The 335,778-nt window shown below is 44.6% G+C and carries 327 protein-coding genes, 15 tRNA genes, 2 pseudogenes, 2 riboswitches and 6 other annotated features (1 of these 352 cut by a window edge); of the genes and pseudogenes, 72 read left to right on the top strand and 272 right to left on the bottom strand.

What is annotated here, in order from left to right; translation table 11 throughout:
* Together ACZ07B_RS05120 and iolG are read right to left on the bottom strand one after the other, a co-directional pair.
* On the bottom strand, positions 1-1,177 hold the 5' portion of the coding sequence (locus tag ACZ07B_RS05120; protein ID WP_017696346.1) for an MFS transporter. The gene continues 131 nt to the left of window position 1, outside the view; 1,177 of the gene's 1,308 nt are visible here — the first part of the coding sequence; the start codon lies at positions 1,175-1,177; the stop codon falls past the left edge of the window.
* A 70-nt stretch (positions 1,178-1,247) separates the two neighbouring features.
* On the bottom strand, positions 1,248-2,273 hold the full coding sequence (gene iolG, locus ACZ07B_RS05125) for an inositol 2-dehydrogenase (RefSeq protein WP_032726305.1): 1,026 nt from the start codon (positions 2,271-2,273) through the stop codon (positions 1,248-1,250).
* Between the two features lie 237 nt (positions 2,274-2,510).
* On the opposite strand from iolG, the gene ACZ07B_RS05130 reads away from it, so the two are divergent.
* Positions 2,511-3,158: a phosphotransferase gene (locus ACZ07B_RS05130; RefSeq protein ID WP_217003041.1), complete on the top strand. Its 648-nt coding sequence runs from the start codon at positions 2,511-2,513 to the stop codon at positions 3,156-3,158.
* A gap of 45 nt (positions 3,159-3,203) precedes the next feature.
* Here ACZ07B_RS05130 and ACZ07B_RS05135 read toward each other — a convergent pair whose 3' ends face one another.
* Positions 3,204-3,326, bottom strand: a complete 123-nt coding sequence (locus ACZ07B_RS05135; protein WP_003229707.1) for a hypothetical protein — start codon at positions 3,324-3,326, stop codon at positions 3,204-3,206.
* A 257-nt stretch (positions 3,327-3,583) separates the two neighbouring features.
* Between ACZ07B_RS05135 and ACZ07B_RS05140 the strand changes: the two genes are divergently transcribed.
* From ACZ07B_RS05140 to ACZ07B_RS05150, 3 genes are all read left to right on the top strand, one after another.
* Complete coding sequence (locus tag ACZ07B_RS05140) at positions 3,584-3,856, top strand: DUF5412 family protein (RefSeq protein WP_217003166.1); 273 nt, start codon at positions 3,584-3,586, stop codon at positions 3,854-3,856.
* Positions 3,857-3,862: 6 nt separating this feature from the next.
* Positions 3,863-4,003 (top strand): hypothetical protein, encoded by a 141-nt coding sequence (locus ACZ07B_RS05145; protein WP_004398683.1) that lies wholly within the window; start codon positions 3,863-3,865, stop codon positions 4,001-4,003.
* 163 nt (positions 4,004-4,166) lie between these two features.
* Entirely contained in the window at positions 4,167-5,621 is a 1,455-nt protein-coding gene (locus ACZ07B_RS05150; protein ID WP_017696342.1) for an alanine/glycine:cation symporter family protein, read from the top strand.
* Between the two features lie 39 nt (positions 5,622-5,660).
* Here the strand turns inward: ACZ07B_RS05150 and ACZ07B_RS05155 are convergent, their stop codons facing one another.
* From ACZ07B_RS05155 to nadB, 6 genes are all read right to left on the bottom strand, one after another.
* Positions 5,661-6,383: a YebC/PmpR family DNA-binding transcriptional regulator gene (locus ACZ07B_RS05155; protein ID WP_041339264.1), complete on the bottom strand. Its 723-nt coding sequence runs from the start codon at positions 6,381-6,383 to the stop codon at positions 5,661-5,663.
* A gap of 102 nt (positions 6,384-6,485) precedes the next feature.
* Positions 6,486-7,082 (bottom strand): spore germination protein SgpA, encoded by a 597-nt coding sequence (gene sgpA, locus ACZ07B_RS05160; RefSeq protein WP_003245996.1) that lies wholly within the window; start codon positions 7,080-7,082, stop codon positions 6,486-6,488.
* Positions 7,083-7,229: 147 nt separating this feature from the next.
* Positions 7,230-8,393 (bottom strand): spore coat assembly protein SafA, encoded by a 1,164-nt coding sequence (gene safA / locus ACZ07B_RS05165; RefSeq protein ID WP_029946089.1) that lies wholly within the window; start codon positions 8,391-8,393, stop codon positions 7,230-7,232.
* 116 nt (positions 8,394-8,509) lie between these two features.
* The gene (nadA, locus tag ACZ07B_RS05170) at positions 8,510-9,616 is read right to left on the bottom strand and encodes a quinolinate synthase NadA (RefSeq protein WP_217019436.1); all 1,107 of its coding nucleotides are present in this window, start codon (positions 9,614-9,616) and stop codon (positions 8,510-8,512) included.
* Positions 9,603-10,472 (bottom strand): carboxylating nicotinate-nucleotide diphosphorylase, encoded by an 870-nt coding sequence (gene nadC / locus ACZ07B_RS05175; protein WP_217019435.1) that lies wholly within the window; start codon positions 10,470-10,472, stop codon positions 9,603-9,605. The genes nadA and nadC overlap by 14 nt, the downstream gene beginning before the upstream one ends.
* Complete coding sequence (gene nadB / locus ACZ07B_RS05180) at positions 10,426-12,021, bottom strand: L-aspartate oxidase (RefSeq protein ID WP_217019434.1); 1,596 nt, start codon at positions 12,019-12,021, stop codon at positions 10,426-10,428. The genes nadC and nadB overlap by 47 nt, the downstream gene beginning before the upstream one ends.
* A 102-nt stretch (positions 12,022-12,123) precedes the next feature.
* Here nadB and nifS point away from each other — a divergent pair, with 102 nt between their 5' ends.
* Complete coding sequence (gene nifS, locus ACZ07B_RS05185; protein ID WP_217019433.1) at positions 12,124-13,311, top strand: cysteine desulfurase NifS; 1,188 nt, start codon at positions 12,124-12,126, stop codon at positions 13,309-13,311.
* On the top strand, positions 13,271-13,813 hold the full coding sequence (locus tag ACZ07B_RS05190; RefSeq protein WP_160831720.1) for a transcription repressor NadR: 543 nt from the start codon (positions 13,271-13,273) through the stop codon (positions 13,811-13,813). The genes nifS and ACZ07B_RS05190 overlap by 41 nt, the downstream gene beginning before the upstream one ends.
* A 24-nt stretch (positions 13,814-13,837) precedes the next feature.
* Here the strand turns inward: ACZ07B_RS05190 and pheA are convergent, their stop codons facing one another.
* The 4 genes from pheA to spo0B are packed head-to-tail and all read right to left on the bottom strand — an operon-like array spanning position 13,838 to position 17,114.
* Complete coding sequence (gene pheA, locus ACZ07B_RS05195) at positions 13,838-14,695, bottom strand: prephenate dehydratase (protein ID WP_004398512.1); 858 nt, start codon at positions 14,693-14,695, stop codon at positions 13,838-13,840.
* A gap of 16 nt (positions 14,696-14,711) precedes the next feature.
* Positions 14,712-15,155 carry a transcriptional regulator ThrR gene (thrR, locus tag ACZ07B_RS05200; RefSeq protein WP_003222630.1) on the bottom strand — a complete coding sequence of 148 codons (444 nt, stop codon included), beginning with the start codon at positions 15,153-15,155 and terminating at the stop codon, positions 14,712-14,714.
* A 60-nt stretch (positions 15,156-15,215) separates the two neighbouring features.
* Positions 15,216-16,502 carry a GTPase ObgE gene (obgE, locus tag ACZ07B_RS05205; RefSeq protein ID WP_003229675.1) on the bottom strand — a complete coding sequence of 429 codons (1,287 nt, stop codon included), beginning with the start codon at positions 16,500-16,502 and terminating at the stop codon, positions 15,216-15,218.
* 33 nt (positions 16,503-16,535) lie between these two features.
* A complete protein-coding gene (spo0B, locus tag ACZ07B_RS05210) occupies positions 16,536-17,114 on the bottom strand; it encodes a sporulation initiation phosphotransferase Sop0B (RefSeq protein ID WP_014480451.1) in 579 nt (192 codons plus the stop codon).
* A 77-nt stretch (positions 17,115-17,191) separates the two neighbouring features.
* Between spo0B and ACZ07B_RS05215 the strand changes: the two genes are divergently transcribed.
* Positions 17,192-17,314, top strand: a complete 123-nt coding sequence (locus tag ACZ07B_RS05215) for a hypothetical protein (RefSeq protein WP_003229671.1) — start codon at positions 17,192-17,194, stop codon at positions 17,312-17,314.
* Between the two features lie 120 nt (positions 17,315-17,434).
* On the opposite strand, the gene rpmA is transcribed toward ACZ07B_RS05215, so the two are convergent.
* From rpmA to valS, 16 genes are all read right to left on the bottom strand, one after another.
* Positions 17,435-17,719 carry a 50S ribosomal protein L27 gene (gene rpmA, locus ACZ07B_RS05220; protein ID WP_003222623.1) on the bottom strand — a complete coding sequence of 95 codons (285 nt, stop codon included), beginning with the start codon at positions 17,717-17,719 and terminating at the stop codon, positions 17,435-17,437.
* A gap of 12 nt (positions 17,720-17,731) precedes the next feature.
* Positions 17,732-18,070: a ribosomal-processing cysteine protease Prp gene (locus ACZ07B_RS05225; RefSeq protein WP_003229669.1), complete on the bottom strand. Its 339-nt coding sequence runs from the start codon at positions 18,068-18,070 to the stop codon at positions 17,732-17,734.
* A gap of 2 nt (positions 18,071-18,072) precedes the next feature.
* On the bottom strand, positions 18,073-18,381 hold the full coding sequence (rplU, locus tag ACZ07B_RS05230; RefSeq protein WP_003229668.1) for a 50S ribosomal protein L21: 309 nt from the start codon (positions 18,379-18,381) through the stop codon (positions 18,073-18,075).
* Positions 18,382-18,394: 13 nt separating this feature from the next.
* Positions 18,395-18,470 (bottom strand) — a sequence feature (ribosomal protein L21 leader region).
* 57 nt (positions 18,471-18,527) lie between these two features.
* Entirely contained in the window at positions 18,528-19,394 is an 867-nt protein-coding gene (gene spoIVFB, locus ACZ07B_RS05235) for a stage IV sporulation intramembrane metalloprotease SpoIVFB (protein ID WP_024572737.1), read from the bottom strand.
* Positions 19,387-20,181: a stage IV sporulation protein SpoIVFA gene (spoIVFA, locus tag ACZ07B_RS05240; protein WP_024572736.1), complete on the bottom strand. Its 795-nt coding sequence runs from the start codon at positions 20,179-20,181 to the stop codon at positions 19,387-19,389. Before spoIVFA ends, spoIVFB begins: the two co-directional genes overlap by 8 nt.
* A 149-nt stretch (positions 20,182-20,330) precedes the next feature.
* Positions 20,331-21,137, bottom strand: a complete 807-nt coding sequence (gene minD / locus ACZ07B_RS05245) for a septum site-determining protein MinD (protein WP_004398624.1) — start codon at positions 21,135-21,137, stop codon at positions 20,331-20,333.
* Position 21,138: 1 nt separating this feature from the next.
* On the bottom strand, positions 21,139-21,819 hold the full coding sequence (gene minC / locus ACZ07B_RS05250; protein ID WP_029318187.1) for a septum site-determining protein MinC: 681 nt from the start codon (positions 21,817-21,819) through the stop codon (positions 21,139-21,141).
* Between the two features lie 52 nt (positions 21,820-21,871).
* On the bottom strand, positions 21,872-22,390 hold the full coding sequence (mreD, locus tag ACZ07B_RS05255; protein ID WP_004398811.1) for a rod shape-determining protein MreD: 519 nt from the start codon (positions 22,388-22,390) through the stop codon (positions 21,872-21,874).
* Positions 22,387-23,259: a rod shape-determining protein MreC gene (gene mreC / locus ACZ07B_RS05260; RefSeq protein ID WP_003222609.1), complete on the bottom strand. Its 873-nt coding sequence runs from the start codon at positions 23,257-23,259 to the stop codon at positions 22,387-22,389. Before mreC ends, mreD begins: the two co-directional genes overlap by 4 nt.
* Positions 23,260-23,289: 30 nt before the next feature.
* Positions 23,290-24,303, bottom strand: coding sequence for a cell shape-determining protein MreB (gene mreB / locus ACZ07B_RS05265; RefSeq protein WP_003229650.1), 1,014 nt, complete (start codon positions 24,301-24,303; stop codon positions 23,290-23,292).
* Between the two features lie 91 nt (positions 24,304-24,394).
* Complete coding sequence (radC, locus tag ACZ07B_RS05270; protein WP_014480455.1) at positions 24,395-25,090, bottom strand: RadC family protein; 696 nt, start codon at positions 25,088-25,090, stop codon at positions 24,395-24,397.
* 36 nt (positions 25,091-25,126) lie between these two features.
* Positions 25,127-25,696: a Maf family nucleotide pyrophosphatase gene (locus tag ACZ07B_RS05275; RefSeq protein ID WP_024572904.1), complete on the bottom strand. Its 570-nt coding sequence runs from the start codon at positions 25,694-25,696 to the stop codon at positions 25,127-25,129.
* Positions 25,697-25,848: 152 nt separating this feature from the next.
* Positions 25,849-26,847, bottom strand: a complete 999-nt coding sequence (gene spoIIB / locus ACZ07B_RS05280; protein WP_086344157.1) for a stage II sporulation protein SpoIIB — start codon at positions 26,845-26,847, stop codon at positions 25,849-25,851.
* A gap of 133 nt (positions 26,848-26,980) precedes the next feature.
* Entirely contained in the window at positions 26,981-27,727 is a 747-nt protein-coding gene (locus ACZ07B_RS05285; RefSeq protein WP_080474433.1) for a prepilin peptidase, read from the bottom strand.
* 140 nt (positions 27,728-27,867) lie between these two features.
* The gene (locus ACZ07B_RS05290) at positions 27,868-29,160 is read right to left on the bottom strand and encodes a bifunctional folylpolyglutamate synthase/dihydrofolate synthase (RefSeq protein ID WP_003229640.1); all 1,293 of its coding nucleotides are present in this window, start codon (positions 29,158-29,160) and stop codon (positions 27,868-27,870) included.
* Between the two features lie 59 nt (positions 29,161-29,219).
* Positions 29,220-31,862, bottom strand: a complete 2,643-nt coding sequence (valS, locus tag ACZ07B_RS05295; protein WP_017697542.1) for a valine--tRNA ligase — start codon at positions 31,860-31,862, stop codon at positions 29,220-29,222.
* Positions 31,863-31,921: 59 nt separating this feature from the next.
* Positions 31,922-32,144: a binding site (T-box leader), on the bottom strand.
* Between the two features lie 165 nt (positions 32,145-32,309).
* Between valS and ACZ07B_RS05300 the strand changes: the two genes are divergently transcribed.
* The gene (locus ACZ07B_RS05300) at positions 32,310-32,501 is read left to right on the top strand and encodes a hypothetical protein (RefSeq protein ID WP_003222590.1); all 192 of its coding nucleotides are present in this window, start codon (positions 32,310-32,312) and stop codon (positions 32,499-32,501) included.
* Positions 32,502-32,519: 18 nt separating this feature from the next.
* Here the strand turns inward: ACZ07B_RS05300 and cotN are convergent, their stop codons facing one another.
* The 8 genes from cotN to hemA form a co-directional block, all read right to left on the bottom strand.
* Positions 32,520-33,545, bottom strand: a complete 1,026-nt coding sequence (gene cotN / locus ACZ07B_RS05305; RefSeq protein ID WP_464876979.1) for a spore coat protein CotN — start codon at positions 33,543-33,545, stop codon at positions 32,520-32,522.
* Positions 33,546-33,577: 32 nt separating this feature from the next.
* The gene (gene spoVID / locus ACZ07B_RS05310) at positions 33,578-35,305 is read right to left on the bottom strand and encodes a spore coat morphogenetic protein SpoVID (protein ID WP_015483524.1); all 1,728 of its coding nucleotides are present in this window, start codon (positions 35,303-35,305) and stop codon (positions 33,578-33,580) included.
* Positions 35,306-35,435: 130 nt separating this feature from the next.
* Positions 35,436-36,728 (bottom strand): glutamate-1-semialdehyde 2,1-aminomutase, encoded by a 1,293-nt coding sequence (gene hemL, locus ACZ07B_RS05315; RefSeq protein ID WP_015384279.1) that lies wholly within the window; start codon positions 36,726-36,728, stop codon positions 35,436-35,438.
* A 29-nt stretch (positions 36,729-36,757) separates the two neighbouring features.
* Positions 36,758-37,732 carry a porphobilinogen synthase gene (gene hemB, locus ACZ07B_RS05320; protein ID WP_015483525.1) on the bottom strand — a complete coding sequence of 325 codons (975 nt, stop codon included), beginning with the start codon at positions 37,730-37,732 and terminating at the stop codon, positions 36,758-36,760.
* A complete protein-coding gene (hemD, locus tag ACZ07B_RS05325; RefSeq protein WP_015483526.1) occupies positions 37,729-38,517 on the bottom strand; it encodes a uroporphyrinogen-III synthase in 789 nt (262 codons plus the stop codon). Before hemD ends, hemB begins: the two co-directional genes overlap by 4 nt.
* Positions 38,507-39,451: a hydroxymethylbilane synthase gene (hemC, locus tag ACZ07B_RS05330; protein WP_080030685.1), complete on the bottom strand. Its 945-nt coding sequence runs from the start codon at positions 39,449-39,451 to the stop codon at positions 38,507-38,509. The genes hemD and hemC overlap by 11 nt, the downstream gene beginning before the upstream one ends.
* A gap of 32 nt (positions 39,452-39,483) precedes the next feature.
* A complete protein-coding gene (locus ACZ07B_RS05335; RefSeq protein WP_003222575.1) occupies positions 39,484-40,314 on the bottom strand; it encodes a cytochrome c biogenesis protein in 831 nt (276 codons plus the stop codon).
* A gap of 7 nt (positions 40,315-40,321) precedes the next feature.
* Positions 40,322-41,689, bottom strand: coding sequence for a glutamyl-tRNA reductase (gene hemA, locus ACZ07B_RS05340; protein ID WP_004399038.1), 1,368 nt, complete (start codon positions 41,687-41,689; stop codon positions 40,322-40,324).
* A 228-nt stretch (positions 41,690-41,917) separates the two neighbouring features.
* On the opposite strand from hemA, the gene ACZ07B_RS05345 reads away from it, so the two are divergent.
* Complete coding sequence (locus ACZ07B_RS05345; RefSeq protein WP_003229624.1) at positions 41,918-42,415, top strand: hypothetical protein; 498 nt, start codon at positions 41,918-41,920, stop codon at positions 42,413-42,415.
* A gap of 21 nt (positions 42,416-42,436) precedes the next feature.
* Here the strand turns inward: ACZ07B_RS05345 and yihA are convergent, their stop codons facing one another.
* From yihA to ilvB, 13 genes are all read right to left on the bottom strand, one after another.
* On the bottom strand, positions 42,437-43,024 hold the full coding sequence (yihA, locus tag ACZ07B_RS05350; RefSeq protein ID WP_041336250.1) for a ribosome biogenesis GTP-binding protein YihA/YsxC: 588 nt from the start codon (positions 43,022-43,024) through the stop codon (positions 42,437-42,439).
* Complete coding sequence (lon, locus tag ACZ07B_RS05355) at positions 43,021-45,345, bottom strand: endopeptidase La (RefSeq protein ID WP_042975043.1); 2,325 nt, start codon at positions 45,343-45,345, stop codon at positions 43,021-43,023. The genes yihA and lon overlap by 4 nt, the downstream gene beginning before the upstream one ends.
* A gap of 180 nt (positions 45,346-45,525) precedes the next feature.
* The gene (lonB, locus tag ACZ07B_RS05360; protein WP_014477564.1) at positions 45,526-47,184 is read right to left on the bottom strand and encodes an ATP-dependent protease LonB; all 1,659 of its coding nucleotides are present in this window, start codon (positions 47,182-47,184) and stop codon (positions 45,526-45,528) included.
* Positions 47,185-47,335: 151 nt separating this feature from the next.
* Positions 47,336-48,598 carry an ATP-dependent protease ATP-binding subunit ClpX gene (gene clpX / locus ACZ07B_RS05365; protein ID WP_003229613.1) on the bottom strand — a complete coding sequence of 421 codons (1,263 nt, stop codon included), beginning with the start codon at positions 48,596-48,598 and terminating at the stop codon, positions 47,336-47,338.
* A 271-nt stretch (positions 48,599-48,869) separates the two neighbouring features.
* A complete protein-coding gene (gene tig, locus ACZ07B_RS05370; RefSeq protein ID WP_003229611.1) occupies positions 48,870-50,144 on the bottom strand; it encodes a trigger factor in 1,275 nt (424 codons plus the stop codon).
* 227 nt (positions 50,145-50,371) lie between these two features.
* A complete protein-coding gene (ddcA, locus tag ACZ07B_RS05375; RefSeq protein ID WP_003229609.1) occupies positions 50,372-51,376 on the bottom strand; it encodes a DNA damage checkpoint antagonist DdcA in 1,005 nt (334 codons plus the stop codon).
* A 118-nt stretch (positions 51,377-51,494) separates the two neighbouring features.
* The gene (leuD, locus tag ACZ07B_RS05380) at positions 51,495-52,094 is read right to left on the bottom strand and encodes a 3-isopropylmalate dehydratase small subunit (RefSeq protein ID WP_163130495.1); all 600 of its coding nucleotides are present in this window, start codon (positions 52,092-52,094) and stop codon (positions 51,495-51,497) included.
* A 12-nt stretch (positions 52,095-52,106) separates the two neighbouring features.
* Positions 52,107-53,525: a 3-isopropylmalate dehydratase large subunit gene (gene leuC / locus ACZ07B_RS05385; RefSeq protein WP_003229604.1), complete on the bottom strand. Its 1,419-nt coding sequence runs from the start codon at positions 53,523-53,525 to the stop codon at positions 52,107-52,109.
* 49 nt (positions 53,526-53,574) lie between these two features.
* Positions 53,575-54,672, bottom strand: coding sequence for a 3-isopropylmalate dehydrogenase (gene leuB / locus ACZ07B_RS05390; RefSeq protein WP_124058793.1), 1,098 nt, complete (start codon positions 54,670-54,672; stop codon positions 53,575-53,577).
* A 20-nt stretch (positions 54,673-54,692) separates the two neighbouring features.
* A complete protein-coding gene (locus tag ACZ07B_RS05395) occupies positions 54,693-56,249 on the bottom strand; it encodes a 2-isopropylmalate synthase (protein ID WP_087614649.1) in 1,557 nt (518 codons plus the stop codon).
* Positions 56,236-57,264 (bottom strand): ketol-acid reductoisomerase, encoded by a 1,029-nt coding sequence (gene ilvC / locus ACZ07B_RS05400; RefSeq protein WP_003222549.1) that lies wholly within the window; start codon positions 57,262-57,264, stop codon positions 56,236-56,238. Before ilvC ends, ACZ07B_RS05395 begins: the two co-directional genes overlap by 14 nt.
* A 23-nt stretch (positions 57,265-57,287) precedes the next feature.
* Positions 57,288-57,806: an acetolactate synthase small subunit gene (gene ilvN / locus ACZ07B_RS05405; RefSeq protein WP_004399096.1), complete on the bottom strand. Its 519-nt coding sequence runs from the start codon at positions 57,804-57,806 to the stop codon at positions 57,288-57,290.
* Positions 57,803-59,527 carry an acetolactate synthase large subunit gene (gene ilvB / locus ACZ07B_RS05410; RefSeq protein WP_015251528.1) on the bottom strand — a complete coding sequence of 575 codons (1,725 nt, stop codon included), beginning with the start codon at positions 59,525-59,527 and terminating at the stop codon, positions 57,803-57,805. The genes ilvN and ilvB overlap by 4 nt, the downstream gene beginning before the upstream one ends.
* Before the next feature lie 121 nt (positions 59,528-59,648).
* Positions 59,649-59,895 (bottom strand) — a binding site (T-box leader).
* Positions 59,896-60,341: 446 nt separating this feature from the next.
* On the opposite strand from ilvB, the gene cotQ reads away from it, so the two are divergent.
* The 3 genes from cotQ (at position 60,342) to ACZ07B_RS05425 (ending at position 62,304) form a co-directional block, all read left to right on the top strand.
* Entirely contained in the window at positions 60,342-60,677 is a 336-nt protein-coding gene (gene cotQ / locus ACZ07B_RS05415; RefSeq protein WP_464876980.1) for an inner spore coat protein CotQ, read from the top strand.
* 163 nt (positions 60,678-60,840) lie between these two features.
* Positions 60,841-61,296, top strand: a complete 456-nt coding sequence (locus ACZ07B_RS05420) for a GNAT family N-acetyltransferase (protein WP_464876981.1) — start codon at positions 60,841-60,843, stop codon at positions 61,294-61,296.
* Positions 61,297-61,479: 183 nt separating this feature from the next.
* Positions 61,480-62,304 carry a YsnF/AvaK domain-containing protein gene (locus ACZ07B_RS05425; RefSeq protein ID WP_464876982.1) on the top strand — a complete coding sequence of 275 codons (825 nt, stop codon included), beginning with the start codon at positions 61,480-61,482 and terminating at the stop codon, positions 62,302-62,304.
* A 63-nt stretch (positions 62,305-62,367) separates the two neighbouring features.
* Here the strand turns inward: ACZ07B_RS05425 and ACZ07B_RS05430 are convergent.
* The 12 genes from ACZ07B_RS05430 to sdhC form a co-directional block, all read right to left on the bottom strand.
* A tRNA-Arg gene (locus tag ACZ07B_RS05430) sits at positions 62,368-62,441 on the bottom strand.
* 130 nt (positions 62,442-62,571) lie between these two features.
* Positions 62,572-63,081 carry a metallophosphoesterase gene (locus ACZ07B_RS05435; RefSeq protein ID WP_464876983.1) on the bottom strand — a complete coding sequence of 170 codons (510 nt, stop codon included), beginning with the start codon at positions 63,079-63,081 and terminating at the stop codon, positions 62,572-62,574.
* 15 nt (positions 63,082-63,096) lie between these two features.
* A complete protein-coding gene (locus ACZ07B_RS05440; protein ID WP_153256331.1) occupies positions 63,097-63,693 on the bottom strand; it encodes an XTP/dITP diphosphatase in 597 nt (198 codons plus the stop codon).
* Between the two features lie 12 nt (positions 63,694-63,705).
* Complete coding sequence (rph, locus tag ACZ07B_RS05445; protein WP_003246039.1) at positions 63,706-64,443, bottom strand: ribonuclease PH; 738 nt, start codon at positions 64,441-64,443, stop codon at positions 63,706-63,708.
* A gap of 110 nt (positions 64,444-64,553) precedes the next feature.
* Complete coding sequence (gene gerM, locus ACZ07B_RS05450; protein ID WP_003229578.1) at positions 64,554-65,654, bottom strand: spore germination protein GerM; 1,101 nt, start codon at positions 65,652-65,654, stop codon at positions 64,554-64,556.
* Positions 65,655-65,767: 113 nt separating this feature from the next.
* Positions 65,768-66,586 (bottom strand): glutamate racemase, encoded by an 819-nt coding sequence (gene racE, locus ACZ07B_RS05455; protein ID WP_015251521.1) that lies wholly within the window; start codon positions 66,584-66,586, stop codon positions 65,768-65,770.
* Positions 66,587-66,593: 7 nt separating this feature from the next.
* Positions 66,594-67,034 carry a MarR family winged helix-turn-helix transcriptional regulator gene (locus tag ACZ07B_RS05460; RefSeq protein WP_003229573.1) on the bottom strand — a complete coding sequence of 147 codons (441 nt, stop codon included), beginning with the start codon at positions 67,032-67,034 and terminating at the stop codon, positions 66,594-66,596.
* A 244-nt stretch (positions 67,035-67,278) separates the two neighbouring features.
* Positions 67,279-67,503, bottom strand: a complete 225-nt coding sequence (gene gerE / locus ACZ07B_RS05465) for a spore germination transcription factor GerE (protein ID WP_003184172.1) — start codon at positions 67,501-67,503, stop codon at positions 67,279-67,281.
* A gap of 115 nt (positions 67,504-67,618) precedes the next feature.
* Complete coding sequence (locus ACZ07B_RS05470) at positions 67,619-68,062, bottom strand: acyl-CoA thioesterase (protein WP_464876984.1); 444 nt, start codon at positions 68,060-68,062, stop codon at positions 67,619-67,621.
* A 60-nt stretch (positions 68,063-68,122) separates the two neighbouring features.
* A complete protein-coding gene (sdhB, locus tag ACZ07B_RS05475) occupies positions 68,123-68,884 on the bottom strand; it encodes a succinate dehydrogenase iron-sulfur subunit (RefSeq protein ID WP_014477584.1) in 762 nt (253 codons plus the stop codon).
* Between the two features lie 2 nt (positions 68,885-68,886).
* Positions 68,887-70,647 (bottom strand): succinate dehydrogenase flavoprotein subunit, encoded by a 1,761-nt coding sequence (gene sdhA, locus ACZ07B_RS05480; protein WP_003229567.1) that lies wholly within the window; start codon positions 70,645-70,647, stop codon positions 68,887-68,889.
* Positions 70,648-70,680: 33 nt separating this feature from the next.
* Positions 70,681-71,289 (bottom strand): succinate dehydrogenase cytochrome B558, encoded by a 609-nt coding sequence (sdhC, locus tag ACZ07B_RS05485; protein ID WP_003222512.1) that lies wholly within the window; start codon positions 71,287-71,289, stop codon positions 70,681-70,683.
* Between the two features lie 292 nt (positions 71,290-71,581).
* Between sdhC and ACZ07B_RS05490 the strand changes: the two genes are divergently transcribed.
* Positions 71,582-72,028 carry a YslB family protein gene (locus ACZ07B_RS05490; protein WP_003222508.1) on the top strand — a complete coding sequence of 149 codons (447 nt, stop codon included), beginning with the start codon at positions 71,582-71,584 and terminating at the stop codon, positions 72,026-72,028.
* A 43-nt stretch (positions 72,029-72,071) separates the two neighbouring features.
* Here the strand turns inward: ACZ07B_RS05490 and ACZ07B_RS05495 are convergent, their stop codons facing one another.
* The 14 genes from ACZ07B_RS05495 to zapA all read right to left on the bottom strand — a co-directional run bounded on the left by ACZ07B_RS05495 (position 72,072) and on the right by zapA (position 88,450).
* A complete protein-coding gene (locus ACZ07B_RS05495) occupies positions 72,072-73,298 on the bottom strand; it encodes an aspartate kinase (RefSeq protein WP_024572581.1) in 1,227 nt (408 codons plus the stop codon).
* A gap of 125 nt (positions 73,299-73,423) precedes the next feature.
* Positions 73,424-73,603: riboswitch (Lysine riboswitch) on the bottom strand.
* 64 nt (positions 73,604-73,667) lie between these two features.
* Positions 73,668-75,440 (bottom strand): excinuclease ABC subunit UvrC, encoded by a 1,773-nt coding sequence (uvrC, locus tag ACZ07B_RS05500; protein ID WP_017696677.1) that lies wholly within the window; start codon positions 75,438-75,440, stop codon positions 73,668-73,670.
* Between the two features lie 135 nt (positions 75,441-75,575).
* Entirely contained in the window at positions 75,576-75,890 is a 315-nt protein-coding gene (gene trxA, locus ACZ07B_RS05505) for a thioredoxin (RefSeq protein WP_003222500.1), read from the bottom strand.
* A 322-nt stretch (positions 75,891-76,212) separates the two neighbouring features.
* Positions 76,213-77,700 (bottom strand): alpha-L-arabinofuranosidase AbfB, encoded by a 1,488-nt coding sequence (gene abfB / locus ACZ07B_RS05510; RefSeq protein WP_167408336.1) that lies wholly within the window; start codon positions 77,698-77,700, stop codon positions 76,213-76,215.
* A 217-nt stretch (positions 77,701-77,917) separates the two neighbouring features.
* A complete protein-coding gene (etfA, locus tag ACZ07B_RS05515; protein WP_130572663.1) occupies positions 77,918-78,895 on the bottom strand; it encodes an electron transfer flavoprotein subunit alpha in 978 nt (325 codons plus the stop codon).
* Between the two features lie 35 nt (positions 78,896-78,930).
* Entirely contained in the window at positions 78,931-79,704 is a 774-nt protein-coding gene (gene etfB, locus ACZ07B_RS05520; RefSeq protein WP_014480500.1) for an electron transfer flavoprotein subunit beta, read from the bottom strand.
* 14 nt (positions 79,705-79,718) lie between these two features.
* Complete coding sequence (locus ACZ07B_RS05525; protein ID WP_327845951.1) at positions 79,719-80,495, bottom strand: enoyl-CoA hydratase; 777 nt, start codon at positions 80,493-80,495, stop codon at positions 79,719-79,721.
* Positions 80,496-80,509: 14 nt separating this feature from the next.
* On the bottom strand, positions 80,510-81,094 hold the full coding sequence (gene fadR, locus ACZ07B_RS05530) for a fatty acid metabolism transcriptional regulator FadR (RefSeq protein ID WP_014477593.1): 585 nt from the start codon (positions 81,092-81,094) through the stop codon (positions 80,510-80,512).
* Positions 81,095-81,198: 104 nt separating this feature from the next.
* Positions 81,199-82,881, bottom strand: a complete 1,683-nt coding sequence (lcfA, locus tag ACZ07B_RS05535; protein ID WP_217003023.1) for an AMP-binding protein — start codon at positions 82,879-82,881, stop codon at positions 81,199-81,201.
* Between the two features lie 188 nt (positions 82,882-83,069).
* Positions 83,070-83,474 carry a DUF350 domain-containing protein gene (locus ACZ07B_RS05540; protein ID WP_003237674.1) on the bottom strand — a complete coding sequence of 135 codons (405 nt, stop codon included), beginning with the start codon at positions 83,472-83,474 and terminating at the stop codon, positions 83,070-83,072.
* A gap of 14 nt (positions 83,475-83,488) precedes the next feature.
* Complete coding sequence (locus tag ACZ07B_RS05545) at positions 83,489-85,846, bottom strand: endonuclease MutS2 (protein ID WP_464876985.1); 2,358 nt, start codon at positions 85,844-85,846, stop codon at positions 83,489-83,491.
* Positions 85,847-85,866: 20 nt separating this feature from the next.
* Positions 85,867-87,579: a DNA polymerase/3'-5' exonuclease PolX gene (gene polX / locus ACZ07B_RS05550; protein WP_128474160.1), complete on the bottom strand. Its 1,713-nt coding sequence runs from the start codon at positions 87,577-87,579 to the stop codon at positions 85,867-85,869.
* Positions 87,580-87,652: 73 nt separating this feature from the next.
* A complete protein-coding gene (locus tag ACZ07B_RS05555) occupies positions 87,653-88,186 on the bottom strand; it encodes a CvpA family protein (protein ID WP_014477597.1) in 534 nt (177 codons plus the stop codon).
* A gap of 6 nt (positions 88,187-88,192) precedes the next feature.
* Positions 88,193-88,450: a cell division protein ZapA gene (gene zapA, locus ACZ07B_RS05560; RefSeq protein ID WP_003229534.1), complete on the bottom strand. Its 258-nt coding sequence runs from the start codon at positions 88,448-88,450 to the stop codon at positions 88,193-88,195.
* A gap of 133 nt (positions 88,451-88,583) precedes the next feature.
* Here zapA and rnhC point away from each other — a divergent pair, with 133 nt between their 5' ends.
* On the top strand, positions 88,584-89,525 hold the full coding sequence (rnhC, locus tag ACZ07B_RS05565; protein WP_015483536.1) for a ribonuclease HIII: 942 nt from the start codon (positions 88,584-88,586) through the stop codon (positions 89,523-89,525).
* A 35-nt stretch (positions 89,526-89,560) separates the two neighbouring features.
* Here rnhC and pheT read toward each other — a convergent pair whose 3' ends face one another.
* The gene (pheT, locus tag ACZ07B_RS05570; RefSeq protein WP_464876986.1) at positions 89,561-91,975 is read right to left on the bottom strand and encodes a phenylalanine--tRNA ligase subunit beta; all 2,415 of its coding nucleotides are present in this window, start codon (positions 91,973-91,975) and stop codon (positions 89,561-89,563) included.
* Positions 91,976-91,990: 15 nt separating this feature from the next.
* The gene (pheS, locus tag ACZ07B_RS05575; RefSeq protein ID WP_185183658.1) at positions 91,991-93,025 is read right to left on the bottom strand and encodes a phenylalanine--tRNA ligase subunit alpha; all 1,035 of its coding nucleotides are present in this window, start codon (positions 93,023-93,025) and stop codon (positions 91,991-91,993) included.
* Positions 93,026-93,106: 81 nt separating this feature from the next.
* On the opposite strand from pheS, the gene ACZ07B_RS05580 reads away from it, so the two are divergent.
* On the top strand, positions 93,107-93,313 hold the full coding sequence (locus ACZ07B_RS05580; protein WP_217003019.1) for a hypothetical protein: 207 nt from the start codon (positions 93,107-93,109) through the stop codon (positions 93,311-93,313).
* A 66-nt stretch (positions 93,314-93,379) separates the two neighbouring features.
* Here the strand turns inward: ACZ07B_RS05580 and ACZ07B_RS05585 are convergent, their stop codons facing one another.
* Entirely contained in the window at positions 93,380-94,126 is a 747-nt protein-coding gene (locus ACZ07B_RS05585; RefSeq protein ID WP_003246182.1) for a TrmH family RNA methyltransferase, read from the bottom strand.
* A 118-nt stretch (positions 94,127-94,244) separates the two neighbouring features.
* Here ACZ07B_RS05585 and sspI point away from each other — a divergent pair, with 118 nt between their 5' ends.
* The 4 genes from sspI to ACZ07B_RS05605 all read left to right on the top strand — a co-directional run bounded on the left by sspI (position 94,245) and on the right by ACZ07B_RS05605 (position 98,481).
* Positions 94,245-94,460: a small acid-soluble spore protein SspI gene (gene sspI, locus ACZ07B_RS05590; RefSeq protein WP_003229525.1), complete on the top strand. Its 216-nt coding sequence runs from the start codon at positions 94,245-94,247 to the stop codon at positions 94,458-94,460.
* Positions 94,461-94,528: 68 nt separating this feature from the next.
* The gene (locus tag ACZ07B_RS05595; protein ID WP_348711039.1) at positions 94,529-95,635 is read left to right on the top strand and encodes a CdaR family transcriptional regulator; all 1,107 of its coding nucleotides are present in this window, start codon (positions 94,529-94,531) and stop codon (positions 95,633-95,635) included.
* A gap of 102 nt (positions 95,636-95,737) precedes the next feature.
* Entirely contained in the window at positions 95,738-97,150 is a 1,413-nt protein-coding gene (gene glcD, locus ACZ07B_RS05600; RefSeq protein WP_464876987.1) for a glycolate oxidase subunit GlcD, read from the top strand.
* On the top strand, positions 97,147-98,481 hold the full coding sequence (locus ACZ07B_RS05605; RefSeq protein WP_021480278.1) for a (Fe-S)-binding protein: 1,335 nt from the start codon (positions 97,147-97,149) through the stop codon (positions 98,479-98,481). The genes glcD and ACZ07B_RS05605 overlap by 4 nt, the downstream gene beginning before the upstream one ends.
* Positions 98,482-98,519: 38 nt before the next feature.
* Here ACZ07B_RS05605 and ACZ07B_RS05610 read toward each other — a convergent pair whose 3' ends face one another.
* The 14 genes and pseudogenes from ACZ07B_RS05610 to ACZ07B_RS05675 all read right to left on the bottom strand — a co-directional run bounded on the left by ACZ07B_RS05610 (position 98,520) and on the right by ACZ07B_RS05675 (position 113,858).
* Positions 98,520-98,888, bottom strand: coding sequence for a VOC family protein (locus ACZ07B_RS05610; protein WP_250620824.1), 369 nt, complete (start codon positions 98,886-98,888; stop codon positions 98,520-98,522).
* Positions 98,803-98,990 (bottom strand): annotated as a pseudogene (locus ACZ07B_RS05615) (hypothetical protein). The gene ACZ07B_RS05610 and the pseudogene ACZ07B_RS05615 overlap by 86 nt, the downstream one beginning before the upstream one ends.
* Positions 98,933-100,729, bottom strand: coding sequence for a carbon starvation protein CstA (gene cstA / locus ACZ07B_RS05620; protein WP_464876988.1), 1,797 nt, complete (start codon positions 100,727-100,729; stop codon positions 98,933-98,935). The pseudogene ACZ07B_RS05615 and the gene cstA overlap by 58 nt, the downstream one beginning before the upstream one ends.
* Before the next feature lie 151 nt (positions 100,730-100,880).
* A complete protein-coding gene (gene abfA / locus ACZ07B_RS05625) occupies positions 100,881-102,383 on the bottom strand; it encodes an alpha-L-arabinofuranosidase AbfA (RefSeq protein ID WP_003222445.1) in 1,503 nt (500 codons plus the stop codon).
* 18 nt (positions 102,384-102,401) lie between these two features.
* Complete coding sequence (gene araQ / locus ACZ07B_RS05630; protein WP_217003015.1) at positions 102,402-103,247, bottom strand: carbohydrate ABC transporter permease; 846 nt, start codon at positions 103,245-103,247, stop codon at positions 102,402-102,404.
* Complete coding sequence (locus ACZ07B_RS05635) at positions 103,248-104,189, bottom strand: carbohydrate ABC transporter permease (RefSeq protein WP_014480514.1); 942 nt, start codon at positions 104,187-104,189, stop codon at positions 103,248-103,250. It lies immediately after the preceding gene.
* 35 nt (positions 104,190-104,224) lie between these two features.
* A complete protein-coding gene (locus tag ACZ07B_RS05640) occupies positions 104,225-105,526 on the bottom strand; it encodes an ABC transporter substrate-binding protein (protein WP_217003014.1) in 1,302 nt (433 codons plus the stop codon).
* A 30-nt stretch (positions 105,527-105,556) separates the two neighbouring features.
* On the bottom strand, positions 105,557-106,741 hold the full coding sequence (gene egsA / locus ACZ07B_RS05645) for a sn-glycerol-1-phosphate dehydrogenase (RefSeq protein WP_464876989.1): 1,185 nt from the start codon (positions 106,739-106,741) through the stop codon (positions 105,557-105,559).
* Entirely contained in the window at positions 106,738-107,556 is an 819-nt protein-coding gene (gene araL, locus ACZ07B_RS05650) for a sugar-phosphatase AraL (protein WP_072175601.1), read from the bottom strand. The genes egsA and araL overlap by 4 nt, the downstream gene beginning before the upstream one ends.
* On the bottom strand, positions 107,534-108,223 hold the full coding sequence (araD, locus tag ACZ07B_RS05655; protein ID WP_003229501.1) for an L-ribulose-5-phosphate 4-epimerase: 690 nt from the start codon (positions 108,221-108,223) through the stop codon (positions 107,534-107,536). Before araD ends, araL begins: the two co-directional genes overlap by 23 nt.
* A gap of 16 nt (positions 108,224-108,239) precedes the next feature.
* Positions 108,240-109,922 carry a ribulokinase gene (gene araB / locus ACZ07B_RS05660; RefSeq protein WP_464876990.1) on the bottom strand — a complete coding sequence of 561 codons (1,683 nt, stop codon included), beginning with the start codon at positions 109,920-109,922 and terminating at the stop codon, positions 108,240-108,242.
* A gap of 13 nt (positions 109,923-109,935) precedes the next feature.
* Positions 109,936-111,426 (bottom strand): L-arabinose isomerase, encoded by a 1,491-nt coding sequence (gene araA, locus ACZ07B_RS05665; RefSeq protein ID WP_339245289.1) that lies wholly within the window; start codon positions 111,424-111,426, stop codon positions 109,936-109,938.
* A 177-nt stretch (positions 111,427-111,603) separates the two neighbouring features.
* The gene (gene abnA / locus ACZ07B_RS05670) at positions 111,604-112,575 is read right to left on the bottom strand and encodes an arabinan endo-1,5-alpha-L-arabinosidase AbnA (RefSeq protein WP_268555689.1); all 972 of its coding nucleotides are present in this window, start codon (positions 112,573-112,575) and stop codon (positions 111,604-111,606) included.
* Positions 112,576-112,772: 197 nt separating this feature from the next.
* Complete coding sequence (locus tag ACZ07B_RS05675; RefSeq protein WP_048654952.1) at positions 112,773-113,858, bottom strand: M42 family metallopeptidase; 1,086 nt, start codon at positions 113,856-113,858, stop codon at positions 112,773-112,775.
* Between the two features lie 183 nt (positions 113,859-114,041).
* On the opposite strand from ACZ07B_RS05675, the gene ysdB reads away from it, so the two are divergent.
* The gene (gene ysdB / locus ACZ07B_RS05680) at positions 114,042-114,434 is read left to right on the top strand and encodes a sigma W pathway protein YsdB (RefSeq protein ID WP_029318219.1); all 393 of its coding nucleotides are present in this window, start codon (positions 114,042-114,044) and stop codon (positions 114,432-114,434) included.
* 15 nt (positions 114,435-114,449) lie between these two features.
* On the opposite strand, the gene ACZ07B_RS05685 is transcribed toward ysdB, so the two are convergent.
* The 4 genes from ACZ07B_RS05685 to infC are packed head-to-tail and all read right to left on the bottom strand — an operon-like array spanning position 114,450 to position 115,901.
* Positions 114,450-114,719 carry a DUF1294 domain-containing protein gene (locus tag ACZ07B_RS05685; protein ID WP_003229490.1) on the bottom strand — a complete coding sequence of 90 codons (270 nt, stop codon included), beginning with the start codon at positions 114,717-114,719 and terminating at the stop codon, positions 114,450-114,452.
* A 56-nt stretch (positions 114,720-114,775) separates the two neighbouring features.
* Positions 114,776-115,135: a 50S ribosomal protein L20 gene (gene rplT / locus ACZ07B_RS05690; protein ID WP_003222420.1), complete on the bottom strand. Its 360-nt coding sequence runs from the start codon at positions 115,133-115,135 to the stop codon at positions 114,776-114,778.
* Positions 115,136-115,166: 31 nt separating this feature from the next.
* Positions 115,167-115,367 carry a 50S ribosomal protein L35 gene (gene rpmI / locus ACZ07B_RS05695; RefSeq protein WP_003222418.1) on the bottom strand — a complete coding sequence of 67 codons (201 nt, stop codon included), beginning with the start codon at positions 115,365-115,367 and terminating at the stop codon, positions 115,167-115,169.
* A 12-nt stretch (positions 115,368-115,379) separates the two neighbouring features.
* Positions 115,380-115,901 (bottom strand): translation initiation factor IF-3, encoded by a 522-nt coding sequence (infC, locus tag ACZ07B_RS05700; RefSeq protein ID WP_010886591.1) that lies wholly within the window; start codon positions 115,899-115,901, stop codon positions 115,380-115,382.
* Positions 115,902-115,959: 58 nt separating this feature from the next.
* Positions 115,960-116,090, bottom strand: a sequence feature (ribosomal protein L20 leader region).
* A gap of 257 nt (positions 116,091-116,347) precedes the next feature.
* On the opposite strand from infC, the gene ACZ07B_RS05705 reads away from it, so the two are divergent.
* Complete coding sequence (locus ACZ07B_RS05705; RefSeq protein WP_464876991.1) at positions 116,348-117,010, top strand: hypothetical protein; 663 nt, start codon at positions 116,348-116,350, stop codon at positions 117,008-117,010.
* Positions 117,011-117,040: 30 nt separating this feature from the next.
* Here the strand turns inward: ACZ07B_RS05705 and lrgB are convergent, their stop codons facing one another.
* From lrgB to lytS, 4 genes are all read right to left on the bottom strand, one after another.
* Positions 117,041-117,736, bottom strand: coding sequence for an antiholin-like protein LrgB (gene lrgB / locus ACZ07B_RS05710; RefSeq protein WP_003229482.1), 696 nt, complete (start codon positions 117,734-117,736; stop codon positions 117,041-117,043).
* Positions 117,737-117,757: 21 nt separating this feature from the next.
* On the bottom strand, positions 117,758-118,198 hold the full coding sequence (gene lrgA / locus ACZ07B_RS05715; RefSeq protein WP_014477620.1) for an antiholin-like murein hydrolase modulator LrgA: 441 nt from the start codon (positions 118,196-118,198) through the stop codon (positions 117,758-117,760).
* Positions 118,199-118,331: 133 nt separating this feature from the next.
* Positions 118,332-119,057 carry a two-component system response regulator LytT gene (gene lytT / locus ACZ07B_RS05720; RefSeq protein WP_015251493.1) on the bottom strand — a complete coding sequence of 242 codons (726 nt, stop codon included), beginning with the start codon at positions 119,055-119,057 and terminating at the stop codon, positions 118,332-118,334.
* Positions 119,035-120,816 (bottom strand): two-component system sensor histidine kinase LytS, encoded by a 1,782-nt coding sequence (gene lytS, locus ACZ07B_RS05725; protein ID WP_464876992.1) that lies wholly within the window; start codon positions 120,814-120,816, stop codon positions 119,035-119,037. Before lytS ends, lytT begins: the two co-directional genes overlap by 23 nt.
* A gap of 166 nt (positions 120,817-120,982) precedes the next feature.
* Between lytS and ACZ07B_RS05730 the strand changes: the two genes are divergently transcribed.
* On the top strand, positions 120,983-121,765 hold the full coding sequence (locus ACZ07B_RS05730) for an HAD family hydrolase (protein ID WP_015251491.1): 783 nt from the start codon (positions 120,983-120,985) through the stop codon (positions 121,763-121,765).
* Between the two features lie 39 nt (positions 121,766-121,804).
* Here ACZ07B_RS05730 and thrS read toward each other — a convergent pair whose 3' ends face one another.
* From thrS to ACZ07B_RS05775, 9 genes are all read right to left on the bottom strand, one after another.
* Complete coding sequence (thrS, locus tag ACZ07B_RS05735; RefSeq protein ID WP_464876993.1) at positions 121,805-123,736, bottom strand: threonine--tRNA ligase; 1,932 nt, start codon at positions 123,734-123,736, stop codon at positions 121,805-121,807.
* Positions 123,737-124,129: 393 nt separating this feature from the next.
* Positions 124,130-124,975, bottom strand: a complete 846-nt coding sequence (gene ytxC, locus ACZ07B_RS05740; RefSeq protein ID WP_326210197.1) for a putative sporulation protein YtxC — start codon at positions 124,973-124,975, stop codon at positions 124,130-124,132.
* Positions 124,976-125,053: 78 nt separating this feature from the next.
* Positions 125,054-125,695 carry a TVP38/TMEM64 family protein gene (locus ACZ07B_RS05745; RefSeq protein WP_134156539.1) on the bottom strand — a complete coding sequence of 214 codons (642 nt, stop codon included), beginning with the start codon at positions 125,693-125,695 and terminating at the stop codon, positions 125,054-125,056.
* Between the two features lie 33 nt (positions 125,696-125,728).
* Positions 125,729-126,664 carry a primosomal protein DnaI gene (gene dnaI / locus ACZ07B_RS05750; RefSeq protein WP_130572680.1) on the bottom strand — a complete coding sequence of 312 codons (936 nt, stop codon included), beginning with the start codon at positions 126,662-126,664 and terminating at the stop codon, positions 125,729-125,731.
* A 27-nt stretch (positions 126,665-126,691) separates the two neighbouring features.
* Positions 126,692-128,110: a replicative helicase loading/DNA remodeling protein DnaB gene (dnaB, locus tag ACZ07B_RS05755; RefSeq protein ID WP_042974999.1), complete on the bottom strand. Its 1,419-nt coding sequence runs from the start codon at positions 128,108-128,110 to the stop codon at positions 126,692-126,694.
* A 114-nt stretch (positions 128,111-128,224) separates the two neighbouring features.
* Entirely contained in the window at positions 128,225-128,683 is a 459-nt protein-coding gene (nrdR, locus tag ACZ07B_RS05760) for a transcriptional regulator NrdR (RefSeq protein WP_003223586.1), read from the bottom strand.
* Between the two features lie 273 nt (positions 128,684-128,956).
* Positions 128,957-129,337: an adenosylmethionine decarboxylase gene (gene speD / locus ACZ07B_RS05765; protein ID WP_003223584.1), complete on the bottom strand. Its 381-nt coding sequence runs from the start codon at positions 129,335-129,337 to the stop codon at positions 128,957-128,959.
* Between the two features lie 238 nt (positions 129,338-129,575).
* Positions 129,576-130,598: a glyceraldehyde-3-phosphate dehydrogenase gene (locus ACZ07B_RS05770; protein ID WP_445603625.1), complete on the bottom strand. Its 1,023-nt coding sequence runs from the start codon at positions 130,596-130,598 to the stop codon at positions 129,576-129,578.
* Between the two features lie 205 nt (positions 130,599-130,803).
* Positions 130,804-131,184, bottom strand: a complete 381-nt coding sequence (locus tag ACZ07B_RS05775; RefSeq protein ID WP_003229458.1) for a winged helix-turn-helix transcriptional regulator — start codon at positions 131,182-131,184, stop codon at positions 130,804-130,806.
* Positions 131,185-131,367: 183 nt separating this feature from the next.
* Here ACZ07B_RS05775 and ACZ07B_RS05780 point away from each other — a divergent pair, with 183 nt between their 5' ends.
* Together ACZ07B_RS05780 and ytbE are read left to right on the top strand one after the other, a co-directional pair.
* Positions 131,368-132,558, top strand: coding sequence for an MFS transporter (locus tag ACZ07B_RS05780; RefSeq protein ID WP_015483547.1), 1,191 nt, complete (start codon positions 131,368-131,370; stop codon positions 132,556-132,558).
* Between the two features lie 23 nt (positions 132,559-132,581).
* A complete protein-coding gene (gene ytbE, locus ACZ07B_RS05785; RefSeq protein WP_464876994.1) occupies positions 132,582-133,424 on the top strand; it encodes an aldo/keto reductase YtbE in 843 nt (280 codons plus the stop codon).
* A gap of 41 nt (positions 133,425-133,465) precedes the next feature.
* Here ytbE and coaE read toward each other — a convergent pair whose 3' ends face one another.
* The 10 genes and pseudogenes from coaE to ACZ07B_RS05835 all read right to left on the bottom strand — a co-directional run bounded on the left by coaE (position 133,466) and on the right by ACZ07B_RS05835 (position 145,614).
* Positions 133,466-134,059: a dephospho-CoA kinase gene (gene coaE / locus ACZ07B_RS05790; protein WP_064911657.1), complete on the bottom strand. Its 594-nt coding sequence runs from the start codon at positions 134,057-134,059 to the stop codon at positions 133,466-133,468.
* A 15-nt stretch (positions 134,060-134,074) separates the two neighbouring features.
* Positions 134,075-134,725 (bottom strand): annotated as a pseudogene (gene ytaF, locus ACZ07B_RS05795) (sporulation membrane protein YtaF); the annotation flags it as partial.
* Positions 134,726-134,873: 148 nt separating this feature from the next.
* Positions 134,874-135,704, bottom strand: coding sequence for a DNA-formamidopyrimidine glycosylase (gene mutM, locus ACZ07B_RS05800; protein ID WP_181217334.1), 831 nt, complete (start codon positions 135,702-135,704; stop codon positions 134,874-134,876).
* A 22-nt stretch (positions 135,705-135,726) separates the two neighbouring features.
* Complete coding sequence (gene polA / locus ACZ07B_RS05805) at positions 135,727-138,369, bottom strand: DNA polymerase I (protein WP_464876995.1); 2,643 nt, start codon at positions 138,367-138,369, stop codon at positions 135,727-135,729.
* Between the two features lie 243 nt (positions 138,370-138,612).
* Positions 138,613-140,352, bottom strand: coding sequence for a sensory box histidine kinase PhoR (gene phoR, locus ACZ07B_RS05810; RefSeq protein ID WP_046160730.1), 1,740 nt, complete (start codon positions 140,350-140,352; stop codon positions 138,613-138,615).
* Positions 140,345-141,067 (bottom strand): two-component system response regulator PhoP, encoded by a 723-nt coding sequence (gene phoP / locus ACZ07B_RS05815; RefSeq protein ID WP_014477634.1) that lies wholly within the window; start codon positions 141,065-141,067, stop codon positions 140,345-140,347. Before phoP ends, phoR begins: the two co-directional genes overlap by 8 nt.
* A 211-nt stretch (positions 141,068-141,278) precedes the next feature.
* Positions 141,279-142,217: a malate dehydrogenase gene (gene mdh, locus ACZ07B_RS05820; protein ID WP_003237775.1), complete on the bottom strand. Its 939-nt coding sequence runs from the start codon at positions 142,215-142,217 to the stop codon at positions 141,279-141,281.
* A 43-nt stretch (positions 142,218-142,260) separates the two neighbouring features.
* Positions 142,261-143,532 (bottom strand): NADP-dependent isocitrate dehydrogenase, encoded by a 1,272-nt coding sequence (gene icd, locus ACZ07B_RS05825; protein ID WP_014477637.1) that lies wholly within the window; start codon positions 143,530-143,532, stop codon positions 142,261-142,263.
* A 164-nt stretch (positions 143,533-143,696) separates the two neighbouring features.
* Positions 143,697-144,815 carry a citrate synthase gene (gene citZ, locus ACZ07B_RS05830; protein ID WP_004398810.1) on the bottom strand — a complete coding sequence of 373 codons (1,119 nt, stop codon included), beginning with the start codon at positions 144,813-144,815 and terminating at the stop codon, positions 143,697-143,699.
* A 334-nt stretch (positions 144,816-145,149) separates the two neighbouring features.
* A complete protein-coding gene (locus tag ACZ07B_RS05835) occupies positions 145,150-145,614 on the bottom strand; it encodes a DUF441 domain-containing protein (protein WP_076458322.1) in 465 nt (154 codons plus the stop codon).
* Positions 145,615-145,710: 96 nt separating this feature from the next.
* Here ACZ07B_RS05835 and ytvI point away from each other — a divergent pair, with 96 nt between their 5' ends.
* Positions 145,711-146,826 carry a sporulation integral membrane protein YtvI gene (gene ytvI, locus ACZ07B_RS05840; protein WP_029318231.1) on the top strand — a complete coding sequence of 372 codons (1,116 nt, stop codon included), beginning with the start codon at positions 145,711-145,713 and terminating at the stop codon, positions 146,824-146,826.
* 32 nt (positions 146,827-146,858) lie between these two features.
* Here ytvI and ACZ07B_RS05845 read toward each other — a convergent pair whose 3' ends face one another.
* The 7 genes from ACZ07B_RS05845 to dnaE all read right to left on the bottom strand — a co-directional run bounded on the left by ACZ07B_RS05845 (position 146,859) and on the right by dnaE (position 157,163).
* On the bottom strand, positions 146,859-147,242 hold the full coding sequence (locus tag ACZ07B_RS05845) for an FxsA family protein (RefSeq protein WP_464876996.1): 384 nt from the start codon (positions 147,240-147,242) through the stop codon (positions 146,859-146,861).
* 92 nt (positions 147,243-147,334) lie between these two features.
* Positions 147,335-149,092, bottom strand: coding sequence for a pyruvate kinase (gene pyk / locus ACZ07B_RS05850; RefSeq protein ID WP_024573339.1), 1,758 nt, complete (start codon positions 149,090-149,092; stop codon positions 147,335-147,337).
* 42 nt (positions 149,093-149,134) lie between these two features.
* Positions 149,135-150,094 carry a 6-phosphofructokinase gene (gene pfkA, locus ACZ07B_RS05855; RefSeq protein WP_003237788.1) on the bottom strand — a complete coding sequence of 320 codons (960 nt, stop codon included), beginning with the start codon at positions 150,092-150,094 and terminating at the stop codon, positions 149,135-149,137.
* A 183-nt stretch (positions 150,095-150,277) separates the two neighbouring features.
* A complete protein-coding gene (gene accA, locus ACZ07B_RS05860) occupies positions 150,278-151,255 on the bottom strand; it encodes an acetyl-CoA carboxylase carboxyl transferase subunit alpha (RefSeq protein ID WP_003229417.1) in 978 nt (325 codons plus the stop codon).
* Positions 151,240-152,112 (bottom strand): acetyl-CoA carboxylase, carboxyltransferase subunit beta, encoded by an 873-nt coding sequence (accD, locus tag ACZ07B_RS05865; protein ID WP_217003008.1) that lies wholly within the window; start codon positions 152,110-152,112, stop codon positions 151,240-151,242. The genes accA and accD overlap by 16 nt, the downstream gene beginning before the upstream one ends.
* A 334-nt stretch (positions 152,113-152,446) precedes the next feature.
* A complete protein-coding gene (gene ystJ, locus ACZ07B_RS05870) occupies positions 152,447-153,679 on the bottom strand; it encodes an NADP-dependent malic enzyme (protein ID WP_014664951.1) in 1,233 nt (410 codons plus the stop codon).
* Positions 153,680-153,815: 136 nt separating this feature from the next.
* Complete coding sequence (gene dnaE / locus ACZ07B_RS05875; RefSeq protein ID WP_464876997.1) at positions 153,816-157,163, bottom strand: DNA polymerase III subunit alpha; 3,348 nt, start codon at positions 157,161-157,163, stop codon at positions 153,816-153,818.
* Positions 157,164-157,302: 139 nt separating this feature from the next.
* On the opposite strand from dnaE, the gene ytrH reads away from it, so the two are divergent.
* The 3 genes from ytrH to ACZ07B_RS05890 all read left to right on the top strand — a co-directional run bounded on the left by ytrH (position 157,303) and on the right by ACZ07B_RS05890 (position 158,437).
* The gene (gene ytrH, locus ACZ07B_RS05880) at positions 157,303-157,644 is read left to right on the top strand and encodes a sporulation membrane protein YtrH (protein ID WP_003229410.1); all 342 of its coding nucleotides are present in this window, start codon (positions 157,303-157,305) and stop codon (positions 157,642-157,644) included.
* Positions 157,641-158,144, top strand: a complete 504-nt coding sequence (ytrI, locus tag ACZ07B_RS05885; RefSeq protein ID WP_003229408.1) for a sporulation membrane protein YtrI — start codon at positions 157,641-157,643, stop codon at positions 158,142-158,144. Before ytrH ends, ytrI begins: the two co-directional genes overlap by 4 nt.
* Positions 158,145-158,245: 101 nt before the next feature.
* Positions 158,246-158,437, top strand: a complete 192-nt coding sequence (locus tag ACZ07B_RS05890) for a hypothetical protein (protein ID WP_003229407.1) — start codon at positions 158,246-158,248, stop codon at positions 158,435-158,437.
* 17 nt (positions 158,438-158,454) lie between these two features.
* Here ACZ07B_RS05890 and nrnA read toward each other — a convergent pair whose 3' ends face one another.
* Entirely contained in the window at positions 158,455-159,396 is a 942-nt protein-coding gene (gene nrnA, locus ACZ07B_RS05895) for a bifunctional oligoribonuclease/PAP phosphatase NrnA (protein ID WP_004398971.1), read from the bottom strand.
* 130 nt (positions 159,397-159,526) lie between these two features.
* Between nrnA and ACZ07B_RS05900 the strand changes: the two genes are divergently transcribed.
* Positions 159,527-159,829: a YtpI family protein gene (locus ACZ07B_RS05900; RefSeq protein ID WP_003229401.1), complete on the top strand. Its 303-nt coding sequence runs from the start codon at positions 159,527-159,529 to the stop codon at positions 159,827-159,829.
* An 18-nt stretch (positions 159,830-159,847) separates the two neighbouring features.
* Here the strand turns inward: ACZ07B_RS05900 and ACZ07B_RS05905 are convergent, their stop codons facing one another.
* The 13 genes from ACZ07B_RS05905 to snaA form a co-directional block, all read right to left on the bottom strand.
* Positions 159,848-161,167 (bottom strand): CBS domain-containing protein, encoded by a 1,320-nt coding sequence (locus ACZ07B_RS05905; RefSeq protein ID WP_071577048.1) that lies wholly within the window; start codon positions 161,165-161,167, stop codon positions 159,848-159,850.
* A gap of 176 nt (positions 161,168-161,343) precedes the next feature.
* Positions 161,344-162,246, bottom strand: a complete 903-nt coding sequence (locus tag ACZ07B_RS05910) for a sulfite exporter TauE/SafE family protein (RefSeq protein WP_464876998.1) — start codon at positions 162,244-162,246, stop codon at positions 161,344-161,346.
* Between the two features lie 18 nt (positions 162,247-162,264).
* The gene (gene sndA, locus ACZ07B_RS05915; protein ID WP_464876999.1) at positions 162,265-163,515 is read right to left on the bottom strand and encodes an S-alkyl-N-acetyl-metabolite deacetylase SndA; all 1,251 of its coding nucleotides are present in this window, start codon (positions 163,513-163,515) and stop codon (positions 162,265-162,267) included.
* Positions 163,516-163,532: 17 nt separating this feature from the next.
* Entirely contained in the window at positions 163,533-164,225 is a 693-nt protein-coding gene (gene ribR / locus ACZ07B_RS05920; RefSeq protein WP_128474186.1) for an RNA-binding riboflavin kinase RibR, read from the bottom strand.
* Positions 164,226-164,271: 46 nt separating this feature from the next.
* Positions 164,272-165,600 (bottom strand): LLM class flavin-dependent oxidoreductase, encoded by a 1,329-nt coding sequence (locus ACZ07B_RS05925; RefSeq protein WP_024572706.1) that lies wholly within the window; start codon positions 165,598-165,600, stop codon positions 164,272-164,274.
* Positions 165,597-165,878, bottom strand: a complete 282-nt coding sequence (locus tag ACZ07B_RS05930) for a glutaredoxin family protein (protein ID WP_134156562.1) — start codon at positions 165,876-165,878, stop codon at positions 165,597-165,599. Before ACZ07B_RS05930 ends, ACZ07B_RS05925 begins: the two co-directional genes overlap by 4 nt.
* Before the next feature lie 14 nt (positions 165,879-165,892).
* The gene (locus ACZ07B_RS05935; protein WP_217003004.1) at positions 165,893-166,897 is read right to left on the bottom strand and encodes an LLM class flavin-dependent oxidoreductase; all 1,005 of its coding nucleotides are present in this window, start codon (positions 166,895-166,897) and stop codon (positions 165,893-165,895) included.
* Complete coding sequence (tcyN, locus tag ACZ07B_RS05940; protein WP_003229383.1) at positions 166,894-167,673, bottom strand: sulfur-containing amino-acid ABC transporter ATP-binding protein TcyN; 780 nt, start codon at positions 167,671-167,673, stop codon at positions 166,894-166,896. The genes ACZ07B_RS05935 and tcyN overlap by 4 nt, the downstream gene beginning before the upstream one ends.
* Positions 167,670-168,377, bottom strand: coding sequence for a sulfur-containing amino acid ABC transporter permease TcyM (tcyM, locus tag ACZ07B_RS05945; protein ID WP_445214200.1), 708 nt, complete (start codon positions 168,375-168,377; stop codon positions 167,670-167,672). Before tcyM ends, tcyN begins: the two co-directional genes overlap by 4 nt.
* A gap of 29 nt (positions 168,378-168,406) precedes the next feature.
* Positions 168,407-169,126, bottom strand: coding sequence for a sulfur-containing amino acid ABC transporter permease TcyL (gene tcyL / locus ACZ07B_RS05950; protein ID WP_004399112.1), 720 nt, complete (start codon positions 169,124-169,126; stop codon positions 168,407-168,409).
* Positions 169,127-169,147: 21 nt separating this feature from the next.
* Positions 169,148-169,960, bottom strand: coding sequence for a sulfur-containing amino acid ABC transporter substrate-binding protein TcyK (gene tcyK / locus ACZ07B_RS05955; protein ID WP_024572165.1), 813 nt, complete (start codon positions 169,958-169,960; stop codon positions 169,148-169,150).
* 13 nt (positions 169,961-169,973) lie between these two features.
* Entirely contained in the window at positions 169,974-170,783 is an 810-nt protein-coding gene (tcyJ, locus tag ACZ07B_RS05960) for a sulfur-containing amino acid ABC transporter substrate-binding protein TcyJ (protein ID WP_032722341.1), read from the bottom strand.
* Positions 170,784-170,795: 12 nt separating this feature from the next.
* Complete coding sequence (snaA, locus tag ACZ07B_RS05965; protein WP_464877000.1) at positions 170,796-171,332, bottom strand: N-acetyltransferase SnaA; 537 nt, start codon at positions 171,330-171,332, stop codon at positions 170,796-170,798.
* A gap of 152 nt (positions 171,333-171,484) precedes the next feature.
* Between snaA and ytlI the strand changes: the two genes are divergently transcribed.
* Complete coding sequence (ytlI, locus tag ACZ07B_RS05970) at positions 171,485-172,411, top strand: LysR family transcriptional regulator YtlI (protein WP_024572164.1); 927 nt, start codon at positions 171,485-171,487, stop codon at positions 172,409-172,411.
* 50 nt (positions 172,412-172,461) lie between these two features.
* Here ytlI and ACZ07B_RS05975 read toward each other — a convergent pair whose 3' ends face one another.
* The 14 genes from ACZ07B_RS05975 to sppA all read right to left on the bottom strand — a co-directional run bounded on the left by ACZ07B_RS05975 (position 172,462) and on the right by sppA (position 183,595).
* On the bottom strand, positions 172,462-173,145 hold the full coding sequence (locus ACZ07B_RS05975; protein WP_003245964.1) for a metal-dependent hydrolase: 684 nt from the start codon (positions 173,143-173,145) through the stop codon (positions 172,462-172,464).
* A gap of 62 nt (positions 173,146-173,207) precedes the next feature.
* Positions 173,208-173,975 carry an SDR family oxidoreductase gene (locus tag ACZ07B_RS05980; protein ID WP_004398521.1) on the bottom strand — a complete coding sequence of 256 codons (768 nt, stop codon included), beginning with the start codon at positions 173,973-173,975 and terminating at the stop codon, positions 173,208-173,210.
* A gap of 126 nt (positions 173,976-174,101) precedes the next feature.
* The gene (locus ACZ07B_RS05985) at positions 174,102-174,233 is read right to left on the bottom strand and encodes a hypothetical protein (RefSeq protein ID WP_009967976.1); all 132 of its coding nucleotides are present in this window, start codon (positions 174,231-174,233) and stop codon (positions 174,102-174,104) included.
* A 64-nt stretch (positions 174,234-174,297) separates the two neighbouring features.
* A complete protein-coding gene (argH, locus tag ACZ07B_RS05990) occupies positions 174,298-175,683 on the bottom strand; it encodes an argininosuccinate lyase (RefSeq protein WP_217003000.1) in 1,386 nt (461 codons plus the stop codon).
* Complete coding sequence (locus tag ACZ07B_RS05995; protein WP_003229357.1) at positions 175,680-176,891, bottom strand: argininosuccinate synthase; 1,212 nt, start codon at positions 176,889-176,891, stop codon at positions 175,680-175,682. The genes argH and ACZ07B_RS05995 overlap by 4 nt, the downstream gene beginning before the upstream one ends.
* Before the next feature lie 170 nt (positions 176,892-177,061).
* Entirely contained in the window at positions 177,062-177,574 is a 513-nt protein-coding gene (locus ACZ07B_RS06000) for a MogA/MoaB family molybdenum cofactor biosynthesis protein (protein WP_003229354.1), read from the bottom strand.
* Positions 177,575-177,658: 84 nt separating this feature from the next.
* The gene (locus ACZ07B_RS06005) at positions 177,659-178,846 is read right to left on the bottom strand and encodes an acetate kinase (RefSeq protein ID WP_003223511.1); all 1,188 of its coding nucleotides are present in this window, start codon (positions 178,844-178,846) and stop codon (positions 177,659-177,661) included.
* Positions 178,847-179,018: 172 nt separating this feature from the next.
* On the bottom strand, positions 179,019-179,222 hold the full coding sequence (locus ACZ07B_RS06010) for a hypothetical protein (RefSeq protein WP_119899691.1): 204 nt from the start codon (positions 179,220-179,222) through the stop codon (positions 179,019-179,021).
* Positions 179,194-180,183, bottom strand: coding sequence for a class I SAM-dependent methyltransferase (locus ACZ07B_RS06015; protein WP_134156579.1), 990 nt, complete (start codon positions 180,181-180,183; stop codon positions 179,194-179,196). The genes ACZ07B_RS06010 and ACZ07B_RS06015 overlap by 29 nt, the downstream gene beginning before the upstream one ends.
* 60 nt (positions 180,184-180,243) lie before the next feature.
* Positions 180,244-180,747 (bottom strand): thiol peroxidase, encoded by a 504-nt coding sequence (gene tpx, locus ACZ07B_RS06020; RefSeq protein WP_003223506.1) that lies wholly within the window; start codon positions 180,745-180,747, stop codon positions 180,244-180,246.
* A 109-nt stretch (positions 180,748-180,856) separates the two neighbouring features.
* Positions 180,857-181,312 carry a GerW family sporulation protein gene (gene ytfJ, locus ACZ07B_RS06025; protein WP_003223504.1) on the bottom strand — a complete coding sequence of 152 codons (456 nt, stop codon included), beginning with the start codon at positions 181,310-181,312 and terminating at the stop codon, positions 180,857-180,859.
* Between the two features lie 13 nt (positions 181,313-181,325).
* On the bottom strand, positions 181,326-182,006 hold the full coding sequence (locus ACZ07B_RS06030) for a DUF2953 domain-containing protein (RefSeq protein ID WP_004399127.1): 681 nt from the start codon (positions 182,004-182,006) through the stop codon (positions 181,326-181,328).
* A 74-nt stretch (positions 182,007-182,080) separates the two neighbouring features.
* Positions 182,081-182,575, bottom strand: a complete 495-nt coding sequence (locus ACZ07B_RS06035; protein WP_014477652.1) for an RDD family protein — start codon at positions 182,573-182,575, stop codon at positions 182,081-182,083.
* 12 nt (positions 182,576-182,587) lie between these two features.
* Positions 182,588-183,595, bottom strand: coding sequence for a signal peptide peptidase SppA (sppA, locus tag ACZ07B_RS06040; RefSeq protein ID WP_217019401.1), 1,008 nt, complete (start codon positions 183,593-183,595; stop codon positions 182,588-182,590).
* Between the two features lie 185 nt (positions 183,596-183,780).
* Here sppA and ACZ07B_RS06045 point away from each other — a divergent pair, with 185 nt between their 5' ends.
* Complete coding sequence (locus ACZ07B_RS06045) at positions 183,781-184,584, top strand: NAD kinase (protein WP_014480556.1); 804 nt, start codon at positions 183,781-183,783, stop codon at positions 184,582-184,584.
* 31 nt (positions 184,585-184,615) lie between these two features.
* Here the strand turns inward: ACZ07B_RS06045 and ACZ07B_RS06050 are convergent, their stop codons facing one another.
* From ACZ07B_RS06050 to ACZ07B_RS06070, 5 genes are all read right to left on the bottom strand, one after another.
* On the bottom strand, positions 184,616-186,205 hold the full coding sequence (locus ACZ07B_RS06050) for an amidohydrolase (protein ID WP_464877001.1): 1,590 nt from the start codon (positions 186,203-186,205) through the stop codon (positions 184,616-184,618).
* A gap of 19 nt (positions 186,206-186,224) precedes the next feature.
* Positions 186,225-187,814: an acyl-CoA synthetase MbcS gene (mbcS, locus tag ACZ07B_RS06055; protein WP_015714519.1), complete on the bottom strand. Its 1,590-nt coding sequence runs from the start codon at positions 187,812-187,814 to the stop codon at positions 186,225-186,227.
* Positions 187,815-187,992: 178 nt separating this feature from the next.
* Complete coding sequence (gene sspA / locus ACZ07B_RS06060; protein ID WP_003223491.1) at positions 187,993-188,202, bottom strand: alpha type acid-soluble spore protein SspA; 210 nt, start codon at positions 188,200-188,202, stop codon at positions 187,993-187,995.
* Between the two features lie 93 nt (positions 188,203-188,295).
* Complete coding sequence (gene thiI / locus ACZ07B_RS06065; protein ID WP_128993287.1) at positions 188,296-189,501, bottom strand: tRNA uracil 4-sulfurtransferase ThiI; 1,206 nt, start codon at positions 189,499-189,501, stop codon at positions 188,296-188,298.
* A gap of 3 nt (positions 189,502-189,504) precedes the next feature.
* Positions 189,505-190,650, bottom strand: coding sequence for a cysteine desulfurase family protein (locus tag ACZ07B_RS06070; RefSeq protein ID WP_464877002.1), 1,146 nt, complete (start codon positions 190,648-190,650; stop codon positions 189,505-189,507).
* 194 nt (positions 190,651-190,844) lie between these two features.
* Between ACZ07B_RS06070 and brnQ the strand changes: the two genes are divergently transcribed.
* Positions 190,845-192,182, top strand: a complete 1,338-nt coding sequence (brnQ, locus tag ACZ07B_RS06075) for a branched-chain amino acid transport system II carrier protein (protein ID WP_003229322.1) — start codon at positions 190,845-190,847, stop codon at positions 192,180-192,182.
* Positions 192,183-192,277: 95 nt separating this feature from the next.
* On the opposite strand, the gene ezrA is transcribed toward brnQ, so the two are convergent.
* The gene (ezrA, locus tag ACZ07B_RS06080; protein ID WP_216996115.1) at positions 192,278-193,966 is read right to left on the bottom strand and encodes a septation ring formation regulator EzrA; all 1,689 of its coding nucleotides are present in this window, start codon (positions 193,964-193,966) and stop codon (positions 192,278-192,280) included.
* Positions 193,967-194,162: 196 nt separating this feature from the next.
* Here ezrA and hisJ point away from each other — a divergent pair, with 196 nt between their 5' ends.
* Positions 194,163-194,969, top strand: a complete 807-nt coding sequence (gene hisJ / locus ACZ07B_RS06085; protein WP_003229318.1) for a histidinol-phosphatase HisJ — start codon at positions 194,163-194,165, stop codon at positions 194,967-194,969.
* Here hisJ and refZ read toward each other — a convergent pair.
* Positions 194,966-195,589, bottom strand: coding sequence for a transcriptional regulator RefZ (gene refZ, locus ACZ07B_RS06090; RefSeq protein WP_014477663.1), 624 nt, complete (start codon positions 195,587-195,589; stop codon positions 194,966-194,968). The genes hisJ and refZ overlap by 4 nt on opposite strands.
* Positions 195,590-195,715: 126 nt before the next feature.
* Between refZ and ACZ07B_RS06095 the strand changes: the two genes are divergently transcribed.
* Complete coding sequence (locus ACZ07B_RS06095; RefSeq protein WP_195727748.1) at positions 195,716-196,207, top strand: GAF domain-containing protein; 492 nt, start codon at positions 195,716-195,718, stop codon at positions 196,205-196,207.
* A 37-nt stretch (positions 196,208-196,244) separates the two neighbouring features.
* On the opposite strand, the gene ACZ07B_RS06100 is transcribed toward ACZ07B_RS06095, so the two are convergent.
* Complete coding sequence (locus tag ACZ07B_RS06100; RefSeq protein ID WP_024571562.1) at positions 196,245-197,984, bottom strand: diguanylate cyclase domain-containing protein; 1,740 nt, start codon at positions 197,982-197,984, stop codon at positions 196,245-196,247.
* Between the two features lie 294 nt (positions 197,985-198,278).
* Here ACZ07B_RS06100 and rpsD point away from each other — a divergent pair, with 294 nt between their 5' ends.
* Positions 198,279-198,881: a 30S ribosomal protein S4 gene (gene rpsD, locus ACZ07B_RS06105; protein ID WP_003223474.1), complete on the top strand. Its 603-nt coding sequence runs from the start codon at positions 198,279-198,281 to the stop codon at positions 198,879-198,881.
* A gap of 21 nt (positions 198,882-198,902) precedes the next feature.
* On the opposite strand, the gene sr7p is transcribed toward rpsD, so the two are convergent.
* The 3 genes from sr7p to acsA all read right to left on the bottom strand — a co-directional run bounded on the left by sr7p (position 198,903) and on the right by acsA (position 202,489).
* Positions 198,903-199,031: a small protein SR7P gene (gene sr7p / locus ACZ07B_RS06110; protein WP_015483566.1), complete on the bottom strand. Its 129-nt coding sequence runs from the start codon at positions 199,029-199,031 to the stop codon at positions 198,903-198,905.
* Between the two features lie 129 nt (positions 199,032-199,160).
* Positions 199,161-200,429, bottom strand: a complete 1,269-nt coding sequence (gene tyrS, locus ACZ07B_RS06115) for a tyrosine--tRNA ligase (protein ID WP_024571561.1) — start codon at positions 200,427-200,429, stop codon at positions 199,161-199,163.
* Between the two features lie 50 nt (positions 200,430-200,479).
* Positions 200,480-200,716, bottom strand: a binding site (T-box leader).
* Between the two features lie 54 nt (positions 200,717-200,770).
* The gene (acsA, locus tag ACZ07B_RS06120) at positions 200,771-202,489 is read right to left on the bottom strand and encodes an acetate--CoA ligase (RefSeq protein ID WP_004399030.1); all 1,719 of its coding nucleotides are present in this window, start codon (positions 202,487-202,489) and stop codon (positions 200,771-200,773) included.
* 160 nt (positions 202,490-202,649) lie between these two features.
* On the opposite strand from acsA, the gene acuA reads away from it, so the two are divergent.
* The 3 genes from acuA to ACZ07B_RS06135 are packed head-to-tail and all read left to right on the top strand — an operon-like array spanning position 202,650 to position 205,113.
* Positions 202,650-203,282: an acetoin utilization protein acetyltransferase AcuA gene (gene acuA / locus ACZ07B_RS06125; protein ID WP_014480567.1), complete on the top strand. Its 633-nt coding sequence runs from the start codon at positions 202,650-202,652 to the stop codon at positions 203,280-203,282.
* Positions 203,283-203,308: 26 nt separating this feature from the next.
* Positions 203,309-203,953 carry an acetoin utilization AcuB family protein gene (locus ACZ07B_RS06130; protein ID WP_003229294.1) on the top strand — a complete coding sequence of 215 codons (645 nt, stop codon included), beginning with the start codon at positions 203,309-203,311 and terminating at the stop codon, positions 203,951-203,953.
* Entirely contained in the window at positions 203,950-205,113 is a 1,164-nt protein-coding gene (locus ACZ07B_RS06135) for an acetoin utilization protein AcuC (protein WP_015714526.1), read from the top strand. The genes ACZ07B_RS06130 and ACZ07B_RS06135 overlap by 4 nt, the downstream gene beginning before the upstream one ends.
* A gap of 10 nt (positions 205,114-205,123) precedes the next feature.
* Here ACZ07B_RS06135 and motS read toward each other — a convergent pair whose 3' ends face one another.
* From motS to ACZ07B_RS06200, 13 genes are all read right to left on the bottom strand, one after another.
* Positions 205,124-205,852, bottom strand: a complete 729-nt coding sequence (gene motS, locus ACZ07B_RS06140; protein WP_003229290.1) for a flagellar motor protein MotS — start codon at positions 205,850-205,852, stop codon at positions 205,124-205,126.
* Entirely contained in the window at positions 205,842-206,660 is an 819-nt protein-coding gene (gene motP / locus ACZ07B_RS06145) for a flagellar motor protein MotP (RefSeq protein WP_123372898.1), read from the bottom strand. Before motP ends, motS begins: the two co-directional genes overlap by 11 nt.
* A 62-nt stretch (positions 206,661-206,722) precedes the next feature.
* The gene (gene ccpA / locus ACZ07B_RS06150; RefSeq protein ID WP_017695488.1) at positions 206,723-207,727 is read right to left on the bottom strand and encodes a catabolite control protein A; all 1,005 of its coding nucleotides are present in this window, start codon (positions 207,725-207,727) and stop codon (positions 206,723-206,725) included.
* Between the two features lie 275 nt (positions 207,728-208,002).
* A complete protein-coding gene (locus tag ACZ07B_RS06155; RefSeq protein WP_003223454.1) occupies positions 208,003-209,079 on the bottom strand; it encodes a bifunctional 3-deoxy-7-phosphoheptulonate synthase/chorismate mutase in 1,077 nt (358 codons plus the stop codon).
* A 235-nt stretch (positions 209,080-209,314) separates the two neighbouring features.
* On the bottom strand, positions 209,315-209,641 hold the full coding sequence (gene ytxJ, locus ACZ07B_RS06160; RefSeq protein ID WP_014480571.1) for a bacillithiol system redox-active protein YtxJ: 327 nt from the start codon (positions 209,639-209,641) through the stop codon (positions 209,315-209,317).
* Positions 209,642-209,664: 23 nt separating this feature from the next.
* Positions 209,665-210,120 carry a YtxH domain-containing protein gene (locus ACZ07B_RS06165; protein ID WP_004398549.1) on the bottom strand — a complete coding sequence of 152 codons (456 nt, stop codon included), beginning with the start codon at positions 210,118-210,120 and terminating at the stop codon, positions 209,665-209,667.
* A 30-nt stretch (positions 210,121-210,150) separates the two neighbouring features.
* On the bottom strand, positions 210,151-210,573 hold the full coding sequence (locus ACZ07B_RS06170; RefSeq protein WP_003229276.1) for a DUF948 domain-containing protein: 423 nt from the start codon (positions 210,571-210,573) through the stop codon (positions 210,151-210,153).
* Between the two features lie 161 nt (positions 210,574-210,734).
* A complete protein-coding gene (gene murC, locus ACZ07B_RS06175; protein WP_003229274.1) occupies positions 210,735-212,033 on the bottom strand; it encodes a UDP-N-acetylmuramate--L-alanine ligase in 1,299 nt (432 codons plus the stop codon).
* Between the two features lie 249 nt (positions 212,034-212,282).
* Entirely contained in the window at positions 212,283-215,141 is a 2,859-nt protein-coding gene (sftA, locus tag ACZ07B_RS06180) for a DNA translocase SftA (RefSeq protein ID WP_464877003.1), read from the bottom strand.
* 159 nt (positions 215,142-215,300) lie between these two features.
* A complete protein-coding gene (ytpR, locus tag ACZ07B_RS06185; RefSeq protein ID WP_024572892.1) occupies positions 215,301-215,906 on the bottom strand; it encodes a YtpR family tRNA-binding protein in 606 nt (201 codons plus the stop codon).
* Positions 215,907-215,921: 15 nt separating this feature from the next.
* Positions 215,922-216,731 carry a DUF1444 domain-containing protein gene (locus ACZ07B_RS06190; protein ID WP_009967991.1) on the bottom strand — a complete coding sequence of 270 codons (810 nt, stop codon included), beginning with the start codon at positions 216,729-216,731 and terminating at the stop codon, positions 215,922-215,924.
* A gap of 14 nt (positions 216,732-216,745) precedes the next feature.
* On the bottom strand, positions 216,746-217,069 hold the full coding sequence (locus ACZ07B_RS06195) for a thioredoxin family protein (protein ID WP_024572891.1): 324 nt from the start codon (positions 217,067-217,069) through the stop codon (positions 216,746-216,748).
* 38 nt (positions 217,070-217,107) lie between these two features.
* The gene (locus tag ACZ07B_RS06200) at positions 217,108-217,224 is read right to left on the bottom strand and encodes a hypothetical protein (protein ID WP_004399150.1); all 117 of its coding nucleotides are present in this window, start codon (positions 217,222-217,224) and stop codon (positions 217,108-217,110) included.
* A 78-nt stretch (positions 217,225-217,302) separates the two neighbouring features.
* Here ACZ07B_RS06200 and ACZ07B_RS06205 point away from each other — a divergent pair, with 78 nt between their 5' ends.
* Positions 217,303-217,749, top strand: coding sequence for a YtoQ family protein (locus tag ACZ07B_RS06205; protein ID WP_003229263.1), 447 nt, complete (start codon positions 217,303-217,305; stop codon positions 217,747-217,749).
* 54 nt (positions 217,750-217,803) lie between these two features.
* On the opposite strand, the gene ACZ07B_RS06210 is transcribed toward ACZ07B_RS06205, so the two are convergent.
* Complete coding sequence (locus ACZ07B_RS06210) at positions 217,804-218,877, bottom strand: M42 family metallopeptidase (RefSeq protein ID WP_014480574.1); 1,074 nt, start codon at positions 218,875-218,877, stop codon at positions 217,804-217,806.
* Positions 218,878-219,035: 158 nt separating this feature from the next.
* Between ACZ07B_RS06210 and ACZ07B_RS06215 the strand changes: the two genes are divergently transcribed.
* Positions 219,036-219,353 carry a PepSY domain-containing protein gene (locus ACZ07B_RS06215; protein WP_014477682.1) on the top strand — a complete coding sequence of 106 codons (318 nt, stop codon included), beginning with the start codon at positions 219,036-219,038 and terminating at the stop codon, positions 219,351-219,353.
* A gap of 52 nt (positions 219,354-219,405) precedes the next feature.
* On the opposite strand, the gene ACZ07B_RS06220 is transcribed toward ACZ07B_RS06215, so the two are convergent.
* The 3 genes from ACZ07B_RS06220 to trmB all read right to left on the bottom strand — a co-directional run bounded on the left by ACZ07B_RS06220 (position 219,406) and on the right by trmB (position 222,745).
* Complete coding sequence (locus ACZ07B_RS06220; RefSeq protein ID WP_003229258.1) at positions 219,406-221,106, bottom strand: NAD-dependent malic enzyme; 1,701 nt, start codon at positions 221,104-221,106, stop codon at positions 219,406-219,408.
* Between the two features lie 82 nt (positions 221,107-221,188).
* Complete coding sequence (locus ACZ07B_RS06225) at positions 221,189-222,034, bottom strand: YtnP family quorum-quenching lactonase (protein ID WP_184997622.1); 846 nt, start codon at positions 222,032-222,034, stop codon at positions 221,189-221,191.
* A 69-nt stretch (positions 222,035-222,103) separates the two neighbouring features.
* Positions 222,104-222,745, bottom strand: coding sequence for a tRNA (guanosine(46)-N7)-methyltransferase TrmB (gene trmB, locus ACZ07B_RS06230; protein ID WP_004398646.1), 642 nt, complete (start codon positions 222,743-222,745; stop codon positions 222,104-222,106).
* A gap of 206 nt (positions 222,746-222,951) precedes the next feature.
* Between trmB and ACZ07B_RS06235 the strand changes: the two genes are divergently transcribed.
* Entirely contained in the window at positions 222,952-223,230 is a 279-nt protein-coding gene (locus tag ACZ07B_RS06235; protein WP_003237926.1) for a YtzH-like family protein, read from the top strand.
* Here the strand turns inward: ACZ07B_RS06235 and ACZ07B_RS06240 are convergent, their stop codons facing one another.
* The 5 genes from ACZ07B_RS06240 to thpR all read right to left on the bottom strand — a co-directional run bounded on the left by ACZ07B_RS06240 (position 223,231) and on the right by thpR (position 228,859).
* Complete coding sequence (locus ACZ07B_RS06240) at positions 223,231-224,028, bottom strand: phosphotransferase family protein (RefSeq protein WP_009967993.1); 798 nt, start codon at positions 224,026-224,028, stop codon at positions 223,231-223,233. It lies immediately after the preceding gene.
* A gap of 179 nt (positions 224,029-224,207) precedes the next feature.
* On the bottom strand, positions 224,208-226,364 hold the full coding sequence (pulA, locus tag ACZ07B_RS06245; RefSeq protein WP_464877004.1) for a type I pullulanase: 2,157 nt from the start codon (positions 226,362-226,364) through the stop codon (positions 224,208-224,210).
* A gap of 25 nt (positions 226,365-226,389) precedes the next feature.
* Positions 226,390-227,319: a YegS/Rv2252/BmrU family lipid kinase gene (locus ACZ07B_RS06250; RefSeq protein ID WP_123372894.1), complete on the bottom strand. Its 930-nt coding sequence runs from the start codon at positions 227,317-227,319 to the stop codon at positions 226,390-226,392.
* Positions 227,320-227,367: 48 nt separating this feature from the next.
* The gene (locus ACZ07B_RS06255; RefSeq protein ID WP_003229241.1) at positions 227,368-228,282 is read right to left on the bottom strand and encodes a hypothetical protein; all 915 of its coding nucleotides are present in this window, start codon (positions 228,280-228,282) and stop codon (positions 227,368-227,370) included.
* A gap of 25 nt (positions 228,283-228,307) precedes the next feature.
* A complete protein-coding gene (gene thpR / locus ACZ07B_RS06260; protein ID WP_015251438.1) occupies positions 228,308-228,859 on the bottom strand; it encodes an RNA 2',3'-cyclic phosphodiesterase in 552 nt (183 codons plus the stop codon).
* Between the two features lie 148 nt (positions 228,860-229,007).
* Here thpR and cysK point away from each other — a divergent pair, with 148 nt between their 5' ends.
* Positions 229,008-229,943, top strand: a complete 936-nt coding sequence (gene cysK / locus ACZ07B_RS06265; protein WP_326210302.1) for a cysteine synthase A — start codon at positions 229,008-229,010, stop codon at positions 229,941-229,943.
* Between the two features lie 29 nt (positions 229,944-229,972).
* Here cysK and pepV read toward each other — a convergent pair whose 3' ends face one another.
* Entirely contained in the window at positions 229,973-231,364 is a 1,392-nt protein-coding gene (gene pepV / locus ACZ07B_RS06270) for a dipeptidase PepV (protein WP_464877005.1), read from the bottom strand.
* A 96-nt stretch (positions 231,365-231,460) separates the two neighbouring features.
* Here pepV and pbuO point away from each other — a divergent pair, with 96 nt between their 5' ends.
* Positions 231,461-232,759 carry an NCS2 family permease gene (pbuO, locus tag ACZ07B_RS06275; protein ID WP_216999965.1) on the top strand — a complete coding sequence of 433 codons (1,299 nt, stop codon included), beginning with the start codon at positions 231,461-231,463 and terminating at the stop codon, positions 232,757-232,759.
* A 38-nt stretch (positions 232,760-232,797) separates the two neighbouring features.
* On the opposite strand, the gene ACZ07B_RS06280 is transcribed toward pbuO, so the two are convergent.
* Together ACZ07B_RS06280 and ACZ07B_RS06285 are read right to left on the bottom strand one after the other, a co-directional pair.
* Positions 232,798-233,955, bottom strand: a complete 1,158-nt coding sequence (locus ACZ07B_RS06280) for an ABC transporter permease (RefSeq protein WP_327828228.1) — start codon at positions 233,953-233,955, stop codon at positions 232,798-232,800.
* On the bottom strand, positions 233,952-234,662 hold the full coding sequence (locus ACZ07B_RS06285) for an ABC transporter ATP-binding protein (RefSeq protein WP_015714539.1): 711 nt from the start codon (positions 234,660-234,662) through the stop codon (positions 233,952-233,954). Before ACZ07B_RS06285 ends, ACZ07B_RS06280 begins: the two co-directional genes overlap by 4 nt.
* A 289-nt stretch (positions 234,663-234,951) precedes the next feature.
* On the opposite strand from ACZ07B_RS06285, the gene ACZ07B_RS06290 reads away from it, so the two are divergent.
* Complete coding sequence (locus ACZ07B_RS06290) at positions 234,952-235,173, top strand: DeoR family transcriptional regulator (RefSeq protein ID WP_003152337.1); 222 nt, start codon at positions 234,952-234,954, stop codon at positions 235,171-235,173.
* A gap of 121 nt (positions 235,174-235,294) precedes the next feature.
* Here the strand turns inward: ACZ07B_RS06290 and ACZ07B_RS06295 are convergent, their stop codons facing one another.
* Together ACZ07B_RS06295 and murJ are read right to left on the bottom strand one after the other, a co-directional pair.
* Positions 235,295-236,014, bottom strand: a complete 720-nt coding sequence (locus ACZ07B_RS06295; protein ID WP_017695479.1) for a pseudouridine synthase — start codon at positions 236,012-236,014, stop codon at positions 235,295-235,297.
* Between the two features lie 68 nt (positions 236,015-236,082).
* Complete coding sequence (gene murJ, locus ACZ07B_RS06300) at positions 236,083-237,717, bottom strand: lipid II flippase MurJ (protein WP_014480588.1); 1,635 nt, start codon at positions 237,715-237,717, stop codon at positions 236,083-236,085.
* A 201-nt stretch (positions 237,718-237,918) separates the two neighbouring features.
* Here murJ and ACZ07B_RS06305 point away from each other — a divergent pair, with 201 nt between their 5' ends.
* Together ACZ07B_RS06305 and opuD are read left to right on the top strand one after the other, a co-directional pair.
* Positions 237,919-239,181, top strand: coding sequence for a BaiN/RdsA family NAD(P)/FAD-dependent oxidoreductase (locus ACZ07B_RS06305; protein ID WP_003229222.1), 1,263 nt, complete (start codon positions 237,919-237,921; stop codon positions 239,179-239,181).
* A 188-nt stretch (positions 239,182-239,369) separates the two neighbouring features.
* The gene (gene opuD, locus ACZ07B_RS06310; protein ID WP_464877006.1) at positions 239,370-240,908 is read left to right on the top strand and encodes a glycine betaine transporter OpuD; all 1,539 of its coding nucleotides are present in this window, start codon (positions 239,370-239,372) and stop codon (positions 240,906-240,908) included.
* 36 nt (positions 240,909-240,944) lie between these two features.
* On the opposite strand, the gene ACZ07B_RS06315 is transcribed toward opuD, so the two are convergent.
* From ACZ07B_RS06315 to rmgP, 6 genes are all read right to left on the bottom strand, one after another.
* Positions 240,945-241,127 carry a sporulation protein Cse60 gene (locus tag ACZ07B_RS06315; protein WP_003223398.1) on the bottom strand — a complete coding sequence of 61 codons (183 nt, stop codon included), beginning with the start codon at positions 241,125-241,127 and terminating at the stop codon, positions 240,945-240,947.
* A 67-nt stretch (positions 241,128-241,194) separates the two neighbouring features.
* The gene (locus tag ACZ07B_RS06320) at positions 241,195-241,863 is read right to left on the bottom strand and encodes a YesL family protein (protein WP_015251427.1); all 669 of its coding nucleotides are present in this window, start codon (positions 241,861-241,863) and stop codon (positions 241,195-241,197) included.
* A gap of 21 nt (positions 241,864-241,884) precedes the next feature.
* Complete coding sequence (locus ACZ07B_RS06325) at positions 241,885-243,171, bottom strand: Gfo/Idh/MocA family protein (RefSeq protein ID WP_015251426.1); 1,287 nt, start codon at positions 243,169-243,171, stop codon at positions 241,885-241,887.
* Between the two features lie 11 nt (positions 243,172-243,182).
* Entirely contained in the window at positions 243,183-243,686 is a 504-nt protein-coding gene (gene rmgS / locus ACZ07B_RS06330; RefSeq protein WP_464877007.1) for a rhamnogalaturonan transport/degradation protein RmgS, read from the bottom strand.
* Positions 243,683-244,804 carry an unsaturated rhamnogalacturonyl hydrolase gene (gene rmgQ, locus ACZ07B_RS06335; protein WP_128738648.1) on the bottom strand — a complete coding sequence of 374 codons (1,122 nt, stop codon included), beginning with the start codon at positions 244,802-244,804 and terminating at the stop codon, positions 243,683-243,685. The genes rmgS and rmgQ overlap by 4 nt, the downstream gene beginning before the upstream one ends.
* Positions 244,805-244,811: 7 nt before the next feature.
* Positions 244,812-245,777, bottom strand: a complete 966-nt coding sequence (gene rmgP / locus ACZ07B_RS06340) for a polygalacturonan/rhamnogalacturonan ABC transporter permease (protein WP_029946384.1) — start codon at positions 245,775-245,777, stop codon at positions 244,812-244,814.
* Between the two features lie 215 nt (positions 245,778-245,992).
* Between rmgP and ACZ07B_RS06345 the strand changes: the two genes are divergently transcribed.
* The gene (locus ACZ07B_RS06345) at positions 245,993-248,311 is read left to right on the top strand and encodes a helix-turn-helix domain-containing protein (protein WP_187953805.1); all 2,319 of its coding nucleotides are present in this window, start codon (positions 245,993-245,995) and stop codon (positions 248,309-248,311) included.
* A gap of 40 nt (positions 248,312-248,351) precedes the next feature.
* Here ACZ07B_RS06345 and ACZ07B_RS06350 read toward each other — a convergent pair whose 3' ends face one another.
* From ACZ07B_RS06350 to ACZ07B_RS06395, 10 genes are all read right to left on the bottom strand, one after another.
* The gene (locus ACZ07B_RS06350; protein ID WP_464877008.1) at positions 248,352-249,848 is read right to left on the bottom strand and encodes an extracellular solute-binding protein; all 1,497 of its coding nucleotides are present in this window, start codon (positions 249,846-249,848) and stop codon (positions 248,352-248,354) included.
* Positions 249,849-249,872: 24 nt separating this feature from the next.
* Complete coding sequence (locus ACZ07B_RS06355; protein WP_015251420.1) at positions 249,873-250,733, bottom strand: carbohydrate ABC transporter permease; 861 nt, start codon at positions 250,731-250,733, stop codon at positions 249,873-249,875.
* 206 nt (positions 250,734-250,939) lie between these two features.
* Complete coding sequence (locus ACZ07B_RS06360) at positions 250,940-251,701, bottom strand: NAD-dependent epimerase/dehydratase family protein (RefSeq protein ID WP_003245974.1); 762 nt, start codon at positions 251,699-251,701, stop codon at positions 250,940-250,942.
* Positions 251,702-251,777: 76 nt separating this feature from the next.
* Positions 251,778-252,965, bottom strand: a complete 1,188-nt coding sequence (gene bioI / locus ACZ07B_RS06365; protein ID WP_464877009.1) for a biotin biosynthesis cytochrome P450 — start codon at positions 252,963-252,965, stop codon at positions 251,778-251,780.
* A gap of 68 nt (positions 252,966-253,033) precedes the next feature.
* Positions 253,034-254,041 carry a biotin synthase BioB gene (gene bioB / locus ACZ07B_RS06370; protein ID WP_086344214.1) on the bottom strand — a complete coding sequence of 336 codons (1,008 nt, stop codon included), beginning with the start codon at positions 254,039-254,041 and terminating at the stop codon, positions 253,034-253,036.
* Between the two features lie 2 nt (positions 254,042-254,043).
* Positions 254,044-254,739, bottom strand: coding sequence for a dethiobiotin synthase (gene bioD / locus ACZ07B_RS06375; RefSeq protein WP_464877010.1), 696 nt, complete (start codon positions 254,737-254,739; stop codon positions 254,044-254,046).
* Positions 254,736-255,905, bottom strand: a complete 1,170-nt coding sequence (bioF, locus tag ACZ07B_RS06380) for an 8-amino-7-oxononanoate synthase (RefSeq protein WP_464877011.1) — start codon at positions 255,903-255,905, stop codon at positions 254,736-254,738. The genes bioD and bioF overlap by 4 nt, the downstream gene beginning before the upstream one ends.
* On the bottom strand, positions 255,895-257,241 hold the full coding sequence (gene bioA, locus ACZ07B_RS06385) for an adenosylmethionine--8-amino-7-oxononanoate transaminase (protein ID WP_464877012.1): 1,347 nt from the start codon (positions 257,239-257,241) through the stop codon (positions 255,895-255,897). Before bioA ends, bioF begins: the two co-directional genes overlap by 11 nt.
* Positions 257,231-258,007, bottom strand: a complete 777-nt coding sequence (gene bioW / locus ACZ07B_RS06390) for a 6-carboxyhexanoate--CoA ligase (RefSeq protein ID WP_130572722.1) — start codon at positions 258,005-258,007, stop codon at positions 257,231-257,233. Before bioW ends, bioA begins: the two co-directional genes overlap by 11 nt.
* A gap of 209 nt (positions 258,008-258,216) precedes the next feature.
* Entirely contained in the window at positions 258,217-259,116 is a 900-nt protein-coding gene (locus ACZ07B_RS06395; protein WP_133954484.1) for a dienelactone hydrolase family protein, read from the bottom strand.
* Positions 259,117-259,333: 217 nt separating this feature from the next.
* Between ACZ07B_RS06395 and ACZ07B_RS06400 the strand changes: the two genes are divergently transcribed.
* From ACZ07B_RS06400 to melA, 5 genes are read left to right on the top strand one after another with little or no spacing between them, the layout of a single operon-like run.
* Complete coding sequence (locus tag ACZ07B_RS06400; RefSeq protein WP_086344218.1) at positions 259,334-260,368, top strand: LacI family DNA-binding transcriptional regulator; 1,035 nt, start codon at positions 259,334-259,336, stop codon at positions 260,366-260,368.
* 33 nt (positions 260,369-260,401) lie between these two features.
* Positions 260,402-261,682: an ABC transporter substrate-binding protein gene (locus ACZ07B_RS06405; protein ID WP_212082358.1), complete on the top strand. Its 1,281-nt coding sequence runs from the start codon at positions 260,402-260,404 to the stop codon at positions 261,680-261,682.
* Positions 261,675-262,586 carry a carbohydrate ABC transporter permease gene (locus ACZ07B_RS06410; protein WP_015251409.1) on the top strand — a complete coding sequence of 304 codons (912 nt, stop codon included), beginning with the start codon at positions 261,675-261,677 and terminating at the stop codon, positions 262,584-262,586. Before ACZ07B_RS06405 ends, ACZ07B_RS06410 begins: the two co-directional genes overlap by 8 nt.
* On the top strand, positions 262,583-263,413 hold the full coding sequence (locus ACZ07B_RS06415) for a carbohydrate ABC transporter permease (protein WP_014480612.1): 831 nt from the start codon (positions 262,583-262,585) through the stop codon (positions 263,411-263,413). The genes ACZ07B_RS06410 and ACZ07B_RS06415 overlap by 4 nt, the downstream gene beginning before the upstream one ends.
* A 19-nt stretch (positions 263,414-263,432) precedes the next feature.
* Positions 263,433-264,731, top strand: coding sequence for an alpha-galactosidase MelA (gene melA, locus ACZ07B_RS06420; protein WP_217019388.1), 1,299 nt, complete (start codon positions 263,433-263,435; stop codon positions 264,729-264,731).
* Between the two features lie 21 nt (positions 264,732-264,752).
* Here melA and ACZ07B_RS06425 read toward each other — a convergent pair whose 3' ends face one another.
* The 3 genes from ACZ07B_RS06425 to ACZ07B_RS06435 all read right to left on the bottom strand — a co-directional run bounded on the left by ACZ07B_RS06425 (position 264,753) and on the right by ACZ07B_RS06435 (position 268,356).
* Entirely contained in the window at positions 264,753-265,064 is a 312-nt protein-coding gene (locus tag ACZ07B_RS06425) for a rhodanese-like domain-containing protein (RefSeq protein ID WP_004398993.1), read from the bottom strand.
* Between the two features lie 115 nt (positions 265,065-265,179).
* Entirely contained in the window at positions 265,180-267,594 is a 2,415-nt protein-coding gene (gene leuS / locus ACZ07B_RS06430; protein ID WP_003246072.1) for a leucine--tRNA ligase, read from the bottom strand.
* 109 nt (positions 267,595-267,703) lie between these two features.
* Positions 267,704-267,918, bottom strand: a binding site (T-box leader).
* Positions 267,919-268,020: 102 nt separating this feature from the next.
* Entirely contained in the window at positions 268,021-268,356 is a 336-nt protein-coding gene (locus ACZ07B_RS06435) for a DUF4257 domain-containing protein (protein WP_003246114.1), read from the bottom strand.
* 404 nt (positions 268,357-268,760) lie between these two features.
* Here ACZ07B_RS06435 and ytvA point away from each other — a divergent pair, with 404 nt between their 5' ends.
* Positions 268,761-269,546 (top strand): YtvA family blue-light photoreceptor, encoded by a 786-nt coding sequence (gene ytvA / locus ACZ07B_RS06440; protein WP_004399022.1) that lies wholly within the window; start codon positions 268,761-268,763, stop codon positions 269,544-269,546.
* A 236-nt stretch (positions 269,547-269,782) separates the two neighbouring features.
* Here the strand turns inward: ytvA and ACZ07B_RS06445 are convergent, their stop codons facing one another.
* A complete protein-coding gene (locus ACZ07B_RS06445; protein ID WP_042977570.1) occupies positions 269,783-270,976 on the bottom strand; it encodes an MDR family MFS transporter in 1,194 nt (397 codons plus the stop codon).
* A 188-nt stretch (positions 270,977-271,164) separates the two neighbouring features.
* Here ACZ07B_RS06445 and ACZ07B_RS06450 point away from each other — a divergent pair, with 188 nt between their 5' ends.
* Positions 271,165-271,911, top strand: a complete 747-nt coding sequence (locus ACZ07B_RS06450) for an LMBR1 domain-containing protein (protein ID WP_217019387.1) — start codon at positions 271,165-271,167, stop codon at positions 271,909-271,911.
* 36 nt (positions 271,912-271,947) lie between these two features.
* Here ACZ07B_RS06450 and bceB read toward each other — a convergent pair whose 3' ends face one another.
* The 12 genes from bceB to ACZ07B_RS06510 all read right to left on the bottom strand — a co-directional run bounded on the left by bceB (position 271,948) and on the right by ACZ07B_RS06510 (position 282,388).
* A complete protein-coding gene (gene bceB, locus ACZ07B_RS06455) occupies positions 271,948-273,888 on the bottom strand; it encodes a bacitracin ABC transporter permease BceB (RefSeq protein ID WP_217019386.1) in 1,941 nt (646 codons plus the stop codon).
* Positions 273,878-274,639 (bottom strand): bacitracin ABC transporter ATP-binding protein BceA, encoded by a 762-nt coding sequence (gene bceA, locus ACZ07B_RS06460; RefSeq protein WP_003229137.1) that lies wholly within the window; start codon positions 274,637-274,639, stop codon positions 273,878-273,880. Before bceA ends, bceB begins: the two co-directional genes overlap by 11 nt.
* Before the next feature lie 101 nt (positions 274,640-274,740).
* The gene (gene bceS, locus ACZ07B_RS06465; protein WP_015384427.1) at positions 274,741-275,745 is read right to left on the bottom strand and encodes a two-component sensor histidine kinase BceS; all 1,005 of its coding nucleotides are present in this window, start codon (positions 275,743-275,745) and stop codon (positions 274,741-274,743) included.
* On the bottom strand, positions 275,738-276,433 hold the full coding sequence (gene bceR / locus ACZ07B_RS06470; protein WP_004399109.1) for a two-component response regulator BceR: 696 nt from the start codon (positions 276,431-276,433) through the stop codon (positions 275,738-275,740). The genes bceS and bceR overlap by 8 nt, the downstream gene beginning before the upstream one ends.
* 96 nt (positions 276,434-276,529) lie before the next feature.
* Positions 276,530-277,840, bottom strand: coding sequence for an ABC transporter permease YtrF (gene ytrF, locus ACZ07B_RS06475; RefSeq protein WP_217019385.1), 1,311 nt, complete (start codon positions 277,838-277,840; stop codon positions 276,530-276,532).
* Positions 277,830-278,525, bottom strand: a complete 696-nt coding sequence (gene ytrE, locus ACZ07B_RS06480; protein ID WP_003229129.1) for an ABC transporter ATP-binding protein YtrE — start codon at positions 278,523-278,525, stop codon at positions 277,830-277,832. Before ytrE ends, ytrF begins: the two co-directional genes overlap by 11 nt.
* Positions 278,526-278,539: 14 nt before the next feature.
* The gene (gene ytrD / locus ACZ07B_RS06485; protein WP_217019384.1) at positions 278,540-279,517 is read right to left on the bottom strand and encodes an ABC transporter permease YtrD; all 978 of its coding nucleotides are present in this window, start codon (positions 279,515-279,517) and stop codon (positions 278,540-278,542) included.
* Positions 279,518-279,546: 29 nt separating this feature from the next.
* Positions 279,547-280,533, bottom strand: coding sequence for an ABC transporter permease YtrC (ytrC, locus tag ACZ07B_RS06490; RefSeq protein WP_327826924.1), 987 nt, complete (start codon positions 280,531-280,533; stop codon positions 279,547-279,549).
* Positions 280,527-281,405 (bottom strand): ABC transporter ATP-binding protein YtrB, encoded by an 879-nt coding sequence (ytrB, locus tag ACZ07B_RS06495; protein ID WP_130571831.1) that lies wholly within the window; start codon positions 281,403-281,405, stop codon positions 280,527-280,529. Before ytrB ends, ytrC begins: the two co-directional genes overlap by 7 nt.
* A complete protein-coding gene (gene ytrA / locus ACZ07B_RS06500) occupies positions 281,398-281,790 on the bottom strand; it encodes a GntR family transcriptional regulator YtrA (protein WP_003229121.1) in 393 nt (130 codons plus the stop codon). The genes ytrB and ytrA overlap by 8 nt, the downstream gene beginning before the upstream one ends.
* Before the next feature lie 33 nt (positions 281,791-281,823).
* Entirely contained in the window at positions 281,824-281,961 is a 138-nt protein-coding gene (locus ACZ07B_RS06505) for a hypothetical protein (protein ID WP_003229119.1), read from the bottom strand.
* 154 nt (positions 281,962-282,115) lie between these two features.
* Positions 282,116-282,388, bottom strand: a complete 273-nt coding sequence (locus tag ACZ07B_RS06510) for a YtzC family protein (RefSeq protein WP_003229117.1) — start codon at positions 282,386-282,388, stop codon at positions 282,116-282,118.
* A 161-nt stretch (positions 282,389-282,549) separates the two neighbouring features.
* Between ACZ07B_RS06510 and mnmL the strand changes: the two genes are divergently transcribed.
* Both mnmL and mnmM read left to right on the top strand, forming a co-directional pair.
* Entirely contained in the window at positions 282,550-283,518 is a 969-nt protein-coding gene (gene mnmL / locus ACZ07B_RS06515) for a tRNA modification radical SAM protein MnmL/YtqA (RefSeq protein ID WP_134982070.1), read from the top strand.
* The gene (mnmM, locus tag ACZ07B_RS06520; protein WP_014480625.1) at positions 283,515-284,099 is read left to right on the top strand and encodes a tRNA 5-(aminomethyl)-2-thiouridylate-methyltransferase MnmM; all 585 of its coding nucleotides are present in this window, start codon (positions 283,515-283,517) and stop codon (positions 284,097-284,099) included. Before mnmL ends, mnmM begins: the two co-directional genes overlap by 4 nt.
* On the opposite strand, the gene tbcS is transcribed toward mnmM, so the two are convergent.
* Entirely contained in the window at positions 284,089-285,192 is a 1,104-nt protein-coding gene (gene tbcS, locus ACZ07B_RS06525) for a tetraprenyl-beta-curcumene synthase (RefSeq protein WP_033882168.1), read from the bottom strand. The two genes, mnmM and tbcS, sit on opposite strands and share 11 nt — an antisense overlap.
* A gap of 20 nt (positions 285,193-285,212) precedes the next feature.
* Positions 285,213-285,992 carry a phospholipase YtpA gene (gene ytpA, locus ACZ07B_RS06530; protein ID WP_004398545.1) on the bottom strand — a complete coding sequence of 260 codons (780 nt, stop codon included), beginning with the start codon at positions 285,990-285,992 and terminating at the stop codon, positions 285,213-285,215.
* Between the two features lie 48 nt (positions 285,993-286,040).
* Here ytpA and ACZ07B_RS06535 point away from each other — a divergent pair, with 48 nt between their 5' ends.
* Positions 286,041-286,556 (top strand): gamma carbonic anhydrase, encoded by a 516-nt coding sequence (locus ACZ07B_RS06535; RefSeq protein WP_004399093.1) that lies wholly within the window; start codon positions 286,041-286,043, stop codon positions 286,554-286,556.
* Positions 286,557-286,801: 245 nt separating this feature from the next.
* Here the strand turns inward: ACZ07B_RS06535 and alaP are convergent, their stop codons facing one another.
* From alaP to metK, 3 genes are all read right to left on the bottom strand, one after another.
* Complete coding sequence (gene alaP / locus ACZ07B_RS06540) at positions 286,802-288,193, bottom strand: alanine permease AlaP (protein ID WP_038429497.1); 1,392 nt, start codon at positions 288,191-288,193, stop codon at positions 286,802-286,804.
* A gap of 135 nt (positions 288,194-288,328) precedes the next feature.
* Positions 288,329-290,227, bottom strand: coding sequence for an asparagine synthase (glutamine-hydrolyzing) (gene asnB, locus ACZ07B_RS06545; RefSeq protein ID WP_004398625.1), 1,899 nt, complete (start codon positions 290,225-290,227; stop codon positions 288,329-288,331).
* A gap of 149 nt (positions 290,228-290,376) precedes the next feature.
* Positions 290,377-291,579 carry a methionine adenosyltransferase gene (metK, locus tag ACZ07B_RS06550; protein ID WP_003229102.1) on the bottom strand — a complete coding sequence of 401 codons (1,203 nt, stop codon included), beginning with the start codon at positions 291,577-291,579 and terminating at the stop codon, positions 290,377-290,379.
* A gap of 167 nt (positions 291,580-291,746) precedes the next feature.
* A riboswitch (SAM riboswitch) is annotated at positions 291,747-291,885 on the bottom strand.
* A 196-nt stretch (positions 291,886-292,081) separates the two neighbouring features.
* Here metK and pckA point away from each other — a divergent pair.
* Complete coding sequence (pckA, locus tag ACZ07B_RS06555; RefSeq protein ID WP_464877013.1) at positions 292,082-293,665, top strand: phosphoenolpyruvate carboxykinase (ATP); 1,584 nt, start codon at positions 292,082-292,084, stop codon at positions 293,663-293,665.
* A 38-nt stretch (positions 293,666-293,703) separates the two neighbouring features.
* Here pckA and ACZ07B_RS06560 read toward each other — a convergent pair whose 3' ends face one another.
* Positions 293,704-293,946, bottom strand: a complete 243-nt coding sequence (locus tag ACZ07B_RS06560) for a DUF2584 domain-containing protein (protein ID WP_004398611.1) — start codon at positions 293,944-293,946, stop codon at positions 293,704-293,706.
* Positions 293,947-293,997: 51 nt separating this feature from the next.
* Positions 293,998-294,771 (bottom strand): alpha/beta hydrolase family protein, encoded by a 774-nt coding sequence (locus ACZ07B_RS06565; protein ID WP_086344224.1) that lies wholly within the window; start codon positions 294,769-294,771, stop codon positions 293,998-294,000.
* Positions 294,772-294,922: 151 nt separating this feature from the next.
* Here ACZ07B_RS06565 and ACZ07B_RS06570 point away from each other — a divergent pair, with 151 nt between their 5' ends.
* From ACZ07B_RS06570 to ACZ07B_RS06580, 3 genes are read left to right on the top strand one after another with little or no spacing between them, the layout of a single operon-like run.
* Entirely contained in the window at positions 294,923-295,927 is a 1,005-nt protein-coding gene (locus ACZ07B_RS06570) for an ABC transporter substrate-binding protein (protein ID WP_217019381.1), read from the top strand.
* 12 nt (positions 295,928-295,939) lie between these two features.
* The gene (locus ACZ07B_RS06575) at positions 295,940-296,722 is read left to right on the top strand and encodes an ABC transporter ATP-binding protein (RefSeq protein ID WP_003229092.1); all 783 of its coding nucleotides are present in this window, start codon (positions 295,940-295,942) and stop codon (positions 296,720-296,722) included.
* Positions 296,697-297,509, top strand: coding sequence for an ABC transporter permease (locus ACZ07B_RS06580; RefSeq protein ID WP_014477740.1), 813 nt, complete (start codon positions 296,697-296,699; stop codon positions 297,507-297,509). The genes ACZ07B_RS06575 and ACZ07B_RS06580 overlap by 26 nt, the downstream gene beginning before the upstream one ends.
* Before the next feature lie 26 nt (positions 297,510-297,535).
* Here ACZ07B_RS06580 and ytkD read toward each other — a convergent pair whose 3' ends face one another.
* The 3 genes from ytkD to ACZ07B_RS06595 form a co-directional block, all read right to left on the bottom strand.
* A complete protein-coding gene (ytkD, locus tag ACZ07B_RS06585) occupies positions 297,536-298,012 on the bottom strand; it encodes an RNA deprotection pyrophosphohydrolase (protein WP_003229087.1) in 477 nt (158 codons plus the stop codon).
* 208 nt (positions 298,013-298,220) lie between these two features.
* Entirely contained in the window at positions 298,221-298,625 is a 405-nt protein-coding gene (locus ACZ07B_RS06590; protein ID WP_042977544.1) for a phage holin family protein, read from the bottom strand.
* Between the two features lie 165 nt (positions 298,626-298,790).
* A complete protein-coding gene (locus tag ACZ07B_RS06595) occupies positions 298,791-299,228 on the bottom strand; it encodes a Dps family protein (RefSeq protein WP_003229083.1) in 438 nt (145 codons plus the stop codon).
* Between the two features lie 128 nt (positions 299,229-299,356).
* Here ACZ07B_RS06595 and ytzI point away from each other — a divergent pair, with 128 nt between their 5' ends.
* The gene (gene ytzI, locus ACZ07B_RS06600) at positions 299,357-299,497 is read left to right on the top strand and encodes a YtzI protein (protein ID WP_003229081.1); all 141 of its coding nucleotides are present in this window, start codon (positions 299,357-299,359) and stop codon (positions 299,495-299,497) included.
* On the opposite strand, the gene ACZ07B_RS06605 is transcribed toward ytzI, so the two are convergent.
* Both ACZ07B_RS06605 and ACZ07B_RS06610 read right to left on the bottom strand, forming a co-directional pair.
* Positions 299,491-299,928, bottom strand: coding sequence for a FixH family protein (locus tag ACZ07B_RS06605; protein WP_014480629.1), 438 nt, complete (start codon positions 299,926-299,928; stop codon positions 299,491-299,493). The two genes, ytzI and ACZ07B_RS06605, sit on opposite strands and share 7 nt — an antisense overlap.
* A gap of 119 nt (positions 299,929-300,047) precedes the next feature.
* Positions 300,048-300,521 (bottom strand): S-ribosylhomocysteine lyase, encoded by a 474-nt coding sequence (locus tag ACZ07B_RS06610; RefSeq protein WP_003219361.1) that lies wholly within the window; start codon positions 300,519-300,521, stop codon positions 300,048-300,050.
* Between the two features lie 128 nt (positions 300,522-300,649).
* Here ACZ07B_RS06610 and yidD point away from each other — a divergent pair, with 128 nt between their 5' ends.
* Complete coding sequence (gene yidD / locus ACZ07B_RS06615) at positions 300,650-300,877, top strand: membrane protein insertion efficiency factor YidD (RefSeq protein WP_003229076.1); 228 nt, start codon at positions 300,650-300,652, stop codon at positions 300,875-300,877.
* On the opposite strand, the gene ACZ07B_RS06620 is transcribed toward yidD, so the two are convergent.
* Complete coding sequence (locus ACZ07B_RS06620; RefSeq protein WP_003229074.1) at positions 300,874-301,437, bottom strand: beta-class carbonic anhydrase; 564 nt, start codon at positions 301,435-301,437, stop codon at positions 300,874-300,876. The genes yidD and ACZ07B_RS06620 overlap by 4 nt on opposite strands.
* A gap of 92 nt (positions 301,438-301,529) precedes the next feature.
* On the bottom strand, positions 301,530-301,778 hold the full coding sequence (locus tag ACZ07B_RS06625; protein WP_003219346.1) for a type B 50S ribosomal protein L31: 249 nt from the start codon (positions 301,776-301,778) through the stop codon (positions 301,530-301,532).
* A gap of 205 nt (positions 301,779-301,983) precedes the next feature.
* Between ACZ07B_RS06625 and ACZ07B_RS06630 the strand changes: the two genes are divergently transcribed.
* Genes ACZ07B_RS06630 through ACZ07B_RS06640 form a run of 3 tightly spaced genes read left to right on the top strand, consistent with a single transcriptional unit; the run spans position 301,984 to position 304,611 of the window.
* Positions 301,984-303,315, top strand: a complete 1,332-nt coding sequence (locus ACZ07B_RS06630) for a cytochrome ubiquinol oxidase subunit I (RefSeq protein ID WP_003229073.1) — start codon at positions 301,984-301,986, stop codon at positions 303,313-303,315.
* Between the two features lie 43 nt (positions 303,316-303,358).
* Entirely contained in the window at positions 303,359-304,399 is a 1,041-nt protein-coding gene (locus ACZ07B_RS06635) for a cytochrome d ubiquinol oxidase subunit II (RefSeq protein ID WP_015714571.1), read from the top strand.
* Positions 304,400-304,452: 53 nt separating this feature from the next.
* Complete coding sequence (locus ACZ07B_RS06640) at positions 304,453-304,611, top strand: DUF1540 domain-containing protein (RefSeq protein WP_003229069.1); 159 nt, start codon at positions 304,453-304,455, stop codon at positions 304,609-304,611.
* 18 nt (positions 304,612-304,629) lie between these two features.
* Here the strand turns inward: ACZ07B_RS06640 and mntD are convergent, their stop codons facing one another.
* The 10 genes from mntD to ACZ07B_RS06690 all read right to left on the bottom strand — a co-directional run bounded on the left by mntD (position 304,630) and on the right by ACZ07B_RS06690 (position 316,270).
* Positions 304,630-305,517 (bottom strand): manganese ABC transporter permease MntD, encoded by an 888-nt coding sequence (gene mntD / locus ACZ07B_RS06645; protein WP_076458300.1) that lies wholly within the window; start codon positions 305,515-305,517, stop codon positions 304,630-304,632.
* Positions 305,507-306,814 carry a manganese ABC transporter permease MntC gene (mntC, locus tag ACZ07B_RS06650; RefSeq protein ID WP_464877014.1) on the bottom strand — a complete coding sequence of 436 codons (1,308 nt, stop codon included), beginning with the start codon at positions 306,812-306,814 and terminating at the stop codon, positions 305,507-305,509. The genes mntD and mntC overlap by 11 nt, the downstream gene beginning before the upstream one ends.
* Before the next feature lie 5 nt (positions 306,815-306,819).
* Positions 306,820-307,572, bottom strand: coding sequence for a manganese ABC transporter ATP-binding protein MntB (gene mntB, locus ACZ07B_RS06655; RefSeq protein WP_070547671.1), 753 nt, complete (start codon positions 307,570-307,572; stop codon positions 306,820-306,822).
* 18 nt (positions 307,573-307,590) lie between these two features.
* The gene (mntA, locus tag ACZ07B_RS06660) at positions 307,591-308,511 is read right to left on the bottom strand and encodes a manganese ABC transporter substrate-binding protein/adhesin MntA (protein ID WP_464877015.1); all 921 of its coding nucleotides are present in this window, start codon (positions 308,509-308,511) and stop codon (positions 307,591-307,593) included.
* 279 nt (positions 308,512-308,790) lie between these two features.
* Positions 308,791-309,906, bottom strand: a complete 1,116-nt coding sequence (gene menC, locus ACZ07B_RS06665; protein WP_217019377.1) for an o-succinylbenzoate synthase — start codon at positions 309,904-309,906, stop codon at positions 308,791-308,793.
* Positions 309,903-311,363 (bottom strand): o-succinylbenzoate--CoA ligase, encoded by a 1,461-nt coding sequence (locus ACZ07B_RS06670; RefSeq protein ID WP_464877016.1) that lies wholly within the window; start codon positions 311,361-311,363, stop codon positions 309,903-309,905. The genes menC and ACZ07B_RS06670 overlap by 4 nt, the downstream gene beginning before the upstream one ends.
* A gap of 90 nt (positions 311,364-311,453) precedes the next feature.
* Positions 311,454-312,269: a 1,4-dihydroxy-2-naphthoyl-CoA synthase gene (gene menB / locus ACZ07B_RS06675; protein ID WP_003229054.1), complete on the bottom strand. Its 816-nt coding sequence runs from the start codon at positions 312,267-312,269 to the stop codon at positions 311,454-311,456.
* 34 nt (positions 312,270-312,303) lie between these two features.
* The gene (menH, locus tag ACZ07B_RS06680; protein ID WP_464877017.1) at positions 312,304-313,128 is read right to left on the bottom strand and encodes a 2-succinyl-6-hydroxy-2,4-cyclohexadiene-1-carboxylate synthase; all 825 of its coding nucleotides are present in this window, start codon (positions 313,126-313,128) and stop codon (positions 312,304-312,306) included.
* The gene (gene menD, locus ACZ07B_RS06685; RefSeq protein WP_015251379.1) at positions 313,116-314,858 is read right to left on the bottom strand and encodes a 2-succinyl-5-enolpyruvyl-6-hydroxy-3-cyclohexene-1-carboxylic-acid synthase; all 1,743 of its coding nucleotides are present in this window, start codon (positions 314,856-314,858) and stop codon (positions 313,116-313,118) included. Before menD ends, menH begins: the two co-directional genes overlap by 13 nt.
* Entirely contained in the window at positions 314,855-316,270 is a 1,416-nt protein-coding gene (locus tag ACZ07B_RS06690; RefSeq protein WP_015251378.1) for an isochorismate synthase, read from the bottom strand. Before ACZ07B_RS06690 ends, menD begins: the two co-directional genes overlap by 4 nt.
* A 289-nt stretch (positions 316,271-316,559) precedes the next feature.
* Here ACZ07B_RS06690 and ACZ07B_RS06695 point away from each other — a divergent pair, with 289 nt between their 5' ends.
* Positions 316,560-317,279 carry a yteA family sporulation protein gene (locus ACZ07B_RS06695; RefSeq protein ID WP_003229046.1) on the top strand — a complete coding sequence of 240 codons (720 nt, stop codon included), beginning with the start codon at positions 316,560-316,562 and terminating at the stop codon, positions 317,277-317,279.
* Between the two features lie 8 nt (positions 317,280-317,287).
* Here the strand turns inward: ACZ07B_RS06695 and ACZ07B_RS06700 are convergent, their stop codons facing one another.
* Positions 317,288-318,106 (bottom strand): UTP--glucose-1-phosphate uridylyltransferase, encoded by an 819-nt coding sequence (locus ACZ07B_RS06700; RefSeq protein ID WP_130572741.1) that lies wholly within the window; start codon positions 318,104-318,106, stop codon positions 317,288-317,290.
* Positions 318,107-318,277: 171 nt separating this feature from the next.
* Here ACZ07B_RS06700 and ACZ07B_RS06705 point away from each other — a divergent pair, with 171 nt between their 5' ends.
* From ACZ07B_RS06705 to ACZ07B_RS06715, 3 genes are read left to right on the top strand one after another with little or no spacing between them, the layout of a single operon-like run.
* A complete protein-coding gene (locus ACZ07B_RS06705; RefSeq protein ID WP_004398478.1) occupies positions 318,278-319,564 on the top strand; it encodes a UDP-glucose dehydrogenase family protein in 1,287 nt (428 codons plus the stop codon).
* Positions 319,561-320,511 carry an NAD-dependent epimerase/dehydratase family protein gene (locus ACZ07B_RS06710; protein WP_464877018.1) on the top strand — a complete coding sequence of 317 codons (951 nt, stop codon included), beginning with the start codon at positions 319,561-319,563 and terminating at the stop codon, positions 320,509-320,511. Before ACZ07B_RS06705 ends, ACZ07B_RS06710 begins: the two co-directional genes overlap by 4 nt.
* Before the next feature lie 2 nt (positions 320,512-320,513).
* Positions 320,514-321,737 (top strand): glycosyltransferase family 4 protein, encoded by a 1,224-nt coding sequence (locus tag ACZ07B_RS06715; protein WP_464877019.1) that lies wholly within the window; start codon positions 320,514-320,516, stop codon positions 321,735-321,737.
* 73 nt (positions 321,738-321,810) lie between these two features.
* Here the strand turns inward: ACZ07B_RS06715 and ACZ07B_RS06720 are convergent, their stop codons facing one another.
* From ACZ07B_RS06720 to cotSA, 3 genes are read right to left on the bottom strand one after another with little or no spacing between them, the layout of a single operon-like run.
* Complete coding sequence (locus ACZ07B_RS06720) at positions 321,811-322,242, bottom strand: hypothetical protein (RefSeq protein ID WP_464877020.1); 432 nt, start codon at positions 322,240-322,242, stop codon at positions 321,811-321,813.
* 1 nt (position 322,243) lies between these two features.
* Complete coding sequence (cotS, locus tag ACZ07B_RS06725; RefSeq protein ID WP_464877021.1) at positions 322,244-323,299, bottom strand: spore coat putative kinase CotS; 1,056 nt, start codon at positions 323,297-323,299, stop codon at positions 322,244-322,246.
* Positions 323,300-323,313: 14 nt separating this feature from the next.
* Positions 323,314-324,447, bottom strand: coding sequence for a glycosyltransferase family 4 protein (gene cotSA / locus ACZ07B_RS06730; protein ID WP_217000047.1), 1,134 nt, complete (start codon positions 324,445-324,447; stop codon positions 323,314-323,316).
* Between the two features lie 189 nt (positions 324,448-324,636).
* Between cotSA and cotI the strand changes: the two genes are divergently transcribed.
* Positions 324,637-325,710: a spore coat kinase CotI gene (gene cotI, locus ACZ07B_RS06735; protein ID WP_464877022.1), complete on the top strand. Its 1,074-nt coding sequence runs from the start codon at positions 324,637-324,639 to the stop codon at positions 325,708-325,710.
* Positions 325,711-325,789: 79 nt separating this feature from the next.
* A complete protein-coding gene (locus ACZ07B_RS06740) occupies positions 325,790-326,257 on the top strand; it encodes a TspO/MBR family protein (RefSeq protein WP_041340328.1) in 468 nt (155 codons plus the stop codon).
* 30 nt (positions 326,258-326,287) lie between these two features.
* Here ACZ07B_RS06740 and glgP read toward each other — a convergent pair whose 3' ends face one another.
* From glgP to ACZ07B_RS06835, 19 genes are all read right to left on the bottom strand, one after another.
* Entirely contained in the window at positions 326,288-328,684 is a 2,397-nt protein-coding gene (glgP, locus tag ACZ07B_RS06745) for a glycogen phosphorylase GlgP (RefSeq protein WP_464877023.1), read from the bottom strand.
* Positions 328,671-330,125: a glycogen synthase GlgA gene (gene glgA / locus ACZ07B_RS06750; protein ID WP_464877024.1), complete on the bottom strand. Its 1,455-nt coding sequence runs from the start codon at positions 330,123-330,125 to the stop codon at positions 328,671-328,673. Before glgA ends, glgP begins: the two co-directional genes overlap by 14 nt.
* Positions 330,122-331,153 (bottom strand): glucose-1-phosphate adenylyltransferase subunit GlgD, encoded by a 1,032-nt coding sequence (gene glgD / locus ACZ07B_RS06755; RefSeq protein WP_004398841.1) that lies wholly within the window; start codon positions 331,151-331,153, stop codon positions 330,122-330,124. The genes glgA and glgD overlap by 4 nt, the downstream gene beginning before the upstream one ends.
* A 23-nt stretch (positions 331,154-331,176) precedes the next feature.
* Positions 331,177-332,319: a glucose-1-phosphate adenylyltransferase gene (locus tag ACZ07B_RS06760; RefSeq protein ID WP_268548156.1), complete on the bottom strand. Its 1,143-nt coding sequence runs from the start codon at positions 332,317-332,319 to the stop codon at positions 331,177-331,179.
* Positions 332,316-334,199: a 1,4-alpha-glucan branching enzyme gene (gene glgB, locus ACZ07B_RS06765; protein ID WP_268548155.1), complete on the bottom strand. Its 1,884-nt coding sequence runs from the start codon at positions 334,197-334,199 to the stop codon at positions 332,316-332,318. The genes ACZ07B_RS06760 and glgB overlap by 4 nt, the downstream gene beginning before the upstream one ends.
* 231 nt (positions 334,200-334,430) lie before the next feature.
* Positions 334,431-334,502: transfer RNA gene (locus tag ACZ07B_RS06770), tRNA-Glu, on the bottom strand.
* Positions 334,503-334,527: 25 nt separating this feature from the next.
* Positions 334,528-334,618: transfer RNA gene (locus tag ACZ07B_RS06775), tRNA-Ser, on the bottom strand.
* Positions 334,619-334,621: 3 nt separating this feature from the next.
* Positions 334,622-334,696: transfer RNA gene (locus ACZ07B_RS06780), tRNA-Asn, on the bottom strand.
* Positions 334,697-334,706: 10 nt separating this feature from the next.
* Positions 334,707-334,783: transfer RNA gene (locus tag ACZ07B_RS06785), tRNA-Ile, on the bottom strand.
* A 15-nt stretch (positions 334,784-334,798) separates the two neighbouring features.
* Positions 334,799-334,872, bottom strand: a tRNA-Gly gene (locus ACZ07B_RS06790).
* 10 nt (positions 334,873-334,882) lie between these two features.
* Positions 334,883-334,958: transfer RNA gene (locus tag ACZ07B_RS06795), tRNA-His, on the bottom strand.
* Between the two features lie 17 nt (positions 334,959-334,975).
* A tRNA-Phe gene (locus ACZ07B_RS06800) sits at positions 334,976-335,051 on the bottom strand.
* A 12-nt stretch (positions 335,052-335,063) separates the two neighbouring features.
* Positions 335,064-335,140: transfer RNA gene (locus ACZ07B_RS06805), tRNA-Asp, on the bottom strand.
* 11 nt (positions 335,141-335,151) lie between these two features.
* Positions 335,152-335,228, bottom strand: a tRNA-Met gene (locus ACZ07B_RS06810).
* A 17-nt stretch (positions 335,229-335,245) separates the two neighbouring features.
* Positions 335,246-335,338 (bottom strand) — tRNA-Ser (locus ACZ07B_RS06815).
* 6 nt (positions 335,339-335,344) lie between these two features.
* A tRNA-Ile gene (locus ACZ07B_RS06820) sits at positions 335,345-335,421 on the bottom strand.
* A gap of 2 nt (positions 335,422-335,423) precedes the next feature.
* Positions 335,424-335,500 (bottom strand) — tRNA-Met (locus tag ACZ07B_RS06825).
* Between the two features lie 20 nt (positions 335,501-335,520).
* Positions 335,521-335,593, bottom strand: a tRNA-Ala gene (locus ACZ07B_RS06830).
* Between the two features lie 5 nt (positions 335,594-335,598).
* A tRNA-Pro gene (locus ACZ07B_RS06835) sits at positions 335,599-335,675 on the bottom strand.
* Between the last annotated feature and the right edge of the window lie 103 nt (positions 335,676-335,778).

The following is a 335,778-nucleotide window of genomic DNA, read 5'->3' on the forward strand; positions in this document are numbered from 1 at the left end:
CCGCAAAGATCCAAATCACGCCACCTGCACCGAGCGGCCCAATGAAAAGACTCACGATGCCCGGCGCGATAAACGCACATAAACCAGATCCCAAATTCAACACTGACATGGCAGCACCTTTATTATCAGGTGCAAGCGTCGGCAAAAGCGCGCTTAATGGGACGTACCCTGCTAAAGCCGCGCCGTAGCAGCAGGCGATAATCATGAGCACCCAATACTGATGCCCGATCAGCTGAGGCGTGTAATACAGCGCCAGCGTAAAAATACCGCATCCGACACCGCCAAACCACATGACCGTATTGCGCCAGCCAAGTTTATCTCCGACTGCACCGAAAATGATATTAAACACAATATTCACAAAAAACAGCGTCCCCCATATTTGCAGCCATTCCGAAACCGAATACCCGTATCGTGCTAAATAAGTAGGAAGAAAGATGGCAAATCCAAATTGTCCTATCGCATTAATCGTCTTGACCACTCCGCCGATGCCGACCTTAGGGTTTTCAAACATAATTGTAAATGCCTTCGACAATTCTTTCCATTTCGGCTGATCTTGTTTTTGTATCGGAGTAAATTTATCTTTGTTAAAAAACAAGGCCAGAAATCCGCCTGCCGCCACAAACAGTAAAGCGCTCCAAAGCGTATTGATTTCTCCAAAGGCCGGAACCGCATAGCTGGAATAGAACGGGCCGAGCACGTTAAGGCCGCACGTAAACATAAACCAAAACCATCCGACGGCTTTTCCGAGAATATTTTGAGAGGTGCTGTATGACACCCATACGAGAAAAGAGTATGCAAACAGCGGATATCCCAAGCCTCTAAGAGCATAGCTGCCCAAGAGAGCCGGATAATACATATGAGGAATCGCCCAGCCGATAAAAGCGGCCGAACCGAGGATAAATGCAAGCAATCCGACAGTCATCGTTTTTCTCGGCCCCCAAGTTTGGACAAACGTTCCTGAAAGCCAAGCTGAGATGGTGACAGCAATGCCGTACATGGTAAATAACGATGCGGATTGCTGCATACTGAGACCATGATCAACGAGAAAAGGAGACAGCCAGCCTTGTTCGAGGCCGTCTCCAACCATAAAGATGACAACGCCAATATAACCCCAAACCATGTGAGAAGGAATTCCGATTTTGTTCAAAACATTTCCTTTAGCATGTACTGTATTCATTTTCTCCACCGCCTACTTAAAGTATCAATGGAGTATATACCCAAGCTTGCTGAATTGTAATCCTGTTAGATTAAAAAGCGATTTTTTCAGTGTGCTCAATGCTGACAGGCATGCCAAAAGCAAGCGATTGCTGTGCTGCTCTGGCGATCCTTCCGGCCTGTAAACCGTCATTGCCGGTGCAGGGAGTCTCCTGGTTTGTGCCGATCGCTTCTGCAAAACGGAGAATCTCCTCCTCATATGAATCCTTATAGCGTTCAAGGAAAAAGAAATGCGGTTTATCCTTCATCACAAAATCAGCTGTTGACACCTCAACCGTTGTCGGCCTGCTATTGTCAGCCGCTGCAGAGCCTTTCGTCCCGAAAACCTCAACCCGCTGGTCATATCCGTACACAGCTTGGCGGCTGTTATCAATCACAGCCATGGCACCGTTTTCAAAAGTCAGTGTAATAACAGCTGTATCAATATCACCCAGCTCCGCAAAAGAAGGATTCACCAAAGCCGCCCCTTTGGCATACACTTCCGTCACTTCGCTTCCCATAATATATCTGGCCATATCAAAATCATGGATCGACATATCCATAAACAATCCGCCTGACGTACGGACATAATCTATATTCGGGGGTTCTGGGTCCCGGGACGTGATTTTTAATAAATGAGGTGTACCAATTTCACCATTTTCAACAATCGTTTTGATTTTCTTAAAATGAGGATCAAAGCGGCGGTTAAATCCGACTTGAAGTGTTACACCGTGTTTCCGGACAGCCGCAAGCGCTTCACTCGTTTCGTCCAGAGAGAAACTAACGGGCTTCTCACAAAATATATGCTTTTTCGCCTCGGCTGCTTCTTTGATCATCTGTGCATGTACGGCTGTAGGAGAGCAAATAAAAATAGCATCAATATCAGGATCATGTAATAAATCACGATAATCAGAGGTTATGTATTCAATCTGATGACTGTCGGCCCAGCTTTTTATACGGCTTGCCTGAATGTCAGAGACTGCTTTTATTTTCATGTGAGGAATCCGGCTTATATTTTGAACATGAAGTTTGCCGATGCGGCCTGCACCGATAATCCCTGTCACAATCTGTTTTGTCATGGCTTCTTCCCCCTTGATCATTCACGAAAGCGCTTTATTTAAAATTAATACTATCCCATTTGTAAGCGCTTTTCAAGAATGGAAATTAAACGTTCTATGTCTCTTTTATCACAATTCATGCTTATAAGTAGCCTTCTTCTTCAAGACCAGATACACTAGAATTAGGCTCTTTTTCCTGAACAGTTTATGATTTTCCTATAAACAGCTGCATAAAATAGAGCAAAGAAGGTGAATGAAATGCTGACAAAAGCAGAGGCACTGGCCCATTCCGTCATATACCGCGAGAACAGCAGATTTGATAAAGTCAAAGAGAAATCCGAGGAATTAACACTAATCGGCAAGGGAAGAAGCGCCTATGTGTTTGCCTTAACAGAAGGCGGTCGAAAAATGGCGCTGAAAGTATTTTTTCCGGAATATCAAGCGACAGCAGTCAAAGAAGCAGCGATCTATGAAAAATTAGCCGGGTCCGCATTCTATCCTGACATTTACGAAACTGGCGATTCATTTATTCTCATGGAATATATTAAAGGTGAAACCTTTTATAACTGTCTGAAGAAAGGCATTGCAATCAGTGATGACATGATTCAGCAGGTTGAAGAAGCGCTTTCTGACGCCCGGGCAGCCGGACTGAACCCGTCAGATATTCATTTGCGGAATCTGATATTGACAGAAACCGGGACGGTGCGGGTGATTGATGTTGCGAGATTTGAGCAGACAAAAACATGCACGCAGTGGGACGACTTAAAATCCGCATATCATGCACTCTACAAAAAACCGATATTCCCCAAAAAGATTCCGGGTTTTTGGCTGGAGATCATCGCATTTTTATATAAGAAAGATTGGTTTCAAAAGCATTTCGCACAGCGGAAAAGAAAATATTCTTAAATCAAAAAGGCAGCCGCACAAGCGGCTGCCTTTATCATGTATTTTTTACTTTCTGACGGCAGAAATCAGTTTCATTTGTTCAGGCGACAGCTTAATTCGATAGCCTCTCACAGTTAAGTAGACCGCTTCTGGGTCCTTCTCGCCGGAATGACAATACGTTTTTTCCATTTCTGTCTCCCCTCACCCTTTATTGGCTTTATTTCATCTTATCATTGCTTTATTGAGGTAATTTTAAAGAAATGTAAAGATTATATGAATCCGATATATAGTAAAATGAGAGAAAAAAAGGGAGAGAGTCACATTAAGACACGCAGCAACATCCCGCTTATTATGTTTGCCCTGCTGGTCTTCTTCGGCGGCGCCATCTATTGGATGTTATTTTCACTAAAAAACGTTCCGAAAGGAAATCTCGTCCAAGCGGTTGAATCGCCGGAGGCAGGTATACGTTAAACACTTATGTATCCGAAAACACCTTGAGCTTAGATGCAGCCAGAGGTGAACTTGTAAATGAAAAAACACTTGTCAAGAGAACAATCTACTGGAATTACCCAGACAGCCGCCCAGCAGTGACGTGGATCAATCACAATACAGTGAAAATCGGCAATCAGACTTTACATCTTGATACTGATGAAACATATGATTGGCGAAAAGATGATCATTGGATCCGTGAAGAACCGCCGCAGGCGTCAGTGAGGTGATGAAACATGAATAAGATGAACGGAACAAATGATGAAAAGCATTTCAATCATTTTGTGATTGCTTTATCCTTTATATACGGTTTGACTGAACTAGGCTATTTGTTGCTGAAGGATTTTATAACAATTGCCATAAGTTTGCCTCTGTAGAAAAACGCAGCGTAGTCGATACGCCGCGTTTTTTCTTTTTCCCTTCCTCTTCTTATTGATAATTACAGGTCATATAATGTGACAAATCGATTGTAGAAATAGTTCGATTAGACCAAAATCCTTTTTATACATGTATTCGAATTTGAAGTGAGGGGGAAGCTTGATGGCAGATTTTGTTGCTAGTTTGAATGCGGTCTTATGGAGTACGCCCGTCATTTATATTTTATTGGGAATTGGATTCGCCTTTTCAATTATGACCCGTTTTTTACAAGTCCGACATTTAAAAGAAATGATTGTTCAGATGTTCAAAGGCAAGAGCTCTGAAGCCGGCGTTTCATCTTTCCAAGCGTTATCGATTGCGCTGTCCGGCCGTGTGGGCACAGGAAACATCGCGGGAGTGGCGACAGCAATTGCATTCGGCGGACCCGGTGCGGTGTTCTGGATGTGGGCGATTGCCTTTATCGGGGCGGCGAGTGCCTTTGTAGAATCAACACTTGCTCAAATTTACAAAGTGAAACAAGACGGTCAATATCGGGGCGGCCCTGCTTATTATATAGAAAAAGGCTTAGGCATTAAGTGGTTTGCCGTCTTATTTGCCGCTGCTGCCCTTATTGCAATGGCCTTTCTAATGCCAGGCGTACAGTCCAACTCCATTGCGGCTGGGATCCAAAATGCATTCGGCATCTCTCCTTTCGTCACAGGGTGCGGTCTGGTTTTATTATTAGGGTTTATTATTTTTGGCGGCGTCAAACGAATTGCCAGTGCGGCGCAAATGATTGTTCCATTTATGGCCATTGGATATATCCTGCTGTCTTTGATTATTATTGTCATGAATGTGTCTGAATTACCTGCTGTGCTCTCATTAATATTCAAAAGCGCCTTTGCATTGGATTCCGCTTTTGGCGGCTTGATCGGCATGGCGATTTCCTGGGGCGTTAAACGTGGCATTTACTCAAACGAAGCCGGCCAGGGAACAGGCCCGCATCCGGCAGCCGCTGCAGAGGTTTCTCATCCGGTCAAGCAGGGACTGGTTCAGGCATTTTCTGTTTATATTGACACCTTGTTTGTATGTTCCGCTACAGCTTTCATGATCTTGTTTACCGGCATGTACAATACCCAGGCTGCAGATGGTTCCTTTATCGTTCACCAGCTTAAAGGCGTAGAAGCAGGACCTGGTTTCACACAAGCGGCAATTGACAGTGTTCTTCCCGGATTCGGTGCAGGCTTTGTTGCCATCGCTTTATTCTTCTTCGCTTTTACAACAATTATGGCGTATTACTACATCGCAGAAACAAATATCGCCTATTTAGCACGAGGCAGAGAAAGCAAATGGGCAATGCTTGGCTTAAAACTGATTATTTTAGCCGCCACATTCTATGGTACTGTGAAAACAGCTTCACTTGCTTGGGCATTAGGGGATGCAGGGCTTGGCATTATGGTATGGCTGAACGTCATTGCCATTGTGCTGCTGGCCAAACCGGCGCTTCTTGCTTTAAAGGATTATGAGCGCCAAAAGAAGCAGGGCTTAGACCCGGTCTTTGATCCAAAAGCGCTGGGTATCAAAAACGCTGATTTCTGGGAGAAAGAATACACTCATGATAGTGAACGTGTCTCCTGAACTACTAAAACCGGCCCGATATGACATCGTGCCGGTTTTTTATGAGCGATAGTTTGTATACACTTCTTGAACATCATCGTCATCTTCAAGGATGTCTATTAATGTTTCCAGCTTCTCAACAGCCTGATCATCGGCATCTGCATAGGTATTGGGAAGCATGGTCACCTCCGCCGAAGAAATTGGATATTTCGATTCGAGGGCTGTTTTCACCTCTTCAAAATGCTCAGGCTCTGTGAAAACCTCGTATAGGTCTTCTTCAATTCGAAGCTCTTCTCCTCCTGCTTCAAGCACATCAAGCATGAGCTCATCTTCTTCTATTTGCCGTTCAGTGCGGTCTATCGTAATGAAACCCTTCCGTTCAAATAAAAAGGCTACACATCCGCTTTCTCCCAGACTTCCGCCATTTTTATTAAAGGCTGTCCGCACATTTGACGCCGTTCGGTTTTTATTATCTGTTACGCATTCAACCATGACGGCAATCCCTGAAGGGCCGTAGCCTTCATAGGTGATTTCTTCATAACTGCTTCCATCTTGGCCTCCCGCAGCTTTTTTAATGGCCCGATCTATATTTTCATTCGGCATATTGGCGCCTTTTGCTTTTTCGATGACAAGACGCAATGCTGAATTTGCTTCTGGATCCGCTCCGCCTTCTTTCGCTGCCACATAGATTTCTTTTGCCAGCTTCATAAATATTTTGCCGCGCTTTGCATCCTGTGCATTTTTTCTTTTTTGAATGTTTTTCCACTTGGAATGGCCTGCCATGTTTTCACCTTCTTTTACATTTTCTATGTACACTTTAATGGGAATTGTTCGCTGATGCAAAGAAAAAGGCTGCCGAATATCACTTCCGGCAGCCCTTCCTTCCTAGCGGTTGTTCATTTTATGAAGTTTTCTGAACAGCCCTTTATCTGTTGATACTTGGACGTCACGGCCATTTGCATAGTTGCGCGCTGCTTTTACGACATTATCTCTGTCAGACTTTGTGAACTCTCTGTGGCTTTTGACTGCGATAACTACTCGGTCATCCGATACCATAACTTGTGTGTCATTGACGTTTTTCACTTGTTTCACACGGTTGGCAATTTTTGCAGCCAGTCTTCTGTTTTCTTGGTTGTCATACCCGTTGTTCGCTGCATTCCGATTCATGTTTCGGTTATTCGTGTTGTTATATGTTCCGTCAGTTGCCAAAGGAACACGATCGTCAGCAGTAACACGGTCACGGTTATTTACATTCGTGGTGTTTCGGTTACCGTCGTTCTGATCCTCCATTAATTCAGAAACAGGACCATCGTGGTCGATTCCGTCTCCCTGTCTATCGGCGTCATTTTCATTTGTATAATATCCGATTGGACGGGTATTGCCGTTATTGCGCGTATCATTCATAGCATTATCGTTTGCTCCGCATGCTGTTAAGCCGGCTGTCATTAGAATCAAGCTAGCGATCGTCATTTTTTTACCCAATGGAAAAACCCCCCGTGGACGAATTGAGCATGTTTGCTCGCTTTTATCATGTGCGTATGGGGGGCATATTAAGCGTGTCAGTTCTCTCCATTTGGCAGTGATCTGCTTGAAAACAAAAAAAGGAACGATTTACATCGTTCCGAACGATCACTCATTTTCTTCTTCCGGCCGGCCAAACATTTGGTTTACAGAAGGCTGATTCGTCATTGGCATAGAAACTCCTGCCGAATATGGGTTTGGATTTGGGTTAGCTGTGCCATATGGCATATTAGGGCTTCCATAAGCTCCCATTCCCGAATGGCCAGGTGCAGAGAAATATGGCTGATGATCACCGTCACAGCCGCAGTCGTCATGATCTTTGTATGGCATGTAACCATGAGCCGCAGCAGGCTGGTATGCTCCCATTACTTGGGGAGTGCCGTAATAAGGGCCATACGGCATATGTCCATACGGAGATCCATAAGCCGGAGATGCGTATTGCGGCGCACCGTATGAACCGTAATGTCCGTGATGGCTGTTTTCATGATGCTGGTTTTCATAACCCGGGTCATACTGAGGCGATACAAAGCCTGGCTGGTATCCATGCATCGGATGCATTGGAAAAGCCTGTGCCGGATAGTACGGATAGCATAATCCTGATCCTGGAAGAATTGGCGAAACAGGCACCGGACACGGTACGAAATGAGCCGGATAATGATAATAAGGCTGAACAGCCGGCATCGGCATATTCGGAACTGTGTGATGAACGTTTTCCTCTTCTATACCGCCTACCTCTGGCGCCTTTGGCATATTAGGCATATTCGGATAATTTGCATTTTCCATATTACTCATAGCCTCCTGTTGTGGAAATTGGTCTTGCATATGATACATATGATCCATATTTCCGTCATGATGTTGTTTCGGCTCCTCCGGTTTAGGAGGCGACCAAGGCTGGAAAAGCTGTTTCATATCATAATAATCGTTCACATCAGCTTCAGGGTACACATTTTCCTGCAAATTAGGCATCGGCGGGACATACGGCATGGACTTCTTTTCTTTCGGCTTTGTGTCTTCTACATCGACAACGGATTTAGGCTTCTCTTTCGCATATGGATGTTCTTGCTTCACACTCCCGGCCGCAGGACTTTTGCCCGCTTTTGGCTCTTTTCTGACCGGGACTCCTTCTGACGGCACTTTTATTTTCATTCCAGGCATGATTAAGTCTGGATTACTAAGCTGTGTATTGAGTTTTTTCACTTCCTCAACATCGACTCCGTACTTTTCAGCTATTTTCCAGAGCGAATCGCCTTTTTGAACGATATGGATTTTCAACGTTTTCCCCTCCTATGCAAAACGTGAACAGTTCAGCTGTGATTACAATATGTTTCTTCACAACATATGCCTGAACAAAAGAAGTTATGAGTAAAGGAAGGGAAAATATTTCTGATCTACGTGATCGAAAGCATTCGATTCAGGGCAAGGAGTGCATCTTCCTGAATGGCTTTTGGCACCTTGATGACGCCTGAAGGTTCTCCTTTTTCAATTTGTTCCAGCGACCACAACAAATGCGGCAAATCAATTCGGTTCATTGTCAGGCAAGGGCACATGTCAGGGTTGAGTGATTCGATTTGTTTATCTGGATGCTCGTGAATGATCCGCTGAACAAGATTCATTTCTGTCCCGATTGCCCACTTGCTTCCCGCCGGAGCCTGATTGATTGTGTCGATAATATATTTCGTTGATCCGTTATCATCGCTTAGTGTCACGACTTCGTGTGAGCATTCCGGGTGCACAATGATCTGAATGTCGGGGTCTCGCTCTCTCATATCATGGATATTTTTAGTGGTGAATTTCTCGTGAACAGAGCAATGCCCTTTCCACAAAATCACTTTCACATTCGTATGCCCGGATTCAGCTACTAATTCATCTTTCATCGGGTCCCACACAGCCATATCTTCAAGCGCAATGCCCAGATCATAAGCCGTATTTCTCCCTAAATGCTGATCAGGCAAAAATAAAATTCTTTTTTTCTGTGTAAACGCCCATTCAAGCACTTTTTTCGCATTCGAAGAAGTCACAGTTGCTCCGCCATGCTTTCCGACGAATGCCTTGATCTCCGCAGTGGAGTTCACATAAGTTAAAGGTATGATCGTATCTCCAAATATATGCTGAAGCTTCTTCCATGCCCTATTGGTCTGCTGCATGTCAGCCATGTCAGCCATAGAACATCCAGCTCTCATATCTGGCAGGACGACCGTTTGCTGCTCGCTTGTCAGCATATCGGCGGTTTCTGCCATAAAGTGAACGCCGCAAAATACGATATAATCCGCTTCTTTGTTTTTTTCCGCTACTTGGGCCAATTGCAGGGAGTCGCCTGTTTGGTCAGCAAATTGTATCACTTCATCCTTTTGATAATGATGGCCTGGTATAAAGAGACTGCTGCCGAACTTTTTCTTAATGGCGGCAACGCGCGTTTCCATATCCTTTCTCGATAGTTCTTTATAACTTTCGGGCATCATATCATTCGATTGTTTGATCACATCAAGAATTGACATAACGGCATTCCTCCACAGATTCATTTGATAACGTAACATCCATGCTGATATCTAAACTTTTGACGGAATGAGTCAGAAATCCTAATGAAATATAATTCACACCCGTCCCTTTAAAAGCAGGCAAAGATTCTAACGTAATCCCGCCGGAGGCTTCAGTTTTTATATGATCCGGTGTGAGCTTTGCAAAATGACGGACCGTATCAGGCGGACAGTTGTCAAACATAATGACATCCGCGCCAGCTGCAATTGCTTCCCGCAGCTGTCCCTCCGTTTCAATTTCCACCTCGATATTTACCATGTGCCCTGCGGCCTGACGGGCTTTTTTGCACGCCTCTAAAATAGAACCGCATGCTGCGATATGATTATCTTTAATCATGATGCCGTCATACAAACCGAATCGATGATTATACCCGCCGCCGGCTCTGACAGCATATTTCTCCAGCATTCTGAGCCCCGGTGTTGTTTTTCTCGTGTCACAAATTTTAATCTGTTCATCATCCAGACACCGAACAGCCTCTCTTGTCATTGTCGCAATTCCTGACAGCCTCTGAATAAGATTTAATACGACCCGCTCTCCTGAAAGGAGCGCAGCTGCGGGACCGTGTAACTCGGCAATCACTTCACCTTTATGCAACATGTCCCCATCTTTTTTGTGTAAAATGATTTGAACATTTTCGTCCAATAACGAAAAGCCTTCTTTTATCACCGCTGCTCCTGCAAAAATACCCTCTGACTTTGCAACAATCTCCGCTTCACAGCTCTGTTCTCCAAAAATAGACTGCGATGTAAGATCCCCTGTCCCAATATCCTCAAGAAAAAAGTGATTCAGTAATTTTTTCAGCTGTAAATGATTCATTGTTCCAAATCCCCTCGTTTTTTCTGATCTTCGTTCCTTTTTTTGTATGGACAATTTGTCTTCCTTGCCAGCTCACCTCAGCATGAGGAAAATCGGTGCGGAAGTGAGCCCCTCTGCTTTCCTCCCGCAAAAGCGCAGAAAACGTCATCAGCTTTGCAGCTTGCCATAGATGAGAAAGCTCCAGCTGCGGAATTGTGATATCCTTCACATTCACTTCCTGAAAAGGCAGCGTATGAAGCCAGATGCTAAGCTCAATCAAACTGCTTTGTTCCCGCAGAATAGACATGTGGCTTGTCATTTTGCTTTGCAGTTCATGCATCTCTATATCCGGCACCTCGTAGACAACACTGGTTTCTAGCCCTGATTGATATTGCCTGTTATAAACCGGTTTTTGGATAATATGCTCTGCTGCCCTTTTTCCAAATACCAGCGCTTCCAATAAAGAATTGCTTGCAAGTCGGTTTGCTCCATGTAAACCAGAGCATGCTGTCTCGCCAATCGCATAAAGTCCCGGCACTGTCGTTTCTCCCCAGCGATTAACTGAAACACCTCCCATTAAGAAATGCATTCCCGGAGCAACAGGAATTTTTCCGCTGTGAATATCAACCCCTGCTTTTTCACAAATAGCGGTGATGGTAGGGAAACGCGTTTCAAAATCAGAAATCGCACTGAAGTCTATATAAACGCGATTTCCTTTTGCCATTTCTTCGTGAATAACCCGTGAGACAATATCTCTTGGAGCCAGGTCACCTAAAGGATGCCGTTCAGCCATAATCCTGCGGCCGTTTTCGTCTACTAAACATCCGCCTTCCCCTCTGACAGCTTCTGAAACAAGCCCGTAGGAAACACCATTTTTCACAAGCAGTGTCGGGTGAAACTGAGTAAACTCCAAATCCGTTAATTCCGCCCCGGCCCGGTAAGCCAGAGAAAGACCGTCAGCTGTGACAGTGAGATCATTCGTATGGTGAAGAAACAGGTTTCCACAGCCGCCGGCAGCCAGCACAACTTCGTCTGCGTGCCTTACCTTGAGCTGCCCTTTGCTGTCTTTTGTCATGACGCCGATACATCGTCCGTCCTCTATAAGCAAATCTGCTGCCATTTCATTCTCGATTAACTTGATTTTGCTGTTGATCCGTTTGAGCAAATAATCGATAAGCAGCCTGCCTGTTGCGTCTCCGCCTGCATGAAATATGCGGTTGTATGAGTGGGCCCCTTCTCTTCCAAGACAAACACCGCCTCGTTCATTGCGGTCGAATGGAAATCCACGCTCCAATAGGCTTTGAACTATCATTTTTCCATCATGTAAAACGTCTGCTGCAATAGCTAGATTATTATGGCCGCACCCTGCGTATAACGTATCCTCCAGATGGGCTTCAATCGAGTCATCTTTTGCATAGGCCGCAGCAATCCCGCCTTGTGCATAGACAGAATTGCTGTTTTTAACGCTTTTTTTTGTGATAACAGTCACTTCGTATGAGGGCGGGAAAGCTGCAGCTAAGGAAAGTGCCGCCGCCCCTGAACCGATGACTGCAATCGTCTTTTTAGACATATGCCATCCTCCTGTTGTTTACACCTGTCTTGACACCTATATTTACACAAGGATAAAATAAACTCAAGAGTTTTTTATGGAGAACGGATGGAGGAAGACCGGATGATTTATTTAGATTATGCAGCGACAACGCCTATTTGTGAGGAAGCCCTTACTGTATATCAGAACCTTAGTATGGATATGTACGGAAATGCCAGCAGCCTGCATGATGCAGGAGGAAAAGCAAAGCACATACTGGAGTACTGCCGTGAAAAAATCGCCAACATCATTGGCGGAGAAGCAAGCGGCATCTATTTTACAAGCGGCGGCACTGAATCCAATTTTCTGGCCATTCAATCATTGCTAAACGGCCTGCCAAAAACGAAAAGACATTTTATTACGACTGCCATGGAGCATCAGTCCATTCATAATTGCGCTGCTTTTTTGGAACAGCAGGGATATGATGTAACAGTCATTGAACCGAATGAATACGGGCTTATTACCGAGGAAATATTACTAGCCCATATCCGGCCGGAAACAGGCCTTGTATCTATTCAGCATGCAAATTCTGAAACCGGGATCATTCAGCCCATTCAACGCCTGTCTTCATACCTGCACAATAAGGGGATTCTTCTTCATTGCGACGCTGTTCAAACGTTTGGAAAGATCCCGATCAATACAAAAAATCTGGGAGTAGATGCACTTTCAATGTCCAGCCATAAAATCCACGGTCCTAAAGGAGTAGGGGCGGTCTATATCCGGCCGGATGTCCCTTGGAAACCCGTTTATCCTCTGACTACTCACGAATACGGATTCAGAGCCGGCACCGTAAATGTTCCCGGGATCGGTGCCTTCACTGCCGCTGCAGAATTGATCGTAAGCGAAATGGAAAAACAGATATCCCGCAATGAGGCATTAAGAACATACTTTCTAGACCAAATCCGTATTCGGTCTCTCCCTGTAACCCTTGCGGCAGACACTTCGCAAGCAGAATGTCTTCCGCATATTATAGGGTGTTTTTTTCACTCATTTGAAGGACAATATGTTATGTTAGAATGTAATCGGAGTAATATTTGCATTTCAACCGGCAGCGCTTGTTCTGCAGGTTACCACGGTCCGTCTGAAACAATGAAAGCATTAAGAAAAACCGAACAAGAAGCTCTGCAATTTATCCGCATCTCTTTTGGCAGGCATACAACAGCTGAACAGCTGGAACAGTTATTACATACGTTTACAGTGCTTTGGGAACAAAAGAAAGGAGAATATGATATTGACCGAAGAATTAAAGCTAATGGGCGCCAACAGGCGTGACCAGCTTCTTCTGTGGCTGAAGGAATCTAAATCACCGCTGACAGGAGGAGAACTCGCAAAAAAAGCGAACGTTTCAAGACAGGTTATTGTACAGGATATATCCCTCTTGAAAGCGAAAAATGTACCGATTATCGCCACAAGCCAAGGATATGTATACTTGGATGCAGCCGCTCAGCAGCACCAGCAGGCAGAAAGAATCATAGCATGTCTGCACGGTCCTGAACGGACAGAAGAGGAACTGCAGCTCATCGTCGACGAAGGCGTTACAGTAAAAGACGTAAAAATCGAGCATCCCGTATATGGAGATTTAACTGCAGCCATCCAAGTAGGCACCCGGAAAGAAGTTAGCCATTTCATCAAAAAAATCAATTCTACGAATGCTGCCTACTTATCACAGCTGACCGACGGCGTGCACCTGCATACATTGACAGCACCTGATGAACATCGCATCGATCTAGCCTGCCAAGCCCTCGAAGAAGCCGGCATTTTAATTAAAGACTAAAAAAAGCCCTCTAGTGGGCTTTTTTTATAATTGGTAAGACTGGTATGCACCAAGAAGCCTCACTTTGCAGCCGAGCGCTTCAAGCTCCTGCATGGCCCCTGGAATCAATACATCATCAAACGCTTTTTCAATATCAATAATAAAGAAATAATGGCCTAATCCGGTTTTAGTCGGACGTGACTCAATTTTTGACAGGTTTAAATTTCTCCAAGAAAATGCAGACAGCACTCTATGCAGCGCCCCGGACTGATCATCCTGCGGCAGCATGACCATTAAGGTCGTTTTGGGCCTAGAGCTCAATTTTGAATTCACTTCAAAAGATATGTTTTCATCAGGAGACAGAATAACAAATCTTGTATGATTGTCCCTATAATCCTGTATATCCCGTTTCACGATTTTTAATTCGTATGTAGAAGCTGCCATATCATTGGCAATGACCCCGATATTCAGCTCGGGATGGTCACTGACAAACTTTGCTGCCGCCCCGGTAGAATTGGCGTATTCATATGGAACGGAAGGAAAATGTCGATGGAGAAATTTATGGCATTGCGCAATCGCGTGTGAATGCGAGTAAATTTTGTCGAGCTCTTTCCATGCATTCTCTCTTGAGGGATGGACGAGCAAGTGCTGATGAATCGGCAACGTCATTTCACCCACGATTGGCAAGGGCTGTTCATGTATTAAATAGTCTATTGTTAGATTAACAGATCCTTCTAATGCATTTTCCAAAGGAACAAAAGCAAAATCAACTTCGCCTGCAACGGCTGCATCTATACACTCCGGAATGGTGCGGTAAGCAACATGTTCGGCGCCGTTTTGAAAACAAGAACTGACTGCTAGATGTGTAAATGTAGCTGCTGGACCTAAATAACCGACTTTCATGACGATTTTCTCTCCCTTATGCACCTGAACCTAATATTTCAACCTTTTCTACAAAATCAAACTTCCTGAGCTTATTCATTAATGTATGAATGTCTTCTTCCATTGCCGACGTACTGATAGACAGTGTCACATTTGCTCTGCCTTGAAGCGGAATGGTCTGATGAATGGAAAGAACGTTGCTTCCAGAATCAGCTACCGCCTGAAGAAGCTGAGATAACGCACCTGACCTGTCCTCTAAATGAAAGAAAAGTGTGATAATTTGTTCTTTTACCATGGTGTAGAATGGAAAAACAGCATCCCTGTATTTATAAAACGCACTTCTGCTTAAATCGACCTTTTGAACGGCATCTGCTACTGAATCTGCTTTTTTTCGATCAAGCAGCTTTTTGACTTCCAATGTTTTTCTCATTGCATCGGGCAATACATCTTCACGGACAAGATAAAATGTCTCCTCTTTCATTTGCATCCCCCCTTTAAAATAGAGAGCCTGACACCAGGCTCTCTTTTCAGCCAACATTCATTAATCAATAAATTCAAATTCAAATTCCAGAAGCCTGATTATATCTCCATCCTTGGCTCCGCGTTCTCTGAGTGCTTCATCAACACCCATTCCGCGCATCTGTCTTGCAAACCGTTTAACCGATTCATCACGTGAGAAATCAGTCATCTTGAATAACCGCTCAAGGCTGTCTCCTGAAAGCACAAATACACCGTCTGGATCGCGTGTAATGTTAAATGGCACTTCTTCATTTTCCATCGTGTACATGACACGGTTTTGTGTAAGCTCTTCCTCGTCATACAGCGGGAACTCCGGTGTGTTTTCAAGCTGATTGGCGACTTCAAACAGAAGCTCACGCAGACCTTCTCTTGTCACCGCACTGATCGGGAATACCGGATAATCATCCGTCAGCTTTTCTTTAAAGGCTTCGAGATTTTCCGCAGCCTCCGGCATGTCCATTTTATTTGCAACGATAATTTGCGGACGCTCAGTGAGACGCAGATTGTACTCGCTCAGCTCCTGGTTAATCGTAAGATAATCCTCATACGGATCGCGGCCCTCTAAGCCCGACATGTCAATGACGTGAACAATAACCCTTGTCCGTTCAATATGGCGCAAAAACTGGTGGCCAAGTCCGACGCCTTGGTGTGCGCCTTCAATCAGTCCTGGCAAATCAGCCATGACAAAGCTGCGTCCGTCATCCGTTTCAACCATGCCGAGATTCGGGACAAGCGTTGTAAAGTGATAGTCCGCAATTTTCGGTTTTGCAGATGAGACAACAGACAGCAAAGTAGATTTTCCCACACTCGGGAACCCGACAAGTCCGACATCTGCAAGCACTTTTAATTCAAGAACAATGTAGCGTTCTTTTCCCGGCTCGCCGTTTTCTGAAAGCTGAGGCGCGGGATTAGCCGGTGTAGCAAAGCGGCTATTCCCTCTTCCGCCTCTTCCGCCTCTTGCAATGACAGCCCGCTGTCCGTGCTCTGTTAAATCAGCGATGACCTGTTTTGTATCATCGTCTGTCACAACGGTGCCCGGCGGAACTTTAATGACCATATCATCAGCATTTCGTCCGTGCTGGTTTTTGGACATGCCATGCTCGCCGCGAATCGCTTTAAAGTGTTTTTTGTATCTAAAATCCATCAGGGTGCGGAGACCTTCATCTACTTCAAAAACGACGTCTCCTCCCTTACCTCCGTCACCGCCGGCAGGGCCGCCTTTCGGCACATATTTTTCACGGCGAAACGCAACCATACCGTTGCCGCCGTCGCCGCCTTTTACATATACTTTGACCTGATCTACAAACATAATGTCCTCCGTTCTAAACCGTTAAAAACTCCGCTAGTCCAACCCAATTTCAATCAAACATTCGTGACTCGTGATTTCAAAACGCATGATATCAATGTCCTCATATCCATTCTGCCGAATATCATCAAAAGCAGATGGATCGGCAAAGGCGCCGTGAAAATCAAGGTACAGAATCAGCTGTCTGTCAGGATGATCCGTTTGAAGCGAAACCGTTAAATGATTTTCACTCTCTCTGCTGACTGCTTGATCAAACAGATGAAACAGCTTTCTCATCAGTTTCGCCAGCTTTTGATCATAAGCTGACAAATCCTTAATTTCTCCGAGAACTTCATATTCAAGCGTCATATAATGGGTTTTCCAATTAAACGTAAGAAAATCAAACGCCAAATGCGGTGTTTTCAGGTTTGAGAGCTTTGATTCGTGCTTTGCGTCTATAACCATTTCTTCAATCATTTCAAAGACGCGGTCATACTTCTGCAAGCTTAAGTTTCCTTTAATCAGCTGCAGCTTATTCATCCAATCATGCCGGGAATGGCCAAGCAGATGAATCAGTTCGTTTGTTAATGCCGTGTCGCTTATATTTTCTTCTTGATTTTTTGAAACATCCTTCATTTTCGCACTCCCAATCATTTAATTTCTTATTTAGGAGTCTGTATAAGTGTGTATTATGAATTATAACAGAGAAGGCTTTGTTAGAAAAACAATTGTTTTTCCCAGAAATATCATGTTCCTTTTTTCTGGCTTTGGTTGATTTGCAGCCAGGCAGAACATTTTATGTATTACTGCTTGGGGAACATATCCAGTGGGTTTGAGATGTTTATTCTCATTCTTGGCGGGGTCTGCTCGCACATACTCTGCATTTCATTCTAGGTGTTTACTCCGCATATTGCAAAAAAAACTCCAGTCATCATCGACCGGAGTTTTTTGAATCATTATTGAGCTACAGGATATACGCTCACTTTTTTGCGGTCACGGCCGAAACGTTCGAATTTAACAGTTCCGTCGATTTTCGCAAATAGAGTGTCATCTCCGCCGCGGCCCACGTTTTCACCTGGGTAAATTTTTGTTCCGCGTTGACGGTAAAGGATAGAACCGCCTGTTACGAATTGACCGTCAGCACGTTTAGCACCTAAACGTTTAGCCTCAGAGTCACGTCCGTTCTTTGTAGAACCTACTCCTTTTTTAGAAGCGAAAAACTGAAGATCTAATCTAAGCATGTAGCTCACCTCCTATATTATGTTTGTGGTCACACGCAAGTTGTCTTTGTAATCCCGTTCGATTGTCTCCAGCGAAACAATCATGCCTTCAATCAGCAGCTGAGCTTTTTGGCGTGCCTCTGGATCAAGAGATTCAGGGAATTCAAAATAAAAATAACCCCCGTCCTCCCCTATATCAAGAAGCGGCTCGAAGCCCGCGAGCACAATGACCGCGTTAACGGCTCCAAACACAACGGCTGTCACTCCGGCACAAACAAGATCTTGTCCATGTTCAGCAAAATTCGCATGGCCCGTCATTTCAAAAGACAATATGCCTTTATCATGAGACCTTCTGATTGTTGCCTGAATCATGCTTACGCGTTGATTTTTTCGATCGTCACTTTAGTGTAAGGCTGACGATGACCTTGTTTTTTATGAACGTTTTTCTTTGGTTTGTATCTGAAAACAGTGATTTTTTTCGCGCGGCCTTGTTTTTCAACTTTAGCCGTTACTGTTGCGCCTTCAACTGTAGGGTTGCCGACTTTCACGTTGTCTCCGCCAACAAACAAAACGTCTTCAAAAGTAACTGTTTCACCTGCTTCAGCAGCAAGTTTTTCGATGTAAACAGTTTGGCCTTCTTCAACTTTGATTTGTTTACCGCCTGTTTTAATGATTGCGTACATTCTCTGCACCTCCTATTAGACTAAGACTCGCCAGATACCAGGGGGCTGTAAAAGCTCTTAACACCTGTACTGAGCGGTTGTAGCAATGGTGCTACATCCATAACATTAAAAAATATACCAAAATACAAGGCGTTTGTCAATCAGTTTTAGTAGGGCAGAAGCAGTTCCTCCATGGAAGAATTCGTCCGCTTATCGGCAAAGTAAGCGTGCAGCACTTCATTCTCGTCAAGCTGGCTGAGCTTTTGGCCTGATTTTTCTATAATAATCGGATGCTTACAGCCACGTTTGAACTCGGCCATCACATGATAGACTTTATCCTCCGCCTTTACTGTCAGCGGCAGAAGTTTCTCAAGCTCCCTGTTTTTTCCGTAATACCTTTCGAGGAGAAATCTCACATGGGTATAGTGCCTTTGCCGATATTCCTCAAATAAGGAAACAGCCAGAAAGACAAACAAAACCCATGCGCTGATTTGCAGAGGAATCACGAATAAAACCCAGCACCCGAGCAACAGGCAGAAGCAGAGCGACGTTTTTAGATTAAGCCGGTGAGCCTTTTGAAAAGGCAGCTGTTTGGAAAACAACAAAAATAACAGTTTTCCTCCATCCAGCGGCCAGATCGGCAGTAAATTGACAAATAAGATAGAAAGATTATAAAAGGTGAAGAGTTCAAAGGTATGCTGATGAATCACTGAGACTTCTGCAAGCATCCAGGCGGCAAACTGAAGCCAGATGTGCTGAAGAGGGCCGGCAATAATGACCGCAAACTCTTCCTTTAAAGGCCGATTCCCGTGCTCTTCCACTTCGACCGTTCCACCAAACGGCAGCAAAAAAACACGCTTGATTCTCCAAGAAAAAAACACAGCCAGAGCAGCATGCCCCAGCTCATGAATCAATACAATCAGGAGCAGACAAAATAATGCTTTCATATGGCCTGTGAGCAAGCCCAGCGCCGCGATAATCCAAAGAAAAGGATGCACATGGATCTTTAAGATAAGGTCGAGCCATTTATTCAAATGAAATCACCTGAATTGGATCAATAAATTTATCGCCGTCTTTCATGGCAAAATAATAGACCCCTTTATTATGATCATCAAGCTTAATCGAACCGAGCTTTTTGCCTTTATCCACAAAATCATATAAAGCAACATCCACATCTTTGAGCTCGCCATAGATACTATAGGTGTTGTCAGCATGCTGCACCTTAACCGTCAGTCCCGTCTGGCTGTCTTTGCTGACTTCAACCACATAGCCTTCTTTTACACTATCAATCTTATCGCTGCTTGTTTCGACTTTAATTCCTTCCCCATTGTCCTGAAAATCCTGCTGTACTTTCCCGGATGCAGGCGCGATCAGATCTTTGCCTACTTCAATCTGCTGCTCCTTATTTTTGTGTTCAGGAGCCAGGAAAGCAAGCGGATTTCCGAATTTGGTTTCGAACCAATGGCTTGCTGAGGCAAATTGAAATTCAGTTTCAAAGGTTTTGGCTACAGCGGGTTTAATCTGACTAACGGGTCCAATGTTTGTTTTATAGGCTATAGCTGAAACGAGAACAAGGCAGGCCGACAGAAGACATTTCAGGATAATTGAATCTGTTTTCACCAATGGGTGTTTTCCGTTGAATGTTGGCATGTTATCTTCATATACCGGGAGTGTTCCATGTTTTTCCTGATCCGTTACCATCACCCAGGACGGGGGTTTCTGCTTTTCAGAAACTGTCTGAGTAGAGAAACGCTTTGAGCTGGAAAGCTGCTTTCTTCTTTTCTCTAATCGTTTTCTGATTTCATCTGCTCTGTGACTCATTGCCATCATCCTTTGCATTCGTTGGGTTTGTACATCATATGTCTTGTCCATGGCAAATATTCGGTTTAGTCAAGAACAAAGCAGGCAAAAACAAAAAAAACCTGACACAGCATATGCTTTGTCAGATTCTTCTCTTTGATTCTATCACATTAAGATCTTACTCCGAAAAATGACTTAATCTTAGCCATCATTCCTTTATTTTGCTCTTCAAGCACCTGTAAAGGAACAGATTCACCTAAGATGCGGCGGGCAATATTGCGATATGCAATAGAAGCGCGATTTTTCGGGTCCATCGCAATCGGTTCACCATGGTTGGAAGCTTTGATGACTTCATCATCATCAGCCACGATTCCGAGCAAATCGATCGACAGATGCTGTACGATTTCGTCGATATCCATCGTGTCACCGTTTTTCATCAGGTGATTTCTGATTCTGTTAACAACGAGCCGCGGCGGTTCAATATTTTCCTCTTGCTCCAGCAGTCCTATAATACGGTCAGCATCACGAACAGCTGAGATTTCAGGCGTAGTGACCACAATCGCTTTATCAGCTCCGGAAACGGCATTTTTGTACCCTTGCTCGATTCCGGCAGGACAGTCTATGATGACATAGTCAAATTCCTGTTTGAGCTCTTGGACCATGTTTTTAATTTGTTCAGGAGCAACAGCTGTCTTATCGCTCGTTTGAGCAGCGGGCATTAAATAGAGCAGATCATCGAAACGTTTGTCTTTTACGAGCGCCTGATGCATTTTGCATCTGCCCTCTACAACGTCTACCAGATCGTAAATAATTCTATTTTCAAGACCCATTACAACATCAAGGTTGCGCAGTCCTATATCAGTATCTACTAAGCATACGCGCTTCCCTAAAATGGCTAAGGCGGTACCGAGGTTCGCAGATGTTGTTGTCTTACCTACTCCGCCTTTTCCCGAAGTTATTACGATAGCCTCACCCAATTCACATTCCTCCCTCAAGCCTTGTTAGATCAGGTCTTAAATGAGCCAAATGTTGAAGGCGTTCAATGACCATATTTCCGTCTGTATCTAAATAAGCACATTCCATTTCGTTCCCTTTTTGAATGTGGTCTGGGGAGCGATTTAACACATGATTGATTCTTAATTGTGTCGGAAGCATTTCAGAGGCGGCGATGACCGCTTGATTATTTCCATTAAATCCAGCATGCGCGATTCCCTTCAGTGAGCCCAGAACAAAAATGTTCCCTCCGGCCTTGACTGTTCCGCCGGGATTCACGTCACCGATCAGGAGCAAGTCGCCTTTTACCTGCAGCACTTGGCCTGAACGGACAATTTTTGAAACAGAAATAATTTCGGCTTCCTCTCTTATCTGCTGTGCTTCTTTTTTAGTAATGACTTCACTGTCAATAGAATGAACAAACAAATCTTTCTTTGACGCAATCAATTCGGTTAGCTGTTCCTCTTGCTCCTTATATAAAAAGCGATTTCCCAGCTTAACATGAACGCTGATTTTCTGGCCTTTTCCATCGGTATATTGTTCAATTGACAGCATATTCTGAAGACCATCGAGAAGCTCATCAAAAGAACACGCATCATCCAGATGCAATGTTAGTCCATTCTTTGTTCCTTTTATTGTTACATATTGCTGCTTTTTGGTCTTCACAATATTCACCTCAACAACATACTCATTTCGTCAAAAAAAGATAAAATCCTTTTTACTCATCTCTCAATTCTTTCTTTAGACTCATAAAAAACAATCTAAATGGCAGAACAAGAATAAGAGCTGCTGCAATATTTAATAAAATTGTCGGTATAAACCGGTCAAGCACAAATCCGTTAAACGTCATAATGTCTTTATGAATCAAAGACTGAATGCCGAATACGTAAAATTCGAGCAGACAGACAGCCAGAACTGCTATCAATATCACTACAAATGCGTTTGTATGCAACACTTTAAACGCTTTTGAAGCCAAATAGCATAGCCCTGCAAAACCAAACATGTAAACGCCTAATAGACTTGTATAGTTCATGTCATATAGAAAACCAAAAATAAATCCGTAAATCATCGCGTGTTTTTGGTTGATAAAAGCCGACATGAATATCAATACAAGCATCAAAAAACGCGGGGCGAGCACTTGGTCATCTGTAACGAAAGGAAAATGCACCAAATCTGTAAAAATGCTTTCCGCAGAAAAAACAAGCATCATAACGAAAGGGAGAAGGAAACGTTTCACGATCCTTCCTCCTCTGTATCGACAGTCGGCACGTCACGGTTTACAACGATCACATTATTTAAATCTGTAAGGTCAGCCGCAGGTTTTACATAAGCAACCTTCGTTAGTCCATAGGAATCTGACTCGATATCAGTCACTTCACCGATTGTCAGCCCTTCTGGGAAAACACCGCCTGTCCCTGATGTTTCAATAAGATCGCCTTTTTTCACGTCTTGTTTATCCTTACGCTCAATAATTGTCATCTTAAGACGTTTTTTCTCTTTGTCATATCCTTCGATCAAGCCGTAGCCTTTGCTGCCTTTTTTTCCGGAAATTTTTGTCGCGACTCTGTTATTGCGGTCAGTATCGCTTAAAAGCTGAACAGTAGACGTAAAATTGTTAAGTCCGGAGCTTTTGATCTTGCCGATTAATGCGCCTTTTTCGTTTGTAACGGCCATATCTTTCGCTACGTTTTGCTGAGTCCCCTTGTTAATGGTGACCTGTTTGGCCCAATTATCAGGGCTTCTGGCGATGACCGTTGCTAAAATCGGCTTGTAATCTTTAATCGATTTGACATGGCCAAGCTCGTCACGCAAGGATTTGTTTTCTTCTTCAAGCTCTTGAAGCTTGGCTTCATATTGTGTCTGTCCGTCAAGTTTTTCTCTTAGACGCTCGTTTTCTTTGTATGTGTTTTTTAAATCATTGATGTTCTCAAATATTCCTGCAAAAAATTCGGCAGGCGTATGAAAAATATTTTGAAATACTCCCGTCGTATCGCCGATCACTTTCTCAGGCCAGGTGGTATTGCGGCCGCCCTTCAGCGAAAATCCAATCATAGCCACCAATATGATAATACACAGAAGTAATAGCATTAACCGCTTATTCGGCATCGTGTTACACCTCTTCTATTGAACTCCCGATTATCTAGTTTTCCCTTTGAAAAGATGGATGTGCTCCAGTGCTTTCCCTGTTCCGATCGCTACACAATCAAGCGGATCTTCGGCGATAAGGACCGGCATTTTCGTTTCTTCGCTGATGACTTTGTCCAAATTGCGCAAAAGCGCTCCGCCGCCGGTTAACACTATACCTCTGTCCATGATATCTGCTGCAAGCTCAGGCGGTGTTTTTTCGAGTGTGCTCTTCACTGCTTCGACAATTGTAGATACAGTGTCGCGTAGAGCGTTAGAAATCTCTTTTCCTGTAATTTCAATTGTTTTCGGCAGACCTGTGAGCAAATCGCGGCCGCGGATTTCCATGTTGTCGGATTCTTCAGGAGCTTCTGCAGATCCGATTTCCATTTTAATCGCTTCAGCCGTACGGTCACCGATCATCAGGTTGTACGTTTTTCTGATGTAGTTGATAATTGCGTCGTCCATCTCATCACCGGCTACACGGATTGACTGAGACGTTACGATGCCTCCGAGGGAAATTATCGCAACTTCTGTCGTACCGCCCCCGATATCAACAACCATGCTTCCAGTCGGTTCCCAAACTGGCAGATTGGCCCCAATTGCTGCGGCAAAAGGCTCTTCAATCGGATACGCATCACGCGCTCCTGCCTGTCTTGTCGCATCGATAACAGCGCGTTCTTCAACAGCTGTAATGCCTGATGGGACACATACCATTACATATGGTTTTCTGGCAAACATGCCTTTATTTTTTATGGCTTGATTGATGTAATATTTCATCATCGTCGCCGTTGTTTCATAATCAGCGATAACGCCGTCTTTCATCGGGCGAAGAGCCACCACGTTGCCCGGTGTCCGTCCAATCATATTTTTCGCATCATTTCCGACAGCGACAATCGATTTCGTATCCGTCTGCAAAGCGACAACTGACGGCTCTCTCACAACAATTCCTTTTCCTTTTACAAAAACAAGCGTATTCGCAGTTCCAAGATCTATACCAAGGTCTCTAGCACCAATTCCAAACATATGTATGTATCTTCCTTTCTTAAAGCAAAAATACCCTAAAGGGAAAAACTCATAAACTCTATTATAGCTTAATTCGACGAAAAAAAAAGTGTTACAAATATCCTTTTTCCTTTAAACTCACAAATTTTTTATCCCCGATCACCAAATGGTCAAGCAGCTCGATGCCAATCAGGTTTCCGCATTCAAACAGCCGTCTTGTCACTTCAATATCTTCCCTGCTCGGCGTCGGATCTCCAGAAGGATGATTATGAACACAAATAAAGGAAGCGGCAGATCGTTTAAACGCTTCTTTAAACACCTCTCGCGGGTGGACAATAGATGAATTCAGGCTTCCGATAAATACGGTGCGTTTATGGATGACTTGATTTTTTGTATTTAAGTATAAACAGACAAAATGCTCCTGGGTTAAAAAGCGCATATCCTCCATGACAAGATTAGCGCCGTCTTCCGGGGAGCGAATAACGAAATGTTCTTCGTTGGCTAATTTATGAATCCGGCTTCCAAGCTCAACTGCAGCCAGTATTTGAATCGCTTTTACCATACCGATTCCCGGGATGCTTGACAGCTCTTCAACCGATGCTTCCTTGAGCAGGCGCAGCCCGTCAAATGAGCGCAGCAGCCTGTTTGACAGGTCCAAAACAGATTCGTGTTTAGTCCCTGTCCGCAATAATATAGCCAAAAGTTCATGATTCGCTAAGTTCTCGGCTCCGACTTTCAGGAGCCGTTCTCTTGGCTTTTCTTTGATTGGGAAATCTTTGAGTTTTAATGGCAGATCGTGTATGACCAAGCACTCCTTTTCTTTCCCTTCCCGTTTATAGAACCGTCATGCCCTTATATCAAAATGGCGAAGAGCTCTCATTGTTTTTGATATAGGAAGGCCCATGACTGAATAATAATCTCCGTCTATTTTCTTTACAAAAAGCGCGCCTCTTCCTTGGATGCCGTATGCACCTGCTTTATCCATCGGCTCTTTTGTTTCAATATACGTCCAAATCTCTTCTTCACTGAGGGACCAAAACACAACTTCTGTCTTATCATAAAAAGTCTCGCTGTGATTTTCAGCTTGAATGCTGACCGCGGTTATTACTGAGTGACTTCGGCCTGAAAGCCTCCGCAGCATAGAAGCAGCTTCTTCTTGATCCTGCGGTTTGCCAAGACATTCGCCGTCAAGGCATACCATTGTATCAGCACCGATAACGATTGCATGCGGGTGGAGATCAGCTACAGCCTTAGCTTTTTGTTTTGCCAACCATTGGACGTTTTCTTCTGGTGAAAAGTTTCGATTTAATTTTTCTTCTACTTCACTGACAATAATGGAGTAGGGCAGCTGGAGAAGATCGAGGAGTTCTTTCCTGCGCGGAGATTGTGATGCAAGTATTAGCGGTTTTGTCATGTTCGTCATCCTTTCAGGGTTTGCTTAAGAAAAAAAGATACTCGTTTATCCTACCAAATCACGAGGCTTGTCACAATTTCAGAAAAATAACTTTTTCATGACAAAATAAAAAAAGCCTGTCACTAAAGGACGAAGGCTCAGGGCACTATCTCTTATTTTACGACGGCTAACAGCTCCTGCTGAGCCTTCCACCCGGCTTCAGCACTTGGATCCTCTAATTCCTTTAAAGCCTGCAAAATCGCTTTTTTCTCTCCTGTTTCTGACGCTTTTGTTTCACCAAGAGACTTTTCTATTTTCTCTACACTCGCTTTTGTAATGTCTTCGCCGAGAATCGCCTTTGCTGCAAGCTCCGCTGTTTCCTTAAAAGAATCTGTCATATCTGACTCTATTGATAAGGAAAGCTCCTTGCCTCCCCAGGCTTCAAAATCACTGTCGATTAAAACCTGTCCTAACTGCTGTGAGACATCCTTATCACTGGCTAAGCCCGCGATGACATACGTATACCCGTCATCCTTTGACAGTGACACGGCGGAATATCCTTTTTCGGTCAATTGTTCTGTTAACGTTTCGGCACCCTTTTCATTTGAAAATTTTCCGGCTTGTACAGCGTATGTTTTATATGTACCTTCAGTTTGCGCCGCTTGTTTTTCTGTGCCTGAAGTTTGTTTATCAGTTGAAGTATCCCCTGCTTTTGCCGTTTGGCTGCCTAGAGAATCCTCTAAAGAGGCCGGTGCTGACGCTTCTTTATTCCCCGATATGCTTAACGCGAATAGCCCTAATCCAGTGCCAATGACAGCCGCGAAGGCAATCGTCGCAGCCACTCTTTTTACTGGTTTGGCAGTCCCGGTCTTTCCTTTTGCATAAGACTTTGTTTTTTTCTTTTGATAAGGAGGAACAACTTTAGGGTCCTCTTTAAACACCTTGTCTTCCTCTGAATCCCAATTGAATTCATCTTCATCAGGATGTTCCTGGGATGCCGCAACCTCTTGTTCTGCCTGTCTTTTTTCCTCCCAATTTGAAAATGTCATGCTTTTATCCGCCTCTGTCTCAGGCGTCTCTTGTTCGTAAACCGTCTCTTCTTTTCCATTAATCGTCACCTTGAGGGCTTTTTCTGCGGCTTTACTGTTTTTTTTATTCTTTCTTTTTTTCAATTCCGCTTCCTCCCTTCATTTGCTTGACCGTTCTTGTCGGCTTTTCATGCTACACACTTTAGCACAGGCAAAGAAAAAAAGAACAAGACTTTTGTCGCCTTGTCCAAAAAACGTTCGTCAAATTTTTCAGCAGTCAGCCCAATGCCATTTTGATATAAAAAGAAATGATAGAGTCACCGTATAAATAGGCTAAAATGCTCCCTGCGGCTATAGCGGGGGCAAAGGGAAGCGGCTGCCTTTTAGCGAGTCTACCAGTCAGAACGGCTGCCGCTCCATATAATGCACCTATCAAAACAGAAAAGAAAAAGGCAGCTGCCAGCATTTTCACACCAAGCACAAAGCCAATCACCGCAAATAATTTAATATCTCCTCCCCCTACTCCCCCATGGGTGATTGCGGCAATTACAGCCAGAAATAGAAATCCGGCTGCCGCACCTAACAGGCCTGCATACCAGGAATCAAGCGGAGAAATCAATCTCGCGGCCGCCAAAAAGGGAAGAAAGAAAATCAATATACGATTTGGAATCAGCATAAAATGAATATCTGTCACTGCAACAATAATGAGAAGAGAGATAAACACCACAGCGGGAAACAGTTCCAGCGACGTGCCAAAGCGTATTCCTGCGGCGGCAAATAAACACGCTGTCACAAGCTCTGCTGCGGGATACATAAAAGAAATCCTATGCCCGCAGCTTTTACATTTACCTTTTTGAAATAGGAATGACAGGATGGGAATTAATTCTGCAGGAGTTAATGTCCGCCGGCAAAAAGGGCATGATGAACGGGGCGCAATAATAGATAGATGTAAGGGGATACGGCACCCGGCCGTATAGTAAAAAGAACCAAGGATAAGCCCGAAGATAAAAAGAAGGGATAGCATAGACAACACACCTTTACTCACTGAGTTCTGGTATGGATTGTAGCAAAATGAGCATCCTGAGCTCCAATTGGAGATATTCAATTTTACACATAAAAAAACCGGCAGAATCTTTTTTTTGATTCTGCCGGAGCCGGATCCTTTTATTTCAACCTTTTTCGAATGTCAGAAATAAAGTAAAGAGATCCGGTAATCAGCACAATTTCATTTGAGCCCTTTTTACTTTCTATGAATTTGATCACATCGTCTGGATCTTCACTCCAGCTTTTATTGCTGATTTCACTTGCATCATATAGATCTTTTGCAAGGGAAGCACGCGGGAAATCAAAAGAAGCAAAATGAATCGCATGAGCAATGGTTTCCAGTCTTTTAATCATGTTCTGATACGGTTTGTCCTTTAACGCGCTAAACACCACAGAAATGCGTGAATTGGCGAAACGCTGCTTCATCGTTTCCGCCAGCTTTTCGACACCTTCTTCGTTATGCGCACCGTCTAAATATACCGGAGGATGTTCCTGAACAAGCTCTAACCGTCCCGGCCAAGCAGCCTTCACAAGCCCGCTCCTTAACGCTTCGTCACTGATATGGGCGATATTCTCCTTATTGAGCCACTCCGCAGCCAAAATGGACAAAGCAGCATTTTGTCTTTGATGGGTGCCAATCAGAGATGTCCGAATATCTTCATAGCATTTCTCTTCCGTTTTGAATGAAAACTGTTCTCCTGCAGGCAGAGCCTCTTCATTGAAAATAACACATGCATCATGCAATGACTGGAACGGCGCAGCATGCCGTTCGGCTTCGTGGCGGATGACCTGTAAAGCTTCCGGCTGGGTAACTGCTGTAACGATTGGAATACCTTCTTTAATAATGCCGGCCTTTTCTCCTGCAATTTCTTCAATGGTGTTTCCCAAAATGTTCATATGATCGTGTCCGATGCTTGTAATCACAGTTAAGAGCGGTTCAACCACATTAGTAGAATCGAATCTACCGCCCAGACCTGTTTCAAAAATAACAAAATCGACCTTATGAAACTCTGCAAAATATAAAAATGCACAAGCTGTCATAATTTCAAATTCTGTCGGCTGTCCGTATTCCGTTTGATCAAGGGCTTCAACGTGCGGTTTCATTTGATTGACGAGTGCTGTCCATTCCTCATCTGAAATCGGTATCCCGTTTACGCTGATCCGTTCATTAAACGTAATAATATAAGGCGATGTAAATGTTCCAACCGTATATCCGGCTTCCTGCAGCATAGAACGGATAAAAGCGACAGTTGATCCTTTACCGTTTGTTCCTGCGACGTGGAACGCTCGGATTTTTTTTTCAGGATGTCCTAACCGCGCCATCAGCTGTTTCATTCGACCAAGTCCGGGCTTCACCCCGAATTTTAGCCTCCCGTGAATCCAGCTGCGCGCATCTTGATATGCAGTAAACAATGATAATCCCCTCTTTTATAAGACAAGGCGGTTTCTCTAGAAACCGCCCCGGCTTTTCATTAACCCTTCAGCTCAGCCATTCGTTTTTGAACAGCGTCACGCTTCGCCACATAATCTTTTTCTTTTTCACGTTCTTCATCAATTACGTGTGCAGGCGCTTTTTTCATAAATCCTTCATTTCCAAGTTTCTTTTGGACACGCTCAACTTCTTTTGTCAGTTTATCAAATTCTTTTTGCAGACGGGCAATTTCTTCATCAATATTGATTAAGCCTTCAAGCGGAAGAATAACCTCTGCTCCTGAGACAACGGCCGTCATCGCCTTATCAACAGCCTCAATATCGGTGCCGATTTTAAGCACGCTCGGATTCGTAAAGCGTTCAACATATGAACGGTTCGCTTCGAGGCGGGCTGCTATTTCGTCTGTGCTTGTTTTAATGTACAGTTCAACCTGCTTGCTCATTGGCGTATTGACTTCACTGCGGATATTGCGCACAGAACGGATCAGCTCAACAAGAAGCTTCATGTCAGCTGCCGCTTCAGTATCGGTATGCTCCGGCACTACTACAGGCCATTGACTTACTGTAATCGATTCCCCTTGGTGAGGAAGATGCTGCCAAATTTCCTCCGTTAAGAATGGCATAAACGGATGGAGCAGACGCATCGTTTGATCAAGTACGTAAGCAAGGATGGAACGGGTAGTTTTCTTAGCCGCTTCGTCTTCTCCATAAAGCGGAAGCTTCGCCATTTCAATATACCAATCACAGAAATCATCCCAAATAAAGTTATATAAATGGCGTCCTACTTCACCAAATTCATATCGATCAGCAAGCTGGGTCACGTGCTCGATCGTTTCATTTAATCGCGTTAAAATCCACTTGTCAGCGACTGACTTTTCGCCTGACAGATCAAGCTCATCGTACGTCATGCCATCCATATTCATTAATGCAAAACGGGAAGCGTTCCAAATTTTATTGGCAAAATTCCAGGTCGATTCCACTTTTTCATAGCTGAAGCGCAGATCCTGGCCAGGAGAGCTTCCAGTCGCAAGGAAATAACGCAGAGAATCGGCTCCGTACTTGTCAATCACATCCATCGGGTCGACACCGTTGCCAAGAGATTTACTCATTTTCCGGCCTTGCTCGTCACGGATTAAGCCGTGGATTAAAACATCTTTGAACGGTCGCTCGCCTGTAAATTCAATGCCTTGGAAAATCATGCGTGATACCCAGAAGAAAATGATATCGTACCCTGTCACGAGAACATCTGTCGGATAGTAGCGTTTAAAGTCTTCAGCCGTTACATCAGGCCAGCCCATCGTGGAGAAAGGCCATAGCGCAGAACTGAACCATGTATCCAGTACGTCTGTATCCTGCTCCCAATTTTCGCTGTCTTCCGGCGCTTCAAGCCCGACATATAGCTCGCCTGTTTCTTTATGATACCAGGCAGGAATACGATGGCCCCACCACAATTGACGGGAGATACACCAGTCGCGGATGTTTTCCATCCAGTGTAAATACGTTTTTTCGAAACGGTCAGGCACAAAGTTGACCTTTTCTTCTTTCTTTTGCAGCTCAATCGCTGCATCAGCAAGCGGCTGCATGCGCACAAACCATTGTGTAGAAAGATAAGGCTCCACAACAGCCCCGCTTCGTTCACTATGGCCGACAGAGTGCATATGATCCTCGATCTTGAAGAGAACTCCCGCCTCCTGTAAATCTTTCACGAGCTTTTTGCGGCATTCAAAACGATCCATACCTTGATATTGGAGCGCATTTTCATTCATCGTGCCATCTTCATTCATGACAAGGATGCGTTCTAAATTGTGGCGGTTGCCAAGCTCGAAGTCGTTCGGATCATGAGCAGGCGTAATTTTCACGGCACCTGAACCAAATTCCATATCAACATAGTCATCACCGACAATCGGAATTTCACGATTTACAATCGGCAGGATCACCGTTTTTCCGATAAGGTGTTTATAGCGCTCGTCTTCAGGGTGAACGGCAACAGCTGTATCACCGAGCATTGTTTCAGGACGTGTCGTCGCAATTTCAATTGAGCCTGAACCGTCAGCAAGCGGATAGCTCATATGATAGAATGCGCCTTGAACATCCTTGTAAATCACCTCAATGTCGGATAGGGCTGTTTTTGTCGCTGGGTCCCAGTTAATAATATATTCGCCTCTGTAGATCAGGCCTTTTTCATAAAGCTTAACGAATACTTCCCTTACCGCTTTGCTCAAGCCTTCATCCAGCGTAAAACGTTCACGGGAATAATCTAGGCCAAGACCTAATTTCGCCCACTGGCTGCGAATAAAGTCAGCATATTCTTCCTTCCACTTCCACGTTTCTTCGAGGAATTTTTCACGGCCTAAATCGTAGCGGGATTTGCCTTCTTCACGAAGTTTCGCCTCCACTTTAGCCTGTGTCGCGATGCCGGCGTGGTCCATGCCAGGAAGCCACAGCACATCATAGCCCTGCATGCGTTTCATTCTTGTTACAATGTCTTGCAGCGTTGTGTCCCATGCGTGGCCAAGGTGAAGTCTCCCTGTTACGTTTGGCGGCGGGATGACAACAGAGTATGGCTCTTTTGTCTGGTCACTGCCCGCTTCAAAAAATTTGCCTTTTAGCCAAAAATCATATCGGTCTTTTTCAACCGCTGCCGGATCATATTTCGTCGGCATTGTTTGTTCATTCGTTTCCATCATAACCCTCCAGCATGTTTAAAAATGGCTGAGAACGAAAAAAGAGCTCTTCATCCCTGTAAAAGGACGAAAAGCTCTTTCGCGGTACCACCTTTTTTCATGAACTCTATCAGTTCATGCACTTATAACGGATAACGGGTGTTTCCCGAATTTCTCTACTCTTCTTTCAAGAAATTATGCTCCCGGGCGACCTTCCAATCAGACAACATAAGAAGCCTTTCAGCAAACGGCTTCTCTCTCTGCATGCGCCTTTTTTGTACTCTTCCCGTTCTAAGCAGGTGTATTTATCAGCTCATTGTATACATTATTTATGTTCTTTATTATAGTAAAAGTGTTTTTGATTCGTCAATCATCTTTTCCAAAAACACCGCTTTCTATACAGATGGGCAGGCACCTATTGCCCAAGTTTACATATGATGCTTGTAAATGCGTAGAGGAGGATGCACCGTGAAGAAACGTTTCAGCTCTTATTCACTGCCGCCATGGGTAAGGCAAATTCGGCTTGTATCCGCACAAGTGATTATTCCCATTACGATTTTTCAAGGAATCAGAACCATTTTCTTTCCGACAACCTTTGATGTTTTGCTGCTCGCAATCCTAATCTTTTTAGCTTGCGCCCTTCATTTAGAATGGATATAAACAAACAAGTCCGCGCCATTAAGACGTGGACTCGTTTTCAGCCTGAAATTTTTTCTCTTGTTCAATCTGATGGATTTTCATCACAAACGGCTCTATATTTTTCATTTGCCAATAAGCCTTTAATAATTGTGTACATTCCTCTTTTTCATGCTGTCTTTTCCCAGTTTGATAACCGTTCAGCACCTTGTACATGGCTGCCGGATATGCCATATAGCTGAGAAAAAGGCTGACTTCCGCTTCACGCAAAGGGAATGATTTCGTATATCCATAAAACCATTCGACGCATTCCGGACAAGCTTTCGGAAAGCCTCTGAACATTTTTGTATAAAAGCCGAGCAGGTCGTTTTGCGGCGGACCGACAGATGCTCTTTCGAAGTTTGTAAAATATCCGGTCCCGGCATCATTATACAGAAAATGGTGTATAGACAGGCTGCCGTGGTTCATTACAACCCTTGAAACGTCCTTTTCCTTTGCAGACTCATACCAGTCCTCCAACCGTTCCAGCGCAAAATTCACCGCGGAAATGGTTTCTGAAAAATAGGTTATGGCCTGGAGTTCAAAAGGAGAAAGGTACCACTCCTTCTCCGCTCTATCCACAAACTGCTCATAGAAAATTTTATCTTGTTCCCACTTTTTTTTCGTTTGCCCGTAATAACGTTCAATCTCATCACGTCTAACCTTTAGTTCCTGCGCGGTTCTCTCGTGAAGACGGGCTGTTTCTCTAAATAAATAAGCATGCTTCTGATCCCGCTCTTCCTCTTGGTCAAATTGGAGCCAAGGCATTAAATAGTAGGTATCTCCGTATTGTATGCCTGCTGAGAAAAACTCACCGCTATTTGTTCTGTAAACGGGAACGTATGAACGAAAGCCTTTTTCCTCAATCGCCACCATATGATCTGTAAAATGCTTGCCGCGACCCTCTTTCAATTTTTTCAGGGCAAATATGCCGTAGTCTGTATACACTTTCCAAACAAGAGGACTGACAGGCTCAATAAATTGAGCAGTCAGTCCGTATTCCTGAAGAACCGATTGGGTATCTTCCATTTCATTCACCACATTTTCCGATCACTTACGGTTTACGCATGGCTATTTTTATATTGAGGAATATAGAGAATCTGTCCTGCTTTTAATTCATCATCCAAGGCTAAAGAATTCATCCTGATCAGCTGCTGGGATGTAATTTCATACCGTTCGCATAAACGCTCGATCGTATCTTCCTGCTGCACAATACAAATTTTCATTCTTGAAAACTCATCCGCTTCTTTTGTAAAGAGTTTTGTTAAATAAAGAGAATTATCACTTTCCTTTGTTTGAGGTTCCTTCGTTTCAGCAGCAGGAGCAACCCTAGGAACAGCATCCGTTTCCTTCCTTTCAGTCTCAGAAGATTCAGGCAGCTGGAAGGATTGAAAAGGTGTTTCTTCCTTAGGCTCTTCAGCTGATGGTGTTTTTCTCACTTCAATTTCGAAGCTCTCTTCCTCTTGTTCTTCCTCCTCCAGCAGCTTAGGCGCTGAATAAAAAGAATCCTCCTCTTCTTGTTCAGGCAGGAAGGTACGGTATGCCGGTTCAGGCAATTCTTCTTGAGATGCCTCCTCCGAGCTTGTTTTTTGGTTGAAATGGAAATGTAAATCGGCTTTGTCATTCTCCACATATACAGCTGAAGCTGTTTCTCTGCTATCTTCTACGGAGAGAGCGGCCTCTGATACACTCTCCAAAGCTTCATCCGGTTCCGCCTCTTCTTGGCAAAGCGCAGGATCAGCCTGATCCGATTGAGCTGCTTCTTCATTTTGAGCCTCTTGGCGCAGCGCATATTCATGATTGGGAGACACTGTTGTTTCCGTTTTTTCCTCAGCAATCACAGTCTCTGAATGAAGCTCAGCTTCCAAAGCAGGCGATTCTTCTGCTCCAGCGTGTTCACGAAGCTCAGTCTCCGCTGGAGCGTCTGCTTCTTCACGAACATCCGCTATTGCAGCTGCCGGCTCTGCCGTTTCTTTTTTTGCTTTAACGATCTCTTGAATCTCTATTTCTGAAGGATCAGGTTCTGGCTCAGATTCTTCTGTTTCCGATTCAGCACGAACTTCCGTTTCCGGCACAGCAAGCTCTTCTGACTCTTCTTCCTCTTTCACATCTTCTCTGGCCTCTGGTTCTGAAGCAACCGATTCAGGCGGCTCAGATTTTGCTTTTTCTGTCTCCAGTTCTTCACGGAGCCCCGCTTTCGAGATAAAAAGTTCTGGCGGTTCGGCTGGCGGTTCATGCTGAAGAACTGCTTCCTCTGCCGATGATGCACCCGGTTCTTCTACTACACTATGTGCCGGCGGCTCTGAAAGCTCTTCCTCCCTGAATGCCGCAGGAGCTTCATATAAAGGTATCTCCTGCTCTTTGTCTTGCGTATCGTCCAGAAGCCCTTCGATCGCTAAATCAGCTTGAATTGTTAAAATGCGCGAATCCGTCAATTGATAGTCAAATGCGTCAATAAAGACGAAGACATCCTGTAAATGGCTCACTTTATTTTTCGGAATGGTAATATCCACAGGAAAACAGTGAGTCAGTTCCGCACTTCCATCCTCTCTCTTTCTAACTTGTTCAACAAACCGCTTATCTGTATAAATCTCTTCGGTATGTTTGTTTTGATCTATGTTGTACTCACCTGTAAGTTCAAGCGATCCTATGATTGATACATAATCATTTACTTCCTGAACCCTAATATCAGGATCTAATGAAATAGAAAGCAGTTCAGAAACTTCCTGTCCTTTTTGGAAACAGATCGATTCTTCTACAGAAAATTGCAATCGATGATTTTGCGGCAAGTTCATATCCTCCTTTCATCTAATCCTTAAAATTAGATGTCACTAAAGGTGTATGTATGAACTGGAGAAAATATGAGTGGGAGAGCACGAAAAAACCGGCACAAGTAGTCCTTGATACCGGTTTTCACTCTTATCTGCGGCTGATCTCAGCAAATACTTTCTCAGCTGCCTGGATTGTGTTTTCAATATCTTCATCAGTATGGGCCGTTGAGAGGAAAAGACCTTCGAATTGTGATGGCGGAAGGAATACCCCTTCATTTGCCATCCCTTTATAATAGCTTGCGAACAGCTTCAAATCAGATGATTTCGCTGTTTCATAATTGATGACTGGTTCGTTTGTAAAGAAGAAACCGATCATCGAACCTGCACGGTTAAAGGTATGCGGAATGCCATGTGCCTCGGCGGCTTTTGAAATTCCTTCTTCCAGTCTGTCGCCTTTTTTGATGAAATTCTTGTAGGAATCAGGTGTCAGCTGTTTCAATGTCTCTAAGCCAGCCGTCATTGCAAGCGGGTTGCCTGACAATGTACCAGCTTGATAGATCGGACCGCTTGGAGCGATCTGCTCCATGATTTCTGCCTTTCCGCCATAGGCCCCGACAGGAAGTCCGCCCCCAATTACTTTTCCTAAACAAGTCAGATCAGGCGTTACGCCGAAGTAGCCTTGAGCGCAGTTATAATCGACCCGGAAGCCTGTCATCACTTCATCAAAAATCAGCAGGGAGCCGTACTGCTCAGTGATATCACGCAGACCCTGCAGGAAACCTTCTTGCGGCGGAACAACACCCATATTTCCGGCAACTGGCTCTACAATGACTCCCGCAATGTCTTCACCGAATTGCTGGAAAGCAAGCTTTACACTTTCTAAATCATTGTACGGAACGGTGATGGTGTTTTTCGCAATGCCTTCAGGCACCCCCGGGCTGTCAGGCAGACCGAGAGTGGCAACACCTGAACCAGCTTTAATCAAGAGAGAATCGCCGTGCCCGTGGTAGCAGCCCTCAAATTTTAAAATCTTGTTGCGCCCTGTATAGCCCCTTGCCAAACGGAGGGCACTCATTGTAGCCTCTGTTCCGGAGCTTACCATTCGTACAATTTCTACAGATGGCACACGATCAATGACGAGCTTAGCCAGTTCATTTTCCACTTCAGTCGGAGCACCGAAGCTTGTCCCGTATTCAGCCACTTTTTTGAGACTTTCTACGACACGGTCATTTGTATGCCCTAAAATTAAAGGCCCCCATGACAAGACGTAGTCAATATATTCATTCCCGTCAATATCAAAGATTTTCGAGCCTTTTCCGCGTTCCATAAAAATCGGGTCCATGTCTACCGATTTAAATGCGCGAACGGGACTGTTCACACCGCCCGGCATGAGTTTTTGCGCTTCTTTAAAAGCCGTTTTTGATTTTTCATAGCTTCTCATCTGCCTCAACTCCTGTCAACTGAATAAAATTACTCCGCAAGCCATTTCGCTGCGTCTTTCGCATGATACGTAATAATCAGGTCGGCACCCGCGCGCTTCATGCTTGTCAAAATTTCCAACACAATTTCTTTTTCTTTGATCCAGCCGTTCTGCGCTGCAGCCTTCACCATTGAATACTCTCCGCTTACATTATAAGCGACGAGCGGCAAAGTAAACTCATTTTTTACGTCACGCATGATATCCATATAAGAAAGCGAAGGTTTGACAATCAAAAAGTCCGCGCCTTCCTCGACATCTGATTGTGCTTCGCGGAGTGCCTCCATACGGTTGGCAGGGTCCATCTGATATGTTTTGCGGTCTCCGAATTGCGGTGTGCTGTTTGCTGCATCACGGAACGGACCGTAAAACTCGCTAGAATATTTCACAGCGTAAGACATGATGGGAATATTGACGAATCCTTCTTTATCAAGTGCTTCTCTGATCACTGTAACAAATCCGTCCATCATGTTTGATGGCGCAATGATATCCGCACCTGCTTTCGCTTGGCTGACAGCTGTCTGCGCCAAAAGCTCCAGCGATTCATCATTGAGGATGACCCCGTCTTTGACAAGTCCGCAATGGCCGTGGTCTGTATATTCGCACAGGCACGTGTCAGCGACAACAACCATTTCAGGGAAGTGTTCTTTAATTTCTGTGATGGCTTTTTGGACAATTCCGTGATCATGGTACGCTTGTGTTCCGCAATCATCTTTTTCTTCCGGGATGCCGAACACGATAACAGATTGAATGCCCAGTTTGACCAGCTCCGCTACTTCATCCTTCAATAAATCTAATGATACATGGTAAACATCAGGCATTGACGGAACAGCTTTTTTGCCTTCCAGACCTTCAACGACAAAAATCGGATAAATAAAATCTGATGGATGCAAACGTGTTTCCTTTACCATTTCTCTCATTGCTTTTGATGTCCGCAGGCGGCGGTGTCTATTAAATGATTGACTCATATTCTCTCTTCCTCTCTTGACATGCTGCACATTAACTCAAGCATGCCATCTATTGTAAATGTATCAGGCGTATGCGATGTGATGCCGTACGTCAGAAGGGCATCACTTGTTAAAGGCCCAATGCTGATACAGGCCGTCCCATTCGCCTTCCACTTTTTTAATTCTTCTCCCAAGACATGCATAAACGTATGTACGGTTGATGAACTCGTAAATGTTACATAGTCAAAGGAATATTGACCCGCAGCGTCTTTCAGTGCCTCAATGCCTTCTTCATCCGGAATCGTTTCGTAGAGAACCCATTCCTTTACTTCAAAACCGAGCGGGACAAGCTCTTGTTTTATCACATCACGTGACAAATTCCCTTTCATCACGGTAATGGGCTCCCCCGGTTCAGCATGCTGCTTAAGAGCGTCAGCCAATTGTTCAGCAATATACTCCTGTGGCATCACATCAACCGATACGTTATGCGTTTTTAAACGGCGGGCGGTTTTTTCACCGACGGCTGCAATTTTTTTATGCGCAGGGAGAATAAGCTGATTTTCCTTCAGATAAGAAAAAAAGAAGTCTGCCCCGTTCACACTTGTAAAAACAAGCCAGCCTGGCGCGGCAAGATCCTCTCTTACTTGTTCCGCAACATCATTCGGCAAAGCGCGGCGAAACGTAATCAAAGAGGTTAAAACCGCTTTACCGCCAAGCGCCTCCACTTTTTGCTGAAATGATGTTGCCTGTGCCTTATTCCGGGTGACAAGCACTGTTTTTCCTTTCAACGGAAAATCATTTTCCATCCTCATCAAGCTCCCGTTTTACACGATCAATTAAATCTTTTGCTCCTTTGTCAGCCATAAGAGCGGCACAGCGCTTTCCTACTTCCTCCGGATCGTTTCCGGTGACGGTTTCTTTAAAAATGATTTTGCCGTCAGGTGAAGCGACAAGACCTGTCATTTCAATTTCATCCTGTCCATTTAACACGGAGTAGCCCGCGATCGGAACCTGGCAGCCGCCCTCCATCGCGTTTAAAAAAGCACGTTCCGCTAAGACAGTCCGTTTTGTATATTCATCTGTAAACTGAGAAAACAACGCCAACAGCTCTTCATCCGATTCTCGGCACTCAATCGCCAGTGCTCCCTGCCCCACAGCAGGCAAACAGCGCTCAGGCTCTAGGAATTCGGTTACGACATCTTGCTTCCAACCCATTCTAGAAAGGCCGGCAGCCGCTAAAATAATCGCGTCATAATCCTCTGTTTCCAGCTTTTGAAGTCTTGTATCTATATTACCTCTAATCCATTTAATTGTAAGGTCAGGGCGCTCAATCAAAAGCTGCGCGCTTCTTCTTAAACTGCTTGTGCCAATGACAGCACCTTCCTTCATTTCTGAAAGCTTTACGCGATTCTTTGAAATAAGGGCATCACGAGGATCTTCCCGTTCAGGAATACAGCCGATCACAAGGCCTTCAGGCAAAACAGCAGGCATGTCCTTCATGCTGTGCACTGCCATATCAATCTCTTCGTTTAAAAGCGCCTGTTCAATTTCTTTGACAAACAGCCCTTTTCCACCCACTTTTGAGAGTGTAACATCGACAATCCGGTCGCCCTTTGTCACGATCTCTTTAATTTCAAAAGCAAACAAAGGATTGATTTCCTTCAGTTTTTGAATAACCCATTTTGTTTGAGTCATAGCGAGTTTGCTTCGTCTGGAACCTACTTTAATCGTTCTCATCATTTCTTTCCTCCCGAATCTGCTTGGGACATCGTTTAACTGAACCAATGGAATTGCGACAGGCTTCCAAGCAGGAAATAATTGATCATCAGCACCAGAAAACAAGCCGTATTCCACAGTGCAGCGACCTTTCCTTGCAGCTCTTTAATCAGCCTGATATAAAGATAATAGCTGTACAGCAGCAGGACGACAAACGAACCAAGCACTTTGGCGTCAAACCAATACAGCGTTTCTAGTGAGACATACGCCCAAATGACGCCGAGAATCAAACTCAGCAGCAGCATCGGAACCCCAATGACATTTAAAACATACGCCATATAATCAAGCTTTGATAAATCTTCTATTCTCAACAGCCATTTTCCCCACTTTTTCTTTTTCAGCAGATGATATTGAAACATATATAGCACAGAAAAAACGAAAGAAAGGGAAAAAGCGCCGTATGAAAGAATCGCCATTGTAATATGAATCACCAAAAGCTCAGATACAAGCTGCCCGGAAAAAGCAGCTGACTGCTGCTCTGTCGGTGAAAATGTGTGAATGGCGATCATAGAAAATCCTATAACATTTGTAAAAAACACGATAAAGTCAACACGTAAAAGCTTTGTCAGTACAAGTGACAGCGTGACAAGCACCCAGGCATAAAAATAAAGTGCCTCTGTCACATTTAATACCGGAAACCGCCCCGTCACCCACATAAAATAGGCCAAATACACGGTTTGCAGAGTCCAGACAATAGAAAGCAACCAGAAGGCCATTTTTCCAGCCTTCCGGTTGTGTTGAAGAAAATCTATAAAATAAAAGAGTACACTTAACGCGTAAATGACGATTGTCCCCTCATTAAGTCTTGCCATTGCAGTATCAATCATTCAGCTTTCACTCACTTACAAGTGGGCTAAAGCCCGCTTTTGATTCAGCCTTCTTAAAAGAGTGGACCTTCTGGCTGCTTTCAACGGTTTTCATCATTTGACGGCCCGCAGCTTCTTCAATATCAAAAATCTGCATAAACAACGCGAGCTTTTCTTCAGAATCAGCATCTGCCGCAAGCTCTTTCACCTTTAAAATCGGATCACGAAGCATTTGGTTAATAATACTTTTGGTGTGTTTGTTCAACAGTTTTTTCTCTCTTGTGCTTAAGTGAGGCAGCTTACGCTCAATGCTGTCCATCGTTTCTGACTGGATGGCAAGCGCCTTTTCGCGCAATGCAGAAATAACAGGCACAACACCAAGTGTATTCATCCATTGTTTAAATTCCACAATGGTTTCTTCAATTAACAGTTCAACTTTTTCAGCTGTTTCTCTCCGCTCTTTCATGTTCGCTTCTACAATGCCTTCCAGATCGTCGATATCATAAAGAAAAACACCTTCAAGATCATTCAGCGCCGGATCAAGATCTCTAGGCACGGCAATGTCGACCATAAACAGCGGACGTCCCTTGCGAAGCTTATTCGCGTTTTCCATCATCTCTTTGGACACGACAAATTCACTTGCACCGGTTGAACTGATTAAAATATCAGCCTCCGCAAGCGCGCTTTCAAGCTGATTCAAGCTTCTCGCTTCACCTGAAAAACGGTCTGCAAGCTCCTTCGCTTTCAAGTATGTTCGGTTAATGACAGTGACCTTGCCGATTCCCTGTCCGTGCAGGTTTTCCGCAGCAAGCTCGCCCATTTTTCCCGCACCGAGAATCAATATGTGCTTGCTTGAAAGATTTCCGAAGATTTTTTTGGCAAGTTCAACTGCAGCATAGCTTACTGACACCGCATTTGAGCCAATGTCTGTTTCGGCGTGAGTCCGTTTGCCCACTGTAACTGCCTGCTTAAACAGCTCATTAAAAATAGTCCCGATCGTTTTTTCTTGCTGAGCTGTTTTAAAGCTGTCGCGTACCTGTCCGAGAATCTGCGTTTCGCCAATCACCATAGAATCAAGTCCGCAGGCTACACGGAATAAATGTTCAACAGCGGCATCGCTCTCATAAAACGTTAAGAACGGTGACAGCTCTTCTTTGCTTAATTGAAACCAATCAGCTAAAAACTTTTTTATATAATAACGGCCGGTATGGAGCTGGTCGACTACCGCATAAATTTCAGTGCGGTTGCAGGTTGAGACAATGATGTTTTCAAGAATGCTTTTCTCTTCTTTCAGCTGCACCATTGCTTCTGCCAGCTCATTCGGCTGAAAACTTACTTTTTCACGTATCTCAATAGGGGCGGATTTATAATCTACTCCCACAACAAGTATATGCATCGCTCTAATTACACCCCCAACACCCAATCTTAATTTATAATCATTCTAACATAGAACTCATTATTTATAATAATTATAACATAGTTTCTTTCACAAAATGTGAACAGATTTTAAAATTCTTATGCTATATTAGAAAAAGCTTTAGGGAAAAGAAGCATTCCTATTGACAATACCAAAAACAGCAGAAATTTACTACACATCAGCTCTAAAAAACAAGAAGGTGATATCATGAAACAAAAATCAATTTTATTCCCTTGTCTGCTGCTTGCCGCTTCTGTATATGCATGGCTAGAAAGCGGTCAAGCCGAACTGTTTTCAGGGCAGGATCAATGGCCTGTTCTCCTCATGTTATTAGGCGCAGCCTTTGTATATCAAGGAAAAAAAGAAGCCGTTACACCCCATTTTTTTATTGGTTTACTTCTCTTCGGGATCGGTTTACACTTTTTTGCCAAGCCGAAATGGGTATGGTGGCCGGATGATTTTGAAATGCTCCTCTTTATGATCGGCTTCTCACTTCTCGTTTCAACCGTTCAAAAAAAAGAATATGTATATGAAGCTGTGTCGATGATTTGTTTTTCCCTGTTTTTGTACTTTTTCAAACAAATTATGGCATGGCTTGAGTCTGCGCATATTCCAACAGCGCTTCTGAAGGAGTATTGGCCGTTTGTCTTTATTGGAATCAGTTTATTGTTATTATTGATAAAACGAAAAAAATCTATACGATAAATAAAACCGGTAGAGAATCCTCTACCGGTTTATCATTTTTTTGATCGCTCCCCAAGCTTCGTCTTTTCCCTTTTTCGTTTCTGAGGAAAAGAGAATGAGCTCGTCTTCCGGATCAATATTTAATGTTTGTCGGACAACCTTTGCGTGTTTGTCCCATTTGCCTTTCGGGATCTTATCCGCCTTTGTAGCGATAACAATAACAGGAATGCCGTAATACTTTAAGAATTCATACATCTGTACATCATCATTAGATGGCGCATGCCGCAAATCAACGATCTGCACCACAGCTTTTAATTCTTCGCGTGTCGTGATATAGGTTTCAATCATTCTGCCCCATGCTTCACGCTCAGACTTTGACACTTTGGCAAAACCGTAGCCCGGCACATCCACAAAATGCAGCTCATCATTGATAATGTAGAAATTAAGCGTTTGTGTTTTTCCTGGCTTTGACGACGTTCTCGCAAGATTTTTGCGATTGATTAATGAATTGATAAAAGACGATTTTCCTACGTTCGATCTTCCGGCCAATGCGATTTCCGGAAGCCCCCCTCCAGGGTACTGTTCCGGTTTTACTGCACTGATCACGATTTCTGACTTTGTGACTTTCATTTCTTCTCTCCTACTAAGGCATGTTCCAAAACCTCGTCTAAGTGGGACGCCAATATAAATGTCAGCCCCTCCCTGACGCTTTCCGGAATATCCTCTATATCTTTTTCATTATCTTTAGGCGCAATAATGGTTGTTAATCCCGCTCTGTGTGCGCCAAGCGCTTTTTCCTTTAAGCCGCCGATCGGCAGCACGCGCCCGCGAAGCGTGATTTCCCCAGTCATGCCGACTTCACGCGAAACCGCCCGTCCCGTTAAAGCAGAAACAAGCGCTGTTGCCATCGTAATACCGGCTGACGGACCATCTTTTGGCACCGCACCCTCTGGTACATGTATATGAATATCATACTTCTCATGAAAGTCAGGTTCAATGCCAAGTTCTTCTGTTTTGGATCGCACATAGCTGAATGCAGCCTGAGCTGACTCTCTCATAACATCTCCGAGCTTTCCTGTCAGGATTAATTTCCCTTTCCCCGGAGAAAGCGATACTTCAATCGACAGCGTATCTCCGCCAACGGTTGTATAAGCAAGCCCTGTCACTACACCAACCTGATCCTCTGTTTCAGCTTGTCCATATCTGAAAATACGTTTTCCGATAAAGTCTTGAAGGTTCTTCTCAGTAACCGTAATCCGTTTTCGCTCTTCAGCAACAATGGCTTTTGCAGCTTTACGGCAAATCGCGGCAAGCTGGCGTTCAAGGCTTCTCACACCAGCTTCTCTCGTATAGTAGCGGATGATATCAAGAATCGCCTGATCACGCAGCTGCAGGTTGCTTTTCTTCAGCCCGTGTTCTTTGATCTGCTTTGGAAGCAAGTGATCCTTTACGATTTCAAGTTTTTCTATTTCTGTGTAGCCTGCGATATTAATAATTTCCATTCTGTCTCTGAGCGGGCCCGGGATTGTGGCCAAATTGTTCGCCGTTGCGATAAACAGCACTTTGGATAAATCAAAGGTTTCTTCAATATAGTGATCACTGAAGCTGCTGTTTTGCTCTGGATCAAGCACTTCAAGCATAGCGGATGACGGGTCTCCTCTAAAATCAGATGACATTTTGTCAATTTCGTCTAATAAGAAGACCGGATTCAGCTTGCCCGCTTTTTTCATCCCTTGAATAATACGTCCAGGCATTGCTCCGACATAGGTCCGTCTGTGTCCGCGTATCTCTGATTCGTCCCGTACTCCTCCGAGTGAGATTCTGACAAATTTGCGTCCCAAGCTTTTTGCAATTGATTTGGCTAAAGACGTTTTTCCGACACCTGGAGGTCCTGCCAAACAGAGAATCGGGCCTTTCAGGGATTTGGTCAGCTTCTGGACAGCCAAATATTCTAAAATACGTTCTTTTACTTTTTCAAGTCCGTGATGCTCTTCGTCCAAGAGACGTCCTGCTTCTTTCAAATCAAGCTTATCATCTGTTTCATCCGTCCACGGAAGAGCAACAAGCCAGTCGATATAGTTGCGGATCACAGAGCTTTCCGCAGAACTTGACGGAATTTTTTCATATCTGTTCAATTCTTTAAGCGCTGTTTCCTTCACATGATCAGGCATTCCTGCTTCTTCGATTTTTTCCGTCAGGGTGTGAACTTCGCCAGTTTTGCCTTCTTTATCGCCAAGCTCTTTTTGGATCGCCTTCATTTGTTCACGCAAGTAGTATTCCTTCTGCGTACGCTCCATCGAACGTTTGACGCGCTGGCCGATTTTTTTCTCAATCTCCAGCACTTCTTTTTCATTATTAATAAAATCAATGACCTTGTTCAGCCTGTCTTTGACATCAGCCGTTTCTAAAATATCCTGCTTATCCTTTAGTTTAAGGGGCAGATGAGAAGCAACGATGTCTGCCATTCTCCCCGGCTCTTCGATATCAGTAACCGCGGCGTACGTTTCGGCCGAGATTTTTTTAGAAATTTTTATGTACTGATCAAAGTGGTCTAGCAAAGTCCGCATCAATGCTTCGTCTTCTGTATCTTTTGAATCATCTTCATGAATAAGTTGAATGTCGACCGACGTGTAATCCTCGTGTTCATTGTATTTGACGATATGGGCGCGCTTGAGGCCCTCCACCAACACACGAATCGTACCGTTCGGAAGCTTCAGCATTTGCTTAATTTTTGTATAGGTGCCGACAGTGAAAATCTCGTCTTCACCAGGTTCGTCTATCGAAATATCCTGCTGAGTGGCTAAAAATATCATATGATCATGCATCATTGCCTGTTCAAGAGCCTGAACCGACTTGTCACGTCCTACATCTAAATGCAAAACCATCGTCGGGTACACTAATAAACCTCTTAAAGGGAGGAGCGGGATGCTGCGTTTTAATTCTTCTGCCATGTGACTGACACCTCCGTGACTTTAGTATGAACCATTATAATACAACTTTTTCATCCTTGTACAATAAACGGCATGGTTCCATTTTCTATAAAACAGTCTCCTCGTAGTATACCCTTTCTTTCTGATATGAAAAAGGAAAAGATGACCTTCATGAAAAAAACCCTATTATCAAAATAGGGTTTAAACGGATTCTTTATTGATTTCAATATGAAACGGTTTTTGTTCCGTTGGCGGATTCACTAAAATTTCATCAAGCACTTCCTGGAACGTCTTCACTGCAATAATCTCGATCCCGTCAATCTGCTTTAAGATCGCCTGCTGATTTTCATATGGGATAATCACCTTTTTCGCACCGGACTGCTTGGCCGCTTTTATTTTCGGAATGACGCCTCCGATGGGTTTCACAAGACCGTTCAGGCTGATTTCGCCCGTCATCGCAACGGTATTGTCAATAGGAATTTTGTGTATCGCCGAGAAAATCCCCGCCGCCATCGCAATGCCTGCTGACGGCCCATCAATCGGAATCCCTCCTGGGAAATTGATGTGAATATCATAATCAGAAGGCTTCATTCCCATTGTCCGGAGCACGGTTAATACATTTTCAACCGAACCCTTCGCCATGCTTTTTCGTCTGATTGATTTTGATTGGCTGCCGATGCTTTCTTCTTCAGCTATTCCTGTAATGTTAATTGATCCTTTATCTTGAGCCGCTGTTACACTCACTTCGATTTCCAGAAGCGATCCGCTGTTAGGCCCATAGACTGCAAGCCCATTTACAATGCCAACCTGTGGTTCAACACCGATTTTTTGCTCGTGCTTTGGAGTAAGCTGACTGGAGTGAATGACCCATTCGATATCCTCAATCGTAATGTCCTTCCGATTCTCCGTTACAGCCATCCCCGCTGCGATTTGAATCATATTGACGGCTTCCCGCCCGTTCCTCGTGTAGCTGGTCAAAAGATCCAGTCCTTCTTCGGAGATATTTTTTTCAATTTTATCCGCTGCTGTTTTAGCAACCGTTTTCAGCTCGTCCTTTTCAAGCTCGCGGAAAAAAACCTCCAAACAGCGGGACCTGATAGCTGGCGGAATTTCGTTTGGCATTCTCGTGGTCGCGCCAATCAAGCGAAAATCAGCCGGCAGCCCATTTTGAAAAATATCATGAATATGATTCGGAATTTGTGTATTTTCCTCACTGTAATACGCACTGTCTAAAAAGACTTTTCTGTCCTCAAGCACCTTCAGCATTTTATTCATTTGAATAGGATGCAGCTCCCCTATTTCATCAATAAACAGCACACCGCCATGGGCATGGGTGACAGCTCCCTGCTTCGGCTGCGGAATCCCAGCCTGTCCCATCGCTCCGGCCCCTTGGTATATCGGGTCATGGACAGAGCCGATGAGCGGATCGGCAATTCCTCTTTCATCAAAACGGGCTGTTGTCGCATCGAGTTCCACAAAAACAGCCTGCTCTTTAAACGGTGATTGTTTATGTTTTTTTGCTTCTTCCAACACAAGCCGCGCAGCAGCCGTTTTCCCAACTCCCGGTGGCCCATAGACAATCACATGCTGAGGATTTGGCCCGCATAAAGCCGCCTTTAATGCTTTAATGCCGTCTTCCTGTCCGACGATATCTTGAAAGCTTTTGGGGCGGACCTTCTCAGATAATGGCTCGGACAAGCTGATAGCGCGCATTTTCCGAAGCTGCTCCATTTCCTTCTTTGATTCTTTATCTATCGTGACCTTTTGTGTCCTTTGATTTTTAAGCAAATTCCAAAAATACAAACCGATGATGATCCCAAAAAACAGCTGAATAAATAACGCGATCCCTGTCCAACTCATGGTGGTCCCTCCTGAAAAACAATTTATGTATCCAATTCATTCCTCTGATTGCTAGTATCTCCCATAGAAGACGGGAATAAACGTTTTTCCAGAAGAGTTGCATGCAAAAAAACCTCCTGAGTGTTACCACTCAGGAGGTTTGTGCTTATCTTTATGCAGATGTTTTATCTTGACTTACCTCAGTGCCGTCTTTTAATAAGAGGCGAGGAGGCTCTCCATGTGTCACAGTTGCCCCGGTAATTACACATTTTTCAATGTCATCACGAGAAGGCAGCTCAAACATCACATCAAGCATGATGCCTTCAATGATGGAACGGAGTCCGCGTGCTCCAGTCTTGCGTTCAATTGCTTTTTTAGCAATTTCAGAAAGCGCTTCTTCTTCAAACTCAAGCTCAACGTTGTCAAGCTCAAGCATTTTCTTGAATTGCTTAACAAGAGCGTTTTTCGGTTTTGTTAAGATCGCAACCAATGCTTCTTCGTCAAGCTTTTCAAGGCTTGCAATAACCGGAAGACGTCCGATAAATTCAGGAATTAACCCGAAACGGAGCAAATCTTCAGGAAGCACTTTTGAAAGAAGATCTTCTTTCTCAAGATCAGCAGCTTTATTGTCGGCACCGAATCCAATCACTTTTTGGCCTAAACGGCGTTTGATGATTTGTTCGATACCATCGAAAGCTCCGCCGCAAATGAACAAAATATTTGTTGTGTCAATTTGAATGAATTCTTGATGAGGATGCTTACGTCCACCTTGAGGCGGTACGCTTGCCACTGTACCCTCAAGAATTTTAAGCAATGCCTGCTGTACACCCTCACCTGACACATCACGTGTGATAGACGGGTTTTCAGATTTTCTAGCCACTTTATCGATTTCATCAATATAGATAATGCCTTTTTCGGCTTTTTCCACATCATAATCAGCAGCTTGGATGAGCTTCAAGAGAATATTCTCTACATCTTCACCCACGTATCCAGCTTCAGTCAAAGATGTAGCGTCCGCAATCGCAAACGGCACATTTAAAATGCGAGCCAAAGTTTGCGCCAGAAGGGTTTTACCGCTTCCCGTAGGGCCGATTAATGAAATATTACTTTTTGAGAGCTCAACATCATCAACTTTGCTGTTAGAGTTAATGCGCTTATAGTGGTTATACACAGCAACAGCAAGTGATTTCTTCGCTTGATCTTGGCCGATGACATATTCATTCAAAATTTCGCGAATTTCCTGAGGCTTTGGTACGTCTTTAAATTCTACTTCTTCTTCTGTTCCGAGTTCTTCCTCTACAATTTCAGTGCAGAGTTCGATACATTCGTCACATATATATACACCAGGTCCAGCTACAAGCTTACGAACCTGATCTTGTGTTTTTCCACAGAACGAGCATTTTAATTGTCCTTTTTCCTCGTTAAATTTAAACATTCTTTCACCCCTTAATCTTGTCTCACTTTTTCTTTTACCGGCAGAGCAAAAGAAAATGATTCTTGAAACGAACGAGTATGTATTGCATTTTACCATACTTTCCAAAAAGACGGTAACAATGTGTTTCTGACTTGCACATTCTATATGTATGACAAAAAACAGCCCTGCATTAACTATATTGCCCCAAGAAAAAGAGATAACTCATAATTGTACAAAACAAGGCACGAATGATTCGCGCCCTGTTTTATTAGTACTATTATTATGCACCATATTAACGGTTTTCTACAAGAAAATCAATCGCTTTGCGAACTTTTAAATCTTCTTTCATCGCGTCAGTAGAACCGATGGCTTGTTTAATATTTTCAACAGGCATGTTGTATGCTTCAGCCATTTTTGTAAGCTCAGCATCAACTTCCTCATCTGATACTTCAAGGTTTTCCGCTTTCGCAATCGCCTCAAGAGTCAGGTTAGATTTTACGCGTTTTTCAGCATCTTCTTTCATTTGCTCTTTAAGCGCAGCTTCATCTTGGCCTGAGAATTGAGTGTAAAGCTCAAGGTTCATGCCTTGCATTTGCAGACGCTGTTCGAATTCTTTCAGCATGCGGTCAAGCTCAGTGTCGACCATTGCTTGCGGAACATCGATTTCAGCGTTTTCAGAAGCTTTCAGAACAAGCTCTTCACGCAATTTAGCGTCAGCTTCGTTTTCTTTTGCTTCTTCTAAACGTTTCTTTGTTTTTTCAGTTAATTCAGCAAGTGTTTCCACTTCTTCATCGATATCTTTTGCGAATTCATCGTCAAGCTCAGGAAGCTCTTTCGCTTTGATTTCGTGAATTTTCACTTTAAACACAGCTGGTTTGCCTGCAAGATCTTCAGCGTGGTACTCCTCAGGGAATGTCACTTCAACATCCTTCTCAGCACCTGCTTCAAGGCCAACTAATTGATCTTCGAAGCCAGGGATGAATGAACCAGAACCTACTTCTAGAGAGTAGTTTTCAGCTTTTCCGCCTTCGAAAGCTTCGCCGTCAACGAATCCTTCGAAATCAAGAACAACTGTGTTTCCTTCTTCAACAGCGCCTTCTTCTTTTACAACAAGCTCAGCTTGACGCTCTTGAAGGGCTTTTAGTTCGTTTTGAACATCTTCGTCAGTTACAGTTGTGTCGTCTTTTTCAATGCCCAGGCCTTTGTATTCGCCAAGCTTCACTTCAGGTTTTACTGTTACTTTCGCAGTGAAGATTAAGCTTTCGCCTTTTTCGATTTTTTCAACATCGATTTCAGGACGGTCTACAGGCTCGATTCCAGCTTCTTCAACCGCTTTAGGGTATTCTACAGGAAGAAGAATATCCAAAGCATCTTGGTAAAGAGCTTCTACGCCAAAGCGCTGTTCGAATAATCCGCGAGGAATTTTACCTTTACGGAATCCAGGAATTGAAACTTGTTTTACTACTTTTTTAAATGCATCATCAAGTGCTGTTTTAAACGTTTCAGCATCAACTTCAACCGTTAAAACGCCTTCGTTGCCTTCTTGTTTTTCCCATTTTACAGACATGTGTTTCCCTCCAAAAATCTATTCAGGTTGTGTCGGTCTTCCATTCTAAAGCAATCATTCGGCTTCGTCCAACAAAAACAAAGCTGCCAAAGATCAGAATCATTATGTATAGATGTTAATAATGAACTGCAAAGCCTGTCCAACCGTATTTCTTATAACCCGTTATACACAAATACAACCACTATATTATAACATAACACATAGCGCTTTCAACTATATGGCGCGATTTACAAATAAGAAATTTCTTCAATATCTTTTAACATTGTGCAAGCTTCATCGAGTTCTCTGTCTGTAAATTCATACATCATATGAAGTTCTTCGCTTTCAATTTCAATCCCGTGCATCTCGTAACCGACTTTATGAAGGGCAGCCGCCCAAAGGTCAGCCGACAGCAATTTCGGCTGGAACGGATATAAAACGTACAAATGTCTTCTCCACAATTCTTCTACTGCCGCATATAAGGTTGGATTTTCATTTCCAAGTGTCTCATCCAGCACCCTGAGAACACGGTGCAGAATCGGGGCGGCATCAGGCGGAACAATCTCAGACGGTTCAATTGTCAACGACTCGCCAAATTTGCTAATGTGTACAGGTTTACTGTACTCATGCTCAGCTAACAGCATGACAATCATTGTTTTGATAATCGGATGGGCTGAGGGGTCTTGGAGGATTGTTTTGAGCAATCCTGTATACTTTGCTACGTTACGGTCTTTTAAGGAATGGATGAGATTCATTTGCTCCTCAGGGCTTGCCAGCACTTTCTCGGTGTCAATTGTATCCTCATATTCTTCGGCCCAAGCCTCGTCCTCACGATCTGGATCGGTCATTTTCCGGCTGAAATCCAGCAGCTTATAAAATTGCTCGGCGCTTTCTGCCGGCAGCTGATTTTCTTCCAAAACGGCTTCAATGGTGCTTTTTACTTCCTCGTATTTTTTGAGCTGAATTAAGATGGTCATGTACACCTGCAAAACCGTAAAATAATGGCCATAACCTTCTTTGAGCATCTTCTCGCACACGCTTTCTGCCTCTTCCAGCTCGCCCAGCTCTAAAAAGCAGATGGCCATCCCTAAGTGAAGATCGGATTCAGTATCATCATATTTCATCGCTTCTGAAAACAGTTCAAGCGCTTCTTGATACTTTTTTTCCTTTAGTGATGACATCCCTTTTTCCACAAGGCGGTCTTTCAGATGAGGAAAAGGAATAATTTTTGCGTTCTTCTTGTCATGCGTCATACCTATATTCCTTTCAGGCATTTATTTTGTTCAAGTGTATCAACACCTGTGAACAAACACAAGAAATGAAAGGTTTCACCAGGCAAAAAAAGCCGCCGGACAAATACCGGCCGCTTTTTCAGGCTTGAAGCCAAGAGCTTCTTTGTGATTCAAATTGCTTGATTTCATCTTCCAGCAGCAGCGTTAATGAAATTTCATCATATCCGTTGATCAGCATCTCTTTCCAATGCGGATCAACTTCAAATGAAATTTGATTGCCTTCACTGTCATGAATCAGCTGATTTTCAAGGTCAACAGTCATTTGCAATGACTGGTTTTCATACTGGCCGACAAGCTGTTTCCAATTGTCATATGGCATGCGGATCGGAAGCATGCCGTTTTTAAAGCAGTTCTGATGGAAAATATCAGCGAATGACGGCGCAATGATAATTTTAAACCCATAATCATCAAGTGCCCACGGAGCGTGTTCACGCGATGACCCGCAGCCGAAGTTTTCTCCTGCTATTAAAATGGAAGCTCCTTGATAAACAGGCTGGTTTAATTCAAATTCAGGGTTCGGTTTACCATTCGCATCATATCTCCAGTCAAAGAATGCAAAACGCCCGTAGCCTGTTCTTTCAATCCTCTTCAAAAATTGCTTAGGAATAATCTGGTCTGTATCCACATTGATCCGATTTAATACGGCTGCTTTCCCCGTATGTGATTTCAAAGGTTCCATCTCGCGCACTCCTTACACAACTGTTTTTTCCTGATAAAACTTTCTGACATCAACGAAGTGTCCGTGAATGGCAGCCATCGCAGCCATTGCCGGGCTGACGAGATGTGTTCTTGCACCTTTTCCTTGTCTGCCCTCGAAGTTGCGGTTAGAGGTTGATGCACAGCGCTCTCCCTCAGGAACAACATCATTATTCATACTCAAACACATGCTGCAGCCTGACTCTCTCCATTCAAATCCAGCTTCCAAGAAAATCTGGTCAAGCCCTTCTTTTTCAGCCTGAAGCTTCACGCTTTGGGATCCGGGCACGACGATGGCCCTTACGCTGTCAGCTACCTTCTTCCCTTTGATCATGTCAGCAGCCTGTCGAAGGTCAGTCATGCGGGAATTTGTGCAGGAACCGATAAATACGTGCTCCACTTTAATGTCTTCAATTTTCTGATGAGGAGTCAGTCCCATATATTCATAAGCGCGAATCGCTTCTTTTTTATCATCTTCTGCAGAAAAGCTTTCCGGCGCAGGAACTTCAGAATCGACAGGAAGAACCATTCCCGGGTTAATGCCCCATGTCACCATAGGGGAAATTTTGTTGCCGTCAAGGACGATAGATTTATCGTAAACAGCGCCCGGGTCTGTGCGCAGCGCCTTCCATTCCTCTACGGCCTTGTCAAATTCTTCGCCTTTTGGCGTGTACTTGCGATTTTTGCAATATTCAAACGTCACCTCGTCAGGTGCAATCAAACCTGCTCTTGCTCCTGCTTCAATTGACATGTTACAAACAGTCATTCGTTCATCCATCGTCATATTTCTGAATACTTCCCCAGTGTATTCAATGACGTAGCCTGTGCCGAATTTCACACCGTATTTGCCGATGACAGCAAGGATGACATCCTTTGCCGTCACCCCTTTTTGAAGCGTTCCATCTACGCGCACTTCCAGTGTTTTTGGACGCTGCTGCCAAAGTGTCTGTGTGGAAAGGACATGTTCAACTTCACTCGTCCCGATTCCAAATGCAAGAGCGCCGAAAGCGCCATGTGTTGATGTATGACTGTCACCGCACACAATCGTTTTCCCTGGAAGCGTTAAGCCCAGTTCAGGGCCGACGACATGGACAATCCCTTGATCCACACTGTGAAGATCGGCAAGGCGCACGCCAAATTCCTCACAGTTTCTTTCAAGCGCCGTTACTTGGCGTTTCGCAACTTCATCCTTTATCTCAAAACGATTGACAGTCGGAATGTTGTGGTCCATTGTCGCAAATGTGTTTTGGGGTCTTCTGACCTTTCTTCCCTTTTGTCTCAAGCCTTCAAATGCCTGAGGAGATGTCACCTCATGAATGAGGTGCAAATCAATATAGAGAAGATCCGGCTTTCCCTCACCATGTTTTACAATATGCTGATCCCAAATCTTTTCGATGATTGTTCGAGGCATCATCTTTTATTTCCTCCCTCTACCTAGAGCTAAGACCGCTTAACGTAAGCTGTCACACATTAGAAATTGTATTTTCACTCATGATTGCTGCCTTAACTTCCTCTGTAATGGCTTGAGTGCTGCTGAACTCTTCACCCCGTGCCAAGTCTCTTGTTCTTTTTCCAGAAGCCAAGACTTTGTTTACCGCATCTTCTACAGCTTTCGCTTCCTCTTCAAGCCCGAAAGATGTTCTCAAAAGCATTGCCGCTGACAATATGGCTGCGAACGGATTTGCCATCCCTTTACCGGCAATATCAGGCGCGGAGCCATGAACAGGTTCAAACAGATGAAGACCAGAGCTTGATAGGCTGGCTGACGGGAGCATTCCGAGCGAGCCTGTAAGCATGGACGCTTCATCGCTTAAGATATCACCGAACATATTTTCAGTCACCACGACATCAAATTGATTCGGTGCATAAATTAGCTGCATGGCCGCGTTATCCACAAGCATGTGCTCAAGCTTCACATCAGGAAACTCTTGTGCAACGTCCTCAGCCACTTCACGCCACAGCCGGCTTGATTCAAGAACATTCGCTTTATCTACAGAGGTCACTTTGCCTTTTCTGGCTGCCGCCATTTTGAAGCCCTCTCTGATCACCCGTTCAATTTCCGTTCGCTTATAAAACAGTGTATCTACTGCTTCCTGCTCACCTTCAGTGTTTACATAGCGTTTGCTCGGCTGTCCGAAATACAAGCCGCCTGTGAGCTCACGAACGATAACGAAATCAACATTATCTATATATTCTTTTTTCAAAGGCGAAGCGTCAGAAAGGCTTTCAAATACCTTCACAGGCCGCAAATTCGCAAACAAATCAAGCTGTTTTCTGATGCTGAGCAGCCCTTTTTCCGGTCTCAGATCCGAAGGATTTTGATCCCATTTCGGTCCGCCGACAGCGCCAAGCAATATCGCGTCTGCATTTTTACAAGCAGCAACGGTTTCCTCCGGGAGGGGGTTATGATGTTCATCAATAGCCGCCCCTCCAATCAGGCCATATTCAAATTCAAATTCATGGTTAAAGCGTTCGGCAACACTTTTCAGTACGTCTGTCGCTGATTCTAATACTTCAGGGCCGATCCCGTCTCCGGGCAATAGAGCAATACGTTTCTTCAAGTTAACCGTTCTCCTTTCTTTTATGATCCGACAGCTGTGTGGTTTTTCAATCCGCTCATATTCGACTGGAAAACCAATTGACGGTTTACTGCGTTCAAATAGGCTTTCGCTGATGCTTCTAATACGTCTTGCGCTATGCCCCGCCCTGCTGATTCTTTTCCGTTCACCAAAACTCTTACATACACCTGGGCAAATGCATCTTCGCCTTTTCTGTTAGACTGAATGCGGTAGTCTAAGAGCTCCACGTCCTTATCGATGCAGCGCTCAAGCGTATTGTAGATTGCTTCCACGCTTCCAGCTCCAGTTGCAGCTTCCTGAATAAGCTCTGCGTTTTCTTGATTTTTCAAGGAAAGAGTAGCCGTAGGGACCTGACTTGTTCCGTAATGTACTTGCAGAGAAAGAAATTCATACCCAATCTTGCGATCTGTTACTTTTTCTTCTAAAATAAGAGAAACAAGATCCTCATCAGTGATTTCTTTTTTCTTCTCAGTCAACTCTTTGAACATCGTAAAGAATTTATTAATCTCTTCACTGTCAAATTGGAATCCTAAAGCAGTCAGCCGGTCTTTAAATGCGTGGCGTCCGGAATGTTTACCTAGGACAAGCGCATCTGCGGTTACGCCGACAAGCTCCGGTGAAATAATTTCATAAGTCGATTTTTCTTTTAAAAAGCCGTCCTGATGGATGCCTGATTCATGAGCAAATGCATTATCTCCAACAACCGCTTTGTTGCGCGGGACAGCCATGCCTGTCAGTTTGCTTACTAAATCACTTGTTCTCTTAATCTCGTTCAGTGTAATACCTGTTTCGACTTGGTAGAAGTCTTTTCTGGTATGGAGGGCTACGGCAATTTCCTCTAGTGCCGCATTTCCGGCTCTTTCACCGATCCCGTTCACAGCGCATTCGATTTGATCAGCGCCATTCTCAATCGCAGCAAGAGAGTTTGCGACTGCCATTCCTAAATCATCATGACAGTGGGCTGAAAGCTTTGCTTTGTGAATGTTCGGAACGTTTTCCTTCATATATTTAAAGATATTTCCGTATTCCGCCGGGGCCAGGTAGCCGACAGTGTCCGGAAGATTGATAACACTGGCGCCTGCGTCAATCACTTTCTCGACGATTTCTGCTAGAAACGGCAGTTCAGTGCGGCAGGCATCTTCAGCTGACCATTGCACAATCGGAAAACGTTCTTTTGCGTATTTCACCATTTCAACCGCTCTTTCAATGACTTGCTCACGTGTCATTTTCAGCTTGTGCTTCAAATGAATATCCGATGTGGCGATAAAAACATGAATTCTCGGATGAGCACCTTCTTTTAACGCTTCCCAAGCAGCATCAATATCACCTTTTACACAACGGGCCAGACCAGTTACTGAACAATTTTTAATGGTTCTTGCGATTTCCTGAACAGCTAAAAAGTCACCTCGGGACGAAGCGGGAAATCCCGCTTCAATGATATCTGCCCCGAGTCTTTCGAGCTGCTTAGCTATGGCAAGTTTCTCCTGTGTATTCAAGTTCACTCCAGGGGACTGTTCACCATCACGAAGCGTCGTATCGAAAAAATTAATTTTGCGCAACGGAGACCACCGCTTCCTTCTTCTTGCCTTGTTTCACAAACGGCATCATTTCACGAAGCTTTCTTCCCACTACTTCGATTTGATGTTCGTTCTCGCTTGCATTGATAGCGTTGAAACGAGGACGGTTTACTTGGTTTTCGACGATCCACTCTTTTGCGAATGTACCGTTTTGGATATCTTTTAATACTTCTTTCATCGATTCTTTTACTTTAGCGTCCACAACGCGAGGACCTGATACGAAATCTCCCCACTGTGCTGTGTCAGAGATTGAATATCTCATTCCTGCAAGTCCTTCTTCGTACATAAGGTCTACGATTAATTTCAGCTCATGAAGGCACTCGAAGTATGCAAGTTCAGGCTGATAACCTGCTTCAGTTAATGTTTCAAATCCGGCTTTGACAAGCGCGCTTAATCCGCCGCAAAGAACCGCTTGCTCACCGAACAAATCTGTTTCTGTTTCTTCTTTAAATGTCGTTTCTAATACGCCCGCTCTTGCGCCGCCGATTCCTTTAGCATAAGCGAGGGCTTTGTCTCTTGCTTCTCCAGTCACATCTTGATAGATTGCGAACAATGCAGGTACGCCAGCTCCTTGCTCATATGTTCTTCTTACCAAGTGTCCCGGGCCTTTAGGCGCCACTAAGAATACATCTACATCCGCCGGAGGAACAATTTGATGGAAATGCACGTTAAATCCATGAGCGAATACTAATGATTTTCCTGCTGTCAATTCATCTTTGATTTCAGCTTCGTATACTTTTTGCTGCTGTTCATCCGGAAGCAGAACCATGATGATTTCGGCTTGGGCTGCCGCTTCTTTTACTGAAAATACTTTATGTCCGTCTTCTTGGGCTTGAGTGAAAGATTTTCCTTGTCTAACACCGACGATCACGTCTACTCCGCTTTCTTTAAGGTTCAGGGCATGTGCGTGGCCTTGCGAACCGTACCCGATAACCGCTACTGTTTTTCCAGCCAATACGTTCTCTTTGATATCACCGTTATAATATACTTTTACCATTTCAATCTCTCCCTTGTTATGTTTTATACAATAGATATTGTTTTATTGGATGACGCCTTTTGCTGAGTTCCCCTCGCAAAAGCCGTTGTACCTGTTCTCGCGATTTCTTTAATGCCATAAGGTTTTAATAACTCAATAAGCGCTTCAATTTTGTTAGATTCACCTGTCACCTGAACAACGATGCTGTCTCTGCTGACATCAACGACAGAGGCTCTAAACGGTTCTATGATTCCATTAATCTCTGTTCTCGTTGAAGGCGCGGAGACAACCTTGATTAAGGCCAGCTCCCTCTGGACAATCGATTGATTTGTGATGTCTGTGACTTTCAGCACATCAATCTGTTTGTTGAGCTGTTTCGTTAACTGTTCAACATCATTTTCTCCTTCAACGTGAACGACGAAGGTGATTCTGGAAACGCCGGCTGTTTCTGTGTGTCCAACTGTAATGCTTTCAATGTTGTAATGCCTTTTTGTGAATAGACCGGTGATCCGGTTTAACACCCCGGAGCGGTTCACCACAGTCAATGTGATAATTCTTTTCAAGGTTTCACCCCCACCATTTCATGCAGCCCTTTCCCCGGAGCCACCATCGGGAATACTTTTTCTTCGCTGGCAACCCGCACGTCAATGACAACAGGTTCTCTTGATGTTAATGCCTCTTCCAGCTTTTCCTTTGCTTCCGCTTCTGATGAAATTCTGATGCCTTTAATGCCGTATGCTTCGGACAATTTGACGAAGTCAGGCTGAGAAGCGAATTTAGATTCTGAATAACGTTCTTCATAGAAAATTTCCTGCCACTGTCTGACCATTCCGAGACAAGCGTTATTTAAAATCACTACCTTGACCGGAAGATTTAATTCGCGAATAACATCGAGTTCTTGAAGCGTCATTTGGAATCCGCCGTCTCCGACAACCGCGACAACAGTAGCATCTTTTTCGGCCAGCTGTGCGCCGATCGCCGCCGGAAGACCGAATCCCATCGTTCCAAGTCCGCCTGACGTGACCCATTTATCTGCTTTTTGGAACGGATAAAATTGCGCTGACCACATTTGATGCTGGCCTACATCTGTTGCGACAATGGCCTCTCCTTTTGTAAATTGATGAATATATTCAATCAATTTCTGAGGTTTAAAACCTTCTTCTTCATTATCTACATACCAGAGCGGATACTCTTCTTTCCATTCTGCGAGCTGTTTTTTCCATTCGCTTGAATCGCTTTGTTTGCCGTCTTGTTTGATCAGCTCCTGCAGGACAATTTTGCTGTCTCCGACTACAGGAATCTGTGTTTTCATGATTTTTCCGATTTCAGCTGGATCAATATCGATGTGGGCTATCTTTGCGTTTCTGGCAAAGTGTTTCAGGTTTCCTGTGACACGGTCATCAAAACGGGCGCCGATACTGATTAATAGATCACATTCATGAAGGGCCATATTGGCTGTATAAGTACCGTGCATTCCCGCCATCCCTAGGAAAAGCGGATGGTCAGCCGGGAAGCCTCCGAGCCCCAAAAGGGTGTGTGCCACAGGGATTTGCTGCTGTTCAGCATAATTTTTTAATTCTTCTGACGCTTTTCCGTGCAGTACGCCCGCACCCGCCAGGATCACCGGTTTTTTCGCACTGCTCACGGCTTCCACAAGCTTGCGGATCTGCAAATAATTCGGCTCTGTTGTCGGCTGGTATCCCGGGAGATTCATCTCATGATCGTAGCTGAATTCTCCTTCAATTGTTGCTACATCTTTCGGAATATCAATCAATACAGGTCCGGGTCTTCCAGTTGTTGCAATATGGAACGCTTCTTTAATGATGCGCGGCAGATCTTCCGGCTGGCGAACCTGGTAGCTGTGTTTTGTTACTGGCATCGTAATCCCTAAAATGTCTGCTTCCTGAAATGCATCGCTCCCGATTACAGAGGTTGCTACCTGCCCTGTAAAGACAACTAACGGCAATGAATCAATCATGGCATCAGCAAGGCCTGTAACAAGGTTTGTCGCTCCCGGTCCTGACGTGGCAATGACGACACCCGGTTTTCCGGAGACTCTTGCGTATCCCTCCGCTGCATGAATTGCTCCTTGTTCGTGACGGGGAAGGATATGTACCAACCCTGAATTGTATAGCTTATCGTAAATCGGAAGCACAGCCCCGCCCGGATAACCGAAGATCATTTCTACTTTCTCTTTTTTTAATGATTCAATCAGCATTAATGCTCCGCTCATCGTCTGTGTACATTTGGCAGATGCTGAATCTACCTGTACATTAGTCCCCATTTTAGTTCCTCCTTTTGGATTTTCATCCTTTAAAGATCATCTTTTCACTAGCTAGATAGCTGATTATTCAATAAAAAAAGCCCTTCCGCCCACAATCAGCCGCGCAGTAACTGCGATAGCTAAAAGGGGCGAAAAGGCTTTTCTTTCCGCGGTACCACCCTTGTTTACGGCCTGTTAATCGGCCGTCTCATGGATATTTCTATCCGCTTTAGTAACGAGTGAATCAAGTTCACCCGGCCAAGTCCTACTGTCATTTCAGACTGGCACTCTGAGGCGAGTTCACCTTGTAAAGCTTCGCCGGTTCTCAGCTAACCCGGTTCTCTGTGGAAAGCTTTATCAAGGCTACTTATCCTCATCTGCGCTTTTCATATTCAGCCTTCGGAACGGCTTTCCAGCTGTTCAAGAAGGTCGTTCGTTTTTCATTTTTTTAGAATCATACTGCGATGATTTTCGCTTGTGAAGCTTGCGTTTATCTTTTGTTGAACTCATATTACGCCGCTTTGGACGCAGTGTCAACAGCATTTTTTAAAATTATTAGACAATTTTGATTAATCAATCTATATTGTATACGCTTTCATTATTGGTACAAAAGGAATTGCAAATGTTAAAAGTTTTTATAATTTTTTTATTAATCTATCAAGAATACACCAGAATTATTTAATTTTATATAAACATGTAAGATTTTATAACACGCTATGGTTCGTATATGGATTGAGTCTGACAGATCATCTTGCAATCCATTTCAATTTCGGATAGGCACCCCTATTATTCCCCGGCATACATTAATGGTATCTTGCAAAGAAAAGGTGATACGATGAATAAATCATTAGCAGACATGCAAGGATTCCCTACAGGCTTTCCAAGCTTCCCGAGCTTTCCGCAGCAGTACTATCCTGCTGTCCCTTCCTTTTACCAGCAAAGCCATCAGCCATTTGGAGGCTACGGATACGGACAGCCGTTCAGCCAGGCATATAGCCCGTTAACCACTCCCTCTGCTATGTACTCCTCTTATCCATACACTTCAGATTTTTTCGGGCAGCAATTTTCAGGCACTGGCTTCAGCGGCCATAGCGGCGGGTTCAGTATTCCGGCGACACATGTCGGCGGTTTTAGCGGAACAGCCGGTGTGCATGGAGGCTTTAGATATTAAAGAAAACTGCAAGGGCCGAACACGATTTCGGCCTCTTTTTTGCTTTCAAGCATCTTTTAAAGCTCATACATTCCAAAAAGGCTTCAATACTGTCAGATTATCTGTCTTTATAGTTGGAAACAGGATCGAATATGATTAAGATGAATGTTTGAGGAGGAATAAAATGTATATAAAACTAGATGATTTAACTTGTCATCAGGTGGTTTCACTGGTGAATGAGCATTTACATAGCATGATGCTTATGTCCCCGCCGGAAAGCATCCATGCCTTAGGTTTAGAGAAACTAAGAGGCCCTGGAATAACATTTTGGAGTGCATGGGAGGGTGATGAGCTAGCCGGTTGCGGAGCGCTAAAAGAACTGGACAGCCGGCACGGAGAAATCAAATCAATGCGAACAGCTGCATCACATTTAAGAAAAGGCGTTGCCAAACAAATTCTCCAGCATATCATTGAAGAAGCTGGAAAGCGAGGCTATGAGCGGTTAAGCTTAGAAACGGGTTCAATGGCTTCATTTGAGCCGGCAAGAAAGTTGTATGAAAGCTTCGATTTTCAGTACTGTGAACCGTTTGCAGACTATGTTGAAGATCCAAACAGTGTGTTTATGACGAAGGAATTGTGAGACGGCTTTATAAGGATAGATAAGTACAGAGGAAGGTCTGTCTTATCTATCTTTTTTTATATTCACACATTTTTCACCTTTATGATACACGCCAATGTTTTCAATTTTGTTTAATTCAAAGAACAGCGGGAATTACAAACGACATGAACGATATCATGCAAATTCATAAAGGAGGAGATTGATATGAAAAGCATAGTTGGTGTATACGATACCCCGCAGGAAACCATCGCAGCGATTGAAGGCTTACTCACAAAAGGCTATGATTCTGATGACATTTCTGTTGTGACAAGCCGGCGAGATACAGATTATTTGGAGTCACGTACAGGAACAGAAGTCAATCAAGCCAGCGATGCACATCAGGACGAATCTGAATCTTTTTTCGATAAACTGAAAGATTATTTCACAATGGATGATACTGCTACACACAGCAAAGCATTATCCGATTTGGATATTAAAACTGATGAAATAGACAAGTATCAAGAAGATTTGGATGACGGAAAACTTCTGGTAGCCGTCGATACAGATGCAGATGTAAATGCTCCTATTGATAACGGCAATGCCCTTTCAGGCGGCTTTTCAAGCACAAATGAAATGGCGGATTATACAACGAAAGAAGAAAAAACGATGCCGCTCCGGGAAGAACAGCTGAAGGTCGATAAGGAAGACGTTCAAACCGGCGAAGTAGAGATAGGAAAAGAAGTGAAAACAGAAAAAAGAGATATGGACATCCCGGTGAGACATGATGAAATTTATGTCGAACGTCGTCCAGTGGATGAAAACAAAACGGATGCTTCTCCCGTCAACGATTCGGAAGAGATCAGAGTTCCAATCGTTGAGGAAAAGCTGGAAGTGACTAAAAAACCGGTTGTCACTGATGAAGTGGTTGTCGGCAAACGCACCGTTGAAGAAAATGAACATATTTCTGAAACTGTGAAAAAAGAAGAACCTCGTCTGAATAAAGAAGGAAAAGTTGACGGCTTGGATGATGATCCGTTAAATAACAAATGAAAATCATAGACCGACAACAAAAAACCTCAAATCCAATTAGGATTTGAGGTTTTTCTTTTGGTACGTCCCAGGAGAGATTCGAACTCCCGACCGACGGCTTAGAAGGCCGTTGCTCTATCCAGCTGAGCTACTGGGACACGTTTTGTTTTTTTGTTTTTCGCTTTAACTATCAGCGACAAGATTTATTATATATGGGATGCAATAATAAGTCAACGGTTTTTTAGAATTTTTTTCATGAGGAAGAAAATTTTCTTCCTCATGACATTTTCATAGTGTGACTCGGTTTTGCAGATCCTCAATTTCATTACCTGCTTGGTCGTAAAAACGGACTGTCGCAGCATCATTTTCTAATGTCAGTATAGCATAGCTTTCTGTCCTTCGCACCCTCGGAAGCCGGATGCTGCCTGGGTTAATCATCAGTTTTTCGCGCAGCACTTCGCTTCCCGCGATGTGCGAATGCCCGAAGCAGATAATATCCGCTCCGAGCTCCTCTGCACGATAGTATACGTTTAACAAGGTCTCTTTTATACCGTGAAGGTGGCCGTGTGTGACCAGTATTTTTCTTGAGCCGGCATTCAGAAGAAGCTCGTCCTTAAAATCGCCGGCAAAATCGCAATTGCCTTTTACAACCGCATAAGGCTCCAATGCAGGATGCCTCGTTTCAAGCTCAGAGTCCCCGCAATGAATCATGAGATCAACTTCTGCCTCATGCCGTTTCGCAATGGTTTGGAGTTCTTCTTCAAGCCCATGGCTGTCACTGATAATCAGCACGTTCATGTACAAGCTTCCTCCTTATGCCTCCAAAAGCTTAGACAGCTTTTTAAGCGCGTCAGCCCTATGGCTGATTTTATTTTTTTCATCACTTGTCAGTTCAGCCATTGTCTTATCTTTATCTTTCACGATAAAAATTGGGTCATAGCCAAAGCCATATTCTCCTCTCGGTTCTTCAGCAATATACCCTTCAACATGGCCTTCGACTGTTTTTGTTTCCTCTCCGGGAATACTCACGGCCAGTGCGCAGCGGAAACGGGCGGTGCGCTGTTCTTTTTCGATACCTTTCAGCTCGCTGAGCACTTTTTCGATATTTGCCTGGTCGTCTTTCTGTTCCCCTGCATAGCGGGCTGAATAAACCCCGGGTCTGCCGCCAAGATTATCGATGGATAGACCGGAGTCGTCCGCAATCACCATTTTGTTCACTGCTTTGGCAACAGCTTCCGCTTTCAGAATGGCATTTTCTTCAAATGTATGGCCTGTTTCTTCAATTTCTTCTGCGAATCCAATTTCAGCTAAAGATTTGACATCATAGCCTCTTGGCTCAAGAATTTCTTTGAATTCCTTCACTTTTCCCGGATTATGTGTTGCAATAATTGCTTCTTTCATGATGATCAAGCCTTTCTGTCTTTATTTCAGTTCTGGCAGAGAATCACCCAGCACTTCTTTTTGCTTGTCAATCAGCTCTTGAATTCCTTTTTCCGCAAGACCCAGAAGACCGTTCAGATCCTCTCTTGAAAAAGTCGCCTCTTCCCCGGTTCCCTGCAGTTCCACAAAACGGCCGCTGCCTGTCATGATGACATTCATGTCAACTTCAGCGGAGGAATCTTCTTCATAATTTAAATCTAACAAAATTCCCTGTTCCTTATCAATTCCAACAGAGATTGCAGCAAGAAAATCAGTGATCGGATTTGTCTTGATTGTTCCTGCTTTGATCAGCTTGCCAATCGCAATCGCCATAGCAAGAAATGCGCCTGTAATGGAAGCTGTTCTAGTTCCTCCATCAGCTTGAATGACATCACAGTCAATCCAAATCGTCCGTTCACCGAGCTTTTCCAGATCTACAACAGCTCGAAGCGCGCGGCCGATCAGGCGTTGGATCTCCATTGTTCTGCCGGAAATTTTCCCCTTAGAAGATTCTCTGATTGTTCTTTGGTTTGTTGCCCGCGGCAGCATGCTGTACTCTGCTGTAATCCAGCCTTTCCCTCCGCCCCGCAAAAACGGCGGTACGCGGTCCTCAACAGACGCGTTGCAGATTACCTTTGTATTCCCTGCTGTTATTAGAACAGAACCTTCCGGATGGCTGATAAAATCCAAATCGAATGTGATTGGACGCAGCTCATCGTGTTGTCTTCCGTCATGTCTCATGTTTTACCTCCGATTGTATGTACATAAACCATTTTTGTCCCGGAATTGAATAAAGAAAGAGGCAGCCGGAACGCTAACCTCTTTCTTTCTAGTATATCAAAAATCCCAATTTAAAAACTACCCGTATTCACTTGAGAAGGTCTGGAGACCGGTTCTGTGAGCTTTTCGCCTTTTTCATTTACAAGCTCTGATTTTCCGTTCACTTTAACAGAGACGCTTTTTACATCCGGCTGCTCCGTTAACGTCAGCACAATGCTGTTCAGCACTTCTGAAGAAATCATTTTCGTCTTCTCATCGGCGCTGCCGAATATAGATTGATTGAAATCCAACGTCACGCGCCCGTCTTTGATTTTCGGTTTGCTGACCAGCTTTACATCTTCACTGAAGTCTGTTAACAGCCCGCTCACCTTGCTTGGCCCTTTAGCCAATTCATTGATGGCTGCCGTGATGTCGTCTTTTTCCGAATTGTCGATTCGTTTGGTCACCGGCACGTAGTATTCACTGTCTTCATTTTCCGCCAAATAGTAGACTGTCAGCGGATGGGTAGCAGTGAGATCATTTACACCGGCTGTTTCCAAATTAATGCCGTCTTTGCGGCTTAAATCATCTGAGATCGGCGTCCCTCCTACAGGCATCTCCTTCAGTTCATGCCCGTTTATTCTCAGCTTCACTTTATCTATCGAACTAAATTGCGTCAGCGTCCACGTCACAGATTGAACGATTTTCTGTTCGTCTTCTTTCTTATAATTTTTGAACTCATTAGAGAAATCAGCTATCGCGGTTCCATCTTTTTTGATGTCAACGTTAACGGTGGTGTCAGCCGGCAATACAGCTCTGAAGCCATTCGGAAGAATTTCAGACACAGGCCCGCCCTGTACGAGGTATTCAAGCGCCTGCTTAGCCGTGCTCTCACTTTTAGGGAGAGGCAGCGTTTGCGCAACAACATATCCGTTTTTATCAATGAGATAAAGCTCCCTCATAACAGTAGATGAGGCTTGATCCGCTTTTGCGGTATCGCTTTTTTCACTTTCTGTTTTTTTGGCTGCTGTTGTATTTGAATTGGCACCCGCTTCATCGTTCACGAATGTAACGTCTTGAGGCGGATCAATTTCCTCGGCTGCCTTATCAGATTGAAACAAACCGCATCCGGATAAAAGCAAGGCAGAGGTGAGACAAGTGGCACCAATGACTGCAGGTCCTTTTTTCAGCATACTTTTCCCTCCTAAGGATGTTTGTACTATTATGTATACGAGCCTCTTTAGGAAATAGACCGAAGAATTCCGGCAAAACAGAAAAAACCCGCAACATACCGTTGCGGGGAAAACTATCTTCTAATCGGTTCTTGCAGTGAGATGCATTCCACATGCCCGACTTCATGGCCAAACCAATCGTCTGCGATTTTCGCAAACTGATCACGCGCTCCTGTTGTCAAGAACTGATGATCAGGGGCATTCGCAGACTGGTTCAGCAGCCCTTTATACGAGAGAATCGTGCTGACTTCCCGGGCTGTTTCATCGCCGGACGAAATAATGTTCACGTGTTCTCCCATATATCTTTGAATGGCTTCTTTTAAAATGGGATAGTGGGTGCAGCCTAAAATCAGCGAATCAATCGATGTATCTTTTAACGGATACAGCGAGGTTTTGACAATCTCGTCTGCTGTTTTGTCAAGAAACTTCCCGCTTTCCACAAAAGGCACAAGCAACGGGCAGGCAAGGTTTTCAACCTTCAGATCAGGATTTAATGCCAAAAGCGCCTCTTCGTATGCATTGCTCTTAATCGTATTCTCTGTGCCGATGACACCGATATGCTGATTATCCGTCACTTTTATCGCTGCTCTCGCACCAGGCTGGATCACTCCGACCACCGGTATACCGACGCTTCGCTGGATGTCATCCAATGCGATCGCTGTTGCTGTATTACAGGCGATCACGAGCATTTTGATGTGGTGGTTTTCGAGTAAATAATTCGTCAGCTCCCATGTATATTGAAGCACCTCTTCTTCAGGGCGCGGCCCATAAGGACACCGTTTCGTATCCCCGACGTAGATAATATTTTCTTTAGGTAGCTGTCTCATGATTTCCTTCGCAACGGTTAAACCGCCAACCCCGGAATCAATGACTCCTATTGGTTGTTCCAACAAAATCGCCTCATTTTCTCTTCATTTCATGCTGCAGTTTCATCAAAGATTTTTCGAAGATGGCTATTTCTTCATCTGTAAACGATTCGAACATATCACGCAGATATTCCTGTCTTTTTGTAATGACCTCTTGGATAATCCGTTCTCCTTCAGGCAGCAGATGTATCCGGACAACACGTCTGTCCGCCGGGTCCTTGACCCGCTCAACAAGCTCATTTTTTTGCATGCGGTCGATTAAGTCCGTTGTCGTGCTGCATGCCAGATACATTTTGCCCGATAATTCACCGATTGTCATATCTCCTAATTCATAAAGCCATTGCAGGCCGACAAATTGCGGCGGCGTAATCGCATATTGATTAAGGATTTCTCGTCCTTTTTGCTTAATGATCGCGGCAATGTGGCGGAGTGACTTTTCAATATCCGCAACATGCTCCAAAGGTTTTGATGTCATTTGTCCATCCCTCACTCAAGGATCTCTTACGCACAAAAGCGTTCCGTGTCTATTTTCCTTCTTTTTTGAAGAAAATGCAAGACTCGCAGGAGAGAAATAGAGGACTTTAGTCAAACAACATCAAGAAATAAAATTTATTTTATGACTTGCCTACGTTTTGCAAAGCATTCCAAAAATGATTTCGAATGTTCCAAACAAACAGCAATAACCGGCTCCTTCCTAAAAGAAGGAATACCGGCAAGGATTAAAGCTCTAGCTCACCCATTCTAAGAAGCTCAACAACGGCTTGCGAACGCCCTTTCACACCCAATTTCTGCATGGCATTTGAAATATGGTTTCGAACGGTTTTCTCACTGATAAATAGCTCGCTTGCAATCTCCTTTGTTGTCTTATCTTGAACGAGCAATTCGAACACTTCTCTTTCTCTTTTCGTTAGCAGCGGCTTCGATTGAAATTCTTTCTCCTTCAAGTATTGTAACCCTCCTTGCTAAGGTGAGAGCGAATCAGAAACGAATGGGTTTTGATATAGTCGAGATATCATATGTAAGAAGGGCGCAGGAGGTGACGTTTACAAGATAATTAGTTTATCGTGTATAAAGAAGCGTTTCTTTCTCCTCATCCGTCCAGCTGACAGCTTTGCCGCTTTCCTTTGAGACTTGAACCATCACGACTGCCCCGGTGAAGCAGGGCTCGCCTTCGAGGTTCTCTCCGAGATAGTGCAAGGTAAGAGATGAACTGCCGACTGCGCTTGTTTTCACATAGATGCGCAACTTTTCATAAGGCATGACTTGGCGCAAATAATCGCATTGCTGGCTTGCCACGACTGTCATGGTCTGTTTGTTTTCACTCATCATATTCAGCTTTTTAAAATAAGAAATCCGCACCTCCTCAAAATATATAAAAGGGGTTACATTATTCATATGCCCAAACATGTCTGTCTCGGAAAATCTTACGGATACCTCATTGAAAAAAGAAAAGGATGTTTTCCATTCTTGAAACGGCATATCAATATAAGCGGGAAGCTTCATCTTTTTTCATCTCCTTATTGTTTAAAAAAACCTCTTCCATGCGGAAGAGGTTTTTTCTTCTTATACTCTGTCGCTTCCGAAGAAATTGCGGAACGCTTGTAAGTTTGTATCTCTATTCAAGGCTGCAATCGAAGTGGTAAGCGGAATCCCCTTCGGACAGGATTGAACACAGTTTTGCGAGTTGCCGCAATCTTGAAGGCCGCCTTCATCCATTAATGCTTCTAATCGTTCAGATTTATTCATAGCGCCTGTCGGATGCGCGTTAAACAGGCGGACTTGCGACATCGGTGCAGGCCCCATGAACTTCGATTTGCTGTTCACATTCGGGCAAGCTTCGAGGCAGACGCCACATGTCATGCATTTTGATAATTCATATGCCCATTGACGGCGTTTTTCCGGCATTCTCGGCCCCGGTCCTAAATCGTACGTACCGTCAATCGGTATCCATGCTTTTACTTTTTTCAATGAATCAAACATTCTGCTGCGATCAACCTGCAAATCACGAACGACTGGGAATGTTTTCATTGGTTTTAAACGGATCGGCTGTTCAAGCTGGTCAATAAGCGCCGTACAAGACTGGCGGGGTTTTCCGTTTATGACCATTGAACATGCGCCGCATACTTCCTCAAGGCAGTTCATATCCCATGTGACAGGGGTTGTCTTCTCACCTTTGACATTAACCGGATTCCGGCGGATTTCCATCAGAGCGGAAATGACGTTCAGATTCGGGCGGTATGGAATCTCAAATTCTTCATCATAAGGCGTGCTGTCGGCTGTATCTTGACGTGTGATAATAAATCGTATGGTTTTTTGTTCACTCATGATTATTTCGCCACCTTCTTCTTCGAGTAATCCCGTTTCCGAGGCGTTATCAGTGATACATCGACATCCTGATACTCAAATTCCGGCGCTTCATACGGGCTTACATGTTTAGCCATTGTTGTTTTGAGCCATTCATCATCATTACGTTCAGGATAATCCGGTTTATAATGGGCGCCCCGGCTTTCATTACGGTTGTATGCGCCAAGGGTAATCACCCTAGCAAGCTGAAGCATGTTTGAGAACTGGCGTGTGAACATCGCTCCCTGGTTGCTCCATTTTGTCGTATCATTGATGTTGATCTTTTTGAAGCGCTCCATTAACTCCTGAATTTTGTCATCGGTTTTCAAAAGCTTGTCATTATGGCGGACAACCGTTACGTTCGCCGTCATCCACTCACCGAGCTCTTTGTGAAGAACATAGGCATTTTCGGTTCCGTCCATACTCATAATATCAGCCCATTTTTCTTCTTCTTTCTTAACGTGAGCGTCGAATAAAGATGAAGACATGTCTTCCGCTGAAGATTCTAAGCCGTTTACATATTTCACCGCATTCGGACCGGCCACCATGCCTCCGTAAATCGCAGACAGCAAGGAGTTCGCTCCCAAGCGGTTGCCGCCGTGCATAGAATAATCACATTCCCCAGCCGCAAACAGTCCAGGGATGTTTGTCATTTGATCGTAATCCACCCATAAACCGCCCATAGAATAATGGACCGCAGGGAAGATTTTCATTGGAAGCTTACGCGGGTCGTCTCCCATGAATTTCTCATAAATCTCAATGATGCCGCCAAGCTTAATATCAAGCTCTTTCGGATCTTTATGAGACAGATCGAGATATACCATGTTTTCACCGTTAATGCCGAGCTTCTGGTTCACACACACATCAAATATTTCGCGTGTCGCAATATCACGCGGCACCAGGTTTCCGTATGCCGGATATTTTTCCTCCAGGAAATACCATGGTTTGCCGTCTTTATATGTCCACACGCGACCGCCTTCACCACGCGCTGATTCACTCATCAGTCTTAATTTGTCATCGCCCGGTATGGCTGTCGGGTGGATTTGAATGAATTCTCCGTTTGCATAATACGCTCCCTGCTGATAAACGATTGATGCAGCAGATCCTGTATTAATCATGGAGTTCGTTGATTTTCCAAAGATGATTCCCGGTCCGCCCGTCGCCATAATGACAGCGTCTGAACGGAAGGATTCAATTTGCATGTTTGTCAGGTTTTGTGCAACAATTCCGCGGCAGGTTCTGTCATCATCTAAAACAGCGCCAAGGAATTCCCAGCCTTCGTATTTTGTGACCAGACCCGCAACTTCGTATCTGCGCACTTGCTCGTCCAGTGCGTAAAGCAGCTGCTGTCCCGTCGTCGCACCAGCATAAGCAGTTCTGTGGTGCTGTGTACCCCCGAATCGGCGGAAATCAAGCAGGCCTTCAGGCGTCCGGTTAAACATGACGCCCATCCGGTCTAATAAGTGGATGATAGAAGGCGCCGCTTCACACATCGCCTTGACTGGCGGCTGGTTGGCAAGAAAGTCTCCCCCGTATACCGTGTCATCAAAATGTTCCCACGGAGAGTCACCTTCCCCTTTTGTATTGACCGCTCCGTTTATGCCGCCTTGCGCACAAACTGAATGAGAACGTTTGACAGGAACGATGGAAAACAATTTAACCGCCATTCCTGATTCCGCTGCTTTAATTGTCGCCATGAGGCCGGCAAGACCCCCGCCGACTACGATAATGCTTGATTGACTCATGATAGCCCCTCTCCCTCTAGTAATCTAGTACTCTTAAACAAATGCGAAAATCGCTTTTAAGCCTACGTATGACAGTGCAACAAAAATAATCAGCGTAACGTATGTCGAAATTCTTTGAGAACGAGGCGTTACCGTGATGCCCCATGTAACAGCGAAAGACCATAAACCGTTCGAGAAGTGGAAAATTGTTGATAAAACACCGACAATGTAAAAACCAAGCATAGCCGGAGAGCTCAAAATATTCGCCATCATGTCGAAATTGACCTCAGCACCCATTTGTGCGGCAATTCGGGTTTCCCACACGTGCCAGCTGACGAAAATGAGGGTGATGATACCGGTTACACGCTGCAGGACGAATAGCCAGTTTCTCATGTAGCTGTATTGACCTGCGTTATTTTTCGCAGTAAACGCTATGTACACACCATAAACTGCATGATAAATTAATGGTAAGAAGATAATAAAAATTTCCAAGGCATACCTGAAAGGCAGACTATCCATAAAATGAGCAGCGCTATTGAATGCTTCAGCGCCCCTTGCGGCAAACTGGTTGACGACTAAATGCTGAATAAGAAAGATGCCGACCGGTATGACGCCAAGCAAGGAATGCAATCTTCGAAAATAAAACTCTCTGTTCCCAGACATTACTTTACCCCCTGTTTGATAAGTGCGAAATGTGCTAAATCTCTTCCCCCACTTCTTTCAATTGTAAGCACTTTATTAAGATTTATTGACAATTTCATTTTACTCCTCCCTCAAAAGGGCGTCAAGAAAACGCGTACATAAATTATAATTTTCCGAATTGATTAGTTGATTGAAAAATTTTATTTTATCAATATATATATCTTGCTTAATTTTTCATAAGAATTACAGGATCATTCTGTAATCCTCCCCCCTGTTTGAGCTATAATATACGCAGGAGAGAGGGGAGACAGATATGAAGTCTAAATTTGAAGCATCTATTGACAACCTAAAAGAAATTGAAATGAACGCCTATGCCTACGAACTAATACGAGAGATCGTTCTCCCAGATATGCTTGGCCAAGATTACTCTTCCATGATGTATTGGGCAGGAAAACATCTCGCCCGTAAGTTTCCTCTTGAATCATGGGAGGAATTTCCGGCCTTCTTTGAAGAAGCGGGCTGGGGAACCCTCACCAACGTAAGCGCTAAAAAACAGGAGCTTGAATTTGAACTTGAAGGGCCGATCATTTCCAACCGGCTTAAACATCAGAAAGAACCTTGCTTTCAGCTGGAAGCTGGTTTTATCGCTGAACAAATTCAATTGATGAATGATCAGATTGCCGAATCATATGAACAAGTGAAAAAGAGAGCCGATAAAGTGGTTCTGACTGTGAAATGGGATATGAAAGACCCAGTGTAATCAAAAAGGCGGTGACTGCATAGTCCCGCCTTTTTGATTGTCATTACACAGCTGAAGGATGTTTTGAAAGCTCAAATGCATCGTGAAGCGACTCGACTGCTTTCACCATGTCATTTTCGCTTACGACTGTTGACACTTTGATTTCAGATGTGCTGACCATTTTGATTAAAATGTTTTTTTGCGCCAGTACAGCAAACATTTCAGCCGCTACACCGGGATTTGAGACCATGCCGGATCCAACAATGGATACTTTAGCCAATTTGCTTTCTGTCTCGATTTTCTCAAATTCCAGCGCGTCTTTATACTCTTCAAGCACCGCAACGGTTTGGTCTGCATCTTCTGTTTTGACAGAGAAGGAAATTCCAGTCTTGTCCTCGGCCTGCGTTTGGATAATGATATCCACGTTTATGTTTCTTTTGGCAAGTGTCGTAAAAATAGTAGACAAAGTTGTCAAGCCGCTAGTCAGCCCGTAAATGGTTACTCTTGTGATTTGATCTTCAAATGCAATGCCTCTGACAATTAAATTCTGTTCCATGGATGATTCCTCCTCAATTAATGTTCCCGCTTCGGTTTCTGTACTTGAACGCACTTCTAACGGCACTTGGTAATTTTTCGCGAACTCAACTGCTCTCGGATGAAGAACGCCGGCGCCTAAATTGGCAAGCTCAAGCATTTCATCGTATGAGATGCCCGCAAGTTTTCTCGCTGATTTCACATAGCGCGGATCGGTTGTAAACACACCTGGCACGTCTGTGTATATGTCACATTTATCAGCTTTTAAAGCGGCAGCCAAAGCAACTGCTGTTGTATCTGAACCGCCCCGGCCCAATGTCGTAATTTCACAATCCTCTGTCATTCCTTGGAAGCCTGCAACAATGACAATTTTTCCTTTTTCAAGCTGGTCTGCTAAAACCGAAGTGTCGATATCTGTAATTCTGGCGTTTCCGTGAATGGCCTCCGTACGGATTCCCGCCTGCCAGCCAGTATAAGACACAGCGTCATAGCCTTTTTCCTGCAATGCCATTGAAAGGAGTGAAATCGTGACCTGCTCGCCTGTCGCCAGCAGCATATCCATTTCGCGTTTGCTCGGCTGGTCAGAAATAGCTTTTGCAAGGCTGACCAATTCGTCAGTGGATTTTCCCATTGCTGAAACGACGACAACGACTTGATGGCCTTTCTGTTTTTCTGCAATTGCGCGGTTTGCCGCATTTTGAATTTTTTCGACTGAGCCGACGGAAGTGCCTCCGAATTTTTGTACAATAAGACCCATGTATTACCACCCTTTACATTTTGGTTCGTGCGGGTGAGGAGAAAGAGCGCTTTGTCCACAATAAAAAAAGCAATGAGAGGAATACTCTCATTGCTTATCAATTAATCATCATAAATGATTATGAACAACGAGATAGCCCTCCAAGAAAATGATTTCTTGACAGCCTTACATTTATTCAATGCACGGCCAGCAAATAATACCGATGGGGTTTTACTTGCTTCGGCGACGCTCCCCTTTCAGCCTTTTTCACAGAATCCATCTTTCTCCAAAGGCATACTCTTGAAGTTCGCACCTCTATCTTCACCATATAACACGATCTAACTATGAAATTAGTTCACATTTTATCAGATCTTATTTAAAAGGACAACATTATTTTTGCAATTTGTCGTAAAGGAGCTGAGCCGCCGCTGTGGGAACACCGGCTTTTTTGATGTCCTCAAGGCTTGCTTCCTTCATTTTTTTAACGGAACCGAAATGCTTTAACAGCATTTTCTTTCTTTTCTCTCCGATACCCGGGATGTCGTCCAAAACGGATTGAAACGCGCTTTTTCCGCGGATTTGCCTGTGAAAACTGATTGCAAAACGGTGCACCTCGTCCTGAATGCGCTGCAGGAGGTAAAATTCCTGGCTGTTTCGTTCCAGATACACCACCTCCAGCGGATCACCGATCAGTAAATTTGAGGTTCTGTGTTTTTCATCTTTCGCTAAACCGGCGATCGGGATATCCAAGCCGAGTTCATTTTCAATGACATCCCTTGCTGCGTTGATCTGCCCTTTTCCTCCGTCAATGATGATCAGATCGGGCAGCGGCAGATTCTCACGAAGCACTCTCGTATAGCGTCTTCTGACAACCTCTCTCATAGAACCGTAATCATCCGGCCCTGTAACGGTTTTGATTTTATATTTGCGGTATTCCTTTTTGTATGGTTTGCCGTCGATAAACACAATCATCGCGGAAACCGGGTTTGTCCCCTGTATGTTTGAGTTATCAAACGCTTCAATTCTGTGCGGCGTATAAATATTTAATGCCTCACCTAGTTTCTGCACAGCCCCGATTGAACGCTCCTCGTCCCGTTCGATTAAAGAGAATTTTTCTTTCAATGCGATTTTCGCATTTTTATGGGCCAGCATGAGCAGTTCTTTTTTCGGGCCTTTCTTCGGCTGGTGAACGTTTGTTTCCAGCAGCTGCTCGATCATGGATTGATCTACGCTGTCTGGAACTAAAATCTCCTTCGGAAGGAAGTGGTTGTTTTTTGAATAGAACTGCCCGATGAACGTGAGGAACTCTTCATCTGCTTCCTGATAAAGCGGGAACATGCTGACATCGCGTTCAATGAGCTTCCCTTGGCGGATGAAAAAGACCTGCACGCACATCCAGCCCTTATCGTACGCGTACGCGAATACATCACGGTCGACTAGATCGTTCATCGTCATTTTTTGTTTTTCCATCGTTGATTCAATATGGGCAATTTGGTCACGAAGCTCTTTTGCTCGTTCAAACTCAAGATTCTCAGCAGCTTCATGCATTTTCTCTTCAAGCTCTTTTTTGACCTCATTATAGCCGCCCCTTAAGAAACGTGTAATGCTTTCAACCAGCTCTCTGTTCGTCTCTTCGGAAATATCCTTTACGCACGGAGCAAGACATTGGCCCAGATGATAATAAAGGCACACTCTGTCCGGGAGCTTGGAGCATTTTCTGAGAGGATACAGACGGTCGAGCAGTTTTTTTGTTTCCCTTGCTGCCTGTACATTCGGATACGGCCCGAAATAGCGCCCTTTGTCTTTTTTGACATTGCGGGTGACAATTAGCCTTGGGTGGCGTTCATGGGTGAGTTTTATGAAAGGATAGGTTTTGTCGTCTTTGAGCATGACGTTGTATTTCGGATCATGCTTTTTGATCAGATTCATTTCTAAAATAAGCGCTTCAAGATTGGAGGACGTCACGATATATTCAAAATCCTCGATTTCCGTCACAAGCCTTTGGGTTTTCGCGTCGTGAGAACCGGTGAAGTAGGAGCGCACTCTGTTTTTCAGCACTTTTGCTTTCCCTACGTAGATCACAGTCTGCTGCCGGTCCTTCATGAGATAACAACCCGGTTGATCGGGAAGGAGGGCGAGTTTTTCTTTCAGTTGTTTGTTCATATGTTACCCTTCCTTATGTTTAATCCTTTATATCCAGTTTAACACGAACGTTTGTTTTTCTCTATGGTTCACAATTGGCGAATAAAAAAAGCGATCCCTCAATCGGAATCGCTCTGGAATGTAAGCAGCGGAAAATTAAAGATGTTTGTTTACAAGCTCTTGAAGCGCTTCTTTTGGTTTGAAGCCGACTGAAGTTTCAACTACTTCGCCGTCTTTTAACACAAGAAGAGTCGGGATGCTCATAACGCCGTATTTTCCGGCAGTTTCTTGGTTTTCGTCTACATCGATTTTTACGATTTTCAGTTTGTCTCCCATTTCTTGATCCAATTCTTCAAGAACAGGTGCAATCATTTTACAAGGTCCGCACCAAGGAGCCCAGAAGTCTGCCAGTACGACGCCTTCGCTTGTTTCAGCTGAGAAAGATTGATCAGTTGCTTTTACGATAGCCATTATTGAATTCCTCCAATGTGAAATGATGATTTTTAGTATAGCATCTCCCATTCGTTCACGCTATTTTAATGCTTACAAATTATTTTTTCCTGATCACAGCCGGTTTACTCATTTTTATATGGTTGAATGGGATATGCTCTTTTTTTAAAACACAAATCTGATAATGGCCCCGATCACTACAATTGCCCCAATAATCATTAAAATGGTACGAAGCATAAGATCACATCTCCTCTTCACTGTCATGTACTTTACCATGCCCTGCCGGAGCTGTTTTAAAACCTGAAAAAGAGCGCCGGCATGAAGCTCCGGCGCTCTTGCGCGATTAAGAATCAGCACGCAGCGTAAGTAAGACGACTGACATTGGCGGGAGTTTTACTTTCAGTTTGTTTTTGCTGAGCGTGTATTGTCTGAAGGATTCCGGTTTGACATGATGAGGATCGTCAAACGTGTTATGCGCATTCATTTTTTCTGCCGTAAGAATGACTCCGGAATGGTCCGCTGCCTTGTGTAGGCCTCTCAGCTCGATTTCCGCCTCCGCTTTGTTTTGGTGATCGATGTTGCAAATAGTGATATTGACATCACCTTCAGCTTGTTTCGACGCTGAGATGCTGATTTGCGGAAGCGTTTCACCCTTCCATTCATAGTCGGCAGACATTGTCTCTGTTGCTAAAAGAGAAGCGTCCTGGTGCACCTTAAACATATTGAATACATGGTACGTCGGTGTCAAAAGCATCCGCTCGCCCTCAGTCAAAATCATCGCTTGTAGAACGTTTACTGTTTGGGCGATGTTGGCCATTTGCACCCGGCGGCAATGCTGATGGAAAATGTGGAAATGAGAAGCCGCCACCAGTGCATCACGAATGGTGTTTTGCTGATATAAGAAACCGGGATTCGTGCCTGGCTCGGGATCAAACCAAGTGCCCCATTCATCAATAATCAGCCCGACCCGCTGCTCCGGATCGTACCGGTCCATAATCGTGCCGTGTTTTTGAATCAATTCATCGATGTATTTGGCTTTTTTCATCGTAATAAACCACTCATCTTCCGTGAATTCTGTGGCTGATCCTTTGCCCTTCCAGAAATCCCCCGGAATCGTGTAATAATGAAGACTCAACCCGTCCATCAGGCCAGCGGCTTTTTTCATAAGCACGTCCGTCCAATTAAAATCATCCACATTTGCTCCGCCTGCAATTTTATAAATTTCATTCCCGCTGTAATTGCGGACATATGTCTGAAAACGCCGGTACAGATCTGCGTAGTATTCGGGATGCATGTTGCCGCCGCAGCCCCAATTTTCATTACCCACGCCGAAATATTTCAGATTCCAAGGCTCTTCTCTTCCATTTTGTTTTCTCCAGTCTGACATCGGCGTGCCTTCTTCAAATGTCATATACTCAATCCACTCCGCCATTTCCTGAACGGTTCCGCTTCCGACATTGCCGCAAATATATGGCTCACATTCAAGCAGCTCGCAAAGCATCATAAATTCATGCGTTCCGAATTCATTTGATTCAATTGTACCGCCCCAGTGAGTGTTCAGCATTGTCTTACGGTCACCGACACCGTTTGCCCAATGGTATTCGTCCGCAAAACACCCGCCCGGCCACCTGAGGACAGGAATGTGCAGCTGTTTGAGCGCCTCCAGCACGTCCTTTCGTATCCCGTTGATATTGGGGATGTCTGAGTCCGTTCCAACCCAGATCCCCTCATAAATCCCTCTTCCTAAATGCTCAGCAAAATGACCGTATATATTTTTGTTAATGGTTCCTTTTACGATATCTGTTTGAATCACTGCTTGATGTTCAGACATGCCTCTGATCATTCCTTTCATACGGATATGAAAAGCACCACAGTCAAATATGTGATCTGTCTTTTGCCTGAGGAGTCAGCATGAATGTAAGCGCTTTTAAAGTAACCATATTATATATGTTCGTACATGTCAACGACATTTTCTATTGTTTTTATATTTGTACGTATGTATTTATAAATATGAAAAAATCCCGAACTTTTAAAGTCCGGGATTTCCTTTATGAGTGTATATTCAATTGTTTGAATTCCTCAGTTAATAACGGGACAACTTCAAATAAATCACCGACGATGCCGTAATCCGCTATTTTAAAGATATCGGCTTCGGGGTCTTTATTGATGGCGACGATCACCTTGCTGTTTGACATGCCGGCCAAATGCTGGATGGCGCCGGAAATGCCGCATGCAATGTACAAATCCGGAGTGACGACTTTCCCGGTCTGCCCGATTTGGAGCGCGTAATCGCAATAATCAGCGTCACATGCCCCGCGAGAAGCCCCTACCGCGGCCCCTAGCACCTCTGCAAGCGCCTGCAGCGGCTGAAATCCTTCCTTGCTTTTGACTCCTCGGCCGCCCGCAACGATAATTTTCGCTTCGGAGAGATCAACACCGTCCGCCGTTTTTTTCACGACCTCTTGAATCACGGTGCGAAGGTCAGTAAGAGAGACATTCATGCTTTCGATGCTTCCCGATCTGCTGATGTCTTTTTCTGAAGCTTGAATGTTATTGGGGCGAATTGTTGCAAAGATCATCGGATCGGTTGAAATGACGCGTTCAAAAGCTTTCCCCGAGTAAATCGGGCGTGTGAACACAACATTCCCTCCGGTAACGCTTACATCTATAGCATCAGAAATTAAGCCTGTTTGCAGACGGGCAGCAAGCTTCGGTGAAAGATCCTTGCCCATTGCCGTATGCCCGAAGATGACTGAATCAGGATTTTCTTGCTCGATAACACCTCTCATGACCTGGCTGTACCCGTCTGCCGTGTATGTTTTCAGCTTCGGGTCCTCAGCGGTAAGAACTTTATCTGCTCCGTAATGAATAAGCTCTTGTGCAATGCTTTGTACATTTTCACCGATGAGAACACCGATGACTTCTCCATCTCCTGAAATGGTTCTTCCTGCAGCTATTGCTTCGAAGGTGACATTCCGCAATTCCCCATCGCGTATTTCTCCAAGCACGATCACTTTTTTTCCCATTCTAACATCCCCCTGTTTCTTTGAATGTCCAAGCTTTAAATGACTTTAGCTTCGCTGCGGAGCAATGAGACAAGCTCTTTTGCCTGTTCGGCAGGCTCACCTTGGAGAAGCTTCCCGGCTTCTTTTTTCGGCGGCAGAAAACGCTCAATGGTTTTCAGCTTTGGTTCAGCATCCTCTTCGTCCAGGTCAAGATCATCAAGTTCAAGCTCTTCAAGCGGCTTTTTCTTAGCCTTCATAATTCCCGGAAGCGATGGATAGCGCGGCTCGTTTAAGCCCTGCTGAGCTGTGACAAGCAATGGGAGCGTCGTTTTGATTTTTTCAACATCCCCTTCGACGTCCCTTTCTGCTTCTGCATCAGTCCCGTTGATTTCGAGTTTGGTGATCGTAGTGATACACGGAATGTCCAGTAGCTCGGCAAGCCGAGGCGCCACTTGTCCTGATCCTCCGTCAATGGCAACATTTCCGCCGAGAATCAAATCAAACTCCTGATCCTTCATATAGTGGTATAAAACTTGAGAAATGGAATATTGATCGGGTTCTTCGAGATCATCTTCTATGTTGATTAAAACAGCTTGGTCACAACCCATGGCAAGCGCCGTACGCAATTCTTTCTCCGCTTCTTCACCGCCGACCGTGACGGCGGTGATCGTGCCGCCATGCTTTTCCTTCAGCTGGATGGCTTCTTCTATCGCGTACTCATCATATGGATTAATGATCCATTCAGCTCCGTCATCCTGAATCTTTCCTGTTTCAATGACGATTTTTTCTTCTGTGTCAAACGTCCGTTTCATCAGTACAAATAGATTCATGATCATATCCCCTTTTATTCGCCTTTGAACTGAGGCTTTCTTTTTTCGAGAAATGCCTGGATGCCTTCCTTGGCGTCCTCTGACTCAAATGCTTCCCCAAATCGCTTTGCTTCAAGCTTTAAGCTGCCTTCATAGGAATACACCTTGTTGGAATAAAGAAGTTCAAGCAAAGATGCCAGCGTTTGCGGGCTTTTCTCTGCAAACTTAGCGGCAAGTGCTTTTGCTTTTTCAATCACTTCTGCCTCATCTTTCGCTCCAATTGAGACAAGTCCGAGATCAAGCGCTTCTTTTCCGGATATCGGTTCTCCTGATCCGATGAGCTCTAATGCTTTGGCTGTACCGACATATCTCGGAAGGCGCTGTGTCCCCGCAAAACCTGGAATGATACCGAGATTAAGCTCCGGGAGCCCCAGCTTAGCATCTTCTGCTGCGATTCTGATATGACAGGCCATCGCAAGCTCCAGCCCGCCTCCGAGAGCAGCGCCGTGAATCGCTGCGATAATCGGTTTTGGAAAGCTTTCGATTCTCTCCATTAACTGCTGGCCGCGCTCAGCGAGCAATGAGGAATCCTCATTGCTTTTAAGCGATGTAAATTCTTTAATATCAGCGCCGGCTGAGAAAAATCTCCCCTCGCCGTGAATGATAATGCTTCGTACACCTGCATCTGTCTCACATTGATCAAGACAGGAAGACAGCTCTTCTAATATCCGGCTGGAAAGCGCATTTGCCGGCGGATTGTGAATCGCCAAAACTGCCACAAATTGATCAACTGCCAGTGATATTGCATTCATAGGACAGAACTCCTTTACTTATTATGAATTCCGGACACCAATAATTCTAAAACGCTGTCTGAAAGCGCAGCGAGATCGTACTTTTGGTCATTCATCACCCAAGTTGTCACGGTTTCATCAATCGTTCCAAAAATCATCTGCCGGGCGAGGCGGACGTCGAGGCCTTCTTTTAATTCGCCTGATTGTATACCTTCCGTCAAAATGCCATCCAAAATATTTAAGTAGCCTTTTAATATTTCGTTGATTTTTTGGCGCAGCTCCAAGTTGGATTGGCGGAGCTCAAGCTGCGTGACAATCGCGAGATTATGGTCACCCGCTAAAAGGGAAAAATGCTTTGAAATCACAAGCGCCAATTTCTCTTTCGCTGTTGCTTTTTCTTTAATGTCCTCTTCCATCCTCTCAATAAATTGACCCATTTTTTCTTTGAAAAGAGAAATTAAAATATCTTCTTTGTTTTTAAAATAGAGATAGATGGTGCCGTCCGCTACTCCGGCTTGTTTGGCAATTTTGGATACCTGTGACTGGTGGTAGCCGTTTTCTGCAATGACTTCTACTGCTGCATCAATAATCTGCATATACTTTGGCCGTTTTTGCTTCAATGTTCATCGTTCCTTCCTATAGAAATGAATGACTATTCATTCATAATTTTATGATAAGAAGGATTTTCAGGTTTGTCAAGTTTATTCATGGACGTTCTCTTTTTTTATTTGATATGATGATTTTCGGTTTCTTCTTCAAGTAAACGCCTTCTTAAAATTTTTCCCACCGCCGTTTTCGGCAGCTCTTTTCTGAACTCATAGGCTTTGGGCACCTTATAGGGAGCTAGACGTGATCTCGCAAAAGTGTCCAGTTCTTCTGCATCGGCTTTTGCGCCTTTCTTTAATACGACAAATGCTTTTACTGTTTCTCCCCTGTAGGAATCGGGAACGCCTGCGACAACAATTTCCTGGATGGCTTCATGTTCATAAAGCGCTTCTTCTACCTCACGCGGGTAAATATTGTAACCGCCGGCAATGATGATATCCTTCTTCCTGTCAGCAATATAGAAAAAGCCTTCTTCATCCATATAGCCCATGTCCCCGGTGAACAGCCAGCCATCTCTCAGCACTGCGGCGGTTTCCTCTGGTTTATTCCAGTATCCTTTCATGACTTGCGGACCTTTTACAATGATTTCTCCATGCTCATACGGAGCGGCAAGCTCACCCGTCTCTTCAGAATAGATCGCGGCGTCCGTACTCGGCCAAGGACAGCCGATACTGCCCGGCTTGTTTTTTCCCCAGATAAAATTGGCGTGCGTCACTGGGGATGCCTCAGACAAACCATAGCCTTCCACAAGCTTTCCGCCAGTCACCTTTTCAAATTTCTGCTTTACCTCCACGGGGAGCGCGGCTGATCCGCTAAGACAGCTTTTAATGGATGACAGATCATAATGCTGCAATTCGGGGTGATGCAAAAGGCCAATGTAAATTGTCGGTGCGCCAGGAAAGAGCGTCGGTTTGTGTTTGTCGATGATTTTAAGTGTTTCGAGCGGATCAAACTTAGGAAGAAGAATCATTTCGAAGCCTAGTTTAATCGAATAGTTCATGACTGCCGTCAGTCCGTAGACATGAAAAAACGGGACGATGCCCAGCACTTTTTCAGCACCTTCTTTCACGTCATACATCCAAGCGGCGCACATTTCAGTATTTGCCAAAATATTTTGGTGCGTGAGCATGACCCCTTTTGGAGCTCCGGTTGTTCCTCCGGTATACTGGAGGACAGCGATATCATGCTCAGGATCGATCTTCGGGATTGTCAGGAGTTCAGTTTTTTCCTGCTTCATACTGGAAGCGAACGTGTGAATGTTAGCTGTTTTGTCAAAGTCGATATGCACTTTTTGTTTTTGCGTCAGCGGGTAAAGAATATTCTTCGGAAAAGGTAAATAGTCTTTTACGCTGGTTATCAAAATCTGGTCGACTATTGATAACGTTTTCATTTTTATTGCCTTCGGAAAAAGCAAATCTAAGGTGATGATTACACTTACCTGAGCATCTCTAAGCTGGTATTCAAGCTCATGCTCGGTATAAAGCGGATTCGTCTGCACCACGATGCCACCGGCAAACAAGACGCCATAATAAGAAATCACTGTTTGCGGGCAATTGGGCAGCATAACAGCCACTCTGTCTCCTTTTTGCAGGCCATTGCACTGCAAAAAAGCTGCAAGTTTAAGAGCATCCGTCAGAATGTCATGAAAGGTGAGTTTTTTTCCATAAAACGATATTGCGGTTTTATCAGGGAATCGTGCGGCGGAGTCTGTCAGGATGGATTGCAGGGTTTTATTCGGCAACGGAAGCTCATGCGGGATATCGTTGGGATACTCGGCAAGCCACGGCTTTTGAGACTGCATAAAACCTCCCCTTTCGATTTTAGAGATCCACCTTATCATTATAGCAGATGGACGGCAAAAAAAAGAAAAAGAAAGGTAAATCTTTCTTTTTCTCATAATATGAACAGATATATAAGACCAATTAACAAAAAGATTCCCGCCGCGGCGAGCAGTACTTTTGCAAGCTTTTCCATTTATTCTCCGTCCCCTTATATTCCGGCTGCCACCACAAATGAAAGCCCGACAGAAATGACAAATGAAATAAAGCCGACAGCCCGGTTATCATTTTCGATTTCCTGATCAATTTTAAACCGCGGAGTCAAAAACTCAAAAATAAAGTAGCTGATCAGAAGCATAACAAACCCGTAAACGCCCCAGCCGATCATTTGCAGCAGCGAATTATGCTGGGAGATGGAATGCTGAAATACGTTTGCGATCCCCAAAATTTTTCCGCCGGTCGCCATTGCCACCGCAAGATTTCCTTTTTGAATCTCTTCCCAGTTTTTATAAGCCGTCACCAGCTCAAACACAGTCAAAAAGAGGACGAGGCAGAGAACCGCGACACTGTAATATGCCGCGATTTCCACAAGCTCGTTTTCCCAAAAATCACTCATGGCCATACTCCCTTTTATTTTAGTTCAACTACCGTAACGCCTGATCCTCCCTCACCTGCTTCACCGAAACGGGAACTTTTGACGCTGCGGTGGTTTTTCAGAAGATCCTGTACGCCTTTTCTTAAAGCGCCGGTTCCTTTTCCGTGGATGATTGACACTCTTGGATATCCGGCTAACACCGCATCATCCAAGTATTTTTCAACCCGGCTGAGGGCATTTTCATAGCGTTCGCCGCGAAGATCAAGTTCAAGCGATACGTGATAGTCCTTTCCCTTGACCGCTGTAATCATTTTTTCTTTTTTTGGCTCCGGAGCTGATTTGATAAACTCCAGATCTTTTTCTTTTACTTTCATCTTTAAAATACCGATTTGAACATTCCATTCATTGCCGCCTGTTTTTTCGAGCAATGTTCCTTTTTGCCCGAAAGTGAGGACTTTCACCTCGTCGCCAGGCTTAAAGTCGCGTTTTTGCGTTTTCGGCTTTTCCGGTTTCTTGGACTTTTCAAAAGCAGGCATAGCGCCTTCTAACCGTTTCTTCGCGTTAATCAGCTCGTGATCCTTGAAGGATTTGTGTTCTTCTTTTATGGTGCGCAATTCATGAATAATGTCCTCGGCTTCTTTCATTGCCGCTTTTACTTTTTCAGCAGCCTGCTGTTCTGCCTCTTCAAGCATTTTGTCTTTTTTGCTGTTAAGCTCGATGATTTGCTGCTGCAGCTCTTTATGCAGTTTTTCCGCTTCTTTTCTGATTGATTCTGTCTCAGAAAGCTCTTCTTCCGCACGTTTTTTGCTTTGTTCCAGCGACGCAATCATCGTATCGACTTCGTTATGCTCGGCCGTCATTTCTGACTTCGCCTGCCCGATGATATGGTCCGGAAGCCCGAGGCGTTTTGAAATTTCGAAAGCATTGCTTCGACCCGGCACACCGATTAAAAGTTTATAGGTCGGTGACAGCGTTTCGATGTCAAATTCAACGCTGGCATTCATGACGCCTTCTCTGTTATAGCCGTACGCCTTCAATTCCGGATAATGCGTCGTAGCTAACACTCGTGCATTGGTGCGATGCACGTCATCCAAGATGCTCATGGCGAGGGCCGCCCCCTCCTGCGGATCTGTCCCTGCACCAAGTTCATCGAAAAGCACAAGGCTGTTTTCATTGACCTGTTCTAAAATGCCGACAATGTTCACCATATGGGATGAGAACGTACTTAAACTTTGCTCAATCGACTGTTCATCACCGATATCAGCGAATACGTGCTCAAATACTGCCGCTTCTGACCCTTCATCTGCCGGGATATGAAGACCTGACTGCGCCATTAAGGTTAGCAGGCCTAACGTTTTAAGGGTGACTGTTTTCCCCCCGGTGTTTGGCCCTGTGATGACAATGGTTGAAAAATCGCGGCCAAGCTCGATGTCATTGGCAACAACCTGATCAGGCGGAAGCAATGGATGGCGGGCTTTTTTCAAACGGATAAAGCCGGTGTCGTTTATAATCGGTTTTGTCGCTTTAACCGCTTTTGCATATCTAGCTTTTGCAAAAATAAAGTCAAGCGTCTGCAGCACTTGCAAATCTAGAAATAGCTCCTCTGTATACTCAGCCGTTTTCTCTGTCAGCACACGCAAAATCCGTTCAATTTCTTGCTTTTCTTTCACTTTCGCCTGCTGAAGGGAATTGTTCATATCTACAATCGCCTGCGGTTCAATGAATAGTGTCGCACCAGAGGATGAGGTGTCGTGCACAATTCCTCCATAGCTGGATCTGTACTCCTGTTTGACCGGGATCACAAAGCGGTCATTCCGAATCGTAACAATCGTATCAGACAGCATTTTCGATGCGGAAGAGGAACGCAGCATCGACTCTAACCGGTCTCTGACTCTTGATTCGAGTGTTCTGAGCTGTGTGCGGATTCCTCTTAATGTTTCCGATGCATGATCAAGCACTTCTCCGTGATCATCGATGCAGGAATTAATGTCCCGCTCTAAATCGGACAGCGTGATAAGCTGTTCAGCATGCTGATGGATCAGCGGAATGTCGACACCGTCTTCAGCCATTTGGGTGATAAAATGTTTCATTTGTTTAACTGCATAAAGCAGGCCTGAGATTTCAGTGAATTCAGAAGGACTGAGAACGCTGCCGATTTCCGCCCGTCTTAATGCCCCTCTGATATCAACAAGGCCGCCAAATGGCGCTTGGCCTCTCAGCCGGATAATGTCAGAAGCTTCGTCTACTTCATCCAGCTGTTTTTTGATTTCGTCTATAGAAGCAGAAGGCTTAAGCTCGAGAAGCATTTCTTTTCCGAGCGATGAAGCGGCATGCCCAATAACCTGTTCTTTCACTTTATGAAATTCAAGAGCTGATAATACTTTTTGCTGCACGATTGTGTGAGCCTCCTTACTTAATCGTTGCGCTTCAGAAATGCCTCTACGTCTTTAAGCGACCGGGCATTCAGAACGTTTTTCGTTTCCGTCCATCCTTTGCGCGCGGCAGTAACGCCAGTTTTCATATCGTCTAACATCTCAATATTATGGGCATCAGTATTAATCACCAATGTAACCCCTTGTTCATTTGCTTTCATTAAATGCTCTGTGCGCAGATCAAGGCGCGCAGGGTTGGCGTTGAGTTCAAGCGCCGTATTTGTTTTCCTCGCAAGCTCAATCAGCTGATCAATATCGATTTCGTAACCGGCCCGTCTGCCGATAAGGCGCCCGGTCGGGTGTGCGATAATGTCAACATGCTTGTTTGTCAGTGCCGTCTCAAGCCGTTTCATAATCACGTGTTCCGGCTGATTAAAACTGGAATGAATCGATGCAATAACGATATCCATTTCCGCCAGTACATCGTCATCATAATCGAGCGTACCGTCAGGCAGGATATCCATCTCAACGCCTTTCAAAATACGGAAGTTTTCGAACTCTGCATTCAGCGCGTCAATTTCTTTTGCCTGCTGCTTAAGTCTTTCTGCAGTAAGCCCGTTGGCAACCTTTAAATATTGTGAGTGATCGGTGATCGCCATGTATTGATAGCCTTTTTTGATGCAGGCTTCAGCCATCTCTCTGATCGAAAATGCGCCATCGCTCCACGTTGAGTGCATATGGAGATCACCTTTGATTTGCCCGAGCTCTATCAGTTCAATGCTGTCGCTGTAAGTTTCCACTTCCTGTCCGCTTTCACGAATTTCCGGCGGAATCAGCGGCAGGCCGAAGTGCGCATAAAATTCACGTTCACTCGGAAATGTTTTGATCTCTCCGGTTTCAACTGTCTCAACGCCGTATTCACTGATCCGCTCGCCGCGTTCTTTGGCGATTTGGCGCATCTTAATATTGTGATCCTTTGATCCCGTAAAATGATGGAGTGTTGTCGGAAACTGCTCTTCCGTCACAAGACGGAAATCGACGCTTGTTTCATATTCAAAGGAAAGGATGACGGACACCTTCGTATCTCCGCTTGCGATCACGCTTTTGATGTTTGGCAGCTCAAGAAGCTGCTCTCTTACTTCAGCCGGATGATCTGTAGCAATGATATAATCCAGATCCTTCACCGTTTCCCGCGCTCTGCGGAGACTTCCGGCACGGGAAAATTTGATGATATGCGTAAATTGAGAAAGATGCTCCTCAATTTCCCGCGCGATCCGGAGGGCGTATCCGATCGGGAACCGTTCAGGCTGTTTTCCGGCTTCCCCGAGCGCCTGTAATATTTTCTCTTCTGATTTTTTGCCAAAGCCCGCAAGACCTTGCACCTTTTGCTGTTCACAGGCTTCCTTTAGAGATTCTGCATCGTGTACGCCGAGCTCTTTATACAGCTTTGCGATTTTTTTGCCGCCGAGCCCTGGCAGCTTCAATAAAGGCACGAGTCCTTCCGGCACTTCTTTCTGCAGCGATTCGAGCGTGCTTGACTTTCCTTCATCTATATACTCTTTAATGACGCTGTACGTTCCTTTTCCAATTCCGGACAGCGACATCATATCGTCAATTTCTGATAAGCTTCGGTCGTCCTGTTCCAAGGCTGCCGCCGCTTTTCGGAAGGCAGATACTTTAAACGGGTTGTCCCCTTTTAGTTCCATATAGACTGCAATGGTTTCAAGCAGCCGGATAATATCTTTTTTATGCATATCATAACCCCCAGACGTTCACATATGTTTCCATCATACTTGAAAAAAACTTCTCCGGACAAGAGAAGTTTTTTTATGCCCCGTACTGTGTCCACAGCTCTTGTAGGAGCCCTGACAAGTATGGTGTATGGTTAATGATCACATTTGCGAGAGACGATTGCCCCATCATTTGCTGCAGTGCATCTATCGGAAGAACGGATGCGACATACAGCAGCACAAATGTAAATAAATAGACTTCTAGAAAACCGAGAACGGCGCCCAGCATCTGGTTGATTTGTTTAATCACCGGAATGCCGGCTACAATACTCAGGAACGAGCCGATGATTCTCAGTAAGATTTTAGCAATGATAAATAAAACGATAAACGCAATCGCATTATAGTACGCTGCTTCCAAATTCCCCGTAAAAAAAGAAAGAGCCGGCTGTCCCGCTGAAAAATCGGGTGCGGGAATCCAATGTAAATGCGGTGCCACGTTTTTATAGAATAAAGCCGCAAAGGCAATTGATAAAATAAAGCTCGTCAAGCGGATAAACTGCAGGATAAAACCGCGTTTTAACCCCAGTAGAGTCCCCATCAGGAGCAAGATTAAGATGATGATATCTAGCATAGTTGTTCAATCCTTTTCTTTAAGCTGACGCTCCAGTTTTTCACATTTCTCTTGTAATTTGACATAATCGTGCACCACATTTACCGCTGTCAGCACTGCAAGTTTATTTATATCAAGGTATGGATTTTTTTCATTGATTTCTCTCATTTTATCATCAACAATTCCGGCGACATACCTCATATGGGCTCTGCTTTCTTCACCGACAATCGTGAAGTGCTGGCCGTAAATGTCAACGGTTGTTTTTGTTTTTTTGCCGTCAGACAACGTTTCTCCTCCATTCCGCGAGAATCCTAGTTCTTATCATAACACGTTTATTAAATGAATGGAAAGACGAGCCTCCCGCTGTTATGATACACTGGTATATACAGCGAAAAGTGTAAAAAAAGGAGATTATTACGTGTCCCATTCAGTGATAAAAGTATCGTTGTCTGCTATTGACCAAATGAAAATGACGTACAGCGGTTCACTTACAGCCTCTGTTCCGCAGGGAGCCGTTTTTCAGGCGAAACCGCCCGGCTGTACCATTACAGCATATAAATCAGGCAAGGTCTTGTTTCAAGGCAAAAACGCTGCGGCAGAATCCGCGCGCTGGGGAACAGCAGAGCCTCAGGAAAAGAAGAAAACGGCCAAAAAGCCGGCTGATCCCCGCTATGCCCCTCCGGCAGATATCGCCGGAATGTCTGTTATCGGTTCTGACGAAGTCGGAACCGGAGATTACTTTGGCCCAATGACGGTTGTATGTGCATACGTCGACAAAACCATGCTTCCTTTAATGAAGGAACTCGGTGTTAAGGATTCTAAAGATTTAAAAGATCCGCAAATCATCGAGATTGCCCGAAACCTGATCAAAACCATTCCATATAGCCTGCTGGTTTTAAAAAATGAAAAGTATAACAGCATGCAGGAAAAAGGCATGAGCCAAGGGAAAATGAAAGCTTTGCTGCACAATCAGGCGATCACCCATTTATTAAGAAAATTGGATGGAGTAAAGCCTGAAGCCATTTTGATTGACCAATTCGCTGAGCCAGGCGTCTACTTCAATCATTTAAAGGGCAGAGACATTGTGAAGGAGCGGACCTATTTTAGCACAAAAGCTGAAGGTATTCACCTGGCTGTCGCCGCTGCTTCAATCATTGCGAGATATTCGTTTTTAATGGAAATGGATAAACTATCACGCGAGGCAGGAATGACGCTTCCAAAAGGGGCCGGTCCTCACGTCGATGAAGCGGCCGCCAAGCTGATCCTCAAAAAAGGGGCATCTGCACTCAGAACCTTTACAAAACTCCATTTCGCCAATACGCAAAAAGCGCAGCGCCTTGCTGATAAAAAACGTTCATAGAAAAAAGCTTGCAGAGAAATCTGCAAGCTTTTTTATCAGCCTCTTAAAACAGCTTGATATGTGTCTTCTAACGCTTTCAGCACTTTGCTGTGCGCCTTTGTCACTTCTTCTTCAGTCAGTGTTTGTTCAGGGTTGACATACTGGAGTGAGAAAGCGACTGACTTCTTGCCTTCCTCCATATGTTCGCCTTCGTATACGTCAAAGACGGTTACCTCTTTCAGAAGCTTGCCGCCAGCCTCTTTAATGACGCTCTCGAGCTGTCCGCTTGTGACGGTTTTATCTGTTACAAGGGCGATATCACGTGTCACAGACGGATATTTCGGAATCGCCGTGTAAACAAGCGGTGCTGTTTCTGCCGCGAGCAACGCATGAAGATCGAGCTCAAATACGTATGTTTCCTTTATATCCAGTTCTTTTTCCAATGAAGGATGGACTTGGCCGATGAAGCCGATCAGAGAACCATTCAATAAAATGTTCGCTGTTCTGCCCGGATGCAGCTGTTTGCGTTCAGACTGTACAAATTCAATGCTGTCTAGGACGTTGAGTTTGTCTAACAGCCCTTCTACAATTCCTTTGACAACAAAGAAATCAACTGGTTTCTTTTCACCCTGCCATAGCTGCTTGCGCCATAATCCGGTAACAGCTCCTGCTACGCGTTCTGTTTCAACAGGTTTTGTGTCCTCTTCCTTCGTCAGGAAAACGGAGCCGACTTCGTACAGTGCAACTGAGTCAGTCTGCCTCGCGAGGTTGTAAGAAACAGAATCAAGCAGATTCGGAACAAGACTGTGTCTGAGAATGCTTCTTTCTTCACTCATTGGAAGCGCAAGCACAGTATTCAGTGATTTTTCAATCGCAAACGCTGCCGCTTTCTTCTCGTTTGTCAGTGAGTAAGTGATGGCTTGTGATAAGCCTGCGCCTTCAAGGAAGCGTCTGACTTTACGGCGTTTTGCCTGGTATGGCGTTAATCCGCCTGTAGTTCCCGCTGTCTCAGGAAGCGTAGACGGAATGTTATCGTAGCCGTACAGTCTTGCCGCTTCTTCGATTAAATCCTCTTCTATTGTAATGTCGCCGCGGCGTGATGGGACGGTCACAACGAGAAGTTCACCCGCTTCACCGACCGTAAAACCGAGACGTTTATAAATGCTGATCAGTTCTTCTTTACTGATCGTCAGGCCTAGAACGCTGCTCACTTTGTCAGCAGATACGTGAATGTTATTTGCTTCGATTGTCAGGTGATCTTCCTCAACTGTTCCTGCAAGCACCTCACCGCCGGCATACAGATGGATCAGCTGCGCAGCCCGTTCTGCTGCAAGACGTACGCGCGCCGGATCAATTCCTTTTTCAAATCTTACGCTTGATTCACTTCTCAAACCAAGGTCTTTGGAAGCCTTGCGAACCGTCTGCCCGTTGAAATACGCAGCCTCAAGCAAAATCGTTTTCGTATATTCCTGAACCTCTGACTCTGCTCCTCCCATGACACCCGCGACGGCCTGCGCTTTCGTTCCGTTTGTAATGACAAGGTGATCGGCGGACAGCTTACGTTCTTGATCATCAAGAGTTACGATCATTTCATTCTCAGCTGCTTTTCTTACTACGACTTCCTTAGAGCCAAATCTGTCATAATCAAACGCATGAAGCGGCTGTCCGTATTCCAACAGGACAAAATTTGTGATGTCAACGACGTTGTTGTGCGGACGAATGCCTGCATTCATCAGCTTTGTCTGCATCCAAAGCGGTGACGGAGCAATCGTGACATTTTTAATGATTTTTGCAGTGTACAGCGGGTTCGCTTCTTGATCTTCAATTTTGACTGAAATGTAATCAGACGCTTGTTCTGAAGCAGCCGGGTAATCCGTTTGCGGAAGCTTTACCTCAGTGTCTAAAATTGCGGCAACCTCGTAAGCAACACCAAGCATGTTCATGGCATCCGCGCGGTTTGGCGTTAAACCCAGCTCAAGAATCGCATCGTCAAGCTGTAAAGCCGCTAAGGCATCGCTTCCTGTTTCAGCGTCATTAGGGAATACGAAAATGCCTTCTGCATACTCCTTCGTCACAAGTTTGCTTTCGATACCAAGCTCCTGTAAGGAACAGATCATGCCATTTGATTCTTCACCGCGAAGCTTGGCTTTTTTGATTTTGAAATTGCCCGGCAGCACCGCTCCGACTGTTGCAACTGCGACTTTTTGTCCCTTATCCACATTCGGCGCGCCGCAAATGATTTGTACAGGGGCTTCAGCTCCGATATCCACAAGGCACTTATTCAGCTTATCAGCATTCGGGTGCTGCTCGCGCTCCAGCACATGGCCGATGACAACGCCTTTGATGCCTTCTCCTTTGTATTCAATTCCTTCAACCTCAATACCGGCTCTTGTAATTTTTTCAGCAAGAACAGCCGGGTCCATGCCTTTTAAATCAACATAATCCTCTAACCATTTATAAGAAACAAACATCCTTGCATCCTCCTCTTACGCCTGTTTAAACTGCGAAATAAATCTGACATCGTTTGTATAGAAGTGGCGGATATCATCAATGCCGTATTTCAGCATCGCGATGCGCTCAACACCCATTCCGAATGCGAAGCCCTGATATTCCTTCGGATCAAAGCCAGCCATTTTAAGCACGTTCGGGTGAACCATTCCGGCACCGAGGATTTCAATCCAGCCTGTTCCTTTACATACTGAGCAGCCGTTCCCACCACATTTAAAGCATGTCACATCCACTTCTACTGAAGGCTCAGTAAACGGGAAGAAGCTTGGGCGGAGTCTGATTTCGCGGTCTTGTCCGAACATTTTTTTCGCAACAAGTTCAAGCGTTCCTTTTAAATCACTCATGCTGATGTTTTTGTCAACGACAAGCCCTTCAATTTGCATAAATTGGTGAGAGTGCGTCGCATCATCGTTATCACGGCGATATACTTTACCCGGGCAAATGATTTTAACGGGACCTTTGCCTTCATGCTTTTCCATCGTCCGTGTTTGGACAGGGGAAGTTTGCGTTCTCATCAAAGTCTCCTCTGTGATGTAAAAGCTGTCCTGCATATCGCGCGCAGGGTGTTCTTTCGGAAGATTGAGCGATTCGAAGTTGTAGTAATCCGTTTCAACCTCTGGCCCTTCCTCGACTGTGTAGCCCATACCGATAAATAAATCTTCAATTTCTTCAATGACAACAGTGAGCGGATGGCGGCCGCCGACTGCAACAGGGTTCCCCGGCAGCGTGACGTCAATTGTCTGTCCTGCAAGCTTCTGTTTCATTTCCTCTTCTTCAAGCTTCTCGTTTTTGTCAGCAATCGCATTGGCAATACGCTCCCTTACTTCGTTCGCGAGCGCCCCCATTTTTGGACGTTCCTCAGCAGAAAGCTTGCCCATTCCGCGCAGCACTTCTGTAATCGGCCCTTTTTTTCCGAGATATTGCACCCGAATATCATTGACAATCTTCAATGAGCTTGCCGCTTCTACTTGTTCTAAAGCTTCTTGTTCCAGCTGTTTTAGCTTTTCTTCCATTTTGCATCCTCCTTTTATGTAAACAAACCGTCATATGTCTTTGGAAAATAAAAAAAACCCGTCCCTTGTACAAGGGACGAGTTGTGGCCGCGGTACCACCCTTATTTCAGACAGACTGATGCTGTCGTCAGCTTCATTGACATAACGGAATCAGATTCCGGTTCACCTTTACGCGCAGTGTACGCGGTCCCGGCGACAACTCAAGAGGTGAAGCCAATTTCCGGCTGCGTTAAAAATGCTCTCAGTCAGCGGCATTTTCTCCCTGGAAAGCAGATGATCAGAAATTGAGGTCCTCTGTCACGGTTTTTGAAATATTATGTTCTATTATAGAGAAATCCAACGCTTGGCGCAACACTATCCTCGCAAGTGATACACGAGGATGGCAGCCGCAACCGCAACGTTTAGTGATTCAGCCTGTCCGTAAAGCGGCACGTACAGGTTCAAATCCGTTTTTTCCAGCAATGCAGCATCCACCCCTGCACCTTCATTTCCTACAATGAGCGCAAAGGATTCAGACTGAGGAATCTCCTGGTAAGGCGCTCCGTTTTGCAGCGCCGTGCCGTATACTTTTACGCCCTCTGCCTTCAATTCGTCCACATATGAAGGCAGGTTTCTTCTCACAACAGGAATATGGAAGTGAGATCCTTGAGCAGATCGCAGTGTTTTTCCGTTAAAGGCGTCCGCCGTGCCGTCACCGAGTACAACCGCATCCAAACCGGCCGCATCAGCCGTTCGAATCATTGTGCCAAGGTTTCCCGGATCTTGAACAGCGTCAATCAGCAGCACCTTGCGTGCCGTTGCCAGCTTTTCTTCAGGCATATGGCACACAGCGGCAATCTGCTGCGGCGTTTCGGTTTCAGTCACAGCTGAAAACGCATCTTCACTCAGCATATAGCACTGGATACCAGTCTCAAGATCTGAAGGAATCCTCGTTTCATCCTTTACAAGGATTTCTTTCACAATGCCCGGGCTTTTCAACGCCTCTTCAACGAGGTGTTCTCCCTCTATCAGAAATGTATTTGTTTTTGTTCGTTCTTTTTTTGTGTGAAGCTTTTTCCAATCCTTCACTTTTTGGTTTTTTGCCGATTCTATTTGTTTCACTGTCTATGTGGCGCTCCTTTTTTTAACATGATGTTATTATATCGCAAGAACAGCACATAATAAACCAGGTGCAGGGTTAGAATATACGTATTACATTTTAGAAAAAGGAGCGTTTTACATGGATCTTAATTTACGTCATGCCGTCATTGCCAATGTCACCGGCAATAATCAGGAGCAGCTTGAGCATACAATCGTAGATGCTATTCAAAGCGGTGAAGAAAAAATGCTTCCAGGGCTCGGCGTTTTATTCGAAGTCATTTGGCAGCACGCATCCGAAAGTGAGAAAAACGAAATGCTGAAAACGCTTGAAGGCGGATTAAAACCCGCCGAATAAGACATGAAACCGGGTGACAGCGCCCGGTTTTTTTCTTATATAATAAAAACATGATGAGGGGGAACGCCATGTTTTTACAGCCGTTATTAGCGAAAAAAATTATTGCTGAAGTTAAAAAAATGTACGAACGTGAAGTCATTATTGTAAACACGGACGGTCTTATTATGGCAGGCACAAACGATGAGCGTGTCGGACAATTTCATGAGGGAGCGCTTATCTGCGCAAAAGAAAGACGCAGCGTGATTATTACAAAAGAAGATGAAACAAGGTTAAAAGGAGTGAAAGCAGGCATAAACCTCCCTGTATTTTTTGACCATGATGTGATCGCCGTCTTCGGGCTGACAGGTGAGCCTGCAGAGATTCAGCCATTCGGAGAACTGCTTCGAAAAATGACAGAGCTGTTCATTAAGGAATCACGGCATTTAGAGCAATCCCAGTGGCGTGAGAGAATGCTGGAGTCCTTTATGATCGATTGGCTGCAATTAAAGGAGTGGTCTCCCAGTTTTCTTGAGAAAGCTCAGCTTCTTGGTGTTGACCTTTCCTCCCGACGCCAAATGATTCTTATTCAGGGGTATGAGTGGTCACGTCATGATATTGAACAAATGGCACGCAGCTGGAAATCCTCGTACCCTGCGGATTTGTTCATCAGGTGGGGAAATGAACGGATCTTGATTAATCATGAAGTGCCGCAGCATGAACAAAGGGATCGGCTTTTACGGAAGATCCTTCACATTTGTTCGTTTGCCAATACCGCAAACAGCCAATTTGCAGCAGCTGGCGCCGGAAGGGCTGTCGCAAGCTCCAGCCTGACAGATTCATACGAGCAAGCGGAAAAAGCGCTGGCTGTCAGCCTTAAGCGAAAAACGCCCATATTTGAAGAGGATCTGAAGCTTGATATGTGTCTGACGGAGATCAGCCCGGGAACCCGAAACGAATTTCCGCAAAGAGTATTAGGAGAGGCGCTTGAGCATCAGGAACTTATGAATACGTTACGGACTTTCTTTCATCACGATTTGTCTTTGAAACAAACCGCAGAAGATATGCATATTCATATCAATACATTGCGTTATCGTCTGGCTAAGGCTGAACAGCTGACGGGTTTACGTTTTGACCGTACCGAGGACGTCGTCACGATGTACGTTGCACTCTATTTTTTAGATCAAGATACAAAATAGAGAGAGTTTCAGTTTCATTTTTTGTATGTTTCTCCATGGAAGGCTTTGCTTTTTTTCTTTTACAATAGATTGAAAGCGTTTTTTGACAGGGGGATGGGTGAAATGATCACCAAGGATGTAAAGGAGCAGCTGATTCGGGTCTCCGGACCAGAAAACTTTGATGACTCGAATGCCGGCCGTCTCGTCTATTCATATGATGCGACGCCTCAGTATCAGTCTATGCCTGATGCCGTGATTGCTCCAAGGAATACTGAAGAAGTATCACGCATTTTAACAATTTGCAGCGAACATCGAGTGCCGATCGTTCCAAGAGGATCAGGGACAAACCTGTGCGGCGGCACGTGCCCGACTGAAGGCGGACTTGTGCTTCTCTTTAAGCACATGAACCGGATTCTTGAAATTGATGAAGAAAATTTAACTGCCACAGTTCAGCCGGGCGTTATTACGCTGGATATGATCAAGGCAGTTGAAAGCAAAGGTTTGTTTTATCCGCCCGATCCGAGTTCTATGAAAATCTCAACTATCGGCGGCAACATCAATGAAAACTCCGGCGGGCTCCGCGGATTAAAATACGGCGTCACCCGCGACTATGTTATTGGACTGGAGGTTGTGCTCGTAAATGGTGACATCATCCGCACCGGCGGAAAACTCGCAAAGGATGTGGCCGGATACGATCTCACACGTCTTTTTGTCGGCTCAGAAGGAACACTCGGCATTGTGACAGAGGCAATCGTCAAGCTCGTTCCAAAGCCTGAAACAAAAAAGACGATGCTTGCCCTATATGAAAATATCGATGCCGCTGCTCAAACGGTATCAGACATCATTGCCGCAAAAATCATACCCGCCACGCTTGAATTTCTCGACCAGCCTACACTTTTGGTGATTGAGGATTATGCCAAAATCGGACTTCCGACAAGCGCAAAAGCAGTTTTGTTAATTGAACAAGACGGGCCATTTGAAACTGTTGAACGGGATATGGAAAAGATTGAGGCGATCTGCAAAAAAGGCGACGCCGTTTCCGTTCAGACCGCACAAACAGAGGAGGAAGCGTTTGCCCTGACTGAAGCCCGGCGTTCTGCACTTTCTGCCCTAGCCCGCCTCAAACCGACGACGATTTTAGAGGATGCGACCGTTCCTCGCTCAGAAATCGCCAATATGGTTAAAGCGATTAATGATATTGCTGCTAAATATGATATTTCCATCTGCACCTTTGGCCATGCGGGAGACGGGAACCTTCACCCGACATGCACGACAGACATAAGAAATAAGGATGAAATGGAACGTGTCGAACAGGCTTTTGCCGAGATTTTTGAGAAAGCGATTGAACTTGGCGGGACGATAACCGGAGAGCACGGAGTCGGGGAAATGAAAGCGCCTTACTTGGAAATGAAGCTGAAAAAAGAAGGCATTGATGCGATGAAAGCGTTGAAAGCGGCATTTGACCCCCGGAACATATTAAATCCCGGCAAAATGTTTGCGAAAGATGCGAGAAAACGTGTGGTGACGGAAAGATGACAACAGAAAAAGAAATGAAACAGATCCAAAATGAATTTAAAGAGCGTATGGATGAAGGCGAGTTATTAAATTGTATGCGCTGCGGTTTCTGTCTTCCTTCCTGTCCGACCTATATCGAATCGGGATTTCAGGAAACACACTCTCCGCGCGGGCGCATCGCCTTAATGAAAGCCGTAGCCGACGGTATGATTGAACCGGATGAAGATGTCGAACGGTCGCTGTCACTTTGCCTCGGCTGCCGCGCCTGTGAGCCTGTATGCCCGTCTGGCGTGAAATACGGGCAGCTGCTTGAGGAAGCCAGAGATATTATCCACCAAAATAAAAAACACTCGCTTGGTGAACGTGTCATGCGAAAGACGGCTTTTCACGAGCTGTTTCCGCATCAAAACCGCATGCGCTCAGCTGTAAGCCTTATCGGTTTGTATCAGCGTTCAGGACTGCAAACCGCTGTGCGAAAATCAGGCATGCTTCGGGTCCTGCCTGAGCATTTGCGGACGATGGAAGCTGTTCTTCCTGATGTTCCAAAAAGCAAAGACATGAAACATCGGCCGCGTTTCCTGCCGTCCATTGGTCCCATGAAAAAACGGGTCGCCTTTTTTTCGGGCTGCTTAATGGATACAATGTTTTTACCGACCAACAACGCCACATTGAAGCTTTTACAGCTGGCAGGCTGCGACATTGTCATTCCGCCTGAACAGGCTTGCTGCGGGGCGCTTCATGGACACAGCGGTGAAAAAAACACAGGGAAAGAGCTCGCGAAACAAAATATCGCTGCTTTTGAAGCGTTAGACGTGGATGCTGTCATTACAAACGCAGGAGGATGCGGAGCCTTTCTCACTGAATATGATCATTTGCTGAAGGATGACCCTGAGTGGTCGGAACGGGCTGCTGCGTTTGTTCAGAAGCTGAAAGATTTTTCGTCCGTTTTGGTTGAGCTCGATTTCCATCAAATGGATCTAGCACTCGAGACGCCGCAGATCATTACCTATCAAGATTCATGCCACCTAAGAAATGTAATGCATACGTCGCTTGAGCCCCGCCAGCTTCTTAAAAGCATCAAAGGGGCGGAATTCAAAGAAATGGAGAAAGCAGACAGCTGCTGCGGATCAGCGGGAATTTACAACATCGTCGAAGCTGAAATGTCTATGAAAATACTGGACAGCAAAATGGCTGCCGTCAAAGCAACCGAAGCGATCCTCATTGTAACAGCAAATCCCGGCTGCCTGCTGCAGATGAAGCTCGGCATTGAACGCGAAGGACTAAGCGGTAAAGTCAGAGCCGTTCACCTGGCTGATTTGCTATTGGAAGCAGCCGGGCACAAAACATCATGAGAAAGCCCAAAACAGACACTGTTTTGGGCTTTTGTGCGTTATTCCATCGGACTGCAAATTTCGATATAATGTCCATCCGGATCAGCGATATAGGCGACCGTCTGCCCCCATGGTTTCACTTTTGGCTCCCCGATAATCGATACGCCTTGTTCTCTCATCCTTTTGATGACCGCTTCTACATTTTCAGTAACAAACCCGATTTCAAATGTGTTTGAAGCAGATGTATCCGGAATGTCCAGCGCCGTGATGTCTCTGGCGCTTTCCCGCGTATTAAGCGCCAATATCGTAGACCCTGTATCAAATTCGACATAAGTGCCGTGTTCAACACGAATCGGCAGTCCTAAAATATCCCGGTAAAAATGAATAGCCCGCTTGCTGTCCGATACGTATAGAATAAGATATTTCATTGATAGATTCATTGAAAACCCCCTCAACATTTTCAATAGTCCTTCTAGCCCGGTATAGACGCTTCCATCCTTAAGCTCGGATCTTTCCACATCTGCGCCCATTTTTTCACAGCCGCCACGATAATGATGAAGCCTAACACCAGCATGATGATAGATAATACGCCATTCAATACACTATATCCTGCTGCTTCAGGATTGAGATACACATTGCGCACCATCCAATAGCCCGCATAATTGACAGTGACATATAAATAGGCAAGCGGGATAAGGCAAGTCAGAATGTATCGGCGTTTATCAGCGATTTTCAGCACGATGGTCGCTCCGATAATCAGCCCCACTGAAGCCATCAGCTGATTAGAAACGCCGAACAGCGCCCAAATGGAACCGATATCTCCTGAATACAGCAAGTACCCCCACATCAAACAGGCAAGCGCGCTGGCAAATACAGAGCCCGGAATCCAGTCTGTTTTCTTCAGCGGCTTATACACCTCCCCGAAGAAATCCTGGATCAAATAACGGGCGACGCGTGTGCCGGCGTCAATCGCTGTTAAAATAAAGACCGCTTCAAACATAATGACAAATTGGAAAAAGTATGAGGCCAAATGGCTGAAAAACGGCATTCCGGTAAAAATATAAGTCATTCCCACCGCAAGCGTGACGGCTCCCCCTGTTCTTCCTTCTAAGTCCAAACCGATTTCCCTGCTCAATTCAGGCAAATGTACGACATTCATGCCAAGTGTACGGAAAACCTCAGGCGTGCTGTTAATCGCAAAGTAATCAGCAGGCTGTAAAGCGGTCGCTGCAATCAGCGCCATGATGCCGACAAGACACTCAACAAGCATTGCGCCAAACGCAACCGGCTTCATATCACTCCATTTATTCAGCATTTTCGGTGTCGTTCCTGAGCCGACAAAGGCATGGAACCCAGAGATCGCCCCGCAGGCGATGGTTATTGAGATGAACGGCCAGACAGGTCCTGCCAGCACCGGCCCGCCGCCTTTTACGAATTCTGTAAACGCAGGGAACGGAATGGACGGATTGACGACAAACACACCAACAATCAAAGCGATAAAAACACCGATTTTCATAAAGCTGCTTAAATAATCACGCGGAGCAAGAAGCAGCCAAACGGGAAGCGCAGCCGCAAAAAACGCATAAACAGGAAGCGCGATTGCAAGCGTTTTCGTATCTAGCGTTAAAAAGTCACCGAGCGCGGTAGTCTGTACCCATGGACCGATAAAGACTCCTGCCATTAAAAAGAGAAAGCCGACCGTTGAAGCGAGCTTTAAATTTCCCGTTTTCTTATAAAATAAGCCCACACCCATCGCAATCGGAATCGTAATCCCTACCGCAAATGTTCCCCATGGATTACGTTCAAGCGCATGCAAGACAACCATCGACAGGCCCGCCATTGTGATCGTGATGATAAACAGCATGGACAGTCCTGTACAAAATCCTGCAACAGGGCCAAGCTCATCCTTCGCCACTTCCGACAGCGATTTTCCGTTTTTGCGCATCGATGCAAACAGCACCACAATATCATGGACGGCTCCCCCAATTACCGCCCCGATTAACAGCCACAATAATCCCGGCAAATAGCCAAACTGCGCCGCCAGAATGGGTCCGACCAGCGGACCGGCCGCTGCGATTGCGGCAAAGTGATGGCCGAACGAAACCCATTTATTTGTAGGCACATAGTCTTTCCCATCCTCAAGCGCATGAGCAGGTGTTGGCTTGTCATCATTCACTTTGAGAACCTTCACCAGCATAAATGTTCCGTATAAACGATAGGCAATAGCCAAAATACACATTGATGCTATCACAATTGTAACCGCATTCATTTTCTCCCATCCCCTTTGCTGTTTTTCATAAATATATCATAATTTCATGGTGAAAAGCGGTCATTTTTTCCTATACAAAAAGCCGGCTTGAACGGGCCGGCTCGTGGCAGTTGAAAGACAAGCCGGAGATTTCTCTCCGGCTTTGCTATTCTTATGATTGTTTTTTCAGGCGGATCACATTCCAGGAAAGCGGCGTGAAATGAGCAGTTAAGCCGTTTTCGCTGACAGACGATGTTCCGTTGGAATGCGGAACGACATTTTTTCTGTTATGCTGGTTTGTCGCTTTGATATCCTGATGCTCAAGTACGATGTGCTCTGCGATTTGGTAGGATTCAAAGCCTCTGAGCGAAATCTCCGTCTCCATCTGATCCTCAGCCTTGTTTACCGCAAAAATAGTGAGGGTTTCTTCCTCTTCAGAGTACACAACAGCAGCATCAACATATGGCACATCAGTGAAATCAGAACAGTCGTACTTCGGAGAAGAAATAAGCGGTTTCAGTGACTCGCCCCTTCCATAAACAGAAGCATGCATGTATGGATAGAAAATCGGCTGTCTCCATGCTTCTCCGCCTTTTTCCGTCATGATCGGCGCGATGACATTGACAAGCTGTGCAAGACACGCAATTTTCACACGGTCTGCGTGCTGCAGCATCGTAATGAGCAGAGAGCCGACTAATAAGGCATCTTCAAAATTGTAAATATCCTCTAAAATCGGACGCGCAGTGATCCACGGCTCGACTTTTTTATCAGCCTCATTTGAGTGGTACCAGACGTTCCATTCATCCAGAGAAAGATTGATTGTTTTCTTGCTGCGTGTTTTTGCTTTTACATAGTCACAGGTCGCAGCGACTGATTTGATAAAATGATCCAAATCCATAGAACGTGCCAAGTAGTTTGGCAGATTGTTATCCCGGTTTCCGTAGTAAGTGTGAAGAGAGATATAGTCGACATGCTCATACGTATGCTCAAGCACCTTCGCTTCCCAATCGATAAAGGTCGGCATGCCGCTGTTTGAGCTGCCGCAGGCAACGAGTTCAATTGATGGGTCAACCCACTTCATGACCTTTGCTGTCTCTGCAGCAAGCCGTCCGTATTCATCAGCTGTTTTGTGGCCGATCTGCCACGGTCCATCCATTTCGTTTCCTAAGCACCATGTTTTGATGCCATACGGCTGTTCATAGCCATGCGATCTTCTTAAATCACTCCAGTAAGAGCCTTTCGGATGGTTGCAATATTCAACGAGATTACGAGCGGCATCTATGCCTCTTGTGCCAAGGTTGACGGCCATATTGACCTCAGTGTTCACCTTTTTTGCCCAAGATAAAAATTCATTTGTTCCCACTTCATTGGTTTCTGTCGTTTGCCATGCCAAGTCAAGCCGTCTCGGGCGGTTTTCGACTGGTCCGACACCGTCCTCCCAGTTGTATCCGGATAAAAAGTTTCCGCCCGGATAGCGGATGATGGGAACCTGTAATTCTTTGATCAGCGACTGGACATCTTTTCTAAATCCATCTTCATCCGCTTCAGGGTGATCAGGCTCGTATATGCCTTCATATACCGCACGACCCATATGTTCGATAAACGAGCCATAAATCCGTTTATCTACTTCACCGATTTTATATTCTTTGTCTACAATCATTCGCGCTTTTTTCATCACACGTTTCCTCCTTCATTAACCTTTGACTCCCCCTACCGTCAGGCCGGAGATAAAGTACTTTTGGAAAAACAAGAAAATGATAATCACCGGCAAAATCGCAAATACTGAGCCGGATATAAGCATGTCGTAATTATTTCCATAAGGGCTCAGCAAGCTGGACAGCCCTATTGGAAGCGTAAACATTTCTTTCGACCGAAGCACAATCAGCGGCCACAAGAAGTTGTTCCAGCTGTTTAAGGACTGAAGGATAATCATCGCACCGAAAGCCGGTTTCATCAGCGGTGCCATAATCCTGAAAAAGATGCCGAATTCCGTACAGCCGTCCATCCTTGCAGAGTCCAGCAGATCTCTTGGAAGGCCAAGAGCATATTGCCTGAAAAAGAAAACCGCAACAGGTGAAACGATAAACGGCAATATGACACCCGTATATGAATCGATCAAGTGCAGTCCGACGGTAAGCTTAAACAGAGGAAGCATCATCACTTCCAGCGGAACCATCATGATAATCAGCACAAGAACAAAGATGATATTTCTGCCCTTAAAATCATAAACCGCAAGCCCGTACCCGATCATCGAAGAAAAAAACAGGGTGAGCATGGTTGTGAAAAGCCCAAGTACAAGACTGTTAAAAAACCATTTGAAATAAATGCTTCCGCCGCTAAACAGAAATGTATAATTATCAAGACTCATTACTTTAGGATCAATGTCGAGATTGAGCCCCACACGCAAAAGCTCAGATGACGGCTTTAATGATCCTAAAAGCAAACAGAAAATCGGAAAAAGATACAATAGGCTCAGCATAATAAAAAACAGGGTTAGTGCGATTCTGTAAACGCTGAACTGAGGACTGTGCCGCAACATTTATCCCTCCCCCTTAAACGAGCCTGACAGCTTTAATGAAATCAGGCTGACAACAAGGATCACAATCAAAAGCACGATGCCGATGGCTGCTCCGTACCCCATTTCGTTGTAGGCAAGTCCCTGCTGATACAAATATCCGACAAGCGTCAGACCAATATTACCCGGGGAATTATTCTGCCAAAGGACGTAGCTCTCCTCAAACATCCTGAAGCCGCCGATAATGCTGATGGTCAGCACATATACGGTTACAGGCTTGAGAAACGGCAGAGTGATGTGCAGAAATTTTTTCATTGTATTCGCGCCGTCTATATCAGCGGCTTCGTACAGCTCTTTCGGCACATTTTGCAAACCGGCTAAAAAGTAAAGGATGTTGATTCCCATCCATCTCCATGAAGCAAGCAGCACCATCAAAAACATGCCGGTATGTTCATTGTTCATCCAGTTCTGAGGTGAAAAGCCGAGTTTGAGTAGGATGGAATTGGCCAGAGACGTTTCCATTTCTCCGAAGATCAGCCGAAAAATGATCCCCGCGACAATGGTGGAGGTCAATGCCGGGATGAATAGTGCTGATTTAAATATATTTCTAAATTTGACCAGCTTTGAATTCAGGAATATGGCCAGAAGCAATGGGACAGGAATCAGCACGATTAGCGTCCAAAAGGTGTATTCCAGCGTATTCCAAAGGGCGGTATAGAACGTCGGGTTGTTTAGCGCTGTATAATTAGACAAACCGACAAAGGACACCTCTCCCGGCAATATTCTTTGAAAGCTCATGATGAAGACACTAATGATGGGGTATAGAAAAAATACGAGAAAGGATAAAACGAATGGCGCTGTAAACAGATAGGGCGCCGCTTTTTTCGAATAAAATACATCTCGCCAGCCTGATTGTTTCGCAGCTGAAGGAACGGGATGAACCGTTCCCGTTTTCACAGGTTTCATGAGAACCTCCCCGCTTTCACTTTTTGAATGGGATTCTATTTCTGTTTCAGTTCACCTGCCGCTCTGTCCAAGGCTTGTTTAGGCGTTTTTTGCTGAGATTTAAGCGCGTCGAACAACACGCTTCTGTTGACAAGGTCTGAAGCCTTGGCAAAATCCTCATGTAAATAAATTGGATTGATTTCATCCTTGATATCGAGCAGCACAGAAAAAATGCCTGTTCCGTTTTGGAAGTAATCCGTGTATTTGTTTTTCTCTTTCAATTCCTTGGAGCTCCAAACATCCCAGCGAAGCGGGTCAAAGCCGAGTACGCTCCAGAGTTTTTTATTTCCTTCTTCAGAGCCCTTCGCAAAGGCCAAAAACTCTTTTGCTAACTCAACATGCTTGGATTGCTTCGGTACAACAGTTGCCGTACCGCCCAAACCTGCCGAGCGGTCGCCCCCCTTTTTCCATGCCGGGAGCGGTCTGATGGCAATCTTCCCTTTCAGATCAGGCATATAATCGATAAATCTTCCCATATACCAAATCGGCATGAGGACTGAAGCAGCTCCTCCTTGGTTCATAAAGCCGTAGTATTCTTCACTGTGATGCCCGCCGCCCGGCGCAGGAATCATCGTTTTATCATTGATCATGTCTTTTAAATATTGAAGTGTTTTTACGTTGGTGTCATTATTGAGGATCAGCTTGCCGTTTTTATCAAAATAGCCTGAGTTTTGCTGTGAAATCATAGATAAGAACGTTGCGGAATCATTTGTTTCCACCGTTCCCATCGGCTTCCCGGTCACTTTGCGCACTTTCTGTCCGGCTTTATGGTAATCATCCCATGTTTTAATATCGTCAGGATTGACGCCGGCTTTTTTCATCACATCCATGTTATAAAACATGACCGTTGTCCCTACATGTGTATCGAGTCCGTAAAGCTTTCCGTTTTTGCTGTACAATGTCAGCCGCGCCTCAACGAATTTATCGCGATCCTTTTCAATCAGCGGAGTCAAGTCGGCAAGCGGTATGTCAGAGCCCTTCAAAAAGTTTGAAAAACGGGCCAATTCGACATCTGCAATATCAGGAACGCCTTCTCCCGCTATTAGGGAGATAGATAAGTTATCGTGCATTTGTCCATATGGATAAACGACCGTATTCAGCTTAATTTTGCGGTCAGGATATTTTTTGTTCCATTCCTTCACCATTTCCACATAGAACTGCTCATGAAGCCCGTTAAATGTCCAAAAGGTCAGCTCGGTTTCACCCGACTTCCCGGATGATCTTTCTACTGAACACCCAGCAATGACTAATGTCAGCAGCATCATGAGCACAAGAAAACAGACAGTCATTTTTTTCATCTGCGTTACCCCTTCCATTCGAGGTGCGGGCTATTCATATAGACCATGGTTGATCAGCGTTTTGTTTTCATTAATGATTCTTAATCCGGTGCAGCGGTCTCTTAAGGTGTGCGCATGTCTGAAGGCATTCTTGACGGAATCCTGCCCGACACCGATTTCGTCAAAATACGCAGGGCCTCCGGCTGATCTCAGCCAATCAGCCAGCACTTCTCCTTCCGGGAGAGTTTGATAAGCCGATTGGATGGCTTGCCGCTGGCTCGGTGAAAATTCGTTCAGCCCGTCATCCTGAGCGAGCTTTCTGTATGTGTCAGTTAATAAAACAGCTGCACAGCCCACCTTTTCCCCATGAAGAATCTGTGGCCGTTTTTTCTCCATTAATTCCATCTCAATCCAATGTGAAATATGATGCTCTCCGCCTGATGCCGGGCGGGAATGATCTAATGCCAGCATGACAAGCCCCGATACAAGTAAAGACTCCATCAAAACCCGTATGCCTGTTTCCGTTTTCATCGCAATGTCTTCTGTGTGTTCAATGCAGGCAGCAAGCGCCTCCTGAACGATCTTAGCTCCTGCAGGCGAATAAGGCTCACCGGCAAGATGCCGGGATATTTCCCAATCTGCTAAAGACGTGATTTTACCGAGCATGTCACCAAAGCCAGCCGCCACCATTGACTGCGGTGCCGCTTTTAATAGATCCAGATCAGCGAACAGCGCAGATGGGGCCTTCGTTTGAATGGTTGTTTTCGTGCCGTATAAAATAATCGGCGCACCGGCTGATGTAAAACCGTCTACAGATGGAGCAGTCGGATAAGAAATAAACGGCAAATCTCTTTGAAACGCCGCAAAGCGGACGATATCATGAATCGTGCCCGAACCGACTGCGATCATGACATCCGTTGGTTGTTTCGTATGGATCAGCACATGAATGAGCGATCGTTCATCAGCTGTCACATCTCCGGCTTCATTTTCTGGAATGATCAGGCACTCGGCCTGAAATCCTTCTTGATTCAGCTGATTTTCCAGATCAATTCCTGCAATGCGGTGTGTATTCGCGTCGCAGACAAGGACAATATGTTTATTGTTTTTTTGTTTTACATAATTCAAAAGCGAATCAGCTGCTTGTTTACCGAGAACAATTTCTTCAACTTTTATAGGCAACGTCTTTTCTCCGGCGTGTTCAAAAGCACGCTGAACGTCAGCTGCGATACGATTCATATCAGAATCCCCTCCTCAGCCAATTTGGTTACATCTTTAATAGAATCCAGCACATAATCCGGCGTGTACAAACGTTGTTCACCCTGTTTCGCAGAACCAGTTAGCACTAAGGCGCTTTTCATGCCATAAAGCTTCCCCATCGCAATGTCAGATTCAATGCTGTCTCCTATAATCATGCATTCATGTGCGGACAGCCCCATTGCTGTACAGGCAGCCTCCGCCATCAGCCATGACGGTTTTCCGACAACAAGTTCAGTCTTCGCTTGTGCGGAAGCCTCTATCGCCCCAATCATTCCAGCCACATCAATGGCATTTCCGTCTTCGTTCGGAAAAGAGCGGTCTTTGTTTGTAGCAATGATACGAGCGCCGCTGGCAGCCGCTTGAAAGGCTTGATTTAAATCGTCGTACGTGAGCGTTTCATGAAGGGAGATCACGAGCCAATCCGCTTCCTTCGGTTCGCTCGCGTTCTGCACACCGGCCAGCCTCAGCTCGTCAACCAAGCCTTGCTCCCCAAGCACCCATACCTTTGAAAAACGATAATGTTTTTTCAGAAAAGCCGCTGTCACGCTTGATGACAGAACAATGTCGTTTACGTCCGTTTCAATCCCCGCGCCAAGTAGTTTTTTTCTGCACATGGCACGGGAGATATTCCCCCGGTTGCTTAAAAAGACGATTTTCTTTCCCATTCTCCTAAGCGTTTTGATCGCTTCTCTTGCTCCTTCGATCAACTCATTTCCTCTGAATACAGTACCGTCCAAGTCAATCAGAATGCCAGCCGGTGACACAGGCGTATCATGACTGGCCATAATACGCATTTGCTCCGTGTTTTCGATAAAAATGCTTTTCATGCAGAACTGTATTGATTGGAGTTACATCCTTGTTCAGCATAATGGAGTGATAGGCCATTTCGGCAACCGTTTCTAATACAACTGCGTTATGAATGGCATTTAAGGCGTCAGTGCCCCAGCAGAACGGTCCGTGATTATTCACGAGCACACCCGGCACCTGTTCGTAGTTATGATGCTGAAAGGTTTCCGCTATGACTTTTCCTGTATTCAGTTCGTAGTCATGAATGATTTCTTCATCGTACATTTCTCGCGTACATGGAATCGCACTGTCAAAATAATCAGCATGGGTCGTGCCTAACGGAGGGATGTCTCTGCCCGATTGCGCCCAGCTTGTCGCCCATTGAGAATGGGTATGGACAATTCCCCCGATATTCGGAAAGGCTTTATATAGATAAACATGGGTAGGTGTATCTGAAGAAGGTTTAAGCGAGCCTTCGACGACCTCTCCATCAAGGTTCAAAACAACCAAGTCATCGGCTGTCAGGTCGCTGTATTCGACTCCGCTAGGTTTGATGACAATTCTTTCTTTTTCACGGTCAATGCCGCTGACATTTCCCCACGTAAAGGTTACCAGCTGATGCTCTTGAAGCTTCAGGTTGGCAGCCAGCACTTCTTTTTTTAATGTTTCAAGCATGCTCCATCACCCTTTATCAATTCTTTTTGGCGGCAGATGAAAATTGAAGATTTTTGATCGTTTTCAGACGCTTCATGACATGGTTTTCTTTTCCGAAATAATGAACCAGCTCTTTATATTCAGCGTACAATTTTTCATAAACCGCGGCGTTTTCGGCATTTGGCGTATAAGTTATATCTTTCAGTTTTCCCATGTTCGCCGCTGCCTTTTTGATATCATCGTAGCCGCCTTTTTCTTTGCCTGCTGCAAGCGCGCCGAAAATGGCAGATCCTAAGGCTGGGGCTTGCGGTGAACCAGAGATTTTAATGTCCATGTTTGTCACATCCGCATAAATCTGCATGACAAACGGGTTTTTCTCAGCTATTCCGCCGGCTGCGAACAGTTCCTCAATCGGAACACCGCTTTCTTTGAATGTTTCGATAATCATCCGGGTTCCGTAAGCTGTCGCTTCAACTAACGCTCTATAAATCTCTTCAGGCTTCGTCAGCAGTGTCATGCCAAGCAGCATCCCTGTTAAATCTGCATCAACAAGAGTTGAACGGTTTCCATTCCACCAATCTAAAGCAAGCAAGCCGCTTTCACCTGGCGCTTGATGGTTTGCTTTCTCACTCAGCAGCTCATGAACGCCAATGTTTTTTTCCTTTGCTTCCTTTTGATAAGCTGGCGGGACACATGTTTTCACAAACCAGTCAAAATGATCGCCGACACAGGACTGCCCGGCTTCATATCCCGCATAGCCCGGGAGAATTCCGTTGTCCACAACGCCGCACATTCCTGGAACGATATGCACCTCTTCACCAAGTAGAACATGGCACGTCGAGGTTCCCATAATCATCAGCATTTTCCCTGGCTCTGTAATGCCGACCGCCGGTACGGAAACATGAGCGTCCACATTGGCAACCGCAACAGCCGTTCCCGGGAGAAGCCCTGTCAGTTTTGCCATTTTTTCAGTCAGACTGCCGGCTTTTTCTCCTACTGAATGAATAGAACCTGACAATTTGTCCTTTGTAATCGTTTTCATTGAAGGATTTAATTTCTCAAAGAAATTATCTGACGGATACCCCGCTTTTTCACTCCACATCGCTTTATACCCTGCAGTACAGTTGCTTCGCTTGAGCGAGCCGCACAGCTGGTACACGATCCAGTCCGCAGCCTCGATGATCCGGTCAGCCGCTTCATAAATGTGAGGCGCTTCCTCGGCAATTTGCATGACCTTTGGAATCATCCATTCTGATGAAATTTTTCCCCCGTACCGCTGTAAAAAAGCCTCTCCTTCTTCTTCCGCGATTTGATTGAGCCGATCAGCATGTTTTTGGGCCGCATGATGCTTCCAGAGCTTCACATAGCTGTGCGGCTCCTCTTCATATTCAGGCAGCATGCATAACGGCTGCCCACTGCTGTCAATAGGAAGGATCGTACATGCCGTGAAATCAATTCCAATCCCAATAATGTCTTTCGGATCAACGCCCGTCTGTTCGAGTAAAGACGGAATGGTTGTTTCCAAGACTTCGAGGTAATCAGCAGGGTGCTGCAGCGCCCAGTCACGAGGCAGCTTTTGACCCGTTTTTGGAAGGACGGTATCAATGACAGCATGCCTGTATTCTTTTACAGCAGCCGCAAGTTCCTCCCCTGTTTGGACATGAACGAGCACCGCTCTTCCTGATAAAGTTCCAAAATCAACCCCTATTGTGTAAGCCATGTGACATCCCCCTCTACTTTTGAAGCCGGTAAAGCGCCTCGTTCCATTTTAACTCGTGTTTCAGTTTATGAATTGTCGTATCACGGGAAATGAGAACACTTTCGATCCCCGCCATTTCCGCCCAATCAAGCATTTGCTCCGCTGTCAGTTCATAAGACAGGCAGGTATGGTGTGCACCGCCGGCTAAAATCCATGCCTCCGCTGCTGTTTTCAATGACGGCTCCGGCTTCCAGAGAACACGGGCAACCGGTAAATTCGGCATGTCTTTTTCAATTTCCTGGCCGTTGACTTCATTCAGCACAAGGCGGAAACGCCCGCCAATATCAACAATGCTAGCTTGAATGGCAGAACCGCTGATGCCGTTAAATACAAAACGCGCAGGGTCCTCTTTGCCGCCAATCGAAAGCGGATGAACCTCGATTTTCGGCTGATCCAAAGCGACAGTCGGACACACTTCAAGCATGTGAGAGCCCAGAATCATTTCATTTCCCGGTTCAAAATGGTACGTGTAATCTTCCATGAAGGAAGTTCTTTTTCCTTTAGCCATGATTTTCATCATCCGTACAAGGGCCGCTGTCTTCCAATCTCCTTCACCGGCAAACCCGTAGCCTTTCTCCATCAGTCGCTGAACGGCAAGTCCCGGCAGCTGTTTCATTCCGTGCAGCACTTCAAACGATGTCGTAAACGCTGTGTATCCGCCTTGCTCAAGAAAAGCGGTTAAGCCAAGTTCAATTTTCGCCTGTTCTTTAATGGACGCTACCTTTGCTTCGTCACGTTTTGTTTCCTCACTGATCACATATAGTCTGTCATACTCGGCATAAAGCGTGTCAACCTCGTCGTCCGTAATGCGATCCATCACTTCAACGAGATCCCCGATGCCATATCCGTCAACCTGCCAGCCAAATTGAATATGCGCTCCCACCTTGTCTCCGTCCGTTACCGCGACATGACGCATGTTATCTCCAAATCTGGCAACCTTAATATGTCTGCTTTCATTTAATGCAGCCGCCGTATCCATCCACTGGGATATTTCTTTTTTCACTTCTTCATCATCCCAATAGCCGGCAATGACTTTTCGGCTAAGCCCCATTCTCGAGTTGATGTAACCGTACTCTCGATCGCCATGCGCGGATTGGTTGCTGTTCATAAAATCCATGTCAATCGTACCCCACGGGATATCGCGATTATATTGGGTATGCAAATGCATAAGCGGTTTTTGATAAGAGGAAAGGCCTTCTATCCACATTTTTGCAGGGGAAAATGTGTGCATCCATGTAATGATGCCAGCACATGTCTCACTGTACTCCGCTTCTCTTAACAGCTCTCTGATGGTTTCCGGTGAAGTGACGACGGGCTTATGAGTGATTTTATATCTGGAAGAAATCCCGCTGAGCCCCTCACAAATGCTTTTAGCATGCTGATCTACGAGTTCCAGCGTCTCTTCCCCGTATAGGTGCTGGCTTCCTGTCACAAACCAGAATTCATAATCCTTTGTCTGAAGCATGTAAACTGCCCCTTTCTCATAAAATAAAACGCTTTCAAATACAAAAGATACGTACTAATGATAGAAAATAAACCTATAAATAAATATTTGTACGAACAATTTTATTATAGTAATTGACTATTATACTGTCAATCTTTTCTTTTAAAAAAAGCCGGGGGCAGAGCCCGGCTTTTTGATTCAATAGGACGGCCAGCCCGAGCTCCAATTCAAATCATTGATAAGAAGCTTCGGAATGCCATTGTCATTGGCATCATAGGCATGGCGAACAAGAATGTTTCCGTTCACAATATCCTGGCCTCCAGGCCCTTTCCATTGGTCATTGCCCGAATCCAAAATAGTACCTCCGCCTTCAAGCATGCTTTTTCCGCTTTTATCAAGATAAGGGCCTGTAATGTTTTTGGATCTTCCGTAAGCAATTTTGTACGTACTGTTTACCCCGTCACAGCATTTATCAAAGGAAACCATTAAATAATAGTAACCATTTTGATACGTCAGAGTAGGGGCCTCCAGCGCACCGCCATTATTCGGTCTGGCTGCAATCGAATAGAGCGAACCTGTAGGCTTCATCGTACTCTTATCGAGCTTGGTCAGCTTAATGCCGGTCCAAAACGAGCCGAACGCGAGCCACGGGTTGCCATCCTTGTCGAATGTCAGCTCCGGATCAATGGCGTTATAATTATTTGAGCTTGTCGAACGAATCACCAAGCCCTCGTCCTTCCAGCTCCCCGAACTGATGCTTGTTGAAGATGCCAGGCCAATGGCAGATGTATTGCTTCCAAAAGAAGAAACGGAATAATACAGCCAGTACTTGCCGTTATAGTATTGGATGTCCGGCGCCCACTGGTTTTGACCATAATTCGGCACATAATTGGACCACCACGATAGCGGTGTACTGAAAATAGATCTTTGTACGGTCCAATTTTTAGCGTCTGAAGACTTCAACACCCGCAGTCCCCGTTCTTCATTAAGCCCTGTTCCGAGCGCATACCATGAGCTCCCCTCTTTAATCATAGTCGGGTCATGAAGCAGCTCATTGGATGCACCCCAAAATGCTGCCTCTGCAGGAGCAGCGGAAGTGAATATCAAACCTGCAGCCAGAGCGGCACTCGAAAAATGTAAGAAGCGTTTCCATGTTTTTTTCTTTTTCAATTTTGTTCAACCTCCTTTATATTAGAAAGCGCTTACAAATTAGATTGTTTATCCTCCCTTCCTGTCAAATCGAGCTGCGTATCGTATATCGTCATGTTCAGGAAATTTTCGGTATCCCCTTTATTGTAGTCACTATGCTATAATTTGTACAGACAAAAAAATAGAATCCGCCTCAATAGGCGGATTCTTCCGTATCTTTATTGGTACGTAATTTCGTCAACCGTTTTTCGGTCTAACTTCTTAATGACTTCTGTAATTAACTTTACCGCGTTTTCATAATCATCACGATGCAGCATGGCCGCGTGCGTATGAATGTAGCGGGTTGCAATGGTAATGGACAGCGCAGGAACGCCATTTGCCGTCAAATGGATGGCACCCGAATCAGTTCCGCCGCCGGCAATGGCATCAAATTGGTACGGAATGCCGGCTTCCTCCGCAGTGGCTACAACTGCATCGCGCAAACCTTTGTGAGAGACCATGGATGCATCGTAAACGATAATCTGCGGGCCTTTGCCCATTTTGCTCTGCGCTTCCTTCTCGGAAATGCCAGGCGTGTCTCCTGCTATCCCTACATCAACACCAAACGCAATATCAGGCTGAATGGTGTGTGCAGCCGTTTTCGCTCCCCTCAGGCCGACTTCCTCCTGCACGGTTCCGACGCCATACACTATATTTGGATGATCTGTGTTTTGTAAGTTTCTTAACACATCAATTGCAATCGCACAGCCAATACGGTTGTCCCACGCCTTTGCGAGTAGGAATTTTTCATTGTTCATGACCGTAAATTCAAAATGCGGAACGATCATATCTCCCGGGAGTACACCCCACTCCAAGGCTTCTTCCCGGCTTGAAGCTCCAATATCAATAAACATGTCTTTTATTTCCACTGATTTTTTTCTTGCTTCAGGAGATAAAATATGCGGCGGCTTAGAGCCGATAACCCCTGTGATTTCTCCTTTTTTTGTGACAACGGTGACGCGCTGGGCAAGCATAACCTGAGCCCACCAGCCGCCAACGGTTTGAAAACGGATAAAGCCTTTATCTGTGATTTGTGTCACCATAAAGCCAACTTCATCCAAATGTCCGGCGATCATAATTTTCGGGCCGTTTTCTGCACCAGTTTTTTTGGCAATTAAACTGCCCAGGCGATCTGTTGTCACCTCATCAGCAAATGGTTCTATGTATGATTTCATCACTTGCCTTACTTCTCTTTCATTGCCCGGTATGCCTTTTGCATCTGTTAAATCTTTCAGCATGGTCAATGTTTCATCTAATTTTGCCATGTTCCAAACCCTCCTTCATCAGTCCTGCATTCTTATTATACAAAACATGGCGCTAACCATACGACTATTTCACTTGAAAATCGGGTATATGTTTTTACAGCTTTCTTTTAGAAAAAGTGAAACCTTTTTCTATGCTTTTCGTATTACATCAGATCATCACAATAAGGGAGGTGCCTTCACACAATGTTTGTCATGGTTCTAAGGATTATTTTGCTTGCACTTTTTGCTTATTGTATTTATGCCGTGGTCAAATATGTCGCGAATCCTAAGAGAAGGCTTAAGCTGGCCCAATCAAAAGAACATTTTTATATTATTGATGAACAAAACAATACCCGGAAGAATTTTCAGCTGACGTATAAAGGCGTGCTTTTTGAGGGAGAAAAGCATATTCCTTCCAAGGATCATCCGCTGTTTATTCACACGATCTTTGTCTGGACAGAATCTCCTGAGAAGCTGAAGCATTTCTCTGCAAAAGATTTTGAGAGCATTGAAGAAAAAGTGCTGGAACGATATCCAAATTGTAAGATTGACTGGGACCAGCCCATTAAACTCGCAAAAAAAGCAGAAGAGCGTTAAACGCTTTTCTGCTTTTTATAAATCAAACGGGCTGTAGTAAATAGCGATGAGAATCGCTTCAATTACCAGAAGAAGCGGTACTCCGTACTTAAAAGAAGCGTGTTTCGTTTTATGTCTGAAGGTTTGCATGCCAAGCCAGACACCGAGCGCTCCAAACACGATGGCTATCAGCCACAGCCGGTCTTCAGAAATTCTCCACTTGTGCTGCTGCGCTTTGCGTTTGTCAATGCCCATCACCCAAAAACCGCACAGATTAATCAACACCAAATAAGCAGCAATAATCATGTTGCCTCATCCTTTATATAGAAAAAGCCGCTCTGCTGGAGAGCGGCTCTATATGATTACTTGTTTAATTGAGCTTTAGCAGCATCAGCAAGCTGATTGAATGCAGTAAGATCGTTTACAGCAAGATCAGCAAGCATTTTACGGTTTACTTCGATACCAGAAAGCTTAAGACCGTGCATTAAACGGCTGTAAGAAAGGCCGTTCATGCGAGCAGCTGCGTTGATACGAGTGATCCAAAGTTTACGGAAATCACGTTTTTTCTGACGACGGTCACGGAAAGCATAGTTTCCAGATTTCATGACCTGCTGGTTAGCTACTTTGTATAATGTATGTTTTGAACCGAAATAACCTTTTGCTAATTTAAGAACCTTTTTACGACGCTTACGTGTAACAGTTCCGCCTTTTACTCTTGGCATTGAATTTCCCTCCTAATTGTTCCTTATCCGATTACTTGATGTTAGCAAGCATTTGTTTGATACGTTTGAAGTCTCCTGCGCTTACAACAGCACTCTTGCGAAGCTTACGCTTTTGCTTTTGAGATTTGTTGGCGAATAAGTGACTTGTGTACGCGTGAGAACGTTTTAACTTCCCAGAACCTGTCTTTTTAAAACGTTTAGCAGATCCGCGGTGAGTTTTCATTTTTGGCATGGGATTTCCTCCTTATTGCTTTTCGTTTTTCGGTGCGAGCATTAAGAACATGCTGCGGCCGTCCATTTTTGGTTTTGTTTCGACTGTCGCAACCTCAGCACATGCTTCGGAGAAACGGTCTAATACACGCTGACCGATTTCTTTATGAGTGATTGCGCGTCCTTTAAAGCGGATAGAAGCTTTCACTTTATCGCCTTTTTCAAGGAATTTAATCGCATTGCGCAATTTCGTGTTAAAGTCATGCTCATCGATTGTCGGACTTAACCGAACTTCTTTTAAGTTAATGATTTTTTGATTCTTGCGTGCTTCTTTTTCCTTTTTCTGCTGCTCAAATCGGAACTTACCGTAGTCCATGATTCGGCAGACAGGCGGTTTTGCATTCGCTGCAACTAACACAAGGTCAAGATTTGCGCGGCCGGCGATTTCAAGTGCTTCCTGACGGGACTTGATTCCAAGCTGGTCGCCATTTTGTCCGATTAAACGGACCTCACGTGCACGGATACCCTCATTAACCAATTGATCTTTGCTAATAATGAGCCACCTCCATAGTTTCTTCGAATTGATTCACAACTCATTTTGAATGCATTTTGCAGGCAAACAAAAAGTGTGGGCATTATAAAACACCCACACTACGAACATCTGTATCAATAAAAATGTACGGTCAACCTGCCAACTACATGCATGTGTCAATCAGGTGAGAAGCGGGTGCTTCTGCTTGTGATTTATATTCAATTCAATAACTATTCTACACAATACCGGATCTTTAGTCAAGGACGACTTATCCGGAACAACTTTTACATTGTAACATGGGTTTTCTATGAGCGCAAGAGAGAAAAAGAAAATCTTTCATCCCCACCCAGAATACAAAGAACCAACAATTCCCCCCTTATTTCGCAATTTACAACAAAACCACCGACAGGAAGAAATGTAAAACAAAGTTAATCTCTGACCGATATAAGAAGCAGAAGGGAGCCTGACACATGAACAAACTGATACAGCTTGCTTTATTTTTCACATTGATATTAACCGGTTGCTCGAATAGCAGCACATCTTCCGAATCAAAAGTCGAAACTGTTAAGACAACTGCAGCATTTCCTCAAAAGGGGCTGGAGAAAGAGCTAAAAAAACTAAAACCCGTTTCATTGGACATGAAGTTCGAGAGTCCACTTGCTACTGAGTTAGGAAAGCGGAAGGCAAAAGAAGAAGCTGAAAAGCAAAGACAAATCGCCGCAGAGAAAAAGCTTGAAAAAGAGCGGGAGGCGAAACGAAAGAAACAGCAGGAGGAAAAAGCAGAGAGACAGCGATTAGCAGAGCAGCAGGCGGCAGAGAATCAGCGATTAGCGGAAGCAAAAAGACAAGCTGAACTTGAAAGACAGCGGCAGGCAGCAATCCAAAAAGAGCAGAAAGCGAACGCTGAGAAAAAGCGGCAATCACAGGCACAACGGCAGCAGACCGAGGCACCCTCATCTAATAGTAAAAATCCACCATCTCCCTCGAGTCAGACAGATAAAACCATTCAACAGCCAGCTTCAGAGCTTCCTGAAGACGATGGTTATGGTTATGAAGAACGAAAAAAGTGGCATGACGATCAAGTAGAATGGGGCATTAAACAAGGGTATATCGATCCCGAAGACGCACCATAAAATAAAAAAAGCCAAGGCATCAACCTTGGCTTATCCTCCGATCAGCTGCACGAACACAGGGATGACCAGAACCGTTACCACTCCTACTACGACAACAGCAATACTTGCCATCGCAGCTTCAACTTCTCCCATCTCAATCCCGACCGCTACACCAAGTGCATGTCCGGATGTTCCAAGAGCCAATCCTTTAGAAATCGGATTTTTCACTTTAAACACCTTCAAGAACAATGCTCCGAGCGCATATACGATGACAGCGTTAAAGATGACCGCAAAGGCTGTGATGTCGCTGATGCCCCCGATGCCTTTTGATAAAGGAAGCGCAATTGCCGTTGTAGCTGCCTGCGGAAGCATGCTTTTCATTACGGCCGAATCGAGATGAATGCCTTTAGCGAGCAAATAAACAATCGTGACAGAGCAGATAGAGCCGGCAATAATGGAGGCCATGATTTGCCACCAGTACTTTTTAAGCTTATCTCTTTGTTTGTACAAAGGAATTGCAAATGCGATCGTTGCCGGTTCAAGGAAAAACTTAATGATCTCTCCCCCGTTATTATAATCCGCGTAGGAAAAACCGCCGATTTTTAAAAATGCGATCCCCAGCACCATGGCAACAAACAAAGGAGTGAAAAGGAAGAAGCCTTTCGTTTTCTTAAATAAAAAGGTGCCGATGCCGAATGCAGCAAGTGATACGACAATCCCAAAATAAGGACTCATTGTGCTTTCCATGTGAAGAACCTCCTGTTTCCCTTAATGGTGAACGAGTTCGTTATTGTTCTGCGGGCTTTGCACTGTTTTTGTTTTCATGTCCGCTGCGGTTTTGCGTTTTCCGCTCAGCGAAAGAATCAGCTGAGAAAACAATCCCGTAGCCCCCAGCAAAATAATCGTTGCGAGCAGAATGACAAGAACAATTTGCAGGCCGTATTGCTGCATCACACCAAGCGAATTCATAACAGATATACCTGACGGAACAAATAAAAATCCGATCAGAGAGGTTAAAGACGTTCCGAGCGTCTCCACTTGTTCCAGTTTAATGACTTTCAAACATAATAGGAGAAATAATAAGACCAATCCTACAACCGATGCCGGGATAGGTATTGGGACAATAGCGGCAATCATATTCGAAACCAGCATAATGACGGCAAAAATAAATGCTTGTGTTAAAAACCCGTACACTTTTTTAGCACTCATTTTCTTCACCTCTTTCTCTTTGGTACCCTCATTATAAATAAGAATCCCCTGTTATAAAGCGCTTACAAGATAACATGCCGAATAGCGGGTCTGAGTTGCAGAATCAAATGGCTGAAATGCAAAAAGCCGCCCATCAAATATGGAGCAGCTTTTTCAATTCCTTCGCATATGTCCGGCTGACCGGTATTTTCGATCCGTCTTTCATGATCAGATTATACGTTGAATTAAACCATGGCTGAATTTCTTTAATATATTCGGTATTCACGACAAAGCTCCGATGGACGCGGATAAAATCAGAATCCGGCAGCTTTTTCTCAATCACAACGAGTGTATCGCTGACCGTATAAGAATGATCGAAGGTTTTTACATTGACATGACCATCTTCTGTTCCGGCATAGATAATGTCCTTCGTATCCACAATCACAATCGATTCCCCCACAGATAGCGCGAGCTTGTGCTGGCCGGCATGGCTGTTTTGCTCTGTTTCTACAATATCCCGATTGACTTTTTTATATTTTTTCAGCGTTTGCTGAATTCTTTCTTCATCGAAAGGCTTGGTTAAATAATCAAGAGCGTCCACCTCAAACGCTTTGAGCGCATACTGGTCATACGCTGTCGCAAACACAACAGCAGGAGGATGCTTCATTTTCTTCAATCGCTTTGCGATATCAAAACCGTTTTCTCCGGATAAATCAACGTCTAAAAACAGCAAATCAGGTTTTTGATCCATCATTTGGTCAAAAGCGGATTCGATATTTTCCGCTTCATTGATTTCCATTTCCTCATTGGTCCGCTTAAGCAAGTAAGCCAGTTCATCCCTTGCCAGCATCTCATCATCAACTATTAACACCCTGAGCATGTTCTTCTCCCTCTTTCATCTGTTGCATTGGCACTTGAAAGGAAACCTCTGTCCCTTTATGAACCTCACTGCTGATATGCAGTGCAGCCTGCTGTCCGAATAAACCGATCAGCCGCTGATTTAGGTTATAAAGCGCTGTACCGGTTCCCTCCTTAGACGGAAACGGTTTCTTTCCCAGTTCCGGCAAGACGTCCGGCGGAATTCCGCGTCCGTTATCCGCCACCTTCATATAGACGGATGCATCATCAGATAAGACACAGACTGTAACCTTGCATATGTCTTGTTTTTTCGGAAACGCGTGCCGAAGCGCGTTCTCGACAAGCACCTGCAAAACAAACGGAGGGATTTCAATCTGCTCCAGTCTGCTGTCGATATTAAGCTCAATTTTATATTTCCCGGGAAAACGCGCCTGTTCTAATGACAAATAGGCGTTAAGATGGTTCAGCTCCTTTGAGAGCGGAATCAGCAGCTGTCTCGCTCCTTGAAGGTTTGAACGAAAATAAACACTGAGCTGCAATAGGAGCTTACGGGTTTTTTCAACATCTGTACGGCATAGCGCAGAAATCGTGTTGATCGCATTAAATAAAAAATGCGGATTCACCTGTGCTTGAAGCGCTTTAATTTCAGCATCCTTGAGAAGTTTGCTTTGCAGCTCTGCTTCCCCAAGCTCAAGCTGTGTCGAAAACAGCATGGCCAGCCCCTCGGCAAGTTCCTCCTCTACCTGACTCAGGCCTGCCGGGCTTTTAAAGTACATTTTTAAGGTGCCGATTGTATTGCCGTTCGATGTCAGCGGCAGGACAATTGCAGCGTGCAAAGGGCATTCAGCATGCGTGCATTCAATCTCTTCCTGCGAAATCGCCTTCATAATATGCCCTGTTTTAATCACCTTTTTGGACAGGCCGGTGATCAAGCTTTTCGATGGGATGTGGTGATCCATTCCCGCACCGACATGCGCAAGGATCTTTTCTTTGTCAGTGAGAGACACCGCATCTGTTCCTGTCAGCTTATGGATAATAGCCGCTACACTTTTACAGGAGTTTTCATTTAATCCTTGGCGAAAAAATGGAAGTGTCTGATCAGCAATCGTCAGCACTCGATGCGTTTCGAGAGCCCTTGCCTGTTCTTCCTTGCGAATGATCGCTTGAATAATAGACAGAAAAATAAAACTGCCTGTTCCATTGATGAGTATCATCGGAATTCCGATCATGCTGACAAGCTCCCAAGCGTCACTGAACGGCTTTGCCATCAGCAAAATAATGATCATTTGCAGTGACTCCATGCCGATTCCCACAAGAGTGGCGATGCGCGGTGTCGGCATTCGATATCGCTTCGTAAAATACCTGCCGATCAAGCCTGCAAGAACACCCGCTAAAATAGATGAGACGGCACAGCTTAAGGCCGTGCTGCCACCGAGTGAAAAACGATGCAGGCCCGCAAGTATGCCGATCCCAGCCCCTACAAAAGGACCTCCGAGAAGGCCCCCGATTTCCACGCCCAAAATACGGGTATTCGCGATAGAGCCCGATGGATCTATCGTAAACACCCAGTCATTGTTTACAATCATATTTCTTTGAATTTCGATGCCTGTATAATTGCTGATGATGCTGAAAAGAGAAAAAATAGAAATTAAAATCGCTTTTCCTTTATAGCCGTCCTGATTCTGAAGAGCTTGTCTGAAAAGTTTCGTATGGGCGAGAATGAACCCTAATATAACAATAATCCCCACTCTCTCCAGCATCATAATCATTAAATGAATCATTCATGTCACCTGTTCTTTCCGTTTTCATTCTAGCATGTTTTCGTTTTACGGCTGACTGTTTTTTTAAAATCGTCTGAAAACATATTTCACAAGGCTTTTATCTATTGTAAAATAAAACATGAGCCTTTTGGCAGAAAGATTTGAATCTGAAGCAGAGGAGAAGATCATGAAAGCCGTATTTTTTGATTTAGATGATACACTACTTTGGGACGAGAAAAGCGTCAGAACAACATTTGCAGAAACTTGCTTACAGGCGGAGAAAAAATATGGCCTTGCCCCTGAGGAATTCGAAGCAGCTGTTCGCGAAGCAGCGAGAGAATTGTACATGTCATATGAGACGTATCCATATACAGTGATGATCGGCATTAACCCGTTTGAAGGACTGTGGTCCAATTTCTCAGAGCCAATCAGTGAAGGCTTTCAAAAGCTGAACAAGATTGTGCCGGAGTACAGAAGAAATGCATGGACAAACGGACTGAAAGCGCTTGGGATCGATGATCCTGCATATGGCGAATACTTGGGAGAGTTTTTTGCGGCAGAGCGCAGAAAGCGCCCGTTTGTATATGATGAAACTTTTGCTGTACTCGATCAATTAAAAGGCAAGTATGAATTATTGCTTTTGACAAATGGCGATCCTAGTCTGCAAAAGGAGAAGCTTGCCGGCGTACCTGAGCTCGCTCCTTACTTCAATGAAATCGTCATCTCGGGCGCATTCGGCAAGGGCAAGCCGGATGTTTCAATTTTTGAACACTGCCTTAAGCTGATGAATATTGAAAAAGACGATGCCATCATGGTCGGCGATAATTTGAATACTGATATTTTAGGCGCTTCAAGAGCCGGAATCAAAACCGTTTGGATCAACAGGACGGATAAGAAAAACGAAACTGACGTAACGCCTGATTACATCATTAGCAGCCTTCATGATTTGTTTCCTATATTAGAGAAATAAAAAAGCATGATCTCTTCAATGAGATCATGCTTTTTTATTTTATTTTTTCGCTTCAGCTACTGCCTTTTTCACAAACTCATCAAGAGAAATCGTTTCAGAGTTCTGTTCTCCGTATTTACGCACGTTTACCGCGCTGTTTTCTGCTTCTTGGTCACCGACCACCAGCATGTACGGGATTTTTTGCATTTGCGCTTCACGGATTTTGTAGCCGATTTTTTCATCGCGGCTGTCGACTTCAACACGCAGACCTTCACGCTGCAGGCGTTCCTGCACTTTTTTCGCGTAGTCTAAATGCACAGCCGGAGAAACCGGGATGACTTGGAACTGAACCGGTGCAAGCCATGTTGGCAGCGCGCCTTTGTGTTCTTCGATTAAGAAGGCAACAAAGCGTTCCATTGTTGAAACGACACCTCTGTGAATCACAACCGGACGGTGCTGCTTGCCGTCCTCACCGATGTATGTCAGGTCGAAACGTTCCGGCAATAAGAAATCAAGCTGAACCGTAGACAGTGTTTCTTCTTTTCCGATCGCAGTTTTCACCTGAACATCAAGTTTAGGACCGTAGAATGCCGCTTCACCTTCTGCTTCGTAATAGTCGTGGCCGATTTCGTCCATTGCCTCTTTCAGCATGGATTGCGCTTTGTTCCACATTTCATCATCATCAAAATATTTCTCTGTATCTTCCGGATCGCGGTAAGACAGACGGAATGTGTAATCACTTAAACCGAAGTCTTCATATACATCCTGGATTAAACGGACTGTACGGATAAACTCATCCTTAATTTGATCCGGGCGCACAAAGATGTGTGCATCATTTAACGTCATCCCGCGTACCCGTTGAAGCCCTGACAGCGCACCTGACATTTCATAGCGGTGCATCGTTCCAAGCTCCGCAATACGAATCGGAAGCTCGCGGTAACTGTGAATGTCTTGTTTGTAAATCATCATATGGTGCGGGCAGTTCATCGGACGCAATACAAGTGTTTCATTGTCCATTTCCATCGGAGGGAACATGCCTTCCTGATAATGATCCCAGTGTCCTGATGTTTCATACAGCTCTTTGCTCCCAAGCACAGGTGTGTATACGTGCTCATAGCCGAGGCTGATTTCTTTATCGACAATGTAACGCTCGATGACGCGGCGGATTGTCGCGCCTTTTGGCAGCCAAAGCGGCAGGCCTTGTCCGACTTTTTGAGAGTTCGCAAACAGCTTTAATTCTTTGCCGAGCTTTCTGTGGTCGCGTTCTTTCGCTTCTTCTAGCATACGAAGATGCTCTTCAAGATCAGCTTTTTTGAAGAAAGCTGTACCATATACGCGCTGAAGCATTTGGTTTTTGCTGTCACCGCGCCAGTATGCGCCAGCAAGGCTTAACAACTTAAATTCTTTGATTTTTCCGGTTGAAGGAACATGGACGCCGCGGCACAGGTCAAAGAATTCGCCTTGCTCATAGATCGAAACGGTTTCTCCTTCAGGAATCGCATCCAATAGTTCAAGCTTCAGGTCGTCGCCGATTTCCGCAAAACGGGCTTTCGCTTCTTCACGGCTGACTTCTTTTCGAATGATCGGAAGGTTCGCATTAATGATTTTTTTCATTTCTTTCTCGATTTTCGGCAGATCCTCCGGTGTAATCGCTTCGTCCATTTCTACATCGTAGTAAAGCCCGTTTTCGATAACCGGACCGACGCCGAATTTAACATCCTTGTAGATGCGTTTAATCGCTTGAGCCAGCAAGTGAGCCGTACTGTGGCGCATAATTTGAAGACCTTCTTCTGAGCCTTCTGTAATGATTTCCACTGTACCGTCTTCATTGATCGGCGTTCTCAAATCGATTTCTTTTCCGTTCAGTTTTCCGGCTAATGATTTTTTCTTTAATCCCGGACTGATGGATGCCGCGATATCTTCTGTTGTTGTTCCTTTCGCAAACTCCTTGACTGCTCCATCAGGAAATGTGATTTTTACCATATCTGACATCTTTGTCACTCCTTTTTTTGCATATAAAAACCCCGCCCCCTATGAAAGGGACGAGGTTGAATAAACGGAATCGTGGTTCCACCCTTTTTTCCGCAAAGCCAATACGGCACCTGCGGCTCTAAGCTCTGTAACGGGAGTTCCCGTCAGCCATTACTGTTCCTTTTCAAGAGGTTCACAGCTGAAGTTCAAAGGCGGTAAAGCGAATGGTCCTTAGCTGGGAAGCTTGCAGCCAGGGCTTCCCTCTCTTTGAGCTGGTATCATTCCTTCGTGTCCTTATCAATACGTGTGTCTTTCTTAATCTCCTATGTATTATAAATTGTTCAATCCAAAAAATCAACACGATCGCGTTTCCTTTTTTAAACCGACAGCCTTATATAGACAGGCTGCCGGCCCTCATCCTTCCGAGTGCTTCACCGGTATTTCTGCATCTGTAAAAGCATGCAGCGGGAGCATTTCCACTCTCTCTTGAAATACGTTTTGAATGGTCCTTGCCATCATGTGCTCGGGATGGTCGGTATAAAGCACGACTTCATCAGGTGCAATAGAAATCAGCGGCGCGAGCAAATGAGAATCAATATACATAGGATGATCCCGGACAAATCTTCTGTCTATGTATTTCATTTTTTCCCGTTCCGGCACATAGCGCAGCTCCCATAATGTAAAGGAACCATCATGGACAATATGCACTTTTTTGATTCGCGGCTGTTTGGCGTTCACATAGTCTCTGAGTGTTTGAATAAAGTTTTGATATTCCTGTTCCATCTTATATTCATCAATCGCTGCTTCTGTAATATCTCTCAGCTGCTTATAGTATGATCCAAGTCGGAAGGTCTGAAAGGAGCGAATGTAAAATACTCCTTCCTCTAAACAGATCGTTTGAAGTTCATCCAAAATAGATTGTTTCCGTGAAAGCTTTAGCGGCTCAAACGGAAGATCGTCTGCTTCACCTTCAATAATACTGTGTGCGAGCTGAAGGATTTGCTGCTGTTCATCCTGATCCGTGAAACAATACGTTTCCTCAATCAATGACAGCATATGCTCGTCTTCTTTGCATTCCAAAAAAAATTTGACCAGAATCGGCTCCATAAAACGCTGAATAGGAAAAGCCGGATTCGCTTTTTCAATCCCGATTTTTCGTATGCCTTCACGGACAATGATATTGTTCCGATCGTCCGAATGCTGAATGAGATGTAAAAAAGCGGCTGCATCATGGTCATCTTCAAAGATTATTTCAAGCATGTTTGTCCCCCCTTACGGCATCTGTTACAAGTATATGGGGGATGTTTTTAAAATAGACGTAAAGGTCATTGGCAAATCTTAATTTGATTCCTGGAACAAGTTTTGCATTTTCTTTCTGAAGATAAATGGCAGCGAGATAAACACGATATATAGAGCGAGGACAAGTAAGAAAGCTGGCAGATTGCCAGTCAAAAAGCTTGCTCCCAGAACATTCAGCGCAATGGTCCCAGGGATGATTCCCACAGCCGTTGCCGCAAAATACGGCAGCGCTTTGACATTGGAAAGGCCTGCCGCATAGCTGACGAAATCAAAATTGATCGGCAGGATTCTCAAAAGAAAGATATAGAAAAATCCGTTATCTTCCATTTGCTTCTGTATGGCTTCAAGCCTTTCGTAATGCCCGTTCTTTTTCGCCGCAAACAAACCGGCCGCAAAAAACGAAACAGCTGAAGCGCACATCGAACCGAATAACGTATAAAGCGTGCCGAGAAGCGGGCCAAACGCAAGTCCGCCAGCTATTGAAATAACAGACACCGGAAATAAAACAAGTGGCCTGACGATGGATATCCCGATAAACATCAAAGGTGCAAAGACTCCGAACGACAATACCCATACCCTGATCTCTTTCGGCGATACATTCAAATATATTTTATTTCCCCAAAAGATTAAACCTGCACCTGCCAGCACTGCCAGCCATTTAAAAGCGGTTTTTCGATTCATACCCTCAGTTCCTTCCCCTTTGAACCGCAGCAGTTACTGATGGCGGCGGTTTTCTCCGTCAAGGCGGATCGGAGCAGCCAAATATAATATCCGCTCCATTAATCTTGCCGCTTTTACTTCTTCCTTTTCCCCCCTTTGCGAATACGTAAAATGATGCTTCAGCTCGTCAGGTGAGAAATTAGAAGAAAAGAAAGTAGGCAGCTGCTGGGACATTCTGTGCTGAAGCACCGTTCCGATGACTTCATCCCTTACCCAGCTTGTCATTGATTCTGCTCCGATGTCATCAAGCATCAATACGGGTGTGGTCTTTACCATATTGAGCTTCTCTTCCAATGTCTGGTCTTGCAGCGAATTCTTAAGCTCTCTCACAAATTCAGGCACATAGACAATCATGGAAGAATACTCTTTTTCCGCCAGCTCATTGGCAATCGCAGCGAGCATAAACGTTTTTCCTACCCCGAATTTCCCGTATAAATATAATCCTTTCCCTTTTCCCGTCTCATTATAGCTTTTCAGGAAGTCTGTAACATGCTGGAACATCGCGAGCCTGCTCGGGTCACTAATATCGACTTGCTGGAACGTCGCTCCGAGAAGATCCTGCTGGATATACATGCTTCTCATAAGAGACTTTTGTTTCTTCTGCTGGTCGAGCTTCCGTTTGACTGGACATTCATAATACTCGATATCAATAGACCGCCCATTGACAACAAGCTTCGGATGGTAGCCCTCCAACAAATTGTTGCAGTTTTCATCTTCCGAACAATAGGAGCAATTCTTGCTTTGTTCGATATATTCATAAAGCTTATTTAAGCTCTTTTCGATCATTTTTTGGTCAATCACTTCTTCGTTTTCCTTCAAAAATGCTTGAACATCTTGATCTTTCATGACTTTTTCCTTCATTTGTTCAAGACGTTTTTGGAAATCCGGCCTGCCGGTTACGCCCTGCAGGGAACGGCCGATTGGTTCCATCTATTCCTTCACCCCGCATCTCTGTCTTTAATAGGCAGAGTATTTTTTCAGTTTTTGCATTTCTTCCATCATCTTTTTCTTCTGTTCTTCCAAATCCTGCGGATGCAGCTTCTGCTGTCCGGATTCTGAATCGGACGCTGTTTCCTTTTCTGTCATCCAATCAGGAAGCTTTTCTTCACGAATCACTTTTTGGTTTCGTTTCGAAGACTTTGTTTTTCCTTCAGCCCATTCAAGGTACTGGCGGTTTTCTTCTATTGCGAGCTTCATCGCTTCCCTGACCGTTTTTACCTTTTTGCGTGCCCAATGCGAAGCGATTTTTTGGATATAGTTTTTGGACAGCTTCATGTCGGTTTTCAGCATGACATAATAAATTAACACATTTGTGACGCCTGGCTCGAGCTTCTGTTCGAACATAATTTCTTCTATGATCTTCAGATCAGCTTTTGACGGCTCTGTTCCGTCAGCAATGTCCTGCAGAAGCTTCTTCGGGGAAATCGCCTCCAGCAATGCGATCAGCTTCCCATCCAGAGAATCCTCTTCTGCCGGTTTTTCGCCTTCACGCAGATGCACCGGCTGTGTTTTTTCCACCAAATCGGGCAGCTGTCCGTTTCTTTCAATTTGATACCAGTCGCTCGCCGCTTTTCTTAAAGCCTCCGTCGTAATGACGTCACGCTCATCAATTGCGCTCATCACAACGTTTTGCATTTGCAAAGGGTCAATTCCGTACAGGTAAGAAAGCTTTTTGATTGTGTCCCGCACCTGCTGGGTCATCGCTTTTCTCGGAATCATCGTCTCAGAAAGTCCTGCTAAAAACAAATCAAAATCAAACACATCCTCCGTTATGGTGTAGGACGGAGCCTGTCCGACAGAAGTATACTCGGTCCCCTCGGCAAGCCTTACCGTTTCCTCCATATCGGATGTGAGCTTCCATTCACTCGGCTGCAGCGATTCAAACGCGTGATTAAACGGCCGCGTAATGTCCTTCGCATCTTCTGAAATGGCCGGGTGCGTAAAAAATTGTTTTAATTGCTGATATTTCGTTTTTCCGACTCTATTATACAGAAAAACATTCAGCATTCCGTCTTCAAAAAATTCATTTGGTCTGAGCGGCGGAAGGAGTTCATATATAAAGAGGCGCTCCTGCCGCTCGGATTCTTTCATATATACTTTCAGCAATCCGATGCCCTCGAGCTTCCCCTGTTCCTGATGGATCGTTTTTAAGTTGGACTGTGTCATCCCCATCAGCTGTCTATGTGTGGACTCTCCGCCCCACAGACGGTTTTGTTCAAGCTCTCCCCACAATGTCATATAAAGAGAGAATGCAACAGGGCCGATTAAGGGCTGGTACAGTTGTGTAATAATTTGTCTGTCAACATCCTGCAGCATCGATCTGCTTTTAACCACATACGGGTCTACAGGCAGTACATCTTTCCAATAGTCAGCCATACATTCTCAAACCTTCCGAATTTGTTTCTACCTTTCATTTTACACCGTTTCTTATATCTATCAAATGCCAATTTTGCACATGAGAAAAGAGCTAGAAGAATCCTCTTAGCTCTTTTAACGCTCTTTCTTTATTAAGTCTTTTAATTCATCGATAAAGACGTTTATATCTTTAAACTGCCGATAGACGGACGCGAACCGCACATATGCGACTTCGTCAATCTTAGCCAGCCGGTCCATGACCATTTCTCCGACGAGCTCACTCTTCACCTCGGAACAGCCTTGATTGCGAAGCTCTTTTTCAATATCAAAGCACATGTCTTCAAGCGTTTTGAGTGAAACAGGCCTTTTTTCACATGCTTTTATGAGGCCGCGCAGCATTTTTTCTCTGCTGAATTCCTCACGCACACCTTCTTTTTTCACGACGATGAGCGGGGTTTCCTCCACTTTCTCAAAGGTCGTAAACCGGTAGTGGCAGGATTCGCACTCGCGTCTTCGGCGAATCGACTTTCCGTCATCCACAGGCCGTGAATCAAGGACTCGTGTTCCGTTATGCTGGCATGAAGGACATTTCAATAAAATCAGCTCCCAACTATATCGTTCCCTGCAATGTATTTTCAGCAGCCTCCGCCTTTTAAAAATAGATGTGACAGCATCTGTCGGGAGAGCCGTTGTTAAATTTGTTTCTATAGCATTAGGTGGTTTGTGAAAATCTCTCTCTTATTTTACAAAAAAAATGAAAAAAGAAAAAGCTGACACTCTCGTTTCTTTATAAAAATAAAAGGAGCATAAGCTAAAAAGCGCATAATGGCTTTCTAGCTTCAGCTCCCTTTGTGTTCGCATTTTACTTTATAGTACTTTCGCTTGCGCCTGTTTAATTTGCACAGGCCCCATTCCTCTTGGTATTTCAATGTTTTCTCTTGTATCAGCATGTAATGCCTCTGCAATGTAATCAGCAGCGACATTAGGATCTAAGTCTCCACAAGTATAAACATCAATGCTCGCATATCCGTGCTCAGGAAAACTGTGAATCGTTAAGTGTGATTCAGAAATAATCACAACACCGCTTACGCCTTGCGGTGCAAATTTGTGAAATGCAACCTCGCGCACCTCAGCACCTGATTTTAGAGCAGCATTTACAAACGTTTTTTCAATAAAATCCATGTCATTCAGCTTATCAAAATCGCATCCCCATAGCTCGGAGATAACGTGACGCCCCATTGTTTCCATAGTCATGGACCCCCCTTAACAAGAATTAAAAAGTGAAATTCCAACAACTGGGTCGGCCATTTACCACGGGGGAAAGTTAGTCCGGAGAGGTCCTAACCCTTTAAGTAATTCCGAAACAGTCTCAAGCAAGAAGTTCACGAAAAATAGTATACTGTGTTTAAGTCTAATTTGCAAGGTGCGTTTTTTCAGAAATATGCTGTTAAGGGTTTTTTCTTTAAAATGTGTCCATGACCTTATTTTATACAGCAGACGGATGTTTCATTCGTGCCGCTACATGGCGGATCAGATCAACAACTCTGCAGGAGTAGCCCCATTCGTTGTCATACCACGCCAGCACCTTTACTTTTCTGTCTTCCATTACCATTGTTGTAAGCCCGTCAATGACCGCTGAATGCGGATTCGTATTATAATCAGTCGAAACGAGCGGTTCATCTGAGTAATCAAGTACACCGTACATCGACGTTTTGGCAGCGCGTTTAAATGCCTCGTTTACTTCTTCAGCCGTAACATCCGTTTTCAGATCAACAACGAGATCAACCAATGAGACGTTCGGAACAGGGACACGCAAGGCGAGGCCGTGAAGTTTTCCTTTCAGATGCGGCAGCACAAGTGAAAGCGCCTTTGCCGCTCCTGTTGTCGTCGGAATGATGGATTCACCGCAAGCCCGCGCCCGGCGCAAATCTTTGTGCGGGTTATCAATATTTTTTTGGTCATTCGTATACGCATGAACTGTAGTCATCAGACCGCTCTCAATGCCAAACTCTTCATCCAGCACTTTTACAACAGGCGCAAGGCAGTTTGTCGTGCATGACGCATTTGAAATAATGACGTGGCGCTCAGCGTCAAATTGGTCCTCATTTACGCCCATCACAATGGTAACGTCTTCATTTTTTCCCGGAGCGGTCAAAATCACTTTTTTTGCGCCTGCTTCTATATGGCCCATCGCTTTATCTTTAGCATTAAACTTCCCTGTTGCTTCGACGACTATGTCAATATCATATTCCCGCCAAGGCAGCCGTTTTGGATCACGGCTGTTTAACAAAAGCACTTTCTTTCCATTTACGATCAGGCTGTCTTCACCAGCCACAACCTCTTTGTCGTATCTGCCGTGAATTGTGTCATACTTTATTAAATGAGCCAGCGTTTCTGCGGAATAGCTGGCGTTAATGGCCACTACTTGAATTTGATCGTCTAACATCGCTTTTCTAAAAACCATTCTTCCGATTCTTCCAAACCCGTTGATCGCTACTTTTACCTTCATGTTGGACACCCCTTATCAATTATGCCATCCTAATTTGTTACTATCTAAAATTAGTATAACACATTAAAACAAATTCGCCAGTACATATTGATAAAAATCAACGATTATAACGCTAATTTATGATGCATCTTATGTTTTCTTGCACAGAATATCAGGCGTAAGAACCAAAAAGCAGCCAGCGCTCCGCACTGACTGCCCTCATGCTTTATGATTCCTGTTTTAACTTATCATTGAGCACACTTTCTTCTAGCACAGAAAATGTATCCCCGTACACTCTGTTAATATGATTCGCTCCCCAAGCACACAGCATATCTAAAATCCCTTCTAAGCTGCGGCCGTATTCGCTGAGCTCGTATTCCACTTTGGGAGGAACTTGATTATATACGATTCGGTTAATGACACCGTCCGCTTCCAGCTCGCGCAGCTGCTGAGTCAGCATTTTTTGCGTGATGTTGGGCATTAGGCGTTTTAATTCACTTGTGCGTTTTTTTCCGTGCGTCAGATGGCATAAAATGACGCATTTCCATTTTCCACCGATCACTTCAAGAGTCGCTTCAACAGAAATGTTATATTTTTTCTTCTCCATACAATCCATTCTCCTCACAGGCACCAAAAAGTGACTATAGCACTTCAAAGTACGTACTTTTATTTCTTAACGATATGTTTCATAATCACATTTGCCGGCTGATTTGAATCTGCTCTTTTTTATTTATATAGCTTACTCGGCAGAATTTCAATCATACAACACATCTTACAAAGGAGGAACATCATGACTTCAGCCAATAAAAGCAGTATTCCTGCACTACTGGCTTTGGCCGTAAGTGCATTCGCAATAGGGACAACTGAATTTATCAGTGTCGGCCTTTTGCCGCTCATTGCTGATGACCTGGATATTCCCGTCACGACAGCAGGATTGACTGTTTCCCTTTATGCGCTCGGCGTTACATTTGGGGCACCTATATTAACTTCATTGACCTCAAGCATGTCACGTAAGACACTATTGCTTTGGATCATGTTTATTTTTATTGCCGGTAATACGATGGCAGCAACCGCTTCAAGCATCGGGATTTTACTAGCAGCACGTGTGATATCGGCATTTTCGCACGGTGTGTTTATGTCGATCGGTTCGACAATCGCAGCGGATATTGTCCCGGAAGATAAAAGGGCTAGCGCGATTTCAATTATGTTTACTGGCCTCACTGTGGCAACTGTAACCGGAGTTCCTTTTGGGACATTTATCGGCCAGCAGTTCGGCTGGCGTTTCGCCTTTATGGTCATTATCGCCGTCGGAATCATTGCTTTCATTACAAATGGCATTCTTGTACCGTCCAAATTACGAAAAGGGACGAAAACAACGATGCGGGATCAATTGAAGCTTGTGACAAACAGCCGGTTATTGCTTTTATTTGTCATTACAGCGCTTGGATACGGAGGAACATTCGTTGTGTTCACGTATCTGTCTCCCCTGCTTCAGGAAGTAACAGGCTTCAAAGCCGGGACTGTTGCAGTGATTCTGCTCGGATACGGAATAGCTATTGCTATCGGCAATATGATTGGCGGAAAGCTGTCAAACCGAAATCCAATTGCCGCTTTATTCTATATGTTTATCGTACAGGCAATTGTTCTATTCGTACTGACATTTACAGCCCCGTATCAAGCAGCTGGGCTCATTACCATTCTCTGTATGGGATTGCTGGCCTTTATGAACGTGCCCGGCCTTCAGGTGTATGTCGTCATGCTGGCTGAGCGTTTTGTCCCGAGTGCAGTTGACGTCGCATCCGCGATGAATATCGCTGCCTTTAATGCAGGGATCGCGCTTGGGTCATACCTTGGCGGTGTGATCACCGATTCAATCGGATTGATTCATACCGCTTGGATAGGCGGATTAATGGTGGTCGGTGCAGTCATTTTAACAGGCTGGAGCCGCTTGATGGAAAAACGAGATCGGCAGGAAGCCTGACAATTTTAAAGGAGGAAATGAACATGACAACACATTTACAAACAAAAGCAACACTTCATAATGGGGTAGAAATGCCTTGGTTCGGCCTCGGCGTGTTCCAAGTGGAAGAAGGATCTGAACTGGTAAACGCAGTTAAAACTGCCATTGTTCACGGGTACCGCAGTATTGATACTGCAGCAATCTATGGAAATGAAGCTGGAGTCGGAGAAGGGATTCGGGAAGGCATTGAAGAAGCAGGCATTTCAAGAGAGGATCTGTTTATCACATCGAAAGTATGGAATGCGGATTTAGGCTACGAAGAAACACTCGCCGCTTTTGAAACAAGTCTGTCCAAACTCGGTCTGGATTATTTGGATCTATACCTCATCCACTGGCCTGTAGAAGGAAAGTATAAAGAAGCTTGGAGAGCGCTTGAAACGCTGTATAAAGAAGGCCGTATCAAAGCGATTGGCGTAAGCAACTTCCAAATTCACCATCTTGAAGATCTGATGACGGCAGCTGAAATTAAGCCTATGATTAACCAAGTGGAATTTCACCCGCGCCTCACACAAAAAGAGTTGATAAGATACTGCCAAAATCAGGGCATCCAGATGGAGGCTTGGTCACCTTTAATGCAGGGACAGCTGCTGGATCACCCTGTATTGGCTGACATCGCTCAAACATATAATAAATCTGTCGCACAAATTATTTTGCGCTGGGATCTGCAGCATGGCATCATTACGATTCCTAAATCAACGAAGGAACACCGCATTAAAGAAAATGCAAGCGTATTTGACTTTGAATTAACGCAGGATGACATGAACCGAATCGATGCACTGAATGAAAACTTGCGCGTCGGTCCTGATCCGGACAACTTTGATTTTTAATGGCAAAAAAACACCGTTCAATATGAACGGTGTTTTTTGTATTATGCCCAGCTGTTCATGATTTCATCAAGCTGCCTTTTGGTCTCTTCAAGCGTGCCGCTGTTATCAATGACTTGATCTGCTCTTGCTGTTTTTTCCTCTAAGGGCATTTGAGAGCGGATACGGCTGACTGCTTCTTCTTCCGTCAGCTGATTGCGCTTCATCAGACGTTCCAGTTGAAGCTCTTTTGTCACACTGACCACAATAATTTTATCAACCAATGATTCCAATTTGCTTTCGAACAATAGCGGGATATCCAATACAACAAATGCCTCCCGATTTGCAACGGCTTCATCCCGGCGCTTGAGCATTTCCTGCCTGACTGCGGGATGAACAATTGCATTTAAAGCGAGACGCTTTTGTTCATTTGTAAATACCAGCGCTCCAAGCTTTTTTCGATCTATATCGCCATTTGAGAGCAGTATGTCTTCACCGAATTCGTCAATGATTTGCCGGTAGGCCGGCATCCCTTTTTCTACCGCTTGTTTTGCAATGATATCTGCATCTATAACTGTTATTCCTTTTTCAATCAGCATATTGGCTACCGTGCTTTTGCCGCTAGCTATTCCTCCCGTTAAACCAATGACTAAGGTCAAGAGATCCACTCCTTTTTACAATTTCCAGAGCCCAATCGTGATTAATAGAAGCCCCGGCAAAAACGCCATTTTATCGATCCATTTCCACTTAGACAGAAAATGGCCGGCATTGATTCCAATTGATACAAACAGCGAGCTCATGATTGCCACGGCGATGCTCATCACAATCGGCGAAAAACCGAGAATGGCTGCGCCTATACCTGCTCCAAAGGCATCAATCGATAAGGCAAATCCCAATAAGACCGCCTCAATTCCGTTGATCACACCCGATTTGTCGATATCCGCACTCATGGGTTTTCTCAAAATATGAATCACAATCCCTAATGACCGAACCTCTAAATTAAGCAGCGTTTTTTCATGCAATAGGTATTCTTTATCTTTTGCCGGTTTGAAAAATTGATACAGAACCCACGCACCGATTCCAACCAATATCAAACCGCCAAGCTTCTCCGTCACATATACAGGAAAAAACTTCGTGAGAAAGCTTCCGATCAGCATGGATATAAACATGACAGCACCGGAACAGCAGGCGATAACCAAAATCGCTTTAAACGGTATTTTCATTTTTCTCAATCCGTACGTAAATCCGACTGAAAAACTGTCCAAGCTGACAGCCAACGCCAGCAGCAGTATAGAAACCATTTGCATATCCGTTTCTTCCTTTCTGTTGGTGCTCTTGTATCAGATGTGAAATGCCCGGGATTCATCACAATCATATATATGGGAAAGTGAAAAATCCGTGTTTCGAAAATGGCATCCTCCATTACAGAGTTACTGATATATGCACCGACAGCTTGGACGATGAAGCATTATGCTACTTTTTTTTCTGGCACTTTGCGCAAAAATGCGTGCCTCTTCCTCCAACGACAATTTTCGAAATCATCGTTCCGCAATTTTTGCATGGCTCGTCTTTTTTTCCGTAGACAAAATGCTGCAGCTGGAACATTCCGATTTCCCCTTGGGAGTTGATATATGAACGGACTGTGCTTCCGCCCGCATCAATCGCCTCCTGCAGAGTGTTTTTGATTTCAGAGTGAAGGGTTTTGATTGTTTTATCTGATAATTGATTTGCTTTTGTCTCGGGATGGACACCCGCTCTGAAAAGAGCCTCATCCACATAAATGTTCCCTAGTCCAACTACCGTTTTTTGATCCAGTAGGGCAGTTTTGACAGCGCGGTTTGTTTTCGCAAGCCGTTCTTTTAAATACGCACTCGTAAATTCTTCTGCATCCGGCTCCGGACCTAACTGAGAAAGCGGGAGCTCGCCCGCTTCTTCTCCCGGTTTAAATAAGTGCATGGTTCCAAATTTCCGCACATCCCTGTACCGAAGCTGGGTTCCATCCGTCATCGTGAATATGACATGCACATGTTTATCGTCAGGCTCCTCGGCTTGATGAAGACCGTATTTTCCTTCCATTCGAAGGTGAGAAACCATAATATAATGATCTAAATGAAACAGTAAAAACTTTCCTCGTCTTCCGATGGACTGTATCGTTTCTCCTGCTAGTTTTCGCGCAAATTCCTCCGGTTCGGCAGGCCGTTTGATGATATTCGGCCATCTGATCTCTACCGATTTGATTGTTTTTCCCTTTACAAGCCCGGTCAGAGTGCGCCGGACCGTCTCAACCTCTGGTAATTCCGGCACATCCATCACTTCCTATCTCTGTTTATTTCGCATCGTACCAAGATGGGCCTGATGCAAAGTCCACCTTTAACGGCACATCTAATGCAAGCGCATGCTCCATCACTTCAGGAACAAGCTTTTCAAGAATTTCAATTTCTTCCTTTGGCGCCTCAAAAATCAATTCATCGTGTACTTGAAGCAGAAGCCTTGCTTTCAACTTTTTTTCTTTCAGCTTGGCAGCCATGTCAATCATGGCTTTTTTGATAATATCAGCGGCGCTTCCTTGAATCGGCGTATTCATGGCCGTCCGCTCCGCAAAACTTCGGATATTAAAGTTCCGGCTCGTCAGCTCAGGGATGTAGCGGCGGCGATGCATAAGCGTTGTTACGTATCCTTTTTGCTTCGCTTCCTGTACTGAATCTTCCATGTACGCTTTTACGCCTTGGAAGCTTTCCAGATAGCGGTCGATAAATGCTCCCGCTTCCTTCCGGGTAATGCCGAGGTTCTGTGACAGACCGTAATCGCTGATCCCGTAAACAATGCCAAAGTTGACCGCTTTCGCCTGGCGTCTCATCGCAGATGTCACTTCATCCTTAGCGACATGGAACACATCCATTGCCGTTTTCGTGTGAATATCCATATCATTTGTAAAAGCTTCGATCAGATTTTCATCCTTTGAAATATGGGCAAGCACCCGCAGCTCGATTTGTGAATAATCGGCTGCAAAAATGAGCCAGTCTTTTTCAGACGGCACAAAAGCTTGGCGAATTTTCCGCCCTTCCTCAAGCCTGATCGGAATGTTTTGCAGGTTCGGATCAGTCGAGCTGAGACGGCCAGTTTGCGTTAAGGCCTGGTTAAATCGCGTGTGCACTTTATGCGAATCCGGTCTCGTCACCTTTAAAAGCCCTTCGATATATGTTGATTGAAGCTTGCCAATTTGTCTGTACTGTAAAATATAGTCGACAATATCATGCTTGTCAGCCAGCTTTTCAAGCACATCAGCAGACGTAGAATAGCCTGTTTTCGTTTTCTTTACGACAGGAAGACCGATCTTTTCAAATAAGATGACGCCTAGCTGCTTCGGAGAATTGATGTTAAACGGCTCTCCCGCAATCTCATGGATTTTTTCTTCATATTCCTTCAGCTTCGCACCCAGTTCTTCACCCATCCGTTTTAAACGGTCAACATCGACCTTGACGCCAGTTGATTCCATTTCGCCGAGAATAAGCGCAAGAGGCATTTCCAGCTCTTCAAACAGTTCAAGCTGGTCGTTGTTTTCCAGCTCCTGAACGAGCTTTTCCCGAAGGCTTTGAATCGCTAACGCTTTTCGGCCAAGGTGCTCAGACAGTACGTCTTCTGACGGCACTGCCCGTTTTGCTCCTTTTCCATAAACTGATTCATCACTTGAAACGATATGCAGGCCGTAATCCTTAGCCACACTCGCAACGTCGTCATATGAATTGCCCGGGTTGATGATATAAGCCGCAAGGAGCGTATCAAACTCGGCTCCTTTCAGCTCAATGCCCTGCCAGCGCAAAGCGACAACAGCCCGCTTGCTGTCGAAGACCCATTTCTTCTGCTCGTCATTTTCCACCCATTCTTTAAACACCTCAGACTCAACCGCAATGTCTTTCGGAATGAAATAAGCTCCCATTTCATTTACGATCGAAAATCCGAGAATCGGCTCTTCATGATAATTATCGCCAATCTGTTCAACGACAAATGCGGATGGAGAAACAAATAGATCGCTTGTCACGTCTGTGACTGTTTTGACATTAATGTCTTCCAACGATTGATCCTGTTCTGCTTCTGCACTGTCTTCTCCAAGCCGTTCAAGAAGCGTGTTGAAGCCAAGATCTTTAAAGATGGCAATGACCTGTTCACGATTAAAGCCTTGATATTCCAGGCCGGAAACAGATACCTCAATCGGAGCATCCGTCATAATTGTCGCAAGCTCCTTGCTCATCAATGCTTGATCCTTAAACTCCTCAAGCTTTTCCTTCAATTTCTTTCCGCTCACCTCGTCAATGGACTCCAGCAGCTTTTCAACGGAATCAAATTGTTTTAAAAGCTTAATCGCAGTCTTTTCTCCGACGCCGGGCACACCCGGGATATTATCTGAGGAATCGCCCATCAGACCCTTCATGTCAATGATTTGTTCAGGCGTAAGCCCGTATTTCTCTTTGACATGCTCCGGTGTGTAAAATTCAACATCGGTAATTCCCTTTCTCGTAATGGCAACTGTCGTTTTGTCCGTTGCCAGCTGGGTTAAATCCTTATCCCCTGAGAAAACCTTTACTTCAAATCCGTCTTTTTCAGCCGATTTGGCCAGTGTGCCGATAATATCATCCGCTTCATATTGTTCCAGTTCATAGCGGCTGATCTGGTAGGCATCCAGCAGCTCGCGGATAAACGGCATTTGTTCGGAAAGCTCAGGCGGGGTTTTCTGTCTGCCGCCTTTATATTCTTTAAATGTGCCGTGACGAAATGTTGTTTTCCCGGCATCAAACGCAACCAGCATGTGCGTCGGTTTTTCATCCTCAAGCATTTTCATCAAAATCATCGCAAAGCCGTATACAGCATTTGTATGAACACCTTTATCATTGCTTAACAGCGGCAATGCAAAAAACGCCCGGTAAGCCAGACTGTTTCCGTCTACAAGCACTAATTTTTTTCGTTCCGTCATTCAATTTCCTCCTAAGAAGCCTCAGGCTTCCATTCATCTCTTACATAGTCATTAGCTCCTCTTATTTTAACAAAGTTCAATTTGAAAGGAAAATACGTGAACTATAAGAGAAGACACAAAAAAGGACGGGAACACAAATAGGTTCCCGCCGTCAAAATTGGCTCCTTGGATGAAGGGGTTCTACTACATCCTACCAGCGTAGGTTTAACAGTGCATGAAGATATTGTTAAACCTTTGTAAACATTAGGCGGACTTTTCAGCGGCCCGTTTCAGCGTCACGGTAAAGACAGTTCCCCGTCCAGGCTCGCTTGTGACATCAATTTTCCCTTCATGAGCCTCTATTAAATGCTTGACAATCGCAAGGCCCAGCCCTGTTCCGCCCGAATTCCTGCTTCTGTCTTTATCTACGCGGTAAAAGCGTTCAAAGATGCGCGGAATTTCTTCTTTCTGAATTCCGATTCCAGAATCGGCAACCTCAATCTGAATGTCTTTTTCTCTGGGCTTTACATTGATAGCCACGGAGCCCCCCTCAGGCGTGTAGGTTAATGCATTGTTTACGAGATTAAGAAATACCTGTTTCAGCCTGTACGGGTCACCAGATACATATTGAGGGTCTTTCGGGACATTCAGTTGCAAGGAGATGCCTTTCTCATCCGCCTTATGCTTCAGAAGCGTTTCAATCTCACCAAGCATTTTGGCCGGCTCAAACGTTTCGATACTGAGCGTGAAATTTTGCTGCTCGATTTTTGAGAGATCGAGCAAATCCTGAACCAAAGACTGAAGCCTTTCGCTTTCCTTAAGAATAATAGAGAGAAATTCAGAAAGCGCCTCTTTGTCCTCCATCGCCCCATCCAATAACGTCTCCGTAAACCCTTTTATGGACGTAATCGGCGTTTTCAGCTCATGAGAAACATTGGCCACAAAATCCTTCCTCATCTGCTCTAATTTCTTTGTTTCCGTCATGTCGTGGAAAACAAGCACAATTCCTTTCCATTCATCGTCCGGCCCCATAATCGGAACGCCGTCCACTTCAAAATAACGCCGTTCTATTTTGATCGGAAGTCTTAACAGCTTGCATTTCTTTGTCTCCGTCATAAAAATGTCTTCGACAAGCTGGATCACTTCTTCATGTTCAAATGCATCGTGATAAAGACGGCGCAGCATATGATTCGGATTGATATGAAACTGCTTGGCGTAAGACCTGTTTACGAGATTAATAAAGCCTCTTCCGTCGATCATAATCAGCCCGGAGCCAATGTTTTCAATGACTGTCAGCAGCCGATCCCGCTGCATTTCCTGCGTTCGCGTCATTTCCATCAGATCAATGGCAAGGCTGTTCATCGCATGTCCTAGCTTATCAGAACGCCTAATATAGCCGCCGTACGTCCGTGCATCGTAGTTGCCCTTAGAGAGTTCTGTGGCTACATTTGTCGCTGACTCAATTGACCTTTTATAACGTGAGGTCATGCTGGAATAAAAATAAACAATGACGATAAATGCGGTACAAAGACTGGCCGTCAGCATCCCCCACAATTCGCCTTTTAAGCCGTCGCTTTTTTCAGAGGCGGAAAGCAGCACATATCCTGTTTTTTCACCTTCGCTTCTAAGTGAAAGTCCGTAATAAAGCTTGTTATCTGTTGTTGACAGAATACCCTCATGTCCAGAAACAAGCGCCTGCACCTTTTGGGAATCAGCCGCTCTCCCGTTTGACCCATACAGCACCTTGCCGTCTGTATCGATAACGGATGCGCTCACATCAAGCGCGCCGCCTGCATCTTTAATGATTTTCTCATTTGCTTGATCATTCAGATTGCCGGCATCAAGAAGCGAAGCCAAGTATTTTGCTTCTTTTTCAATGTGTTCCTCTGCTTTCCTTTGATCAGATGTTTCAAAAAGCTGCTGTAAAAACAGCCCGAGGACACAAAACACCAGAATCATACAGACAACGAATACAGAAAAAAGGCGCACACGGTATTTATTCATTCATTTTTGGCTCCTCCAGTTTATACCCCAATCCCCTAATCGTTTTAATGTAGATCGGTTTTTTGGTATTGTTTTCAATTTTGTCGCGAAGATGGCTGATGTGCACATCAACAATTCTCGTATCTCCGGCAAAATCATAATTCCAGACTGCGCTCAGCAGCAGGTCTCTTGTCAGAACTCTGCCTTTATGTCTGCCTAAATAGAGCAGCAGTTCGAATTCTTTCGGTGTCAGTTCAAGCTGACTTTCTTTAAAGTACGCTTCATAATGATCAGGCAGGATTTTCAGATCGCCAATTACGATCTGGCCTTCCATTTCATCATTCTTCATCTCACTAGAGGGCGCAGCCATTTCCGAACGCCTTAAAATCGCTTTTACTCTCGCATTTACTTCCCTTGGACTGAACGGCTTGGTCATATAATCATCAGCACCGAGCTCAAGCCCTAATACTTTGTCGAATTCCTCATCCTTCGCTGTCAGCATTAAAATGGGAAACATCAGTTTTTGCTGTCTCAGCTGCTTGCATACTTCGATTCCGTCCAATTTTGGAAGCATCACATCAAGCACAATCAAATCAGGCTTCTCTGTTTCCGCTTTTTTGAGTGCTTCTTCCCCATCCGAGGCGGTAATGACATCATAGCCTGACCGTTCCAAATTGTACTGTAAAAGAGTAACAATAGATTCTTCATCATCCACAACTAAAATTTTCTTGTTCATGCTGTGCCTCCAGTATTATAATTCCCCGACATCCTATTTCTCTATTTTATGTCATCTTAACATGTTTCATGATTTTATTTTAGCGAAAGCAGGACATTCCGACAATTCGCCTTTTACATCATTTTTAAAAGAAATAAAGACGTTTATGATAACGCTTTCATTTATAGTAAAAAGAGAAAGGCTGTATTGAGCAAGCCTTTCTCTCTTTTTATTAGGATAATACTTTCATGACATTTTTGACAGATTCAACTGATTTATTCAGCTGCGCTCTTTCATAGTCTGTCAGTTCAAGTTCAATGATTTGCTCAAGACCGTTGCCGCCTACAATTGTAGGAACACCAAGGTAGATGCCTTCATAGCCGTATTCCCCTTCAAGATAAGCAATTGTAGGAAGGACGCGGCGCTGATCTTTCAAGATCGCTTCGACCATTTCTGTCAGAGAAGCCGCAGGCGCATAATACGCGCTTCCGTTTCCAAGAAGATTCACGATTTCGCCTCCGCCTTTTCTAGTGCGCTCCACAATTGCGTCAATCCGTTCTTTCGGAATAAGAGTTTCAAGCGGGATACCGCCAGCATAAGAATAACGCACAAGCGGCACCATATCGTCACCGTGTCCGCCGAGTACGAAACCAGTCACATCTTTCACTGACAGGTTTAATTCCTCTGCCACAAATGTTCTGAATCTTGCCGTATCAAGCACACCGGACTGGCCGATTACACGCTCTTTAGGGAAGCCTGATTCTTTGTACACCGCGTATGTCATTGCATCAACAGGATTTGTCAGCACCACAATAATAGAGTCAGGAGAATATTTCACGATTTCCCGCGTAACGCTTCTCATAATCTTTTCGTTTGTAGAGACCAGATCATCTCTGCTCATACCAGGTTTTCTTGCGATACCGGCTGTAATGACAACAATGTCAGAGCCAGCTGTATCCTCGTAATTGGATGTTCCCGTAATTTTTGCGTCAAAGCCTTGAACCGGGCTTGCTTCAAGCATATCAAGCGCTTTTCCCTTTGTCGGGTTCTCCAATTGCGGAATGTCAACAAGAACAACGTCTGCCAGCTCTTTTTGAGCGATTAAAAATGCAGTTGTAGCTCCGGTAAAACCTGCTCCGATAACAGAAACTTTTTTACGAGTATTTCCCATGTCTCTCTTCTCCTTTATGGCTAGTTTTAGGCTTTTTCCTTGCTTAGTCCATGTTTTTGATCAGTTCTTCTCCGAACTCTGAACATTTCACTTCAGTCGCCCCGTCCATTAATCTAGCAAAATCGTAAGTTACGACTTTGGAAGCGATTGTTTTTTCCATAGATTTGATAACCAAATCAGCCGCTTCGTTCCATCCTAAATGCTCAAGAAGCAGAACGCCTGAAAGAATAACTGAAGATGGGTTTACTTTATCAAGGCCTGCATATTTAGGAGCCGTTCCGTGCGTCGCCTCGAAAATCGCATGTCCTGTTTCGTAGTTGATGTTCGCTCCAGGAGCAATGCCGATTCCGCCGACTTGCGCAGCAAGAGCATCAGAAATGTAATCTCCGTTCAAGTTCATTGTCGCAACGACATCAAACTCGTTTGGACGCGTTAAGATCTGCTGAAGGAAAATGTCAGCAATGCTGTCTTTGATAATGATTTTTCCTGCTGCTTCCGCTTCGCTTTGCGCTTTGTTGGCAGCGTCTTTTCCTTCTTCTTCAGCAATGCGGTCATATTGAGCCCATGTGAAGACTTTATCTCCGTATTCTTTTTCAGCAAGTTCATAGCCCCAGTTTTTGAAGGCGCCTTCGGTGAACTTCATGATGTTTCCTTTGTGAACAAGCGTTACAGATTTGCGGCCATGCTCGATCGCATAATCAATGGCAGCTCTGACCAAGCGGCTTGTTCCTTCTTCTGAAACAGGCTTAATGCCGATACCTGATGTCTCAGGGAAACGGATTTTGTTGACGTTTAACTCATTTTGAAGGAAGCTGATAAGCTTTTGCACTTCTTCAGAGCCTTTTGCATACTCGATGCCTGCGTAAATATCTTCTGTATTTTCACGGAAGATGACCATATCAGTATCTTCAGGGCGTTTTACCGGTGACGGCACTCCAGTAAAGTATCTTACAGGTCTTAAGCAGACGAATAGGTCAAGCTCTTGTCTGAGCGCTACGTTCAAAGAACGGATACCGCCGCCGACAGGTGTCGTTAACGGGCCTTTAATCGCGATGAAATATTCGCGGATCACATCTAATGTTTCAGCAGGGAGCCACTCACCTGTTTTATTATAAGCCTTTTCTCCGGCGTAAACTTCTTTCCATGTAATTTTCTTTTCGCCTTTGTATGCTTTTTCTACTGCTGCTTCCAAAACCTTCGAAGCCGCGTTCCAAATATCAGGACCGGTTCCGTCTCCTTCGATAAATGGGATAATCGGGTTGTTTGGTACGTTTAATACTCCGTTAGAGACTGTAATTTTTTCACCTTGTGCCACAATAAAAACCTCCCAGTATGTAATTCATATTTAGAAAACATTTTATTTTTCTTATATAGAAAATAAAATGATTTTTCCTAACATTCAATTTAAAGTGTAACCCAATTTTGATGTTCTGAACAAGAGGCTAACCTCATTGACGCAAGCCAGCCTCCAATGGTTCTTTAGGCTCTTTCTTCAATCGGAACGAATTTTTGTTTGTCAGGGCCTGTGTAATCTGCCCGCGGGCGGATCAGACGGTTGTTGTCATACTGCTCAAGAATATGAGCGAGCCAGCCGGACATTCTGCTTACAGCAAAAATCGGTGTAAACAAATCATGGTCAATACCGAGGCTGTGATATACAGAAGCCGAATAGAAATCAACGTTAGGCGGAAGCTTTTTCTCTGATGTGACGATGTCTTCTATACGAATCGACATCTCATACCATTTGCTTTCGCCTGTCAGGTTGGTCAGGCGCTTGCTCATTTCTTTCAGATGCTTCGCGCGCGGATCACCATGCTTATACACACGGTGGCCGAATCCCATGATTTTTTCTTTCTTTTCAAGTTTAGCGCGGATGTACGGCTCAGCGTTTTCCACTTCACCGATTTCTGTCAGCATTTTCATAACGCCTTCATTCGCTCCGCCGTGAAGAGGCCCTTTCAGCGCGCCGATTGCTGCAGTAATGCCTGAATAGATGTCAGAAAGTGTTGCGACGCAGACCCTCGCTGTGAACGTTGACGCGTTCAGCTCATGGTCAGCATGTAAAATCAATGCTTTGTTGAAGGCTTCAACTTCAATTGGTGAAGGCTCTTCACCGTTTAATGTGTAAAGAAAATTCTCCGCAATACCGTAATCTTCTCTCGGTTCAACAGGCTCAAGACCCTTGCGAATTCTGGAAAACGCTGCAACCAGGCCAGGCACCTTTGCCTGAAGGCGGATCGCCTTTCTGTAGTTGGCTTCCGGGTTCATGGTATCAGCCTCGCTGTCAAGCAGGCCTAGTAATGAAATTGCTGTCCGAAGAGCAGCCATGGGATGAACATTTTCGAGGGAATAAGATTTGAAGTGCTCAATAATTTCTTGCGGAACGGCAGCTTCCTTTGCAAGCTGCTGCTTTAACTCTTCAAGCTCTTTTTTGTTTGGCAGCCTTAGATGCCAAAGCAAGTAGATGATTTCTTCAAAACTTGCATTCTCTGTCAAATCATCGATATCATACCCCACATATGTAAGGGTATCATCAATAATAGAACTAACAGATGATGTTGTTGCTACAACCCCTTCAAGACCGCGTGTCGCTGTCATATATAACATCTCCTTTTCAATAAATTTCCCCTTTAAGAGTGTTGTAAAAACATGAGGCTTACTTAAAAAGCACGATGCAAGTATTTCTCTCCCCCAAAAAGAAAATGCTTACATTTTACTGGCTGCTGGAACTAAAACCCTTTGCTTATGAAAGAACATAACAAATTCTTATAAGCTTATTTAAGTTTAAGCCTATTCTCATTATAAACAATAATCAGACATTTGTTAAATGTTTACCTATAATTTTTTTTTTCATTCTGTGATTTCCCCGAAAAAACGCCTTTATTTGCGGGTTTTTGCATACAAAAAAAAGCGGCTTTAAGGCCGCTTTTTTTTATGAAGTGAACAGTTTTACGATCTGCATGGCTAAATAAGCAATCCCCGCTCCGATCAGCGGTCCCACCGCAACTCCTCCAAAAAGCGCGACTGCAAGAATGGTCCCGATCACGAGAGCAGTTGTAATATGCGGATCATTTTCAAGCAGGGTCAGGCCGTTTTTTGCAATCAGCGCCACTGCGATCCCCGCTCCAAGGGCGATCCATGCGTAGGAAGACCGCATTGCTTCTCCAAGCTGCTTAAATCCGATTTCTCCCGTGGCAATCGGGACAAGAACGGCGATGGTAATAATGGTCACACCCCAGTTAATGCCTTTTGACTGGATGGTCGGAAATAATTTCTGATCAAGCCCTAGGATTTTGATGATCAAAAGGACGGATACAGCAAAGAGCAATGATTGGTTTTTTGCGATAAGTGCGATAGCCAAGAGTAAAATTAAAAATAAATTCGCTTGTGTAAACACATGCCATCCCTCCTTTAAGATGAATGTATTCATATTCAGCAACAGCGTGAATACATATAAAAAATAGGACATGCTGACGAGAGGAGGACCGTTTTCGTGAATCAATCTTATATCACTATTTTTTTCAGAACCCTCTTTGTCATATCAATGACCGCAGGGTCGATAGCTGCGGCCTATTATTCGTTTCCGTTAACTTATCCGTTCCTGATCGCCCTTATTCTTTCATCGGTGATTCATCCTGTTGTCGATTATTTGGACAAAGTGACAGGATTCCCCCGAACGATAAATGTTCTGGGCGTTCTTGCTTTTTTTCTGCTCGCAGCCTTCGGCGTGCTCACCATTCTGGTAGCCGAAATCGTAACGGGAACAGCCTATCTAGCAAAAACGCTGCCTCCGCATATCAGCACGTTTATTTCATATTGCGAAAAATTGTTTACAACTCATATTCAGCCGCTCTATAACGAGTTAACTCTTTTGTTTCAAGAATTGGAAACAAACCAGCAGGCTTCCATCGTCACTCATATCCAGACGCTCGGTGATTCTGCCGCTAAAAATGCCGGGCTCCTGCTGTCCCACATTCTAGAGATGATCCCGAGATTTTTCGCTCTTCTTCCCAATACAGCGGCGGTTCTGATTTTTTCTCTTCTGGCAACCTTTTTTATGACAAAGGATTGGCATAAGCTGAAAGCCATGCTTGTTTTAATTCTGCCGGATCGTGTGACAGCTAACAGCAAAGCGATCAGCAGCGAATTAAAAAAAGCAATGGCTGGTTTTATCAAAGCACAAGCCGTCCTCGTTTTCATCACGATGGTGATTGTATTTATCGGCCTTTCTCTCTTAAAGGTTGAACACGCCGCAACAATCGCTTTTTTAATCGGGCTTGTAGATCTTCTCCCTTACTTAGGTGCCGGCTCCGTATTTGTGCCCTGGATTTTGTATTTGTCGATTACGGGCCAGCTGCCCCAAGCGATCGGAATTGGTATCCTGTACCTCGTCGTTCTTATTCAGCGCCAGCTGACAGAGCCCAAGATACTAAGTAAATCTATCGGGATCGATCCGCTGGCAACGCTCATCGCCCTGTTTGCCGGCTTTAAATTATTCGGGTTTTTAGGACTGATTGCGGGTCCGGCTGTACTCGTCATCATCCAAGCTTTCATCACAACAGGCGCATTAAAAGAAATATGGTCCTATATCACCGTTCAGCAAAAATAAAACGGCAGCCGTTTTTTCATGGCTGCCGTTTTTTATTTGATGATGATCCGCTTATTCTTCGACATTCCTCTCAGCCATTTGAACAGAATCGGCTTACACCAGCCGCGGGTAAACGGGATAAGAAGACAGGCGCCGACCAAATCTGATAAAAAGCCCGGAAGCATCAGCAATAGACCGCCAATGAAAATGCACAGACCGTCAGCAATCGCTTCCCCCGGCATTTTGCCATATTGAAGATCACGCTGAACCTTATAATATACTTCGGTTCCTTGTTTTTTTGCAGCTGCTGCGCCGATAATGCCCGTCATAATCATGAATAAAACTGTCGGCAAAATGCCAATCAGCTTGCCTAAAAATAGGAATATGCCGATTTCTATTGCCGGAAACACAATAAAAAGCAAAAACAAAAATCTCATATCCAAGCCCCCCACACGTGTAACACGTTCTGTTCAACAAAAGGCATGATAAAGAGAAAAGGAAGGGATTCCCCTTCCGTTTTCACCTGTAATTAAAGAACGCTCGCACGGCCCTGATAGACTGCGCCTCTGGAAGCGTCAACTGTAATATCCTGGCCATCTGTCAAAATAGATGTCGCATTTTCCAGACCCACGATAACCGGGATGCCAAGGCTTAATCCGACTACCGCCGCATGGCTAGTCAAACCGCCTTCTTCTGTAATAAGAGCAGACGCTTTTTCAAGGGATGTAATCATATCACGGTCAGTGCTTTTGGTAACAAGTACCGCACCGTCAGTCATTTTTTGCTCAGCTTCTTTTGCATTTTGTGCAACGACAACCGGACCGTAAGCTGATTTGCGTCCAATGCCTTGGCCTTTAGCGATGATATCACCGACAGTATGAACCTTCATTAAATTCGTAGTGCCGGACTCACCGACAGTGCCTGCTGTAATAACGATAAGATCGCCGTGTTTTACAATTCCGCTGTTCAATGATTTTTGGACAGCATCCTCAAGCATCTCATCTGTTGAGCTCGCATTTTGGCCGCTTTCCGCGAATACGCCAGATACGAGGGCAAGCTTTCTGGAAATAGAGTCATTTACAGTAACCGCAACAATCGGAGCCTGCGGACGGTATTTTGCAATCATACGTGCTGTATGGCCGCTTTCTGTCGGCGTTACGATCGCAGCAGCATTCAGGTTAATCGCCGTATGCGCGACAGATTGTCCAATTGCGTCTGTAATTGTCATGCCCACTTGATCTCTGCGTTTTGAGAGAATTTCTTTATAATTTAAAGCTTCTTCAGAACGGGACGCGATGTTATGCATTGTTTGAACTGCTTCAACCGGATAGCTTCCGGCAGCAGTTTCACCAGATAGCATGATCGCATCTGTTCCGTCGAAGATCGCGTTTGCAACGTCACTTGCTTCCGCACGAGTCGGACGCGGGTTGCGCTGCATGCTGTCAAGCATTTGTGTCGCTGTAATAACAGGTTTGCCCAGCGCGTTGCATTTTTTGATCAGTTCTTTTTGCACAAGCGGCACTTCTTCAGCTGGAATTTCCACACCTAAGTCTCCGCGTGCAACCATTAAGCCGTCAGACACTTCGAGAATCGCATCGATGTTGTCAACGCCCTCTTGGTTTTCGATTTTAGGGATGATTTGAATATCCTGAGCGTTGTGCTCTTCAAGAAGCTCACGGATTTCGAGCACATCCGTAGAACGTCGAATGAAAGATGGTGCGATGAAGTCTACTCCTTGCTCAATACCGAAAACGATGTCTCGCGCATCCTTTTCAGTAATACCCGGAAGATTGACACTTACGCCCGGTACGTTAACACCTTTTTTATTTTTGAGTGTTCCGTTGTTTAATACTTTTGTTTTGATTTCGCGTTTAGCGGCATCTACATCAAGTACCTCAAGACCGATAAGGCCGTCATCTAAAAGAATCGTTGAACCTTGTTCAACGTCATGGACTAAACCTTCATATGTCACTGAAATTTTATCTGTTGTTCCTACAACCTCGTCCATTGAAATAATGAGCTCTTTGCCTGTTTCAAGCTCAATACCGCCATTTTCCATTGTATGTGTGCGGATTTCAGGACCTTTTGTATCAAGCAGAATTCCAACGTTCTTGCCAAGTTTTTTACTTGCTTCGCGGATATTTTTAATTCTTGCACCGTGCTCCTCAAAATCTCCGTGAGAAAAGTTTAATCGAGCCACGTTCATTCCTGACTCCATTAATTTCGTAAGCATTTCAATACTTTCACTTGCCGGACCGATGGTACAAACAATTTTAGTTTTTCTCATTTGGTTCACTTCCTTCTGAAATCTTCAGCCTTCAGCTGCACATTAGATAGACAGTTCTTTTGAAAGCTGATACATGTTTTGCTCAACTGTGTGTTTTGTCTCAAGTATTTCTATAATATCATGGTCTACAAGCTTATTGTTTTGTATACCTACACAGCGTCCGCCTTTTCCTTCAAGCAGCAGTTCAACTGCATATGCGCCGAGACGGCTTGCTAACACACGGTCAGCAGCACTTGGAGAACCTCCGCGCTGGATATGGCCCAATACAGATACCCTAGTTTCAAGATTTGTTTCTTCTTCAATGCGTTTCCCGAATTCAACACCGCTGCCTACACCTTCGGCAACAATAATAATACTGTGCTTCTTGCCGCGTTCGTGGCCGCGTTTTAAGCGGGCAATGATTTCGTGCATGTCATAGTCTGCCTCAGGGATTAAGATCGATTCCGCGCCCCCTGCAAGACCGGCCCACAATGCGATATCGCCGGCATGACGACCCATTACTTCGATTACATATGTACGTTCATGAGAAGTCGCTGTATCGCGAATCTTATCAATTGCGTCAATTACTGTATTTAAAGCTGTATCGAAACCGATTGTAAAATCAGTGCCCGGAATGTCATTATCAATTGTACCCGGTACACCTACACATGGAAACCCGTGTTCCGTTAATTTTTTCGCACCCATATATGAACCGTCTCCGCCGATAACAACAAGGCCTTCAATACCAAGCTTCTTCAAGTTTTCTATCCCTTTTTCACGGCCTTCAACTGTTTTGAATTCAGGACATCTTGCCGTATAAAGCTTAGTTCCTCCACGATGTATAATATCGCCTACTGATCCGAGTTCAAGCTTTTCAATCTTTCCGCTGATTAATCCCGCGTATCCGTTGTAAATACCGTAAACTTCAACGTCATGATAGATCGCTTTTCTAACTACTGCGCGAACTGCTGCGTTCATTCCCGGGGAATCCCCGCCGCTCGTTAATACCCCTATACGTTTCATTCTCCATTCACCTCAGCAACATATATGATTAAACATAACATGATCATTGCCCTAAAAACAATGAAAAGGGATCTCCATCCTCCCTATGAAACCTTACCTATTATACAATTAAATAAATTGTTTTTAAATAAAATTTAAGGAATGTCACAAAAAATAAACGTGAGCCAAAGGCTTCACGTTTATTTAGTTTACCCCGATATATTGATCTTCAACCGAGACTTTGCCAATTGCTTTATATTTTTCATAGCGCTGCTGAACTAATTCTTCTTCGCTCAGCTTCAGCAAAGTTTTTAACGATTGTTTAAGGGTTTCGTCCATATAGCTTGCCTGCAGCTTCACATCATGGTGCGCTCCGCCTTTTACTTCTTTAATCATATGATCTATAATACCTAATTCTTTTAAATCCGGCGCAGTGATTTTCATTGTTTCTGCTGCTTTTTTAGCAAGACTGGAGTCCTTCCATAAAAGTGCCGCGGCACCTTCCGGAGAAATAACAGAATAAGTAGAGTTTTCCAGCATATGCAAGTGATTGCCTACACCCAGACCAAGGGCTCCGCCGCTTCCGCCTTCACCAATGACGATGCAGATAACAGGCACTCGAAGGCCGGCCATCTCAAACAGGTTTTTGGCAATAGCTTCACTTTGTCCTCTTTCTTCAGCTGCTCGTCCAGGGTATGCCCCCTTCGTATCAATAAAACAGATAATCGGCCTGTTAAATTTGTCAGCCTGTTTCATCAGACGAAGCGCTTTTCTGTAGCCTTCAGGATGCGGCATCCCAAAATTGCGGACTAGGTTTTCCTTCGTGTCTTTGCCGCGCTGATGCCCGATTACCGTTACAGGGAGGCCGTGGAACTTCGCAATCCCGCCGACAATGGCTTCATCGTCCCCGTACGCTCTGTCTCCGTGACATTCAAAAAAGTCGGTAAACAGGTGTTCGATATAATCAAGAGTTGTCGGACGGTCCGCCAGACGCGCGATTTGAACCCGGTCCCATGGCTTCAAATTTTTATAAATATCATCCTGAAGCTTAGCGAGACGGTCTTCGAGCCGTTCGATTTCCGCACTTAGATCCATATCGGAATCTTGGGTGAATTTTTTTAGTTCGGCGATTTTGGTTTGCAGTTCGATCACCGGTTTTTCAAATTCTAATCTTGGAGCCACTCAATGTCACCTCCTGTTTGATGCATATCCAGCAGATTTTCTAACGTTTTTTTCATATCGTCGCGATGAATAACCGCATCAAGCTGTCCATGTTTTAATAAAAATTCAGCCGTTTGGAAGTCCTCAGGCAGTTTTTCTCCTATTGTCTGTTCAATAATCCGTCTTCCGGCAAAACCGATCAGCGCGCCAGGCTCAGCGAAATTGTAATCGCCAAGGGATGCAAAGCTTGCTGATACGCCCCCGGTAGTCGGATGCGTCATTACTGAAATAATAAGACCCTGTTCTTCACTGAACAGTTTTAACGCAGAGCTTGTCTTAGCCATCTGCATCAAACTTAATACGCCTTCCTGCATTCTAGCGCCGCCTGAAGCCGTAAAAATAATAAACGGAACTTTATCAGCTTTTGCTTTTTCAATCGCAAGCGTGATTTTTTCACCGACGACTGAACCCATGCTGCCCATTCTGAATGAAGAATCCATGACGGCGACTACAGCCGGGTATCCGCCGATGGTGCCCTTGCCTGTCACAACAGCCTCGTTTAAGGATGTTTTCTCGCGATCTTTTTCAAGCTTTTCCAGATATCCCGGGAAACCAAGCGGATTTTCCGAGAGCATTCCCTGATTGAATTCCTCAAAGGATTTTTCATCCATCAAGCTTTCGATACGCTGTTTTGCGTTCATTGGGAAATGATAATCGCAGTTCATGCATACCCGCATATTTTTATCCAACTCTTTAGTGAGCATGATTTTTTTACACTTAGGACATTTTGTCATAATGCCTTCCGGAACATCGTGCTTCGCTTGATCAGATGGTACGGAAGCATACTTTTTCTTTTTCGTGAATATATCCTTTAACAAATGATTACCTCCCTTTTGTGAAGGGTTCTCTTCACCGCATGTCATCAAACAGATAGACTTGCTAATAACTTTACCGAAACTATTGTACTTTTTTTGTCAAACGCTGTCATCCTCAATTCGACAACTTTTTATTCGATGACGTGCTCGGAAAGGCTTGTATGAAATCAGATAAGGTGTTGAAACGACAAGGTTGACAGCGCATTCAAAAATAATGTTAAACCCGGCTGAAATTTTTTTAAGGCTAACCCCCTAAAAAAATTTCAGCCGTCAGTTTAACTTGAGAACAGCGCGCCGGTCTCCGCCAACGCGCTGCCATTTTTGGAATGAATTAAAATTATTCACCAATAATCGTAAGTTTTCTTGTTTTTTCTGCGACTTCCTCAGGGTCAACAGTGATTCTTGCAACACCTGTTTCCATCGCAGCTTTTGCCACAGCCTTCGCAACAGCAGGCGCAACACGTTTATCAAACGGTGCAGGGATGACATAGTCTGCGCTAAGCTCATCTTCTGAAACCAGTGAAGCAATGGCTTCAACCGCTGCGATTTTCATTTCCTCGTTAATATGAGTGGCACGCACATCAAGTGCTCCGCGGAAAATACCAGGGAATGCAAGAACATTGTTTACTTGGTTCGGGAAGTCAGAACGGCCAGTTCCGATAACGCTTGCTCCGGCTTCACGCGCATCTTCCGGCATGATTTCCGGATTTGGATTTGCCATTGCAAAGATAATTGGATCTTTTGCCATGCTTTGAACCATTTCTTTTGTTAACGCGCCTGCTACAGAGACACCGATAAATACGTCAGCATCAACGATGACATCTTTCAGAGAACCGTCTTTGCGATCTTGGTTCGTGAACTTCGCCACTTCATTTTTGACATCATTCATGCCGTTCGGGCGCCCTTCATAAATGGCCCCTTTGGAATCGCACATCACAATGTCGCGAACGCCATAATGATGAAGAAGCTTGATAATCGCAATGCCAGCCGCACCCGCGCCGTTTGCGACAACTTTAATGGATGACATGGATTTTCCAGACAGTTTCAGCGCGTTCACAAGACCTGCTACGGTTACAATGGCAGTACCGTGCTGATCATCATGGAAAACCGGGATGTTTGTTTCTTTTTTGAGGCGCTCTTCAATGATAAAGCAATTTGGCGCTGCAATATCTTCAAGGTTGACGCCGCCAAATGTCGGTTCCAGCAATTTTACAGTTTCAACGATTTTATCAACATCGTTTGTGTTTAAAGCAATCGGGAACGCATCTACGCCCGCAAAGCTTTTGAAAAGAACTGCTTTCCCTTCCATAACAGGAAGCGCCGCTTCAGGGCCGATGTTTCCAAGGCCAAGTACAGCTGTACCGTCAGTTACAACTGCTACCATGTTCCCCTTCATTGTATAATCATATACTTTGTTAATGTCTTCATGAATATCCTTACACGGTTCTGCAACACCCGGAGAATACGCGAGGCTTAGATCTTTCGCATTTCTGACCTCTACTTTTGATTTAGACTCCAGTTTCCCCTGGTTGACTTTATGCAGGTGTAATGCTTCTTCTCTTAATGACATTCTTCTAAACACTCCTTATGGATATTTTTTGATTCGTATACTGCTGCGTTGATTGCTGCATTCTGCGGAGTAAATCTATCTGAATATTTAAACAGGATCACATAATTGCTCCAATTGTATAACAAAAAGCGAATCGTTACCACTGTTTTAAAACGACGTTTTTTTGACCCAACAGCTCTTTTAAGCGATATAACACCTGGTGATCTGCATTGATATGGAACGACTCAGGTAGCTTAATCGTCTGTTTTTGCCTTTCATAATAGAGATAAACGCCTGTTTCCCCTTTATGCTCCAGCAAAATGCGCTTAATCTTTGCCAGGATCTCCTGGCTGTGCTGACTGCTTTCTATTTTTATATAAACCGATGGCGCTTTTTCTGCATCCATATTTTCTAATAATTCTGCCCGGGACATGATGAATTGGATCTTATCTTGTCTTACTTCGCATTTCCCCGCTGTGAACAAAAGAGCGCCTTCTCTTAAAACGGGTGAAAGCTGTCTGAATTGTTCAGGGAAGACTACGGCTTCCATCTCGCCGGTTTCATCACTGAGCGTTAAAAACGCCATGTTTTGACCTGTTTTCGTCCGAATCGTTTTGATCTTCGACAGCAGAACGCCTAGTGAAAGCTGCCTTTTGACTGCCCGCTGAGCCTGCAGAATGGAGACTGCTCCTTGCGCAGTGAGCTGTTTTCGGAAGGCGGAGAGGGGATGATTTGAAAAATAAATGCCAAGCGTTTCCTTTTCAAACGCAAGTAAATCCACCAGAGGAAGCTCCTCCGTCTCCACATACTTCGGCTTAATTGAAAACGATTCATCTAAAAACAATCCCATTTGGTCATCGTCCGCGGCGAATAGCTCAGCATGTTCCAAAGCAACATCAATGGATGCGAGCAGCGTGGCCCGGTTTTGGCCGAATTCGTCCATCGCACCAGAAAAGATAAGTGCTTCAAGCATTTTGCGATTTACGCTTTTTGACGGCACGCGAAAGCAGAAATCGAAAAGATCTTCAAATGGTTTCTCTTTTCTTGCTTTATATATATCTTTGACTGCTGAGACGCCTACACTTTTTATCGCGCGGAGGCTGTATCTGACAGATCCGTTTTCAACTGTAAACGGAAAACTGCTTTTATTCACTGACGGAGGAAGGATACGAATCCCGCTCCCCTTTGCTTCGTAAAGATATTGAGTGATTTTATCCTCATTGCCAATGACGCTTGTCAGCAATCCGCACATAAAATATAACGGATAATGAGCTTTCAAATACGCAAGCTGGCACCCGATCATGCTGTATGCCACCGCATGGCTTCGGTTAAAGCCATAGTTTGCGAATTTGACGATTAAATCGTAGACCTCATTTGCAGTGTCTACAGAATACTCCTTTTTTAAGCACCCTTCAACAAAATGGCTTCGCTCTCTGTCCAGGATTTCTTTTTTCTTTTTGCTGACCGCCCTTCTCAATAGGTCCGCTTCGCCTAAAGAAAATCCCGCCATACGGGAAGCAATCATCATAATTTGTTCCTGATACACAATGACGCCATATGTATCTTCCAAAATGCTCCTTAAATCTTCATGAGGATAGTGAACAGGCTCCCGGCCGTGTTTACGGTCGATAAATAACGGAATATTTTCCATCGGACCCGGCCGGTACAGTGCATTGACTGCCACAATATCTTCTAGGCCCGAAGGTTTCAGCCGTTTCAAGACGCTTCTCATCCCTGCAGATTCAAGCTGGAAAATGCCTGTCGTATCCCCTTTTGACAGCAAGGAGAACGTTTTGTCATCGCTGTAGGAAATACTTGAAAGATCTATTTTAATATTTTCTTCTTTTTCAATCATTGAAGTGATGGATTCAATAAGTGTCAGGTTCCTCAAACCTAAGAAATCCATTTTTAAAAGGCCCAAGTCTTCAAGATGGTCCATCGCGTATTGCGTTAAATAGATCCCTTCATGCCCTTCTTGAAGCGGAACAACATCTGTTAACGGTTCTTCACTCAGGACAACGCCCGCTGCGTGGGTTGATGCATGCCTTGGCAGCCCTTCTATGTTCCGGGCAATTGAATAGACTTGCTGAAGCAGGCTTGACTCCCGAAGCCGCTTATCCAGCTGCGGTGACTGCTGTCTCGCTTCATCCAGCGTCATGCCCGGTCTTGAAGGAATGAGTTTTGCAAGCTGATCTGCCTCCTTCGGGCTGACGCCGAATACTCTGCCGACGTCCCGGAGCGCCGCCTTTGCCGCAAGTGTTCCAAAGGTGATAATCTGTGCGACGTGCATTGCACCGTATTTCTGCTGAACATATTGAATGACTTCATCCCTTCTAGTATCGGGAAAGTCAATATCAATATCCGGCATGCTGACGCGCTCGGGATTTAAAAATCTTTCAAACAGAAGGTGATGCTTAATCGGGTCAACATCTGTGATATACAGCACATATGCCACAAGAGAACCTGCCGCAGAACCCCTTCCCGGTCCTGTAACAATCCCTTTTTCATGGGCGTGCTTCATAAAATCCCACACGATCAGAAAGTAATCGCTGAACTTCATCCGCTTGATGACATCAAGCTCATATTGAAGACGGCGAAGGTATCGTTCATTAGGCTTACCGAAACGGCTGCGGAGTCCCTCCATACAGATATCCGTTAAATAATCATCAGCGGACGTTCCGTCTGGGGTCGGAAAAGACGGTAGACGGGTCTGCCCGAGACTGACGTCAACCCGGCATTGTTCCGCGATCTCTACAGAAGCTTGCAGTGCCTCGGGATGCTCTCGATAAATGTTTTGCATTTCTTCGAGTGGTTTCAAATCGAGATCAGGCAAATCTTCAGCGGGTGCATCCGTCAGTTTTTCCCCCGCTTTAATCGCTTTCAGACAACGGTAGGCAGCCTTATCTTCCTTCCTTATGTAATGCACATCGCCTGTGGCCGTAACAGGGATACCCGTTTCTTCTGACAGCTTTAGAATCTGCTCAGACAAGACTTGATTCCCTTTAAAAGGCTGATAGGAGAAATAAAAAGCTCCCTTTCCGAATATAGACTGAAATTCCAGCGAGGCTTGAGCAGCCTGTTCGAACAGCCCTCCTTCAAGAAGCGTTTCAATATATCCTTTTTCGCCGGGCGTTATTGCGATAATCCCTTCTCGATAACTGTGAAGCCATTTCGGCTTCAGTCCGCCTTTTGATTTAGATTGCAGAACGCTGCTGATTTTCAGCAGGTTTTGATAGCCTGTATTTGATTTTGCCAGCAGGACGAGCGGGTATGCTTCAAGCTCGCTGTCATCCGTAAAAACAGAAGCCGTCAAACCGATTATTGGGTTGATCCCTCTCGCCTTGCAAGCTTTATAAAATTGAATAGCTCCGTACATGACATGATCATCTGTCAGCGCCAAAGACGCATATCCGAGCCTGTCAGCTTCACTGACGAGCTCTTCCACAGCCGCGGCGCTGTTTAGCAGGCTGTACCCGCTATGCACTTGCAGGTGAACAAAAGACATGCTATCACCTCTTTCTCATTACGATCCATTTCTTCCTTCATTATAAGGCCGGTTTCCAAAAGAAACAAATGTTCTTTTTTGACTCATCATCATACTTGTCCTGAAAGCTCAATATGATATAAAAGGTGAGGTGATAAAGATGGATCAGGAAGCAGGATTTATGGTGAATTTTATCAATAGCTACTTCATTGCGTTAGGGGTGCTGATCGGGGGCGCACTCATCGGAGGGCTCGGAGCATACTTGGCAGGCGAACCCCCGCTTACAGCCATTACAAAGCTTGCCAACCGGTTAAAAATATGGGCACTTGTCGCAGCTATCGGAGGCACCTTTGATGCGGTATACAGCTTTGAACGCGGCATACTCGAAGGCAATACGAGAGATATCTTTAAACAGCTTCTTTTAATTATTTCGGCCATGGGGGGCGCGCAAAGCGGCTGGCTTATTATATCATGGCTGACCCAGGAGCATCTTTCTTCATGAGGGTCCCCCAACATTACAAAAAACCGGGATGGCAGCGTTTTTTCGCGGGAATGATGTGCGGAGCCGTAATCAGCTGGTTCTTTTTCCTGTTTACTTACGGAACATTCCAAGAGGAGCAGGTCAGCCTCATCGAAAAGCAAAAAGAGCATGTAAAAGACTTGAACAATCAAATTTCGATCTATCAAGAAGACCTCCATAAACTGAATGAAGATAATAAAAGAAAACTGCTGATTCAAAGCGTCAGCGTCAAATTGCTGAATGGGGATAAATATAAAATATCACAGCCGGATAAAACGAAATTCGAGGAGCATGTAAAGGATGATATTTCAGAGGTGATTACAAAAGACATAGAGAGCGTCTATCAAACAAAGGATCTCTTGAAGCGGACAATTGAAAATAAAGTCTATATGATCAATGAAAAAAAATACGAGGCAACCGTCAGAGAATTGATTATTTATACGAGGCTGACAGTGGAACTTGAAATATCTTTCGCCACATAATTATGGATTTTTTTTAAATTCTCCAAACTTCTGTCGCTTTTTCCCATTCTTTTTTATAAACTATATGTGAGGCTTAATGGCGAAAGGAAGGAGGAAGGGAAATGGAGGTTTACAGTGACCGTCAGTTAGCAAAAGATCAAGCAGCCCGTCTCAGACAAGGTTTTTCTGCATATGCCGAAACAAACTCACTCGCTTCCCTCATCAAAAAAGAACTTCAATCACACAATCTCCAAGTCTACGAGGACCTTACTGATTTCGGCTGCTGGTTCATCCCCGTCACAGATGAACACTAAGAGAGAGGGTCTCCCCTCTACTCGTGTTCTTTACATAATGTTTCCAGATCAGCTAAAATCCGATCAGCTTCATCCCAGCTGTAAATAGAGGCGCCTGAAGCTAACGGATGCCCTCCGCCGTTATATTTCCGGGCAAGTCCGTTAATGACAGGCCCCTTCGAACGGAATCTGACTCTGATTTGATCGTCTTCTTCTACGAAAAACACCCAGGCGCGAATACCTGAGATATTGCCGAGCGTCCCGACAAGCTGCGACGCTTCAGAAGCCGTTGTGCCGAATTTTTCAAGCGTATCCTTTTTGATGAAAACAGAAGCCGCCCCGTTTTCGGACAAAGACACATTTTGAAAGATAAAGCCGTTAAGCTTCACCACATTCAGTTTTGTTTCATACAATTGATTAAATAACTCTGAGGAAGAGAATGGATACTGAATGAGCTCGCCTGCATATTTTAATGTTTTTTCCGTGGTATTCGGAAATAAAAAGCGTCCGGTATCTCCAACAATGCCGGCGTAGATCAGCTCTGCCGCTTTCGTATTCAGCTTCCAGCCGTGCTCTTTTCCTTCTAAATACAGCTCGTAAATCATTTCACTTACTGAGCTGGCGCTTGTATCGACCCAGAGAAGGTCACCGTATGGATCTTCGTTCGGATGGTGGTCGATTTTCATTAGTTTGGCGCCTGAAGGATAACGCTGATCGTCGATTCTTTCCTGATTTGCCGTATCGCAGACAATGACAAGTGCGCCTTCATATGTTTCATTGTCCACCTCATCAAGGGAATATAAGAAAGAGAGGGACGGTTCAGGCGTGCCGACCGCAAAAATATTTTTTTCAGGATATGTTTCACGCAGGATTTCCGTAAGCCCGCACTGTGATCCGTAGGCATCCGGATCAGGACGCACATGTCTATGTAAGATAATCGTGTCATATAATGATATGGTTCTGATCAATTCTGTTTTCATTTGATACTCCTTTATTGTTTTTATTCATTAAATCACATTCTCTGCCGACGGAAAAGAAAAATAACGTCAAAACCAAGCCCGTTTTTGTATAAAATGGGTTTGTAAACTTTTACGATGGAGGATTTCATTTATGCTGGTTCTTGTTTTTTTGATTGGGCTTTCCGCCTGCTTTTATGTGTACTATAAAGTAAAAGGCGTACGGGCAAAGCCATCTTTGGCAAAAGAAATATGTTCAGCAAAATCAAGCATGGCCTTAGGGTCACTAGTCCTGTTCTACGGGCTCAACCAAATGATATTATTCCATTCAGTATTAACGTTAGTAATCGGCGGTATCTTTATCGTCATAGGAGCAGGAAGCGCTTGGGCAGGTTATAAAGCCTTCAGGCATTACAATCCCCTTCACGCCAAAGAAGCTGAAAGAGATCACGCGTAAGGGGCGCCTGAACGTCCCTTAGCTTCTTTCCATCAGCTGAACCATCAGCATCGCTTTAGACACGATATGACCTTGGCTGTGCACTTCCACTTCCATTTTCCCAAACTTTCTGCCAGCCTCCAAGATGCGAGGTTTGACTTCGATGACTGATTCCATCTGCACAGGCTTCAAAAAGAAGATGGTGATGCTCTCTATGACGAGTTCGCCGCGTTTTTTCGAGCGCAAAAATCGATTTGCCGCTTGCGTCAAAATAGTCGTAAATACGCCATAAGAAATGGTTCCAAGCTGATTTGTCATTTGCGGCGTGACTTCATACTCGTAAACCGTTTGATCTTCTTTATCATCACCCTCATCTTTAAACCCCCTTGAAACGATATCATCAAGCTTCTCCCCGACCTGCGGCTGCTTTTGAATCATTTGAAGAGCTTTCAATACGTCTTGGCGGCTGATCATGCCGATGAGTTTTTGGTGGCCGTCAGTGACGGGAAGCACTTCGATCCCTTCCCATACCATCGTTTGCGCAGCTGAAGCGACAGATGTTTTCCCAATAACCGTGACGGGATTTTTGGTCATAACTTTTTCTATAGATGCATTTCGGTCATGGCCAGCAATATCTTTTGATGTCAGAATGCCATGGATTTTCATTTGATCGTCAACAACCGGGAAGCGGCCGTGCCCTGTTTCAAAATTTTTCTCATACCATTTTTCAAGTTTATCCTTAGGCGAAAGATATACCGTGCGGTCAGCAGGTGTTAGGATGTCCTCCACCAAAACAATTTCTTTTTTGATCAGCTGGTCATAAATTGCCCGGTTAATCATCGCTGCGACTGTAAAGGTGTCATAGCTCGTGGATAAAATCGGCAGTTCAAGCTCATCTGCCAGCTGCACAATGCTGTCATCCGTGTTAAAACCCCCGGTCACCAATACGGCCGCGCCCGCTTCAAGCGCCTGCCTGTGTGCATTGATTCTGTTTCCGACAATCAAAAGATTCCCCGCTGCGGTGTAACGCATCATCGCGTCAAGCTCCATCGCGCCGATGACGAATTTATTCAATGTCTTATGGAGCCCTGCCCTGCCTCCGAGCACTTGTCCGTCTATAACATTTACAACCTCTGCATAGGTAAGCTTTTCAATGTTCTCTTTTTTCTTTTGTTCAATTCTAATTGTGCCCACACGTTCAATTGTGCTGACAAACCCTTTATTCTCTGCTTCCTTGATCGCTCTGTACGCGGTTCCTTCGCTTACTTTCATTTCCTTTGCAATTCTTCGGACAGAAATTTTTTCACCGACAGGCAGTGAATCGATATACGTTAAAATTTGTTCATGCTTCGTTGCCAAGCCTTTCACCTCTAAGGACAGTCTTCTTGTTTTTATTATAAGGTTTCAAAGGATTTATACGCAATGAGGCTGGAAAATAAAAAAGAAGCCCGACCGGCTTCTTACAGCGTTGATTTCGTTTCAGTTAAGCGCAAGGACCCCGTGGCTCCTTTTACATCGTAAAGCGGAAAAACCCTTTATTTTTCTTTTAAATGGACATCAACCGCTGTCTTAACAATATTTCGATTCCCTATTTTAGATAAAACAAAGAAAACTGCGAATAGCCATATCGCCCCTATGGCCGTATAGATCAATGGATAAACAGCTGTGTTTGCGATCCATTCATTTATTAATGTTCTGGCATTTACCAGAATAATAAACCCTCCTACAAGCACACCCATCAATTGCGGATGAAACTTCTGCACCAGCCATGCTGCGATAGGGGCAGCGATAATTCCGCCGGCCATTAGTGAAAACACCCATAACCAATTGACGTCCTCCCATCCTAATGAAATAAGAAAACCGGCAGTTGCAGATACGGCGATGGCAAATTCACTTGTGTCTACAGTCCCGACAACTTTCCTCGGGCTCAAGCCTTTGCGGGATAATAAAATCGGAGTGGTCACCGGTCCCCAGCCGCCTCCGCCTGTGGCATCTGCAAAACCAGCGATCACGCCCAATGGGATGGATTGTTTTCGGTTTAACGGCACATGCTTCTTCTCAAGAGCCGGCTTATATTGAAATAAAAACCTGATCAATACATATCCGCCCAGAAGGAGCAAAAACAAAGAAATATAGGGTTTCGCCACATCTCCAGGTAATTGGCTGAGGAATGCCGCGCCTAAAAAAGCGCCTATAGAGCCGGGAATGACAAGCTGAAAAACGGTTTGTTTGTCAACATTGCCAAATTTAATATGCGACACTCCCGATGCGGCAGTCGTTACGACTTCCGCTAAATGGACAGAAGCTGAAGCCACAGCAGGTGTGATGCCAAACGCCAATAACAAAGAAGTTGAGGTAACCCCATAAGCCATACCTAACGAACCGTCTATTAACTGCGACAATAAACCAATAAATGCAAAAACGATTAATTTCTTCATCAGAACACCCCATCTATATCAATCAGATATTTTTGACTCTTCATTCGAATCTAACAACCTCTTGGCGTTTTCATATAAAAAATAAGAGGCTTTGATAATGGCAGTTTCATCAATTGTAAATGCAGGGTGGTGCCAATCATGATCACCGTCTGTTCCAAAAAACGCAAAGGATCCCGGAATATGCTCAAGATAATAAGCAAAATCTTCCCCCCCGGTTGATGGGGCGGGATCAATGACTTGAAGTTTCGCTTTATGTGCAGCGTCTCGCACCAGCCCCGTAATTGCCTCATCATTACAAAGCGGCGGCGGTCCGGAATGCCACTTCACATTTGCCTTTAACGAGAAAGCAGCAGAAATCTGCTCTGTGACTGCAAAAAAACGCTGTTTCACTTGATTACGAACCTCTGAATCAAATGTACGAACAGTGCCCTCAATGACCACTGTATCCGGAATGACATTCCAAGTGCTGCCGCCGTTGATTTTCCCTATGGTTAAAATCGCGCTTTGCAGCGGGTTTACATTTCTGCTTACAATCGTTTGCAGGGCGACAATAAGCTGAGAGGCGCCGACAATTGGATCAAAACCATTATGCGGCAATGCTGCATGAGCGCCTTTCCCTTCTATCTCTACTTTAAATCGGTCAACAGCAGCCATAAGCGGGCCTGTTTTTAACCCTACAGTCCCAACCGCGATATCCGGTTTATTGTGAAGGCCAATAACCGCATCAATGCCATCCAGTTGGCCGTCCTTTATCACTTTTGCAGCGCCTGCACCCGCTTCCTCTGCCGGCTGAAATAATAAACGAATCTTTCCTTTCAGACTGTCTTGATTTTCCTTCAATAAAAAGGCCGCACCAAGAAGCGCTGCCGTATGAAAATCATGACCGCACGCATGCATGATCCCTTTATGTTTAGACGCATAAGGCAATCCTGTTTTTTCTTCAATTGGCAAGGCGTCAATATCAGCCCTCAAAGCAATCGCCGGACCTTCTGACTCCCCTGCTATGTCTGCGAACACACCCGTTTTTAGAGCAGTAGGGCGAATCTGTATCCCCTTTTCTTTAAGGCATTTTTTTATAAAAGCAGTTGTTTCAAATTCTTCTTTTGACAGTTCAGGATATTGGTGCAGGTGCCGGCGAATGCCGATGAGCTGCTTTTCTAGCGTTGAGAGATTTACGGGATTATACTCCCCTTTCAACTTCAGGATGTCATTTCCTGTAGTCTGATATGGATAGGAGCCTTCTATATTTCTCCAATAATCCAAAGACATATGTTCCGCTCCTTTCCCTATCCCAATATATTTTCTTCAGACTCTTCAACATAAGATGAAATAAATCGGTTCAATTTATCAGCAAGACCACCCGCCCCAAATCTTATATACTTGCTGGAAACTTTCGGATTATCCTCTTTCAAAAAGCTTAAAAAAGATAAAATATAAATGCGCCTGTAAACTACTTGTGTAATTCCGTACTCAAAAAACCAGTTATCAATGACATTGTATACGCCTCGGTTGACGCCATATAGGTTGTTACATTTCTTGTAAAAGCAGAGATCCGGAAGATTTAACTCCTGATGGGAAAGCAGGCTTTCTTTTTTGTTCGGTGCCATAATCCCAATCAGCTCAAAGCGTTTTGCAACGCACGAAATATCCTTTTTAATTTGCTTTGTTAACGACTCCAAAGAATCAAACCTTCTTTCTTCTCTAATTTTAAAGAGAATGCTGCATTCGATTTTTTCTCCATAAATGTCTCTATGAAAGTCAAACAAAAAAATCTCCAATGTCTTTTCAAGGTTAGAGCCCACCGTCGGTTTCACACCGATATTCATAACCCCTAAATGAAATTGATGATTGACTGTCGCCAGAACCCCATAAACTCCATTACGCAGCCCATGCATTTTTGCATCTACATTTGCCGTGGGGAATCCAAGCTTTCTGCCTAATTGTTTTCCTTTCACAACCGTACCGGCAATGATCGTCAAAAAAGTCAGCCTCCTCTCTCAGCTTCCGCATTCGATCAGACGAAACCTAATGATGTGATGAATGTAAAACGGATTGATGCTGCGGAATGCCAAGACCGAGATTTTCCCGCAATGTCCCGCCGCGATAATCTTGACGATAAAGCCCTCTTTCTTGAAGAATCGGAATCACCTTTTCTACAAAAGCATCAAGTGTTCCCGGTATATCCGACCCAATGATAAACCCATCCGCCGCCTCAGCGTTGAACCAAGTTTCAATTAAGGATGCGACACGCTCTGGTGTTCCGATGAATAGAGTCCGTGGAAAAGCCATTTCCTGTGCTACCTCCCGCAATGTCAGATTTCTGGCTTTTGCTTCTCTCTTAATCCGGTCTGTTGTGCTTTGAAACGCATTCTTTCCCACATCGCCAATATCGGGAAATGGCTCATCCAACGGGTAAACACTCAGATCATAATCATCAAAAAAACGGGCCAAATAAGTAACAGCATTTTCAATCGGTATCAATTCTGCAAATTCACGATACTTCTTTTCCGCCTCTTCTTCCGTATCTGCCACAATCGGGCTGATCCCTGGAAAAATCCGCACACTTGAAGGATCACGCCCTTCATCAGCAGCTCGCCTTTTCACATCCGCATAAAACGCTTTTGTCTCTTCTAATGAATTGGAATGGGTAAAAATCGCATCCGCATTTTTAGCAGCAAACTGCCGGCCTGTTTCTGATGAACCCGCTTGAAACACTACAGGCTCTCCCTGCTTAGAGCGCCCGATATTCAAGGGCCCCTCTACTTGAAAATACTTTCCTTTATGATTCAGGCGATGAAGCTTCGCCGGATCGAAAAACTGCCCTGTTTTCTTATTGTGTATAAATGCGTCATGCTCCCAGGAATTCCACAGCCCGCGCACAACATCCAAATGCTCTTGTGCGATCTCGTAACGTTCAGTGTGTTCTGGCAAATTAGACTTACTATGGTTGCGTGCCGCTCCTTCCTGCGGAGAAGTAACAAGATTCCAGCCTGCCCTGCCCCCGCTGATATGGTCCAGCGACATCAATTGTCTGGAGATAGTGAATGGCTCAGTAAAAGATGTAGAGAACGTCCCTACTAAGCCAATATTTTTGGTAACTGATGCCAGCGCAGATAAAATGGTGATCGGTTCAAAACGGTTTAAAAAATGAGGAATCGATTTTTCAGAAATAAATAAGCCGTCTGCAATGAAAATAAAACTAAACAAGCCTTTTTCGGCTGTTTGCGCCTTTTTCATGTAAAATTCAATATTCGTGCTGGCCGAGGGATCAACATCGGGATGACGCCAGCCGTCAGTTGTTCCCCCGACACCGTGAATCATGGCTCCAAACTGAATAAAATCTGAACGTGTCATCTTTTTGCCTCCTTTATCTGTGCATGATTAGCAAGTGCAAGATCAAGGTGTTCAATGCCGATTTCAGTTATCCCTTGATACTGATTGCCGCGCCCGATTTCGACCACAGGCACATGGCGTACCCCATATTTCACCTGTAAAATATCTCGAAGTTCCTCTTTCTCTGAAACATCGATATTTTGGAACGGGAACCCTTTTTCATTCAAATAATTCTTGACTTCCTCACAATACGAACAGCCTTTTTTACTCCAAACCACAATGTTCAAAACATCACTCATTCTTCTGTTCCTCCTTAACGTTTTGCAGCTAAAACTGCATCGCTCAGCAGCTGATAAGACAGCTGTTTTTCTACAGCATTTTTGATAGGTGTAAAAATAACAAAATCATTGATTTTGTATGTGCCTGATAAACGTGTTAATTCTTCTGCCACTTCTTCCTTTGTTCCGGCAATAATCCCGGTTTTTTGCACGATGATGTCATATGGCTCTGTGACGTTTTCCAGATAGGCCTCAGCCTGTTCGCGGGAACCGACGTTGACCTTACGCCCGTCTTTCAAAACCACTTTTATCGATTCACGCGACACAATATGTTTTTCCGCTTCTTCTTTTGTATGTGCCGCAAAAACAGCGGGAGCAAGATGAAATTCAGCCTCTGATCCTGGGGGGAGATGCGCGTCAAATGCTCGGCGGGCTTCCTTCAGCACTTCCTCTTCACCGTTAATAAAGTAAGCAAAGACAAAAGAGATTCCCAGTTTTGCAGCCGAAATGGCACTCTCTGTGCTTCCTCCTAATAGAAAAATACCCGGCTTCCGATCAACCTGCGGCCTAGGACGCAATGCGGCATAGCGGTGGGTATCAGGAAAATCGTCCCGTACGAAATGAGTAAGCTCCTCCAGTTTTTCATCAAACTGACGCACCGGTTTTTCATAATCGGCCTGCAGTGCGTCTGTGGACAGCTGAAACCCGCCGGGCGCTTTGCCCACTCCAAGATCTATACGGCCGGGAGCTAACGCTGATAGAAGATGGAATTGCTCCGCTACTTTATAAGAGCTGTAATGCTGCAGCATCACTCCGCCTGATGCTAAACGAATTTTTCTTGTGCTTGCAGCAAGATAGCCTAAAAGAACCTCGGGCGCAGACCCTGCAATCTCATCATTGTTGTGATGTTCGGCCACCCAAAATCGGTGATATCCACACTCTTCAGCCATTTGTGCCAAGTTGACTGTATACTGTAATGTATCAGCTGCTGTCTCCCCTTCACCAATCAAGCTTTGGTCTAAAATACTTAAGCGGATCATATCACCGGCTCCTTTATGTGTTCTTTTGGTTCAAATAAATATTCCGGCGAAACACGGCGGAGAAACTGCCTCGTTCTGTCTTTTTTGGTATGGCGGAAGACTTCCTCCGGGGTTCCTTGTTCAACAATGACTCCTTCATCCATAAAAACAACTTGATCAGAGACCCTTCTTGCAAACTCCATTTCATGTGTAACAACAATCATGGTGGCTCCGGTTTTCACGATTTCCAGCATTACCTCAAGCACTTCACCGACCAGCTCCGGGTCAAGCGCTGCCGTCGGCTCATCGAACAGCAGCACATCAGGATGAATGGCAAGCGCCCTTGCTATCCCAACCCTTTGCTTTTGTCCTCCCGATAACTGACTCGGATAAGCGTTCAATTTATCTTGAAGCCCGACCTTTCTCAGTTCATTTTCCGCTACGGCATACGCGTCTTGCTTTCTCATTTTCCGGGCAATCGTCAAGCCCTCCATGACATTTTCAATTACCGTTTTGTGAGCAAACAGGTGGTATTGCTGAAATACCATTGCCGTCTGTTTTCTGAGCCAGTGAACCTCTTTTTTCGACGGAAAGCTGCAATTAATCACTTTGTCATGTATAGAAATGATCCCTTCGTCTGGACGTTCTAATAAATTCAGGCACCGTAAAAAGGTGGTTTTCCCTGATCCGCTCGGCCCGATAATCGTCACAACTTCTCCCTTGCGTACCGTGAGATTTATCCCTTTTAATACATGGTGGATGCCAAACTGTTTATGGATATTTTTAATCTCAATCATAAAGTGCCTCCTTGAAATCTGGCTGCCTTTCTCTCTAATACTCCATTTACGGATTCTAGGATTAGAGTCAGCACCCAATAGATAATCGCTGCTCCGATAAACGCTTCTAAAAATGCATAATTATCAGAAGCAACGATAGTCGCCGTCCCTGTAATCTCTGGGACAGCCACTATAGCCGCGATAGAGGTGGTATGCAAAAAGCCGATACCCAAATTTGTGAAGTTTGGGATGGAAACCATCAGCGCCTGCGGCAATATTACACGCCGAAAGGTTTGGCTGTGTGTCAAGCCGATTGAATAAGCCGCTTCGACCTGTCCGGTATCCATCGCCAGAATGCCCGACCGGATGATTTCTGTCAGATAAGCTCCGGCAGTTAAAGACAAGGCCATGATGACAAACATGGAGACCGGTATCTCATTGGCGGACCAGCCGAGATGAAAAAAACTGCTGACTTGATCTGCAACAGGCGGTATCCCTAAATAAATCAACATAATGTGAAGGATTGCAGGTGTACTTCGAAAGAAAGACACATAAAACCTTGAGCAAGCCGCCAAGCCCTTAATTCTAAAAATTCTAACAATTATATTTCCAAGAGCCACGAGAAATCCAAACACAATCGGCAAAACAGCCATCATTAATGTCAGAGGAATGGTCTTTACCATTTCTTTCATGGCGGAAACGATAAATGGAAAGTCAAATTGCAATCTTCTCCCCCCTCATCCGAAGAAATATATCAATGTATGTTCATGTCAAAAACAGTAACAATCCTTGTTTGATTCTTCTTGATTCGTTTTTCTGCCACTCGAAAGAACCATTCGAATAAAACCGCTACAGCATAATAAACAATCGATAGCGCAATGTAAACTTCAAGAGAATGGTTGCTTGAGGTAATCAGTGTTTGGCCCCTTCCGGACATATCCATAACACCTATTGAAAAGGCTAGAGACGTATCTTTTAAAGAACTGATCACCATGTTTCCCATATTCGGAAACGCCTGGACAAGTGCCTGGGGCAGAACGATTCGCCTGAAGGCCTGACTACCGCTTAAGCCAATACTGTACGCCGCTTCCGTTTGGCCTTTATCTACACTGCCCACCCCCGCTCGAATGATTTCTGCGGCTGCCGCTGCATTGCTTAACGCATAGGTTGCGACAGCAGCATAAAACGGGTCCATTTTTGATGTATCAATCCCAATAAGCCCCGTAAGCGCCGGGATTCCGTAAAACACGATGAAAAGCTGCACCATGATAGGCGTTCCCCTGAAAAACGAGATATACACTTTTGCCAATTGATTTACAATTGGAATATTGTAGATGCGGGGCAGTGCCAGAAAGAGTCCTAATACAAAACCGAAAAGCAAGGACAGTGTTAAAATGTATAATGTAACCGGTAAATAAGCGGTTAACGTCGGCACAAAATCTCCAATCATGTTCATATCAAACGCTTTTTCCATTACTGCTCCCTCTCTTTTTACCTAATACTGCTCTTTGGAATAGTCGTCACCAAGCCATTTCAAACTGAGCCTTTTCAGCGTTCCGTCATCAATGATTTCCTGTAAGGCTTTATCAATATCGTCACTTAACGTTTGTTCATTTTTGTTAAACATAAAATACACTTTGGCATTTGAAAGCACATGACCGACGGTTTTTTCTTTAATAGCGCTCGTCTTGTTTTGAAAGTCTACTGCAAAAGGCGTTGAGATCGTTGCGTCCGCACGCCCCGATTTCAGCTGATTCGCAGTCTCATTTGCGCCTTGGCCCTCATAGGCAATCTCAAACGGCCGTCCATTATCCTCATTCCATTTTTTCAGTACAAGCGCTCCGTTGGAGGTTGCACTCGTAATCACCCGTTTTCCTTTTAAGTCTTCAATTCCACGGATCGTATCGTTATTTTGAAGCACAGTAATTTTTAAAGGAAAATGGTTGTAAGCAACCTTGTTAAACAGAAATTTTTTCTCACGCTCTTTGCTTTTCTCCATTTGATGTGCCACGATATCGACTTTATGCTGTCCGAGGCTGACAAGCAGGTTGGAAAATTCCATCGTTTTAAATGTGAATTTATAATGTGGCAGGCGCTTATCAAGCTCTTTGATCAGTTCGACATCATAACCGGTTAAATCGCCTTTTTCATCGATAAAGCAAATATTCGGAAATTGGGTTCCAGTTCCGACCGTGATCGTCTGTACCTTCTTTTGCCCGGCTCCCGTCGTTTGACTGCCTGCACCGCAAGCTGACAGAACTGTTATAAGCGAAAATAATATTGCCATGAATGCTGCTTTCGTTTTCATCTCATCGCCCCATTTATTTTTCAAAACTTGATTTTGAATAATCTGCCCCGAGCCATTTTCGGCTTAGTTTTTTTAGCGTTCCGTTTTTCTCCAGCTTTTTAATCGCTTGATCCGTGTCATCCGCCAAGGTTTGGCTGCCTTTATTAAACATAAAGTACACCTCGGTATCTAATAACACGTCACCGACTGTCTTTTGGCGAAAGGCGTGCGTTTTATTCTGAAAATCGACGGCAAACGGTGTAGCTATCGTTGCATCTGCGCGCCCGGTTTCAATTTGATTGGCGGTGTCATTGCTTCCCTGTCCCGCATATTTCAAATGAATTGGGCTGCCGTGCGTTTTGTTGTACTTTGTAATATAATCTGCCGCATTTGACGTGGCGCCAACTATGACTGTTTTTCCGTGTAAGTCTTTTAATGTATGAATCTTGTGATTATCCTCTTTCACCGTGATGTACATCGGCGAGTAGTTATATGGGACTTTATGATACAAAAAACGCTTTTCTCGTTCTTTATTTTTGGCCATATTGTGCGCAATCACATCAATTTTTTTATTTCCGAGACTCGTCAGCAAATTTGAGAAATCCATCGTTTTAAATTCAAATGTATATTGAGGCAACTCCTTATCGATGGCTTTCATCACTTCAATGTCATACCCGGTCAAATCGCCTTTTTCATTTAAAAACGCAATATTCGGAAAATCTGTTCCAGTGCCGATTATGACTGTTTGAGCCTGACGATCTGTTTTGTTATTTGTTTGCGAACATCCCCCGCCAAGTAATGCAAACACTGACAGCAGCAAAACCAATCCTTTACGCTTATTCATAGGCTCCTCACATCATGCCCAGCTGGGCGCACCTAAAAGCGTTGGGTTAAATCGTTCCGGAATCAGAACCTTGTGCATCATCACACCTATGTCCCCGTCTTTTTCCTGCTCAAAATACACTTCATACCCTCTCCTTCTGTACATGTCAGCAAGCCAAGGATGCTTGCGCGCGGATGTGCCGAGTGTCAGCGCAGGAGCCTTCAGCATATCTCGAAGCACTTTTTCTTCAACATACGTAAGCAGCTTACTTCCGGCGCCTTGCCCTTTATATTCCGGCAGTGTCGCAAACCACCACACAAATGGATATTTTGAAGGAGGCGTCTCACTCTCCCACGGGAACCTGATTGTAATCGTTGAAATCAGCTTCCCATCCCGCTCCAGCACAATCGCTGAATGATGTTCAATATTTTCTGATACCATTTGGATATCAGCTCTCGTGGATGGCCAATCAATATCCAGCCGCCGAATGGGCTGAAATGCGCTGTTAACCAGTTTCAACAGCTCCGATGCATCTTCAACAGTTGCCAGTCGAAAAATATCATCACTCATTTTTGTCACTCCTCTTCACAAAATATATAATTCCTATTTGTTTACTAAGCTTTTATTGTTTATACTATAAAGCATACTCTGATCTTTGACTAATCAAAAAAAGTAAACCTTCACTTCAGTAATTTTAATGATGAAAAACAGGAGGGAGCACATTGGAGTTACGCTCAATCAAAACGTTTCATACGATTGTAAAATTTGGAAGCTTCTATAAAGCTGCAGAAATACTCAACTACTCGCAGCCGACGATATCGATGCGTATGAAGCAATTGGAGCAGGATTTAGGCGTACTGCTGTTTGAAAGAGGAAAAAGCCTGCAGTTGACAAAAGCAGGGAAGCTTTTTTATGAACGAACAGGAGATCTTTTGATGCAATACGAGGCGCTTAAACACAACCTCTCCGACTTAAAGGAAGAAGAGGCAGGCATTATCAACATAGGGGTTTCAGAGCCAACCGCCAGTCTGATATTCCCCGAGATTTTAAAGGATTTCTTAAAGGATTACCCAAAGATAACGGTTAATATCAAGGTTGATGACGCCAATACTTGCAGTCAAAAGCTTTTAGACGGGACGATTGATTTTGCAGTCTGCGGCGAGCCGGAGCTGATTCTTGAAAATTACTACCATCCATTTTTTTATGACACATTAAATGTGATTATATCTGATCAACATCCGCTCGCTGAGAAGAAGGCTGTCCATTTGTCTGATTTAGCAGAAGAGCGCTTCATATTTACGCCCGCCAATTGCCCCATTCGCTTACAAATTGAACAGCATTTACATAGAGAACTCGGGAATCGCTACAAAAAAATGGAGCTCACAAGCAGCATGTCACATGAATATTACGTACGTGAAAACATCGGAATTTCAATCTTTACCAGCACCGCACATTCTAAACCGTTCAACGGCACTAAAGTTATTCCAATTCTGAACCTGGATATCACCCCGCCCATAGGGCTGTTGACAAATCAAAAAGAAGTTCATTTTGACCGCGCCACGAAGGACTTGATCGCCCGGATAACCAAACGTTTTCAGCAGCGCAGCAAAGAATTGGAAGGAACCTCTGATAAGACCATTACAGGATAACTGAAAAAATAAAAACCACCTCCTGATTCATCAGGAGATGGTTTCACGGTTTAAAGCTCGATCGTCTCACCGACCGACATGACTTTGCCGACTCCGCCCGGCAGGCTGTCAGCGAATGCTTCTGGGTCTTGTTCGATGACCGGGAATGTATTGTAATGCACCGGCACGACCTGTTTTGCGCGCAGCCATTCAGCGGCAAGCTTGGCGTCTTCAGGCCCCATCGTAAAGTTATCGCCAATCGGCAGGAAAGCAAGGTCGATATGATTCAATTCGCCAATGAGTTTCATATCAGAGAAAAGAGCCGTATCGCCCGCGTGGAAAATCGTTTTATCTTCTACAGTCAGCAAAATACCGGCAGGCATGCCTGTGTAAGTGATCGTTTTGTTTTCTTCATCTGTGATGGCTGATCCATGAAAGGCCTGTGTGAGCTTCACTTTTCCAAAATCGAACTGGCGGGAGCCGCCGATGTGCATTGGATGAACATTCAAGCCTTTCCAGCCTAAGTACACAGCGAGCTCGTTCGGTGCTATAACCAGCGCGTTATTTTGCTTGGCGATTTGTTCAGTATCACCGACATGGTCATTGTGGCCGTGCGTTAGTAAGATGACATCCGCTTTTACATCCTCCGGCTTTATATCCGTTAATGAATTCCCTGTTAAAAACGGATCAAAAATAATATGATGGTCCTTCGTTTCCACTGTGATTACAGAATGTCCGTGATATGTCACTTTCATTTCTTTCACCTCGTCACATGATTTTGATTTTTTTATTTTCCCTTTTTAAAAAGCTGAAAAACTTATGTTGTTTGATTCTTGTTAATGACATTGAGTCCTCCGGTGGCTTCAATGACAGTCCCTGTCACAAGGTCTGAGTTCTCCTCACACAAGAAAGCGATAATCCGGGCGATATCCTCGCCTGTACCGGATCTTCCTATCGGCGTTTTTTCTTTGCCAATTCGCATTCTGGCTTCCTCTATCGATGCTTCTTTCATGTCGCCGACAATGTCTCCTGGGCAAACCATGTTGGCGGTTATGCCGAATTCGGCTTCTTCAATGGCAATTGTCTTCGTCAAAGAAGCCAAGCCCACTTTCGCAGCGCCAAATGCCGATCGGTGAAGCCAGCCGGGCGCGTGAGCCGCACCTTGGAATCCGTACGTAATGATGCGTCCAAATTGCTGTTTTCTCATAATAGGAATAACCGCTTTGAATAAATGAAAGACGGCGCTTAAATTTCCTTCCAGCATGCCATACCATTCATCATCAGTATAATCGGCTAACTTTTTACGTTCAAATATGTATGGTCCAGCGTTGTTAATCAAAAAGTCGATCCTTCCGAAGCGGTTTAAGGCAGCCTCTGCAATACGCAGCAGATCTTCTTTTTTGGTGACATCACCTTTTACAAATTGCAGCCGGTCAAGACAATCGGGACAGGCTTCCTTCAGGCGGCTGACTGCCTCCTCATCCTGTCTGTAATTGACTGTTACTGAATACCCCTTTGCAAGCAACGTTTCAGTCACTTTGCGGCCTAAACCCTTCGAACCGGCAGTAATTAAAGCATGTCGCACATGAATACCTCCCAAAGCAACGTCGCCGCTTTCAATAAAGTGTTTCTTCTTCTACTTTACTATAAAAGGCTTGCAATATCACTTTTTACACTTTGGCATACAAAAAAAGCTGTCTGTACAGACAGCTTATTCTGCAGGAGATGAAGACTCCTGATCAGGCATATCGACATAACCGCTTTGATATGCTTCTGAAATGAGCCTTGTTGTCTCCTGGCTTTCTTGTTCATCATAAATATAGCGTTCCGGTTCTTTTTTCATCATTCTGCCTCCCATCATTATAGAGGTAGGTTGGCTATAATGACGGGATTTTATGAAGGAAATTTTAACAAACTCCTGCTGCCACGCAAGCTTTCGCTTTTTCAAGCGCCTGTTCCACCTGTTTGAATCCGGTGCCCCCGGCGCTCATTCTTTTTTCAACTGCGTAGTAAGGGTCTAACACAGTGTAAATATCTTCTTCGAATAGTGTGCTCGCCTGCTGAAACTCGCCAAACGGCATATCGCTTAAATAGATCCCTCTTTCGATGCATGTGTACACAAGTTTCCCGACCACTTCATGCGCTTCTCTGAACGGCATTCCTTTTTTAGCTAAATAATCGGCCAGTTCCGTCGCGTTTGAAAAGTCTTGTTTTGTTGCTTGCTTCATGACGTCTTTGTTTACAGTCATTGTTTGGATCATGCCTGTGAAGATTTGCAGGCTGCCCTCCACCGTTTTCACCGTGTCAAACATGCCCTCTTTGTCTTCCTGCAGATCTTTGTTGTAAGCGAGCGGAAGTCCTTTCATGATCGTAAACAGACCCATCATATCGCCGTATACGCGCCCTGTTTTGCCGCGGATCAGCTCCGCCATATCAGGGTTTTTCTTTTGCGGCATCATGCTGCTTCCTGTTGCGTACGTATCGTCAAGCTCGATGAATTTAAACTCCTGCGAGCACCATAAAATGATTTCTTCAGCGAGACGGGATAGGTGCATCATCAGCATACTGCTGTTGCTTAAAAACTCCAAAATGAAGTCTCTGTCGCTGACGCCGTCCAAGCTGTTTTCATAAATGGAATCAAAGCCGAGCTGTTCTGCTGAATAATCACGGTCAATTGGGAAGGTTGTTCCCGCGAGCGCCCCGCAGCCGAGCGGAGATTTGTTAATCCGCTTCATCGAATCCTGAAAACGCTCCTTGTCGCGCTCAAGCATCCAGAAATACGCAAGCAGATGGTGAGCGAATGAAATCGGCTGGGCGCGCTGCAAATGTGTGTAGCCCGGCAGAATCGTTTCAACGTTCGCTTCCGCCTTTTCGATCAGCGCACTTTGGAATGCCTCAATCAGCTCGATGATGTGGCCGACATGATTCTTCAAGTATAAATGCATGTCAGTCGCCACCTGGTCATTCCGGCTTCTGCCGGTATGCAGCTTGCCGCCAAGAGGACCGATTTCGTCAATGAGCATTTTCTCAATATTCAAATGAATATCCTCATAATCGACTGAGAATTCCAATGCTCCCTCGTCTGCTTTTTGCAAAAGGGTATTCAGGCCCTCTCGGATTTTCAACTCTTCTTCTGCTGTCAGAATACCGCATTTTTTCAGCATGGCAGCATGTGCGAGAGACCCTGTAATGTCTTCAGCAACTAAATTTTGGTCAAATGATATGGACGCGCCGAACTCGTCGACCCATTTTTCCGGTGTTTTTTGAAATCGGCCTCCCCAAAGCTTCTTCATGCTTTAATCTGCTCCTTCTTTTTCACGATGCTGTTCACTTTTGTCGGAAGTCCCCAAAGCTCGATAAATCCGATTGCTGCATGGTGATCAAATGCATCGTCTTTTGTATATGTTGCAAGTTTTTCATCATATAGAGAGTATTCCGATTTACGTCCTTCTACAATTGCATGGCCTTTAAACAGCTTCACGCGGACAATGCCTGTGACATGCTTTTGCGTTTCTTTTAAGAAAGCGTGCAGCGCGTCTTTTAACGGTGAGAACCATAAGCCGTTGTAAATGATTTCTGACATTTTTTGCTCGATGATCGGTTTAAAGTGGGCTACCTCTTTCACCAGTGTCAAATCTTCTAATTCTTTATGCGCTTTGATCAGTGTCATCGCACCAGGGCATTCGTATACTTCCCGGGATTTAATGCCAACGAGGCGGTTTTCCACGTGGTCGATACGTCCGACACCGTGCGCGCCCGCCATTTCATTCAGCTTCAAGATCAGCTCAGAAAGCGAGTAGGAAACACCGTCAATGGAGACAGGCACGCCTTGTTCAAATGCAATTTCAATCACTTCCGGCGTGTCCGGCGTTTTTTCCAGCGGAGCTGTTAAATCGTATGCACCTTCTGGCGGCGCCGCCCATGGATCTTCTAAAATACCGCACTCATTGGCGCGTCCCCAGAGGTTTTGGTCGATAGAATACGGGCTGTCAAGATTGATCGGAATCGGAATGCCGCGGCTAGCCGCATATTCAATTTCTTCTTCACGTGACCACTGCCATTCGCGAACCGGCGCGATGACTTCTAGGTCAGGGTTTAATGATTTAATGGAGACTTCGAAACGAACCTGGTCATTTCCTTTCCCTGTGCATCCGTGGGCAATCGCCTGTGCATCTTCTTTTTCCGCAATTTCAACCAGTTTTTTCGCGATCAGCGGTCGAGATAATGCCGAAACAAGCGGGTATTTTCCTTCATACATCGTGTGGGCCTGCAAAGAGATAAGCGCGTAATCCTGTGCAAATTCTTCTTTTGCATCGATCACGTAGGAGTTTGTCGCGCCGACTTCAAGCGCTTTCTGCTGAACAAATGCCAAATCTTTGCCCTCACCGACATCCAGGCAGCAGGCGATTACATTATATCCTTGCTCCTGAAGCCATTTTATTGCGACGGAAGTATCAAGACCTCCTGAGTATGCTAATACGACTTTTTTCTGTTCTGACATGATAAAAATCCCCTCTCAACCGTGTTTCTATTTTGTATAAAAATAAATTATATTTAATAAAAATACATTTTGTATGTATACACTTTAACAAGTACGTTTCGTTTTTTCAAGCCTTTTATAAAAAAAACTTCACCTAAATACTCAGGTGAAGTTTCATAGTATTTATTCATTTACTTGTCTTTTCTGATTTCTCTGACCACATGCGCAAGTTCGGGAATAATCAGCTTATTCATTGCCAGCTTTACTGCGCCGCTTGAGCCTGGCGTTGAGAAAACAGCGGTATGCTGAATGACGCCGGCAGTTGCTCTCGACATGATTGCGGCAGAGCCGATATCCTCTGTATAACTCAGCATCCTGAATATTTCTCCAAAGCCGGGCAGCTCTTTCGAAAACAACGGCGTTATGGCTTCAATAGTGACATCCCGATCTGCTATGCCTGTCCCTCCGTTTAAGAGTACCGCGTCTGTCTGTTCATCCATGCAGCCTGCAAGCACTGACCGCTGCAAAGCATCCTTTTCGTCTTTTACAATTTCATATGCAGCAATATGATGACCGGCTTCTTCTAAAAATGAGATCATCAGCTTGCCGCTTTTATCGGTTTCCTCTGTCCTCGTGTCACTGACAGTAATCACTTTGCACCGAACGATATCGGGAGCTTCTTGTTTATGCTCTTGAACGCTCATTGGCCCACCTCTTTTATGTTTTCTGTCTGTCACTATCATGCATCAACAAAAAAGCACATTCAAGAGAATGTGCTTTCATGCGATTTATTTTGCTAAACGAACAACGTCGCGCGCAATCATGACTTCTTCATCTGTCGGAATGATCATGACTTTTACTGGAGAATGCGGATAGCTGATGAAAGCTTCCTCGCCGCGCACGTTATTAAGCGCAGGATCCCAGTATACGCCCATGAATTCTAAACCGCGAAGAACGCGTTCTCTGACTTCCACACTGTTTTCACCGATACCGGCAGTAAAGATGATCGCATCTACACCGCTCATTCTTGCAGCGTAAGAACCGATGTATTTGTGGATTCTGCTTGCGAATACTTCAAGAGCCGTTTCCGCGCGCTCATTTCCTTCTTTCGTTGCTTCGACGATGTCACGAAGATCGCTTGAGAAACCGGAAATGCCGAGCAGTCCGCTTTTTTTGTTTAATGTATTCAATACTTCGTCAGCCGTTTGGCCTGTTTTCTCCATGATGTATGGAATCAGGGCAGGGTCGATGTTTCCAGAACGTGTACCCATTGCTACACCGGCAAGCGGCGTAAAGCCCATGGATGTGTCAATTGATTTTCCGCCTTCAACAGCCGCAATACTTGCTCCGTTTCCAAGGTGGCAGGAAATCAGGCGCAAGTCTTTTAACGGACGGCCGAGAAGCTCTGCCGCACGCTCAGTTACATATTTATGTGAAGTGCCGTGGAAGCCGTATTTACGGATGCCGAATTTTTCATAGTATTCATACGGCAAGCTGTACAGGTAAGACTGCTCAGGCATTGTTTGGTGGAATGCCGTATCAAATACAGCTACCGCAGGAACATTTGGAAGCACTTCTTTGAACGCTTTAATTCCAACGATATTTGCCGGATTGTGAAGCGGTGCCAATTCAGAAATATCTTCGATTTCCTTAATGGTTTCATCCGTTAATAAAACAGAATCGCTGAATTTTTCTCCGCCGTGAACGACACGATGGCCAATTCCGTCAATTTCATTCAAGTCTTTAATAATGCCGAATTCCGTTAACTTATTCAGCAGCATTTTAACAGCTACCGCATGATCCGGAATATCAGTTACTTCTGTATTTTTTTCGCCGTTCACAGAAATTGTGAATACACTGTCGGCGATACCGATTCGTTCAACTAAACCCTTCGTTAAAACGGTTTCTGAAGGCATTTCGAAAAGCTGAAATTTCAAAGACGAGCTTCCTGCGTTAATTGCAATAATTTTGGACATGATTGACGCTCCTTTATACTCTGTATCAACAACTTCGTTTTTCGTACTTTTTTCCCGGTGAATATCAACATCTTCTCCGAAAAATATCTGACTTTTCCATTTAAACATTGTCATGTCGGCTTTTCAAGTCAACTTGCGTATTGATAACGCTTACAATAAGAAGTCGTTATTTTCAGACACATTCCCTATAGATTTTGTATTGATGAACGCTTACAATTTGCGGTTTTTCCCTCTGTATTTTGTGTTTCAAAGCTGGATTCAATTCGTCAAGTCCGGTCTTCAAAAGCATAAATAAAAGCAGCTTAGGCATCGACCTCATACGGCTGCCTAAGCTGCTTTTAAAACACTTACTTTTCTTTTTTAAACCATTCATCAAATTGAGCCATCATATCAAGCATCGCCTTTTGATTGGAGAAAGACGGAAGATTCGCAAGCAGAATTTGCCCCGGCGCTTTCGTATTCTCTCCTTGTTTCTGAAGCACAAGGATGCTTTTGGCATGAGCTTCGTCTTTAAAAATAGATTTTGGCAGCTGCAACAGTGCGTTGATATGAACCTTATCTTTGAAAAACTGTTTCAGCTTGCCGCTTTGGGAGCTCTCAAACAAATGATTCGGAATCATAAAAAATAAGTAGCCGCCCGGTTTGGTATGCTTGACGCTCTGTTCAATAAACAGATGATGAGCGAAGGAATGGCCTTCGTCAGCTTTAAGCTCAAACGCTTCTGCTCCTTCGTCATTCGGATAATAGCCGACTGGCAGATCACAAATGACCGTGTCAACTGGATCGATAAACAACGGCTCAAGGCTGTCCTGGTGGAAAAGCTCAAGCTCTTTTTTCAGAAGGTTCGCTTGGGCATAGGCGATCTTCAAGAGCACATCATCAATTTCAATGCCAAAGCTGTTTGCCGTTTTTTCAGACAGCTGGTTCAGCACGGTAAACAGAAGGTTCCCAGTTCCCAAGGCTGGATCAAGAATGGTCAATTCCTTTTTGTCCGCCATAAACTTATTCACCAAATAGCTGATGAAAAGCCCGATCGTATCCGGCGTCATTTGTCTGTTTGGATGGGAGATATCTTTCATTCCTTTAAGGACGGCAAGCTGAAAAGCCTTGCGTACCCACTCATGCTCATACTTGCCGAATTCCGCTTTTTCAAGCAGAGCCTGAAGTTGTTTGGTTTTCTGATCAGCAGGCAGTTTCAGCTGATCCGTTTTTTCAAGAAAATACATTTCTCCTGCTTCGGCCAGCGCCTCTATATATGAAATCTGCAATTCATTCTTTATCATAATCGCTGCTTCGTTTAACAGCTCATACACCGCACCTACATGGTCGTTTTGCATATTGTGTTCCTCCTTGCCATGAAAAAAGCTCCGGCGGCAGCCTGGAGCTTTTTTCCCTGCTTACTTCACTAATGCCTTAGCAGCCTCAATTGGCTTTTCATAGTTCGGGTGGTTTGTTGCTTCGCTTACATATTCAGCGTAAACGACTTTTCCATTCTCATCAAGGACAAATACGGAACGCGCAAGCAGACGAAGTTCTTTAATATACACACCGAACGCTTCGCCAAATGACATATCTCTGTGGTCAGACAGTGTTTCCACTTTGTCAATTCCGTTAGCGCCGCACCAGCGCGCTTGCGCGAATGGAAGGTCTGCACTGATTGTGTAGACGTTGACATCTCCAAGCTTTGCAGCTTCTTCGTTAAAACGGCGTGTTTGTGCATCACAAACACCTGTATCAATTGAAGGGATAACAGAAATAATCGTTACCTTTCCTTTCATGTCAGCTAACGATTTTTCTTCAAGGCTGTTAGTCAGCACTGTGAAATCAGGAGCTTGATCTCCTACCTTCACTTCTTGTCCGACAAGTGTAACCGGACCGCCTTTGAATGTAATTTCAGCCATTATAATTCCTCCCTTTTGTATGTATGTCTCTATCATAGTAAAGTTTCCTGCAAACTGCAAAGTTTATGCCAAAAAAAAGTTAACTGCGGCCAGCGCAGTTAACCTTTTTTTAATAATTCATATTGTTCATTTGGTTTTGATTTTGGCCCTGGCCTTGGTTCTTGTTATTTTTCTTGAACATTTGCTGGATGCGTTCGAGTGTTTGAGGGGCTGCGTCTAAAATTTTCTCTATTAAATGGGTATTTTCATCTAAATGAAGCATTCTGATGCCTGTCGATCCGACAATTAAAAACGCGATCGGCGTAATGGACACACCGCCCCCGCTTCCGCCTCCGAAAGGAAGTTTCTGTTCTCTTGTCTCATCGTCTTCCGATTTCTTTTCGGCCGGCTTTCCGCCAAACTCGCTTCCGCCTGCGGCGAATCCGAATCCAACTTTAGAAACAGTTAAAATCACACTTCCATCAGGCGTTTCTACTGGATCTCCGATGATGGTGTTAACATCAATCATTTCCTTCAAGTTTTCCATTGCGGTTTTCATTAAACCTTGGATGGGATGGTCTGCCATATACGCTTCCTCCTTAAACTGATGAATCATTCTTTGAAGTCATTCTAGCCGACGGATTCTTCTTTAATACGGATAGCTCCCGTCCGTATTTGACGAATTTGAAAGCTGCAAGCATAGCATGTCCAAAGCGAAAAAAGAATATACACTGAAAATGGGTCTTGGAAACAGGGACTTGAAACGACGGGATCACCTCATAGACAGGTTTATTCACAAAGTCCAGGTGGTCGTAGAGCATTGCTGCGATACCGCCCTTCACACCCCATACAGCACCTGTTAACACACCTGTCACTGCCGCGTCCTGAATTCCGATTACTGTAACCCATTCTAGTTTTGTGATATGTAAATGCGCGAGAAAAGACGCGCTGATTTTCCGTAGTCTGGTGACCTGATGCAAAAGCATTTCGATTTTATTAATGCTTTGCTGCACATCGTTTTGTGTAATTTTTTTCTTTCCGCTGCTTTTTTTCATTTTGGATTCAGTTTTTTGTTTGATATCCACTGTTCCGTCTTCTTTGTTCACCTTAATCGCCGGGATTGTTTTTTTGATCCTTATAAGGCCAAACAGCGCCGTAATCTTCAAGGTCAATTTGTCATTATCATCGGCATGAAGATACTCCAGCGCGACATGGATTTTCATTCTGAGAAGCAGTACGATCCCTATGAGAATAAGAATGGCTGTCAGTACATACACCATATTCTTCACTTCCTCTAGGAGCATTATCGCCAATTCCTAAAAAAATAAACCCGGACGGAGGTCCGGGTTATCGGTTATTTGCGGTATAATTTTTCATGCACCACGGTGGTATCCGCGATGTAATCATGAATCCCTTGTTTTGTAGGTGAAAAAGCAACAACGATATATAAAATCCAAATCTTATCAATATACCGTCCAACCACTTCACGAAAAATCACTGTACTCCATGTCAGCTTGCTATCTTGCTTCACAGAAACCACTTTGAGGCCGAACACCATTTTACCAAGCGTCTGCCTGAAGTATTTTGTCATTAGTGCGAAATAGGCAAGATACACAATAAGCGTTGTCACACTGTAGGCCGAGAAGGTAAACATGCCGGATGTTTTCGGCAGATCCAATACGGTAAAGAGGGGAGAAACGAGCAAATGGTTTAATCCCCATATCACGAGCCAATCAAGCAGGAAAGCCCAGAAACGAACCCAAAAGCCAGCATAGGCATGTGTCAGCTGCTCCGCTTCTTGCGGGCCTTTGATGTCATTGCGCTCTAACTCTTCATATGTCGCGTCCATTATTGTTCCCTCCTACTTCGCATAGAGATACATCATTCTCGGCGAACCGGATTGCGATAGAATTTCTCTCATATTCAAAAAATCAATTTCACTTTTAAACATTTTGTTCGCACCCATGGAAAACAGTGAGCCTAATCCGAAGCTTTCCTCATAAGAAATGACAGAGGCGTTTTTCAAATCCTTGTGATCCTTTTTCATGGCCGTAATGGTATCGTTATAAAAACCAAGCTCATCAACGAGGTTCAGTTTTTTCGCCTGCCGTCCGTCATACACGCGGCCGTCCGCAATTTTCTTTACCTCTGCTTTCGACATGCCGCGCCCTTTTGAAATGACATCAACAAAGCCTTCATACGAATTATCAACCATCGATTGCATGATGTTTTTTTCTTCTTTCGTCATCTCACGGGAAGGAGACATAATGTCCTTATGGGCCCCGCTCTTAATCGTTTCAAAAGAAATGCCAAGCTTATCGGCAAGCTTTGAATAATTGACGCTTTCCATAATGACGCCGAGTGACCCGGTCAGGGTTTCCGGTGTCGCAAAAATCTTATCAGCCGCTGTTGAGATGTAATAGCCTCCTGATGCTGCCATCGAACCCATTGACACGTAAATCGGTTTTTTAGTTTCTTTCTTGATTTCTTCCAGTTTCTTATGTATTTCAGCACTTTCATACACTCCGCCACCCGGAGAATTCACCTTCAGAACGATACCTTTGACCGCCTTGTCATCTTTTGCGCGCTCAAGGTTTTTTAAGAACGTTCTGTGGTTATATCCGTCTGCACCAAGCAGACTGCTTGAGTCCCCATTATCCTGAATGGTGCCGCTGACCTCTAATACGGCAATTTTACTTGAGAGACTGCCGTTTTCCAGCGTCTTTTCCTGCGATTCATCCGTCAGTGATGTGAGATCCGTTTGAGCGCCTTTGACGCTTTCAAAGAAACTCATAGAGATGCTGACGATAATAGACACGCCGAAAATCCCCAGAGCAATCACTAATGCAATCCATCTTTTTGCATTCATTTTTTCTCCTCCTTTTTCCCAAACTCTCTCATTATACGATTCAATATGAAAAATGTTTCAATTAATGAGAAAGCTCCGGCTTAACGGGCTGCCGGCAAACGTGGTACACTTATGGCCAAAGGTATTTTATCACAAATACTGGATGGCAGAAAAACTTAAATATGACAGCAAAGGGGAAATGGGATATGACCGATCAACGCCGTAATGTTTATTTTTTTCACAAACAGGATCAGGAAACAAACGAACAAGCCCGCTCGTTAACACAATTGGCTGAAGAGCATGGATTTACCGTTGTGAACCAGCACTCAGACGCCAATATTATCGCTAGCATTGGCGGGGACGGCACATTTTTGCAGGCAGTCCGAAAGACAAATTTTCGTGACGACTGCTTGTACGTCGGCATTACCAAAAAGGGGAAAGCTCATTTATATTGCGACTTTCATAGTGATGAGCGAGAAAAAATGGTCGATGCAATGACGTTTGAACAAATTGAAGTCAGAAAATATCCGCTGATTGAAGTGACAGTGGATAACGCTAGTCCTTTTCATTGCCTAAACGAGGTTTCCATCCGTTCAAGCATCATTAAAACCTTTGTGATGGACGTGCTGATTGACGATCTGCACTTTGAAACGTTTAGAGGTGACGGAATGATCATCTCAACGCCTACAGGCAGCACCGCCTATAACAAGTCTGTTGCAGGAGCGGTTGTTGATCCGCTGCTCCCATGCATGCAGGTATCTGAGCTTGCTTCTCTTAACAATAACACCTACCGGACACTCGGCTCGCCATTTGTCCTCAGCTCTGACCGAAAGCTGACCCTTCGTGTGGTGCAGGACGGCAACGAACACCCAATCATCGGCTTGGACAATGAAGCACTCAGCACGAGAAATGTGAAAACGATCGAAATCAAACTGTCTAATAAGAAAATCAAAACAGTCAAACTAAAGGACAATTCATTTTGGGAAAAAGTGAAGCGTACTTTTTTATAGAAAATAAAAGGACAGGCTGCTGCCTGTCCTTTTATGATTTCTCATATACAATCTGGCCGTTAATCACGGTTTTTTTAATCTCTAAAAGATGAAGCTGTGCGGGGTCAATGGCAAACGGATCACCACTGAGAACTGTAAAATCCGCGTCATAGCCTTCCGCAATTTTTCCGCGTGACTTCTCTTTATAAATGATACCGGCGCTACCTTCTGTATAAAGCTTTATCGCTTCATATACAGGTAAACATTCACTTTCATTATAGCTTGGCCCGTTTTGCTCATGACTGCTTTTCCGGAGGACCGCGGACTGGATCCCTAGAAGCGGATCAACAGGCTCAATCGGGGCGTCTGAACCGCCCGCGCATAAAATGCCTTTAGATATGAGGGTTTTCCAGGCAAATGCAGTCTTCATCCGGTCTTTTCCGAGACGGTCAATGACCCACGGAAAGTCGCTTGCAACGAAGTGCGGCTGAAGGTCAAGTGCGATCGGCATGCGTGCTGCTCTCTCGATTAATTCGTTATCAAGCACTTGGGCATGAATAAGCCGATCATGCCGGCCGTTTTTGGGCGGATGCTTTTCTATTGCGTTCAGCACTTTTTCAAAAGCAAGATCGCCGATTGCATGAACAGCAACCTCCATCCCTTTTTCTCTCGCTTTGCGAATGAGCCGGCCAAGGGTTTCGTCATCGTGAACCTGAACACCATTTGTTGATGGATCATCCTGATATGGTTCTTTCAATAAAGCCGTTCTCCCGCCAAGCGCCCCGTCCGCAAAGATTTTCATCGCACCGAACTCCACATAAGGGCCGGACGGCTTATCCAGCTGCTCCCATCGATCGACCGCTTCATGATGAACGAGCAAATGGCAGCGGAACGGATACTTTCCGCCAGCAACAGCTTTCTCATAAGCTTTCAACGGCACCGAAACATCACCATAATAGGACAAGTCTTCCGAATGACCGCCCGTCAGGCCTTTTGTCCAGCAATCCTTTATTGCAGCCGTTAATGCCTCATCAACATAGTGCTGAGAGACTGGCGGGACAGCCTTCAGAATCAAAACCTGCGCCTTATCAAACAGGAGTCCGGACGGCTCTCCATTTGCATCTTTCACGATGACTCCGCCGTCAGGGTCAGGAGTATTTCTTGAAATTCCCGCTGCTTGAAGAGCCGCAGAATTGACAGCTATTGCATGCCGGCATATACGTTTGAGCAAGACGGGCCTGTCTGGAAACAGGCGATCAAGATCATGCTTAGTCAAGTAGTCAGGTGTCTCAAACTGATTTTCATTCCAGCCCTCTCCAATGAGCCAATCGTTTTTAGGAAGCTGCCGCTCTCTTTCCTTCGCAGCCTGTAAAATTGCATCTTTCGACGTCAGTGCGGACAGATCGAGCTGAAGCTGTTTCTCACCGTGGCCGATCAAATGTAGGTGGCTGTCAACAAAACCGGGGAACATCACTGCACCGTTCAGGCTGATTTCTTCTGTTTCCGGTGACCCGTACTTTTCCTTCAAACGTTCATAGCTGCCGGTGCCTTTTATAACACCATCCTCAACATAAACTGCCTCAGTCCGATCGCCTTCTTCGAGCATCGTATAAATGAAACCGCCGTGCCATATCGCCTTCATTCACGTTCACTCTCTTTCTTTACGCCTTTTTATTGGCTTTGAGCTGTTCTTCACGTTTTCTTAATTCCACTCGTCTGATTTTTGCAGAAGCCGTTTTCGGCAGGCTTTCCACAAATTCAATTTCTCTAGGATATTTGTATGGAGCGGTAATCGTCTTCACATGGTTTTGCAGCATTTTGACAAGCTCATCACTGCGTTTTTCATGATTTTGCAGGACAACATATGCCTTTACGATGGAGCCTCTGATTTCATCAGGGCTTGCGACAACAGCACATTCTTTTACTTCTGGGTGCTTAACAAGCGCGTCTTCCACCTCGAAAGGCCCGATTGTATAGCCGGAGCTGATAATAATATCGTCATTTCGGCTTTCAAACCAGAAGTAACCTTCCTCATCTTTTCTTGCTCTGTCTCCCGTTAGGAAATAATCGCCGCGAATTTGTGTTTTCATTCTTTCCGGATCTTTAAAATACTCTTTAAAGAGCGCAGGCGTACTGAGGTGAACAGCGATATCGCCAACCTCACCAGGTTTGCAGATTTCACCGTCTTCATTTATGATCTCCACCTGATTTCCCGGTGTCGGTTTTCCCATGCTTCCCGGTTTAATAGGCGTATCTTTCAAAACACCAACCAAAAGCGTGCTTTCTGTTTGGCCATATCCGTCCCGTACCTTAATGCCAAAGTGCTTTTGGAAAACATCAATGACTTCACGGTTGAGCGGCTCACCTGCGGAAACAGCGCTGTGCAGGGCAGAAAGATCAAAGCGGTCCAAGCCCTCGACCTTCGCCATTAAGCGGTATTCTGTCGGCGTACAGCAGAAAACATTGATTTTGTATCGATTTAAAAGCTCTAGATATTTTTCTGCTTTGAATCTGCCGTGGTACACAAAACCGGTTGCTCCGCTGCCAAGCACCGCTAAAAACGGACTCCATACCCACTTTTGCCAGCCAGGGGCAGCAGTTGCCCAGACGATATCCTTTTCAGAAATGTCAAGCCAAGCGCCGGCAGAAGTTTTTAAATGAGCAAATGCCCATCCATGTGTATGTACAACACCTTTCGGCTGACCTGTTGTCCCGGATGTATAAGATAAGAAAGCCATATCATCTCTTGTTGTGTCAGCTGTTTTAAATTGGCTTCCGTCCGCTTCAATTGATAAGAGGTTTTTCCAGCCGGCATCATTTTCACCAATAGACAGTGTAATCAGTTTGTCAGCCGTACTGACATCCCGGAAAGCGCCAATAAATTCGGAGTAGACGATAGCGCCTTTTACCTCTGCATGTTCAATCCGGTATTCAAGATCTTTTGCGCGAAGCATTTCGGAGCACGGAATAACGACCATTCCTGATTTCAGGATAGCCAAATAAACGGCATAGGCTTCAAGCACCCGCGGAACCATTACAATCAGCTTGTCTCCCTTTTTAAATCCAAGATCAGCTAAGGCCGCTCCGATTTTATTTGTTTCTTCCATCAGCTTTTCATACGACCAAGATTCTTGCTTACCCGACTCGTCCTCCCACAGAAGAGCGGTTTTTTGTCCAGCGGCACTGAACTTTTCCATTTCATTCACTAAATTATATTGCATAGGGGCAATTAAATCTTCACGTTTTAACACGAACAACTCCTCACTTTCTCCACCCATTATACATAAATACAGGCTCTTTCCGTAAGGATATGCCTAAAAGCAACCTCTGTAAACATAGATTTTATAGGCCGCTGGTCCTTTTTTATATGTAAAAAATGAAAAGGAGTGGGGATACCCCCACTCCTAAGCCATTATGTGAAATTGTAAATTAGAATTGTCCTCCGCCCATGTTTTGTTGAGCAAAAGATACAAGACGTTTTGTGATCTCTCCTCCAACAGAACCGTTAGCGCGAGAAGTTGTGTCTGCTCCAAGGTTTACACCGAATTCAGAAGCGATTTCTAATTTCATTTGGTCGATCGCTTGAGCAGCTCCTGGTACTAAAAGGTTGTTGCTGTTACCTGAGTTATTGTTAGCCATGTGTCTCACCTCCTTGTGAGTATAGAATGTGTCAAAACACATGGCTTCATTCAGAAAAACTTTGGTAATTGTATACAGGAGCTGAAAATTAATTTAAAAGAGTTCAGCGAATTTATCGTTAGCTTCTTGTTCGCTATACAGGGTCATTGTCTCAATGTTATCTACCGCTTCTTGAATATACGGCTCGAAATCAACAAAGCTTTCAAAGTGTTCAATTTTCTCTTTTTTAGGGCGTGTTTTCGGGCTTGGCGGTGTAAAGATCGTGCAGCAGTCTTCAAACGGCTGAATGCTTGTCTCATATGTGCCAATTTCCCGTGATTTTTCGATGATTTCTGTTTTGTCCATGGCGATTAATGGACGCAAAATCGGTGTTGACGTCACCGCATTAATTGCATACATGCTTTCAAGCGTTTGGCTCGCTACCTGACCGAGGCTTTCTCCCGTAATAATGGCAAGCCCGTTTCTCTTTTCTCTGATTCTGTCGGCGATCTGAAGCATGAGGCGGCGGGTTGCCGTCATTGTGTAATTTTCAGGAATTTGTTTTTGGATGAGCTCTTGCGTTTTTGTAAATGGAACGATATGAAGTGTCATGCTTCCCCCAAAACGGGACAGACATTTCGCCAGATCCATTACCTTTTGCTTTGCGCGCTCACTCGTGTATGGCGGGCTGAAGAAATGAACAGCTTCTACCGACAGTCCCCGTTTCATCGCATAAAAACCGGCCACAGGGCTGTCAAAACCGCCGGAAAGCATCAGCATCGCTTTTCCTGCTGAACCAACTGGCAGCCCGCCTGCACCTTTTTCATCACGAATTGTCAAAAATGTTGCTTCTTCCCTGATTTCGATTCTGAGCGGGATATCTGGGTTGCGAACATCGACCGTCAATCCTTCTGTATTTCGCAAAATATGGCCGCCGATTTCAGCGTTCATCTGGTTTGTATCTAATTCAAATTGCTTATACGCTCTCTTTGTCGCGACTTTAAACGTATCACCTGGTTTATATTGATCTTTGATAGCCTTTAGTGCGGTTTCCTTAATATCATTAAGGCGGCTGTCACACTTAATTGCCAGACTGAAGCTTTGAATGCCAAACACTTGCCTTAAATGAGGAAAAAGAGCCTCAGGATCCTCTCCATTTAATGTAATCGTCATACGATCTCTGTTGGAAAAGTATTTTAAATTCGGATAGTCTTTCAAAACGAGTCTGATGTTTTGTTTTAAGCGCTCAATAAAGCTTTTTCTGTTTTTGCCTTTGGTCGAAATTTCCCCAAAACGAATTAATATATGATCGTAATTCATGTTCTACCTCATCATTTCCCTTAATTTTTTGATACCAGGACGAAGCGCGTTCATAAACGGTTCTGCCACATCGCTTGTCTGGCTGTAATTTAAACTGATTCTGATGCTGCTTCCGGCAATCTGCTCTCCTTTGCCCATCTCTAAGAGAACCTTGCTGGGCTTATGTTCTTTTGCCGAGCAAGCCGATGTTGTGGAGACGAAAATATCCTGTTCCTCAAGCATGTGTAAAAGCACTTCCGCTTTAATCCCCGGTACAGAGAAATTAATAATGTGCGGCGCGCTATTCATTTGAGGCGTGTTGATAACGACGCCCTCAATTTCACTCAGCCTTTTCATAAACAATTCCTTTGCGGCAGTCATCGTGTCAAGCCGTGTGTCAAAATCAGCAGAGGCAAGATTAATGGCCTTGGCAAGCGAAACCGCACCAGCAGTATTTTCTGTTCCGGCCCGTATGCCTTTTTGCTGAGAGCCTCCCGTTATGAGCGGAATAAGGCGTGTTCCTCCTTTTACAATAAGTGCGCCTGTCCCCTTCAGCCCGTGAAATTTATGCCCGGAAATTGAACATAGATCAATGCCGGCCTTTTCAATTGCCAAGGGCACTTTATAGATGCCCTGCACATAATCGACGTGAAACAAAATGTTCGAGTGCTCTTTCAGCACATCTCCTGCCGCTTCAATCGGCTGCACGGAACCGACTTCATTGTTCACATGCATCATGCTGACAAGCACGGTATCGGGACGGATGGCTGCTTTTAGTTCTTCAATAGAAACAAATCCGTCTTCATTCACAGAAAGATAAGTGATATCAAACCCGAACAATTCTTTCAGCTGTTCTAACGATTCCGTAACGGATGGATGTTCAATAGAAGTGGCAATGATATGTTTGCCTGTTTTTATCTTTGACAAAGCCGCTCCTTTTAAAGCCGCATTATTGGCTTCTGTGGCGCCTGACGTAAATACAATATCATATTTTTTTAGGCCTAAGGACCTTTTGATTTGATTTTTGGCTGCTTGAAGCAGCTGTTCCGTTTCGGCTCCATATCGGTGCAAAGATGAAGGATTGCCAAAGTATCGGCTGCTTGTCTGTTCATACACGTTCAAGACTTCATCGTAGGGCTTCGTCGTTGAACTATTATCTAAATATATCATCTTTTTTACTCCTTTATGAAAGCGGTACAAGGTATGATATTTATGTTACCATAACAAAATTTAATAGAAAATTACGAAAAACTAGTATTGACTTCTAATTTTTTTACCATATAATAAGATTTGTTCGTTTCGTCATATTATCTGACAATTAATTGACAGAATATTTTAACATAATTATTAGGAGGATTTTTTTCATGAAACACTCACTGCCTGTCAAAGATACCATTATTATTGGTTTCATGCTATTTGCGTTATTCTTTGGAGCAGGAAATATGATTTATCCGCCGGAACTTGGACAAGCAGCCGGACACAACGTCTGGAAGGCCATCGGCGGATTTTTACTGACAGGGGTAGGCCTGCCGCTTCTCGGCATTATCGCCATCGCATTAACCGGTAAGGACGCTAAAGGCCTTGCTGACAAAGCGCACCCTGTTTTCGGCACAATCTTTACTGTCGTGCTTTATTTATCAATCGGACCATTATTCGCCATCCCGAGAACAGGAACTGTTTCATATGAAATTGGCGCTGTTCCGTTTTTGACTGGCGTACCAGAAAGACTTTCTTTATTAATATTTACACTTATCTTTTTCGGCGTTACGTACTATTTAGCGTTAAACCCATCCAAGGTTGTCGATCGAGTCGGAAAAATTCTGACTCCCATCAAATTCACAATTATTTTAATCATTGTTCTCAAAGCCATCTTCACACCGATGGGCGGATTGGGCGCCGTGACAGAAGCATATAAAGGAACACCGGTTTTTAAAGGATTTTTAGAAGGCTATAAAACAATGGACGCACTTGCTTCAATTGTATTTGGCGTTGTCGTTGTAAATGCTGTAAAAAGCAAAGGCGTTACACAGTCTAAAGCTCTTGCTGCAGCCTGCATTAAAGCAGGTGTGATTGCCGCTTTAGGGCTGACTTTCATTTATGTATCCCTTGCTTATTTAGGTGCAACAAGTACAAATGCCATCGGTCCTGTTGGTGAAGGAGCTAAAATTTTATCTGCGTCTTCCCATTATTTATTCGGTTCATTAGGCAACATCGTACTCGGAGCAGCGATTACAGTCGCATGTTTAACAACAAGCATCGGCCTTGTCACATCTTGCGGCCAATATTTTTCAAAACTTATTCCGGCATTATCATATAAAATTGTCGTTACGATTGTCACGTTATTCAGCTTGATCATTGCGAATTTCGGACTCGCGCAAATTATCGCGTTTTCTGTTCCTATTTTATCAGCTATCTATCCACTTGCCATTGTCATTATCGTTCTTTCCTTCATCGATAAGATCTTTAAAGAAAGACGCGAAGTGTACATCGCTTGCTTGATCGGTACAGGACTTTTCAGTATTTTAGACGGTATCAAAGCAGCCGGTTTTTCACTTGGATCTTTAGATGTGTTTCTAAATGCGAATCTTCCTCTTTACAGCCTCGGCATCGGCTGGGTGCTTCCAGGAATCGTCGGAGCGGTTATCGGCTATGTGCTGACCTTATTCATCGGACCATCCAAACAGCTTAATGAAATAAGTTAATGTCACAGAACGCCTGCGTTATTGCGCAGGCGTTTTGTAATGAAAAAAAGAGCCTGCTCATTACACTGCGGGCTCTTTTTCATAGTCGTGATTATCTAAGCGGATATGTCTGCTTTGATTTTTTCAACTGCACCTGGCGCAGCCTTTTCTACAGCGGCAGCTGCAATTTCATAAGAGTCGTCATAATCAAAAGCATAAAAACGTCTTTCCGCTTCTTTCAGCTGTTCAGATAAAATATGATTCTGGCTTCTGAACCGGTTTCCGAACTGAATGATTTTTTCAATGAGGATGACCTGCTCGACAAGTTCCTCTGATTCCCGGCTTGCCCTGTTGACGATTTCTTCTGCTTGTTTCAAATGGGCACCGGCTTCTTCCATATTTAATGGAAGTTCGTTTAGTTGATTGACTGTTTCTTGAATATGATGATGCGCGTTCTCCAGCATCTCTTGAATATGGCTCGGAATCCCTGGAATGTTGCTAGTCTTCAGCAGTCTAGCTGTCTCAGAAATTGTTTTTTTCAAATTGCTGAGCGTCTCCCTCGCCTGAAGCTCTTCTTTTCTCAGCGCTTGCAGATTTTCACGATACTCGGCATGCTCTTTTTTCACTTCTTCAATTTGCTTCTCTATTGAAGCAACTTCTTCTACTAAAAGTGAGTAGGCGACATGCTCTGCATCAAGCTTATCTTTAACGGATGATAGCAGCTTTCCAATTTCATCAAGGCGCTTTTCAAAAGCCTGCTGTTTGCCGAGCTCACCGGCTGTCAGCCTGTAGCTTTCCTTCACCAGCTCAGTTTCCGCCTTCGTATGCTCTTTCTCTTCTTTAAGCTTGTCGTAAGCAATAATCAATTCAGGCATTTTGCTTAGTACGGATTGACCGGCTTCAACTTCGCCCTCCAGCTGCTGATAAACAGATTGAATATTTTCGTCAATGAGCTGCAGGATTGCGGACGCTTCATCAATATCCAGCTCAGTCATCAGGACATGTTCCGCTCGTTTCAGCTGGTTTGACAGATTTTCTAATTCCTTTTCAAGCTGGATATGCTCAAGCTTGTACCCTTTTTCTTTCATTTCGCCATAGCCATCCTTGAGCTTTGCAATCTGTCCGGGCACCGTCTGTTTACAGTCAGCTAACAGCTTCGGCACATCATCTATGTATGACTGAAGCCGTTCAAGATTACGGTCCTGCTCAAGCAGTACTTTTCGTGCAGTAATATAGTTTCCGCCTTCTGTTTCTTCTTCAAATTGTTTGATGCCGCTCCAAATTTCGTCCAGATCCTTTTCAAGGCTGTCATAAAGCTCCCCGTAAAGGTGGCTGTAAGCCAGCAGGTTTTTTCGAGATTTCGAATAGCGCTCCCTCACCTGTTCAATCTCTTCACGGCTCTTTTCCTCACTTGTGACAAGATCGCTGATTTCCCGAAGAATCTTTTCAATGCTTGATTCAGCCGCTGTCAGCAGGTCGTCGATATGAACGAGCACTTGATTGGCCTTTTTAAACCGGTATTTGTCTGCATTTTCCTCGGCATCATAAAGGAGCTCTTCAACTTTCGGCATGTGGGCTGTGACAATCTCATCCCATTCTTCACGCCACTTCTCAAAGAACTCTTCTGTCTGACCCGTCATTTTTAAATGTTTTATTTTAGACATTTCTTCCACGATCGACCGATTCAGAATTTCAATCTTCCACGATTCCAGCCGGTCGATTTCGGCGTAGATTTTTTTCCTGAAAAAGTAGCCTGCCGCAAACAGCGCAAGCAGTACAATTAATAATCCAATGACAAACTCCATAATGAGCCCCCTTGCTGTTTACCTTAATCTGTCAGGGTGTTTTATTTATTCAGAAAGATTTCAGGATATGTATTGAGAAAAACTGTCGTTTTCATTGTTATTATGATACCATGTAACAAACATTTTTTGACCAGAAATCAAAAACTTTTTGTGCAAAATCGGCAGGATTTGACTATTTTTTCATGGGGTGACATCAATGCAAAAGCGAGACGGACATATTCACACACCATTTTGCCCTCACGGCTCCAATGACACACTCAGACAATATGCAGAAGAAGCCTTAAAAAAAGGGTTCGAATCGATTACTTTTACCGAACACGCCCCATTGCCGCCCTCTTTTACCGATCCCACGCCGCTGAAAGACAGCGCGATGGCGCAAGCTTCTTTGGAACGCTATATTCATGAAATTTCCGGATTAAAAAAAGAATATCGCGGACAGCTTAGCATACGGACAGGGCTTGAAGTCGATTATATCGCTGAATTTGAAGACGAAATTACATTATTCCTAGACACATACGGGCCATATTTAGATGACAGCATCTTATCCGTTCATTTTTTGCGCACAGACTCTTCCTATCTATGCCTTGATTATGACGAGCATACCTTCAAAGAGCTGATTTCAGCCTGCGGAAGCATTGAAGCGGTATATGAACAATATTACCGGAGTATCTATTCTTCCATTGTAGCATCTCTCGGCGTTTATAAGCCAAAAAGAGTCGGTCACATCACACTCGTCCAAAAATTCATCAAGCTGTTTCCATACAGCATGTCAGAACATATTCGCGGCCTCGTTTCCCTGTGCCTGAATGCCATTGAAGAAAACGGAATGGAGCTCGACTTCAATACTTCCGGCTTAAGAAAAACTTACGCTGGCGGTATTTATATCGAGGATTGGATGCTGAATGAAGCGAAGCAAAAGAAGATCCCGCTTGTGTTTGGGTCTGATGCCCATCAAGCGGGAGATGTCGGATATGCGTATGAGGCGTTTTTGGAACGGTGCTAGTTGGTGAGCGCCACGTCCCCTGTCCGGAAGACGCTTCTGATCCAAATCTTGATTTCTTCAAAATACATTTTATAAAAATACGGCTCGTGCGGCTGCATGTAGAGTACTTCTGAAATATATTGAGGCTGGAGATAGGGCATCATCAAGAGAGATTTTAATTGGAGAATAAAATGAGGCAGCGGCAGCGTTAAATATTCACGCTGTTTTTCTCCTTCCTCAATGATCAGCTGAAAGATATACTTTTCCTTCATTAGATATGTCGACATAATTTCCCTGATTAATGTGGAGTCAATTGTGACTTCCCGGTAGACAAAACGAGTTAATTGACGATGATTATGCTGATAGGATAAAATATCGAAAACCAATTGAAGAAGCTGTTCCTGCGTGCTTTGAGAAGAGATATTGCTTGCCGCTGTTTCAAGCGTTTTGCTGTAGCCCTCGTAAAACTCTGAAACTAAGTGTTCCATCAAGCCTCCTTTGCCTTTAAAATAGTAGGAGATGTGCGCAACATTTACATCAGCTGACTTTGCGATTTCACGGACAGACGTGCCAGAAAATCCTTTTTGGTTAAAAAGCATGACAGCAGATTCAATAATTTTGTCTTTGGTGCTTACTTTCATACGGCTCACTCCTTCCTCTTGATACTATTCAAGCAGAAAGCCGCTGTTCCTGTAAGAACTTATCGACAAATGCCGGCAGAAAAGCCGGAACTTTGTTTTATATTATAGAAAAAGTGAGGGTTTTCCATGTTCCATGTCGAAAAACAATCTGGAGATAAAGAAAAAGACTATCAGCTTCTGCTAAAACAGCTCGAAGCCATGACCGAAGACGAAACAGACCAAATAGCTAACTATGCAAATGCCTCAGCACTGCTGTATCATTCGCTGCCTGAAGTCAACTGGGCGGGTTTCTATTTTGCCAAAGAAGAGGATGGACAGCTTGTGTTAGGTCCGTTCCAAGGCCTCCCGGCATGTGTTCGGATTCCTTTCGGCAGAGGGGTTTGCGGCACAGCGTACGCAAACGGAAAAGTGGAACGTGTTGAGGATGTAAACTCGTTTCCTGGACATATCGCCTGCGATGCAGCGTCCCAATCAGAAATTGTGCTTCCGATTCGTGTAGACGGAAAAATTGTCGGCGTCTTGGACATCGACAGCCCAGTGAAAAACCGTTTCGACGAAATTGATGAAAAATACTTAACTCAATTTGCCGAAACGCTAGAAAAAGCGTTAGCGCAGTAATATAAAAGCCCAAAACTGATATCGTTTTGGGCTTTTTTTATTTTATTGAGTCATGAACCATCAAGCGGTTTTTCCCGCTCCGTTTCGCGCTGTAGAGCGCTTCGTCTGCCTCATGCACAAGCTCTTTCAGCGACTTTTTTGTTTCTGTCGTCCAGCAGGAGATACCGCAGGAAATGGTTACCTCGGGTTTCGTATTTTTTCTGACCGCGTAAACCAGCCGCTCGGTAATCCGTTTCCCCACTGCAACCGGCACATTTGGCAAATAAATCGCCAGCTCCTCTCCTCCCCAGCGGGCACCGACATCATGCTTTCGGATGTTGCTTTTAATCACTGAAGCGACTTGAATTAAAATCTCGTCCCCAGTCTGATGGCCGTACGTATCATTTACATTTTTAAAATTATCAATATCAACAAGAATAAAAACACCCTTTTGGTGGATTTTCATGCTGTATTGAATTTTTTCATCTAAATACGCTCGTGAATACAGTTCAGTCAGCTGATCTGTTTTCACGAGATGCTCAAGGCGGTCGCGAAGCATTGAATTGGTTACAGCCAGTGTCGCGTGATGAATCAGCGCCTGAAACAGCTTGTACATTTCAAATGTAAAAGCGTACAGCTCCTGTTTCAATAAAACCGCAAAGCCTAAAAGCCGGTCGTTTTGAATCATCGGAGCAGCCATCAGCGAGCCGTACCCCGCCTTCCCAAAAACAGACTGGCCATTCCCGATGAAAACCCCTTTTTCACCTTCATACAGCTTTTCTTTCAGCTCATTATAAAAATCTGACGGCTTCGCTTCTTTAAAAAATGCTGTGCTGCCTGGAAGCAATGTTAGGTTTTCAAAATGGTCTATATGAAAAAATCCCACTTCTTCTGCCTGAAACGATTCTGCCATTCTCACAGCCAGATCATTCATTGTATCAGTCAGTGTCAGCCGCTGATTCAGGCGGCGTGATGTTTCATTAATCAATTCCAAATTTGCGATGCTTGCTTTGGATTGTTCGTAGAGCTGGGCATTTTCAAACGCTTTTCCCGCGGCGTTTGCTAACAGCGACATTTCATCAAGGCAGGCATCAGCAAGAAAGCTGTCACCCGTTCCCTCAGCCTTCAACACCCCGTATGTGCCCTGCTGTCCTTTGATCGGAATATAGGCGGCAGATTCATTTTTCCGCAAAATGTCTCCGGACAAATACACTTTGAGCGCAAAGGAATCGGATTTTTCCCCTTCCATATACAGCTCTTTTGCAGGAATCCCTAAACATTGGTCTTGATCGTGCGATATAAATAAAGAAAACTCAAAAAGAGAAAATGTGCTGGTCAAGCTTTCTAAAAGCTGCTTCAGCACATCTGTCTGATCAAGCAGTGAATGGAACAGCTCTGTCATTTTGTATATCTTTTTTTGGTAGATCGTTTTGTTATAGAGTCTTTCCTGTTTCATCGACTGGTTTAAAAATGAAGCAACCACGTTCGGAAGCCCTTCAGGAATCTCTTCATCCTGCCTGCATGCAAGATGGAAACGCCTGCCAGAGCCGTCCTCAATCAGATAACATGAAGCGTTTATTTTTGAAGCGGAAAAACGCGCTTCACCATCTGCCAGTTTTGTCACAAAGTCTGATGGTGACGGTGTAAGCGAAACACAAAGGGTTGAAAAATAGGTTTGAATAGCCGAAGTCAGCCATATGAAAGAGTCGGTGAATGTGACTTTTTCAGATTTGGTTAATAAAAAATCGAGCATATGATAATGAAAGGCGGATAATTGATCTTTAGTTTGTTCTACCATGTTTTTATCACCTAAAAGTTTACCACTAATTTTTGTTTATTATATCATAAACGGTGAAGCAATAATGGAGGAATGGTTGACTTCAAAACAAATAAATTATATAATGACCTTTGTGTGAAATATTGCAGCCTTTTTGTTCAGCTTCTATGTTTTCATTTTGTTCCTTATCAATAAGGTGTATCGTGTAACTCTCTGCTGCTGGAGCGAGGATACATGAAAACAAAATGTGCATGGTCGAATAGAGCAGACGGTTTTTATTTTCCACAAAAATAAAACCAAAGGAGGAGTCACATTATGGCTCGCTATACAGGTCCATCTTGGAAACTGTCCCGCCGTCTAGGAATCTCTCTTAGCGGTACAGGAAAAGAATTAGAAAAACGCCCTTACGCTCCAGGTCCACACGGCCCAGGACAACGTAAAAAATTATCAGAATACGGTTTGCAATTGCAAGAAAAGCAAAAGCTTCGTCACATGTACGGTGTAAACGAACGTCAATTCCGCACTTTGTTTGACAAAGCTGGCAAACTAGCTGGTAAACACGGTGAAAACTTCATGATTCTTTTAGATTCTCGTCTTGATAACGTTGTGTACAAGCTAGGTTTAGCACGTACTCGCCGTCAAGCTCGCCAATTGGTTAACCACGGTCACATTCTTGTAGACGGAAGCCGCGTTGACATCCCGTCTTACCAAGTAAAACCTGGTCAAACAATCGGTGTTCGTGAAAAATCAAGAAACCTTTCTATCATCAAAGAATCTGTTGAAGTAAACAACTTCGTTCCTGAATACCTTACTTTCGACGCTGAAAAGCTTGAAGGTACTTTCACTCGTCTTCCGGAGCGTTCTGAACTTGCTCCGGAAATTAACGAAGCGCTTATCGTTGAGTTCTACTCTCGTTAATCGTTTTAAAAACCCCTGCCGCTATGCGGTCGGGGTTTTTTTATCGTCTATTTTGTCTTTTGCCTCTTGCTGGCCAACACTATCCTGCGCCTGCTGCTCCCAATAATCCCGCTGCAGCCGTTCTTTTGCAATCGTACACATGAGATTCACGCTTTAGTGCTCCTTTCATTTAAAAGGTGGTGATTGGTCGTGTTTGCCCTATCTAATATACTCTTTTCCTTTCATTCCTATGCCGTAAACAAAAAGATCCTTTGCCATCAGGGGCAAAGGATCTTTTTCTTATTTATACGTCACAAGGAAGTATTTTTTCTTCCCGCGGCGCAGAACAGTAAATTGATTTTCGATACGGTCTTCAGCTGACAGGGTATAATTTATTTCCGTCTGGCGTTCACCGTTAATGTAAACAGCTCCGTTTTGAATGTCTTCACGCGCTTGGCGTTTAGAAGGAGATAATTTAGATTGCACCAACACATCTACAAGTGAAAGCTCTTGGCTGCTGTCAACTTCCATAGAAGGAACATCTTTAAAACCTACTTTTACGTCTTGAGCAGAAAGCTCTTTAATATTGCCGCTGAACAGCGCTTGGGAGATGTTGATGGCTTGCTCCAGCGCCTCGCGTCCGTGAACAAGTGATGTCACTTCTTCTGCCAGGCGTTTTTGTGCTTCACGTTTTTCTGGCGCCGTTTCTGTTTTTTCAGCGTATGCTTCAATTTCCTCTTTTGAAAGGAACGTAAAGTATTTCAAGTATTTGACAACGTCACGGTCGTCTGTGTTGATCCAGAATTGATAGAATTCATATGGCGATGTTTTTTCTTTATCAAGCCAGATCGCGCCGCCTTCCGTTTTTCCGAACTTCGTGCCGTCTGCTTTTGTGACAAGCGGAATCGTTAGGCCGAACGCTTTTGCTCCTTCTTCTTCTGATTTTCTGATCAGTTCAAGACCCGCTGTGATATTGCCCCACTGATCGCTTCCGCCGATTTGCAGTTTACAGTTTTTGTCTCTGTAAAGATTTAAGAAATCATAAGATTGAAGAATCATGTAGCTGAATTCCGTGTACGAGATGCCGGATTCAATTCTTGAGCTGACCGTATCTTTTGCCAGCATGTAATTGATGCCGAAATTTTTACCAACGTCACGAAGGAAATCGATCACATTCATTTTGCCGATCCAGTCAAAGTTGTTCGCGATGACAGCTGGGTTTTCTGCTGCTTCAAAATCTAGAAATCTGGACAGCTGGTTTTTGATTTTTTGGGACCATTCGGATACGATGTCAGCGGTGTTTAATGTACGCTCTGCTTTTTTTCCGCTTGGATCACCGATGAGGCCCGTCGCGCCCCCCACAAGCGCAATCGGATGATGCCCTGCAAGCTGAAAACGGCGAAGTGTTAAAATAGGCAGCAGGTGTCCGATATGCAAGCTGTCTGCTGTCGGGTCAAAGCCTGAGTACAAGCGGATTTTTTCTTCATTCAGCTGTTTATTTAACCCTTCTTCATCTGTCATTTGCTGAATCAATCCGCGGAAGGATAAGTCTTCAAGTAAGTTAGTCATAAGATAAAGCTCCTTTTTTGATTAAAATAAAAAACGCCCCTTCGTTTACACGAAGGGACGATTGATTATCGCGGTACCACCCTACTAATAAGAGAATGCAAACATTCGTCTTATCACTTTGCCTGATAACGGATCAGGTCCGTTCTTTCACTACTGAAAGCCTGGCCGGCTTTGTTTGCAAAAGCGGTTCATGAGTGTATTCGATATATCCGTCTGTGCTGATTTTCACCGGCCATCAGCTCTCTGGAACGTAAGGATATTCTACTTGTCTCAATCTTTACCTTTTCATATGAAGCTATATCATTTTTAACATAAATAAAATCCTGTGTCAACGCCGCCTTTTAATCCTCCATTGTTGACAGATCTCCAGCCGGCAGATTAAGCTCCCATGCCTTCAGCACGCGCCTCATGATCTTTCCGCTTCGGGTTTTCGGAAGCTTATCTTTAAATTCGATCTCACGCGGAGCCGCATGGGCTGCAAGACCCTGCTTTACAAATAGGCGGATCTCTTCTTTCAGTTTATCAGACGGCTCAAATCCTTCCCTGAGTGCAATAAAGGCTTTAATGATTTCTCCACGCACCGGGTCAGGCTTTCCGATTACGCCTGCTTCTGCAATAGCCGGATGTTCGACAAGCTTGCTTTCCACTTCAAATGGGCCGACGCGCTCACCGGAGGTCATGATGACGTCATCAACTCTGCCTTGGAACCAAAAGTATCCCTCTTCATCCATGTAAGCAGAATCCCCAGACACATACCAGCCGCCCGGCATGAAATACGATTCATACTTTTCAGGGTTATTCCAAATGGTATGCATCATGGAAGGCCAGCCCTTTTTGATGGCGAGATTGCCCATTCGGTACGGCGGTAGCTCGTTGCCTTGATTGTCAACGATCGCTGCCTCTACTCCTGGAATCGGCTTACCCATTGAACCCGGTTTAATATCCATGCAAGGATAGTTGCAGATGAGCTGACTGCCCGTTTCTGTCATCCACCATGTATCATGAATTCGTTTGTTAAAAACTTTATGTCCCCATCTGATGACTTCCGGATTTAGCGGCTCACCGACACTGAGCACATGCCGGAGTGAAGTTAGATCATATTTCGCAGCCATTTCATCTCCCGCTCCCATCAGCATCCGAAAAGCGGTCGGCGCGCTGTACCAGACATTGACGCCAAGCTGTTCAATCGTTCCATACCAGCTTTCCGGGCTGAAACGTCCGCCGACGATGACATTTGTCGCTCCGTTCAGCCACGGTGCAAAAATGCCGTATACCGTACCTGTCACCCAGCCTGGATCAGCCGTGCACCAATAAATGTCTTCTTCCTTTAAATCAAGGACCCACTTTCCTGTTTGATATTGCTGAATCATCGCTTCATGGACATGCAGCACGCCCTTTGGCGTACCAGTGGAACCTGATGTATAGTGAAGCAGAAAGCCGTCTTTTTTATCCATCCATTCGATATCCAGTCTTGTGCTTTCCTGTTTCGCTGCTTCATCATAATTGATGATATTCGTGCCGCTCTCAGCCTCTCCCCCGACTACGAAGACATGCTGCAAGTGAGGCAGTTTGTCTACCGGTATTCTCTCCAGCAGCTCAGGTGTTGTGACAACAACCTTTGCCTCACTGTTTTCAAGCCGGTCTTTCACCGCTCCCTCCATAAATGCTTCGAACAGCGGCCCGGCGATGGCGCCAATTTTGATTGCGCCAAGCATAATAAAATAAAGCTCGGGTGATCTCGGCATAAAGATAAAAACGCGGTCCCCTTTTTCCACATTTCCATACCGTCTCAGCACATTCCCGGCTCTGTTTGATTCTTCCTTCATTTCTTTAAATGTGTATTTTTCATCCCGTTTTGCGTCTTTATAATAAAGCGCTACTTTGTTTTTTCGAAACGATTCGGCATGGCGGTCTATCGCTTCATACGCCGCATTCAGTTTCCCTGTCTCATGCCAAGAGAAATGTTTCTCCGCCTCGGCCCAATCAAAATGCCGGTACGTTTCTTCATAGTTTTTTAAGTTATGATCCCCCTCTATTGCTGGTAACGCTTTCAAATTCATGCCCAAACATCCCCCTTTGCTGAAGTTGTCACAATTATTATAGTATATATTCATATTCTTCTCAATTTTTAAAATATAAACCATGTTGAAAACGCTTTATAATTTGGTATTCTTAAAGAAGGCATGTATTTTTGATAAGAATTGATGGGACGGTGAATTAGTGGAACATCATAAAACATACCATTCAGCAAACATCAAAACAGCAACCGGCTCTTTACTGATAGAAGGGCCTGTCTCTCCAGAGGATTTGGCAGGTTATGAGTTTCATAAAGATTTAACCGCATTTCGCCCGCCTCGTGAGCAGCATGAAGCGCTAGTCGACATTGCAGGCCTTCCCGAAGGGCGCATTATTATTGCCAGAGATGGCCGAACCATTATCGGCTATGTCACGTATTTATATCCTGACCCGCTCGAAAGATGGTCTGAAGGAAATATGGAGGATTTGATTGAGCTCGGAGCCATCGAAGTAGCGCCGGACTATCGGGGATGCGCTGTCGGAAAGACGCTCCTGACCGTCAGCATGATGGATGAACAAATGGAAAACTACATTGTGATGACGACAGAATATTACTGGCATTGGGATTTAAAAGGGATGAAAAAAGATGTGTGGGAATACAGAAAGATCATGGAAAAGATGATGAATGCAGGCGGATTGGTCTGGTTTGCAACGGATGAGCCGGAGATCAGCTCCCACCCTGCAAACTGTCTGATGGCCCGCATTGGAAAAAACGTCAGCCAAGAATCAATTGAGCAATTTGACAGGCTCCGTTTTTATCATCGTTATATGTATTAACTGACACTGGCAAAGGGGAAAAAATAATGATTGTTGAGCAAATCATGAAAAGAGATGTCATTACATTAACGAAGACGGATACGCTTGAAACAGCAATATGCAAACTGAAGGAATTCCATATCAGGCATCTGCCTGTTGTAGATGAAGAACGACACGTGATCGGCATGATTACAGACAGAGACATGAAACAGGCCAGCCCGAGTATTTTTGAAGAAAACAAACGAAGCCTATTTCTCACACGAAGCGTAGATTCAATTATGAAAAAGGATGTTGTCTGCGCCCACCCGTTAGATTTTGTCGAAGAAATATCAGCCGTGTTCTACGAGCATGGCATCGGCTGCCTTCCAGTGGTACACCATCAAAAATTAATAGGCATTTTAACAAAAACCGATTTGCTGCGGACGTTTGTCAAATTGACAGGCGCTGACCAGCCGGGATCGCAAATTGAGATAAAAGTAAACGACATCACCAAAAGCCTCGCTGAGATCAGCAGTCTTTGCCAAGACCTTCAAGTGAAAATATTAAGCGTGCTTGTTTATCCGCATGACGATCCCGGTGTAAAAGTGCTTGTCTTCCGTGTAAAAACGATGAATCCGCTGCCGTTTTTGCAGGCATTACAAAGAAATGGACACCACGTCGTATGGCCGTCAGAGCAAAGGGACCTGCTATGAGAGACAGTGTATTTATCTATTCTCCATCCTACCAAACCTATATGTTTCATCAGGAGCATCCCTTTAATCAGCAGCGGGTTCTGTTAACATATGATTTGCTTAAGACGATCAATGCCTTTGATGATGGAGACATTGTCACCCCCAGACTCGCTTCAGAAGAGGAGCTTTCCCTTGTCCACACGGACGATTACATTCAGGCCGTAAAGCTTGCGGGCGCCGGAAAGCTTCCCGCTGAAGAAGGAGAAAGCTACGGGCTCGGCACTGAAGACACACCCGTCTTTGCCGGCATGCACGAAGCGGCATCACTCTTGGTCGGCGGCACTTTAACGGCCGCAGACTGGGTCATGTCAGGACAAGCCCTGCATGCGGCAAACCTTGGCGGAGGGCTTCATCACGGCTTTCGTGGGAGAGCTTCAGGGTTTTGCATATATAATGACAGCGCTGTGGCGATTCAATATATCCAGAAAAAATACAGATCCAGGGTACTTTATATTGATACCGACGCCCACCACGGGGACGGTGTGCAATTTACATTTTACGATAATCCTGACGTATGCACGCTGTCCATTCATGAAACAGGAAGGTATTTATTCCCTGGAACCGGTCAGATCCAAGAAAAAGGCAGCGGAAAAGGATATGGCTATTCCTTTAATATCCCGCTTGACGCTTTTACAGAGGATGATTCTTTTCTTGAGGCTTACCGGACAGCAGCTTCAGAAGTCGCCGCTTATTTCAAGCCCGATGTCATTATCAGCCAAAACGGCGCCGATGCCCATTACTACGACCCGCTGACGCATTTATCAGCAACAATCAATATATACGAAGAAATCCCCCGTCTTGCACACACTTTGGCTCATCAATATTGCGGAGGGAAATGGATTGCAGTCGGAGGCGGCGGATATGATATTTGGCGTGTCGTGCCCCGCGCCTGGGCCAGAATATGGCTTGAAATGAAGGGAATTGACCCGGGACACGAGATCCCGCCGGAATGGATTGCTAAATGGCAAAAACAATGCCCCGTGGCCCTTCCGTCGAGCTGGAGCGATCCGGCTGATTTATATCCTCCGATTCCCCGCAAGCCTGAAATCACAGAAAAAAATGCCCAAACTGTCAGCAAAGCATTATATGCGATACGTTCTGAACAGCAAAGAACAAAGTAAAAAACGACCTTTACGAAGAGGTCGTTTTTGATTTTTTAATCACTATTTCCACACGCCGATTTTCCTTCATGTGTTCATTTGTCTTGTTATCCTTCACCGGCTTTGTATCCGCATAACCGACAGCAATAAAGCGCTTGGAGGGAAGCTTCTCTTTTGACGTGAAGTATTGAATCACTCCACTTGCCCGTGCTGCTGATAGCTCCCAATTCGACGGGTATCGGTATGTCGAAATGTTTCGGCTGTCTGTATGCCCCTCCACCTGAATGTCATTTGGAATTGTTTGAAGAAGAACGGCAATTTGGTGAAGAAGTGTTTCGGCATTTTTCAGCACCTTTGCCTCACCTGTATCAAACAGCACAGCCTCCTGAAGAACGAGCACGACACCGCGTTCATCCCGTTTGGCTGTCATTTGGGCCTTCAAATGATTGTCTTTTATATATGTATTTACTTTCTTGAGAAGCTGATCCTGCTGATCCTCTTGCTTCTTCGTATCAGATGGGGATGTATTCTTTTTTTCTATGGATGTTTGGTCCGGCTGAAGCCCGTTGCCTTCCTTCTGGATCGAGTCCACTGCCGCTTTAAATTTTTGCAGATCGATTTGGGACATAGAAAAGAGTAAAATAAAGAACACAAGGATCAAGGTGATCAAATCTGTAAAGGTTACCATCCAGCTGGATGAAGATTGACTGTTTTTTCCGCTTCCATTCCTTCTTTCAAAACGTTCTCTTCTAAGCTTCATGTACAGATCCCTTTTTTGTTTTTACTTGTTTTGGCTGCTTCTGCCATTCTTCCCGTGAGCTGAAAACGACCAGCTGGCTTTCAAGGTTGCGCGGGTTTTTTCCGGATTGAACACCGATAATCCCTTCCACCATTACCTGCTTGATAAAAATTTCACTTTCTGTTTTCTCTTCAAGCTTAGCCGCGATCGGGTTGAAGACCATATTTGCCAGTAATGAACCATATAAAGTCGTTAGAAGCGCAATGGCCATGTTTGGTCCGAGCTTATGCGGGTCATTTAAGTTTTTGAGCATCAGCACAAGCCCGACGAGTGTTCCGATCATTCCCCACGCCGGAGCGAATTCTCCCGCTTTTTCAAAAACTCGCCGCCCTTTTCGGTGCCGTTCCTCCATTGCTGCGATTTCTGAATCCATGACGAGCCGAATCGTTTCTTCATCCCAGCCGTCAATCGCTAAAAGCAGCCCTTTTTTCAAGAATGGATCTTTGATTTCCCGAGCCTGATCATCCAATGATAAAAGCCCGTGTTTTCGCGCGTGATCGGAAAGGGAAACAAAGGTTTTCACAAGATCTTTCACATTGTCTTCCTGGCGGATGAATGCCTGCTTTAACACAGAGGGCGCTTTTTTCAGCTCTCTTGGCGGAAAACTGATAAAAACAGCGGCGCAAAGTCCCCCTGTTACGATGAAGAAAGAGGTCAGATCCAGAAAAGAGCGGAAACCGCTTACTCCAGATCCCGAAATAATCCCGATAACAATAATAATCGTTCCTAACACAAATCCAACAGGTGTAAGATAATCAAAACGTTTCATCATTTCTCCCCATGAAAAAAGCAAGAATTCACCATAAAGGTGAAGCTTGCTCTTTGTTTTTCTTATGACTTGGTTGACTTTCTTAGCTCTATACGGTGCGGCAGTTCGACGATATGCTCTTCAACCGGCTCTTTATTCATGAGCTTCGTCAGCAGTCTCATCGCAACGGCGCCAATATCATATGTCGGCTGAACAACTGTTGAAAGCTGCGGACGAACCATGAGGCTTAATCTTGTATTATCAAAGCCGATAATGTCGAGATCCTCCGGAATGGATAAGCCCTGATCCTGAGCAGCATGGATAATGCCGAGTGCCATTTCATCAGTTGCAGAAAGAATGGCTGTCGGTTTTTTATCCAGGCTCATCAGATGCTGCAGTGCTTCGAGTCCGGAATCATATGTGTAATCCCCTTCAGCTACAAATTGTTCATTAAACGGAAGGTTCGCTTCTTCAAGCGCACGTTTGTAGCCTTGGAGTTTTTTCGAACGGTTGATCGGCTCTGTCATTGGTCCGGAAACGAACGCGATGTCTGTATGTCCTTTATCAACCAAAAGCTTCACGGCATCATAAATCGCCTGTTCGTAATCGATAGCGACTGACGGTGTTTCCTCCTGCTCTTCTACAGAAGCGGCAAGTACAATCGGCACTGGGGAACGCTTAAATTCCGCCACATGCTCGTCCGTAATGTTTCCGCCCATAAACACGATGCCGTCCACTTGTTTGCCGAGCATTGTGTTTAACAAGTGCAGCTCTTTCTCCATGTTTTGGTCAGAATTGCTCAAAATAATATTGTATTTGTACATTGTCGCGATATCTTCAATTCCGCGCGCAAGCTCTGAATAGAAAATGCTTGAGATATCGGGAATGATGACACCTACAGTTGTTGTTTTTTTACTAGCCAGCCCTCTTGCCACCGCGTTTGGACGGTAACCGAGACGTTCAATGGCTTCCAAGACTTTTTTCCTCGTTGTCGGTTTTACATTCGGGTTGCCGTTCACGACACGGGAAACGGTTGCCATACTTACATTAGCTTCTCTCGCTACGTCGTAGATCGTAATATTGCTCATCCTAAAACCACTCCTTTTACTGGATACACTTATCCTTATCTATAGCATAAACACTTTATGTAGAGAAATGTCATAATGTCCGAATTTATGTCGTTTATGATTTGTAAGCGTAAGTCAGTAGTGTACATTATTTTTCATTATTCATCAAATTTAATTACTTCTCATGAAATTATACACGTTTTTATAGATGATGAAAACGTATACTTGGTTTTTATAACTAAATAAACGAGAAAGCATAAAAAAAGGCCGCAGGCGCGGCCTTTTGGATTGTTCAATTAAGCGTTGACTTTCACCATTGGCTTCAGTTCATTCAGCCATTTTTCGAATTCAGGAATCGCCATTTGCTGAGCAGAGTCAGAAAGTGCGACTGACGGATCAGGGTGAACCTCAGCCATTACGCCGTCTGCACCGATCGCTAAAGCGGCTTTAGCTGTCGGAAGCAAGAGGTCACGGCGGCCTGTTGAATGCGTAACATCAACAAAGACTGGCAAATGCGTTTCTTGTTTCAAAATCGGCACAGCTGAAATATCCAGCGTGTTTCTCGTTGCTGTTTCATATGTTCTGATTCCGCGCTCACAAAGGATAATTTGGTCATTTCCTTGTGACATGATGTATTCAGCAGCATTGATGAATTCAGAGATCGTTGCAGCAAGACCGCGCTTCAGAAGCACTGGCTTTTTCACTGCGCCGGCCGCTTTCAGCAATTCGAAGTTTTGCATGTTGCGCGCTCCGATTTGAATGACATCAATGTAGTCCAGCGCTTCTTCGATATGAGCCGGAGTTACGATTTCACTGATAACCGCCAGATCAAATTCATCCGCTACACGTTTTAAAATTTGAAGGCCTTCAACACCAAGCCCTTGGAAATCGTATGGGCTCGTACGAGGCTTAAAGGCTCCACCGCGCAAAATTTTAATCCCTTGTTTTTTCGCAGCTGCAGCGACTTCAGCTACCTGCTCATAGCTCTCTACCGCACATGGGCCGACAATGAATCTTTGCTGGCCGTCTCCGATTTTTTCGCCTTTGATATCAACAATTGTATCTTCAGGTTTTTTCTTGCGGGAGACAAGCAGCGCTTTGCTGTGATCTTCTTCCTGAAGCTCTAAACCGGCTTTGAATATCTCTTTAAAAATGTGCTGGATGGTTGAATTTTCGAACGGCCCGTCATTGTTTTCAATGATATTGTTTAACATTGTGCGTTCTCTGACAGGGTCAAATCGGTTGACACCCTGTGCTTCCTTCGCTTTACCGATCTCTTTTACAACATTTCCGCGTTCGTTGATTAGTTTTAAAATTTGTAGGTTTAATTCGTCTGCTTTCTGCCTTAAAAGCTCTAACTCTGTGTTGCTCATTTTTTTCATCCTTTCCCTGCACATTCATTTTTTATTTTGTAGTTATCATGCATCTTACTATAAGTAATTCCAAATGGAAATACTGAAATACAAAAAATTTTATAAAAACTCTACTTTATTACCCAAACGCTTTTAAGTGATAAAGTAATCTATGAAGCTATCCTACATGATGTGAGGGCAATGTTCAAGGGTTTTTTACAAAAAAAAGCGCCAGATGATATCTGGACGCTTTTTTCTATGACAAATGCTGCTCAATAGCGGCTTCTGTAATTTGTGAATGTGAGGTATGCCATTTCACTTCACCGTTCTGGATGATGAATATCTGAGGGCTTTCATGCTTGACCCCGTATGTTTCTGCAATGAAATTGGACAGCGGCCGGGCTTCTTGTACTTGAAGATAGTAAGCCGGCACATCCTCATGCTGATTTGCAAAGGCATCAAACTCATGAAATGCTGCCTGGCTGATCGGGCATGTGGTGCTGTGTTTAAAGAAGACGAAAGCGCCTTCCTGTTCTGCAATCCGTTTAAATTCTTCCTCAGATTGAATAAGCTGTTTAGCCATGACTCAAGCTCTTCCTTCCCTGCTCAGCGATTCAACTGCTCAGCCTGTTTTTGTGCATCTTTCAGTTCGTCTTTTACATCTTCTTTCGTCTGGAGGACTTGATCTTTTGTTTCATCGGCTGCCTGCATCGCTTCTTCCCTCATATCTTGCATTGCAGTCGATGAATCCGTTTTGTCAGATTTGGAACGGTCTCTTAAATCCTTTACCTTGTTCATGATCTGCCCAGACTGATCCGCTACAAGCTGTGTGATGTTGGAAGTTTTGTCTTTTGCGATGCTGACATATTGCGTGCCTTTTTCCTTCGCATCTGCCGTCATTTTATCAGTTTTGTCCCGTAAAGCAACAGCTTGGCTGCCAAGATCGTCGCGAAGTTCTTTGCCTGATTTAGGCGCTAGAAAAAGAGCTGTAGTGGCACCGATGATTCCCCCGATTAAAGTTCCGATTAAAAAATCTTTACTATTAATTCCATCTTTGCTCATCATTATTCCTCCTCTTAGTATTTTTTTCTCTTATAGGGCTGATTTTTTCTTTTGCTTCCATTTCTCCCAAATTTCCATTGCTGCTTGACTCCATGTGACAACTTGATTGATCTTATCTTGATTTTCTCTAACTGATGCCGATACAGACCCTGCCGCTTGTTTCATGGATGTATTGAACTGCTGTACAGAAGCTCCCACTCCTTGAACAGCATGAACGACCGTATTCAGCTTTTCTGATTTTTCCTGAATATCTTCAGCCAGGCGGTTGGTCTTATGTAAAAGCTCGGCTGTTTCAGTTGTGATGCCCTTCATTTGTCCCTCCAGCCCTTCAAGAGTGGATGCGACGTTTTTTAGTGTCAGCTGCAGTGACTTCAATGTTTTAGACAAGTAGATCACTAATACGAGAAATGCAACTGCGATGAGTGCAACGCTCAAATAAAGAATAATAATCATCTCAAACCTCCTTGCTGCAGGATATACTGCTGTTTACCCGTTTTCTTCAATCATAAACATGTGTACTGGGCTGTATACATACTATTCTCCGTTATGTAAGAAAATCCTTTAATAAGCTTTTCCATCAGATAAATAAAAAGCAGTGAGATCACTGCTTTTTATTATGCCATGACGTTTTCGTAGGCTCTCATATATTTTTGGATATCTCCTGCTCCCATGAAGATGAGAACGGCTTTATCATGAGCTTTTAAAACAGATGTGTCATCTTCTTCAATCAGCTTGGCATTATGAATTTTTCCCTGGAGATCGCCGATCGTCAGCTTTCCGGCATTCTCACGGGCTGAGCCGAAAATATCGCATAAATACACACAGTCAGCGCCGCTCAGGCTTTCTGCAAATTCGTCAAGGAACTGCTGCGTCCGTGTAAATGTATGAGGCTGGAATACCGCGACAATTTCCCGATCAGGATATTTCTGTCTTGCCGCCTCGATTGTCACTTTTATTTCTGTCGGATGATGAGCATAGTCATCGATCAGCACTTGATCCCCAAGCTGCTTCTCATTGAATCTGCGTTTGACGCCCCCAAAGGATTTGAGAGCATGCTTAATGATGCTGGAATCAATTTCTTCATAATGGCATAACGCAATGACCGCCAATGAGTTTAATACATTGTGGTGGCCGTACGCAGGAATATAAAACGTATCATAGAACGTATTGCGGACAAAGACATCAAAAGTTGTCCCTTCCGTGCTTTTTACGATGTTTCTGGCTTGAAAATCATTTTCTTCCCCCGTGCCGTAATACACAACCGGGACGTTCGCATGGATTTTCGGCAGATGCTCATCGTCTCCGCAGGCAATAATGCCTTTGTTGACTTGAAGAGCCATCTCTTGGAAAGCGTCAAATACATCGTCAATGCTTGAGAAGTAATCAGGGTGATCAAAATCAATATTCGTCATAATCGCATAATCTGGCTGATAGCTTAAGAAATGGCGGCGGTATTCGCACGCTTCAAACACAAAGTATTCGCTGTTTTCATTTCCCTGGCCTGTTCCGTCTCCGATTAAGAAAGACGTCGGTTTTGCGTTTTGGATCACGTGAGCCAGCAGACCCGTAGTCGACGTTTTGCCGTGTGCGCCCGTAACGGCAACACTCGTGAATTTTTTCATGTAGTCGCCTAAAAACTTATGATAACGTATCACCGGAATTCCCTCAGACATCGCTTTTTCTATTTCAGGATGCGTGTCTGGGAATGCGTTTCCGGCGATGACTGTCATGCCGGGTTTAATATTTTCCGCGCTAAAAGGAAGAATCGTAATATTTCTTTTTTCAAGCGCTGTTTGCGTAAAAATAAATTTTTCGATATCCGATCCTTGGACAGTATATCCATTATCATGAAGTATTTGGGCAAGCGGACTCATACCGGTCCCTTTTATTCCAACAAAATGATAAACAGTCATAATTGTACCTCCAACAAACGTCTATCTGTTCCCCAGTATATGACGCTCATTTCAATTTGCGACCGCGGCGGCTGAAAAGCCTCCCTTAGCGGCGTATTTTATATGTTTTGTTATGTTTAGTATCAGGTTATTTCTTTCCGATTAAACCCAGATATCAAGATTTGTCTATGCACAGCTGCTGTAAAGCGGCATAGCTGTTAAATGCTCTAAACACTATCATACCATGTTTGGTGTGAAAATGAACCCATATTATTCGTTTATTAAATCACTTGCTGTGATCAGCACCTCCCGAGGCTTGCTTCCTTTTGCCTCAGAGATCATGCCTTCCGCTTCCATCATGTCGATCAGCCTTGCCGCACGATTGTAACCGATTCTGAATCTTCTTTGCAGGCTTGAAGTGCTCGCACTGTTTTGCTCTACAACAAACTCACACGCTTCGTAAAACAGTTCGTCCTCTTCTTTCAGGGCTGATCCTTGTCTTACGAGCTCTTCTTGTTCAAATAAATAGGTCGGCGGCATTTGGCTTCTGACGTGGGAAACGACGCGGTCGATTTCCCGGTCTGACACAAAGTTACCTTGCAGACGAACCGGTTTTCCCGATCCGTTTTCCAAAAAGAGCATATCCCCTTTTCCGAGAAGCTTTTCTGCACCGGCTATGTCAATAATTGTTCGGGAATCAACCTGGCTTGAAACAGAAAAGGCGATTCTCGTTGGAATATTCGCCTTTATCAGACCTGTAATGACATCGACTGACGGACGCTGAGTTGCGACGAGAAGATGGATACCGCACGCTCTGGCTTTTTGGGCGATCCGCGCAATGCTTTCTTCCACATCGTTTGGAGCCACCATCATCAAATCTGCAAGCTCATCAATAATGACAACTAAATATGGCAGCTTTTCACCCATTTGGTGTTCAGCGGTTAATTGATTAAAGCGGTCAATGTCGCGGACACCTGAATGGGCAAAAAGCTCATAGCGGCGCTCCATTTCCTCAACGACCCATTTCAAAGCAGCTGTAGCCGCTTTAGCATCAGTAATGACCGGGCTGACGAGGTGAGGAATTTTATTGTAAGGGGCCAGCTCTACCATTTTCGGATCAATCAGCAGCACCTTTACCTCACTCGGGTCAGCTTTATAAAGCAGGCTGACTAATATTGTATTGATGCATACGCTTTTTCCGGAGCCTGTAGCGCCGGCAATCAAGCCATGCGGCATTTTCTTCAAGTCGATAACAACAGGATTTCCTGAAATATCTAATCCCAGCGCAGCTGTGAGCGGTGACTTGCTTGTCCTGAAAGCTGAGCTGCGAATCATTTGGCGCAAATCAACCACCTTGCTCGTGCGGTTCGGCACTTCAATTCCGATCGTGTTTTTCCCCGGAATCGGCGCTTCAATCCGAATATCTTTAGCTGAGAGACTGAGTTTAATATCATCGGACAAGTTGGTGATTTTATTCACCTTTACACCTGGTTCAGGATGCACTTCAAATCTCGTGACAGACGGACCCTGGGTTACATGGACCACATTGGCGCGGACATTGAAGTTTTTCAAGGTTAAATCAAGAAGCTGACGCTGTTCTTCGATCCACGCAGTATCATCTTGAACCTGCGCTGGCGGGACATCAAGCAGTGCAACATTCGGAAATACATAGCTGCCGCGGCGCTCCTCTGCTTTTTGCTGTTTATGCGTATCTCTTTTCAGCATCATCACATTAAAAGGAACGGATGGCCCTTTTTGAGAAGATGCGCTTTGTTCGGTCCTTTTCTCCTGTACACCAGGCCTTTTTTTCGGCTCTTCTGAAGCTTCGCGAGGTTTGTCTGCGCGAATTCCCTGCCGGTTTTCAAGAGTTGCAGTAAACGATTTGGAACCCTGCTCCATGTGTTCAGTTTTCTCAAGCTCTGTATGGCTGTCTGGCTGAACATCTATCTTCGTTTCCTGAGCCTCTCCCAGGATGTCATAATGATTATTTATTATGCTGTCTGATGGCTCTTCTGATTCTTTTGCCACAGTTTCTGCTTGAGCCAGAGCCTCTGATGAATACTCATGATCAGTAAATAAAGGCTCTTCCTGACGAATTTCCATTTGTTCTTCTTGAACGAACGGGGACTCAGCACCTTCTTCCGCGTTTTCATGATGATTGTATACTGGGCTGTCTGACGGCTCTTTTGCTTTTTCATCCTCAGATACTGCCTCTGTCTGAGATTCAGGAGCTGTTTGCTCTTCATCAAGTTCAGCGGAGAAAACAGGCTCTTCAAATTTCTCTGACTGCTGCTCCCTTTGTTCTTCCTCAGCCGTTGCAGGCTCTTCGCGGCCTACTTCACTGTCTGAAAGCCCTTCAGCCGCCGTATCTGTGAGCATCTCAGGCGGTGTTTGCTCTTCGGCTTGTTCAGCTGGGAAGAAAGGCTCCTCTTTTTCCGGCTGTTGAACGCCTGACTCAAATGGCACTTTGTTACCTGACGGCTCGGCTGGCCGTTTCGCCAGTGCCTCATCATGCTCCGTATCCTTTCTGTTTAAAACGCCAGAAGGCTGTTTTTCAAATTGGGTATCCGGGAAGAAAGGACTTTCTTTTTTGGAATGCGCCTGTGTGTCTGAAGCAGGATAGCCGCGTTCACGTTCGATCTCTTCTGACAGCAGTGTTACCTTCTCTTTTACCGATTTATCCGGTTCGTTCAATGTTTCAGAAGGCTTTTTCGGCACATCCTTTTTAACAGATGGTTTTTGATTGAATCCATAGATAGGCGAAGGGATATTTGTCGGTTTAAACGGTTTCTTCGCCGGCTCTGCTGCTTGATATGTATGCTGCTCTTCTTCATTTCTGGGACGCTCTCTGTAAGGTGCAGCACTTGGACGAGGCGCGGATTTCGGTTCGTCCGATGGTGTGCGGCGCCTTCTCAGGTCATGATTTTTGTATCCGTCAGGCACGACTGGAAAACGGAATTTGCCTTTTGGATATTCATAATATATTTTAGGATCTTCCAATCTTTTTAATTGTCCTTCAGGATGATGTACTTCTTGTTGCTGCGGAATTTGAGCGGGTTTTGTCTCCCGTTCAGCATCCTCTTCGCTTTCGCCTAAAAACAAATCAAAAAATTTATGAAGCCAACTCATAATTTATCTCTAACTCCCTTATAGTTTTCTGGGACGGTTTTTAGTATACCACTGCTGGTCGGCCCAGAAAAGATTAAGCTATCAGCAGAAACAAAGCCGCTAAACAAGGGCTTAGCGGCTTTTCACATGATTCGTTTTTTTTGGCGGATTTATGGGAGTCTAAAACTGAAATGCGTCTCCCGCCTCATAGTCTCCTTCTAACACAAGGATTCCTTTTTCAGCAGGGGCATCCGGCAAATCAAGCTCTTTCGCTGAGCAGATCATCCCGCTTGACGGAACGCCACGAAGCTCTGCATCCTTAATGACAAGTCCGCTAGGCATCACAGCACCGACTTTGGCAACGACAACTTTTTGGCCTTGGTCAACGTTAGGCGCGCCGCAGACGATCTGAAGCGTTTCTTCTCCTACGTTGACTTTACATACGCTTAATTTATCCGCATTCGGATGTTTTTCTTTTGATTCTACATAACCCACAACAAACTTCGGAGATAAATCAACGACTAATGTTTCTTCAACGCCGTTTCTGTTTAAAATCTCATTCACATCTTGCACGAATGTTTCTGAGAGCGCAACAGGGCCGTTTTCATCAATGGTCAAGTAAGAAGACGCATTGAAAATGTTGAAGCCCGTTGTTTCTTTTGTTTCGTTATCGAAAATTTTGACGACATCGCCGTGTTTTTCATAGCCTAATTGTTCGCGTGTCACATCTTGAAGAGAGATCAGGAGCGTGTCTCCCACACCTTCTTTATTATAAAAAGCGTTCATAAGTAAAAATCCTTTCTAATCCTTTTTCGGACGGCTTTTCGCCAGGATAAACACCGGTTCCAGCTTTCCTTCATTGTACAAAAATGATAGGGCGGTAATCGGGACGGTGCCGCCTGCAAAGAAGCTCATCGACATTTGTCCTAGAATATCATACCCCGATTCATTTCGGATGTCAGCAAGAATCAAAACGTCCTGATGAGGAACAGAGATCGCCAGCTCACCTTCTGCATGCTGCTTATATTCATTTAAGATCGCTTCGTTCAAAATCCGGCTTGCGTCGTATCCGTCGTTTGCCCTGAAGAAATAAAAGTAATTGCCGGCAACCGTATCCTCTTTGACAACCGTCGGCAGGGAACGGAGATTAAATGCGGCCGTCTCTCTGATCCGCTCTTTTGTCCAGTTTTCTTTCTCAAGCATGCGCTGGTCAATTAAACGGTAGGTTTTCCCGAGATCTAGCGCGTAATAAATTCTTGTCTCTGCGGTATGATCGTCATAAATGAGCGGGATATCTTCGCTGGACTTGTCCGGGAAGGAAGTCGAGCGGATGACCGGATAAATGCGAGTTTCTTTCCCGGTCATTTCCTGAGCCTTCCCTTCCATTGCCGTCATCGCTTCGGAGACATAGTACACGATCTCATCAATGGCTTCGTCTTTTTTCAGTTCCCATTTTGCAATAATCGGCGGTAAATCGAGCGTAATCCCTTTTTTAGTCGTTTGATCCTCAACACGGAGGGTGTCTTTTTCTCTGTCAAACAGAAAGGAGCGATTCTCGTGCTGAAGGCGCTGTTTCAGTATATCTGACAGCTTCCTTGAGGTCATTTTCAAACCGATGTCCTCCTTTACGCTTTAGCGAGAGAGTCTGTTAAAAACTGTTCAATTTCTTCTTTTGTTTTGCGGTCTTTGCTCACAAAACGATTTACTTCTTTTCCTTCATTAAACACCACAAAGCTTGGGATTCCGTAAATTTCCCACTCTGCACATGTATCAATGAATTTGTCACGGTCTACGTAGTAGTAGGTGAATTCAGGAAAATTCGCTTCCAGTTCAGGCAGGAAAGGCTCTACAAAACGGCAATCCGGGCACCAATCGGCTGAAAACATAAATACAGCCCAATCATCCTGTACCGCTTTTTCCAACTCTTGAGTTGATTCAATTTTTTTCATTTCATATCCCTCCAGTTGTTTAAGTTCTTACATGTTTTTTATCGATACTCGTCCATTTGGATCATACCAAACTGCTTGAGGCAAAACCACTTATATGCAACGAATGAATATGTAAGATTGGCTTTCCCATTATCATTATCATATTTTATTTGCATTATCAAGCTCGTTTCGTTTAACATCGTGTACATGAGGGTAAAATTTACAGATGGACATACATAAGGAGGGATTTTTATATGGAGTTTATCGTCTATCTAGCAGGAGAAATCCACAGCAATTGGCGCGAGGAAATTAAAGAAAAAACAAAATCACTGAAGCTCCCGATTACGTTTGTTGGCCCGATGGAGAATCATGACCGCTCAGACAATATTGGTGAAGAAATTATGGGCGTACAGCCAAATGCCGTTTTAAAGGATGACAAAGCCTCTGACATCAACAACTTCAGAACCGCCGTCCTGATGAATAAAGCAGACTTTGTGATCGCCCTGTTTGGCGAAAAGTACAAACAGTGGAACACGGCAATGGATGCATCATATGCGATCGCAAAAGGAAAACCCCTGATTATCATCCGGCCGGAATCGCTCCACCATCCTTTAAAAGAGCTTTCAAATAAAGCGAATATTACGGTTGAAACCGTTAACCAAGCCATTAAGGCCCTTTCCTATCTATTTGAAACAGAATAAGAAAAAAGCTTGTCGATCCGGGCTTACTGCTCGTTCAACAAGCTTTTGTGAAACCTACATATTTTCTTTAATCGCATCCACTGTCTGCTTATCGCAGGCTGTTACAAGTTTGATGAGCATTTCTTTAGCAGCAGCATAATCATCAATATGAATGATAGAAGCGTTTGTATGAATATAGCGGGAACATATTCCGATAACCGCTGACGGCACACCGCTGTTCGAAATATGAACCTTGCCTGCGTCTGTTCCCCCGCCGGATACAAAATATTGATATGGAATATCATGCGTTTCAGCCATATCAAGAACGAATTCCCTCATTCCGCGATGCATGACTGTCGTTCTGTCAAGAATGCGCAGCAAAAAGCCTTTTCCAAGCTGGCCGAATTCATTTTTGTCTCCGCTCATATCGTTTGCCGGGCTGGCGTCAAGGGCGAAAAACAAGTCCGGTTTAATCATATGAGAAGCCGTCTGCGCGCCCCTTAGCCCTACTTCTTCCTGAACCGTTGCACCCGCATAGAGTGTATTCGGAAGCTCTTTACCGTGTAATTCCTTCAGAAGTTCAATGCTTAAGCCGCATCCATATCTGTTATCCCATGCTTTTGATAAAATTTTCTTTTCATTCGCCATCGTCGTAAACGGACAAACAGGCACGATCTGCTGTCCCGGTTTAATGCCGATTTTGATGGCGTCTTCCTTATCATCCGCTCCAATGTCGATCATCATGTTCTTGATATCCATCGGACGGTTTCGCTGCGCATCTGTCAATAAATGCGGCGGTATGCTTGAAATCACACCCGGAACCGGCCCGTTATCTGTTTGAATTTCAACCCGCTGCGCAAGCAAAACTTGGCTCCACCAGCCTCCGAGCGTCTGGAATCTGAGCAGCCCGTTGTCTGTAATGGATGTCACCATGAAGCCGACTTCGTCCATGTGCCCGGCTACCATAATTCTCGGTGCGTCCTCTGCGCCTCGTCTGACTCCGAAAACACTTCCCAGTCTGTCCTGAACGATGTCATCGGCATATTTGGCTAGCTCCTGCTTCATAAAAGCACGAACCTGATGCTCATTGCCCGGCGCGCCGGGAAGCTGCGTCAGTGTTTGGAAAAGCGCTTTCGTTTCTTGATTCATGTTTTCCCCTCATTTCTATGTAGTCCTTTTATTTTATTAGAAACAATGAAGTTTTCCAAGCACCCTGACCCAATCTGCTCAATCAGCCGCGTATTGCTTAACAGGATTTGGCTGTTTCTGTATAATGAAAAGTACGATCAACCAGGAGGTGCTTTATTTTGAAATTGCGTCATCTTCTTTTAGGAGCAGGACTTGGAATTTGTACGGCTGTCGTTGTGAAACAATATGTGATGAAGCCTTATATTTCTTCAGAAAAAGCGCTTCGAATTGTAAAGTCTGCTTTTAAGCAGCGGGGCCCGATTGACGGATCATGGATTTACACCCAGCCGGAGCCTTACAATATTAACGGAGAAACGGTACAGGTATACAAAACCGGCATTACACGATCAGCTTTCGGAGAATTAGAACAGTATGAAGTCATGGTGGATGCCAAAACGGGAGAAATTGTTGATGTCATTGATACAATCGCCTCTTAACACCGGACAAGCAAAAAATAGAAGCCGCTGCCCACGCAGCGGCTCTTTTTTATTATATCGCGCGAATCGGTTTGTATACCGGATACCACATCGCATCCTGCACTGCCTGTATAATGTCTTCAGGCTCTTCCGTAGCGACGCCTTCCTTCATTGCGGTTTTTGCAACTTCAACAGCAACGGTTGCCGAAACAGTGCGCAAATCTTCAACTTTTGGAAGCATCGGCGCGCCAGGCACCCCGACATTGACCATACCTGCGATTGCCCGGGCACATGCTTCAAACATGCCGTCGGTAATTAATTTTGATTTGGTAACAATCGTTCCAAGACCGAGACCAGGGAAGACAAGCGCGTTGTTTGCCTGCCCGATATGATACGTAACTCCGTTATATTCAACTGGCGGGAACGGGCTTCCTGTCGTGATCAGCGCACGGCCTTCTGTCCATTCGATTAAATCCTCCGGCTTTGCTTCAGAAAGAGTTGTCGGATTTGACATTGGCAAAATCGCCGGCCGTTTTACATGTGACGCCATTTCTTTTACAATTTCTTCAGTGAAAGCGCCGGAAACCGTAGATGTGCCGATCAGGATCGTCGGTTTCGCCTGCCGGACCACTTCAAGAAGATCAATGCCTCCGCCGTCTCCGTTCCGCTGATAATCCTTCACTTCATCAGCCGAACGGGCATACGGCTTTTGGAAATCAAGAAGCTGATCCATATCATCTGTTAACAGCCCGTTCCTGTCTATGCACCAGAAGCGCTTGTATGATTCTTCTTCACTCAGTCCCTCGCGCACCAATGCTTCCCGCAGCTGTTCGGCAATTCCGATTCCTGCCGTTCCCGCTCCGAATATAACAACTCTGTGATCTCTCAGCGGAACTTTAGACGCTTTTGCACAGGATAAGACTGCGGCCAAAGAAACAGCGCCAGTTCCTTGGATATCATCATTGAAGGTACACACTTTATCTTTATAGCGTTTCAAAATGCTTCGCGCGTTTTTCGCCCCGAAATCCTCCCAATGCAGCAATGCATTCGGAAATGTTTCTCTCGCCAGCGCAACGTAGTCGTCAATAAATTGGTCATAGCGTTCGCCGCGCACTCTGGAATGCTGGTTGCCGACATAAAGCGGGTCGTTCAAGAGGCTCTCCTGATTTGTCCCCGCATCTAAAACAACAGCCAGCACTCTGCTCGGATCAATGCCCGCAGCCGCTGTATAAACCGCCAGCTTGCCAATAGAAATCGCGATTCCTCCGACGCCCCAGTCACCGATTCCTAAAATTCCTTCCGCATCAGTTGCAACAATTAAATCGATCGTATCGCTTTGATCTTTATACTGTTTAAAAGCTTCTTTCATACCGTCCGGGTCATCGATTGACAGATAGAGCCCTCGTGGTTTTCTGTATTCATGGCTGTATCTCTGGATTGCCGTTCCGACTGTCGGTGTGTAGACAATCGGGAGCATTTCCCCTAAATGGTCATTTAACAGGCGGTAAAACAGCGTTTCATTCCGATCGTGCAGCGCCGTTAAATAGACATTTTTGCTTAAATCGTCAGGCTGTGCGGAATATTGTTCATACGCTCTTTTCGCCTGATCATCAATTGTTAATACCTTGGGCGGCAGAAAGCCTTTTAAACCAAGTTCTTTTCTTTCTTCCTCAGTAAAAGCAACACCTTTGTTCAAAAAAGGAACAGAGAGCACTTCAAGGCCTCTTAATGTTGTTTGAATGTCTCCTTCGTTTGTTACTCTGAATTGTTTCACCCTGCCTCTTCCTTTCTGAGCATAATTAGTACTAGGTTTGCATTATTAGCCGGAAAACATGCAGGGTAAACATAAAAATATGCTATTGCTTCATTCGCTTAACTGACTTTTTGATGCTTCCGTCCTCCTCCCATTGAAGCGCGCGATATTCGGCATCATGATAAAAAATAAACCAAGCGTCTTTTTCTGCTGCGAACGCCTGCCATTTCTGCTTTTGCGGGATAGAGGTCATCGGATAATCATCGTAAGCCAGCACCCATAGCGGATTGCGGTGGGCATGTGTCGGCATCAGATCTGCCATATGTACGGCAGTTTCACCCGCATCCTCGCATATCAGGACACTGTGTCCGTCGCTATGGCCTCCGGTGTGATGCAGTGTAATACCCTCTGTGATCGTTAAGGTGTCTTCAAAGGTTTTGACTTGGCCAGCTACAGCCTCCCAATTTTCTTTCCAATACGTATTTTTCGACCTGATATTCGGATGGCGCATTTCGTCCCATTCAACAGCTGATGTATAAATCACTGCATTCGGAAAGACAGAGACGAGCCGTTCACCTTCATATTCCGTTAAACCGCATGCATGATCAAAATGAAGGTGTGTCATTGCAATCACATCTATATCGGCAACCGTTAATCCGAGTGCAGCTAATGATGGTTTCACATTCGACTCTTGTGTCACGCCATAGTTTCGTTTTTGTTTATCAGTCAGCTTGCCGGACCCAATTCCGGCGTCAACGATGATATTGAGCCCATCCTTTTGAATCAAAATAGGGTCTGTCCTTAGTTCAATCTGGTTTTTTTCATTGACTGGATATTTTTTAGACCAAAGCGGCTTTGGCACAACGCCGAACATGGCGCCTCCGTCCATATGCGTCACGCCTCCGTCAAGCCAGGTCAATGTGATGTTTCCAATTTTCATTGTTTCCATTTTCATCCCCCCTGTCATCATGGTAGCAAACGGTCCATAAAAAAAACAGACTCCTGTCAGAGTCTGTCTTTACGTTCTCCATTCAACCTCAGCCCGATAGATCGGCTGGCCGAGTGCAGAGAATTTTTCTTCATATTCTGTCATAATATTGCCTTCCAGATTGCTGTTATGCAAATCGAGACTGACGTATGTCAGCAGCAGGCCGTACTCAGAGAAGCTCTTCAAAGAGTACTCAAACAAACCTCGGTTGTCCGTTTTAAAATGAATCGATCCGCCTTTGCCCATTACTTCTTCATATTTTTTGAGGAAGTGGGAATATGTCAGGCGGCGTTTTTCATGCCGTTTCTTCGGCCAAGGATCAGAAAAGTTCAAGTAGACCCGTTTCACTTCCCCCGGCTCAAACACATCCGTCAGCGTGTCCGCATCTATATTCAGAAGCTTTACATTCTGCGCTTCGCTGTCTTTTACTTTTTGGACGGCTGTCACGATGACGCTTTTAAATAACTCAATACCAATATAATTGATGTCGGGATTTTGTTTGGCCATACCAGAAATAAATTGGCCTTTTCCTGTACCAACCTCGATATGGATCGGATTGTCGTTGCCAAACACTGTGTTCCATTTCCCTTTATAATCAGCAGGATTGCTGATGGCAATATCTGCGTTTTCAGCCAAAAAGTCATCAGCCCAAGGCTTGTGGCGCATTCTCATATGATTGACACCTCTATCTATTATTTCGACTAACAACATACCATGAATTAAAAAGACCCGCAAGCTCGTTTTTCCAGTGTATCTCTCTTAAGGCCGAGCGCATAAAAAAAGAGGGTCCCGTCTGCTGGAACACTCCTTTCACATGTATAAAAACGCTCTGTTTTGAACAATTTAACCCGTATGATACTGAAGGGATGTGTACCGTTATGGGTTTACATTATGAGCATCAAGTTCATTTATTGAAGGATATATTGACTGACCATCAATTGGACTGCTGCGGAACAGTCGCAGAGTACGAGCAGCTTGAGCGTGTGATTAAATCACTGATGGCAAACACCGAGCTTGATTCAAATTTCAAAAACGTGCTTGAAGATGTTTACCGCTACAGCCAATCAGGAATATCGTCCAAATCCATCGACTCACACATACAAGAGCATCAGAACAGCCTGTCTCAATGGGTAGAGCAAATGGATTCGTATTCCTGATTAATCAACAATTCGTTTCATGAGGATATGCAGCTCTTCCATTGCATCATGAAATTCCTTATCATTTCCTTTTGCTTTATGCCAGGCAATGAAAGTAATTGTTTCAGATAACACATACCAAGCCATTCGCAACCGAAGGCTTTCTGTCAGCTCTATGCCGTACATGCTCAGCCAGCTCTCCCAAGCTGGCTTTTCGACGTAGTGGTACAGCAAAGGCCCGAGGTCCATCGCCGGATCAGCGATCATGGCGCCGTCCCAGTCAATTAAATACAGCTGGTTGTCTTCAGACAATAGCCAGTTATTATGATTGACATCACAATGGCAAACGACTTTCTCACCGAAATGCACTTCATGCAGGTGTTCTTCCAAATACTTGATCCCTTCTTGAATCAGCGGCGAAGATTGCTGCACAGCAAATACAGCCTGCTTCAGCTGAGACAAAAGAGCCCCCGGGTTCAGCGGTTCTTTTCCAAGTCTCTTCAGCATGTCCAGCAAGGCTTTTGATGTGTGTATTTTACGAAGCAATTCAGCAACGGGCCGTCCGCTCATGTCTTTAGGCTTCAGCTCTCTGCCGGTCATCCAGTGCTGGGCCGTAATGACGTCCCCATTTTCCATCCGTTTTGTCCAAACCAGCTTCGGAACAATGCCTTCGGCGGATAAAACAGCTAAAAAAGGTGAGCTATTACGTTTTAAAAAAAGCTGCTGCCCGTTATGTTTCGCATAATATGCATCTCCTGTAGCTCCTCCGGCGGGGAAGATCTCCCAATCGCTACCTAGTAATTGTCCCAACCAGTTCATATCAATGTTCAACCCATCATTTCTTAAAATATTTTAGAATTAAGGCTAATCGTTTCTAGTCTATCCAGCGAATGCCTTTTTCGTACGAATCGTATAAAAATAAAAAAGACAGCTATTGAGAGTCTCATATGCTAATCAATAGCCGTCCTTTAAATTTTAGCGCTATAGCACAAACTTCGTCAAGCAAAACTCTTAAGATCTGATGCTAAATATAAGATAACCGTTCCGATGCCGTTTACTGCAACCGTTTTCTTGATTTCTGCCGGGTCTTCCTGAAATCCTGATGGATCACATAAAAGCCGATAAGGTATGTCGTTTGGCAGCCTCCACTCGACGGAGTCTGGACTCGCGTGATGGATAACAATGATATCTTTCCATTCGTCAACCTCGTCAAGATCATAAAGCCTGTATGCGATAAGGTGTTCTTTTAGCGTCAAGCATTCAAAATGGCGCCGGATGTCTGCAGCGGACCTAAGACGGAATGCAGGATGCGCTTTTCTCAGCGAGATCAGCCTGCGGATATAGTGAACATCTTCTTTGAACGTTTCACGGCGATCCCAGTCGAGCTGGTTGATGCTGTCACTGGATTGATAGCTGTTTTCCACTCCCTGCTTCGTCCGGAAAAATTCCTGGCCGCTGTGAATAAACGGCACCCCTTGGGCAAGCAAAATAATCGCGGCTGCAAGCCTTTGCCTGCTTCGCTTTCGGCTGTCATTTTCTTGAGGAAGCGCGAAGCTCATTTTATCCCAAAAGGTGTGATTGTCGTGTGATTCGACATAATTGATGGACTGGCTTGGTTCCGGAACAATCGGTGCTAATGCCTTCCATCCGGAAGACCCGGCAATTCCATGCATCACAGCTTGTGCTGATTCACTGCTGCCGAGCGCAAACCCTGCTGCCATAAGGTGAAAGGTGTTCCCTTTTACAGCGTCACGAAACATATCATTAAAAAAACCGATGCCCGGCATTCTTGGCGCGTTCGCCAAAGCAGCTTTCTGTTCATGCGACAGCGGTGTAGCCAGATCCCACCCTTCTCCAAAAAGCAGGATTCCGGGCTTTGCCTTAGTTGCTTTCTCTTTCATATAAAGCACGGTGTCAATATCTAAAATCCCGAGGAGATCAAAGCGGAAGCCGTCAACATTGTATTCTTCAAGCCAATAGACCACGCAATCCGCAATGAATTTTCTTGCCATCCTTCTTTCTGATGCAATATCATTGCCAACGCCGGTGCCGTTTGACGGCATCCCACATTCGTCGTGCCGGAAAAAATAACCTGGCACTGTCTTTTCAAAGGGGGAATTCTCCCTCTTATACACATGGTTAAAAACAACATCCAGAATGACTCGCAGACCGTGCTGATGCAGGGTATTGATCATTTGTTTCAGCTCTGTTTTTCTCGTTTGAGGATCATGAGGGTTTGAGGCATAGCTTCCCTCCGGGGCAAAGAAATGAAGCGGGTTATATCCCCAATTGTATGCATCAAGCGGCTTCTCTTCATCAACTCCGGCAAAATCATTCACCGGCAGAAGCTCCACATGTGTAACACCAAGCTCTTTTACATACGCCAGTCCCGAAGAACTGCCATTTGCGGTTTGTGTATCAGTTTCCGTTAATGCTAAGTATTTTCCCTTGTTTATCATGCCGCTGTTTTCATGGATGGAGAAGTCGCGAAGGTGCGTCTCATAGATGACGGCATCCACAGGGTGTGAGAATGGTTTAAGAGGAGCAGTCCATTTCATGTGATCCGGGCGCAAGACGACGCCCTTCTCTCCATTTACAGTCACAGCCTTGGCATACGGGTCAACGGTTTCCATCCATTCTGAATTGTTGCAGATGCAAAACAAATACTCATATCCGTGAAGGTCACCTGTGACCGTAACGGCATAGACGCCTTTTTCCAACCGAGTCATTTGGAATGTGCGCCCGCTTTTATTGGGGTATGAAAGCTTGACAGCAGCTGAGGTTGCAGCAGGCGCCCATACTGTAAATACGGTATGATCCGCGGTATAAACGGCGCCCAGCTCTCCGTCATAATAAAATTCGTCATCAAACGCAGCCGTCCGGATGACCGCGCCAATTTGGAGATCCGTTTTGTGGCCGCTGGATGCTCTGACGCAATGGATTTTTCCAAATGTCACAGGATGGTCGGATACGCAGACGTACTTGTATTTTGCTTCAAGGGAGTATTCCTCCCTGACAGCCAGAGGAAAAACTGTTGTTTCTGTCTCAAGCCGAAACGGCGGTGTCATGATTTCCTTTTGTTCAGCAGGAATCAGAACAGTAATGATATTCATGTCATCGACATACGCTTCGAAGCTGCGGCGGATGCTGACCATCGGAAGCTCTCTCCTCCAAACACGTTTATGTTTTGATCCTTAGGGGTGAAGGACTAGATGCCAGACGAAACGGGGTAGTGCCCATGATTTCTCCGTCAGCATGGAACGGGATTTTGTCCTTCGTGTAAAACGTAATGTCCTTCGCTTTAAACATCGTAACGCCATCCATCTTTGTATGTTTTCCAAATGCCATAAGACATAAAAGCCAATATTTTTTCAAAAACGTCTGGTTTTCAACGATTACGATATCAAATGTCTTCTCGCGCGGATTTGCTAGGGGCGCAGCCTTCATGCCTCCCCCGTAAAACGGATGGTTGGATACAACGGCAAACCAGACATCATGAAATTCGCGCGTCTCGTCTTCCGTCGTACAAGCTAACGTAAACGGCTTAAAGGTTGCCGAAGCGTGCAAATGAGAAAGCGGATACACAAGAAATCGAAGGCGGAGAAAAAGAAAAACCCGTCTCAACGGAAATTCCATCGCCTTTTTATTGACATATGCGTCAAACCCGATCCCGATATGATTCATAAAATAAAGAATCTGTGATTTATCCTGAAGGAAATTGACGCTCCCTAAATGAAAGGTTCTTGTTAACGGGCGCTTTACCTTCTTGATTTCCTGTATCAGATCGATTTTTTTAATAGAAAACCCTCTCGAAAAATCATTATACGCGCCCGCCGGCACAAAGCTCAGCTCAATATCGTCAACATCTTTCAGCCCGTTGACAACTTCATGCATGGTTCCGTCTCCGCCAATGACGATCAGGCGCTTCAGCTTATATTCTTGTATCGTTGAAATCTGTCTGGCGAGCACCTCGGCGTGTCCCGGATGTTCAGTTAAAAATGAACGGTGCTCAACCTTTCGTTTGATCAACTCTTTTTGAATGGACTTCCAAACACGCAGGCCGTTTCGATGTCCTGCTGTCGGATTAATAATAAAAAACCAATGGCTCATCTTTCTCACCTGCTTATGTTATGAGAAAACCGCTCAAATCGTTCTCTTTTACTCCAGCCACTCCTGTCTGCGATAGGAGTCAGACATGCAGTAAGACAATAGAGCCTTTGCAGCCTTTACCTGATGATGTTTGATCGGAGCAGTGTTTTTCTTCTGCCGCTCAATCCATTCTTCCGCGCTCCGCTTATCCGCTATTTCTAAGCCGTATGGCGGCTCCGGGTAATCGATGTACGACGTTCTGCTCAGAAGCAATTTTCGAACCGGAATCTCAGCCTGTTTTTCCTTTACGATCTTTGACACAACCGAGTCCGTACGAAACAGGCTAAGCCCTGGATTTAACACTGATGCAGTCTGAGAGGCTGTTTTCTTGTCCCAAAAACGATTTTTAGACCCTATGTAGACACTATCTTCCTCAGCCTCTAAAAAAGAAACGCAATAAATTTCCAGAGGAGAAATAATCACAATGCTTAATTCAACCGCCGCCTGCTGAATTTTCAGCACAGGCTTATACATAATAAAATAAGAATCAGGCAGCTGCTGGGTCAGATAACGCAAAATGCGGTCCTGCTTCACCTGGTTTGAGAGTTGAGATATTTCTGAAAGAGTAGAGCTGGCCCATTTGAGCTGAAAATCATATAAATGTCTTTTATAAAAAGAAGCAAGCGCTACCCTGCTCTTCGGGAGCCTTACATGAATATCTTCTTCGTCCTCAAACCATTGGTGTCTCTCTTCTTGTATATCGGCTTTTATCTCTTCTTTTCTTCTTTTCAATGAAAATTTTTTTCGTTTCTGCACCGGTTCCGGTTCTTCAGCACTGGCTTGCCTTTCTTCATGCTGGCGCTCCGCTGCTTCTACTAGTGAAAGCCAGCGCTCTTTTTTCAGACGTACAAACTGGTTGATATAATGGTACGGATCAAGCTCATATCTTGATATATAATCATGAATTTTGATGATTTGTGCCATGTTTGTTTCTCCACTCCGCAATGAATTAAGATAATTGAAATTTGAATATTTCCTCGTATTTTGGTGATTGGTTCAAGTGTATTTGAAAGAGCGAAAATCGTTCAGCCACCATCGAAACCTCGCCGCTTTCAAACGGAACATGAGCTGGAAATCCATCTTCGCCTGTCCATTTTCTTGCCAGCGTCATATGAGGATGATACGGTCTTTTTTCCACTTGAAAGCCGGCCTGAAGTACAGCCTGCTTCGTATGTTCCCGCAGTCTATCAAGCGTTTTGTTTTTCTTTGGCTCCAGATGTAAAACGCGCGGCCTTCTGCGGTCGCCGAATACATCTATCTTGTCAAACTCAATTGAAAATGGGTCAATTTCTGAAGCAATCTCTGTTAGCGAACCTTCAAGCTTCTTTATTTGTGTCTCATCCGCCGCACCGAGAAAAATTAACGTGATATGATAGTCAAGCGGGTGCACCCATTTTTGAAACGTCAATACCGGTTCGTTTTTCGCAGCCTGGTAGATCGGATTTGCAATTCCCTCAGGTATGGGAACGCCGATGAAATAATGAGGCCGTATATCTGGCATCCGTCTGACACTCCCTTCTTTGACAGCTATTATTTTATCAATAAAGAGGCTGTGCGGATAGAGGAACAGTGTATGAAAACACTCTCGCACAAACGTTTATTATGTTAGGATATTATATGACACTTGTTTTATTCAGAAAGGAATGACAATGTTGAAAATCGTTGCAAACACAGCTGATCTGATAGGAGATACACCGCTAGTGAGATTGAATCGGCTTCAGCCGGAAAATGCGGCACAAGTCTATTTAAAGCTTGAATTTTTCAATCCGAGCGGCAGTGTGAAAGACAGAGCCGCTTATCAAATGATCATAGAAGCTGAACAAAACGGTTTACTCAAGCCGGGATCAGTTATTATAGAGCCGACAAGCGGAAATACCGGAATCGGGCTCGCCATGAATGCGGCAGCACGCGGATATAAAGCAATCTTAGTGATGCCTGATACGATGACGAAGGAACGGATCAACCTACTTAAAGCTTACGGTGCAGAGGTTGTATTAACTCCCGGAGAGGAAAGAATGCCGGGTAGCATCAAAAAAGCGAAGGAGCTTGCCGAACAAATTCCGAACAGCTATATTCCAATGCAGTTCGATAACACTGCTAATCCTGATGCGCACCGGAAAACAACAGCGCCTGAAATTGCTCGGGCGTTAGAGGAAATCGGAAAACCGCTCGGCGCTTTTGTTGCCTCCTCCGGAACGGGCGGAACCATTACCGGAACAGGTGAGGCGCTCAAAGAGCTTTTTCCGGATATCACGGTTCATGTTGTTGAGCCAGCGGGTTCGCCTGTATTATCCGGCGGAAAACCTGGCGCACATAAACTTGTAGGAACGAGCCCAGGCTTTATACCGCCGATTTTAAATGAAGACGTGTATGATGAAATTATCAAAATCTCTGATGAAGACGCGTATACGACAACAAGACGGCTTGCTGCTGAAGAAGGAATTCTTGTCGGCCCTTCATCAGGCGCAGCCTGCTTCGCGGCAATCGAAACAGCGAAACGCCTCTCTCCTGACAAAGTTGTGGTCTGCATGACAGCTGATACAGGAGAACGGTACTTATCAACTGATTTATGGTCATTTATTTAAAAAAAGGACTGGCTTCAAAGCCGGTCCTTTTATTTTGCAAGCTCGTAAATGGCCTGCGCATATAACGCTGTCGATCTCAGCAGGTCATCAATCTCGATATATTCATCCTTTTGGTGTGCGCTGTCAGGGCGTCCGGGGAACAGCGGGCCGAACGCGACACCGGCTTTTAAGGATCTCGCATAAGTCCCCCCGCCAATTGAGATTAAGTCAGCTTTTTTACCCAGCTGGCCTTCATAAACCTTTTGCAGGGTTTTGACTAACGGATGATCTGCGGACACGTGATGCGGCTTGCTGTCTTTGAATTCTCCCAGCTCAAATTCAGATGCGCTTTCGAATGTATCGCGGATCGCTTTGCTTTCTGCTGTCACAGGATAGCGGATATTGATCCCGAGCTCGCCTCCTTGCCCTTCTTTATAGCGCAGTGTTCCGACATTTAATGTCAGCTCACCGCTGATTTCATCCTCACAGTCGATGTCCAGTTTTTTTCCTCTTGTATCACCTGAGAACTTATCTGTCACAACTTGCACAAACCGCTTTCCTGCATCGTCAAGCTCAGTCTGCTGGAGAAATTCGCACAATAAAATGCCGGCATTGATCCCATTGTTCGGTTCCATCGCATGGCAGGAAAGACCGTACATACGCAAAATGAGCTGTTCGTTCTCTATTGCAGCTTCCCCTTTTTGGTCCGTCGTGCGGAGCATGTCTTTAAATGAAGACAGAATCTCTTCATTTTTCGGCCCTTCAATGACAGCTTCCGCAGCGTCGGGCACCATGTTTAAGCGAAGGCCTGATTGAAACGAGACAAGCACTGCCTTTGGTTCTGCTTGATTTGGGCGGTGCGGAATAAGTAAAGAAGCATCGATGATCCCTTTTTCCGCATTAATGATCGGAAAATCGGCGTCAGGCGCAAAACCCATTGTTGGCATTTCTTCATGCTTGAAATAATGCTCTACGCATCTCCAATCACTTTCTTCATCTGTTCCGATAATCATTCTGACTCGCTTGGACAGGGGTAAATTCATGTCTTTCACGATTTTCAGCGCGTAGAATGCCGCCATTGTCGGGCCTTTGTCATCAATGGCGCCCCTTGCATAAATCCGTCCGTTGCGGATTTCAGCTGAAAATGGATCACTCGTCCACCCATCTCCCGGTGGCACGACGTCAACATGGCAAAGTACGCCGATAATGTCATCGCCCTCCCCCCATTCAATATGACCTGCGAAGCCGTCAAGATTTTTTGTTGTAAAGCCTTCTTTTTCTCCAAGCTCCAGCAATGAAGTCAGGCTGGCGTTTACCCCTTCTCCAAACGGTTTACCGGGTCCGGCGGTTGTTTCGTCCATGACACTGTTGATTCTCAAAAATTCCTGCGTATCACGAATTAAATCCTCTTTTTTTCTGATCACTTCAACTTCCCAGTTCATAATGATCCCCTTTCCGCAAGAAATGACTTGCAAAAACCAAATAAAACGAATAATATTAATGGTGTTTTGTTAAAACGTTCGTAATTGGAGGATACTATGTTTCATCTAAAAGAGCAGCAAACATCCATAAAGCAAGAAATCATAGCAGGGCTGACGACCTTTTTCACAATGGTCTATATCGTCGTGGTCAATCCGGTCATTCTGGCTAACGCCGGGGTTCCTTTCGACCAGGTTTTCACCGCAACGATTATTGCCTCCATTGTCGGAACGCTGTGGATGGCCCTGGCAGCAAATTATCCGATTGCTATTGCGCCCGGCATGGGCTTGAACGCTTATTTAGCCTTTCATGTCGTAAGCGCAAGCGATGGCGGCATCACGTACGCAACAGCTTTCAGCGCAGTATTTACAGCAGGGGTTCTCTTCATTATTCTATCGTTAACGCCTTTAAGAAAACAACTTATAGAAGCGATTCCAAACAATTTAAAATACGGGATCACAACTGGGATCGGGCTGTTTATTGCTTTTATCGGTTTGCGTCAAGCGGGCATTGTGGCAGCTGATGAGTCAAACCTGGTCACTCTCGGCAATCTGCATTCACCTGGCGTTATCTTAACGCTGGTTGGCCTTTTGATCAGCGTGGTCCTGATGGTGCTGAATGTAAGCGGCGCTTTATTTATCGGAATGGCAGCTACCGCTTTGATCTCCTTTTTCACCGGTCAGCTCCATTTTTCAAAGGGATTTATGTCGCTTCCTCATTTGCCGGAAGGATTGATGATCTCAAATCCATTTACTGCTTTTGGCGATGTCATTCATCACGGCCTGTACGCTGTCGTCTTTTCTTTTCTATTAGTCACAATATTTGATACGACAGGCACGATGATCGGAGTTGCCGAGCAAGCCGGGCTGATGAAGAACAACAAGCTGCCGAACGTGCGAAAAGCGCTGCTTGCTGATTCAACCGCGACGACAGTAGGAGCTGTTTTCGGCACAAGTCCAACGACTGCATTTATCGAGTCTTCCGCCGGTGTCGCAGCCGGGGGAAGAACGGGGCTTACGGCTTTGACTGTCGCGGTGATGTTTGCGGCTTCAATGTTTTTCAGTCCGCTTGTCAGCGCCTTGTCCGGTATAGCCGCCATCACCTCGCCTGCTTTGATTATCGTCGGCAGCCTGATGATGGGTTCAGTTTCCAATATGAACTGGAAAGAGATGGACGAGGCATTTCCAGCTTTTCTCGTCATTCTGGCCATGCCTTTGACCTCCAGCATTTCTACAGGAATTGCGCTTGGCTTTATTTCATATCCGATCGTAAAAGCGGCGCGGGGAAAATGGAGAGAAATTCATCCGCTCGTCATCGTTTTCGCCATTCTGTTTTTCATCCAGCTGTTTATTTTATAATGAATACAGAAAAACCCAAACGTCGCCGTTTGGGTTTTTTATGTAAACAATAAAGAGACAGCGGCCGCTAAAAAACAACAGGCGGCAAACGCATAGTGCAGGATATTGATACAGTTTTTTCTGGCCCGATAATATTCATCACTTTCCTTATCGGTGCCAATTAAAAAAGGGGCATCCATGACCTTGTCAAAAATAAGCGTCAGGATATAACGGCAAACACCTGTGTATACCAGCAGCGCAATCACCTTCAGCCAAATTGGGGAAACAAATATGAGAACGGTGAAAGCTGACAATAGCATGTACATCTGCCTCGCATACTCGCCATTCCTCAGCATGACTTTAAAAAACAATTCCTTATAGCCTGTGCAGATCGTTCGTCTTTTAAATATCCTTTTTGAATTTCGGTATAATAACGGTTTTCTTCTCATCCTGTCTTTTACTTTTGGCATTCCCGCCTCCTGACTCATCATCATCACAAGTCCTGCAAGGGCAAGCCTGCTTTTTTTCTCTTCAGTCACCTCAGCTTCAAAAGCCGTGAACGAAGCCGTCTTTTTCAAACTGCGGATAACTGAGAAAAGCAAAAATAAAATGCCAAAAAGCGCAAGCAAGTGCCACTGAGTCAAAACAATCAGGATCGCAGAACCAGCAAAAAGAATAGCTCTGACAAGGATATCACCAATCCATCTCGAAATAGAGCGCGGCTTTCTGATCCTGTCTTGCTTTAAGGATAAAAAGAATATATGAAGGCCAAACAAATAACACAATAGAGCAGTGCTTTCTGCGAATGTGATGTGAACAGAATGACTGATCAAGGGAAGGACAATGAAAAAGAGAAGCAGCCATTTAGCCATCGTGACGAGAAAAGAATACAAAAGCGCGTACCGTTTGAGCTGATAGATGATTTCTTTCTTTTGCAGCAAAAACACTTTGTCCGCTTCCATTAAAAATGTACGAATCGAGCCTGTAAACATGATCAGCCCACACACAGCGTACAGCCATCTCCACTCCGCCACTTCAGACCACTCATAAAGAAGACCTCTTCCATTCATCAAATCAATATACTGATAGATGACAAAAGCAATCGCCGGCAAAACAATATAGAGAGCGACTGTCCAGTCAATGACCGCATGCAACACTTTAAACTGATACTTGTAATAGTCAAACAGCCTTCGAAAAAAGAGCGTACGCCCGTTCATGGCCGATCACCTTGAACTGCCTTATAAAAACAGTCAAGCAATGACTGCCCCTCTAATCCGGTCTTGTCCTGAATATCTTTTAACGTGCCTTGGAGAAATAATGAACCTTTCTCAATCATATAAAACCGGTCACAGATTTTTTCCGCGGTATCGAGTACATGCGTGCACATCAGAATTCCGGCTCCACGTTCTTTTTCAGCCTTAAGCATGTCCACAAAGCGTTTCGTCGATATCGGATCAAGGCCGATAAACGGTTCATCAATCACATACATATCCGGCTTAGAGAGAAAGGCCTGGATAAGCATTAGTTTTTGCTGCATGCCCTTCGAAAAGGTGACAGGCAGCTCATGTTTGACATGATCAAGCGAAAACGTCTGCAGCAGGCTTTGGGCCCGATGCGCAAATTCTCTCTCTTCAATGCCGTGGAGTGTGCTGATCAGATCCAAATGCTCCCACAGCGTCAGTTCTTCGTAAAAGGACGGATGCTCCGGAATATATGCAAATGAACAGTCGTTCCAGGCAATATGCCCTTTAAAATCTTCTGAAAGGCCGAGTATCGCCTTGATTGCGGTGCTTTTTCCGGCGCCGTTAGCTCCGATCAGTCCAACTAGTTCCCCTTTTCTGACTTCCAGAAAAACATCGGTGAGCACTTTTTTTCGGCTTGTATACCCGGCCTGTTCTATTGAAGCTTCAAGCAAATTTGTCAAAACTCACCCACCTCCAAAATTTACTACGAAACAGAATAAAAAAAGTTTCTTTAACCATAATAATATTGAGCCGAAATACATAGTAATCCAACAAGGATGGCTGCCCAACGCGAATTGGAAAAAATTAATAGGAGTTATCCCTAGATTCATCACTGCAATATCGTGTATAATGAGGGCGAATTATTTTAACAATTACAGATGTCTGCCTTTGTTGCTATTTCGTACGCAGTTGATAGTCGTGAGTTGTGGTTAGTCAAGTCCATCCGATCTTATGATAGGGAGTGGTTTTTTGAAACCTTCAACAAACCGTATGCTAACTCGAATCAAATCAGTTTACATGTTTATCCAAGAAAAAGGTCTTGTGACAACACAGGAACTGGTTGACGAATTCGGCATTACACCTAGAACGATTCAAAGAGACTTAAATGTGTTGGCATATAATGATCTTGTTCATAGTCCAAGCCGTGGCAAGTGGGAGACAACGAGAAAGAAAGTAAAGATTACCTCATAAATTGAAAAATTACATAGGGCCGCCTGAGAGCGGTCCGATAGATAACAGGGCGAAGAAACTACTGAGCCTTGTTTTTGTGTGCTTATAAATAAAACCCCGCATTCGGTATGCGGGGTTTTTGTCATGCTTGCGGCTCATTGAGCAAATGAAGCTCTTCCTCTGTCAGCTCACGGTATTCTCCGGGTGCCAGAGCGGGATCTAGGGAAACGCGTCCCATCGAAAGCCGCTTCAGGTAAACCACTTCATTGCCGACTGCCTTTGCCATTTGCTTGACCTGATGGTATTTTCCTTCTGTAATTGTCAGATATATCACGGTATTGCCACTGTCGTTTGTTTTGATTTCCGCTTTTGCCGGCTTTGTTTTATAGCCGCCCTCTATGTAGACACCCGTTTCTAAATCGGAAATGTCTTCCCGAGAAATCTGTGATTTTAAATGGACTTCATACGTTTTTGGAACATGCTTTTTAGGAGAAAGGAGCCGATGTGCGAGCTGGCCGTCATTTGTGAGCAGCAAAAAGCCCTCTGTATCTTTATCAAGCCTGCCGGCTGGAAATGGCTCAAATCTCATCTCCTCCGGCGTCAGCAGATCGACCACTGTTTGCTGCCGGCTGTCCTCAGTCGCCGACAGCACGCCCTGCGGTTTATTCATCATAAGATAAATGAACTCTCGATAATCAACCGGTTCCCCGTATACGGTCACCTCCTGCGTATCAGGATCAACGTGCGCCTTTACATCTTTGGCAGGTTTGCCGTCGATCATAACAGCTCCAGCCTTCACAACGGCTTTGACTTCTTTTCTGGAACCATACCCGCTGTTGGCAAGCAGCTTATCAAGTCTCATTCCCAATCTCTCCTTTATAAAAGAAAGCCCGCAGCATGCGAGCCCTCAGTTTCATCATATCTAGTTCATCAGCCTGCATGTCTGCCTTTCCTTAAGAAACCTGGCAAACGGCGGCCTAAAATTTTCTGCAAAAATCCTAATCGGTAGCCGCAATACAGGTAGACTGCACCGCCAACAGCGGCCGCGATCACCACAACAATCGCAGCTTGCAGCTGGCCATCCTGATAGGAAATAAAGAAGCCTAATACCCACTGCACGATTTTCACGGCAATACCCATAATGGCTGATAAGACCAGCATCAAAACAGTTCGTTTAACAAGTATCTTATACGAATAGCCTGCATGGCGCTTAATCATGATAAACCCATATAAAAGGGAAGCGATATATCCAAGCGCCGTCGCTAAAATCGCTCCGTCAGCCTGCATCAGTTTGATCAGCGGAACATTCAGCACAAGCTTGATCACGACACCGATCACAAGGCTAACAACCGCAAATTTTTGCTTATTGATGCCCTGCAGAATGGCTGCGTTGACTGTAAACAAAGAGAACAAAATCGCGACTGGCGAATACCATAGCAAAATGTTTGCCCCCAGTTCAGGATGAAGGCTCTCTGACCCGTAAAAGAACGTATACGTCGGTCCTGACAATAGAGAGATCCCGACAACAGCCGGAATAATTAAAAACAGGATCGTCTGCATCGTTTGATTAATCTGCTGATTTAACAGCTTATAGTTTCCGCTTGTAAACGATTCAGTAATCGTTGGAATTAATGTCAGTCCAAAAGCAGTTGCTAGGGAAACCGGGATCATCACGAGCTTCTGAACATACAGGGTTAGAATCGCAAGCATGTCCTGGCTGATGGCTTGATGACCGGCTTCAATCATCGCTTTGTTAAACGTATTTGTATCAATATAGTTATACAAAGGGATGGCTAGTCCGACAAAAACGTACGGAGCAGCATAGCTGAACAGCTCGAAAAACATTTTCTTGTAGCTTAGGTTTGCTGTCGGACCCGTATTCGGCATCATCGCCAGCAGGCTGCCCTTCCGTTTGTTCCAATAAATATAAAGCACGACCAGCCCCCCGAAGGCACCGATCAGCGCTGCGAAGGTTGCATAGCCCACAGCGATGACAAGGCCGCCGTTGAAAACCTTCAAAATCAAGAATGTCGCACTCAATAGAAAGATGATGCGGACAATCTGTTCAACGACTTGGGAAACAGCTGTCGGACCCATCATTTGGTGCCCTTGAAAGAATCCGCGGACAAGGCTCATAATCGGTACGACCAAAAGCGCTAAGCTGACCATGCGGATGACATAAACGACATGATCAATTGTCAGGCCGTTATTATCCTTGCCTCCCAGCGATATTTCCGCAAACATCGGAGCCGATAGATACAGAATGAAAAAGGCTATCATTCCTGTGACGAGCATAACCGACATGCCCGCCTTGAGCATTTTCCTGCTTGTCTCATAATCCCCTTTTGAATTATATTTGGAAACAAATTTAGAAACAGCGGCCGGAAAGCCCATCGTAGCAATATTCAAAAATAAAGTGTATTGGTTGTATCCGTATTGAAATAATGCACCGCCTGTCGCCCCGACCATAATGCTGAAGGGAATTAAATAGACCATCCCCAGAATCCGCGATATATATGTACCGAGCGTTAATACAAACGTGCCTCTTAACAGTTTGCTTGACATGTTTCTTCATCACCATTTTCTACGAAGATTCAACTTTTCTATTTTACCACAACTGGGCATTTAGACGGTAATAAATACAAAAGCAATCCTGTGAACATTCATGTCCGCGGCAAAAGACGTTTAAGGAGCGGCTTTCTTTCGCTATAATAGTACTGCGGACGGGTGTCCGCACACGAAATGAAAAGAAAGTTGATGATAAAGATGAAACAATATGACGTAATCGTAATCGGCGGAGGCCCTTCAGGCTTGATGGCTGCGATTGCAGCAGGAGAACAGGGCGCTGGCGTGTTGCTGATAGATAAAGGAAATAAATTAGGACGGAAACTCGCGATTTCCGGGGGCGGCCGCTGTAATGTGACGAACCGCCTTCCTGTGGAAGAAATTATCAAGCACATCCCCGGCAACGGGCGTTTTTTATACAGCGCGTTTTCTGAATTTAATAATGAGGACATTATCAAGTTTTTTGAAAACCTCGGCATTCAATTGAAGGAAGAGGATCACGGCCGGATGTTTCCTGTGACCGACAAAGCCCAAAGTGTCGTTGACGCGCTGTTAAACAGGCTGAAGCAGCTCCGCGTAACAATCAGAACGAACGAGAAAATTAAATCTGTTTTATATGAAGATGGACAGGCAGCAGGGATTGTGACGAATAATGGCGAAATGATCCATAGCCAGGCAGTCATTATCGCTGTAGGCGGTAAAAGCGTGCCTCATACCGGAAGCACGGGAGACGGCTATGAATGGGCTGAAGCCGCGGGCCATACCATAACAGAGCTGTTTCCGACAGAGGTTCCCGTCACTTCTGGCGAACCGTTCATTAAGCAAAAAACACTTCAGGGCTTATCACTAAGAGATGTAGCCGTCAGTGTGTTAAATAAAAAAGGCAAACCGATTATCACACATAAAATGGACATGCTGTTTACCCATTTCGGCCTCTCAGGACCTGCCATTCTCAGATGCAGCCAATTTGTCGTAAAAGAGCTGAAAAAACAGCCTCAAGTGCCGATCAGAATCGACTTGTATCCGGATATCAATGAAGAAACGCTTTTCCAAAAGATGTATAAAGAACTGAAGGAAGCACCGAAAAAAACCATTAAAAACGTGCTGAAGCCTTGGATGCAGGAGCGCTATCTCCTATTCCTTCTCGAAAAAAACGGCATCTCTCCGAACGTATCGTTTTCTGAGCTGCCGAAGGATCCTTTCAGACAATTTGTAAGGGACTGCAAGCAGTTTACTGTCCTCGCAAATGGTACACTGTCGCTTGATAAGGCATTTGTCACGGGAGGCGGGGTATCTGTAAAAGAAATTGACCCGAAAAAAATGGCTTCTAAAAAAATGGAGGGGCTTTATTTTTGCGGTGAAATTCTGGATATCCATGGCTACACAGGCGGATACAATATTACCTCCGCCCTTGTCACAGGCAGGCTTGCAGGGCTAAATGCCGGGCAATACGCCCGTTCTTAATCATTACTCTTTAAATCTCTTGCCGCCAAACTCACATTTGAACATTCCCCGCATTCATGTTAGGGTGAGACTTGTTTTGTTTCACCTGATTGCGGGGTAATTTTAAGAGAGGAATGAGCTGCCATCGTACGACCATACTAAGCCTGCGAGCAAGATATAGGCGTACACAAAAAATTAGAGGGTGAGAAATGTTGAAACATATATCTAGTGTATTTTGGATTGTGATTGCAATCACAGCTGCAGCTGTATTATGGGGTGTTATTTCTCCTGACAGCCTGCAAAATGTGTCTCAATCGGCACAAGCATTTATTACCGATTCATTTGGTTGGTATTATCTTTTAGTTGTCTCTTTGTTTGTCGGGTTTTGTCTCTTTTTGATTTTCAGCCCGATCGGAAAAATCAAACTCGGAAAGCCTGATGAAAAACCGGAATTCGGGTTATTATCATGGTTTGCCATGCTGTTCAGCGCAGGCATGGGAATCGGCTTAGTATTCTACGGTGCGGCTGAACCGATCAGCCATTACGCAATTAGCTCTCCATCAGGTGAAACAGAAACCCCCCAAGCCTTCAGAGATGCACTCCGCTATACGTTTTTCCACTGGGGTTTGCACGCTTGGGCCATTTATGCCATTGTGGCATTATGCATTGCCTATTTCCAATTCCGCAAAGGCGCACCCGGGTTAATCAGCAGCACACTATCACCGATTCTCGGGGATAAAGTAAACGGACCGATCGGAAAGGCCATTGACTGTATTGCAGTTTTCGCCACTGTTGTCGGGGTGTCAACAAGTCTTGGTCTTGGCGCAACCCAAATTAACGGCGGTTTGAATTACCTGTTCGGCATTCCACATGCGTTTATCGTCCAATTGGTTTTAATCATTATTGTGACAGTGCTCTTTTTACTTTCTGCGTGGAGCGGACTCGGAAAAGGAATTAAGTATTTAAGCAACACAAACATGGTATTGGCCGGATTGTTAATGTTGTTTATGCTCGTTGTCGGGCCTACAGTGCTGATAATGAACTCATTTACAGATTCTATCGGACAATACATTCAAAATATCGTTCAAATGAGCTTCAGACTGACACCGAACGATCCTGAAAAACGCGAATGGATTAACAGCTGGACGATTTTCTATTGGGCATGGTGGATTTCCTGGTCTCCATTTGTCGGCATTTTCATCGCCCGTGTATCCAGAGGCCGGACGATCCGAGAATTTTTAATTGGCGTCTTGGTGACACCTTGTATTTTGACATTTCTATGGTTCTCCATTTTCGGCGTTTCAGCCATGGACCTCCAGCAAAAAGGCACGTTCAATGTAGCAAAGCTGTCCACTGAAACGATGCTGTTCGGAACACTTGATCACTATCCGCTGACAATGGTGACATCGATCCTTGCATTGATTCTGATCGCAGTATTCTTTATCACGTCTGCTGATTCAGCTACATTCGTGCTGGGCATGCAGACGTCGTACGGTTCTTTAAATCCGGCGAATTCTGTGAAACTCAGCTGGGGTATCATTCAGTCCGCCATGGCGGCTGTGCTCCTATATTCCGGAGGGCTTGCCGCTTTGCAGAACACAGCGATTCTGGCAGCGCTGCCGTTTTCTATCGTTATCCTGCTGATGATTGCCTCTCTCTATCAATCGCTCTCAAAAGAAAGAAGAGAGATCAAAAAAGCGGAGAAACTCGATAAACCGAGAAGTCCAAGAGTGAAAAAAGCATATTAACAAAAAAGATCTTTCCGCGCCTGCGGGAAGATCTTTTTATTTGCGATATAAAATAAGGGCGGAAAAACAGTAAAGCTGCTCGCCGTCTGGGTCGCACGCCGCCGAAACCGTATATTTGATATCAATCAGCTGCTCCTCCGATATCCCTTTTAAAAATGAATTGATTTCCGTTTGTAAGTCTTTTTCATGCTCTTCATCAAATACCGCTACCTTCAGCATTTTATCCGCTCTCCTTTCTCTATCAATCTATTCCGTTTGGAACAGCGTTATGATAGAGAAATGATGATTATCTCGTTTCCGGATAAAAAGCTTTCCGTATATGGGATTTCCTCTGTGGCTCGCCGCCGTGCTGCTCCACTTTCAGCAGCACGGCATAAACAATGCGCATATGACAGTAGCTGATAAGGCTGACGCTAAAAAAAGGGACAATGCCCGGCAGGTACGCAAGCAAGAAAAAGAGAGCAACAGTCAGCGCAAGCATAGCAAGCGTATATTGCAAATACGCCACACTGAGCAAGAGCGAAAATTTCACATACAGACGTTTTTTCCAGTCAAAATGGACAAGCAGCGGAAACACATAAAAAAGCATGGATACGAACAAAAAGCCAAATATCATAATGGCGAAGCGCAAGATGTGCAGAAGGAAATGACTTGGATAGATGAAGGCCAAATCAATATAAATGATCACTCCGATGAGCGCCAGTACAGCGCCGAGCAGATTTGAACGAAAAAATTCACCCTTATATTCCTGCCAAAACGTTTTGAGCACCGGAACGTTGTCCTGCCCCTGGATCCACTTCCGCATGACAGCGAATAAAGCCGCGGTCGCGGGCATGATGCCAAACACGCCGAGACCGAGTAACGTAAAAAACAGCCACAGCAAGTTTGTATACGCAAATCTCATAATCCATTCGCAAAAACGCAGCATCCGTCCCAGTGAGCCATCATGTTCCATGGCGCCCCCTCCTTTTTTGCATTATACATTCTGCATCTGAAAAAGCTCTTTCATGCCGATCGGCTTCTTTTCGGCAACCGAGCGCCACATTCCCTCACCAACCGCGATGGAGTAGGCTCCAGCTTCAGCCCCGGCTAAAATATCATAGCGGCGCAGCGGGTCTTTTCCTAAAAAAAGATCCTCAAGCAAAAGCGGATCACCTCCGCCATGCCCCCCTTCATTTTTGACCACTTGTATCGTCTGCTTTGATTCAAAAAGCGGATAGTAATCGATTGTCTGCTCAGGAAAAGCAAACGGAATTCTGGAAGGTTCGTGAAATTCATTTGATTCAATACGCCCTTTTGTGCCGTTGATCGTCAGCCGGTAGCCTTCATACGGGGCCGAAAAAATAATCGAGTAGCTTAACAGTGCGCCGCCATCATATTTGACTGCCGCCACGTACGTATCCTCGATGTCAATTTCCTCGTCAAAAATACACGCGTCAGGCCTGTATGCAGTATATAAGCTGGACTGGTCTCCTGCTTCGAGATGATCATCCTTTATAGAAGCTTTAGAGGAACGGGGATGCCACCTTGAATAGTAGTGGCATTTTTCTTTGACCCGGCACGTCCCGCAAAAACGCCCGTCTTCTTCCGGCAAGGGGTTCCACTCACTGTCCGGCCCATAGTAATTCAAGGCGCCATAAGCAAATACCTCTTCCGGATTTTGCCCGAGCCACCAATTGACGAGATCAAAGTGATGTGTTGATTTATGGACAGAAAGGCCCCCGGAAAACTGTCTCGACCTGTTCCAGCGTTTAAAATAGCTGGCGCCATGATACGTATCAATATACCAATTTAAATCAACGGAGGTGACCCTGCCTATTTTTCCGTCCAGAATCATTTCTTTTATTTTCCGATGAAACGGGCTGTAGCGATAGTTAAACGCGACGGTGACTTTTCCTTCGCTTTTGGCCTCCGCTTCAAGCACCCGATTCGCATCCTGCACTGTTGTCACCATTGGTTTTTCAGTAATCACATCTGTATTCCACTGAAGACTTTTTACAATATATGTGACATGCGTATCGTCCCTGCCTGCCACAATGACGATATCAGGCTTTGACACGCGCATCATCTCGTCAAAAGCATCTTCGCTAAACTCGGGCACGTGGGCCAGCTCGGGAAATTTCTTCTTGCAAACGGCAAAACGTTTCGGATCGGCATCCAGCAATCCCGTAATCTCATAATGAGTTGAAAACCGCTCCAACAGCGGTTTGATAAACATACTGAATGCTCTGCTGCTCAATCCGCAAAAGACGATGTTCTTCAATATCCTCACCTCTATCGGGCTTCAGTTAGTTGAGAAATCAGCTGCAGCGCTTCCTCTGTTTTTTCAGCATACACAGGGATAAACGCCGCCATATCGCGATTCAATCGAAAGGAATAGCCGTTCAGCTGTTTTTTCCCTTTTTCGATCTGAACGGCATAGATCGTTTTTTCTCCTGTTTTATTATTAACAGTTGTATAAGGAGATGTTTTTTCAGCAGGCAATCCGTTTAACGGCTGAAAATTTTCCGGATCATCGTAAGCTTGAAACATGTCTTCAGGCACGATGAAAACATCTCCCTCATGGGCGGTAATTTCAGTCAGCAGTTTTTCCTGAAAAGCTGGAAAAATATCGACCTTCCCGGCATTCTGCTCAGCGGCTTGTTTTATTTTTTCCTGTACGCCAGCCTGCATATCAGAAAAGAGAATGACATGCATTCCGTCCGGCCTGCTTGAGCATGATGCCAAAAAGAGCACTGAGACGATCACACACAAAGCCGTACGTATACCTGTCATCATTTCTCTGCTGTCCTAAAAAGAGTCTCCAGCTCTGTCATAGCCAAAATAAACGCACCAGCCCCGTGCAGATCGTTTGTGCTTCTTTCGCGGCTGACATAATAGTCATAAAAACCGGCTGACGTTCCGACACATATGTCTTTGACGAGAAACGCGCCGGCTTCTGATGTTTCGGTTTTATGCTGAATCAAGCCTTGATACGCTTTAAGTAGTGTTGTTTCGTAAGCTCTGTCTAAATAGCCTTTATTGATTCCCTTCGCAAATGCGTACATGTACAGGCAGGATCCTGAGCTTTCCAGCCAATTATCAGACCTGTCTCCCTTATCAACAATCTGATACCATAGCCCCGTCTCTTTGTCTTGATAGCGGCAGATGCTTTCCATCATGTCCTGCAGCGTGTTTTTCCACACATGACGGTTTGGATGCTTCTTCGGCAGCTCTTCAATCATGTCAGCAAGAGACATGACGTACCAGCCGATGGAACGTGCCCAAAATTCCGGTGAACAGCCTGTCTCTTCATTGGCCCAAGGCATTTTTTTCGCTTCATCCCAGGCGTGATAAAAGAGTCCGGTTTTTGCATCCTTCGTATGCTTTCTCATCAATGACTCCTGCAGCACAACCTGATCAAACAGCTCCGGCTCCTGCTTCAGATTGGCATATTTCAGTGCGAACGGCCCCCCCATGTATAAGCCGTCAAGCCACATTTGGTATGGATAACCGTCTTTGTGCCAAAAACCGCCCTCAGACGTCCGGTTCAGTGTTCCATATAAGCCGCGCAGCCTTTTTGCCGCTTTGACATACCGTTCATCCTTCGTCTGCTCGTATAATGGAAAAAGAATGAGACCCGCTTGAATGGCATCCAGTTCATCTCTTTTAAATAATAGATTGCCATAATCATCGATTAAGAGATCTGCATAAGCCTTCGCATACTCAAAATACCGCTTTTCCCCGGTTGCTTCCCACAGCCGCAATACACCGCATAAGAAAACACCCTGATGGTAGTGCCAGCGGTTTGCAGGAGGCAGCTCCTCGACTGTGTACGTATTCATAATGGTTTTTGCCAATGCCTCCGCGTACGTAAGAGGCGATTTTACAGCGATTGATTGATCCATTGATCCCATCCCTTTCTTAATAAATTCCTTCCTCGCCAAATTTCTTCGCTAAACGATTCGCTAGCATGACCAAAATCAGCCCGACCGCCGCTTTAAATACGCCGACTGCTGTACTGTAGCTGAATTGGCCCTGTTTCAGCCCTGCAGTATAAACATACGTATCAAAAATTTCCGCCACTTCCCTGTTAGTCGCATTTAACAGCAAATACACATGCTCGAAGCCAAGCTCCAGCGTGTCTCCGATTTTCAAAATCAGCAAAACGACGATAACGCTTTTAATGGCGGGCAGCGTAATATGCCACATTTGCCGCAGCCGTCCCGCTCCGTCCATTTTCGCCGCTTCATACAGCTGGGGGTCAACCGCTGTAATGGCCGCCAGATAAATGATCGTCGACCAGCCTGCTTCCCTCCAGATAACCTGCAGAATATACAGGGGCCGGAACCATTCTTCGTTCAGCAGAAAATTGATTTTTTCACCGCCAAAAAACACAATCAGTTCATTAATCAAGCCTCCGTCTACCGTTAAAAGCACAAACGAAAGCGATACAACAATGACCCAAGACATAAAATGCGGGATATAAATCAGCGTCTGAACAAATTTTTTAAAGAGAGCAATCCGCACTTCGTTCAATAGAAGCGCCAGCAGTATCGGCACCGGGAAAAATATGGCCAGGTTCAAAGCAAATAACACGAGCGTGTTTTTTAACAAGAGAAAAAATGTAGGCTCAGTAAACAGCCTGATAAAATGCTTCAGCCCCACCCACTCACTGCCCAAAATGCCGAGGAACGGCTGATAATCCTGAAACGCAATCACAATTCCCCACATCGGGACATACTTAAAAAGCAAAAAATAAATACACCCCGGCAAAATCATCAAGTACAAATATTTTTGTTGAATCAGCTTGATTAGTAAGCGCTTTCTTTTTTCTTTTTTAAAAATGACTGTATCAACAGCCGGCGCTTGCGCTTCTGCTGTTTTCATTTTTTCCTAGCCTCCTTTCACGGGTTCTTGCATTCACTGTAGCGCAGTAGGCAAAAGTCCGTCTACAATCATATGATCACATCCTGTTTTATCCCTTTATAATCAAGGGTTCAGCCGGTCCACCTGAAAAAAAGACACCGATATTAGAAAATGATTATTGACAATATCTATCAATCTTTGGATTAATTGTATTAAGGTGAAGTGGATGTTATGAAATGGGGGGTTTTATGAAAAGAAGCCAATACAAGTTTTACTACAAACTGATCACGTTTTTCTGCCTGCTCAGCACCATTCCGGTTATTTTGGTCGGATTGTTTTCGTACGAGCACTCTCAGAAAACGGCTATATCCAACGTTTCAGAGGAAAAATTCGACACACTCCAGCAGACCCAGCAAAGCATCGAGCATATATTGAAAACCGTCGATCACTCTTTAACCCACTATGTGAGTTCGCCGCCTCTCCTTCGCACATTGTCCGAGCCTTTGCACTCAGACCAATTTCAAATCTATAACCAAGTGAACCAAGAGCTCAATTATCTGCAAAGCTTTGATACCGATCTGTCCAACATGACGTTAGTCAGTTATACGAAAAAATGGTACATGAACAATTCCGGTTTGTACCGTTTGAATACAGACACTCTTCATGAAGCAGCCTCAGCGTACACGAAACACAAAGCGAGCCGCTCCTATTGGACGCTTGAGGAAAACAATCATTTGATTTCAACCAAAGAAGGCACAGCAGAAAACTGCCGCTACAATATCAATTTAATTAAGCAGCTTCCTTTGAACAGCACAAATACAAAGGGATTGGCCGCCGCAAGCATCCCGAGCTGTTCGCTTGTCAAAAATATGCCCGGCTATTCAAACGCCAACAACCTGTTTATCATCGATGAAAAAGGCCGCATCATCCTTCATAACAATATGTCTGACGTTGGTGAATCTCTTCATAACGACGGCTTTGTCCAAAAAGTGCTGGCGCAAACCGCCAATAGCGGACAGTTTGAAACAGTGATTGACCGGATTCATTATAAAGTCACCTATCAAAAATCTGACTATAATACATGGACTTATTTTTCTCTCGTTTCCCTGCCTGAGCTAAAAAAAGAAGCCAAATCAATCGGCTGGATCACTTTTGCAGTATGTCTCATTTTGTTAACGCTTTCATTATTGTTCTCTTGGCTGGGCTCCCGCCATTTTTACAAGCCGATCAGGGTGCTTTACGAATCATTCGCAAGACATGGAGCCATACAAGAGAAACAACAGCCTCCTCAAAATGAATTTGAGTTAATTGAACAGAGCTTTAAACAGCTGAAGGACCGAAATGACGACCTTGAGGAAACGATGAAGCAGCAGGCCACTCATCTGCAGCAATATTTTATGGTCAGGCTTATGCTTGGAAAACTGACGGATGAGGAGGTTGATAACCGTTTTGAAAGCCTCGGTTTAAAGCAAAATTGGCGGCACCTTGCCTTGCTTGTGCTCCAAATTGACACACTGAATCATACGCCTTATGAGAAAAAAGATATGGATCTGCTTTTGTTTGCCGTCAACAGCCTGATTGAGCGCAGCATCCCGACGGACAAACATCTTGCCCCCGCCGTAGTTGACAAACAGCAGGCGACGATTTTGATCAACCAAAGCGGGACAAAGGAAGAATTCATGGCTGAGCTGAATGAGACTGCAAGGATGATTCAGGAAAAAGCGGAAGCTGAGCTGCAGCTGTCTGTCAGCATCGGCATCAGCCAGCCGTTTGATGTGCTGACAAAAGCGAAAACAGCCTATGCGGAAGGCTCAGAAGCGTTGAAATACCGGCTTAAAGCGGAAAACAAGTCGATCATCTTTTACGAAGACCTTGACCAGAAAAAAACCTTCAAAACCCATTTTCCAAAGCAGCTTCAGCATGAGCTGTTCGATGCCGTTAAAGCAGGAGACAAGGAGAAAGCGGATAAATGTCTGCACGCGATTTTGCAAGCCATTTTCACCCAGAACACCAACCCGTATCAATTTCAAATCGCCATCGCCCGTTTTTTGAACCATGTGATTGAGCTGATGCATGTGCTCGGGATCGAATTGTTTGAGCTTGAAGAAAACAAAATGCTGTATGACCAAATTTTTGAGCTGAAAACGTTCGAGGATACCGAAAACTGGCTAAAGAATGAGTTTATTGATCCGATGACAGACAAAGTGAACGCCCGCGCGGATGCCCAGTACAAAAATATTTCCGACAACATCATTCATATCATCCATCATGAGTTTGAATCCGAATTGACACTGGACGAAATCGCGCGCAGGCTGCATTACAACCCAAATTATTTAAGCAGCATTTTCAAAAAAGAAATGGGTATTTCATTCAGCGAGTATGTCTCAAGCTACCGACACCATATGGCGAAAAGCTGGCTTGCCGAAACCGACATGGCGGTCAAGGACATTGCCGAAAAGCTGAAATATAAAAACTCGCAAAATTTCATCAGATCATTTAAAAAGCTGGAAGGGATTACACCGGGAAACTACCGCCAGCAAAAAAGAAGCATGTAAAAAACCCAAAACCGCTTGCGCGTTTTGGGTTTTTCCAATGTTATTTTGCTTGTTTAAACGCTTCTTCGTATTCCTGAATAATTTGTTTTCCTCCGCTTGACTCCCATTTTTCCACTTCTTTATCGAACTGGCTTTCTGTGATGTCTCCAATCATATATTTGTAGGTCGCGTCATCAATGATTTTCTTCAGTTCATCACCCCGTTCCGACTCCGATGCGGAATACAGGCTTTCAGCCGGGTTTGAGACGATAATCTTTTCATTGTCCTCGGTCAGCTCCTCGTACGCCGTCCGAAGCGGATCTCCAGTGTTTTTTAAGTAGGCTTTATCAATGGCAATTAAAGCGGACAGCGGCTGAATATCAGTCTGCCAGTCTTTCACCTGGCTTTCTTTGCGTGTAAACGTTTTGTCCTCACCTTTGTTGTAATGAACGCCGTCAATGCCATAAGTCATCAGGCTATAGACATCTTCTTCGGCAATTCGGTCAAAAAACGCCAAGATCCGTTTAAGCTCAGCTTCCGTTTTCACACTCGTTTTCGGGAAAGCAAACACGCCGTTATGGCCTCCTGATGCCCATACCCGCTCTTTCCCATCTGGGCCTTTTATGCGGTTGATGATCTCGAGCTTCATCGATTTATCAGAGGCATGGTCGCGCAGATTGACCGCATCTACCATATTGCCAATATAAATTCCGGCTTTTCCTTGAGAAAAAAGCTCCTGCTGCTGGGTTTTGCTTGTGACGGGAAAATCCTTATTCATATACCCGTTATCACGCAGCTTTTTCATATAGTTCATCGTGTCTTTGTATTCCTGTGTCATGAAATCAGGCGTGAATTTGCCGCCCGATTCCTTCCAATCTGTCGGCATGCCTTCATACGAGCCAATCGTTTTAAACGCGCCGTAAATCAAGTCATTACGGTCTGTCAGCCCGATCGTATCATCTTTCCCATCCTTGTCCGGGTCGTCCTCCGTAAATGCTTTGGCCACTTCATAAAGCTCATCCAACGTTTTCGGGGTTTTCAAATTTAAATTGTCCAGCCAGTCCTTCCGAATGACGATCCCCTGTCTGGAAAGCGGGCGCTCTCTGTATATCCCGTAGAGCTTGCCGTCAATTGTCACATTTTTATTAATGAGTTTGTTCATTTTGTTTAAGTTGGGATAATCCTTGATATAATCGCCGATTTCCCAAAACATTCCTGACCGGAAGGCATTTATGACTGACGAATTTTTAATATCCTGGATGGTCACGATTTGCGGAAGATTGCCGGCTGCAAGCGCTGCATTCAGCCTGTCTTCTTTCACCGCGTCTGGAACCCAGGTGATGTCGAGTTCTGTATTTGTCAGCTTTTCAATTTCTTTAATCGCCCTGTCTTTCGGCGGCTGCTGGTGATACAAAATCGCCATCCAAGACAGCTTTACCTTTGAATCCGGGCCAGCTTTGCCTTCAGCCGAAGACTGATCAGCCCCTTTACAGCCCGCCAGCACTCCGCCGAGTGCCAGTACAAGCACAATCAAAAGCACCCTCCATTTGTTTCCCATCGTACCCCTCCGTTTCATATTTCTTTATCCTTTGACAGATCCCAGCAAAGCTCCTTTTGCAAAATGCTTTTGTATAAACGGATAGACAAGCAGAACCGGGATGGTCGCCACCACTATGACCGCCATTTTAATAGTTTGCTCAGGCGGCGGGCTGCCCGACCCCATTTCAGACATATCCCCCTGCATACCGCTTGATACAATGACGATTTGGCGCAGAAGCACCTGAATCGGCCATTTTGCTGAATCATTTAAGTACAAGATCGCTGTCATATACGTGTTCCAATACGTGACCGCATAAAATAGTGAAATCGTTGCGATCGCAGGAAGAGACAGCGGCAGCACAATTTTAAAGAATATGCCCAGATCATTGCACCCGTCAATTTTCGCGGACTCTTCCAAGCTTGACGGGATATTTTGAAAGAAGTTTTTCAGAATGATCAGGTTAAAGGCATTAATGGCAGTCGGCAAAATAAGCGCCCAGTAAGAATCGAGCAATCCAAGCGATTTGACCACAAGGAAAGTCGGAATCATGCCGCCGCTAAACAGCATCGTAAATACGACGAGAAACATGAGCGGCTGCCGGCCGATTAAATCACGGCGGGATAACCCGTAAGCCATCAGTGACGAAAGAAACATGCTGACCGCAGTGCCTATCACTGTCACAAACACAGAAACAAGCAAACTCTTATAAATAATATCTGTTGAAAAAATGTAGCGATAAGCATCTAGCGAAAAAGTGGTCGGTATTAAAATAAATGTTTTCGACACGACTTCTTCTACTGTGGCGAAGGATGCTGCGATGACATGAATGAACGGAAGTACGCATATTAAAGCGAACATCAGCAAGAAACCATAAATCAACATATCAAACAGACGGTTTTTCAGTGAATGTGCGATAGCTCCCACCTCTCTTTGTAAGCGTTATCATATTTTTGGAAACCGAGCTCAGCATGTGACGATATCGTGTCTAAAATGTAGCAAATCTGTGATTGCCATGTCTATAATCATTTGAACAGTGTCCCCGGCCGGGCGGGGGCTGCCGCGAATTGAGACCGATAACAAAAGAAAAAGAGCATAATCTTAGAAAATGATTATGCTCCGTTCTCCTCCTCGTTCAGAAGTTCGGCTGTATTGATTTGTGGCGAAAACCCAAGTTCATTCACGGCAGATTCAATGGACCATGGCCGGCCCGGATTATCAGAGACGGCGTAATAAGTGCCGTACCGGATATTGGTCTCAATAGCGGCTTTGAAAATCGACAGCAGATCGGGGTGAGAAAGCAGTGTCTTTTTCGTCCGTTCTTTTTCATGCAGCGTATCCATTTCATCTGTGACGACTGTTCCGATTCGCAGGTTGATTACTGATAGCTTATTTTCCAAATAAAACAAATGGCCGATCTGTTCAGAGGTCAGCTTTAATACACCGTACAAGTTTTTTGACAGCGGATAATCGCTTGTTGTGATTTCCCGTCCTAAGAGCGAGCGCCCGTCTTTTTCGTAGACATCTGTGACATGATTGCTGCTGGCGAACACGAGCTTTTGAATGCCGAGCTCCGCTGCCGCACGGCACAGATAATAGCTTGCCCTATAGAAAACATCCGTCATTTTTTCAAACTCAGCGATGTCCATAATATCGTATTTGATTTTAACAGCGAGTAAATTCAAGATGGCATCGGTATCTTTTGGAATCTTCTTCAACAGCTCCTCATAATTTGCCGCGTCAGCCTGAATGGAAGAGGCTTTGCCATCGAAATGATCTTTATCAAGCACTGTCACTTCATAGTCTGAAATCAGCCCTTCAGCAAGCAGTCTCCCAATCACACCATTTCCGCCGGCGATCAGCACTTTTTTCACTATGTTCACTCCCCTTTTTTATAGATTGCCCATTTTCGGCGGGGCTGACACTTTTTTGGCACTCACATTCTTAGGCTTATTCAAAAGTCACCGGCAGCTCCTCAAGCGCCCGAAATCCAAAAAGCGGCCGATACCGCCATTCAAAATCCGCGAGCTTAAGGCTGGGCATCCGCTGCAGAAGAGTGTTAATCGCAATTTGCGCTTCTAATCGTGCCAGCGAGGACCCTAAGCAAGCATGATGGCCATGCCCGAATGAAAGGTGCTGATTAGGTCTTCTCGTAATATCGAAGACATCGGGGTTCGTGAATATGCTAGGGTCTCGATTAGCCGCTCCTAACAAAAGATAGACTTGCTCTCCTTGACGGATCGTCACCCCGCAGATGTCAATATCCTCTGACGCAACTCTGGCTGTCATTTGCGTGGGGCTTTCATAGCGTAAACATTCCTCGACTGCGGTATCAATAAGATCTGGATTTTCTCTCAGTTTCAAAAGCTGTTCTGGATGCTGCAGCAGACAAAGGACTGAATTGCTGATGAGATTAACCGTTGTCTCATGTCCGGCGATCGCCAGCAATATGCACGTAGATGCCGCTTCCTCTTCCGTCAGCTTATCCTTTTCTTTCCCCTTCAAGAGCATGCTGATCATATCCTGTTGAGGGTGGCGTTTTCGCTCTTGAATCAGCTCTCTGAAATATGCCATAGCCTGCACAGCCATATGATTGCCCTCTGTTAATGCCTTTCTTGACCGGGTAAAATCAATCGTTTGAATGAGACTCCCAGCCCACTCCTTTAATTGCTCCCTATCTTCCTCCGGTACACCTATAATGTTAGCTATAACAAAGCTTGCTAAAGGAAAAGCAAAGTCCGAAATGACCTCCATCTTTTTTTTACCTTGCACTTGATCAAGCAAATGATGGACAGTTTCAATGATATACGGCTGATAACTCTCTGTCGCTCTCGGCGTAAACGCTCCGCTGGCAAGCGTCCGCAATCGTCTATGATCAGGCTGGTTCTGAAACAGCATCATTTGATTTTGCACATGTGAAAGGTCCTGATATTTGGTTGAGCTCTCAGGCAGCGGGGTGCGGACTTTGAATCTCGCATCTTTCAAAATAGCAGCCGTTTCTTCATATCCTGTGACATACCAGCCCGGATATTTTAAGAAACTCCCTTTATAGATAGGATGAACAGCTCGCAATGTATCGTAAAAAGAATATGGGTTTTTCAAAAACTCAGAAGATGCAGTTGATGATGCAATTGTCACGTGATTTTCTCCTTTCTGTTCAAAAATAAAAGCAATCGACATCATACCGATTGCTTTTATTGATTCTTTCAGCTTTTCGCACTTAAACTGGCCTTCATTTCTTCGACTGATTCAACTTCAAAGCCTAAATCACTCAGCATTTTATGATCCTCCGTCTCCTCTTGCCCGGCAGTTGTTAAGTAGTCTCCGACAAAAATGGAGTTTGCGGCGTAAAGCCCTAATGGCTGCAATGAGCGGAGATTGACCTCTCTTCCCCCGGAAATGCGAATTTCTTTTGATGGATTGATAAAACGGAACAGCGCCAGCACTTTTAAACAATACAGCGGGTTTAATTCGTTGACGCCTTCTAACGGCGTGCCATCAATTGCATGCAAAAAATTCACAGGAATGGAATCCGCGTCAAGAGCCTTCAAGCTTTTGGCGATGTCAATGACATCCTGTTTCGTCTCCTTCATCCCAATAATGGCGCCGGAACACGGAGAAAGCCCCGATTCTTTTGCGATTTCAACCGTACTGACTCTGTCATCGTATGTATGTGAAGTCGTGATGTTTGAATGGTTTCTCTGTGACGTATTCAAATTATGATTATAGCGGTCTACTCCGGCATCTTTGAGCCGCTTCGCCTGCTCTGGCTTCAACAGTCCAAGACATGCACAAATCTTCAGTCCATACGTCTCTTTAATTTCCTGAACCGCATCTACGACCTGATCCACTTCTCTGTTAGACGGCCCTCTGCCGCTTGCCACGATACAATATGTGCCGATATTCAGATCGTGCGCCCGCTTCGCGCCTTCAAGCAGCGTTTCCTTATTCACCATCCGATAAGACTCAATCGGCGCTTTCGAAATCGCAGACTGTGAACAATAGCCGCAGTTTTCCGGGCAGAGCCCGGATTTCGCATTCATAATCATATTGAGCTTTACTTTTTTTCCATAAAAGTGTTTTCTGATGTGAAAAGCTCCATGCATTAATAGCAAAATATCTTCATCAGGACAATTTAATATTGAAAGCGCCTCTTCGTCAGTCACTTCTGCTCCAGCCAGCACCCGGTCTGCGAGTTCCATCCATTGATTCATTCTCATACCCCCACTTGATTCATCAGTAATGATAGATTGATATGGTCTTTTACCATATGTAGAACCGTTTCTTTCGTAACGTTGGCAAGCTTTGGCGTAACCCCTAAAATCGGAACACCGCATAAGCGCTCAATCATCTCAGGATTGGTTTTTTCATCTTCATCAGGAGAGTCACTGATTCCATTGATGATAATTCCGGCAATTGGAAGCCCCATGCTTTCTGCATATTTGACAGTTAAAAAGGTATGATTAATGGTTCCAAGGTGAGGACGTGCCACAATAATCATGGGAAGCTGCAACGCTTTTATGACATGACTGACCAAATAGTCCTCTCCCAATGGCACAGAAATACCGCCTGCACCTTCTACGATGAAGCATTCATGTTTTTCTCTAATCCGCCCCCAATGGCTTAAAACCTCTTCCATGGTGACAGTCTTTCCTTCAAGTTTCCCTGCAACGTATGGTGCAAGCGGCGCTTTGAAGGCAAAAGGCGTAATGTCTTCATGAGAAAGACTGGTCTGCGACATGTCTTTCAGAAAACTTGTATCACTATCTGGATGATGACGCGATATCCCGCTTAAAAATGGTTTATACACACCGACATCTATATTATGTTCTTTCAATAAGCCAGCAAGACCGCTGGATATAACCGTTTTCCCTACTTCTGTATCAGTTCCCGTCACAAAAAAACCCCTCAAATGATATGCAGCTCCTTTCCGATTGAATGAAATGTTTTCAGCAAATCATCAATATCACCCATACTGTGGTCAGACGTGATTGTAATTCGAATACGGCTTTCACCCGGCGCAACAGTCGGCGGCCGAATGGCAGGAGCATAAATTCCCTTGCCCTGCAGTTTTTCAGCAAATAGGACCGTTTTATGGGCATCGCCAATGACTACAGGAATAATCGGTGTGTGATCTCCTTTCACCACATACCCCATATTCATCAGACTGGTTCTGATCGTACTGATATAAGAAAATAAAAGCTGCCGTTTTTCCCTGCTGGCTTCAATGATGTTGAAAGCCTCATGAGCAGCCGCACAGCTAGCTGGCGGAATAGCGGTTTGAAAGATAAATGTTCTGGCATGGTTCAGCAAAAAGTCGATGAAGACCGCTGATCCTGCCGCAAAACCTCCTTCCGTACCAACAGCTTTGCTTAAGGTGCCGATCACAATGTCAGGATAAACACCAAAGTATTCACTCGTTCCTCGTCCCGAATCACCCAAAACTCCTGTTGCGTGGGCATCATCAACGACCACGAAGGCATGATAGCGTTTCGCAAGTGAGATGATCTGATCAAGAGGGGCGATTGTGCCATCCATGCTGAATACCCCGTCTGTTACGATAAAACGGCGCTGATAACGCTGTGTTTCATTCAGCTTGTTTTCAAGATCATTCATATCAATATGCCGATAAACAACTGTATCAGCCTTAGAAAGTCGGCAGCCGTCGATAATACTTGCATGATTGAGCTGGTCACTTAAAATGACATCTTCCTTTTCTGGCAAGGATGAAAGGACACCGACATTGGCCAAGTAACCGCTCGAAAACAGCAGGGCCGCTTCTGTCCGTTTAAAGCTGGCAATCTTCTTTTCTAGCTCTTCATGCCAGACCGAATTGCCTGTCGTTAAACGTGAACCGCTGCTTCCTGTCCCGAATTGCTGCAATGCTGTTTGGGCTGCATCGATCAAGCGTCTATCGCTTGCGAGCCCTAAATAATTGTTTGAGGACCAGACCGTTTGATTTTCGCCATCAATGTTCCTCTCTGGAACCGGCGCTCCATCCATTGACCGCAGGTTACGATGTACGCCGGCTTCTTTCATTCTGTCTAACCGCTCGTTTAACCAGGAATCAATCTTCAAGGCTCGTAACCTCATGGATCGCTTGTTTCATAATGGCAACCATTTCCCCGAGCTCTTCAGCTGTGCTGGCAAGAGGAGGCAGAAATGCAATCACGTCCCCAAGCGGCCTTGTCAGCATTCCTAACTCTCTCATTTTTAAGGAAACTTTGTATCCAATCCGCCGATCAGCCGGGTAAGGTTCTTTGGTTTCCTTTGACCGGACAAGCTCTGCACCGCACATAAAGCCAAGCTGCCGAATATCCCCAACATGAGGAAGAGCGTGCAGATCTTGAAGAAGAAAATGGAGCTTTTTACTTTTTTCCGCTACTTGTTCCACAATGTTTTCAGATTCAAATAATGCCAGATTTTCAAGCGCAACCGCACAGCCAAGCTGATTGCCTGTATAGGAATGGCCATGGAAAAAGGTTTTTAGGTTTTCATAATCATCATAGAATGCCTTATAGATGTCTTCAGTGGCAAACGTAACGGCAATTGGCAAATATCCTCCTGTAATGCCTTTACCGGCAGCCATCAGATCAGGCTGGACATTCTCGTGCTCGCACGCAAACATTTTTCCTGTACGGCCAAAGCCTGTAGCGACTTCATCAACGATCATTAAGACATCGTATGTTGTACATAGCTCGCGCACGCCTGCCAAATATCCTTCCGGCATCACGATCATACCGGACGCGCCTTGTACCATTGATTCAATGGAAAGCGCGGCAATTTCCTCATGATGTTCCTCAAGCAGCTGTGCAAGCTCTCGCAAGCACTCATCACGGCACTCATCAGGATCACCGCTTTCAGAGCGATACACATAAGGAATCGGAGCCTTGTAACTCTCGAACATCAACGGGCCGTATACGTGGTGAAAAAGCTCAATTGAACCGACACTGACGGCGCCAATCGTATCACCGTGATACCCGTTTTTCATTGCGATGAATTTTTGTTTCTCAGGCTTCCCGATGTTCTTCCAATACTGAAACGCCATTTTTAGGGCTATTTCCATCGCTTCTGCGCCGCTGTCTGAATAAAAGACCCGCGTGAGCTTTTTTGGGCTGATATCGATTAATGTCTCGGCAAGCTGGGTTGCTGGAACGTTGGTCATGCCCAATAACGTGGAGTGCGCAATTTTTCCGAGCTGTTTTTTTATGGCGTTATCTAGTTCTTTTTTGCGGTGTCCGTGGACATTAAGCCAAACTGATGAAAAACCGTCATAGTATTCCTTGCCATTTATGTCTTGGACTTTGATTCCAGTCCCGCTTTCGATGATTAAGGGGTTTTCATCATAATCTTTCATTTGGGTAAATGGCAGCCAGAGGTGCTTTTTACTTTTTTCTATCAAATCATGAGTCATGGTCTTCCTCCCACTCTATTAAAATAGGCTGCTTCTCCAGATCATGTATGTACGTGTTTACATCATTGGATCCATCAATAAAAAAGACTCGGCAGCCCTCTTCAGTCCCGTATTCTTTCATTGCTGTAATACGCTGATAGCCCATTTTCTTACCCGCAACATAGCCTGTTATGTAATCCGGATCGTCCGACCAGCATAATTCTGCAATGGCTGCCGGGTGCCGGCTTACCTTTGAAGCGAGCGCAAGGGCCTCTTTTATTCTTGAATGAGCTGGCACGTGACTGTGAAGCGCCCATTTTTCAAAATTAGCGTCCGGCCAATCCATTCTGGAGACCCGCACCCCTTTTTCTTTTGTTTGATCCATTCGCTTGCCTGTATGAATATCAAACAACACCGCACCCCTGACATCTGACCATTCTGGGATTTGTTCATACGCTTTTTCAATCACGTCTCGTGAAACGCCTTCTTTTTCCAATAACAATCGGGCAAGCTTTTGTCCTTCTTCCGGGCAGCTCACTTCATTCGTATGCACAGGCAATGGCTGAATGGTTTTTATCGATTCATGTACCTCTTCAAATTGAATTTGCATAAAATCAGGTTTTCCTCTTGAATGGGATAACCCTTTTTCTAATAAAGCATTGACTGTATGCTTCATCTCATGGAAAGGAATAAGCCGTTCTCCGCCGGATATATGCTTTCCGCCGTCTTCATGAGATCCATTCATAGAAGCCCTCATTCTGACACTATAAAAAGTTTCTTCTTGCATCATTTCTCGCCCTTTCACTGATAACTGAAGAACGTGTAGTGCTTCTCACCTTAATTGTTAACCAATTATATTAAAAGGTTAACAATTAGAATATATTATTCTCTCCTGTTTCTGTCAATAGAAGAAAGCATCGATTTATGGCAGTTGGTTAAAAGGAAACAAAAAGACCGTTTTCACATAAAACGGTCTTTTTCGATTTCTTTTTACAGTCACAGCCACTTTTGCAAAAACCGGACAGCTTCATGCCTCATAACTGCTGTTTCGAAATGTCCCGAAGCAGAACGGACCACTCGGTAGCAATCAGAAGCTCCCTGTCCAGCATAGACAGCTGTCAATTCTTTTTCGATTTTGTCCACGCCCTCGGCCGGCGTTAACCGATCGTGTACACCAACAAGACTAAGGTGCGGGCGCGGCGCGATCAGGCTTTGGATCTCCGATGCGGAAAAATGCTTTGCAAGCGATGGGACGTAATAATAAAAGCCGTGCCTGTCAAGATTCTGTGTTTTGATCAGCACGTGATGATCCACCTGGCTGCACAAATCCACACACACCTTAATCCGGTCATCGAGCGCCGCTGTCCACCACGCCAGCAAACCTCCCATAGACATGCCGATGGTTCCGATCCTGTCAGGCTGAACATCAGAGCGTGACTGCATATAGTCTAACGCACTTAAACTGTCATAAATCATCATCCCCCACATCACTTTTCCGGTGAGAAGCATTTCTTTAAATATCTCGCTTTCCGCTTTTCCCCGCCGATCTCCAAATCCCCAATGATCAATCGCAAGAACGCCGTATCCGAGAGAAGTAAGCTCATCAGAAAAAGAAGGCGCTTTCAAATAATCCGCTCCCTCAATCAGCTCACTTTTTCCCCTATCATACTGGCCCCCATGCGAATGCTGAAACAATACGGCTGGGCACGGTCCTTCTGTTTTCTTCGGCTTCACAAAATAAGCGGGCACCTTTTCATGTCCATTTAAATCGAGCAGGAGCGTTTCAACGATATTTTCTTCTCTTTCTTCAATACGTAATGTCTCAACACTGATTGGCCTCCGATCAGGCAAATCACCAAGCAATCGAAACAGTTGCTTTCTTCTTTCGGCTCTCATCCCATCACCCTTCCTTATTCGCTTACTTCACATTTACGAGACAGATCTGGGTTCCCCTTTATTTTTCCAACATAAATCACATCATTTACTAAATATTTAGTAAATATAACGAAATATTCCGAAAACAATTATTGTAACCGTTTACTTTTATATGATAGTATCAATTTATCAAAAACAGATGAGTTAATATTTTACTAAATAGATAAGAGGGATACCCATGGTTCGTATTAAAGATATCGCCTTGAAAGCTAATGTTTCCAGCGCAACTGTGTCCAGAATTTTAAATGAAGATGAGTCGCTTTCTGTTGCGGGCGAAACGAGACAAAGAGTCATCAACATCGCTGAAGAGCTTGGTTATCAAACCGTTGCCAAACGCCGAAAATCCCGCGGGCAAAAACAGCGGGCCCAGCCGCTGATCGGTGTGCTGAGCTGTCTGTCCCCTGATCAGGAAAGGCAGGACCCTTATTTTTCTTCCATTCGGAAAGGCATTGAAAAGGAATGCTTTGAACAGGAAATTTTCATTACAAATTCGATTCATCTCGGCTCATTTCAGGAACATATCTTTCGGGAATTGGATGGTGTCATTGTCATTGGCCGTGTTCATGATGAAGCGGTTAAGCATATCAGCGGAAGGCTGGAGCATGCCGTATTTATCAATCATTCACCAGATCCGCAAGCATACGATTCGATTGGAATCGATTTTGAATCGGCTTCACGCCAGGCGATTGATCACCTTTTCGACTTAGGCTACAAACGTTTAGGCTACATTGGCGGACAAGAAAAAGAGCATACGCTGAAGGACGGCCAAAGCATTCGCAGAACGATTGAAGACAAACGCCTGACCGCTTTTTTGGAGTCAGCCACCCCCCAGCCTGAGCATGTGCTGATCGGAGAATACAGCATGCGTGAGGGCTATCGCCTGATGAAGAAAGCAATCGATCAAGGCCATCTGCCGGAAGCATTCTTTATTGCCAGCGATTCTATGGCGATCGGCGCATTAAAAGCGCTGCAGGAAGCCGGACTGCAAGTGCCGCGGGATACTGCAATCGTCAGCTTTAACGGCATTGAGGAAGCTGAATTTGCCAGCACGCCTTTAACGACGGTGAAGGTATACACAGAAGAAATGGGCCGGACAGGCGTAAAACTGCTGCTTGACCGTCTCAATGGCCGAACGCTTCCTCACCATGTCACCCTGCCTACAACATTAATTGTAAGACAAAGCTGCGGATGTACAGCAAAGGAGGTGACATAAGCAAAGATTCATCACGATGATAAGGAGGAAAAGATGAAACACACTTTTGTTTTATTTCTCTCTCTTATTCTGCTTGTTCTGCCCGGGTGTTCAGCAGAGAAAAGCTCAGCAGATACCGCAAAAAAGACGTTAACCATTTATTCTACAATGTCAACCGACAGTGAAAGAGATACGTTCAGAAAACTGGCAGCAGCATTCGAAAAGGAACACAGTGACATTCATGTCAGCCTTCATTTCCCAGGCAATGACTATGAAAATATGATGCGTGTCAGAATGGCGGCCAATGATTTGCCTGATCTATTCGATACACATGGCTGGGGGAAAATCAGGTACGGAGAATATACAGCCGATCTCCGGGATATGGAATGGACTCAAGATCTTGATCCCAATTTAAACAGCATCCTCAAAAATAAAAGCGGAAAGGTGTATGCCTATCCAATCAATCAGGCAAAAGACGGTCTGGCGTATAATCGCAATATTTTAGACCGTTACGGCATTGCTCCGCCGGAAACCATGGATGACTTTATCAAAGCACTGAGAACGATTAAAGAAAAGAGCAAGGGAAGCATTGTTCCCTTCTGGTTTGCCGGCTATGACAAAAGCTCATTCGCTCAATATTACGACCAATTCGCTACACCTCTTCTCATCACAGACCCTGCCCATAATGAAAAAAAACAGCTCACCAACGGCACTTTCAAATGGAATAAATTTACTTATTTATCGAAAATCCTCAAACAAATGCAGAAAGAAAAATTGATCAATATCGACGCCGTAACGGCAAAAAAATCACAGCTCATCGAATTAATGGCCCAAAACAAAATCGCCTTTACAATGCAAGGCGGCACACTCGGCCAAGACGTTGCCCAGATCAATCCGAACGTCAAGGTCGGCATTATCCCGACACCTGCCATCCATCCCGGTGATGACCCGATATGGATCGGCGGTGAACGCTACACCCTTGCAGCATGGAAAGATTCGCCTCAATTAAAAGAGGCAAAAGATTTTATCGCATTTATGGCCCGCCCGGCCAATGCCAAACAAATGGCTGAAGCCACATCGCTTCCTTCAGGGCTGACCAATGTGAAAGCTGATATTTTCTACGCAAACGATTATGAGTATTATCAAGATGTCAAAGTCGAGCCTTACTTCGACCGGTTATACTTGCCAAACGGAATGTGGGATGTCCTGGGCACGGTTGGGCAGGAGCTCGCGGCTGACATTTTGGCGCCTCAAGACATTTCGCAGAAGCTGGGAAGAGAATATAAACGACTCCGGGAGCAATCCGAAACACAGGGAGCTGAAAACAATGAGTGAGATCGCAAGGGACGTTCATGTGAAACAGGTTAAGCCAAAAAAGCAGTCCTCACTTTGGTGGATGTACATTCCTGCTTTGCTCTCCGTTCTGGTCTTTATGATTTACCCGTTTGTGAAAGGCACATTGATTACCTTTACAAACTGGAACGGATTTTCACAAGTCTACCAATGGGTTGGATTCGCGCAATATGAAAGGCTGTTTTCTGATCCTGATACTTGGCATATCTTAAAAAACACGCTGCTTTACGGGCTTGGCAGCACCTTTTTTCAAAATGTGGTCGGGCTTCTGTACGCTCTCCTCTTAAATCAAAGCATTAAAACGAAAGCGGTAACAAGAACAATTGTGTATTTGCCGGTGATGATCAGCCCGCTCATTATGGGCTACATTTGGTACTTTTTCTTCTCCTATGACGGAGGCGCGCTCAACGATTTGCTCGGGGTCTTCGGCATCAGCCCTATTAATGCGCTCGCCAGTCCCTCGCTCAATCCATGGATCATTGTCATGATTAACACCTATCAATATGTCGGGATCGCTATGGTTGTCTACTTAGCCGGTCTGCAAAGCATTCCGAAAGACTACTATGAAGCGGCGCAAATGGATGGCGCGAAACAAGGCCAGCAGTTTTTTACCATCACGCTGCCGCTGTTAATGCCCTCCATTACCATTAATATGGTCATCAACATTATCGGAGGCTTAAAGCTGTTTGACGTCATCATTGCACTCACCGCAGGCGGCCCCGGAAATGCGTCACAATCCATGTCCACGTTTATGTATGATTTGTATTTCAAACGGCAGGATGCCGGCTATGCCGCAACGCAAGGCATATTTATGGCATTTGTCATTTTGATCATCAGCTTTTGCGCGCTTGCGTACTTTAAAAGAAAGGAGACGGAAATGTCATGAGAGCCGCCCGTACAAAAAGCATGCGGATCATTACGCTTCTTGCAGCCATTGTGGCCTGTGCGCATTTTATTCCTTTTTATATCCTGCTGACCACTTCATTGAAAGCAAAAGGAGACTACAGTTCGAAATGGATATTTCCAGCCGACATCTCCTTTCATAATTTTTCAGAGGCGTGGGAGCGCGCTTCGCTAGGTAACTCTTTTATAAACACCATGATCATCACAGGTTTTTCTGCCTTGTTATTAATTATATTCGGCTCACTTGCCGCCTACCCGCTTGCCCGGCGGGAAACGAAACTGAATAAAGCCGTTTTTGCCTTGCTGATTTCCATTATGATCATCCCTCCGTTAACGTCCATGGTTCCTTTGTACCGAATGGTCGTGGACGCCGGAATGGTCAATACACACGCAATCGCCATTTTCATCAATACAGCGGCTTACATGCCTTTAACCGTATTCTTATATTCAGGCTTTATCCGATCGACCATTCCAAAAGAGCTTGAAGAAGCCGCAAGAATTGACGGCGCAGGCATGCTGAAAATCTTTTTTACGATTGTGTTTCCTCTGCTGAAGCCGATCACTGCGACCATCTGTATTATTTCTTGTGTCTTTATTTGGAACGACTATCAATTTGCCATTTTCTTTTTACAAGATCAAAAGGTTCAGACATTAACAGTAGCCATGGCAGGTTTTTTCGGAGAAAACGCAAACAACCTTCATTTAGTTGCCGCAGCGGCACTTATGGCAATGCTGCCGATGGTTGTTCTGTTTTTGGCGCTGCAAAAATACTTTATTGCCGGCCTGTCTTCCGGAGCGGTAAAGGGTTAACATTAAAGGGGGAAGCAATATGAAAAAGATTACATTTATCGGTGCAGGGAGCACGATTTTCGCCAAAAATGTTTTGGGAGACTGCCTGTTAACAGAGGCACTGAATGGATTTGAGTTCGCGCTTTACGACATTGATCCCAAACGCCTGCAGGAATCCCAGCTCATGCTCGAAAATCTAAGAGACCGTTATAACCCAAGTGTGGCCATCAACAGCTATGATGACAGAAAACTCGCCTTGCAAAACGCAGGCTATGTCATCAATGCGATTCAGGTTGGAGGATACAAACCGAGCACAGTCATCGATTTCGAGATTCCTAAACGGTATGGGCTGCGCCAGACGATCGCCGATACAGTCGGCATCGGCGGGATATTCAGATCTCTCAGAACAATCCCGGTCTTATTTGATATCGCAAAAGATATGGAGGAAATGTGCCCTGACGCATGGTTCTTAAACTATACAAATCCAATGGCCACTCTTACAGGCGCCATGCTCCGCTATACCAATATCAAAACAATCGGGCTCTGCCACAGTGTTCAAGTGTGCACGAAGGATTTATTTAAAGCTCTCGGAATGGAGCATGACGGAATTGAGGAACGCATCGCAGGCATTAATCATATGGCTTGGCTTTTGGAAGTCAAAAAAGACGGCACAGATTTATATCCAGAAATCAAAAGGAGAGCGAAAGAAAAACAAAAAACAAAGCATCATGATATGGTGCGGTTTGAATTAATGGATAAGTTCGGCTATTATGTCACGGAATCGTCCGAACATAACGCAGAGTATCACCCATACTTTATTAAACGGAATTACCCTGAACTGATCAGCGAGCTGCAAATCCCGCTCGACGAATATCCGAGAAGGTGCGTCAAGCAAATTGAAAATTGGGAGAAAATGCGGGATGATATCGTCAATAATAAAAACCTTACGCACGAACGCTCAAAGGAATATGGTTCAAGAATTATAGAAGCAATGGAAACAAACGAATCATTCACCTTCGGAGGAAACGTCTTGAATACAGGGCTGATCACCAACCTTCCTTCAAAAGCGGTTGTGGAAGTGACATGCGTCGCCGACAGAAAAAAAATTACACCGTGCTTCGCCGGAGAACTGCCTGAGCAGCTTGCCGCCTTAAACCGGACGAATATTAATACACAGCTGATGACAATCGAAGCGGCTGTCACACGGAAAAAAGAAGCGGTTTACCAAGCTGCAATGCTTGATCCGCATACAAGCGCGGAGCTTTCCATGAAGGACATCATCTCCATGTGCGACGATTTATTTGCAGCACACGGCGATTGGCTTCCGGAATACAAATAAAAACTAGGGGACCGCTCTCCCCTAGTTTTTTGGTTTTGTTTCGCCTTCCCAGGCCATCATGCCGCCTTCAACATTGACTGTTTTAAAGCCTTGCTCATCCAGGTACTTGCAGACGTTCATGCTGCGCATTCCTGAGCGGCAGATAAATACGTACTCTTTGTCTTTATCAAGGGTTTCCATTTTTTCAGGAATATCCCCCATGCGAATATGAACGGCTTGCGGGATCATGCCTTCCGCTACCTCTTCATCTTCTCTGACATCAATTAAATATAATTCTTCGTCCGCCTCAATTTTTTCTTTCAAAGCGGCTGTGCTGATTTCTTTTATTTCCAAAGAAAACACTCCTATTCACAGTGATCATGTTCAGTATATCAAAGTCAGCTGAACGATTGCTATTCTGAGACTGATGAAAAAAATCCCCTTTTGGCAAAGGGGATTTTTTCTAGGCTTAGTTTGCCACAATATTGACAAGCTTCCCAGGCACCGCGATGATTTTCCGAATCGTTTTGCCTTCAAGCTGCTCTTTGACCTTTTCATCTGCTTGAGCAAGCTGTTCCAGCTGTTCTTTTGTTGCATCGGCAGGAACCTGTAATTTCGCTTTTACTTTTCCGTTCAGCTGAACAACGATTTCAACTTCATCATCCACAAGTTTTGTTTCATCATATACAGGCCAAGCTTCGTAGGCAATTGTGCCAGAATGGCCAAGCTTCTCCCATAGCTCTTCCGCTAAGTGTGGCGCGACAGGAGAAAGAAGCTTCACGAAGCCTTCCATATATTCTTTCGGCAGTTCTGTTGCTTTATAAGCTTCATTAATAAAGACCATCAGCTGGGAAATACCCGTGTTGAAACGAAGGCCTTCATAATGGTCTGTGACTTTCATGACCGTTTCATGATAGACGCGCTCCAATGTTTCACCCGCGCCTTCAACGATTTTGCCATTAAGCTCACCGCTGTCTTCAATAAATAGGCGCCATACACGGTCAAGGAAACGGCGCGCACCGTCTAATCCTGATTCAGACCAGGCGATTGAAGCATCAAGAGGTCCCATGAACATTTCGTACAATCTCAGCGTATCAGCACCGTGAGAGGCCACGATTTCGTCAGGATTGACAACGTTCCCTTTAGATTTACTCATTTTTTCGTTGTTTTCGCCGAGAATCATTCCTTGGTTGTACAGCTTTTGGAACGGTTCTTTCGTCGGCACTACGCCGATATCATAAAGGAACTTATGCCAGAAGCGGGCATACAGAAGGTGAAGCACGGCATGTTCTGCACCGCCGATATACATATCGACCGGAAGCCATTTTTCCAATTTTTCTGGTGATGCCAGCTGATCCGGATTGTGCGGATCAATATAGCGCAAGAAATACCAGCAGCTTCCCGCCCATTGCGGCATTGTATTCGTTTCTCTTCTTCCTTTTTTCCCTGTCTCAGGGTCTGTGACTTCCACCCACTCTTTAATGTTCGCAAGCGGTGATTCGCCCGTTCCGCTCGGTTTGATTTCATCCGTTTTTGGCAAAATCAGCGGCAGCTCCTCTTCCGGGACAGCTGTTGACGTTCCGTCTTCCCAATGAATGACCGGAATCGGCTCGCCCCAATAACGCTGGCGGCTGAAGAGCCAGTCACGAAGACGGTATGTCACTTTCTTCTCACCGTTTTTCGTTTCTTCCAGCCAAGCGATCACTTTTTCAATCGCTTCCTGTTTGTGAAGGCCGTTCAGGAAATCAGAGTTCACGTGCTCGCCGTCGCCAGTATAGGCTGCTTCCTCAACGTTCCCGCCTTTTACGACTTCCTTCACCGGAAGGCCGAATGTTTTGGCGAATTCAAAATCACGCTCATCGTGTCCAGGAACTGCCATGACAGCACCTGTTCCGTATGATGCAAGAACATAATCCGCAATCCAAATCGGCAGTTTTTCTCCGTTTACAGGATTGATCGCATACGCTCCTGTAAATACGCCTGTCTTTGTTTTCGCAAGATCTGTACGTTCTAGGTCACTCTTTGATTGAATTTCTTTGATATAAGCTTCAACAGCTTCTTTTTGCTCAGCCGTTGTGATGTTTTCCACCAATGCGTGTTCCGGGGCAAGGACAGTGTATGTAGCGCCAAACAGCGTATCTGGTCTTGTTGTAAACACCGTAAAGGAATCATCATGTCCATCTATAGCAAAATGAACGTGAGCGCCTTCCGAACGGCCGATCCAGTTGCGCTGCATATCTTTAATGCTTTCCGGCCAATCAAGCTCTTCCAAGTCCTCAAGGAGCCTGTCCGCATAAGCGGTGATTTTCAGCATCCACTGCTTCATTGGGCGTCTCTCTACCGGATGGCCGCCGCGTTCGCTCTTGCCGTCAATGACTTCTTCGTTGGCAAGAACAGTACCGAGCGCAGGGCACCAATTTACAGGCACTTCGTCAACGTAAGCAAGGCCTTTTTCGTATAGCTTTAAGAAAATCCATTGCGTCCATTTATAGTATTCAGGGTCAGTCGTATTGATTTCGCGATCCCAGTCATATGAGAAGCCAAGCGCTTGAATTTGGCGGCGGAAGTTATCAATATTCTGCTTCGTAAACACAGCGGGGTCGTTCCCTGTGTCAAGCGCATATTGTTCAGCTGGCAGGCCGAATGCGTCCCAGCCCATTGGATGAAGGACATCATAGCCCTGCATGCGCTTCATGCGGGACAGAATATCCGTAGCTGTGTATCCTTCAGGATGGCCGACGTGCAACCCAGCTCCAGACGGATAAGGAAACATGTCCAGCGCGTAGAATTTTTGTTTTTCATTATTATCAAGAGTGGCAAATGTTTTGTTTTCAAGCCAATATGTCTGCCATTTCTTTTCTATCTCTTTGTGCTGAAAACTCAAAGTAAAAACCTCCTTCTGATTGAATACGGCGTGTATGGTTCAAGTATTGACGGGAAGGAGAGGATTATATTCAGAATATTCCCAAACTAAAAAAAACTCCCTCATCCCAAAAAGGGACGAGAGACTTTCGTTTTCCCGCGGTACCACCCTCGTTAGCGCGGCATACGCCGCACTCACTTGATACTTTTAACGCAGTTATGCGTCAGCGGCTTTTCACCGCTGCAACTCTGAGGTGAGTTCGGAAACAAACTTGATTGACTTTCACCAGCCGTCAACTCTCTGCAACAATATCTGTTTCTTACTGCTCCTCTTCATTGTTCTTATCGCAACCGTAATCTAACTGTATTTTATAGAATTCTGTTCATAAGTGCAAGCAGGTTTGTATACAATGGGAATGTACCCTGAACGGGCGGAGATTGAGGACAATTATTCGGGTGGAGTTTTGGTTTGACGTTTGGACTCGGCCGGTTCGCCGCCGCTGTTCAGTTCTCTCACAAAGTCAAAACTTCTGAGAACAGCTTCACCGCCGTAGCCTGAGATAATGGATAAGATGACAAGTTGAATTCCTGAATCGGGGTCAGCGGATAATACAAGTAAAATGGAAGCCGTCATGCCGATAAACCAATCTTCCAAAAATCCAAGGTAGATAAACCGCTTCGTCATTCTGGGCTTCTCCAGTCTGCCTCTCTTTTTCACATGACCGAGAATCCCCATGATTCCTCCAATTACACAAGCAATAAGTACCTGATGCAGCATCTTCATCATCACCTTCCTAAAGCCCTTATTTCGTAAAGCGACTTCAGGCCATCCAGCCCCCTTAAACGATTCCGATGATTTTCGATATCTACATACCGGCAAATCTGTAAAAAGCTTGTTTCTTCCATTATATGTGAACACATGATCGGTAAGCTTGATGCATTGGATTCATTTTTCACCCAGTGACATTGACCTAGTCACCTATTTAGCATGCAGAAAACCTTTCCGTTCATATGTTCAAATTCTGTTCTTATTTTTAGTGTATACGAGGACAAGCCCTAATGACAAACAACAAACTGCACTTGCTTGAATCAGAACAAGTGTTGTGCTACGGTTACTGTAGAATTCATTTTTAAAAAGGGGAATATCAGGCTTTCGCATAGCAAGCTGACGGCCTAAGGGGGATTTATATGGCTAGTTTTCAATCATTTGGGATACCAGGACAGCTGGAAGTCATCAAAAAAGCGCTTGATCACGTGCGAGTCGGTGTGGTAATTACAGATCCCGCACTTGAAGATAATCCTATTGTCTACGTAAATCAAGGCTTTGTTCAAATGACCGGCTACGAGACCGAGGAAATTTTAGGAAAGAACTGCCGCTTCTTACAGGGGAAACACACAGATCCTGCAGAAGTGGACAACATCAGAACCGCTTTACAAAATAAAGAACCGGTCACCGTTCAGATCCAAAACTACAAAAAAGACGGAACGATGTTCTGGAATGAATTAAATATTGATCCAATGGAAATAGAGGATAAAACGTATTTTGTCGGAATTCAGAATGATATCACCAAGCAAAAAGAATATGAAAAGCTTCTCGAGGATTCCCTCACGGAAATTACTGCACTTTCAACTCCTATTGTCCCGATTCGCAATGGCATTTCGGCTCTTCCGCTAGTCGGAAACCTGACAGAGGAGCGATTTAATTCCATCGTTTGCACATTGACGAATATCTTATCAACATCCAAAGATGATTATTTGATCATTGATTTATCCGGATTGGCCCAAGTGAACGAACAAACGGCCGACCAAATTTTCAAGCTGAGCCATTTGCTGAAATTGACCGGAACTGAGTTAATCATTACCGGCATTAAACCTGAATTGGCTATGAAAATGAATAAACTGGATGCCAATTTTTCGTCGCTGAAAACATATTCAAATGTAAAGGATGCCGTCAAAGTGCTTCCGATTATGTAAAAAGATCCCGCTCACCCGGCGGGATCTTTCAGATTGTTGACAAAATCCTAAAATGGTTTTCATTTTAGGATTTTGTCATCTTTTCAGCGTGATTGAAAACCCTTGAAGTCTAGGAAGGACGAGCATAGGAGCTGAGCGAATGTTCTAATTCGTGAGCACCGAAGCGCAGGCCTGACAACGAATGCGAGGGTTTGTCGACACGCTGAAAGATCCCGCTCATCCGGCGGGATCTTTTATTATGAAGAGATTGATGCCTGCTTATTTGTTTCTTTAGCTGATTTTAGCCGTTTGTCATATAGAAGCGTTGTGGCAATACTGATCAGCAGCAATACCAACAGAGATAAAACAAGAGCCTTAATGCCGTAATGATCGACAAGCACTCCTCCGAACAGGGGACCAATCATTCTGCCGCCTGTCGCCGCACTGTTGACAAAGCCTTGATAAAAGCCTTCTTTCCCTTTAGGGGCAAGCTGATTGGCAATAGTCGGCACAGCAGGCCAAACAAGCATTTCTCCGATAGTCAGGATCACCATCGCAGCGAGAAACATCGGAAATTGCTTTGCAGTCAGCAGCATGCTGAAAGACACAATAAAAATGATAAAGCCGATGACCATTTGCGCTTTTAGCGACTCGGCCCATTTTTTCACCACAAAACTGACGAGCGGCTGGCCGAGCACAATGAGAATTCCGTTAACCGTCCACAGCACGCTGTATAAGGAAAGAGATATTCCAATGCTTTGTGTGTACGAAGCAATTGTGGTTGACCATTGAGAATAAGCCAGCCATCCCAGTACATAGCCTCCGCTTAAAATGATCAGTGCGGCAAATTTTGCTTTGCTGTTCACAGCATCGTAATCAAGCACGGATGTTTGGGACGCATCTCCCGTCTGAATATTTCGAAATCCGAAATATACAATAAAGAAAAAGACCAGATACAGCGCGGCATTCGCCAAAAATACATATGAAAACGAGAAAGACGCCACGACACCGCCAAGCGCTGAACCGACAGCCACACCTGCGTTTTGCGCGACATATATCGCATTAAATGCCTTCCTTCCCCCTTCAGGCCATACCGATCCTGCCATTGCGTAGCTGGCCGGAAAAACAACACCGGAGCCAAAGCCCACAATCGTCAGCAGCACAATATAGGCTGGCCAATCATGAAAAAAGACAAGGCCCATCAGGCTTGCTAACGTAATGGCTATCCCAAGCATAATCGATTTAAAACCGCCGATTTTATCAAACAAAAAACCTCCGCATAAATTACCAGCCACACTGGCGCCGGAATTCAGCATCAGGACAAGTCCGGCTACTGTTAACGACTTTCCTAAATGATTATGGATATAAATCGTATTCAGCGGCCATAAAAAAGAAGCACCCGTCACATTGATAAACATTCCAATGACTAAAATTTTAAGAGCACGCGGCATACTCATCCCCCTTTCTTACCTAAAAAAGCTCATGAAAAAAACGAAACCTAAAACGGCTCCGTACGAATCCAGTTATCATAGCACATTCATTCTATCTGTCTCTCTCACATTTTTCAACTGATGAACGTGAAAAAATCTAACAAATATTGTTTGAAAAATGTAAAATAAATAGAAAAAGGGGTCATATTATGGAAATGGTATTAGCATTCTTAGGTTTTCTGGCATGTCTCATTTCACTGGGCTATGGATTATATCACCTTGTCAAATATGTACTGAAAAAGGAAAAACGTTTCTCCAAGAGACTTTTTTGGCCGCTTTTCATTGGAGGCCTTGTCCTGCTCTTTACCGGGGCAGCATTGGCAGAACCTGACACTGCCGCAGCAAATGCCGAGAAAAAATATTCAGCGCTAAACGCCGAATATAAAAACCTCACAAAAGAGCACGAAGAACTTGAGAAAGAATATAAATCTGTCAGCTCTGAAGCAAAGAAATTAAAAGACAACAAAGAAGATCAAGACAAGCTTGAGAAGCTTAAAAACGAAAATAGCGATCTAAAAAAGACTCAGAAATCATTAAAAGCTAAGATTAAAGAGCTTCAAGAAAATCAAAAGCAGCTCAAAGAAGATGCAAAAACGGCAAAGGCTGAAAACGAAACACTTCGACAAGATAAAACAAAGCTTGAAAATCAATTAAAAGAGACGGAAAGCCAAACCGCCAGCTCTCATGAAGACACTGGAAGTTCTTCAAACAATACGAGTAAAAGTGATGAAACCAAAACAGCTGACAAAGCAGAAGGCTGTAATATCAAAGGAAGCAAAAACGGCATCTACCACACGCCAGGCAGTACATACTACGACCGGACAACCGATCCGGCTGAAATGTTTTGCTCAGTTGAAGAAGCTGAAGCCGCCGGTTATCGGGCGCCAAAACGATAAACAAAAAGCTCCAGAATGTCTGGAGCTTTTTCTGTTTCACAACGACGATTTAATGACCTTCTTATAATAAAGAACTGACAGAAAACCAAAAATGGAGTAGAGCGCAGTATATAACACCATCACCATAATCATAGGCGCCCATACCTCTGATCCGAATAAGAACCAGCCGGATTGGACGGCAAAGTAACTGTGGAAGAGGCCGACAACGAGCGGAATGCCGAAGTTGTACATTTGTTTGATGTGTATCCCCTTTATCAGGTCGCCCTGCGTAAAGCCGAGTTTTCTTAAAATTGTATAGCTCGGTTTTTCATCTTCACTTTCTCCCATTTGTTTAAAATAAAGGATACAACCTGATGTAATCAGGAACGTTAACCCTAAGAAGCCGACGATGAACATCACCATACCAAACAGTGATTTTTGCGCAGCGCTTGTATCCAGTCTTGATAAATGCTCGTTTTTCTTGTTCACCTGTTGAAAAAGCTCATTTGCTTTTTCCATTTGATCGTCATGTTTCACATTGACGCCGATAAATGTAGATTGCGCCAGCTGAATGCGGGGGTCTTTATCCTTGTCCAGCTGTTTAAACAGGCTGTCATCCACAATGACAGCGGGCATGCCCCCGCTTGTAAACGTGTAGGATACAAGAAACTCTTCTCTTAATCCTTTATATTTTAATGGCTGCGCCTCATGCTTGCTTTTTACTTTAATAACACCAGAGTCCTTGAAAACCATTATTTTTTGCAGCAAGTCGGTGTATCCTGAGAAAACGGCTTCTCCAGCCGCCACATCGACTCCTTTTACATCTTTGTCGCTAACAACAGCAAGCTGCATATTGCCGGGATCGCCCTGCATCTCTTTCGGAGTTCCATCCATGATATTTGCAATGTCAACATTTGCTTGCAGGACAGGTGTTGCTTTTTTTACAAACGAGATGTTGCTTTCACTCAAACTGTTTTCAAATAACTTGGCATCTTTCTCATTCATGAATGAAAAATCAGCCGCTACATTTTGTTCAGCGGTCTTTTCCGACGAGTAATACGAGATGTAAGCAAGAGATAACAGCCCGATGGCGAGCGCTGAAACGGTTGTAATAATCGTCAGCAGCAGCGCGTTCGATTTCATTCTGAACATGATCGATGACAGTGACAGAACCTCAGAAATATTTAAGTAGCCGCCCTTGCTTTTTCGAATGATATTCGAGATAAACGTAACTGATCCTTTATAAAACAAAAACGTCCCGATAATGACGCTCCCCAGAATGAAGCTCATCGCACCAAACAGTTCATTAATGGTCTTAAATTTTCCGCCAAACAGCTCAGAAGACACATAGTATCCTGTCAAAATCAACACGATGCCTAAAGCGCCGATTATCATTTGGAAAAATGATATTTTCTTTACTTTGTCTTCAGTGGAGGACGTTACTTTAAACAAAGATAAAATACTCTGTTTTTTGATAAACGTATAATTCATGATCATGATCAAAAGGTAAATGCCGCAGAACACAATGACCGTTTGGACCAAGGCCTGCTCAGAAAAATGCAGTTTCGCATCCGCTTTGACATCGACAATTTTGAACAGAATCATTAAGACAAGCTTCGATATCGAAAACCCGGCCGCTACCCCGATCGCTAATGAACCGAAATACAGCATGACATTTTCTGCACTTAAGATGCGAAAAATTTTATGCTTCGTCATTCCAATTAATTGAAACAGCCCGATTTCTTTGCTCCGTCTCTTAATAAAAATCGTATTGGCATATAAAATGAAGATCGCCACTACAGCCACAAGCAAAATCGAAGCGGTTTTAATAGCCGCGGCTCCCTTGATTGAAGCCTTCACTTCGTTAATTGCTGGATCATACTGCAGCGTGACAAAGGCGAAATAAAGCGCCACGCTAAAGATGAGCGCAAACACATACAAATAGTAATTCCGGAGATTCTTTTTCAAATTTCGCAGGATGAGCTGATTAATGTTCATGCTGCACCCCGCCTAACACGCCTTGCGTTTTCATAATATCCTGGAAAAACGTTTGCCTGTCCTGGCCCCCTTTATTCAGCTGTGTATACATTTGCCCGTCCTTAATAAAAATGACTCTGCCGCAGTAGCTGGCAGCGACGGGATCATGGGTAACCATAATAATCGTCGCGTTGCGTTTTTGATTGAGCTGGCTCAGCTTATTTAATAGATCGGAGGCCGATTTCGAATCGAGCGCGCCGGTCGGTTCATCAGCGAAAATAATGCTCGGGTCATGAATAAACGCTCTTCCAGCGGATGTTCTCTGCTTCTGGCCGCCGGAAATTTCATTCGGGTATTTATCCCGCAATTCATATATTCCCAGTTCCTTTGCAACTTCCTCAAACTTGCGATTGGCTTCCTTTTTTGATAGTTTCGTGATCGATAAAGGCAGAAGGATATTCTCTTTCACTGTCAATGTGTCTAACAAATTGTAATCCTGAAAGATAAAGCCTAAATGCTGTTTTCTAAATTCAGCCAGCTGCTTTTCCTTCATAGCCGTCATGTCATTTCCATTAATATGAATGGTTCCGTGACTGACCTGATCGATTGAGGACAGAACGTTGAGCAAAGTGGTTTTTCCCGACCCGGAAGCACCCATAATACTGACGAATTCGCCCTTTTCAATGTGAATATCGATGCCCTTCAGCACTTCCTGTTTATTCAGCTTGTTTCCATAACTTTTTCGAATTTTATTCGCTTCTAAAATCACCATTTACGCAGTCTCCTTTATATTGGATAATCTCATTATAAAAAGGAATGCCGGGCTTTTCCTTCGATACGGCGAACAAAAAAGAAAAGCATGTGACATTTTCGTCACACGCTTATGACATGTTCAAATTGATTCCGTATTGGAAAGGTTAATGTAAAAACTGTCCCCGCACCAAACTCCGACTCAACATCAATAAGGATCAATAACGGCGCCGCTGCTTTTTTTGCCAAGTACAGCCCCATGCCAGTTGACGCTTGATCATGGTGATCCGTTGTGGATGTAAACCCTTTATCAAAAATACGCGGTACATCTTTTGGATCAATGCCCCTGCCACAGTCTTTCACTTGGAGCTGCGTCTGTTCCCCTTTTTGAAAGCTTTTGATCTCGATTTCAGAGGCTTCGCTGTATTTCACCGCGTTTGTCAGCAGCTGCCTGATGATAAACGCCAGCCATTTTGCATCGCTCAGCACTTCTTTGGCATCGAGCTGTATGTCAAAACCGATCCCTTTTTGGATACACCACGATTGTAAATCTTTGATTTCTTTAAAGATCAAAGGCTGAAGCTGAATGAATTCTACTGACAGGTCGTTTTCAATAAATGAAATGCGTTTTTGATGAAGCTGCTGATCAAGAAGCAGGTGAATACGCAGCCATTCATATGACAGCTGGGATTTCAGTGCTTTTTCTTCCATTCTATCAATGATTAAATGCATCGCTGTTAATGGGGTTTTGACCTCATGGATCCATGCCATCAGCTCATCTTTTTCATTTTCCAATGCTAAGCGATGCCGTGCTGCGGTCTGCTTCAAGTGTTCTGTTTGCCCGGCAATGCTTCTTTCAACCATTGCTTCAAACGGCGTTTCCGGTTCATTTATGGCTGTCACATCGAGATTGTTCTCCCATGTTTTCAAGCTTTTATAAAACGCTGTTTCTTTCCGATAGCGGAACCAAAGGAATATGATAAAAAACAAGATGCACAAATACACCATATAAAGTACATTCCCGAATGATATGGAAGGATCGACAAAAGCAATGAACAGCATCAAAGCCTGCTGAAACAAAAACGCGGCAATCCAGCTCCGCCTTTCGATAAGGAATGCTTTAATCATAAAACTTGTCCTCTTCCTTCGCGATGTAGCCCTGGCCCACCTTTGTCTCGATATATGCGCCAAGCTGCAGGGCGTCCAGTTTTTTTCGCAGGCGATTGACATTGACGGTCAGCGTATTATCACTAACAAAACGCTCATCGTTCCACAAGCTTCTGATCAGCTCTTCCCGGCTGACGATCTTGTTTTTTTGCTCTATTAATTGTTTTAGAATGAACATTTCATTTTTGGTCAGTTCAACAGATCCTTTGTCATTGCTGACGAGGTTCTGCTCCGCGTCTACAGCAGCGCCGCACCACGTTTTAATCGTACTCGGCTCCGTATTATAATGGTGCACACGCCGGAACATCGCTTGGATTTTCGCGATCAGCACATCAAAATGAAATGGCTTTTGAATAAAGTCATCTGCCCCGAGCTGCATAGACATCACCATATCAGCAGGATGATCCCGGGAGGATAAAAAGAGAATCGGAACATTTGACCGGGAGCGGATCAGCCGGCACCAATGAAAACCGTCAAATTTAGGCAGCTGTACATCAATAATGACACAATCAGGATTAACCGCCGCAAATTCCTGCAGCACCTGACTGAAATCCTGAATGCCGTATACATCATAGGACCATCCCGTTAAACGATCCTTGATTTCATGAAACAGCGATTCATCATCTTCAATCAGCAAAAGTTTAAACAATCAACTCACCGCACTTTTTCCTTTTTTATCAAGTGTATAGCAAAACGCCAGCATGCGCTATAGAAAAAGCCGGCTGTTTCAGCCGGCTCGTTCGCATTATAATTCTCTTCTCAACGCTGTCAGCACGTTGGTTTTGGTTGCTTTTCTCGCCGGGTTCATTCCGGAAATGACTGCGACCCCTCCGCAAATCACAACGGCAATGATCACAAGGCTCGCCGGGATGTAGGAGAATGTGTAATTCAAGTCGCCCGCATCGCCTCCGCTTGTGGCCGCGAGAATCATCGGAACGGCCAGGTTGACAAGGTAGCTGACGCCGTAGGAAATGATAATTCCAATCACACAGCCTAAAATCCCGATATACGCGCTTTCCATCAGGAACATTCGGCGAATGATAGACGGACTCGCCCCAATCGCTTTCATAATGCCGATCTCTTGCGTTCTCTCTGTCACCGCCATCGTCATCGTGTTAAAAATGCCGATCGCTGAAATGATAACTGCGATACATCCGACAAAGATCAGTCCGATTTTGAAGACCATGAAGAAGGTGTTGGCCCCCTCAAGTTCGGTAGTCACTGATGTGACATAGTACCCGTCATCTGTTAGATCATTTGTCAGCTGTTCCACATTCTCAAACTTATCAGCAAAAACGCCAATCTTAGTTTCAACATTTCCGTCTTTGAAATCTAAGAATTCCGAAAAATCTTTTTTGAATTGATCACTGATAAAAATGTTTGAGTCCTCCATCCAGTCTTGAGATGGTTTTTTTGTAATACCGACAATTTTAAAGTCATATGTTTTTGTTTTTATAACATCCCCTGTTTTAGGATCTGTCTTCGATACACTTAGTTCTATTGTTTTGTTCAGAATATCTTTCGTATAGCCCTTTGGTTCTTTTATATCTTCTGGAGTTCCTTTTGCTTCCTCGATTTTTTTGTTATAATCTTCCGATTCTTTTTTCGTTAATAATCTCTTTGCGAAGTCGTATCCTACTACGATTTCATTTTCCGACTTTGCGACTCTTCCCTTTTCCAATTCCATATTGGCCTTTAATTCATCATTCATATTAGTAAAAATGAGATTTGAGCTTTCATTTGTACGATTGCCTAAAGTAGCTTTGTTTGGTTCATACACTTGCGTTCTTTCTACAACTGACCTTACGTGATCATACTTCTCTAAATCAGCTTTTTTAATAGGCTTGTCTCCTTCCTTGCCCATTACACTGACTTTCGTTACAACCTGCTGGCTCATTGTCATATCTGTAATTGTCTTTTGAATCCCAAACCCAACGGACGACAGCACAACCAAAAACGCACACGCCATTGTTGTTGCAAGAATCGTCATAAAGACGCGAAGTCTGTTTTTCTTCATATTTCTTCTGATAAAATGAACCTGATCCTTAAACCTCAACGGTAATTCCTCCTTTTAGCACACCATCATGAAGCTGAAATTTTGAATGTCCGATAGAAGCGACTTCATCATCGTGAGTAATGATCACAAATGTAATGCCACGCTCACGATTCAGCTGCTGGATCAATTCCAGCACTTCATGTTCCGTTTCTGAATCAAGGCTTCCCGTCGGCTCATCCGCTAAGATAATCGAAGGATTTAAAATCAACGCTCGAGCAATACTGACACGCTGCTGCTGGCCGCCTGACAGTTCATTCGGATAATGAGCGGCGTGGTTTTCCAGACCGACGCGTTTCAGCATGTCCTGCACCTTTTGCTTCCGCTCAGATGGCTTGATTCCTTTTAACGCCAGCGGCATTTCCACATTCTCATACGTCGTTAAGCCCGGAATGAGCTGAAAGCTTTGGAAAATAAACCCGAAATGGTCAAGCCGAAATTGCGCCCATTCCTTTTCATTAAACCCCGTAACATCAGTGCCATTAATGACAATCCGCCCTTTTGTCGGCGATATGTAGCCGGAAATCAAATTCAAAAGCGTTGATTTCCCTGAGCCGCTTCGCCCGACAATACAGGCGATCTCACCTTTCGCCACGCTCAATGAAACATCCTTCAATACTGGAACTTCATTCTCACGGCCCTTTTTTCCGATCGTGAAAGAATGGTCGATATGCTGAACATCAATCATATGTTCTCTCTCCCTTACAAAAGTTTCATTTTTTTATAAATCGCAAAATAACTGATCAAGAACCCGATGACCCCGCCTGCGCCCATGCCAATGAGATAGCCTGCAAAGCTCTCGCTTGCCGCAAATCCAAAGTAGCCGAAGCCCATGATTCCTATAATAATGACGATGATCTGCACCGGGCGGTTAAGCGGCTTCCATAAGAAGAAATATCCGTTTCTTTCATTTGACAGTTTGACAAAGCTAATATAGCCGATGATGTAAAAAATGATAGTCATGATAGCCGGAATGACTAAATAATATGGTGAATTCTCAGCCCATTTCGAGTCTACATAAATTATCGGAATGAAATACTGCACCCATTTAGGTACTGGACCATGGATAAAATCTATTGATCCGCCAAAAAGGATCTCCAGGTTGATCGCAGGCAGGCTGATGAGCAAAAATGGCGAAATGGCCACGGTAAATGAGACCAAAAGCTGGGCAAAAATATTTCCTGTCAGAGCTCCTCCTGCCATAACTAGCGAATAAGCCAGCATGCTGATGATGATCATTCCAAGGCTGTAATTGTGAAAATAAACGGCCTGATCAGGCTTCAAAAGCATGATCAGCAAAACAGATAAAACATAACCTATGAGTTGCGGTATCACAATCACCATTCCGCCAGTAAGGAACTTCGCATGAAATATCTGCCCTCTTGTATACGGAAGGCTTAATGTAAAATCAAAAAAGCTCTTGCTTCGTTCAATCCCTAGCTGGCTGACCGCCAAAACGACTCCCCAAATCCAAAACAATGAGATAAATGAGCTGTTTAAATAATCAACGCTGAATACGCAGGGGCCGACCCAATTTTCTTTTCCAGTGACACAGCCTTGATAGATGAGATACATATTTAAAATTGATAATGGATTACCCAATATAAAAACCAAAATGGTGATAACTAAGGCGACTTTATTCTGCCGCCACTCTTTGTAAAGCAGTCCTGAATCCGGCAACTCACTTCCCTCCAAACCTAAGGCATTTCTTACACTTTTGTTTTCTTATAAATAGAGAAGTAGCTCACAAAGAATCCAGCCACTGCCCCAATGATCATACCCAAAATATAACCAATAATGGAATGTCCGGTATAGTATCCAAATAAACCAAATCCAAGGATGCCGAAAGCCATAACCAGAATTTGCACCGGACGGTCTAATCTGTTCCATAAGAAAAAGTGTCCGTTTCGTTCACTGGGATGCTTTTTGAAGCTTATCAAACCAATCAAGTAAAACAGAATGCTCATGGCAGCTGGAATCATTAAAATATATTTACTATCGATAAGCCAGTCACTTGCAACATAACCAATGGGCACAAGATATAATAAATTGCTCGTCAGAGAGAAATACACCTCCGGGGAAGGGAACATTTCCCATATATTCACACCAAAAACAACTTCAAAGTTTCCAACCGGCAATGCAACAATTAAATACGGCAATACCGCAGCAGCAAATGCCGTTAATAACTGGGCAAAAACATTCCCCGTTAATGCACCAGCAGCCGTCAACAAACAATAAGCCATAAAACTAATCACAATTACTCCAACGCTGCTGTGCTCAAAAAAGTAGACGTGTTCAGGGTTATAGACAAGAATCAGCAGCCACGCAAATAAAAAGCCAATTAATTGCGACAGCACAATCACGAAACCGCCTAACCAAAATTTCGTCTGAAAAATTTGGCTTCTGTTATATGGGAGGCTTAATATAAAATCCATCGTGCCTTTCGAACGTTCCATTCCGAGGAAGCAGACCGCCAAAATGACCCCCGGCACCCAGTTGATATCTATTAGATTGCTCCTATGATAATTCACAATAAATTCACAATATTGCGGGTCTTGATGAGCCAGACACCCTTGATAAGACAAATACGTATTAATGATAGAAAGCGGATTTGCCAATACTAAAAACGCGATACTTAACAAAATCACCACTTGATTCTGTTTCCACTCTCGATAGAGGAGACCTCGGTCTACCATCTCCGCTTCCCTCCAAACTTCGCAATGAACACTTCTTCCAGGTTGACAGGAATCTCATTCCATACTTTTGGCTTCAGCTCTCTCAAAAAGCTCTTTTTCTCCTCATCGCTTTTCGGAATCAGCACTGTGTAAAACACGCCGGCCTGATCGAGCATCGGAATGTTTTGCTCTCTGATGGCCAAATTGACATCTGTATCGAAGGCCATTTGAATTTTAATGTATTCTTCTTTTAACTCATCAAGATCCATGACGTTGGTCAGTCTGTTATCTTCGAGAAAACCAATTCGGTTGCACATCCGTTCAATGTCCTCAAGGCGATGGGAAGTGATCAGGATGCTCGTATCACGCTCAGCCACTTCATCGACCATCAGCTGCAGCACATCATGTCTAGTTACCGCATCAATACCGTCCGTCGGCTCATCCAGGAGAATCAGCGCCGGTCTCGCCGCAAACGACAGAACGAGGGACAGCTGTTTTTTCAAGCCTGTCGACAGTTCGCGATATTTTTTCGTTTCCGGAATTTCGTACCTGTTCATCAGCTCATTCGCGTACGTGACATCAAATTTCGGATATATTCTTCTCAAAATATCGACTAACTGCTTGTATGTATACTTATCGTAAAAAGGATTTTGAACAGGCATGTAGATGATATTTTGTTTGACCTTCGGGTGCTTTTTGATTTCTACGCCGTCAAATAAAATCGTTCCGCTGTCAGCGAAAATGATTTGCTGGATTAAGCGAAGCATCGTCGTTTTGCCCGATCCATTGCGTCCAAGCAATCCAAAGATTTCTCCTTTTTCGATTGTTAATGAAACATCTTTTAATACTTGATTGCCGTCAATCGCTTTTGACAGCTGCCGCAGTTCAATCATTTTTTTTGCCTCCCTTCACATCAGCGCTGATTTCCTTTATCCATTCGTGCAGTTTTTCCAGCTCAACCCCTGCATAGTGTGCATCGATGATGAGCTGTTTGAGTTGCTCTTTAATCATCGTCATCTTCCCTTCAACCAGTGTCGTTTTTGCATTCTCCGATATATAGGTCCCTCTGCCCCGCAGCGTTTCAATAATCCCCTCTCGCTCAAGTTCTTTATACGCTTTGCTGACAGTGTTCGGATTCGCAATAATGATCGTTGCCAATTCTCTGACAGAAGGAAGCTTATCACCAGGCTTCATGATCCCTTTCAAACAAAGCTCTTTCATTTGCTGAATAATTTGTTCGTAAATGGGTGTTGAGCTTCTTGGATCGATTTGAATCATTTACTTCCCTACTTTCTATACGATCTGAACCTTTTATAGATAAAAATGATCAATTATACTTTTTTGCCATTCAAAACCGATCATCACGAGAACAAGAAAAAAAGAACAAGCGATCACAGATGCCGCAATCAGCATTGGCACGTTACGTTTGTTTCGTTTTTTATGTTTCATAACTGCCTCCCTTAATGTCAATATATAAATGATTTTATATTAGTGTCTACAGTGTATTACTTCAATTAGTACACTTAATACAATAAATACTTTGACTCACAAAGTCAATCCTTTTTTTACAAAAAAACGGACCCTTTTAAAAGGGTCCGTTTTCCTACACATCAAGAGGGTGCTGCAGGATCATATTATTTTGCAAAGATTGAAGCTGAAGTCTCATTCTGTACAGCTGTTCTCTTTGCTGATCATTTGACGACAGCCATAGTTTATTCAAGGCATTTACCGCATCTTCTAGCTGCATTTGTGCATCACTATATTCTTGATCGTTATAATGCTCTTGTTTAGAAGCGATTTTCAGCTGTTCTTCAGCATAATCATAGGCCTGCATACATTGCTGGAGATGTTCATCTACTGATTGTCTTGTTGCCACAGTAACCCCTCCTCTTGGTAATGGAAATCATCCATCATTCATATTGTAGCCTCATCTGACTTTATTCAATAAAGTAATTTATGGTCGATATTCATTTGTTCTCTTGTGAAATGCGTGCTACAATTTTAGGATGCAATCGTACGCAAGGAGGCACATGAATTGTGATGCAGAACAATCCTTTTCCTTATTCAAATACGGAAAAACGCTATCATACATTGAATTATCATCTCAGAGAACATTTCGGCCATAAGGTGTTTAAAGTAGCGCTAGACGGCGGTTTTGACTGTCCGAATCGGGACGGCACCGTAGCCCACGGAGGCTGTACTTTTTGCAGCGCAGCAGGCTCCGGCGATTTTGCCGGAAACCGGGCCGATGATTTAATTACGCAATTCCATGACATCAAAAACCGCATGCACGAAAAATGGAAGGACGGCAAATACATCGCTTATTTTCAGGCTTTCACCAACACGCATGCGCCGGTTGAAGTGCTTCGCGAAAAATTCGAATCAGTGCTAGCGCTTGATGATGTGGTCGGCATTTCGATCGCCACACGCCCGGACTGTCTGCCTGATGATGTCGTTGATTACTTGGCAGAGCTGAATGAACGTACGTATTTGTGGGTGGAGCTTGGGCTTCAAACAGTTCATGAACGGACTGCACTTCTGATCAACCGCGCACATGATTTTAACTGCTATGTGGAAGGCGTCAATAAATTAAGAAAACACGGCATACGTGTCTGCTCGCATATTATCAACGGGCTGCCTTTGGAAGACCGGGACATGATGATGAAAACGGCAAAGGCCGTCGCAGATTTGGACGTCCAGGGCATTAAAATCCATCTGCTTCACCTACTGAAAGGCACGCCGATGGTCAAGCAATATGAAAAGGGCAAGCTGGAATTTCTTTCTCAAGATGATTATGTGCAGCTCGTGTGCGATCAGCTTGAGATCATTCCGCCTGAAATGATCGTCCACCGCATTACAGGTGACGGACCGATTGAGTTGATGATCGGGCCAATGTGGAGCGTCAACAAATGGGAAGTGCTTGGCGCCATTAATAAAGAGCTAGAAAATCGAGGCAGCTATCAAGGAAAGTTCTTTCAGCGCCTTGAGGAGGAATCAGCGCTATGATTTTGAAGAAAATTCTTCCTTACAGCAAAGAACTGCTGAAAATGGCCGCGGGAGAAGGAGATATTGTCGTAGATGCGACAATGGGTAACGGACATGATACACAGTTTTTAGCGGAGCTTGTTGGTGAAAACGGCCATGTGTACGCATTCGACATCCAAGAATCAGCCGTGGCCAATACAAAGGAACGGCTCGGTGACATGTATCAAGCGCGAACAACGTTATTTCACAAAAGCCATGACAAAATCGCTGAATCCCTCCCGCCTGAAACACATGGCAAAGTGGCGGCCGCGGTATTTAACCTCGGCTATTTGCCGGGCGGGGACAAATCAATTACGACAAACGGAAGTTCCACGATCAAAGCAATTGAACAGCTTCTCAGCATCATGAAAGATGAAGGTCTGATTGTTCTCGTCGTCTATCATGGCCACCCGGAAGGCAAAGCTGAAAAAAACGACGTGCTTGAGTTTTGCCGGGACTTGGACCAGCAATCAGCCCGTGTATTAACATACGGATTTATCAATCAGCAAAATGACCCGCCATTTATTGTCGCCATCGAAAAAAAAGCTCAGATCAGCAAATGATTTGAGCTTTTTTCTTTGAGTTTTTCATCCAGGACATTTTTTGAAATTTCCGGTAGGCTCTGCCGTTGATATAAAAGAAAAGGGAGGTTTTTCCGCTGGCTTTGATCAGCTTCTTTGCGAGCCGGCCCATTTCCTTTTGGCCTGCCACTTTATCATCCGACAAATAAACACCAAGCAAGCCGCGATTGATTAAACGATGGAAGTTTTCATGCGGAATGCCTTGTAAATGCTCGTCGGCTTTATGGATAAAGTGTTCAAGCCGATTCATCATCTCTTCATGAGACTGATAATACGAGCAGAAATTCAAATCTCCTTCCAGCAAGTCCTCCTCTTGATCAATCAAATAATCAAGAAGAATATGAAGACCCTGTATGTAAGGAAAATAACTGTCGCGGATTTTTTTAGCGGTGCTTTCTGTGAAATCAGGCTGGAACGAATACGCAACCAGACAGAAAATGCCTAACGTTGAGCCTGCACAGGCTGAAAATTCATACCATTCCATCTCAGGCAGCTCTGATTCATATTGAGTAAACCACTTTTCAAGCCGCGGAACACGCTCATGCTCAATAACGTGCTTATGCACCTGCAAATCGCAATAATAGCCGCACAGTTCAAGCAGATAAGGTTTAATCATGTCATAGTGCTCAATGGAACCAAGGACACGCTGGCACGTTTTGACCAGTTCGTGCAGATATCCGCTGTCATCCTGTTCTTCCCTGAATTGATAATAATTTTGCAGTTCCGCTCCCACTGTCAGTGCGTCCTGCATTGAGGCATGGAGCATCCGAAAATCCTGCGGGTCCAGCGAGGTGCTGCGGTCACATAGATTGTCCAAATAATCACTAATCGTTTGATACGCGATGATAAACTCGACACATTTCTGCTTTTGGCTGCCTGACAATAAGGCCAGTATGCCGCCGCCTTCACAGTGAAACGTTTTGTCTCGAATACTTGCGGTTGCCTGTGCTTTCAATTCACTGTTATGAATCGATTCTGATTTTTGCTTCCATATGTCCAGCTCTTGATGAACGAGCGGAAAAATATCTCGATATACCTTTGCCATCAATCCAAAAGGATGTTCCGGTACTGTCAACACATGCACCCCCTACTAGTTCAAATATATTGATCAGTAAACGCTCTTGCTGCTTTAAAGACATCTTCTCTCTCGGGTTCATTGAAGATCTCATGGTAAAGCCCTTCCCACTCTCTGTATGCTTTATTATGAGAAGCAACACCATTAAACCACTTGATGACCATCGTTTTGTCAACAAGCTTGTCATCACCGGCTTGCATCACAAGAAGCGGAACTTTCAAAAATGCCTCTGTCGGCACCATTGCCGATTCAATTGTCTTTAAAAGCTCTCTGTACCATCTGACAGAAACTTTCCTGACGTATAACGAATCATTTTGGTCAGCCTCGATGACGTCCTCATTGCGCGTCGCCATATCAATTGATAATCCCGAATCAACCTTAAGTGACGGAGCGATGACATTCAGGCCTTTTGATGCAAGATCAAGCGCTTTATTGACTTTAATTTGCAGTCCGAGACACGGTGATGATAAAATAATTCCCGTAATCCGGGGATTTCTTTGCTGTTTAACCCATTCAATCGCGACCAGACCGCCCATGCTGTGACCTAGCAGAAAAACCGGCAGATCAAAGGTTCGCGCTTTATCTATCCAAGCATCTACTTCATCAATGTATTCTTGAAACGAGCGAATATGCCCTCTCGCTCTTGTCGTTGTTCCCTGTCCAGGCAAATCGCCCATGACAACGTGATAACCCGAAGACCGCCACATTTCAATCAGCCATTTATATCGTCCGTGATATTCACTTGCCCCGTGAATGATTACAATCACTGCAACAGGTCTGTCTGCTTTCCAGGTCCACATGCTCTTCACCTCATACGAAATTTAAATAGAGAAAGAAGGATGAATCTTATGATCTACCCTTATAAGGAACACAAGCCAGATATCCACCCAACAGCCTTTATAGCTGATAATGCAACAATTACCGGTGATGTCGTTATCGGAGAACAGTCCAGCATTTGGTTTTCTGTTGTCATAAGGGGAGATGTTGCACCGACCAGAATCGGAAACAGAGTCAATATCCAGGATTTAAGCTGCCTTCATCAAAGCCCGAACAAGACGCTACTCATTGAAGATGACGCCACGATAGGCCATCAGGTTACACTTCATAGCGCTGTTATCCGCAAGAACGCCTTAATCGGCATGGGCTCAATCATTTTAGACGGAGCCGAAATTGGCGAAGGCGCTTTTATTGGTGCCGGCAGTCTTGTCCCGCCCGGAAAAATCATTCCGCCTGGCCATCTCGCCTTTGGCCGCCCTGCAAAAGTCATCCGCCCTTTGACGGAAGAAGACCGAAAAGATATGCAAAGAATACGGTCAGAATATGTAGAAAAGGGCCAATATTATAAATTTCTTCAACAAACATAAGACCTGCTTCGTCTTACTTTACCATTTTTCAAATTATATTTGAAAGCAATAACCATCGTTAACCCGGACGTCATAACAGTTCGGGTTTCGATTTTTCCATAAAACGTTCAAATATAGCATGAAACGTATGACTTTTATCTTATCACAAAACTGTAAACAGCCTCTGCAAAAACACATACCTATTCTTTCCTGTTCTCTATTTTCTATGAGCACACACAAAAAGAGCCCACTGGGAGCTCTTTTTGTCAGCTGATATTTCGTTCGCTGGCAGCAGCCGCATTTTTTTTGTGAAACCCTTTTCCATAGTACACAGCCAGCAAGATGAGAAACCATATCGGCCCGATAATCACGGCTACTCTTGTATCAGGGCTGTAAGCCATAAGAATGACAACGAATGTTAGAAATGCCAATGACACATAAGACGTAAACGGAAATAAAGGCATTTTGTACTTTAATTGTTTCTTTTCTTCAGGCTTCAAACTTTTCCTGTATTTGATTTGAGAAAGCAAAATGATCGCCCACGTCCAAATCGCTCCGAACGTCGCAATACTTGTAACCCAGGTAAATACCTTCGCAGGGACAACGTAGTTTAACAGCACTCCGACTAATAAAGCGCCCGCAGAAGCCAGAACAGCTTTACCCGGGATGCCGCCTTTCGTCAGCTGACCGTATGCTTGTGGGGCCTCTTTCTGTTCCGCCAAGTTAAACAACATCCGCCCTGTGCTGAAAATACCGCTGTTGCATGAAGACAGCGCGGCTGTCAACACGACAAAGTTAATGATGCCTGCAGCTGATGGAATGCCCACTTTTTGGAACGTGAGAACAAATGGGCTTCCCTGAGAGCCAATTTCCTGCCACGGATAAATAGACATAATGACGAATAAAGCGCCTACATAAAAAATCAAAATCCGCCAAAATACTGTATCAATTGCTTTGGCTAACGATTTTTGCGGGTTTTTCACCTCGCCAGCCGTCACCCCGATCATTTCAATCCCTAAATAGGCGAACATGACCATTTGAAGAGACAATAGAACCCCTTTTAAACCATGAGGGAAAAATCCTCCGTTGTTCCACAAATTACTGATTCCAGTTGCAATGCCCCCATTACCGACTCCTGCAATAATCATCAATAAACCGACAGCAATCATGGATAAGATCGCAACAATTTTAATCAATGCGAACCAAAATTCCAGCTCACCGTAAGCTTTGACAGCCAGGAAATTAACACCCGTCATAATGACCAGCGCCGATAATGCCCAAATCCAGTTTGGCACGTCCGGAAACCAGAACCCCATATAGATGCCGACAGCAGTAATTTCGGCCATACAGGTGACAACCCATAAAAACCAGTAGTTCCACCCTGTTAAATAGCCTGCAAGCGGTCCCAAATAATCACGCGCATACCTGCTGAAGGAGCCTGCGACCGGTTTTTGAATGGCCATTTCCCCAAGCGCTCTCATAATAAAAAACATGACCAGGCCGCTTGCGGCATACGCTACCAAAATACCAGGCCCTGCTAATTGAATAGCTGATGCGGAGCCGAGAAACAACCCTACTCCTATAGCAGCTCCTAAAGACATTAAAGAAATATGCCTTTCTTCGAGTCCGCGGTGCAGCTCTTGTTTTTGTTTTTGCATGCTTCTTCTCCCCTAGAAAAAAATATCATTAAATCATTTTTCTGAATATTCCGTATGAATTGGGTAAACCAATGATGATGGAGAAATAAAAGGATAACAACAAGGCTTTCGACTACTCGAAAGCCTTGTTGTCTGTTACACAAAGATGACTTCTTTAGGCTGATGGCTCAGCTCTTCAGGCATATACCGTTTTTCAATATTGATGCTGTGCCAGATCATAAAGATCAGTACAGTCCAGATTTTACGACTGTTATCAGCCTTGTCCGCACAATGGTCTTCAAGAAGCTGAAGGACATAATCCTTATGGATATAAGCATCCGTTTGGCTTTCCTGAATAATATTCCGCACCCATTCGTTCATTTCATTTTTCAACCAATGACGGATCGGTACAGGGAAACCGAGCTTTTTGCGGTTTAATACGTGCTCAGGCACAATTCCTTCAGCGGCTTTGCGAAGAAGATACTTCGTCGTGCCGTTCTTCGTTTTCAGCTCATCAGGAATTTTTGAAGCGACGTCGAATACGACTTTATCCAAGAACGGCACACGCAGTTCCAAAGAATTCGCCATCGTCATTTTATCCGCCTTTAACAAAATGTCGCCGCGCATCCAAGTGTGGATATCGACATACTGCATTTTGTTGATATCGCTGTACGAGCTGCTTTCTGTAAAGTAAGTCTTCGTCACATCGCGATATGAAAGGTTCGGATTATAATGCTTCAACAGCTGCTTTTTGACAGACTCTTCAAAGATTTTCGCGTTACCGATATAACGATCCTGAAGCGGAGTGCAGCCGCGCTCAAGCAGGCTCTTTCCTCTCATACCTTCAGGCATAACAGCAGCAACGTGCAGAAGCATCTTTTTCAAGCCGGACGGAATCCGTTCAAACGGTTTAAGCGAAAGCGGTTCACGGTAAATGTTATATCCGCCGAAGAGCTCATCCGCTCCTTCACCTGATAAAGCAACCGTTACATGTTTTTTCGCTTCTTTTGCAACAAAGTACAACGGAATCGCTGCCGGATCAGCAAGCGGATCATCAAAATGCCATACGATCTTCGGAAGCTCATTCATGTATTCCTCAGGCGAAATGACTTTGCTGATATTTTCAATGCCCAGCGCCGCTGCCGTTTCTTTCGCTACATCAACCTCACTGAAGCCCTGCTGTTCAAAGCCGACAGAGAATGTTTTTAAGCTTGGATGAAATTCCTTCGCAACAGACACAATAAAGGAAGAATCAATCCCGCCAGACAGGAATGAACCGACAGGAACGTCACTTCTCATATGAACGTTTACAGAGTCATAGATCGCGTCTCTGACTTCTTTCACAAGCTTGTCTTCTTCAGTCTGAACCGGCTTGAAGTTCGCTTTGAAATACGTTTTGAATGTGATATCGCCGTCCGGGCGGATTGTGAACTGTGAACCCGGCTCTACTTTTTTCACATGGGCATCAAGTGTGCTTGGTTCAGGAACAAATTGGAAAGACATGTACTGCTGCAATGCCTCTTTATCTATTTCAATATCATTCTGAGCAACCATTAAACTTTTTCTCTCTGAGGCAAAATAAACCTGATCATTGATCGTTGTGTAGTACAACGGTTTAATGCCGAATGGATCTCTTGCCCCATAAAGCACATGATCGTTTTTATTCCAAATCAGAAAGGCAAACATACCGCGCAGTTTGGACGCCGCTTCTTCTTTATAGTGACGGTAAGTCGCAAGAAGAACCTCTGTGTCCGAATCCGTGTTGAATGTGTACCCCTTTGCTTCAAGTTCTTCTCTCAGTTCAATATAGTTATAGATTTCTCCGTTAAAGATAATCCAATATGTTTCATCTTCATATGATAAAGGCTGTCCGCCATTTTCTACATCAATAATGCTGAGCCGTCTGAATCCGAAGCCGACGTGCTCATCATGGAAATATCCATCACTGTCAGGACCGCGGTGAACGATCATTTGGTTCATTTGTTTGATTAGTTCTTCTTGATCAGCGGTTTGAGCTAACGGATGCTTGTTAAAAACCCCGACAAATCCACACATAGTATTGCCTCCATAATTAAAATTGTCATCATTGAACCCCTATTTATAGACGCTGTGAATAGTATTTGGTTTCACAGTTATGTAAAAAAATAAACATGAATACAACGATAAAAAAGGGAAAGCCGCTTAACCAGTAAGCGGCTATAAAATTATTCTCCTAACGCTTCTTTACGCAGCTGCTCCGCTTTGTCTGTGCGCTCCCATGGAAGGTCAACATCGTGACGTCCAAAGTGGCCGTACGCAGCAGTTTGTTTGTAGATCGGACGGCGCAAATCAAGCATTTTGATAATGCCGGCAGGTCGTAAATCAAAGTTATTGCGAACAACTTCAATCAGTTTTTCCTCAGAAGCTTTTCCGGAACCGAATGTGTTGATTGAGATTGACACAGGCTGTGCAACACCGATCGCGTAAGCAAGCTGTACTTCGCAAGAATCAGCAAGCTCAGCCGCAACGATGTTTTTCGCAACGTATCTTGCCGCATAAGCTGCAGAACGGTCTACCTTCGTCGCGTCCTTACCTGAGAACGCGCCTCCGCCGTGGCGTGCATAGCCGCCGTACGTATCAACGATGATTTTGCGTCCTGTAAGTCCCGCATCCCCTTGAGGGCCTCCGATTACGAAACGTCCTGTAGGGTTGATGAAATATTTTGTTTCTTCATCAATCAGTTCTTCAGGAACAACCGGATTGATTACATGTTCTTTAATGTTGCGCTGAATTTGCTCAAGTGTAATTTCAGGATGATGCTGAGTTGAAATCACAATCGCGTCAATGCGGACTGGTTTGTTATTTTCATCGTACTCAACCGTTACCTGTGTTTTGCCGTCAGGGCGAAGGTACGGAAGAATATCTTCTTTACGGACTTCACTTAGGCGGCGGGCTAATTTATGGGCAAGTGAAATTGGAAGAGGCATAAGCTCTTTCGTTTCGTTGCACGCATAACCGAACATTAATCCTTGGTCACCCGCACCAATCGCTTCAATTTCTTCGTCGCTCATTGTGCCTTCACGGGCTTCAAGCGCTTGGTCTACGCCCATCGCGATATCAGCAGACTGCTCATCAATTGATGTTAAAACCGCACAAGTTTCCGCATCAAATCCGTATTTCGCACGTGTGTATCCGATTTCTTTAATGGTTTGGCGAACCGTTTTCGGAATGTCAACATACGTAGAAGTTGTGATCTCTCCGCTTACAAGAACCAAACCTGTTGTCACAGATGTTTCACAAGCAACACGCGCGTTAGGGTCTTTCTTTAAAATTTCATCTAAAATGCTGTCAGAAATCTGGTCACAGATTTTATCCGGATGCCCCTCCGTAACAGATTCTGATGTAAATAAACGACGATTTTTACTCATGATTTGCTTCCTCCTGCACAAGGCCTCCCGAAAGACCTTGTATATATGATACGGAACTCGCTCCCTCTTATACAATGTACAGTTATATTAGAGAATGTTAATTGGCATATTTATGAAATAAAAAAACCTTTTCCATCGAGGAAAGGGTTTGGTCTTTGTGCCTTTCACTCTTATCGCTCAAGGAATCATACAACCTTGCAACAGGTTAGCACCTTGGTTGTCTCACTCAGTTGAACATAATAAATAACAGAGAAACCGGTTGCTGGGCTTCATAGGGCCTGTCCCTCCGCCAGCTCGGGATAAGAGTATCCGCTCAATGAAATATCTTATCGTAAAAGGGTTTGCAATGTCAATATGATTCAGAAGAAATAGGCACCTATATTGAGGGAAAACAATGGAAATGCACACACAAAAAATAATAAATAGTATAGACTATTTGAAAATATATGTTATACTAATTCACAATTAGCAAAACACAAAAAACGATAAAGGAAGGTTTCATATGAACTCAGTTGATTTGACCGCTGATTTACAAGCCTTATTAACATGTCCAAATGTGCGTCATAATTTATCAGCAGCACAGCTAACAGAAAAAGTCCTCTCCCGAAACGAAGGCATTTTAACATCCACAGGTGCTGTTCGCGCGACAACAGGCGCTTACACAGGACGCTCACCTAAAGATAAATTCATCGTGGAGGAAGAAAGCACGAAAAATAAGATCGATTGGGGCCCGGTGAATCAGCCGATTTCAGAAGAAGCGTTTGAGCGGCTGTATACGAAAGTTGTCAGCTATTTAAAGGAGCGAGATGAACTGTTTGTTTTCGAAGGATTTGCCGGAGCAGACGAGAAATACAGGCTGCCGATCACTGTCGTAAATGAGTTCGCATGGCACAATTTATTTGCGCGGCAGCTGTTTATCCGTCCGGAAGGAAATGATAAGAAAACAGTTGAGCAGCCGTTCACCATTCTTTCTGCTCCGCATTTCAAAGCGGATCCAAAAACAGACGGCACTCATTCCGAAACGTTTATTATTGTCTCTTTTGAAAAGCGGACGATCTTAATCGGCGGAACTGAGTATGCCGGTGAAATGAAGAAGTCCATTTTCTCCATTATGAATTTCCTGCTGCCTGAAAGAGATATTTTATCTATGCACTGCTCCGCCAATGTCGGTGAAAAAGGCGATGTCGCCCTTTTCTTCGGACTGTCAGGAACAGGCAAGACCACCCTGTCGGCAGATGCTGACCGCAAGCTGATCGGTGACGATGAACATGGCTGGTCTGATACAGGTGTCTTTAATATTGAAGGCGGGTGCTACGCTAAGTGCATTCATTTAAGCGAGGAAAAGGAGCCGCAAATCTTTAACGCGATCCGCTTCGGGTCTGTTCTGGAAAATGTCGTTGTTGATGAAGATACACGCGAAGCCAATTATGATGATTCCTTCTATACTGAAAACACGCGGGCAGCTTACCCGATTCATATGATTGACAACATCGTCACTCCAAGCATGGCCGGCCATCCGTCAGCAATTGTATTTTTGACGGCTGATGCCTTCGGAGTCCTGCCGCCGATCAGCAAACTGACGAAGGAGCAGGCGATGTACCATTTCTTGAGCGGTTACACGAGTAAGCTCGCCGGAACCGAACGTGGTGTAACGTCTCCTGAAACGACGTTCTCTACATGCTTCGGCTCACCGTTCCTGCCGCTTCCTGCTCACGTCTATGCTGAAATGCTCGGCAAAAAGATCGATGAACACGGCGCTGACGTTTTCTTAGTCAATACCGGCTGGACCGGGGGCGGCTACGGCACAGGCGAACGAATGAAGCTTTCTTACACTAGAGCAATGGTCAAAGCAGCGATTGAAGGTAAATTAGAGGATGCTGAAATGATAACTGACGATATTTTCGGCCTGCACATTCCGACACATGTTCCTGGCGTTCCTGATCATATCCTTCAGCCTGAAAACACATGGACCAACAAGGAAGAATACAAAGAAAAAGCAGTCTACCTTGCAAATGAATTCAAAGAGAACTTTAAAAAGTTCGCACATACCGATGCCATCGCCCAGGCAGGCGGCCCTCTCGTATAAAAAACAAAAGCCAAGAGCAATTATGCTCTTGGCTTGTTTTAATTGACGGAATGCAAAGAAGTCAGCTTGTATGTAATGATGGTCCGGCCTTCTTCCCATTGAAGCTTCTGCACTTCAGCTGTGCCTGACTTTTCGCCGAACTTTGTTTTGCGTACATCCATTGGAATCTCCATCGGATATACACGGTATCCGTCCTTCTCTAACGTGAATATATTTTCATCTATGCGAACTTCTTTTCCTTTTGTCACAATCAGTGTATTAAATTCAACAGGCATTCCCACAGTGAAATCCCCTTTCGTTCTCTTTTTTCTTTATCATAACATATTTCACTGTCAGCGGTTTTTCATCCATTGTGTGAGCTGCCGTACGATACGCCGGTTTTCTTTTGGCGGGAAATAATGTGTGAATGTACTGTAGTACCATGTCTCCACCGGCTTATGCAGTTGTTTTAGCTTCTCTTCAAATAAATAGGAATGCTGAATCGAAACATTTTGGTCTTTTTCTCCATGGATTAACAGCACGGGAGCCTGAATTTTGTTTACTTGGTCAAACGGTGTTCTCCATTGATATTCCTCAGGCACCTTTTTCGGTGTTCCGCCGATGACTCTTTTCATCATTCGCCGCAAATCCTGCCGCTCCTCGTATGTAAGAATCATATCACTGACGCCTCCCCAGGAAACAAATGAAGCTGCCTGCCTGCCCATTTCGATCGCAGTAAGCATTCCCATAATTCCGCCGCGGGAAAAGCCGAAGATGTGGACTCTATCCTTCTTGACATTTGGGTGCTGCTGAAGCAGGCGAAAAGCAGAAAATGCATCCTCCCTGTCTTCTCCGGCAAAATCCTCATTGCCTTCTCCTCCTTGATTTCCTCTGTAAAAAGGAGCAAATACCACAAACCCTTGGGATGCAAACTGGATAATCCGGCCTGGCCGAACCATGCCCACGCTTTTAATCCCGCCGCGCAAATATAAAAATCCGTCATATTGTCCCGGTTCCGCCGGCTCAGCCAGAAGCCCCTTAACCCGTAATCCATTTGACAGGTAGCAGATCGTATACAAACGCACATGCTGGCTCGGCGACGGAAATCTACTTTTCTCTACAATCAAAACAGCCGCCTCCTTTTTTTCTATATGCTTTCCTTACTCCAAAATTACATCCGGAGAACCTGGTTAGGCATTCACACATTTTTATACCCATCATACGATATGTAAAGCAAAAAAGGATATTAACTTGATGCGAAATAAGGAGGTTGTCTATGTGAACAGATGGTTAAGGCTGGGCTTCGCCTGTGTCGGCAGTATCTTTCTCATGATCGCCCTGGCGGCTTGCAAGCAGGAAGAAACGCTCACCAAAGTCAAAGTAGCTGAAGTGACCCATTCAATTTTTTACGCACCTTTATATGTTGCTGAGTCTAAAGGTTTTTTTAAGAAAGAAGGGCTTGATGTCGATGTGAATACGACCTGGGGCGGAGACAAAACGATGACATCGCTTCTTTCCAACGGCTCCGACATCGCGCTTGTCGGGTCAGAAACATCTATTTATGTCGAAGCGCAAGGGGCTAAAGATCCCGTCATTAATTTCGCCCAGCTGACTCAGACAGACGGAACGTTTCTTGTCGCGAGAGAAGATGTTGAACACTTCGACTGGGATCAGCTGAAAGGAAAAACGTTTCTCGGTCAGCGAAAAGGCGGCATGCCTCAAATGGTCGGCGAGTATGTGCTGAACAAACATAAGATTGACCCGCATAAGGATATAGACCTCATCCAGAACATAGACTTCGCCAATATTGCCAATGCGTTTGCTTCTGGAACCGGTGAGTATGTACAGCTCTTTGAACCGCAGGCTTCTCTCTTTGAGAAAAAAGGCATCGGCCATATCGTGGCTTCATTCGGAGAAGAATCAGGAGAGGTTCCTTATACGACCTTTATGGCGAAACAAAGCTATTTGAAGAAAAATGAAGACACAGCCGTCAAGTTTACAAAAGCCATTTATAAGGCGCAGCAGTGGGTTGAAAATCATTCTGCGAAGGACATCACAGATGCCATTAAAGATGAATTTGATGATACCGACCCAGACGTCATCGAAACATCCATTGAACGCTATAAAAAACAGCATTCATATTCGCCAGACCCTCTGCTTAACGAAAAAGAATGGGAGCTTCTCCAAACCATTATGGATCAATCGGGAGAACTGCCGAAGCACATTCCATACAATCAGCTTGTAAATAAAGAAATTGCTGAAAAAGTCACCTCGGAGAAATAGGAGGCGCCATCTATGTCTTTCTTACATGTCGACCATGTAACCCATACTTATTTTTCTATTAAAGAAAAAACAACGGCTGTGCGGGATATTCATTTCGATGCCGAAAAAGGCGATTTCATCTCATTTCTCGGCCCAAGCGGCTGCGGAAAAACAACACTGCTTTCCATTATTGCCGGTTTGATTGAGCCATCAGAAGGCAGAGTTCTGATTGAAGGCCGTGAGCCGAATCAAAAAGAACATAATATTGGCTATATGCTTCAGCAGGATTACTTATTTCCCTGGAAATCTATCGAGGAAAATGTGCTTCTCGGTTTAAAAATCGCCGACACGCTGACAGAAGAAAGCAAAGCCGCTGCACTCGGTCTATTGCCAGAGTTCGGCCTCATAGATGTGGAGAAAAAATATCCGAAAGAGCTGTCAGGCGGGATGCGCCAGCGGGCTGCGCTTGCAAGAACACTTGCGCCTAACCCTAGTCTGCTTTTGCTGGATGAGCCATTTTCCGCGCTTGATTTTCAGACAAAGCTGTCTTTAGAAAACCTGGTATTCCGCACATTAAAGGAATATCAAAAAACAGCAGTGCTTGTCACTCATGATATAGGGGAAGCGATAGCGATGAGCGATACGATCTTTTTATTTTCAAATCAGCCGGGCACCATCCATCAGATTTTTACCATTCCTAAGGAATTGGCCGCAATGTTGCCTTTTGACGCCCGTCAGGAACCTTCCTTCCAGACACTGTTTCAAACGATATGGAAGGAGCTGAATTCTCTTGAGAAACAGCAAAGAAACCATTGATCTGCTTCACGAGCAGTATCAATTTAAACAGAAAAAGGAAAAGTGGAAGGTCCATTCCTTTCAGCTTGCCATATTTATTCTCTTTTTCTCGGGCTGGGAAACCTCCAGCAGGCAGGGCTGGATCGATCCGCTGATCTTCAGCTCTCCATCAGCTGTGTGGCGATTATTGCTGGAGAAACTTGGTGACGGTTCTTTACTGTCACACATCGGCGTCACTTTATTTGAAACGGTGCTTGGCTTTTTGCTTGGGACGTTTATGGGCACGTGCCTCGCCGCTTTGTTATGGTGGTCTAACCGACTTGCCAGAATTTTAGATCCGTATCTTGTGATTTTGAATGCAATGCCGAAAGTGGCCCTGGGCCCGATCCTGATTGTCGCGCTCGGCCCCAGTTTTATCAGCATCATTGCGATGGGAGCCATCATCAGCGTCATTATCACAACCATCGTTGTCTATACCGCCTTCCAGGAGGTCGACGAAAACTATACGAAAGTCATGAAAACATTCGGCGCAAAAAAGTGGGTTATTTTTAAAGAAGTCATACTGCCTGCATCCTCCCCCGCGATTATTTCAACACTAAAAGTGAACGTCGGTTTATCATGGGTTGGCGTCATTGTAGGGGAATTCCTCGTTTCGAAGGTCGGATTAGGATATATGATTATTTACGGATTCCAAGTCTTCAATTTTACACTCGTCTTCTTAAGCCTGCTGATCATCGCCATCTTCGCCACTCTGATGTATCAGGGCGTCGAGCTGCTGGAAAAGAAATGGACGAAGGGGAGGACATAAAAAACCCGGCACATGTGCCGGGTTTTTTATTCAATCCATCCAGATTCTTTCAGTTTTTTCAAACTGATCGGAAGTACGGAATCCTTCATAATAAAGCTGAATTTTTTATTGCGGGAAAGGTTCTCCGGAAGCTCGTGAAACAAAACCGGGCCTTTCGTTTCAAAGTAATCAGCTTGCTTTTCAAGCTTTTCTATATCTGCAAAATATATATTTTTCACAATCACTTTTTCTTTTCCGAGAACTTTATACTGTCCGAGATACTTGAGGCTTTTGACTCTCGCGCCCGTCTCTTCCTTTACTTCCCGGAGCGCAGCCTCTTCTGCGCACTCCATCGGCTCTACTTTCCCGCCTGGAAACTCATAGCCTCTGTCCTCATGTTCTGTTAAAAGCCATTTGCCGCCAAAACGGCAAATCACCCAGACATGCTTCGGGCTGTCCGAGAAAGGCTGATCGTCAAAGGAAAGCTGAACAGTATTCTGATAATAATCTTTAAACTCGTACATGTTTATCCCTCAAATCCGTTCCTAGCTATCTTCCATACATCATACCACAGTTACGTTTCTTCGGAAGCCTTTTATCAAAAAATAAGGGAAACCCAGCACGCCGTCAGGTTCTGCATGCAGACTAGCTCGTACAGTTTTTTTGCGATACTTTTGCCGGAAAGTGCGACCGACGCTCTGGGCTTTATTATGACCCGCGAACAGAGAAAAGTTACGGTTTGCGCTTAAATTTATTTTTTAACGTTTCTAAAAGATCGACAAGCATCTGAGGAACCGGTATGCCAAGAGAGCTGGCTGTCACAACAATTTGCACAGATTCATAAAGAATATAAAACATAATAGCCAAGTCACGAATTGATCCCTGTGTATTCAGCAGCTGATCAAAAAAGTGGCATACAGAGATCAGAGCCAGCGTGACTAATTTTTTGACAAGCCGGGCAAATACCTTTTTAAATGACAGTTTGTGAATAATCGTTTCCTTTAAAGTCGTACTGATAAATTCAATTGCCATAAGAGAGAGCAAAATCAGAAATGAATACTGAAAACCTCCAAAGAAAAAACCCGCTGCTGAAACGCTGACTGCTATTAACGAAAAGATGCCAAAGTCTCTATCCATTTATCCCAACATCCTTTCACAGAAACGGCCTTACGATATTCTATGGAAAACAAGCCGAACGGATTGGATTTTTCAGAAAAATGGACTGGTTGTCGCCTATTTTTCAGATACAAAAAGAAAAGCCGGACGTCTTTTTTAAGACATCCGGCCGTTCTATTTTTGAACTTAACCTAGGTAAGCTTTTAGCATCCAGTTATGTTTTTCAATATTTTGATGGATCGCAAGAAGCATGTCCCCTGTTGTTTCGTCACCGACTTCATCAGCTAAATCCATGCCGTTTTTCAGCTCTTCCGCGATGACTGTGAAATCATCATATACGCTTTGAACCATTTGTTCAGCTGTTTCATTTCCAGCCGCTTCTTTGACAGAAGCCGTTTCTAAGGATTCCTTCATTGTTGCAATCGGTTTTCCGTTCAGCGCCAAAAGACGTTCTGCTAAGTCATCAATATAAGTTGCTGTTTCGTTGTACAGCTCCTCAAACTTTTCATGAAGAGTGAAGAAATCTTTTCCTTTCACATACCAGTGATAATTATGTAGTTTCACATACATGACCGTCCAGTTGGCTACTTGTTTGTTCACTGCTTGAATCAATTGTTCTGACATGGTATCTCCTCCTTGTTATATGACTATGTATACCCTTAATATCGTACGCTAAAACCTCTTTTTTACCCTTATCTGTCACGATTTCTTCTATTATGCTACAATTGTTAAAAAACGGGAGGTGGAATGTCATGACGCTTCTCATTACGATAAGTATTTTGATTGTGCTGGCTGTTTTGCTTGTAACCATTTGGACGACTGTAAAAGCCTATAATGTAAAGCATACCATTGATCCACCACAAGAAAATCACTCTGATTCACACAATCAATGATGATGTGAATGCTCCTCTTCTGACTGATTGCTGGCAGCATCGGCGTCTCCGACTTGGACTTTTAAGGTCGGCATGCTATGCTGTTTTTTTGCTGTGACATGAGATTGGACAGTGTATACACCATCTTCCTTAAACGTCGTTTCCAATCGGTATACGCCTTTTTCTTGTTTCGCCTTAAACATTTGGCTTGCGTCTTTTTCCCCTTCTTTCCATACTTCAAACTCTACTTCATCGGCATCCGTCACAGCTTCATCACCATATGATACAGCTGCTTCATAAGCAGCGCTTTCTCCGGGATTTACTTTTTCAGGCCCGGTCAGCTTGACATCCAAAACCTCGGGCGTCTCAGCTGTATTTGCTTTGCTTTCACCAGATCCGCATCCATTAAGCAAAAAAGCAGAAAAAAGCAGAACAACCAACATCTTTTTCATGCCATCACCCTTTCATCGTTTACTTAAATAGTAGCAAACGCTTACAGCAAATGGTACACAAAATATGAGACGTCACAAAAAAGACCTTTTTGCTTAAGCGCAAAAAGGTCCTTTCTATTTTAGCCAAATACTTTTAGCAATTCTTCTTTATCCTGTGAAAGCCAGAAACGCATTAAACGTTTAGCGCCTTCCAGATCATGAAGCTTCGCTTGGCCGCACTGCTTTTCATTCGCAGCTGGTATTTCTGTAATCTCTACCGCTTCCTTCATTGTGTCTTCAAGCAGATCAACGATTTCCGCTGATGTCGGCTCTCCGCTCACAACTAGATAATAGCCTGTCTGGCAGCCCATTGGAGAAATATCAATGATATCAAAATGATCGTATTTCTCAGCGTGAGAACGAATCGTAAACGCGAGCAAATGCTCGAGTGTGTGAATGGTGTCAGGCTTCATCGCCTGTTTATTTGGCTGGCAAAAACGAATGTCAAATTTATTGACAACGCCGTCTGTTCCTACTTTATGCACGCCGCAATGTCTTACATATGGAGCAACAACCGCATTATGATCAAGCTCAAAACTTTCTACTGAAGGCATAATGGCACTCTCCCCTTTTTTAAAAATGTAATTTTATTATAACATACTTTTCCGATAAGAATTATTGATTAACTTTTCAATCTGTGTTTTTTTTCTTATACTTGCATCAGAAAGGTTGCTGAAGAAACATGAAAACCCTATTCATCGCTTTGATCAGAGGATATCAAAAATTCATCTCACCCCTGACGCCGCCAACATGCCGCTTTTATCCGACCTGTTCCCAATATGGAATCGAAGCGATTAAAACGCACGGCGCTTTAAAAGGCGGATGGCTGACAATCAAACGGATTTTGAAATGCCACCCGTTCCATCCGGGAGGAGTCGATCCCGTTCCTGAAAAAAAACAAAAACATTAATTGTTATAGCCGTTTACGATAAGATCCAGTTTTCCTGTTTTAGGATCAATGACTAAGCCATGGACCGGAACGTTTTCCGGGAACAGCGGGTGATGTTTAATAACGTCTACGCTGTCTTTCACACTCGCTTCCACTGAATCAAAGCTTTTAAACCATTGATCAAAGTCTACACCGGAGTACTTTATTGTTTCGATGCGTTCTTCCGGAATCCCTCTTGCTTTGATTTTTTCAAGCATGCTTTTGCTGCTGATTTTGCTCATGCCGCAATCGTGATGCCCGATCACACACACCTCATCTGCATTCAGCTCGTACACTGCGACGAGTATACTTCTCATGATGCTTCCGAATGGGTGTGTCACAAGCGCACCGGCACTTTTAATGATTTTCACATCACCATTTCGCAAATTCATCGCATGCGGCAGCAGTTCAACCAGACGAGTGTCCATGCAAGAAAGAATCGCCATTTTTTTATCTGGAAATTTTGATGTTTGATACTTTTCATACTCTCTTTGTTCAGTAAATGTCTTGTTAAATTCAAGAATATCATTTAGAAGACTCATGTTCGTTGTCCCTTTCTATTCTTTTTACTCTTCAATATATCACAACCCTTGTTTATTCGTCATAATAAAAAAGACAAACCCTCTGGTCTGCCTTATTTCCCCATGTTATAGCGTTTTTTGAACTGCTCAACTCGTCCGCCTTTTTCATTGAATTTCTGGCGGCCTGTATAAAACGGATGCGTGTCAGAACTTACCTCTACTTTAATGACAGGATATGTGTTGCCGTCTTCCCACTCTGCTGTTTCATTAGATGTTTTCGTAGAGGTGCTGAGAAAACGGTAGCCGCTGTTGACATCCTGAAATATCACTTTGTGGTTCTTCGGATGAATTCCTTCTTTCATGTGAATCTCCTTTCAATAAATCGTAATAATTACGTTTTATTTTATAACCTTACAAACGTTTTGTCAATCTTCTTATATCCTTCCCTCTGTTTTCGCATCGTAAACCTCATGGCATTTAAGAATAGGAAGAATAATCTAACCGAGGAAGCAAATAATAAACCCAAAATACATACAGAACGTCTTTTTAGAAAGGTGGTTTACGATTGTGGATGATTTAGTTTTGGCCAGAAGCCTCTTTGGCACGACAATGGGCTTTCATATCATTTTCGCAACGCTTGGAGTCGGTCTCCCGCTCATGATTTTAGTGGCGGAATTGATCTATCAAAAAACGAAAGATGACCATTATGCGATCATGGCGAAAAGATGGACGAAAGCACAAGCCGTTTTGCTGGGGGTCGCCATACCGACCGGAACGATCGCGGGCACTCAGCTCGCGCTTTTATGGCCGGGATTTATGGAAGTCATCGGCCGGGTGATGTCCCTGCCATTTCAAATTGAAATCTATGCTTTTTTTGTTGAAGCCCTATTCATGTCGATTTATGTATACGCTGCAGACCGTTTGTCACCTGCAATGAGGATTGTTGCTGTTTTCTTTGTGTTAGTCGGGGCAGCAGCATCCGCTGTTCTGATTACGAATGTTCACGCTTTTGAAGGTACGCCCGCCGGTTTTAAAATTTTAAACGGAAAAATTACAGATGTTGACCCGTGGGCTGCGTTTTTTAATCCTAGCTTTTTTATCACTGCCGGCCATGTCGTGCTGTCCGCGTTTATGACCGGTGCGTTTATCGTGGCTTCTGTTGCGGCGTATAAAATGATCCGGACGAGGAAAAAGGAAAAGGTCTATCGCTTTCACCGGAAAGCCCTTTTGCTCGCACTGACGATCGGCGGTATTTTTTCATTGCTGACCGCTTTGAACGGACACGAATCTGCACAGATGCTGTACGAATACCAGCCCGAAAAATTAGCCGGTGCGGAAGGCCTGTTTGAAACAAGATCCCACGCCCCGCTCGCTATCGGCGGTTTTACCGACCCGAATGAAGAAAAAGTAAAATGGGCAATCGAGATTCCATGGGCTTTAAGCTTTTTGGCAGCGAACCGTTTTGACACTGTTGTAAAAGGATTAAATGCATTTCCGAGAGATGAATGGCCGCCGCTTTTCATTCACACGCTGTTTAATGCGATGGTCGGTGTAGGCATGCTGCTTATTCTTTATTCCATTATCGGTGTGGTCTGGAGAAAGGTGCTCAAGAAAGACCGTTTCCCAACGTGGCTTTTGGTCATTTTCATGACAGCAGGCCCTTTTAGTCTCATCGGCATTGAATTCGGCTGGATTTTCGCATGTACGGGGAGGCAGCCTTGGGTCATCTATCATCTGCTGAAAACGTCAGATGTCGTAACAACGACTGGCTCGATCGGTGTGCTGTTCTTATTTTTCACATTTGTTTATGCCGTGTTAGGCGCAGCTGTCGTCTACGTGCTGCTGTATTATTTCCGCAAGCACCCGGTTGACGAAGATTTAAATACAGCGGAGTCGTAATGGCTCCGCAAACAGGAAACCAAATGGAAGGAAGATCGTACAAATGGAGATTTCAACTGACGCTCTGATCGCCATCTCAATTATCTGGGGCTTTGTGTTTATATACGCCGTCATGGCGACAATGGATTTTGGAGCGGGATTTTGGTCTATGATCTATTTAAACAAGGAGCATATGAAGGCCACCGATATTGCGAATCGCTTTTTGTCCCCGACTTGGGAGGTCACAAACGTCTTTATTGTGGCCATCGTCGTGGCGCTTTTCAGTTTTTTCCCCGGCGCGACATTTGTGCTCGGCACCGTTTTATTAATTCCCGGAAGCATGATTTTACTGCTTTTAGCGATTCGAAGCGGATTTCTCGTTTTTTCAAATACAGCAAAGGAGCGGAAAACGCTAAGATATATTTCCGGCATCTCCGGCTTTATCATTCCTGCTATTTTAATTTTGGTGCTTCCTGTGACACACGGAGGGTTTATAGAAAAAACGGATGGAATCTATAACTTAAATATGTCTAAAATCTTTTCAAGCCCCAACGCCTATTCATTTATCGGGTTTGCGATTTTAAGCACCTTATTTTTGTCCTCGCTGCTGCTTGCAGATGTTTCAAATGTGGCAGAGGAACAGGATGCGTACCGAGCCTACAGAAAAAGCGCCCTGATTACCGGCCCGATATCACTGTTGTTTGCTGTATGCATTATGGTAACTATGCGGAATGAAGCAAACTGGCTGTACAGCGGAATGATGAATGATTTTTCTTGGATTATTGCATCGTTCATTACATTTGTCATTGCTGGAATCGCTCTTTTTCTGCCTAACAAAAGCTTTGGTCAAAACATCGGAAAACCGCGTCTCGCACTTGTTGCGATTGGGATACAGTATTTTCTCGCAAGCTACGCGTACGGGCGGGCGCATCTTCCGTATATGATTTATCCCGATGTGACAGTCATGTCAGGCTTCACAGAGCCAGCAACGTTCAGAGCGCTGTTTGCAACGTATATCGTTGCATTTATCATTCTATTTCCGGGCTTCTTTTTCTTCTGGAAAATGTTTATGCGAGATAAACGCTATATCCGCCAGGAGGAATAGAGGGCAAGCCAGCCGGCTATACTAATCCAGAACCTTTATAAGGAGGGGATGGCATGGAGCAGAAAATTCTATGTGAGGTCAACAACTGTTCTTATTGGGGCAAAGGTAACAAATGCACCGCTGATGCCATTTATGTTGTCAGCCATACTGGTGAAACGGCTGAAAACAGCCGGGAAACAGACTGCAAAACGTTTAAGCCGCATGATTTGTAATTAAAAGAAAGAGCTGCATCAGCCAGCTCTTTCTTTTTGCATGTTGAGTGTTCTCAGCTTTTTAGTTATGACCCCGTTTGCAGGTGAAAACAAAAAGGCGCTTGCATAACATACACCTGTCATGGCCGCCATCGCTCCTGAAATCGAAACATTAAGCCACGTTGCGAAGAAATAGCCCATGACCGCCGACAGCCCGCCAATCAACGCGCTGAGAATCAGCATATAAAGAAGCCGGTCTGTCAGCAAATGTGCCGCAGCAGGCGGAACAATCAGCATGGCCACAACCAATACAGCACCCACCGAATCAAAGGAAGCAACAGTCGTCAGGGACAGCATGCCCATTTGCACGTAATGAATGAGCAAAACCGGTATTCCCAAGGCTAAGGCCATTTGAGGATCAAACGAAGCGATTTTAAACTCCTTATAGCACACACTGATCAACACTACGTTTAAAACCAGAACAGATGCCAGCATCCAAAACGCTTTCGGCCCAATATCAACCCCGAATACCGTCATCGTATTCCACGGCACAAAAGCGATTTCTCCCATTAACGAGTGCTCAATATCGAGATGGACATTCGCTCCATACACAGAAAGCAATATAACCCCGATTGCAAATAAGGATGTAAACACAACTCCTATGGCAGCATCTGATTGAACCCCCTTGCTATGAAGAAGCTGAACCAAGAAAGCCGTTAACAGACCGGTTGCGGCTGCGCCGATAAACATAGAAATCCCGTCGAGACTTCCCGTCACTAGAAAAGCGCCGACAATGCCAAGCAACACTGTATGACTGATTGCGTCGGCCAGCATCGCCATGCTTCTCAGCACAAGAAATGTGCCGATCAATCCGCAGCTTACACCGACTAATACACCGGTAGCTATAATCCATGCTTCAAAACTCATTTGCGATCTGTCCCTTCTCGGCATCATGAGACGCTTTTCGACGCTCAGGCATCCGTCCATACAGCTTTAAGAGTGAATAAAGCCGCTCTCTCGTTTCTCTCGGTAAACGGTCCGGGTCAAAGTAGTCCTGACCGGATTCTATATTGGCAAGTTCCATTTCATGCATGAGATACACTTCATACATTCGCTGCTTCAAAGCTGTGTGATAGCCTTTTTCTATCCCTTTGCTTGTGATTTCCCAAATCCCATTTTCGATACGCTCAATGCAACTCTCTTGTTCCAAGTCATTTAATGCCTTAAGGCATAATGAAAGGGATAGGCGTCTTTTCTTTCTTACACTTTCAACAGTTACACAAAGATTTTTCTTTTCATACTGTTCATAAATCGCCAAAAGCACTTGCTCCCTGCTTGTTCTGCGCCGCAGCCTCATCAGCCTTATGGCTTTAGCAGCCACTCCCCGCTTAGGCGCGCAAATCATTGAAAAAAGAAAGAGCAGCGTTGCAGATAAGATCATTAATGGCCCTGTCGCCATTCCCTTCATCGTGGTGCTAAGCAGGGTTCCGGCCACTCCGCTGACCCCGTCTGTAATCCCGGCAATGATGATCATCCCAGTTAATCGTTCGGTCCAATATCTCGCGGTTATGGCAGGTGTAATCAGCATAGCCGCCATTAATATCACACCAACAGTCTGAAGCCCAATGACGACAGCACAGACAATCAGACAAGCCAAAAGCCCGTTTAAAAAACGCACCGGGATTCCTAATCCCTTTGCAAACGCGAGATCAAAAGTAATCAATGTAAATTCCTTAAAGAAAACAATACATAGGAGCAGTAGAACAGCGGATATCCCTGCAATAAGGATGATATCCTGCCTGACCAATGAAGCAGCCTGGCCGAATAAAAAAGAATCAAGCCCGCTTTGGCTTCCCGCCCCCTGTTGCTGAATATATGTCAGCAGAATGATCCCGACGCCAAAAAACACAGAAAGAACAATCCCGATCGCCGAGTCCTCCTTTGTTTTTGAAAGCCGAGGAATCAGCTGAATACAAAACGTTCCGAGCAGTCCGGCGAGCGCTGCCCCCAGCAAAAAGAAAGGCAGTGATTTTTGCCCGGTGAACAGAAAAGCGAGACACACTCCCGGCAGAGCTGAATGGGCCATCGCATCGCCGATTAAACTTTGCTTTCTCAGCAGCACAAAGCTGCCCAAAACACCGCTTGCCGTCCCGAGCAAAAGCGTACCGGCCAGCACCCACTGTGTATTCGGATGCTGGAGCTGCAGCCACAAACTTTCAAACATTACGTTCACTCCTTATGTCCTTCTGCCAGCACTTTATCTTTTAAAAACGTAAGCCTTCCTCCATATGTTTTTTGCAGGTTTTCGATCGTAAAAACGTTTTCCGCCGGTCCGAAAGCGATTTTTCTTAAATGAAGCAGTAAGATCCAATCGAAATAATCCTCGGCGGTCTGCAGGTCATGATGGACGACAAGCACGGTTTTTCCTTTTTCTTTGAGTTCTGCCAACAGCGTCATAATCGCGCGCTCCGTCGCTGCATCGACACCTGCAAACGGTTCATCCATAAAATAAATGTCAGCGTTCTGGCAGAGTGCCCGGGCAAGAAACACCCGCTGCTGCTGTCCGCCTGACAGCTGGCTGATTTGCCTCTTTGCATAATCAAGCATCCCGACTTTTGTTAATGCGGCCTTCGCCATCTCCACATCCGCTTTCTTTGGCCTCTTTAATAAACCGATTCTCCCGTATCTTCCCATTAGGACGACATCGAGCGCGCTTGTGGGGAAATCCCAGTCAACCGAGCCGCGCTGCGGAACATATCCGATTCTGGTCCGCTGATCCTTATAGTCTTTGCCGTAAATAGAGATGTCTCCGGAAGCTCGGGGCACAAGACCGAGAATCGTTTTGATCAAGGTTGATTTTCCCGCGCCGTTCGGGCCGATAATGCCAATGAGTTTTCCTTCCGGCACCTGCAGCGATATGTCCTGCAGTACAGGCTTTTTATGATAAGCAACCGTCACATTATCAAGCTCAACAGGGAACATATCCTCCACCTCTTTTCTTTATTTAAGCGCTTTAGTAATCGTGTTGATATTGTGGCGGAACATTCCTTCGTATGTGCCTTCTTTTGTGCCCTTTTCACCCATGGCATCCGAATAAAGCTGACCGCCGATTGTGACTGTATGGCCTTTTTCTTTAGCGCCTTCCACCACTGCATTGATTGATTTTTCAGATACACTGCTTTCTACGAACACAGCTTTTATTTGTTTGTCTGTCAGAAGATCAACCAGCTCCTGAACATCCCTTAATCCATAGTCCGAATCTGTGCTGAGTCCCTGCAGGCCTTTTACCTTAAATCCATACTCATTCCCAAAGTACGCAAACGCATCATGAGCAGTCACAAGCACACGGCTTTTCTCCGGAATATGTGCGATCTCCTTACGCGACCACTTATCTAAATATTGCAAATCTTCTTTGTACTCTTTGGCATTTTTCCGAAAGGCATCTGCGTGCTGAGGCATTGCTTTGCTGAATTGCGCTTCAATTTCATCCACCGCATAGATCCATAACGGAATGCTGAACCAGACGTGGGGATCAAACGTCTTGCCTTCCCCCGCGGGAATAAGCTTATTTTTCGGAATGGCCTCAGCTACTGCCGCCGATTGTTTTTGTTCGCCGATTTTTTGGAGGACATCCTCCATTTTCCCTTCCAAATGCAACCCGCTGTACAGAACAACATCGGCAGACATTAATTTTTTCGTGTCACCTTGGGAAGCTTTGTAAAGGTGCGGATCAACCCCCGGTCCCATTAAAGAGGTGACTTTTACATGCTTACCTCCGATGTTTTCTGCTGCATCGGCAATTTGAGATGTTGTCGCTGTCACTTGTAATTGCTGATCAGCGTTTTTTCCGGCTGAATCCGTTCCGCATCCCGTTAAAGCAAAGGTCGCAAAAAGTACTGCTGCCATCAGCCCTCGTCTCATATTTCTCCTCCTCTTTGCCATCAATGTCCGATTGTTTTATCTTATGTTGTCAGTTCTTAGACATGTGACATTAAATTAGCCAAAAGCATGTTTTATTTACACAGGACAAAAAGTTTCCTTTGTGCAAAATTATCGCGTTTGGCCATTTTTGTCAAGCTGATTTACATAAAAAAACCGGCTGGGTCAGCAGCCGGTCCAAACGAGAAGGGATGTATTCAACGAACACTTTTACTGTAACAGCACAGTGTCATTTATTCAAAATAGCAAAATGCTTTTTTCTTAACCATGCTGTGTGAAAACATCCATTTTGGTCACATATTTTCGCATAATATCTTGGTTTACCTCAACCCCTAAACCAGGCTGTTTTGACACAGAAATAAATCCATTATCAATACGAATATCAGGGGTTACAATATCTTCATCCCAATAGCGTGAGGATGAAGATATATCGCCAGGTATTGTGAATTGAGGCAGTGAAGCAAGCGCCACGTTCTGCGCTCTTGATATGCCTGTTTCCAGCATTCCTCCGCACCAAACCTGCATATGATGCTCTTTGCATAAATCATGAATTTTTAAGGCTTCTGTTAAGCCGCCGACACGAGAAGGTTTTATATTAATAATTTTGCAGCTTCCTAGCTCAATCGCCCGTCTCGCATCATCAACTGAACAAATGCTCTCATCAAGGCAAATGGCCGTTTTCAAATGTTTCTGCAAGTGGCGGTGGTCAACGATATCGTCAGCTTGGAGCGGCTGCTCAATCATTATTAAATGATAGTCATCAAGCTCCTTCAAACGGCTGATATCCTTCAGCTCATAGGATGAATTGGCATCAGCCATGAGCGGGATGTTTGGGAATCGGCTGCGGATGGCCTTGACCAATTCCACATCCTGCCCAGGCTGAATTTTAATTTTTATTCTTTGATAACCTTCTTTTTGATAGCTCTCAATTTCCTTCAGCATATCGTCAAGAGGCGCCAGGCCGACTACCACCCCGGCAGGGACTTTATCTCTTGTTCCGCCCAATGCCTCAGCAAGGGATACGCCCTTCTTTTTGGCATAAATATCCCATACAGCCGATTCAAGTCCCGCTTTTGCCATCCGGTTTCCTTTATACCGCGCCAGGCTGTCCGGCACTTCTGAAGGGTGATTGAATTCACGGCCGACGACATTTGGGATAAAAAAATCTTTTAGCATATGCAAACATGTTCCAATGGTTTCCTCGGTGTACCAAGGCGAAGAGAAAGCGGAAACTTCTCCCCAGCCTGTGACACCTGATGTATCAATGGCTTCCACGATCAGAAATTTACGCTCTTGAAGCGTTTCGATACTGTTTTTAAACGGTTTCTTTAAGTTCATGCTCAAATGGTAAAGCGTGATTTTTTCTATTTCGATCATAGCAGTTCTCCTTTACGCGCATCCTTCAGCTGATTTCGCAAGAGCTTATTAGACGCATTGCGCGGCAGGCGGTCAAGCACATAGAATTTTGCCGGAATTTTATACTTCGCCAAGCGTTCTTTGCAGTAGTCAGTCAATTCTTCTGCGCTCACAGGCGTGTGAAGGACAAGATAGGCGTGAGGCACTTTTCCCCATTTTTTGTCCTCAGCCCCTGAAACCCCGGCTTCGGCCACAGCGGGGTGTGAAAGCAGCACTGACTCCACTTCGGCCGGATAAATGTTTTCTCCGCCGGATATGATCAGATCTGAACGTCTGTCTAATACATATAAAAAGCCTTCGCTGTCCAAATAACCAAGATCACCTGTTTTCAGCCAGCCATTTTGAAAGGAGGCTTCGTTTGCGCTCTCCCGGTTAAAATAGCTTTTCATGACATTCGGGCCTTTGACCATGATTTCACCGTGTTCAAACGGTTCACATGCCTGTCCGTCCCGCTCTATTTTGATTTCACATGAAAACAGCGGTTTCCCCGCAGATCCGAGCTTTTCCATACTGAATTCCGGCGACAGGGTAACAATTTGTGAGCATGTTTCTGTCATTCCATATGACTGAAAGACAGGGAATCCTTTCTCACGGCATTCCTCAAGCAATGGCAGCGGTGCAGGGCCGCCGCCGAGAAGAATGCATCTGATGGATTCAGGGCAGCGGCTTGTTTCTTCCAAAAGACTGGCCAGCATAGTCTGCACCGCAGATATCATTGTCACTTCATGCCTGTTGATAGAATCCAGCACATCACTTACGGAAAAACGCTGGTGAAGCACGACAGTCATTCCATAGATCACAGATTTGAATAATGCGGACAAGCCGCTGATATGAAAGAGCGGCAATGCGATAAGCCAGCGGTCTTGTTCTGTTATACCCAAATTAAGCGCGGACGACACCGCACTGAAATAGTGGTTTCCGAACGTTTGCTGAACTCCCTTGGGCTTTCCTGTCGTACCCGACGTATACATCAGCGTTGCCGTTGCATCCATTTGCATATAAGCTTGGATCTCAATTTCCTGTGCTGCTTCTTTCATCAGTTCATCTACATCAATCGTTTGAACGATGTGTTCATACTCTTTCTTGTCAAAGTTTGAATCTGTCAGTAAAAAGCCGGATCCGGAATCCTCCAGCTGAAACAGCCTTTCATGTGTTGACAGCTTCGTATTCAAAAGCACCGCCTTAACACCAAGCAAAAAACAAGCGTGAACGGCGTATACCATTTCTGCACGGTTTTGGAGCAAAATAGCCGCAGTATCCCCTTTCCGAACCGAATGAGCGGCAAGCTGTGCCGCCATTCGCATAGACGCGGCAAATAATTCTGCAAATGTCACTGTTTGGTCTCTATAGATGAGAGCGATTCTCTCAGGTGTCAGCTGTGCCCGCTGCATGAGCCAGTTGGGCTGTTCTGTCAGCATGTCATCATCTCCGAGGTAAAATGTCTGTATTGAAAAGAAAACAGCTTGGACCGCAAAGTCTCAAGCTGTTGGTTTACTAAGTATTGCTGATCACGGGAAACGAGGGAACTGTCCGAAATCAGGTTTGCGTTTTTCCTTAAAGGAATCACGGCCTTCTTTTGCTTCATCTGTTGTGTAGTAAAGAAGGGTAGCATCCCCTGCAAACTGCTGAATTCCAGCAAGTCCGTCTGTGTCCGCGTTAAACGCAGCTTTAAGAAAGCGCAGTGCGGTCGGGCTTTTTTCAAGCATTTCTTCACACCATTTAATCGTTTCTTCTTCAAGCTGTTCCAAAGGAACGACTGTGTTGACAAGACCCATGTCCAGTGCTTCCTGTGCGTTGTACTGACGGCATAGGTACCAGATTTCACGTGCTTTTTTATGTCCTACAATTCGAGCCAGGTAGCCAGAACCGTAACCTGCATCGAAGCTTCCCACTTTAGGGCCTGTTTGTCCAAAAATTGCGTTGTCCGCAGCAATTGTCAAGTCACATACGATGTGAAGCACATGGCCTCCGCCGATCGCATATCCGGACACCATCGCAACAACCGGTTTCGGGATGACGCGGATTAAACGCTGAAGATCCAATACGTTAAGACGCGGGATCTGGTCGTCTCCTACATATCCACCGTGGCCGCGCACTTTTTGGTCTCCGCCAGAACAAAATGCCTTGTCCCCTGCACCGGCAAGCACGATAACCCCAACGTTTTGGTCGTCTCTTGCGTCAGCAAACGCATCAATCATTTCAGCAACCGTTTTAGGGGTAAACGCATTATGTACCTCAGGTCGGTTGATTGTTATTTTTGCAATGCCATTATACGTTTCATACAATATCTCATCGTATGTCCGTTTTGTTTTCCATTCAGCCATATGATGACCTCCTTTTATTCTCTATGTGAATGAGTCAGATGCTTGTCAAAAACTCACTCACTATTTTACCAAACAATCGCGGCTGTTCCACATGGACCGTATGTCCTGCTTTTGGAACAATCTCTATTCTACTAGAAGGAAGCATCTTATGCACCTCTTGATTGATGGCGCAAAATTTTTCGTCCCACTCCCCGCAGATAAGAAGCACAGGAACATCTATTTCCTCTACACGGCTCCACAAGGAAGGCTGTGAACCGGTGCCCATGCCGGTTAAACTGTTCGCAAGCCCAATCTTATTGTTCCGCAGACGGCCCGATCGTATCCTGTGCCGAATATCTTCAGCCAGCCTCTGCTGAGATGAAAACAAAGGGATATTCTCCCAATACGCAACAAACGCTTTGAGCCCGTCTCGTAAAATAAAATCAGCAAGCTTCCGGTCCCGCATGATTCGTTCCCGCCGTTCCCCAAGTGTTTTGAGCCCCGGCGTCGTGCTTTCAAGCACAAGTGCCGATACCCGCTCGGGATTTGTCATCGCAAAAGAGTAAGCAAGCCTTCCTCCCATAGAATACCCAATCAATTTCACTTTGTGAAGTTTTAATTGATCAAAAATCTCGGCAAGGTCAGAAACTTGCCGGCTTGTGCTGTATCTTTTCCCATTCAGCGGGGCATCGGTTTCCCCATGCCCTAAACAATCAATTTTGATCAAACGGGAATCAGGCAGCATTTCATCAAGAAAAGTCCATGATTGTTTGCTGCCGGTAAACCCGTGCAGACAGACGACGGCTTCGGAAGCATTCGGTCCCCCGTCTGCCACTGCATATCGGACACCATCTGATACCGTTATTTTTACAGTTCCCATTGTTTTTTCACTTCCCGCACAGCCTCATTCAGCATATCGCGATGAAGCTGGACTCTTGATTGGCGATCCGTTTTGATTTCAATCAAATGGAGTCCGGGCTTGTCTGCCTGCGGCGCGTAAGCTGTTTTGAATTCATCCCAAGAAGCCGGGCATGAATACGTTCCGCCGTAAAGTGCAGCCGCATGCTTGAAATCGAGCCCTGTCGGTGTGCCGAACAAATCTTCAAAGTGTGTCTTCTCAGAAGCCTGCGGCAAAAAGGAGAAAATCCCTCCTCCGTCATTATTGACAAGAATCACAGTAAGAGGAATACCCAGCTTTTTGGCCGCCAGCAGGCCGTTTAAATCGTGATAAAAAGATAAATCTCCAATCACAAGGGTTACAGGCGCTTTTGTTCCTTCACATACCCCCATGGCAGAGGAGACGACACCGTCTATCCCGTTTGCTCCCCGGTTTGAATAAATCCGGAAAGGGCGGTCCTGCTTTTCGAAAAACGTATCAACATCCCTGATCGGCATGCTGTTTCCCACAAACAGCGAGCTGTTTTCAGGCACAAGATGCTGAAGGATTCGATAGAGATTGCCTTCAAACGAAACATCTTCACTGCTGATTGTTTGCAGATGCTCGCGGAACCGCCCATTGACAAACTGCCACTTTTCCAGCCACTCTGAGGATCTGGCAGCAGCAGTAAGGCCTGCCATGATCTCCTCAGCAAAAACAGACGCATTACAATGAATCATATGCGCGCTTGCCTGTGTCGGGTCTCTCCACCCTCCATCCTCGTCAATCACTATTTGCTGAATCGCAGGATCATCCTTAAGCCATAAGAAAACCGGTTTTGAAACAGGCATCGGCCCAAACCGAATGACAACATCAGGACGAAGTTTCCGCTTCAGCTCATCATCTTTTAAAAACGAATCATACGCATCAATAACAGTGCTTTTATCATGAACACCATTCCGCAGATTAGACAGCGGATCCGCTAAAATTGGATACTGAAGCGCTTTTGACAGCGCAATAATGTTTTCCTTATCCGCATCACTATGGAGCTCTCCGCAGACGATCATTCCTTTTTCAGCCTCTGCGAGCATCTCAGCCACATCAGACAGGGACTCTCGGTCAACAGACTGCGTACCCGTTTTCACAGACACATGACGGCCTGTTCTCATTCTTCCAAACGGCTCATCTGAAAGATCCGGCATCAGCGGTTCGCGCAGCGGCACATTCACATGGACAGGCCCCATCGGGCGCTTTTGTGCTTCTCCGGCAGCGCGGCTTGCCAGCGTTCGGATGTATCTCAGCATTTGCGGAGACTCTTCAGGAAGAGCAGAGTCTGTGAAAAACTTAACAAAGTTACCGAATAAGAAGTGCTGATTAATAGCCTGCGGTGCGCCTACTTCGCGCAGCTCATGAGGCCGATCAGCAGTTAACACAATAATAGGCACCCTTGAATAATGGGCTTCAACCACAGCCGGATAAAAGTTGGCCGCGGCTGTTCCAGATGTACAGATCAATAGTACGGGACGCTGCTTCGCTTTTGCCAAACCTAAGGCAAAAAATCCGGCAGATCTTTCATCAATTTGGACATGGACGCTGATATCGGGATGCGCAGCACAAAGAACAGCCAGCGGTGTAGATCTTGAGCCCGGACAAACGACGGCGTCCGTAATTCCGGAAAGGGCGAATTCATCAATAAAACTTCCGATGTAATGAGTAATCGGGTTGACTGTCAACGCCTCTCACCTCCTAATGCAGAGATCATCGGCTTCAATTTAATCTGTGTTTCTTCATATTCCGAGATTGGTTCCGAGTCTTCCACAATACCGCATCCGGCAAACAGCCTTGCAGTGCTTCCTTCGATCAGCCCTGAACGAATGGCTACCGCGAATTCCCCGTTATCCTGGCTGTCAATCCAGCCGATAGGGGCAGCATACCAGCCGCGAGACATCGGTTCAATCTCCCTGATCACGTCAACAGCTTTTTCCTGAGGCGCTCCCCCGAGCGCCGGAGTGGGATGCAACTTCTCAATTAAGTCAAAAATTGAAGCAGACTCGCGCAGCTGTCCGACAATCGGCGTAAACAGGTGCTGAACGCTTTTTGTTTTGTACAAAACAGGTCCATCAGGCTTTTCAACCTCTGAACAGCTTGATACAAAAGCATTATGAATCATACCTACCACAATATCATGCTCAAGCAGGTTTTTCTCATCGTTTAATAATTCAAGGCCTATCCGGCGGTCGTCTTCTTCATTCACGCCTCGTTTAATGGAGCCTGCCAGACAGGAAGACATGACAGTGCCGCCGTCTCTTTTGATCAGTCTTTCCGGAGACGCGCCGACAAAAGTTTTGCCTTCTTGTTCAATTGCAAAAACATAGCTTGTCTGCTGATCGTCCAGAAGCGTTTTAAGCACCGGTTCAATTTGGATTGGACCGTCAAACGTGAGCAGCAGCTCTCGGGCAAGAACAACCTTATCATATTGTTTCTCTTTAATTTGGCTTGTGGCCGTTTCGATTGCTTTCAGCCAATCATCCTTATCCAGCTCTTCGGCTGCTGCAATCACAGCCTGATCTTCTTGCTTGAAATCGGGAACCATAAATTCCGCCGCAAAAGCTTTTAAACCTTCTAAAACAGCTTCTGCGTCTTCTCCTCCGCTTACCCATCTGTTAACTGTTAAGAACGGGCCTTCAGCAGTCATCGTCAGCATAAGCGCAGGCACAAAGAAATCCCCTTCCGAGAAATGGTCCCATTGTGAACCTCTTTCTTCGCAAGGGTCAAAAGAAAATCCTCCGAATAACACAGGTCCCACTGCAGAATGCTGCAGCTTTTCTTCTTCATAAATATGAAAAGCCGTCTTTTTAAAGCGCTCCCATTGTTCAAAAACCTCACGATACCGCTCGCTGTTTTTTTGATTTGTCTGGAAAACCGCTTCTTTGCCAAGACCGACTATTGTCAATTCACTTTCAGGATCTGACCAAAAAAATCGATTGCCTGTATATTTTTTTGCTCCGTAATTGAAAAATGATAGAGGGTCAAGAGACTCGATTTGTCTCGAATAGCTTATTAAGACAGCATGGTTGACTTCTTTGGCTTTATGTAATGCATGTAGAACTTCCTTTCGGAACGTACGCTGCACCGTTGTCACCATGAGACATTCCTCCATAATCCTTAAAATGCTTTTAATACCATACACCTGTGTCTCCTTTGTGTCAAACACAGATCATGCAGTCCAAATGGCCTGCCTTACCTATTATAAACCTAATTTCAGAAATGAAAAAGAAACAAAGCTTAAATTTCTTTCTCCACTGATAGCAAAGGTTGTATCCGCTTACCATAAAAGGAAAACCTCCTATATTCCTCCACCCGCCATTTATGAAAGTTCTCAGGCGATCTGTTCATACTAAAGGTATGCATCACAGAGAAACGAGGCGATCACATTGCTTACGAAAGAACAGCTTCAGCATTTAAAAAATGAACTGGAACAAACGAAAAAAGATATCTTAAACCGTTTCAAAGACAATGATCATTTTCAGCTTAACTCAGCCTTTCCTTATGATTCGTGGGGTGAGCTTTCGGCATACGACAACCATCCCGGCGATCAGGCGACAGAACTTTACGAGCGTGAGAAAGACATCGCTCTAGACTTGCATGAGAGAGAACACCTTCGGGACATTGAGCATTCATTGAAGGCGATAGAAAACGGTACGTATGGCATTTGTGAAGTCAGCGGAAAGGAAATCCCTTTCGAACGACTTGAAGCGCTTCCGACTGCCACAACCCTCGCGGAGTATTCGTCACAGGACGTGGTTTCCAAAGACCGTCCGATTGAAGAAGAAACACCATTCGGGCAATTTGAATTTGATGATGATGAAGAAATCAGAGCGCCATATGACAGTGAGGATTCCTATCAGGATGTCGAAAAATATGGGAACTCACAAACGCCGCAGGATATGGAAAACCCTCCGCTCAGCTATGATGATATGACGATGAATGCCGAAGAGAATATCGGCAATACGGAGTCTTACGAAAATTTCATCGCTACAGATATCACTGGAAAAGAAATTACCGTTTATCAAAGCAGAGCCCATGAGCGCTATGAAGAAGAACTTGACGAAGAGGGAATCATGACCACATTCGGCGATCTCCACGCTGATTGAACCCCCGATTATTGGGGGTTCTTTTCCGTTTTCAGCATATCGTAAATCAGCTTCAGATAATCCTTTTGCAGGCCGATGTCATACCGCTCGCCATCTAGCAATTTCCCGTATACGGTACATGCCCCGAGCGAAGCTTTTATCGCATCCGTTACCTGCACTTCTCCTCCGCTGTCAGCTTCTAATGCCTCCAGCTCATTAAAAATATCCGGTGTGAAAATATAACGCCCTGCTGCGGCAAAATGAGACGGAGGGTTTTGTTTAGGCTTTTCCACAATATCCTGTATGCGATAAAGCCCTTTTTCAACAGGCTCCCCTTTTATCACCCCGTAATGATGTAAATCCTCCGTTTTTGTTTCTTTTAAGCCGATCACACTGGACTGATATTTCGTATACGCTTCAATCAGCTGCCCCAAAGCCGGCTGATTGGCGGAAAAAATCAGATCATCAGGCAAAACGACGGCAAAAGGCTCTCCGCCTGCAAATTGCTTTCCGAAAGAAATGGCGTCGCCAAGACCCTTTGCATAAGGCTGGCGCACATAGTGAATCCGTATATCCGGAATGGGATGCTCTCTAAGTAAATGCAGTTTATTCTTAGAGGCCAAAAAAGCCTCAAGTGCCAAAGAGGAATCAAAATAGTCGACAATCAGATTTTTATGGCTCGATACAACCATCAAAATGTCCTCAATGCCTGACTCCTTTAATTCTTCAACAAGATAATGAATCACAGGCTTAGATCCTACTGGAAACATTTCTTTCGGAATCACCTTCGTCACCGGCAGATTTCTCGTGCCGAATCCGCCTGCAGGAATGATCGCTTTTTTTATCATGGTATTTTCCCCTCAGCTCATGTTTATTACATGATATTCCAAGAGCGCATCCCGATGTTTGTACATCTGAAATTAGGCGGAAGCAACTGGGCAGAAAGCGGAATCACGAACCAGCCCTTTTTTAATAGGATATTGATATATGACCAGTAATCTTGTAAAGGAGCTCAGGTGATGAAAATTTGTGTGGTTGGCGCCGGGTATGTCGGTTTAACCCTATCAGCGGCACTGGCATCCATCGGACATGACATGATATGCACAGACAAAGACGTCAAAAAAATCGGGCAGCTGAAAAAAGGAGTCATTCCCTTTTACGAGCCTGGGCTTTCAGATGCAATACTTCGTTGCGGCAATCTCTCGTTTTCTTCTGAAGTGAAATCGAGCATGGAGGAATGTCCCGTTATTTTTATCGCAGTCGGAACTCCGCCGCGTTCGGACGGATCAGCTGATACGAAAGCCCTGCAGTCCGTCATCGGTGATTTAAGCGAGGCGATCCGATCGTATAAAACCATTATTACGAAAAGCACTGTTCCGCCCGGGACAAATGAAAACATAGCAAAACAGCTGATTGCCTCCGGAGTGTCTAAAAACCTCTTTAATATCGTATCCAATCCGGAGTTTCTGCGGGAAGGCAATGCCTTATATGACATGCTGCATCCTGACAAAACAGTCATCGGTGTTCAGGAAGAAGATCACGTATCGGCAGCCATCGTCAAATCCATTTACAAACACATTGATACCCCTTTTATCGTTACAAGCTTAGCGGGAGCAGAGCTGATCAAATATGCCAACAATTTCTTTTTAGCGGCCAAAATTTCGTTTATTAACGAAATGGCCCGCATATGTGAAGCCTATCAATCAGATATCTCAGATATTTCCCGCGCTATCGGTCTAGACCCAAGGATCGGGAAGCACTTTTTGCAGGCAGGCATCGGATACGGAGGCTCTTGTTTTCCAAAGGATCTGCAGGCGCTGCAATTTGCTGCCCAGGAAAAAAACACGGAGACCTTCCTGCTCCGGGCCGTGCAGCACATTAATGACACCCAGCTTGGCCTGTATATCAAAAAAATACAGTCATTCTTCGAAACACTTCAAGGCAAGAAAGCGGCTGTACTCGGCATTTCCTTCAAACCGAATACTGATGACATCCGGAATTCTCAGGCTGTCAGACTGATGGAAAGGCTGGCGGAGCTGGGATGTGATGTTCATGCATATGATCCTGAAGCTGTACTTCCAGAACATTTGCGGCAACATGTAACTCAGCATTCTCAAGCTTTTGATGCGATCGAAGAGAGTGACTTTTTATTTTTGGCGACAGAATGGTCTGAGTTTTTAGCGTTTGATTGGAAAAAGGCTGCAGATATCATGAAAGGGCGTCTTGTGATTGACGGACGCAACGTACTAAAAAAAGAACTGATCGAGGCTTGCGGCCTGATCTGTACGGGAGTTGGCCGTCCATGAAAATACTCGTCACAGGAGCAGCGGGCTTTATCGGCTCCCACCTCTGCGAAGAATTACTAAAAGATAAGAAACATAACGTTGTCGGAATCGATGACTTTATCGGTCCTACTCCATTTTCCTTGAAATTAAAAAACCTTAAAAACCTGCTGCCGGAAAAGCGATTTACGTTCATAAAGGAAAATCTGCTGACAGCCGATCTTGCTCCCTTACTGGAAGGAGTGGACGTCATCTTTCATTTGGCGGCCATACCGGGTGTCCGCTCAAGCTGGGGCAATCATTTTCACCCGTATGCCGCACATAATATCCAAGCGCTCCAAAGGCTCCTCGAGGCGTGCCGGGAACATTCTATTCAAACGTTCGTCTTTGCATCCACCTCTTCCGTCTATGGCGAAAAACAAGGAAAAGTCAGCGAAAACACGTCGCTTTCTCCTTTATCTCCGTACGGGGTAACAAAGCTTACGGGAGAAAAGCTTTGCCATGTGTATCAACAGAGCTTTGGTATTCCAATTGTGATTCTCCGTTTTTTTACCGTATACGGGCCAAGACAGCGGCCGGATATGGCTTTTCACCGGCTCATTAAGCAGCACCTTCAGCAAAAGCCGCTTACCATCTTCGGTGATGGGCAGCAGTCAAGAGATTTCACTTATATCAGCGACTGTGTCAAAGGCATCACCGCTGTTCTTGGGAACCCCCACCTTATTGGTGAAACAGTAAATATCGGCGGCGCAGAGCGTGCCTCAGTCTTAAAGGTTGTCTCCCTTATTGAGGATATTTCCGGCAGAAAAGCAACACTGCACTTTTCGGACAAAATAGCAGGGGAACCGAGCAACACGTGGGCGGATATTTCAAAAGCAAAACAGCTCTTGCATTATAATCCCGCCACATCCTTAAAGGATGGCTTGACCAACGAAATCGCCTATTTATCGTCGCTGTATCAGGGGGAATAAAAATGAAGCTTGCCTTTATCTGTACAGAAAAGCTGCCGGCGCCCGCAGTACGCGGCGGCGCTATTCAAATGATGATTGACGGTGTCACGCCCTATTTCAGCAGCAGGTACGACCTGACCATTTTTTCAATAGAAGATCCATCGCTCCCAAAAAGAGAAACAAAAGACGGCGTACATTATATCCATCTGCCAAAAGAACATTACCGCGAGGCGGTAGCCAAAGAGCTGCGAGCCTCTTCCTTTGACCTCATTCATGTGTTCAACAGGCCTTTAAATGTCTCTTTATATAAAAAAGCCTCACCAAACAGCAAGATCGTTCTGAGCCTGCATAACGAAATGTTTTCTGAAAAAAAAATGACCTTCGCGCAAGGAAAAGAAGTACTCGACAATGTCTCCATGATCACAACTGTGAGCGAATTTATTAAACAAACCGTCATTGAACGTTTCCCTGAAGCCGAGGACATCACAAAAGTTGTGTATTCCGGCGTTGATTTAAACTCTTATCCGCCCGTCTGGACGATGAAAGGCTCGGCTGTCAGAAAAACATACCGGAAAAAATACGGTATTGAAGATAAAAAAGTTATTTTATTCGCCGGCCGCTTAAGCCCGACAAAAGGGCCTCACCTTCTCATTCACAGCATGAGACGGATTTTGCAGCAGCACCCTGATGCTGTACTGGTCATAGCAGGCGGGAAGTGGTTCAGCGATGACAGCGAAAACCAATATGTCACCTATCTGCGCACGCTGGCGCTGCCATACAGAGACCACATAATCTTTACAAAATTCATTCCCGCAGACGACATCCCAAACCTTTTTCTGATGGCAGATGTATTTGTGTGCAGCTCTCAGTGGAACGAACCCCTCGCCCGTGTGAATTATGAAGCAATGGCGGCCGGCACGCCCTTAATTACCACAAACCGGGGCGGAAACGGTGAAGTCGTAAAACACGAAGTCACTGGCCTTGTCATCGACAGATACAACAAACCTTCTTCATTTGCAAAAGCAATTGACAGAGCCTTTACAGATCAAGAATTAATGAATAAAATGACAAAAAACGCCCGAAAGCATGTAGAAGCTTTATTTACCTTTACCCATGCTGCCAAAAGGCTCAATACTGTTTACCAATCCGTTCTGACCCCGAAAAACAAACAATTTCCGCCGCCTTTTCTGTCGCAAAATTTTGATTTATCATCTATCAATCAGCTTTTTGTGAAAGCAAAAACATAAAACCTACAGCTCGTGTTGCAAAACGGGCTGTTTTTTCGCTGCAGAAAATATAAAAAAAGGCATAAATGTGACTTTATGCCTTGCGCTTTACGGTTTGAGAAAACCATGGAGTTGGTTTAGATTCACTTGGAAGAATGATGATTTCCACTTTAGCTTCTTCCGCTAAGTTTGGTTCTTCATCTTCATCCTCTTCTTCATATGGGGGCACTGAGCGTTTCGAATCACGCTCCTCCTCAGGCTCTAGAGTGGTTTCGAATTTTGTTTCTTCTTCATCATCGACGATTTTGTGATCTGTTTCCTTTTCCTTCGTTTCTTTTTGATATTCTTTCGGTGCATTGATGTGAGGGAGCTCTCGAATGCTGCCCACATCTAAATGCTTCTCCTCTTCTTCCTTCTCAGCTGAGATTGAGTCATGAGCCTGCCATCCCATCGGTCCAGGCGGTGTAAATACGAATTGGTCGAGATCCAGTTTAGAAATAGAGGCTTTTTGTCTCGATGACCTCATGTCAATTCGCCTCCCGATACGCTTTTATCTTTTTATACAGTTCCGGCAGTTTATCCAAAAACGAATCTTTAGATTCTTCAACAGAAATCATGTTTTGCAGCGCCCAGTTATACTTCTCATCTGACCATGTTTTCTTTTGCTTCAAATAATATTTGTGCCCGATTGCACAGAACAAATGCGGAAACGCGAGATCAATCCAAAGTACCTCGTACTGTTTTTCTGTGAGCGGATACACTGCGTCGTAGGCCGCAAGCAGTGCAACCATGAAATCAGTATCCCATACAGAAAGCTTAACCATCACTTTATTCAGCAGAATACGAAGGTCTCTTGACGGCAAATCGTAGGTAATCGAGTGAAGCTCCTTTAAAAAAGGCTCCCCTTCGATCTCAGTCAAACGTGCCAATGTAAAATCCTGAAAACAGAATCCGCCATGCTCGAGCGTCTCTTTTGTCCAGGTTTCGTATTCTGAGTCATCAAGCGCTCTGAGAGCTTCTTTTCCTCTTGCCAGCATTTTATCAGCATGTTTTAAGAAAGTTTGCGAAAATACGTCATCAGGATAGGATGCTGCGATCTGCATATTCCCCTCCAGTTCCTGCAGCTTCCAACGGTACAATTTGTGCCATTTTCCCAGCCTGCTTCTCTTCTTGCTTTCATCTGTGCAAACATATCCTTTTGAGGCATGATGAAAATGGCCGGCAAATGACATGACTTTTTTCATTTGAACTGCATCATAGTAAATCATTTCTTTTCCTGTCACTTTGTCATATAAGCTGTAAGAAACCTGATCCGTGCCCAAGCAGCTACCGCCATTTTTTGTTTGATGAATCGGCGCTATAGCCAGCCCTTTCTCTTGTAAATGGGCGTGTGCCTGAGTGATAAAAAGCATCCGCTCCGGTTTCATTTGCGCTTCTTTTAGCAGCTTTGGGCCATGATCAGTTTCGACTTCCCAGATTTTGCGCCCGCTTTTGTTCGATTTCAGCGCCACATGGTCGATATGAAACGGATAATAGCTGAGAATTTCGGACACAATCTGTTCTTCATGCTCTTTTTGGTACACTCTGTTCACCCCTTCTATCTGTTCTTTTCATAGACGCTGAGCAGATTTTCAGCCACCCTCTGCCAGCCAAAATTACTTTCTGCCTCACGGCGGCTGTATTTCCCAAGCCGTTCCCGCTTTTCAGAGCTGCTCAGCAAATCATTGATGCGTTCGGCATATTGTTTAGGATTTTCAAAGTCATGAATGATGTAGCCGTTTTTCCCTTCCTCTATGACCTCTGGATTGCCTCCCCGATTGCTTGTAATAATAGGAAGTCCCGCAGCCATCGCTTCATAATGCACCCTTGCTAAAGGCTCCTGCCATTGCGAAGAGCATACAAATACATCTGACATGGTATAAAGGCGCGGAATGTCCTTTGGCTTCACAAATTGAATAAATGTGACATGATCCTTTTGCATCGCACCAAGGGTATGAAGATGTTTGACATAGTTATTTAATTCATTATCTCCGAACCATTTTGACCCGATAAACACCATCATGACATCGGGGTGCTCCTCAATGATGTCCGGCAAAGCCTGCAATAATATGTGCGGGCCTTTGACTTTGCTAAGCCGGCCGACAAACAAGACGATTTTTTTGCCGTGAAGCCCCAGCTCGCTTCGCATCTCTTCGCGAGCTCGCTGCCCTTCATTCGTCCAGCGAGGGTGGTACGCTTTTAAATCCACACCGGAATACACCGTTTTTGTTTTTGATCGTGCTGACGGAAAACGGCTTGTGATCGTCTGTCCGATATAATCGCTGACCGTAACAATCTGCGCTACGGAGTCGATGCAAATCTCGCCTTCCGCCTGGCTGATTTTATCGTAAGCGAACATTTCATTGTGAACGCTTAAAATAAAAACAGCATCCGGCGCCTGTTTCTTCCATTTCGGAACCCAGCTTGGGCGATTACAAACATGCACAAGATCAAAACGGCTCTTTTTCAGCTCTGCTCCAACGGCTTCTTCATAACGGTCTTCATCCAAATGCACATAATGGACACCGTCTACCTTCTCTCTATCAGCGAGATTCGGATCTTTAATAGAAAACACAGTCACCTCATGTTTTTTGGCAATTAAAGGGGCAACCGCTTCGAGGTAGATTTGAATGGCGCCTCCTCGAACCGATGGGACAGGAAGCTTCTCTGTGGCGATCAGTGCTATTTTCATACATAGCCTCCATTCCTGCATGATTTTTAACTAGTTAGAATCATGATACGGCTGAACAACCAACTTGTGCGGAATGGGACTGCCCTAAAAACAAAACGGGTAAACAACCAGATTCATCTATTAAATATAGTCAAATAACTCAATCATTTTTTCCTTTTGATTCATAAGGTAGGAGTAAAACAGGTAAGGATGTGTCCTTTAATGGCAGAAAACCATGAAGTCATTGAGGAGGGGAATTCATCAGAGCTTCCTTTATCAGCAGAAGATGCAAAAAAATTAATGGAGCTGGCTGAAAATGTGCTTCAAGGATGGGATGTGCAGACTGAAAAAATAGACGTCATTCAGGGAAACCAGATGGCGCTTGTCTGGAAGGTCCACACAGACTCCGGCGCGGTTTGTCTAAAACGAATACACAGGCCAGAAAAGAAAGCGTTGTTTTCCATTTTCGCGCAGGACTATTTGGCAAAAAAAGGCATGAATGTTCCTGGCATACTCCCAAACAAAAAAGGCAGCCTATATTCCAAGCACGGCTCATTTCTATTTGTCGTATATGACTGGATCGAAGGAAGGCCGTTTGAGCTGACTGTAAAGCAGGACTTGGAGTTTATCATGAAAGGCCTTGCTGATTTTCATACAGCTTCCGTCGGATATCAGCCGCCAAATGGCGTTCCCGTATTTACCAAATTAGGTCGCTGGCCGAATCACTACACGAAACGATGCAAACAGATGGAAACGTGGAAGCTGATGGCGGAGGCGGAAAAAGAAGATCCTTTCTCACAGTTTTATCTTCAGGAGATAGATGGCTTTATTGAAGACGGGCTGCGCATCAAAGACCAGCTTTTGCAGTCGACCTATGTTCCATGGACTGAACAGCTGAAAAAAAGCCCTAACCTTTGCCACCAGGATTACGGAACCGGAAATACACTCTTAGGGGAAAATGAACAGATTTGGGTCATTGACTTAGATACCGTTTCATTTGATCTGCCTATTCGCGATTTGCGCAAAATGATTATTCCGCTTTTGGATACGACGGGCGTTTGGGATGAAGAAACATTTAATGTCATGCTGAACGCATACGAATCCAGAGCCCCATTAACTGAAGAACAAAAACAAGTCATGTTTATTGATATGCTGTTTCCTTACGAGCTTTACGATGTCATTCGCGAAAAATACGTCCGCAAGTCTGCTTTACCGAAGGAAGAATTAGAATCAGCTTTTGAATATGAACGCATTAAAGCAAACGCATTGCGGCAGCTTATTTAAGACCATCATTTCCCCCGCATATCGGGGGTTTGATCTTTATAAGATAAAGGGTAATTAAATACATGCGGAGGTTGCAAATATGAAAAAGATTGTCGGCGCCATAGCGGTTTTTGTGATTACATATGCGCTGTTTTCAGCCGCAGGCTACCTGTTTCCTGTGGACCAAGAATGGTACAATTCATTGAAAAAACCGGACTGGACGCCAAGCGGAACTGCGATCGGCATCATTTGGGCCATCCTGTTTGCCCTGATCTCCCTTTCAGCAGCCATTGTATATGCTGCGTTTTCATTTAAAGGTGCGAAAAGCTTTTGGTTTACACTTTTGATAAATTACGTGCTCAATCAAGCCTTCAGCTATTTTCAGTTTACGCAAAAAAATCTGCTGGCTGCATCGCTTGACTGCCTGCTTGTCGCCATCACAGCAATCGTATTACTGATCATTGCCAAAAAATACAGTAGAGCCGCAAGCTATCTTCTTTTGCCTTATTTTTTATGGAGTGCATTTGCGACGTTCTTATCCTTTACAATCAATTCAATGAATCTGTGAACAAAAAAAGCCGCTTATACAGCGGCTTTTTTACATCATCGGCTTGATGCCCCAAATGTCCTTCGCATATTCCCGGATCGTGCGGTCGCTGGAGAAATATCCTGAATGAGCAATGTTTACAATCGAACGCTCAGACCATTTCCTTCGCTCTCGATAATCAGCTTGAATTCGCTCCTGTGCATCTGCATATGAGCTGAAATCCTTCAGCACAAAATACTCATCATTATGCGGAAGCAGCGAGTCAAAGATCGATTCAAATTCATCTGCTTCTCCTTCAAAAAAACCATTAATCAGCTGATCCGCTACCTGCCTGATTCTTCTGTCATGCTGATAATATTCCCTCGATCTATAGCCGCCGTTTTCCTGATACGATAGAACCTCATCCGCCTTTAAGCCGAACGTGTAAATACAGTCAGGGCCCACCCGCTCAAGGATCTCGATATTTGCGCCGTCATGCGTGCCGATCGTCAAAGCCCCGTTCATCATAAACTTCATATTCCCTGTACCAGACGCTTCCTTGCTTGCGGTTGAAATTTGCTCACTTACGTCTGATGCCGGAAAAATTCGCTCAGCCATAGAAACTCTATAATTTTCTAAAAAAACAACTTTGATCAGCTGTTTGACCGCTGGATCATAATTGACTTTTTCTGCGACAGAATGGATCAGCTTAATGATTTTCTTGGCATAATAATAGCTTGGTGAAGCCTTTGCCCCGAAAATAAAGGTTTGCGGGTAGATTGAAAACCCCGAATCCTCCTTGAGGCGGTTATACAAATACATAATGTGAAGAACATTCAACAGCTGCCGTTTATATGCATGAAGCCGTTTCACCTGTACGTCGAATATGCTCTCAGGGTTCACAACCACCCCGGCCGTGCAAAAAATCAAATCGGCAAGCTCTTGTTTTTTCTTGCTTTTGTTGTTTTGAAACCGTTCAATAAATGCAGGATCAGAGGCGTACGGTTCTAAACGGATCAGCGATTCCGGCTGTTTGACCCATTCATCGCCGATCGCCTCTGTAATGATGGCAGACAAGCCTGGATTCGCTTTTAACAGCCAGCGCCTGTGGGCAATTCCATTCGTCTTATTGTTAAAACGATTCGGAAACAGCAAGTGAAAGTCGCTCATCTCCCTTTCCTTTAATATATCGGAATGTATTTTTGCAACGCCATTTACACTGTAGCTGCCTACTATGGCCAGATGAGCCATTTTGACAACACCATGCGCTGTAATCGCCATGTCCTCTATCCTTTTCCAGTCTCCAGGATACTTTTCCCAAACTGCGCGGCAAAACCTCTCATTGATCTCTTCAATAATCATGTACATTCGCGGGAGCAGCGGCTTAAACAAATGAATCGGCCATTTCTCGAGCGCTTCTGACAATGTTGTATGATTTGTATAAGAAATCGTATGTACAGTGATATGCCAAGCTTCTTCCCAGCTCATGTTCTCTTCATCGAGCAAAATCCGCATCAGCTCAGGCACCGCAAGGGCAGGGTGAGTGTCATTAATATGAATGCTCACTTTTTTATGCAGGCCGGATAAAGATTTATGTGTTTTTCGGTAATTGTTCACAATGCTTTTTAAGCTTGCGCATACTAAAAAATACTGCTGCTTCAGCCGTAAAATTTTCCCCTCATCATGGGTGTCATCGGGATATAAGAATTCAGAAACCGCTTCTGTTTCCCGCTTATAAGACAAAATATTACCGCCGTGATAATGCGCATAGGGCTCGGCGTTCCAAAGCCTTAACGTGTTGACAGTGCCCGTTTCATAGCCGATGATCGGGATATCATAAGGAACAGCGGTAACAATTGTCGCTTGTTCGTGGCGAAAATGCAGGCGCCCGCTTTTTTCTGTCATATGGACTTCGCCCCAAAACGGCACGTCCACTGCTTGATCTGCATTCCTTACTTCCCATACGTTCCCGTTTTTCAGCCATTGCTCAGGCAGCTCCACCTGATGTCCGTCTACAATTTTTTGCTCAAACAAGCCATGCTTATAACGTATGCCCATCCCGTGCCCCGGCAGGTTCAACGAAGCAAGAGAATCTAAAAAGCATGCGGCCAAGCGGCCAAGCCCGCCGTTGCCGAGACCTGCATCGTTCTCTATCTGAAGGATTTCCTCTAAATTGATGCCGATTTCCTTTAAACCAGCTTCTACAACATCACGAACACCAAGATTCATTAAGTTTTGCTCAAGGAGCTGACCGAGCAGAAATTCGATTGATAAATAATATGTCTGCTTCCCGGAATTTGATCTGCTTTTTTCATTCGTTTCGATCCAATCAGCGCTGATATACTCTCTGACCATATTGCCCAACGTTTTATATTGATCCAGCTTGGCAGAATCTTTAAAGCTTTTTCCGCACGTCATTTCCAGACGCTTTAAAAATAAGTCTGCAAAGCGTTCTTTACTCGAGAACATCCCGTCCACTCCTTGTCACCTGCTCGAAAATACGCTGATACTCTTTAGCCGACTTCCTCCAGCTGTAATCTGCATTCATTGCGGTCTTCACGATGCTCTTCCATACATCCTGTTGGCGATAAAACGACAGCGCTCGTTCAATCGTAAATTTCAGATCATGCGCATTAAAGGCGGAAAACGTAAAGCCATTGCCCGTTCCCTCTTCCTCCTGATAGGCACGAACAGTGTCGTAAAGACCGCCCGTTTCCCTGACAATCGGAATGGCGCCATATTGAAGAGCTATGAGCTGCCCCAAACCGCACGGCTCAAATTTCGACGGCATCAAAAACATATCAGAGCCCGCATAAATTTGATGAGCTAGCGGCTCATCAAACCCGATATAAGCTCGGCACTTCTCATGAAAAGCAAATTCTGCATACCGGAAATAATCTTCAAATTCACGTTCTCCTGTGCCCAGCACAACCAGCTGTATGTCTTGCTCCTCAAGAAGTTCGTGCATAATTCTGCGGACAAGATCAAGCCCCTTTTGTTTAGTGAGCCTTGTCACCATACTGATCAGCGGAATATCATTTTTCTCTGGAAGCCCCATCCGCCGCTGAAGCTTCGTTTTGTTTTCCAACTTGCATGCAAGATCCCCTGAATCGTATTGCGCCTCTATATAAGGATCGCTTTTCGGCTGATAGAACGTATCATCAATGCCATTTAATATGCCGGTTACATTATTTTCCCTATATTGCAAAACCTGTTCCAACTGCTCACCATAATACGGAGTCAATATTTCATTTCTGTAAGTGGGGCTCACAGTTGTCACATGATCAGCCGCAATGATGCCCGCCTTCATAAAATTAACAAATCCGTTGCATTCTAACCTTTCATAATGAAAATGATCCATCTCAAGACCCAGCAAGTCATGTGTGACATCAGGAGGGAATATGCCTTGAAACTGCAGGTTGTGGATCGTGAGCACGCTTTTCATCCGTTCATATAAAGGATGTTTTCTGTACTCCTCTTTCAGCAAATAATTGACCATCGCTGTATGCCAATCGTGAGTATGAACAATATCGGCTTGAACATTCACAACTTTGGCAGCCTCCAGCACAGCTCTTGAAAAAAAGGCAAACCGCTCACCGTCATCATAATGCCCGTACAACGAATCCCTGTTGAAATAGTACTCATTGTCGATGAAGTAATAATTCACATCATCTTCGGCCATATGTTCAATTCCGCAATATTGCTGACGCCAGCCGACAGCTACCGTACACTCAGCCTTTTTTTTCATACGCTTTTTCCACGGTTCAGGTATTTGTCTGTACTTCGGCAGCATCACAGCTACTTCATTGCCTAATCGTGCAAGTGCCTTTGGCAGAGCACCTGCTACATCGGCAAGACCTCCTGATTTAACAAATGGGGTGCATTCTGACACAGCAAATAATATCTTCAAGAATTCATCAGCTCTCCTTGCACCAAACCTTTTCTTAATACAAGCGGCTGCTCAGCTGTTCCTGCAGCTTCCGTCGCCTTGCCGATTTTAACGTCCTTATCCGAAATGACCTGCTCAAGAAGACAATCCTCGCCAATCTGCGTTTTTTGCATAATAATACAGTTTTTCAGCTTCGTACCCTTTCCGACATGGACCGCCCTGAACAAAATGCAGTTTTCAACCTCTCCTTCAAGCACACAGCCGTTTGCCACCAAAGAATTTTTGACAGTGCTGTGTTTTCCGTATTTCGTCGGCGGTTCATCCTTCACTTTTGTGTAGATAGGCTGCTGCGGCAAAAACACCTGCTGCCAAAAACGGGGCTGAATGAGTTCCATACTGTGGGTATAATATTTTTCCACCGAATCAATAACTGCGGCATAACCTGAATATTCATAAGGGCAAATGGTCAGGGCGGAAGATTCCTTTTCAACAGCCTCCTGAATGGTTTTATAGCCTTTTTCACTATGTCCGTAGATCAGATCCTTTAAAAGCGTTGTTGACATGATATAGATTTGCAGCGACTGGCCGTCCTGAAATACCTCGGTGACGTCGCAGCCAACCTCCTGATGGCGTTTCAGCACATATTGAAATTGAATGTTGCATACGGTATGGCTGTTGGAGATTACAGCATATTGCTGAGTGCTTCTGTGGAAGTAATCTAGATGGTCCGAAAACTGGCGAAAGGAACCGAATTCATCGTATTCGTGATGAAGATGGGGAGACGGGAAAAAAAAGAGGCCGTCCTTTTTCCGGTGCAAATCCCATTCCTTACCCGCCCCAAGGTGATCCATGAGCGAACGGTAACGATACTTCGGAAAAATTGCAACACTCCTAATATCCGCATTCACCATGTTGGAAAGCATAAAATCAATCAGTCGGTACCTGCCGGCAAAAGGGATCGCCCCGAGCGACCGCTGTGCTGTTAAATCCTGAAGAGAATGCTTATATGTGGTTTCATCTATAACACCTAACATTTGATTATTGAACACTGACTCTGCCCCCTCTTCAGTAATTAAATCAATTCTTTTTCTACAAATTCCTCTGAAACGAGCAGCACCTCTTCAATGTCTTTTTCGGAGCGAATCACTGCGCCATCCGGCAGCACCATCCCATTAGGAACAATGGCATTTTCAATGACTACATGCTCCCCAATCGTCACATCCGGCATTATGACGGATGATGTAACAGTCGTATGCTTACCGACAGTCACACCTTGAAAAAGAACGGAGTGAGACACATTTCCATATACAACACAACCTTCGTTCACAAGCGAATCTTGAACCTGCGCATCAGATGAAATAAATTGCGGAGGCTGATTTGGATTGACGGAGTAAATTTTCCATTTGCGTTCAAACAGCTTCAGCTCCGAGTCCTCTTTTAACAAATCCATATTGGCTTCCCACAAGCTCTGCACCGTTCCGACATCCTTCCAATATCCCTTGAACGGATAAGCAGAAAGCTTCTTTTTCTCCTCCAAAAGCAGAGGAATAATGTCTTTGCCGAAGTCGTGGCTAGAATAAGGGTTTTGATCGTCCATCTCAAGATACTGTTTCAAAAGCGGCCAATTGAATATATAAATTCCCATTGAGGCAAGATTGCTCTTAGGGAATTTGGGCTTTTCATCAAAATGTGTGATCGTCCCATCTGGATTGGCCTTCATGATGCCGAACCGGCTTGCTTCTTCCCAGCCCACTTCGATGACAGGGATGGTCACATCTGCTTTCTTTTCAATGTGATAATCAAGCATTTTGCCGTAGTCCATTTTGTATATGTGATCTCCTGATAAAATCAGTACATACTCAGGATCATACTGATTCAAATAATTGAGATTTTCATAAATGGCGCTTGCCGTCCCTTTATACCATTTGACTTCTGATGACTCGGCATAAGGAGGTAAAACCGTCACGCCGCCATTATATCTATCCAGGTCCCATGCACTGCCGATCCCAATATAGGAATTCAGCTCAAGCGGCTGATATTGCGTTAAAATCCCGACTGTGTCTATGCCTGAATTAGAACAGTTGCTTAGGGTAAAATCAATAATCCTGTATTTTCCCCCGAAAGATACAGCCGGTTTGGCCATATTTTTTGTTAATCCGCTGAGACGGCTGCCCTTCCCGCCGGCAAGGAGCATGGCTACACATTGTTTTTTCATCTTTTTATCTCTCCTCTTTTTTTAACCGCCCGTAAAATCGAGATGCCGTAAGGGGGGATGGTCATCGTGATATAACACGGTTTATGATGAAGTGCTCCCTTTTTGGCCGATAATGGCTTTTTGTTGATTTGCCCTGAGCCTCCATATGTTTCACTGTCACTGTTAAGCACTTCAATGTATTGAGTAAAAAAAGGAACTCCAACATCATATTGATGATAGACCACGGGTGTAAAATTACAAATGATGACAAGCGCCTCACCGTGCTTTTTGCCATAACGAATAAAAGAAAAGATTGATTGTTCTTCATTATGGACATCAATCCATTCAAACGATTGTGCACGATGGTCATGCTCATAAAGGATTTTGCTTTTTTGGTAAAAGCGGAGAAGATCTTGCGTAAAAACGCTGGCTTTCTGATGCATGGGGAAGGAGTCCAAAAACCAATCAAGCTGTTCTGTATCTTTCCATTCATCAAATTGGGCAAACTCTGATCCCATAAAGATCAATTTCTTTCCGGGATGCACTGTCATATAGCCCAGCAAAAGCCGATACTGGGCAAATTTCTGCCAGTAGTCGCCAGGCATTTTATTAAGAAGTGATTTTTTTCCGTATACGACTTCATCATGAGAAAACGGCAATACAAAATGTTCACTAAACGCATATAGTAATGAAAAAGAGATAAGCTGATGACATTGCCGCCTTTCTTCGGGCGGCGTCTCCATGTATTTCAGTACGTCATTCATCCATCCCATATTCCATTTATAATGAAAACCAAGCCCCCCTTCCTCAACGGCACCTGTCACTTGAGGCCATTCTGTAGAATCTTCCGCAATCATCATCACATGTGGATATGCCTCTCTCATGGTTTGATTGAGTTTTTTTAAAAATTCAACAGCATATGGATTCGTGTGGCGTTCATCCTGATTTGGCCAATACAAGATATTAGCCACTGCATCAACCCTAAATCCATCTATATGATAGAATTCCGCCCAGTACAACGCATTCGAAATTAAAAAACTATGAACTTCCGGTTTTCCCAGGTCAAAGTTTGCCGTGCCCCATAACCAGTTCTCCCGATCACGTTCTTCTTTGTATTCATAAAGCGGTTCTCCATCAAACATATAAAGGCCATGTGCATCTTTACAAAAATGTCCGGGGACCCAATCCAAAATGACTCCGATATTTTGTTGATGACATTCATCAACAAACTTCATCAGATCATGCGGCGTGCCAAACCTGCTTGTCGGGCTGTAATACCCCGTTCCTTGGTACCCCCATGAACGATCATATGGATGCTCATACACCGGAAGCAGTTCAATATGGGTAAACCCATGCTCCTTGATATAAGGGATAAGCGTCTGACTTAATTCTTTATAGGAATAATGCCTGCCATCAGAATGCTTCTTCCAAGACCCAAGATGCAGTTCATAAATGAAAACAGGTTTTTCATACAGCGTCTTAGCCTTCTGTTTCTTTTGCCATTTTTGATCTTGCCAGCTATACCCTTCCAAATTGTAAGTAAGTGACGCTGTGTTTGGCCTGACTTCTGAATAAATAGCGTATGGATCTGCCTTCAGCCTGATCTCACCGTTATTCGTCACGATTTCATATTTATATCGTTCCTTTTCTCCTATACCTGGAATAAATAACGTCCAAATGCCATTATCATTCACTCTGTGCATCACATGCTCTTCTCCAGACCAGCTGTTAAAATCTCCAGCCACTCGTACTTCCGACGCATGAGGCGCCCACACACAGAATTCATATCCGCTTTTGCCATTTAGCTCGCGGTAATGCGAGCCAAACAGCTGATAGCTTTTAAACAGACTGCCTTCGTGAAAAAGATAAACATCATGTGCTGTCGGGCTGGCAGCGGCCATGTAATCATCCTTTCTGACATCATAGTTTTCATTTATAGTATTTATTCGAAGAAATAAAAAAAAGCCCTTTCCTGAAAGCGCTTATACTTATAGACAATTAACTTCATTTTCTGAAGAAAAACGAAATATATGGAGATATTTGTAGTCTGTTTTTAAAATAAAGAACAAAATCTAAGACATATCATGATTTAGAAAACAAAAAAACCTTGCACGATATGCAAGGCTTCTGGATGACCCGTACGGGATTCGAACCCGTGTTACCGCCGTGAAAGGGCGGTGTCTTAACCGCTTGACCAACGGGCCGATAATTATGATATCTGTAATCATATGGCGGAGAAGGAGGGATTTGAACCCTCGCGCCGCTTACACGACCTACACCCTTAGCAGGGGCGCCTCTTCAGCCACTTGAGTACTTCTCCATTTGGCTCCACAGGCAGGATTCGAACCTGCGACCGATCGGTTAACAGCCGATAGCTCTACCACTGAGCTACTGTGGAACAAAAGTCATGGTGGGCCTGAATGGACTCGAACCATCGACCTCACGCTTATCAGGCGTGCGCTCTAACCAGCTGAGCTACAGGCCCATGACGATATAGAAATGGAGCGGGTGATGGGAATCGAACCCACGACATCAGCTTGGAAGGCTGAGGTTTTACCACTAAACTACACCCGCAATTTTTATTTGGGGCGATTGATGGGAATCGAACCCACGAATGCCAGAGCCACAATCTGGTGCGTTAACCACTTCGCCACAACCGCCAAAATATATTGATAAATGGTGGCTCGGGACGGAATCGAACCGCCGACACACGGATTTTCAGTCCGTTGCTCTACCAACTGAGCTACCGAGCCTAAGTATTTAAATGGCGGTCCGGACGGGACTCGAACCCGCGACCTCCTGCGTGACAGGCAGGCATTCTAACCAACTGAACTACCGGACCATTTTAAAATTTGGTTGCGGGGGCAGGATTTGAACCTGCGACCTTCGGGTTATGAGCCCGACGAGCTACCGAACTGCTCCACCCCGCGATGATTAGGAATATGTATGGCGGAGGAAGAGGGATTCGAACCCCCGCGGGCTTTGACACCCCTGTCGGTTTTCAAGACCGATCCCTTCAGCCAGACTTGGGTATTCCTCCGTATAGTGGTGGACCTTGTAGGACTCGAACCTACGACCGGACGGTTATGAGCCGTCTGCTCTAACCAACTGAGCTAAAGGTCCATTGGTAGCGGCGGAGGGGATCGAACCCCCGACCTCACGGGTATGAACCGTACGCTCTAGCCAGCTGAGCTACACCGCCAAATATTTTTAGAAATCAAGTGGAGCCTAGCGGGATCGAACCGCTGACCTCCTGCGTGCAAAGCAGGCGCTCTCCCAGCTGAGCTAAGGCCCCAAGAATGGTCGGGAAGACAGGATTCGAACCTGCGACCCCATGGTCCCAAACCATGTGCTCTACCAAGCTGAGCTACTTCCCGATTTCATATCTATTCTATTAAAAGATATGGCGCGCCCGAGAGGAGTCGAACCCCTAACCTTTTGATCCGTAGTCAAACGCTCTATCCAATTGAGCTACGGGCG

The organism is Bacillus sp. 9.4, from assembly GCF_055486415.1.

Bases quoted from the DNA above. Each gene is read 5' to 3' on its own strand.
- ytrH (WP_003229410.1), top strand. From the start codon at position 157,303: ATGGATCAGGAAGCAGGATTTATGGTGAATTTTATCAATAGCTACTTC.
- argH (WP_217003000.1), bottom strand. From the start codon at position 175,683: ATGAAGAAGCTTTGGGGAGGCCGATTTCAAAAAACACCGGAAAAATGG.
- ACZ07B_RS06595 (WP_003229083.1), bottom strand. From the start codon at position 299,228: ATGTCAGAACAATTGATTCAAGCAGTGAACAAACAAGTAGCCAACTGG.
- pyk (WP_024573339.1), bottom strand. From the start codon at position 149,092: ATGAGAAAAACTAAAATTGTTTGTACCATCGGTCCGGCAAGTGAAAGT.
- yihA (WP_041336250.1), bottom strand. From the start codon at position 43,024: ATGAAAGTCACAAAGTCAGAAATCGTGATCAGTGCAGTAAAACCGGAA.
- lrgB (WP_003229482.1), bottom strand. From the start codon at position 117,736: ATGGAAAGCACAATGAGTCCTTATTTTGGGATTGTCGTATCACTTGCT.
- snaA (WP_464877000.1), bottom strand. From the start codon at position 171,332: ATGAGTGATGATATTTTTCGACTGGCAACTGTTGAAGATGCATCGGAG.
- sdhC (WP_003222512.1), bottom strand. From the start codon at position 71,289: ATGTCTGGGAACAGAGAGTTTTATTTTCGAAGATTGCATTCCTTGCTT.
- ACZ07B_RS05435 (WP_464876983.1), bottom strand. From the start codon at position 63,081: ATGAACGTGCTGATTATCAGTGACAGCCATGGGCTTGAAGAAGAACTC.
- rpsD (WP_003223474.1), top strand. From the start codon at position 198,279: ATGGCTCGCTATACAGGTCCATCTTGGAAACTGTCCCGCCGTCTAGGA.
- ACZ07B_RS06240 (WP_009967993.1), bottom strand. From the start codon at position 224,028: ATGAACTGGTTGGGACAATTACTAGGTAGCGATTGGGAGATCTTCCCC.
- araA (WP_339245289.1), bottom strand. From the start codon at position 111,426: ATGCTTCAGACAAAGGATTATGAATTCTGGTTTGTGACAGGAAGCCAG.
- bceS (WP_015384427.1), bottom strand. From the start codon at position 275,745: ATGATTAAAGCATTCCTTATCGAAAGGCGGAGCTGGATTGCCGCGTTT.
- ACZ07B_RS06225 (WP_184997622.1), bottom strand. From the start codon at position 222,034: ATGGAAACAATGAAAATTGGAAACATCACATTGACCTGGCTTGACGGA.
- ACZ07B_RS06015 (WP_134156579.1), bottom strand. From the start codon at position 180,183: ATGCAAAACGACCATGTAGGTGCGGTGTATGAGCTGTTAAACGAAGCA.
- ACZ07B_RS06320 (WP_015251427.1), bottom strand. From the start codon at position 241,863: ATGGAACATGATGGCTCACTGGGACGGATGCTGCGTTTTTGCGAATGG.
- ACZ07B_RS05890 (WP_003229407.1), top strand. From the start codon at position 158,246: ATGGAGGTTTACAGTGACCGTCAGTTAGCAAAAGATCAAGCAGCCCGT.
- ACZ07B_RS05135 (WP_003229707.1), bottom strand. From the start codon at position 3,326: ATGGAAAAAACGTATTGTCATTCCGGCGAGAAGGACCCAGAAGCGGTC.
- cotSA (WP_217000047.1), bottom strand. From the start codon at position 324,447: ATGAAAATAGCACTGATCGCCACAGAGAAGCTTCCTGTCCCATCGGTT.
- ACZ07B_RS06605 (WP_014480629.1), bottom strand. From the start codon at position 299,928: ATGAAAAAGATGTTGGTTGTTCTGCTTTTTTCTGCTTTTTTGCTTAAT.
- pbuO (WP_216999965.1), top strand. From the start codon at position 231,461: ATGTTTCATCTAAAAGAGCAGCAAACATCCATAAAGCAAGAAATCATA.
- pheT (WP_464876986.1), bottom strand. From the start codon at position 91,975: ATGTTTGTTTCTTATAAATGGTTAGAGGATTATGTTGATTTAAAAGGC.
- ACZ07B_RS06535 (WP_004399093.1), top strand. From the start codon at position 286,041: ATGATCTACCCTTATAAGGAACACAAGCCAGATATCCACCCAACAGCC.
- acsA (WP_004399030.1), bottom strand. From the start codon at position 202,489: ATGAATTTGAAAGCGTTACCAGCAATAGAGGGGGATCATAACTTAAAA.
- ACZ07B_RS05605 (WP_021480278.1), top strand. From the start codon at position 97,147: ATGACAACAGAAAAAGAAATGAAACAGATCCAAAATGAATTTAAAGAG.
- pfkA (WP_003237788.1), bottom strand. From the start codon at position 150,094: ATGAAACGTATAGGGGTATTAACGAGCGGCGGGGATTCCCCGGGAATG.
- mdh (WP_003237775.1), bottom strand. From the start codon at position 142,217: ATGGGAAATACTCGTAAAAAAGTTTCTGTTATCGGAGCAGGTTTTACC.
- sppA (WP_217019401.1), bottom strand. From the start codon at position 183,595: ATGAATGCAAAAAGATGGATTGCATTAGTGATTGCTCTGGGGATTTTC.
- ACZ07B_RS06235 (WP_003237926.1), top strand. From the start codon at position 222,952: ATGGGTTTACATTATGAGCATCAAGTTCATTTATTGAAGGATATATTG.
- asnB (WP_004398625.1), bottom strand. From the start codon at position 290,227: ATGTGTGGATTTGTCGGGGTTTTTAACAAGCATCCGTTAGCTCAAACC.
- ytfJ (WP_003223504.1), bottom strand. From the start codon at position 181,312: ATGGCAGACCATCCCATCCAAGGTTTAATGAAAACCGCAATGGAAAAC.
- ACZ07B_RS06445 (WP_042977570.1), bottom strand. From the start codon at position 270,976: ATGCCGCGTGCTCTTAAAATTTTAGTCATTGGAATGTTTATCAATGTG.
- thiI (WP_128993287.1), bottom strand. From the start codon at position 189,501: ATGAATTACGATCATATATTAATTCGTTTTGGGGAAATTTCGACCAAA.
- ACZ07B_RS06155 (WP_003223454.1), bottom strand. From the start codon at position 209,079: ATGAGCAACACAGAGTTAGAGCTTTTAAGGCAGAAAGCAGACGAATTA.
- ACZ07B_RS05705 (WP_464876991.1), top strand. From the start codon at position 116,348: ATGAACAAACTGATACAGCTTGCTTTATTTTTCACATTGATATTAACC.
- etfA (WP_130572663.1), bottom strand. From the start codon at position 78,895: ATGGGAAAAAAAGTGATCGTGCTTGGAGAAATACGCGATGGGGAATTG.
- bioW (WP_130572722.1), bottom strand. From the start codon at position 258,007: ATGCAAGAAGAAACTTTTTATAGTGTCAGAATGAGGGCTTCTATGAAT.
- ACZ07B_RS05495 (WP_024572581.1), bottom strand. From the start codon at position 73,298: ATGGGTCTTATTGTACAAAAATTCGGAGGCACTTCCGTCGGCTCAGTC.
- ACZ07B_RS05685 (WP_003229490.1), bottom strand. From the start codon at position 114,719: ATGATTATTGCTGCTTATTTGGTGTTGATTAATCTGTGCGGTTTTTGG.
- mntC (WP_464877014.1), bottom strand. From the start codon at position 306,814: ATGTTTGAAAGTTTGTGGCTGCAGCTCCAGCATCCGAATACACAGTGG.
- ysdB (WP_029318219.1), top strand. From the start codon at position 114,042: ATGTTTGTCATGGTTCTAAGGATTATTTTGCTTGCACTTTTTGCTTAT.
- mntD (WP_076458300.1), bottom strand. From the start codon at position 305,517: ATGAGTTTTGAAGCATGGATTATAGCTACCGGTGTATTAGTCGGTGTA.
- cysK (WP_326210302.1), top strand. From the start codon at position 229,008: ATGTTGAAAATCGTTGCAAACACAGCTGATCTGATAGGAGATACACCG.
- ACZ07B_RS05555 (WP_014477597.1), bottom strand. From the start codon at position 88,186: ATGCTAGATATCATCATCTTAATCTTGCTCCTGATGGGGACTCTACTG.
- hemA (WP_004399038.1), bottom strand. From the start codon at position 41,689: ATGCATATACTTGTTGTGGGAGTAGATTATAAATCCGCCCCTATTGAG.
- thrR (WP_003222630.1), bottom strand. From the start codon at position 15,155: ATGAAAGAGGAGACATTTTATCTTGTCCGTGAAGATGTATTGCCCGAT.
- ACZ07B_RS06045 (WP_014480556.1), top strand. From the start codon at position 183,781: ATGACCGATCAACGCCGTAATGTTTATTTTTTTCACAAACAGGATCAG.
- ACZ07B_RS06035 (WP_014477652.1), bottom strand. From the start codon at position 182,575: ATGGACGCGACATATGAAGAGTTAGAGCGCAATGACATCAAAGGCCCG.
- ACZ07B_RS06000 (WP_003229354.1), bottom strand. From the start codon at position 177,574: ATGAGCGTTCAAGAGCATAAACAAGAAGCTCCCGATATCGTTCGGTGC.
- ACZ07B_RS05145 (WP_004398683.1), top strand. From the start codon at position 3,863: ATGAATAAGATGAACGGAACAAATGATGAAAAGCATTTCAATCATTTT.
- sftA (WP_464877003.1), bottom strand. From the start codon at position 215,141: ATGAGTTGGCTTCATAAATTTTTTGATTTGTTTTTAGGCGAAAGCGAA.
- bioB (WP_086344214.1), bottom strand. From the start codon at position 254,041: ATGAATCAATGGATGGAACTCGCAGACCGGGTGCTGGCTGGAGCAGAA.
- ytxJ (WP_014480571.1), bottom strand. From the start codon at position 209,641: ATGGCTAAACAGCTTATTCAATCTGAGGAAGAATTTAAACGGATTGCA.
- yidD (WP_003229076.1), top strand. From the start codon at position 300,650: ATGAAAACCCTATTCATCGCTTTGATCAGAGGATATCAAAAATTCATC.
- mnmM (WP_014480625.1), top strand. From the start codon at position 283,515: ATGATTTTGAAGAAAATTCTTCCTTACAGCAAAGAACTGCTGAAAATG.
- mreB (WP_003229650.1), bottom strand. From the start codon at position 24,303: ATGTTTGGAATTGGTGCTAGAGACCTTGGTATAGATCTTGGAACTGCG.
- pheA (WP_004398512.1), bottom strand. From the start codon at position 14,695: ATGAAAGTCGGTTATTTAGGTCCAGCAGCTACATTTACACATCTAGCA.
- ACZ07B_RS06195 (WP_024572891.1), bottom strand. From the start codon at position 217,069: ATGAAAAAAATTGAATCAACTCAAGAGTTGGAAAAAGCGGTACAGGAT.
- ACZ07B_RS06575 (WP_003229092.1), top strand. From the start codon at position 295,940: ATGTCTTTCTTACATGTCGACCATGTAACCCATACTTATTTTTCTATT.
- ACZ07B_RS06095 (WP_195727748.1), top strand. From the start codon at position 195,716: ATGTTCCATGTCGAAAAACAATCTGGAGATAAAGAAAAAGACTATCAG.
- ACZ07B_RS05935 (WP_217003004.1), bottom strand. From the start codon at position 166,897: ATGATCCGCTTAAGTATTTTAGACCAAAGCTTGATTGGTGAAGGGGAG.
- ACZ07B_RS05150 (WP_017696342.1), top strand. From the start codon at position 4,167: ATGGCAGATTTTGTTGCTAGTTTGAATGCGGTCTTATGGAGTACGCCC.
- lon (WP_042975043.1), bottom strand. From the start codon at position 45,345: ATGGCAGAAGAATTAAAACGCAGCATCCCGCTCCTCCCTTTAAGAGGT.
- bceB (WP_217019386.1), bottom strand. From the start codon at position 273,888: ATGAACATTAATCAGCTCATCCTGCGAAATTTGAAAAAGAATCTCCGG.
- cstA (WP_464876988.1), bottom strand. From the start codon at position 100,729: ATGAATGCGGTTACAATTGTGATAGCATCAATGTGTATTTTGGCTATT.
- ACZ07B_RS06610 (WP_003219361.1), bottom strand. From the start codon at position 300,521: ATGCCTTCAGTAGAAAGTTTTGAGCTTGATCATAATGCGGTTGTTGCT.
- rmgP (WP_029946384.1), bottom strand. From the start codon at position 245,777: ATGAAAACAGCAGAAGCGCAAGCGCCGGCTGTTGATACAGTCATTTTT.
- ytrA (WP_003229121.1), bottom strand. From the start codon at position 281,790: ATGATTCAAATCGATCCAAGAAGCTCAACACCCATTTACGAACAAATT.
- tig (WP_003229611.1), bottom strand. From the start codon at position 50,144: ATGTCTGTAAAATGGGAAAAACAAGAAGGCAACGAAGGCGTTTTAACG.
- ACZ07B_RS05420 (WP_464876981.1), top strand. From the start codon at position 60,841: ATGTATATAAAACTAGATGATTTAACTTGTCATCAGGTGGTTTCACTG.
- ACZ07B_RS05925 (WP_024572706.1), bottom strand. From the start codon at position 165,600: ATGACACGTTCAGATTTTATTCAGTTTGGAGCCATGATTCACGGTGTC.
- rplT (WP_003222420.1), bottom strand. From the start codon at position 115,135: ATGCCAAGAGTAAAAGGCGGAACTGTTACACGTAAGCGTCGTAAAAAG.
- dnaB (WP_042974999.1), bottom strand. From the start codon at position 128,110: ATGGCTGACTATTGGAAAGATGTACTGCCTGTAGACCCGTATGTGGTT.
- rpmA (WP_003222623.1), bottom strand. From the start codon at position 17,719: ATGCTTAGATTAGATCTTCAGTTTTTCGCTTCTAAAAAAGGAGTAGGT.
- ytkD (WP_003229087.1), bottom strand. From the start codon at position 298,012: ATGTACGAGTTTAAAGATTATTATCAGAATACTGTTCAGCTTTCCTTT.
- polA (WP_464876995.1), bottom strand. From the start codon at position 138,369: ATGACGGAACGAAAAAAATTAGTGCTTGTAGACGGAAACAGTCTGGCT.
- rmgS (WP_464877007.1), bottom strand. From the start codon at position 243,686: ATGATGACAGGTATACGTACGGCTTTGTGTGTGATCGTCTCAGTGCTC.
- ACZ07B_RS05610 (WP_250620824.1), bottom strand. From the start codon at position 98,888: ATGAAATATCTTATTCTATACGTATCGGACAGCAAGCGGGCTATTCAT.
- clpX (WP_003229613.1), bottom strand. From the start codon at position 48,598: ATGTTTAAATTTAACGAGGAAAAAGGACAATTAAAATGCTCGTTCTGT.
- brnQ (WP_003229322.1), top strand. From the start codon at position 190,845: ATGAAACACTCACTGCCTGTCAAAGATACCATTATTATTGGTTTCATG.
- ACZ07B_RS05780 (WP_015483547.1), top strand. From the start codon at position 131,368: ATGACTTCAGCCAATAAAAGCAGTATTCCTGCACTACTGGCTTTGGCC.
- ytrE (WP_003229129.1), bottom strand. From the start codon at position 278,525: ATGATTGATGTTCAGCATATCGACCATTCTTTCACGATCGGAAAAAAG.
- ACZ07B_RS06625 (WP_003219346.1), bottom strand. From the start codon at position 301,778: ATGAAAGAAGGAATTCATCCGAAGAACCACAAAGTGATATTTCAGGAT.
- pulA (WP_464877004.1), bottom strand. From the start codon at position 226,364: ATGGTCAGCATCCGCCGCAGCTTCGAAGCGTATGTCGATGACATGAAT.
- araD (WP_003229501.1), bottom strand. From the start codon at position 108,223: ATGCTTGAAACATTAAAAAAAGAAGTGCTGGCTGCCAACCTGAAGCTT.
- lcfA (WP_217003023.1), bottom strand. From the start codon at position 82,881: ATGCAGTCTCAAAAGCCGTGGCTTGCCGAGTATCCCAACGATATCCCG.
- ACZ07B_RS06720 (WP_464877020.1), bottom strand. From the start codon at position 322,242: ATGAGGTCATCGAGACAAAAAGCCTCTATTTCTAAACTGGATCTCGAC.
- hisJ (WP_003229318.1), top strand. From the start codon at position 194,163: ATGCAAAAGCGAGACGGACATATTCACACACCATTTTGCCCTCACGGC.
- alaP (WP_038429497.1), bottom strand. From the start codon at position 288,193: ATGCAAAAACAAAAACAAGAGCTGCACCGCGGACTCGAAGAAAGGCAT.
- spo0B (WP_014480451.1), bottom strand. From the start codon at position 17,114: ATGAAGGATGTTTCAAAAAATCAAGAAGAAAATATAAGCGACACGGCA.
- hemB (WP_015483525.1), bottom strand. From the start codon at position 37,732: ATGAGTCAATCATTTAATAGACACCGCCGCCTGCGGACATCAAAAGCA.
- ACZ07B_RS06715 (WP_464877019.1), top strand. From the start codon at position 320,514: ATGAAGCTTGCCTTTATCTGTACAGAAAAGCTGCCGGCGCCCGCAGTA.
- ACZ07B_RS05425 (WP_464876982.1), top strand. From the start codon at position 61,480: ATGAAAAGCATAGTTGGTGTATACGATACCCCGCAGGAAACCATCGCA.
- thpR (WP_015251438.1), bottom strand. From the start codon at position 228,859: ATGCCAGATATACGGCCTCATTATTTCATCGGCGTTCCCATACCTGAG.
- phoR (WP_046160730.1), bottom strand. From the start codon at position 140,352: ATGAATAAATACCGTGTGCGCCTTTTTTCTGTATTCGTTGTCTGTATG.
- etfB (WP_014480500.1), bottom strand. From the start codon at position 79,704: ATGAATCTATTTGTACTGATGAAACGGACGTTTGACACAGAAGAAAAA.
- pepV (WP_464877005.1), bottom strand. From the start codon at position 231,364: ATGAACTGGGAAGTTGAAGTGATCAGAAAAAAAGAGGATTTAATTCGT.
- bceA (WP_003229137.1), bottom strand. From the start codon at position 274,639: ATGGTGATTTTAGAAGCGAATAAAATTCGAAAAAGTTATGGAAACAAG.
- iolG (WP_032726305.1), bottom strand. From the start codon at position 2,273: ATGACAAAACAGATTGTGACAGGGATTATCGGTGCAGGCCGCATCGGC.
- rph (WP_003246039.1), bottom strand. From the start codon at position 64,443: ATGAGACATGACGGAAGACAACACGATGAGCTGCGTCCAATCACATTC.
- ytrC (WP_327826924.1), bottom strand. From the start codon at position 280,533: ATGGTAGACCGAGGTCTCCTCTATCGAGAGTGGAAACAGAATCAAGTG.
- lonB (WP_014477564.1), bottom strand. From the start codon at position 47,184: ATGAGTTGGACAGGGATCGCGTTATTTATTCAGCTGTTTTTTGGGATC.
- motP (WP_123372898.1), bottom strand. From the start codon at position 206,660: ATGAAACGTTTTGATTATCTTACACCTGTTGGATTTGTGTTAGGAACG.
- obgE (WP_003229675.1), bottom strand. From the start codon at position 16,502: ATGTTTGTAGATCAGGTCAAAGTATATGTAAAAGGCGGCGACGGCGGC.
- ACZ07B_RS06280 (WP_327828228.1), bottom strand. From the start codon at position 233,955: ATGAACGGGCGTACGCTCTTTTTTCGAAGGCTGTTTGACTATTACAAG.
- ACZ07B_RS06050 (WP_464877001.1), bottom strand. From the start codon at position 186,205: ATGAAGGCGATATGGCACGGCGGTTTCATTTATACGATGCTCGAAGAA.
- ACZ07B_RS06700 (WP_130572741.1), bottom strand. From the start codon at position 318,106: ATGATAAAAAAAGCGATCATTCCTGCAGGCGGATTCGGCACGAGAAAT.
- ytvA (WP_004399022.1), top strand. From the start codon at position 268,761: ATGGCTAGTTTTCAATCATTTGGGATACCAGGACAGCTGGAAGTCATC.
- ACZ07B_RS06250 (WP_123372894.1), bottom strand. From the start codon at position 227,319: ATGAGCCATTGGTTTTTTATTATTAATCCGACAGCAGGACATCGAAAC.
- ACZ07B_RS05900 (WP_003229401.1), top strand. From the start codon at position 159,527: ATGCTGGTTCTTGTTTTTTTGATTGGGCTTTCCGCCTGCTTTTATGTG.
- menH (WP_464877017.1), bottom strand. From the start codon at position 313,128: ATGGGAACTGTAAAAATAACGGTATCAGATGGTGTCCGATATGCAGTG.
- tcyL (WP_004399112.1), bottom strand. From the start codon at position 169,126: ATGGAAAAAGCGTTTGATATGAACATGATTGGAGATTTTGTGCCGACG.
- glgP (WP_464877023.1), bottom strand. From the start codon at position 328,684: ATGTTCTCGAGTAAAGAACGCTTTGCAGACTTATTTTTAAAGCGTCTG.
- ACZ07B_RS05675 (WP_048654952.1), bottom strand. From the start codon at position 113,858: ATGGCAAAATTAGATGAAACATTGACCATGCTGAAAGATTTAACAGAT.
- spoIVFA (WP_024572736.1), bottom strand. From the start codon at position 20,181: ATGAGTCACAGAGCAGATGAAATCAGAAAACGATTAGAGAAAAGAAGA.
- tyrS (WP_024571561.1), bottom strand. From the start codon at position 200,429: ATGACTAACTTACTTGAAGACTTATCCTTCCGCGGATTGATTCAGCAA.
- ACZ07B_RS06205 (WP_003229263.1), top strand. From the start codon at position 217,303: ATGGAGTTTATCGTCTATCTAGCAGGAGAAATCCACAGCAATTGGCGC.
- ACZ07B_RS06450 (WP_217019387.1), top strand. From the start codon at position 271,165: ATGGAAATGGTATTAGCATTCTTAGGTTTTCTGGCATGTCTCATTTCA.
- menB (WP_003229054.1), bottom strand. From the start codon at position 312,269: ATGGCTGAATGGAAAACAAAACGGACATACGATGAGATATTGTATGAA.
- egsA (WP_464876989.1), bottom strand. From the start codon at position 106,741: ATGAATCGTATCGCAGCTGACGTTCAGCGTGCTTTTGAACACGCCGGA.
- ccpA (WP_017695488.1), bottom strand. From the start codon at position 207,727: ATGAGCAATATTACGATCTACGACGTAGCGAGAGAAGCTAATGTAAGT.
- hemL (WP_015384279.1), bottom strand. From the start codon at position 36,728: ATGAGAAGCTATGAAAAATCAAAAACGGCTTTTAAAGAAGCGCAAAAA.
- phoP (WP_014477634.1), bottom strand. From the start codon at position 141,067: ATGAACAAGAAAATTTTAGTTGTGGATGATGAAGAATCTATTGTTACT.
- ACZ07B_RS05460 (WP_003229573.1), bottom strand. From the start codon at position 67,034: ATGACATCAAAACCTTTGGAGCATGTTGCGGATATTGAAAAGTCACTC.
- ytxC (WP_326210197.1), bottom strand. From the start codon at position 124,975: ATGCTTGAAATAATCTTTGAAGATGACCATGATGCAGCCGCTTTTTTA.
- murJ (WP_014480588.1), bottom strand. From the start codon at position 237,717: ATGTCAAGCAAACTGTTAAGAGGCACGTTTGTATTAACGCTCGGTACA.
- ilvB (WP_015251528.1), bottom strand. From the start codon at position 59,527: ATGGGGACTAATGTACAGGTAGATTCAGCATCTGCCAAATGTACACAG.
- ACZ07B_RS05845 (WP_464876996.1), bottom strand. From the start codon at position 147,242: ATGAGATTTTTGTTTTTGCTTTTTATTGTGTTTCCGGCAATAGAAATC.
- ACZ07B_RS05770 (WP_445603625.1), bottom strand. From the start codon at position 130,598: ATGAAGGTAAAAGTAGCGATCAACGGGTTTGGAAGAATCGGAAGAATG.
- nadC (WP_217019435.1), bottom strand. From the start codon at position 10,472: ATGAATCATTTACAGCTGAAAAAATTACTGAATCACTTTTTTCTTGAG.
- ACZ07B_RS05345 (WP_003229624.1), top strand. From the start codon at position 41,918: ATGAAACAAAAATCAATTTTATTCCCTTGTCTGCTGCTTGCCGCTTCT.
- ACZ07B_RS05930 (WP_134156562.1), bottom strand. From the start codon at position 165,878: ATGAGTGATGTTTTGAACATTGTGGTTTGGAGTAAAAAAGGCTGTTCG.
- gerM (WP_003229578.1), bottom strand. From the start codon at position 65,654: ATGCTGAAAAAAGGACCTGCAGTCATTGGTGCCACTTGTCTCACCTCT.
- ACZ07B_RS06760 (WP_268548156.1), bottom strand. From the start codon at position 332,319: ATGAAAAAACAATGTGTAGCCATGCTCCTTGCCGGCGGGAAGGGCAGC.
- ACZ07B_RS06670 (WP_464877016.1), bottom strand. From the start codon at position 311,363: ATGCTGACAGAACAGCCCAACTGGCTCATGCAGCGGGCACAGCTGACA.
- rplU (WP_003229668.1), bottom strand. From the start codon at position 18,381: ATGTACGCAATCATTAAAACAGGCGGTAAACAAATCAAAGTTGAAGAA.
- leuC (WP_003229604.1), bottom strand. From the start codon at position 53,525: ATGATGCCTCGAACAATCATCGAAAAGATTTGGGATCAGCATATTGTA.
- lrgA (WP_014477620.1), bottom strand. From the start codon at position 118,198: ATGAGTGCTAAAAAAGTGTACGGGTTTTTAACACAAGCATTTATTTTT.
- melA (WP_217019388.1), top strand. From the start codon at position 263,433: ATGAAAAAGATTACATTTATCGGTGCAGGGAGCACGATTTTCGCCAAA.
- ACZ07B_RS05640 (WP_217003014.1), bottom strand. From the start codon at position 105,526: ATGAAAAAAATGACTGTCTGTTTTCTTGTGCTCATGATGCTGCTGACA.
- ACZ07B_RS06210 (WP_014480574.1), bottom strand. From the start codon at position 218,877: ATGAATCAAGAAACGAAAGCGCTTTTCCAAACACTGACGCAGCTTCCC.
- ACZ07B_RS05745 (WP_134156539.1), bottom strand. From the start codon at position 125,695: ATGAATCGAAAAACCGCTTTTAAATGGCTGGCAGTGCTGGCAGGTGCA.
- ACZ07B_RS06415 (WP_014480612.1), top strand. From the start codon at position 262,583: ATGAGAGCCGCCCGTACAAAAAGCATGCGGATCATTACGCTTCTTGCA.
- ACZ07B_RS06005 (WP_003223511.1), bottom strand. From the start codon at position 178,846: ATGTCCAAAATTATTGCAATTAACGCAGGAAGCTCGTCTTTGAAATTT.
- ACZ07B_RS06710 (WP_464877018.1), top strand. From the start codon at position 319,561: ATGAAAATACTCGTCACAGGAGCAGCGGGCTTTATCGGCTCCCACCTC.
- ACZ07B_RS06400 (WP_086344218.1), top strand. From the start codon at position 259,334: ATGGTTCGTATTAAAGATATCGCCTTGAAAGCTAATGTTTCCAGCGCA.
- speD (WP_003223584.1), bottom strand. From the start codon at position 129,337: ATGGAAACAATGGGGCGTCACGTTATCTCCGAGCTATGGGGATGCGAT.
- sdhA (WP_003229567.1), bottom strand. From the start codon at position 70,647: ATGAGTCAATCAAGCATTATCGTAGTCGGCGGGGGTCTTGCCGGCCTC.
- ACZ07B_RS05985 (WP_009967976.1), bottom strand. From the start codon at position 174,233: ATGAAAAAAGAACCGGAACGCTATATTTATGATGAACAAGAAAGCCAG.
- lytT (WP_015251493.1), bottom strand. From the start codon at position 119,057: ATGCTCAGGGTGTTAATAGTTGATGATGAGATGCTGGCAAGGGATGAA.
- nadA (WP_217019436.1), bottom strand. From the start codon at position 9,616: ATGTCAATTCTTGATGTGATCAAACAATCGAATGATATGATGCCCGAA.
- ACZ07B_RS06200 (WP_004399150.1), bottom strand. From the start codon at position 217,224: ATGCAAATAAAATATGATAATGATAATGGGAAAGCCAATCTTACATAT.
- ezrA (WP_216996115.1), bottom strand. From the start codon at position 193,966: ATGGAGTTTGTCATTGGATTATTAATTGTACTGCTTGCGCTGTTTGCG.
- uvrC (WP_017696677.1), bottom strand. From the start codon at position 75,440: ATGAACAAACAACTGAAAGAAAAACTCGCCCTCCTTCCCGATCAACCG.
- ACZ07B_RS05225 (WP_003229669.1), bottom strand. From the start codon at position 18,070: ATGATTCAGGCAACAATCAGAAGGTCTCATGATAAAGGCATATTGTCT.
- ACZ07B_RS05595 (WP_348711039.1), top strand. From the start codon at position 94,529: ATGTTTTTACAGCCGTTATTAGCGAAAAAAATTATTGCTGAAGTTAAA.
- ACZ07B_RS05775 (WP_003229458.1), bottom strand. From the start codon at position 131,184: ATGGAGAAGAAAAAATATAACATTTCTGTTGAAGCGACTCTTGAAGTG.
- cotI (WP_464877022.1), top strand. From the start codon at position 324,637: ATGTGTCCTTTAATGGCAGAAAACCATGAAGTCATTGAGGAGGGGAAT.
- ACZ07B_RS06295 (WP_017695479.1), bottom strand. From the start codon at position 236,014: ATGAGACTTGATAAGCTGCTTGCCAACAGCGGGTATGGTTCCAGAAAA.
- pckA (WP_464877013.1), top strand. From the start codon at position 292,082: ATGAACTCAGTTGATTTGACCGCTGATTTACAAGCCTTATTAACATGT.
- trmB (WP_004398646.1), bottom strand. From the start codon at position 222,745: ATGAGAATGCGCCACAAGCCTTGGGCTGATGACTTTTTGGCTGAAAAC.
- opuD (WP_464877006.1), top strand. From the start codon at position 239,370: ATGTTGAAACATATATCTAGTGTATTTTGGATTGTGATTGCAATCACA.
- ACZ07B_RS05470 (WP_464876984.1), bottom strand. From the start codon at position 68,062: ATGAAGCTTCCCGCTTATATTGATATGCCGTTTCAAGAATGGAAAACA.
- sndA (WP_464876999.1), bottom strand. From the start codon at position 163,515: ATGTCTTTGGATTATTGGAGAAATATAGAAGGCTCCTATCCATATCAG.
- hemC (WP_080030685.1), bottom strand. From the start codon at position 39,451: ATGATGAGAACGATTAAAGTAGGTTCCAGACGAAGCAAACTCGCTATG.
- glgB (WP_268548155.1), bottom strand. From the start codon at position 334,199: ATGGCCGCTGCCAGCCCGACAGCACATGATGTTTATCTTTTTCACGAA.
- glcD (WP_464876987.1), top strand. From the start codon at position 95,738: ATGATCACCAAGGATGTAAAGGAGCAGCTGATTCGGGTCTCCGGACCA.
- mntB (WP_070547671.1), bottom strand. From the start codon at position 307,572: ATGTTCCCTGTTGAGCTTGATAATGTGACGGTTGCTTATCATAAAAAG.
- ACZ07B_RS05635 (WP_014480514.1), bottom strand. From the start codon at position 104,189: ATGAAACCTGTGAAAACGGGAACGGTTCATCCCGTTCCTTCAGCTGCG.
- nifS (WP_217019433.1), top strand. From the start codon at position 12,124: ATGATTTATTTAGATTATGCAGCGACAACGCCTATTTGTGAGGAAGCC.
- mreC (WP_003222609.1), bottom strand. From the start codon at position 23,259: ATGCCGAATAAGCGGTTAATGCTATTACTTCTGTGTATTATCATATTG.
- thrS (WP_464876993.1), bottom strand. From the start codon at position 123,736: ATGTCAGATATGGTAAAAATCACATTTCCTGATGGAGCAGTCAAGGAG.
- cotN (WP_464876979.1), bottom strand. From the start codon at position 33,545: ATGGAAGATACCCAATCGGTTCTTCAGGAATACGGACTGACTGCTCAA.
- ACZ07B_RS05975 (WP_003245964.1), bottom strand. From the start codon at position 173,145: ATGAAAGTGACATATCACGGACATTCTGTAATCACAGTGGAAACGAAG.
- ACZ07B_RS05525 (WP_327845951.1), bottom strand. From the start codon at position 80,495: ATGAATGCAATATCACTGGCAGTTGATCAATTTGTGGCAGTTTTGGCG.
- ytrB (WP_130571831.1), bottom strand. From the start codon at position 281,405: ATGATTGAACTGCGGCAGCTGTCAAAAGCGATTGACGGCAATCAAGTA.
- abfA (WP_003222445.1), bottom strand. From the start codon at position 102,383: ATGAAAAAAGCGCGAATGATTGTAGACAAAGAATATAAAATCGGTGAA.
- ACZ07B_RS06705 (WP_004398478.1), top strand. From the start codon at position 318,278: ATGAAAATTTGTGTGGTTGGCGCCGGGTATGTCGGTTTAACCCTATCA.
- ACZ07B_RS05285 (WP_080474433.1), bottom strand. From the start codon at position 27,727: ATGCTATCCCTTCTTTTTATCTTCGGGCTTATCCTTGGTTCTTTTTAC.
- ACZ07B_RS06165 (WP_004398549.1), bottom strand. From the start codon at position 210,120: ATGAGCAAAGATGGAATTAATAGTAAAGATTTTTTAATCGGAACTTTA.
- ACZ07B_RS06635 (WP_015714571.1), top strand. From the start codon at position 303,359: ATGGAGATTTCAACTGACGCTCTGATCGCCATCTCAATTATCTGGGGC.
- rmgQ (WP_128738648.1), bottom strand. From the start codon at position 244,804: ATGGGATCAATGGATCAATCAATCGCTGTAAAATCGCCTCTTACGTAC.
- refZ (WP_014477663.1), bottom strand. From the start codon at position 195,589: ATGAAAGTAAGCACCAAAGACAAAATTATTGAATCTGCTGTCATGCTT.
- araQ (WP_217003015.1), bottom strand. From the start codon at position 103,247: ATGTTGCGGCACAGTCCTCAGTTCAGCGTTTACAGAATCGCACTAACC.
- ACZ07B_RS06620 (WP_003229074.1), bottom strand. From the start codon at position 301,437: ATGAGTCTTCTAAATGATATTCTTGAATTTAACAAGACATTTACTGAA.
- tcyK (WP_024572165.1), bottom strand. From the start codon at position 169,960: ATGAAAACGAAAGCAGCATTCATGGCAATATTATTTTCGCTTATAACA.
- menC (WP_217019377.1), bottom strand. From the start codon at position 309,906: ATGATCGAAATAGAAAAAATCACGCTTTACCATTTGAGCATGAACTTA.
- ACZ07B_RS06405 (WP_212082358.1), top strand. From the start codon at position 260,402: ATGAAACACACTTTTGTTTTATTTCTCTCTCTTATTCTGCTTGTTCTG.
- ACZ07B_RS05275 (WP_024572904.1), bottom strand. From the start codon at position 25,696: ATGACAAAACCGCTAATACTTGCATCACAATCTCCGCGCAGGAAAGAA.
- mntA (WP_464877015.1), bottom strand. From the start codon at position 308,511: ATGAGACGAGGGCTGATGGCAGCAGTACTTTTTGCGACCTTTGCTTTA.
- ACZ07B_RS06315 (WP_003223398.1), bottom strand. From the start codon at position 241,127: ATGCTGAAGGTAGCGGTATTTGATGAAGAGCATGAAAAAGACTTACAA.
- ACZ07B_RS06590 (WP_042977544.1), bottom strand. From the start codon at position 298,625: ATGGATAGAGACTTTGGCATCTTTTCGTTAATAGCAGTCAGCGTTTCA.
- ACZ07B_RS06690 (WP_015251378.1), bottom strand. From the start codon at position 316,270: ATGGTGACAACGGTGCAGCGTACGTTCCGAAAGGAAGTTCTACATGCA.
- ACZ07B_RS06395 (WP_133954484.1), bottom strand. From the start codon at position 259,116: ATGAGAGCCGAAAGAAGAAAGCAACTGTTTCGATTGCTTGGTGATTTG.
- ACZ07B_RS05155 (WP_041339264.1), bottom strand. From the start codon at position 6,383: ATGGCAGGCCATTCCAAGTGGAAAAACATTCAAAAAAGAAAAAATGCA.
- ytrI (WP_003229408.1), top strand. From the start codon at position 157,641: ATGAGGGTCCCCCAACATTACAAAAAACCGGGATGGCAGCGTTTTTTC.
- metK (WP_003229102.1), bottom strand. From the start codon at position 291,579: ATGAGTAAAAATCGTCGTTTATTTACATCAGAATCTGTTACGGAGGGG.
- tcyN (WP_003229383.1), bottom strand. From the start codon at position 167,673: ATGATTGAGATTAAAAATATCCATAAACAGTTTGGCATCCACCATGTA.
- trxA (WP_003222500.1), bottom strand. From the start codon at position 75,890: ATGGCTATCGTAAAAGCAACTGATCAATCTTTCTCAGCTGAAACAAGC.
- ACZ07B_RS05910 (WP_464876998.1), bottom strand. From the start codon at position 162,246: ATGAAGAAATTAATCGTTTTTGCATTTATTGGTTTATTGTCGCAGTTA.
- ACZ07B_RS06350 (WP_464877008.1), bottom strand. From the start codon at position 249,848: ATGGGAAACAAATGGAGGGTGCTTTTGATTGTGCTTGTACTGGCACTC.
- cotQ (WP_464876980.1), top strand. From the start codon at position 60,342: ATGAATAAATCATTAGCAGACATGCAAGGATTCCCTACAGGCTTTCCA.
- ytpR (WP_024572892.1), bottom strand. From the start codon at position 215,906: ATGAACGCTTTTTATAATAAAGAAGGTGTGGGAGACACGCTCCTGATC.
- ACZ07B_RS06030 (WP_004399127.1), bottom strand. From the start codon at position 182,006: ATGGTGTATGTACTGACAGCCATTCTTATTCTCATAGGGATCGTACTG.
- polX (WP_128474160.1), bottom strand. From the start codon at position 87,579: ATGCATAAAAAAGATATTATCCGGCTGCTTGAAACCATTGCAGTCTAT.
- dnaI (WP_130572680.1), bottom strand. From the start codon at position 126,664: ATGGAACCAATCGGCCGTTCCCTGCAGGGCGTAACCGGCAGGCCGGAT.
- dnaE (WP_464876997.1), bottom strand. From the start codon at position 157,163: ATGTCTTTTGTTCACCTGCAAGTGCATAGCGGGTACAGCCTGCTAAAC.
- murC (WP_003229274.1), bottom strand. From the start codon at position 212,033: ATGACTGTTTATCATTTTGTTGGAATAAAAGGGACCGGTATGAGTCCG.
- ddcA (WP_003229609.1), bottom strand. From the start codon at position 51,376: ATGACGCATGACAAGAAGAACGCAAAAATTATTCCTTTTCCTCATCTG.
- ACZ07B_RS06170 (WP_003229276.1), bottom strand. From the start codon at position 210,573: ATGATTATTATTCTTTATTTGAGCGTTGCACTCATCGCAGTTGCATTT.
- ACZ07B_RS06130 (WP_003229294.1), top strand. From the start codon at position 203,309: ATGATTGTTGAGCAAATCATGAAAAGAGATGTCATTACATTAACGAAG.
- nrnA (WP_004398971.1), bottom strand. From the start codon at position 159,396: ATGAAAACAGAATTGATCAGAACCATATCATTATATGACACGATTATC.
- citZ (WP_004398810.1), bottom strand. From the start codon at position 144,815: ATGACAGCGACACGCGGTCTTGAAGGGGTTGTAGCAACAACATCATCT.
- ACZ07B_RS06305 (WP_003229222.1), top strand. From the start codon at position 237,919: ATGAAACAATATGACGTAATCGTAATCGGCGGAGGCCCTTCAGGCTTG.
- ACZ07B_RS05490 (WP_003222508.1), top strand. From the start codon at position 71,582: ATGAAGTCTAAATTTGAAGCATCTATTGACAACCTAAAAGAAATTGAA.
- ACZ07B_RS06410 (WP_015251409.1), top strand. From the start codon at position 261,675: ATGAGTGAGATCGCAAGGGACGTTCATGTGAAACAGGTTAAGCCAAAA.
- ytbE (WP_464876994.1), top strand. From the start codon at position 132,582: ATGACAACACATTTACAAACAAAAGCAACACTTCATAATGGGGTAGAA.
- araL (WP_072175601.1), bottom strand. From the start codon at position 107,556: ATGCGTATTATGGCCAGTCATGATACGCCTGTGTCACCGGCTGGCATT.
- ACZ07B_RS06345 (WP_187953805.1), top strand. From the start codon at position 245,993: ATGGGGGGTTTTATGAAAAGAAGCCAATACAAGTTTTACTACAAACTG.
- rpmI (WP_003222418.1), bottom strand. From the start codon at position 115,367: ATGCCAAAAATGAAAACTCACCGCGGATCTGCTAAACGTTTTAAAAAG.
- bioA (WP_464877012.1), bottom strand. From the start codon at position 257,241: ATGACTCATGATTTGATAGAAAAAAGTAAAAAGCACCTCTGGCTGCCA.
- ACZ07B_RS06435 (WP_003246114.1), bottom strand. From the start codon at position 268,356: ATGAAGATGCTGCATCAGGTACTTATTGCTTGTGTAATTGGAGGAATC.
- ACZ07B_RS06070 (WP_464877002.1), bottom strand. From the start codon at position 190,650: ATGATATATTTAGATAATAGTTCAACGACGAAGCCCTACGATGAAGTC.
- ytpA (WP_004398545.1), bottom strand. From the start codon at position 285,992: ATGTGGACCTGGAAAGCAGACAGACCTGTTGCAGTGATTGTAATCATT.
- ACZ07B_RS06255 (WP_003229241.1), bottom strand. From the start codon at position 228,282: ATGGCACAAATCATCAAAATTCATGATTATATATCAAGATATGAGCTT.
- ACZ07B_RS05335 (WP_003222575.1), bottom strand. From the start codon at position 40,314: ATGATTGATACTGCAATGGCAAGACTTAATGAGGGGACAATCGTCATT.
- sspI (WP_003229525.1), top strand. From the start codon at position 94,245: ATGGATCTTAATTTACGTCATGCCGTCATTGCCAATGTCACCGGCAAT.
- ilvC (WP_003222549.1), bottom strand. From the start codon at position 57,264: ATGGTAAAAGTATATTATAACGGTGATATCAAAGAGAACGTATTGGCT.
- tpx (WP_003223506.1), bottom strand. From the start codon at position 180,747: ATGGCTGAAATTACATTCAAAGGCGGTCCGGTTACACTTGTCGGACAA.
- ytzI (WP_003229081.1), top strand. From the start codon at position 299,357: ATGACGCTTCTCATTACGATAAGTATTTTGATTGTGCTGGCTGTTTTG.
- ACZ07B_RS06640 (WP_003229069.1), top strand. From the start codon at position 304,453: ATGGAGCAGAAAATTCTATGTGAGGTCAACAACTGTTCTTATTGGGGC.
- ACZ07B_RS05540 (WP_003237674.1), bottom strand. From the start codon at position 83,474: ATGAGTGATTTTTGGGAAAACGAGCTTGTGGAAATCGCGGCATATTAC.
- motS (WP_003229290.1), bottom strand. From the start codon at position 205,852: ATGAAGCTTAGAAGAGAACGTTTTGAAAGAAGGAATGGAAGCGGAAAA.
- nadB (WP_217019434.1), bottom strand. From the start codon at position 12,021: ATGTCTAAAAAGACGATTGCAGTCATCGGTTCAGGGGCGGCGGCACTT.
- araB (WP_464876990.1), bottom strand. From the start codon at position 109,922: ATGGCTTACACAATAGGGGTTGATTTTGGAACTTTATCAGGAAGAGCG.
- abfB (WP_167408336.1), bottom strand. From the start codon at position 77,700: ATGTCTGAACATCAAGCAGTGATTCAAACAGATATCGTAAAAGGAACC.
- leuD (WP_163130495.1), bottom strand. From the start codon at position 52,094: ATGGAACCTTTGAAATCACATACGGGGAAAGCAGCCGTATTAAATCGG.
- tcyJ (WP_032722341.1), bottom strand. From the start codon at position 170,783: ATGAATAAGCGTAAAGGATTGGTTTTGCTGCTGTCAGTGTTTGCATTA.
- ACZ07B_RS06505 (WP_003229119.1), bottom strand. From the start codon at position 281,961: ATGAAACATAAAAAACGAAACAAACGTAACGTGCCAATGCTGATTGCG.
- sspA (WP_003223491.1), bottom strand. From the start codon at position 188,202: ATGGCTAACAATAACTCAGGTAACAGCAACAACCTTTTAGTACCAGGA.
- valS (WP_017697542.1), bottom strand. From the start codon at position 31,862: ATGGAAACGAATGAACAAACAATGCCGACGAAATATGATCCGGCAGCG.
- pheS (WP_185183658.1), bottom strand. From the start codon at position 93,025: ATGGAAGAAAAGCTAAAACAGCTGGAACAAGAAGCTTTAGAACAAGTA.
- lytS (WP_464876992.1), bottom strand. From the start codon at position 120,816: ATGATTCATTTAATGATTATGATGCTGGAGAGAGTGGGGATTATTGTT.
- hemD (WP_015483526.1), bottom strand. From the start codon at position 38,517: ATGGAAAATGATTTTCCGTTGAAAGGAAAAACAGTGCTTGTCACCCGG.
- sdhB (WP_014477584.1), bottom strand. From the start codon at position 68,884: ATGAGTGAACAAAAAACCATACGATTTATTATCACACGTCAAGATACA.
- ACZ07B_RS06740 (WP_041340328.1), top strand. From the start codon at position 325,790: ATGAAAAAGATTGTCGGCGCCATAGCGGTTTTTGTGATTACATATGCG.
- ystJ (WP_014664951.1), bottom strand. From the start codon at position 153,679: ATGTCATTAAGAGAAGAAGCATTACACCTGCATAAAGTCAACCAGGGG.
- ACZ07B_RS06135 (WP_015714526.1), top strand. From the start codon at position 203,950: ATGAGAGACAGTGTATTTATCTATTCTCCATCCTACCAAACCTATATG.
- ACZ07B_RS05995 (WP_003229357.1), bottom strand. From the start codon at position 176,891: ATGTCAGAACAGAAAAAAGTCGTATTAGCATACTCAGGAGGTCTTGAT.
- ACZ07B_RS05730 (WP_015251491.1), top strand. From the start codon at position 120,983: ATGAAAGCCGTATTTTTTGATTTAGATGATACACTACTTTGGGACGAG.
- ACZ07B_RS05130 (WP_217003041.1), top strand. From the start codon at position 2,511: ATGCTGACAAAAGCAGAGGCACTGGCCCATTCCGTCATATACCGCGAG.
- ACZ07B_RS06100 (WP_024571562.1), bottom strand. From the start codon at position 197,984: ATGGTAGAACAAACTAAAGATCAATTATCCGCCTTTCATTATCATATG.